The organism is Ulvibacter sp. 2305UL32-6 (assembly GCF_058148545.1).
In genome coordinates this window covers 576,033-1,037,405 of the sequence record NZ_JBYVKA010000001.1, presented here as the reverse complement: position 1 = coordinate 1,037,405, position 461,373 = coordinate 576,033, and the positions used below count along the sequence as shown (strand labels likewise).

The following is a 461,373-nucleotide window of genomic DNA, read 5'->3' as shown; positions in this document are numbered from 1 at the left end:
TTATACGAAGCGGCAACAGTACATCGCAGTTCACATAACCCTAATCAAGTACAAGTTTCAACACTGCTTTCTATTAAAACAGGGGGTTGTCCGGAAGATTGCGGTTATTGTCCGCAAGCAGCGCGCTATCATACCGACATAGAGGGAAACGATCTAATGACTGTTTCGCATGTAAAAGCACAGGCTTTACGTGCTAAAGCTTCGGGAAGTTCACGCGTGTGTATGGGAGCTGCTTGGCGAAATGTTAAGGATGGCCAAGAATTTGACCAAGTATTGGAGATGGTTCGGACTATCAATAAATTAGATATGGAGGTTTGTTGTACCCTCGGAATGATCACTGAAAATCAGGCGCAACGCCTTGCTGAGGCTGGATTGTACGCTTATAATCATAACTTAGATACTTCCGAAGACTACTATAAAGATGTTATCTCAACAAGAGCGTACCAAGATAGATTAGATACCATTGGGAATGTGCGCAAAACCAACGTGACTGTATGTAGCGGCGGTATCATTGGGATGGGAGAAGCCTTAGAAGATCGCGCTGGAATGTTAGTTGCCTTGGCGAGTTTGAGTCCGCAGCCAGAATCCGTTCCAATCAACGCATTAGTTGCTGTAGAAGGAACGCCTATGGAAGATATTGAGCCCATCTCTATTTGGGATATGATCAGAATGGTTGCTACTACACGTATTGTTATGCCAAACACCCAAGTTCGTCTTTCCGCAGGGAGAACAGAGATGAGTCGCGAAGGACAAGCAATGTGCTTTTTTGCTGGAGCGAATTCGATTTTTGCGGGAGATAAATTACTTACAACGCCCAATCCAGATGTCAATGAAGATATGAAAATGTTTGAGTTGCTGGGATTAGAACCTATGAAGCCGTTCGTTAAAAAAGCCCAGCCAGAAACGGTTGAGGCGGCGCATTCAAAGCATCAGCCCTTGGGGGAGAAACCGAAATGGTCTAGACCAGGTCATTCTATTGAGCGTAATGAAGAAGCTAAAGCAAAGGCCAAGCTTTAGGTTTTAAAATTATATTTTTCCGAAAAGTATAGCATATACACGAAGGTTACGGCTATATTTATTTTTGATTGATGGTAAAGGCGTGTTAATTTGCTGTTAGATTTTTGTTACCTTTCGTATCTTCGTTTACTTCGGAAATAGCTATGCAATTACAAGAAATAGACAGAGTCAAAACCATTAGCAAGGAAGATTTCATTGCTAACTACTTTAAGCCTCAAAAACCTGTGGTTATTGAGCGTTTTATTGAAGATTGGCCTGCCTTTTCTAAATGGAATCTCGACTATATGGCTGAAGTTGCGGGCGATAAAGAAGTTCCGCTTTATGATGATCGCCCTGTCAATCACAACGATGGTTTTAACGAACCTCACGCAAAGATGAAAATGCGGGATTATATTGAGCTTTTAAAACGAGAACCTACAAAGTATCGTATTTTTCTTTGGAATATCCTTAAGGAGGTGCCTCAGCTACAAAAGGATTATCAGTACCCAGATTTTGGTTTAAAGCTTATGAAAGGGCTTCCTATGCTCTTTTTTGGGGGAACTAATTCGCACACGTTCATGCATTACGATATCGATCTGGCAAATATTTTTCACTTCCATTTTCACGGTGAAAAAGAGACCATTCTTTTTGATCAAAAGCAGAATGATTTTCTTTATAAGATACCACATTCATTGATCGTGCGGGAAGATATTGATTTTAAAAATCCGGATTACGAACAATGGCCAGCTTTAAAAAAGGCAAAGGGGTTTCGAGCCAACTTGACCCATGGGAATGTTTTATACATGCCCGAAGGATATTGGCATTATATGCGTTATGCCACACCAGGTTTTTCGATGAGTTTACGTGCGATTGCTAGAAACCCTAAAAATTTAGCAAAAGCTGTTTACAATATTGCGATCATGCGACATTTTGATACGTTGATGCGACGTATTAAAGGACAAAAATGGATCGATTGGAAAAATAAGCAGGCCATCTTACGAACGAATGATAAACTCAGTTAAATAGCGATATCTATGAAAAATCTACTACTTTCTTTTGCATTGTTGACGACTTCTTTATTGTTTTCTCAAGCTTATACCGGCGCCGGGGATATTAAATTTCAGGTGGGCGCGAATATTCAAAGCGGTGGAACAGGCATTGCTAGTTCAGTTGATTTTGGATTGGGTGAAAATATCTCACTGGGCGTTTACAGTTCTTACTTATTAAATGTGCAAGGATCATTAGGTGCGCAGTTTGAAGATCGTTTTGATGTGCAAGGGCGTTTTAATGCTAATATTGGAAATGTGATTACTTCAGATAGAGCTTTAGATGTCTATCCAGGACTACATGTAGGGACGCGTAATTTTGGAGGTCATTTAGGAATTCGGTATTTCTTTTCAAATGGTTTTGGGCTCTATAGCGAATTGCATATCCCTTTTGCTTATTACAAGGATAACCTGAGTTCGGTGGAGGAATTAAATAATCAAGTGACCGTTACAGTAGGTACTTCGTTTAATATCTAGTTAACCTCTCGTACACGTTCATAGACCAAGTGCGATTCCCAACCGCGATACAACAGATAATCGGCTAGTTTTTTTCTTTTTTTCTGAAGATTCTCTTCGGAAGTGAGTTGTTGCAGGCGTTTTTCAACGAGCGCATCAAAGGTTTTATAGTACTCACTTTCTGGAATTTCCTTAAGTGCTAGTTTTACATTGTATGCTGAAATATTACGCATCTTAAGTTCGCGTGTAATACGCGTCTTTCCCCACTTTTTTGTTCTGAATTTTCCACGAGCGAAAGCTTGTGAAAAGCGTGTTTCATTGAGAAAATTATGCTGTAATAGATGATGAATGATCTGCTCTTTGGCTGCGGGGATCATTTGCATTTCGTAGAGTTTTTGCTCTACCTCTTTATGGCAGCGCTCTTGATAGGCGCAATAGCGTTCTAGGCGTTGCCGAGCTTCTTCAACGGTATAGGTTTTTGTTGGTTTCACGAAGGGAAATTACTTCTTTTTTTCTTCTGTTCATTTTTTCTTTAGATGAAAAAACCGACCTATTTTGTAATGATATGGTTCGTTCATTTTCTTTGCTTGTCCAAAGAAAACGAACCAAAAGAAAAGACCCCTTTCCGAGGAATTTTTCAGCAGAGCTGAAAAGCACACTCAAAACTACGCGTCGCTACGCTCCTGAATTCCGTAGCTTTTGAGTGCCTATTCTACGGAAACGGTTCTGGAATCGCCCTCGCATTTGACTTCACATTCCATAGCTTGAAAATGCGTTAAGCACTAAATTCTGTTTGAGCATAGCGAGTTCATTTAATGTAGTGTTGAAAGCGTTATGGAAGAGAAATGCATTAGGGATAGCAGTGGAAATCCTCTTGGTGAAACCAAGAGATTGCAGCGAATAGCCCGCCAGGAGCCTCTTGGAAAGAGGCGAGAGGAATGCCCAAAAAACACACCTTCATATCCCGATGGTCGTGGGAGGCAATAAAAAAACCCTCCAAAGCTTTCGCGAGGGAGGGTTTGAGTTTTAGACTATCTTTTCACCGTTTTTATCGTGAAAATGATATTCTAGATACGTGTAAGCATCTCTTGGTTGAATTTTCACCCATTTTTTGTGCTCCATAAACCATTTGGAACGCACAGATGGAATGCCTTTGGTTAAAAAGGCCGCTATAAAAGGATGCGTATTTAACGTTAACTTTTTATAGTCTTTTTTGAAGAGGCGTTTAACATCTTCATTAATTCGATTCACCACATTAATTGGTGCTTCAATTTCGCCGTCATCTCCTATTTCAGGATTTTCTTCGCGCGTTTTAATATTCATTTCTGGTCGCACCCGTTGTCGTGTAATTTGGATCAATCCAAATTTTGTGGGTGGAAGAATTTTGTGCTTTGCTCTATCATCTGCCATTTCATCGCGCAAATGATTATAGAGTTTCTTGCGGTTTGCAGCAGAGCCCATATCAATGAAATCTACTACAATAATTCCTCCCATGTCTCGTAAACGCAATTGGCGCGCTACTTCTGTAGCTGCAATAATGTTTACTTCGAGCGCGGTATCTTCTTGGTTTTTCGATTTGTTACTACGGTTACCACTGTTGACGTCAATGACGTGCATGGCTTCCGTGTGTTCGATGACCAGATAGGCACCTTTTGCTCCAGAAACGGTTTTCCCGAAGGAAGTTTTTATTTGTCTTTCGATCCCAAATTTTTCAAAGATGGGAACTTTAGAGTCATAAAGCTTTACGATATTGTCTTGATTTGGTGCTATTTCCTGCACGTAATCTTTAATTTGCAAGTATAGGGTTTCGTCGTCTATATAAATATTCGTAAAAGAATCATTGAAGATATCACGAATAATAGAGGCTCCCCTATTTAACTCACTCAACACCTTTGAAGGGTGGTGTGCTCCCTGTAGCTTTTTACACATCGCTGTCCAGCGATCAACGAGATTTTGTAAATCTCTATCCAGTTCTGCTACTTTTTTGCCCTCTGCTACGGTGCGTATAATAACACCAAAACCTTTTGGTCGTATGCTTGTAATCAAGCGTTTGAGCCTTTCCTTTTCTTCTTTCGATTCAATTTTTTGTGAAATTGAAATTCGATCTGAAAATGGAACCAATACAATATAACGTCCTGCTACAGATAGCTCTGAACTTATACGGGGTCCTTTAGTGGAAATGGGTTCTTTAACAATTTGTACCAGAGTTGACTGATTTGATTTGAGGGCATCGTTAATACCTCCATTCTTATCAATCTCTTTTTCAAATGGGAAATCTTTTAAAGAGTAATCTTTAAGCTTACCTGTGCTTACACGTTTTACGAATTTCAAGAGGGAAAGAACTTTAGGACCTAAATCGTGATAGTGCAAAAATGCATCTTTCTCGTAACCAACATTTACAAATGCGGCATTTAGACCCGGAACGGTCTTTCGGATCTTAGCGATATAAATATCACCTACCGAAAACTTGTTCCCTTCTTCCTCCTTATGTAATTCTAATAGTCTTCCATCTTTTAAAAGGGCAAAATCAACTTCTTGTGAACTGGATCTTATAAATAATTCGTAGCTCACTTGGCATTAATTTTAGTCCCGACGATATTATCGGGATGGATTAAACAATAAATTATCACAGGTTTTTAACCCGTCGAAACTATAAGGCTTTCGCAGAATAGTTTCATTTTCAAAGAACGATTTGTTAGTATCGGTTCACCAATTGATGAACCGAATTGTCTTAAACAAAAAAAGTAGTGAAATCACTACTTCTTTTTGTGGCGATTAGCGCGTCTTCTTTTTTTACGCTTATGCGTCGCTACCTTATGTCTTTTTCTTTTTTTACCACTTGGCATATTTAGAGTGTTTTAAAGCGTCCCGCCCGAAGACGGGACAGATTATTATTTAACTTCTACATTCGTTTTCACGCCTTCAACAAAAATCTTTGCAGGCTTAAATGCTGGAATATTATGTGCAGGGATTTTAATAGTTGTGTTTTTGGAAATATTTCTTCCTGTCTTTTCTGCTCTCGTCTTGATAATAAAGCTACCAAAACCTCTTAGGTATACATTATCACCACTCTCAAGAGACGTCTTTACTTCTTCCATAAAGGTCTCAACAGTAGCTTGTACATCACCTTTTTCCATTCCTAATTTTTCTGAGATCTTCGCTACGATATCTGCTTTCGTCATGTTTTTTTGTTTAAAATATTTATAATAAGTATTGGGTTTGTTTTTCAAGACGGCAAATATAACGATTATTTAATCAAATACTCAAACGGTAATCTATTAAAATATAAATAGATAACTATTATTTTTGCCAAATGCTCAACACCTCTACTTTTTTTGCTAAAAAACTCATAACGTGGTACTTAGACAATAAACGTGATATGCCATGGCGGGAAACAACCAACCCATATTACATTTGGTTGAGCGAAGTGATCTTACAACAAACCCGTGTAGCTCAAGGATTACCATATTATTTAAGCTTTATAAGGGCATATCCCACCATTCATGATCTAGCAAAAGCTTCTGAGGATGATGTACTAAAACGATGGCAAGGCTTAGGTTATTATTCGCGAGCGAGAAATTTACATGCCTCGGCAAAATATGTGTCGGGCGAACTCAATGGCGTCTTTCCAACAACATATAAAGATCTATTGGCTCTTAAAGGAGTGGGTGATTATACGGCCAGTGCTATCGCCTCTATATGTTATAATGAACCAACAGCTGTGGTGGATGGAAATGTATATCGTGTTTTGGCACGTGTATTTCAAATTGACACACCTATAAATAGTACTGCAGGGGCTAAGGAGTTTAAAAAATTGGCGCAAGAGCTTATCGATACCTCGCAAGCTGGCACATTCAATCAAGCGGTCATGGAATTTGGCGCTCGCCACTGTACACCGCAAAATCCGGATTGTGAGAACTGTGTGCTCAATACGCATTGCATGGCCTATAAAAACAAGACGGTGGCGCAATTGCCTGTAAAGATAAAAGCTGCCAAAGTGAAATCGCGTTACTTTAATTATATGGTGCTAGTTTCAGAAGACAATAAAACCTTGCTTAATCAGCGAATGGGCAAGGGGATATGGCAAAAGTTATTTGAATTTCCGTTGATCGAAACAACTTCGGAAGTAAATCTTGAAGAGTTGCAGCAAATAGAGGCATTTCAGAAATTTAGTGAGAATCACCCTATTGAATCAATCAGTATGTATAATGAGAATCTAATTGTTCATAAACTTTCGCATCAACATTTGACTACCCGTTTTTGGATCTGTTCTCTTTCCGAAGCATTTCCAAAGGGAATCCCAATAAAAGAGGTGCAAGAGTATGCAGTTCCGGTGTTAATAGCCGATTTTGTCTCAGAATTTTTTTAATGCATTTTTTTGTGTTGGAGTAAGCTAATTTTAAGAAACACATTAATGTAGGAGAGGTTTCAAAAATCAAAAAATTAAGTATATTTAGTTTGCAAAGGTTACCTTTGTAAATTACTAGTTATGAAACTAAACATATGAGTGGAACATTAAATAAAGTGATGCTAATTGGGCATACGGGAGACGAAGTGAAAATGCACTATTTTGAAGGTGGCGGAGCTATTGGTCGATTTCCATTGGCTACCAACGAAACCTATACAAACCGAACCACGGGTGAGAAGGTTTCGAATACCGAATGGCATAATATTGTTGTTCGGAATAAGGGTGCTGAAATTTGTGAAAAGTATCTAAAAAAAGGAGATAAAGTATATATTGAAGGGCGTTTAAAGACGAGAAAGTGGCAAGATGACCAAGGAAATGATCGCTATAGCACTGAAATTCAATGTACAGACTTTACATTTCTGTCGCCTAAAGCGGAAAGCGGAATGCAGCAAGCAGGAAGTACAAACGCTCCTTCTAGTCAAGCAACTCAACAAAATGTTCAGAGTTCGCAGTCATCGCAGTCTGTGGCCCCTGAAGAAGATGATCTACCATTTTAATTTTAACCTGCCAGTTTTTGATTGGCGAATTTAACTACCTTGGACATAGAGCCTCCTAGTTTATTATTAATCTCACTTTTATCGTATACCAACGTTGCGAGCGTGGTGATTTTGCTCGTACTTTTGGGTTGTTCTGCATTAATTAGTGGCGCCGAAGTTGCTTTTTTCTCTTTGTCTTCAACCGATCTTGAGGAGGGAGGGGATAAACGTTCAAAAAAAATGGAGGTTGTGGGCAAGCTGCTTTCAAAGCCCAAAAAATTGCTTGCTACGATATTGGTTGCAAACAACACGATCAATATTGCCATCGTACTTCTCTTTGAGAATTTGAGCTCTATTTGGTTTGAAGGATGGAATTATTCTTTCGATGCCTATTTCTTTGAAATTAATGCTGTATTTCTTGTAAAGATTGGTGTTGTAACCTTTCTGATTTTGTTATTCGGAGAGATTCTTCCGAAGATATACGCCAGCCGAAACAAAGTGTTATTCGCTTCGTTTATGGCATATCCGCTAAATGTACTTGATACACTTCTTACACCTATTAGTATGCCTATGCGTGCTGCAACGATTGCCATTCATAACAAATTCGGAAATCAGAAATCGAATATTACCGTCGACCAACTTTCACAAGCTCTTGAACTTACCGATGAGCGCGATACAACTCAGGAAGAACAAAAGATCTTACAAGGTATTGTGACCTTCGGAAATACAGATACCAAGCAGGTTATGAAGAACCGGATGGATATTTTTGCGCTTAATGAAGAAGCCTCTTTTAAGGAGATCATGCCCGAAATTATTGTACGCGGATATTCCAGAATTCCGGTATATAAAGACAACATTGATACGATCACGGGAGTCTTATATGTTAAAGATCTAATGCCCCACATTGATCGTAAGACCTTAGATTGGCAAAATTTAAAGCGTGACGCTTATTTCGTTCCTGAGAATAAAAAACTAGACGATCTGTTAAATGAATTTAAGCAGATGAAGATGCACCTGGCTATTGTGGTTGATGAATATGGCGGTACAAGCGGTCTTATTTCTTTGGAAGATATCATTGAAGAGATTGTTGGTGATATTAGCGATGAATTTGATGATGATGATCTGATCTTCTCCAAATTAGATGACAATACCTTTATTTTTGAAGGAAAAACACCTTTAAAAGATTTTTATAAAGCAATTAAGTGGCAAGAAACCGAACTTTTTGACGACGCGAAAGGTGAAGCCGAAACAGTTGCGGGATTTTTGCTGGAAATTTCTAAAGGCTTTCCAAAGCTCAATGAAGTAATAATTTTTGACAGATTTACGTTTACCATTGAAGCGTTTGACAACAAGCGCATCAAACAGATCAAAGTTCAAATAAGTCCGTTATAATATGCGTTTTATTGCTGCCATTCTTTTTATTGTTTTTTTTGCTTCTTGTGAAGATGAAGTAACCGTGAAGCCAGAGGCGAAACTGCGTTTAGAGTATCCTAAAGCTTCCTATTCACTTGCAAAAACAGCGGCTCCCTATACCTTTGAGAAAAACACTGCCGCCACCTTAATAGCAAAGCGAAATTACGGTATGAATATTCATTATCCGAATTTGAATGCTACGGTTTATCTAACATATCAACCTGTTCGTAATCAGAATTTGGATTCGTTATTATATGATGCGCAGAAGTTGACCTATGATCATAATACGCATGCCGACGCCATACCAAGTCAGGTATTTGTAAATCCCGAACACAACAGTTATGGGATGTTTTATGAGATCAACGGAAATGCCGCTACACAGGCGCAGTTCTATGTGACCGATAGTCTCGATCATTTTTTGTTGGGCTCACTTTATTTTAACATCAAACCAAATTTTGATTCCTTATATCCCGCTGTGATCTATTTGCGTGAAGATATGCGTCATATTATGGAAACACTCACTTGGACGCCGGTTGAGCATTAGGTTTTCTTCGGAAATTTTAACAAGCGTGTTTTTTTAAGTAAAATGAGCTGCTTGCCAGCCGATTTTTGTTTTGTCTCTTTCCGAAGTATTTTTCAGTATTCAAGACAATTTACTGTTCCCCACACCCAACACTCAACACTGTATTTCCAACATTTTACATCGTTACTTTTCAATTTAAAGCCTCATCTTTGCAGCGCATGAAAATGGATCAAAAAAAGTGGATGTATTTGGCGGTTCTCTCAGTTGTTTGGGGAAGTTCCTTTATACTTATTAAAAAAGCACTCATTGGTCTAACTCCACTGCAATTGGGTGCTCTTCGAACACTTTTTGCAGCTACTTTTCTTTTGCTTATTGGTTTTCGTTCTTTAAAGAAGATCAAGAAAAACGAATGGAAATGGATTGCCATTTCTGCCTTTATGGGCACATTTATTCCGGCTTTCCTTTTTGCTTTCGCAGAAACAGAGATCGACAGTGCTATTGCGAGTATATTAAATTCGACTACCCCAATTATGACGCTTGTCTTAGGCGCTTCCATTTTTGCTATAGGTTTTTCGCGCAATCAATTGGTAGGTGTGATCGTGGGATTGATAGGAAGTTTTTTGCTTATTTGGAGTGGTGCAGAGGTCAACCCCAATCAGAATTATTGGTATAGTGCTTTGGTTTTAGCGGCTTCCGTTTGCTATGCGATCAATGTAAATATCATCAAAAGATACCTTCAGGAAATACCGGCAATGGCTATTGCTGTGGGGAATTTTATCGTTTTAGTAATTCCAGCGTTTATCGTCTTGTTGTTTTCTGGGTTTTTTGAAAAAGAAGTGATCACTTCCGAAGCAACACATAAGGCTTTAGGTTATTTGCTTATTCTTGCCGTGGTTGGCACGGGTGTGGCCAAGGTTTTATTCAATAAGCTGGTGCAAATTAGCACCCCTGTATTTGCTTCGTCAGTTACCTATACTATTCCCATTGTAGCCTTGCTTTGGGGGCTTTTAGACGACGAGAAATTTTCTGCAATGCAGTTGGGAGCGACCTCTGTTATTTTAGCGGGTGTTCTTTTAGCGAATAGAAAATAAAAGGGGAGACGTTTTTTGTGCTGAAAGTGCTGTAAAATAGTGCTTAAAGACTTTGCAGATTCACTTATTAAAATTATATTTGCACCCCTCTTACGCGAAAGATCTTCGTGTAGGTAGCCGAAAGCTGCAAAAACAGAGAGGAAATTATAAATTAATTTAATTAAACGTTACGCTATGTACGCAATTGTAGAGATAGCAGGGCAGCAACTAAAAGTTGCGAAAGATCAAAGGGTCTTTGTTAACCGTTTAGCTACTGAAGAAGGAAAAAAAGTCGAGTTTGACAATGTCCTTTTGATTGGTGACGGTGACAATGTTACCATTGGCGCCCCGGCTATAAACGGCGCTCTTATTGGAGCAAAAGTCGTTAGACACCTTAAAGGTGACAAAGTTATTGTTTTCAAAAAGAAAAGAAGAAAAGGCTACCGTGTGAAAAACGGTCACAGACAAGCACTTTCTGAAATCGTAATTGAAAGCATTGTTGCTTCAGGAGCTAAAAAGGCAAAAGCCGAAAAAGCTGCTCCAAAGGCAGAAGCTAAAAAAGCTGAACCTAAAGCAGAAGTAAAGAAAGAAGCGCCTAAAAAGGAAACAGCAAAAGCTGCTCCAGCAAAGAAAGCCGCTCCTAAGAAAACTGCTAAGGCAGACGATCTTAAAAAAGTTGAAGGTATCGGTCCTAAAATTGCTGAAACTTTAGCGGAAGCAGGAATTGATACATTTGCTAAATTAGCAAAGACAGATGCTGCTAAGATCGCTGATATCATCGCAGATGTTCGTGGAAACCACGTAACAGACACATGGCCAGCACAAGCTCAATTGGCTGCCGATGGTAAGTGGGATGAGCTTAAAAAATGGCAAGACGAATTAGACGGTGGGAAAGCGTAATTGCTCATCACTCAAGTTTAACTTATATCCTGTTGCATAACGGGAACTTAAAACCGAAACAAAATGGCTCACAAAAAAGGAGTTGGTAGTTCTAAAAACGGTAGAGAATCCGAATCGAAACGCTTAGGTGTAAAGATCTTTGGAGGACAAGCTGCTATTGCTGGAAATATCATTGTAAGACAACGTGGTAATACACATCACCCAGGTGAGAATGTATATGGTGGAAAAGACCATACTTTACACGCTCGTGTAGACGGTGTTGTAAAGTTTACTAAAAAGAAAGATAACAAATCGTATGTAAGCATCGTGCCTTCGGCTGAAGCTTAATCGAGATTTTCTTTTAAACGATTAAAAACCCCAATCAGAATTTCTGGTTGGGGTTTTTGTGTTTAGACTATTTTACCTTTTTAAACCAGATATGTCTTGCCAATAGGATACTAATAATGGTTAGTATGATAAAAAGCAACACATGTCCCAATAAAGCACCTTGACCAAAATCACTTAAATTAGTGACTTTAAACCCAACAAGCTTTACCAAAAAGTAAATAGACCTGCATAGGAGCAATAAACATATAAAAAAGGCTATTCGCTTTAACATGCTTAATATTTAACGATAGTAGTGGTAGGGCTGTAAATACCAAAAGTAATAGCATTAACAAGACCATTTACAAAAGAGTGCTTAGTTGTTACAGTGTAGTCTTTTGCCCCATTTGCCATAGTTTCAGGCTGAGAAACACCTACTGGTGCCAATCCGTAAATTACGTAGTGATTCCATTTTGTAACTTCATTGTTTCCTTGCGCACCATTACCCACAACATGAGTCTGTACATAACAAGAAGATAAAAGAAGTGACAACGCACCAAATAGAAAGATAGTTTTGATTTTTTTCATTATTTAAAATTTTATGTTTAAAACCCAAAACTAACTTAAATGTATTGATTCCCCAATGAATTTTTGAGCGAAATCCTCAAAAATTAGCTAACGGATTTATACTAAAAGGAATACAATTATTAAGTAAAAGTTGTAACTTCATATGTATAATCTAAAACCTATTATTATGAGAAAAATTATTATTTGCGGTGCCTTGGCATCTTCCGTTTTATTTTCAAGCTGTTTAGGATCTTTTAGTGCTTTCAATGGGTTGAAAGACTGGAATATGGACCTTACAGATAGTAAATTTGTCAATAATCTTGCCTTTTGGGGATTAAACATTATTCCTGTGTATGGTCTCTTTTTTATGGGTGATGTAATTGTATTTAATGTAATTGAATTTTGGAGCGGGAGCAATCCTATTGCGATGACCGATGGCGAAATGGAAACCCAGATTGTTGAGCACAATGGGACCAATCTCGAAATGAAAGCTTCAAAAAATCGCTTTGAGATCAAAATTCTTGATGGAGAGCGAATGGGAGAACGTATCGATCTAGTGTACAAGCCTTCAGAAAAATCATGGAATGCTGTAAAACAGAACGGCGAATTGATCAAATTATCTTCTATTGAAGAAGGACTTATCGTGTATCACTTGCCAGATGGTAAAGACATAAAGTTAGATCCAAATACAACAAGAGAAGACGGACTGGCTTTTATTAACAGTGAAATTTATTGCTACCAGGCAGGGATGTCGCAGGTAGGGATGTAAACGTCTAAAACTATGCAAACAAAGGCTCCTTTTAGTAAAAAGGGAGCCTTTACTATTTAATTGAGCTTTAAACTATTGAGAGAATACGGGTTTGTCGAATTCTTTAAGCGAAATTGGATTTGGCTGTAATGTCCATTGCTTATTTTCGGGATAATGCGTCTTTATAAAATCGGTCGGACTGGTGTGATACCAAAATAGATTAGGACGAGCATTGCGACTATGACTTTTAGCCCATGTGATATCCAGGAGTTTCCACTGACCATTAATTTTTACTGAATTCCAAGTGTGATTTACTTTATTTGTAGCTCTAGCTTGTCCATTATACAACTTAGTATATCCATGAACTACTTCTGCTTTGATTCCAACTTCCGAACACAAATCGCGAAATAACATGGCGTATCCTCCACAAAGGGCCTTTTTTCGCTTAAGCGCAGTTTGAACCACATTCGCTTCGGAAGTGTAAATCTCTTTTTGTAACGTTTTGCTCGTGTGCAAGGTATGGTCGTACGCGATATTGGCAGCGATCCAGTTAAATATAGCCTTGCTTTTTGCCTCTTCGGAAAGTTGACCGCCAGTAATACTTCGCGCTAGACGGTTAAGATCAATTTTATGCTCTGCTCTCATAGGTGTTGACGTGCTGCGTTTACCATGATCACGGTTAATAACATCGCCTATTTGCGCATTTCCGAAGGTGGGAACTACTATTAATGCCAAGAAAACTATCTGTTTAACGAACATAAAAATTCAACTTTCTTAGTAGAGAACGTTGAAAAGTATTTCCTTCGTATATAACTGGATGTTTCAAATAGCCATTAGGATTACACCTCGTGGTTAAGTGCCATGCTAAAACCTGAGTGTGCAGTAACAAGGGAGATAGGTATGGTTTTTGAGACACAACTAAAAAACCAAATTATGAAATACCTAGCCATTGTTATTTTATTGAGTCTTAGTTTTTCGTGTATCCCGCTTAAGATCGCTCCCAATATGGAGCATGGTGAGGTGGTGAAAGCGAAGCGATTTGTCAAAGAGTTGCCCAACCAATACGCTTATGTTTTTGATGACCCAAAAGACGCAAACGAATTTTATAATTATATCAATGCCAAATACCAAATCACCTATGAAGACGGAAATGTACCTGTTATAATCAATGAAAGAAAGGCGTATTTGACTTTTTATGAAGTGAATAAAGAAACGCAAACAGTTAATTTGATTCCTATTCTGGTAAATTCTTCTTTGGAAGAAAAAGGCTATAATCCTATTTTAAAAGATGCTGAAGAAACACGCTTTGGAAAATGGTATATCGCGCTTACCGTTACTGATGAAGCTTACAAAGATTGTTTAAATCCGAAGTATGATAATTACGAAGGAGTAGGTCAATTTGTTGCCGCATTACGACAAGAATACTTAACTACAACCGATTATATTGAGGTGTATCTCCGAGCAAAATGAACACGCCCTAGCTCGCAATAGTGATTGCAGTGGCAGCTTGTGCCGAGGCTGGCATCGAGGCACAACTATAGCGGAAAGCACGGCAATTGCCTTAATAAACAAACATAAAGGGCATTAAAATAAAAACCCCCACATTTGCTGTGAGGGTTTTTTAGGTAACTTATTAGACGTTTTGGGTCTAGTATCTGTAATATTCTGGTTTAAACGGGCCTTGAACATCAACACCAATGTAAGATGCTTGATCTTCACGAAGTTCGGTTAATTCTACACCGATCTTTTCTAAGTGTAATTTGGCTACTTTTTCGTCTAGATGCTTCGGAAGCATATATACTTTATTTTCGTAAGCTTGTCCGTTTTTCCATAACTCGATCTGCGCAAGGGTTTGGTTCGTAAATGAATTACTCATCACAAAACTTGGATGTCCCGTAGCGCAACCTAAATTTACTAACCTTCCTTCGGCTAGTAAAATGATGTCTTTTCCGTTGAGATCATATAGATCTACTTGTGGCTTGATCTCGTCTTTAGTAGCATTGGCATTTAACCAAGCTACGTCGATTTCGTTATCAAAGTGACCAATATTACATACAATGGTCTTGTCTTTCATCGCTTGGAAATGTTCAGGACGTACAATATCTTTATTTCCAGTGGTTGTGATTACAATATCAGCATTACCAATAACGGTCTCAAGTTTCTTCACTTCAAAGCCGTCCATAGCAGCTTGTAAAGCACAAATAGGATCGATCTCGGTTACTGTAATAATAGATCCCGCGCCTTTAAATGAGGCTGCTGTTCCTTTTCCTACGTCACCATAGCCACAAACCACAACACGTTTTCCGGCTAGCATTACATCTGTTGCACGACGAATTGCATCAACGGCACTTTCACGACACCCGTATTTGTTATCGAATTTAGATTTGGTAACGCTATCGTTAATATTGATCGCTGGCATAGGAAGTGTTCCGTTCTTTACACGTTCGTATAAACGGTGCACTCCTGTAGTAGTTTCTTCTGAAAGCCCCTTAATTCCTGCAGCTAATTCTGGATATTTGTCTAAAACCATGTTGGTAAGGTCACCACCATCGTCAAGAATCATATTCAATGGTTTTCTTTCCTCACCAAAGAACAATGTTTGCTCGATACACCAATCAAATTGTTCTTCGGTCATACCCTTCCAGGCATAAACAGCGGTACCTGCAGCAGCAATAGCTGCAGCTGCTTGATCTTGTGTTGAAAAGATATTACATGAACTCCATGTAACTTCTGCTCCTAAGGCTTGAAGCGTTTCAATGAGAACGGCCGTCTGAATGGTCATGTGAAGACATCCAGCGATACGAGCACCCTTTAGAGGTTGTTCGTTTTTGTATTCTTCACGTAATGACATCAGCCCTGGCATTTCTGCTTCAGCAAGTTTTATTTCCTTTCTTCCCCAATCGGCAAGCGTAATATCTTTTACTTTGTTAGCTGTGTAAGGTATTGTTTTCGTAGACATAGTATTTTTCTTTTTATTCCCTCGGAAACAGGAAACTCTTTTAATTATAAGTAATTTGTAATCGTTGTAAACCAAAAAATTCAGCAGAATACGTACTTTTACCGTGCTAATTTTTCGCTAGCAAAAATACGGAATATCGTTTAAAAATCATGCCTCTTTACAAAACTATAACAGTTACCCCAACCACTAAAGTCCTGATTTGGAAGATTTCGGAAGACTTTAAAACCTTGGCGACACCCATAAAATTGACGGAAAATTGTCAGATACGAGTTGATGGGATGAAAAGTGATCTACACCAGCGTGGATTTATGAGCGTACGTCATTTACTTGCTATAGAAGGCTATACCGATCATGATCTATTTTATGATGACAACGGGAAACCACATTTACGTGACGGGCGAAAAATTTCTATAACGCATTCATTTATATTCTCGGCGATAATTATAAGTGATACCGAAGTAGGAATTGATATCGAAAAGCAACGCTCCAAGATCTTAAAGATCGCGCATAAATTTACACCTATAGAAGAGTATAGAACGCTCGCTAATGAAGATGCGGTTATGAGAAAATTAACCATGGTCTGGGGAGCAAAAGAGTCGCTCTATAAAAGTTTTGCAACTCCCGGCACAAGTTTTTTACAACATATTTATGTAGACGATTTCAATTTGGACGATCTTAAAACGACTTCGGAAGTGAGTTATGAAGGGAAAACTGAAGAATACCGCGTTTGGTTTTTAGAATTTGAAGGGTTTACCTGCGCCTATGCACTACTTTCAGAAGGAAACCAGATATGAGTGAAACACTATATCAAAACATATTGAACGATCGGTTACAAGGTAAAAAAGCACTTGCCGTTTTAGTAGATCCCGAAAAGTTTATTGTAGAACAAGTAAGTGAGTTTCTTCAAAAACTTCCAACGGAAACAACTCATTTTTTTGTAGGCGGCAGTACAGTACTCGAAGGGCAGACGGAAAGAGTGGTAAAGGCATTAAAGCGAAGCACCTCGCTCCCCGTTATCTTATTTCCTGGAAGTTACGAGCAAATTACAGAGGCGGCCGATGGTATTTTATTTTTATCATTGCTCTCTGGAAGAAACCCCGATTATTTAATCGGTCAGCAAGTAAAGGCTGTTCCGTTTTTAAAAGATAGTTCCTTGGAAATTATTCCAACGGCTTATGTATTGATAGATGGAGGACAAGACTCTGCAGTGGCGAGAGTGAGTAAAACAAGTCCGATCCAACAAACTCAAGTTGAAACTATTCTAAACACGGCGCTTGCCGGTCAGTATATGGGCGCCAAAATGATCTACCTTGAAGCGGGAAGTGGCGCGAAGACGCCTGTTGCTGACAAAATTATTTCAGAAGTAAAAAAGGCAATAAAAATACCGCTTCTTGTTGGAGGAGGAATTAGAACTGAAGAACAAAGGCTGCAAGCCTATGATGCTGGCGCCGATTTGGTTGTAATGGGCACCGTATTTGAAGAAAAAAAAAGAATTAAAAATCTCTCGCAACAAGGTTTGTTGTGACTTAATTTATAGCTGATTATGAATATTTCGGTAGAACTTACTCTTACTCCCTTACAAGACGATTTTGAACCTGCAATTATTGCATTTATTAAAAGTTTACGAAAGAGCGGATTAACAGTTTTAGAAAATCCCTTAAGCACACAGATCTATGGCGAATATGATGCTGTAATGCAAGTGCTTAATAAAGAAATGAAAGTAGCCTTAGAAGCAGTAGACCGCGGATTGTTGTATATTAAAATTGTAAAATCGGATCGCAGCGACTATGAACCCCATTTTTGATTTTTTCCTCGAACCCTATTACGATAGGCCCGCTCATCTTATCATTTTGGAAGCAATTGCTTTTTTCTTCGGAATTGCAAGTGTAGTATATGCCAAAAACAGAAATGTCTTGGTTTACCCCACCGGCTTAGTAGCGACCGTTATCACGGTCTACTTGTTTTTACAAGATGAATTGATGGGAGATATGATGATGAATTTTTATTATTCTATTATGAGCCTGTATGGTTGGTGGAATTGGTCACGGAAAAAGGAAGGTGTGCCCGTAGTGCCTATATCTCGAACCACCAAAAAAGAAAAAGTTATTGGTTTTCTGCTTTTTATAATTACCATGATAGTAACTTATGCTGTTTACAGAGCTTACGGAACGGTAATTGAGCCTTCTAATTATATCGATATATTTACTTCGGGGGTGTTCTTTACTGCTATGTGGTATATGGCAAACAAGAAAATTGAAAATTGGACCCTTTGGATCTTTGCCGATATTATTACAGTTCCACTTTACGCATCACGAGGGTGGGGAATGTTTTCTTTACAATATTTAATTTTTACAATTTTAGCAATTCAGGCTTATTTAGCATGGAAAAAGACCTTGAACAAATCTCCTCAAACTGCATAAAGATCGTTTTATTCGGACCAGAATCTACGGGTAAGACTACTTTGGCTAAACAACTCGCGAATCATTACAATACGCAGTATGTTCCCGAGTTTATGAGAGAATACCTACAAAATAAATGGGATGATCATAAAGAAATTTGTAAAAAAGAAGATTTATTACCCATTGCTGTAGGGCAAATGAAAGCCGAAAATGAGGTCGCTGTAGTAGCTAATAAATTACTCTTTTTAGACACTAATTTAAGAGAGTTAAAAGTCTATGCTTCATATTATTACAACGGTTTTTGTCCGCCAGAAATTATAACGGCTTTGACTAAGAACACCTATCATTTTTATCTACTAACCTATATAGATACTCCTTGGGAAGCTGATGATTTAAGAGATAGACCCTATGATAGGTCGGCACTATTTCGTAAGTTTGAGTTCGAATTGCTAAAGAATAACATTCCCTACCAAGTTTTAAAAGGCGACCAAAAGACGCGATTGCACGACGCAATTTGCGCGATAGATCGCGAATTTGGAATACAATAATGTTAACAGAAAAAGACCTTATTCAAATCAAAGATCACGGAGTATCAGTGGATCAAGCTGTGTCGCAATTAGAAATGTTTATGCGAGGCATCCCATGTACTCAAGTGGTAACAGCAGCATCTATAGGCAACGGAATTGAAGTGATCAGCCAAGAGAATCAAGAGGCTCTCACTGCTATTTACGACGCTAGAAAAGAACCTTTAGATATTGTTAAGTTTGTGCCAGCATCTGGTGCAGCAACCCGAATGTTTAAATTTCTGCACAATTTTCTTGAGTTTTATGATCCAGAAAAGCAAAAATTTACAGATTTTCTAAAGCAAGGTAATCATCAAGAAGTGGCTCGTTTTTTCGAATCTTTTAAAGAATTTGCCTTTATAAGTAAACTTCGCAAAAAAATTCGCAAGAAGTATCCAAATTATAAGCAATGCAACAAGGGGCAACGCTATATGATCTGTGTAAAATCTATGTTGGATAAAGACGGACTCAACTTTGGAAATCTCCCCAAAGGACTCATTCCATTTCATAAATACACCAAATACGCAGTAACTGCTTTTGAAGAGCAATTGTATGAAGCTGCATTTTACGCGGTAGCAAAGGAAGATGTTTATTTGCATTTTACATTTTCAGAAAAACATGTAGACCTTTTTAAGTCGGAATTTGAACGCGTTAAAAATCGGGTGTCAAAGAAAACGAAAAAGAACTTTCATATTTCATACTCTTTTCAGAAAAAGGAAACAGATACAATTGCCGTTACACCAACCAATCAACCTTTTCGAGACGAAAATGGAAATATAATATTTCGCCCTTCTGGGCATGGAGCGCTGATAGAAAATTTAAATGAAGTAGATGCTGATGTCATTTTTATTAAGAACATCGATAATGTAGTTTCCGAAAATTACGTCGAAGAGATAGCGCATTATAAAAAAGTACTCGCGGGCAAATTACTTTGGCTCCAAGGTAAAATGTTCGGGTATTTGGAAGCCTTAGAAAAGGGTGATGTATCTTTAGAAGTTCGCAAAGAGATTACTTCGTTTATTTGGAATCAACTACATTTAAAGGGAATCCCTGAAGGAATAGCTGAACTGACTTATATTTTAAACAGACCGCTTCGTGTTTGTGGAGTTGTGAAGAATACAGGTGCACCGGGCGGCGGACCATTTTGGGTGGTGAATGAAACGGGCCTAAATTCCTTGCAAATTGTTGAAACAGCTCAAATTGATATGACCAATCCGCATCAGAAGGCGATCGTACAAGAAGCTACACATTTTAATCCTGTTGATCTGGTATGTGGCGTTAGAGATTATAAAGGAAACAAATTTGATCTTACTAAGTTTGTAGATCCAAATAGTGGGTTTATCTCAAATAAATCTCAAAATGGTAAAGACCTTAAGGCATTAGAGCTTCCAGGACTCTGGAATGGTGCTATGGCTAAATGGAATACAGCTTTTGTTGAGGTTCCGTTAATTACGTTTAATCCAGTTAAAACGGTCAATGATCTACTTCAAAAAGAGCACCGACCCCTTATGCGATGAATGCAGATATTATAATTAAAGAACTTTCCTTTAAGGCAATTCGCAGCAGTGGTCCTGGCGGTCAACATGTAAACAAAACGGCTTCTAAGGTTGAGATTACTTTCTCCTTGCATGCTTCGGAAGGGCTCACGGAAACAGAAAAGCAACGGCTTCAGTCAAAATTAGTAAAACAACTTTCTTCGGAAGGACAACTTATTATTCAATGCAGTGAAACACGTAGTCAGCACAGGAACAAGGCCATCGGAATATCTAGACTTCTTAGTATTCTTACGGAAAATTTAAAGGTAGCCAAGCCTCGCAAAAAAACAAGACCTTCTCAAGGTGCTATTGAAAAGCGTATCCGCTCGAAAAAGAATAATGCTTTAAAAAAAGCAAACCGAAAACCTCCCCAACACGACTAAAAAGTGACAATAACTGTGTAAAATTTACACAACTGTATCCATAATTTCACACTTTTCTTCTTCTTTTGTTAGAAAACGATTTGTTTAAAATGTTGTTTTATAGGTATTTAAACTGATTCGTCGAGTTTTATTTATCATGGCATAACTTTTTCAATGGGTATTGTGCTATGAATAATAAAAAACAACATACAATGAAAAAGTTAATTTTTGCCGCAATTTTAGGAATGGGATTCTTAACCACAACAGTAGCTCAAACCGAAGTTTCTAAAGAAGAGTTAGTGGCTCAAACCACATTAAGTACTCAAGATTTTATTGAAGTCAATGTATCTGATCTTCCCCAACCTGTTAGCGATGCCGTTGCAAAAGATTTTGAAGATGCCACCATCTTAAAAGCCTGGAAAAACGAAAAAGGTGAGTTTAAACTCGCTGTTAAAACTGCAGACAAACAGAACCTAACACTCCACTCGAGTGCCAAAGGAGAGTGGCTAACAAAGCAGTAAGCTGCAGGTATTTTTTAGATTCAATACTTCGCATGGGGCGTCCTTCGGGACGCCCTTTTTTGTGATAATTTTAATTTATTTTCTTCCTTTAGTGAGTAAATTAGCGATTCTCACATAACTATGGCTGTAAAAACACTCCTTGTTGAAGATGATATTGCTTTCGGAAAAATGATCAGCACATTTTTAACCCGAAACGATCACGTGGTGCATCATGTTACAACCCTCGACGAGGCCAAAGATCTACTTTCGAAAGAGACTTTTAATATTTGCATTACCGATCTACAGCTGCCCGATGGCTCTGGGTTAGATCTTTTAGCTTTTGCCAAGCAAAAATACGCTCAATTGCCTGTAGTAATGATGACAGGTTATGGAGATGTGAGTACAGCAGTGTCGGCCATTAAAAAAGGTGCATTCGATTATATTTCGAAACCCTTTAGGCCAGAAGAATTGCTAATGACCGTGCAAGAGGCTTTAAAAGCACTTCCGAAGCAAAAAGAAAATCATATTAAAACACCACCCGAGCTTGTTTCCTCGCCACCAAATGCGTTTGTCACTGGTATTGACAAACGCTCAAAACAATTAAATGAACATATTGCTCTGGTAGGTCCTACGCAAATGAGTGTGCTTATTCAAGGAGAAAATGGTACTGGAAAAGAGGTGGCGGCAAAGGCCATTCATAACGCGAGTACACGAGCCCAAGACGCCTTTATTGCGGTTGATTGTGGAGCTATTCCGAAGGAGATCGCTACCAGTGAATTTTTTGGACATGTAAAGGGCAGTTTTACCGGTGCTATAGAGGATAAAAAAGGTTATTTTCAAGCAGCACATGGAGGAACCTTGTTTTTAGATGAGGTGGGAAATCTTTCGTATGAGAATCAAATTCAATTGTTACGAGCACTACAAGAACGACAGGTAAAACCTGTTGGAAGTAATGTTGCGGTTGCAGTAGATATTCGGGTGATTTCTGCAACAAATGAAGCCTTGAGAGAAGCGGTGGCCGACGGAACATTTCGAGAAGATCTGTATCACAGGCTAAATGAGTTTTCTGTGGAAATTCCGCCCTTACGCGAGCGCAAGGAAGATTTGTTATTTTTTATCGATGCCTTTTTGAGGGAGGCAAACGAGCTGTTAAACAAAAATGTTGTAGGAGTGAGTAAAGAAGTAATGATCGCTTTTAGGGCGTATCATTGGCCTGGAAATTTACGAGAATTAAAGAATGTGATCAAACGAGCTGTTCTTTTAACCGAAGGCACTCTTATTCTACTCGATGTCATCCCAAGGGAGGTTCTTCAGGTTAAAGACAAGGAATCAAAACTCGTAGATTTTTCAAAAACAGCTAACGAAAAACAGCTAATTCTAAATGCGTTGGCAGAGGCCGGTCAAAACAAATCTAAAGCCGCAATTCTATTAGAAATGTCGCGTAAGACCTTATATAATAAAATGGAACAATACGGGATCGATCGCTAGATTGCTTTTAACTGGGTTGTGATCTTTAAGATCTCTCTCTGAAGTATTTCTTCCTTTTTCGCCAAATTAGTTCGATCTAAATCGGCTGCTACGGGTTGTTCAAAAGGCTCCAATAAAGAAACAATAGTATTTGCTTCCAACTGACGCCACATGGTTAGCATTTTATGAGCAATGTTTTGTATTGCCTTATAGTCTTCATTTTCAATAGATCTATGCAATTCCTGTTGGTCTTTTTCAGACTGCACAAAAAATGTTTGTAGCATATCGCGTACGGCGTGATCACTGCCCATAAACGAACGAAGCAAGCTTAGATCATAATCGGTTTTAGATATATTGCTGTTTTCTTCGGAAGCTGGTAAAGTGGCTTCCGAAGAAAACAAACTCACTAACGTTTTGTAAAGTGTGTTAGGCGTAAATGGTTTTTGAAGCATTGCAGCAAACCCTTTATCAATATAAAAACGTTCTGCTTTCGATCTGTCGCCCGTCATAAGAATCACCGGAATAGCAGCGTGGTTTGAAAAAACACCTGTTTTAATTGCATAAAGCACATCAAACCCAGAGTGCATAGGCATTTGCATGTCGGTCAAGATAAAATCGGCATTAGCTACGACCTTTTCGTTTAGATCGCTGAATTGTGAAAATAATATAGGTCTTAGTCCGAACTGCTCAAAAACCTCTTTCAGCATTTGAAGGATAGAAAGATCATCGTCAATGATCACTGCGCTGAGACCCTTTAACGGTTTTATTTCCGAAGAAACTGATATAACTTTAGCGTCTGTTCTTTCTAGTGGAATTGTACATATAAAGGTGCTCCCTTCGCCAGGCCTGCTTGTCACATCTAAAGTTCCTCCTAAAAGTAGTGTGAGTTTTTTAGAAATGGTAAGGCCTAGACCGCTCCCACCGTAGCGCTGTGTTGTGTCGTCATCTGCTTGGGTAAACTCGTGAAATATGCGAGCCTGTTTCTCTCTTTCAATACCAATACCTGTGTCTTTAACTGCGAGTGAAATGATGTCGTGATCTTTAACTATAGGTTGATGAGGTATATCTTCGGAAATAGGCGTTGCGCTAATATTTATTTCACCTTCCGACGTAAATTTAAAAGCATTCGAGACCAGATTGGTAATGATCTGCCGGATACGCAGTGCGTCTCCCAAATAGGTTGCGGTGGAAAGATTTTTATCGATAGAAACGGTTAATTTGACAGACTTTTCTTTATGAAGGGCTCGCTGATCTTCAGCGATTTGCTCTATGATCGCTTTTAGTTTAAAGGGTGTTTTATCTAAACGCAACTTTCCGGCTTCCAGTTTCGATAGATCCAACAGATCATCTGCCAGTTTTGCTATATACGCAGCGTTATCTCCAATATTTGCGTTGTAATACGTCTGTTTCTCGGAGAGTGAGGTGTTTTTAAAAAGCTCGGTATACCCCATGATGGTGCTTAATGGTGTTTTGAGGTCATGACTTACAGTAGCAATAAGTTGCTCTCGGCTTTTTAGGAGTGCTTCGGTTGTTTGTTTTTCCTTTTGAAGTTTATCTTTAAGCTTTTCAGCTTTAAAGAAATCGGTAATAAGCCAATATGAAAAAAGGAGTATAACGATTGCTCCTAAAACCGCAGAGGTTTTAAGGACCTTTGACGAACGGGTAACAGTGGCTACTTTTTGCTGTTTGTCTTGAGATTGTTTCCGCGTGATTTCGCTGTCAAAAGCATACATCATTTGTTGGATCTTTTCTGAAATTATGAGATCATTGGTAATGAGTTCACTTTCCTTTTCAACAAGGGAGGCTTTAAGCTGACGGTTGTTGCGTTTGGCGCCCAACACTATATATCGGGTAACGCCAAGAATTGAATCAATCACAGCAGCAGGCACATTTATGCTGTCACGCTGCCTATTACGATTCATATAATCTACATAACGTTGTACCTGTTGGAGTTCTTTTTTAGAAAGTTTTTCAGGGTTTGCAACAAAATTTTCTATAGTAAGTTTGCCAATATTGTCCTCAAGGCTTTTAAATTCTTTCAGAATTGCATCTAAGGAGGTGTCATTGGAGTTTTCAATTTTTAAGGATCGCAGTTCCGCAATATTATCTTCTTTATCGCGCAACAGGATTTTAATGCTATCGAGTTGTTGCTTTTGAATTTCTTCGGAAGTCAACTTTTTGATATATTCTATAGTTCCAAACAGCGAATCATTTTTGTCTAAATAATTGTTGAAGTCGGTTTCGTCAAGGGTGAGCAATGCGATTTTTGAAAAGCGATCTGTTTCGTAAAGTGAGATGAGGAGGGAGCCTGTTTCAATATATCGTTTCTCGGCGGCCGTTTCTGTTGTTGTATTAAACTCATCCTTTAGTTCATTGTACAAAAAGATACTTACAAACACAGCTAAGGCAACAAGCACCAAATAACTGAGAATAATTTTAAGCGTAAATCGTTGCCTGCCAAGGTTCATACCTCAAAAGTAGCCACAAATTGTAGAAGAGGGTATTAAGGTTTTGATAAAAAAATGCAAATGCAAACAACTCTTTGTATATCTTTGCGGAACATCTCAAAGGGGTGCTTAAGAAATTAGGCTGAGATTATACCCATGGAACCTGAGCAGGTAATGCTGCTAAGGAATATTACTGTCGCATCGAGCGCAGTCGAGATGTGAGTCGAGTTTTTCTCATAAGATCTCGACTGCGCTCGACCAGACAACATCATTTTTATAAATTTAGAATAATGCCCCTTTTATTCGTAACAAAACTGTTTACGAATGAAACGTACTGCTATTTTTGCCATTTTAACTGCAAGCTTTTTTCAACTAGCTGCCCAAACACAAGTACAAGATTCTACCAAGGTAGAAAACCTAGAAGAAGTACTTATCAAGAGTGTTCGCGTTGATGCAGATTCACCTATTACACATTCCAATCTCACTGCCGAAGAGCTCGAGTCACGAAATTTGGGCCAAGACATTCCGTATATGCTTAATTATTTGCCCTCTGTGGTCACAACTAGTGATGCTGGAGCAGGCGTGGGGTATACGTATTTGCGCGTTCGTGGAAGTGACGGTTCGCGAATCAACGTAACGCTTAATGGAATTCCTTTTAATGATGCCGAAAGTCAGGGAACCTTTTTTGTGAATCTACCCGATTTTACGTCTTCCGTGGAAAGTTTGCAACTCCAACGAGGTGTGGGTACGTCAACCAATGGAAGCGGTGCTTTTGGAGCTAGTCTGAATATTTTAACCGATGCTATTTCAGAAGAGGCCTATGGTGAGATCGCTAATAGTTTTGGCTCCTATAATACTAGAAAACACAATGTAAAATTTAGTACCGGTTTACTTGATGACAAGATCGAAATTGCGGGAAGATTATCAACAATTCAAAGTGATGGGTATATTGACCGAGCTTCGAGTGATCTGAAATCCTATTTTTTACAAGGGAGCTATGTTACAGATAATACTTTGATCAAGGCGATTACCTTTGGCGGTCGCGAGGAAACTTACCAAGCGTACTATGGAATTGATGCTGCAACTCTGGAGAGCGACCGAACCTTTAACACCGTAGGCCAACAATTTGATGCCGATGGTAATTTTCAGGGGTATTACGATAATGAAGTTGATAACTATGCGCAAGATCACTATCAGCTGCTATGGAATCAGCGTTTTAATGGTGCATGGACGACCAATGTTTCGTTGAATTATACCTTCGGAAGAGGCTACTTTGAACAGTATGTAGACGACTATTATTACAGCAATGTGCTTTTTAGCGGTGCATCATCATTCGATTTTATAGGTGCAGAACCTGTTGAAGTTAATGGTGAAACTATTACATCAACTGATTATATCCGAAAAAGATGGCTCGATAACGATTTTTATGCTGTTAATGCCAATGCAACTTATAAAGAAGATGCTTTGGAAATTACGGGAGGTGCATTTTACAGTTTGTATGACGGTGATCATTTTGGTGAGATCTTATGGTCTGAATTCCCTACAGGATATGATTATAGAGGTCGATACTATCAAGGAAATGGCACAAAAAAAGAATTTACTATTTTTTCGAAAGCAACCTACCGTATTAACGATCAATGGAGCGTGTTTGCCGATCTGCAAGGAAGATTTTTAAATCATACGATCTCAGGGATCACTTCAGATCGTGTTCCATTGGAAGTTGATATTAATTACGATTTTTTTAATCCCAAAGCTGGTGCTTCCTTTCAGTTAAACCAGGGAAATCAGTTTTATTTTTCCTACGGAAGAGCGAATCGCGAACCTAGAAGAAGTGATTTTGAGCAAGACTTATTTACGGCTGAAATATTAGACGATTTCGAATTAGGCTGGCGTTATGCTTCAGAAAAAGTAAAAATAAATACCAATCTTTTTTATATGGATTATAAAGATCAGTTGGTGTTGACAGGTGCTATTGATGATGTGGGTGCTCCCATTAGAGCAACCAGTGGAAAAAGTTATCGTTTGGGTGTTGAAATTGATGCTATGTGGGCAGTTTCAGAAAAACTACAGATCATGCCAAATATCGCTTTAAGCACAAATAAAAATGTTGATTTTATTTTTTCAAGAGATGGAGAGCTAGTCAATTTAGGCAACACCAATATTTCGTATTCGCCTGCTGTTGTAGCGGGTAATATAATACAATATCAACCGGTTGAGGACCTCAATCTCGGTTTTCTTTCAAAATTTGTAGGAGAGCAATTTATGGGGAATATTGACAGTGAGTTTTCTAAGTTAGAGAGTTATTTTATCAATGATCTCAATATAACGTATCGTTGGAAGAAAGTGCCGTTTGCAAAAGAGATTTTGTTTTCCGGTCTGGTAAACAACTTGTTTAGCGTAGAATATGTTTCGAATGGATATTTCTTTACCTACGATGATGATTTTAGCGAACCTGGAACCATCACGACGGTAGAAGGGGCAGGCTTTTACCCACAGGCAACCACCAACTTCCTACTAGGGGCAACCATTCTTTTCTAGTTGGTGATCCTAATTTGATCTCCAGTTCGAGTCACTCGATATGCTTGCATAGGATACAGATTATTGTCTGTAGTATGCTGTCCATCGGTGATAAAATATTCATTCGTGTCTGAACCACACGGACAGGTGGCAATGGGTGCGGCAACGGTCATACGCGAACAATCATTGGGCGGATGATTGGGGTCGCTAAGCTCAAGGGCAGTGTATAGATCGTTATTGACATTATACACTACAATACCGCGAATTCCTTCGCTGCTTAGGATGACACTATTGCCTGGAAATTTTAGCGGATCGTATTGTGGCAGATTTAAATTGAGTGAGATATTGACAATTGGATCGGTAAGATTTGGATTGTCATTTCGCAGATCATCATCCTTTCCACATGAATAGAGCAAACCAACAATTAGTATACTGAAAAAGAGGGGCTTCATAGTTGTTTTATTACTTTGTCAAAAATACAATAAATAGATGGTTATTTATTTTTTTAGTATCTTTGAGATACAAAATCCTATCTTCCATAGGGTTTTTTGGTTCCCGCGCTGGCGGGAATCTTGGTATATAGTGTTTTCGTTTTTTGACGGAAACAGAACATTAAGATTATAGATATACAACGATGAAGTTATGAGTAAAGTATCTTATTATACAACTGAAGGTTTAAAAAAACTAAGGGACGAACTCAATCAATTAAAAGATGTAGAACGTCCAAAAGCGTCGCAGGCAATTGCCGAAGCGCGTGATAAAGGAGATTTGAGTGAAAATGCCGAGTATGATGCTGCCAAAGAGGCACAAGGAATGCTTGAAATGCGAATTTCCAAATTAGAAGAAGTGTATGCTAATGCACGTGTTATAGATGAGTCTCAATTAGACACATCCAAAGTTTTAATCCATTCTACTGTAAAGATCAAGAATGAGAATAACGGTATGGAAGTGAATTATAAATTGGTCGCGCAGAGTGAGGCTGATCTTAAAACAGGAAAAATTTCTGTCGATTCTCCTATCGGAAAAGGACTATTAGGAAAAGAAGTTGGGGATGTTGCCGAAATACAAGTGCCTAATGGAACACTAAAGTTTAAGATTATTGAAATATCAAGAGATTAATGGCGTCAATTTTTACTAAGATCATTGCTGGTGAGATTCCTTGTTACAAAGTAGCAGAGGATGACCACTTTATTGCGTTCTTAGATATTAATCCAAATGCCAAAGGTCATACCTTATGTGTTCCGAAGAAAGAAGTAGATAAACTTTTTGATTTGGATGAAGACACATATGCAAAGCTTATGATGTTCTCTAGAAAAGTGGCCATTGCCTTAGAAAAGGTAGTGCCATGCAAGCGTGTAGGAGTTGCTGTTGTAGGTTTGGAAGTGCCCCATGTGCACGTACATCTCATTCCGTTAAACAGTATGAAAGAAATGACCTTTTCTCACAAGGTTAAAATGAATTCTGAAGAGTTTTCGGCACTTGCCGAAGCAATTCAGAACGAATTAGCGTAATACGAAATAGTAGATTAAACCACCCACAATAATTGCATCAAGTAATATAAAGCCATAAAGTAGCGGTTTTAATTTAAGGGGTAATCGCTTTTCTTCTGCTATTTTCTTGTTGTATTTGTATACACGTTCAATATCGTCGGTCCAACTTACTGGATAGATCTGATTATTACAGGTATGACAATAGAGAAGTTCAGTCACTTTAGGATCTGGTTTTTTCATAAAAACACTCTCGACCATTTTTTGCGAAAAAGTAAACTCTAAGCCATCATTTCCGTAGCATTCCGGGCAGTTGTTAGTAGCTCTCGCGTTGTGCAAGACATGTGTAGTTGTCCCCATAATGTAGTGTTAGTTCGCTATTTTTAAGGCAATTTCCATAGTGGTTCCTTTGCCTAACGTACTTTTAGAAACGCGAATTTTTCCATTATGGTATTCGGTAATGATACGTTTTGCTAACGATAGACCTAGCCCCCAACCTCTTTTTTTGGAAGTAAACCCAGGAGTAAAAACTCGTTTAAAGTTCTTTTTTGAAATTCCCTTGCCTGTATCGGAGATGCTTATTAGCGCATTTTTATTATTCTGCTCAATAGCAATGGTAATATCGCCCTTACCTTTCATAGCATCAATACCATTCTTCACTAAATTTTCAATGGTCCAACTAAAGAGCTGTGGATTTAATTGAACATAGATAGGTTCATCTGGCGTAATTAGATTAAAATTGATCAGTTTTGAGGTTCTACTTTTTAGATATTCGTAAGAGTCTCTGGTCTCTGCAACAATATCGGCTTTCTTAAGGCTAGGAATAGAACCTACTTTAGAAAAACGCTCAGTAATGGTCTCTAAACGATCAATATCTTTTTCTATTTCTTTTATGTATTCGGGGTTTACATTTTCAGTCTTTAAGATTTCTGCCCAACCAACCAAGGAAGACAAAGGAGTTCCTATTTGATGTGCTGTTTCTTTTGCCATTCCCGCCCAAAGCTTATTCTGTTCAGACGATTTTGCGGTCTTATTAAAAAAGTAAATGGCAGCAATAAACAAAAACAGAAGGAGTATTAGAAATGCTGGGTAATACTTAATTTTATTAATTATGGGGGAGTTTCCGAAGTATATCGTAGTTAGTAACTCATCCTTGTATTTAACCTCAATAGGCTTGTATTCCGAAATATATTGAGTGATGAGACGCTGTCGCTTTTTCGCTTCTTTGGTCACATCAAAACCATTGATATTCTTAGAATCATAAATATCTTCTTTATGACTGTACAATATCATGGGAGTTGTAGTATTGCTTTGTAAAATTTGAAGTGCAGTAACGCTAATTTCGGCATCTGGATCGTCATTTTGAACTTCAGCCTGTGCCGCCGCCCAGATCTGCATTTTTGTTCGTTCATTGTCTTTTAGCCTATTAAAAAACGAAAACGTATTCCATAGGATCAAACTAATGATAAGGAGTGAAAAACTGATAAAAAGCCAGCGGGTTAGCGATGTATTATTCTGCATAGAAAAACAATTTTTAAGTTTTAACCGAAGATAAATCGGTTAAAAATCAAAGTCGATAAATATAAAGTAATTATGTTGATATTATTGTGTTCTCATATTTTTGGAAGCCCTATAGATTAAATACATTTGCATTTCATGATCACGATAACACCTCAAGAGATTCCTACGGGAAAATTACACGGATACCTGCTTGGGTCGGTATCGCCTCGTCCTATTTGCTTCGCAAGTACTGTGGACAAAGAGGGGAACGTAAATCTTTCTCCCTATAGTTTTTTCAATGTTTTTAGTGCCAAGCCACCTATTTTAATTTTTTCACCTGCGCGTCGCGTGCGAGATAACACCACAAAGCATACTTTAGAGAATGTTTTAGAAACTAAAGAGGTAGTTATCAACATTGTGAACTATGCCATGGTGCAACAAATGTCATTATCTTCTACGGAATATGCCAAAGGAGTCAATGAGTTTGTAAAGGCAGGTTTTACTGAAATACCTTCTGAAATCGTTGCCCCACCACGTGTGGCCGAGGCGCCAGTTCAGCTAGAATGTAAGGTAAAAGAAGTGATCGCTTTGGGTACTGAAGGAGGTGCAGGGAACTTGGTGATCTGTGAAGTTGTCAAATTACACATTGACGAATCAATTTTAGATGAAGCTGGAGTTATTGATCCTTTAAAAATTGATACCGTGTCTAGAATGGGCGGTAATTGGTATAGCCGTGCTAAAGACGGTTTGTTTGAAGTGCCAAAGCCATTACTTACCTTAGGGATAGGTGTTGACTCGCTACCTTTAGAAGTGCAAAATAGTACGGTGCTAACGGGGAATGATCTCGGACTTTTAGGAAATGTAGAGCAACTTCCTTCCGAAGAATTTATACAAAATTTTATTTTAAATGCTTCGGAAACAATTCAATATGCCGTTACAACGGGAGAAATAGAAGACAGGCATTTGGCCGCTAAAGGACTTATTTCAGAAGGAAAAATAATGGAAGCACTCAGCTTATTGCTGGCAAAATAATAGTAAATAGTTAGAATTTTAAATTACGCAAAATGGAAATTACAGGAAAGATTAAAATGATCGAAGAAACGAAGACCTACGGAAACAATGGCTTCAGAAAACGCGAAGTTGTTGTTACTACCGAAGAACAATACCCACAACACATATTAGTAGAATTTGTTCAGGATAAAACAGATCTATTAAATAACTATAAAGTTGGTCAAAATGTAAAAATAAGCATCAATTTGCGCGGTCGCGAATGGGTGAATCCACAAGGAGAAACAAAATATTTTAACAGCATTACTGGCTGGAGAATTGAAAATGCAGAGCAAGCCGTATCTCAAGACATGCCTCCAATGCCACCGGCAGATACCTTTGAGCCTGTAAACGATCTAAACGAAGACGATCACGACGATCTTCCTTTTTAGGAAAAGTCGATTGGTCATACTAGAGCCCTGAATTGAACGCTAATTATTTTTGGCTCACAATTCAGGGTTTTTTATTAAAATACCCACGTATTACTTAGTTAGATGGTTTTGTTAGATGACTCATGCTGGTTTCCAGATCCTTCCCAAGCAGATGAAGATGGGCTGCTGGCTGTAGGAGGTGACCTCAGTCCCGAACGTGTATTGTTGGGATATCATTCTGGTATTTTTCCGTGGTATGAAAGCGATCAGCCCATTTTATGGTGGAGCCCAGACCCGCGAATGGTACTATTTCCGAAGGAATTAAAAGTATCCAAAAGCCTTAAGAAAACGATAAGGTCATCACAATTTCACGTAACCTTCAATAAAAATTTTTCTGAAGTGATTAGGCAATGTGCCAACATCGGTAGAGAGGGGCAAGATGGTACCTGGATCACCAATGAGATGATCACGACCTATGAGATACTACATAAACAAGGGCATGCATGTTCAGTTGAGGTTTGGGAAGACGATGAGTTGGTAGGAGGATTGTACGGTATCGATTTGCCTGTTCAAAAAGTATTTTGTGGTGAAAGTATGTTTAGCAAGGTTTCAAACGCTTCTAAAGTTGGTTTCTATCATTGGGTGCAGCAACTGGTTCGCTTAGATTATAAATTGATCGATTGTCAGATGTACACCGCACATTTAGAGCGACTCGGTGCTGTAGAAATAGCGCGAAAAGAATTTTTACGCTATCTAAAGCGTTAAGTAGACAAAGATGTTCTATAGAAAAGAACAAAAAGTGTATCTTAGAAGCCATAAAAAAACTCACCATGAAACGTTTTTATCGCAATTTCTTTCTTCTTTTAATACTTGCTCTCTACACTCCAATTGTATTTTCTCAGCAAAGTGAGTCGCTTCCAAAAGGTTTAACGGAAGCCGAAAAAGAACTTCTCCCTAACTATCAGTTTACTAGTTCACGTATCACTCCGCCACCAACCGGGCCTGTGCGTACCATGGCCGAATGGGAAGAGGTTGAATATCTAGTGCTTACATGGGATCCAGGTTTTCCTGGTATTCTGCGCCAGATCGTAGCAGCAGCTGTTGAGGAGTGTAAGGTGATCATTACAACTCAAAATGCAACTTCAGTTAGTAATTATTTGACCGCAAATGGAATCGATGTAACCAATGTAAGTTTTTTGGATGAAAATTGGGACAGTATCTGGATTCGGGATTACGGCGGAAACACAATTTATACAGACGATGTTGGCGAACGCGGATTGGTAGATTGGATCTATAATAGACCCCGACCTAATGATGATGTGATGCCGCCATTTCATGCGAGTCTTGTTGGAATGCCAAGCTATACTACAAACACTGGAAACATGGATCTAGTGAACACAGGGGGGAATTTTATGAGCGATGGTTTAGGAAATGCATTTGCTTCGGAATTGATCCTTAATGAAAACGAAGCGGGTAACCCTTATGGCGTTTCAGCGAAAACAGAAGCACAGATCGATCAGATCATGAATGAGTATATGGGAATTGATCGCTACATAAAAATGACACCCTTACCTTACGATGTGATTAATCATATCGACATGCATTTAAAGTTACTCGATGAAGAAACTTTATTAGTTAGCAAGTATCCTGACGGTGTGGCCGATGGCCCACAAATTGAAGCAAATATTGATTATGTCCTCAATAATTTTATGTCTCCCTTCGGAACACCATATAAGGTAAAATGGATCGACGCACCACCAAGTACGGGCGGGAATTACCCGGATAATGGCGGTTACTATCGAAATTTCACCAATTCAGTTTTTATAAATAAAACTATTTTATTGCCAATATACCGTCCTGAAGTAGATGGGCCCGCACTTGCGCAATGGCAAGAGATGATGCCCGGTTATAATATTGTGGGTATCGACGTGGACAATCCAGGGGAGAATCTTATTTCGGCAGTTGGAGCCATTCACTGTATAACACATACCATTGGCGTTGCAGATCCGCTTTGGATTGTTCACCAACCTGTGCCAACAGCAGATGCAAATACTACAGTGCCTATCGATGCCATGATCAAACACATTTCAGGAATTAGCGAAGCAAAAGTTTTTTGGAGAATTGAAGGAACTACAGATTTTTCTGAAACTGCCATGACTTTTGTAAGTGATGATACTTGGACAGCAGATCTTGAATTTCCAGCAAACCCAGAGAATGTTGAATATTATATCTGGGCGGAAGCCAATTCTGGGAAATCATTAACCAGACCTATTGTTGCACCAGAAGGATATTGGACCATTGACACTGAAATCTTAGGCACTACGCATAATGCACTAGAAACTAATTTGGTGACTGTATTCCCTAATCCTACAAGTAAAAATGTATTTGCTCGTATGAGCACTGAAGGAAATGTAAAGGTTAGTGTATTCAATATGTTAGGACAACAATTGTATAATATGACCGTTGAGAATACAGACCAAATCATTGAAATCCCCCTTCAGGATGATTGGAATGGTATTTTATTCATTACCTTTTCAGGAGAATTTGGCGAAATAACCAAAAAACTGATTAAAAATTAACAAACAAACCTAAACGCTTAGATCTTAGGAAACCCCGAATTGTAGACCATATTTGCAATTTATAAAGGAAAATTCTTACAGTAAACACACTTAATAAGCGATATATTTGCTTAATTTGTAGGAATTTACCATCTTTATGCCCTATTATTTAAGCCCCTAATTATGAAAATACGCACACTCCTCACAGTGCTAGTATGTTTATGCTGCACATCGATCGCTTTTTCACAGACCCAGAAAAAGACTACTAAGAAAATTGACGTCAATGTAGATGTTGATGTAACCGCTGTCTACGAACAAGTAGTTAAAGAAGGTTACGGTACTGCTCTGATCTATAAAGATCTCGCAAACGCACACTATTTTAAGAGCAACTACTCAGCCGCTAAAAAGTGGTTCGAGATGCTGTTTGAAATGGAAAGACCAACAGATGCAACCTTAAAGTACCGCTATAAGCAGACCCTAAAGGCTTTGCGAGTTTACAATAAAGAGAATCGATATCTATCTTATTCAGGAGGAGCAAACTAATACTTCTCAAATCTCATTATAGCGAAAACAATCGACGAGATGGTCATTAACCATTCCCGTTGCCTGCATATGGGCGTAAATGACCGTTGTGCCCACAAATTTAAATCCGCGGTTTTTAAGATCTTTACTCAATGTATCACTCAACGCTGTATTCGCTGGTACGTTTTCTTTTGTGCGTAAGGCATTCTTGATGGGCTCATGATTTACGAAGCCCCAAATGTACTTGCTGAAACTTCCAAACTCCTTTTGAATTTCCATAAACGCTCGAGCATTGGTGATCGTTGCGCGAATTTTTAATTTGTTACGAATGATCCCAGCATCTTGTAATAACGAATCAATTTTTTCCTGGTCATAATTCGCTATTTTCTTGTAGTCGAAAGAATCAAATGCTTTTCTGAAATTTTCCCGCTTCCGAAGCACCGTGATCCAACTTAAACCTGCCTGAAAAGTTTCTAAGATCAAAAACTCAAATAGAGCTGCGTCATCCTTGACGGGAACGCCCCATTCGGTATCGTGATAAGCAATATACAAGGGGTCGTCTCCACACCACCAACAACGTTGTTTTTTCATAACTTTGTTTTAAAATTAAAGATAGTAAGTTTCCATACTGTTTTTCGTCATATATGTTATGAAAATAAAAGATACGCTTCCAAAATTAGATCGCATAACACTAATTTTAGATTCTTTGGCTCACGCCATTAGTTATGATGCTTATAGAAAGTTAGTTTCAGATCACGTTGCAAAGGGAACAAGTACCGGTCCTGTTCAAACACCAGCCTTATCACAATATACCTTATTGAATGATTCTCGAATGAGACGCCTTGATAAAACAACTCTTATTCCTGAGTATATTTTAGACGCATTTAAAAATTTTAAAGGAGATCAAACCTGGCTTGTCATTAGTGAAAGTTGGTGTGGTGATGCTGCACAATCGTTGCCTATGATGAATAAATTGGCTGAAATAGCAGCGTCTATCAACCTCAAAATTGTACTTCGTGATGAACATCCAGCTTTAATGAGTCAATTTTTAACAAATGGAACCATGGGTATTCCTAAATTGATCGTTTTTGATAATCAAACACAGGAAATTATTGGCGATTGGGGTCCTAGACCTTCTACAGCGACTCAAATGGTAATCGATTACAAGCAAAAACATGGTATGCTAACGCCCGAATTCAAACATGAACTGCAAGTCTGGTATAATAAGGATAAGGGTAAAAATATCGCAGAAGACCTTTATAAATTGATCTTTTAAATTCCTTGTCCGGGAAAATTATAAGTGATGGTTCCTAATTGCTCCTTTTTTCCAGCCTTCGTCGAAAACCGAGCAGTGCGAGCATATTCAAGCGCGCTATCTACAAGACAACCATTACTCGTGGTCGAAGCGCTTTTGTTATAATTGGTTTTTGTTACACGGCCCAAAGCATCAACTTCAATGGTAATAACAACTTTTCCGCCGCTAGAACAGGTATACACAGGGTTGGGAAGATCCATCGCTTTACGGTCCACTAAATTATATTGAACGGTTGTACGCCGGTTAGCACTATTGGTCGCCAGCGTTTTGGCAGAAGTCACTTTCTGTTTTGTGACTTTTTTTTCTTCGGAAACTTTCTTGACCTCAACTTTTTTTACCGAATTTCCTAGACCGTTATCAACCGACTCGGTTTTGGTAACGTCCGACAAGTCTTCGGAAGACTCCATAGCTTCGTTTCGTTCACTCTCCAATTCACGGATAAACTTTTCGGCTTCATTATACGCGCGATTTGTTTCTATTGCGACCTTTTCGGTTTTGTTGGTGGCCAGATCCTCTAGCCGTTCGGGAATGATCTCAATATATTCAACAGCGTCACTTTCGTCTTCAGGAGTGGCATCCGACTTTAATTTAATTCCAAAGAGAATTGTGAACAGGATCCCAAAAAGTAGGGAAGTGATCAAGAAAGCGCGATATGAATAATTAAAATTCATGGGGAAATAAAACAGATTCTATGCAAACCTCGCGAAAAATAGGTAAAATTTCGGTTATTTAAGAATCTTTTATGCTTGAAAAGCTTTTATATAATCGTCTAAGCTTATGGCATCTTCCACCGAAAAGGAACCAATTTTAGTGCGGCGTAATGCTGAAAGATGAGCTCCGTTGTTAAGTGCTTTACCAAAATCATGCGCCAAGGATCTAATGTAAGTTCCTTTACTACAGGCAACGCGAAAGCTAACATCAGGCATATCAATATTGGTGATTTCAAAAGCTGAAATATGAACTTCGCGCTTTGGGATGTCTACCGTTTCGCCTGCTCGGGCGAATTCATAGAGTCGTTTTCCCTCCTTTTTTAATGCCGAAAATATTGGTGGTTGCTGTTGGATATCTCCAATAAACTGGTGAGTTGCGGCATAAATCATTTCCGAAGAAATTCCTTCTGTAGGAAATTGAACATCGATCTCCGTTTCTAAATCGTAACTAGGCGTGGTAGCTCCCAAAGTAATAACACCCGTATATTCTTTGTGCTGTGCTTGATAGGTTTCTATCTGCTTGGTAAATTTCCCGGTGCAGAGAATTAGGAGCCCAGAAGCCAACGGATCTAACGTACCCGCATGGCCTACTTTGAGTTTTTTTAAACCAAATTCTTTTCTGATCAGCCAACGAATTTTGTTCACCACCTGAAAAGACGTCCAATTTAATGGCTTATCAATTAAAAGTACTTGTCCGTTTTGATAATCTTCTACAGTCTTCATGACATATAGAAACTTACAGAAATGGCAATAATACCTACAATTAAACAGTAGAGGGCGAAATAGGAGAGCTTACTTTTTCGTACCAGTGAGATCATCCATGTGCACGCAATAAGGCCACAAATAAAGGCGGCGATAAATCCTAAACCGAGTGTTGTAAAATTGGCAGTTTCCGAAGAAAGGTCGCCGCTAAAGATATCTTTGGCTATCTTTCCGAAGATCAATGGCACCACCATCAAAAAAGAAAAACGAGCTGCTTTGCTCTTGTCGTTTCCTAATAATACAGAAGTAGAAATAGTCGCTCCACTGCGAGAAATACCCGGAAGCATTGCAATTGCTTGTGAAACACCAATGATAAAAGCATGGGTAAAAGAAACTTTTTTACCGGTGTCTTCAGCTCGATCTGCAAGCCAAAGTAATAAAGCTGTAATAATAAGCATGGCGCCAACAAAGGCGATATTTCCGCCAAAAAAGGCTTCGAGTTCTTCCTCAAATAATAATCCAACGATCACTGCCGGAAGCATCGATATAATGATCTTAACAATAAACTGTGTTTCCTCGTTCCACTGAAATTTAAACAGTTGGGTAATAATATCAACAATATCTTTTCGGAATACCACAATGGTACTCAAAGCAGTAGCAAAGTGTAGCACCACAGTAAATAACAAGCCTTCTTCAGGTACCGAAGTATCTCCTAAAATAGCTTTTCCCAGTTCTAAATGTCCGCTAGACGAAACGGGTAGAAATTCTGTAAAACCCTGGACGATGCCAAGAATAATGGCTTCCCATGCATCCATAGATTAGTCTTTCTTGTGCGGATTCAACAAAATGGCGTAAACCTCAATGCCAAAACCAATAAGAATTAAAGCAGGCGCTAAACGAATCCGTCTCCAGCTGTAGATCTCTGGATTAAATACATTAGGGTCGTCGCTTCCTCCGCCCATCATAAGCATAAAACCAATAAGGATAAAGGCAACACCAATAAGCATAAAGGTGTAGTTTTTACGTTCGAAGATAAATTCAATTTTATACTGCTTTTCTTCTTTTCTCTTTTGTTCTCCCATGATTCTTGTATTGGTTGTTCTTCGGAAAAAGAACGTGATAAACGTTTAATAATTGCTATCTATTTTATTTTTAAGCCCTTTCAAGGACGTACAAGTTAAATGTTTAATTTAAAATCTTAATAATAAAGCTCATCCGTTCGCAAGTTCAAGAAACGTTGCGTCGCAAAAAATGTGCTGATCCAAGTGATAAATAACCCCATTAAAAATATAAATAAAAACAGTGCTCCCAATAATAATTGATCATCCAGTAATTGCAATTCGGGGAAAGTCTTGTTTAAATAGTAAAGCACTAAACCCATACCAATCATCGCTAAAATGGCTCCGATCATGCCTAAACGCACACTTTTCCAAATAAATGGACGCCTAATAAAGCGTTTTGTAGCACCCACCATTTGCATGGTTTTGATGGTAAATCGTTTTGCGTATACTGAAAGTCGTATCGAGCTGTTGATCAATAAAACGGCTATAAACGTGAACAACCCACTAATGATCAATACCCAAAGGCTGATCTTTTTTACGTTGTCGTTAAGCAGTGCGATCAAAGGTTTGTCGTAGATCACCTCATCCACAAAATCTTTGGTCATAAGCTCAGTTGTGATCTCTTCCAATTTTTCGGGAGAGACATAATCGGCCAACATATAAACATCAATACTATTCTGCAGTGGGTTCTCACCCAAAAACTCCATAAAATTCTCGCCGATCACAGCCGAATGTTCTTCCGCCGCTTGTTCTTTGGAAATAAATTTAGCAGATTTGGTGTATTCTGCCAAAGCAAGACTTTGTTCAAGTTGGGTTATTTCTACTTCTTTAGCGCTGTCTTTTAAATAAACCGTAAGTGCGATCTTTTCCTTAAAATGATCTGCAACTTTCTTGGTGTTGAGCACTAGAAGTCCTAATAAGCCCAATAAAAACAAGACCAACGAAATACTGATCACTACCGAAAAGTAGGATGATATAAGTCTTCGTTTCTGATATTTCTCAAAAGAGGTGGCCATAGGCGCTTATTTGCGTTGTTTTTTAACGTAACAAAAATACAAGGAATTTTAATGCTACCCCAAAACAACGTTTAAAGTTTCTAAATTGTTATAAAGCGTGTACTTTTGGGTACGATCTCTAAATCGTTCTATGCGAACCGACCTACAAATATCTCGCCCCGGACTCTGGTTTCCGACCATTTGGATCTATCTGGTGCCTTTTAGTCTCAATCTCGAATTCTGGAGATCACCTTTGTTCTGGATCGGTTTTATTTTTGTGACCTTCCCACTAAATTATCTCGTTTATGGTCTAAACGACTACAATGACATGAGTGCCGATGCTATCAATAAGCGGAAAGGAAACTTTCTTTTTGGAGCGCAGGCGTCTAAAGGACAGTTGCGATCAGTACCCAAAAAGATTGCTTTGGTGCTTCTTCCGTTTGTTGTTTATTTTACGTTCGTCGCAGGATGGAAAATGTTACTGCTCCTTGTTTTTATGATCGGGATCAACATTGTATACAATTTTAGACCTTTCAGAATAAAAGAAAGACCTCCTTTTGAAATTTTTATACAAGTAGGCTATGTCTTTACCGCTGTCTTTAGTGTGATGCTAAATGACCTTCAGATGCTACCATGGCAAACATTGGTATATCTTAGCTTATTTGCGTTTCAAGCACATATCGCTGGCGAGATCATGGATATAGAGCCCGATCTAATTGCAAAAAAGCGAACCACTGCAACGCTCATTGGCAGGCGAAATACAAAGTTTCTAATGTTAGCATTATTGATAACCGAAGTCTTTATTTTAAGCTATTGGTTTCAGGATTATGTGCTGGCAGGCTTTTTAGCCGTATTCTCTGCTTGGTTAGTGCTCGATGTGTTCGTGCTATTTAAATCGAAACCCTACACGGTTCCGCAAATGAAGCTGTTTGGTCTGGCAATGAATATTTCTGCATTGCTATCTATGCTTTGGGTGTTATATTCAGGGAAACTCCTTCACCCAACTTTTTAAGGGATAAACGCCCGCCTTCCGTCAAGAAATCTTAAATTTGCAGCTTTATAAAACGCAGCGATGAGCAAATATCATTTCAACGAAATTGAAGCCAAATGGCAACAATATTGGGAGAAAAACCAAACCTTTCAGGCAGAAAATAACAGTGATAAACCCAAATACTATGTACTCGACATGTTTCCTTATCCTTCGGGAGCTGGGTTGCACGTAGGGCACCCGTTGGGCTATATCGCCAGTGATATTTATACACGCTATAAACGTCACCAAGGCTTTAATGTCTTGCATCCGCAGGGCTATGATTCATTTGGCTTGCCAGCCGAACAGTACGCCATACAAACCGGTCAGCATCCTGCACAAACCACCAAAGTGAATATTGAAGGTGGTGTTGACAAACAAGGCAATGAAATTGCGGGCTATAGAAAACAACTTGATAAAATTGGCTTTTCGTTTGATTGGAGTCGGGAAGTGCGCACCTCAGATCCTAACTATTACAAATGGACACAATGGATCTTTATTCAGCTTTTTGAAAGTTGGTACGATAAATCGGCAGATAAGGCCCGACCTATTTCTGAATTGATCTCGATCTTTTCTGAAAAAGGAAATGCGACTGTTGATGCTGCTTGCGATGATGATGTTTTGATTTTTTCTTCGGAAGACTGGAAGCACTATTCCGAAGCACAACAACAAAAAATACTTTTAAAATACCGACTTACCTACCTCGCCGAAACCGAAGTAAACTGGTGCCCAGAACTTAAGACCGTTTTGGCAAACGACGAGATCGTTGGAGGTGTGAGCGAACGTGGCGGACATCCAGTAATTCGCAAGAAAATGACCCAATGGAGCATGCGAATCACTGCCTATGCGCAACGCTTGCTTGACGGTTTAGATACAATCGATTGGCCGCAACCTTTAAAAGATTCGCAAACCAATTGGATCGGACGATCAAAAGGAGCCTTGGTCACTTTTGATGTAGCAAATGAAGATCATAAAATTCCTGTGTTTACAACGCGCCCCGATACTATTTTTGGTGTAAGCTTTATGGTTTTAGCGCCAGAGCACGAGCTGGTTTCTATGATTACTTCGGAAGCACAACAACAAGAAGTAACAACCTATGTGGAAGCCACAGCAAAGCGCAGCGAACGCGAACGTATGGCCGACGTAAAAACTATTAGCGGCGCTTTTACGGGAGCCTACGCGGTGCATCCGCTTACGGGAAAGAATATCCCTATTTGGATTGGAGATTATGTGTTGGCTGGCTACGGAACAGGCGCTGTAATGAGCGTTCCATGTGGTGATCAGCGTGATTACGATTTTGCCAAGCACTTCGGAATTGAGATCCCAAATATTTTTGAAGGAGTTGATATTTCAGAAGAAGCCTATTCCGATAAGGATAATACCATCATCGCGAATAGCGATTTTCTAAATGGGTTATCATATTCCGAAGCAACTCAAAAGGCTATCGAAGCCTTGGAAAAGAAAAATGCGGGAGAAGGCAAGATCAATTACAGATTACGAGATGCGGTCTTTTCAAGACAGCGTTATTGGGGAGAACCATTTCCAGTATATTATAAAGACGGCTTGCCACAGATGATCGCCTTAGAACATTTGCCACTTACTTTACCCGAAGTAGCACAATATTTACCCACCGAAGATGGTGAGCCACCTTTGGGACGCGCCACTGTTTGGGCTTGGGATACTGTTACTAATAAAGTTGTAGCCAACGATAAAATTAATAATAAAACAACCTTCCCGTTAGAGCTAAACACCATGCCCGGTTGGGCAGGAAGTAGCTGTTATATGTTCCGCTATATGGATCCGCATAACGAGAATGCGTTGGCTTCAAAAGAAGCAATGGACTATTGGAAGAATGTCGATCTTTATGTAGGTGGAAGCGAACATGCTACGGGACATTTGCTTTACAGCCGTTTTTGGGTAAAGTTTTTATACGATTTAAATGTGTTGCCTGTTGAGGAACCGTTTAAAAAGTTGATCAACCAAGGAATGATCTTGGGGGAAAGTGCTTTTGTGCATCGCGTGGCGGGAGAGAATAAATTTGTTTCTGCAGGGAAATCTAAGGACTACGAAATTCAAAAAGTACATGCAGACGTGTCTTTGGTTAATTTATCGAATGAATTAGACATAGAAGCATTTAAGAACTGGCGCGAAGAATTTAAAGAGGCCAAATTTATTACTGAAGATGACGGCACGTTTAAGGTTTCCCGCGAAGTCGAAAAGATGTCTAAGTCGAAGTACAATGTCGTCAACCCAGACGACATTTGCGAGCAATACGGCGCCGATACGCTCAGAATGTACGAGATGTTTCTAGGTCCGTTAGAGCAAGCCAAACCGTGGAGTACCTCCGGATTGAGTGGTGTTCATTCTTTTCTGAAAAAACTATGGCGTTTGTATCATTCGGGTGCTGAGGAAACCTTTACTATTTCCGAAGAAAAACCAACGAAAGAAAGTTTAAAGATCTTGCATAAAACGATCAAAAAAGTGGCCGATGATATTGAGAATTTCAGTTTTAATACTTCAGTTTCTACCTTTATGATCGCTGTGAATGAATTAACTGCACAGAAGTGCAATTCGAGAGAGATCTTGGAGGCGATGGCTGTGTTAATTTCGCCTTATGCTCCGCATATCGCGGAAGAGTTATGGAGCAAAATGGGTCATGAGCAGAGTATTGCAACGGCTCCGTTTCCACAATTTGATGCATCTCATTTGGTTGAAAGTAGCAAAGAGTATCCAATTTCGTTTAACGGAAAAATGCGTTTTATGCTCGAATTACCACTCGATATGAGCAAAGAAGATATGGAAGCTGCCGTAATGGCGCATGAAAAAACAATCTATTATTTAGAAGGGCGAACACCTAAGAAGGTTATCATTGTTCCCGGAAAGATCGTAAATATTGTAGGCTAAGCAGCCTTTGTTGTATTCACTTTTTCGAAGCGATAAAAATTTGCACGCTTTTTGCTATCTTTAAGAAAAGGAATTAAACATTTAAAAAAACACCTGCTTGACAGGGAAAGATTATGATAGGATATTATATAATGGCTGGAGCCATATTTTTAGTGAGCTGGCTTGTTAGCAACACACTAAAACGAAAATTTAAGGAGTATTCAAAGGTGCATTTACGCAACGGAATGAGCGGAAAAGAGATCGCAGAAAAGATGCTTGCTGATAATGGAATTACCGATGTTCAGGTGATCTCAACACCTGGAATGTTGACTGATCATTACAATCCGGCAAATAAAACAGTAAATTTAAGTGAAGGAGTTTATCAACAACGAAATGCAGCAGCAGCAGCTGTTGCGGCGCATGAATGTGGTCACGCAGTACAGCACGCTACAGCGTATAGCTGGTTAAAAATGCGATCGGCTATTGTGCCTGCGGTAGGCATTTCTAGTAAGTTGTCTAATTTTGTGATCATGGCAGGTTTGATGCTGTCATTCGCAGGAATGGCCTTAGGAAATTGGGTTTTCTTAATAGGAATTGGGCTTTTTGCAATGACTACTGTTTTTGCATTTATCACCTTGCCTGTAGAATTTGACGCTAGTAAACGTGCCTTGGTATGGTTAGAGCAAAAGAATATGGTAACTCAAGAGGAACACGCGGGAGCGAAAGATGCTCTAAAATGGGCCGCTCGTACCTATGTTGTATCTGCTTTAGGTTCATTAGCAACCTTGATGTATTTTATTACGATGTTTTTAGGAAGACGATAACCTAAATATTAAATAAAAAAAAATGCTTCCAATTATGGAAGCATTTTTTTTGTTGAAAATTTAATTAACCAACCACATTTGCTGGATTATATCCCAAATAAGGGACTTTAGTTTCTTTAAAAATGATGCCTAGTTCTTCTAATTCTTTTAAGATAGGCTCATAGACTTCCTTCGCGATAGGTAATTGTACGCCTGGTGTAGTGATCTCTTCGTTTAGGATTTTTAAAGCAGCTATAGCTACTGGTAAGCCTACGGTTTTTGCCATTGCAGTATAGGTTTGGTCATCACCCATAGCAACCATATGGCTGTCGATCTGATGCTTTTTGCCATCTAACTCGTATCCAAATTTATGGTACATCACGATCATGTCTTTGTCGTCTGCTGCTAACGTCCATTTGTCCATTAAGATCTTCTGAAGTGCTTGTGCAGGTGTTGCTTCTTTTATACCAATAACCTTTTTATCGTTAAAAATATCTAGCTCCAGCAATTTTTCCCACATAACATCATCTTGATCAATTTTTAAGTTATGTCGTAGTTTAAGCTCTACCGAATCGGTTGGAGAATACGGTAAAAATGAATTTACAAATTCACGATACGTAAGCGTTTCAGAATCTGGAATATAATAGGTGTCATCGGTCATACCGAGTTGTACAAACATATTCCAAGCTTTGCTAAATCCAACACGTCTTATGGTTCCGCGATAGAGCGTTAAGATATTTTCTAAACCGTAAACCGATTGATATTTAAGTGAGTTACGATTTGCGTAGACCTCAAATTTTCCGTAGCCAGCCACGTCGATAAATTCGGTACGTCTAAAAAGGCGGTGATACGGGATATATTTATATTTTCCTTCCTGAATAAATTCGGCAGCGCCTCCCTGACCTGCGAGCACAACATTTCTAGGGTTCCATGTAAATTTATAGTTCCATAGGTTATTGTCACTTTCGGGAGCTATGAGTCCGCCGGTAAACGATTCAAACAAGAGCATTTTACCGCCATTGTCACGTACCCGATCGATGATCTGCATAGCACTCATATGATCGATACCTGGGTCGAGACCAATTTCGTTCATAAAAACTAATCCTTTTGCTTTTGCTCTAGAATTAAGGAGCTGCATTTGATCGCTAATATAGGAAGCGGTCACCATGTGTTTTCCAAACTCAATACAGTCATGAGCTACTTCAATATGATAACGCGCTGGCAGCATAGAAATAACTAGATCGGCTCTTTCAACAGCTTCTTTTCGCTGAGGTTCGTTAAAAACATCGAGTAAGATACCACGCGCGTTGGGATGATCTGCCGTAAATTTTTGCGCGTGCTCTATATTGAGATCACCAATGGTAATAAAAAGTTCTTCGGCTTCCGACTTGTCTAATAAATATTTAATTAAACTCGTAGCAGAACGACCTGCTCCAATGATTAAAATGTTTCTCATGCAACTGTTTTTTGATACCTTTGTTTGGGTTCTTTTTCAGTCGACCAAAGTACTAATTGTAACACGAATTATGGAGAAATTTGATAAAAAAATAGTGATCATCGCCTCAGTTTTAGCAGCATTAACAATTGCTCTTGGCGCCTTTGGAGCTCATGGTTTAAAAGAATTGATCAGTGCAGAAGCGCTAAATACATTTGAAACGGGGGTTCGATATCAAATGTACCATGTGATCGCGCTATTAGTTATTGGATTTGCAACAACTATTCCGCAGAAAACTAAACGCTGGGTGGTTCGTTTCTTTTGCTTCGGAATCGTCTTTTTTTCGGGGTCTATTTATTTTCTTGCCTTAAAAAGTATCTTGCCTTTTGAGGTCTCTTTTCTTGGTCCAATCACACCTATTGGAGGATTATTATTTATTTTAGGTTGGGGTAAATTGGCCTATGGTTTATTAACAATGAAGTAGGGATAATTATGTTTTTTTAACGATTAATTGTGTCTCAGATTTCTTATTTTTGTACCCACAACAATTAAAACAAGTTATGGTTGACAAACACCAAACTACGAAAACGATTTCATTAGAAAAGTATGGAATCAAAAATGCCAAAGTAAACTACCAACTTTCTTCCGAAGAATTACATGACATCACTCTGCAAAAAGGGCAGGGTAAAGAAGCCAGCAGCGGAGCCTTAGCTGTAAATACCGGAGAGTTTACGGGTCGATCCCCAAAAGATAGATTTATTGTAGAAGATGATGTAACTCGCGACAAAGTGTGGTGGGGAAACATCAATATTCCTTTTTCGACAGAGAAGTTTGATGCACTTTATAATAAGGTGACCCAGTATCTTTCTGAAAAAGAAATATATGTTCGCGACAGTTATGCTTGTGCAGATGATGCATACCGACTTAACATTCGCGTTATAACCGAATATCCATGGTCAAACATGTTTGCTTATAATATGTTTTTACGACCAACGGAAGAGGAGCTTATAAGTTTTGATCCGGAGTGGCTTATTGTTAATGCCCCAGGGTTTATGGCCGATCCCGAAATTGACGGTACGCGTCAGCATAATTTTGCAATTTTAGACTTTACTAAAAAGATTGCGCTTATTGGAGGAACTGGTTATACCGGTGAGATCAAAAAAGGAATTTTCTCTGCTCTTAATTTTATTTTACCTGTATATAAGAATACGATGCCTATGCACTGTTCTGCCAATGTAGGTGAAGATGGTGAAACGGCGATTTTCTTCGGACTTTCGGGTACTGGGAAAACGACTCTTTCGGCAGATCCTGATCGTAAATTGATTGGTGATGATGAACATGGCTGGACAGCTGAAAACACTGTGTTTAATTTTGAAGGTGGTTGTTACGCTAAGGTGATCAACCTTTCCGAAGAAAACGAACCAGATATTTATAAGGCGATCAAACCAGGTGCTATTTTAGAAAACGTGGTGATGAATGACAAAGGAGAAGTTGATTTTTCTGACATTTCCATTACACAAAACACACGGGTTAGTTATCCTATTTATCATATCGATAATATTCAAGAGCCTTCTATAGGTAAGAACCCGAAGAATATATTTTTCTTAACAGCAGACGCCTTTGGTGTGTTGCCTCCCATTTCTAAATTAACTCCAGGGCAGGCCGCGTACCATTTTATTAGTGGATATACGGCGAAAGTTGCTGGTACTGAAGCTGGTATTGACGAACCATTACCGAGCTTTTCAGCTTGTTTTGGAGCGCCTTTTATGCCTTTGCATCCTACGAAATACGCTGAAATGCTCAGTGCTAAAATGAAGGAAACTGGCGTAAATGTTTGGTTGGTGAACACGGGTTGGACTGGTGGTCCCTACGGAATTGGATCACGTATGAAACTAAAATATACGCGTGCTATGATCACAGCAGCGATGAATGGGTCGTTGGAGGCTGCCAATACCGGTAATTACCATATACACTCGGTATTTGGTCTACAGCAACCTAGAACGTGTCCTAATGTGCCTACAGCAGTTTTGAGTCCGAGATCTACATGGAACAACGACGAAGGATATTATAAAACAGCAAATAAGTTAGCTTCAAGTTTTAAAGAGAACTTTAAGAAGTTTGAAGAGTTTGCAAACGATGAGATCATGAATGGAGCTCCATTAATGGGCTAACAGAAATGATACAAACTAAAAAAGGCTTCACAAATGTGAAGCCTTTTTTAGTTTAAAGATAGCAGTAATTATTTCTTGTTTACTTCTTTAATATATTTTTCGAGAGCCATTGTCATCGATGGAGTTTCAGGTGTTGGTGCCTGAATATCTACACGTAGACCATTTTCAGCAGCGGCTTTGACCGTTGTATTTCCGAAGACAGCAATACGCGTATCATTTTGTTTAAAGTCTGGAAAGTTCTCTAGCAAGGAAATGATTCCACTTGGGCTAAAGAAAACTAAAATATCATAATAAACATTGCGAAGATCAGATAGATCACTTACCACTGTTTTATAAAAAGTGGCCTGCTTCCAGTCTACTTTTAATTCATTTAATACATTGGGAACTTCAGGCTTCAATTTGTCTGAAGAAGGCATTAAAAACTTCTCGTTTTTATACTTTTTGATAAGAGGAGAAAGTTCAGTAAAGGTACGCTTACCAACATAAATTTTACGTTTGCGGTACACTACATATTTCTGAAGATAATAGGCAACGGCCTCACTTTGGCAGAAATATTTCATAGTGTCCGGCACCTTAAAACGAAGCTCTTCAGCAATTCTAAAAAAGTGATCCACAGAATTGCGACTATTTAAAATGATAGCCGTGTATTGAGCAAGGTCTACTTTTTGAGAACGCACGTCTTTTCCAGATACCCCTTCTACGTGAATAAATGGAATGAAATCTATTTTGACTTTTTGTCTTTCAATTAAATCGAAATAGGGGGAGTTCTCAACCGTTGGTTCTGGTTGCGAAACTAAAATAGTTTTCACTTTCATAAGCTTGCGATATTAATTTTACCCTTAGGTTATCACTACTTTATAGAGGATAATGTAAGGTGAAATTTCAAGTGCGCAAAGATACAAAATAAAATAAAAGAAATGCTTTAAAATAACATTTCCGTGAGTTTTATAGCTGTAAAACAAGGCAATACCATTTCCGGTTAAAACAATCAAACTAATGATCAAGAGTAGCGTAGGTGTAGGCTTGACAATATAGAATAGTAGAATATTTGCTGTAAAAAGTAAAATTCCTAAAAGATTTCTATAGGTGAGTTTTTCGTATAGATAGCTATTAATTAACTTATCCATAGAGAAAATGGCACCTATAATTTTTTCAATACAGAATTTAATAAAGACGAAAACGCTATATCCTGTGCAAATCTGAATAAAAAGCCACTTATTCGAAGCTCCTACTTCAGGCTTTAACACCGATAGGATCTCGTAAATAAATAATGAAACAAGAATCACCTGAGTGACAAACAATAAAACATTAAAGGGGTGTTGAATCTCATCATTCCGCCCCTGAACCAAAAAATATTTATTGGTAATGGGTAGTTGCACAAATTCCTGAAAACGCCTAGGGTAAAAATATTTTGCTACGGTGAATAATACAACACAGCTAACCAAGCAAAGCGTGATCCAGTCTAAAGATTCTAGATTTCGAAGCGTGTATTGCACCGTTCTTTTTTTGGCAAAGGTAAACGAAAATTGTCTGTATAGAAACTTCCTGTGACCGCATTAACTTATCGGTTATTACAACAAAAAGAGGTACATTTGCCCTAAAAATAGGTGTATGACTAATGCCCTTGTGGTTATACCTACATATAATGAAAGCGAAAATATAGAACGATTGCTGCGCAATATTTTTGCATTGCAGCGCAATTTTCACGTTTTAGTAGTCGATGATAATTCGCCCGACGGAACAGCAAAGCTTGTAGATGCCATGCTGCCAGAGTTTTCAGATCGGTTATTTATGCTTAACCGAAAGGGTAAAATGGGGTTAGGTACAGCGTATATTGCTGGATTTAAGTGGGCCTTGGAGCGAGAATATGAATATGTGTTTGAAATGGATGCCGATTTTTCTCATAATCCAAATGATTTGATCCGATTGTATAACGCTTGTAGTAAAGGCGGATATGATGTTGCTATTGGCTCGCGTTATGTAAAAGGTGTAAATGTGGTTAATTGGCCCATGAGTAGAGTTTTGCTCTCGTGGTTAGCTTCGAAATATGTGCGCTTTATTACCGGAATGGATATTTATGATACCACAGCGGGTTTTATGTGTTATCGCAGAACGGTCTTAGAGAAGATCAATCTTAATAAAATAAAATTTGTGGGGTATGCCTTTCAGATAGAAATGAAGTTTAAGGCGTATCTGGCAGAATTTAGAATTACCGAAGTGCCCGTAGTATTTACAGATCGTACTAGAGGCGAATCTAAAATGAGTAGCGGAATTATTTCCGAAGCTATTTTTGGCGTCATAAAAATGAAATTTAAAAGCCTATTTGGCAAAAAAGACTTTAACGAAATCTAATGCAGGACATTATATTTAAAAACGCGCAGATTGTTAACGAAGGACAGATCACGCAAGGAGATGTACTTGTGCAAGGCGATCGCATTGCAGAAGTTGGTGGTAGTATCAGTGTAAAATCGGCTGACACTGTGGTGATCGATGCTGATGGTCAGTTTTTGGTGCCAGGAATGATCGATGATCAGGTTCATTTTCGTGAACCAGGGCTTACACATAAAGCAACTATAGAAACAGAATCACGTGCAGCAGTAGCTGGTGGAATAACATCTTTTATTGAGATGCCCAATACCTCGCCACAAGCAACGACAATTCCATTATTGGAAGCTAAATTTGACATTGCTGCAAAAACTTCCTGGGCGAATTATTCGTTTATGTTTGGAGGAACGAACGATAATTTGGAGGAAATTTTAAAGGTTGATCCTAAAAAGGTTGCCGGACTCAAACTATTTTTAGGTTCTTCTACTGGAAATATGCTAGTGGATGATCCAAATACATTGGAAAATATCTTCAGTAAGACCAATTTACTCATTTCTGCGCACTGTGAAGATGAGGCTACAATTAGAGAGAATATGGTCAAAGCGCAGGATCAATTTGGAGATGATATTCCTATGGATATGCATCCAAAGATCCGAAGTGAAGAAGCCTGCTATATTTCTTCTTCAAAAGCTATTGAACTCGCTAAGAAAACGGGCGCTCGTTTGCATGTTTTTCATCTTTCTACGGAAAAAGAAACACATTTGTTCTCAAACAAAAAGCCACTTTCAGAAAAGAAGATCACAGCAGAAGTCTGTATTCATCACTTGTGGTTTACAGATGAAGACTATGCAAAAAAAGGTTCGAAGATCAAATGGAACCCTGCTGTAAAAACAGCTAAAGATAGAGACGGATTATGGAAAGCACTTAATGACGATCGTATCGATGTTATTGCAACAGACCATGCACCGCATACTTCAGAAGAAAAAAACAATATCTATACTAAGGCCCCTTCGGGAGGTCCCTTAGTGCAACACGCTATGGTTGCCTTGATGGAAATGTATCACAAAGGGCGCATTTCAGTTGAAAAGATCGTTCAGAAAACGGCACATAACCCCGCGATCTTGTTTCAAATAGCGGAACGTGGATTTATTAAAAAGGGATATAAAGCAGATCTTGTACTTATTAATCCGCAAGCTCCCTGGACGGTCACTAAAGACAATATCGCTTATAAGTGTGGTTGGTCTCCTTTTGAAGGAACGACCTTTCGCTCTCGAATAAGCTATACCCTTGTCAATGGTGTTATCGTGTATGAAAATGGGAAATATTTGAGTAGCGGAAATGGAGAACGCCTTACATTTAATCGTCCGTGAAGTACTTTTTGATACTCATATCGATTGTGTTACTGTCTTCGTGTGAAGATATAAAAAAACCTGAAAAGCCTGAAAACCTGATCAGTAAACAAACGATGATCCAAGTGCTAACAGATGCTTATTTGAGTAATGCTGCGCGAAGCTTAAATAGTAGAGAAATTAGAGATAATGCACTCCAACTAGATTCTATAATTTATAAAAAATACGGAATAGATAGTTTGCAATTCGTTAAAAGCAATGCCTTTTATATTTCAGATATGACCGTTTATACCGAATTATTTGAGGGAGTAGAAAAGTCGCTTGACGCTCATAAAAAGTTGGCCGATAGTCTTGCAAGAGAGAACAAAAAAGTGAAACCAGGGCAGACAGAAAAAGATTCTTTGGAGCGCAGAACGTTGCTCTCTAATCCATTGATTCAAGCCTCTGGCCTAGATTCACTAGACGAGTAAGTATTGGCTATTCGGGCTAATGTCTTATCGAGATCAATAAAATTGTAATCGATCGCTGTTTTTATCTTTGTTGTGTTATAAGAACTCTCGGTGAACAAAGATCTTACCGTGCTATTAAAAAGTATTCTTCTGCTTCCAAAAAGTTTAGAAGACAACCAATTGAGACGCGCAAGGAAAGACAAAACCCCTTTTGAAATAGGTTTCGGTGGTTTTCTTTGGAAGTGTTTTGCAAGTGTGTTTTGCAGTGATTTGTATGATGCGTTTGCTCCTACTAGCACATATTGCTCATTGTGAATGGTCGTATTCATAAGTGCTATCATTGCTTTAACCACATCGATAACATCTACAAAACCACTACTTCCTGATGTATAGAATGACTTTTTAGTGGCGGCTCTTTTAATAATAACACCACTACCAGAATTCCAAAAACCTTCTCCTAATATTATACCCGGATTAACGATGATCACGTTTAACCCCTCTTGTGTCCCGCGCCAAACCTCCATTTCAGCACCGAATTTGGTAATGCTATAGACGTTATTATTTGCTTCCGGATCCCAATGGGTCTCCTCAGAAATACTCGAATTATCTAGTGTTTTTCCTAAAGTTGCAATAGAACTTACATGACATAATTTTTCCACATTATTGGCCAAAGAGAGGTTTACAACATTTGCTGTGCCCTCAATATTGATCTTTTTAAGCTTATAGTAATTCTTCGGATCAAAACTGATATAGGCAGCGGCGTGATACACCTGTGTGATTCCCAGAAAGGCATCTGCAAGAGATGTGATCTCAGTAATATCGGCAACAATCCAATCTATAGACTTAAAAAGGGTTTCGGGCTCGTCTGAATAATAAGAAAAAACAGTTTTTACAGCATTGAGATCGCTAGATTTTCTATGAATTGCTCGAACCTTTTTGTTTTCCTTCAGAAGAAAATACAACAAATGCGAACCTACCAAACCTGTACCGCCAGTGACTAAAATCATACGCCAAAAGTACTCTTTTTTAGAATACTCTTTTATGTTAAGTAGCATCGCTTTATCTTTACCGAAACTTAAAACAATGAGCTTGAAAAATTTCGTAGAAGAACTGAAATGGAGAGGAATGGTGCATGATGTAATGCCCGACACCGAAAAACACCTGATGGAAGAAATGCGCTCGGCCTATGTGGGGTTTGATCCTACGGCAGATTCGTTACATATTGGTAATCTGGTTCCAATTATGTTGTTGAGCTTTTATCAGCGTTGTGGGCATAAACCTTACGCTCTTGTTGGTGGTGCAACAGGAATGATCGGTGACCCTTCTGGAAAATCGAGTGAACGAAATCTGTTAGACGAAGCAACCCTAAACCACAATCAAGAATGTGTTCGTAATCAGCTATCTCAATTTTTAGACTTTAGTTCTGGGAAAGCCAATGAGGCGGTCATGGTGAACAACTATGATTGGATGAAGAAGTTTTCGTTTTTAGACTTTATAAGAGATGTAGGCAAGCATATAACCGTTAATTATATGATGGCTAAAGATTCGGTAAAGAACCGAATTGCAGGCGAAGACACTGAAGGTATGTCGTTTACCGAATTTACTTACCAATTGGTACAGGGTTACGACTTTCTTCACCTTTTTCAAAATTACGATTGCACCCTGCAAATGGGTGGAAGTGACCAATGGGGAAATATCACAACAGGTACCGAGATGATTCGTCGTATAGGTGGCGGAAAGGGATATGCTCTTACCTGCCCACTCATTACCAAAAGTGATGGAAGTAAATTTGGAAAAAGTGAAGGTGGTAATGTTTGGCTGGATGCCAAGCGAACTTCTCCCTACAAATTCTATCAATATTGGTTAAATACTAGTGATGAAGATGCCGAAAAGTATATAAAGATCTTTACTTTTTTAGATCAGAATACGATCAAAGCATTGGTTGCTGAGCATCAAGAAGCACCGCATGCACGCGCGTTACAAAAACGACTTGCTCAAGAAGTGACAACTACAGTGCATAGTGAAGAAGCCTATGAAAAAGCAGTAAAAGCTTCAGAGATTCTCTTCGGAAGATCGACTTCGGAAGATCTTAAGGCGTTAGATTCTGAAACATTTTTAGATGTATTTGAAGGGGTGACCCAAGCTGAAATTGCTTCGGAAAAGATCGAAAACGGACTTGATATTATTGCTGCTTTAGCCGAAGATACTGGCTTTTTGAAATCAAATGGCGAAGCACGTCGTGCGTTAAAAGAAAACTCAATATCTGTTAATAAAGAGAAAGTTTCCGAAGGATATAGTATTTCTCAAAGTGATCTAATCAATGGTCAATTTGTACTATTGCAGCGAGGAAAGAAGAACTACTTTATCATCAAAGTGGTATAAAAAATGTTGCGCGACCCAACGGGTCGCGCAACATTAACTAACCAACCAAACATGAAACGGAACTATTGTTCCGCTACAATAATTTTCCAGTTCGCATCTGCTTTTTTCTGCAATTCTGCTGAACCTTCTTCATTCCATTTTTCTAAGGTGTCTCCACCAAGACCGTCATAGAATAAGTATAATTTGTTATCAATAATCTGAAAAGATTTCGGATTAACACTTACTTTTTTTCCTTTTACACCGATCGCATAAGCGCAGTATCCGCCATATTGAGGGATATATCGCTCTGGATCTTTTTGAAATTTTAAACGGTTTTCTTCCGAAGTAAAAAGATACTTCACGTCCTTATGTGAAGCTTCAATTTTTTTGTCTCCTTTAACCGCCTCGTTACTAAAATAAGCGACCACATCATAGCCTTCAGCGGCAAATCCTTTTTTCAGATTTACATGGTTCTGTCCGAAGAGCGTCACCGTAAAAAGCAATACGATACTAGCGATTATATATTTCATTTTATAATTTATAGCGTTGTAGTCGGAGGAGCATTAAAAACCTTACAACTTATTTACATAAAATTAGTTACTTCAGGATACGGGATCAAGGAGCCAATTAAAAGTGCAATGCTGTCCTTCACAATAAGCGTGATACTTACTAAAATTACTACCACTAAGATCGCCACCGAAAGATTATTTTTTTGAATTTCCTTAAATTCATTTGTTCCTTTGGTTAACACCGAAAAGAGTAAGAAAACGGCTGCATTTATAAGAACGGCCATCACAAAACCAATAAAGAGGTACAGCCCAGAATATTGTGCAATGCTTGCCATATCAATGCTGTCTCCTTGGCGCATGGAAAGACGGATCATATTTGTTATTGAAGGAACAATTTCACTTAAAATAAGACCAATTGACAAAACGATCCCTGAGGTAAATACCGTAAAAGCCATATTGTTACCTGCAACATCAAATGATTTGAAGAAAAGCTGTTTTAAAATTTTATAGGATATAAAAATGATCACGACAGCGATGATGAGAGCTAGAATAATTTCTACTAGGGCGAGGGTGAATAGTTGTGAGTTCATAAGTGTTATTTACTGGTTAATACCACATTCCAATGGTTTAGGTCGGTCATGGCATAGGGAAGTTTGCCAAAGGGGTGTCCTAAGGCGGTGGTTTCCCAAACCACATATTTTTTACCGTTATATAATTTGTACGAACCTGTTCCGGGAATGTTCAGGCCAATAATAGAATGGAGATATTCATTGCTGTTTAATATGGCTACATCATAGCCAAAATAGTTTAAAATACTGTAGATTAACACTGTTCGTGTATCGCAATCACCTTTTAAGTTTTGTAAAAATGAAACTTGATTTTGCACTCCATACGTAATACCGCCTATACAGCAATCAGGACATTTTTCAAGGACGCGTCTTATAGAAAGTTCATAATTTTCTGGTGACAGACAAGCTGCTTCAAAAACAAAAGAATACGGTATATCTTGAATACAACTCACCACCATATCTGCGAATTCCATCTCATTGAGTTGTTTTTCGCGATTAATTTGCTCAAAAGTTTCCATCACCAGATCAAGACTCGGAGCATTTGTCTTGTCCATCTCAAGATATAATTGTCCCCAATAACTCAATTCTCGTTTGGGAGCAAATTTGTTTTGTAGGCCTTTGAGTCGCTGATAATCACGATCGCGAACCACAAGATCACCTGTGTATGTTTTTCCGAAGTTATCACGCCAGATGCGATGGCTTTTATATACTACTAATGTGTCATTCTGTTCAATTCGGCTATCAATAACTACACCTTCTTCAGCCGTTGGAAGCGCGATATCACCATCAGCATAAAACAGGGAGTTTAAAAAAGAAAGTCCTAGAACGACGATAAAAAAGAAAACGGCGAGTGATGCTAACGTTTTAAAAATCGCGTTGGTTGCTGGCTTTCCTAAAATCTTAAAACTTAAAAGTAGTGAGAAAACGATTGCAACTCCAAGTGTTAACCACGATGAAAGCGCGAAAACAAATTTAAAAAAACCAAAACTGAATAATGTAAGAAGCACAGGAAGCACAATCCATAAGCATCCATTATTTTGTTTTTTTGGCACGTTCACTAGTCAACCATTAAATTACATCCACGAATATCGCTGGTGTCAAATCTACCTAAAATTTCAAAACTACCATTAGGATGTACTTTCCCAAGGTCTTGCGTAGCTATAAATGAGCAGGAGTTTAAATTTGCCAGATCAATCACGTTAATACCGCCGGTTTTGCCTTGAACCAAGGTAAGCGCATCTTCGGGATCACGGGTTAGAATTTTGAGCCACGACGGACAAGTAAACAAGCCATTACCTGTAGAATAGGCCTGTGAAAGCATTTCGGTCATTCCGTATTCACTGTGTATTGTAGATACTCCAAACCCTCTTTTTAATACGGCGTGAAGTTCTTCTTTGATCATTTCTTTACGCTTTCCTTTCATGCCACCAGTCTCCATCACTATCGTATGTTTTAATTGAAAGTTATGTGTTTCGATCAGGTCTAACAATGCATATGAAACACCAATAAGCAATACTTTTTTGTTTTGTTGATCTAACGCCTGAAGCTTTTTTGCCAAGGTGCCTAATTGATCAAGATAGAAGCCGCTATTGAGGTTTTCGGAGGCGCCAATAAGGTCGTCAACCATATAAACGAGTGAAGATCCTGTACGTTCCAGATACGACGGTAAGAGCGCCAAAATGGTTAGGTCTTTTGGATCTCCATAGTATTGTTTAAAAGTGCTTCGGAAACTTTCTCGGTATAAAGATTCGTCGGTGATATAATGTTTGCTCATGGTACTTCCGGTAGTGCCGCTACTTGTAAAGATGGTCGTTGCTGTTTGTCCTTCTGGGATCACCGAATACGTTTTAAAAAAAGTAATTGGCAAAAACGGAATGTCTTCTAATTTGTCTACAACTTTCGGGTTTACGCCCAAAAGATCACAGTATTTTCGGTAGGGAACAGTATGTGTATATTGAAACCGAAACGTAGCAAGTGCGGCGGCCAAAAAGTCTTCCGAAGAGGAAATAGAAAAGATCTGTTCTTTGAGCATAGCTGAGTTCCGAAGTATTGCGTCAAAAATAGGTAATAAAAAAAGCCTCTTCAAAAAAAGAGGCTTTAAAAGTTGTATTGTTAAAAGCTTATTTGATGATCAACTTTTTTGTTGTAGTTGCACCAGCCTGCGTGATCTTTACGATGTACAGTCCGCTGTTAAGCTCAGAAATTTGAAGTCTGTCACCAGCGATCGTTGTGTTGATCACTTGCTTTCCAAGAACGTCATAGATCGCGATGTTCTTATCACCAGCAAGTTTTGAAGTGATGTTTACAAAACCTTGTGTAGCAGGGTTTGGATAGAGAGTGAAAGCACTATCATTTACATCATTTACACCTAAGCTTCCAGAAAATTCGATGTTGTCGAAGTAAAATACTTCTCCACCAGCGTTCATTCTAGATTCGATCACTAATTGTACAGTAGCGTCAGTAGGAAGTGCAGCAGTAACTGTTTGCCACTCTAATTGATATTCCATAGTACCAGCATCAAACGGAACTAGATCGTCAAGATCCATTCCTGTAGAGTTAAAAAGATCGATCTCGGTAGCGTTTGTAATGTCCTTTACATAAATACGTAATCTGTCTGATCCAGATTCATTTAATGTACCGTCACCTTCATAATTTCCGTTGGTTGGAGTATCATTGATAGACAATAAAAAGTCTAAAGAAATACTAGCAGTACCAACGCCAGTTAAGTCTACCTGGTCAAATTCCATGATAAAATTTCCATCGGCATCACTTACTTGATATCCTTGAACACCATCTGTAAAACCAAGTTCTGATGATGGTTGAAAAGTTGTTACACCTACAAAGTCACCATCAGTAAGACCAACATCAGGAGTGTCATATGGCTCGTAACGTGCGTTTACACCTAGTTCAATAGCACCATTTTGGTCAACTGGTGTTTGCATTGGGTTATTTACTAGATCATGAGCAACACTAGCATCACCAGTGTCAAAATATTTGTCACTATTTGTACCCATTACAATCGGTTCTTCTTCAAAACTCGTGTAAGCAACCTGGGCAAAAGAGGCAGCACCTACAAAAAGAGCTGCTAAAAAAGTAATTTTTTTCATTACAAAATTGTTTATTAAATTAGGGTGCAAAGGTAGATAAAAATGAAGTATTTGTGACGTTTAAACTTTGGTTTTTTTGAAGCATAACGTAAGCTTAACGGTGGTTGCCGCCTTAAGGTTAGGGAAAGAGAACTAGAATGTTACCCTATCGTTAACAATTCAAACTTCAAGCTTGTGTGCATTCAAAATTAAGTATATTTATGCCGTTAAAAGATTCGACTTGATGAAGAAAAAAGACACAAAAATATTGTTGGTTGATGATGAGCCGGATATTTTAGAGATTGTAGGATATAACCTTTCTTCGGAAGGATACCAGGTGATCACGGCCGAAAATGGAGCCATGGCGGTTACCAAGGCCAAAAAACATAAACCTCACCTTATTATTTTAGATGTGATGATGCCTGAAATGGATGGGATCGAGGCCTGTGAAAAAATACGTGCCATTCCTGAACTTTCCGAAACCGTTATTACTTTTTTAACAGCCAGAGGTGAAGATTACTCGCAGGTTGCCGGTTTTGATGCAGGTGCCGATGACTATATCACGAAACCAATAAAACCAAAACTACTTATTAGTAAAGTAAAAGCGTTATTGAGACGTTTTAAAGAAGGTGACGAAAGTTCATTAAACATGGAACTGGGTAATCTTGTTATTAATCGTGAAGAATATAAGATCATCTTGGCGAATAAAGAGATCATTTTACCACGTAAGGAGTTTGAATTACTAGCGCTTTTAGCTTCTAAACCAGGAAAAGTATTTAAGCGAGAAGATATTCTAGATCGAGTTTGGGGAAATGAAGTGGTTGTTGGTGGTAGAACCATAGATGTGCATATTAGAAAACTTCGGGAAAAAATTGGAGACAAAAAGTTTAAAACGGTGAAGGGTGTAGGTTATAAATTTGTAATTTAGTGCTTTCAGATAGCACTGTAATGCCAGAAAATTTTCGAAAAACATATAAGTTTGCGACCTATACTACATCGTATATTACCTTGTTTCTAACACTCCTTATGGGAGTTTTTTTTTACGTTCAGCAAAATATTAACTATTGGTTTTTAGCTGCCTTTGCAATTATTTGCTTTGTCTTTTCCTTTATTATAATTCAACGTAGAGTAGAGAGACTGATCTACAATCGCATTCAAAAGATATACGATGACGTTACCATACTCGACGCCAAATCTTTAAGTAGAAAACAAATTACTACAGATATGGCAACGCTTACCAAGCAGGTAGAGCGTTTTGCCCAAGATAAGAAGCTGGAAATTGAAACTCTAAAAATTCGAGAAAACTATCGAAAGGAATTTATTGGGAATGTATCTCATGAACTTAAAACCCCTCTTTTTACAGTACAAGGCTATATTTTAACACTACTAGATGGTGCCATGAAAGATAAAGCTGTGCGTAAAAATTATCTAAAACGTGCAAATAAAGGCGTTGAGCGGCTCATCTTTATTGTAAAGGATCTAGATATGATCACGAAGCTAGAAGCGGGTGGTCTTCAACTTAAAAAGGAACGCTTTAACATTATCAAATTAGTTCGAAGTGTATTTGATCTCCTCGAGATGAAGGCTGCTAAGAAAAATATCACGCTTACTTTCGATAGGGATTACGACACGCCTATTCATGTGGTAGCCGACCGCGATCGTATACAGCAGGTTCTTACAAACCTCTTAGTAAATTCGATCAAATACGGAAAAAAAGACGGAACTACAGAGGTGAGTGTTGAACATCTTATTCAAAACAAAGTTATTGTGCGGGTCACCGATAACGGTGAAGGAATTGATAAAATTCATCTTCATCGAATTTTTGAACGTTTTTACCGAGTCGATAAAAGTGGCTCGCGTAAAGAGGGAGGTAGTGGCTTAGGACTTGCTATTGTCAAGCATATTATCGATGCGCATACCGAAAAGATCTATGTTGAAAGTCAGTTAGGTATTGGTTCAGAATTTTCATTCACCATGGAAAAGGCTGAATAATTTTTTGAAATCGGGTTTCGTCTCAAATTTTGGCAATCCGGAATACATAGGAACTTTTCTCAATTTTTCCTTAGTAAATTTACTTTGCTTGCAAGAAGGAACCATGCCAAGATCCTTTAACCGCTTTGCGAGATATTTTTGCTCATACTGCCCTGGAGTAGGTATAAAAAAAGCCTTTTTGTTTAGAGAAGCCAAATCCATGATCGTGGTATACCCAGAACGTGATACAACCAGATCACTAGAGAGAATTGCTTCTTTTAAAGCAGCCGATTGCAGAAAATTTACGCAAATGATCCCATTGATGACCTCATAGGTTTGTCGCTCTTCAACCACTCCGCGCACCAAAAGAATGTCTCTGTCATCATCTTTAAAGGCTTCCATCATTTGAAGCTCTAATATGCTGCGTTGTGGTTCAGGACCTGATAGTAAGATCAAGAGATCATACTTCTTTTCCGAGATCTCTTTTTTTACTTCGGAAGTAAAACGACTCAAAGGCCCTAAATAATTTACCTCAAATGGCAATTGCGCCGGATGACCCAATTCGCCACTCAAATTTATATTTCCAGCTACATCAGGAACCCAACAAGCATCAAACTTTTTAATGATTCTTTGATGTAATTTTGTGCTGATCTTCGATGTTTTGCCGCTAAATACCTGCAATTGATGTGTGATATATACCGAAGGCACACGCGTACTGTAAACTCCGAGTCGGTTGTCGCTTATAATTCCATCAATTCTTCCCTGAGAAACTAGTTTAGCAATTTGGTTTTCTTCGGAAATCATCGCTTTTTTAATGTGCGGAAACTGGGTAAGCAGTTTCATTGCAAACCAATTTCCTTTTTCAGGATAGGTGATGTTGTAAGAGGGTAGTTCAATATATTCGAGTTGCGGAAATTCCTTCCGAAGCAAGCTTAAGGCAGCCCCGTCGCTACCAATCAAGACGTCAAAGTCTTGCGTCAAAAGCGCTTCAATAATTGGAATACACCGAGTTGCATGGCCTAGCCCCCAATGGAGTGGGGCAACCAAGATGGTTTTACGCTTCAACATAAAACAAAGGTAACAATAATTGCTGCCGTCCCATATTTCCGTAATTTTACCAAATAATTAAATGCAAGCTGCAGTGGGAAGTAAAAATAAATTAAAGCGCTTTAAAGAAAACGAAACTTTTGTCAATGTAATTCAACCAACTCGCGAAGAGGCAGTGAATAATACGCTTGACTTAAAAGGAAACTGGCAAAGCCATTTTTTTAAAAATACCAATCCAATTGTCCTTGAATTAGGCTGCGGGAAGGGAGAATATGCAGTTAATCTCGCAAAAGCATATCCCGAAAAGAATTTTTTAGGAGTTGATATAAAGGGAGCTAGATTTTGGCGAGGTGCCAAAACAGCCTTAGAAGAAGACCTTAACAATGTGGGGTTTCTTCGAACTCAAATTGAGTTGATCGATCACTTTTTTGAGCCTAATGAGGTAGATGAGATCTGGATCACTTTTCCAGACCCACAGATAAAATATAAGCGTACTAAACATAGATTAACGAATACAGCGTTTTTAGCTAAATACAAGCAGATCTTAAAACCAACAGGGATAGTTCATTTAAAAACCGACAGTGAATTTATGCACGGATATACCTTAGGGTTGTTACACGGACTTGGGGAAACCATTGAATATGCGCATCACGACGTTTACGGAAGTGAAGGAGCACCTCCAGAGGTTACAGGTATTCAAACTTTTTATGAACAACAGTATTTGGCCCAAAATAAGAAGATCACCTATATACAGTTTCGTTTCCGTTAGGGATAAAATACGTATCTTCACATAGCAACCGCTATTTATGTCTTTGATCCTCAACTTTATTATTGGTTTTATAGCCGCATTTGTAGGTGTTATTCCTCCTGGTTTACTCAATATGTCGGCTGCTAAAATTAGCATGAGCAGTGGGCGCAAGCAAGCCACATTATTCTCTTTAGGGGTCTGTGCAACGGTTATGTTGCAAACCTATGCGGCACTAATAGCGGCACGTTATCTCGATAAAAACCCCGATATCATTGATGTACTTCAAAAAGTTGCATTAGGTATTTTTATCTGCCTTACCGTTTATTTTCTGTTTATCGCAAAAGACACTCGGAGAGAATTACCCAAAAAAAATATGAATCGCTCTAAAAAGAGTCGGTTTTTTTCTGGAATGTTTGTCGCAGCACTCAATCTCCTACCTTTACCTTATTGGGTTTATATAAGTGTTACTTTTTCAGTTTTTGGTTGGTTTTCGTTTGGTCAAACAGATCTTTTAATGGCAGTAATTGCTTCCGGACTGGGAACATTTGTTATGCTTGTGTTATATATTCAATTTTTTAAGCGCAAGGATAATAAACCAGTTTTTAAGATCAATATGAATTATATTATTGGCCTTATTACAGCTGTGATCGCCATTATCACCTTAATGAAAATTTTAAATAATTTATAATGGCTGCTGAAGGTTTTTTTGACAAGGTATATGATGTCGCCAAATTGATTCCCTACGGTCGCGTCACTAGCTATGGAGCTATTGCAAAGTATCTTGGGGCGGCCCAAAGCGCTCGTATGGTAGGCTGGGCTATGAATGCCAGCAGCAGACAAGAGGACGTTCCGGCGCATCGCGTAGTAAACAGAAAAGGTTTGCTAACTGGGAAACATCATTTTGATGGCACCAATCTTATGCAGCAGTTATTAGAATCGGAAGGTGTTGAGGTTGTTGAAAATCAAATACAACAGTTTGAAACGCTCTTTTGGGATCCGATGAAGGAGTTATAGTGTTCATTAAAAAGTCATTACTTAAAAAAGAAACCACTCCTCTTCAAATATGGTTCTTCGATCTTCAGCCTTCTAACTCGCAAATTCGCTAAGACGTAAAATTAGTTTATTTCAAATGCGTAGTTTTTTAAACACGCAACACCCAACATTTAGCTTATTCAGCCATCAATCATTTCAATGCATCTCCTTTCCGTTTCCGAAGTTTTCAAAGTATATTTGCACCTTAGAATGAATCTATATTAGGCGTACCGTTATATGAAATTAAACAAACAGGATATCCTCAAAGCTTTAGAACAGATCACCGTTGCGGGTGAAGGTAAAAACATGGTTGAAAGTGGTGCCGTTACTAATGTAATGACTTTCGCTGATGAAGTGGTGATCGACCTAAAATTAAGTACTCCAGCGTTACATATTAAGAAACGCGCCGAAGCCGATATAATCAAGACTATAAAAGAACAGGTCTATGCCGATGCGAAAGTACAGGTAAATATTAAAGTTGAAGCCCCGGCCAAACCCGAAAACCCGAATATGATCAAAGGAAAAGCTATTCCAGGGATTAAAAATATCGTTGCGGTAGCTTCGGGAAAAGGCGGTGTAGGTAAATCAACTGTCACGGCAAATCTGGCAGTGACCTTAGCCAAAATGGGCTTTAAAGTTGGGATCTTAGATGCCGATATTTATGGACCCTCTATTCCTATCATGTTCGATGTGGCTATGGAAAAACCATTATCTGTTACCGTTGACGGAAAAAGCAAAATGAAACCTGTCGAAAATTACGGCGTAAAGATTTTGTCTATAGGTTTCTTTACTAAACCAGATCAAGCGGTAATTTGGCGCGGTCCCATGGCAGCAAAAGCATTGAACCAATTGATCTTTGATGCCGCTTGGGGTGAATTGGATTTTATGTTATTAGATCTCCCTCCGGGTACGGGTGATATTCACCTAAGTATTATGCAATCATTGCCCATTACAGGTGCAGTAGTGGTAAGTACACCACAAACGGTAGCTCTGGCTGATGCCCGTAAAGGTGTGGCCATGTTTCAACAAGAAAACATTGATGTTCCTGTTTTAGGAATTATAGAAAATATGGCATATTTCACGCCAGCTGAACTTCCCGACAATAAATACTATATCTTCGGAAAAGAAGGAGCAAAAAATCTCGCTGAGGATCTACAAGTCCGATTTTTAGGTGATATTCCTTTAGTGCAAAGTATCCGTGAAGCCGGAGATGCAGGTCACCCGGCGGCCTTGCAAACTGCAACAGCCATAGAAAAAGCATTTGAAACGATCACCAAGAACGTAGTAGAAGAAACGGTAAGGCGTAACGAAAACTTGCCCCCTACGGAGGCCATTAAAATTACGACCATGGCTGGTTGCAGTGCCGTAAAAAAATAATATGACAGCAGAAGAGTTAAAAGCAAAAGTAGAGATAGCACTTGATGAGATTCGTCCGTTTTTACAAAGCGATGGCGGTGACATTTCCTTGTTATCCATTGAAGATGGTACGATCGTGCGGGTGCAATTGCAAGGTGCATGTGTAGGCTGTTCGGTGAATCAAATGACACTAAAGAGCGGTGTTGAAATGACCATCAAAAAGTATGCGCCTCAAATAGAACGAGTGATCAATGTAGAAGGTTGATTTTTTGGGCGTGCCCACGTCTACGACGTGGTCGGGTCTTCGGCAGTCGCTCTCTTCGAGGAGCTTCAACAGTGCCTCAACCCCTGCCCGAAAATAGCGTTCGGTACAGATGGACCTCACGCAGCGCTGGCTTTACATATGACGTTTGTCATAAAATGACCCAGCGAGAATACCGAACTTTGTAGTGCTCGTTCTTGAGTGTTAATAGAATACAAACCATAAAATAGTACCCGTATCATAGGGAAATATATATGATAAAGACAGATATTCTTATAATTGGTGCCGGTCCTACGGGCCTTTTTACCGTTTTTGAAGCCGGATTACTAAAACTTAAATGTCATCTTATTGATGCCTTGCCACAATCTGGCGGACAATGCAGTGAGATCTATCCCAAAAAACCTATTTACGATATCCCAGCCTTTCCCGAAATTCTAGCGGGTGATCTTGTTAACAACCTAATGAAACAGATCGAACCGTTTCAACCAGGTTTTACTCTGGGCGAACGCGCACAGACCATTGAAAAACTGGAAGATGGGAGCTTTGTTGTCACTACAAACAAAGGAACGCAACACCAGGCGCCTATTGTTGCTATTGCTGGCGGACTAGGGAGTTTTGAACCTAGAAAACCACCTATTGTAGATATAGCCAAATTTGAAGATAAGGGCGTAGAATATATGATACGTGAACCTGAATTGTATCGGAACAAAAGTGTTGTTATTGCCGGAGGTGGAGATTCTGCCTTAGATTGGAGTATTTTTTTGGCAGATGTAGCTAGCAGTGTTACCCTTGTGCATCGCAGAAATGAATTTAGAGGGGCTTTAGACAGCGTAGAAAAGGTTCAGGAACTAAAGAATTCTGGGAAGATCAAGTTGATCACACCTGCTGAAGTTGTTGGCTTGATAGGGGAAACAAAAATTGAAGGTGTAAGTATTAAGCGAGATGCCAAGGTATTTAATGAACCCTGTGATCACTTTATACCTTTATTTGGCTTATCTCCAAAATTAGGACCTATTGCAGATTGGGGATTGGAGATCGAAAAGAATGCTATTAAGGTTGATAATACCTTAGATTATCAAACCAATATTCCTGGGATTTATGCAATTGGCGATGTAAATACATATCCAGGGAAATTGAAATTGATCTTATGTGGTTTTCATGAAGCTACTTTGATGTGTCAAAGTGCGTATCAGCGAATCTTTCCTGATAAACGCTACGTAATGAAATACACTACTGTAGGTGGTGTTGAAGGCTTTGATGGAACCAAAAAGGAAGCGCCAAAGGCGGTAGTAAAATCTATTGATTAACTAGCGAGTATGACGAGTCTCGCGTGAAGGATTGAGGCGGCATCCCCCGCCAAAGGAACGACGGGCGGGGATACAGCCGAAAGCCTGGTGCCGAAAGGTACACGCCCAAAATAAAAATATGGAACAGGATATAAACATAACCATTATTGATCGCGAAGGAGCCATCCATGAGGTGATTGCTCCAACAGATATGAATATGAATTTGATGGAGGTGATCCGTTCGTATGAACTCGCTCCGGAAGGAACAATTGGTATTTGCGGTGGGATGGCAATGTGCGCTTCCTGTCAATGTTATGTGTTAAGCGACACAGAACTTCCAGAAATGGGTTATGACGAAGATGCTATGCTTGCGGAAGCGTTTAATGTTAAAGAAAATAGCAGATTGGGATGTCAGATTCATATTCATCCTGAGCTCGACGGACTCAAAGTTGAGATCGCCCCCGAAGTGTAATTAGTAGTTTTGTTATGTTTTATAAGAGCTTAAAGGTTGCGGACCTTCAAGCAGTACGCGTATTACTTTAAGCGTGCCGTCTTCAGTGGTGGATATTTGCCATTTGATCAAAGAAATAGCTCCATTTTCAATTTCTAGTCCGGTAATGCTTCTTGGATGCACGCAGCTTCCATCGTTAAAATAGGCGATATCTCCAGGCTCCGGAAAACGCGGTCTGTGCGTATGCCCAGTGATGGTGAAAATATTGTTATTGTCGGTGATCCACTTTTTTGTACGCCGCTCTACTTTGATCAATTCGTGAAAATTCTTGGCCGGACTTGTAGGGTCGCTAATACCAACCACTTGAAGTTGCCGCCACAGCGCTCTTACCATAAAACGGTTAAATTTCCATCCGCGGTAATTCATCCAATCGGCTTGATGTCCATGCATCATAAAAATCTCTTGTTCTGTTGTCTCGTGTTTTAGAATAAGACCTTCTGAAAATTTTATATTTGGAAATAGGGGTGTTGGTTCACCATTAACTTTGTTGAAATACGAAAATAAATGTTTTTCTACGTAGCGTTCATTGCGGTAGACCATATCGTGGTTGCCGAGTAGGCGATATAATCTTCCTTCATTAAAAAAAAGCTGCATAAGATCAAACACATTTTTATGTGCCTCTAAAATGGACTTAAACTCTCGGTTTTCCCAAAGTTCGTCGCCATCGCCCAATTCGCAATACGTGAATTTTTCTTGATAATAATGCTTTAGTGCGTGAAAATAGATGTTTCTATTGTTGGCAAATTCGTCGGCAAAACTATTGTCACCTCGATGGCAATCGCTAAAGATCACAAATTTTGAATCATCATTAAAGGAGATCCGTCGGGCCTTTTGGTAGGCTCTTGATATTCGGGATGATGAAGACATGAGTTTTCTTTTTTTAAAGATACAATTTGCTGTGCGTTCAACACAAATGGAAACAAAAAAACCTCTAATGAGAATTAGAGGTTTTAGATAATTTAACTACTGTCTACTTAAAAGCGTTTAAGCCTGTAATATCCAGTCCGGTGATTAATAAGTGTATGTCGTGAGTACCTTCATAGGTGATCACACTTTCTAGGTTCATTGAGTGTCGCATGATGCTATATTCACCTGTGATTCCCATTCCCCCTAACATCTGACGCGCTTCTCGTGCGATGTTGATAGCCATGTCAACGTTGTTTCTTTTAGCCATCGAGATCTGTGCACTTGTTGCTTTTTCTTCATTACGCAGCACACCAAGACGCCAAGTTAATAGTTGTGCTTTGGTGATTTCTGTGATCATTTCGGCTAATTTTTTTTGCTGAAGCTGAAACTGACCAATGGGCTTACCAAACTGAATACGCTCTTTAGAATAACGAAGGGCAGTATCGTAGCAATCCATTGCGGCGCCAATTGCACCCCAGGCAATTCCGAAGCGTGCCGAGTCTAGACACCCTAATGGTGCTCCTAAGCCCGATTTGTTCGGGAGTAAGTTTTCTTTAGGAACTTTTACATTATCAAAGATAAGTTCTCCTGTAGAAGAAGCGCGAAGTGACCACTTATTGTGAGTTTCGGGAGTGCTAAAGCCTTCCATCCCTCTTTCAACTAACAGTCCGTGAATACGTCCAGTTTCATCTTTTGCCCAAACAACAGCTACCTGACAAAAAGGAGCATTTGAGATCCACATTTTGGCTCCGTTCAATAGGTAATGATCGCCCATATCTTTGAAGTTGGTGGTCATTCCTCCAGGATTACTTCCGTGATCCGGTTCTGTAAGTCCGAAAGATCCCATCCATTCGCCACTGGCCAATTTTGGAAGGAATTTTTGTCGTTGTGCTTCATTTCCGTATTTCCAGATAGGATACATTACTAAAGAAGACTGTACGGATGCAGTACTTCGCACACCGCTATCTCCTCGTTCAATTTCCTGCATGATAAGACCATATGAGATCTGATCAAGCCCAGCACCACCATATTCTTCAGGAATATAAGGGCCGAAAGCACCAATTTCTGCAAGACCGCCAATAATTTGTTTAGGAAATTCTGCACGTTGCGCGTAGTCTTCAATAATAGGAGAGACATCACGCTTCACCCATTCACGAGCTGCATCACGCACTAATTTGTGTTCTTCGGAAAGTAAATCGTCGAGATTGTAATAATCGGGAGCTTCAAAAAGATCTGGTTTCATAAGGATTTTAAGATAAAATATGAGCTATTAAGCGCTATTTAATACGGGTAGCAAAAATAACTTTTACTACCCATATGTGAATAATTTTTAGGTATTAATTCGCAATTAATTTATAAGATCTGGCAGCGCCATTTATGGTTACATCCATAAAATAGAGTCCGCTAGAAATTTCTGAAAGTTCAATTTCTGAAGTCAGACTACCAATATTTTTAGTGAGTACTGCTTTCCCTAGGGTGTCGTAAATTGTAATGGTGTCAATGGGAACAGAGGCTTGCAAGAAAATGCTTCCTTGTGTTGGATTTGGATAGAATTGGAACGTTTCAAAGTTTGATTCTTCTATACCCAATTCGGTTCGCTTTGTTACTGGGCCAACCCAATTGCTATTAAAATCGGCGTCACAAACAGATCGAACATAAAAGCTGTAAAAGCTATTATCTGTAAGATTGTCTATGGTTTCTTGGGTGTCAAATACGGGAATAATGGTCTCATCACCTGTGTTTGAAGTTCTACCATACATAACTTCCCATTGTGAAGCAGAACCATTTTCCTGCCATTCAAAATCAACCGAATTATAGGTCTCTCCACTTGCTACAAGATCTGTTGGATCTATACAAATTGATTGATAGCTGTTTCTATTTTGAAGATACATAGACACGGGAATATAACCTTCGCCATTAACGAAAACTGCATCTGGAACGTCTAGTTTAATTTGATGTTGTCCAGCAGTCAATGTCCCCAAATAGATTTCCCGGTTTGGAATTACGTCGCCAGGACACCAGTTATTAAAGTCAAGCCAAGCTCTTGTTGTTCTTGGTGTTGGAGAATAGATACCATTCCCTTGAGTGTTGAATTGTCTGTACGGTTCGCATGATTTTCCACCGGGGATATACTCAAGAATAAGGTCATTATCTAAATATAAAAAGTGGTCTCGACGCTCATATTCCTCACCGCCAGCATTGGCTCCGTGATTTGAAGTAATTAAATATAAGGTAACATCTTCTACCGTTTGATTCAGTGTAAAATCGATGATCTTGGTCGTTTCTCCAGGAACATCGGTTGCGTTGTAGTTATTCAGGTTTTCATCACAGGCAAGCGACATTAAAAAGTTTGGATTTGGATATGTTTGATTAACGTCTACGATCGAATTAAAAACAACGGTACCGTAGAATGTATCAATTCTTCCTGCACATCCAGCAACTTGCTGTTGCGCGGCATACGGCACTCCAAAAACGTCTAATTCAACCCAAATATCAAAATTAGCTCGCAATGCTGTGTCACTAAAGATTTCGGCAGCATTATCTATATTAAAAGAAAAAGGCACCTCGGTTGGCGAATTATTTTTATTCATAAATGGCGTGATAAAACGACCTAATTCAACCCGCTCTACTGCATTGGAATCATAGGTGGTTTGACCAGCCGGCACAAAGGCTAAATACACGCGAGCAATACGGTCGTAATTATCGCAAGCAGCTTTCAGTGTAACATCCATGGTAAGTTTATTGCCAATTGAATTTAATTGTGCTTCCGTAAGCTGAATTGCGTACCGTGAATTGCTATGTCGTAATACTTCCGCAGGAATAGGCTCATATAGATCACCTGCCGGAACAAGCGGCGCGTAGCCATCATAGAAGAGGATGTTGTCAAATACGGTAAGTGAAGAAGTTTGAGCAGTAACATTGACTGCAAAAAGCATTGTTATCACTATAAATAATAGGGATTGAGGTAGTTGTTTTATCATGTCTTGAGAATTTGCCTAAAGATAAGAATTGTGATAGAGTTATTAGGTTATCCGTACCTTTTTAACAGCTATTATCCAAGATTTTTGTCTAAATAGAAGGGGCTAACAATATTTTTATATTCGTTGGTGTATTGATGACGAGCTGTCTCAATAATGAGTGTTTCCATGGTCGGACGAACACGTTTCCTCGAAAAAGCTAGTAGACTTCGTTTTACTTCGGAAGAGGAAGAGCCTTGCACATGGCAGATTCGGTTGGGATACAAGTTATTTTCTGCAGCCAATTTGATAAAATTTTCTTCTTCTTTCTTCGGAAGAATAAGTGCAAAAACACCTGTCTGGCTAAGTAAATGAGCAACACAAACGATTAAATGTTGAAATGGAAGTGCTTCTGTAAAGCGCGCGAGATCGCGTGCGTCATTTTCGGTTTTGTAATCTTCAGAATAGAAGGGCGGATTGCTAATAATAAGATCATAGGTTTCATCTATTTCCGAAGCGTATTCTTGAATAGAGGCGTGATAACAAAACAGGCGGTCAGCCCAAGGGGATTCTTCAAAATTGGAGGTGCACTGTTCGTAAGCTTCATCGTCAATTTCAACAGCGTCAATAGTTTGAGCATTACTTCGTTGCGCAAGTTGTAAAGCGATCAGGCCAGTTCCAGCGCCAATATCAAGAATGGTTTGGGGCTTGTTTTCCAAAGAGATCCAAGCACCTAAAAGCACACCATCTGTTCCAATTTTCATGGCGCATCGGTCCTGAGCGATGGTAAATTCCTTAAAATGAAAGGGCTTAGACATTAGAGGTAGAGTTCGATCAATCCTTCAGGAACGTCGAGAGTGAGTTCTTTCTTTTCTCTGTTTACTTCCTTGATAAAGGAGTCATTTATTGGAATCAAGATCTCAGTGCCATCACGATCAACAATAAAAAGATGTTGTGCTGTGTTATCGTTAACACCAGTGACAAATCCAACAGCCCCAAACGAGAGGTCTGTTACTTTAAAGCCTGTAATTTCGTGATAATAAAATTTATTACCCGTTAATTTTGGGAGTCTATCAAGGGGTAAAAAAAGCTCTTTTCCTATAAGTGCTATTGCGTCCGCTTCATTGCGTACGTCTTCAAATTGAACTCTGAGTAATGAAGATTTGTGTAAGGAGGAGTGTTCAATAAAAAATGGAATCAAATTCTTGTGTAATTCCACAAGAACTGATTCCATCTCTAAAAATTGATCGGGCTCGTCTGTATCGAGTTTGATAAGTAGCTCGCCCTTAAAACTGTACTTTTTTACGATTTTGCCAACGAAGAAACAGTCCTTCTTTTGCATCGTACAACAGTTTATTCGTCTTCTTTTGGAGCTTCTGCTGGTGCAGCAGGAGCTTCTTCCGCAGCTTGTTCAACAGCAGCAACTTCTTCCGAAGCGTCTACGTTTTCAGCTGTTTCAGGAGTCTCTTCGCTTTCAGCAACTACTTCTTCTGCTGGAGCTTCCGCTTCAGTATTAGCAGCAGCACGCGCCTCATTTACCAGTTTTTCAGCAGCTAAGGCTTCAGCTTTCGCTTTTCCTTTAGCATCTGCCAATTTACCTTTTTTAGAATCAACAGACTGTGCTTTCTCTTCTAACCAGGCATTGAATTTTTCTTCAGCTTGTTCTTCGGTTAAAGCACCCTTGCGAACTCCACCAGCTAAATGATTTTTCATCATAACACCTTTATAAGAAAGGATAGCTCGTGCCGTATCTGTAGGCTGCGCTCCGTTTTGAAGCCATTGTACCGCACCATCAACATTGATCTCAATATGTGCAGGGTTAACATTTGGATTATAAACACCTAATTTGTCTAAGTATTTACCATCTCTTTTTGCGCGGGAATCTGCCGCTACGATCCAGTAAAAAGGCTTTCCTTTTTTACCGTGTCTTTGTAATCTAATTTTTACAGGCATAGAATTAATTTTTGGAGTACACGACTCCGGTTATAATTTTTTATAAGTCTGCAAAGATACTATTTATTTCTATTGAAATTCAATACATTAAACTTTTTGTTATATTTGTCCGTAATCATGTAAACCCAAATCAATCATGAAGAAGTATTTATTTGTAATAATCGCAGCGCTAGCCCTCACTAGTTGTGAAGACATTCAAGACAATAACCCTGGATTGCAGGGGCAACTCAACCAAACTTTTTTTAGAGCGAACGATGCGCGAGCAACGGCCAATGATAATGGTAGCTACGTTATTCAAGGCTATACGCAAGACGAAACTCTTACGCTTCGTATTTCGAGCCCTACAAGCGGCATCTACGAATTAGGTGGAGACTCAAAGAATTTTGCATCTTATGAAGATGGCTTCGGTAACATTCGTGTGACAAGCCCTGATGGTGATGGCGAAATAGAAGTGACTCGATGGGATACTTCAGATAAAACCTTAAGTGGATTGTTTCGTTTTACAACATATACAGGGAATGATACCTTAGTGGTACATTCGGGAGTTTTTAATGGTGTCTCTTATGCCGCTGGGCTCAATGAGCCTGCAGATCCTATAGATACTACAGATGATAATGCAGGAACTTTTGTTGCTTCTGTTGACGGAATGTCTTTTAATCCTATTGCAGTAACGGCTGTAGAAGTTGAAGAGAGTATTATTTTAACGGGTGAATCGGCCACTAGTGTTATTACACTTGAGCTGCCGGTTAACGCACAAATTGGTAGCTATGCTTTGCCAAGAAACAGATTTAACGCTACCATCACCGATATCAATGGTACAGAAGAAGTTGAAACTGGAAATATAATTGTTATTGGAAATGATCCCATTACCAGAAAAATTAAAGGAACCTTTTCTTTCGAAACAGAAAATCACTCTGTTACTATCGGGCAGTTTAATGTGAGATACGAGTAGTATTTTCCCAACATATTTTTTAACCCAAGTCTAACGTTAAAGGTTGCTAAAACCCGTTAAGCTTGGGTTAATTTTTTGGCTAAAGCCACTTTTTTCGGTATATTAGGCTATATCGGATAAAGAAAAGGCAAAGCTTCTTGTCTGATGGTTAAAATTTGCTTTGCTACATTTAAACAGAAAAGAAGATGAAGTATACAGAGAAAATGTCGAACAAATTAAACGAACTACTTACCAAAAATTATGATGCCGAAAAGGGTTATAAGAAAGCTGCAGAAATTGTAGACAATGTAAAGTTAAAGCAGTTTTTCGAGAATGAAGCGCAAAAACGATATGATTTCGGACATGAATTAAAATCAGAGATCAGAAATTACGGCGAAACCCCAGATAAGGGAACAAGTTTTACAGGAGATGCACATCGCGCTTGGATGGATATTAAAACCACATTCACTTCAAATGATGAAGAAGCCATTTTAGCGGAAGTAATTAAAGGTGAAAAGGCTGCCGTAGATGAATACACAGATATTATTCATGATACCACGCTACCACCAACAACGAAGAGCATCCTGTCCTCGCATGTGACAAATATTAAAACTGCTTTGCAGAGTGCGCAGAACTTTGAAGTGGTAATGTCATAAATATCACATTCCTATATAGAAGAATTAGACCGTTTGACGACGGTCTTTTTTTATGGATCAATGTGAACAACTTGGCATAACTTTAGCTGGTTTAAAAAGGTGATTTTGCTATTTTTACTTCCTTGTCATCAATGAAAGTTGAAGGCGTAAGGGAATAACACACAATGAAATGATATTGAGTTGTTTAGTTGGTGTTTTTTAAAAGTATTCTAAACAACTCGATCAAGCAACATAGCACATGTATTTAATTTTTGACACCGAAACCACCGGGTTGCCCCGTAATTGGAATGCTCCACTGACCGATAGTGATAATTGGCCACGCTGTATTCAGATCGCTTGGCAATTACATGATGCGATGGGGAATGCGATCGAGCATCAAGATTACTTGGTAAAGCCCGAAGGTTTTAATATTCCTTTTGACGCTGAAAAGATCCACGGAATTTCTACAGAATTGGCGGAGGCTGAAGGAATCACGCTACAAGAAGTGCTTGTTAAATTTTCCGAAGCACTTAAAAAAACAAAATTTTTAGTTGGGCAAAATGTTGGCTTCGACCTCAATATCATGGGTGCTGAATATCTACGAATGGGTCTTGAAAATCCGTTGCCAGATTTTCCCGTACTCGATACATGTACCGAAACCACCGCGCAACTTTGTCAGATTCTAGGAGGCCGTGGCGGCAAATTTAAACTGCCAACACTTACTGAACTACATCAATTTTTATTTGATGTTCCCTTCGGAGAAGCGCACAACGCAACAGCCGATGTGGAAGCAACAACCCGTTGTTTTCTTGAATTAATTCGACGCAGATTATTTACTTCGGAAGAGCTTGATGTACAGCCTGACTATTTCGATCGTTTTTCAGAAGAAAATCCGAAGACCATTGAGCTCATCGGACTTAAACATATTAACCTAAAGCAAGCTTCCGAAGCAATTAAGGAAGCGCTTCAGGCCGAATTGGAGCCTCAAGAGATCTCTTCCGCAGAGATCAAAGAAAATATTGAGACCCTGCAAGAGATTGCTTTTGCGCATTTACACAACCATTCGCAGTTTTCCATTTTACAGTCAACGATCAGCACGCAAGATCTGGTAAATGCAGCTGTTGCAAATAAGATGCCCGCAGTTGCCCTAACTGATAGTGGGAACATGATGGGCGCCTTTCACTTTACAAGGGCAGTTAATGCACATAATAGTGCCATGCAGGCTGCATATGAAAAGGAACTTGCCGAATACGAAACTTTTGATGATACCGCAACCGATTTTGAAGGAGTAGTTCCTGAAGAGCCGAAAAAACCTACGTTTTTAAAAGGAATTGTTGGGTGTGAATTCTTTGTTTGTGAAGACCACGCCAACAAATCACATAAAGACAACGGTTATCAAATTGTATTGTTGGCCAAAAATAAAAACGGATATCACAATCTAGCCAAAATGGCTTCTCTCGCCTATACGAACGGGTTTTATTATGTGCCACGTATTGATAGGGAGATAATAAAGAAGTATAAAGAAGATATCATCGTCCTTTCGGGAAGTCTCTATGGGGAAGTCTCCAGTAAGATTCTCAATATTGGTGAAAAACAGGCAGAAGAGGCCTTACTTTGGTGGAAATCTGAATTTGGCTCCGATTTCTATTTGGAGATCATGCGTCATCAGCAAGAAGATGAAGATCGTGTAAATCCTGTGTTAATTGATTTTTCAAGGAAACACGATGTAAAGTTAGTAGCGTGTAATAATACCTACTACGTAGACAAAGAAAATGCAAATGCGCACGATATTTTGTTGTGTGTAAAGGATGGCGAAAAGCAGGCAACGCCTATTGGTCGAGGTCGCGGATATCGTTACGGATTGCCAAATCAGGAGTATTATTTTAAGAGTCAGGAAGCGATGAAAGCGCTTTTTAAAGACTTGCCTGAGGCAATTGCCAATATTGCGGAAGTAGTTGAAAAGATAGAATCATACTCCTTGGCGCGTGATGTTTTGCTTCCGAAATTTGATATTCCTGAGGAATTTAAAGTTGCCGAAGATCAAGCAGACGGCGGAAAGCGGGGAGAGAATAAATTTTTACGCCACCTAACTTATGAAGGTGCGAAGAAGCGCTATGGAGAATTAACCTTAGCCATTACCGAACGGCTCGATTTTGAGTTGGATGTAATTGAAAAAACAGGTTATCCGGGATACTTTTTGATCACCGAAGATTTTATTCGAGAAGCGCGAAACATGGATGTTTCGGTAGGCCCAGGAAGGGGTTCCGCTGCAGGTTCGGTGGTTGCGTATTGCCTTTGGATCACCAATATTGACCCCATTAAGTACGATCTGCTTTTTGAGCGTTTCTTGAATCCAGATCGTGTGAGCATGCCCGATATTGATATTGATTTTGATGATGAAGGTCGGAGTCGCGTCATGGATTATGTAATTAAGAAATACGGAAGTAATCAGGTTGCGCAGATCATCACCTACGGAACCATGGCCGCCAAGTCGTCCATTCGTGATACTGCAAGGGTATTGGATCTTCCGTTGAATGACGCCGATAGAATTGCGAAGTTGATCCCGAACATGACCAAACTGAACAAGATCTTTGGTTTGACCGATCAAGAATTGCGCAGAAAATTTAGAAGTGACGAATTGCCTAAAGTTACTGAATTGCTGAACCTTTCTAAAGGAAGTGATTTAGAAGCAGAGACCATTAATCAGGCGAAAATATTGGAAGGTTCGGTGCGAAACACAGGGATTCATGCCTGTGGTGTTATTATTACACCGAGTGATATCACCGATTTCGTTCCTGTGGCCACAGCTAAGGATAGTGATCTGTATGTGACACAGTTTGACAACTCGGTTGTTGAAAGTGCAGGATTGTTGAAAATGGACTTTTTAGGTCTAAAAACACTGACCCTTATTAAGGATACGGTCAAATTGGTGAAGCATAAGCACAATGTAGATCTGGATCCAGATAATTTTCCGCTCGATGATGAAAAAACCTATGAACTCTTCCAGCGTGGTGAAACGGTAGGGATCTTTCAGTATGAATCTGCAGGAATGCAGAAGTATATGAAAGAATTGAAACCGACGGTTTTTGCCGATCTAATTGCAATGAACGCTTTGTACAGACCGGGTCCGTTGGAATATATTCCGAGTTTTATCCGTAGAAAAAACGGCGAGGAAGAGATTGATTATGACCTTCCAGCGATGGAAGAATATTTAAAAGAAACCTACGGAATTACCGTGTATCAGGAGCAAGTGATGCTGTTGTCACAGAAGTTGGCAGATTTTAGTAAAGGTGAAGCCGATGTACTTCGGAAGGCGATGGGGAAAAAGCAAAAAGCTGTCCTCGATAAGATGAAGCCGCAGTTTATTGAACAAGCGGCTGCCAAGGGTCATGATCCCGAAAAGCTCGAAAAGATCTGGAAAGACTGGGAAGCCTTTGCGAGTTACGCGTTTAACAAGTCGCATTCGACCTGCTACGCCTGGATCGCATATCAGACAGCTTATTTAAAAGCACATTATCCTGCCGAATATATGGCGGCGGTATTGAGTAATAATATGAGTGATATTAAGCAGGTTACCTTTTTTATGGATGAATGTAAGCGCATGGGACTGGAAGTTTTAGGTCCCGATGTAAATGAATCTTTCTATAAATTTACCGTAAATGATCGGGGTGCGGTTCGCTTCGGAATGGGTGCCATTAAAGGTGTTGGTGGAAATGCGGTGGCGACCATTGTAGAAAACAGAAAGGACGGAAAATACAAATCGATCTTTGATCTTTCTAAGCGTATTGATCTGCGTGCTGCGAATAAGAAAGCCTTTGAAAATCTTGCCTTGGCGGGAGGATTTGATAGTTTCGACACCCACAGAGCACAGTATTTGCACGATGAAGGCGATGGTGTGGTGTTTTTGGAAAAAGTATTGAAGTACGCCAATAAGTATCAAGAAACCCAGAATAGCAGTCAGGTGAGTTTATTTGGCGATGCAAGTGAAGTCCAAATTCCGGAACCAGAGGTGCCACCTTGTGAAGAGTGGGGAACCATGAAAAAGTTAAAGCAGGAGAAAGATGTTGTGGGGGTTTATATTTCGGGGCATCCGTTAGATGATTTTGCAACCGAAATGAAAACTTTTTGCACGTGTCAGGTAACCGACTTCAATGATCTAGAGCGCTTTGTAAATAAAGAGATGGTCTTTGGTGGCATTGTAGGTGATGTACAGCATCGCGAGTCGAAAGCTGGAAAAGGCTGGGCAATTTTCTCGGTGGAAGACTACCAGGACAGTTTTGAGTTTAAAATTTTTGGCGAAGAGTATTTAAAGTGGCGTCATTTCTTGGTGCCTAATAGCTTTATTTATGCGCGTGTATTTGTAAAAGAAGGTTGGACCAATAGAGATACAGGGAAAAAGGGCGATCCACGGATACAATATAATAGTATGCAGTTATTGCATGACGTTATGGAAAATCAGGCGAAAAAGTTAACGCTTCAAATGCCTTTAGATGAGGTCTTGGAAGAGCGTATTGATTTTCTAAAAGAGCTGTTTAGAACACATGCGGGCGATAAACAATTACACTTTACGATCTACCAACCGAAAGAAAAAGTAAAACTAAGTATGCCAAGCCGCAGCCAGAAAGTAAATATTTCGAAAGAGTTATTACAGGAATTGGATAGAGAACAAGTGGGTTGGAGGTTGAATTAGAAATTATTATATCTTTGATGAATGACAGAACAGGAGCTTATCTTACTAATTGTAGAATATTTTGAAAAAAACATTATCAATAATCACAAAAAGAAGGTTTTAAAGGAGCATTCTAAACTAAAAAGTTATAAGATAAATCCAATACTCGTAAAGTATTTATCAAAAGTTCTAGAGGATGACTTTACTCCATTGGGAATTGCAAAAGCTTTGTATTTTCCTAGAGTTCTGGGAACATCAATTAATACTTCTTTTGGAACCAGAATTCAAAAAATGCTTGTAGATCTAAATTTAGCACAAGGCTCTTTAATTCCAGAAATGGACATAGAGTTTATTGATAAGATTGAGAATAGAAAAAAATGGTGTCAATTAAAGTCTGGCCCAAATACTATCAACAAAGGCGATGTTGGTCCGCTCTTAAGAAAATTTTCTAAAGTAGCCAATTTAGCTCGAACTAATTCAATTGATTTAAATAACTCGGATCTTATGTTGGGTGTGCTATATGGTGATGAGGGTCAGCTAAGTCTGCATTACAGAGAAATAGATAAAACACACCCAGTAATTATTGGTAGAGAATTTTGGCATAGGCTAACAGGTTTCCCAAATTTCTATAATAGATTGGTTTCTAGTTTAGATACTATGATTCTAAATATTGATACAGAAGAATTTTTTATTCGTGGTTATAAAAAATTAGCCATAGAAATTGAAGCATCCGATTTGTTTGATTTTTCATAGAATTGGTTTAAAAAGCTTACTATCGAATACCCTATCTCTTCTCCTAAGTTGCAAGGCACAGCATTGCCAATTTGTTTGTATTGTTGAGATACAGATCCACTAAACTTCCAATTATCTGGAAAAGTTTGAATTCTAGCATACTCTCTAATAGTAAATGGACGAGTTTCATCTGGGTGACATCTTTCCGTTTGTTTTTGCGCTGGGCTACAGGTTAGGGTTAAACTTGGCTCATCCCACCCTATTCTTCTTGCCATTCCTGTTTTACCTCCTCCTAAATAAAAACTTTTACCCATATATTCCTTTTGAATATCGATGGGTAGGTCTCTCCAATAACCCTTAGGTGGAACCAAATCTAATACTTCTTTTTTATGTTCTGGATAACTAGACCCAGGTGATTTGGGGACATTAGTATCATACAAGTCGCCTTTTTTTAAAGCATCTTTAAGATTGTAAATTTTATAATGGGGCTTTGGGTACTCATATTTTAGTTCAATATCTTTTCTTATTCCTACTAAGATAAGTCGTTCTCTTTTTTGAGGAACCCTAAAGTGAATAGCTTTAAGTACTTTTGTCGGGACTACATTATAGCCAATCTCATCTAAAATAGAAATCATTCCTTCTAAGGTCTTGCCTCCCTCATGAGATAATAAGCCTCTCACATTTTCCCCAACGCAAATAGGTGGTCTTACTTCGTTTACTACACGGGCAAATTCGTAGAAAAGTGTTCCGCGAGCGTCTTCTAATCCTAGTTTCTTGCCAGCATAGCTAAACGCTTGACAGGGAAACCCTCCAGTGACAATATCAACCCTGTCTTTATACTTTTCAAATGACAATGATTTAATATCACCTTCTAGTACATTCCAATCGGGTCTGTTTTCTCTTAAAGTTTGGCAAGCCCACTTGTCAATCTCATTTAAGGCAATACATTTAATTCCTGCTTTTTCAAGACCTATTGCTAAGCCGCCTGCACCAGCGAATAATTCAAGAACTTTATATTCTTTTAGTGGTTTGACGAAATTATCTACAGGTTCAATTGTATTATTTGAAAAAAGACTCAGAAGGTTTTCTACTTGTTCTTTTTTATAAACACGGTAATTACTCATTGGTTCTCTAACGGCGCAAAATTTTCCGTCTCGATCCCATCTTCTAAGTGTTTCTTTACTTTTCCCAAGTATTTCAGATGTCTCCGAAAGCGAATAATAATCTTTTATAACCATATTATATAACCTTACACATTGGTTACAAAATTAATTCAAAAATTAGATTGTGCAAAGTTAAAAGTGATTTTTTTCAAGAAATTATTATTGTAAGAAGTGGCTGTCAAAGTTTTTTATTGTGACTAAGAATGACTACTTCAAAAAAAAGTATAGAAGAAAACGCAGACCAAATGAAAGTCATAGCCGAATTTGTCTGTATTCTATCTTAAAGCTCCTTCCTCTTTTTTTGAATCCGATTAGTGATCGATTCCAAAAGGAATGCATATGGTATCTTGTTTTATCTAAAAAGAGACAGAAAGGATGTTGATAGAGCACGTGTGACTGACAAAACTCTGGCAATCCCACATAGAAAAAATCAATTTGACTATTTGTCATTTGAATATAGGCGCTATACCGAATGGAATAATTTTTGACTACTTTTGTGTAACAAAGTATTAATAAGATTTCCGTAGTCGCGGAAACGTAAATAAATTTTTATGGCTTTAGAAATAACAGACGCAACATTCGAAGAAACAGTATTAAAAAGTGATAAACCAGTAATGGTTGATTTTTGGGCAGCATGGTGCGGACCTTGCCGTATGGTAGGACCTATCATTGATCAGATCAGCGAAGAATATGACGGAAAAGCCGTTGTAGGAAAAGTTGATGTGGATGCAAACCAAGAATTTGCAGCAAAATACGGTGTGCGTAACATCCCTACAGTATTGATCTTTAACAACGGAGAACTCGTTGGACGTCAAGTAGGTGTTGCTCCTAAGAATGTATATGCTGAAGCGATCGACGGACTCCTATAGTCTTTCGTTTTCTTCGGAAATAAATTAAAAGTGGAAAGGCTTGGCTGTTTGTCAGGCCTTTTTTTTGCTTCATAAAATTACAAAGTAATGAGAGAAGCAACATTGATCAATTTAAGTATCTTTGAAATATAACTACGAAGTTTCAACAAAACAATATGAGTTCAGATAAAAAACTAAAAATTCAAGATTTAATCGCGCAGCAACAAATTGACGACCGTACCATTTACTTGTGGGGACAGGTTGATGATCATTCGGCGCGCCACGTCGTTGACAGATTGATGTACCTAGATTCAATCAACAACGAAGAGATCAAATTATACATTAACAGCCCAGGTGGATACGTAACCTCGGGATTTTCAATGTACGATACCATCAAGGCTATTAAAAGTCCGGTGTCTACTATTTGTACCGGTTTGGCTGCGAGTATGGGAAGTATTTTGCTTTCGGCAGGTGAAAAAGGAAGACGTTTTATTCAGCCACATGCACGTGTGATGATTCATCAGCCTAGTGGTGGTGCACGCGGACAAGCAAGTGATATAGAAATTACGGCTCAGGAAATTCTAAAAACTAAAGAATTAAGCGCTAAGATTTTGGCCGATAATTGTGGTCAGAAATTCGAAAAGGTGATGAAAGATTTTAATCGTGATCATTGGATGGGTGCTGAAGAAAGTGTGAAGTACGGGATTGTTGATGGTGTTATATAGTTCTTATCTTTTTTGCTCATCCAAAAAAGAAACAAAAAAAGAGGCCTTTTCCTAGGAATTTTTCAGCGTTGCTGAAAACCGAATATCAAAACAAGGCGTTGCTCTTTGTGCAACTGAATTTCCTTGTTTTGTCTTTCTATTCTTAATGAAAAGGAGAAAAAAATATGAGAACTACTACTTTTTCGTTTTTATACATTTTACTTACCAAGCAAAAAATGATAGATTGCGATCTAGAGTAAGAACTAAGGATCAATGAATATAGAAAAAGAAATAAACGAAATTATTGGGTTTAAGAACCTAGAATTACTCGCATCCCAAGTGGTGGAGGGGTTTATTTCGGGGCTGCATAAGAGTCCGTTTCATGGTTTTTCTGCGGAATTTGCCGAACATAAGATCTACAATAACGGCGAAAGCACCAAGCATATCGACTGGAAGCTTTACGCTAAAACCGATAAGCTTTATACAAAGCGTTACGAAGAAGAGACCAATTTACGGTGTCATCTTATTGTGGATAATAGTAGTTCGATGCACTATCCGAAATTGAAGCATTTAGACATCAATTCATTGAATAAGATCGGTTTTTCAGTGTTAGGGAGCGCTGCGATCATGAACTTGCTAAAGCGTCAGCGTGATGCTGTTGGAATGAGTATCTATAGTACTGAGTATGAATTTTATACTTCGGAAAAAGGTAGTGAACGCCACCATCAAATGATGCTCAATCAGCTGAATACCGCTATCAGTAAACCGAGAGCACAGGTTCAGACAAAAACATATACGCACTTACATTTGATTGCTGAAAAGCTCAAAAGACGTTCGCTGGTCTTTCTGTTTACCGATATGTTTCAAAGTGATACGGAAGAAGAGAAGCTGTTTGAGGCGCTTCAACATCTGAAATACAACAAACACGAAGTTGTCTTGTTTCATACCTACGATAAGTCAACCGAATTGAAATTCGATTTCAATAATAGACCAAAGCGTTTTGTGGATGTTGAGACGGGTGAACATGTGAACCTATACGCCGATAATATTAAGGAATCTTATGAAGAGGCGGTACAGCAATTTTTCACCAATCTACAATTAAAGTGTGCTCAATACCGTATTAAATATGTGCCGGCAGACATAAATGAATCTTTTAATAAGATCTTGACCACCTTTTTGGTAGAGCGTCAAAAGTTCGGGTGATCAACTAAATGCGTGTTATAGTTCGTAAATGGTGTAGAATGTTGCTTATATCGCGTTAAATAATCGTTTTAGTAAGCTAATCTAGAGCACGAGTCTTAACAACCAAGTAGGTGGTATTTACTGTATTACCTATGTATCTTAACTACGGAATTATCACTTGTGTGTTTTTCTTTAAAGTTTTTAAAATTTTTGTTTGTGAAATTGAATAAGCGGTGTATATTTGCCCTCGCTAATAGTTAATATTAGTAGACAAGCTTTTAAAGTCTTTAAAATAGTAGCACGGTCTGGTAGTTCAGTTGGTTAGAATACCTGCCTGTCACGCAGGGGGTCGCGAGTTCGAGTCTCGTCCAGACCGCAATTAAAATGTTGTGTTGAGTCACTTAAATGTGGCTTGTGGTTTAGAAATAGACCGATGAGAAGCTTATCCAAATGGATGGGCTTTTTTTGTTTCTACTTAATTCACTTTCTAAAAGTCAATTTTGACAAGTTTTTTACACCAAAAAAGGTGTGCAATTAGGTGTGCATCTTTTCTTCAAGGTGTACATTGTTGTGAATAGAATTAATGCTTAATTAGTATAAATTCTTTCACAATTGTGTGTTTAGAATTAAAATTATTTATCCCTGCTGAGAACATCTACCGTATTTTCAATAATTTTATTTTTTGCCTTTTTAATTTGTTCAAGAATTTGTGCGTTACAACTGAAAGTAGCGATACAGCTAAGGAGAAGAACTTTAAAAATTATTTTCATGGATGGTTCGTTTAATACGATAATGAAAGTAAAAAAAAGATTGCATAAAAGAACAAACAAAGTATTTAGTTTTCAACACCTTAAAGGTGTGTTGTCTTATTTGATTATTACAGGGAAATACAAACTAATTTTACTTTTAAGATGCTTTAGCGATTCCATTTTGAGCGAATAGATGCTCAATCAAATTTTAATAGTACGCTATAAAGTATTTCAGGTTGGGTGCTTTAATTTTTCTTTCCGAAGAAAATATCACTAGCAAAATTATTATTACACAGCGTATACTAAGAATGGCTCTATGGGGTTTTTTCCAATGAAACTAATTTTAATACTAAAATATTTGTCATTTAGTCCAGATAATCAATGGATTATCGAAAACTAATAGTTTTAAAAACCAAAATGCTCTTTTTTAATCGTTGAATGGTATTGTTTCAAAGGTAAAACGTTAACTTGCGTCCCTAACTAGCTCCCCTTTAGACTGTTTTCGAATGGTCAACTATTTGGTTTTTGTTCAAGGTGGATCCACATTTATGATGGGTAGACTTTGTAACTATTACATTTATCAGAGAAATGAAAATGAAGCAAGGAAAGTTGAGAAATGAATTTATTACCGACGATGGGAATAAGTCCTATCATGATTTATTCAAGTTTCTAAAAAAAGATATTGGTTTTGAGTTGGTTTTTCATAAAAGCACCATTCCAAAGGCACTTTCAGATGTAAAGACAGAAAAATTTATTGCTGTCAATGCTGCCTGGGAGGCTTATACTGGTTACAGTCGTAATGAGATAATTGGTTTTAGGGTAGGCGATCTTGGTTTAACTGAGCAAGAACAAGGCAATGAGATAAGAAGAAAAATTGAACAGAGTATTGCTGTAAAATCTTACGAAACAGAAATTATTACAAAGGGTGGTTATAGAAAAGAAGTATTAATATCATTAGACACAATAATTTTTGAGGAGGACATCTTCGTTTTAAGTGAAATTCTCGACCGAAGTGAGCTTAAAGCCTCCAAAGAACTATTAAAAATAGAAAAGGAATTTTCGCAAAAGGTTTTGTCTTCATTACGCGAGGGCTTAGCAATTTTTGATGTGGGCGGAACCATTATTGAAGTCAATCCTGCACTTTGTGAAATGACTGGTTTTACAAAAGAAGAATTATTAGTTTCCAAAATGCCGTGGAAACTTTGGCCTCAAGAAGAATATGATGTCATAGGAGAAGCCTTTCATAATAGCCTAAATGGAGCAACTGGAAATATAGAGTTGATCTTTATGCGGAAAAATGGCGAGCGATTTCCAGTTTCGTTGGCAATATCACCACTAAAGGACTACAGCGGAAATACTACCGCCTATTTCTCTACAGTAAATGATATTTCTCTACGCGTGCAAGCTGCTGAAGAATTACGCCTTGCAAAAGAGTTTTCCGAAGAACTCATTGCATCCTTACGCCAGGGTCTTGTTGTGATGAATATTGAGGGTAATATTATTGATGTAAATTCGTCATTCTGCGCAATTACTAAATTTAAAAAGGAAGATCTCTTAGGAATTTCGGCGCCTTTTCCTTTTTTACCGCCTGAATCTCAAGAATTAATTCAGTCTTGTTTAAAAGGTGCATTGAGTGGTAAAGAAGGCAACTCTGAGTTCCTTTTTATTCGTCAAGACGGAGAACGTTTTCCAGCAACACTTGCAACTTCTTTTATTAAGGATAAAGAGGGTAATGTTTTGGCGTATTTCTTGACTATTGAAGATATTACCGATCGAATAAAGGCTGAGGAAGAGATAAGAGCTGCAAAAGATTTTTCAGAAAACTTGCTGTCGTCAATGAATGAAGGTCTTGTTGTGGCAACCATTGAAAATACGATCAAAAGTGTAAACCCTGCATTTTGTGAAATGACAGGTTTTTCGGAAGAAGAGTTAAAAGCAGCAGGACTTCCATTCCCCTTTTGGTCACCAGAATGTTACGATTCCTGTACAGCATACTTCGGAAAGCTATTGAGCGATGGATCAAGAGGATCGTATGAGACCGTTTATATGCGGAAAAACGGGGAGCGTTTTCCCGTACAAATCATGGCCTCTCAAGTAAAAGATAAATCTGGGAACGTAAGTGGAATAATTGCAACCATTCAGGACATAAGTGAGCGAGAACAGGCTCAAAATGAGATTCGTTTGGCAAAGGAATTTGCAGAGCAGTTGGTTCTATCTTTACAGGAAGGACTGTCTGTGATGAGTTTAGATAAAATCCAAATAGACGTAAACCCCGCATTATTAAAGATGACCGGTTTTACAAGAGAAGAATTAATAGGGAAGAAAGCTCCGTTCGCTTATTGGCCTAAAGAAACTTATCAGGATGTCAAAGATGCTTTCTTAGAAGTGCAAAAAGGGGAAAGAAATAATTTTAAGCTCATGTTGATGCGCAAAAACGGGGAGCGCTTTCCAGTTTCAGTATCTACAGCAAATATTAAAAATGCCGAAGGAAAAATACTTGCCCATTTTGCGACGATCAAAGATATTTCGGAACAGGTAAAAGTAGAAACCTTATTAAAAGAAACAGCAGAGAAATCTAATCTCCGAAAGAAAGCAATATTGAAATTGGCAAGTCTCGTTGGATCAGACTTTGAAGAATCGATTCGTAAAATCACATCATTGGCGGCAGAAGTTATGGATGTTGAACGGGTTAGCGTTTGGGAATTTAATAAAAGTACTGCTCAAATTGACTGTAAAAATTTATTTATACGTACCGGTAATTCGTTTAATAAAGGTAGTTGCTTGATAAAAAAGAATAACCCTGCCTATTTCAAAGCGTTAGAGACAAATCCAACCTTAAATGTACCCGACGCACTGTTAGATGATCGCACCAAGGGTTTCTCAAAGGATTACTTGATACCTAATAATATATCATCTATGTTAGATGTGTGTATCAATGGGTCTCATGGTCATTACGGTCTTATTTGTTTTGAACAAGTTGACTCCATTAGAAAATGGACAGCCGAGGAAGAAGAATTTGCCATTTCAATTGCCAGTTTGGTATCACTTATGGTACAAGGGTCGGAACGAGTTTTAGCAGAACAGCAGTTAAAATTAATGAACAAGAATCTCTCTAGCGCCGTTACAGAATTAAACGAATTAAAAGATCAACTGCAAAATGAGAACGTATATCTTCGGAATGAAATTGATATGGTTTTCAATTTTGAGGAAATGGTTTATGGCAGTGCAGTATTTAGTGAAATATTGAGTGATGTTGAAAAAGTAGCACCAACCAGAGCAACGGTTCTTTTAATGGGAGAAACTGGAACTGGAAAGGAATTACTGGCAAGGGCTGTTCATAACTTAAGTGATCGAAAAGATAATCCTTTGATTAAGGTAAATTGTGGTGCAATACCTAGTGAGCTAATTGAAAGCGAGCTATTTGGTCATAAAAAAGGGTCTTTTACCGGAGCGATCTCTGACAAAATAGGAAAGGTGGAATTAGCCCACGGAGGGACACTTTTTCTCGATGAAATAGGAGAGTTACCACTATTGATGCAACCAAAACTCCTTCGTTTTCTTCAAGAGGGCGAAATCGAAAAAATTGGAGATACCGAAGTTAGAAAATTAGATGTGCGCGTTATTGCAGCAACCAACAAAAACTTGGTCGAGGAAATTTCATTAAAACAATTCAGACAAGATCTGTACTTTAGACTAAATGTATTTCCAATTATAGTACCTGCTCTTAGGGATAGAAAGGAAGATATTCCAATTCTAATTGAGCACTTTGTAGATAAATTCAGCAAGATCTATAGAAAGGATATTAAGTACATTTCAGACAACTCTATGCGACAAATGCAGCAATACGAGTGGCCTGGAAACATTCGAGAGCTCGAGAACCTTATTGAACGCGCTATTATTTTATGTAGCTCTGAAACACTACACGTATTTGAATTTGAAGACGTAAATCCCTTAAGTGCGAGACTTATTACAAACACAAATTTATCATTGGATGAAGCACAACGACTTCACATCATTAAGGTATTAGATACTTGCCAATGGAAGATTGATGGTGATGAAGGTGCTGCCTTTCAGCTAAAAGTAAAGCCGAGTACACTTCGTGATCGCATGAAAAAATTAGACATTAAAAGGCCTAAATAACCCACGGTATTCCGTGGAAGCAAAGGAATAGCAAATTCTACCAACGCTATTCCGTGGGCAATTCAAATTGCCACTTTTTACATACTAGTTTATAACAAATAGCTAATCAGCGCTTTAAATATTTATTTATAGGGCTTTCTATTTTTTGGCACGAGAGTGGCATACTCTATTTAAACCGATATAGATTATGCAAGAGATAATAGTTTTTGAGAGGGCTAAGTTTTGGTATGAAGATGGGATCTTATTTTGTAAGCTCTTCAACAAGGATATAAATCATAATTTATCTGAAAAGTCTGCCCAAAATTATATTAATGCTATGAGCAAACTATGTCAAGGAAGGATGTCACCTTTTGTAATCGATGTAAGAGAAGCTAAAGGAACCTATACGAGTGAAGCAGCCAAGCTTATATCAAATAGTGCTAAACTTCTCAAAGTACGTTTGGCCGAAGCATACGTTCTAAATTCGATGGGGTCTAAATTAACGGTAGTGTCGTATAAGAGAATTTTTAATCCGAATACAGATTATGACATATTCAAGTCAATGAAGGATGCCATTGCATATTGCAATTCTAAAAAAGAAGAATTTTTAAGTACGAAAATACAGTAAGGAGATTTTGAGTAAAACAGGAAAACACTCTAAGAACCTATAGGTACAGAAAACAAGTTAGGTGAATCTTTGAGAAAGCCAATTTTTACACATGTTATATGAAAAAAGAGTTAAAAGAACTAAAGTCTAAATATCGAACCATTTTTGAATTGGGAAATTCGGCGAGTATTGCTGTGATTAATGAAGACGGAAATATTACCGACTGGAATTCATGTGCAGAATCTACTTTCGGCTATGATAAATCGGAAGTTATCGGTTTTCCCATGATTGGACTTTTTGCTTTGTCACAAAAAGAAATGTCGATAGAGAGTTTATTTAAAACCGTAAATAAAGCTAGTAATTCTGATTCACGAGAAGCACTCGAATTATACGGATTGAAAAAATGTGGAGAGCAATTTCCGATTGAACTTGAAATTAAAAAAGGGGAGATCACATCCAGTGTTTTTTATATAGCCATCATGGTTGATACTTCAATTCGGAAATCGTTAGAATCTGAACTGGATAAGAAATCGAAAGAGCTTGAACTATTGCTTTATAGATCGGCACATGATCTAAAGGCGCCGTTTTGTTCCGCAGAAGGACTTATAAATATTCTTAAAGAGGAAGAGATAAACCCTACTGTACGCGGTATACTTTCCATGCTTGAAAGCACTTTAGATAAAGGCAAACAACTCCTTGATGATCTGGCGCTGGTTTCTATCATTTCAAAAAAAAACAGATCTGTTGAGGCAATCAATTTTGAAGAAATTACCATAGACGCACTTGCCGCGTTGCAAGGCCTTGATGATTTTGATTCTATTGCTTTCGATCTTGATGTTAAATTGAACACACAGTTCTATAGTAACCAAGAATTGCTTAGTTCACTGTTGAAAAATTTAATGCGCTACGCCGTTAATTTCACACATTTTAAATGTCAAGATGAAATTCCAGATATCCGCCTTATAGTTAAAGAATATCTCGGCGGAGTGAAGATAGCAATTGCTTTTAATGCTTTGGAAAACAATAACGAATCAAAAAAAGGAATTTTCGATTTAAATCGGTTTACATCCGACTATAGTTTGTCTTATGGCGGACTAGGAGAGTATGTTATAAAAAACATTGTAGAAATTCTTGAAGGAAAAATTAGAGTAAAAACGCTAAATGAACTGGGTACATGTATTGAAATAATTATTCCTAATAGCAATAAGAATTAGTACAGAGGTGAAAAAAATTAATAACATAATGCTGATTGATGATAACAAAATAGACCTTTTTGTCAATCAACGTATGCTCCAAAATTTTGATGATAATATCACGGTAAGCATGTTTTCAAGCCCTAGCTTATCGATCAACTTTTTTGAAAATATAGAGGCAGCCAATATGACGGACCCTTCTATGATTCCTGACATTATTTTAATGGATATAAACATGCCCGAATTAAACGGCTTTCAATTAATAGAAAAGTTTGAAACAATGGGAATTTTGAGTCGATACAATATCGATGTCATAATGCTTTCCTCGTCCCAATATGAAAACGATCTTGAAAGAAGCCGGGATATCATTTTTTGTAAGCAGTATGTAACAAAACCATTAACAGTAGAAAAAATAAATATAGCATTCAATTCCCCCGAAAATAATAATCTAACTATTCTAAATTTTACAAAATGAAAAAACTGAACTTAACCACTTTTGCATTAATTATGTCTATTTTTTTATTAGGCAAGACCAACATATTCGCTCAAGTAGGAATTGGTACTACAAGCCCAAACGTTTCTTCAATTCTCGACATATCGTCGGCAGATAAAGGCTTTCTTATGCCAAGAATGACGACGCTTCAACGTTTAGCGATAAGCTCACCAGCCAATAGTTTGCTGGTATACGATACCGACTTAAAAAGGTTTTATTCTTATGATCTCGCCACAACTTCATGGGATCAACTTAGTGTCGAAAGCAGTAAACGAGATAATTATAAGATCATTAAATCTGAAGCTGATCTGGCCGATGAACGTATAGCAGGAGGCGGCTCTAAATTCATGCTTTCTTCCAATACCTTATATGAAATTAATGGTACGGTAGCCGTATCATATCCAATTGAATTAAACGGTGCCTATATTATTGGAAATGATACAAACGAAGATATTTTATCGCGATCAGCAGGTGTATTATTTACAGGAACTACCGGTGGAAGTATCAAAGGACTTACCTTATCAGCACCCGGAGGAACTATTTTTTCAATAACTGCGCCTGTATCAGAGAGCCTAATTTTTCGTGATTCGGTCGTTAAAGATTCTAATTCGGTAGGTACTTTAAGTGGTTTCGGAATAATATTTAGTAGTGTAGTACAGTATGCTTCGAATATCACAGGAATTACATATAACAGTGTTAATACATTATTGCTTACTGATCAAGGTTGGTTGAGCAGTAACGGAGGTACCTATGAAACATTCACAGGTACGTTCTCAATAGTTCAGAAGGTAAGCGGCTTTAGTAGTGCTGATGGCACTGTTGTCGCCATTGATGTAAGTAGTAATCCTACCGTGGGAAGCGGAGTTCTTGAAGGGACTGCTTTTTCAGGAACTAGTACAGAGTATGTAAAAAGATATGGATCAGGATCGTATTCGGGATATAATTTTACAAACTCATGGACAGTAGATTGCCCTGGGATTCCAAGAGAATCTGACGACACGGCTTCTGGAAATATATATTATAACGGAGATATTACAACTGGATTTGTACATACTGTTGCCGATGGTAATGAATTCAACTTGTCTGGGAATACATCAACAGCAGTAAATCTATTTAGAACATCATCGCCAGAAAATAATCGAATTACCTATATGGGTACAAAGAAAAGAACGTTTCAAATAAATGCGGCATTATCCATTCGTGGAAATAGCGGAGTAGGAGATTATTTTGCGTTTTTTATTAAAAAGAACGGAACAACTACCTTAGTTGAAACGAATACTTTGATGCGGGTGAATTCTACTTCTAATATTTCAAGTAATGCTATTTCAGGAACCGTTGAATTGGAGCCAAATGACTATGTTGAAATTTGGGGGCAGAGATTAGTTGGAAATTCCGCTCTTTCAATTACCGTGTTTTCGCTAAACCTAAGTATTAAATAATTCAAAAATTTAGTATTGTTATTGATGTTATTAGACCTTCTGGCCTTTTGGCCGAAGGTTTAGTAACTCATTAAAAGAGCTGCTACGTTCTTACTTATTGAATTTAAAAAAGGCGAGCTGCTTTGTTTTTAGATTTTTATCTATTAGACCAGGAAAGAATTATTGCAATCAGTGAGGCTCATCTGCTTTACTAAACGTAATATTCTAGTGAACTGAGCCCGTGCAATATTCTAGGCCGTTGCCTTTTGGTGGTAAGCTAAAGGATGCTTATAAATTAAGTGTACGTGCTTTCTTAGTAAAAGCCCAGCACTGTTTTAGTCGCTTAAGTGTATTAACCTATTCTTATACGGAACCTATAATTCTCAAGATTGAAATTTATTGCTCGTACCATCGACATATACTTCTATTTTTTATTCCCCATTAAACCTTAAATTTAATGCAAGAAACAAATATCATACCCATACATAAAACTAGGAGTCTAACAACTTTTGATATATACGATAAATTATTAGAAACCTTAAAATCTGGTGTGTGGAGGTTTAACTTCCAAACACAGGAAGTGCTTTTAGAACCCTCTTTTCTGAATATTATTGGATATAGAGCTGAAGATTTCCCAACACTAAAAATTAGCGATGTCATTCACCTTGTACACCCTAGAGAAAAAGCATTTTTTGATTTTTTAACTCCGCCCTTCCATAGAAATTTAATAACAAAATGTTCTTTTGAATTTAGAATGCTTCACCGCAATGGAAACTGGATCTGGGTAGAAAACCATTGCGAAAACATTAGCTACACTACTGAAAATGAACCGGAATGTTTAGTCGGATTTGTTCAAGATATTTCAGAAAAGAAAAACAAAGAACTACTCGCTTTAAAGTATAAGGACCTACTTAAAAAGACCAATGAAGCCGCTTCCATAGGTACATGGGAAGTGGATCTTGTAAATAATAAGATCGACTGGAGCGAGGTTACCAAAAAAATTCATGAGGTTGCAGATGATTATAATCCTACTCTGGAAACAGGCATTAATTTTTACAAAGAAGGAAAACATCGAACTCAAATAACAAAAATGTTTGAGAAATGCGTGGCCAAAGGCATCGGATTTGACGATGAATTCATTATTGTGACTCAAAACAGAAAAGAAAAATGGGTTCGTTCTATAGGTGTTGCTGTTATGGAAAAAGGGATCTGCACAAAGGTGTATGGTGTTTTTCATGATATTGACGCAAGAATAAGAACCATTCAAGATCTGGCCATTACAGAAGAAAAATTTCGAAAAACCTTCGATTTTGCGGGTATCGGAATGGCAATGGTAAATATGAATAGCGAATGGCTGCGGGTAAACCAAAGCCTATGCGATATGTTAGGATACTCCATGGATGAATTTTTAAGCCTGTCTTATCAAGATTTTACACATCCAGATGACTTGGAACAGGATAAAATTTTACTTACGGAAGCCCTTACAGGAAAGTTAGACGATTATGAGATCGAAAAGCGCTATATCCATAAAAATGGTACGATCGTATGGAGTATTCTAACGGTTTCTGTGGTTCGTGATGATACTGGAACCCCACTTCACTTGTTGTCTCAGCTAAATGATATTACAGATAGAAAATATGCTGAAAACAAAGTGAAGGAAGTACTTGCTGTGGCAAAAGAACAAAATAATCGCCTCCTTAACTTTGCTCATATCGTTTCACATAACCTCAGATCACATTCGGGTAACTTAGAAATGCTATTAGATTTAATGGTAACAGATAATCCTGAAATTGTAAAGGAAGAATTATTTCCGCTGCTCAAAGAAGCCGTAGGTCAATTGGAAGAAACCGTGCAGAATTTAAATGAAGTTGCTGTTCTAAACACAAAAACCGAATTGAACCTCCTGGGCCTCAATCTCGCAGAATATGTAAACAATGCCATTGCAAACATTAATTCATTTATTTTGGATGAATCTGTGCAACTAGAAAATAAGGTAGACCCTGCTTTAAAGGTTTTGGCAATTCCTGCGTATATGGATAGCATTCTTCTTAACTTTTTTACCAATGCCATAAAATATCAATCATTAGAACGGGCTCCCAAAATTGAAGTGACCGCTTTTGAAAAGAACAAACACATCGTCTTGAGTATAAAAGATAATGGATTGGGAATCGATCTCGCAGCTCACGGATCAAAACTCTTCGGATTGTATAAAACATTTCATAAACATCAGGATGCGAGAGGGCTAGGTCTGTTTATAACCAGAAATCAAATTGAAGCCATGGGAGGAAGAGTAGAAGTGAAGAGCGAAGTGAACGTAGGGACAACATTTTTTATATATTTACGTAATGAAAGTACTTGATCTTACCTGTATCGTTGATGATGATCCAATTTTTGTATATGGTGCAAAAAGAATGATGGAGTTAGCCAACTTCTCAAATGCCTTTTTGATATTTAACAATGGACATGACGCACTAGCCAAATTAAAATCGTTGATCGAATCAGGAGAAAACCTCCCCGATTTAATACTCTTGGATCTAAACATGCCTATCATGGATGGATGGCAATTCCTCGATAGTTTTTCAGAATTTAAAATAGATAAAGAAATAATCATCTATATTTTAAGCTCCTCTGTTGACCCTGTTGACCATGAAAGATCAAAACATTATTCAATTGTAAATAATTTTGTGGTCAAACCTATTTCCGTAGATAAAGTCACGGAAATCATGGACGAGATCATCAGTAATAGAGCATAACAAGCCCTCACACTAATTCTACTATTAATTATTGAGAAGCTTATCCAAACGGATAGGCTTCTTTTTAATTTATACAGTGCTTCGAATTCACAAAACAGCAGTATCTTTTTTCTTGGTATTTCTTTACCTTAGCTAATCTGTTCAATATAAAGGATATGCAAACAACCGATACGGTACTTATCAAAATGGGGCAATATGTTGAAAAATGGAAGACATGCAACGATTCTCGGCACGTATTCTTGAGTTGCTACCATATGATGAGCTCAAATATGAGTTCCGCCTTGCAGAATAACGAATTTCACGATACCGTATGGGTCAATGAACTTTTAAATCGGTTTGCCGACTATTATTTTGAAAGTTTACTGTGTTATGATTGTGGTGAAAAAACACCTGAAGTATGGCTCAATGCACATCGTGCCTGCCAAGATAATAGGGTGAGTAAACTTCAATTGTTGGTGCTAGGTGTAAATGCCCATATAAATTACGATCTCGTCCTTGCCTTGTACGATATGCTAGCACCCGAATGGAACAATTTATCTGATGCTAAAAGACAAGAACGCTATGAAGATCACAATCATGTCAATCAGGTGATCGCTGGCACCATCGATCGCGTTCAAGATGAAATTTTAGAACCGCTAAGTCCATCACTCGAATGGATCGATACGCTCTTTGGACGTATGGATGAATTCCTGATCTCAAGACTTATTGCTTCCTGGCGAGAAGATGTTTGGGAAAACACACAAGTTTTATTACAATTAGAACTCCCAGAAGAACGAGAAAAATTTCGTCAGAAAATAGAAAGAGAAGTCTTAAATATTAGCGATACCATAACCCTATTTTGATACGTTTCTCTTGAAATAAGATGTTTTTAAGGGTCGTTTCTATACATTTTTGGTCTAAAGAGTCTCGCAAAAAGATCTGCAAATTTTGAAGATATTATCTCAAAAAATTTACTGTACATTGCATCTATAAAATTGATTCATTGGCAACAACCCATACGCAAGGCTTCTTTAATAAAACGCTGAATACACTTCAGAAGATGTTCCGTTATGTAAAAAAGAAACCCTTTAGATCGCTTGGCTATTTGATGCTTTCGGGTGTTGTATTTGTAGGTCTGCTCTTTCTTTGTACGTATTTTGGGGTCTTCGGACATGTACCGACAAAAAAAGAATTAGCGAGTCTTAAAAACCCTGTGACTTCTACTATCTACGGAAGTGACAAAAAACCGATCACTTATTTCTATATGCAAAACCGAAGCAATATAGATTCTACTCAGCTTAATCCGTTTTTAAAAAAGGCTCTCGTCGCTACCGAAGACGCTCGTTTTTACGAACATTCAGGGATCGATTATAAAAGCTATGCACGGGTTTTGGTCAAGTCGGTTTTGCTGCAGCAAGGAAAAGGTGGTGGAAGTACCATCACGCAGCAGATCGCTAAAAATATCTTCGGAAGAAAAGATCTTTGGCTCCTAAGCACACCCATTAGTAAAATGCGGGAACTAATTATCGCGAGCCGCCTCGAAAGTATGTATTGCAAAGATGAATTGTTGTTGCTGTATTTCAATACCGTTTCCTTTGGTGAAAATCTCTACGGAATTGAAAAGGCTGCCCAACGGTTTTTCAGTAAAAAACCAGAACAACTTTCCTTAACCGAATGCGCCACCTTGGTGGGTGTGCTAAAAGCGCCTAGCTATTACAATCCACGCCGAAATCCCGAAAATGCAACCCGCCGTCGTAATACCGTACTCGATCAAATGGTCAAATACAACGCGATCACCGAAGCAGAAGCTTCCGAAGCAAAAACGCCTCTAGTCTTAAAATACAGTCCAGCAGAAAAGAATTCGTCTCTTTCGGGCTACTACAAAGAATTTGTAAAGGAAGAATTTGAAGCATGGGCAAAAGCGAATCCAAATGCCGAAGGCGCGATCTACGATCTCGAAAAAGACGGCTTACATATTTACACCACCTTGCAGCCAAATATTCAGAAATACGCTGAAAATGCCATGGTTCGAAACCTAGAGCGCTTACAAAAATCGATGGCGCAACATTGGGAAAGTAGCACTACCGAAGGCGGAAAGGAAGCGTTTATTCAGAAATTAATGGCGCAGCAACCCAAAGTAAAACAGCTGGTCGAACAAGGGAAATCTCCCGAAGAAATTGAAACCTTTCTCCAAAAAACTACCGCCAGAAAATATTGGGAGATCAACAAGGGCTTTGAGCCACGTCAACAGAGTTATCAAGACAGCGTGATCAGCGCGATCGTACGTTTGCATACAGGAATCTTGGCAATAAACAGCCGAAGTGGTGCTATTTTGGGCTATTTAGGCGGCATTGACTACGGTTTTTCGCAAATAGACAACATTCAATCGCCCAAGCAGGTAGGCTCCACTTTTAAGCCCATTACCTACCTCACAGCCTTGCAACAAGGTGTTGATGCATGCGATTTTTACGATAATACCTTACGAACCTATTCTAAATATGAAAATTGGCAACCTCGCAATGCCAACAATAATTACGGCGGAAGCTATAGTGTACACGGTGCCTTGGCGAATTCGGTCAATACCGTTTCGGTTGCGTTACAAATGCAGGTGGGCGTTCCGAAGACAATTAAGCAAGCAGAAAAAATGGGCATTACCGCAAGTATCCCTGAGGTGCCTTCCATCGTATTGGGGACGGCCGATATTAATCTACTCGAAATGGTTACCGCCTATGCGAGTATTTCGAACGGCGGCCATCTAGTGAAGCCCTATATGATTCAGAAGATAACCGATGAAGAAGGAAAAGTATTGTTTGAGGCAAAGCCGAAATATCTCGGGCGCGTGGCTTCCGAAGCATCCATCAAAAAGTTGCAACAAATGATGGGTGAAGTCATTACCGAAGGTTCTGGCGCTTCCTTTCAAGCGTATGAAATTCCGTTTAATATCATTGGGAAGACAGGAACCACGCAAAACAACGGCGACGGATGGTTTATTGGTGCTTCCCCCGAAGTGGTGATCGGTTCGTGGGTAGGAACACAAGACAAACGAGTGCATTTTAAAAACACGAGCTTAGGAAGCGGTGCAAGAACCGCAATGCCTATGGTGGCTTCGGTGTTTAAAGGTTTAAGCAGCTGGACCCGACCTATGCTAACCAATTTCGAATATGAAAGTCCGTATTTTGAATGTCCAACCTTTAGCGAACTACCAGCCAAAGACGCCGTAAATTTCTTTAAAACAGATTCAACCTACATCAATGAATTGCGACGGAAACAACTGGGAATCCCTTTAGATTCTGTGGTAACCGTGGTTCAAGATTCACTGCAACTACAGTAATTTTTTTAAAAGAGTCACACTTCATTTTTTAACGAAGCTTTGTAAACGGAGAGTAGGATAAATTCCGACCTTTAGCCTGAAAAACAGTTCGGATGAATATAGCAATTATTGGTTTTGGTCCGCGTGGCTTGGCGTGTCTTGAGAATTTGGTGTTGGAACTTGCTTCAGCCAATATTGTAAAACCGCATCTTTTTATTTTTGAACCTTCCGCTAATTTGGGAACGGGTAAAGCCTGGGAGGTTGATCAACCCGAAACCAATTATATTAATATTTCAGACCATGCACTGCAAAATTTAAAAGGCCGGGAAAAACTGGTTTGGGGAACGATGACTATTCCGTCCTTTTCTTCGTATACACAATGGTGCCTCAATAATAACAAGGAAGAAAATATTGTGGGCGACAAAGATGTCTATCCGTCGCGTTCCCAAATGGGGAACTATTTACACCAACGCGCAACGAGTATTTGTAGCATTTTATCAAAGAATAAAGCCTTAACCATCATAAATGAAAAGGTAGTTTCGGTTGCGTATGATGATGACATTGTAAAGATCAAAACCTCCAATGATGTTTTTAATGCTTCGGAATGCCTGATAACCATTGGTCATACGCCCACAAAAGACAGCGAAGAAACGGTCAATTTTAAAGCGCACGGTAAAAAGGAGGGCGTGACCTATATTCACGATCCGTATGAGGCGAAAATTGCGCGCAAGGGCATGACTAACACCAAGGTGGTGATCAAAGGTTTCGGACTCTCAATGCTCGATATTGCGCGGCAGCTCACTAATTATAAATTTGGGACTTTTGAAGAAAAGTCGGATGCTGGTTATTTGCAATTTCTTCCGAATAAAGACTGTGTACAGGAGATCATTCCGTATAGTAATGACGGATTGCCCTGTGTTCCCAAGCCCTTCGGAAGAAAAGTGGATGCTACTTTTGAGCCAACATTGGTTCAGAAGAACACTTTTGAACTAGCACTTCGGAATCACTTAGCGACACCAGAAGCTCTTCAGGAAATCGATTTTGTCCTCGATGCTTTTTCTGAAGTAGCTGCGGCTATTTACATACAAAATTCCGAAGAACAGCATTCCGAAGCAGCAATTAAAACGCTTACGGTGGCTTGGTTAAAAGACCCAAGTACGGCACACCAACTCATTCTCGATACCGAATTGCCAACTATAGATTATATGCGGCATACGGTGGAAATGGCGTGGGGGAACGAGTCGGCTTCATTAGATTTTACTATCGGACAAGTTTGGCGGCATTTGCAACCCAGTATGTATCGATTATTCGCTTTTAGTGGGATTTCGGGCGAACTTATCAAACAACTAATTGAAATAGATCAAGACACCAAGCGGTATTCGTATGGGCCGCCTGTGGAGAGCATACTCCAGCTCATTGCACTGCATGAAGCAGAAATTTTAAATCTAGACTATGTAAATGATCCGACCATTGAGCTAGTCGCTAAAGGCTGGAAATTATCGAAAAACGAAAGCAGTGTTGTTGCTCCCGAATTGATAAACTCGGTTATGGATGCGCCTGTGTTGGAAAAAATGGAGAGCCCCATCTTTAAAGAATTACGTGAGAAAGAGTTCATTCAACCCGTTCACGAAGATTTAGGCATACTGACCCATCCCGATGGGACTGTGGTACACCCTAAAGATGCGTCTAAGAAAATTCCTATTTCCGTAGTGGGAAGAAATGCCAAGGGCAGTGTTTTGGGTACTGATGCGATCTTAGAATGCTTTAGCCCCGAAACCCACGATTGGGCAAAAGGAGTGGTGAGCCGAGTGGGTAACGTATAAGGAATATGGACCGCTTCGCTCTTAGAATATGGAATATAGATTATTGAGACTTATTATTTTCCATACTCCATACTCCATACTCCCCTTTAGCGTTCGTTTAACATTTGGTGTTAATCTATATTAATGTTCTTTATTTCAGCTTGTTTGAATGGTATATTTAGGATATCATTTAAAACGACAGCTATGAATACAGACAAAAAAATACCTGGACAAGAGGAGTCAACTTCAAAAAAGGATAGTGCGATCAACAAGAAGGCAAATGAAGCTGACGGGCGTGAGATCAACCATCAAGTAGAGCAACGTCGCGAGCAGCACCAACCAAGAGATAACGCTTAAAATTATAGATCATGGACGATAAGAAAAAGAAAGACATAGACGCTTCAGAAGAACTCGATAGCCTAAATCCGGAAACGATCAAGGGTCCGCAGAAAGACAAGCACCAAAATCAGTATGGTGATCAAGACGAGGCTAGTAGGGTACAATAATTAAAAATCAACGCGATGAGCAAAGATAAGAGAGCGCCTTTATTAAAAAAGGACTTAGAAAACGAGCAAAATATCACGAATCAGGATTATCAAGGTGAACCAAACTCGAAGCCAAAAACGGCAGACACACCGAGTAATAATGACGCCAAAGATGTGCCTGAATCGAATGATCCTGCGGGTTACGACAATAATGGAAACACCAAAGAAACACCTTCGGGGCAACGAAAGAACGATTAATTATATCGATCTATTTATGTATCAAACCTGCGCAACTGCGTGGGTTTTTTTGTGGCTGTTGAAGAGTAAAGACTGGGAATATGGATTGCTTCGCTCCTAGAATATGGAATATGGATTATTGGGAATTGTTATTTTCCATGCTCCATACTCCATACTTCCAACTTGCCCGTCCGTTGCAATAGTGAAGGCGTGGCACCCAGACATCAATCTTTTTTACATATCTCTTTAGAGCCTGCTACTCCTCTAAAAATCATGTATCTTTAAATTTCAGTTTTATTCAAAAAATCACTAAAATCTATGAAGTTATTTCCGCTTGTTTCTTGTCTTTGTATGTTGCTATTATTTGGCTGCAATGAGCTCGATCCGAAAGGCGAAAAGGAGGTGCGTACTTTTATTCTGCAGTGGAACCAAAACCATACACAGCTCAAATCGGCTTACCTGCAGCCTTCGTATATGGATGTGGTAGAATACTACGGAAAAGAGCGCACCAAGACACAGGTGCAACAAGACAAAAACTTGCTGTTTGAGCAATTTCCAGATTATACGCAGCAAATCCTAAATGATCAGCTTACAATTTCAAAGGAGGGAGGAACATATTTGGTGACTTTTACCAAACACGTAAAGTATGACGGAATAGAAGCCGATTACACTTCTTACCTTTCGGTGATCTATAAAAATGGGGATTTTAAAATACTTCGGGAAGGCGTTGCTGAAGATTCTGACGATCTGGACGCGCCTATTTTCCCAAAATATCGTGAAAACCATCAGCTAATTACTAAAAACAGACGTCTGTATGGCGATTTTAACGGCGATGCACTTTCAGATTATGCCTATGTGCTCTCCCCCGAAGTTATCGCTACTAATAGCACCGCGACACTAGTAGACGCTGAGGTTATTTGTAAAGGAGCTTGTAATAGTGTGATCACCTTTAGCAATCCTGATCTAAAGTCCATTGTGGTTGAAGGCGCTTACAAATCGCAATTAGAAAACCTAAAAGACCTTAACGGTGATGGGGCAGATGAACTTGGTTTTTGGGATATCAAGGCCACCACCAAAACCTTATCTGTTTATAACGCAACTACGGCTACGCTACTTACGGCGCCCATTTTGATCAATACCAACGTGCATAGAAATTTAAGCCTGATCGATGTTTTTAAAAAGACAGGCCCTAATAAGATCACCGTGACCCATAGTGCCCAGGAAAATGGCAAATGGGTCTTAAAAAGTGAGGTGATCGTGTTGGAATAACTTCTATTTAGGCAGCAAGATATTGCTTACAAGCCTCGATACAATTGCGACAAGCCTTTGCACAATCCTGACAGTGTTGGTGTTCGTGTTTTTCGCAAATGCTGGCACAGTCTTCACAAACGCTAATACAATATTGAATAAGACCTGCTACATTCTCATACGAAGTATGAAGCACTTGTGAAAGGCTGCTACATACTTCGGCGCAGACACGGTCAGTACGAATACAATCGACCATCATTTTTACATTTTCTTCATCCAGGCAGGCATCGGCACAATGGTTACACGCATTGATACAGGATCCCAGCGTACTTATTAATTGCTCTTTCTTTTTCATGATATGCTGTTTTAAGGGTTAGTAGCTACCTAAAACTATCTAAAATCAAGCGTTTTGTAAAGACTACTAACAGTTTTTAACAGACAGCTGTTAAATGAATCTGAAAAGCACTAGGCTTTGTTAAAACAGGCTTGTGCCTACTATCCTCCCAAAATAGCAACAAGACCTCTTTTTTGGTTTTCACTGTGACTAAAAAAGGTATATTTGGGTTCTCCCCACGTTCTCTATGTTTTTCTGAGAACTTTTTTATTACAAACACTATGGATTTCCGTAAGGAGGTTTGTGGGGTTCTTTTATATTTACTAAAAACCAATTTTTCTATTTTATGGCAAAGGCAGATATCGATTTTGAAAAGGAACTATGGGACGCAGCCAACGAACTAAGAGGTGCTGTATCAGAGAATAACTATAAAAATTATATCTTACCGCTAGTGTTCCTAAAACACCTTAGCGAGCGTTATGATATTGTACATGACGAGCTTAGGCAACAACTGCACGATCCTAAATCAGATTATTACACTACCGATCAGGACGAAATAAATTATGTGTTAGAAGATCAAGATGAGTACCGCTCTCGGAATACTTTTAAAATACCAAAAACAGCTTCTTGGCAATACCTAAAAGATAATGCCGAACAGGACGATATCAAAGTAAAGGTTGATGATGCTTTCGATGTGATTCAGGATTTGCTTACGCAATACAATACACAATTAAATAACCTCCTTCCAAGAATCTTTGTGCGATCTGAGTTATCTCCTAAACAAACAGGAGGAATTATCAACTTACTTTCTCATCCTAAATTTTCTGAAAAAGACAATCCTGAAACCGATATCCTTGGCCGTATTTACGAATACTATATTGGGCGTTTTGCGATGGCAGAAGGTTCTGGTGCCGGGCAATTCTTTACGCCTGGCAGTATAGTACGCTTGTTGGTCGAGCTTCTTGAACCCTATAAAGGAAGAATCTTCGATCCTGCCTGTGGAAGCGGTGGAATGTTTGTACAGAGTTTAAAATTTATTAAGGAACACGATGGTGATAAAAGTGATATTTCTATCTACGGACAAGAAATGACGGCGCAAACCCTGCGTCTGTGTTTAATGAACTTGATGTTACGCGACTTGTCTTTTGACATAAAACTAGGAAACTCCTTACTGGACGATAAATTTCCCGACTTAAAAGCAGATTATATTATTGCCAACCCTCCCTTTAATGTGAGCAATTGGCACCCCGAAGATTTACCCGATGGCGATCCACGTTTGTTTGGCCCTAAAGAAGAATTCACTACCGATGGTTCTGCCAACTATATGTGGATGCAAACCTTTTGGAGCCATCTAAGCGACACAGGAACGGCGGGCATTGTCATGGCAAACGGAGCGATGACCTCCAACACCAAAGGAGAGAAAAATGTACGCCAGCATATGGTAGATAATAGCATGATAGATTGTATTGTGCGCCTACCAGATAAACTCTTTCTTACCACAGGGATTCCTGCTTGCTTATTTATTCTAAGCAAAAACCGAGATGGTAACGATGGAGTACATAGACAACGCAACAATGAAATCTTGTTTTTGGACGCCTCCAAAATGGGGACTATGGCAAGCCGTAAACTACGTGTGTTTGCAGATGAAGATATTGACAAAATAGCGGGAACGTATCATACTTGGCGAACTACCAAAAAGGATTATGAAGATGTAGACGGTTTTTGTAAAGCGGCAATGCTAGAAGAGGTACAAAAACAAGATTACAAACTTACCCCAGGTATTTATGTGGGTACAGAAGCGGAAGAAGATGACGGCATCCCCTTTGAAGAAAAAATGGAAACTTTAAAAGCTCAATTATTGGGGCAGTTTGAAAAGGGAGAACAACTGAAAAAGCAGATATTAGAGAATTTTGATAAACTATAAATGATGAATCATTACGAGAATAGCAATATTGACTATAAAAGTTTGAAAAAAGTTGTAGGCCCAAAAGCCGATCTCAAAAGTTTAGCAGAAACTTGCGTTTGTTTCGCGAATGCTCAAGGAGGAGAAATTGTTGTGGGTATTGAAGATGGTGAATCAGAACCACCAAATAAACAAAAAATTGAGCAGGATTTAGTTAACAAGACTATTTCAAGATTAAGAGATTTGACTGATGCTGTTGGCATTATGAATCCTGAAATATTAGGTCATACTAATGGTGGGGAGTATTTCAAATTTAGAATTTATCCTACAACAAGAACGATAGCAACAACATCATCAGGTAAAGTTTTTATTAGAGTTACTGACAATTGCATTCCTGTTTCGGGTGAAGAATTAACAAATCTAGCAGCAGAAAAAAATGCTTTTCAATGGGAATTAATTTCTGTAGGGAAAATAAAGCTTGAAAATGCAGATATAACCCAAGTGGTATATTTCGTTGAGCAAATTCAACAATCAAAATTTGTTTCAGATTTTATTAAAGAAAAAACTAACGAAGAAATTCTTGAACATTACCAGTTAATTAATCAAGATGGATATTTAACTAATTTAGGAGTAGTTTGGCTAGGCAAATCAAGTCAAAGAGCTCGATTAAGCTATCCTATTACAGTTCAATATATAGTTTATAATGAATTGGAAGAAAAGATTAGAAAAAAGGATTGGCATTTCCATATACATAATCTCAAAGAGTTGCTTTTGGATATTGAAAAAGAGGCTATTGAATTGAATTATTCTTCAGAAATTTCAAGTGGTTTTTTCAGAAAACAATTACGTAATTATCCGAAAGAGGTGATAAGAGAGTTGCTTATTAACGCCATTGCTCACAAACGATACACCATTTCTGGAGATATTTTTATTGAAGTTTATCCAAATAGAATGGTAATTACTAATCCAGGTGGTTTACCTCTTGGAATTACTGCAGAGAATATTTTGCATGAAAGACATAGACGCAACCCACATCTAATTCAAACATTACATGATTTAGGACTTATGGAAGGGGAAGGTTCAGGTTATGATTTAATATATGAGAAATTAGTACGAGAAATAAAACCATTACCTCTTATAGAAAGTTCTATTAATAAAACTTCAGTAACTGTTTTTTCAGGTGTTGTTGATAAAGAAGCACTTGAAATTTTAGAATATGTTTCCCAACATTTTCAACTATCTCAAAAAGAATATATTGTTCTAGGTTTGGTTGCTTCAGAAAAAAAGATATTATCAACACAACTGTCACAGCAACTGCAGTTGACTTCGGAAGATCGATTAAGAAGTTGGTTAGGAAGTCTTTTAGAAAAATCTATTCTGACCACAAGAGGAATTAAAAAAGGAACAGAATATTTACTCAACCCCGCATTATTTTCTCAATCTAAATTAAATATTGCACCCACTTTAAAAACCATCGATAAAGCACAATTAAAGCACTTGATCTTGGAGTATTTGAAATACAATGGTGAAAAGTCCAAACAAGAAATTAATGAACAAATTCAGGATGTTGAACTTAAAGATATACAAAAATGTATCTATGCTCTCGTCAAAGAAGGCTCTTTAGTGCCTTTAGGTGCTCTCAAAAATAGAACTTATGAAGTGGCAAAAAATAAATAAATAAAAAACAAAATTAAAAACAAAAAGAACAAATCCCTTTATTTATAGGGGCTTCGGTTTTTTTTTAAAATAAAATGAATAATGCATTTTTATAATAATAATGTCCTGCATTAAAAAAGAAAACAGAAAATAAATCTAAAAACAAAATATAGAAAATCTATAGGTTCACTTATTTAAGTTTAAAAAAGAACGATAATAAATATTTCGAAAATATAATAACATGGCAAATTATAATTGTGAACAATGTAAATATTACGATAAGTTGAATGGCTATTTCTGTAGAATTTGTGGACACAGTATCCAATTCGATGATAAATCTAGACAAAAAATACATATGGCTTATACGACAGATGAAGAATATTGTGATTGTTGCGGCAAACAAAGACATAATGGATCTTGTAATCCTAATCTAGATAGACGATTTTAATATGCCCCAAAACTGGAAAACATATAAACTATCTGAAGTTTTCGATATAATTGGAGGAGGTACTCCTAAGACTAAAAAACCAGAATACTGGAATGGAAATATTCCATGGCTTTCAGTTATTGATTTCAATAATGACCAAAGAACAGTAAATAAAACGGAGAAGTCTATTACTCAACTTGGACTTAAAGAAAGCAGTACAAAGTTGCTTGAAAAAGGTCAAATTATAATTTCTGCCAGAGGAACTGTAGGTCAATTGGCTCAATTAGGAAAAGACATGGCATTCAACCAATCTTGTTACGGTCTAACAGGCAAACTTGATATTTTGAATAATGACTATGGATACTACCTTCTTAAACATTCAGTTTCTAATATTCAATCGAATGCTCATGGATCAGTATTCGACACGATTACGAGAAATACTTTTGAAAACATCGAAGTCCAAATTCCAAACATCAAAGACCAAAAAGCCATCGCCTCCATCCTCTCTGCCCTAGACGACAAAATAGAGCTCAATCTCCAACAAAACAAAACCCTTGAAGAAATGGCTATGGCATTGTACAAACATTGGTTTGTAGATTTCGGTCCGTTTCAAGATGGGAAGTTTGTGGAGTCTGAGTTGGGGATGATTCCCGAAGGTTGGGAGGTGAAGAGTGTATATTCAATTGCCAACTTTATTAATGGTTCATCGTTTAAAAAGAATGATTTTGTTGATGATAAAGCTGACGGGCTGCCAGTAATTAAAATTGCAGAAGTAAAACAAGGTATTACATCTCAAACAATGTATTCCAATAAAAAATTAGATGGAAAATATATAATTGATAACGGCGATATTTTATTTCCATGGTCAGGGAATCCCCATACTTCGATTGGTATTCACCTATGGGATAAAGGTAAGGCGCTTTTAAATCAACATCTTTTTGTTGTAAGAATTGATGGCCAAGAAAATAGATGTTTTGTGTTTAATACACTTAAGAATCTTTTGTCAACTTTTATAAATTTGGCTACACATAAACAAACGACAGGCCTAGGTCATATTACAGTAACTAATTTGAAAGAATTGATGATCCCAATTCCAAATAAATTAAATTTATTGAAATATGTTGAACAAGCTAAACCTTTAATGGATTCTATCTATTCTAAACAAATTGAAAACCAAACCCTCACCCAACTCCGAGACACTCTCCTACCCAAACTTATTAGCGGTGAAGTACGGATAAAAGATGTGGAGAAAACACTTTCAGAAATTATATGAGTTCCTTTATAGAACATACCGTTCAAAAAGCTGCCATCACCTGGTTGCAACAATTAGGGTATACCTATAAAGAAGGGAATTCGCTACAACGCGATCTTAAAAAAGTAGTGCTGGAAGAAGACTTGCGTACTTTTTTACAAACCACCTACCCAAAGGTTCCAGCCACAGCCATCAACGAAGCTATGGCAGCTTTTACCCAACACGAAGGGATGGATACAGACCATCGCAACCGGGATTTTCATCGTAAAATGACCCAAGGCCATACGGTAAGCTGGAAAGATGCCAAAGGCAACGAACAAGCCAGACACCTCTACCCAATCAATTACCACGAGCCACAAAAAAACAGTTTTGTTTGTACAGATGAGGTGACCATTATTGGCAAAAACACGCGTAGAACAGATTTACTTATTTTTATAAACGGGCTACCTGTTATCGTATTTGAGTTTAAAAATATGTTCGATAAAGAGGTGGACATTGACAATGCACATGGCCAAATTGGGCATTACCTCTTAGACATCCCGCAGTTGTTCGATTACAATGCCATTACGGTAGTTTCAGATGGAATGCAAGCATTACACGGGATGTACAATTCGGCACTCGAATGGTTTGCCCCCTGGAAAAGTCTGCACGGCGATGATATAGAACAGGCTCAGGAACTTCAACTGGAAACCCTCTTACACGGCTTGTTTCCGAAGGAAATACTAGTAGATTATTTACAAAATTTTATCTTTCACGAAGACCACAACGGGAAGATTATTAAAAAAGGTGCAAAATACCATCAGTTTTGGGGTATCAAGAAAGCGGTAGAAAGTGCCGTTGCTAATATAAAACCGAAAGGTGATGGACGTTTGGGTGTGATCTGGCATACACAGGGATCTGGCAAGAGTATTTCTATGGCAATCCTTACGGGTATCCTACGGCAGTTACCCGAAATGAAAAACCCCACGATTGTAATTCAGGTAGATCGGTCGGACCTAGACCAGCAATTGTATGAAAACTTCGTCCTCTGTAAAGATTTGGTGGGCGATGTGCAGCACGCCACCACTACCAACGAGCTTCGGGATTTGTTACGAGCCGAAGGTGGCGGTGTTATTTTTACCACCATCGAGAAGTTTCGGTTAAAAGATATTTCCGAAGAACATGAAGCAGCAAAAAGATTAGAAAAAGAGCATCCGGTACTTTCAGAGCGTTTCAATTTAATTGTCATGGCCGATGAAGCTCACAGAACCCAATATGGTTTTAAAGATGGTGGCTTTGCACAAAACATTCGTCGTGCCCTACCTAACGCATCGTTTATTGGTTTTACAGGAACCCCAGTAGATGGAAAAGATGCCGATACGGAAATGGTCTTTGGGAAAACTATTCATTCCTACGATATAAAACAAGCTGTAGAAGATGGTGCTACGGTACCTATCTACTACGAACCTAAAATGGTGCCGTTAAACATTAAAGGAAAGTATGCTGCAAAATTAGAAGCGGTAGATGAGGAAGAAGAAGATACTGTCCATACCGTTTGGGCTGCGATTGAAGATGCAGCTGGGGCAAAAGATCGTGTTAAACGTGTTGCAAAGGACATTTTAAAGCATTTTAATGCCAGAGTGGAAGCTTTGGATGGCAAGGCGATGATTGTTTGTATGAGTCGTAAAAACTGTGTAAAAATGTACGATGCCATTACTGCCTTGGACGGTTGCCCAGAAGTAGCGGTAATTATGACGAGTAATATTGGTAAAGACCCCAAAGCATGGAATCCCCATGTACGTACCAAAGATGCTATGGAAGCCATTAAAAAGCGCTTTCGCACGCCTGAAGATCCTTTAAAAATAGTCATTGTACGAGATATGTGGCTTACAGGTTTCGATGCCCCGTGCGCCCATACTATGTATGTAGATAAGATTATGAAAGGTCATAACCTGATGCAAGCCATTGCGCGCGTCAATCGGGTTTTTGAAGATAAGCCCAATGGATTGGTAGTCGATTTTATAGGTATTTCAGGCTTTCTGGCCGCAGCGACCAAAAAATACACACGTGGCGGCGGAAAAGGCAAACCAACTTTAGACTTGAACGCTGCTGTGATTCTTTGTTTAGACCAGTATGTAAACGTCATTGAATTAACGGGTACTATTGACATAGAAGCCATAAATGCAATGACCGAAATTGAAAAAATGAAATGGTCTACTAGTTTGGTAAACGATTTATTGCAAACAGATAAAATAACCGATGATTTTCTGCACGAAGAACGGAAGCTAACCGAGTTGGTTGCTATGACCAGTTCGGACAAGCGTATTTGGGAGATTCAGGAACAGGTTGGAGTGATTCAAAAAATCAGGGAAGTCATTCGGAAGATTAAGAATCCGCCCGGACCGCAGCGTAAAAAGAATGACCGCATTAAAGATTTAATTAGTAGGTCTATCGAATCTAATGAGATTGTAGATTTGGCTGCCATGTACAATCTGGATAAAATAGACATCTCTATTATAGATGATCGTTTTCAGGCAATCGTTAAAGAAAAAGGAGGTGAGAATATCAAAATTGAGCTCCTAAGAAGAATTATTAATGACGAATTAAAAGTGAGAATGCCTAAAAACATCAGGCGCATGACCACCTTAAAAGAAGAGCTAGAAAAAGTACTGGGCAACTACCATAAAAACAGTTTAGACTCCATTGCCGCAATTAAGCACTTATTAGATATTGCCAATGAGTTTAAAAATGATGACAAGCGAACCAAAGAACTAGGTTTAACCGAAGATGAACTGGCCTTCTACGACTTACTGGCCGCCAATGAAAAACTGCTCAATGAGAAAGGTCCGATGCAGGATTTAGTGCATAAGGTCGTGGCTTCGGTAAAGAAAAACCTGCAACTTGACTGGACAAAGAAAGAAAATGCACGCGCCGCAATACGGTTAGCCGTAAAGAAAGAATTAAAAGGTAAAGTACCTTTCTCTGCGCTAGACCAATTATTAAAAGAAGTGATAGAACAAGCTGAAGGGCAGTATGGAGATTGGCCTTTGGTGGGGTGAATTAGTAATAAAATGAAATTTTATAGTATCTATGAACAAAGACAACCACATTTTTGCGATCGAGGGTGAGTGGGAAGATAAACTAGATAACAATCTCACAATTAAGTCAGTGCTTTCGTTATTACAAGAAGTGTCGGGTGTTGACCATGTTTTTAGAAAAGTAAATACAGTTGACAGCCTTTTAAAATATTTAGAGTCATCTACTGCGGCTCGCTACAAAAAATATGGTGTTATATTATTGGCCGCCCATGGTTCCCGCCATGAAATAGAGTTATCTAAAGATGAAACCATAAGTATTGAAGAATTGGGTGATATATGCCGAGGATGGTTCGATGATAAAGTGATTCACTTTAGTTCTTGCGCCGTTGCAAGAGATTCTCACAGATTAGAAGATTTTAAGTCCATAACAAAGGCTAAAGCAGTATCAAGTTATACAAAGGGCGTCGATTTTTTAGAGAGTTCTTTGCTAGATATCGCTTTGTTGAATCGAATATTTATTAGCAATAGTGCAAAAACAGCCAGCAATCACATAAACAGGTACTACCCCGATTTAGTGGAAAAATTGGGTTTTAAAATAATTACGTAATCTTCTATGGAATTTGATAAAGTACAAAGAAAACACATACTTCAAGGAATTAAGGATTTTGAAGAAAAGGGAATCCCTGCCGGGTTTAAAAACTCAACTACCTACAATTTAGTTTATAATGGAAAATTGTATCCTCCTAAAGTTATTATGGTGTATGCAAATTATCATGCATCGGGAAGGAAGTTAGAACGCTATTTTAAAGGGGGAATCGATACTGATTGTTTTAAAAAATATGAAGAACTCGGGTTTACAGTAGAAAAGAAAGCATTGAATAATGATGTTTTTCAAAACCTTTTAATCAAATACAGTTCTATTATAGATAAAGAGGGTTTTCATAAGGAATTATACAAATGGGAATTACTTAAAAAATATCAGGGGAGACCCAATCCGAGCGTTGAGAATTTTGCGGATGAATTACAAGCTATTGATTTCTCAAATCTTTTGTATCACAATGCAAGAGCAGTAGCGCATCATATCGTAAACGAGAAAGAAGAAGGATATAGAGAACAATATAAGTTGCTTTTTGATAAGTCAATTCCACTACAAGAGAGAATTGATCGGTTTGGAGCCGGTATAGAAACTTTGTACCGTGATCTTGACGGGGCAAAGAACTTATCCCATCATCATGATGAGCGAACTATTGCAACATTATTGACTTATCACAATCCAGAAAAATATACATTTTACAAAAGTTCTTTTTATAAAAAATTATGTGAACAATTAAAGATTAAGCCTAAAAAAGCAGGTAAAAAATACGTGCATTATTTATCACTAGTAGATGAGTTAATCAATGGATATATTCAAAAAGATGATAATCTGTTGAAAATGGTTTCCGAAGCAAAATCTGAAAATTCATACGAAGATCCAAATCATTTACTATTGGCTCAGGACATTCTTTTTCGAACACTTGATACTGATAATTTCGAGAAATCGTCGATTCCCAACAAAAATTACAAAGAACAATTTATTACATGGTTAAATACAAATATAAAATCAGATTCTGGGACTAAAACATCTTACATACGAGCTATAGAGTTGCTAGAAAAACCTCTGGGATACAACGTATTCACAGTAGACGATTTAACAGACTTAAATAGTCTATACCAAAGATTAATAAGTGAACAACGAAATAAAGATGGAATCTTCTACAATTCAGGTGTGCCTTCCTATGGGGATAAAGGGTTTTATTCGGCTTCGTTAGGAAAATATATTCAGTTCATTAAAGAAACTAAGAAAATGGATCTACAAAAAAAATATTGGCTCATAGCGCCAGGCAGAAATGCTCATAAATGGAATGAGTTTTATGAAGAAGGCGTAATTGCGTTAGGATGGGATGAAATTGGAGATGTATCTCAATACAAAAACCAAGAACAAGTACGAAATGCACTTAGAAATGCCTATGGTGGTGATGGAAATAAAATGAACGATACTGCAGCGAATTGGGAGTTTGCAAATAATATGAATATAGGCGATGTTGTTATCGTAAAAAAAGGGAGGAGCAAGTTGTTGGGTTATGGAATTATTGCATCAGAATATTTTTGGGATAATTCCAAGGACGAATATAAACATAGAAGAAAAGTTAATTGGCAAAGAAAAGGAAATTGGGATCTTGAACATAGTTTAGTACTTAAAACGTTAACTGATATTACTCCATACGATACTATAGAAAATGGTTTTGATTATTATTATGAGTGGTTGTTAAGCATTATGGATAGTAATAATAGGCATCAGGGTATTGGCAACAAAAAACATGTTGTAATCAACCAAATCCTTTACGGGCCTCCTGGAACAGGAAAAACATTTTATTTAAAAGATCAATTATTTGAAAAATATACATCAAAGGAGACCTCGATTAGTTTAGAACAACATTTTGAAACCATTGTAAGTGGTTGCTCTTGGTGGCAGGTTATTGCTATTGCTTTACTGGATATTGGGAGTTCTAAAGTGTCAGATATTTTTGAGCATGAATGGGTACAGAAAAAAGCAAGCCTATCGAACTCTAAAACGGTACGACCAACGATTTGGGGGCAATTACAAAGTCATACAATTGACGAGTGTGAATTTGTAAATGTATCTAACAGACAACAACCTCTAATATTTAATAAAACAGAAGATTCCTTTTGGGATATTTTAAAGGATCAAGTTGAGGAGTTAGTGCCGGAATTATATGAAATTAAAGACTCAGTAGACAATTATAATCCAGATCCAGATAAAATTATTAAACATTACGATTTTGTCACCTTTCACCAATCCTTTGCTTATGAAGATTTTATAGAGGGAATCAAACCAATTCTTCCAGATAATGGAGAAGAAGCAATAAATTTGGGCTATACCATTGAAGATGGTGTTTTTAAAAGTTTATGTACCAGAGCCAAAAATGACTCTGATAATAGATATGCTATTTTTATAGACGAAATAAATAGAGGAAATGTGTCTGCTATTTTTGGAGAATTGATCACGTTAATTGAAATAGACAAGCGAAAAGGGGCTAAAAATGAAATGAGTATAAAGCTTCCCTACTCTAAAAAAGATTTCAGCGTACCTTCAAATCTGGATATTTATGGAACTATGAATACAGCCGACAGAAGTGTTGAGGCATTAGACACAGCCTTACGAAGACGTTTTTCATTTAAAGAGATAATGCCAGACCCTAGTTTGCTAAGTGATAAGCAATTTGATGGTTTTACACTTGAAGAAGTATTACGAACAATCAATAACCGTATCGAAGTTTTAGTTGATAGAGATCATACCATCGGACATTCCTATTTCCTTTCGGTAGAAGCTGGTGATACGGAAGCACTAATTTTAGTGTTTCAGAATAAAATAATTCCATTATTGCAAGAATACTTCTATCACGATTATGAAAAAATAGCTTTGATTCTAGGTTCAGGTTTCGTTGAAGAAAATGGCAACAACGAAACTAAGTTTGCAAATTTCAAAAATATTGAAGTGCCTTCACTTGATACGCAATATATTCTTAAAGCAGCAATAGAGGATATAGAAGAGGCCATCCTTTTATTGCTTAATAAGCCTCTAGAAAATGTTATTTAATAATCAACACCTTTGAAGACAACCAAACGCATACAGGTCTTTGAGCACCATAAACTCTTTTATGGGCGTGAATATGATGGCGTAAAGTTTCAGAAAAAACACTTCGAGGCATTAGCAAAATTAAACAGTCTGCACGACAATAAATACTTTACACTCGTGCATAAGGGTGTAAAGTTTAGTCAATACGTTGGGGTAATTAGAGTAGATGATTTGAATATCGAAGTGTTGCCTAAAATTGATTCCATTTCTACCGAGGATGAAGGAATTTGGCAGGGTGTATTAATCGAAATGCTTAAACAAACCAAGCGTTTGAAAGTACAAAAAGTTGGACATGCCCAAGTAAATAAACAAAATATACATTTGCTAGATATTTACTTTGATTGGTTTTTAAGGGAAGTTGAAGATCTATGTAGAAAAGGACTGATTAAAACTTATTATAAGGAATCTAAAAATGTAAAAGCTTTAAAGGGTAAATTAGAGTTTGCCCAACATTTGAATAAAAATTTAATTCACAAAGAGCGTTTTTATACATCTCATCAAATTTATAATAAGGATCATACATTACATCAAATTATAAATCAGTCGTTATCAGTAATCGAGTTGGTCTCTAAAGGCACTTATTTATACGCTAGATGTAAAGAGGTACAGTTAAATTTTCCAGAAGTTTCTAATATTAAATGTAGCGAGACCACCTTTTCAAATTTAACTTTTAATAGGAAAAATAAACCCTATGAAACAGCAATTGAAATTGCTAGATTGATCATCTTAAATTTTGCTCCCAACGTTTCAACAGGTTCCGAAAATATGTTAGCCTTATTATTTGATATGAACATACTCTGGGAAGAATATGTACTCTTAAAGCTAAAGGAAGCAACAAAAGATTTAGATATTGAAGTTTATGGACAAAATCAAAAAACATTCTGGAATGGTACCACCATACGACCAGATATTGTAATTAAACAAAATGAAACCACTTGTATAATAGATACAAAATGGAAAAACAATAAGGATAGTAAGCCTAATACCAATGATTTGCGACAGATGTTTGTTTATAACGAATATTGGAAAGGAGAAAATGCGTTATTGCTATATCCTTCCGCAACCTCTGACAATTTATTGACTGCTTTTTTTGATGATCCCGCAAAACATAGTTGCGGCGTTTGTAAAATGAGTGTCTTTAATAATGATAACTCGTTAGATTTAAAAATTGGAGATCGAATTTTAAATGAGCTTTACAAAGAAGATTTTCTTGTTGAACCAGAGAACAAAATAATTTAGTAGAAATAGTTTAATCATATTTTAACAAATGCCCAAAAATAAATCCTGGTTTACCGCCATTCGCGAGATCATCGAAGTGCTTTTAAAAAGTATGAATAAGCGACCGCGTACCTGGCATATGCATGTGGTGCCGTATGAAGATGATTGGGCGGTTAAGCGAGAAGGGAATAAACGCATTACCTCCAAGCATAGAAAACAATCCACGGCCATTACGAAGGCTAAGACCTTAGCTAGAAAATATAAGTCTGATGTTATCATTCATCGCGCTGATGGGACGATACGGGATCGTATTAATTATGATTAAATTTTAAGTTCGTGTTCTTTTCCCATTGCCGCAAAAGAACCAAAAGGTCTAGCGCTGAAGAAAAACCTCCTAAATACTACGTCACTGCACTATACTCACCGAACTCACTTCGCCTTTGGCGACGTTCAAACAGCGTTTCGTGCTATACGTTCCTTTCCTTGCATTTTACGTAGTTTTTTCTAAGGCTCGGTTTTGCTAGTACAAATATCTTACGCAGTGCGCAGTATTGAAAATCGGTTCACCTATTCTGGCATAAAAGGGTTCGGAATAATTGCATGCCAAAACTTCAGAACACCAATTTTTTATTGTCGATCAAATAGAAGTCCTACGATTCGACTTCGGGACCCATAGGCTGAACGATCGTTAAAAACTAAACACTGTTTGAGTTCGTCTTTGACGAATGAGTTGTGTGTGTTTAGATTGGAAGCCGTAATGGGTGAAGAAGAATCGTGAGACTAGACTTTTTTGTTTCTTTTTTGGGCAATGCAAAAAAGAATAAAGCGTAATAAGCTTTCTTCGTTATATTTCATGCAGATTTTTCTAAGGCTCGATTGGCTAATACAAAAAACTGTTGAATCGCAGCGTAGAAAATGTAGGGCGTGAAAATTCCTGAATCCCTGTAGGGAATTTAGCCCTGAATTTTTGGTTTTACGAAGTAAAAACGCCTCGATGAAACTTGATTTTTTTGGTTCGTTTTTTTATCTAAGAAAAAAATGAACATGAAAGAAGTTAAAGCATGCAAAATAGAAATGATAAAAAAATAAATTTTTATTTTGTTCTTTTCCCATTGCTAGAAAACACAAGGCAGATGTTATTATTCATCGCGCCGATGGGACGATTCGGGATCGGATAAATTATGATTAGTGGTGAATGGTGATCGGTGAACAGTGATCGGTGGATTTTAAAGCTAAGCTAGGTTAATTTTGTAGTTTACTTTCCAACACCCAACTTACCCGTCCGTAGCGTTAGCGAAGGCGATTACTCATATTTAAATTATCGATCACGCTACAACTACAAATGCCGTAAGCTGCTATGGGAGATCTCCCGAAACGTAGAAACCACCACATCGGCATTAGAGTAATCTTGATCGGTGGAATGTTTGCTATCATAACCCACCACAAAAATACCGGCATCGTTGGCGGCTTTTATACCATTGCTGGAATCTTCGATCACCATACAGTGTTCGCGCGCGTGCTGAGCAGCTTCCGCAGCTTTAATAAAGATCTCGGGATGTGGCTTGCTCTGTTTTAGGTCGGCACCACTAAGTTTGGCCACAAAATACTGGTTGAGGTCAAAACGATCAAAAATACGATCAATATTAGGCATGGAGGCGGATGAAGCGAGCACCAGTGTGAGTCCGTTACTGTGATAATCTTTGATAAGATCCAACACACCGTCTAGCAATTGCAAAGAGGTGTCGTTTTCAAAAAGATTTTTAAAGTGCTGTCGTTTGCAAGCTACAAGCGATTTTGGGGTGTCTTGAAGTTCAAAATGCGTCACCAATTGCTTACAGATATTTAAGGTAGATTGCCCAGTAAAACGCGTGTACATTGCTTCGGAAACCGCAATATTTACATCGTTAAACATACTAAAATAGGCTTTTCGGTGTAGCGGTTCGGTATCTACGATCACCCCATCCATATCAAAAAGTACTGCCTTAAAACGCATCGCTTAGTTTTATACATTAGTAAGTGTCAAAGATATTTGTTTTTTTGTTTTCGACGAAGCATCAGCCACGTGAAAAGGAGATGTAAAGAGATAAAAGGAAAATAGGAACAGTTTGTCTTTTTTTGGCCGAAGTCATCTTAAAATTTTCCTTCCGAAGCAATCAAAAAAGGTGATTTTCTTAAATGCAACATCCATAGTTTCGTATCTTTATTCAACAAAAAAAAATGAGCATGATCACAGAAATTATTCAAAACCGAAGATCGGTTTTCCCAGCACAATACAACAACGAAACCATATCAAAGGAAGAGATACAAACTGTCCTCGCCGCTGCCAATTGGGCACCTTCCCATAAAAAGACAGAACCTTGGCGTTTTAAGGTGTTGCAAGGGGATTCGCAAGCGGCTTTGGGTCGGTTTTTAGCCGATACATTTAAAGCAATAGCGCCTAAGTTTTCAGAATTTAAATATCAAAAGTTACTAGAAAACCCTAAAAAGGCAGGTTGTATCATTGCTATTTGTATGCAACGCGATCCTGCCGAAAGCGTCCCAGAATGGGAAGAGATCGCCGCAACGGCCATGGCAGTGCAAAATATGTGGCTTACGGCACACGACTTAAATATTGGAGCTTATTGGAGCTCTCCCGGACTTATCTCCCACATGGGGCAATTTTTTGAGCTAGCCGAAGGCGAGCGGTGTTTGGGCTTTTTCTATATGGGGAAATACGATGGCGACCTTCCCGATGGGGCTCGGAATTCAAGTATTGAAGAAAAAACACAATGGCTATAAAATAGCATATTTAAGAGTTTGGTAACCTAGAGGTAACAACCAAGTGTATCGACAATAGTACGTTTGGCTATCACTAAATTGATAGCTTTGAAAACCACTGTTTCTCTTATTTTTGTTGCGCTAGGTCTTTTTGTATTCCTATTACAAGGTTGTGGGCCAAATATTCAATACAATGCGAACCCAGAAAGATTTAACTATTATTTAAATGATGCCGCTAGGGCCTTGCAAAAATTGGACGAAGCAGCTACTAAATTTCAACATGGGCAGATTCATGAGGATTCGTTACGTGCCATACTAACACAAGCGCGATTAAAGTATAAATCTGTCGAATTTTATTTTGCCTATAGCAGTCCAGAATTTACTAGTAAGTATTTAAACGGCGCTCCCTTGCTTAAGATCAATAAATCGGGGAATCAACCTACTGTAGTTCCGCCAGAAGGTTTACAAATGTTGGATGAGTTGATCTATTCTGAAAATCCTTCCGAAGAAAAAGTAATAATAGCCGCACTTTCAAAAAAAGTAAATACGCAATACAATCTTTTAGCAAATGCTCTTAAAGTGTCGAAGCCAAATATTGAAGACCTTATCCTAGCGTCACGATTGCAACTCGTACGAATTTTTACATTAGGTTTAACAGGTTTTGATACTCCAGGTTCCGTAAATGGACTGCAGGAGGCAGGAGCCTCCTTACAATCTATGCAAGAACTTATTGAACTTGAGCCTCTCGTGCAACAGTATAAACAAAGAAATGTGATCGCATCCTTGTTTGAAGGCGCTATAGAACAATTGCAAGACGATACCACCTTTGAATCTTTCGATAGACTTGCTTTTTTAAGAAATTATATTGACCCTTTATATAGGGAGCTAGGTGCATTGCCCATCTCGATTAATTCTAAAAATTTAAAGAATTATACGGCATGGAACCCAAATAGTACTAGCATTTTTGCTGCCAATTTTCTTGACCCATATTTCTACACGCAGTTAAAAGAAAGCGAAGATTCTCAGCTTATCAATACATTGGGAGCCGACCTATTTTATGACCCGTTGATTAGTGGAGATGCGAAGATGAGTTGTGCAAGCTGTCACAATCCAGATATAGCATTTACTGATGGGAAAGCAAAATCATTGAGCAATATAGAAGGGATTACAGTACTTCGCAATTCACCCACCTTGCTAAATGCGGTATATGCTAAACGGTTTTTCTATGATGCCCGTGCATTCACCTTAGAGCAACAATTAGAACATGTAATCTTTGATCCGAAAGAATTTAATACGGCATACGCCGAAATTTTACAAAAATTGAACAATAGCAAAGAATATAAAGACAGATTTGATGCTATCTTCGGAAAGGACGCTGTAACTCGAGAAAACTTGGTAAAAGCATTAGCCTCATACGTACTCTCGCTGCAGTCTTTCAATAGTTCATTTGATCAATATGCTCGGCGTGAAACCGAAGTAATTCCGACTAAAGTTAGTGAAGGGTTTAATATTTTTATGGGAAAAGGCGCTTGTGCCACCTGCCACTTTGCACCAACTTTTTCAGGATTGGTACCTCCTTTGTTTAATGAAACGGAAACAGAAATTTTAGGTGTCTTAAAAAGCCCTATTTCCGAAGAAAAAGAAGTTGATCTGGATGAAGGTAGATGGAAGAACAATATCGCGGGGGAATTTGCTTGGATCTATGAAAAATCTTTTAAAACCCCTACCGTTCGTAACATTGAAAAAACAGCACCTTATTTTCATAATGGAGCTTATGAAAGTTTAGAACAAGTAATAGATTTTTATAACCAAGGTGGTGGTTCTGGTTTGGGGCTAGATGTAACCAATCAAACACTGCCTGATGCTCCTCTTGATTTGTTGGAAGCCGAAATAGATGCTCTTATTGCTTTTATGAATGCATTGACAGATACTTCTGCTGCAGAAAGGTAGGAAAGCTATTCTACTAAGAAAAGAAACCTCCTTTGACTAACATTCTCTTAAAGTTCTCTTCATACTTGGGCTAAGACTGTATTGCCTGCTTAATATTCAGTTAAAAATAGCACCAGCATACTAACGGTTCTATGATGTAAGCATAAAGCTTAGTTGGTGAAATTGGAAAGGTGTATCAGTAATTTTGGGTGACGATTAAAACCATTCATAAATCAACTAAAAAATTATTGACATGAAAAGAAATTTACCTCTTATGGTAGCCTTTATGTTCCTTAGCTTTGTTGCAACTGCAACTTCTGAAATTACTCGTGTGATGGAAACTGTCGCACCTGGAGATTTTCCATTTGACTCAGGAAGCATCTGGAGCTATAACGACACTGGAACTGATCTAGGTGTAGCTTGGAAAGAAATTGGCTACGATGATAGTGCTTGGCCAACAGGAGCCACCCAAATGGGGTACGGAGATGGCGACGAATCTACTACATTAGATTTTGGACCAAATTCTTCAATGAAATATCCTACCTACTACTTTAGGTATGAGTTTAATATTGTAGATGCATCTATTTATAGCAACCTCATTATAAACTTATTAAGAGATGATGGCGCAATAGTGTATTTAAACGGTACCGAAGTGGTGCGTGATAACATGCCAGCAGGAACTGTAGATTACAACACTCAGGCATCTAGTGCTATTGGAGGCTCAGAAGAAAGCACTTTCTTTCCTTTCAGTGTTACAAATTTGCTACAGAATGGCCCAAATGTGATCGCTGTAGAAGTTCATCAGGGATCCAATTCCAGCTCAGATTTGAGTTTTGACATGTCTACCGATTTTATTCCAGCGCCACAGCCGGCAGATTATCCCTTTGTAGCAAATTCTGTATGGTCTTATTTAGATACTGGGGTGAGCTTAGATGCTGAGCCTTGGACAGAAGCTGCCTACGATATCACCTCTTGGTCTGCAGGATTTGCACCATTAGGATATGGAGATCCTGTATCGACACAAATTTCTTTTGGTCCAGATGCCGGAAACAAATTTATCACGACCTACTTCACGAGAGAAGTAAATATCTCTTTGGCAGCACTGACTGATGAGGTGGTATTCGGACTTAATCGTGATGACGGTGCTGTTGTTTATATAAATGGTGTAGAGGTGTTTAGAGACAATATGCCTGCTGGGCCTATTGATTTCCTAACAAATTCTGAAACAACAGTAAGTGGTTCAGACGAAAATGCATTCTTTATCCATGAAGTTGCAAAAACATTTTTTGTAGAAGGTGTGAACAAAATTGCTGTAGAGATACACAACCGTGATGGTCAAAGTTCTGATCTTAAATTTGATATGTTTATCAAAAATCAATCGCAAAATGCAGATTGCGTACCGGGAGATATTGGTTGTTTTACTTCAATAACTCCAACAGGGCAGACATCAAACATGATCATACCTGGTGAGCATCGCTTTCAATTGATCTTTAAACAAGGTGATACTTATACCGTAGGTGGAGGTACCGTGCCTGGTAACAATGATTTTACAGGATATGTACCTATTGAAGGTTCCAGTACCTTAGGATATGTTTCAGTGAATCACGAAACAACACCTGGAGGCGTATCTATTGTAGATGTGCATTTTGATGAAAATGCATTACTTTGGGTAGTTGATGAATCTGAACCAGTAGATTTATACAATAGCGAGTTGGTAACAACTACACGTAACTGTTCTGGAGGAGTAACTCCTTGGGGAACTATTATTACTGCTGAAGAATCTACAAACAGTGGAGATAATAACGCAGATGGATATGAAGATGTAGGTTGGCTAGTTGAAATCGATCCTGGCACGGCGTCTGTTGTAGATTATGGCAACGGCCAAGAAAAGCTTTGGGCTATGGGACGTATGAATCATGAAAACGTAGTGGTTTCTAATGATATGAGAACCGCCTATTATGGAGAAGATGGAGGAACAGATTGTGTATACAAGTTTGTTGCAGATACGGCAGGTGATCTTTCCCAAGGCTTTTTATATGTGCTGAAATTGGATGCTCCATTGATCGATAATGATCCATCATCACCAACTGCAACTTGGGTACAAGTGCCAAATAGCACGCAGGCTGAGCGTAACAATGTGAGAACAGCAGCCTCTGCTTTGGGTGGAACCGATTTTAACGGAGTTGAAGATTGTGAAATTAATCCAATAACAGGTGAGATCTATTTTACTTCAAAAGGAAAAAGCCGCGTGTATAGTTTTACAGATAACGGTTCAACAATTTCAAATTTCAAAACATTTGTAGGCGGAAAATCATATGATATCACTACCGATAGTGCTGTTTTTCCTGAAGCATGGGGTGGTGGAAATGACAACCTTACTTTTGATGACAAAGGAAATCTTTGGGTATTGCAAGATGGAGGTAACAATTATATTTGGGTAGTACGTCCAGATCATACGCAAGAAATACCAAATGTTGATTTGTTCGCGTCTATGCCCAATGGTTCTGAGCCAACTGGTCTAACTTTTACTCCAGACTTTAAATATGGTTTCTTTTCGGTGCAACATCCTAGTGGTTCTAATACATCCCAACAAGACGCTACATTTATGGATGTGACTTTAGATGCTTCCGCAACGGTTGTATTTGCTTTAAACGAAAACTTAGGAGCACAGATTCCAGTTGCTGAATTTGAAGCTTCGGAAGTAGTTGTTGAACCAGGAACGGCAATAACATTTACAGACCTAAGTGAGAACAACCCAACGTCTTGGTCATGGACTTTTGAAGGAGGAATTCCAGCGTCCTCTTCAGATCAATCTCCAGTGGTGGCCTATCTTGATGAAGGTGAATTCAACGTAACACTTACAGTAGAAAATGCCGCAGGAATTAGTGCAGGAATGACAAAGGAAGATTACATCTTAGTACAAGAAGTGCTTAGTGTAGATGAGGTTCTCCAAAATAGTATATCTGTGTATCCTAATCCAACAAACGGTATTGTAAATGTTGAGGTTGCAGACCAAGAAGGTGCCATCACCGTTGAAGTGTTCAATATGTTAGGACAGACGGTTTTGACTACGACAGACGTTATAATTACAGGAGGAAAGAGATCAATAGTGTTAGATCTTGCGCCATATGTTGACGCAAATCAGATGTTAGTGATTAAAGTTACCGTAGGACAAAACTCGGGTAGCTACAAAATTGTAAAGAAAAATTAATTTTTAATACATAGAAAATTAGACTAGTGCGATGTTTGTCGCACTAGTCTTTTATATTTTATAATCTAAAAACGTGTTATGATAAACCATAAAATTTGGATATTCACTGTTTTCTTCGGAATAGGGTTTTATAATACAATTTCACAAAATGCCAATCCGTTGAAAGAACAGATGTTCTACAATGTTGAAAAGGCGTTATCTGAGTACAAGAACGCAACTCAATTAAACTTGCGTGATCAGGAATTATTTTACTTGCCAAATAATATTCAGCAGCTTAAAAAGTTGGTTTTCCTCAATGCCATGCGAAATCATCTTGAAAGATGGGATACAAAGGTGTTTGAACTTCAAAACCTCGAAGTATTAAACTTAAAAGCTAATAATTTAGGGGTGATTCCTCCCGACATCAAGCGGTTAAAGCGTTTAATAAAACTAGATATAGCCGACAATAATATATCTAAAATTTCTGAAAAAATAGGTGTATTAAAGAGACTTAGATATCTCTACATTTCTGGAAATAGTTTGGTTTTTTTACCTATAAGTATAGGTAATTGTGAGCAGTTGGAAGTTTTGCAGCTTGATAATAACCAACTAAGCTATTTGCCAAGTACAATGGCTAACTTAAATGCCTTGAGAGTTCTGAATATTGGTTATAACCAATTTTATGAACTAGATACTCAATGGAATGGTTTAAAAGATTTACAAGAGTTGAATTTGGAGCATAATTACTTAAGAACTCTCCCTGTTAATATTGGAAGACTAAAAAACTTGAAGACCCTTATTTTAAATAATAATGATCTTCAAGAAGTGCCAGCGAGTCTTTCTACCTTAGAAAATCTTGAATTGGCCATTTTATCCAACAATAATTTAAAAATGTTACCACAAGATATTTCGGGCTTGAAAAATTTAAAAACCCTTATTCTTACACATAATAACTTCAATGAGAAAGAACAAGATCGTATAAAGAAAGCGCTACCCGGATGTGTAGTTTATTTTTAATGGGTAATCCTGAAACTAGGAAACAATGCTTTCAATAGCCGTTTGGCTGTTTATGTAATGTCAAGATAACTAGCTAGCCCATGAGCACATCCCAATGAATAATTACGTGGTAAATAAACAAACCGAGATAAATACAAGTCGCAAAGAACTTGATAAAGGTTGAGGTTAAAAAGCCAATAAAAGAACCGAAGGCAGCTTTTAATGCGAGTTTGCTTTCGGTTTTATTAACGACCAGTTCGCCAATTAGGGCGCCCACAAACGGACCGATCAAAATACCTAGCGGAATAGGAGCGAAGATCCCCACAAACAAACCAATGATGGCGCCCCAGGCACCCGCTTTACTACCACCAAATTTCTTGGTTCCAATGGCGGGAATAATGTAGTCTAAGATATAAATGGCGATCGCCACAACGCCTGTAATACTAATAAAGACCCAATCAAATTCGAGCGAAGGCGCAAGAAATAGAATAATAAGTCCGAGCCACGAGATGGGCGTCCCAGGAATTACGGGTAAAACACTGCCGGCAATACCAACAAGCATTAGAAAGAATCCGAGAATCACTAAAAATATATCCATAGTTGCTTGGTTAGACGCACATTCTTAACCGACGTTACAAATTTTATAACTAAAAAGTTAGTTTAAACTAAATATTTAGTTATATTTGATCTTAGAAAGGAGTTGAAACCTTTTAAGATCATCATCAGTTAGTTTTAAATCACAGTAAAAGATACCCGTATCTACGGGAGTTACCTATGAAACAATTAACAAAAGCCGAAGAAGATATCATGCAGGTGCTCTGGACCCTTGGCGAGGGCAATGTGGCAGCCATTATTGATGAGCTTCCCGAACCAAAACCCGCATACAACACCGTTTCTACCATCGTTCGTATTCTGGAGAGTAAAGACTTTGTAGATTACCGCAAGGAAGGACGGGGTCATATCTACTTTCCGAAGGTAAAAAAAGAAGCCTATAGCAATCAGTCGTTACATAAGTTAGTCGACGGCTATTTTCAGGGTTCTTTTAAAAGCATGGTCTCTTTCTTTATGAAGAAAAACGATATCAACATGACCGAAATGGAAGCCATTTTGGAGGAGATCAACAAAGAAGACAAAAAATGATACATTATATCATCCAAATTGTTGTTTTTCAGCTGCTATTTTTAGCGGTTTACGATCTTTTTCTGAAGAAAGAAACCTTTTTTCAGTACAACCGACTTTACTTAATTGCAACGCCGATTGTAAGTTTAATTCTCCCTTGGCTTCGTATTGAAGCGGTAGAGCGAATCATTCCTTCGGGATATACCGTGCAACTTCCGGAAGTATTGATCGGTGGGTTTTCAGAAACGACCCTCATTCAATTGAACCCGGTCACAGTGACGGGAACGGCGCAAAATGTTTGGACCTTGTTTGAGTGGATCCAAAATATTTGGCTTGCCGGAGCAATTTTAGCCACGGCTTGGCTATTGGTAAAGCTCTTCCGCATTGCAAAATTAAAGCGACAAGGAACAACGCAAAAATGGAACGGAATGAAATTGGTGATTCTTCCTAAAACCGATACCGCCTTTTCCTTTTTCAATACTATTTTTCTAGGTGAAGATCTTTCCGAAGCACAAAAAGAAAGTATTTTATTGCACGAACAAACCCATATTAAACAACGCCATACAGCCGATCTGCTTATTTTTGAACTGCAACGGATCCTCTTTTGGTTTAATCCGTTGGTATATATTTTTCAGAATCGCATCATAACGCTTCAAGAGTATATCGCCGATGCACAAGCGAGCAGTAAAAGCACAAAAAAAGCCTACTACCAATCATTGCTTTCACAAGTTTTTCAAACGGAAGCTATTTCATTTATAAATCCATTTTTTAATCAATCATTAATCCGCTTGAATGTTTTCGGACTGAAGTTTTCCTTCGGAAAGGGCGACGGACAAGTAAAAAAACGAATCGTTATGCTACAAAAATCAAAATCCAAGAACCCTTTATTACTGAAGTATTTACTCCTCATCCCGATGATCTGCGGAATGTTATTGTACACAGCTTGCACCAACGAAGCTGGCACAAAAGCAGAAGAGAGTGAGAGTACAGACTATGTCGCTGGAAGCGAAGACAGTGAGATCATTCAACGTGTTAACGACCTGCTAGAGGCGGTTGCGAAAAAAGGAAATATTTCTAAAGAAGAAGAAGATGCCTTAAAGCAATTACACGTTTTAACCTCTCCCGAAGGCGTGAATAGTTCGTCGTTTGACGATGTGAAAGATCAAGTGACCATTCCGTTTGGTGCCATACAACAAGTACCGGTTTATCCAGGATGTGAAGGCGATAAGGAAGCGCTAAAAAGCTGTTTTTCTCAAAAAATAGCTGCCTTTGTAGGTGCTGAATTTAATACAAAAATAGCACCCGAGAGTGTTTCGGGAAGACAGCGTATTTCGACGCAATTTAAAATAGATCGCCAAGGAAATGTAGTAGATATCAAGGCAAAAGCCGAGTTTCCTGCTTTTGAAGCAGAAGCAATTCGTGTGTTGAAAAAGTTACCACAAATGACGCCTGGTATGAACGACGGTAAAAAAGTAAGTGTGATGTATTCACTGCCGATCATGTTTGAAATAAAATAGTCAATCTAGTTTCGGTTTTTTATACAGAGAAAGCTAGCTGCGATAGATGATTCTATTTTAGCTAGCTTTTTTATGTTTATTCATGGCTATTTCAGAAAGAATTCTTGCTAGGTATGTACGATGTTCGCGTAAATTTGTACTTTTCACGAACTATTTTTTCCTGAAAATGAAACAACTACTCTTTGTTGGTATCTTCTTGTTGGCAACTTCTTGCCAGTTCTTTGATACGGAAAAAATTACTTCCGAAGCATTCTACGAACAAGAAATGAAAACGATCGATTGGAAATGCGTTGATCAATATCCAGCGTTTCCGAACTGTGAGAACGAAACTGAAAAAGCGGTGCAAAAAACTTGCTTTACACAAGCGCTTTCTGAACATATCTATGGTACGATCGCTGAGAAGGAATTAAAGACCGCAATACAGCTTCGGGATACAATTATTATGAATTTTTCTGTAGAAAAGAATGCAACACTCAAAGTAACACACATTGCCATAGACAGTACGCTGCAGCAGTCTTTTCCGCTCTTAGAAGACTGGTTGATGAAAAGTGTTGAAGAGATCCATTTAATTGCACCAGCCTACAAGCGTGGCGTTCCTGTGCAGACTCGATTTACCTTACCGATTGTGGTTCAAACGGGCAACTAAAGCGCGAATTTATAACCTAAAGTCAGATTGACTGGAAATTCATCGCCTTGTTCTAGACCAATGGCAACAATGTCGTTATAAGCAAGCGTGAGATATCCGTTTCCTAAGGCAATATCTGCTCCAAGGCCAAAGCTTCCGGGTGTTCTAAAATCACCTCCAGAAACACTTTTAGTCACCTCGTTGTCATTTTCGTCTAGAACAACAATATCGCGGCTTACATTTATATACGATGCACCTTTGGCAGTGACAAAGACATCAAATTTGGGCTGCATCACAAACTTAAAACGATAGTTTAACGATAGTTCCGAAGAAGAAAATTCGTAATCACTACTGCTCAAAAGCTGGGTAAATTGAAACAAAATAGCGTGGCGCTTTAATTTTACATTGTCGATGATCTCAAAATCGATCCCAAATGCTGGTAGAAAAGAATTGTCTGGATTTACAAAGTAAGCGTTGTTGCTAATTCCCGCAAAACCACCTAAACGCAATGCTAAATCGATATTTTCGGTTTCAGTCGTATAATTTGGATCTACCTTTTCATTATAGGCATTCACAAACTTTTTAAGACCCGGGCGTGTGAATTTCACCTTGCTTACGTCAATATTTATATCACCTCGTTCTAAAATTAAAGTATCTATATATTCTTCTTGATAATTGCCATCAACGCGCGTATTTTTTAACTCAGTAAGCTTTTCATCTTTCTTTATAAAATAGCGATATTCTCCATTAACGGTCGTCCATAAAAGAGTAAGCGGACCATTAACTTCTGTTTGTAAAGTATACTGCTTACCGTCAACAGTGTATTGTTGTTGTGCGAATATTGCGGTCGTAGCAAGTAGGGAAGCTAAGACCAAAAAGGTTTGTAGGCGTTTCATAAGGGCTTGATTTAAAGCTTAAAGATAAAAATTTTATCGGTTTAATGGTGATGCATCCTGCCTTTCCATTGATAGGTTGTAAATAAACTTCGGAAAACCACAATTGTTGTTATGATGGCATAGGCAATAAAACTTCTGAAAAAATAAAGGAGGTTTATTTTTCTTCGGAAGAAGCCTGCGCTTTGCCCAATGATCAAACTATCGATAAACATTTTGAAAATGACAATGCCTATCATCCAAAAAAATGTGGTTCTCCCGAAGCACAATGCCAACGGAAAAAGCAGCACATACAAATTCATAGCAAAAACGAGCACCCCTAAAATTTTATTCAACCACGATCGCTGTTTTGAAGTTTTAGAAGCCCAACGGACCCGTTGTGAAATAACGCTTTTCCACGAAATTTCCGTTTTGGTTGTTACAATAGCGTCATTCGATTTGAGGTATTTTATCTGCTTCGGAAATGTACGCACCATTTTTTCAAGCAGAAAAATATCATCTCCGCTAGCAATATGTTGGTTGCCACCAAACCCGCCCACTTGGTGAAATGCTTCTTTTTTGTAAGCTATATTCGCGCCATTACAGAGCAAGGGGTGATCAAGCGCAAAACTTACTGCCGTGATGCCTTGTAAGCTCCAATTATCGAACGTTTGGTATTGATGAATAAAACCGTCACACGGTATATAATCAACGGGAGCGGCTACAAATAGCGCGTCTGTTTTTTGAATAAAAGCATCATAGGTTTGTAGCCAAAGTGGGTTTATAACACAATCGGCGTCTGTGGTGATGATCCAATCATGCGTTGCTATGGCTATTGCCGTGTTGATAGCATCTTTTTTAGGCGAAGCCGTTTTACGAATGTTTTTTATACAGCGAATGTTTAGATCTTGAGCCGAATTGGCCATCCATTGGGCAATAATTTCTTCGGAAGTATCTGTAGAATCATCATCAATGAGTATGATCTCAAAAAGCTCTTTGGGATACTGAAGAGCGCTCAAACTATTCAGAAGTCCCGGAAGGTTTTCTGCTTCGTTTCTAAACGGAATCACGACCGAAAATCGCGTTAGCGGTATTTGTTTTTTAGAAACAAATCTCGAGCGCGTTACATTTCCGAAGAAAAACAACAGCATGATCACACCATAGAACGCAGGAATAATAAGGAACCAAATCATGCTATTTTTGGCTTAAAAGTGAGCACATAAAAACTCCCCCAGATGGCTGGGATCACAAAATTAAGTAACCACATGGCTAAAACGGTGCAGAGTACGGGCAGTTCAGGAATACCAGCCAAACTGAAGAGCCAAACGGCAACGCCCCCGCGCACCACCACATCTAAAATAAAAAGTGTGGGAATGATGGAAACGAGCAAATACATGGCAAAAATGATTGGCAAGAGGATCCAAATGGATTCATTGACGCCAAAAAAGCGGAGCAGCGCATAAAAAAGGAGGCTAAAAAGCGTGTAGCGAATGAGGCTATAAGTAGCTATTTTTAGTTTTATTTGCGCTGAAAGTTGCTTGAGATAGAGCCAAACTTTGGCGATAGTAAAACCTTTTACCAACAGCTCACGCTCTTTAAATAGGTAGGCTAAAAAGGCAAAAAGAAGTACTATGATAAAGAGTAACGCAAGATTAAAAAGCGATATCGAAATATCAAAATACGCATGCACGAATGCTAGTCCGATGACCCCAAAAATAACCGTTACGCACATTTGCATTCCGTTGCTAAAAAAGTTGAGTAATAAGATCTGTTTTCGTTTTGAAGGCTCGTAATACATGGCTTTCGCGCCGTAATCACCAATGCGGTTGGGTGTAATTAGCGAAACAGTTAAAGCCGATAAACTTTGTTTTGTGGCGGTCCAAAAGGGTATTTTTTCTACCGCTGAGACTACAGTTTTCCACTTTAATATTTCAAAAAACCAATTTGATATGGTGAGAAATACAAAGAGAAGAAGATACGCTGTGGTTTGGGTATTTCTCTTTAAACTGGTGGTGAATTGCTCGATAGTTTGTGCGTTGGTGTCTTGTAATTTTACGTAGATATAGCCAAAGGTTGCAGCGAGTATCAAAACTTTTAGGGCAACGAGTAGATATTGTTTAGCTTTGTGGGATAGGGTGACCATCAAAAACGAAGTTACTTAATTTAAGTCGTATATGCCTTCAGAAAAAATCATTTTAGGAATTGATCCAGGAACCACCATTATGGGTTTTGGGCTAATAAAAGTGGTGGGTAAAAAGATGGAGTTTTTGCAATTAAATGAGTTGCAACTTTCAAAATACGACGATCATTATGTGCGCCTAAAGTATATTTTTGCACGAACTATTGAGCTTATTGAGACGTTTCATCCCGATGAGATCGCGATTGAAGCGCCGTTCTTCGGAAAGAACGTACAGTCGATGCTTAAACTGGGTCGTGCCCAAGGCGTAGCTATGGCGGCCGGACTTTCACGCGATATTCCTATCACCGAATATTCACCCAAAAAGATCAAAATGGCCATTACCGGGAACGGAAACGCGAGCAAAGAACAGGTGGCGAAAATGCTGCAAAGTACCTTGGGCTTAAAGGAACTTCCTAAGAATTTGGATAGTACCGACGGACTCGCAGCGGCGGTGTGTCATTTTTATAATTCCGGAAAAATTGAAGGAGGTAAAAGTTATTCGGGCTGGTCGGCTTTTGTAAAACAGAACGAGAAAAGGGTGAAGAAATAAGTTGTGATTAGTGAACAGTAAACGGCTGTAGCAAGAATTTTATATTTTCATTAAATCATTAAATCATTAATTAGTGTCAGGTATCTACATCCACATCCCTTTTTGCAAGCAGGCCTGTCATTATTGTGACTTTCATTTTTCGACATCTCTCAAGAAAAAAGATGTGCTTATTGCTGCTATTTGCACCGAATTAGAACTTCGGAAGGGAGAATTGAAAGGAGAAGTAGAAACTATTTATTTTGGTGGCGGAACACCGTCTTTATTGACTTCCGAAGAAATTGCGATGCTTATTGAAGCGGTTTATCAAAATTTTAAAGTTTCCGAAGCCTCAGAAATTACCTTGGAGGCAAATCCAGATGACCTAACCGAAGCCACCATCAAATCACTTGCTAATTCACAGATCAACCGATTGTCTATTGGCGTACAATCTTTTTTTGAAGAAGATCTCAAACTTATGAATCGCGCGCATAATGCGACCGAAGCGGAGACAAGTATCAAGTTTGCACAACAGTATTTCGACAACATAAGTATCGATCTTATTTACGGGATTCCGGGAATGAACAATACGCGCTGGCTTGCCAATATTGAAAAAGCATTGTCGTTTAAGGTTCCGCATCTTTCCTGTTATGCGCTTACTGTGGAACCTAAGACGGCCTTAAAAAGTTTTATTGAAAAAGGACTTATCGCTCCTGTAAACGATGAGCAAGCCCAAGAACATCATACATTGTTGGTTGAAGCGTTAGAAACGGCGGGCTATGAGAATTATGAGTTTTCCAATTTTAGCAAACCAGCATTTCATTCGCGAAATAACACAGCCTATTGGCATGGAAAGCCTTATTTGGGCGTAGGGCCGTCGGCACATAGCTTTGACGGTGATACTCGAAGTTGGAATGTAGCAAACAACACAAAATATATAAAGGAAATAGCACTACAGCAATTGCCTTTGGAGCGGGAAACACTTTCAGAAAGAGATAAATATAACGAATATGTCATGACGCGATTGCGCGTTGCGGCCGGGATCTCATTAGACGAAGTTGAAAGTAAGTTTGGGGAGAATTATGTAAACTATTTACAAACTCAGGCAGCACAATTTTTAAAATTAGGATTGCTCGAGCTTGATTCAAAACAGCTAAAGGTCACCAAAAAAGGAAAGTTTTTAAGCGATGGTATTGCCAGCGATCTTTTTAAATTAACGGACTAAGGGCCTTTAAAGCATGCCATAGTAGCAGATTATTGTATATTGTTCTTATTAAAATTTATATGCGAGCAACCATTCACATCCACGATATAGCGTATCAAATAGATCTTCAGCACCCTTTGGATATTTCAATCCCATTACGCGCTACGGCAGAGAATCCGGAGGCTTGGTATTTGGAAAAGCCCGTGATCAAACCTGTTGAATTAGACGGTTGGATTGCCAAGGTTTCTGAAGGCGCTTCGGTGAATTTTAATAACATCGCTTTTAATCCGCATGCCCACGGAACTCATACCGAATGTGTTGGACATATTTCGGAAGAATTTCACTCGATAAATGACGCGCTAACAACTTTTTTCTTTACTGCGGAAGTGATTTCGGTAACTCCCGAAATGAAGGGAGAAGACCGCATTATTTCCGAAGCAGAAATAAAGAAATTATTAGCGGGTAAAACGCCTGAAGCAGTCGTGATTAGAACACTGCCCAACACATCCGAAAAGAAATCGAAGCATTATTCGCATACCAACTGGCCATACGTAGCGGAAGCAGCGGCACGCTATTTGCACGATCTAGGAGTAAAGCATTTGCTGATCGATCTGCCTTCGGTAGATAGAGAAAAAGACGATGGTAAGTTGTTGGCCCATAAAGCATTTTGGAACTACCCGAATGCTACGAGATATGATGCGACCATCACCGAATTTATTTTTGTATCGAATGATATTGCCGATGGTTCATACCTTTTAAATTTACAGATCGCGCCGTTTCATAACGATGCAACGCCTAGTAAACCTGTACTTTATAAGTTAATGCAATGAAAGGAATTATTAAATTAGAAGAGCTGGCTCAATTTATGGGAGCCATCGTGTTATTTGCACAATTAGATTATGCTTGGTGGTGGTTTCCATTGCTTTTGTTGACGCCAGACATCGGGATGATCGGTTATTTGATCAATACAAAGGCAGGAGCATGGACCTACAATATATTTCATCATAAAGGCATTGCAATAGTGTGTATGTTGTTGGGCTATTTTATGTTGGGAGAACCGTGGTTGTTAATAGGAATAATCCTTTATGCACATTCGGCGATGGATAGGATATTTGGCTACGGCTTAAAATATACAGACAGTTTTAAAAATACCCATTTGGGTACAATAGGAAAAGAATAAAATGGAGTTACTTTTTATAGGGCTTGCGGCTGGTGCGATCATTGCGTATTTTTTATTTGCGCGCTTTTCGTCTACGCGGAAAAAGAGCAAAACGGCCACCCAGTCGGTTATTTTGATGGAAAAGATCCGGAGCGTCTGTAAACTAATTACGGTGGAAGGAGATTTCTCTGAAATTTATCACTACGAAAATGTCAAAGACAAATGGCTTAATTTGATCATTGGGAAGAAAAAGGCGCTCGTATTGATCGAAGCCAAGGCCCATGTTGGTTTTGACCTTTCGAAGATCAAGATGGACGCCAACAACAAAACGAAAACAATTACGCTGCATGATTTTCCGCAGCCGCAGTTGATGACGGTGGAAACCGATTTTAAGTACTACGACAAAAAAGAAGGCTGGCTCAATCCGTTTACCGCTTCAGATCTTACGGAGATCAATGCCGAAGCCAAACAGCACATCATCGATAAGGTACCCGGAAGTGGCGTGATGGAAGAAGCCACAAAGCAAGCGTTAGAGTCTATTCAGTTGATGGAAAAGTTAGTTGAAACCATCAATTGGAAGCTGGATTATTCGGCGTTAACGCTCGATACACCTCAAATCAAACAAATTCTCTCTAAAAATGAAGTTGCTTAGCACAATTTTTATTCTTGTCTGTTTGACATTTCATATTGGCTTCGCACAGGATTATGAACGTGTTGATGCCACCATTCAACTCTACCCAAATACGGTACAAACTCCTGAAGAACTCAGTAAGTTTATTACACGCGATTTTACTTCGGAAGAGGAGAAAGTACGCGCCATTTATAGCTGGATGATTCACAACATTGCGTATTATCCCGAGGCGTATAAAATGTTTAACTACAACTTTAAAGACTATCGCGAGCGCAATCAGAAAGAAGAAAAGACCCGAAATAGGATCATTTCCTTTACGCTGCAAGAAGGATTAGCCGTTTGTGAAGGCTATGCCATGACATTTGAACGGCTTTTAGAATTGCAAGGAATTTCAAATTATGTGGTTCGCGGAGATACCAAGACCCATTTTAAGGATATTGGAAGAGCTTTTGATACCAATCATATGTGGAATGTTGCAGTGATCGATGCGCAACCCTATCTTTTTGATCTCACTTGGGGAGCAGGGCGATTTAATGGGAAATTCATCAAAGAGCCTTCGTATTTTTATTACAAGACCAATCCAGAATTATTCTTTAAAACACACTATCCCGAAATGTTGGAAGACGCCTTTGTTTCCGAAATTATTAGCAGAGAAGATTTCGCACAGCGTCCTATTTTGATAAAAAAGGAGTTGCGCTATTCGGAGTTGGAAACACCAAAAAACGGACACCTCTCTTCGGAAGCTTATTTTGGCGAGATCCCTTTTAAGATTGTTACGCAGGCTCCTAAAAAGATCTCGTATTCCTTCGGAAAAGAGCATAAAACCATCCCTTTTTCCGAAGAAAACAACGCGATCGTTTTTGCTATACCAATTGAATTGGGTGCCGAACACCTTCTTATTTTCTTCGATGATCAACCAGCCTTAGGCTATAAAATGGACTGATATGAATTTTGAAGAGGTGCGTGGTTATTGTATCAATAAAAAAGGCGTTAGTGAGTCGTTTCCCTTTGATGAAAGTACATTAGTTTTCAAAGTCATGGGAAAAATGTTTGCTCTGTGTGGCCTTGATCGAGTGCCTGCGGAAGTAAATCTAAAGTGTGACCCTGAAAGAGCTATAGCACTTCGTGAAGAATATGATGGCAGCATTCGTGGGGCTTATCATATGAGCAAAATACACTGGAATAGTGTTGAAATTGACGGAAATGTACCGCCCAAATTGGTCATAGCATTGATCGATCACTCGTATGATCTAGTGGTTTCAAAACTTACCCGAAAACTTAAAGATGAGCTTGAGCAGCTCTAGGAAATAGATTTTCGAAATTCAGATGGCGTACAACCCTTTTCTTTTTTAAACCTTCGGTTAAAATTAGAAAGGTTTTGAAATCCGTTTGTTTCAGCGATATCTGTTATGGATGATTCGGGAAAGTCAATCAATGCCTTTGAAGCAGCTTCAATTCGTAATTCATTTAAAAACTGACCGTATGTTTTCCGCGTATGTTTTTTAAAATATTTACAAAATGCGTTGGGTGTCATTGTGGCTTCCATCGCAATTCGTTGCAGACTGATGGCTTCCTTAAAATGTTGTAATGTATACGCAAATACCGCATTTAAGCGCTTTCCTTCCACTTCATTAAACTTTTTTTCAGAAATATAAGACGACAAGCGTTCGTAGCGAGCACTATTGAGTGTTTTTAGTAATTGCATAAAATAGAGGAAACGATCTATTTTTTGAGTTTTTTCAACGGCAAGAAATAACGACCTGACCTTGTCTGATGATTTTGTAATACGGAAACCGTGTGTTGCTTTTTTAAAGAAGGACTGCAATGATCGCAGTTCTTCAGTCGCAAAAAAATGTGTTCCAAAGCTATCCTTCGTAAAAAATACGGTGAGCATATGTGAATCCTGATCTTTTTGGGGATCACTTTTAAATACATGCGGGATATTTCCACCGAGTATAATGACGTCATTTGTGCTGTAGTGATTTACTGTGTCTCCCACAAGTAACGAGCCTTCCCCTTGGCGTATCCAACTAAGCTGAATTTCCTCGTGTTGATGTAGCGTATCGTAAAACGAAGCTTGTTTGTCTTCTTGAACAATGAGCGCGTCCTTTTTTGGCTTCGGAATAGTGAACGGTAAAACTTTCATAAGTGTTCAAATAATATTCTAAATTATGCATAATATTTTGTTTAAGGATAATATTGTATTGGTATTGGATAAATTGTGATTGAAGTTATAGTCAAATTGACCCTATTTTTGATAAACTAAAAATTGAAATCATGAAGTTTGAATGGAAAGGCGTCATGCCAGCAGTTACAACCAAATTTACAAATGAGGACGAATTAGATCTTTCGTTATTTGAGCATAATATCCAGGCGCAACTAGACGCCGGCGTTCATGGGGTTGTTCTTGGAGGAACTCTAGGTGAAGCAAGTACTTTAGCCGATGAAGAAAAAAGAATACTGACCAAAACAACTGTTCAAAAGGTTGCGGGCAAAGTACCTGTACTTATTAATATTGCGGAACAAACTACAAAAGGAGCAGTTTCGGCAGCGCAAAAAGCTGAGGAAGATGGAGCTTCTGGTTTGATGATGCTTCCACCCATGCGTTATAAGGCAGGTGATCGTGAAACGGTTGAATATTTTAAGGCTGTTGCAAGCAGCTCGTCGTTACCGATCATGGTATATAACAATCCTGTTGATTACAAGATCGAAGTCACTTTGCCGATGTTTGAAGAATTGCTGAAATGTGACACCATTGAGGCGGTAAAAGAATCAACCCGAGATATTTCAAACGTAACACGTATTAAAAATGCTTTTGGCAACCGACTCAAGATCATGACCGGCGTTGATACTCTAGCGCTAGAAAGTTTGTTGATGGGCGCCGACGGCTGGATCGCCGGTTTGGTTTGTGCCTTTCCTGCCGAAACAGTGGCAATTTATGAATTACAAAAAGCTGGTCGTATACAAGAAGCAATCGATATTTATCGCTGGTTTTTACCTTTGTTAGAGTTAGATATTAACCCGAAATTGGTCCAAAATATTAAATTGGCAGAGGTAGCCACCGGTTTGGGCTCTGAAACGGTAAGAGCGCCGCGATTACCTTTGTATGGTGATGAACGGAAACATGTGCTCGCGGTGATTGAACGCGGTTTGAAAAATAGACCGTCGTTACCCGACTATAAAAATTTAAATAATTAAGATGATCACAGGGAAAAATAGAATTGGTTTTGAGCAGTCTGCTGAAGGAACAACCACCTTTAAAACGTTTAATCCGCAAGAAAATAAAGAAAATGAGACGGAGATCTTCGAAGCGACATCTTCGGAAGTGGAACGTGCTTGTAAGCTTGCTTCGGAAGCATTTAAGGTCTATCGAAATACACCAGGCGTAAAGCGCGCGGCCTTTCTCAACGCTATTTCCGAAGAACTTTTGGCGCAAGGCGATACACTTTTGGACGTTTATATGATGGAAAGTGGCTTACCACGCGGCCGCGCGGAAGGCGAACGCGGACGAATGATCGGGCAATTAAAATCTTTTGCAGATCTTGTTGAAAAAGATGATTGGCGTGAACCTTCAAAACAGAGCGCAGATCAGGCAACGCGTAAAATGTTGATCCCAATAGGTCCGATAGCCGTATTTGGTGCAAGTAATTTTCCGTTTGCGTTTTCAACCGCGGGTGGCGATACTGCAAGTGCTTTAGCCGCGGGAAATCCTGTTGTTGCAAAGGGTCATCCCATGCATGCGCAAACAGCCGAATTGGTTTCCGAAGCCATTCTGAATGCAGCACATAGAACAGGAATGCCCGAGGGTGTCTTTTCAAATTTAAATAGCAATGGCAATGAAGTGGGTAGTTTACTCGTTCAAAATAAATACATCAAGGCCGTTGGGTTTACAGGAAGTTTAAAAGGTGGCCGCGCCCTATATGATCTTGCCGCAAAGCGCGAGGAACCTATTCCAGTTTTTGCTGAAATGGGAAGTATCAATCCTGTGATCATTACTCAAAAGGCCCTCGAAACCCGAAGCGCTGAAATTGCGAATATGTATGCCGATTCTATCGTGATGGGAGCGGGTCAGTTTTGTACGAATCCAGGTCTAATTTTAGTAGTTAAAAGTCCCGAAGCTTCTGAATTTATGGAAAGCTTAGCCAATAAACTGGCAAAAAAACCAAGCTTTTGTATGTTACATCCCAATATTGAGGCAGGATTTTCTAGAAATAAAGAAGAAATACGCTCTCAAACGAGCGTGGTGGTGGTTGATGAAGCTGCTTCTCCAGAACGGCCAAATTATGCCCAAGCTGCGTTGGTTTCGGTAAAAGGAGCTGTCTTTTTAGAAAACACCAAATTACATCAAGAGGTCTTCGGACCATTTTCAATGGTCGTGACTTGTAACGACAAAGCAGAACTTGTTCAAATTATCGAGCAACTGGAAGGGCAATTAACAGGAACCATCATGGCTGAGAAGTCGGATTATGCGAAGCTAACAGAAGTATTTCAAGCTTTGCAAGATCGGGTGGGACGTGTAGTTTTTAATGGCGTTCCAACAGGTGTTGAGGTTTGTGAGGCGATGACTCATGGCGGACCGTATCCGGCTTCCACAGATAGTCGATTTACAGCGGTAGGTTTAGGGGCGATTCGTCGCTGGGTGAGGCCGTTTACTTTTCAGAATGTTCCCAATGCGTTATTACCAGAAATATTAAAATAAGATGTCAAAATCTGTGTACCATTGTGTCGATGCACATACCTGCGGAAATCCCGTGAGAGTAGTTACGAGTGGTCGTCCGCCTCTCAAAGGGGCTTCGATGAGCGAAAAACGACAACATTTTCTTAAAGAATACGACTGGATCCGTAAAGGTTTAATGTTTGAGCCTCGGGGTCACGACATGATGAGCGGAAGTTTCTTTTTTGAGCCTCAATTTCCTGAGAATGACTTCGGAATTTTATTTATTGAAACGTCGGGTTGTCTTCCTATGTGTGGCCACGGAACCATAGGCGCAATAACAATTGCTATTGAAGAAGAACTAATTAAACCAAAAATTCCGGGAAGGGTTCGAATGGAAACGCCTGCAGGATTGGTTGAAATTGAATACCAACAAACCAACAAAAAAGTTGATTGGGTTAAACTGACCAATGTTGCTTCCTATTTGGCAGCTGAAGACCTAACGATTGATTGTCCCGAATTGGGTACGCTGCATTTTGATGTTGCCTATGGAGGCAATTTTTACGCGATCATTGATCCACAAGATAATTTTAGCGGTGTACAGGATTTTTCAGCGGGGAAATTGATTCAATATTCGCAGGTGATACGTGAGCGAATCAACGAAAAGTATCCCAATTATTTTATTCACCCTGAAAACGACACCATTCGTGATGTGAGTCATATTCAATGGACAGGTATTTGCATTAGCAAGGATTCGCATGGAAGGAATGCAGTGTTTTACGGTGATAAAGCCATTGATCGATCGCCTTGTGGAACGGGAACGTCCGCACGATTGGCACAATTATTTGCAAAAGGACAATTGACAATGGGTGAACAATTTATTCATGAAAGCTATATTGGATCTACTTTTATTGGTAAGGTGGAAGCTGAGACGATCATTGAAGGCAAGAAAGCGATTATTCCTAGTATCAAAGGTTGGGCTAAAATTTATGGTCATAATACGATCACCATCGATCCCGAAGATGATCCGTATGCTTTGGGATTTCAGGTGATATAGTTATAGAGTGATTTAATGAGAGAATGATTTAATGATTAATAGTAATGTTGTAAATTCATAAAGTGTTTTACTCCTCATAACAGTAAATTGACACAAATGAACAAAGCTATTTTTGAAAATAATGTCTAAAGCTCGAAAAAATGCATCCAGTATATATTAAATCATTCTCTCATTAATTTAGTTTTCAATTAATTAAATGAAACATTGTATTGTTATCGGAGGAGGCGTTATTGGGCTGTGTTCGGCCTACTATTTGGTTAAAGCGGGTCATACTGTGACGGTGGTTGATCAATCTAATATGGACCATGGCGCATCTTATGTCAATGCTGGCTATCTCACGCCAAGTCATTTTATTCCGCTTGCGGCGCCAGGCGTTGTAAAGCAAGGTCTCAAGTGGATGTTCAATGCATCGAGTCCGCTTTACGTTAAGCCTCGTCTCAATAGATCTTTTCTGCAATGGGCTTGGGCTTTTAATAGATCGTGTTCTCAAGAAAATGTCGATCGATCGATAAAGGTCATCAAAGACATTAATTTGCTGAGTGCCGAGTTGTTTTCAGATATTCGGAAGTCTGAAAATTTTGGTTTTCAGTTAGAAAATAAAGGACTTCTTATGCTTTGCCAAACAGAACGCATGCTGGAAGAAGAATTACACGTGGCAGAACTTGCGCAAAGAGAAGGGCTAACTGTAAAGGAATTGTCTTTGGAAGCACTTAAAGTCATGGAACCCAACGTAAACATGAATGTAAAAGGCGCTTTGCATTACGAATGTGATTGGCATACAACCCCAAGCGAGTTTATGAACGAAATGACTTCCTGGCTCATCACCAATGGTGTCACTTTTTATAAAAATGAAACGGTTCTGGATATTCAAGTTTCCGAAGGTAACATCACAGAAATTCATACCGATAAGCAGTCGTTAAAGGCAGACGAGTTTGTCTTGGCTGCCGGTTCTTGGAGTCAGTTGCTTAGCAAGAAACTAGGGATTCGTATTCCGTTAGAAGCTGGAAAAGGCTATCGAATTAATACCATTCAAAATACGGGAATCAGCATGCCAGCAATTCTTGCTGAAGCCAATGTTGCCGTGACGCCTATGAACGGTTTTACACGTTTTGCTGGTACGATGGAAATTGCTGGAATCAATCACAATATCAATCCAGTTCGCGTAGCTGCTATCGCTAATGCGGCGCATAAATTTTATCCAGATCTCACGATTTCCGAAGAAGAAAAACAAAAAGCGGCATGTGGTTTACGACCCGTGTCACCAGACGGTAAGCCCTACATTGGAAAATCGAGTAAATGTTCTAATTTGACCATTGCAACGGGTCACGCCATGATGGGATGGAGTATGGCACCAGCTACGGGCTTGTTGGTTTCTGAATTAATTTCTGAAAAGAAAACGTCTTTAGATCTGATACCGTTCTCTCCAGACCGTACATTTTAGCAGCTCATATCAGCTACAATTTTCCAGACGCCATTGATCTTTTTAAAGATGATTATAAAAACGCCTTCGGCATCTCCCACGGACCGTTTGAGGAAGTACTGGCCCATCACCCAATAGGAGCCATCGTCTATTTTAGAGATGTCGTTGATGGTAAAATTAAGCGTACCCGAATGTTCCTTAGAAGGATAACCTTTTTTGTAATTATCTAGTGTTTGCTGCCAACCCTTTGTGAGTCCACTACGTCCATAAAATTTAAGCGAATCGCTCTTCCAATACCCTTGCATAAATCCTTCAAGGTCATTTTGAGACCAAGCGATCTCCTGCGTTTTCATTACGGCGAGAATAGCTTCTTTGTCTTGGCTTTCGGTGGTTTGAGCTTTACAGCTTAGTAAAGCGAAAGCGAAGCATACGAAAAGTAAGTTTTTCATAATTTAATTCGTTGGTTTAGTAATGCGACATATAGTCTTCGTTAAAGACAGATTTCAGTCTAAAGATAAGCTCTTTTGCGTGATCTCGATTAAAAACCATGGGCGGTTTTATCTTGATAACGTTATAGTCGGGGCCATCAGTACTGATCAAGATCCCGAGACGCTTCATACTATTGGCGAGATATGCAGCATGATCTGGTAAGGGTTTTTTGTGAGAATCAACTAATTCAAAACCGAGGAAGAGTCCGTCGCCACGCACATCACCAATGATAGGAAATTCCTTTTGCAATGCTTGTAGTTCATTTTTTAGGAATGAACCTGTTTTTAAGGCGTTCTGCTGCAGGTTTTCTTCCTCAATGACCTCTAACACGGTTCGGCCAATAGCGCAGGAAACTGGGTTTCCGCCAAAGGTATTAAAGAATTCCATGCCCGTGTTGAAAGCGTTTGCCACGGCTTCGGTGCAAACCACCAACGCCAAAGGATGACCATTACCAGCAGGTTTGCCAAGGGTCACAATATCTGGAATCACATTGTATTGCTCAAAGGCCCAAAAAGTGCTTCCCATACGCCCAAAACCCGTTTGTACTTCGTCGGCAATACAAATACCACCAGCGTCGCGAACGTATTGATACACTTCTTTAAAATAATTTTTTGGAGGCTGTATTTGTCCGCCGCAACTGATCAAAGATTCTCCAATGAAGCCTGCAATGCCGCGTCCTTTCTTTTGAAGGTTTTCAATATGTATTTGTGCGTGCGCTGCATACTTACCGCCACAATCTTCACCTTGATATTTTCCGCGGAAGGGATCTGGAAGTGGTAAAATATGGGTTGTTTCGGGTTGGCCAGATCCGCCCTTAGCCGCAAATTTGTACGAACTCACGTCCATCACGGCATTGGTATTTCCGTGGTAGCCCACCTCAATCGCCAACATATCTTTTTGCCCCGTAGCTGCTTTCGCCATGCGAAGTGCCAATTCATTTGCCTCACTGCCTGAGTTTACGATATGCACTACCGAAAGCTCTTTGGGAAACTTCTTTAAAAGCGCTGTTGTATAGTTTACAAGCTCTTCGTGCAGATAGCGGGTGTTGGTATTCAGCAGTGACATCTGTTTTTGACCAGCGGCAACCACCTTGGGATGCTGATGTCCCACATGATTTACATTATTGGCAGTGTCGAGGTATTTTCTTCCGAAGGTATCGATCAAATAGGGTCCGTCGCCTCTTACAATGTGCAACGGCTCGTCATAAGAAAGACTTAATCCTTTTCCGAGGTGTTCTCTACGGAAGTCGATAATCGTTTCATTAGAGAGGTTGTATTGAGTATTTAAATGATCGTTTTTAAAGAGCAGGTTGGGATTCGGACAAATACTTTTCCAAACATTTACTTGATCAAAATAGGTCACGCCCGGAAAGTCCAGTTTATAATCAAGCATCGATAGCATCACCTGAAAATGTAGGTGTGGCGACCAAATTCCGTTCTCTTCAGGGGTGCCCAGATAGCCAATACAATCTCCTTTTTTTAGGGTATCGCCAACGTTCCATTGCTTTGCGCTTGCTTCAGAAAGATGACCGTGTAAGGTAAAAAAGGTTATATCTTCTTCGCAATGTTTTAAAATGATGAGTCCGCCGTATTCTTTGTAGCCCGCATCATTAGTAGCTGTAAAAACTTCCGCGTCAAAAAGCGCGTGTACAGGAGTTGCTGCGGGAAGCCAGAAATCTATTCCCAAGTGGATCGTTCGGCTTTCAGGACCACTATTACCCTCTTTGTCATAAGCATTGGAAGTATAAAGTGGTCTTGGCTCACAATATCCACCTGCGATGAGCTTTTTGGGATGTTCCTTTTGAAGTTGATTGATCCTGTATTCAAAAAGTGAAAGATCATTGAATTCGTGCCTGCTGCCCATCCAGGTGCTAGACACTTTAAGATCTAATAGGTGAATGTCTTCTTTTTCCTCGGAAGGAAACAAGTCGGTTAAACGAAAAGTGTGCTGTACCGCCCAATTATGAAATTTTTCTTCGGAAGGGTGAGCGGTGTAGTTGCAACTTTGCCGAAACGAATAATAGGCAAATACAGCATTTACATTGTGCCATTTTTTAAGGACTTCCCATGCTGGCTTTTCACTAATGAAGTGATAATCGTTGGAAGGATCTTCTTTTTTCCGAAGCGCTGCTTTAGTAACGGTCGTTACCAAACGCATACCTACCAGCGTATATAGACATTCGAGTTCTTTTTCTGAAAGCGGATATGAAGTATTATAACCGCGCACCACATCAAGAGCCGCGGCGAGTGGATCAGGCATTTCCATGATGGCGTAAGCAACAAGAATCGCCAAGTCGTTGATGGTTTGGGTATATACGGCATCACCAAAGTCGATAAAACCATTTATCGTTGGTTTTTTAAGATCTTCGGAAACGAGAATGTTATAGTCGTTTAGGTCGTTATGAACAATACTTTTTGGCAGCGAGTCATAAACTAACTTCATCGCAGCAAATTGTTGTTGAAAATAGGCAACATAGGTTTTTTTATCGGCAGAGAAGAGATGGAGGTGATCAAGAGTCCAAGCGGAATTAGCCAAGTTCCAATCGAATATGCGATGTGCATCGTGGTGGTTAAAAGAGCGGAGCGCTTGTGTAAGTTGACCAGCTTTTAGTCCGAGATCATAGCGTAAAGTCGCTGTTTTTGGGTTGATTGTGGCCCATAAACGGCCGGGAACCCATGAAAGCAGTTTTGCGGTTCTGTGAATCTCTCCAGAAGAGAATTTGATTTCAGTAGTTTGGGTCTTACTGGAGAGAACTTTCGGGAGCAGAAAAGCGAGCTTTTGTGTTTCGAGATAATTAAGAATCGCGGTTTGAAAAGATGAGTCACTATTTTTTTCGGCGGAAGAAAATTTCAGAAGAAAATGATCGCCATCTGCTGTTGTTAGCTTAAAATTTTCGTCAATATCTCCGGGTAGTTTTAGAGCTTCCGAAGTAATTCCGAAGAAATCATGCGCAACAGTTTGTGCAATCTGAATTGTGACTTGAGCCATAGCAAGGAATGTTTGGCTAACGAAATTAGGAAAAAGATTGATAGAAGATTTAGAGAGATCACATTTTAATTCTAAAAACATAACCACTTAAAGATCAGGTTATCCGAAACAGTTAGTTTGTGAAAAAATGTGATTTCTCGCAGCGTTTAAAATGACAGGGATTTACAAAACCGACTTCTGCTTTTTGTAAAAGGCATCGGCTTGCAATTGCATCAGTTCGCGTGCTTTTTTACGTTTGTAATCGTATAATTCTTGCTCTTCGGCAATATCAGCATAAACACGATTATTGACATCACGATCTGTGTTCATTAAAATGTCGCGTTGCATTTTTTGTTGGTTCACCCAAGAATTTACAGCACCTTCCTGCTCGGCTAGTTTTAAGTCGTATGCTCCTTTTGGAGACAATAATTTAGCAATGATGGGTGAGGTTTCAATGGCGAGAAATAGTAAAAAGATAAAGAAGGAAGGAAGCCACGGAAGTTGATCCAAGGCATTTACCCGAGCCATAAGCCCGTCAAACCCATCGATAATAGGCTGTGTTTCTATAACTTTAGCTTCATATTCTGCTGCCAGCGTTTCTATTTGCGCTTCGGTAGCTGCTATTTTGTTATTGTTGGTCGTGCGTAGGGTTTGAAGTGCGGCGAGTTCGGCATCATGTTTTTCGCGCTTCTCTTTATATACGGGTCCTTTTCCTAGTTTTTCGGTACCTGATGTTCCTTCTGCTTCAGCTATATAGGTATTGTAGAGTTCATTGACGGAAGCCTCTTTAGTAGTCACTTCTTCTTTGAGTGTTTCAATTTCCGAAGTAAGCGCTTCCATTGCTGGCGTGTATTGTAGTGCTAGTTGGTCCTTATTCTCTAAGGTCATGTCGTTCTTCTCTTGTAGTAAAACCTGACTGATCTCCTTTTCAAAGATCTTAAGTTCGAGTGGTTTTGAAATAACGATGGCAATAATAATTGCGAGCAGTAAACGCGGCGATGCTTGAAGAAATTCATCAAAGAAATTGTCGCGTTTTTTGATGGTAGAAACGATAAATCGGTCTAGATTGAAGATAAGTAGGCCCCAAACAATTCCGAAGAAAATAGCGGCAAATAGATTATCAAATACGGTATTTAATGCAAAGGCAGCTGCGATGGTTGCCATGACCGCTGTAAAAAAAACGGTGGCTCCAATACCAGCATATTTAGTATTTTCTCCGGCTGAACATTCTTCTAGAATATCGGTATCGGCTCCTGAACAGAATATAAAAAAGCGTTGTAACATAGCTTGATGAATTGATTGATGAAATTATAGAACGCTGATGCTGTACACTTTGTTGTTTTAGGCATTTGATAATTATTTTACTTTTTATCGATAAAATCGACTTTTTGTCGTATATTTACACCTTGGATTTCCCCATCCAATGCTGCGTTTAGATATAAAATTCCATTAAAACGCTAGCAATTAAGTATTTAGCAGTTATAATTTAGTAAACCCCACAATTATGAAACCTCACAAGTTCTTCCCTTTAGCTATGCTATTGTTTTTTTCTATTATTACCAATGCTCAAGTTGGTATAGGAACCATTGACCCAGATCCTTCTGCTGTGCTCGACATTACGTCTACCACCCAAGGAATGTTAACCCCACGAATGACAACGGCTCAGCGCGTTGCTATTACTACAACGGTCACATCTGAAGGCCTTTTAGTATTTGATACCGATGAAGATGTTTTTTACTATTTTGATGGTAGCGCTTGGGAGCGTCTAGAAGGTGCCGAAAAACGGAACAACTATAAATTGGTAAAAGATATTACAGATCTTTCAGATGAACTTATTACAGGAGGTGGGTTAGAATATATCTTGGACGAAAATTATATGTATGAAATTAACGGAACTATTGTGGTTGATCATCCTATAGATTTAAATGGAGCTTATATAAGGGGTCATGATACAGGAGAAGACATTCTTTTTAATGACTCAGGAGGAGCTTTGTTTACAGGGGATAAAGGAGGACGTATTAAAGATTTGTTGATTCTTGGTAATGACTTGCCAGTATTTAATATCATTGGGAGCACTGGAGATGAAAATCTTATTGTCTATAGTGTAGTAATGGTTGGAGCTTCTTCGGTAGGTACTTTAAGTACTTTAAATACCGTGTATTTTGAAGTATTTCAAGCGGTATCTACAGATGACGGTTTAGATGTTACAACCGTAAAAAACTTTTATATAGACAAAATATTTTGGACAGATGCTTGTGAGGGTACTTTTTTAAAGCTTTCAGGTACATTTAATAACTTACAATTGGCCAATGGAAGAGTTGTGACCGACGTTGGTGAAACAGGTATTGATGTTAGTGCAAATCCAACAATTACTATTGCTGCTTCAATAGCACAGGTTAGTTTCACAGGTGATGGAACGCGAGTTAACGGATATTCACCAAGTCCATATCCAGGATATTTTTTTGCGAACAACTGGGACGTAGACTCCCCAGGGCTTCTTCTGGAAACCGATAATGCAGCTATTGGAGACATTAATTTAGACACAGCGATTGGTTCTGGTTATGAAACAGATTTTGCTACTATAGGATCTGGAGTAAAAACAAAATTAGAAGGTACTTCTACGTCCGATTATTTATTTAGATTTAGCGCTCCTGTAGATAATCGAATAGTATATGAGGGTATAAAAACAAGAAGCTTTCAAATTGCGGGTAGTATCTCTTTTCAAGGAGATAATAATAACTCGATCTATATATTTTATATAGCAAAAAATGGAGTCGTGCTTGAGAATTCTAAAGTGTACCGTGAAATTGGAGGGAATAACGATGTTGGTGCGGCTGCAATTGTAGCTTCTGTGGAAATGGCTCAAGGAGACTATGTAGAAGTCTGGGCAGAAAAATATAATGGAGCGGGTAGCTTACTTGTTGTTTCATTAAACCTCATTGCTCAATAGATTTAGATAGCATTTTTACTGCTATACTAAAAAAAAGCCTCCATCTTGGAGGCTTTTTTATACAAAAACGTTACTCGATCAACAACCGTATTCGCCAAGTATTACGGATGGAACATCATGTGGTGTATCTATTTTTTTAATTCGTACCGATGGCTGCGATTTTAAGTACTCGATAGCCTTTTCTTCGGAAATTATTTCTCCTTCTAAAAACACTTTAGCACCACGGTCGATCATAAATTTGAGCATGTCCAAGGGTTTAGAAAGATCGTTTGAAGGCCCTTCAAATGGCACATCGACCACCGTAAGTGTCAATCCTTCAAATGTGTCTACCGTTATAGGTGCCGTTGAAATTTTAACCAATGGTCTTTTAGTATTCACCCGTGCTGTTTGAATATTTAGGGTTTCATTATTCTTGATTATAGCTATCGCCTTATCTGAAGATATTTTCTCTCCTTCGTAATAAAAGGTCGCATTTTTCTTTGCCATACGCACGATATGATCTAACGGACTTTCAGGTGCTGGTGGTGGCGGTGGAATATTACCAGCAGTATCATGAACTCCCTTGATAACATTAGGTGCATCTGGTGTATTTGGTGGTGGCGGTGGTGGGGGAATGTTGCTGTTCTGATCATTTACCCCTTTAATTACTTTTGGTGCATCTGGTGTATTTGGTGGTGGCGGTGGTGGTGGAATGTTGCCGTTGTGATCATTTACCCCTTTAATTATTTTTGGTGCCATTGGAGGAATTGGTACATCAGGAAAAGGTTCAGCATCTTTTCGTTGTGCCGGAGACATCATATCGTAGAGATATTTAAGACGCTCTATGTCTTTTTTATACACAACCATGTCATTCTTGTCCATTTCGTTGTACTTTTTTGCCAAGGCATTATATTCAGCGAGTTGTTTTGGTGTTATTTTAACGTCCGCGTCTGTTGGTTGAAGTGGATTAATAACAAGATCTAAACCATCATTCGCCTTTGCATAGTGTGATTTTTTAAAAGCTGTGTTCACTTTTTCCACAAATATTTTAGAGCTACTAGCGATTAGTATAGAAGGTTTCGCATTGGTATAATCGGTTTCTTCCCAATCTTTCGTAAGCGCATCAAGATCATCAGAAAGCGTTTCCAAAGATGAAGACTTCCCGTTTAGCATGATCTCATTGGTGGTGATCATGAGTACAAAAGCCTTGGTGTTGTTTCGGGCTGCTCCACTTAGATATTCTTCGGTATAGTTGGCCTTTTTCTTCGGAACACATTCAGGAAACGGCTCTGCTAATTCCTTTTGTTCAATAGACATGGCGCGATAGATAGTTTCTAATTTTGAAAGCTCCGTAAGTGGCATCGTACGATCTGTAGGGTTTTCTTCAAAATAGGTGTTCCAATAGGTTGCCATCTTGTTGTAGGCGGTTATTTGCTCAGGAGAGGCGTGGTTACTTTGTACTTCTTGTACTTCAGAAGCGGAGTCTTTTTTAATGGTTGTAATAGTTTCCGAAGTGCTAAAACTTACCAAAACGATCGCTACAACGGGTAAAAGCAATGCGCTTTTGATCCAAATGGATTTTTTTGATGTTTGATTTTTCATAACTGTAAAACGTTTTTTGACTTGCCCGAATGGCTTTTTTGAAAATAATTCGTTCAGGCGGGTCGATGAATAATTAATTGCGTTTGCCAAAATAGGCGAGGAAGCATTTGATGAGAATGCTAGTAAAATGTTTTGGTAATGACTTGGTGGAACCCCGTGTTTTAAAACGGCTTTGTCTGCTAGGAATTCGTGGTTTAGTTTGATACTGTGCTTGATAAAATACAATAGTGGGTTAAACCAAAAAATGATTTGTAAAAATTCAATCAATACTATATCAATACTATGTTTTTGCTTAGCGTGTGCTCTTTCGTGAATGAGTACTTCGGAAGGAATTTGGGCATCTTTATATGCTTTTTCATTTAAAAAGATATATGAGAAAAAAGTATGCGGCGTCACAGGCGAATTTAGCAATACATGTAAAAATCCTTGATCTTTATAAATTGGATTGGTGCGTACTTGCTGAAGAAGCTTAAATAGATTTCGGAAAAACCGGAAGCCAAAAATAATCACACCAATGGCGTAAATACTCCATAAGGCAATGCTTACATAATTGATGGTAGGCGACGCCCCAGCATAGCTAATTTCCGAAGTTACTTCCGAAGAAATCATCGAAACTGTTTGTAAAGGAGCTATAACTTCTACATAATTCGTGAAGGTTATGAGTGGAATACAAAATGCCGCTAATAAGCTGCTAAGAAGATAAAAACGTTTAAAAACATGTATGCTCTCACCTTCCAAAAAGGCTTTGTAGAAAATATAAAATATTGCAAGACAGGCGGCCGATTTTAAAATATAGAGCTCCATAACTACTTATTTTTTATTTGTTGATCAATAAGACCACGCAATTCTTCTAGTTCTGTTTTGGTAAGATCAGTTTCTTGAGTAAAGAAGGAAGCAAATTGCGACGGACTATCATTAAAAAAGTTTTTTATGAGTCCGTTGAAATGTTTAGAAAAATAATCACTTTTTTTCACTAGCGGAAAATACTCCCGCGACCGACCAAGTTGTTTATAATCTATAAATTTTTTGTCCTGCATTCGTTTTAACAGTGTTGCAATCGTTGTAGATGCGGGTTTAGGATCATCATAGGCATCTATAAGATCTTTCATAAAGGCACGTTTCTGTTTCCATAGGATCTGCATGAGGTGTTCTTCGGAATTGGATAAAGGGGTCATAGATTGAATTTTGCTCTACAAATGTAGAATAAAATTTTAATTCTACAAACATAGAACTAACTTTTTTGAGAAATTCTTCCGAAGATTGGGTTATATTTGCCCAAAATAGTAACCATGAGTGTTGAAAGAGAAGTAAAAAAACGTGCAAATGATGTTTGCGAATTTTGCGGAAATGTTGAACATACCTCGGTTTATGAGGTTCCAAATACGCCTTCACGGATCGAAGGAGCTGATACAGCAGTTTTGGCTTGTAAAACGTGCATTGAGGGATTCGATGCTGAAGAACGCGATCAAAACCATTGGCGTTGTTTAAACGACAGCATGTGGAATGAGGCTGCGCCAGTTCAGGTAATGTCTTGGCGTATGTTACATCGGTTAAAATCGTATGGCTGGTCGCAAGACTTGTTGGATATGATGTATATGGACGAGCAACAACTGGAATGGGCAGCAGCTGCAGGGGATGCAGAAGACACTTCAAATGCTTTAGTACACCGTGACGCAAACGGGGTTATTCTTGAGGCAGGTGACAATGTGGTGCTTATTAAAGACCTAAAAGTTAAGGGGAGTAGTATGATCGCAAAGCAAGGTACGGCAGTGCGACGTATTTCGTTGGATCATGAAAATGAAACTTATATTGAAGGAAAGGTCGACGGACAACAGATCGTGATCATCACTGAATATGTGAAAAAGATCTAATTCTTGGGTTTATTTAAAGTCAAGTTTTTCTGAAAAGCATTGCCATCGGGGCGTCTTTTCTGAATGGATCTAGCAAAAGTTCAATTTTTGACTCTATGAGTCCGAAATCATGATACTCATTCGCTTTTTTTAACCAATAAAAAACCTTATCGGCCTCTTTCTGATTACCATTTAGGTGATATATCATAGCTTTTGAATGAGGCAAAAAACCTTCAATAAGTTCTTTTTCGGTATAACAAGTGCTGCATCATATCGACCTTGCATTTGTAAAAGTATAGCTAATAAAAAATAGGAGCATTCTTGATTTGGATCTAAGTCCAAAGACTCTCTAATAAGGGTTTCTGCTTTTTTGTATTGTTTATTATAATAGTACGCATTGGCTAAACCGTGATAGTTATTTTGGTTAACGGGGTCTAATAAAATTCCTTTTTTCCGAAGCGAAACCGATTCTGAAACCTGACTTGTTCTTTTGATCCCATTGGGAGTTAGTTCATAGATCCAAGCGATAAGAATACAGATGGGAAAACCAGCGAGTAATAGAAAAAACACTCCTTTTGTGACCCAAATAGGCGCTTCAAGAATATCACCCAGCAGCGAAACGATCCTAATTATTAACCATGACACAACCACATAGGAAATGGAAGCCTTCACGACATTACGTCTTTTCAGCTCATTCCCGAAACTATCTTTTTGTTTTATGGCTGTTGTACTTGATTGTTAGTTAGTACATAAAGATAGCTAAATTATTGAATGTGAACTTGAATTAAATTAGTAATACACTAAAGGAGGATCATGAATTCATCTCTGTAAAATAATGGTAAAACTGCGGAATAGTCTCAATACCTTTTAGATAATTCCACACACCAAAATGTTCGTTTGGCGAGTGAATAGCGTCACTATCTAAGCCGAAGCCCATCAATACGGTTTTGCTTTTTAGTTCTTTTTCAAATAACGCCACAATAGGAATACTTCCTCCGCTGCGTTGTGGGATTGGTGTTTTTCCGAAGGTCTTTTCATAGGCTTTTTCGGCTGCGCGATATGCTACACTATCAATTGGTGTCACGTATGCTTGTCCGCCGTGATGTGGTTTTACTTTAACCGTCACGCCTTTAGGAGCAATGCTTTCAAAGTGTTTTTTAAAAAGTTCTGTAATGACTTTCCAGTCTTGGTCTGGTACCAAACGCATACTGATCTTTGCAAATGCTTTGCTGGCGATCACTGTTTTGGCGCCTTCACCTGTATAACCACCCCAGATACCATTAACGTCTAACGTAGGGCGTATTGAATTGCGTTCGTTCGTTGTATAGCCTTTTTCACCATACACGTCTTCAATAGCCAGTGCTTTGCAATAATTTTCTTTACTGAAAGGTGCTTCGGCCATTTTTGCGCGTTCTTCGGAAGTTAATTCGATCACATCATCATAAAAACCAGGAATAGTAATATGATTATTTTCATCGTGTAAGGAAGCGATCATTTTTGTAAGAATGTTGATCGGATTGGCTACGGCACCACCGTACAAGCCACTGTGTAAATCGCGATTTGGACCTGTAACTTCAACTTCTACATAACTCAAACCACGAAGACCTGTAGTGATAGAAGGCACGTCGTTGGCGATCATTCCGGTATCACTAATAAGAATAACGTCGTTAGCAAGTTTGTCTTGATTGCGTTCAACAAACCAGCCAAGGCTTTCGCTTCCTACTTCTTCCTCGCCTTCGATCATAAATTTTACATTACACGGAAGCTGCCCCGTTTCGGTCATATACTCCATCGCCTTAACGTGCATATACATTTGCCCTTTATCGTCGCAACTCCCACGAGCAAAAATGGCACCCTCTGGATGAAGTTCGGTTTTTTTGATGATTGGCTCGAATGGCGGACTGTCCCAAAGGTCGATAGGATCAGGTGGTTGTACGTCATAATGACCATAAACGAGTACAGTTGGCAGGTTTTTATCGATTATTTTTTCTCCGTAAACAATAGGATATCCGGGAGTTTCACAGATCTCAACATGATCACAACCTGCTTTTTCTAAGCTGGTTTTTATAACATCAGCGGTGCGGATCACGTCATTTTTATACGCCGAATCTGCCGAAATACTTGGTATTTTAAGGAGTTCGACAAGTTCTTTTAGAAATCTGTCTTTGTTTTCTTGAATATAAGATGTAGCGCTTTTCATTTCTTTCTGCCCGAGAAGTCGGGTAACTATTATATTTTCCGAGAATACGGGAATCTCTTTTTTAAGGATTAAACTTCCGATTTCAGCTAAGGTACAAAAAGAGTGATTTTTAGAAGAAAGAATATATAGAAATTAAAATATCTTGTTTATATTTGCCGTCCCTTTGCAGGGCACTGGAAAATCACGCGGATGTGGTGGAACTGGTAGACATGCTAGACTTAGGATTAAACCTAATGCAAAGTGTTAAAATATTGAAAAAGCGGGCGTGGTGGAATTGGTAGACACGCCAGACTTAGGATTTAACCTAATTATTAGTGTTAAAAATATTGAAATGCGGGTGTGGTGGAATTGGTAGACACGTCAGACTTAGGATCTGATGCCGCGAGGTGTGGGAGTTCGAGTCTCCCCACCCGTACAAAAAGCTGAAGAATTTTCTTCGGCTTTTTTCATTTAAAAATCTCTCTTAAAATTTCTTGGGTACAACATAGGTACAACATTTTAGTATTTTTAAGATAACATTTGTCTTGATATCAAATGATTCTACTTGACTTTAATCTCTATGAATTTACAGTTAGAATAATAAATTTTGGTAAATCACAACCTTACTTCTTCGTAAGGAGAGTTTATTATCATACAATATAACCGCAAGATAAACTCGTAAAATACTTCCATCAAAAGACTACGGCATAAAGCCATCGCTCTTTCCCTTGCTTATTTATTCCGTTTCCTTTTGAGCTAAGATTTTATCTTCCGTTTGGGTTCTGCTTAAATATTGTTTAATCTAAAATTTAAGTATTATGACAACAAAAGCAAGTAGTACCAGAAAAGGTGGAAAAACAAATTCCACAGTTAAGAAAGAAGTCAAAAAGAAATTGACTAACAAGACAATTGGACTGGAAGTTTTAAATCTCAGTATTGAGAAGATAACTCCAGATGCCATGCAACCGAGAAAATCTTTTAACGAGGAGTCTCTAAAGCTGCTATCTCAAAGCATTGAAGAACACGGTGTACTTCAACCCATAACAGTTCGAAAATCTGAAAATGATTATATAATCGTAATGGGGGAACGTCGTTATCGTGCCAGTAAATTGGCAGGTAAGAAAACCATACCGTGTATTGTTAGGAAATATGAGAACAACGATGTTCTAGAAATTCAAATCATCGAAAACCTTCAAAGACAGGATGTAGAACCTACTGAGGAAGCAGATGCAATTGCGTTTTTGAGTGAAAAATATGCACCATCAGAAATCGCTAAGCGTTTAGGGAGAACAGACAATTTTATAAGGCAACGTTTAAAATTGGCATGTTTGATTGAAGGCTTTAAGCACTTTGTTAGGAATGGAGAAATGACCATTTCATTAAGTGTAGCTGTTGCTTTATTTGAGCCTGAAGAACAACAAATGATGTTAGAAACAATGGGTGAAGATTTCAACGCCCATCAAATTAATAGGATGATTAAAGACCAAACGTTTAATTTAGAAAATGCACCATTTGATGTAGCCGACAAAAAACTGGTTGCCAAAGCAGGTGCTTGTAACGTGTGTCCATTCAATGCGGCAAATCAAGGTAATCTGTTTGGCGATGGTAAAATGGTCTGTACAAAGTCAGCTTGTTATGAAACTAAGAAAAACAAGTCATTCTTGAACCTAATTGAAAAATCCAAGAAAGAAGCAATTTTTCTGATTCCTGAAATTAGAAAGTATTGGGTAGATGAAGAACACAATCAGTTAGTGATTTCACAATTGGAGAAGAACGGTTTAGAGGTCTACCTTCTGGACGATGTTGAAATAATTGAAGAGCCAATTAAGCCTACTATGGAAGTAATCAAAGAAGAATATCAACATTACGATTACACAGAGGATGAGTTGAAAGAAGAATTCGAGGAAGCTACAAATACTTATTCTGAAGAATTGACAGCATACAATTCAGCCGAAGAAAACGGATTCGTAAAGGGTATCATATTCCATCCAGAATCGTACTTACAAAAAGAAGTATTTGTGAAGATTAAAGAAGCATCCGATAATAATTCTCAAGTGCATTCCGTACCATTGACCAATAGAAAAATGGCAGATTGTTTACCAGATGAACAAATCGAGAAAATCAAGGAACGTGAAATTCGTAAAAAGCAAATCGAAAACAACAGACAGTTTGAAGAAGTTGTGCAGATGATTCGAGAAACGAAATATATCGATACCAAAAAGACGCTTTCAGTAGATGAAATGGTAGCGTTCTCATTATCGCTATATGAAAATAGCGTGGATTATATGAATCAGCAAAAATACTTTTCAGGATTGTTGGGCGATACTTCAAAAATGACCCGAATTGAGATTGTAGAGAATTTTAAAAAGAAATTCAAAAAGGAAATCTTCCATAAATTGATACGATTTATCCTTACCGAACGAGTGCATTTTGGAGAAAGCAATCACGTAAATAATCTAACGAACATTTCATTTTACAATGCAATGCAAGGTTATTATAAAACCAAAATTGCAAAGATTGAAGAAGAATATGGGGAAAAGAAAAACAAGCGTGAAGAGCGTTTGAAAGAGCGAATAGAAAGTCTTGAAAAGCAAATTCAGGATTTGAACGATTAGCTTTTGTTGTTGGAAGGAAGGGTCAGCATTCGTGCTGGCTCTTCTTTTTTTTAGATAATCTTTTCAATTGAAAAAGGTTATAAAACGGGAAAATAATCAATCAATATAGCTGCAAAGTTAAACTCGTAAAATACACCCATCAAAAGACTACGGCATAAAGCCATCGCACCATCCAACGCTTATTTATTCCGTTTCCTTTTGAGCTGAGATTTTAGCTTCCGTTTGGGTACTGCTCAAATATTGTTTAACTAAAAAATTTAGCATTATGAAACAAGTATCTGAAAATCCCAACATTTCATTGCAAGAAGCAGAAGAACATTATCGGTTAAGTAGTGAAAACTACGCTATTGAAGGTGGCGAGGGCCATTTAGCTTACTACAGAGACAAGCATCCGATGAACTATCAAACATTATTAAACCATTATTCAAACTAAAATCTCACATTATGGAAAATTTTAATTTAATACAACTAGATTTTGGGTTCGAATGTGAACCTATACCAACACATAAGAAAACATCAAAGTCGAATAAAAAACGTAGTACTGATTTCGTTTTCAATTTCATGGATTGTCTTACAAGTCCCATCATTGTTTTTAAATCTGCTTGGCAAGATACCATACCAAAAGACCTACTTAAAAATATAACATTATCACGACTGTTATGTTCAATGCAGCAAGAAGAAATGGCATCGCTTACAGAAACTTTAGCATATATGATGCCTAGAACTTATGAAGCACCAATGCCAATCGAATGGGTAAATATTTATACCTGGTTAGGGCTTCAATATGCAACTCAATTCAGAAAAAAGGAACAATTGAAAGCTATGACTGAAATTGCATCAACCGAACTTTCGGAATATGAAATGAGGCTTTTGAATAATTTGAGAAGATGGATTTATGATAAAAGAAGAAAAGCTTTAAAAGATAAATTGAAAAGTGCTGAAAAATCAGAGAAAAAGACACTACCTGAAAATCAGAAAGTGCTTTTTAAAGAGTGAGTTAGCTACTCGCAAAAGTAATACTAGCTTTCATTGAATACAAGTTTATAAGCCATTCAGCACATTCCTCTACATTTCGCGAAAAGCTACATTCCGAGCAAAGAGCTTTACTAAATCAGTCTTGGACATCACACCCAGTTTTAGCTTTCCATTCTGCTAACTTTTTCTGTTGTGCTGGAGAGGTGAACTTATCCTGAGCAAAGTCTAAGGACTACATTACAGTGCTAAAATTGTGAATGAAGTCCGATAAAAAATCGGAAAGTCAAAGCCTCGATTTTCTTAACAGAATTATCGGCAAATCCTTCTTGAGTCTTTCCTCGATAATTCTTAAAAATCAAAACTTTGCCTCATACATTTTAAGGGGTTTATAATAGATAAAGCCTTTATTGTTTTTCGGGGCAGCGAAAAACAGGCATGGCATAAACACTTCTAGTTTAAACACATCTATTACACTCGCTTAACTTTCTGTACGCTCCTTCCATAAATGCGTTTAAAAGAATTGCTAATCCCATTATGAAACTTATCAAGACTATACAAGTTTTATAAAAAAATAAGGTTTCTACTTCCTTGAAAATCTAAAGATTTTACTACGTCGCAAACACTCCTGATTTGTGTTCTAAAAGTCTTGACAAAACCCACTTTATCCATTGTGCCCTGCACGAAAGAAATCAAACAAACACCCCTTAAAATTTAATTCAGTTTAAACTTAAAAAGGGAAATATTAATCTTTAAATCTATAGTTATGAGTACAATTAAAAATCATGTACAGTTAATCGGAAACGTTGGACAAGAACCAACCATTACAAACCTTGAAAGCGGTAAAAAAGTAGCCCGCTTGTCATTGGCAACTAATGAAAACTACAAAAATGGCAAAGGTGAAAAACAAACGGATACCAATTGGCATACGGTTGTAGCCTGGGGCAAGACTGCGGACATTATCGAAAAATTTGTAAGCAAGGGCAAAGAAATTGGAATTGTAGGCAAGTTAAAAACGAGAACCTACATTACGGACGATGGCAATCAACGCTATGTGACCGAAGTGGTCGCAAATGAAATCCTATTGTTAAACGGAAAATCCGATAAGTAAATCAAAAAATAAAGAGGGCATTAACTGTGGAAAGTGCTGCCCTCTTTTCATTATCAATCTTAATCAGAAAAACAATGAAAGACAAAGTTAACGAAATACAGATAAGTTACAAAGAGAAGGTGAGCACACTAAAATCACCCAAAATCAATTCTTCACTGGATACTGCTGAACTACTCTTTGAACATTGGAATAAAAACACCATAGGATTGCAAGAATCTTTTAAGGTATTATTATTGAACAACAGCAATAAAGTAAAAGGCATTTACGAATTGTCAACTGGCGGAATTACAGGGACATTGGTCGATTTACGCATACTGTTTGCGGTCATTTTAAAATCTTTAAGTGTTGGGATAATTATTTCGCACAATCACCCCTCAAATAAACTAAAACCAAGTGAAGCGGATAAAAGGCTAACGGAAAAAATCAAAAAAGCAGCCCAGTTTTTTGACATCATGGTTTTGGACCATTTGATTATAACACCCGATGGGAGCTATTACAGTTTCGCAGATAACGGAGATTTATAATTTTAAGCACACAAATCATGGTCTATTTAAATTATAACAATCTCGACGACGAAACCCAACAACATTTGTTATTGGTATCTAAAGAAGATATAGAAAATAAATTTGGGGAGAACCTTAAAGCCTATGCCAAGGAACATTATTTGGATTATGATGCTCTATTGGAAGAAGAAGCGACACGAAATTTATATAACTATCAATATGTGTTTAATATTTAATCTCACATACAATAATCATAAAGACCTTTGATTTTCAAGGGTCTTTTAATTTGTATCATATTGAATAATTAAACTCCGAACATTTTAAAATTTGACGCTCCAAATTTCAATTTCCCCAAAAATCATATTTTTTAATATCGAATCGTATCATTTGATGCCGAATTACGTTTTTATTTTATCCGTAAAAACAATACATTTATAAGGCTGGAATACAGCATATTTAAGTACGGTTAAACACTTTTGATTTGACTTTCCTTTTGACCGTACATATCAAATAACAGTTTAAACGGAATGTAAATTCCGTAAAAAAGCAACTGACTTTTTAGTCAGGTTGTTCGAAAATTTTGTCATGCTAAAGCATGACGAAATCGAAGAGCAAGAGGGTAACGGGCTCACGCCCCGTTACGTATCTATTTTGCTCTGTAAAGCCCCTGTTTATAAGAGATTCGGGTTTTTACAAAAAAAGAGAAAGAATGGAAATTGGGTCAAATACCTCTAAACCCCTTATAAACACTTAAAAAAATTGACCCAATTGGGTATTAGACAAACAAAAAAATGGATAACTTTTATACCATACGGTTCAAACGAAAGACCGCCAAACGGTTTAAGAGCTTTTCGAAAAAAGTAAGTAAAAGTTATTCTAGGACTTTGGATATGGTCATGGACTTTTTTGAGTGGCATGGCTTTATACCCTCCGAGCGGTATGGAAAGAGCCTGGTACAGGAAGTCCTAAAAAACCGCAAACGCACTGAGGCGACCATAGCCATCATCAAGGACATAGAAAAGAACCAGACCAAACCTACCAATGCCATGTTGTTGTCCTTATTCGAACAGCAGGAGGAAGACGAGGACGAAATGGAAGAATGGATTGAGCATTTTAAGAGTCAAAGCTCGGTGGATGGACTAGAACAGGAGCATATCGAGGTTACAGTACCCAAAATCCGTTATGAAAGGTTAGAGGACAAAATGGACTCTTTAAAAAAGGATTTTAACTATGTGCTGGACAAGGTCAAGATTGTAAAGAGAAGTTTCGGGAAGAAACATTTACGGTTGGAACTTACTGAAGGAGAGATCGAAAGACTCAAAAGAACAGTAAAAAATATATAAACCATGTACATCGCTATTACAGCACAATATCGGGGAGGCAGTTTTAAGGGAAGTGTTCGAGGTTTTGCCAATTATCTTGAAAAAGAGAATGAAGGCAAGACGCCAGAACAGCAAGAACATTTCTTTAACCAATATGAGGATACAATAGCTATTGAACAGGTGATACAAGAAATTGACGGGAACACAGCTAAATTGGAAAAAAACGCCCCAAAATTTTATTCTATGGTGGTTAGCCCCACTCAACGAGAATTAAAGCATATCGGCAACGATTCTGAAAAATTGCGGGAATACACTCGTGAAATTATGAAAGATTATGCCGAATCGTTCAACAGGGAACCAAAAAAGACTGTTAATGATATAAAATACTATGCCAAGATTGAACATGAGCGCTTTTATAAGGAAACAGATAAAAAGATACAGGAGAACCAACCATATGCCAATAAGATACTGGAACTTAAAAAAGAGATACGGCAGATAGAACAAGGCGAAGCCAAAGGAAATATCGACAAGTTGAAGTTGAGGATTGCCAAACTGGAAAAAGAAGCCCCACACCAACAGAACGGCAAGCGCATAGTAAACGGGATGAAAAAAGAAGGGTACCAGACCCATATCCATATCATTGCCAGCAGAAGGGACATGAGCAACTCCTATAGCCTGTCCCCTGGTTCAAAATACAGGGCATCAGAAACGGAACTTAACGGAAAGGATGTAAAACGAGGATTTGATAGGGACAAGTTCTTTAAAGCAGCCGAAAAGACCTTTGACAGGACATTTTACTACAATAGAAACTTTGTAGAAAGCTATCAGGGCAAGAATCTATTTATAAAAGACCTCAAGAAGTTTTTTGCTATCATGGCAGGATTACCCACCACAGAAAGGCAAGTGGCCTTCCAACTGTTGCACAAATCAGGCATACATATTCCCAACATCCCTACAAACAAGGTTCAACTAGCATTCAAGGCATTGATGAAACTGAAAAGAGGCATTGAAAAGGGTATTGATTCAGGTTCTGTTGGAATATAAATTTTACAAGGTTATCTACAAATGGCGACTTATTATCCGATAAATACAGAGTTACATCAACCACTTTATAATTTATTACGACAGAATTACCATTTCAAGCTTTGGGAAATTGATAGAATCTTTAACCCTCGAAAACGTAAAGGCCAAGTGTCTTTCTTCATATCAAAAAATATTGTCTTCTTTTTAGGAAAAATTCCTGATAACTAATTTCATTGGCTCAATAATAGCGTTGTTTTCCGTAGGTTTTTTATGGACTACCTTGTTTAAAAAATGTATCGCCTTTTCTGCAATATTGGTCAAAGAATACGCTACAGTAGATATGTGAGGTACAGTGTATTCTCCAGGTAATTCTTTCCTAAAGCTCACAATAACAGGCTTTTTAGTATTGGCAGTATGGGTCTGTAAAAAAATATCTAATTGACAGGCCATAAAATAGTCTGTACAAATAAAACCATCAAAAGAAGCCTTTCCCAACATTTGAGCGAAAGCTGTTTCCGTACCTTTTTCATCTATAGTAACAGCTACTATTTCATGATAGACATCAGAGTTTGCAAAAAAGGCTTCAAAACCGGATTGGATACTTGAATTTATATAAGGATGGGTCTCAGTAGTTACCAAAGCAATATTTTTAAGGTTTTGAAATTGCAAATGTTTGGCAGCTATCTGGGCACCATTATAAAAATCTGTTGTAATGGTAGTGGTAGTTGAGCTAACTTCGACATCCATATGATTGATAACCACAAATGAAATACTTTCTCTTTTGCAGTAAGCACCAATGTTTTTTATATAGTTGGTACGAGTCAACAAACTGATTATCGATACGGTTCTGACATCTGTTACGGCGTCAAAAAAAGCATCAAGACTTTTGTTGGTGGTGAGCAGTTGTATAGCACACTGGATGTCTTGTTGAATAAGGTATTCCTGAACAAGTGCAATAAACCTATAGTCACACTTGTCGGTATATCTATCCACCAAAAAGAATACGTTTCTTTTTTGTTTCTTGATATAATCGGGCAAATCGGAAAAATATCCCATTGTTCTGGCTGCATTCCATACCTTTTCTTTCGTTTTCTTACTTATGTTGGCATGGTCGTTCAACGCCCTGGATACGGTAGATGCCGAAATACCTATGGATTTGGCTATGGCATCAACGGTTACATTTTGTTTTTTTTTCAATATATATCAAGTTATGAATTGTATTGGCGACAAGGTACAATTTTACCTAAATATTCTTTATATGAATGATATAAATCTATCTATAGGACAACATTTATTCTATTTACCTTTAATTTGCTGATGAAGTTAACGCCAGTATCAACCATGCGGCATGGGGCATCCACTGTTCTGCCCAACGCCAGTTTTGAGCTGGGTCAACATCATAGGGCGTGGGCATATAGGCAATATCGTTTTCATTTTCAAATCCTGCTGTAATGCCGTTGGCAACACCTCCCTTAAAATTAAAATGGGTGTCTTCTGCAAAATAATCGGGATTGTTATGTCCCAATCCGTCAACCATACAGATATCATAAGGATTCAGACCAAAAATCCAGTTCAAATGGTTGCTTGTAAACTCCCGTGCCTGTTGCTTTTGTTTTTGATTTAAGTAAGGGTGTATTAGATGAAAAGCCGCTACATAAGAAGCCAAACGGGCGTCTTCACCTTGCCACCAATAACCAGTTTCGTTTTGGTGCGGAATAAAAAAAGCTGAACGCTTTTGGTTTTCGTTCGTAGCCTTTACATATTGTCTCGGGTAGCCAAAAGGGTTGTTAACTTCATGGGTAATTTGGACTTCAAAATCAAAAGATTGTCGAATGGCATTGATGGCTTTGTCTTTAAGGGTTTTGTCGGTTTCTATTTCCAGAAATTTATAAAGGGCTATTAACGGTAGCCCAGCCTCAACGGCATGGAAATAAGGGCGTTTACCCCCATCATCGGCTCGCCACCAACCGGAAAAGTTTTCATCACTGCTTATTCTTTCGGTAAGTTGTATCATTCGCTGTCTGGTATCCTCCAAATAGCTGGGTTGTTTTGTTGCCGAATACAATTCTGTTGTTGCAATCAATGCACAATAGTCGTCAATAATGTTTTCTTTACCGTTATCTATATAGGCTTGATTGTATTTTAACAAATGTTTGTATGCTTTTTCGGCAGCTTTCAGGCTCGTTTTGCCCTTGACTTCAGTATTCATTGTAGAAAATCTGGCGAGTGCCGCTATGGCCATACCAGCGCCTTCCCTAAATCCGGCTTTATATTCATCGGTTCTAATGCCATCTTGGGTTTTATAGGCACATATTTCTCTTTTTTCGGGATCGCCGGACCAATTATCGAATATGGTGAGGTAAAAATAGCCTTCTTCATCCTGCATTCGCAATAAAAAATCGATGCCATAGGAAATTTCACCCAACATTCTATCGCCCAGTGCTTTGTCTGCATTGCTTTTTTGTTGGTAATGGGCGAGAGATTCCATCAAATTCCATATAAAAATGGGTGTTTGCTGCGGGGGCATATAGTTTGAGTAGCACAGGTGGCTTAAGTACTTTGACACGTCTCCAGAGGCATCATACCATCCGCCGTGCACATCAACCGTATCTTTTCTCTTACCGAAAAAGGTCATCTTTCGGTCTTTGTCTTCATATTTTTTAGCAGGGTGTTGCGATTCGTAACCTTCTATCAGCAATTCCAACGCCTTGTCTGCGAGTGTTTTGTCATCAATAGTAAACGTTCTGCTCGTTATGTCTTTGCCGTTAAGGTTGGCAACAATACGATATGTGCCATTGGTAGTAAGGTCGCTAAAATAACCTGCGTAGGCTTTTCCGGTATGCCATTGGTCTATCTGTCCGCCTTCAGAAAACGAGCCATTATAGACCATTTCGTCGTTGCTATCCATAACTTTAAAATTTTTTGGAACATGGTTAGATTGGGTTTGTAAAACCACCTTCTTCACAGCATTGTTGTGGTAACCAGTATGGTTAATCAATAGTGTAGTATTGGTTTGGGATTCGGGTTTTTGGCAACTCATAACTGTTGTGAGGATGAGTGCTATCATAAAAACAATTTGTTTGTTCATTTTATAGGTGTTTTATTAGTATTTATCAAAGGTTCTGTTTGTGCATCGTAAAACAATGCTGCTGCACCCAATACGGCAATATCGGGCGTTTTGGATGCCTTTATTTTGAAAGTGGGCAATACGTGCTCATAAATGTGTGTTTTGATCACTTTTCGCATTTCTTTCTCAAAAAAAGGAAATGCTTTTGAAATGGTACCGCCAATGACCACGATTTCGGGGTCGGCAATCAGCAGTATTGCTTTGATGAGGTTTCCCAAATCCTGTCCGTAGTATTCAAAAATGGCCAATGCTATTTTATCTTTTTGTTTGGCTCTTTTGTAGAGGGTATTAAAATCCAAGTTATACTTTATCTTAAAGTAGGATGTGCTGCAATAGTATTCAAAGTTGCGTTCTTTGTAAGGTAGGTATCCTATTTCGCCGGCACCACAGTTGGTACCCGAATACAAATGGTTTTTAAAGATAATACCTGCCCCAACACCTGAGCCCAATATCAGTCCCACAATGTTTTCATATTTTTTTGCTACACCAAAATATTTTTCGCCCACGGCAAAACAGTTGGCATCGTTATTTACATAGACCTTGACTTGAAACTTTGTTTCCAGGATATCTTTAATGCGCACCTCTTTCCACGAGGGTATTTTTTGCACATCATATACAATACCTCTATTGATATCTACCAAACTGGGTACGCCTATGCCGATACCCTTAATACTGTTGTCGAACACTTCTTCAATAGCCGTTATAGTCTCAGCAACTACTTCCTCTTCGGTCAATCGCGTATTGATTCTTTTTTTTACCTCTTTTTCAATACGACCATTGACTACCTTTCCGGCAATGAGCGTAGTACCTTCCAAAAACACACCTACTACTGATTTTTCTTTTCTATTGCCGTTATCTGTTTTTTTTACTTTCATTGTATTAACTATTTGGTATTCACGGTTTCTAATATAATGATTCTTATTCCAGTGTTTGGCATTTGTTATAAATAAGATTTAATAAAGAATATCCCGCAAAATTATCCTGTGCAAGTTGCCATATCATGATTCCTGATGCATTTTCGTCATAAACCAATTGTACCTTTTGTTCCATCATGGCCGATCCGTTCCACCAAACTTGGTTTACATTATCCATAGTAGCGACCTCTACGCCGTAGGTATTTAATATGTCGCTATAGGAAATTTGGCTTCCCGGATTTGTAGTATGGTCAAAATCTACTCCGTAAAATGGAACACCAACTACTATCTTTTCATCAGGAATGTTGTAGTTGGATTCAAAATATTCCAACGCTGTTTCTGCAAAGTTGTAACTTGAGTGTTGGCCTGGGCTGTTAGGTGCCCAAGCACCGGTTTCGTCATATGCCATGGCGTTGATGAAATCAAAGTTTTGCATGGCCTGATTAGAGATGTTTCGTATGCCAACCCCATAATGGTTTGGAGGTAGAGCGGCACTTAAGCCTTTATCATTAGCTGATAGCACTGGTTTTAATTCCGTTATAAAATGGTTGTATTGGTTGTTGGTATTAACAATGTCGTCATGTTCCAAATCAACGTCAACACCTTGCAACTGATAGGTTTCTAAAAAATCCATAATACCTTCTATCAAGCCGGCTCTGTTGTTTTCGTTGTCTAATAGTGGCCCCCAATAGTTTTGTCCTGCACCAGCACCTCCCAAGGACATCCATATTTCTATATCCGGATTTTCGATTCCGATTATGTCAATCAGGTTTTCAAGTTGGCTATTCGATACATTTTCGGAAAATTTCAATGCACCGTTTCCGGTGGCGGAAGTAGGATTCACGAATGCCAAGTTCACGTGGGTCAATTTGGTGAAATCTATCTGATTGATAACGGTGCTGTTGTTCACTTCCCACCAAGGGAAATAGCCAATAATTTTTTTGCTGATTGGTTTAGGGGTGATTTTGCCGTTATCTTTGGAAGGGTTGCAGGCCATAAGCACAATCAAAAAAAGACAACTGGAGAGTATATGTTTTTTCGTTCTAAAATACATTCAGTTTGTTGTTGTTAATGGTTATTAGTTTTTCAAAAGCCAATGCCGCCGTACCGAGGATAAAAATATCTGGATTGTCGGAATAGGCAATGTTCAGGTTTTGGAGTACTTTTTTATAGGTAAAATCGGCTATGGTTTTTTGGAAAGCCTTGTTAAAATATATATGCGATTGTGCCACAGAGCCCCCAATAACTATTTTTTCGGGACATACGGTATGTAAAACCATGGTAACGGTGTTGCCCAAATGCAGACCAAATTCATTAAAAAGTTCTAACGCTTGGGCATCGCCGTTTTTAGCTTTTTCCATGGCTTCTTCACCCGTAGTGCCGTTGTTGAGGAAAAACTTGCCGCTGCAATAATCTTCAACAATGCCATCTTTATAGGGCATCATACCAAACTCGCCAGCACCGCAATAAGAACCACTAACCAATTTGCCCTCGTTAATAATGCCTGCGCCCAATCCGGTACCTAAACAAATCCCTACCATATTTTCAGCACTATTCCCGAAATAGTATTCTCCCAATGCAAAACAGTTGGCATCATTTTCCAACAGAATTGGAACCTTGAATTCTTGGTTCAATAATTTGCTTAGTTTTACCTCTTCACAGTCGGGAATATTCTGTATTTCGTATATCACACCATTTTCTTTGTCCAAGATACTTGGAACGCCAATACAGATAGCATCTATATAAGCTTCTTTTTTTAATTGGTTTATGATATCGATTATTGAATCGATCAACTCTTTTTCTTTTTTGAGTTCTTTGGGCAGTTTTTTGAACACTCTTCTGGACACTTTCCCGTCCTTGACAAACCCTGCGTTTATTTTTGTTCCTCCTAAATCAATACAAATAAGGTTCAATCTTTTTAACTGTAACAATGACATGTTTATTTATTTAGTTTTATAGTTTTATTTTTTATGATTGGTTTTGCCCAAAAACTAACACTTAGAATATAGGCTAATACAATAAATACAGTAGCCATACCAAATCGTAAAGAAGTGTAATCGCTCACAAAGCCTACCAGCAATTGTACTACTGCACCTCCCATAATGCCAGTCATTAATATTCCGGTAAAAGCACCATGGTTTTTACTGATGGAATTCAATGCTAATGAAATGATGATTGGATACATGACCGAAAGGAAAAACCCACAAACCTGAAAGGCATATAAAGCAGTTTTAGGATGTGTGGTGAACAAGGCAACGCCAAACAGCAAAATAGAAAAACCTGTAAACACCCTCAATACAATTTTGCTATCAAAAAATTTCAACAGGATTAAGCCTACAATGCCTCCAATGGTCATCAATCCCCAAAAATTGCCCACAGCAACGGCTCCAGTAGTTTCGTAGTCAAAACCGTGGTACTCGTTCAAAAATTTACTCATCCAATAAGAAATGCCTTGTTCGGTGCCCACATAGGCAAAAATGCCGAAAAAATAAAGGAGTGCCAGTTTGTTCTTGAACAGTTCGATATAGCTGTGTTTAGCCCCGGCTTTTTCATCGTCGGACAACTGTACTTTTGGAAAACGCATCAGAAATATTAGAAGGAGCATTAAAAGACTGATAGCTGCAAACAGCCAATAAACTGATACCCACGACAGGTCTTTCGAGGTAATATGTGACAAGGTATTAATTAGCCAATTGGAACTGTTTCTGGTACCCATATTGGTTACCAACCAAGAATATACCAACGGGGCCGCAAATGATGCCAAACCAAAGACCAATTGCCCCAATACAGAGGTAAAGGCATAGTTTTCTTCACCGCCCGTAGTACGCAGTAGCGGATTGATAACTACCTGTAGTACAGCCATTCCCGTACCTATGGCAAATAAGGCCATAAGAAATACTGGGAAACTGGGATATCGGGCAAACATGGCAGAAGCCAAAAAGGCGATCAAAAATGCACCCATCATCAGTTTTTTTTCGCCATACCGCTCTACCAAAAAACCAGCAGGAATAGACATAATACCATAGGCAATAAAAAAAGAAAAAGGCAAAAAAGCTGACATTTTATTGTTTAGACCAAAACTGTCGGTAACACTGGGGTTTAATGCACTTAAAATATTGGTCAAAAAAGATATGACAAAGAAAGTTACCAGTATTAATACTAAAATTTTATTGTTTCTCATGGTGCGATTGTGGTTTTTGAGTTCATTAGATTGTTTTTATTAACAATACAAATATATTAATTTTTATTATTAGTGCAATAAATTGCATAAATAATAAATTTTATTTATTTGATAAACAGTAATTTATATTTTAAAATTAAATTTTTTATTTAGTATTAAAAATATTTATTGCATTAATTTGTTTTTTGTTGTTATTTTTGTAATTTTGGATGCAATTATCTTTACTTAAAACAATTCAAAATGAAAAAAAACAATACGATTTTGCTTGTTCTTCTTGGTATATGCTGTACGGGCATTATGTTTGCGCAACAATCCGTGACCGGGGTTGTGACATTTCTTGATAACAATCAACCAGCACCTGGTGTTTCTGTGTATATTAAAGGGAGTGCAAAGGGGACGGTGTCTGATTTTGATGGTGCTTATGCCATTGAAGCACAGGCCGACGATGTTCTGGTCTTTTCCTATGTTGGTTATAAGACCCAGGAAATAAAAATCGGAAACCAATCAATCATCAATGTTGCTCTAAATCCTGATGTGGAAGCATTGGGCGAAGTAGTTGTAACGGCATTGGGTATCAAAAGGGAAAAGAAGGCTCTTGGGTATTCGGTTACCGAAGTTAAATCGGAAGACCTCTCGAAAAACGGCGAAATAAATCCTATCGCTAGTCTTTCAGGTAAAGTGGCAGGTGTCAATATCTCGCAGACTACTGCTGGACCTTCTGGTTCCAAGCGTATCGTGATACGTGGTATCAGTTCAATAGAAGGAAATAACCAACCGTTATATGTGGTAGATGGTGTGCCTATTGATAACTCGACGCAAGGTCAGGCCACAGAGTTTGGTGGGTTTGATTTGGGAGATGGAAGTTCAGATATCAACCCCGAGGACATAGAGTCAATATCCATACTCAAAGGGGCTTCAGCTTCCGCACTTTACGGAGCCAGAGCCTTAAATGGGGTAGTTCTGATTACTACAAAATCGGGAAAAAAAGGAAAGAAAAGCTTAACGGTTGATGTGAATTCATCTATAACTGTGGATAGGGTTTTGACGAAGCTCGATGAATACCAAACCATTTATGGTCAGGGCAATAACGGTATATTACCAAGGGAGGGTCAACCAGCCAATAGTATCACTTCTGCTTGGGGGCCGAGAATGACCGATGTGTCCCGTAGCATTTTACAACAAGATGGTGTGGAGCATCCGTATCAACTGGTTAATAACAATATTCAAGATTTTTTTAATATTGGTACCACGTACACTAACAGTATCTCAGTCAGTTCAGGTTACGAGAGTGGTAGTACAAGATTTTCCTATGCTAATGTAACCAATGATGATATCATCCCTAAAAGTGGTTTAGAAAAAAACACATTCACCTTACGGTCAAAGAACGATTTAAACGATTTTATTGCACTTGATGCCAAGGCTACTTATATTACTGAAAATGTCAATAACCGTCCGGCATTGACAGATGATGTTAATAACATAGGTAATGGATTGGTTGGGATAGTTCCAAATTTTAACCAACAATGGTTGCAGACTTATAAAGATGAAAATGGTAATTATATAGATTACACAGGAAATATTTTCAGGGCAAACCCTTATTGGACAATAAACGAAACGTTTAATAAAAGTAAAAAGAACCGGTTTTTAGGATTTGCAAATCTGAACATAGGTCTGAGTGAATCTCTTAATTTAAGACTGAAAACAGGTATAGACAGGTATGATTTTAATTTTGTTAATTTTTACAATCAAAACACGCCTACAGCACAAGGAGGATTGTTCTTTGATATCAATTCAGTGGTACAAGAAATTAATTATGAAGCCTTGTTAACGTACAACAAAAAAATAAATGAAAACATAAACGTAACCGTTAGTGCAGGAGGGAATATCCAGAAAAGCGAATCGAAACTGACCAGAACTTTGGGTACGGAGATTATTGAGACGAGTATAGCCAGTGTTAATAATTTTAGTAACTTGAGCGTAACGCCAGATGGTACTAAAAAGGAAATACAAAGTATATTCGGGTTTGCACAGTTAAGCTATAAGAACTTTGCCTTTTTAGATGTTACGGCTCGTAACGACTGGTCCTCTACATTACCATTGCAAAACAATTCCTTTTTTTACCCTTCTATCTCTGGTAGTTTTGTTTTCTCTGATGCATTCGATATTAAAAATGATATTCTTACTTACGGAAAAATAAGGGCTTCATGGGCACAGGTTGGTGGAGATACAGATCCATACAGATTATCCTTAACCTACAGACTAACAGGTTTACCTTTTAACGGTAATCCTCAAGGTGAAATACTTGAAAATACCATACCTAATGCCAACCTTAAACCACAAACAACCACTTCTTATGAATTTGGTACAGACCTAAGATTTTTCAAAAACAGGTTGGGGCTGGATTTTACTTATTATAATCAAACAACCGACAATCAAATTTTAAGGGTTGAAGTTCCTCCTGCTTCGGGTTACGAAAGTGCCTTATTGAATTCAGGAGCATTAAAGAACAGCGGTATTGAGCTACAATTAACAGCAACACCAATAGATACTGATTTTAAGTGGGACATTACCTTGAATTATGGAAAAATATGGAACGAAGTAGAAAGCCTGCACGATGATGTAGATGCCTTTACCATTGCCAATGCAAGATGGTCCGGTGTTACCATTGTTGCTTTTGAAGGTGAAGAATTTGGTAAAATTGTTGGTCGTGGTTATAAACGCGATCCCAATGGTAATATAGTACACGACGCCGATACAGGACTTCCATTGGCAACAGACAGCCCTGTAACTTTAGGAAGCATTCTACCTGATTGGACTGGAGGGCTTATCAACACATTCAGTTATAAAAACTTTACACTAAAAGCATCGTTGGATGTAAAAATTGGTGGAGATATTTACTCCATAACCAATAGAGGTATGTACATTGGTGGTACGCATAGTGCTACTTTGCAAGGGAGAGATGCTTTTAACGACTGGGCAGCAAGAAACGAACAAGCACGCCTTGACTTTATAGCTGGTGGAGGCAACCCTGCAGATTATGTACCGCTGACTTTGGACGGCGGGTTTGTAGGTAAAGGTGTAAAATTAGTTGGACAGGATGGTGATGGTAATGATATTTACGAAGAAAATGATGTTGTTGTTAATCCACAGCGATATTGGAGCGAAGCGGCCAACTCAATACCCGAGACCAATGTGTACGATGCAAGTTATGTTAAACTTAGGGATTTGTCCATAGGGTATTCGCTTCCTAAGAAATATCTGGAAAGAACACCTGTTCAGGATATCACATTTTCATTGATTGGACGTAACCTTTTTACACTCTACAAGAATGTACCCAACATCGATCCTGAATCCACATATAACAACGGTAATGGGCAAGGGTTGGAATATGGGTCTTTACCAAGTCGTCGCCATTATGGGCTTAATTTAAGTCTGAAATTTTAGAATGAATAGATGGTTATTATTAACAGGAAAAAATAAACACATGAAAACAATAAACCAATATTTAGTTATAATCTCCTCTATAGTACTTATGATGTTTGTATCATGTACCGAAGATTTTGAGGACATCAACACCAATCCCAATGCCTTTAATTATATAGACCCTGGCAGCCAGATAACAAAAATACAGTTAGATATAGCAGGAAACAGGGAAGAAGTATGGCGGTACGATTTAGGTATTTGTAGCCCTATGGTACAGTATCTTGGAGGCTCTTGGTGGACACAACACGGTGGACAATACCGTATTGTAGAACGCAACCATTGGTACACCCTTTGGGAAGAATCTTATAAAAGAGATGTCAAAAATGTAATAGACCTTATAAATAGGACTCAAGGCAATCCTGAGTTTAACAATTCAAATGCTGTAGCAAGAATACTAAAAGTGTATATTTTTTCCAGATTGACCGATTTGTATGGAGACGTTCCTTATTCTGAAGCAGGAAAAGGTTTTACAGACCAGATTTTGCAACCTAAATATGATAAACAAGAAGATATTTACACCGATTTCTTTAAGGAGTTAGACGAAGCTGTAAGTGCTTTGGACAGCTCTCTGGACGCCATCAACGGTGATGTAATGTTTAATGGCAATGTTGAAAAATGGAAGAAATTTGGCAATTCGCTAAGAATGAGACTTGGTTTCAGATTGGTAAAAGTCGACCCTTCCGAAGCGGAAAATCAGGTTAATGCAGCAATAAACGCTGAAGGAGGTGTTATGCAAAGCAATAACGATGCATGTATGGTTAAATACAATGCATTTAGTTTTACCGATGGGGAAAACAGGGGTAACGGTCTGTCCCAAGTTTTTCATGCTTCCGAAAATTCAGAAGGGTATAGATTGACCAACACTCTTGTTGATTTTATGAAAGATACACAAGATCCAAGGTTGCCAATTTATGGGGGCACCTATCTGGGCGTAAATGGCGGTGAGTACGGTCAAGATATTACAGAGTATTTGCAATTGGGCATTACTTACGGCGCCATGTGGTGGAATCAATGGGCAGATTATGGTGATTTGGTAGATGACCAAGGCAACTATATTGTGTACGTACCACATATCTCTAAATATATGCAACCCAGTAAATATGTAGCGGCATTAGATGCTCCGTTTTTTCATTTTACTTATGCCGAAGTGGAATTCCTATTGGCAGAAGCCGCCATTCGAGGTTGGGGAGCTTCAGATGCCGAAAGCCATTACAAGAACGGAATCAAAGCATCAATGGAACTCGCAGCACAATATCCGGGCGCTCCGGTAATAGCACAAGCTGCAATAGATGATTTTATAGTAGCAAACCCATTGCCTGCTACATCACCTGACAATATGAAGGTTATTCACGAACAAATGTGGGTCAATTTCTTTATGAACGGTGTTGAGGCTTATGCTGATTTCAGACGGTCAGGATATCCGGAACTGATTCCTTTTACCTCGGTAGAATGGTACAGTAGCGGTACCGGTGGCATTATACCACGCAGGTTCTTTTATCCAGAATTTGAAGCTGTGAACAACCCGGTCAATTATCAGGAAGCCATAGATCGAATGGGAGGCACCGATGATTGGCTAACACCCGTTTGGTGGGATAAACAAGAATAACTTTGTTTTCATACTTGCACAGGCAGGAAGTATTAAAAACTCCTGCCTGTGTTTTTTAAAAATGATGATAAACACACACAAAAAAAATATTTTTTATAGAATGCTATGGGTAATAACCTTGTTTTTTACCCTTTCTTCTTGTCAAAAAGATACCCCCGATTTATTTTTTGTAAATGTAACTGTTAAAACCTCTGTAAAATTTCCTTTTAGTGCTATTCTGAAATGGGATGCTTCCAACCTTGAAAGCCCCATACATATAGAAGTCTTTGACCAAACCACTACACAAGTAGTATGGACAAACCGCCATGTTAATATAGCAGAAGTAAAAGGAAAGGTGCTGGTAACAGGTTTAAAGCATTCCCACCCGTATCAATACATCATCACCCAGAACGAAAACCTTCTCGATCAGGGAAATTTCATGCTGCCAGAACCACCAGAATGGATAGACAACTTATCTTCTTTTGAGATATCGGGTGAAATGAATTTACAAGGAAAAAACCTTTTGTTCAACAAAATGAGCATGCCCTCGGGCATTTTTGTGGTTGATGAAAACGGTAAAACCGTATGGGCAAGAACCTCTATCAATTTTGTGAAGATGGTAAAGCTCACCAACAGAAATACCATACTTACTTTAGAAGATAATACCGGTAACCAACAAGGCAGTGGCAACCTAATTTTGGAAACCACTTTTGAAGGAGACACACTTACCCATTTGGAATATGGTAAAGGGGATTTTAATAAAATTGCCCATCATGATGTCGAGTTGCTCAATAATGGCAATTTTGCTTTTATTACCGATGTGCCACAGAACAACAGCAGGGTAACAGACGGCATTTCTGTACTCAACCCAAATGGTAACAACATTTGGAACTGGCAGGTGGAATCAAATGTTTTTGGTGCTGATATGTCCCAGCCCTGGGGTAATTCTCTTACCTTGGATAAATCTGATAGTAATTATATAGTAAGTTTTAGAAACCTAAATCAAATATGGAAAGTCGATAGTTCTTCGGGTAATGTAATTTGGAAACTCGGACAACAAGGTACCATCCCCTTATCGGGAGACGAGGCCTTTCTGTTGCAACATCACGCACAAATGATTGATGAAAACAAACTCTTGTTGTTTGACAATGGCAGCATGGATGAACGACCATATAGCAGGGTTCTTGTTTATACACTCAATACCCAAAGTGATGAAGCAAGCCTAACAACCAATATCACACTTCCTGATGAGTTGTTCTCGGCCTTTATGGGTGGTGTGCAACCGCTACCTGACGGTTATTTGGTAACCAGTTCAATGCAAGGAAAAATGGTAAAGCTCAACCACCAAGGAGAAGTACAGAGTATTTTGAGCTTTGGCGACCGGATTTTTAGGGTAAGTGTAATTGATACTCTCTTTTAAATGGACACGCATTTAAAAATAACAACTACTGATGCCAATAAAGACAATCTATATCATCAATCTTATGGAATCTAAAACACACACAACAATACTGCTGAAAACACTGTTTTCATTCATTCTAATGGTAAGTTCCCTACAGGTTTTTACCCAACAGAATATTTATATTAATCAGATTGGTTATCTCACTAATGCACCAAAACACTTCTATACCGATTTTGAGGTAGATAGCTTTTCGGTTGGCTCTAGTTTAATTCAGCTATTATTCGTATATTTAAGATATGGACTTACAAGAAATAAAGAACAGTCTGTCCCTTCTTTCAGAAGCAGATAGATTAGAATTACAGAAGGAACTAGACTTATTATCAGGTTCAAATCCAGTCTCGCCAAAAAGCCAAGAATCAAGACGTAATATATTGGACAACAAACTTGGACGTTGTCCGCATTGTTCACACTCAAAGTATGTTAAATTTGGCATTGACAAAGGTTCGCAACGTTACAAGTGCAAATCCTGTAAACGCAGTTTTACAGAGTATACGGGAACTTGGATGGCAGGACTGCAACGTAAAGATAAGATTGATGCTTATCTAGTATTGATGCTAGAAGAAAAAAGCCTGGACAAGATAAAAGAAGCGCTATCAATCAATAAAAAGACAGCTTTTGATTGGCGCCATAAGATATTGTCATCGTTGTCGGAAAACGATAAAGATGACTTTACTGGAATAACAGAGAGTGATGAGACGTTTTTCCTGAATTCTGAAAAAGGAAGAGCCGTATCCCATCGGGAACCTAGAAAACGTGGTGGCTCATCAAAAAGCAGTGGCATTAGTAATGACCAAGTTGCAGTGATAGCAACACAAGATAGAAAATCAGGTTTAGATCTTACTGTAGCTACAATGGGCAGAATAAAGAAAATCGATATAGAAAAGGCGATAGGAAATCAAATAAGCCCAGACCAAACCATTCTGTGTAGTGATGCTCATGTAAGCTACAAAGGTTTTGCAATAGATAATAAAATTGAGCACCATGCGCTAAAAGCAGTTATTAGACAACGTGTAAAAAACAAAATATATCATATTCAGCATGTCAACTCAACTCATAATAGACTTAAGAAATGGATTGGCAATACATTTTGGGGTGTATCAACAAAGTATTTGCAACAGTATTTAAACTGGTATCGAATTAAAGAGAAAATTAAATACAGAAATGATAAGCTAAATGTATTTGTAAATAAAGTAGCCGAAGATATTACTGCGTATCGGAAATATCAAAATATTGGATTGAGGTATCAAAAACTAATTTCAACGCAGTATTAAACTAGAGCCTACAATTATTCATCCACAGGCATCCCCTAAGGATTGCCCTAACAGGCAAAACTTTTATTAAAAATGTGCTGTCTAAAAAAGAAAAAAGAGTGGTCTTAAAACGGGTCTTTATCCCAATCGCTAAAAATTGGGTGTTCTGACATTCGGTGTTTGTCTTGTCGTAAAGGTGGTAAGATTTCTATGCTTTCTTCATCTTCATAATTAATCAGGTAAGATGTATTAAAACTCTGTTTTTGCCAAAATGCAGAACTGGCACGGAACGGTAAATTAAAAAATTGCTTACAATACCAAGTAAATATTTGTGGGTCGTCATAACCAGTTTTAAATGGAAATTCTTGTTCGTGAAATTTAAGCGTTGGACAAAGCGAACGGGCTTTAACGAGCAAAGCAAATAATTCTTCTGAAAATGCGCTTTTATCGGCAACATCTATCAAACCAAGATAAGTATAATAAGCTACGTGTAATCTATGCAGTTGCTTAGGGTCAATCTTGAAAACTTTCAATTCTGCTTCGCTTGTGTAAAACTGGCTTGTATCTTGATTGAGATACGAATGATTTTTGATAACGGGATTAGGATATTCAATCGCCCATTGTTCTACCATATCAGCAAGCAATGAACGTAACTGCATTTGTTTATCTTTTTCCATACACAAATTTTTATCAAACGAAAAAGTTTAGTATTCCATACCCAAGTCTTTATTTTCGTCTAAATCATTTTCTTGTTCTATTTGTTCAAATTCTTCTCTTATTCTATCCTTCTCATATTGCAGTTCGCCGCCCTCAAAACCCATTCGGTAATCTTCGGGCAAATTCTCTGCACTTAAAACTGTCTCTTTCATTTCAGGGGTATGCCTACTAATTTCATAGCCATGATTAAAGCCCTTTAAAAAATCTGCGGATGGTTCAATTGTTTCTTCCATTTTAAAACGTGTCTTTTGCGTGTTTCTCTAAATATTCATTGATACTTTCTGTATCATATAAAATGATTTTTTTTCTTGGTTGGCTAAAGCGTATATCCCCGTTATTTCTCAATTTGGAAATGGTTGTTTTAGATGTTACTCGAAGTAAACGCATGGCTTCTTGTTCAGATACCCATTTATCTTGTTTTTCGTTACTTTCAATTCCTTTCATGCGCTTAACAACCTTATCTACAAGGTCATAAAAGGCTTTGGTTTCTAAACATATTACTTCCATATGGCTAATCTATGAATTTAGTACTGCATCGAGGGCATCATCTGCATCTTTATGGATGAAGTTAGCCTGATAATTAATTGTCGTTTTTAAATGGCTATGGCGATATAATTTTTGAAGCATTATTGGCGATATTGAATCCCCTGCTACGTTTCCAAAAGAATACCTTGCTATGTGATTTGATAGGTTCTTATCAATCTCACAAATGGCTGCAATTCGATTTAAATGCTTATATAAGTAGTGTAGATGTATTTCTAGTGTAGATGTATTTCGTTTCACTACATTTCGACCAAGTTAAGTATTTACTCGTTTCTGCATAATTATATTTCAATAAATCATACATAGGAATGCTTAAAACAATCGATTTGAACAATTGTGAGGGTCGATATTAAAACTAATTTTATGTAAAAAAGTATGATGGTATTACCCTACTTTTTATAATGATGCACCTCTGAATTATCATAAAATGCTAGGTGTCCATTTTCAAATAAAAATGGATAACCAATAGTTGCCTTCTCAGAAATATAACTATATATCATATCAAATTTATTATCATAAATACCGATGAATCTCTTGTTTTTTATAATCAATTCTCCATCACTCTCGAAAACTCTTAAGTCTTTTTCTTTTGTTTTTCCAAAATTCAATAATTCAATATGTTTTCTTTTTGTTAAATCCTTATCATATACATCCATATAATAATGGTCTTTTTCTTTCTTTTTCGAAGTTTTGTATATAACAACTATTTGTTCAAAAACACTAATAAGCTCAATTGTAGACCCTTTGCTGAATGGGTCTTCAGACAACATTTTTTCTGATTTTTTTTCATTATCTAAATTATATGTAATTAAATAATCCTGTTTTTTAGGCTGTTTCTTTTTACTTGCCTTATTTTTAATTGTTCTAATATTATAACGGTAATCTCTTCCTAAATCGTTAAGTGATTCTTCAAATTTATATTGAGACCCTTCCCATATTTCTTTTTTTAATAGTATTCCATTGATATCAAAATGAAATACATCATGTATTTTTCTTCCGTCAGAATTGTCAAAAATGATAATATTATTTTGTGTTTTTAAATTATGAAAATATTTTATATCAGGTAATCTACCATCTATTGGGAATCGCTTTATCCATTGTTTTTTACCGCTATGAGAGATTTTTAATAAGAAAAACTCATGCTTTTGAAACCATTCAATGTTAGGTGCCTTCATTTTAGAGACACTAACTCCGTTTGTTTTAACAGATAGATCGTAATCATATTTTCCTTCATACTTCCCTATGATTCCTACTAAAATTTGTCCGTCATCAACTTTCATACTAGTTGTTAAATAAGCATTTCGATTAGCTTCTTTTATTTCAATTTTATCTAGACTTTTTCCCGAATAATCTGAAACATTAATAATTAGACTACTAAACACATCACTAACTCCTGATTTATTAGTTATTTTATGATATTCACGTTTAGAGTTTACAATAACTTTGTCAAAAAAAGTTGTGCCTAGATAATGCCCCTTTGTATTTAAGATATTTGAAGGTTCACCTTCTTTAATAATATTTATTGAGCGTTCTTGCCCTATAATATTAGCGTCATCTTTGTAAACTACATACGGTAAGTTGCCATCACTATTTAGTCCCATATAAATCAAATAATTAACCTTAATAGGGCTATGTAATTGTTCATATGAACTTTCTTGTTGACAGTATAGATTTTTTGAAAAAATCAATAAAACTAATAAACTTACATTTAACGTTTTCATCACCTAAAATAATTTGATTATTAAGACTATTATTAAAATTTACAAAGAAAAACAAAGTGTTTTTATAAGAGCAATACAAAGATAAGTATTATTTCTATATCGATATAGCTTGAAACAGTTTCCTTCATGTGCTTAACGATCTTATCCATAAGGTCATAAAAAGCTTTGGTTTCTAAACATATTACTTCCATATGGCTAATCTATGAATTTAGTACTGCATCGAGGGCATCATCTGCATCTTTATGGATGAAGTTAGCCTGATAATTAATTGTCGTTTTTAAATCACTATGGCGATATAACTTTTGAAGCATTTGAATTGGTATCTTGTCACCTGAAATATTGCCAAAAGTGTGTCGGGCTATATGCATGCTAATTTTTTTATTGATTTTTAGCTTATCCGCAACCCTTTGAAGCTTTCTGTTCACATTCCTTGTAACGGATTGTGTTCTTGATAAAAGAACTCTTTTATCATTTAAGTTAATAGCTCCTAAATCTGGAAAAACTAGATTGTTTTTGTTGGACTCTTGTCGTGTGTCCTGCGTTACTTGGGGATACAAGATATGATTAAGTTCATGGTCATTGGCATTAGGTTGGACTGCATAAGTTCGGTAAACCTGTTGTAAGACACTGTTTTTGGGAACTCTCTTTTCATATGTTGCCTGACATAATAAATATAGAAGTGCTTAAAGGTCCTGAAATTGCTTAGATGGAACAATACCGTAATGGTAATCACTTCACTTTTGGACATCGTTGGCTGACGCTTTGGGACATTGCCAAGTAGCGCTTTATCGACAATTTGGTCATATTCTTTGCAAAATTCGTCGATAACACAAAATAAATCCGTAATTTTAGAATAACAATACATAGATAGATTTTTAGATTAATAAATTGAAATTCAGTACTTTAATTTACTAAAAATCTATCTTTTTTCTTAATAAAATCTATCAAAATATTAATCGAACTCAGGTTATAAAGATACATTTATTTATTGTCCTACAGACTGTTGGTTATAAATAATAATTCCTTATATAAAAGAAAACGCTTAATGAAAACATTACTCATAGAAGATAAGGCATACATTAGAAAAGGGTTACGTAATCTATTACAATTAATAGATACAGAAATTGCAATAATTGGAGAATGTGAGTCGGTAAAAGAAGCTGTTGTTGTAGCAAATGCGTGTAAGCCAGAATTAATTTTTTTAGACATCAATCTTACGGATGGTACAGGTTTTGATTTTTTAGAACAGACAGATAATTTAAACTACAAGGTGATTTTTATTACGGCGTATGAAGAACATGCTTTGCGTGCTTTAAAAATTGGCGCTGTAGATTATTTGTTAAAACCTGTAGATATAGAAGAACTAGAAATAGCATTACAGAAAGTTTCTAACTTGCCTATAAAAGAACAAAAGCAACAAATAAAAACAACAAAAGATGCTTGGAACAATGAAGATTCTAAACTCATATTGTCGCTTCATGATAGTTTTCAGGTTATAGACTTAAACGAATTATTGTTTTGTGAATCAGACAAAGGTTATACTACTTTTTATTGTAGTAATAATAAAAAACACATGGTTTCAAAAACCTTAAAAGAGTTTGAAAAACGCCTCTCTAAAGCTAATTTTACACGCCCACATCAATCGTTTATGGTTAACTTAAAATTTATAGATAAGTATGATAAGTCCGGTGTTATTTATTTAAAAGATGGTAGAAAAATACCAGTTTCTTCTAGAAAAAAAGAACAGTTTTTGGCCACATTTTTAAATTGGAATAATAACTAATTTTTCTTCTTTTACGGATATCTTTTCAAGTATCACGCTTATTTATTCTATAGCTTCTAAAATAGATTCGCTATTTCCTAAACTATTTTGGCTATGTACTTTTAATAGTGTAAAACAAAAATACACTAAAAATGAGAGTACTAAAACTTATGGTAATTGTAGCTGTAATAGCAACATTAAGTGCTTGCGGAAAGTCTACCAATGAACAATCTCACGATAAAGTAGGATTTACATCCATAGAAAAAGAACTTAAAAATAAGTTTGGTGATAATGCGTACTACACTGATTTAACCATTACCTATAATAAATCTATAGGCAATATTATTGGAGCGACAGTTACAGAAGCTCCAGAATCTTTAAAAATGGGGCAATGGAATTTAATCCAAGATAACTGGAAACAAAACTCAGACATCTCTCTAGAAGTTCCACAAGGTAGTAAAGCAGCCGATTTTATGTTTCAATTAGATGATAAAATCAACCTAACCAAATTAGGTGAATTGGTTGAAATTTCCAGTAAACAATTAAAAGACGAAAAGAGTATTGTAAGTCCAGCATTGAATATGGCATATATAAAATTTCCAAAAAACGGAGCTATTTCTAAAACGGAATATGTTGTAATGTTAGAACCAGAAAACGGCGGTACTACATTCACTTTTCGATATAGCCTAAATGGTGATTTTATTGAAATGGATTATTAAAAAAAAATATTACACACTTTAATCTTTAAACAAATTAAACATGAAAAAAACAATCAAATTTACCAAAACCCTACTCCTTACATTATTAATTATAACCTATAGCTGTAGTAAGGATGATGACCCTGTAAATGTTATAAATCTTCAAGATTTAGAGGTAGCTATAAATGAAAACCCAACTAACGGTGATGTTGTAGGTACTGTAGAGACTACCCAAACAGTAGGAGGGGCAACCTTAACATTCAGCATCACATCGCAAACACCAACAGGAGCTTTAAATATTGATGCTAGCACAGGAGAACTAACCGTTGCCGATGCTACCTTGTTTGATTTTGAAACAAACCCTACAATTACAGCAACCGTTTCAGTTGATGAAGCACAGAATACAGCTTCTGTAACAATTACAGTTAATAATATTAATGAGTTAAACTCACAAGATTTTATAGCTACTATTGACGAAAATCCAACAAATGGAGATACTATTGGAACAGTACAAGCAGCTGGTGATGGAACGTTAAGTTATAGCATTTCTTCTCAAACACCTACTGGAGCATTAAGCATAGATGCCAGTACTGGAGAATTGAGTGTTGCTGATGCTAGTTTGTTTGATTTTGAAACGAACCCAACTATTACAGCTATAATTTCTGTGGATAATTCAGGAAATCTACAAACAATTACAGCCACTGTTAATTTAAACAATGTAAACGAATTAAGTATTCAAGATTTTACAGCTACTATTGATGAAAACCCTGCAAGTGGTGATGCTATCGGAGCGGTACAAGCTTCTGGAGACGGAACATTAAGCTATAGCGTTTCATCTCAAACACCAACTGGAGCATTAAATATAGATACCAGTACGGGAGAATTATCGGTTAATGACCCCAATGTGTTCGATTTTGAGACCAATCCCGTAATTACCGCGACTATTTTGGTTGATAATAATGGGAATACAGCCACAGCTATAGCAACAATAAATCTTAATGATGTAGATGAAATAGTGGTTCAAAATGCAAATTTTGATATTGATGAAAATCCATCAAATGGTGACGTTGTTGGAACACTACAAGCCACAAGTAGTGGGACGTTGACCTACAGCATTACCTTTCAAAATCCTGCTGGTGCTTTTAATATTGACCAAAATACTGGAGAACTCACTGTTGCCGATGCCAGTTTGTTCGATTTTGAAACCAACCCCAATATGCTTGCGACTATTTCAGTAGACAATGGTACCTATTCGGTATCTGCAAATGCCTTTGTTGCACTTAACGATTTAGCTGAACAAGCTTCAATTGGAGATGTTAGAGATGGTGGAATTGTATTTTGGGTAGATCCTACAGACAACACGCATGGTTTAGTATTTGCATATAATAACCAATTAGATAATTTACAGTGGGGTTGTTCTGGCACTACAACAGGAGCAAATGGTACAGCTATCGGAACTGGAACAACAAACACCACAACAATAATATCTGCTGGATGCGGAACAGGAGGAGCTGCAGAAGCAGTTTCTAATTTAAATATAAATGGCTTTGATGATTGGTTTTTACCTAGTGTAGATGAAATGAATCAAATATCTATGAATTGGTCTACTATTTGGCCTGTAATGCAAGCAAATGGGGGGAGTGCAATTATTAGTTCAAACTGGACTTCCACTGAAGATAATAATAACAATGCTTTTGTGGCTTATTTAGGTTCTGGGTCTGGAAGTCTTCCTAAAACTTTAACTCGTTCAGCAGTACCTGTTAGAGCTTTTTAAAATAAATAAAACTAAAACATAAAAGCCTTCATTTGCTATTGATAGTAAATGAAGGTTTAAATTAATTCAATTAATAACCATAGTCATGGAAAATATAATAGAAATTAAAAACGAGTATAATTCATTAGATACATTACATAATTTTTTAAAAAAAGCTTCTTCTTTTAAATGTACTAAAGAATATGATAAGTGGGAAGTTAGAACAGATGCTAACGGACAAATGGCTCAATGTCTTGTACTTAAAAAAAGTGGCATGCATGCTGTAAAACTATATTTTAAAGAGGACAATACTTTAAAAATAAATCACATCATTCCTAGTTCACTTATGAATGCGTATTTTGGTCAAAGTCAAGAAAAAAGACAGAGTATTATTCAGGTATTAACCGAAAAAATAAAAGAAAAAGTGCTAGCACCAGCTCAAAAAAGGCATTTCAGGAGTTGATAGAAGTAGTAAATAAAGCAGCGGTATAATTTAAAAGGTTTTGTAAGAGAAGTATTTTGAAATCCAGTAGCTGTATAAAAAACAATGAAAAAATTAATCTACATAACTGTCTTTTTACTAGTATGTATTGCTTGTAATTCAAACACAAAGAAAAACTCTAATAGTAAAGTATTTGTAGTTGATTCTGTAAACATAGCCAAGAATGAAAATAGTATCTCAAAAGTAGATAATGAGCAGTTAACTACGTTAGCTGTTATAGACTCTGTGAGCCTCAAAGAAATAAAACGGTATGTAGATGAAGAGTTACCAAGCATTTTCGATTATTACCAGCATGAAAAAATAGATGAAGTAGAAATATGGTCAGAAAAACTATTTGGTAGATGTTGTACCGAAGCAGATTTAGAGTATTCAGAGCTTTTATTTTTTAGTATTACTGCCAATAACAAGAATCAAAAATATCCGTTTGAAAATTTATCCGACAAAACTTATAGTACAGCCTTTGTATTTGAAGAAAATGAAAACATAGAAATTTCAATAGCACTAAATCGTAATGATAAATGGCATAAATCTCAAACCTATTTGTTAGTAGATGATGTTTTAAAACCGAATGACACCCTGTTAAATCCTTTTAGGTTAAGTCTGGTTAATGGTTATGTGAAATCAGAAAAAACGTTTAAAGAAAATGGAAGAGTAAAAGAATTAAAAGTTTTTTTAAACAATACTCTTAAAGGAACTATAAGGCTACTAGATACACCTTTGGTACAAGAATTTAAGCTGAATTTTGTATTCACAAAAAATGATGTGGTTAAACTAGTACCTATAAACTACTACAAAGGAACTAAATACAGCGACATATGCATTTCTGAAATACAAAGTAGTCTATCTCAAATTATACATCCAAGTATTAATAAAAAATATAAAGTAAGAGAACTATGGCAGATTGGAAATGAGTTGAAAAAAAAGAAAGAATAACAGACATCTAAAAGACAAGACGAAAAATAGGATGAAGCTGTTATCTTGTTCAGTAATAAACAAAATCACTTGGTTTTACCTACAGTATTGACATACGTAGGTTTTAATCTTCAAAATAAAGAAGGTAACAATTCTTATGCAATTTCGCACAGATTAGTAGTATTGAATATAAGTAAGATAGATATTTTAGAGCGTAAAACTCAATTCTTGACGAAGCCAATAGAGACAAAATATGTGTAAAACAAAATTAAAACAACCTTAAATTATGATGAATTTTTTCACCCAATATCCCCTTGTAAAATGGATACTAATAATAGCAGGAATTTTATACTTTTTAGACAAATATGGTATATTTAGTCCTATAGATAATCTTATCAACCGTGTGGGTAAGTACAAATTTAAAATGTCCAGCCACTTAAACAATCCTAAACTAAAACAGTTGATAGATTATTTTAACAAGAAACAATTTAGCAATGTAGCCCAAACCTTAAAAAGTATGAATGCGAGTTATCGTGCTTTTGCCTTTAAAAGTTTAGGACAATATGGCGAAATAGTTGTAAGTGACGAATGGCTAAAAAAAGAACCTACCAACGATTTACCTAAAATAATCAAAGCGTATCAGCTTATTCATAATGCTTGGGAAATTAGAGGAAGAGATACTATAGATACAGTTTCAAACCAAAATAAAATGGGTTTTGAAAAGCATTTAAAAAAAGCAGAGACTTTATTATTAGAGGTCGATAAGTCAACTTTTTTTGATTCCAATGGTGTCGCATCCTTATTAAAAATATACAAGACAACTAATATGAATAGGGAATATGTTCATAAATTATTTAACGATACCGTTAAAAAATATCCAAACGATGCCGAACTTCATTTTAATTATTTTTCATTTATATCTCCAAAATGGGGCGGCTCAGAAGATGAGTTAAACGTTTATTTAAGCAAATTAGATACACAATCACCTTTTATTCAAGACTTAATATTAGCACAATATTATTTTGATTTAGAATATATGTACGATTATAAAGACGATGATAAAAAAATACAACAGTTTATTGAAACCGTAAAAAACAATATTTATAATGTCGATGAGTTGTACCAATACGAATTGTATTTGTTAGTTTATTGGCTTTCTACCAATTTAGGTTTAAAGGCACTAGAAAAACATTTTAAAAAGATATTAGAGCCGTATTGGGAAGATTAAATTTTGTAATTCTTATGCCATTTAAATAATGAAAAAATTAAAAATAATTTTCGTCTATAGTCTATGGGTAGTTGCATCGCTTCTGCTCGGTATTGGTTATATGCGAATTGTTTTAGGGACCAATGAAACGTCAACCGAAGGCTTGTGGTATTTACTCCATATTTTTTATGACTTTGGTTTGTTTTATACAGGTTTAGCAGTAGGAAGTATTGTAGCCTTGTTATTTATTCTTTTAGATGTATTCTACTTGAAAAAGAAGCTAAAAAAGAATAAACAGGCTACGATTACTCGGTTTCTATTTCTTGTTTTCATTACCATGTTTGTAGGACTCGCACATTATATATTAGAAAAAGTTATTGATGTTATCTAGACTTTATATAGCGTATACTAAAAACACTAAAAAATGTATTATGAGATTTACTCTTTTAATTTTTACCCTATTAATTATCTCCTGTTCTACTAAAGAGAAAAAGGAGAAAATTAATGAACGACCTAAAGTAGTATTTGAAAAAATAATGTCGAAAAAGGAAAAAGAAATTAATACACAATTAACTTTTGAAGAAACCCAAGATTCTCTTAGAAAACAACTTCTAAAATTAAAACCGAATAAAAATCTAAAGTCTAATAGTGTTTTACAAGAATTATATATTAGAGGACTTGTAAATCAAATAGACGACAAGATTAAGTTCAAACTTCCTTTTAATCTTCACGGAATTGATTGTGGAGCACCAGACTGTTATTCAACCGATATAAGCTTTGAGATTACAGCTAAATATCCACTTGAATTCCCGAAAAAAATCCATTTTAAACTATTGGAACATGGATGTGGAATTGCAAATGAAGTTTCGAAGAATGGAATATTTGAACTTGTTGAGCAATCCCCTAAATATGTCAATTACTATTCAAAAAAACAAAAAAGTAACTTGGTTATTCTTGGTGAAAAAAGAAAACTCTATTATTTTCCAGAGACTAAACCAAATTCAATAAAAGTAGATTTAATCAATAATATATTTAATGAATATAATGAAGAAGATGAAAATGCAATCGATCTTTATCAATCAACAATAATGATTACCAATGAATATGAGAATTTCATCGAAAATAAATAAAACACTTTTCTTATGCATCTTATTTGCATGTAATCTTGTAAATGCCCAAGACTGTAAATACTTGAAAATAAATAAAGAATTTGAAAAAGGAGCGATTGTTTATTCATTTGGCGATAATGTAAGGCTTAGAGCAAAACCATCTTCAACATCCAAAATAGTTATCCAATTAAAAATAGGAACTATTCTAGAAATTATAGAAAAAAGTGATGTAGTAACCACTTATAAAGGCATTGCTAGTTCTTGGTATAAGGTAAAACATCAAAACCAAATAGGTTATGTTTTGGGTGGATTAATTTCTCAAATAAAAGCTACAAAAAATGGGCTTAATTGTTTTATAGGTTTCGAAAAAATTAACGATACATTACATGTTGTAACAAGAGTACTGTCTGATACCATCGGAAGCTATGCTGAAAATAAATCGATCTTTTTAGGAGATAACAATGGGTTTTGTTTAAAGGTTTTTAACAATAAAGGGCTACAAGGAATTAGTCATATACTTTTCATCAATTATATTCCAGAATCTTGTGGTGCAAATGCTGGAGGGTATTACCTTTTCTTTGATTCCAAAGAATTACATAAAGTTATTGAGGTGTTTTCAAGTAATGATATTGGTTTATGGGAAAAAGAACAGCTATATTTTCCAACCGACTCTTTAGGTGTTAAGGACAAAATCATTTATATAAATGAAGAAGGCGAATATTCAGATAACGAAAATAAAGATGATGGACTCAACTGGGAAAAATCATCAAAAATGAAACTACAATTAAAATGGATTGATAACAAATTAGAACCAAACCCTAAAAAGGTTACACTTGATAAGAATAAATAACAGCAAACAAATGGAAATACTAACAATCATTATTTTATGTATACTCATAGGAACAGGCTTGTTCCTACTTTTTAAAATTCTAAAACGGAAATTTTATAAAAAAGAGGGTATTGCTGTGACGCTTTTTTTACTGATAGGCATTATAGCGAGTATAACAATTTACCAGCAGTTCTTTTTAAAAATGGAGTTTGTGCAATCCAATGTATATCCAGATTTATACCTAATAAAAAACCTAGATAAAGACAAAAGTACTATACATAAAGCTATTAAAGAAAAAGTGGTGCAAGAAACAAAAAACGTATCAAAAGAAACAAAGCTGCGTTTTTACGAATACAGCAAAGGCGATTGGGGAGAAAACGGTACTGCTTATTTTTTAGAACACGAAGAAAGAGCTGATGGTATGACCGCTGAACTTTTAGAATATTATCCAGAATACTTACTAGCAAAATTCAGTTTTCAGCCTTGTAAAGAAGATAGTACTCGTTATTTCGGGAAACTAGATTATTATAATAAAACAAACCGAATTAAAACTGATACGTTATTAAATTTCTGTAAAAAATGAAGAACCTATATCTAATAATCATTCTAACATTCATTTCTTGTGGGCAAAACCCTAAAGAAAAGGTAGCACCTATAGTTAAGACACAAAACGCGGTTGAAAAATCCATTGATTCATCAAAAACAACATCTAAAATAGAATCAAAAGAAAAAATAGAACCTGTATCTCAAGAAGAAATTCTTATTGATGCTGTAATAAAACAACTTGGATTAGATACTTCAAAAATCAACACCGATTTATTAGTTACTAAAATAATACCTAATAGCCCTCAAGAAACGATTGTGGTAATTCCTGAAATTTCTGGAGAATACGACGAACATCACTTCGAACTCAACAGCCATATTCTAATCGTAAATAATGAAACTCAAAAAATAACCCACAAATACTTTGAAAGTGCTAAAACAAATGGTTGGGTATCTGATGCAGTACAATTACGAGAAATAACCATAGACACTGCTCCGTATATCCTTGCCAAAGATATTAGAGCCTTTGGTATTCGGGTGCATTTTGTAGGAATGTCTCATGCCAACCCACATGAGAATGAAACTATATCCTTATTTATAAAATCTGACGATACCTTAAAAAAAGTAGTGCATAATTACGATGTTATAGATAACGGAGGCGAATGGGACACCGATTGTGCCGGTGAATTTACAGATGTTAACAATACACTCATCATGTCTAAAGAAAAGACTAATGATTTTTTTGATATTAAAGTAAAAAGTAAGATTACTGAAAGTAAAGCTTACTTAGATGAAAATGGCGAGTGCGATTCCAAAGATAAGATAACTACTGAAGGAAAGCTTTTAAAATTTAATGGTGAAATGTATGAAGAGAATAGTCAGTATTCAATTAAAATTAATGAGATTAATCCTGAACAATTTCATACGATAAAAAAAGAAAAAGCATCTGTACAGAAAAAAAAGGCAAAAATTACAGACTTTAATAAAGCTATAAAAACATTAAAAGGAGTCGTTGAATTTGATACACAAGAAGAAGGATATTTATTGATTAAAAAAATAAAATTTAAGAATGGTAATATCAAAACAAATCAAGAAGGGATGCTTTCCGACTATTCCTTTGCAGCTTATTTTCCCGAAGATGATATTCTTTTATGCACAGGCGGACACGAAAGTGATGCAAGTTTTAACTTAAAAAACGGAAAAGAAACCGAAGAAACGGGTAACCCTGAACAAATGAATACTTCGCCAAAACAGGAGCTTAGGTTGAATGGTTATTTTGGAGGTCAAGAATGTTATTCCTACTTTATTCAAAGAAAAACAAACAATGGTTATGAAAAAATAATCCAACTAGATGAAGTCTTTGATGAACTAACAAGTGTTTGGCTGTGTACAATTGGAGAAGCATTTTGGATAAACGAAAAAACACTTTATTTAGAAGAAATTAATTTGGGTGAAAAAAGCACATTTTTTAAAATCGAAATTAATTACAATGACCTATAATAAAAAGCTAAAAAATGACTGAACACGAATACTTAGATTTAAAATTAGGGAGTATTGAACAATACTCAATGGTTGTAAAAAAGAAAGACTTACCTAAATGCAAAAAAACAGGTTGGTTAGAATATACAGAAATAGGTCTGCCTGATGGTGACGAAAAAGCCTCTATGTTATATGGAGAAATAAAAGAAGACGAACAGTTAATTTTTAATAAACCAACATTATTTAATCTAGTAAATACAAAAAGTATCATAGGTTTAGAAATTATAGATTTCAGCACGCATTTAGGTACCTACGGAATGGGCGGACCAGGTTTCTTTGGGTTATTACTTAGCAACAATGAATATTTAACTTATGCGGTGTGGAACGCAGGAGATTATGTACTTATTAACGACAGAGTTGTAGAATGTAAGCCCGAGTTGTATGTTAAAACAACACCGTGGGTTTCAAATTATGGGGATGAAAAAACTTGGAATCACTTAACGAAATATATTACTGGTGCAAGAATTACGAATTACACAATTCTAGCAGATTCCTGTGAAATAGAAGCAGATAAAAAGGGCGAGAAAATCATTATTTTGTTCGTTAAAAATAATAGTAAACTTCCGAGAAAAGTAGGGAGAAAAAGAAATGCGTATAAAAAAGGAACTATCAAAGAGTATATGCTATTGCAGCATAAAAATGGAAGACTAATAGTTTAATAAAATATAAAAGAAAATTGTATTATTGTATTTATGTTTAATCTTATAAAAATATATTAGTAAAATTTAACCGTAATAGATGTATCAATAACCGTAATAGATGTATCAATATAGGAAGCTATATATCATTCTCGTAATAACGAATATTGATTGTTTAGCTACGAATATAGGTTTAGTATAGGATGATAAAAAAAATGTAATTAACTTTATACTATTAAATGTAAAGTTTTTTTTATTAGGTGGATATATATAACAAAAGTTTACATATAAGGAAGTTGGCAACAAGCTGAAAAAACACAACAAATGAATAAGTTCTATTTCACAATTTTAATAGTCTTTACCTTATCAAGAATGGTCGGACAAAATACTGACCCACTTTATTTATGGCACGATTACATTTTTGATGATTTATATATTGTTAATACTATGGAAATTCACTCTGACTCAACTTATACAAGTAAAGATTGGGCTTTTGAGGATAAAAAAGAATGGAAATCCTATAAACGTATAAAACCTAATGTTAAAAATGGCCGAATCAAGAAGAAAGGAAAGTATTTTATCCTGACTGAATATAAAAACGGAAAAGAAGTTACTTTAAAAAGTAGAATAAAACTCAATAAACGTATGTTGATTTTTTATTACCCCAATGCAAATGGTAAATTAGAAGCTCAAGGGAAGTACAAAAGAGTCAATTAGGTTTAGAAAGCCAGTTGTCAACAATGTATAACTGCAATTACGGCGGATTCGACTACGTCCGAATCCACTCGGAATTTCTAACGTCAGTGCTTAACCGAAAATATTCGCTAATTTACCCGTAACTGACGGTTATACGAGATCGTTAGCATTAATTAAAATATTTACATGAAGAAATCAATCAAACTAACTTTTTTGTCGATTATTTTTAATTTAATTGTTGCTAGCATAATTATAATTTGGACTTTTGGTTTTAAGGATTTAATTGACATAATTACTAGTATTCCGTTGAATTTGTTTGTTGGCATATTTGGGCTGTTTATTGGAGGTTATTACATCTCTATTTGAATGGAAAACCTAATAAAGAATAGAAAATGGAATTCAATTTTGACTGGAATAATTGGACTGATTTTGATTTTGCTAATTGGAGTTTTAGTTGGTTCTTCTGTTGGTTTTATCGAAGAGGGAATTCAGGACTTTGAGAAAGAAAATGAAATTAAAAATGCCTTGTTTGATTATTATGTAAAACCCTTATTCTGGATTTTCCTATTTGGTATAATTCCAACTGTAATTGTTGGAGGGGTTTTAGGATATGGAATTAAAAAAAACGCGCTACAACAACGGTTCCTATAATTCATTGTTGCATTTGAACAAAAAAAAATAAAACATAAATTTAGGCTGATTTCATAAGCGGAAAAGTTTTCGGCATTTTTCACAACTAAATCATAGCCAAAACCGTTGGTAGTTATTAAAAATTAGTACCCAATAAAAAATAAATGAGCTATACTAAATTAAATAAAGAAATTGAAAAATATTACAAGTCAAATAATAGGCCTTTTAGATATAATGCCTTAGAGACAAGTAAAGAAGAGCAAGAAAAGAGATTAATAGAGTATAACAAAGCTCGTGATATTATTGTTGAGAAATGGAAAGATGAAGGAAAAATAAAAGAATTAATTTCTTGTGCTCACGGAGGTTGGTTTTCATATGAAGAATTCACAAAACCATTGGCTGAATACTTTATACAAATGAATGATTTATCCAGTCTGAAATTTTTATCTGAAAAAGAAATACGATTTAAAATAGAGGATACTTTAAAATGTTTTAAAAATGTAAAAGAAGATTATCCAGATACAACCATCGAGGAAATGATTTCATATGATTTAAAAGAATACAAGAAAACAAAATCATATCATCCTATTGGAGAATTATCTAATTGGAGAGCAAAATCATTATTATTATTAAGCCGTTATATTGGATTTCTAAAGCTCACTAATGATTACGAATATATCAAAACGATTGAAGGCTTAATTAAAAAGACAGAGATGCTGACTATTAAGAAATCGGATTTAAAACATATAAAACACAAATTAAAATAACTACTGCCAACACGATGTGTAAAACTAAGCTAATAAGTGCTAAATCGAGAGGTTTGCGTTTATTTTTAAAGACCACCAAATAGAATATTAGGCGATAGCGAAATGGTTCTTTTTTGGTTTTTAAAGACGAATAAACTAAAAAAGCAAACGTATATAAATTGGTACACTACGGATATTGGTTTACTATAGGGTGATAAAAAGATTCTACTTAAATTTATTATATAAACATAATGTTGTGTTATCCCCTTTTATTAGGTGGATATATATAACAAAAGTTTACATATAAGGAAGTTGTACAGCATTAGAAAAATGACAGACATTGAAGATAAATATCAGAAATTTTTAAATTTGGGTTTTCCCGATATAACTGGAGAACAATTTTTTGAATTGACTTCACTTGACTCATTTAGTGCTGGAATTATTGATACATACATAACTCGTAAAGGAAAACTTTCAAAACTTGACTTTGAATTACTTGTCAAACTTAATCTTGAATTGAAATCTGCTATAAAAGAATTAAACGGAGTTGAATTGACTTATTTTTCTTTTTTGTCGGATTTGGTAAATAAAGTTCATTCTGAAATAAAAAAACAGCAAACAAACTAAAGAATTGAAATACTATAACCTACATATTGATTTTTCCCCAAGTAAGAAAACTTACAAAGAAATAACCACTATTCTTGGAAAATCTCCTACAATATCTAAAGCAAAGAATTTAAATGAAACAGAAGAACCCTCTGATTGGTGGCTACAATTTGAAGAGGATGAAGAGAATGATAATTATGGTGATTTTATAAACACTTTTATGGATTTACTTGAACCAAAACTAAACGATTTGAAAAAGATTGGAGTGAAAAAAGAAGATATTTTAATTTGGTTAGTTTATGAATATAAACATCAATGTGCGTTAGGATTTAGTTCAAAAGAGTTAAAACGGTTAGGGGAAAATGGAATTGCATTTAATATTGACTGCCACAATATGGAGAAATAAAACGCTGTACAACACGGTATAAAAATAATAAGGGTCAAGTACCAAACCCAAAGTTGGTGCATATTAATAAAGTCCGCCAAATTTACAATTTGACGGTTAAAAGAAAAATAACGGTAAAATTGTAAATTTGGCTAAGTGCTAAACTGAAAAGTAAATGCTTTTTAATCCCTTACTATTCTTATACAAACCGTAATAATTATGAAAAAAAATATCACATTAATCATATTCGTTCTTTTAACACAAAATTTTTTTGCACAAATTCAAGATTGCTCTGAGTGCAGTACCAAGGTTTATTCTAATATTGATGTTAAAGGATTGACCTTATTAGAACTAAAAATACTAAGGAACGAAATATTTGCAAGGCATCAATATGTTTTTGAAAACGGTAGACTGACTAAATATTTCTTTGATAAGTATAATTGGTATAAACCCGATGTTGATACTAATAGACATATTCAGCTTAACCAAAACGAAAAACAGAATATAGCTTTATTTTTGAGGCACGAAAAGCAGAAAGAAGCACTTAGAAAAACGATTGTCGAACAATTAATAGACTTAAAAGAATCATTAAACACACCAACTGATATTACCAAAATAAATAACATTCTTAAACCTTTAAATATTCAAAGTTCAGAGTATAGAGAGACCATTATAAAGGAATTAAAGACAATCTTAAACAAATTAGATTTGAACAACATACATTGGTACAATGAAAAAGGACTCTACAAGGTAACAACGGATGATGGTTTTTTTGTAAATATAACTTCAATTTCCATAATAAGGGATACAATAATTCTTAAGCATAATGACTCTACGAATTCTGAATTATTTGATGATGAAACTGTATTTAGCTTTGGTAGTGACTATGAATCTGAAAATGAATATGCCACCTGGTATAACTTCGTAATTGAAAATGGTAAATTAAAACTGATTAAGCAACAATCCGCAGGATAAAAACTATTGCTAACACGATGTGTAAAACATAGCTAATAAACATTAAATCTAAAGGTTTGTGCTTTTATAAATGAAGATAAAACAAAATATAAAAATTCGACTCTGTGTTAATTTGAAAAGTTAGCGTCTTTTTACACGCTACGTTTCATACACAAGACCATGGTAATAATTATGAAAAAAAATAGTCTATTGTTATTAATAATCATATTATTTGCAACTAAAACTTATAGCCAAGAAACATATATAGTAACTGCTAAAAATGGTTTAAATATCAGAAAACAATCAAGTTTAAAATCTGAAACCCTTGGAAAATTTTTATTTAATACTAAATTAAAAACCATTAAATCTAACCAGAAAAAAGAAATAATTTTTGACAATAAAATCCCTATTGAAGATGAGTGGATTAAAATTAATTTATCGCAATTTGATGCTATTAGATCAAATATTGTTTATGGATATATTTTCAGCGTTTTTTTAAAATTGCAAAAGCCTTATATTTCGATTGGTTATATAGAAAATTATGATGATTTACCAAAATTAGAGTTCGATGAGATAACTAAAAAAAAAATTTGATAAAGCAAACCCCATTTTGCCAAAGGTATTACCTGAAGTAGAAAAAAGACGATTTACATTTTACTATTAAAACAAAAAATGAAAGTTTCTCCTTTAAAAACTACAAAGATTATAAAGGTAATCGAGGTTGGAGTGGTAGTGAGTATGTAGGTTATTATTCTGATTTAGATTTCTATGTAGTAAGAAATAATTATACATCTGAGAATTTAGGTTTCGGAAAACTTATTTTAATTGATAGCATAACAGATAATATATTTGAAATAGTCTCAATTGGAGATGCACCTGTAGAAAAGCCAATTCCTTCACTTAAAAACGACTACTTAATATATTATTACAATCATGTTTATGAACAAAAAGAATGCTTTATTGGTCTTATTAAAGTAAATGAACAAGAAAGAAAAAATCCCAAAATGTATTTAACCGAATATAAGAGTTTTGACTCAAAAGAATGGGCTATTGAAGAAATAAGATGGAGTAATAGTTATACTTGTGTTATAAAAGGATATGAAGAAGTATATGAAAATAAAAAATGGATTAAAAAATTTAAATATTATAAAACAAAAATTGAGTAACTATTGCTAACTTAAACAATATGTAGTAAAAAGGGTATTTGATAGTTTACGAAAGTAGAGTGCTATATACTAGTAACGCCAAATAGAATATTACGCGATAGCGAAATGTTTTTTTTGGGGTTTTTAAAGACGAATAAACTAAAAAAGCAAACGTATATAAATTGGTACACTACGGATATTAGTTTGCTATAGGGTGATAAAAAGATTCTACTTAAATTTATTATATAAACATAATGTTGTGTTATCCCCTTTTATTAGGTGGATATATATAACAAAAGTTTACATATAAGGAAGTTGTAAACAATTAAGAAAATGAATGGATAAAAACAAATGTCGGATTGCTGATGCAATGAACACTTACAACATAGCATTGAGAATTATTAAATCTAAAGGATTCAAAATATTCTTATACCCTGATTCTAGAGATGAATATATGGGTGATTTTTGGGCAATTAAAGATAGTCGGCAATTTATTGGAGCTGATCCATTACGTTTACTCGGTATTATATCAATATGGGAAAATACTGGTGATGATTGGCAAAATAGTAGCTTTCCTGAAGAAGATTTATATGATGAAATTTTATCACGAGCATTACCCGACAATATCGAAGACTTTAAAAAATTAACACAAAAGGAGTTTGATAATTTAACCTCTGATTATAGAATATTTTTTGAAACTGTCTTAGATAAATCATTTTCAGAGAATCCTTCAAGACAAGAAATGTTCGATTTAATTGACTCATTATATAATGAATAACTGTTTACAACACGGTGTATAAAACATAGCTAATAACTGCTAAATCGAAAGGTTTGTGTATTTATGAAGTCCGCCAAATTTTTAATTTGGCTTTTTAAAAGAGAAAAAATTAAAAACAAAATATAAAAATTCGGCTCTGTGTTAATCCGAAAAGTTAGTGTCTTTTTAAACGCTACGTTTCATACACAAACCGTTAGCATTCAGTTAAAAAAACAGATATTATGGAATACTTTTGTGTCTATTGTCAAAAAAAAAATGACAAACAAGACAGTATATGTTCAGAATGTAAGAATAGACTCATCAAATATGGTGGTTTAGAAACTTGTGACATTGAAGCTTTTCATAAAAATGGTACTGAAGGACTATATTATCATTTATGCAAAATAGATGAATATTTTCAATCTGAAATTTGTTTAGACTACTCTTCTCCAAAAATGACAGAAAAGGAATTATTATTTCATAGGAGACGCATTAAATGTCTGAATAAGTGCATAAATCAAATCGACCCGTCAACTTATTCTTTAAAAACAAAAGACGAAATACTCTCTTACCAAGAAATAGTTAACAAATTTTGGAACAAGCAAATTTCTGAAAAGCAACGTGATAAATTTATAGAGGAATTTAGAGCTGATAAACTATACATCAGTTCTGACTTTAACGAAATTCAAACTTTACTTTTAAATATAATGTCAGAAAAAGAAAGTCTTGATTGGTCTTGGTGGCAATATATGGAGATACACTTTATGGATTTATATAAATTTATGAATAATGAGAATATTTTAAAAATTATAAGGGAAGATTTTGTGGGAGAAATTAGGTATCCAATTGAAATAAAAAAACCGAAATGCTAACAATGTATAAAATAATAGCGGTTTAATTGCTTGAACAAAAATGAAAAAAACAATCGTAATCTTCCTACCAATTATTACAATTGTTATCTGCGGGTGGCTTATTAGAAATCGATTGAATTTACTTGATATTCCGTCTAATAAAAATGATACATACGCTTCATTTGAAAAGCAAAAAATAAATAATAGAACAGACATTAATGAATGTGAAAAAGATATATTAAAAAATGCAATTGATTTTGAAAGAAAAAAAAAGAGGCAGATATCCGTTATTTCTTATCAAACTCAAATTACAGCATTTATAATTATTCTAATTCAAATAGTTCTATTGATTACCATACTAATGATTTCTAAAAAAGTCAAGGACAAAATCAATCCTGAATGATATTCAGAAAATAATGATGAAAAGACTAGTTGAAAATAAAAGTAAAAGAAAAACCTTTTTTTTTAAATAGCACATAAGAAAAAAAAGAAGTGAAAACACTATAAATACAGTAGGTAACAAGGTATAAAAACATAAAGCGTTTGTGCTAAACGTAAAGTTGATGCATATTTAAAAAGTCTGCCAAATAGAATATTACGCGATAGCGAAATGTTTTTTTTGGGGTTTTTAAAGACGAATAAACTAAAAAAGCAAGCGCATATAAATTGATACACTACGGATATTAGTTTGCTATAGGGTGATAAAAAGATTCTACTTAAATTTATTATATAAACATAATGTTATGTTATCCCCTTTTATTAGGTGGATATATGTAACAAAAGTTTACATATAAGGAAGTTACCATTCATTGCGGAACAAACTCGCTCTCAAGTCGAAAAAATATGGTTTGAATATTGTAAAGCAAATTGACTACTAAATTGTGATTAAAAATGATAAAGAAAGAATTAGAATATAACTTTCACGATTCAATAGTTGTAAGCTGTGAACAAGAAAAAGAGAATCGATTTGTGCTTACCCTTTATCTCTATGAAATATATTATCCATTAAAAGAGTCAGTAAAAATTACTTTTTCAGGAGTATTCAATTATGAAAAGGTATCCGATTTTTTTAAGGAATTACAATCCGATTTTTTTGAGGAAAACTGGAATGGAAATAGAATAAACTCTTTAAGATATGATTCAAAAAAAGTATCGAAAGATTTAAATTTATATCTTTTTATAGATGTTGACGGATTTCAACCTATAAGAATTCATTGTAAGAAAATAAGAATTGAAAAATAAAATAATTAGGAGTAAAATAATATCAGACTTTTTAGCTTTTAATGGGATGGGAATAAAAAATAGTAAAAAAATGTAAATTGAATATAGTCAAGGGTTGAAAATCAAAAATTAAAAATTAAAATTAGTGAATAATGACAAACTGAAAAACAACGAAATGGCAACAAAGACGTGTATAATTCATTGCTGGTTATAGCCTACTTACGAAAGTCCTCGCGGACTTTCTATCTGTGATTTATTTGCTAACTTTAGTGCTTAAACAACGCAACGAAATCATACACAAACACGTTACCTACAATTACTAAAAACTAAACAAATGAAAGTATACGTTTTTTTATTTATAATTTTCATTCTAACTGGGTGTAGCACTTCTAAATGGCATACCTTTCAAGCTAATAATACACGAACAGGTTTTGTAGATAGCCCCGAAATTAGAAACCCTGAAATTAAATGGAAAACTTATATAGGAATTCAAGGTTACTTAAATAATAGTGTTATTAATGGAAGTGAAGTTTTTGTTGGAAGTTCAGGTAACAAACACAATAGTTCTGATAGTTTAGATGGTATATACAGTATTAGCACAGCAACAGGAAAAATAAACTGGCACTATAAAACTTTAAAGGATGCTTGTGGTGTTGCTTTTTCAAAAAATAAAATTTATGCCACAAGTGATGATGGTTTTTTGAGGTGTTTAAATGCTAAGAACGGAAAAGAACTATGGAGTATTAAAAGAGAATATGAACTCTATTCACAACCATTAATAATAGACAACTCAGTGATCGTAGGTGATTCAAACGGTTTCATTTTAATAATAGATAAGCATTCTGGTAAAATAATGAAGGAAAGTAAAGTTGCCGATTCAAATATTAGAGGAGGATTGTCTTCAGATAAAGAATACATCTATGCTACTTTTGAAGAGGGAGTGATTGCTTGTTTAGACAAAAAAGGCAATGTTACTTGGAAAGTACAAGGAGAGTTTGAAGCTCAATACGGAAAAGACTTTCATAGTATCTATGCTGCGCCAACAATTTCTGGTGACAAATTAATTGTTCCTTTTATTCGATCAACATACTATAACACACCAGCTATATATGCCTATAATAAAACTAATGGTAAATTAATATGGAAAGCAACTAATAATGGCGGAGATAATAATGGAAATATTAGAAGTTCTGTAGCAGTAATAAATGACTTTATTTATTATGGAGAACCATATTCCAAAGAGCTTTGCGAGTTAAGCTTAAAAGATGGGGAAACAAATAATAGATATGAAATGGGAGAGTTTACATTTCCTCACTGGTCATCTCCTGTTATTGCAAAGAACATGTTATATTTGGGTCGATTTGATGGTAGTTTTAATGCGTTCGATATAAAAAGTAAGAAACTTATTTGGCAACTATTTCTTGGAGATCATAAAAACACCAACAAACCAAAAAACAGACAAGTAACTGCTTGGGAATCTGATAATGGCAGTATCTACTCTACACCTAGTATTGATGAAAATGGTATAATATATATTGGTAGTGGAGAAGGTTGGTTATATGCCATTAATAACAAAAAACTGTAGGTAACACGGTATAAAAAACATAGGGCAGATTAGGCTTGCCAAAAGGTCTGTGTTTATTTACAAAGTCGCCAAATATAAAATTAGGCATTTTTCAACAAAAAAGATAAAAGCAAAATATTATATTTGGCTTAGTATCAAACTGAAACGTATCGCTTATCAACCGCCCTACGTTTCATACACAAGACCGTTATGTATTATTTGAGAACACATATGAAAATATTTTTAACAATTTTTATAATTATTTATTCTATTAATATTTATTCACAAGAGTATTATTATATCAATGCAGTAAATGGATTAAATGTTCGCTCAAATAACAAATTAGATTCGAAGAAAATTGCTAAAATACCTTTTGGTGTTATGATTGAAAAAATATCTGACACTAATAAAGAATTAAGTGTAAATGATAATGGAATAATTATTAAAGGAAAATGGGTAAAAATCAAATATAATAACTATTTCTTTTTAGTGTCAGAAGAAACAGAACAATTTGAAAGAGAAGGTTATGTTTTTGATGGATATTTAAAGAAATTAAAAATTGATAATCTCATTAGTTCTTCAAGAATTGATAATCTCCAATATAAAAAACTACTTAAAACAGCTTCAAAAGATATATATCATCCTAAAAAAATAGGAAATTTAGATTCTATCAAAACAATTCTAAAAAATCGTGTTATATGGGGCGAAGATGATAAAGAATATGAAAGAGACGATTTTATTAAAAGTATTATAACAGAAAAAGGACAGAAACTTAGATTGAATGATAAAAGTAATGATTATGGATTTGCTAAAGGTTGGTCTGGGTATTATCCAGAATATGACATTTTAGTTCTTGAAGGAGGGCATTCTAGTGATATGTGTTTTTCTATTAAAACAGGAGAAACTGATTTGACTATTGGAAATCCTGAATATATGATTACTTCCCCAAAAGGAACTTATCGTTTAAATGGTTCTTTTGGAGGTCAAGAATGCATTTCTTATTTTTTTCAAAAAAAAGAAGGTGGAAAATTTATATATTTAACAGAATTTGGTTGGGATTATGATATTTGTACATTTAAAGAATTCTATTGGATTAACGAGACTAAATTTATCTATAAAACATTAAATTATAGAACAGATTCTATAAATGGAACAGAAGAATATTTTAAAGGAGAAATAAAAAACAATACATAACACCGTATCCTATTGCTAGTTCTAGCCTATTTACGAAAGTCCTCGCGGATTTTCTATTCAGTTTTTATTTGCTAAATTTAGTGCTTAAACCACGCAACAAACCATATACAACAAAGTTGTAATGCATTAAAATGAACGAAACCATAATAAAAAGTCTCCTAGAAGAAAAATGGAATATAGATTTAAACGATTATTGGATTCCATTATCGTCAAAGTCATATCCCGAAATGGAAGTATGTCATTTTCATTTAAATGATTTTATTGAAAATGTCGGAATTTACAATTTAGAAAAAATTGGCACAGATATATCTAGTGGAAAAATTATAAAATTCACCGAATTTGCATCAAATGAAATTTCTAAAAATTTAGACATAAACATTCGGGCAGGTGAAGATAACTATTATACTAATGAAAATGCTGATTGGGTAATCTACATTACTCACGAACAGACTATAACTTTGGGAGGGAATAAATTAATTGAAAAAGTGAAGCAACATTGGGCTGATTGGTCCAGTTATGTTAACCTTTTTGGGAAATAAAAACGCATTACAGCAAGGTGTATAATGCATAGCTAATAAGTGCTTAACCGAAAGGTTCGTGTATATTTATGAAGTCCGCCAAATTTTTAATTTGGCTTTTAAAAAGAGAAAAATTAAAAAAAAATATAAAAATTCGGCTCTGTGTTTATCCGTAATATAATTAGAACAGCAGATAAGGATGGATAAACTACATATAACATTAGTAACTGTTAACAGGGATAAGTATAAAGACAAGGATTGGATAAAAACACTTGCTGGAAAATTATTGATGGTATTAGAAATGTTTTTTCAAGTTAAATTTTTAGGAGACTAATGGAGTTAGAATATAAAAAGTACATCTACTTTAAAGAATGGTTTTATATAAAAGACTTCTTTATAGAATGTTCGCAACGTTTTTTTAATAATGTTAACGCTATTCCTAATAAAATAAAACCGCTAACAGAAAACTATTCCAAACAACTTTGGACTGAATACATTTCTGAAAAACACAGGCATTTAATGTTGGTAAAATCTGATGATGATTGGAATAACAAATTTTGGGCTGAAATATATAATGAATACGAAGTGTATGAATATGAATGAAAAAAAGGGTAACAACAAGCAAACATCTAAAGATTTAATTACGCATTATTTTAATAATGAAGCAGACCACATCCCTTTATTGATTGCGTTTCTAAAAAAAGGAAAAGCTTCAACAGAAAAACTGTTATACAGTAATCTCTTTAACTTTAAAGTAGATTTTGATAAAAACGAAATAACTATTGAAGATGAATGTAGGCTTTTTTCGGCTTCAAATCCAACAAGTACTCAAAAAATCACCATAGATAAATTACTTTCTCTATGTAACAAGCGATTAAACAAAAAGTAAAGTTATATGGAAAAATTATATTCAGAATTAAAAGGTAAATTTAGAAAAACATCAATTAATCTGCTAGACTCCAATATAATTAAAATGAGCATGTCTACTAAAAGTAGTTGATTGAACAAAGCTTGAATTTAGCAGACTACTTTTCTAAACTTGCAGATTACTTTTTATTGTTAATTTACATTCTTCTAGATTTGATGAAATATAAATAATACAGTGAAAAGAAAACTCATACACTTACTCAATATATGCTATTGGGTTACTTATACTTTTGTGATCCTCATTATACTTTTGGCAAGCGGAATTAGTGAAAAAACTTCGGTTTCATTTAATATAATCCGCTTTATAACAATAGCAATCATTGTTATTCCATCTATAATTTCATTTTACAGTTCCTATTATTTTTTATTCCCTAAGTATATAAAAACTAGAAGTATTGCTGTTTTACTCTTTCACATAATAGTGATAAGTATATCCAGTTCTATTATTGGTTTATTTATAACAAGTGTGCTACTTGGAGATCAATTCACTTTTCAAAAAGATATTAGTTTATTTACAGGAAAATTTATACTTACATTACTTATTTCATTATTAAATATTGGTTCAGGTTTTATCATAAAGGGTTTTATTAGTTGGTACAGTGATTTGAAAATAAAAGAAGAATTACAACAGAAAGCACATCTAATGGAACTATCTTTAATTGAATCTAAGCTAGATCCACATTTCCTTTTTAACACCATAAATAATATTGATGTACTTGTGCTAAGAGATTCAAAAAAAGCTTCAGATTATTTAAATAAGTTGTCAAGTATTTTAAGATTTATTCTTTACGAATCTAAAGGAAGAAAAATAAAACTTTCAGAAGAAATAGACTATATTCTAAAATATCTTGAGTTACAAAAAATACGAACTTCCAATCAAAATTTTGTTACGGTTGATATTATTGGAGAAGAACATAACAACTCACTTATTTATCCTATGACCTTCATTCCATTTATAGAAAATGCTTTTAAACATAGTACAAATAAAAAAATAGAAAACGCCATTAAGATAATCATCTTAATTACTAAAAATCAAATAGATTTTAAATGCAGCAATAAATTCAGGCTTTTATCTAAGCCCCAAAAAGCAGGTATAGGTAATGAATTAATTATAAAAAGGTTACAATTACTTTATCCAAATCGTCATACGTTGAAAACCTCTAAAAATAATGACATGTATACCGTTAATCTAAAAATTGAACTATGAAAACAAAATGTATCATTATTGAAGATGAACCATTAGCATTAGAGGGTATTAAAAATTATGTTGAAAAACTAAATAGCTTGCAGTTAGAAAAAACTTTTGACAATGCCATTGATGCTATTGAGTACCTAAATTCAAATACTATTGAATTAATTTTTCTTGATATTGAAATGGATGAACTTTCAGGTATTGATTTACTAGAAAACATAACCTATTCTGGGCAAATAATAATAACAACAGCTTATGATTCTTATGCCTTAAAAGGCTATGAATTAAGTGTAACAGACTACTTACTAAAGCCATATTCTTTTGAGCGATTTATAAAGGCTGTAGATAAAGTTATTAAGAACAACACCATATCGAAAAATACAAATTTCATTTTTGTAAAAACTGAAAACAGATTAGAGAAAATAGACCTTGATACTATTCTTTTTATAGAAGGAATGAGAGATTACAGGAAAATTCACTGCATTGAAAAAAGAATTATGACTCTAGAAAGTTTTTATGAATTAGAAAAACGAATACCCTCAAATAAAGTATGTAGAATACATAAATCTTATATGGTTTCTATATCTAAAATTGAAACCATAGAACGCAATAGAATAAAAATAAAGGAAACTATTATTCCTATTTCTAAAACCTACCAAAAAAGTTTTTTTAAATTAATAAATAACTCAAATGTATAGTATAGAAACTAGAAATATAAGACACTGTTTCAGTAAAAACGACCCTACGCTGAATAATATAAACTTGAAAGTACCACAAGGAAGTATTTTTGGGTTTTTAGGCAAAAACGGAGCGGGTAAAACAACTACATTAAAACTAATTCTAGGGCTTTTAAAAAAACAGCAAGGAGAAATTTTACTTTTCAATAAAGAAATAAAATCAGATAGAATTGAAATACTAAAGAGCGTAGGTTCTTTAATAGAATCACCTTCTTTCTACGGTCATTTAAGTGCTGTCGAGAATTTATCCATTCTTCAAAAAATATATCAATGCCCTAAAGAAAGAATACAAGAAGTACTTACTCTAGTCAGTTTAGCTGATTCTGGACGAAAAAAAGTAAGTAAGTTTTCTTTAGGAATGAAACAAAGACTAAGCATAGCAATTGCTTTACTACATCGACCTGAATTATTAATATTAGATGAACCAACTAATGGTTTAGACCCAAAAGGAATTATTGAAATCAGAGAGCTTCTACTAAAAATAAATTCAGAATACGGTACTACTATTGTTATTTCTAGTCATTTACTATCAGAAATTGAAAAACTTGTAACTCATACTGCCATTATTAACAATGGAGAATTATTATTTCAAGGAAAAATGGAAGAATTAAAAGCCAAAGCAGTTTCATCAATTAGTATAGAAACCGATAATCAGAATCTAGCAACTGAAATAATTAATAAACATCGAGTAAATAATAAATTAGAAGGCAACATACATACAATAACAAATTATTCAAAAGAGACAATTCCCAATATCATTAAAGATTTAGTTTCTAATAAGGTGTCTATCTATAAAGTAAATGAAAACAGAATGAATTTGGAATCAATTTTTATTAACCTAACAAAAAATAAGTTATGACTTTCGTAAACAGTTTACATTGCGAATTATTGAAAATAAAAGGAAGCGCACTACTCTGGGTTAGTATTTTTGGAAGTATGGTTCTTGCAATGGTTTTTACACTACGGTTTATATACCTTGGACACTATATAGATTTATGGACAGAAAGTAATTCTTGGGAAAGACTATATTTACAAAATTCAAGACCATTTGCAGGCTTTTTACTTCCTATTGGAGTTATTCTAATTTGTAGTTTAATTACCCAAATAGAATATAAAAACAACAACTGGAAACAATTGCATACAACACCTCAAAAATACGTTACCATCTTTCTAGCAAAGTTTACTACGCTTTTAATAGTAACATTCATTGTTTTTTTCTTTTTTAATTTGGGAGTTTTGATAAATGGTATTGCACCAAATCTAATTATCAACGGTTCACTACCAAGAGACACAATTCCGTTTCAATTTGCCATTGAACAAACAATTAAATCTTTTATTTCCATACTACCAATAATTGGACTGCAATATTTATTGAGTTTACAATACAAGAATTTTATAGTAGCTATAGGTGTTGGACTAGTTTTATATGTGGGAACGATGCCTATGTCGAGAGTTGATTTTAGTTTTTTAAGCCCTTACAGTTATGCGCTACATTATTTTGATCAAAAATTTAATGACTATCATTATTCTAGAGCAATAATTTACTTTGCTTTATTATTTATAGCTAGCTTCACTCTATATATAAAAAAGAAAGAAAAAGGATAGCTAGCTACTACATCAACGCATAAAATTGATTGTTTAGTTTTTGCCAACTTATGAAAATCCGAAAGGATTTTCTAGGGATAAAAAAAGCATTATTTTTTAGCAAGACAATAGCCAAAGTCGATATAAAAACATGAAATCGTATTGCCAGAATTCTAAAAAAATCAGTATTAGTATCTAAAGATGATTTTTAACCTGCGAATATAGTGTACACAGTACCTAATATGGGTTAAGACATTACGAAAATAAAATACTTGTTTTATTAGGAAGTTAACATCTGTACTTTAGACAGGAACTTTAATTCAAAATTGTAGCCAATTACCGAAAAATGAATAAACCTTTAATTGAAATTTGGGACTCTGTTGGATTAGGAATAATAATTGAACTTCCTACTGGAATAATGATTTCAAATCAGACTGGAGGAACTGCTTGTTTGCACCCAAAAACTGAGGGAATATTTTTGCCATTATCAAATGACTATTCTGAAGATAATTTGGAATTTATAAGTCCCGAAATAGAGTTAACGAATTACTTTATTGGTTCGAAATACAATGGCAATGGAGCAATAAATGGAATTGACAATGAAGATGTTGGTAAAATAAAATCGATTTTATCTAAATATGGATTGGATGGGTTAATAGAAATTGATTTAAGTAGGTTGTCTGAATCTCACGAGGCTTGGATTAGAATAAAAATAAACAAGTCTCAAAAAAATGATTTAATAAAAGGGTTTAATCAATACCCCTTAAATGGAATATTGACTTGGTCAAATAGTGATTAAAACTAGCTACAACACGATGCTATCTACAATTTTAAATAAAGATCTCGATAATTTAAAGAATAATTAAGGAAATATTTTAATTGGGTATCATAATACATTAAACAATATAATGACATTTTAACTGATGGTGAAAAGCAAATGACTAATAAAAACATCAAAATATTTTATCAATAAAAGTTAACTTGAAAAACAGTAGTAATCATATAGCAAATCAACTAATTCAAGATTTAGAGGCTTTGGAAGTAGAAGTCAAAGATGTTTTGGTTCGAGCGGAAAAGGGTATCGAATTATCAAAGAGAGCTCTTAAACAGGTTCGAAATTTAGTTGTTAAAAATGGATTTGAAAATAATCAAGATGAAATCAATTTTTTTAAATATATAAAACCAAGAGTGTATAGTAAACTCAAATACTATGTTATTTTATTTAGTGTTGAAAGTAAACGACCAAGAGGAAGTGCTAAATCTCAAATTAAATATTTTAACAATGAGATAAATAAATTACAAATCTATTTCAATGATAATTTAGACTTTTACCATTATTATCGAAGTGGAGCAACTACTTTTGATAAATACTATTTTTTAAGAGGTAAAGCAAATATTAGGTTATTGCCAAATACTTTTCATTTCTTTACTGATGAGCAATTTTTCACAAGTCATGATTGTATGGTCTCGGCGATATTAGCATACGATATGCTTATTGTCTATTTAAAAAAAGAAATAGATAAGTTAGAAAACAATGGTAGCTATTTGACGTTACAACAATTACAAAAGCAATCTAAAATTACTTGGACGAGTAAGAAAATAAACTTAATAGAATTAATATATGCACTTCATAGTACAGATGTAATTAATAACGGAACAGTAGATATAAAAGATATTGCAAGGGTAGTAGAGCGTATTTTTAAGATTGATTTAGGAGATTATTATAGAGCCTTTTTGGAAATAAGAATGCGTAAAAAAGGACGAACAAAATTTCTCGATTCACTAAAAGAAAAATTAGAAAAACGAATGGATGAAATAGATGATTAAAAACACCCAAGTTACTCAACTTGGGTGTTTTTGTGTAAAGAAGTGTTTCTAATTTTTATTGGTTCATTTTGATGATGAGCCAATGAGACTGTTAAATTAAACTGATGTAATGTAGTTCATTTTTAATGAGTTACAAATAACACCCAAGATGCTAAATCTTGTGAAGAAACCCCATTAAATCATTCCAACTTTGTAGAACGAAAGTCAAATCATGGCAAAGTCATCATTAAAAAGTTTAACCTTGGTGACTTTGCTTTTTAAATCGTTTACAAATGAGCGCAACAATTATTACTACGGAAGATCTCCACGAGTTTAAATTAGAATTACTCGACGACATCAAACAATTATTAAACACACAATCTGGACAAATAACCAAAAAATGGTTAAAATCCCCTGAAGTACGAGACTTACTCGGAATTTCCCCAGGAACATTACAAAATTTGAGAATTAATGGCACACTACCTTATACAAAGGTTGGTGGTGTGTTGTATTATGATTATCAAGAAATAATGCAAGTATTAGAAAAGAATAGAGTTGATAATAAATTCTAATCTGTTTTGGAAGACATTAACTACATCAAGCATCTTAATGCTGTATTTGTACATATATCCAAAGATTCTCGATTAAATCCAACCCATATAAGCCTGTACTTTGCTTTGTTCTACTTGTGGAATACCAACTTTTTTAGAGATGAATTCTTCATCAATAGAGATGATGTGATGAAGCTCTCTAAAATTGGTTCAAGAACCACCTACCATCGTTGTATAAAAGAGTTAAATCATTGGAGTTATTTCAAATACTTGCCCTCACACAACTCATTTCACGGAAGCAAAATTAGGATGTTCAATTTTTGTACTAGTGGTGGACAAGCAATGGACTCTAACCAGACCAAAAATTGTACTAGCGATGGACAAGCACTAGTATCTATAAACAAACATATACAAACAGTAACAAACCAAAAAAACAATAACAAACCGCAAAATTTTAATAATTCAAAGACTAATAATTCTAAAAGCCAGAACAAACAACAAGCGGTTGACCAATATCGGGACAACCTAAAGACAACTACAGATAAGGATTACAACGAACCTTTATGAATAATCCAACACCACATATCGTCACAGAAGAAAATGTTCAATACAAATTGGGTGAATTGAAAGGAAATCATATTCTCTACGATTTTGAAAAGATTCTGGTGTATCTGGACGCCAAAGGAAAATTGTTATTTGGGAGGAAGTTTAAAATCTACAAAGAAGACCGCGATATACTCTACAAACTTTGCAATTACCAAATTAGAGATTGGCAAGCTTGTAAGAAATTGAACATCGATATCAATAAGGGTATTTTATTGTCTGGTCCTGTAGGTTGTGGTAAAACGTCTTTAATGAAATTGATTCGACATATTACACCACATTATCAAACCTATGAAATGATACCAACTCGTAATGTAACATTTGCTTTTAATCATATTGGTTACAAAATCATTGAGCAATATGGGGATAATAGATTTTATTGCTTTGATGATTTAGGTATCGAACCAACAGGACGTTATTTTGGTAAAGACTGTAACGTAATGGGAGAAGTCATACTCTCTCGCCATGAACTATTTTTAAAATACAAATTTAAAACGCATTGCACCACAAACCTAAATGCTGAAGAAATTGAAGAACGTTATGGAAATCGTGTACGTTCTCGGATGCGAGAATTGTTTAATTTGATTGGGTTTGATAAGGGGAGTAAGGATAAGAGATTATAAACTTACAAGTGAGGTATTTAATTACGGAAATCCGTAAGAAATTATGTTAAAATTTTAATATATTTATAGTCGATAAAGCCAGACATAGATTTTTATAAAGCTAATGGATATTCATTGGCTTTTCTATTTTAAAAATAACATCGATATATGTGGAATGATAACGAAACCAATTCCGATTTTATAGATTATCAGCATCTAGTAAATGCTGTTACAAGCATTGTGAATAATCCACGATTGTTACCTTGCAGTATAGGGGTTTTTGGTGATTGGGGGAGCGGAAAATCTAGTCTTATGAAAATGGTTGAAGAAACTTACTCAGAAGAGAAAGATGTCTTAATCATTAATTTTAATGGATGGTTGTTTGAAGGTTATGAAGATACCAAAACAGTCCTAATGGGAAGAATTGTTAATGAAATTATCAAAGAAAGAAAGCCACAGGACAAAGCATTAAAAATAGCTGCCAGACTACTCAAAAAAATTGATTTACTGAAAATAGGTCAATCAGCTGTAAAACATGGAGCAGGATTTATGTTAATGGGGCCTGCAGGGCTTGCATTAACTACTACTACAGATGTTTTAGGTAAACTGTCCAATGCAAATTATGAAGATTATATAAAAAAACAAAATGAGAGTACAGACCCAGATGAGATTCTAAAAAATGATATTCAAGAATTTCATTTAGCTTTTGAGGAATTAATTAAAGAAACTAGTATTGAAAAAATAATAGTATTCATAGATGATTTGGATAGGTGTTCACACGATACAGTCATAGGGACTCTTGAGGCAATAAAATTATTTTTGTTTGCAAAAAAGACAGCCTTTATAATTGGAGCAGATGAAAGGCTTATTAAACATGCTGTCAGAAGAAGATTTCCTGAAATCCCTGGAGATAATACGGAAGTAGGACGTGATTACCTTGAAAAACTTATACAATATCCAATACGAATACCGCCACTTAGTGATTTAGAATTAACAACATATGTTAATTTATTATTCACTAATCTATATGCTGATGTGGGGGAATTTGAGCATATAAGAATCGGCGTTTTAGAAGAAAAAAATAAAGACCAATTTGGATTTACATTTAGACTCGAAAATGCTAGTGATTTTATTAATGATGTAAGTGATGATTTAAAAGAAGCTCTACTTCTTTCTGCTCAATTGGTCTCTGTTTTAGCGGTAGGCCTAAATGGTAACCCGAGGCAAACTAAGAGGTTCTTAAATACACTTTTGCTAAGACATCAAATGGCAAAATCAAAAGGAGAGAACCTTGACAAGCGTATATTGGCAAAACTAATGTTGTTAGAATACTTCAAATCAGAAACTTTTAAAAGTTTTTACCAGCAACAAGCCAAAAATCAAGGTATAATTCTCGAATTAAAATTGATGGAAGAAGCTGTGCTTAAAGATGATGATGAGAAATATGAAGAATTATCTGTTGAATATCAAAGTTATTTACAAGATTCTTGGATTAGAAAATGGTTATCATCAGAACCTTATTTGTCAGATGTAAACTTACAATCCTATTTTTATTATTCAAGAGATAAATTATCTGTATCGGGAACGAATATTCAAAGAATGAGTTCCCAAGCTCAAGATTTGTATATTAAAATTCTTAATGATTCTGAAACGATAAGAAGCTTAGCTTTAAAGGAATCAAGTTCTCTTAGCGATGGGGATTCTTCGGCTATATTTGAATCACTTGCAGATAAGATGAAAAATGAAGGTGAACAGTCAGGAGAATCACCGACTATAAAACGTTTAATAGACTTTTGTAGTGCTAGAAAAGAACTCATTTCACAATTATTAAGTTTAATAGACAAATTACCCCATCAAGTTTTGTCACTGAGTATTACTACTTGGTTACAAGAAATATCGGAAGGAACTTCTCATCAACCAACGGTAATTAAAATGATACAAAATTGGAGTCTAAGTTCAACTAATAAACGTTTAGCAGGAATTGCTAAGCGTAAATTAAAAAATATAGAATAGATTATGGGAACTTCTGCATCAGGTACAGGACCAAAGGGAAAAACACCATTATTACCTAGTTGGGCAAACAGTCCGGATAGTTCTCCTGAAACAGGACAAGATGAAAATGGAGAAGAGCTTGAGAATTCTCCAAGTTCAACACCAGATTCTAAATCTGATATGGTTCCTGAACAAAAATTAACAGGAACTAAAAGTATTCTTACAAGAATCTCAAATGGAGGTCGTGGTTCTAGTTTTAAAACTTTTGCAAAATCATATATAAAATCATCTGGAGGGAGTAAAGCAGTTACTAGGGCTTCAATAGCAGGAATTAATGTAGGTAAAAGCTATATTGGGTTTTTGTCAGATGTTTCCAGAGAAGGGTTTAATGAAACTTTAAATAAATATGACCTCTCAGATTGTGTGGGTAAATCTAGTGAGGAGGTTATGGCAAAAATTGCTGATAGAATAGCTCCTACTGGAAGTACTAACGATGAAGCTATAGCTCGGGCTGCCATGATGATTGCATTTGATAAGCTCTACGAAAAAGTTCTAGACAGTGGAAAAGATATGGAATCACTTGATAATCTCGATTCTGAAACATTATCAGATACAGTAATTGAGTTTGTCAGTGCCTATATTTTTAAAAAATGGGTATATGAAGCTGGAATTGCTCTCGAACGAAACGATTTATCAGAAATTGAGGCAATAAAATTAGAAAATGAAATGAGGTTTTTCATAAGGGATGAAGTAAAAAGTGGATTCAAAAAAACTGATATTTCAAAAATAGATTTAGCTCAAGGTAAAGGACGTGAATTAGTTAATGACATATTTGAACTTGCATATTCAACACTAGAGAAATGAGAATTTGGAACATAATTATAAGAAACAACGAGAAAGATACTTTTGATAAGAAAGTTTCTAGTTCGGAAGAAAAATATATCTTAAACACGGTTCAACTACCAGATATGCCCTCTGCGTTTGGAACAAACGTTTTTAAAGAATTTAAATCATCTAAAATAGAACCTAGAGATACTGCTGAAGACCTACTCCACCTATCCCTTGGTATTTATACAACTGACCAAGTTGTGTCAAGAAAAATATATGGTTTTCAAGAATGGAGTCGTCACTTTAGATTGTACATGCCTGTTTCCTCTCTTGAAAAATGGGAAAATACAAAAGAAGATTTAGAAAAATTACTCTCATTCCTAAGTGGTGATAAATGGGAAATTTTTTTCAGACAAAAAGTAATAATAGAAGGGAAACAAGCTAAACTTATAAATGACGACAATCCTGAAAAAATAGAGAAAGTAGCTTTGTTTTCGGGAGGAATGGATTCTTTTATAGGGGCTCTTGATTTATTAGAAGGTAATAATAAGGTTTCTTTTGTTAGTCACTATAAGAGAGGTGCTGATAAAAGTGCCCAAACTAAATTATATGAGAATTTGAGAAAGAAATATGGAGATGATTCTTTTACAAATTATCAGTTTTATGTGCAGCCTAACCAGCAACATAAAAACGCTACAAAAGAGGAAACTTCGAGAGCAAGGTCATTCTTATTTTTATGTCTAGGTTTAGTTATAGCTAATACTTTAGATGAAAATATAGAATTTATAGTCCCTGAAAATGGTTTGATTTCCTTAAACGTTCCTTTGACAGGAACTAGGCTAAGTAGTCATAGTACTAGAACTACTCATCCTTTTTATTTATCTACTTTTAAAAAAGTAGTTTTAGAGTTAGGAATAAATAATAAAATTCTTAATCCGTATCAATGGAAGACAAAAGGGGAAATGATGGTGGAGTGTGATAATCAAAGGCTTCTTAAAACCTTAAATTCAGAAACTCTTTCCTGTTCTCATTCAGAGAATAGTAGATACTCAGGAATGAGACCAGGTATTCAATGTGGATATTGTGTACCATGTATTATAAGGCAAGCTGCTGAGAAAAAAAGTAATATAACTGGAACTGAATATGTGCATAACATAACTCAAAGTACTCCGTCACAGAAATTAGTCTCAGGAAGTGATATTAGGGCGTTCAAACTTTCCCTTAAACGATTAGAATCAAAATCAACAAGAAATATAATGTTTGATATTCTTAGTTCAGGACCTATACCATTTGAAAATAAAAATGAGCTTGATGAGTATATAAATGTTTATAAACGTGGTATGAAAGAAGTAAAAGAATTTTTAGAATGAAATATCACGATACACATTTTCATTTAGACTTGATGCCTAATCCTGTTGAGGTTGTAAAGCAAATAGAAAAATCCGAAGTATATACAATTGCTGTAACAAATAGTCCTGAAGTTTTTTTTCATACTGAAAACATAACAAAGGGCACTAAGTACATAAGACCAGCTCTTGGCTTACACCCTGAATTGGTTGGACAAAGGTTTAAAGAAATTAAAAAATTTATTGAGTTAATTGAAAAAACAAAATATATTGGAGAAATAGGACTAGATAATTTTAATAAGTCTCCTTCAGATTATAAAAAACAAAAAGAAGTCTTTGAAAAAATAGTTGCTACTTGCTCAGATTATCGAGACAAGGTATTAACAATTCATAGCAGAAGAGCAGAAAATGAATTACTCGATATCTTAGGTGATGATTTCCCAGGAAAGGTAATTTTACATTGGTATTCAGGCTCTATTAAAAATCTTGAAAGAGCAATTTCAAGAGGATATTATATTTCAGTAAATTATCAAATGACCAAATCTAAAAATGGTCAAAAAATCATTAATTGTATTCCTAATCATCAAATTTTGTTAGAATCAGATGGTCCATTTATATCCAAAGAAACTAAAAAGTTCACACCTTTAATGGTAAATTTAATATTGGATAATCTATGTGTCTTAAAGAAATGTAATAATAATGGTGAGCTAAAGAGTATAGTTCTACAAAATTTTTATGATTTAGTAAGAAGTTAAAATAGAAGATCTATAATGACAACATTCAAATTAACTGATACGATTATAGGAGTAATTATACATAATGGCAAAAAGATTCAAATTGCATTGAACTCTGACTATCCTAAAATTTATGGGTATAAAACCAACCCTAGTAGTCAAATTTTTGAAATAGATTTTGCCAAGTATAGAGATGAATTAAAAATTTATTTGATTAAGGTTTACGGAAGCAAAGAGAATGAAGGATTGGGAACAAAAGCACTAACTTATTTTGAAGAATGGGCACTTAAAAATGGGTTTAAAAGAATAATTGGCGAATTGGTGGATGGTAAAGATTCTTCAAGTCCAGTTAAATTAAAGCACTTTTATTTAAAGAATCACTATAATGTTGAAGACACTGGTAATGATTATATCTACGCTAAAATCTCCAAGTCTTTAATTTAAGTAATTCTCTAGCTATTTTAGCAATGATTTTCACAACTTCAACAAACAATTCCTTCATGATTCCAGTTTTAAATAATTAATAACTCCAAGCAATACAGCCAATGCCATACCCCTAATATTTTTAGTTTTTAGAAAATAACCCGCTTCATCTATATGTGTTATAAACCCTAATTCTAAAAGTAGAGCTGGACGAAATATAGTTTCTCGTAACACTTGAAAATTAGCAAACTTCACACCTCGTTTTTTAAAACCTAATTTTTGAGTACTTTCATTTAAAATTGATAATCCTAATTCAATGGAAGGCTTGGTATTTGAGTTATCGCTATTATGTACATAAACTTCCATTCCTTTAGAGGTATTTGGAGAAGCATTACAATGCAACGACACAAATACATCAGCATTTAAAACTTTAGTTAATCGACTTCTATGTGATAAAGGAATTAAGGTGTCTGAATATCGAGTTAAATAGACATCTAGTTTATCATCAAAAATTAGCTTATTCAGCTTAATAATTTCTTTGGCAACATTCAAAACCACTTCTTTTTCTTGGATATGATTTATACCAATTGCACCAGTATCATTTCCACCATGTCCAACATCAATTGCAAATTCCGGGGAAAGTATACCACTGATTCCGGTATAAATTGAGCCACCCAATCCGGGTCAAAGTGAACCAGTTATTCCGGACTAAATTGAGCCACTAAAAAGAGTCGATTCTATTTGTAGGTCATAAAATGTTTTATTTGATAAAAACATAATGGCAAACAAACAAATAGAGATGCGTAAAGTAAAGAAGATTTTTAAGTTTTATACCCAAGGAATCAGCAAGCGAAAGATAAGCTCACAAACGGGTATTTCTCGCAATACTGTTAGTAAATACATTGATTTTTTTCAGCGATACAAATTAACAGGATACGAAGTGTCTTCAATGACTATAGAGGAATTAACCACCCTATTTAGATCAGAAGAAAGACCTAAGACCACCCGTTTAAGTATTTTAGAACAGTACTTTCCTTATTTTGACAAAGAACTTAAACGTACAGGAGTTACTCGTTATCTACTGTGGGAAGAATATATATCCAAGCATCCAGATGGATTTGGTAGGTCTCAATTTTTCTATTGGTATAGTCAATGGAGAAAGGAAGTTTCACCAGTAATGCATTTTGAACACAAAGCAGGTGATAAATTATTTATAGACTTCACAGGAAAGAAATTAACCATCGTAGATGAGCATACAGGGGAAATACAAGAATTAGAGATTTTTGTATGTGTTTTAGGCAGTAGTCAATATACCTATGTAGAAGCTTGTTCGAGTCAAAAGAAAGCAGATTTTATTCGCTGTATCGAAAATGCTTTATGGTATTATGGAGGCGTTCCTAAAGCTTTGGTTGTAGATAATTTAAAAGCAGCTGTCACTAAAAGCAGTCGTTATGAACCCAAAGTAAATGAAACTTTTGCTGACTTTGCAGAATATTATGGTACTACAGTATTACCTACCAGAGCTTACAAACCAAGAGATAAAGCCATTGTAGAAAATGCAGTACGTATTATTTATACTCGAGTTTTTGCACCGCTAAGAAATCAAACCTTCCATGATGTTGTTAGTATTAATAAAGCGATACTGGAACAGTTAGAACAGCATAATGATATGTCTTTTAGGGGAAGAAGTTATTCTAGAACTTCCTTATTTAAAGAAGTTGAAAGCCAGACACTAGATCCTTTACCATCAAAAAAGTATGAACTCAAAGATTATGCAAATGGTACCGTTCATAAGAATAGTCATATTTATTTAAGTAAAGACAAACATTATTACAGTGCTCCTTATCAGTATATAGGAAAAAAGGTTCGCATCGTTTTTTCAAACAGTGTAGTTGAAATTTACTATAGACAAGAACGTATTGCTATACATACCAGAATTAAAAGTAAGTATCAGTATAGCACTATAGATCAGCACATCCCTTCTTTTCATCGTTTTGTTAGCGAATGGAGTCCAGAGAAGTTTATCAACTGGGCAGGATATATCGGTGAAGAATGTAAATACTTTATTACTAAGATTTTAGATAAAAAACAACACCCAGAACAATCCTATAAATCTTGTTTAGGCATTTTACACCTAGCAAAGAAAGTAGGTAACACACGATTAAATAATGCCCGTAAAAGAGCCTTGAGTTATCAGGCATATAACTACAAAATCATTGAACGTATTTTAGAAAAAGGCTGGGATGCTATTGAGGAACCCACCGAAGAAGCTACAGAAGTACCTTATCATAAAAACATCAGAGGAAGAAATTATTACAAGTAAATAACACTAAAACTAATTACATATGAATACACAAACATTAGAACAAATGAAACAATTAAGATTCCATGGAATGCACAGAGCATTTAATGAAACCTTACAAGCAAACAGTATCCAGTATACAAATGATGAGCATATTGCTTATTTATTACAGTCTGAATGGGATGACAGGGTCAACAGAAAAATAGAACGTCTTACCAAGGCTGCTAAATTTAGATACAGGGCTATTTTTGAAGAGATTGATTACCATCAGCATCGAAATATTGATAAAAATCAAATACATCGTTTTGCCAGTGGTGAGTTTATTAAAAATAACGAAAGCATTTTAATCACTGGAAGTACTGGTGTTGGTAAAAGTTTTATTGCCTCTGCAATAGGACACCAAGCCTGTTCTCTAGGATATAAAGTGATGTATTTTAATACTCATAAATTATTTACCAAGTTAAAAACATCTAAAGCTGATGGTACTTATACAAAGGAAATCAATAAAATAGAAAAACAAGATTTATTAATACTTGATGACTTTGGATTAAGAGCCCTTGATAGCACTAATAGACACATATTTATGGAAATTATAGAAGATAGACACGGAAAGAAAGCAACTATTATTGCTTCTCAATTACCTACTGAAGCTTGGCATCAAATCATTGGAGAACAAACCATTGCAGATGCTATTTTAGATAGAATTGTACACTCGGCATATAGAATTAACTTAAAAGGTGAATCTATGAGAAAAAAATTAAGAAAAAAACACTAATTTTAACATACAAATTGAATCGATTTTAACACTTGATTTACTCTGCTCAATTTCATCCGGAATGAGTGGCTCTGTTTAATCGGACTTTCCAATCAATTACAATTACTTTTTTCTGACCAAAAACAAAACACATTTTCAGCATCAAAATCGTAAAACAGACGTTTTTGAGCTTCGCGTACTTCAAAAGTTTTAGACTTATCAACATAGCACTTTCCATTTTTAATACGATTTAATGTCAATTCACATCAATTAAATACAATACGATTTATAATTTATTTTATTCACAAATTACTGATTATCACTATTTTGAATAACAATATAAAGTTTTTTTCGAATATCAAAATCAAGTAAATTTTAAACCTATTCCGATATGAAAAAATCACTCTCTTTAACCACTTTATTGCTACTTATTTCAAATGCCTTATTTGCACAAATTGGAGGTATTGAAGATTCCGTTAATGATGTTTCCGATACCATTCGAGCCATTTTCCCCATCATATTAGGTGTCATCTTTTTAATAGGTTTTCTATTTAATGCCGGACATTTCTTTGGAGAAAACGCTGATTTAAAAAAGGGAATTACTCGTGTATTAGTATTTGTTCTCATTGCTGGAGCAGTAGTAGGCATCTTTACTTACCTAATCGGAATCGTAGTTTAGTATGAAACGATTCGAAGTCTATAAAAATATACGAAAGCGTGCAGTGATAATGGGCTTACCCATTTCACTGTTCGCTCTTATGATGACAGCCGTAATTGGCTCATTATTGTTCATCATTTTCTCATTCAGTTTTACAATTATCATTTCGATTTTTGTGTTTAATGCGGCACTCTATGTTGGCTTGACACATATTACCAAAAATCCAGCGCTCTTGCAGTTTCAAAAAGTATTTCCACAAACCATCAGCAATAAAAAACACAGTCGTTTACATTATGAACAAGATTAATCTATCTGCATACCATCCTATTTTAAGCATTGAAGAACACATCGTGTTTGCCAATAATGGCAATGTAGTATTGTGTTATAAAGGTGATTTGCCTGAAATATATTCTTTGTCTGAATCGGATTTTGAAGATATTCACGGTTCGTGGTTTCAAGCATTTAAATCCTTGCCGACAAGTACGGTTATTCATAAGCAAGATATTTACAAAAAGGCGTCATTCGACGCAAAAGGTATTAAAAATGAAACCTTCTTGGAAAAGGCTACTTGCAACTATTTTAAAGGAAGAAACTATCTAAAACATAGTTGCTATTTGTTTTTTATTCTACCATTTAACAAAGCCTTGAATGCTTCAAAATTCACGAACCCTTTCAGAAAAGTAGAGAAAGGGATTCATAAGAAAATGGACCACAATGTTCAGGAATTTATCACTTCGGTAAACGATGCTATTTCATTTATTAATAACAGCCGAAAAGTAAGGTTTACACCACTCAAAGAGAATCAAATACTAAATGTATGCAATGCATACTTCAACGGATTTAATGAGGGCTTTGATACCGATATTCAGTTAAAGAAAACGAATATTGAAATTGGCGAAAATCATTTTGATGTATTGGCGGTTAATAGTGAACTCTGTTTTGGGGATGTTGTGCAGAGCAGTAAAACCAATGATAAATTCACGTCGGATGATTTTGTATTTCATCAAGGATTTATAGATGGATTAGGATTGAATCTCAATGAAAATCATATCATCAATCAAATCATTTATTTAGATGACAAGCACAAATGGCGAAAACTACTCGACAAGAAAATAGAAGAACTTAATAAGAGTTCCAATTTTGGTACGCAGAATAAAGTCATCTTAAAGAAGATTGAAGACATCGTTGCTAAAATTAACGAAGACGATTCTGCACGAATAATTCGAGGACATCTCAATGTAGTTTTCTGGTCTAAAGAGGAAGCAGAATTAAGCAACATTGCTTCCAAAATAAAAACAGAATTTAAAGAACTCGATATTGTTCCATATTACCCAAAAGGAGAAGAACGGAAAAACTATTTTTTAAATTCTTATTGCTGCTTTGCTTCCAATTTTTCTAACGAAGATTTGTATGTGACGGATTTAAAACACGCCTTGTGTTTATATATCAATAACAGTAATTACAAATCCGATGAAGTTGGTATTATCTTTAACGATAGACAGCATAATATTCCAGTTTTAAAAGATGTTTGGGATGAACAAAAGAAACGCATTAAAGCACGAAATTTTGCCATTTTTGCACCAACTGGCGAAGGAAAATCGTTTTTAGCAAATAATATACTTCGCCAGTATTTTGAGAGTAATGTCCGTCTGGTGATTATAGATTTAGGTGGTTCATATTCCAAGTTTGCAAAGCTCTATCCGGACGATCATATTATTCTACGTTATGAGCAAGGAAAAAATTTAGGCATCAATCCGTTTTATATTTCTTCTATAGAAGATTTAACACCTGAACGGTTAGAAGATTTAGGAGTTTTTTTATTGGAGTTATTAGCCTCAGGAAAAGAAGCGACCAAAGCCGAAGAAGTGGCTATTAAAAAGGTGCTTCGCTACTACTACAATTCCATTGAAGACAATCATTCATTAGCATCACTGTATCAATTTGTAGATGATAAAAAGGATACGCTTATCCAGGAATTGAAAATTCAGGAAGACTATTTCAGCATCTATAACTTTTTACACATCCTTTCGGAATATGTAGATGACGGTTTGTACAGTTTCTTATTCAACGTAAGTGAAGACCAAACCTATAAGATTGAAGACAAACGAATGATTGTTTTTGAACTTGATGAAGTCAAGGACAACAAGGAAATTTTATCGGTAATGTTGAAGTTGATTAAATCAGCTATTCAACGTACCATTTGGCGTAATCGTTCAGAACGAGGGATTATCCTTTTTGATGAGTTTGCCAAACAATTGAAGTTCGATAATGTGCTTGAAAGTGTAGAATTCTACTATCAAGCCATCCGAAAACAAAATGGTGCTATTGGAATCATTCTGCAATCCATAAATCAGTTGCCTAATAACTCTACATCAGCAAGTATTTTGGAAAATACACAAGTGGTGTATAGCCTTCGGAATGAAAAAGGCTATGCAGAATTACAGAAACGCTTGAACCTTTCCAGCCACGACTTAAACCAATTGAAATCCATCAGAAACAATTTAACTGGTAACAGAAAATACACCGAAATGTTTATCAAAATAGGCAAGGAAAGTAACATCTTTCGATTAGAAGTTCCTAAAGAAGTGTATGCAGCATACCTCACAGATGGAAAAGAAAGTGAGCAAATTATGCAACTATATAATGAACACAAGTCGATGGAAAAAACCATCAACATATTTACTAATTCTTAAAATCAAATTATTATGAAAAAAACCATTTTTACAGTAGTGCTTATCACAATGATAAGCTTCAAAGGAACAGCCCAAGGGATGCCTGTGTATGACAACACAAATTTTATCTCATTTGTAAAATCATTGCTAGAGTCTGGAAAACAAACTGCCAATTTGATGAAGACCGTAAAGTTCTTAAAAAAACAAAAAGAGAATATCGACAAGGTCAATAGCGTAATTAAACAATTAAAAGCAGTTAGGGAACTGGCAAAAAACAATGAACGCTTGTACAATGTGGTGCAAGACGATTTACGTGAGATTTTGAACTCGCCTTATATAAAGCCCAACGAAGTGACCCGTATTTCTGATTCTTTCGATGCAATTATACAGAACTCAATGGATGGACTGGAGTATATAGATAAGATACTCTCCAGTGATAATATGAAAATGACTGATGCCGAACGTGCCGAAGTTCTAAAAGCAAAGGAGTTGGAATCCAAGGAAATGGTTGCTGAAATTGAGGCAAAGACAAGACGTTATCGAGAGATTATTGCTTTTAGAGAAATGCAGCATAAAATCAACAATAGAGAAACCAATTACTAATGAGTGGTATTTTTTTAGGCATAGGGTTAGAATATATTGATGCTGTTTTTACCACCATCAAAAACAGTGATTTTTCGCAGTACACCATTACTGGAATGAAAACACTTGCCATATTATTTTTCCTAATTAACATCCTAAAAAAATACAATGAAGGTGTAGCTAATAATGAGGGTTATACCTGGGGATTAACACCTTCGGAATTGGCGAAAAACTTTGCAGTCATTATATTAGTTATTTTCTCTACACAGGTATTGGGTGTCTTTGATACCATTTTGGTTGCTATTGAATCTCAATACCGAGACACGGCTCCAGCACTCCTTCCGTTACAAATGCAAGATATTGATTTGGAACAGGATGTGGGTGCTTTGGAAGCCGCCAAAAAAGCATTGGCAATGCTCTATGAAGCTTTGGTAACACCTTTGTATGGCTTAAAGGTTTTGTCTTTTATCATGGCAATGTTTCTGTGGTTATTAGACTTGTTTATCTATCCTTTATTTCTTGCGGAACGTTTCTTTTTATTAGGAATTATGCAAGCTTTTTTTCCTTTGGTAATAAGTTTGGCAGTGTTTGAGAAGTTCAGAACCTTGGCGTACAATTTCTTTAAACTCTACGCAGGTGTGTATATGTTAGTACCTGCTTTTTTCCTAGTGAATGTATTTGTGAATAATCTCTATACCGAAATCAACACCAATTTCTGGGAGGACTTATTTGGTACTGATTGGGGAAGCAACTTTTTTGCGCCTTTGTTACAATTCGGTTCTATTGGTTTTATTGTCTTACTCAAATTCAAACTCTATCGTCGTGCTACTTCTTTTGTCTTTAAGCTATTTGCTGCCTAAGGCAGATTTAATTAAAAAATAATGAAAACACCTTATAAAAATATTTACAACATATTGAAGCTAAATCGCTTCATTGTTTTAGCAGTCGTTATTGGAGCTGTATTGACGTGCATTGTTTCGGTAGTTCTGGTTGTAAAACTTCATAAAGAAACTGTTAATAATGCTTTTGTGGTCAATACAGATGGCAGTGTTATTCCTTTGAAATTAGTGTCGCAACAAGAAAATTTAGGCGTAGAAGCATTGGCGCATTTAGAGTTGTTTCACACCTATTTCTATCACATTGATGCAAGTAATTATGAAAAGCATTTAGAGAAAGCTCTTTGGCTTGGTAATAGTTCTGTAGATGCTTTATACAGACAGAAAAAAGCAGATGGTGTCTATAATCGTTTGCTTCAATATTCTTTGGTGCAACGTGTGTTAAGTATCGATTCTAAAATTGATATTTCACAAGTGCCATATAAGTTTGAAACGAAAACCATTTTTGAAATCAATCGTGGTTCTATAGTTGATACTTATGAATTGACAACAACAGGTAATTTGATTCATGTTGATAGAAACTTTCCGAAGAATACTCACGGATTATTAATTACCAACTTTTTTGAAAACACACTTAAAAAAATCGATTATGAAAATTGAAAAAAATAAACTTGTAGTTGCTGCAATCGTCATATGTGTGATACTTTTTATTGTGTCATACGCTGTAAGTATAATGAGTAGTGATGATGAAGCGACGATTGAAAACAATCAAATTCCTGTGCCTGAATTAGAAGACAGCCAAAAGGAATACGGTTCTAAATTAGAAGCATTAGATGATTTAAAAGAAGTCAGACAAACTAATGCCCCTAGTATTTATGATGAACGTTTATTGGACTCAACAGGAGTTTATGACCCTAACTTATTGGATAAGCGGAAAATGCAAATGGTAGATAGTATCTACCAACAAGGACAAATTCGTTATTCTGAAAGGACGTATGAAAATATAAATCCTAGATACAACCCTCCTAAACCATCTATAAAAGCAGTAAAAGATACAATTGATAATACTGAAGAAAAGGAAATGAATATTGCTGCCAAAGAACGTGCCTTAGAGCATCAGCTTTTTTTTGCTTCGCATCCAGTAGAAAATGATAATCTAAATGCTCAAAATACCGATGCAATTATCTATGTGAGAGTAGACGGTACGCAAACGGTAAAGACAAATTATCGTTTGCAAATGCGGTTAGAAAAAGATGCTTTAATTAATGATGCGCTCGTTCCTAAAAACACGTCTATTTATGGATTTGTAAGCTTTAAGTCTAATAGAACCATCATAAAAATTGAAAACGTTAACCATAAATCTGTTAAACTAAAAGCTTTTGACCTACAAGATGGCAGTGAAGGTGTTTATGTTGAAAATAGCTTTAGAGCTGAAGCAAGACAAGAAGTTGTAGGCGACCTTGTTGATGACATCAATATCACAGGAGTACCACAAGTAAGTGGCATTAGAAAAATATTTCAGCGAAATCATAAAAATGTAAAAGTTACAATTGCCGATAATTACAAACTCATCTTAAAATCTTCAAAACCAACATTGGTACAAAAATTTGGAAAGCCTATAAAGGGCATTTAATTAAACTCACTCTTATGAAAGCCCATAATGGGTACTTATTTAAAGCTAATTATTATGAAAAAATATATAATCATCGTCGCATTTATTTGCTCAAGCTCATTATTTGCACAACAAAAATTAGATACTATTTATGCTAACGATAAAAAAAATGTTGCCTTGTTTTTTCCGGATCCAATTCGCCAAGGAATTACTGGAGCTTCTCATTTTGTATTCACTTATAATCGAGAAAAAGAGCAGTACTTTGGCTTGCTTCAAGCACAACCAGGAGTGGAAAGCAATTTGTTGACTGTTACCAATAATGGGCAGGTGTATTCATATATTTTAAAATATTCCAATAAACTACCAAGGTTGAATTATTTTATTCCAAAAAATGAAAGCATCGGTAATGAAATTCCTAAAAAGACTATACAGAAACCAGTAATTAAAACGGTTAATGAATATAAAAGACGAATCACATACTTTCAAAAGTTCAGTGAATATTTATTGAATTCTAAATCTGAGCGTATTGCTACAAAACGTGAAAAAGGAATAAAATTACGTTTGCAAAAGATGGTGTATAATACTTCAGAAGTGTATCTTGTTATTGAGGTTCAAAACACATCAGGAATCGATTTTGAAGTTGATTATTTGAACATTTATAGAACCAATGGAAACAAAAAACGAAAAGCTTCTTATCAAAGATTACAACAAAAAGTAATCTACAAGTATAAAATGCCATCGATGGTTAAGGATGAACAATCTCAACGATTTGTATATGTACTACCTAAATTTGTATTGGGAAACAATGAGAAGATGGAAATAGAATTGCAGGAGTTGAAAGGGAGTAGAGGCGTTTATTTACTTAAAACAATTAACTAACTTTTCTTATAACATTGTCTAAAGCTTCATCAGCCTCTTTATAGATAAAATTAGCTTGATAATTTATAGTTGTTTTTAAATCACTATGTCTATATAACTTCTGCAACATTAAAGGATGAATAGCATCTCCAGCAATATTGCCGAAGCTGTGTCTAGCTATGTGCATGGTAAGTTTTTTATCAATATTTGCTTTTTCAGCGATAGACTTTAAATAGTAATTGAATTTTTTGTTAGCAGTTTTAATTTTTCTGTAAACGTCTTTTGAGTCTTTCTGGTTGGCTTTCTTTAATTCTGGAAAGATAAAATCACCATTGTTCCTTTTCTCATTTTCGTAGAATTTCAATATTTCTCTAATTTTTTCTGGAATTTTTAGTGATAATAATTTTGAGTTTTTACCCATTCTGTATTTGAGCCTATTATCTTTTATATCACTCCATTTAGTTCTAAGTACATCGGAAACCCTAACACCAGCAAAGTTGAAACTATAAAGCCAAACATTTCTTGAATGGGTTTCTCCAGGAGATAAATTGGTCAAGGATTCGATTCGAAGAATCTCTTCAGCAGTTAAACCAATTTTTTCTGTTTCTGGAAATTTGATTTTTATTCCATCGCCACCAAAAGGATAGAGCTTCTTTTTTACAATTCTAGCTTTGATAGCTCTATTGTATAATAATCTAATTAAAACAAACACATTCATAATGGAAGTTTCACAAAGATTATGTTCTTTAATCAAATAGACTTTTAGTTTTTTCAAAAAACGTTCATCAATTTCCTTAAAAGTTAATTGTTTTGATTTATTAAACTTGAGAATGTAACCTACATAAGCCTTATCTGTAGACAACCTGCCATGTTTATTAGACACTTCCAATTCATCAAGGTGTTCTTGGGCAAGTTGAAAAAAACTTAGCTTTTTTGATGGTTTATAGATTTCCTTTTTAATAAAAAATGCTGTCGTGTCTTTGTCTTTAGTTTGTAAAGAAATTAAGCCTTTACTAGCTTCTTTAACTTTAGCAGAAATAAGCTCGTTTAGCTTCTTTGAGTTTGGATGCGATTCCATTACAAGTTTATTAGTTTCGTCCCAATGTTCTATGTCTATGTACTGTCCAATGTGTCGATAAGTAGAGCAGCGATCTTTGGTAATTCTAATTGCAAGAGGGTATAGCCCTTTTTTATTGGGCTTTTTTCGTAATGTTATTTGTGCGCTTGCTGCCATTGTCCTGTTTACGAAAGTCAAACTAGGTACAACATTCTGCGAAGAATCTGTTGTAAAGGTACAAAAAACCTAGAATTTTTGGGTACAACATAGGTACAACATTTATTGATTTTATATGATTTTAAATGGTTTCAAAGCAAATCAATAAAAATGTAACTAATTAAAAATCAAGACATTTAACTTTCTTTGGGCAAATATACGCTAGACTTAGGATCTGGTGCCGCGAGGTGTGGGAGTTCGAGTCTCCCCGCCCGCACTTTTTCAACTGCTAAATTGCAGTCATAAAACCTCTCAGAAATGAGAGGTTTTTTTGTTTGGGTACAACATAGGTACAACATTTCTACTTTTTTCAAGACGAATGATAGATTGTTGTCATATGCTCTCATTTGAAATCAAACTCTATTTCTTCCATTAGGGATTAATAAATTTTGCATTTTCTCAACCTTAGTTCTTCGGTTGAGAGTTTTTTATCATACAATATACCCGCAAGATAAACTCGTAAAATACTTCCATCAAAAGACTACGGCATAAAACCAACGCTTCTTCCACTACTCATTTATTCCGTTTCCTTTTGAGCCAAGATTTTATCTTCCGTTTGGTTTCTGCTCAAATATTGTTTAATCAAAAATTTGAGTATTATGACAACAAAAGCGAGTACCACAAAGAAGCGCAGTAGAGCAAAAGCAACTGCCAAGAAAGAAGTAAACGGAAAGAAATCATCCGTACTTCAAATTCAGAATTTACCGTTGGGTAAAATCAAGACTGACCCAGAACAACCAAGAAAAACCTTTAACGAGGATTTATTACAGCAACTTTCTGAGAGTATCGAAAATCACGGTGTATTGCAGCCAATCACAGTAAGGCAATTAAATGGCCATTACATCATCGTGATGGGCGAACGCCGATATCGTGCAAGCAAGCTAGCAGGAAAAAAGACCATACCCTGTATTGTGAGGACTTATGAGAACCACAATGTGCTTGAAGTTCAAATCATTGAGAACCTACAGCGACAGGATGTCGAACCTACCGAAGAAGCTGAGGCAATAGCTTATCTAAGTGAGAAATACGCACCTGCTGAAATTGCGAAGCGATTGGGCAGAACCGACAACTTTGTAAGGCAACGTTTAAAATTGGCAGTTTTGATTGAAGGTTTTAAACACTTTGTTCGTAATGGCGAGATGACCATTTCGTTGGGTGTGGGTGTCGCACTTTTTGAACCAGAGGAACAGCAGATGATGTTGGAAACGATGGGCGAAGATTTCAATGCGCATCAAATAAACAGGATGATTAAAGACCAGACCTACGACTTAGAAAAGGCATCTTTCGATATAACTGACAAGAAGTTAGTACCAAAAACAGGCTCTTGTGTAGAATGTCCGTTAAATGCGGCCAATCAAGTAAATCTATTTGGCGAAGGAAAAATGGTTTGTACGAAAGCAGCTTGCTTCGAAACTAAGAAAAGTAAGTCGTTCTTTAACCTGATTGAGAAATCCATAAAAGAAAATATCCTACTGATTCCAGAAATACGAGAGTACTGGGCAGATGAAGATAACAATCAGCTGGTTATTTCACAGTTGGAAAAAAGTGGCTTGAAGGTCTATCTGTTGGACGATGTTGAAATTATCGAAAATCCGATTAAGCCAACAATCGAAGTCATCAAAAAAGAGTACCAACATTACGATTATTCTGAAGACGATTTGAAAGCTGAGCTTAAGGAAGCAATTCAGAACTACGAAGAAGAATTGAAAAATTACAATTCAGCAGCGGACAATGGATTTGTGAACGGTATTGTGTTCCATCCCGAGACCTACCAAAACAAAGTAGTGTTTATCAAGGTCGTTGAGAATTCAAAAGATGCAGCAACTGAATATTCAGCGCCATTGGCCAACAGAAAAATGGCTGATTGTACACCTGAAGAACAAATCGTGAAAATCAACGAAAGGGAAATCCGTAAGAAGCAAATAGAGAACAACAAGCAGTTTGAAGAAGTGGTTCAAATGATTCGTGAGACCAAATACATCAATACGAAGAAGATACTTTCTACAGACGAAATGGTGGCATTCTCGATATCGCTCTTTGAAAATAATGTGGACTATATGAGCCAGCAAAAGTATTTTTCAAAGTTCTTAGGTGACACGTCCAAAATAACCAAAGTTGAAATGGTCGAGAATTTCAAGAAGAAATTCAAAAAGGAAATCTTTCACAAGTTGATACGCTATATGCTTACAAAGCAAGTGCATTTTGGCGAAAGCAATCACGTGAATAACCTAACGAACATTTCATTCTACAATGCGATGCAGGGATATTACAAATCCAAGATTGCCGGCATTGAGAAGGAATATGTTGAAAAACGAGACAAGCGTGAGGCACGTTTGAAAGAGCGCATCACAGTTCTTGAAAAGAAAATTCAGGAACTGAACGATTAGCTTTTGTTGTTTGAAGAAGGGTCGGCATTCGTGCTGGCCCTTCTTCTTTTTTTATGATAGTGCCTAAAAAATGAATTTACAAACAATGGGTTATCAATCAATAGTTAGCGCAAAGGTAAACTCGTAAAATACACCCATCAAAAGACTACGGCATAAAGCCATTGCTGCATCGTCACTTATTTATTCCGTTTCCTTTTGAGCTGAGATTTTAGCTTCCGTTTGGGTGTTGCTCAAATATTGTTTAACTAAAATTTCAAGATTATGAAACAGGTATCTAAAGCATCAAAGATTTCATTAAAAGATGCTGAACAACATTATCAATCGAGTAAAGAAAATTACACGATTGAAAGTGCAGAAAGCCACTTGGCTTATTACAGAGAAAAGCATCCAATTTATTATGCAATGCTATTACGAAATGTTTAACCTAAAATTCAAAAGCTATGTATTTACAAAATTTGCAACAGGATGAGATTTTCGTTCCATCAGAAATGAAATCCTTAAAAAGTCTGACACAGATGGAATCCCGAAGAGGGCTTGAAAATGCTATCATCTCAAATGGTAAAATCGTCAATGTGGTCTCGAACAGCTACGGACACATTCCGAATCAACTGTTCTTCAAGAAAGCTGAAGAAATGCTTACCGATGCCCAGTTGAACTTTCATAAACGCACCATCAATAAAAACGATAGGTCATTTATTACCGATTTTATTTTCGACGATAAAAGCCAGTTTACAGTAAAGAACGATAAGGACTTGATTCTACCAATGCTTCGGTTCAAGAACTCGTATGACGGTAGCGAAAAGACCTCTGGCCATTTTGGATTTTATAGAAAAGTATGTTCTAATGGTTTACACGTTTCCCAAGCTGAAATTGAGTTTTCCATCAAGCATAGTAAGAACAACACGCACCTCATAATGCCGAGATTGAACAATCTGTTCGATAAATTTCTAGATAATGAATTCTATACAATTACCAAGAAATTTGACAGGATGAAGGAATTTAAAATCATCGATACAAAAGAGTTTGTAAAAGCCGTTCTCGATAAGACAAAGCTATTCAGATACGAGTGTAGCGATAAAAACAGCGACCCCTCAAAAAAGTCTCGTGAAGTCATCGAGATATTGAATTATGAAGCTTTGCTACTCAATGAAGAACCAAATTTATGGTTAGGTTACAATGCTTTCAATGCAATTTTGCACAACACATTGAAGAAAAGCTTTGGTCAACAAGAACGGTTGGATAAAAAGCTATTTGATGAAGTATATGAAATGGCTTAGAGCTTATAAGGGTTTATCCAGTACCTTAAACCTGGATTTTTTGACCTCAAATGTGAGAAAAGACTAATGTATTCAATGATATCTGTTTTTCCTACTGCGATAACGCTCATCCCTTATTTCGGCAAAATATCCTGACAATTTATAGGATTTTGCGTGTTGTGTTTGCTTTACAAAGGATAGTTTCGGGTTGAGCGTGAATGGTGTTTTATGATGCTGAACAGTTATAGATTCGGTTTCATCGTCGTTTACCACTGGCTCAAATTGTTTTAATTATAACTTTTTTTGATTTTGATACTTTTTCGACTTTTCGAGTATTTTTTCAAATTGAAAGTCAGTTACACTGGCAGTACTATAAAGAGCTTTGTTTGCGTAAAGACAAGTTAAACTATTAAAAAACGCAACATCAGTCTCATTTATTTGAATCTTACTAAACTGTTTTCTATTACCCACCTTGTATACTTTAGGGTCGTACATTACTAAAATTAAATCTGGTGCCAAGGGATAAAATATTTGTAGCCCTTTACTGGCCATACCGCAATGTCCATATGGGAAATTGCGTGATTCTAAAAATTGATTGTATTTTGAAACTGGATTATCGCTTGTAATCAATTCCTTGGAAGTGTTATTAATAAGAAGCTTAATTTGCATATCCATCATCATTGGAAGGCTATTAAGTAATATGTCCAGTGTTTTTTCGATGGCGTCGTCATATGCAAAAAAATGAGTGTCAAAATCGAAATCTTTGAACTTAGGTTCAAATTTCATTGCAGCCTTCATAGATTTATCTACCATATCATTGAACTCATCAGCATTTGCCCTTGTACGATATGCTTGTAAAAGGATAAATAACCATATCCAATAATATTCATCGGACTTATTTTTAGGTAAAATTTTTGTCTTGATTACCTCTTTCAGAATAACAGAAGTAGTGTCTTCAATATTTCCAAACCATTCTTCTCTTTCTAAGTCTTTACCATAAAAGTAATCCTCTTGCGCTTGACTCTTTAAATCTGCATTTTGAATTATCTTGTAAGAACCTTTTAAGCATACTTTTATTCTTTTTTGGCTGTTATCAGTACTGAAAAATTTCAAATAAAATTTGGGAACATAATGTTGTCTCTTTTTTTCTGGCATAAACTAGTTAGTGAATCAACAATTTAGTAATCTTCTTAAATTATTTCAAATATTTGCCACTTTAATTATATAGTGGTAATAATTAGAATTCAAATATTTACCACTTTTTTGTATATTTGGTAAAGTTTTGAAACCACGATTATGCCAAAAGTTATAGAAAACAGGCTTATAGAAGCATTTAAAGGACGTAGTTCGTTTGATAGAGACGAGCTATTTCAGTTCTATTCAGACTATGAACCAGACTTGAAGGAAAGCACCTTTAGTTGGCGAATATATGACCTGAAGAAAAAGGACATTATTAAAACTATTGGACGTGGACTTTATGTGATTTCATATAAACCAAAATACAAGCCCAACCTAACCGAAAGCATTCTCAAAATAATCAGAAAAACAAATGATAGATATGAGGATATCACATACTGTGTCTGGGAAAACCAATGGCTCAATGAATTTACACAGCACCAAACATCCAATCAAATGATTATTGTGGAAGTGGAAAAGGAATTTACAGAATCACTTTATTATTATCTCAATGATGCTTTGCGTATGGATTTTTTTCTGAATCCAGATGAAAAGGAAATTGAGTTTTATATTTCTGAAAGTACAGTTCCGGTAGTCATAAAACGTCTTGTTACAAGAGCACCAATAAGTAAACTGAGAGACAAAAAAAACACAGTTCCTGTTGCCACACTTGAAAAGATAATGGTAGACTTGTTTGCAGATGAAAACCTATATCATTTTTACCAAGGTTCTGAACTTATCAATATCTATGAAAATATTCTAGAACGATACAGCATCAATTTTACAAAGCTCTTCAGTTATGCAAAAAGGCGGAAAAAAGAGCAAGAAATAAAACAATTTATGAATAACCATATACCAAATACCTTAGAAGAAATCATCAATGATTGAAAAAGCAAGTTTTACAAAAGAGTGGTTGGATGCATTTCGAGCGACAAAAGAACATAAAAGTATTAACGTAACCATTTTAGAAAAAATGGTTCACGCACTTTCCTTGTTAGAACATCTAAAGTTAGCAGGACTCGATTTTGTTTTTAAAGGTGGAACATCGCTCGTGCTCTTACTAAAAGAAGGTAATCGATTTTCTATAGATATTGATATTATTTCGAGCGTAGAGCGTGAACCTTTAGAAGCGATTCTTGATGACGTTGTTGCCAATTCACATTTTAAAAGCCACAACTTAAATGAGCGTCGTAGTTATAAAAAAGGCATTCCAAAAGCACATTACACTTTTGAATTTGATTCGGTTTATAACCCGAACGTTCCTGGAACGATTCTGCTAGATATTCTTTTTGATAGCCCGCACTATCCAGAGCTTATAGAGTCCGCAGTTGATATTTCTTGGATATCGGTTGCAGAGCCTATAACATCAATTACCACACCTTCAATAAATGCCATCTGTGGCGACAAGCTTACCGCATTTGCACCAGATACAGTGGGTATTCCATATTACAAAGGCGACGGGTTGTTTACAATGGAAATTTGTAAGCAATTATTCGATTTAGGGAAATTATTTGAGAAAATTACAGACATAGCTATAGTTAAGAAGAGTTTTTCCGCTTTCGCGAAAGCGGAACTATCCTATCGAAGCTCTAACGAAGATTTCAACAAAAGAAAATTAACTGAAGCAGACGTGTTATGGGATAGCATAAACACCTGTGCAATCATCGCCCGAAGGGAACGAAACCCAACTGTCGAAGCAAAAAAGAAGTTTGCCGATTTAAATTTGGGTATTCGCAGTTTTGGCAGTGCATTTTTAATGACCGGACATTTTAGAATAGAAGAAGCACTTGCCGCTTCGGCCAGAGTAGCCTATTTGAATGCTATATTGTTACAAGATGAGATTTCAGAAATCGAATATTATGAAGGACAAAACATAAGCGAGCTTACCATTGAAAAGGCCGATTGGGCGTTCTTGAATAAATTGAAACGACAGCCAGATAAATCTATATTTTATTATTGGTATAAGGCTGTGGAACTATTGTAAATTAACGTGAATGGAATTTAAATATATCATAGAAATTTGTGTCGCAATTGATATCGCAATCTTGGGTATTGCCTATCCGATAATCGTGGATAAAATATCCAATATAGGTAATAAGTTTTCATCAAACTATCTAGCCAATGCTTTCGAAAATGAATTTCCGCAGACAAAACTCTTTGGAATATTTCCAGGAAGGTCAAGAAGAATAACAGTATTTGAATGGGTTTTGTTTTTTACAATAGGCTCATTTATATTCTTAATACTAAACATTGAACCTCTTTTTTGGAAGGATAGCTGGATGATGCAAAACTCAGCAAAACTTCTAACGCTATTTTTGACAGTTTTACTGGTGGTCATTTTTATTATTTGGCTAGATAAGGTTTCACTTTATAATGGCAAATCTACACGTTTGCTTACTTATATTATTTCCGAATACCGAAAACTAAAAGAAGACCAAGATGATAAATTCTATTTCAAGATTATTAACGAGTTGGCAATATTCGCAATTAGAACGCAGGATAAAGGATTGGAAGAAACATTGGTTGCTTTCTACACTGAAGAGTTTAATAATTATCGTGCTAACTTCATAAGACCAAGAGAAGAAGAAAAACCTGATGGATTTGAAAATTTTAAGGTTGAGTTTAATCACGAATTCCACTATGGTATCAGGGAAATAATCAGAGAAGTAGCTAAAGGTAGAAATGAAGACTTACAAAGTCTTGAATATTTTGTTGTAAGTGGCGTCTGGTTGATGGGACAAGGCATCTTTGAAACACCAATTTCAAATGAAACCTATAAAGAACTTTGGAGGAATGTTGTACTCATATCAAACAACGCCAAATTTGTAGGTAATTATTGGGGTACGGCACATCAATATTATAGTTTCGGCTTGCAGAAGGTCTATGGCACAAATTATATCTTTGAAACTCGCCAATACGAAAATCAGTCATTAATTGATAAAAGAGATAATGAAAGAAAACGTTTTTTTGAGTTTCACTTGGCATTAGGTGGCTTATTAATATATCAAAAAAACTATGAAGCCATAAAAACCCTGTTTACATACACACAGCATCAGCCACCAAAATATGTTCTGCTGCCTAACAATATGACAGAGATTTTTACTTGGTTCAGTAGTTTTAAAGACGAATTTGGCAGAGGATATTACCCTATCGATTTATCATATCCTTTCCCAGGATTGGATAATTTAGGGAACAGAAGGCGTGTGACTTTTTACATCTGCCAATATTTAGTGTTGCTTTTTCTACGGCAATTTAAATTGCCTGAACATAATACCTATGATAATTTCACAGGTCAACCTACTTTGCCTCAAACCGAAGTGTTAGAGTTATTACGTTGGCAAGAATCCATCCATTATTTCAGATTCTGTTTGAAAAAGGTGTTGAAAGATAAAAATCTCTTAAAGACAATATGATATGAAAAAGAAAGAGATAAAAAAGCTAAAAGTGAAGACATCAAAATTTATTGATGTTCTCGAAACATCTATTGAAGAAGCTATTGAAGCTGCAAGATTGAATGCAGATATAGATTATGATAAAGAGTGGGGTTTTCTTATAAATTCTAAAGATGCTATCGTTAAAGCGCTTGAGAAATTTAATAGCATCCAGAATGCTGCAGAGAGTTTTAACGGAGAACCTACTATTTCCTTCGGTGTAAATGGTACTATGAATTTGTTTCAAAAATCTGCATTTACAACTGGAGACATTCCTCATCTCAATGCAGACACGATATTGTCCCAACAGATAGTGTATCAGAACATTAATTATTACATCCCTAATGCGTTTTTATCGGCTAGAAAAAAGCGGTATCTTCTTCGTAAAGAAGACTTGGTAAAAGGTATTGAAAAATTAGGTTTTGATGCTGATAGAGATGTTATGGTAGCAATGAATCTAAATATCTACGGGATAGATGATTTTAATAAAATTGAGGATAATATTATTAGGATTCCATCTACAGGGCTCAAAAATGTACTATTCATTTTACCAAAAACTGATTTGCCTATCCTTAAACATAAAGAACTAGAGATTACTGAACAAAAAGAATATCAGCTGGGTATATTAGATGACAATAGAAAAATCTATGGCTCTTTAATAGATTTAACACAGGATAGCAATTCGAGACATAGAGAAAAATGGAAAAATTCAAATATCGATTTTGCTACAGATTTAAAGGTGCAACTTATCATAGCCTTTATTACGGAAGTTGTTTGGAAAACTAATGCTAATGTTGTTCAAATTAATGTTGAAACGTCATTAAAGGAACAGGGAATCGTAAACGAACTGTCTGATATAGAAAAACTAGTGCCAAAGAAGGAATCTAATGATTAAATTCAGAAACCCATATCACATAGAACCACCAGGTGTTTCAAGACAAATACTATCGCACCCAGTAAACGAGAATGAAGCGATTGAACTAGCAATATTTCAAGAACATCGTTATGCTTTTTTCTATTGGAATAAATGGGTGCGTAAAAATGAAGATGCTAATCCACCTTGTTTAGTTTCATTAGATTGGCACCAAGATTTGTGCTATCCGTGTGAGACGGAAAAGGAATGGCTTGACGATTTAGATTTAACAAGCGATGGAGATGTTTCCGTATTTTCTTGGGCAAAATTAGCAGGTAATAACGATGGCCACATTTTGTGCGCTGCTTATTTAAATTTAATTGGGGATATTTATGTGCATTGTAGACAGGAAATGGGTCGTGATACGTGGGAAGATGAAGAGCTATTAGATAAATACGGAAACAAGCATACAATCAAAAAATTTAAAACATATGAAGATATGCAACAAGCCTTGTTGACATCTTCTGAAACATCTGTCTTCTTTGATATTGATTTGGATTTCTTCTCGATAAAAAATGGTTTAAGTGATGGGTCTTTTAACTTTACTTATTTAAAAGAAGAGCAAATACGCAGTATGTTAAAGAAAGATATCCCATTAATCAATTGGGTTTTTGAACGTATTAAAGGTTTTACCATTGCAACAGAACCCGAACATTGCGGTGGGCTTTTAAAAAGTAATAAGTTTCTCAATCTTATAAGTGACATCTATTTCAAACCTGAATTATTTGCACCTAAGTGTAACTGGAAATGGAAGCCTGAATATGAATAACAACTTTCAATACAGACTATCTAAAAATCAAAAGGAAGAAATAGCTCAAAACCTTATTGAAATCTTGCAAAATGACGCAGATATAGCTAACGAAACCAGAACATTTGTTTCTAATTGGATTCTTACTGGACCCAAAGAAAAAAGAAAAGCTTTCTATGATGTGTGGGATATTGTTTTAAAGAACCACTTGCCAACTACTAGGCCTATTTTATTCAGGTCGTGTGGTAGAGTTTGCAAAAAAAATAAAATATTAAGTTTTACAGGTCGATTCGAATGTGTAAAAAGATTTAGTCAAGATAAGGGTGTATTGATAATATGCGATACAGAACAAAGTCTCAAATTTGAAGACGAATTTTACAAGCCTGGAAACTATTTACATACATTTTATCCGCTTGTTAATGTTTTAAAAAAAGCAAAAAATTCTGGTGGCTCGGGATTTTCTGAAAGAATCCTGAACGATTATATAGGAGAAGACGAGTACATAATGAGGTATGACTCAGAAAATATGAATAGTCTAAGGTTTATTTAAGAGGCTTTCAATTTATTTTTTTAATACTTGAACTAATTAATACTTTAAAATTAAGTCAGTTACGCATTTAAAATGAATCCGAATAAGATTAAAAACATAATTAAGCACTATAAAAAATGGAAACAAGAACATCCTGATACTTGGATTGAACATTGCAAAAATCAAGAAAACTTAGAGGATGCGATGGTCTATGCCGCGTTAGCAGAAAATCATTTAGGTAAAAGGAACAATCATCAAAAAAGACGAAAAAAAATTAATCTTGAAAAGTTTGCAGCTAATTTGGTTGATAAAAAAACCGAAATTCAGAAAGCAAAATCCTTTGGCGGACTATTGACCATTGTTGAAAATTGCAAAATTAAAGGAATTGGCCCACTTGCTTGTTATGATACAGCCCAGAGAATAGGTGCAAAAATCAGACTTTTTCCTGAGCATATCTATTTACACGCTGGGACAAAAACTGGAGCGGAAAAATTATTATGTAAACGATTAAATGTAAAATTTATTCATAAAACTGATTTACCAAATCCATTTCATAATGAAAATTTAACTAACGCAGAAATCGAAGATATACTTTGCATCTATAAAGATAGGTTTTAGAAGTTCGAGCCTTAGCTAATTGAACTCATTTTTAATAACCACTCAGCACATTCCCCTACATTGTACGCTTACCTGCCGAAAAAGGCAGGCAATCACTTCATTTCGAGAATAGAGCTTCACTACAAATATCTTGGACACAATCCCCAATTTCAGCTTTCCATTGCGTTAACCCTTCCCGCTATGCTGGAAAGGAACACTTCATGCCTTTGCTAAAATTGTGAGTCAAGTCCGCTTTTAATCGGAAAGACATCACTTCGGTTTTCTTAACAAGATTTTCGGCGCGGTCTTCTTGAGCCCTCACTCGAAAATCCTTAAAAACCAAACCGCTGTCTTACACATTTTAAGGGGTTTATAATGGATAAAGCCTCTGTTGTTTTTCGGGTCGTCGAAAAACAGGCAGTGCATAACCAATTCTACATTAAACCCAGCCACTCATTTCGCTTAACTGTCGGTACGCTCAAATCGTAGCCGGCTTTAAAAGAATTGCTAATCCCCTTATGGAACTTGTCAAGACTGTACAAAGTTTTAGTGAAAAATAAGGTTTCTACTTCCTTGAAAATTCAAGGATTTTACTACGTCGCAAACACACCTGATTTATTCCCTAAAAGTCTTGACAAAACCCACTCTATCCATTGTGCGGTGCACGAAAGAAAAGAACAAACACCCCTTAAAATTTAATCTGAATTGAAAAGGGAAATATTAATCAAGCCTGTAAAGGGCATTTAAAACCATTTTATTATGAGTACTATTAAAAATCACGTACAGTTAATTGGAAACGTTGGTCAAGAGCCAACCATTACGAACCTTGAAAGCGGTAAGAAAGTAGCCCGCTTTTCACTCGCTACAAACGAGTACTACAAAGACAGCAAAGGCGAAAAGCAAACTGACACCAACTGGCATACCGTAGTGGCTTGGGGCAAGACCGCTGAAATCGTTGAGAAATACGTCGAAAAAGGCAAAGAAGTAGGAATTACGGGAAAACTAAAGACCCGAACCTACACCACTGACGACGGAAACCAACGCTATGTTACCGAAGTGGTAGCCGATGAAATCCTGTTACTTGGAAGCAAAAATGACAAGTAGGATTTAAAATTAAAGAGGGCGTTCCTCTCGAAAGTAGCGCCCTCTTTTACATTATCCATTAATTAAAATTAAGATAACAATGAAATCGAAGATTCACGATTTCCATAAAAATTATAAGCGATGAGTAAAGCACAAGTTAACGAAATAAAGATTAGCTACAAAGGGGGTTTAAAATCATCTATGTGGAAAAAAATAAGCAATTCAAAAGATGCGGCTGAACTGCTTTTTGAAGATTGGGATAAAGATACAATTGGTCTTCAAGAAACTTTTAAGGTTGTTTTGTTGAACAACAGTAACAAGGTAAAAGGGGTGTATCAACTTTCACAAGGTGGGATTACTAGTACATTAATTGACCTGCGTATATTATTTGCGGTTATTCTCAAATCTCTATCTGTAGCCATAATTTTAACACACAATCACCCAAGTGGAAAATTACAACCAAGCGATGAGGATAAGAAACTTACAAACAAGATTAAAAAGGCATCACAGTTATTTGATATTACAATTCTTGACCACTTAATATTCGCGCCTGATGGGGATTATTATAGTTTTTCTGATAATGGACTTTTGTAAAATTTAAAACTATGGTATATCTCAATTTTACAGATTTGAGCGAGGATGCTCAAAACCGACTTTTGGAAACTTCCAAGGAAGATGTGAAACGAAAATTTGGGGATAGCATTCGCAAATACGTAACAGAAAAGTATGGCTGTTTTGAAACGATGATTGAAGAAGAAGCACTTCGGAATTTATATTCCTATACCTACGTTTTCAATATATAGTTTTCAGCAAAAATGAAGCAAGCACCTCTAAAATTTCAAAGGTGTTTTTGTATTCAATTAATTCTATATCAAGAAAAATCACTATCTTTATTTCGCTGAAATTCAGCATTCAAATTAAAGTAAGGTTATCCACTTTTCGACTTTCGCCGATACCCTTACACATCGAATAAATAACATATCGGAAAATCATTTTCCCTGAAAATGGCAATCGGCTTTTTAGCCCGGATTGTATGGATTTTTGTCACGCTTGCGCGTGACGAAAAGGAATAGCAAGAGGGTAACACGCTGCGCGATGTTACAGATACCTTTTCGTTTTTAAATAGCTGATTATCAGCAATTTAAAATATTTTAAATTCTTGACAATCAAATATTTGCGACAAACGGACTGTAAGCGCCCATTTTTAGGGAAGATTTTGCGACAAATCGGCGAAATATGGACTCATTTATCGGAATTAGATTTAAGAAAGCAACTGCCAAACGTTTTCAGGAATTTTCACGTACACACTTCAAATCACACACTGAGGCAATGGCCACGATGCTCGATTTTTTCTTCTATAATGAAATTTCGCCAAAGGAAAAATTAGGTCCAACTGGACGAACTATTGAAGCCAAATTACTCAAAAGAATCAATGCGGTCATTGCTATAATGCGGGACGTAGAAAAGACCCAAACCAAACCTACCGTCGCTATGATTCAATCTCTTTTTGAAATTGAAGAGCCAACCAAAAAACCTTTGATAGTGGAAAAGAAATATGCCGAAGAAAAGAAGGAAGTACGCTTTCGTGAAAAGCGGAATCTAAAAAACTAACTCTAATTTTTTGAGCTATGTATATCACCATCACACCTCAAAAATTAGAAACAAATTACTCACAGAGTTCGGCGGATTTTGTAGGGTATTTAGAGAAAGAAAATCAAGGTTTGGAACAACAGGATATGGAACATTTTTTTAATCAATATGGCGATGAGATTTCGGCGGAAGAAGTGGTCAGGGAAATTGATGGAAACACGGCAAAACTGAAAAAGAAAGAACCGAAATTTTATTCGATTACCGTTAGTCCTTCAAAATATGAATTGAGAAAATTGCAGAACAGTAGCCAAGATTTAAAACGATACACCAGAGAGCTGATGAAAGATTATGTGGCATCCTTCAATCGGGAAATTAACGGACGACCTATTACGGTTGAGGATATAAAATACTTTGCCAAGATTGAACACCAACGCACCTTTAAAGGAACAGATTTTCAGATTAAAGAAAACCAACCGTATGCAACAAGAATACTTCAGCTCAAAACCGAAATCCGAGATATTCAAGTAGGACGAGCTGAGGGGAATATTAAAAAGATGAAAAAGGAAATTGCTAAACTCGAAAAACAAGCACCGCACCAACAAAACGGAAAACGGATAGTCCAGGGAATGCCCAAAGCGGGAAACCAAAGCCATATACATATCATCGTAAGTAGGAAAGACGCATCTAATACGTTCAGTCTTTCCCCAGGAAGTAAACACAAAGCTTCAGAAGTTGAAATGCACGGTAAGACTGTAAAACGAGGTTTTGACCGTGATACATTTTTTGCGAAAGCGGAACAGACCTTTGACAAAACATTTGGTTACAAGCGAAATTATGCCGAGACCTATAAAGCCAAAAAGACATTTGTTAAAAATCCGAACCTGTATTTTTCTGCTTTGATGAAACTGCCTGCCAATGAAAAAGCATTGGCGTTCAAAATCATAAATAAATCGGGATTACCAATTGTGCCGAGTATTCCTGTCAGTCAGGCACAAATTGCACTTCGAGTGTTTAAGCGATTGAAACGTGGTGCAGAAGTGGCTATAAAATCGAGTTCCATAGGAATTTAACGTGTATGCAGATAGACAATTTCATAACGATACTTTCAATTATTGGCTTGGTCAGTATCGTTTTCTATGTGGTTTTTCGGGTAAGTCGATATGCCTTTATTATCAATTTACTAGGGCTTAGTGCAATGGTGGTTTATTTAACCGATGAAAATAGATTGATTCTAATTGCTCTCTATTTGGTTTGTCCTCTCATATTAATTAACATAGGACTGTATGTTTTTCTACATAAAACTGAAAACGCACAAAATGTAGATAGCAAATACCAAGTCAATTTTGCGACCACCAAAGGAAGTTTCAGATTGGACAATATCAAACGTGGTGCATCCATTATTGGTTCTGCTGGAAGTGGCAAGACCGAAAGCATTGTGTACGGATTTTTGAAACACTTCCAGAAGGAAGGTTTTTGCGGAATTATACACGATTACAAAGACTTTGAACTGACCGAAATGGCGTACGCGCTTTTCAAGCACGGTAACATCCCATTTAAGGTCATTTCCTTCGATAAAATCATTCATAGGGTAAATCCTATCGCACCTCGCTATTTAGAGAACGAGGAAAGTGTAAATGAGGTGTCACGCGTATTAATCGAAAACCTTTTGGAGCAAAGAGAAAGCGGCACGACCGGTACAACGAAATTCTTCAATGATGCTGCGGAAGGATTGATAGGTGGATTGATTTGGAAACTGAAAACTGACTACCCTAAATACTGTACACTTCCTCATTTGATAGCGATTTATCAGATACTCGATACCGATAGTCTAATTCAATTTTTGGAAACCAATACCACATCGCGGGCAATGGCAGATGCTTTTATAAGCGGTAAGGATTCCGAAAGGCAGACCGCAGGTGTAAAAAGCACTTTAGCCAATGCGTTAAAGCGAATAAGCACACAACGAATTTTTATGGCATTGTCCGCAGATGAAGTGCCACTCAATATAAATAGCGAAGAAAATCCAGCAGTAATTTCGATAGTAAACAATCCGAAATTTGAGACCTCTTACTCGCCTGTAATCGCTACTCTTATTCACACGATTACCAAGCAAATAAGTGTGCGAAATTCAAAACCTTCATTTTTATTGATAGAAGAAGCGCCAACCATCAGATTGTTGAATATGCACCGTATTCCGGCAACGCTTCGAAGCTACGATATAGCAACTATTTATGTGATGCAAGATAAAATACAGAACGATATGATGTATGGCGATAAGGCGAGTAAAGCAATATTAAGCAATCTGTCATATCAGTTTTTCGGCAAAGTAAATGACCCAGATACCGCCAAATATTACGAACGCTTTTTTGAAATCATTAAGAACCCAACAAAGAGTATAAGTCGAGGACATAATCTGGATTTTGATACACGCATTACCACTGGCGAAAAGGAAATCCCAAAAATTCGGGCTGATGTATTTTTTAGGTTAAAACAGGGCGAGTTCATAACCTATGCCGATGGGAATGATAAGAAAGTACAGTTTAAATTATCAAAAATCAATAGACAGTTTCCATTTGGAATCAAAAACTATTCAAACACTGATTTGGAAGCTAATTTTGAGCGGATTTACAAAGAAGTGCGATCGATATTCAAGTAAACTCAAGGTGGTCAAATAGGTTGTCTAATCGAAAAATAGGCTATTCTGCAATTCAAAAATATCTTTCAAAAACTTTAGGAATGTTAAAACCATTTAGTATATAAATAGTACAACGATTATTGGTAAATCAATCTTTAAACTAAGTGGCAAACAAAAATTGTTACAAAGGGTCTTTTTAAAAAGGCGACTTATCCTTTGACCCTCTCGCATCTGCCAGCCACTTTCCATCCTGCTTAACCAATTTAAATACACCAGGCGTTTTATCGTAAGCTGTGGTATATTTTACCCAAGCCACGTCGCCCATAATCGTATCCTGCAAAACAGTAAAGTTTGAATTATCCTTTACCGTCGCATTAAACATATTTATAGTATTCATATAGTTAGAATATGCCTGCGGTGTCGAGTTGGCTTTTAAAGTTTCTTCATCCTTTTCATAAAAGCTTTCAATAACAATCTGGGCAGTTGCACTTGGCCCCGAAAGTTTAGTTGTGGAATCAGTACACGAAAGGAACAGTACTATGAGCGAGAAAACAATAATTTTTTTCATAACAGTATTAATTTGGGTTATTAACATATCTATGCGATAGTTTCATTTCAATATTTCGTTCGCCATCCTTTTCATTCAATTCTAAAATTGCCCTACGGTCATTGGATAATGAAAATTTGGGCAATACATAAACAAATCTTGTCATCTTACCCTCTGCAATTTTGGAAGGAAGACGGTGTCTGTAAATAGGTTCTTGATACAAACGCTGTAAAGATTTCTTTTTTCCTTTCTGTCGTGTTTCAATCGAAAGGTTCAAGAAATTCAAATCGTAATCCAAGGTGGAATTATTCTCAATCTGGATAACGAAATACAGTTCTTCTTTATCAAAAACTATATTCTCAACACTTAAAACAATGCCTTCATTTCGCTTTTTGATTCGGCCAATACGCTGTTTTCTATTGAGAAGATACGAGCAGAATTTTTGGTAATGATAAGTTCTGTTGTCTATTCGATCTTCAGAGGATTTAGCAAGAATTGAATCGATTACAATCGGCTTTTCATTCCCGATACTATTTGATGCTGGAATGAAATAATTGAGCTTAGAAAGCTGTTTTTTATACCTTACAATATACGAAAAAATTGAGCCATTTCGGTTGACTACCAGCAAATTACTTTCCTTTCCTGGCTTAGCTTGTAACAGGCCGAAATACTGTTCTTTCTCACGATTGTAGGTAAAGACAAAATTGTCTGAACCGGTTATGCCTTGCCGAATAGGTTCTGGAAAGAATAGCGCAACATTCTTGGTGTCGTTTGCATAAATGGTGTCGAGTATGTGCGTCGTTTGTTCGTTCGCTGTAGCCTGTGCCGAGCATAGTCGAGGTGCGAAAGCGAAAATAAAGAGCACTATGAATATATGATTATATCGTCTCATAGCTTTGGTTTTAAAATGAGTTTGTAATTGTTCAGTACGGTAACTTTTACCCTTCGGTTAGAACGCCTGAATACTTGTGTAAGTCCGCCAACTTGTGGCACACTCGGAATGTTAATATCACCAATAACATCATCAAGCACTTCTCTTGTAGCTTCTTCTCTAAAGTTGTTCTCAACATAGATGCCCTCGCTACCGTCTTGCAAATCGAAAGCTTTAAGTTTAGTGGGATGGTGCTTTATGTTCTCAATCTCAATTAAAGCACGATTGGGCTGAAAACTGATAAACCCAAAAATCGGTGTGTTCTTTGGCATCAGTTTGCCATTTATGGTAGCAGCTTTGGTAAGGCGCATACGCAATCGGGTATTTGCCTGAACAATTTGATCGCCATCGACGACCACGTAAACGGTTTCATCTGTATTACCAAGGATTGAAACTTCATTGGGTTTGGGCGCAGCGGCGAAGAATAGTTGATGTTCCAAGCCCAGTTCCTTAGCTTCAATTTTTTGAGCTTTTTTAACTTCAGCTGAATCAACTTTCGGTGTAATTTTTTGGGCTATGCGCTTTTGTCCCAAATTTTGATACCGTTTTTCGGAATACTTAATCTTGCCAGCATCGTAAATGCTATCCACAATGCGTTCTTTTTCACGTTCCGGTAAATCTGGGTCGTAAAAGCCCAGGGAATCAATCAGCTTTTCATCATAGATGCTGGGTGCATTGGTTTCACGCACTTCTTTGAGGTCGTTAATCGCATCCAGCTTGGACTCGTATTCCTTTTGGTTTTCTTCCAAATCAGGAATTAAGGTCTGTTGTAGGCTTTCGTTCTCGCTGTCATCATCGCCCATTACCATAACGGAATAGGAAATGAGGAATATGAAAATCACGGCCAATACCGCTGCAAATACTATTTTGTTTTTCTCAACTTTCATCGTTTAATTTTTTAAGGGTGTTCTCGAAGTAATTTGTAATCAAAAGTCCGTGCGGATTGTTGGGAAAGTTTCGATCCACCATAATTAGGTTTCCGGTGGAAACCAATTCATAGGTGTCGATAATAGAGCCTCTATTAATTTCAAAAATGGTCGTGGTACTGAAACGGTACGTGCCATTGCTTTCTGAAATTTTTGAATCGATACTCAATACCTTCTGCACCAATGAATACTGCAATAAGCGGTTATATACACCATCCGCTTTTTTCTGACGGTACAGATTGTCCACAGAACTATTGCCCAACCAAAGCGCTTTTTCCAAGTTCCGTTCATAATTACTGGCATCAATGTTATAGAAGTAGTTGTGGAACAGCTCTAAATGTGCCAGAGCTTCAACCCTAAAATTCTCTTTTTGGGTAACGAGCTTCAGTGGAATTATACTTCCATCGGTATTGATGGCAAATGCACTATTGAGCGCCTTTTGATGCGTGTTGAATACCATCCAAATTGAAAAGGTGCTGGATAGCAATGCACAGACAATAACCGACAAAACGATAAACCGATTTAGCTTTAGGACGTTATAAATATTCTTATATGGTGTTTTCATTTTAAAAGGTATTAGTTGGTAAATAATCTGAGCGTAAAGGATGTGGCACGTTTGTACAATTTGAATTTTAGGAAGACGATAAAGCCAACAGAGCCCAATTGAACAACAGGTGCAAAAAAGCCTTGGCCTGTGTCGGTTCCGAAAAGGTTGACCCAGAAATTGGTATTGATTTCCGTGTAAATGGCATTGATAAATACATTTACCAAGAAGAACGCTGGCACGAGCATATAAACAGCAGCGTACAACTTAAAGAAAGTATAGGCGAGAGAACGAAACTTTTCAAAAACCGCAAGGCTAATGACCAAAGGGAAGAATGCCTGCATTATTCCCAAGAGGAAAAAACGCTCTGCCAAGAATAGCGGATAGATGAACAAATCCAATATCCAGAGGATGGTACTTAGAATGAAAGCCAATATTTTGAAACCGTATAATGGTGTTACCAATGCCTCATACAAAAGCGTCATTGCCGAACTTGCGGCATCAAATAGGCTTACATCTTCCTCTAATGGAATATCCTGCATTTGCAATGGAAGTAACGCAGGTGCCGTGCCCCTATATTGTCCCTCGATGGCTACCAATATCCCATCAAAGAATCCTAACACCTGCGTTGAAAATATAACCAGTAGGACAATAGCAAAATTCTTGGCCAGTTCGCCTGGACTCAATCCCCAAGTGTAACCGTCCTTGTCTGCAATACCTTCATTGTATTTTTTAAGAATGTTGACCAAAAAGAACAGGACGGCAAGTGTTTTCATTCCGGCAATGCTGTATTGCGAAAAGTCGCTGGCCTGTATCGTTTGGAAAACCGTATCGATGTATTCCAACCCTATCCCTAAAATGATGGTCGTAGTCATTTTTAATATTCTGTTTCTCGGTTATTGACTTTATCCTGCATTTTTCTGAAAGAAATAATATCACGGTAGCGTTTTGTCTTTGTAGTGATGTTGGCAACCATTTGTTTGGATTCCAGTTCTTTTGCTTTCAGTATTTCGGCACGTTCGGCGTCGCTCATTTTTAGATAATCGCTGGACAGGACTTCGTCAATAAAATCAACCGTGTCTAATGAATTTTGTACAATAGTTTCAAATGAGGCCACAACTCTGTTAATTTCCTCGGGTTTGATGTAAGGCGAATTCAGAATATCCTGCAAATCATTTTGCATTATATTGATAAGGCGCTGGTTGTTCTGTGCGATTTCTTCGACCGCTCTAAGTTGTTGGACAACGCTCGATACCTTCTCAATAGCTTCTTTGGCATCCTTCAGGAATTTGACGGATTTAATCATTTCTGCCGTCTGCTTACCTGATTCCAAAAGTTGCTTTACCAAACTGATAAAGTTGGTGTTGTCATAAACCGGCATTCCCTGGGCAGAAGCATCTTTCGGCATTAAAAGGGCAACCGTTAAGATTAGCCCGATTAACATTGTTTTAATTTTTGTCTTCATAATATTATGTTTTAGATGTGAATTGAATTATTGCTTTTTCCATATCGTGATGCTCGTTGTAGAGTTTCATTATTTCCTCATTTTCTTTACCGTCGGTCAAGTAGGCGGCATACACTTCCTTTGGTACTTCGAGACGGAAAATATTGCTTTCTCTACCAATTTTGATAAACATTTCAGTGTACTTCCGTGGTCCGGAAAGGTTGTTCTTGATGGATTTAAGTTGGTTCAAGTCGTGGCTTGAAAGGTTGAGCCTTTTAACCAGTTCGTCATAGCCTTTTTCATTGTTCAAGCTGTAGATGACCTGTGTGTTTTCGAGTATACTTGCGGAAGTCGAATTGTTCGGCAGCTGATTGATGGACTGAAGAATAATCCCAATTGCACCGTTCTGTTTTCGGATGGCTTGATAATAAAATTCCACACTTTCCAGTACGTTATCGAACTTCAATTGCTTGGCGAACTCATCGAAAAGAATAATGCCTTTTTCTGCTCTGTTTTTCCAAATCGTTCTTTGGATAGCGGACTTAATCAGCTTCAACATTACCGACAGGATTTCTTTATTGTCCTTTACTTCATCCAGTTCAAAAACAATCAATCGTTTGTCCTCAATTTTATAGGTTTGGTCTTCGCTAACTTCGAACAGAAAACTATATAGACCATCGCCGACATATTCGGACATTACGTGTAAGAAGCTCGTAACATTAAAATAGTCGGGATGGATTTTAAGGGTGCTCAGAAGCTCTTTCCGATTCCTTTCTATAAAGCTGTAAAAACCATCTAAAGAGTGGTTTTCTGAAATGCTATCGTAGTAGTGGCGCAATATCTTTTTGACCGAAACCGATTGTGCTTTTGTCACTTTTAAATCTGAAGCGAACAGTTCAAAAAGAAACACAGATAAGTCTTCCAAACGTTCAGGTGTAAGGTCATTGACATCGCTGATGTAAAAAGGATTGATGCCCAGGTTCTTTCCACTTTCGTAGCGCAGCACCGTGTATTTTTCTGGGTAGAGTTTGGCAAACTTGGTGTAGGATCCGCCCAAGTCGATGATGACCAATCGAATGCCACTTTCAAAATATTGGCGCAGAATGTTATTTGCCAAAAAGGATTTGCCTTCACCAGTAGGTGCAAAGATGGCAAAGTTCCGTGCCTTGATGCGCTTCTTACGCTCGTCCCAGACATCCTTTAAAACAGGAATATTATGTTCTCTATCATTAAATATGATTCCGGTAGCATCGGACTTATAATTGGTATTGTTAATGAACAGGCACAGGGCGTGCTTCAAATCGGTAACGTATAAATCATTATTCGAGAAATTAGAAGAAAAACAGCAGTAACTATTCAGGATATAATTCTTTCGTTCTTCCCCTCGTGGATAGTATGGGATGATATCCAGTTCTTTAAATTCGGTCTTGATTTTAGAGGTTATCTTATCGAGCTCTTTGGCATCTTTGGACCAATACACGATATTCAAATGACCACGAATTATACGTGCATTATCATCTGCATTGATTTGGTCAAGAATATGCTGAATCTTACCAAGTACAACTTTGTTCTGCGACCCGAAGTTGGAACTTTTGTTAAGTTCCTCAATTTTCTTATCCAGAAGCTTGCGCCACTTTTGTTTGTCGTCGAGATAGAGAATCTGATTGACAATATGATTTTCGTTAAGCGTAAGCCCTAAGCCATCAATAAACCCTTGATGAAACACAAAATCGTCAGAAGTGAATTTCTCATTGGTTTTGCTACTCTGCACACTTTCGCCAAAGCACAGTTCGCTATTAATGGCTAGGGCATCAAAATGGTTTTCGCCAATATTGACGCTTTTTTTATCTAAAATGATGTCGGTATCAAAGCCTTCGTTGAAACCATTGAAATAGCCATTCGTGAGTTGCTGAATCTCTTTCGCTCTAAGCGAAATAAATTCCATCTTTCGGCTATTGTTGATGAAGGAAATGGAATCGCTTACCGAGTTGACAAAACTCTTAACGTTGTCATCTAGTTCTTGCAAAATTCCCTTAGAAACCTTCCGGAACGGATTGATATATTTTGAATTATTAAGTGCTTTATTCTTGGTCAGAATAAAGAACAGATAGCATTTATGCTCTATGTGTCCGCGACCTTTAAAATACTCGTGGGTTACTTTTTCCAGAAAGGTTGTATTTGGAAGTTGTTCCGAAGAATAGGATTTCTTCAAATAGATATCCTGTTTATGAACCACGGTCCCAACAGGCAGAGATTTCAAAGCCTGAAACCAGGCGCCGTGCATATCCTCAAAATCCTTTTCGGATAAAGAATAGATTTCTGGTAGGTTACCTTCATAGCACAAAACCACATTGCCATTATTGGCAAAGACGATATTGTCCTGAATATCTGAAATGGGTTGATATGCTGCAAGGTTAATCTTGTTCATAGTTGAAACGTGAATTTCTTTTGTTGCTTATTATTTTTGGGAATGCGTTAGCTGTTTGAAATAGCTGAGGGTTATGGGTTATTCTCGTCAATACCAAATAGAGCCCAGCATTAAAAACCAGTACACCTATTATTATCCCGAAGCTGAAAGAGAAAATGATGATTAATAACGATGCAAGAATGGAAACCATCATTAAGGCAAACAGGGAAATGGGCAAGCCAAAAATGACTGCCCGTTTCCTGATGTTTTTATAGACCTCGAATCGCTTCATTTATACTACAATTCCTATGAGGTATGTGAAGATGCCGACTACCGCACCGGCAATCAACACAAACACGAGAACTCGGGTAATCCCTTTTTTAAGGTCAGCATTTTCACCAAAGAAATGTCCCGCATTAAATAGGAAGCCAACAAGAAAGATGACACCTAGTAAAATGGGAAATATGGCTCTGATGGTATCGCCAACATCATTAACGGAATCTTCAATGCCACCAATTTGAGCAAATAACGAAGTGGATAAGAGCGAGAGAAAGGATGCTAAATAGTGATATTTTTTCATAACGTAACAGTTTAAATTTTTGTATTGTTTTCGTTATGGGAAATTTACATATATTTGAACATAAATAACTGTAAATCAAATAATTGTGAACAAAATATTATTTGATGTCGTTTGGATTCTGTTGCTATTATTTGGCATCAAATGCTATGGAATTTTAAAGGGAAGTTGTTGATAACCTGAAAAATGAAAATGAAAAAAGTGCTCAAAAACGTCAGTTTTGTGATTTTACTATTGAAAATGTGCATCATTTTAGGACAAGAATCGGGTACCCAAAAAAGAATAATAATTGATGTTGGACACGGTGGAAATGATTCTGGTGCAATTGGGGTGAATTGCATCCAAGAAAAGGATGTTGTAATGAATACCGCTTTGGAAATTTTGAGGCTAAATGAAGAATCTGAGAAGCCTTTGGATATTTATTTGACAAGGTATACTGACACGCTCATTTCTTTATCGGATAGGACTAAGCTGGCCAAAGCCTTAAAAGCCGATTTATTTGTGTCCTTGCATTGCAATCATTCGGATAATCCAGATGCAAGAGGGATTGAAGTTTATGTTTCAAAAAAGCAATCAGCAAATTCTAGAGCATCTATTTGGTTTGCTTTTCAGTTACAAGCTGCCCTTAACTTAGAGCTAGATTTTGAAAGTCGAGGTGTGAAGTTTGCGAATTTTCAGGTTCTAAGAGAAACGGTTGATTATTGTACTTCCGTGCTTTTGGAATTGGGATTTTTGAGTAATAAGGATGAAGCTGCTTATTATAAAAAGCCTAAATCAACCGAAGCTCTGGCTTTAATTATATTGGAAAGTTTAACTAAAAAATGAAGAAATTATGAGGGAATTAGGCATTGAGATAATCAAAATAGTTAGAGCTATTATTTTGGAACTATATAAATCATTTTTTAGAAGAGGAAAACTGTAATACATCAGAAATCATTTTCTGTAAATTAAAGGATTCTTCTTCAATCCATTCTTCTTTGTCAATAAGTGATTTTATAAGCTCAATTTCTTTTCTGGAAAAACTTTGCAATTTCAATCCTGAAAGTAATTTCGTCAAATCCCAATGACTGTAATGATAGTCAATATAAGTGCTAATTCTTTTATGCGGTTCATTTGGGTACAATAAATGAATATCCTTGTTTCGTTCTTTCAACTTAGTTTTTACTCTTAAATAAATTTGTAAGCCTGCTAAATCCCAATCACAGGAATAGTAGATTGGTTTTGAAAGGTCATTTTCGTCTATATCGTCAATTATTGAGATATTATTACCGCCAACATACCACATTTTAGTCTGGGTTTCCTTAGCAATCCAAGGTTGTTTTAAGAAGGATTTGTTCTCGCACATAACTACCAGCTTTGGGTTTTGATTGTCGATAACCAATCGCCATTGATTTTCTTTTGTATCTAATGGAAACCGTTCAATATCTAATATTTTAAAAACAGCTTGTCTAACACTTGTTTTATTTTTAAGATACTTCGAGGTGTCAAAAAACTCATTTGAAAAGTCCTCAATATTGGTTGGGTTGTTTTTTAATTCAGACTTATTTTCAGCAATGAGCATTAATGTTGTAACGTCCTCAATGGTAAAAACTTTGTTTGCAGTCGGTTTTATATTGTTCTCAATAAGAAATTTTTTTGCTTCTTCAAAGACCTTTTTAAAGTCCTTTTCATAAAATTCATTAAACCTATCTGTAGTAATTATTACTTTGTTGTTGTCTGGTTTAAGGTCTAGAACACCGTCTTCGTGTATGAGATAGTGTATGTAAGGATGTCCTTGAATGAGTGCTCGGGATTTCCTATGGCGATATAAATCATCAAGTGCTTTTAGTTCTTTCCAAGTGACATTCTTATTCATTATCTAATTGAGATTTTATGTATTGGTCAATGTCTTGTGTTACTTCATCAGAGAATATACCAAGAGGTGGAACGAAGCTTTCTGCATTAGCTAAATTATTTTCATTTAAAATGTATATGTATTGACCATTTTCGGTTATTTCACCAGCAGTTTCAATTGCCATTGTAATTATTTGATAGTCTTGTTTTTTTGCCAGTTCGTGTAGCATATTATAGTTACTGCCTAAACCTTCCGCTTCATCAATGGGCATAATTTTTAAGCCAGTATTATCCTTTTCTTCAATAAGCGATAATCTTGCCAAACAAAGAAGTGCATTTGCAGCATAGGTCTGTCCGTTACTGCCTGAATTGACTTCTTCGTTTTCTAATTTAAGTTCAAAAACCAAGTCGAAATACGATTTTGGGTTCATTAAATCTGAAGGTTCAACTTTAGTGCTACCACCTAATTTCTGAAAAGCCATTATCATCATCTTATTAATGTCAATTTCTTCGCGAAGGTCACTAAATAAACCAGTATAACTAATTTGGTTGTTTAACTGTTTTCTAAATGTAGTAAGCCATTTTTCAGGATAATGAATCGATTTTTTAAATGTCAACGATGCCTTGTTGCCACCAGTTATACCTGCGTTACCTTTTTTTAGATACTTATCTATATCATTTATTTTGGTAAGATATCCTGAATAGACCTTATAGACTTCATTAAATATGCTACCTAAAATCTCTACCTTTCTGGAGCCAATTTCTTTAATATCCTGAGTAAGTTTGTTTAACCTTTCTACGATGTCATTTTTTATTAAATCTTCGTCAACTTTTGTAGATGGAAATACTGTTGGTAATAAATGGTGTGCCAATTGTCCAATAGATGCCGTCTCGTCATAGGGTAAGTCTTTTGTTATTAATTTTAAATACTCGATATATGCCTGTTGAGACTGATTCGCTTTATGCTGAAAAGAATTGATTCCACCATCATCTGGATTATTTGTTTCTTCTGTATTATCGTCAAATTCAATCGTCGATTTAAAGAGTTGCTCGTTTAGATTTGTAGCTTCTTGTATTTGCTCTCTTGCTAGTTCTAATTGTTTATCATACTGCTGAATATTCTGGTTAAGGTCTTTTATGGTGTTTGCAGTCTCGTACTTTAAATCAGAAAGTTTTTGTTGATTGATAATGGAATTTTTATTTGTCTCAATAAATGAATCTCTATCGAAGTCGGTCTCATTTAAAACGATATTCCGTTGTTCTAGATGATTTTCCTCGATGGTAATCCTATCTTTTATATTTTTAATGTCGAGAGTATCAACATTTTCGAAATATGTAGTTTGAAGCTTTTCAATTGTTTGGTTGTAACCTGTTAGCAAAGTTTTTCGACTTGTAAATTCTTGATATGACTTTTGTAATGAACTATATTTTTTATTTATTTCGGTTTTTGCATCAAATGACTCTAGATGAAGATTAAATGTCTCAATAGTCATATCTTTTAAACTATCATCTATTTTAAATTCAAGAAGCTTATCTTGGTTTTTATAAAGATTTATGCGTGTTTCTATATTGCCGAATTCGAATAATGTGTTTTTAAGAAATTCTATATTTTGTTTTTCTGTTTTAAGTTCGGCTAACTTCTTATCAACGCCTTCTTTAAGTTTAGAAATAGATGCGACGATATCATTTGGATTTTTTACATTTAAAATTTGATGGTCAGAAAAGGTTATAAATTCGTAAACACCATCAAGATTTAACCAGAACCCTTTCTCACTTTCTTCTTTAATGTTTGCATCTAATTGCTCAAAAAGATATTCAGGAAAAGGCACATATCTGTTGGTGTTTTCTTCTGAAGGTTTAATTCTACCATATTTTTGGAAATAGATTAAAGTACTTTCAGATATGGGCGATAATGGAAACTCTAAATTTTCAAGTGCCCAGTTTACCAATGATTCAGGATTGTTCAGGTCTGAAAATTTTGATAAGGATTCCAGTCCGGCTATTTCCTTTTCTAATTCCTTCATTTTTTCAGAGAAAGCTTCTTTTTCCTTTTTAAAATCTTTTAGCCATCCAGATGTTTCAAAAGCGTTTTGAATATTATTTTCTTGTAAATATTTGATGAACTTTAGAAGAGCTAATTTATCATCATTGGTAGTGTGTTGGGTTGTAAACCAAGTCTTTACTTTTTCAATGTCATTATCGTGTGAGGCCATCCACTTTTCCACGATATCCACTTGTCTCTGTCTTTGACCGATTTCAAAAAACTGCTTTTCTACATTATTTTCAGAGCTATTGGCCTTAGAAAGCTTAGAAACTTTCTTTTTGAGGTCTAAGAGTTCTTTAATGTCATTTAACTGCAATTTTAAAATCTCAATTTCTACAAATCGCAGTTCATTATTTTTAAGATTTAATTTTTCTTCAGATTTACCTTTTTCTTCAAGGGTTTTCTTTTTAAAACTATTCCAGTAACTGAATTTTTTAATTAAGTATTCTGTATATATCGATTTATAATCTTTCTGTTTTTTTAAAGCAGTTTTAATTATGTCTTGTTTTTCATTAATTAGTTCTATTTCTTGGGTATATCTTATATGCTCGTGAAAATCGTTACTGATATTGTTGACTTCCTCGTTGTACTTTTCGATAATGGTATTTTGTTCATCATCGCCAAATAAGAATTTTTTTAAATTTTCGGATTCAGTTTTAAAGCCTTTTCCTCTTGCGAAAGACCTCAGGATATTTGCGTATGTTTTTAGAGTTTCGCTCTTTGTTAAATTCAAAGAAAGAATTTTATTGTCGTATAGAATTTGGTGGTAATCTCTTCTTCTGAAGGTCATCATTCTTACAAAGTCAATCCTGTCACACAGATTTTTTAGTATATCTACCTTGTTATCCAAAATCAAGTCTTCGTGCAGAACGGGTTTGGTCAATAAGGTAAGATTATCCCAATCGTAACCATTTTGAATGATAAACATTTCGGCAGCATTGCTTGTTCCCTCAATGTAAACACCAATTACTAAATACTTCTTGGGACTAACTTCAATGTTGAGAAAAATATATCCTCTACTAGCGGTTTTTCCTGTAGAAGAAATAAGCATACCCTTAACGTCTCTATCCTTGTTCCCGTCAGTTGCAGATACAAATTCACTGGAACCAATAAGAATTAGTTGAATCATATCTGCAATCATACTTTTACCACTGCCACTTTCGCCACTAAAGTCGGTACGATAGGGGTGGAAGACATAATCTGCATTAAAATGCTGTTTTATACCAATTGTCGATAAACTGTAAATTCTTGGGTAATTGTTACTCTGCATCTTTGACTTCCTTTATTAAATCGTCTATAGTTTCAATTTGGGGTTGATAGTTGATGCGCAAGCGCTCAAATGATGGCATTATTTTAAACTTGTCTTTTTCATCATTACTTTCCCACATTAACCACCCTAGGTCAGCGAATTTCTCAAATGATTTGTTTACAACATACTCAAATCTTTCGTCGCCCAAATCCGTACTTTTATCAGAGGAATTATCATTTATTAATTTTCTCAAAGCGTTTTTCTGTTCTTCATATTCTTCGTGTAAAAGTGTTATGAAACTTGAAATACTTTCGAGTTCAATGTTCCCGTCCAATTTATACATTTTTAGAAAGAGCATTCCTATAATAATATATTCGCTTCTTAAATAATCTCTGTTGTCAGAAGGTACGTTGCCTTTACCATCTTCGTTAAAATTTAGATAATAATAATTATTGAAATCTGACCCTTCTTTTACAAGGTTTAAATTGTAAAAATCTTTATAAAATTTCTTAAGTGAGTCATAGTTGTCTGAATCATTTAAAAAGCGGTAGAGATTTACATTTGAAGGATATTCTCTTTGGATATGAACACCATTCCTAAGTGTGTAATCAAGCTTTGCAAAAACGCTCTTTGCCTTATTATGGGCTAAAAAATCATATGTTATTGTACTGTTTGTAATGTCATTTGCCATATTGATATACTAGTTTTTGATATTGCTCGTGTCCGTTCTTTATTAATTTTAATCTCATATTTAATTTTGCCCATTTTGTTTTTTCTAATTAGGTTATGAGCTGTCTTCACTGCAATTTTTAGTTGGTCTTCTTTTAATATTTCAAAGAAAAAAGGCGTAAAATCTACAGAATTCTTTAGTTCCAATTCTTCCAGTATAAGATTAGTCCAATGCTGAATTCTCTCTTTATCTTGTTTCCATTTAAGCGTTTTTTGTAGCAGTTGGGTTCTTTTAAAAGTATCTACTTTTCTCTTGGTTACTTCGACAGGCAACTTGGGACTAATTTCTCTAATGGGAATGATTTCAAATCGAGGATTATGGTTCGGTGATTTTATCGCTAAGCCAGATAGATTATTAGGAAGTTGAATTTTCTTAGAGCTTCCATCCTTAACGACTTTTGAACTCTTCAGTAAATAATCAATAAACTTGTTTGTTTTTCTATCAAAGTTCTTTTTGTTGAAGTCATAAATGAACTCTCTAATTCTTGGCTTTATTTTTTCTATTCTCTTACTTATCTGTTCTAACTGACTTCGGGAATTATCGTGAAAAAGTTGAACTTTCTGAATATCTGAAACATAGTCTTGTCCTTTATTGTCTTCAAGTAAACTCAGTAAAAGATCATCGATATCGTAAGAGATTTGGAAAGCATTTCTCAGCTCTAAGGCTTGGTCTTTTATTACCTCTAGACGTATTTCGATACCCTTAAGAATTTCTAGAATCCCTTGGTCTTCAGATTTGATCCCTGTTTTAAAATCAATAACAGACTCATTAACCTGTTGATCTAAAATTTCTATTTGTGAAGTAAGAGCTGGAAGTCTTAACTCGAAATGATCTTCCATCCATTCGTTAAAATCTCTGTTCTGATCAATATTTTCGGATAAACTTTTGTGAAGCTCTGCAAAAAACCTTTTAATTTTTGCCGGATCATATTTTTCGATAAGCCGTTTTTCAATATTCTGACATAACTCTAATCCATATTTTTTAAACTGATATGTTTTTCTAGAATCGTTCCGCCATAAAAAAGACTCTTGAAATCGCAGTATGATTGTATTGTTTCTGTTGTATTCGGTTCTAGAACTCTCGTTACCCTGATCTTTAAAAACTTTTGTAATGGTTGCTATAATATTCCCTTCGGTAAAATGATTGTCTTTATATTTTGCATAGAGAGACAGAAGAATTAATCCATCGTTTTTCTCTGGGATTAATTTGTCATACTGGTCTTTTGCTTCTCTGTAGAGGTTAAAACTGTCCAAAATAAATTAAAAATTATATTTTTTCTTTCTTTTGTCAAAGGCTTCGGGACCACCTTCTAAAACATCACAAATATGTTCTTGTACGCCTCTTTTGTATAGCACTTCAGTGATTTCATTGTCTTCTGCTTTTGTATATTCAATAGAACCAGAAATATACTCAAATGGATGTGTTCTATTTTTAGTGCCTTCACCATCTTGATTGGCTACTATAATTAGTTCTGCATCCGCACCTAAAACTAGATTTGGATTATGTGTTACTATTATTATTTGCCTAGTTTTCTTTCGCTTACGTAAAAATTTCACCACCTGATTATAGATAGAGCGGTTATCTAAATCATCTTCTGGTTGGTCGATGAGGATAGGGCATTGACTGTCATCTAAATCAATTAATAAGCGTAATAGAACAAACGATTTTTTGCCTGGTGACATATCAGAAATATCGTCATCTTGAAACGTTACCTTATAATCGTGCATAAACCAATTGGTAAATAAGGAAGTTATAGCTTCCTTATTTGTGAGCCCTTTTCTTTTTGGGATTTCATTTTTTATGATTTTCCAAGCCTCTGCTTTTAAAAACGTCTTGTGTTCTTCCAGACTGGCAAAATCATATTGAGTTAGATAGTCGTAATCTCTACTAGCTGTCGCACGACCATCAAAACTTTTTTGAACATAGGATTCTTGAAAATTGTCTTTTTTAAATTTGGTTAGGATATCAAACGATAGGTCATCGTCAAAATCAGATAAATCAACGCTATCCTTTGCTTCAAGATAAAGTGAGTAATACTCTGAATTGTAATCAGCGAGAAGCTGAATGTTTTTCTCAATAAGTTTATAGGAATTGGTCATTTCTTTTTGGTATTCAGCAATTTGCAAAAGAATTTTTTCCTCTTTGCCTAGGTCTTTCATTAATTCGTTAAGTACATTCTGGTCTTTTAGAGCTTCTTTCATATCCTTTATGGAAGCTTCGAGTACTTCAATTTCTTTGGTCAATGTAAGGATTTGGGCTTCTTGTCCTGTAATTCTTTTATCTACTTCTGTACCCCAGTCCGTTTTATAAATGGTGGTTTTTGTAGTTGACAAAGTCTCTATATCTTTTTTTAGCGCAGGATTAATGATATTCTCTGTGAGATTTTCATTGATCTGAATACTGATGTCTTTCAATGATTTTAACTTGAGGATATCCTTATTAAGGATATCAATAGCAGCACTTTTTTCTTTTATCTGAGCATTGGTCTGATTAAACGCATCAAGCTCTTCTTTGCTAATTTTGGACTTTTCCTGAAGTCCTTTAATTTCTTCATTCAGCTTGTCAATCTGTTTTTTGATGCCACTTTCGTCACCTAACTCTTTTTTTAGTCGATTCTTTTCGATGTTAATCCCGATGTTTTCAAAGAGGTTTTTTATCGCTGTATCTACTTTGTTTGCGATTTCCTTTTTTTTGTCATTTAACGAATCATACCAAGCTTTAAATTCTTCCTTTTGCAGCAAGACATCTTGTATTATTTCGTCTATATCACCAGTGTCCTCACCATCGTCAACGACTCTGTTTAAATAGGATTGTGGTATGTAGATAATCTTCTTTGCAGGATTTTTTTCAGCACCAAGATTAGAGGTTTGCCCATCTTTCCAGATAACCTCAAAACTACTAACAGGTCTTTTATCAACTATATTAGCGGATGAATTACGTTTGTTATATTCAGCAATATCAGCAGTTTTAGCCGTGCTTTTTAGTAATATGGATTTACCAGTAGATTTCCCGCCAATGATGGCAGTCATGTTTTCATTACACTCAATAGGTGCAGTTGTGAAGGCGGGGTCAATAAACCGTACTTTATCTATAACCTCGTAGACCTTTTTCTCATCAGGCTTACGGTCTGTTATACTAACGCGTTCTTCAGGTTCATAGATGATTTGTTTTAAACCTTCAAAAGTCGGATCAGCTTTAATCCAGCAAAGTCTTGGCAGATTCTTGGTAAAAAGCTCATCAAATGAATGCGAATCACTTCCCCATATACAGGGTTTTAAGGATTTGAATTCGTCAATATATTCTTGTGGGCTCTCATTAAATTTTCCTAATGCCCATTTCCTAGTATTGGGATTTGAAGCAAATAAACAGTCAGATTTCTGAATCAGAATTTTACGTGTTAAATGCCCTTGGTTGTTCCATTCAACATCACTTAAATCCTCATCAGATGGTGTGGCAACTAGATATTTGCCTTTAAACAATGATGGTTGATCTGATAATAATTTCGAGATTTCATCATCAGATACGACAGCATTCATCATACCTGTATAGAGGTGACTTGGATGTTGTCTAAAATGAACGTGCTCATTTTGAAGCCTTTCCCCTAAAGAGGTAAGGTTACTTTTAGTTAAAGCTCTTCGTTCTGCTGCTTGTTGAGGGGTGCCTTCGACGATGATTTTTAGTTGTTGCAAAAAATTTTCTTCAATGTCTGCAATAGGAACTTCATCTGAAAATATTACGTGATAGTTTACTCGATTATCCTGAACCAGTTTGTCCAACCTAAATTCAATGTTAGGTAATATTAAAATTTGATGTATCCTTTCGATTTGGTCATTGTTAAATTCTAGCTCTTTAAGTTTTGTATCATTATTAAGATATTCATTTTTAAGCTTCTTGTACCCTTCTATAGTAAAATAGTCTGTTATGCCTATAGCAGCAATATTGTGAGTTAGAGCTTTGGTAAAGAGTTGCTTCACGTACTCATCCCAATCAGTACCAAAACCATTATTAAGCGCAGATTCCGGTGTGTGTACGTGCAAATCCCATTTGCGCCATTCAGAACCTTTTGGATAGTTTTTATTCATAAGTATAATAGTTTTTACTAATAATCAATTTTAAGAAACAAAAAAGCCAATGAATTTTCACTGGCTTTATAAAAAAATCTATATGTGGCCTTATTGCCTATAAATATATTAAAATTTTAACATAATTTCTTACGGATTTCCGCAAATAACTACTTGAATTATAAGATTATATTCTCTTGTCCTTACATCCCTTATCAAAAGCAATCAAATTAAAAAGTTCTCGCATTCGGCTACGAACTCGATTGCCATAGCGTTCTTCTAATTCTTCAGCATTGAGATTGGTAGTGGCGTGGGTTTTAATTTTGCGTTTAGTGTCAAGGTAGAGTTCATATCGTGATAAGAGCACTTCGCCCATCACGTTTAAGTCCTTGCCATAAAACCTGCCAGACGGTTCTACACCCAAGTCATCAAAACAATACAATTTGGTATTGCCATATTCTTCAACTGTTTTAAAGCCAAGGTGGTTAAAACCAAAAGTTACATTCCGGCAGGGAATCATTTCGTAAGGACGTTGCATCGGAACTATGTGGCGTAGTAATTTCATAAGGCTAGTTTTGCCACATCCAACAGGTCCAGAAAGTAAAACACCTTTGTCAATATCTATTTCATATTTCTCACAGTTTTCCTTGTCTCTTATGAAGTATGAACAAAGTTTTAGTAAAATATCCCTATCCTCATCATAAATCCTAAATTTTTTACCGAACAATAGTTTGCCTTTGGCATTCAGGTAAATCAGAATTTTTGGAAAGTCGTAGAGAACACTTTTTCCATCAAACTTTCCCAGCGAATATTCCACGGCACCTTCGATAATTTTAGAGGGGTTGTCCATAGTCTTTGTTTTTAGTGGTTCGCAAGTTGTCCTTGATTTGGGATGCTTGTTTTTTGTTTGGTTTGTTTTCTTCTTCAAAAAGCTCGGTTCTATCCATCCAGTTCGTGGCCAATGAGCGCCAATCCCGTATAGGTTTTCCGTCGCTTGTTTTCCATTCTCGGTCTGCATAGTGCTCGTAGAATTTTGTTCCTTCATCAGCAGCAAATCCATTTTCTTCAAAAAATAAAATACAGGCCTGCCTGCCCTTTGGCTGTTTTATATGGTTTTCTTGTTTGATATTGTTTGTATTAGATACCAATGCTTGTCCACCTATGGGACGGTGTTGGTACACAGCCTGTCCGTTATCGGGATGGTGGTGTCCATCAAGCGGTACACCTCTGGGATAGTACTGTTCTGCAAGCTGTTCTAATATGGGGTTGTACTGTCCCGTAGCTGGTTCGTCACTTGTCCTAATAATGGCCATCTTAATTTTGCTTCCTTTGTATGGATTGTTGGAAGGAAAGTAGGATAGGTACTGCCAAGCATCCAAATCTACAATACACCTATGGTACGTTGATTTTGAGCCTATCTTGGCACAGCGCATTAAATCTCTGCGGTTTACATAGAATTCTTTCATAAACCGAGAGCTGTTCCATTCCTGGAACAGAGCCATATACAAACTGATATGGGTAGGATTTAGGCGGTCATCAAAATAGAACTTTTCAAAAGCCGCGTTAAGTAGCTTTATATAGTTCATCAGTTAAGAATTTAATCTGTGCTGGACACGGTTAGCGTCCATCACTTTTTGGATTTCCTCTGTATCGTAATAAATAATGCCACCTACTTTAGTGTAGGGCAAGGTGCCATTGATACGAAGATTTTGAAGTGTGCCAGGACTCACTTGAAGTAAATCCATAACCTCTGAAGATTTGAGGTATTTTTTAAGCTTTCCTTTTGACTGATTGGTAAGTAATTTTTTAATGTCATCGAGTAGTTCCATTTTAAAATCTCGAAGGTCGTCTGTGGTAATAATACTTGTCGGCATAATAGAACGGTTTTAAAGAAAAGGGCTATCAAGGTTTTTAAATTTTTAATTGATAGCCCCTAGCTTGATTTGACTTTCGTTCTACAAATTTGAATAGATTTATTGGATTTTATTCCCCGGTACGACCGTACTACGGTCAAAATTTAACATCTTAAAATTTGGCGTAGTTTGCCTGATTTTGATGTGTTTAAGTATGCTTTAGAAAAGCACAAAGAGCAAAATTTAATAAAAAATTGAATTACCATAGGTCAACCGTGGTACGGTCTTTTTTTAACAGAATGCAGAAAGGATTGCGACAGTCCGAAAATTGCGACTATTCCTCGCTTTTATCCATTTCTATAAGTAGTGATGTAGCAAGTTGATCGAGAAAAAGGGTTCTACTATTCTTCCTGTTTTTGATATCCTGATAGGTTTTATAGATATCCTTTGGTTCAATATTGAATAGTTGTTCCAACTTCTTTGAGACTTTCATAATGCCTTGATTATTTTGTTTTCCCAATCCTTTTGAACACAATGCATAGAGTAATTCTACATAATCCGTGTTAGAAAATGGCCAATCGATTTTTTCTATTGGTTTGATGTCATTATATTTTCCATTCAATCCTTTTCGAATATTATGCTTCTTTTCATCTAAATAAAAAACTAACAGATCAAAAGCTCTGTATTTGCCGAGTAACATATCCCTTGGTGTGCAAAATTCAGGGTCTTGGAAGTAGAATTTGGATGTTGTGATATGAAAAGTTTCCAGATAATCGCGTGTATAATATTCCTTGTCGAAATGAGTAGCACCAGAATCTACATAACGACCAAAATCGATGTTGTATAGGAAAAAGCGATTTAGTTTGTTGATTTTCTTTTTAATGAATTTTAACTGGCAATCTTTATTTCCTTTAGGAAATTGAACTTCAAACGAGTGGATTTCTGAAAAGTAGATAAGTTTTGTTAGAGGCACTTGTTTAGTTTCCTTAAAGAACTGAATTTCTTCTTTAATGGTTTTAAAATCTTTAGATAGGATTTCTTTTTTATAGGTGCTTAATAATTTTCGACAAGCTTTTATTGAACGCCAAGCACATTCTAAAATATTACCATTTTGAGTTTTTATTTCATCCAGGTCCTTTAATAGCTTTTTTGATAGTATTTGAGAGTTCATAGGTAGGCAATTTTTTTTCTGAAACCATAGGTATGGGATTTTGTTGATAAGGTTAAATTATATTATTGTCCTGCAAAATTTATATAATGAATGCCTAAAACCATAATATTTGTGGCTTATTTGTTGATTTTATGGAACTTTGAGTAAGTTAGTTTTAAGTAGTAATTATACAAGGAAAACTAGCCGTATTTACTTGCGGAAAGCACCGTATTTTTATACGGGAATATTGTGAGATACTAAAAACACTATGCCTTGGGTATTAGAAAAAGTCTATCTTTTTCTCTTGCGGAATCGTTTTAAGAATTCACGTCTATTTTTTACCCCAGTTTTCTTGAATATATTAGAGGCGTGTTTAGATACCGTACTTTCGGCAATGAATAAATCTTTGGCAATATTTCTATAACTCAAATCACTTAAAATCGAAAGTGCTATTTCAATTTCCCGTCTGGTCAAATCCTCATATATAATCCTGCGCTCAATGGATTCATCTTTCTGTTTTTCCTTTAGAGCAAAAACTTCATACATTCTATTATTGTTCTCTATGAAGTATAAATATCTATCTGCTTCGATTGCAGTAATGGCATAAAAAGCAATGTTCATAACTGTGAATGTTATCCATTGATAGTCGCCAATTACAGTGCAAATTGGTAATAGTACGATGCTAGTTACACTTATTATAGAAAGCTTATTTCGTCTTAAAATAAATGAATTAGGATTGTTTGGGTTTGATATTCTTCTGTAGAAAATAATTAAGAAAATCAAAGCGGCAATTGATATAGGTATTGTAAATAATAATCTAGCCGATTTAAGGGAATTAGTTAGAAAATATGGAATCAAAAAAAGCACGACAAAGCTAACGCTTGCAAGTATAGTAAGATTTCTGATTGAAGAATTGAACTTTAGAACAACTATATCGTATTCTTTATATAAATAATAAACAATGTAAACGCATAAGGCAATTGCAATACCATAGGTGATGATATACTGGGCGATTAATGATCCTGGAAAGTTGTCAATTGGTAAAAAGCCACCTGTGAAATTATAGGCTATGAACAAAATTCCAAGATAGAGAAACCGTCTTAAACTACTTCGTGTTTTCTTTCTCGAAAAGTAAAGGGTAAGTAATACAATGAACGTATCTATTAATAAATAGAAGAAGGTTGTCCAATGTATTGAAGTGCCAAACATACTCTGTCATTATGTGAGTTTTTCAAAGCGATTTTCTTCGGTATTTTTTCTAACGTTATTCCAGTCAAATATTTCATCGTTCATAGCGATATAAACACCAGGCTTAAGACTATCAAATTTATTAATTGCGAAGCCAAGGTTATATGAAGCATCTGTATTTGGCTCAGTGCCTAGTATAAATGCACCAGTGAGAATGATTGTTTTGTCTAATCCTAATCGTCCGAGGTATTGTGCTGTATCTATCATTGTAATTGTACCGTGGGTAATAAGCACCTTATCCCATATGTTGTTTTTTATTTTGACAGCTAATAGCTTTCTGTCTTCATTAGTAACAAAACGACTGTCCTTATCTAAGACTTTTTCAACTGTATACGGCACAGTAATTTCTAATTGAGATAAAAAAGTTTCAATGGATACACCTCTTTGGGAATTTTTCTTATTTACATCATTGTATTCTAATCCTTCTATGGTTCCGCCAGTACTAAATATTTGAATCATAATTTTTTATTTTTCAAAATTTTGATGCTTTATCATTATACAAATGTGGACATTTTTAAACTTATTTTTGGAATTTGACTTATGTTATGAGTGCATATTTCTGAAATGTTAACCGATTTTAATTTATATAGAAATAAATGATAACACACAAACAGGAATAAAATAGTATCAGTGCATTTTTAAGTTAACCACTTACTTAATTGAAAGAGTAGTTTTAGAATAATTATCGGTAATTATGCCTCTATTTCGATTTATGCCTCAATTTGGAATAAAACCAGGCTCCAAACAACAGCGTAAGATATAATATTATGATAATGAGCATTTCATCCCATTTTTGCGAAAACTCTTAGTATAAAATCAAAATACCACCCAAGCTCAAACCAATTATAGATAGTATCGTTATTACAGAAGATGAATTGGCTGTTATTCTAATTCATGTAAGAATAAGCTGCCAATGCCGCAATAGCACCACCAATAATGATCGCCACAGGCGTGAGATTACCAATCATTGAAACAGAAATACCTAAAATAGTAAAAATACCGCCACCTACCATTCCTCCTAACGCAATGGCTATTAATTCTGGTAGTCCTGATGATTTATTCCGTTTTCTATGCGAAGTCATATTTTAATTAATTCAAAAGCATAAATCTAAATTTTTAACAAAAACGAAACAATTGATTTATTGTTTTTCTATGAAAAATGAAAGATAACTTGTAATAAAAGTTCATAATTCTGAAATCTGAACTTTTCATCACTTCAATATTTCGTCGAAAATGCAAACATTTTTGAACTTTGCTATGTATTAATGTTAAAAAGTAAACAAAATGAAAACAACAATGATTACACTTTTAATGGTTGGAGTGATAACGCAATCATTTACTCAAGAAGTAATTTTCAAGGCGAAAGTCATTAAAGAAGAAGTGCCAACGGTAATAATTGATGAAGTTGTGGAAGATTTTCCAGACTATGAACTCGATGAATTTTATGCCATTCCAATAAATTTTATTGAAGAAGATATAATTATTGAAACGGACAAATTGGGGACTGGAGATTTTAGCAGCTATGAGATTAAATTAAAAAATGGCAATGATGAATTAAGAGCTTTCTACGATAAGGACGGGAATTTGATTTATTCGATGGAAAAAGGGGTAAATGTTCCACTACCAGCTGAAGTTAGAAACAAAATTGCAAAAGAATATCCAGGATGGGTTATTACAAAAGATGTTTACAAAATGAAGCATAAGGCTGGAAAAGAAGAAAACATCAGATACAAGCTATACCTAAAGAAAAATAGAAATAAAATTAAAGTTTACACCAACGAAAACGGAGAAATCTTATAAGTCTATTAAACAATAACTAAAAACAATTTAGAAATGAAAAATCAATTAAAATTTGCGGTATTAAGTTTAGTTTTAATATCCATTGTCTCTTGTAAAAAGGAGGTTAAAAATGAAGATGCCATTGTCGAGGAAGTTACTGAAATCGGGCTTCCAAATGAATCTGATATTTATTTTGATGAAACAATTACATCACTTGAGAGTAATGATCACGCCAAAGCTGCCTCGCAACTTAATAAAGGAATCGAAGCGTTAAAAACTGAAGGCAAAGAGTTAACAGGAAAAGCTAAAGAAAGTTTAGATAAGTCAATTAGTCAACTAAAAGCCATTCAAAAAGGATTAAAATCTAATCAAAAAATTAATATTAATAGTCTTCAAGAAGCAATGGCAAATGCTGAATTAGCAATAGGTCACGATTATTTAATCTCCGATGATATATACTTTTTGACAGAGCCAGAGAAAGTAAACGACCATATTTCGCAAAAAGAATTTAGAAAAAACCTAAAGGTTCTTGAAAGTACTTTAAAAAACGAAGATGGCAACAAATCCTTAGATAAAGATGGTTCAGGGCAAAAACTGTATGATGAAGGAAAGGCTCTGGAAAAAGAATTAGATAAACTTATGGATAAAATGAAAGACCATAATAAAAGAGCTAATGAGCATATTAAGACACATCATCCTGAGCACCACTACCCAACGTATCAGCCTTACTATTAGTAATTAAAAAAACAAATTTATGTTAAACGCATTTAATGAGCGGGAACAGTTGGAAAGACTTCACGATCGTCACAAAAGATTTTCGCTAGATGTTTATGATCATCATACAAATAGCAATAAAAAGAAGCTTGAAGAGTCAAAGAAGAATCTAAAAGAGACTGAAGAAGAACTTCAAAAATTGAAAGAAAAGCTACATCCCTAATTTTATTGCCTAAAGCCGTAGTAACAGTGGAATGATAAATCCTCTTATATATATTACTCACTTCTACGGCTTTTTGACATTATAAAACACACAAATATGTTATTTAATATTAAAAAATGGTCAAAAAATAAGATAGCTTGGTTTTATGCTACTAGGGTATCTCTAGGAATTATAATTTTTTCTGCAATATTACATTTGCTAAAGATTTATGAAAGTCCAGCTTTTCGAATGGTTTTTGTATTGATGTTGCTCATAGGCTTTTCGGTAATGATCTGGAATTACACCAAATATCATAGAAATACTACTTTTATAGAAGGGTTTTTGCTTTGTGCCCGAATGGGTGTGCGACTTATAATAATTCTAGTTCCTATTATTTTGATATATCTTTTTTTCAATCCTCAGGAAGTTTCAATTATTCAAGCCAAAGAAACTTTTGGAAGCTCAGATACTGTCATTGAGATGGCATTTTTTACCACTATAGAATTAGTAGCTGGGACAGTTGTAGCTGGAATATGTGCTTCATTCTTAACAGGTTTGAGAAAAAATACTTAATTTATTTTTTGAATTAAAAATCAGACATTATTATATTATGCTACACTAAAAAATAATCAAAAAGGATGAAAAAAAAATTAGGACAATTTCCAGCCACAGCAATTTGCGGAAATGACATTAGTTCATCCTGTCTCTATGTTTCAGCACTTGCAATTGCTTATGCTGGGCAATATGCTTGGGTTTCATTATTAATTGTTGCTGCAGTTCTGTTTTTATTTAGGAAGATTTATGGCGAAGTTGTTGGAGCAATGCCACTTAATGGAGGAGCATATAATGCGCTACTAAACACTACAAGTAAATCCACAGCATCATTAGCAGCCACTTTAACCCTATTGTCTTATATGGCAACGGCTGTAATTTCTGCAAGTGAAGGAATGCATTATGTGCATAATTTGTACGAAGCTTGGCCAATTACCATCGCAACTATTTCTCTGTTAGCAATTTTTATGATACTCACAATTATTGGTATTGGGGAATCGTCATTGGTAGCTACGGTGATTTTTGTGTTTCATATGGTCTCGCTTATCGCTTTGAGCGCATTTTGTGGGCACTATATTTATACAAATGGTTGGGAAGTCTTGACAGAAAATTTTAATAGGCCAATAGAAGGAGGTCTTACAATGGCACTTTTCTTCGGCTTTTGTGCAGCAATGCTTGGTATAAGTGGCTTTGAAAGCTCTGCTAATTTTGTAGAAGAACAGAAAAAGGGGGTGTTTAAAAAAACACTTCGAAATATGTGGATAGTGGTAAGTGTTTTTAATCCGCTTATGGCTTTTCTAGCATTGGCGCTCATACCCATTCCCGCAGTTGAAGGTCATAAAGAAACCTTACTATCCTATATGGGGGAGTTGTCAGGTGGAGGATGGTTATCTACGTTAATTTCTATTGATGCAGCTTTGGTGTTAAGTGGAGCTGTATTAACTTCTTTTGTTGGTGTCACTGGGCTTGTAGAGCGAATGACGTTGGATAGGATTTTACCTCAATATTTATTGAAGAAAAACAAAAGAGGTAGCTCATACAGAATAGCCATTGTCTTTTTCTTGTTGTGTGTTTCTATATTATTAATAACCAAAGGGGAATTAGGAGCTTTGGCTGGTGTGTACACCATTGCTTTTCTTTCTGTAATGACCTTATTTGGATTAGGAAATTTTCTGCTGAAAGTACGTCGTAAACATTTGCCACGTCCCGAAAAATCATCTTGGGTTGGATTATTTATTGCTGTTGGAGCTGTCATTGCTGCCTTAATTGGCAACGTTATAATGAATCCAGATTATTTAGGTGTCTTTTTAGAATATCTAATTCCTACGCTGCTCATCGTTGTTTTTATGCTGAATAGAACTGTGATTTTAAAGTTTGTATTGCGAGCAATTAAGTATGGTTTTAGTCCAGTGGAACGGTTTGTACAACGTTCTAATCATAAAATTATGGCAACCATAGATGACATCAACTCTCAAGAATTTGTATTTTTTACGCACGAGGATGATGTTGCAACTCTCAATAAAGTGATGCTATACATCACCAAAAACGAACATACCAAAAAATTGAAGGTAGTTACTGTTTTAAAAGACAATGAGCAGCCGCCAAAGCGTTTAGAAAGCGACTTGGAAGTATTGGATAGAGAGTATCCAAAAATCGATATTGAATACATAAAGATACAAGGTAAATTTGGACCAAAAATTATTCAAAAGCTATCCAAAGATTGGGATATCCCGGTAAACTTTATGTTCATAGGTTCTCCAGATGATGAGTTTCCATATGAGGTTTCAGAGTTAGGTGGAGTGCGATTAATTATATAATTTTTTTAAGCATGGAATATTTTAAAACTAGAATTCCAAATGAGTATCTGGAGTATTTACGATGGTCGTCTCTATGAGAAGATTAGTTCTTTTCAGACTTGTAATCACGATCGATTAGTACATAAAATAAACGAAAAACGTGAACTTCAATTTCGAAAAAGAGAAGTCATTTTTGTAGAAGGCAGGACACTTAATGGTCTTTACTGTGTCAAAGAAGGTGTTTTAAAACTATCCAAACTTAATGCTAATGGTAGAATCCAGATAGTTAAGCTAGCAGCCTCGGGCGATATAGTTGGTCTTGAATCTTTACTCTTCAGAAAACCATCATATTTTTCTGCCACCGCCATTAACAAAGTTAAAATCTCTTTTATACCATCTAGTGAAATTAGATGTTTAATCGAGAGAGACCCTGATTTTTCTTTTGATATATTGAAACATACCATCCAAGATTTGTTCGATTCGGATAATGCTTTGTTAAATTTAATGTCAAAATCTGTAAAACAAAGAGTTGCTCTTGTACTCTTGAATTTAAACAATAACTTCATTAAGAATGATAATGAGCATACAGGTTTATACCTTTCTCGTGAGGAATTGGCAAACCTTACAGGAACGAGTACCGAAACGCTAATTAGAATGATTTCAGATTTCAAAAGAAAAGGTCTAATTCGTTGTCAAGGAAAAAAAATTGAAATCCTTCAGCATGTAGAATTAATGAAGATAGTTAATTGCTTTTAAAATTTTAGCTCGTTTAAAAATGTCTAAGATATAGAAGGGTTTAAATAGGTGTTGAGTATGTAAAACAAAATGGCTTATTTGGTTTCAAACTAGTCTGAAAACCATTGTAATCCTGGGGCGTGCTTATCAATTTCATGTTCATAAGCTCAACAGGTGATGAGTTTCCGTATGAGGTTTCAGAGTTATGTTAAATATGATCATTATTTAATTCTTACGAAGCCTTTAGCAAAAAATAATCACCCTTATTTTTAAATTCTTTAATGGTTGTTCGCCATACTTTTTTAAAGGATGTAATAAACGACTCACAGATTCCAATTGATTTAAGATATAAATTGAATTTAAATGCACTAAAATTTACAGTATATTCGATAAAAGAAACAAAATAACAGTAATATTAAAAACTATGAATCTATCAAGCGATGCCTATAAAAGAAAGCTTACATTGTTAATTAGTGCTATTGTTATTATCACTTTTATATCGTGCAAGGAGGCTGCAAAAGAAAAAGATGTAACTCATTCTGCACAAGAATCGAAGCATTATTCGAAGGATGAATTAATAGGTGCTTGGTTACGTGACCAAGATGGTGAAAAAGATGTTTTAGAACTGCGAGCAGACGGTACATTTGCTTTGGCCGGAAATCCGTATTGGGCTGGCCGTCACTGGAAATTTAAAAACGACTCTTTGCATTTAGAGTTAGTGAGATTAACTGGAACAGGAGATGATTTTAGCTTTGTGAGTTATGGAGTTGTACCTAGTAAAGACAGGAAGGTAGTTAACCTACGGACAAATTCAGAAAAAAATATGGCTAACAATGATAGCCCGTTTGTAAAGTTATCTTCTAATTACCCAACAAGCAACTGGATTGGAAGATGGAACGGAGTGGAAGGAACAATGTTGGAGATTTTACCGCACGGAGATTTCTATGATGTTATTATTTATGGGCTTGATGATGTTACCCAAGTAATGAGCGAAAAAATAACAGATAAACCAGAAATTGTTTTTGTTACAAAAGATATGAAAAAACATACTATTATAAAAGGTAATGGTATTGATACAGGTATGAAATGGCTTGCAGATAAAACAGATTGCTTAATTATTACTTCAATGAAAACAGGGTTTTGTAAATAGTGTACTATAAATGGAACTTAACTATGGTGCAATATCTTTAATTCAAAACGGAAAAATATGGATAAAAAAGGTTTGGATTCCAATACGCAATTAATCCTATCACGTTTAATGACAATGATTTTGGTACGAAATAATGTTAAATAAAGTTAAGAATTTACTGCGTCCAGATTAAAATAAAATTCTACACGAACAATTGAAAAAGAAAAAAAGCGAAAGCGGAATTACAATCTTGTAGTTCCGCTTTTTTATGTTCAGTATGCTGAAATCTGTACTTTATATAAGTCGTTTCATTAGTAATCCATTTTAGTCTTTACGAAATTTGTTATGACAAAATGAAACGGACAAATGGTAAGTTACTATCTGTTTGGTATTTATTTTGTTATAAATAGAAATATAAAAAGTTTAATTTAAAATTGATAAAAATGAAAAAGTTAATCACACTTTCATTGGTAGCAATTTTGGCTACTAGTTGCAGTGCACAAGAGAAAAAAGAGAAAGAAATAAAACAAAACAAATCAACTTCAAAAATTGAAAAGCCCAAAGGTAATTGGACGGTAAACAAAGAAGTTGATGAAAATGGTAATCTTATACGATATGATTCCATTTATTCTTGGTCATCTGCAGATAATGCAAAAGAAGTTAACCCACAACAAGTAGATAGCATTATGCAATCCTTTCAATCAAAATTTAGTCAACATTTTTCGAGTTCGATGGGAAATGATTTTCCAAAGTTTTTTAAAAAAGACTCATTATTTATGGAAGAGTTTTTCAGCGATGGTTTCTTCGGAAACGACTTCGGAAACGGAATGCCAGATATAAATGCTATTCGTGAAAAAATGCAAGCAATGCAACAACAATTTATGCGAGGGCAACAACGAGCAATTATTCCTGCAATACCAAATGATGGCACAGAAAAGAAAAATAATTAACAACAAACATCTACCAATGTTGGTAGATGTTTTGCTTAAACTGGAAAAATGAAAAAGCAATTTATAACACTATGTCTAGCACTTATAAGCGTCGCTAGTTCATTAGCACAACAATCCTTTCAAGTAATAGAAGAACCGCTTCCATATAATCACTTTGCCAATAGTTTTACTACAAATATTATTGGTTTAAATGAAGGATTTGTATTGTACCATTGGGAAAAATTTATTGAAAATCACGGCGGAAAAACCTATGTTACTTTTGTTGAAAAAGGTAATTATGAAATGCACTCAAAAGACGTAAAATTTCCATTACTTAACAATGAAGAAGTTGATATTTACACCAGAGTAACACCTAATAGAACTTTGTCTGGAGTGCTATTAACAATTTGGATTAAGACAACTGAGGGTACATATTTTTCATCAAAGTCTCATCCTAATCAAGCAAAAAAAATAAAAGATTGGCTGTTAAAATTTAATCGAAACCTTGAAGAACTCAATGAGAAAATAATTCATAATTAAATTTTATCTTTAAAAAATATAGACTTAAGTATTGAAGATAGCGTAAAAAAGAATATCCAAACCTCTATTAAAGCACTAAAATAACAAAATTTACTACAAATTAATTAATGGAATATATAGATTATTATAAAGTATTAGGTGTTCCGAAAGACGCTACTGAAAAAGACATAAAAAAAGCCTATCGCAAATTAGCGCGCAAATATCACCCAGATGTAAACTCTAACAACAAAGAAGCCGAGAAAAAATTTAAAGAGATAAATGAGGCAAATGAGGTATTGAGTAATCCCGAAAATCGTAAAAAGTACGACCAGTATGGTGAAAACTGGAAGCACGCTGAAGAATTTGAAAAAGCAAAACAGCAGCAACGACAACAACATCATTACAGCGGACAACAGTATCAAGGTGGTAGTTTTACACAAGAAGATTTTGAAGGTGGCGATTTTTCGGATTTCTTTAGCTCAATGTTTGGCGGTGCTGGTCGAGGTCAACAATCGCAACAAGTTAAATTTAGAGGACAGGATTTTAACGCCGAATTGCATCTCGACTTAAAAGATGTTTATGAAAGCAATAAACGAACACTTACCGTAAACGGAAAAAACATTCGCATCACGATACCTGCAGGTGTAGAGAATGGACAAACCATTAAAATTAAAGGTCACGGTAGTGCTGGTGCAAATGGTGGTCCTAAAGGCGATTTATATATCAAGTTTGTAGTAAAAAACACCACTGCATTTAAACGTGACAAAGCCAATCTTTATAAAAATGAGACCGTAGATTTATACACTGCCATTTTAGGTGGCGAAATTACCGTAGATACTTTTAACGGTAAAGTAAAGCTGAAAGTAAAACCAGAAACTCAAAATGGTACTAAAGTGAAACTAAAAGGAAAAGGCTTCCCGGTTTATAAGAAAAATGGTCAGTTCGGAGATTTATATGTAACATATTCTGTTGATATGCCAAAGAATCTTTCTGAGGAAGAAAAAGAATTGTTTAAAAAATTAGCAGCATTAAAAAAATAACCGATGAGCACAAAAAAACTAATATCAATAAAAGAGTTCTGTGCCAGTCATAACATAGAACAAGGGTATATTATTTCACTAGAAGAGTTTGGTTTTATTACCATTGAAAAACATGAATTTATAACAGATGAAACACTACCTAAGGTTGAAAAAATACTTCGATTTCACCGAGAAATGAATATTAATTTCGAAGGTATTGATGTCATTCTAAATTTATTGGAACGCGTAGAGGAAATGTCTTCAGAAATGAATCAACTTAGAAATAGGTTGGGATTATATGAGGAAAATTAAGAGTGTTAATCTCAAAAACTCCATTTCATCCGTAAAAATGCCAAACGGGTTTTGCTTCCATATGAATCACCGTTATTGATATAGAAAAATTGACCAATAACATCCACATCCAAATTTTGACTGAGATTATAGGACAGTGTTGGGTTAAGGAACAAAGGTTGTCCAGATACCGGCGAATAAATAACGTTTAAACTTCCCGTAAACAAAGGAGTAAACGGATGCGATACACCTATGGCGGTTGCCCATTGATAGGGATATAAGTTTCTGGCTTCCAGTTGAAAACTAAACAAGCTGGCGTTGTTGTTATCCGTTGCATTGTATAAAGTATTAACATTTAAGTAGGTGCCATTTTTAAAACCGTAGTCGAACCCTAAAGTTCCCGAAAAGGTGTTTTCTCTATCATCATTTGTAGCGTTGAAATAACTCATTTCCCCTTTAAACCCTATATTTTTAATCGCTCCTGCCCATCCTATACCAATGATAGCATCCTGATTTGCATAGCTTGCCAGAAACTGAAAATCATAGTTCCATTTATTGATTTTATACAACAAACCTGCGGCAAAATCATCCGAGTTGTCAAAAGCTTTTATGGCAAACTCAAAACCACCGGAATAACCAATATATTTTTTGATGCGCAAAGCATCCACACCAGGACGCTCTTCATAATCAAAATCAAGAAATGAAAAGGCGTTAAAAATATCGTGTGGATTCCAGATTGTGTTAATGCCCCAATTAATACGCTGCCTGCCTAATGAAACTTCCCAATCATTTTTAGTGTATGTAACATATAAGCGGTCAAAGACACTGTATAACACGGTTTGATTTCCTGTATTGATGATGTCGAGGTTTACGAAGTCGTTGCTTGCTTCTTTCAGTTGTTGCTTGAAATTGGGTGCGAATATGCTATTATGAAATTCCCCAAAGAAAAACCGCGTGCGCAATTCCGCTTTTACTGTAAATTCTGCCGAAGGAAACCATTTAAAATTGAGACGGTTGTGTAGAAAAATATCAGTTAGTAAGGTATCCTTTTGCGAAAGCGGGCTCTCAAAGGAAATTAAACCTTGCATTGATTTTTGATAGCCTGAAAGTTCCCAGTTTTTAGGTACTTTTTCTTGCCCGAAAATCACATTCGAGACAAGAATCATAAGGCACATACTATAAAACTTATTGAACTTCATCCTTAATTATTTTGCCATCTTCTAGGGTAATAACACGAACAGCTCTATCAATAACGCGTTGGTCGTGAGTGGCAAATACAAAGGTAGTGCCTTCCTCTTCATTGAGTTGTTTCATGACATCCAATAACTCGGTTGTAGCTACAGAATCTAGGTTTGCTGTAGGTTCATCTGCAAGTACAAATTCAGGTTTAGACGCTAACGCTCTTGCTACTGCCACACGTTGTTGTTGCCCACCAGACATTTCTGCTGGAAACTTATCCATTTCATCTCCAATACCAATTTTATCCAATAACTCTTTAATTCGCGTTTGGCGTTCTTCTTTGCTTTTATGTTGCAAAAGCATAATAAACTCGGCATTTTCTGTAGCGGTAAGTACAGGAATAAGGTTGTATGCCTGAAACACAAACCCGATGTTTTCTTTCCTGAACTGTATCATTTTTTTATCAGATAATTCGGTAATCGTTGTGCCATCTATAATAACTTTACCAGACGTAGGCTTATCCAAACCACCAATGACATTTAATAACGTGGTTTTGCCACATCCTGATGCACCAATAATGGCGGTAAACTCTCCCTTTTTAATTTTTAAATCGACACCACGCAAGGCGTAAACTGGTACTTTGTCTTGGTTATATGTTCTTGTAATTTCTTTGGTTTCTATAATAGACATAACTATTGTTTTATTTTTTTCTAATGGCTTCTAAAGGTTGTAAGCGTACTGCTTTAATGGCAGGGTAAATGGCTGACACCATAGCGGTAAGAAAGACCGCTAGGGTTAATTGTAAAATCACGTTAAATTCAAGTTGTGGATATATTACCGTATCCAGCCCAAATTGTTCAGCTCCTTTTGAGAAGCTCGCCAAGTCTATTCCTTTCGTTTTTGACCAGCTCACTGTAATCCATCCTAATAGCATTCCAATTGGGGCTCCAATAACACTCAAAAATAACGTCTCCAATACAATCATCCAGAATATCTTAACTCTAGCCATTCCAATAGCCATTAGCATTCCCAATTCGTGAGTACGCTCTAAAATGGCCATCAACATCGTATTGACAATTCCAAACACCAAAGCCAGCATAAAAATGAAAAGCATAATAATGGACACCACGTAAATTTGCGATTCAAAGAGTTTGACATCTGGTGCTATTTCGGTATAATTCTGAACCAAACTATCAGGAAATTTTGCGCTTAACTCCTTTTGCACCTTTGGAATTTCCTTTTTATTATTGAGAAGTATCGAAATTTCGTGCACAGCATTGGCATTTCCCATATAGGCATTTAACTCACTACGCTTAACATACACATTGGTTTCATCGTACGGTTTATTACTTGTTTTAAAAATGCCCTTAATTCTAAAGGAACCCGTAACCACATCGCCATTTAAATCTTGAAAATAAAGCACAATTTTTTTTCGAAGTTTTACCTTTAGCTTTTTAGCGAGTTCTTGACTGATTAAGATTTCGTGTTTTCTTTCTTCGGAAAAGTAACTTCCTTCAACAATTTTTTCATTAATAGGACTAATAGTAAGTTCCATTTCAGGATTTATTCCTTTTATGGTTACACCTCTCGTGGCACGACTAGAACGTATCATTCCGTTAGCAAGCGTATGTTGGGCACTTGCTTTTACATCGGATAGCGCTATTACTTGATTTAAAATTTCAGGTTGTAATAGATATTTCACATCCTTATCATCCACAAATTTTGGGTGATGTATTTGAAGGTGTGACGTTTGAAAACGAACCGCATTATTAATATAGCCATCGGACATAGACCGAACAAATGCCATCATATAAATAAACGCCCAAACTCCAGCGATGACCGAGCCGATAACGATAAGCGAGCGAGAACGGGCACGCCAAATATTTTTCCACGCTATTTTAGGAATCATTTGCAATCATTTTTAGTTTCTCATTGCCTCAACAGGCTTTAGTTTAAAGAGGGTTAATAATGGATAGATACTTATTAAAATCGTAATGATAAATATGACCAAACTTTGATTGATAAAAATATCTGATGACACCGAAAACCCGAACACAGGATCCACTCCAAATTTTTCAAAAGCGGAAGCAGCGTCTTTGGCTATATGTTCCATATTTACAGGATGATTGTGGAAATAGAAAGAAAGTGGTAGGACTGCAGCAATACCAATGACAATACCAAACACCGACTGTATGAATATTTCGATACAAACAGTAAGGAATAACTTCCAGCGTTGCATTCCTATGGATAATAGTACGCCAAATTCGTAGCTACGCTTTTTAGTCATCATTAGTATGGTGCCAAAGAGGGTAAAACCAATTAAACAATACAAAACCAAGATGATAAGGTAGGCACCCATTTCGTCAAGGCGTCTTGCTTGTAATAAATCGGGCATTAACTCTTTATAATCCAAGACTTCATACGTTTCTGCAGGTATTTTGGAAATGATTTGACGCTTTGTTTTGGCTACGATACGTTCTGCTGGAAGCTGTAAAGCCAAAGAAGTCAAACGGTTAGGTGCACCTAAAAACTCTTGCGCTACAGGTAAAGACAAAAACACCAAGCTTTTATTGAGGTCGGGCAAGGGGAATTTTACGATGCCGTGAATTTGATATTTTCCTGCTGCGTTTACGCCGTGATATCCTTGCGATATGAGTACGAGTGTATCGCCAACCGTTAGCCTCAATTTTTCTGAAAGCCCTTCGGCAATAAGAATACCATTGTCGTTTGGTTTTAGATATTCGCCAGAAATGACCTTGTTGGATAATTTGGTAAGAAGTGCTTCTTTTTCAGGATGTATTCCTAAAGTTAAAACACCGCTGGTAGTATTATCTGTTGAGGCAAGCGCAAAAGATTCCAATCGAGGCACTACACTTTTAACTTCAGAAATCGTCTTTAACTCGTTTTCGAGCGCTCCATTCATTTCAAAAGATTGGTCGATGGTTTGGTCATCCCAATAGCCTTTTTTATGCACCTGAAGATAGCCATAGTACATATTTACAGAACTATCAACTACATTGTCCCAAGCACCTTTTTGAAATGACCGTAAAAAACATGCCAAAAAGACCGCAAACGCAACTGCAATAATCGTCAACAAACTTTGTCTTTTGTTGCGCCATATATTTCTAAATGCTAGTTTAAAGAGCATAGTAAATGATTATTTTATTCGTTTCATATTCTGTATTGAAAAGAAGCCGTCTTTAATAGGTTCGTCAAATTTTAATGATAGATATTCCATTCGCGTTAGGTGTCCTTCTTCTTCGGCAGGAACAATTTCCAGTACGCTCGGTAATAATCTACCGTCCAACATTTTTATATTTTTACCCCACATTGTATTAATGAGATAGTTGTCTTCATCATAGTATTCGGCTTTCATAAGAATAAAATCCTTTTGGTCTATCCAGAGATTTATTTTCCCCCAAACCACTGCGGCATTTTCCTTGGGTGTGAGTTCCAGCTTCCAGCATTTTCTTTGGTCGAGTGTTTCTTCAGCTATAATTTTATGGGTATAATCTTCTACAATTGATGATTCCTTGGCAAGGTCGTCGTTGGTGAAATCAGAACCCATCCAGCTTTGTGACATCATAGATGGTGGCATTTTAATGGTTCGGTCTATTTTAGGTTGCCAGTTCCACATTTCCTTGTCCCGTTTTAAAAAGGCTGTACCTTTATCACGAGCAGGACCCGTTATTAAAATAAGTGTGTTTTTCGTCCCTTTAGACCACATTTTGAGCTGCATATCACGCTGCCAATCGGGACGAATAATAGTCATTTTAAGTTCGCCTTGACTATAATCACCTTGACGTTTATCTTCGGCTTTCTTTACAATTTGTTCTGCCGTAAGGTCTTGCGAATAACCATAGGTTACTGCACCTAAAAAAAGGGCTATATATATTATTTGTTTCATCTGTTGTTTATTTAATTCATCTTAAAAGCAATATCTTTTCTTTAGTTTTTATGGTTGTTAATTTAATAAAAGAGTGTCACAATATCAAACAGTTAGGGGATTGTATGCTATTGAGTAGCTTCTTGTTTTCTAGAATAAAATCACGTAGTTCTTCTAGTTCTTGTGTACTTGCATCGGTTTTTTGAGACCGTTCTTGTTGCACTTTTTTTGCTGAAATTTCCAGTGATTGTAATAAAGCCAATTGATTTTTTATCAAATGGTCATAAAAATTGCGGTAGCCTTCTCTAATTTTATATTGAATATCAGACGCGCTATTGGCAGCATTGGAAAGGATTAGGGATGCTATGGATTTTACAAGCTGTTTTCTTTGGGCTTCTAATCGCCATTTTTTAAAAATCCTTTTATTCCAATGATGACTATTTTGGGTATCGGAAGGATGTTGAGCAACCTTTCTGAAATAAAAGCTAGAATAGGTATTTAAATCAAATTCATCGACCCAATGGCTTACTTTTATGTCTTCACTCAATACAGAACCACTCATTAATTTTTGAAGAAATTGTCCCGATTGGTCGAGGTCTTCTTCGATTTGTTTTTTAAAATGAGTGACAATTTGCTGTTCAACTTCCTCTTTTTTTTGCTGAAATGCAACCAAAATTTTTGTTCCTACGTTGCTTAAAACAAGGTCATATCCCTTGTTGTCTATTTGTTTTAGGGTCGCTGTTTTTTCATTTTCTAAAGGCGAAACATACTTTGAAACCAATTCTTTTCTGAATGTTTCAAATAGTGTATGCGTTTGTTGTTGTAAATTTTTAATGCGTCCTTCCAATTGAAAAAAATAGTCTTCCCTTTTTTCTTTCAAAATAAGACTGTGTTTACTCATCGTAGCAATAGCGGTGTCTAACTCTTCCAAGGGAAGTTGTAGGCTCTTTTCTTTTGTTGCGAGTAACATATTGGTTTTGTGTAGTAAACTCTTTATACGAATGCCAAAAGTATGTACCAAAATTTTTGACTTGTCTTTGGTCATTACGTCTATTATTTGTTGGCGTAGGGTATCGATATTTTTAAGGTGTTCTTCGAGCGTAGATACAGGCAAAAATGTTCGTTCTTGTTGTCCAAAACGTTCGTTCAATATTCCCGTATTGTGAGTAATGAGCTGTTCTTGTTGGGTTGGTGAAAGCAGGTCGCTTTTATTCAAAATAAACGATAATGCAGGTGTTTGTGGCTGTATTTTTTCAATAAATACTAAATCCTCTTGAGAAATAGGAAGTTCTGCGCCTAGAACATAGAGTGCCATATCAATCTGTGGAACGAATGAAAATGCCTCTTCGGTATTATGAAGATGTCCAGAGCCAATACCTGGTGTATCTACGATGGTCATCCCTTTGAGCCAATCTATAGGTAACCCTATATCTAAATATTTTACCTCTTTTATGTTTTTGGGGTTTTCGGCTTCAGAAACATATTGGGATATTTCAGAAATTAAACAGACCTCTTGCGTACCATTGTTAAAATATACCGTGGCTTGTTTCTTTTCTTTGTAAGATATAAGCGTAACAATAGCAGTTACTGGAACAATGCCTGTGGGAACAATGTTTTTCTCTAATAAGGCATTGATAAGTGAAGATTTACCACGCTTAAAAGAACCCAAAATAGCGATGCAAAAGTGGTTGGTAGCTAGCTTTTTGTAAAGTTCATCTAAAGATTCGGTAAGCAACGGATTGTCCAAATAGTCAATACTCTTTGATAGTTGGTTCAAAACCGAAGTAACCGTTATTTCTGAAGTAGCTTTCATTGCTAGTTGAGATTGTTATTAAGATAGCAACCTAATGCAACAGTAGGGTACAGTGCTTCATACGACTGAAATTTGTCGCCCACTTTTTTATAAATCATTTCTCGGTTTAGGTCTTCTAAAGCAGTGCAACCAGCACCCGCTAACAATTCCAGAAAGTTATCGATAGTGAGGCGTTGATAATTCCTAACCCGTTTCCATTTTTCTGAAACTACTAATCCGCGCATCAATTTTGGGTTGTTGGTAGCTACGCCAGTAGGGCATTCGTTAGTATCGCATCGCAAGGCTTGAATACACCCTAAAGCGAGCATCATACCACGTGCCGAACTACACACATCTGCACCTATACACAATGCCTTGAAAATATCGAATGCTGTAAAGATTTTAGTTGCAGTAAATACTTTGATATCCTTTTTCAAGTCAAAACCATTCAAGATATCGGTGACAAAGAGCAAGGCTCTTTCCCAGGGCATTCCTACATAATTAGAAAAGTCAATAGGCGCGGCTCCTGTACCACCTTCGGAACCATCGACCACGATAAAATCTGGTTTAATTCCAGTTTCCACCATTTTTTCACAGATGTCGATAAACTCACTTTTATCTCCAATGCATAGCTTAAACCCAATGGGTTTTCCGTTAGAGAGTTCTCGCATTTGTTGCACAAAGCGTAACAAGCCTTCGGCATCGTTAAAGGTGTTGTGTCCTGGTGGCGACAATACATCGGTATGTGGTTCGACACCTCTTATCTTGGCTATTTCTTCATTGTTTTTTGAAGCCGGCAATACACCACCGTGTCCTGGTTTGGCTCCTTGAGAAATTTTTATTTCTATCATTTTTACTTCTGGATAGGCAGCTTTCTTTTTAAACTCTTCTGGCGAAAAATGTCCGTCCTTGGTTCGGCATCCAAAATATCCAGTGCCTACTTCGTAGACCAAATCGCCACCTTGCCTGTGATGTTCTGATATACCGCCTTCTCCTGTATCGTGAAAGAATCCACCAGCTTGAGCACCCTTGTTAAGCGCCAAAATGGCATTTTTACTCAATGCGCCATAACTCATTGCCGATATGTTGAACAAACTTGTCGAGTAGGGTTGTGTACAATCTGGACCACCAACGGTTACTCTAGGTGCTTCTTCTAGTTGCTTTGTAGGATAGATGCTATGCTGCATCCATTTAGAATTGGGGTCTTCCACGTTCAGTTGGGTTCCAAAGGGATGGGTTTCACTTTCTCCTTTAGCACGCTCATAGATATACTTTCTGTGATTACGATCTATGGGTTTTCCATCAGTATCAGATTCGATAAAATACTGATGAATTTCCGGACCAATCATTTGTAGTAGGTAGCGCATATGCCCCAGAACTGGGAAATTCCTTAAAATTGCAAGTCTTTTTTGAGTGATATCGAAAATGCCCAAGGCAATAAACAAAACCCCTAAAACGGAAAAGCCATATATAGGCCATATCACAATACACGTAATAATAATGATGATGCCTAAGGCAATGAACGTAAATCTTATAGCTTCTTTCATTTTTTTTCTTTTTTTATACAGATGGAATTCACATTAGTTCATTTTAAAAACAATATCCTCTACTGCGTAATTTACATCTATCAAGGTGTGATTGATGTCTTTTAGTTGAAATAGAATTTCTTTGTGCTCAAATATTTTTCGTTGTTCAGACTCTTGAAAAAGAGTGTTTAATAGTTGTGCATACCTTTCAGAAAATGTATTGCTTTTATGAATCAGTTGATCTGTATTTGAATGCACTTCCAAATATTCTTTGTTTGTTAATAATGAAATCCCATTGCTTACTAAATTCATTTCGACTTTTAATAAATCGAGCAATAGCAAGTATTCTTTTAGATTAAAGATGTTATACACGTTCATTTCAGTAATTAAATGTTTTACTTTTAAAGCGGTTCTGTTTAATTGAAAATAAACTCTACTTATCGCCTCTTTATCTACTGGCGTGATAAACGTTTTATTTAAGTCGAGTAATGCTTGTTTTCGATTTGTTTCTGCTTTCGCGAAAGCGTTCTCAATCTCATTGGGGAATTCTTTCAAATCATTCTGATAGAAATCACATACGGTATTTACTAATCCTTTTGTGAGTTCAACTTGCGATTGCATTTTTCCGAAGAAATCAATCTGTTCTGGAAGGATATATTTTTTAAATAAATTCATAATTCTTTTAATTAAATAGACTGAATAGATAACAAATTCCGTAACCTAAACCAATGCAAGTTGGGATATTGAGAAGCCATCCTGTAAATATATTTTTTGTGACGTTCCATCGTACGTGTTTTGGTCGTTCTCCAGCGCCAACACCCATTAAAGTCGTAGTTACCACTTGCGTGGTAGAAGTGGGTGCACCAATTAAAGAAGACCCAAAAATGATGAGTGAAGCGCCTAATTGGTCGGCAATAGAATGTACTAACTTCACTTTATAAATTCCAAAGCCTACTGTTTTTATAATACTCCAACCGCCAAACATTGTCCCAACGGTTATCGCTGAAGCACAGATTAGAATGACCCAAGTGGGTACGCTAAATTCGGTATGGGTTCCACTAGCGACCAATAACATTGCTATAACGCCCATTCCTTTTTGGGCATCGTTAGTACCGTGACTAAATGCTAGTAGCGATACTGATGCATATTGACTGTATTTTAATAGCGGTTTTGATTGTATGGTCAGTCTAGAAAAGAGTTTCAATAAAATTTTAATGATGAAGAATCCGATAATGAAACCTGCTAATGGTGAAATTACTATTCCTGCTAAAATCTTCATAAAACCAACAAGTTCTCCTTGGAAAAGTTCGGTAATTCCCCAATGAATATTTTGGCTACTTAAGGCAAATAATCCTGCCCCAACTAATCCACTAGTGAGTGAATTTGAAGAAGATGTTGGTAATCCTAATTTCCAAGTAAGAATGTTATAGGCAATGGCTGCAACAATGGCAGAAAGTGCCACACTTTGTGCTACAAACGCATCAGCTTTAGAAATATCCACAAACTCGCCAATGGTATTGGCTACAGCAACGCCACCCACAAAAGGCCCAATAAATGTAAATACAGTTACAATTAGAATAGCAATACCTGGTGACATCGCTCGTGAAGCAATAGCGGTAGCTACCATATCTGCTGCATCGTGAAAGCCATTGGTGAAATCGTAAATAAGTACGAGTATGATTCCTATTATTAAGAGCATTATTGTTTTTGGTTAGTGATACATCATCAGCATTCCTTTACTGTGTTTTTTACCTACAAAATAATAAATGAATGCGATAGGAATAAAAATAAAGTTCATAATCGAATTAAAGTTCAGCTCAAATGGATTTTTATGTAATTGCAATGCTTCCGTAGGACTTTCAGGAATCCATCCTAAAAAATCAAAAGAATAATCCAAAAATAGAGCAGTGGCTATAATGCCAACAAATAAGAAAAGGAAAATGAAAAGCATTGGTTTCCAACCGTAATATTTTCGATAGACTTGTAGCATTGGCAACGTGATTAAATCTGAAAGTACAAATGCAATAACACCTCCAAACGAGATACCACCAAACCATAGTACAGCAGCGAGAACAATATTTCCCACTGAACAAACAAAGCTTAATACCGCGATGAGTGCTCCAATTACTGCATTCCAAAGTAAAATGGCAAATTCAGGATAGGCAGCATTGTCTTTTAGAAATAAAGATTCCCAGAATTCTTTAGGTACTAATACCATTAAGAAAGCAGAAATAAGTACCCCAATAAAAATGTCTTTACCCACCATATTTACATCCATAACAAAATGCGTACTGGCTGTTATGAGCTTGTCTTTAAAGTTTTGTTTTTTATGCATCATTGAATGCTCCATTTCACTGTGTTCCATTTTACTATGATCCATCTTGCTGTGATTCATTTTTGAATGGTCCATCTTACTATGATCCATTTGCATTGTGCGTGCATTAATTTCGGAAGCTTTAATGTGTTCTTGGGCTTGTTTTATAATTTTCTTCGGAAAGAATTTTGCAATTAAAATGGCAGTAAAAGCAATAAAGAACAGACCACCTATTAACTCGCCCATAAAAAAAGCCCACCCTAATAAACTTAGAATGATAATAAAAATCTCAAATACGAGATTAGTGCTTGAAATTAAAAAGGCAATGGAATTGGGTAAGCTTGCGCCTTTGGTCATTAAAGTGCGCGACATACTAGCTGCGGCATAAGAACAAGATGAAGAAATGGCTCCAAAAAAAGTAGATATGCTTAATGATTTTACTGATGTTTTACCAATAGAGTTACTTATCGTTTCTGTAGGCACAAAAGCACGAATGATAGACGACAAAATAAAACCTAGTGCGAGTCCCCAAAAAATCTCCCAAACCATTCCGAAGAAAGCTAAAAATAAATCTGTAATCGTTTCCATAATCACTTTTTTCTTACTTTATATATTTTTGATGGAAAGGTATTTTGACTGATTTCAACTTCATTATCAATAACAAAACCAGCGTTTGTAAGCGTGTTACTTATTGTTACAGGTCTACAACCCGTTAAAAGCCCAGGAACGTATTTGGCAATTAAAGCCCAAAACTTATGCATTGTTTTAGTGCCGTGAGAAAAAGTAGTAATTACGGCAATTCCGTGAGGTTTTAGTATGCGATAAAATTCTGAAACAATGGTATCAAAAGTTTCTTCTGGCATTAAATCGATCATATAATTATTAATCAATAAATCATACGTTTCATCTGTAATGTTGAGATTTAAAACGTCACCTTCTATAAGGGTGTAATTAGTTGAATCTAAATTTTTTAGACGTTTTTTTGCTTTTGCTAGCATTGCTGGGGACAAGTCTATGCCCAGATTATCTCCATTTGGGTTTTGTTTCACAATATCACAAAATACAGTTCCTGTTCCGCAAGCAATTTCAATAATGGATTGTTGATCTTTTATCTCGGCAAGTGAAAGCGCTTTTTTTATGGCTTTCGATTCTGTAAATGCACCCCAAGCATCGTAAAACCAAACTACATTTTTGTAGCTGTTTTTTGTTTTTTTGGTATTTAATATTCTTTTTAATGTTTTCACTTTATAAAGTTACTTTAATTGTTGATAGAATATTTCGTAGACGTTTGGGATAAAGTTCAGATTTCAGAATTATGAACATACTTCAGGCAATGAGGCTATGAAACTTGCTATTGTTTTTTTGTAATTTGTATTATGCTTTTATATGTCATTTTTGGGCTTTTTATTCTCTTGATTATTTTTTCTATTTATCAAATTAATAGAAGAAGAAGGGTGAAAACATTTCCGTTACACTGGCATCCATTACTTATAAAATATGTTCGTTTTTATAGAGAATTGTCTAATGAGAAGCAGCTGCAATTCCAGAAAAGAATGGTGCAATTTTTAAGCGAAGTCTATATAGACGGCGTTGAACTTGAGATACGAGATTTGGATAAGATTTTAATAGCCGCAAGTGCTGTTATTCCAGTTTTTGGTTTTAAAGAATGGCATTACACTAATTTAAGTGGAATCTTATTATATCCAGATCATTTCAATAAGGAACTAGAATTTAAAAAAGGGGCAACATCAAGAAATATAGCAGGTCTAGTAGGTACGGGACGCTTTGAAAAACAAATGATTTTATCGCAGAAAGCGCTTTGTCAAGGTTTTCAAAATGCAACCGATAAAAACAATACTGCCATTCACGAATTTGTTCATTTATTAGACAAAGGGGATGGTGTTACAGACGGTTTCCCGGAAGAAATATTACAACATCAATATACTGTTCCTTGGTTGAAATTGGTGCACAAGGAAATGGAAGCGATTAATAATAATCATTCGGATATAAGAGGTTATGGCGGTACAAGTGAAGCGGAATTTTTTGCTGTAGCTTCAGAGTATTTTTTTGAGCGCCCAGATTTGTTAGAGAGAAAGCATCCCGAACTTTATAAAATGTTATCTGAATGTTTCCATCAAGGTAAAAACATTAAAAGGAAAACGATATGAAAATTAAAATCTTTATGCTCTTACTTTTAAGTTTTTGTTTCTGCCATTCGCAAGAAGCTCAATATGAAATAGCACATAAAAGCAAGAAGCTTGGCACTTTGAAGGTAGCACAAACTCAAAATGATGATGAAACCATAATACACATTAGCAGTTTTGTCCGTGTTAAGCTCATCCTTCATATTGACTTAAAATATAACTTAACTAGTATCTATAAAAAAGGCGAGTTAACTTCTAGCGAGGTAAAAACATATGTCAACAATAAATTACATTCGTCTATGGTTATTAAAAAAGAAGAAAATGGTTACCATATTACGGAAAATGGAAAGATTTCTACTTATAATGAAGCAATAAGTTACAGTGGTGCAATGCTCTATTTTTATGAGCCTAAGGATATTTCTAAGATGTTCTCAGAGATTGACGGTTATGAAACTACTGTTAAAAAAGAAAGTGAACATACCTATCAAATAATACATCCAGGCAAAGCGAGTGGTAACGAATTTATTTATGAAGAAGGTATCTTAAAAGAGACTATTATTCATCATCCGTTGTTAAGTTTTAGTATTACAAAGATGTAGTTAGTGTTCATATTTCAGAATTATGTACGTTTCATTGATTAGTAAATTTATAGTTGTGTAATTACTTCTTAAATTTGATTAAAAGTTAAACAATCTTAAAAACATATAAAATGAGTTTACTAACAGAAAATGTAATCCCTAGTGATCACGGTAGAATTTTTGGCACCAATGCTACATCAGACAAGCAAATGAATAAAATAAAAGAAGCTATTGAGAAAGTTGATGGTGTAAAAGATGTTGTTCCTATTCAAGAAGTTTTTCCAAAGGAATTTATTGTCCATACTTCTAAATTAGTATCTGTTGCCGATATTGAGGATGCAGTTAAACATATAGGTTTACATTGCATACCCAAAGGTTTTTTTCCAACTTTGGAAAAATGAGTGTTATCACAAACCCAGTAAAATCTATAAAAAATATTACTGGGTTTTTAAATTAACTACATCGTTTCTGTTAAAAACCGTAAAAATTCAGTTTTTAATTCTGCAAATATTTTACGCTGGGTTTCAATTTCGTCCCTAAACTCTTTATGGTCTTTAAAATGAACGTGGTCTATAGCTACTGGATGTTCTTTAGCAAAAGCAGAAAGCCCATCTTCGTGAACATTGATTTTATGTTGTAATGTATCTACGACCTCGTTATGACGCAAAAAGTTATTTTGAAAGTGTTCTACTTGAACCATCACTTCTTTTTTGGTCCATCGCAAAGCCACTTCTTCCAATCGATTTTGAAATATTTTTAGCTCGTCTTTTTGAAACGATAGTTCACTTTTCCAAGCTGTATGCTCAAAGTGTAGGTCTGAAATGTAAATTTTATTTTTCATTATTTAATAGATGTTATTGTTGTTTTCTTCTTTGTTCTTTAAGATGATTACCATCAATATGATAAGTAATACATTGGTTATTATGCCTCCATAGGCACTCACACTATGGTTTAGAAAGACTAATTCGTAAATGTTTAGCGCGAGCAAAACAACAGCCACAAGAATTACGATATAAACAAATTTCTTTTGAAACATAATATGATGTTTTTATTATTCTTTAAGCCATTCCCAGGCGCTATCTAATTCATCAATATCAAAATAATGCTCTTTCCAAGGTGTGAACAAATTATCTATTTTAGTTCCAAGATTATATACCGACTTATTTGAGATTACAGCAATTTTATTAATGTCTTTTCTATCATCAATTAGTAGTTTTAGGCTCTCTAAACACGCTTTAAAGGTTATGGATTCTAGTTGTGTAAATAAGATTAAAATATTGATGTGATTATGGTTGGTCTTTACTGAATTAATCAAACCCTCCAGCATAACTATATCGTCTTTTTGAATGACACGGTTAGTAAACTCTACCGCTATAATATTTCCGTGTTCAATTATTGCTTTCATATTATTTGATTATTAGGATTGGACATTTATCGTTTTTAGAGATTACTCTTTCTGTAGTACTTCCTAATAAAGCTTCAAATTTACTGTGCCTTGTTGTTCCCATTATTACAAAATCAACATCATTTTTGTTGATGTAATCCAAAATATAATGACTTGGCCAACTGTTAGACTCTTCGATTAGAACAGGCGTGATGTTGCTGGTTTCTGTTTGGTGCTTTTCTATAAAAGTATTAAATGCTTCTTGTACTGTTTCTTTGGCATCTCTATGCATTTGTGCTTCTGTACGTAATACATTGTAGTAAGGAATGTCTGGTATGTCATAAGCGTGCAAGCAGGTGATAAAGACTACTTCAGACGACTGTTCTTGTATTGCGATAGCATTTGCTAATAGTTTCCCAGAATGTTCAGAAAGATCTACAGGAACGAGAATATTGGTAAACGTTTTTGCAGAATGTTCTGGAACTACCATTACATTACAGTCAGTTTTTCTAATAATATTTTTAGCTATTTTACTAGAGGATTTATCTTTTTTACCTAAAGCAACAAAGTTTGGTTTTTCCTTCTTTATAAGGTTTTTAAATTCTTGAATTACACGACCAGAAATGACTTCAGCTTCAAGGTGATTAACATTTTTGTAGGTATCCAATAATGGTTCTATCTCTTCTTCTTTAATCACTTTTGTCATATTATCAAAAGCATCATTATAAGAGGAATAATAATTATCTGTATCGTATAATTTTTGAACTACGTGCAAGTGTGTGATTTTTTCTACGGATATTTTACCTGCAAAAAAATCTAGGTATGATGCCAGTTTTTGATCCTTTTCGGTTCCTGTTGCTCCAGCAACAATGTTGAGTTTTAAATACATAGTTTTGAAGTTTTTTTAGTTAATTATTTTTTCTGGTACTATTAAGAGTGGTATTGTTAAATGATGTATTAAACGATTCTCTGTATGATGACCAAAGAGATTTTCTAAAAAACCGTGTGTGTGATGACCAATTATTAATAGGCTGGGTTTCCAAAGTGAAATGATGTTCTCAATTTCTGTTTCTGGTTTGCCAATCGGATCGAATTCTTCGAGCTCAACCTCTGGATGGATAATATTTATTTCGTCCATTAAAACATCGTGTCTTTGTTGTAGTTGCTTTTCGACCACATTTGGTAAGACTCCTGCTTCAATGTTTCCAATGCTGTAATTTGTAACATAGACAACGCCCACTTGAGCTTTTATCATTTTTGCGAGTTCAATACCATAATTTGCCGCGTGCATAGCCGAAGTGCTATCGTCTATTGCAATCAAGATTTTTTCAATCATAATTTATATAGTTTGATATTTCTAATAAGTTTCCATCCGGATCATAAAAATATACAGATTTAATAGTGCCTTGTGCACCTGTACGCTCTACCACATCTGAGATAACAATAATGTTTTTTGAAATTAGTTCTTGCCGTACCTTTTCAACTGCAGTATTCGTGATTAGACATAAATCTGCACTTCCAGGATGAGGATTTCGTGCTTTTGGCTCAATTGTGCTACCTAATTGATGAAGATTTATTTTGTAAGATCCAAAATGCAAAGCCTTTCTATTATCTCCAAAAGTAACAACCTCCATTCCTAAATTTTCATTGTAAAACTTACAAGCTCTTCGTACCGAAGCCACTGTGAGCACTAAATGATCTATATGTTCTACCTTAAACATAATTTTCAATTTACTGGAATCACTAAAAATGGGATTTTAATATGTAGTCCAATGACCTTAATATTTTGTTTAAATAACAAACGTTCTAAAAAAGAATGCTTTCTTCGTGTCATTGCTAATAACTCAATATGGTTATCATTAATGTAGTGTGCAATAGCATCTGGAACATTTTCGTCTGGTACTTCTTTGAAATCGTGTTTTATGCTTCGAAAATATTCGTTGATGGCATCTCGGTTTTCACGTTGTACTTTAGATAATTCGATTTCATTTGAAATATGAAGTGTATGAACCGTAGCTTCATTTAGAGCTGCCAGCTCGATAATGGATTGCACGTCTTCTTTTGTATATGCGTGCTTATAATCACTTGGAAACAATACATTGTCTATGTATTTGAAATGGAAATTTTCAGGTATTGCTAAAACTGGACACGTTGCTTTACGCATTACATATAAGGTATTGCTACCAAATAAAACTTCTTTAGCGCCTGTAGCACCTTGTGTGCCCATAATTACTAAATCAATGTTTCGTTCTTCAATTTGCGTATTGATTTCATCTGTTAGAATGTTATAGGCAGAAATGGTATCAAACTCGTGCTTGTCGTTTGGGTAGTCTTCAATAATACGCTCTAACAAACTGCGCAAATTGCCTTGAGAGTCTTGATATACCAAATCGGTCTCGCTCTTTAATGATTCTACACCTATTAAGCCAGCACCAGTGTTAAAATCATACGCATAAGCTGTTGGTGTATAAGTATGCAAGAAGTGAAACGTACACTTTTCCTGTTCGAAAAGATGCATGGCATATTTTATTGCATTGTATGCATTTTCTGAAAAGTCTGTGGGTATAAGAATATTTTTCATTAGTACTTATTTGTTTTATTTATTGAAAATTCGATTAAATGCTATTGATAATACTATGTAGCCTAATCCCATAAAGATGAGAAGGCCACCAAATAAATCTGAAAGTATAACTCCTGTAATAAATGGATGTAATAGAATTAGCCATCCAAAAATGAAGATGACATTTCCAAATAAAAATTGTGGCCAAGACTTTTTAAAATTACGAGTAGTTGCTATGGCAGATTCTAATAATCCACTCATAATAGCCCAAAACCCTATAATAATTGGTAGTATATTTAATGATATCTCTGGGTGTATTAGTAATACTAAACCAAAAACAACATCCATCAACCCATTAAGTACAATCCAGCTCTTTCGGTTATTTCCTTTTTTTATTCTAAAACCAGTAATCAATAAGTAACTACCTCTTACTGCTAATGCTGCACCAAAGTATAAGGTTAAGACAGTTATTGTCTCTACCGGTTTTACAATGGCTAGAATGCCTAAAACAGCAAGAATAATACCTTTTGCGATAGCTAGTATGGAATGTGTATTAGATTTCATTTTTAGGGTGATTATTTGGTACTTAAAAATGAAGAATACATCCAAACCAATTTTTCTTGTTCCCTAATATTATCACTCATCATAGCATTAGTGCCTTCATCTTCGATTTCAGAAGAAAGCGACAGAATATGACGTTGTTTGGTAAGTAGCACTTTAAAAGCTTCCAGAATTTGAGCAACTGAGTTATAAGGATCAGTTACCTCATTAGTTTCTTTAATAGAGGCTTTATTTAAATATGTTGAATATTTGTGATTTGGTGTATGACCTAATGTCAAAACCCGTTCTGCTACATCATCAATTTTAACAAAAAGGTTGTTATATAATTCTTCAAATTTTATATGTAATTCAAAAAACTTGTCTCCTTTAATGTTCCAATGATAGCCACGCACATTTTGATAAAAGGTAGAGTAATTGGCTAACAAATCATTCAGTAGTATTGCTAACTCATTCGTTTTGTCTTAATCAAGACCTATACTGTTTAAATTTTTCATCTTTATAGTTATTAATTATCTAATTTTAAATGTGATAACAGGTGTATTTGCGTGATTAACAATATCCTCGCTCACACTATGGTTTATAAAGTGCGCTAATCCTCTTCGGCCGTGTGTGGGCACACCAATTAAATCCGCATTTACTTTTTTGCTAAAATTTAAGATGCCTTGTTCAACACTAATGTCATCATATACATTAGTTGTGAGGTTATTGAATTCTAACGAAGATGCACCAATAAATGTTTGCATCTTATCATCTATTTGTTTCGTCGTTAAAAAATCCCTACCAGGGGTGTTTATATAAACCACGTGTAATTTTGCATTGAAATTAGTAGCCAAATTATAAGCGTCTACTAATGACTCAACATTTTCAGTATCCAAATTGCTTGCAAAAACAAAATCATTAACCGCAAAATCACTACTACCTTCCTTAATAACTAGTACTGGAATGTCAGAAGTGCGAACTACTTTCTCTGTATGGGAACCTACAAAGGCTTCTTTAAAACTAGAACTACCGTGTGAACCCATAACAATTAAATCTGCATCGTGCTTGTGTGCAGAATCTATAATGCCTTTAAAATTTAAGTGATTTTGGATGGCCTCTTCATAATCAATTCCATCTAAAATGCCTAACTCTTTAGTTTCCTCAAATCGTTTATGGGCTAATTTCATATAAAATATAGCCTCTGGAATATCGTTTTGATGGGTGTTATGTGTTGGGTGAACGTCATTTGAAGGTTGAAGCGCTGGCATAATATGTTCAGGGATTTCTAACATATGCAACATCACTAACTTTGCATTGTTGTTTTTTGCTAATTGAGCAGCAACTTGTAAAGCGTGATTTGCTGTTTCAGAAAAATCTGTGGGAACTAAAATCGTTTTCATTTCTTTTAAGTTTAATATATTGTTAATGCTTTGTTTTTTAAAGAAAAAGCCCTCCATATATGAATACTCTATTCAGAGTAGCTATCAATCAATTTTACATCAAGAGGGCTTTTCAACCAACCAATCAATCATGAAAAACAATACTTATATTTGTTTTACTCTACAAATTTCAGAAAGAATTATGGAGAGACCAATATTTTGTGCCTTGTAGAAGTTCACTATTCAGAAATGTGAACTAAGTATGTAGAAAATGAATTATGAATTTTTATATCTAGCAGGAGTGGTACCTACATTTTTTTTGAAAGCAGAGTAGAAAGAAGTTTTAGAATGAAACCCTACTTCAAAACCAATACCTTCAACTGATAGGTTTTGAGTACTGTCACTTTTAAGTAGGTTTTTAGCTTTTTCAATTCTGTAAGAATTTATGAAATTATTGAAATTAACATTTAGTTTCGAATTTAAAGAATGAGAAATTCTTTTAGGATGAATATTGACAGCTTCTGCAACATCAATTATGGTGAGCTTATCATTAATGTAGCATTGAGAACTTAACATATATTCGGTAACAGTTTCAAGAATTTCACTCACCTCTTCAGCTGTTAACGAGTTATTAGTTGAATTGGAAGTTATGTTAAGTTGTTCTTTGGGAGTATTTTTATAGGGAATATGTACCTCTTCTTCATTTAAAGGCGGTGAGGCCCAAATAAGAGCAATGACATTCTGTTGAGCGATACCTTTGAAAGAAACCCAATAAATTAAAATCACATTTATTATAGATACAAAGACATATAAGGCCAAATTATCGATAAAATGACTTGTTAATAATAAAAGATGGAAAATGATGCTAACATAAATAAACCATCTTGACCATTCCAGCGTTTTACGATTTGTTGAACTATACTGCTCTGCCACTTCTTTAGCGTGTGAACGAATCCATTTCAAAATTAGAAAGCAAATGTACAATGTGTAAAATTGTCCTATGATAAAATAAATAGTAGCAAAAGATGAGTCCTTCAACTGAAGCTTAGTAGTCACGGGCAAAAAGAAAACTATAAAAGCTGCGAAAACTTCTATTAACCCAGGAATAAGTGTCCAATAACTACTTTTTTCGTTCTTTAAAATTGATATTTTTTGAATATAAATCATTAGTGTCCGACTAAAATACGGTTTTACTAAAAATAGTCTGCCAAACGTAGTAAATGTGGTATGTTTTTTAGATTTCCCAATAGCAAGGGGTCTGCCTTAGAATAGGGCCAGCTGTCTATCCGGTGGTTTTGTTGTGAGGTTCTCCCACTTTTGGTCGGGATTCTCGAGGAATTTGGACAGGTCGATATAGGTCATCAGGTGAAAGCGGACTATTGACACCATATTCGAGTAGGCCCATCTACGCTTGGTTCTCCTTTGTACGACAAGCATCAATAGTTGGATGATGAGCCCGCACCATATCTGTATCTCAATGGCATTTTGGTTGTCCCCGAGGAAGTATTTGAGCGGGAAGTTCTGCTTGAGCCTTTTGAACATTGTCTCTATCTGCCATCGGTGTTTGTAAATAGCAGCTATTTTATCAGGTTCCAGATCAAAGTGGTTGGTAATGAACCCGTACACTTTTTCTTTTTCACCATCCCAGTATGCGATGCGTCTCAGTTCAATGGTCTTGTCTTTTTTATGAACATTGATGCGTTCATCTTTCAGCACGGCATCACTTGTGGTATCGGACAGGTCGGACTCCTCTACGCTTTTATAAACGGCATTGTCCTTTTGTCTGGTTACAAAATAGATGTCGTCTTCGGTCCATTGCAGGTATTGCAGGTAGTCGTTATATGCCTTGTCAAAGACCACGAAAGAACCTTTCTCCAGGTTCAGGTCTTTTAAAAAGGTATGGTCATGGGTAGCGGCACTACTAAAACGGACAAGGCATGGCACATCCTCTAAAGCATTTATCATGGTGTGCATTTTTATACCCCCTTTCTTTTTTCCGTTAATGGGATTACGTCCCGCACCTTTCAATATGCCGCTAAAAAGGCTAATGGTGGTCGAATCCACGATCTTTAAGTGCTTTACCGGCAACGACACCGGATTGCTGTCCGATAAAAACGAACTATAGACATTGAACAAGCCATAATAGATACCGGCAAAGACCTCACTGTTACGATTCTTATTGGCATCGGACAAGGTGCTCCGTCTTGGAAAGTGTTTTAGGTTCAAATGCCCTATTCTGCCCTCACAGGCAAGCAGTACCGTGGACAGTTCCCGTAAAGAGCTTACTCCGCTTAAGGTGGCGTAGAGCATTGTTACTAAATGGTCATAGGTCTTAAAACGTTTATAATACCTATCACTACTATGTTGCTTAACTGTCCGGGTAATAATATCGGGAGAAAGTAACTTTAAGAGTTGTTTGATAATAGGCTGTCCGCTAAAATGTGTACTTTTATTCATATCTCGATTGTGTGGTAACATCAAGGTATAAAACAAGCGGGAAATCCAACAAGGGAAATCCCGCTTTTAATATTTTAATCGGACACTACTGAATATAAATATAGAAAAGTGGATATGCTAAAAAATGAAAGTTAACGGGGAACAGTTCCCATTTTGGGGATTGTCTTAGAACGCTTAAATCTTCTAAAATATTTGGAATAGGCTCTAATGCAAAAAGCAAGATAAATAATCCTAAAAAAAGTGTGGGCTTATTGCTTTTGGAATGCAAGAGAATAAGCATTAAGCCAAATAACAATCCTTGGATAACCCCTAATGTATCTATTAAGCTTACAAAATTATATGTAAATTCCATTTTTTAGTTAGTACTCAGTTTTTAGGTTTAGTGCTTCCAAAGATAATTTTATCGAATTAGAGTACAAAAAATATTGTTAAATTCTACGCTAATTCCTGTTGTCTAGGGTGAATTGATTTGCATATATAAAATAAATTAATATTCCCCTTTAAATACAGCTTCCAAAATAGGGCCTTTCGGCGTTCTAAAGAAAATGCGCCTTTCATCTAGTTCTGGTAAATCCATTAACGAATAAGGAATATCCAAGCTTTCCAATTTCTTCTTGAATTTTGCATAACCCTCCAATTTAATACCAACGTGGTCGATGGCTTCAGCAGCAAAATCTTGACTTATTCCTCTGCTACCAATTAGATGCACCAAAGGAGCATCATTATGATATAGCCAATGACCAGGTATTCTCTGAATAGCTTTAGGCCGTGGTTTTTCTTCTAAATCAAATACCTTTAAAAAAAAATCTTTTGTTTCCTTTAAGTTTGTTGTTCTTATGGTAACGTGGTCTAATTTCATTTCTGTTTTATTTTAAGTGTGAACGCAGAAACCAAGCTATTTTCTCGTGTTCTTCTAAGAGTCCTGTAATAAAATCGCTGGTTCCTAAATCTTTATACTTGTCTGCAAAGGGATTTATGTTTTCTCTTAGTTTCATTGCAATTGTTTCGTGGTCTTGCAACAACTCTTTTATATATCCCTTTGCGCTATTATCGTTTTGTTCTCGCTCAGTTAAATGGGTTAAAGACAAGAATTCCTTCAAAGTTGCTGGTGCATAATGACCCAATGAACGAATTCGCTCTGCTACATTGTCTATAATTTCATCTAACTGTTCGTACTGTGACTCGAACAGCTTGTGCTTGTCATAAAAATCAGCTCCTTCCACATTCCAATGGGCGTTTCTGGTTTTTGTATATAAAATGTACTCGTCTGCTAAAAGTTTAGCCAATTCGTTCGCCACCGCTTGACGGTTTTCTTCTGATATTCCAATATTAGTTTTCATTTTGTGTTATTTTAATTATTAATCAATCCAAATGGATTTTGTATTTACAAATTCTCTGATTCCATAGCCAGAAAGCTCTCTTCCGTAACCACTATTTTTAATTCCGCCAAAGGGTAATCTTGGGTCTGAAACCACTAGTTTGTTTACAAAACTGCTACCTGCTTCTAATTGCAGTGCCACTTTTTCGCCACGTTCTTTGTTCCCAGTAATTACTCCAGAGCCTAATCCAAATTGCGAATTATTGGCTAGTTCAATCGCTTCCACTTCATCTTTTGCTCTAATTACGGATGCCACTGGTCCAAAAAGTTCGTTGTCGAACGCTTCCATACCAGGTTGTAAATCCGCTAGTATGGTCGCTGGATAATATGCACCTTCTCCTTCAGGAACGTTTCCGCCTAAAACCAATCTACCTCCTTGTGAAATGGTCTTGTTAACCTGTTCGTGGATTTCATCCCTTAAATCCACTCGCGCCATTGGTCCGTAATAGGTGGATTCATCAGTTGGGTCACCCATTTTGGCTGCTTCCATTTTTTTGGTATAGAGTTTTAAAAACTGGTCATAAATAGCATCGAGTACCACAAAGCGTTTTGCGGCGACACAGGTCTGGCCATTATTTTGTAGTCTTCCGAACGTTGCCAAATCGGTGGCTTGCTCCAAGTCCGCATCATCAAGAATAACGTAGGCATCACTACCACCGAGCTCCAATACCGTCTTTTTTAAATTTTGACCTGCAATGGAAGCTACCGAACGCCCTGCCGGGTCGCTACCTGTTAAGGTTACGGCTACGATATTCTTATCTTCGATGATATCTTTTACATTCCGAGCACTGATATTCAAATTGGTAAAAGCACCTTCTGGGAATCCTGCTTCTCTAAAGGCTTCTTCCAAGGCGAATGCACTTCCCTGGACGTTGGATGCGTGTTTTAATACTCCCGTATTACCAGCCATTAGAGCAGGTGCTGCAAAACGAATCACCTGATAGAACGGAAAATTCCAAGGCATTACCGCTAGGATTACACCAATTGGCATAAACGTTACATAGCTTTTTGTGGCTTCTGTTTTTACGCTTTCATTACCCAAAAGTGTATGGATGTTATCAGCATAATAGTTGATAATCAAAATACACTTATCCATTTCTTTTCTTGCCTGCGTAATGGTCTTGCCCATTTCTTGTGTGGCCAATTGTGCATAGCTTTCTTTGTTCTTTTCAAAGACTTTCGCCAATTTTCGCATATACGTTGCACGTTCGTCATAGCTGAGTTTTTTCCAAGAATCGTAGGCCTTTTTGGATTGCGCTACTTTCTCTTTTGCTTCTATAACATCAATGCGTTGATATTCCGCTACTTTTTTTCCAGTTGCCGGATTTATTATCGTTGTACTTGCCATAATTTCTATTTTTTTAGGTTTTTGGAATATTCCTTGATTAGAACATTCAGAATTTCGTGATTTAATGAGTAATCGACCGCTAGGTCTATGACTTGAACTCCCTTTGAGTTCAATACTTTTTGTAAGGTGTTTTTAAAGCCTTCAACGGAATCGGGTCTGTAACCTTTAGCCCCAAAGCTTTCGGCATATTTCACAAAATCGGGATTCCCATAATCGAGTCCATATTTTGGAAATCCTTCACCTTCTTGTTTCCATTGTATCATTCCATAGGCATTATCATTTAATATGATGACTACTAAATCCAATCCAAGACGAACCGCTGTTTCTAGTTCTTGCGAGTTCATCATAAACCCACCATCACCATTTACCGAAATTACTTTTCTATCGGGATATAATTCTTTTGCCATCATCGCAGATGGTAAGCCTGCGCCCATTGTTGCTAATGCGTTGTCTAATATTACACTGTTTTGTAAATAAGCTGGGTAATTTCGCGCAAACCAAATTTTATAAACACCATTGTCTAAGGTTACAATGCCATCATCTGGTAATACATCCCGAGTAATTTTTACCATACGTTGTGGTAAAATAGGGAAGCGGTCGTCTTTTTCGTATTTCGTCAAATGACTCGTTACATTTTCTTTTACACTTAAAAAGAAATCGGTATTCCATTTGTTTACATTTGGTTTTAACTGTTTTGTCAATTGTAAAACACTATCAGCAATATCACCGATGACATTTAATTGTGGAAAGTAAACTTCATCTATTTCCGCAGGGAAAAAGTTTAGATGTATCACTTTTCGTTTGTCATCTGGATGCATAAAGAATGGTGGTTTTTCAATGGTATCGTGTCCCACATTGATAATTAAATCTGAATGGCTGATTGCCTCGTGAAGAAAATCATAATCAGATAAGGCGGCAGTTCCTAAATATAATGGGTGGTGCTCGTCTATTATTCCCTTACCCATTTGCGTGTTGAAAAATGGAATTCCAATGGAATCCACAAATTTTGTCAATGCGATACTTGCACGTTTTCTATTTGCTCCAGCACCTATTAATATTAGTGGGTTTTTAGCAGTTTCAATCATTTTGACTGCTTCCGAAATCGTTTCGTCACTTGCGTGTGGAATTCTATAATCAACCACATCAAACAATTGCGGATTATTGACTTCTTCTCTTGCGATATCCTCCGGAAGTTCAATATGAACTGCACCTGGCCTTTCTTCTTTAGCTAAACGAAAGGATTCTCTAACGATGGATGGAATATGTGAGCCGTGAGTAATCTGTTTTGCAGATTTTGTTAATGGTTGCATCATTTCGACCACATCTATAATTTGGAATTTTCCTTGCTTGCTCGTTTTTATGGGTTTCTGTCCAGTTATTAGTATCAATGGCATTGCACCTAATTGTGCGTATGCTGCTGGTGTTACTAAATTTGTTGCCCCAGGTCCTAAAGTTGCTAGACAAACTCCTGGTTTTCCTGTAAGTCTACCATAGGTGGCAGCCATAAAACCAGCTCCTTGCTCGTGACGTGTCAATACCAATTTGATTTTGTCGGATTTACGTAACGATTCTAAAAAATCAAGATTCTCTTCTCCAGGAAGACCGAAAATGTATTCAACGCCTTCGTTTTCCAATGCTTTTATAAATAGGTCTGATGCTTTCATTGCTTTCTTATTTTAAAAATTCTACCGTTGTATAAATTAACATTGTATCACCTCTATTTTCAAGGTTATGAATGAAGAAGTTGTCTTTGTTTAAATCTCCGAAATATTTGGTGTCACCTATTTCATATTCCGTATCTACTATAGAGCCATCATTATAGTAGGAACGTGATTTACCCGTACTCATCGCTGTCCAGAAATAACGATTGGCGTGTTTGTGAAATGGTAGACTTTGCCCTGCTGGTAAATGAATACTCCAGACTCTGAATTCATCATTTTCAAAAACTATTTTTTCGCCAACTTGGGTATTGTTTTTTGAAGCTTCTAATGCTTCTTTTAATTCTGGTGTCCATAGACTCCAATCGTTCGGTTTACTTATTATTTGCTTTTTCATTTTTAAAAGTTTTTATGTTGTTGTGTGTTATCTAATATGATATCTAGTGCCTTAGTCGAGATAGTTACTTCCCAAAGTACATATACCAATGACACCAATAATGATAAAATGCTTATTGTAAAGAAAAGTTTCCCTGTGAGTTGATTTTCAAAAAACAAGGCAAACAATGAACCTGTGCATAAAATGAAACTAATCACACCAAATACCTGCATTCTTTTGATGAGCTTAATGCGCTTTCTTAAAATTGGTATTTGAGAATCTACTATCACTTTTTCACAATTTTTCTTATTATCATTTAATTCTCTAATGAATCTGGCCACCGCCGTAAAACGATTGGTATAAGCCAATAGTAACAGACTTATTGAACCGAATAGTATAGCTGGTGTACTAACATCCATCATCATTAAAATTTTATTAAACTATCTACTGATAAATTACCTGAGCCTAAAATCATAACCACGAATGCAACGCCAATCATCAATAAATTAAATTGCATTCCTTCTCCTTCCATTGTATTGTGCCAATTCAAAAAATACCCATAATGACGATGTACTTGAGCAATAGCACCTATCATTAAAATGATAATTCCAAAAGCCATAAACCGTGAAGCGAAACCTACTATCAATCCAATAGCACCAAAGAATTCAAAGAAAATGATGAGGAACGCGATGATGCTAGGGTAGCCCATACCTTCGGTAAACCGGTTCATTGTTCCTGTAAAGCCTTCGCCACCGTACCAACCGAACATTTTTTGCATTCCGTGTGGCAGCATAATTAGGCCTACTGTTAATCTGGCTACTGTTGCTGCCCAACTGCTTGATGTACTGAATATTTGATTTAAAATTTCCATCTTATTTTTCCTTAACTGTTTCACTCTCTAAAAATGGGTAATCTGTATATCCACGTGCATCACCACCACCAAAGAGTGTGTGGTTGTCACTTATTCCATTAAGAGGGGCACCGAGTTCCAATCTCTTTGGATAGTCTGGATTGGTTAAAAAGTTTCTACCAAACCCTATTAAATCTACTAGATTGTCATTTAATAATTGCTCGCCTTCCTCTGGTGTTTTGTTGCCAGTAGCAATAATTGTATTGCTGAATGTTTTGCGCAATTCCATTCTGAAATCAGCTGGAATCTGTGGGGAATCGTCCCAGTCTGCTTCTGATAGGTGTAGATAAGTAATTCCGAGTTTGTCCAGTTCCTTAGCCGCTATCATTATGGTGTCCAAAATCTCTGGGTCGTCCATATCTTTGAACTTGATGAATGGTGCAATTCTAATCCCTGTGCGGTCTGCACCAATTTCATCTGCAACAGCTTTGGTAACTTCCAATAAAAAACGTGTTCGGTTTTCTTTACTGCCACCATATTTATCGGTTCTAACATTAGAGTTACTTCGTAAGAACTCATCGATTAAATAACCGTTGCCACCGTGAATCTCTACACCATCAAATCCAGCTTCAATAGCATTTTTTGCACCTTGTCTAAATTCTTCAATAGCTTGGTCAATGTCTTCTTGTGTCATAGCTCTTGGCTCGTCAACTGGAACAAAAGTGGCATCGCCATTGGGTGCACCATCGAAAATATAAACACTAGTGTCTTTTGCGATTTTAGCCGATGGAGCAATAGGTTGCATTCCATTTACCTTGGCACTACCAACTCTTCCCACGTGCCATAGTTGTAAAAAGATTTTACTTCCTTTTTTATGCACTTCGTTTGTGGTTAATTTCCAACCTTCAATCTGCTCTTTGGTAAAAATCCCTGGTGTTCTTGCATAGCCCATACCTTGTTTGGATACTTGTGTGGCTTCGGTTATAATGATACCTGCGGAAGTTCGTTGTCCGTAGTACTTTGCCATTAAAGCATTTGGCACTTCACCATTTTCATCAGCTCTGGAACGTGTCATCGGTGCCATCAAGAATCTATTTTTTAATTCGATGCCGTTCATAGTATATGCGGTATTTAATTTTGGATATTTCATTGTTTTGATTTTTAGGTTATTACTTCTTTTTAATACTACAAAGTTAAGGCAGTATACGACTCAATTTTTGGTATAAATACATCTTATATTGGTAGTTATATATTGTAAAAAAAGGTAGCATCAAATTGTTGATACTACCTTAAGTAATTGGGGATATTGATTCTTTCGATTGAATACGAATTAAAACTTAATTACTGTCTTTCCTATAGCTCTACCCGTTTCTTGAAGTGCGTGCGCTTTTTTGAAATTCTCAACGGAAAAACCATTGAATGTGGTGGTCAATGTAGATTGAATAGTACCATCATCCAGTAAGTCTGCCAGGGTATTGAATATTTGGTGCTGCTCAATCATATCATCGGTAGTAAACATTGAGCGTGTGAACATTAATTCCCAATGAAAACTGACGCTTTTACTTTTAAGCTGTCTTAGGTTTACGGGTTTGACCGGGTCACTTATAGAACCAATACGTCCTTGAGGTTTTATTAATTCGACAAAGGCATCCCAATAGAGATTTACATCCACAAAATCTAGGATGAAATCGACTTCTTTAAATCCTGCCTTGTGCACTTCATTGACCAAATCATAATGATTCACTACATAATCCGCACCCATTTTTTTGCTCCATTCAATCGTCTCTGGTCGGGAAGCCGATGCAATAACGGTCAGTCCTGCTACTTTTTTCGCCAATTGTATAGCTATGGAACCAACACCACCTGCACCGCCAATAATTAAAATGCTTTTACCTTTATCCTTTTCAGAAGAAATACGTATTCTATCAAAAAGTAGTTCCCAAGCGGTTAAGGATGTTAGTGGCATTGCAGCGGCTTCCGCGATGGATATTTTTTTCGGGGCGTGACCCGCGATGCGCTCATCAATCAATTGATATTCGGCATTTGTTCCTGGTTTTGTGATATCTCCAGCATAGAAAACAGTGTCCCCAACTTTAAACAGTTCTGTTTTGTCACCAACTGCTTCAACAATACCTACGGCATCCCAACCAATTATCTTTGGCGTGTCAAGAACTTTCCCCTTTGCACTATTCTCCCTTATCTTGTAATCAACGGGATTTATGGAAACCGCCTCTATTTTTACCAAAAGGTCTCGTCCTTTAGGCGTTGGGGTCGGGGTTTCAAATTCGATAAAACTTTCTTTGTGTGAAATGGGGTGTGATGTTTTAAATCCTATTGCTTTCATTTTTTCATTGTTTTGTCCGCTTTCGCGAAAGCGAGATTCGTATTATTTTTTAAAATATTTCTGAATTGTCCAATGGTCGTATTCACTCTGACTGATGAGTATTCCAAAGATTAGCGCGTAAATCATTTGCATTCCTGCCCATTCCCATTGCTCGGTCATACAAGAACCGAACAGTAGGATGATGATTAACAGTGCTCCTGCGATAGAAGTTTTATAGGTATATAAACCTATAATAAGCAACAGGCCTATTCCAAATTCTACAAATGGAAGTACTGTTGCCCATCCACTCACTAATGCTGTTGGAAATGGAGTGTCTTTAAAGAATTCCACCATCCAATCTCTGAATCCATTAATTTTAGGAAATCGAACTAATCCGTGTGCCAGTAAGTTTACGCCCATTGTAATTCGTAAGAGTGTAAATGCTGTTTGTTGTGGTGTTGCTTTCATAATTAATTACTTATTATATTGAAGTTCTGAATTATCTCTAGGTGTGTTTGGGTCGTTCTTTACCAATTTTGCAATTTCATCCTTTCTCATAAATACTACGCCTTTGTGTTTTTTGGCGTACTTGATAAATTCATCAACTACGTGAACAATTGAGGGAGCTCCACCGATTCTATCGTGAAGACTTACCGACATCATTCTACGCTTGTTTGCACCTTCAGCGTACAATTGGTCGAATTCTGCTTTTAGTTGAGCCAAGAATTGGTCGGGAGACCAGTTTCTGCCCTCAATATTGGCGATGTCATTATTACGAAGTGTATATGGTACTACCACAAAATCTTTTCCACGAACCGAGGTTATAAAGGGTTCGTCGTGGCTCAAATCATCAATATGATATAGGAAATCTAAATCTTGAAGCACTTTCAAGGTGTTTGGACTTCTGCGTAACCAATTAGCGTTATATCCTCTACCTCGTTGTCCAGTTATTGCTTCTACGGTATCGATTCCTTTTTTAATGAATTCAAGTTCTTCCTCGTAACTCATTTTCCATTGGTCGTCCCAAGCGATACCGTGTGCAGCAATTTCGTGACCTCCATCTGCAATTGCTCTTGCTACTTCTGGATATTTTATAGCGGCTTCACCTACCACGTGAGAGGTAACGTGGATATCATGTTTTTTCCAAAGGTCAAGCATTCTATACACACCCTCTTTTCCGCCATATCTAAACCAACTTTCCGCTGGTAAATCGGGATTTCCCTTTGGTAAAGGGTTCCCAGAGAAAGGGCTTTCGGCACCTTCGGGCTGACCGCCAGTTTCAAATTGCATTGAAAAAGAAATAACTAATTGCGCGCCATTGGGCCAATGTGATTTTGTTGCTGTTTCAGTTTTCATCTTGTTTGTGTTTACTACCGTTGGTGATTTTGAGTTCTGTCCAGATACACTTAGTGTTATAAGCAGAACTAGAATTTTTATTGTTTTTATAAGTTTCATTTTATTTGAATTTTGATTATCAATTATTTATAGTACAAAGTTATTTCGGATTCCTTCGTTACTTTGGTAATAATTCATCTTATATTTGTACTTATATGCTATAGTTGATTATGAGCAAACGTTTCTTTAGTGCATCATCCTTTAATGTCTTTGAACTGGACTTGGAGTCTTGGAATTACCCAAAACACAGGCACAACTTTTTTGAACTGATTTTTATAAAATCTGGAAAAGGTATCCATAAATTGAACGAAAGCAGCTTTGAATATAATGAGGGAGATGTATTCCTATTAACACCCAATGATGAGCACGAATTTGTTGTGGCCAATCGTACAGTTTTTGGTTATCTAAAGTTTACGGAACAGTTGTTTTTTGAAAAGACAGAACTCGTATCTGACCTTAAATGGAGAAAGAAGATTGAGGCAATTATATTACACGCCAATAGCTTACCGGGTTCTATATTAAAAAATGAGCAGGACAGAGAAAGTGTATTTCAGTTGTTCCAACTTCTAAAAAATGAGTTTAAAGCCCCATCCACTTATAGTCGTTCTATTTTATTAGAGTTGTTTGGGGCATTATTAATGATTATTTCCAGAAATATTACAGGTAACAATCTTATTGTTTCCTTCACTGAAAAGGATAAGGTAAATGCGATATTGACCTATGTAAGACAGAATGTTGTGGATAATGAAAAAATTAAAATTTCTACTATTGCAGATGAATTTAATATGTCACCCAATTATGTGAGTGTTTTTATCAAAAAACACGCAGGAATATCCATTCAGAACTATGTGATGCAGACCAAAATGAAAATGGCAGAACGATTACTGAAACAAACAAGTTTGAATTTTTCTGAAATAGCAATGAAAATGGGATTTACTGATTCTAGTCATTTTACCAAAGCTTTTAAAAAAAATATGGGTATGACACCAAAGGCTTTTAGAATGAAAATTCTCAAAAATTGATAACACTATCCAAAGCATCATCTGCCGCCTTATGAATAAAGTTTGCTTGATAATTTAGAGTAGTCTTCAAGTCACTATGGCGATATAGTTTCTGAAGCATTAGTGGATGTATAGAATCACCAGCTATATTACCAAAAGAATGACGAGCAATGTGCATTGTTACTTTTTTATTGATGCCCACTTTTTTTGTAAGGCTTTTTAAATGTTTATTGAACTTACTAGTGGCAACCTTTATTTTATTATAAACATCCTTTGGATTGTTTAGGTCTGCTTTTTTCATTTCAGGAAAAACAAAATCGTCATCACTATTCTTGTACTTTTTATACTTTTTTAGAATTGTCAATGCCTTTAAAGGAATTTTAAGCGAAACGATTTTACCATTCTTACCCATTCTATAGTGTAATCTGTCGTCATAAATCATAGACCAACGTGTGAATAGAACATCTGAAACGCGCATCCCAGCAAAATAGAAACTATACAACCATACATTTAGTGCGTGCCTCTCTACTTCACTTAGGTTTTGGATTTTCTCGTAAATCGTAATTTCCTTTTTATTGAGTCCCACCTTGATAGTTTCAGGAAATTTAATTTTAAAACCTCCTTTGCCAAAAGGATATAAGTCTTTACTCACAACTTTGTCTGCGATAGCCCTATTAAAAATTAGTCGAATCAATACCATTACATTCAACGCGGACGTTTCGGTAAGACTTCGATTGCCCATAAGATAGGTTTTGAACTTTTTGAGAAAGCGCAAGTTAATTTCCTGAAAGTGCAATTCTTTTGACTTATAGAAATCACAGATATAAGTTGAAAGGGCAGAATCAGTAGTAAAACGATTCATTTTTTTATCTGCTTCAAGACCGTCTAAATGTTCTTTTATATAGTCAAAAAAAGTTAAGCTAGAAATTGGCTTGTAAATGTTATATTTAATTTGTGTGGCAGAAACATCATTGTTTTCACTTTGCAGATTCATCAACCCTTTGTCAACTTCCGAAAGTTTTGAAGATAAAAGATTGTTGAGACTCTTGGCATTGAGATGTGTTTTTTTGACACGAAGGTTTTTATCATCCCAATCCTCTAAATCGATGAAATGACCAATATGTTTATAGGTAGAACGACGGTTTTTTGTAATTCTAATAGCTAAGGGAAATAGACCTTTAGAATTTGGTTTTTTACGGAGAACGATTTTAGCACTTGCTGACATAATTGACCTGTTTTGAGTACGAAAGTCAAATCAGGTACAACATAGGTACAACATCACAATTTTTGTTTCGAATGCTGTGTTACTGGCTCAATAAAGATACAAATTTATTGAGCTTTTTGGGTACAACATAGGTACAACATAGGTACAACAAATGTTGAATTCAACTGATATTAATTGACTTTAAATAAAATGACCAAAACCATAAATCATTGAATATGAGTTTATTTATGTTTCGTTGGTGCAATATATGCAAGACTTAGGATCTAGTGCCGCAAGGCGTGCAGGTTCGATTCCTGTCATCCGCACAAAGCCTCTCAGAAATGGGAGGCTTTTTTATGCGCCTAATTGAACAGCCTGTTGCATCGCCATATAGCGTCGTTTCCACTCCGCCCGATCTTTAATATTAAGTCCGTCGTCAATATGTACCGGGTCTTTTGTATTAAAATTGCCTCCCCATCGAAGATCTGGATCATCAATGATAGATTTTAAAAACTGTTTAACCGGTGCATCTACATTAGGGTATCGACGCAATATGGTTGAATTTGCAAATTGATTATTCCCGTATGATATATTCATATCGATCCCGTGGCCCGCGAGATGATTCGAAAATGTGGCAGGGGGCACTATTGCACCATTTACATTTGTAGTAGTACGAAAGGAGCTTGTTATATAAATATAGACTTGAGCTTGCTCGGCGTAGTCGTTGATTCGTTTTAAAGAAGGAACAAATTTTACATCTGCACGACATGGTTTTCCAATAAAGCGAGAACCTTCATAAATGGTCAGTGGAGATGCATTACTGGGAAGATTTTGTTCTGCAAGGTCAGTCCAACGTTTACCGTAAAAGCTATTTATATCTTTCATCATGACATCAATCAGAGGGCGTCTTAAGCGATCCCCATCAGATTCTATGCCGTTGTCTTTTGCGTACTTAATGACAGCATTTCTTGTGCTCTTTCCGAAGATACCATCGGCCCCATAACGGGCGTATTGAAGTTCTCTGCCATAGCCTAAGGTATTCAGTAATACTTGAATTGCTGTAATACTAATAGCTGTTCCTTTAGAAATATATTTTCGCGTTCTTAGATCGGAGTTGTGAATAGACCATAATAAATACATTTGCGGAAGAAAATCATGACGTTGTAGGATGATTTTGGCAAGTGCATTTGAAACAGATTCCCCATTGCTATTAAAGTTGTTTCTGCTGGCGAAAGTAGCAACGGCTTTTACTGTTGCAGGGCCATAATCTCCGTCTGCCTGGTAATTGTCCCATTTTAATTCGTTTCTAAAACCGAGCTCAAAAAGAACCTTTTGTAAATCTGTGATGACTGCTTTTTTATGAGATCCTTTAAATAAGGATTGGCTAATATCGCCATTTGCAATTGCCTCTGTTAAAAGTGTTGAACATTCCATAGTTTGATTTTAAATACGTACGATTTGCAACACCTAAGATAAGTTCCTGTTTATTAGATCGCTAAGGTCAATGCCTGAAATTCATGGGGATTAACCCTATTTTGAATGTTTTTCTGGAAGTAGGATCAAAACAGGTAATGTTACTTTTAAAATCGTACTTTTTAGTTTTGCGAACAAGTCACAATTTTGTAGTTTTGCCAAGAACGCACTAGCGCGTTATTTATAAAAAATTGACTTATGGGATTAGGTGCTCTTGCAGTTGGAACTGCTGTTTTATGTTTAGTAATTGGTCTTTTTATTGAGTTAAAAGAGCGCATGTAGTAAGCAATTACTAGCCTTTCTTTCCAAATTAAAAGCTTAAGGGTCGGCTCTGTCGATCAAGTTTTCTATTTCTTCTTTTTCTTCTCCATCGAGTTTAGGTGTTGTTGTGGATGGCGCTTTTTTTTTAAGGTGAATTTCGTAGTACATGCCAAAATGATCACTTCCGAAGTGCTCAGTACGCTCCATTACTTTCACGAACAGATCTTTGGTGTGAAATAAATGATCTAACGGAAATCGCATAAACCAATAATCTGCATGATAAGTTGAAAAATAACCCCGTCCAATACGTGGGTCTATCATGGCTGTCATTTTTTTAAACAATCGAGTGGTACGGCTCCAAACAACATCATTCATATCACCACAAACCACGACGGGCTTGTCTAGCTCACGAATATGTTTCCCTGTAAGCATGAGTTCGGCATCGCGTTGTTTTGATGTTTCATTTTCAGTGGGGCTAGGTGGTGCAGGATGTAGGCACGTAAAACATACGTCCTGATCTCCTATTTTGTAGTCAAAAAAGATGGAGGGAACATCTTCTTCTATTTGAAATTGGACTTTAATATTTTCGGGTTTTTGTTTGGCGTACAAATGCATTCCGTAGAAATTTTCCAACGGAATTTGTACGGTATGCGGGTGACTTTCTTCTAGCGATTTCAGCGCATCCTCCCATGCTTTATTAGATTCCATGATCAATACCAGATCTGGATCGTGATGTTCTACGATCTTCAGAAATGTATCGTATTTCGTATTTGTTTGAAGTACGTTTGCCGCCAAAATGGAGATCTTACCAGCGCTTGGAAAATCTGGTTTTTTACGAGGATACAGCGAGCTGTACTTAAATACCTTGATGATTTCATAGCCTGTACTCAAAAATAAGGCTGTTAGAACAACGATATGAAATAAACCAAACCCATTGCGAAATACAAGGAGTAAGACGATACAAATTAACTGAATAACAATGGATTGAAGCCGTACAAAATCGGGCGTTCGAAAGAACCAATGCGGATTCCGAGTCGCGGGTAGGAAAGGAGAAATAATAAATATGATACTAATAATATAGATCGCCAGCATGTCCTAAAATTACATTATTTAAACTAAATATTGGCCTTACCTTTTTAATTTAAGATATGTACTTTTGCAAAGGTTAAAAACAATTATCATGAAAAATTTTACTTCCTTTTTATTCTGTCTATTTTTAGGGTATTCTACTATTATAGCGCAAACATACACTACTCCAAATACGGGAGTTGATTGGACCCTAGCAGATATTGCGAATGCAAGTCCGTCTACAATTTCGATAAACGGTAGTGAATATACGCTTCAGGAAAATTTGGTTATTTCGGCAAATGACAAACTGAGAATAGATACTGACGCCACCGTACTTTTTGAAGATTCTATTTTACTTACGGTTTTTGGTGATTTTGATGTTTCCGCAGATCAAACCATGTTTTTGGCCGCAGACATCAATTTGCCTTACGAAGGCTTTAGATTTGAAGAATTTTCTACCATAAATATACAAAATGCAACCATCAAGAATGGGGGTGGGTTACGCGTGCTAACGGAAGACTTTACCCTTAATAATTCTATAATTACTGAAAACTTAGATGGTGGAATCAATACGGGTGCTGTTATTTCTCTTTCAAGAGGGACACCGCAAATAACCAATAATGAAATAACATTTAACGAGTTACCTGCAATAAGTTCTGCAGCAAATTCAGAGGTTTCTGCCACCATATCTGGAAATTATATTGAAGGGAATAATACGCTAAATGCCAACAGACCTCAAATTAATTTGGGAACGACCAGCGCTACCGAAGATCTTCAAATTATAGACAATGTAATTATTGGTGATCCTTTAAATACAGAAGCAGGTGGTATTGCCGTTGCCAATCTTGTGGGCGGAACCATTAGAGCTATTATTTCAGGTAATGAAATTAGAGATAATAGATATGGTATTGCTATTCTTGGCGGGAATGCGACGGTTGAAATTTCTAATAATGTTATAGAAGACAATAATATTCAAGGCAACCCTAATCTTGGTGGAAGCGGTATTAATGTAAACTCAACTAGCAATGATGTAGAAATTAATGCTTTCTTAAATGAAATAAGAAGAAACCTGTGGGGTATCACGCTGCAGGGAGAATCGTCTATAAATTTAGGGGATGATATAAACAATATCGGTGGAAATATATTTTCTGAAAATGGAAATAATGGAGAGGTTTATGCGCTCTACAACAACACACCAAATACAATTTCTGCCTTACGAAATTGCTGGGTTGAAGGTGTAGACAATACCTTGGCAATTGCAGAGAGCGTTATTTTTCATCAAGTGGATAATGCGTCTTTAGGCGAAGTTCTTTTCGATCCTGTGAGTTGTGATGTTTTGGATGTTGCTGAAAACAAATTGGAAACCTTTACTTTTTATCCTAATCCAACGACAAATACACTACAATTTGCTGCCGATTTTGGGATCGAAACAATTGACATTTTTACTACAAATGGGGTTTCCGTTTTTAGTCAAACTATCGCAAAAGGCCAAAACGAAGTAAGTTTTAATATTTCGTCGGGCATGTATTTTATTTTGTTTAGCGCAGATGTTAATCAAGTGGTTCGCAAATTAATCGTAGATTGATTTCTTACTAAATTTATCTATTGAAAAACACCTACGACATTTTAATATTGGGAGGCGGCGCAGCTGGGTTCTTTTCGGCTATTAATATTGCTGAACTCATCCCACAGCAGAAAATAGCTATTTTGGAGCGTGGCAAAGAAGTACTTACCAAAGTTAAAGTTTCTGGCGGTGGAAGATGTAATGTTACCCATGCCGAATTCATTCCGAAGCAACTTACACAAAACTACCCTCGTGGTAAAAAAGAACTACTAGGTCCGTTTCATTCTTTTATGACGGGTGATACTATCGCTTGGTTTGAAAAAAGAGGGATTGCCTTAAAAATTGAAGAAGACGGCCGTATGTTTCCTATTTCAGATAGCTCTCAAACGATCATTGATTGTTTTACTTCGGAAGCAAATCGCCTAGGTGTTACAGTTTTAAAGGGGCATTCCGTAAAGGATATTTACAAAGAAGATGATCAATGGATTCTAAGTACGGCAACCGAAATTTTTTCAGCAAAAACCCTCGTAATGGCCACGGGTAGCAACCCAAAGATCTGGAACCTTTTGTCAAATTTGGGACATGAAATTATTCCGCCGGTTCCTTCGCTTTTTACCTTTAATATTGACGATAGTAGAATTGCAGATCTCCCAGGCATAGCAACTAATGCCATGGTTGAGGTACTTGATAAAAATGGTAAATCATTGTTGTCAAGTGAGGGTCCGTTGCTTATCACCCATTGGGGAATGAGCGGCCCCGCCATCTTAAAATTGTCTGCTTGGGGGGCGCGTATCTTAGAGCCTACACAATATCATTTTGAAATAGTAGTAAATTGGTTGCTAGATGTTTCCGAAGAAGAAACGCTAGAAGCACTTATAGATCTTAAGGATATTAATCCGAAGCAAACACTGATGAAATACGCTCAGTTCGACCTTCCGAAGCGCTTATGGCAAAACTTACTTATAGCTTCAGGGATTGCTGCGGAAGATATTTGGGCTGAAATTTCAAAAAAGAAGCTTCAAAATATCGCCAATGCGCTAACAAGATCTCGCTTTCAGGTTACAGGGAAAAGCACATTTAAAGAAGAATTTGTGACGGCTGGCGGGGTAGATCTTAAGGAAGTGAACTTTAAGACCTTTGAAAGTAAGCTGCACAAGGATCTTTATTTTGCGGGTGAGATTCTCAATATTGATGCCATTACTGGTGGATTTAACTTCCAGAATGCTTGGACCAGTGGTTATATGGTGGCGCAAGCTATTTCCCATAAAGCGTTATAAAATATTGATATCATGAATAACTACATTGTTTTACTTCGAGGAATTAATGTGGGCGGACATAAAAAGTTCTCAAAGGCTGAACAGTTGCAAATGATATCCGACTTAGGCTTTCAAAATACACAGGTTTATATCCATACAGGAAACTGGATCTTTAGTGCTTCGGAAAGGGTGAGTGAAATAAAGACTACAATAGAGAAAGCAATTTTGGCTAAGTTTGGCTGGGAAGTTCCGGTGCTGGTTTTAAAGGCTTCGGAAGTGGAACAAATTTTTAATGCTTGTCCGTTTTCCGAAGAAATTAAAGAACAAAGCTATTTTACTTTGCTCCAGTCGGTTCCGACGAGCGATTCTTTGGAAGACTTAAATGCATTGGAGTATAAAGATGAGGCTTTTCACGTAACTCCGAGATGTATCTATATTTTTTATAAGAAAGGGGCAGGGGTGGCAAAGTTCACCAATACTGTGATCGAGCGAAAACTAAAAGTTTCGGCCACCTCCCGAAATTTCCGGACGATGGCGAAACTTATCAACTTGGCTAGTTCTTGATTAATTGAATTGTTTTTTGCTGATTTTCTTCTGAAGTAAGCGTGACAAAATACATCCCTTCTGCAAGGTCATTAAGCGTAATTCGGTCTAGTGATCTTTTTTGAGATGATAGCTCAAAAACGGTTCTTCCCATTATATCTCGAAGCGCAACTTTTGAAATTAATTGGTCACTTTTAATAGAAAAAGCATCCCTTGCTGGATTCGGATAAATAAAGGTATTTGTAAGATCGTTTTCTTCAACAGCTAAAACACCAACATAGTATGTATGGTTTACCGTTTCACCGAGGTAGGTTGCCTGCCAAGTCCATGCACCCTCCATATCTGCAGGAAAACTCCAAATCCAGTGAGACAAGAGAAGATTATCGGTTAAATTGAAATCCCAATCAAATTGTACGGTCCCGTCAGGACGAATGGTTTTTAAATTTAGTTGTGTTCCGGCACGTTGGTCTTTTAAATAAATTCCGTAGAAAATAGTATCAATAAGATCAAATTCATTGCTTTCATTAGTGATCTCTGAATTGGGGCAAGTTTCAAAATCTGGAAAATCGGTTTGTGTTGTAACAGCGTTTATTGCAGGTTCCCAATAGGGTTTTTGATCTATCCACCAAGTTTCGTTGTTTAGTGTGTTACAAGCTCCTATGCTTGGATCGATAAGAGCTCCAGTGCTGTCATATACTTCAAAATGTAAGTGCGGTACCGTCGAGCTTCCTGAGCTACCAATGACGCCTAAAAATTCGCCTGCTGTAACGCTGTCACCAATGTTTTTTGAAGTGAGTTCGCCATCTTTCATATGCAAATACCAGGTTTGACTGCCATCATCATGTTGTACGGCAACAAAGTTGGGCGTGTCGTTGTTAAAGCTGCAATTTCGGTCAAAGGAACCGTCATTTTTATTAATGATCTGTCCGTCGGCGGCCGCAACATTTATCGCTTGATTTCGATCCATCTGTTTCCACCAAAATGGCCAAGAAATAATATCGAAGCCTTTGTGGTTGTAGCCATTAGCTGTATCATATGTTCTTGTTCCGCAATCATAATCTGACACTTGATTTGGAAATGCGGTATTGTGATCTACATAATTTGCTAATGAATATGTTATGTTGTAGTTGTAACCAGGCGCTTGTGCTACGGGCCAGATAAAGAGTGGGTGACTACCCGCCTCATTGGGTTCTTGGTAGATTCCTTGGGCTCGTAATTGTGTAATATTGGCTTGATTTTCGGCAATAATCGCGTTTCGTTGCGTGTTTGTAAGACAGGGTTCCGTGTTTCTTGGTATAACAACTTCGCCTCCGTGTACTTGCGAGGGTGGGTTTTGTGAGAAGACGGTTGTTACGACTAGAAGTAGAATAGACTGTATTACTATCGTAATTTTTGTTTTCATGAGATTATGTATTTGGTTATTTAAATAAGGTTATAGGAAAAAATAGCCTACGGAAAGTTGAATCACGCCATTTTTGAATTCTTGAGTACTATTTTCAAAATCACTGGCATTTGCCAATCCTAAATTATATCTGGCGGCAAAATTGAGTCCGCTGGGCATTTTATATCCGAGTCCGATGTTGAGTCCAAAATCCAACGATTTAATATCGTCTTTTACATCTTGTTTTTCAGAAGCTTTTGTATTACTACGTTCACCAGATGTATTGGGGTTTAGGTCGTCGTCTTCAGTCTCGTACTTAAAGTTAGCTGAAAGTAAAAAACCTACATAAGGACCCGCTTCAATGCTTATTTCCTCTGTCACGTAGTATTTTGCCATAATTGGGACATTAACGTAATTTAAAGACAGTGCATCACTGTCAAACTTTGCTCCCTGACTTGAAAATAAGAGCTCGGGTTGTACAGAAAGTTTGTCGGTTAGAGGTACTTCTACCATTCCACCCAAATGAAAGGAGGACCGCCCTTTGGCATCTTCCAGATCGCCGTTGAGAGAGGCAAAGTTAAGACCTGCTTTGGCGCCCAACTGAAATTCGCTTTCTTGTGCATAGGTTTGAAACAAGAGGGTAGCGGCAATAATGCTCAGTAGTAATTTTTGCATAATGGTTAGTTTTAATCATTGGTTAGTTCTGAATCATTTTAATGTTTCTGAAATTCCTTCGGAGGCATGAAGGATCATGAGAAAATTTTTACATTTCCTGCGAGTTCGCGATCCATATTTTGCTCGATTTTAATTATTTCCGAAGAAAAAGAGACAATAAATAAGATGTAATCATTTTATTATTTAACTCAAAACTATTGGAATGTAGGGGTGTGGGCGTTCCATAAATTGCGAAACGCATAATTTGGCACTAATTTTTGATGGATATTGGGAAAGATGTTTGTGACGCCTATGCGTTCGCGAGTTATATTATACTTAAGAATTCGAAAGTCATTGGCAACCCTCAATTGTCGTCACAAAATATCGAGTGCCATTGAGTAGTGTATGTTGTTCGCTATTTACTTTTAGAACATACCGAATTGTCTTTTGATTATTAAACACAAGCTCTAAAACTGTTTGAGCCCCATCTGCATAAATACGATAAGCTCCGCGATTGTTTTCATTCTCATTGGCATAGCCAAAACCACCACTTCCATCAAAACTTGCGTGCGAATTTGAATAATAAGAAAACTGGCCATTGGAACAAAGATTAATTTTAATAACATCTGAAATTCCACTGTACCCACCGCTATAATCTGTACTGGTATTGGTGTACATAAATTTGAGTTGTGTACCAACAATTCTATTTTTCCAAAAATCAGTTTCGTCTGGTATTTCAGGTGTAAAGAATTTGATAGTGGTTGCAAGCCTTTTAGCTTCGGAAATGTGAAGTTCCGTAAATTTGGACGTTTCGGTAAGGATCAAAGTGGTCATACCATTTCCATGGCCGTCAATGATGGCAATCGCAAAAGCTTTTACTGCGGTACCTTGATAAATTCCTTCATAATTTTGTTCGACTTGTTTTTCGGAGATTACTGATGCTTCGGAAGTAGGCTGTAAATAGGAACCTTCTTCCACAATTGCCTCCATTGCTAAATCCCTTAGTTGTTGTGCGTTTTCCGAAGTATTTCTCGATAGAATTATAGCACCAGGAATTGATTGATGTCCTAAATATATATATGCGCCATCTTGCCTGCCAGTCCAATTTTGGGGTATTGTAAAACGAATTCCAATTTCTGGGAGCGAAACTACTTGGGGGGCTGTGTGGGAATACATAACTAGCTGATTTACAAATAACAGCAATAAAGATACGTATTTCCTTCTTGTTTTCTAATTAGGATTTTTAACGCTTCAATTTCTCGCTCTCAGTGTACGCTGTTCTCTTGCTGTTTCTACATTCCTTTGACCAGCGGAACCACAAATTCGGTAAATTGAAGTCTGTTTTAATCCGTATTAAGTACGGTATAGTTTTTTAAATGCCGAAGGCGTCATGCCCGTAAATTTTTTGAACGCACTATTAAACGTAGTTTTCGAGTTAAAACCTGCTTCCAAACCTATGGCGAGAAGCGTATAGTTTGAAAATTCGTGTTCGAGGAGATACTTTTTCGCTTCATTTACCCGAAGAAGGTTTATATAATCTGAAAAGGTTGTTTTTAGTTCAGCGTTGATGATTCGGGATAAATGACTTTTACTTAAATCGAGATCTGTTGCCAAGGTTTCTAAGGTGGTTGAAGGGTCTAAGAATTTCTTTTCGTCGATAAGGATCTTTTCTAAGGCAACAATATGCTTACTTTTTGTTGCTTCGGAAATGGAATAGGGTCGGTTTGCAAAATCAAACTGCCTAATTTTTTTACGCTCCTCCTGAATACCAATTTTTCGTGTACCCACATAACCCATGACATAAATACAAATAGAAATACCGATCAATAATAAATACGCTGGATATTCTTGTATAATAGCTGCTTGAAGAGTAGCATAAAACCATAATAGGATAAAAATAAAAAGTATGACAAACAATGCTTTTAACCATAAAAGCTTCGTTTTTACGATAATACGGTCGTGTTTTTCTGGCGTATTTTGGTAGGTGTCAATAGCGCGCCAAAGCAATACCAAAACAAAGATTGTTAGAAAAATGCTAAGAAAATCTCCGTAGGCATCTATAAAATCAACAATAGCATACATGAATTTATTAAATGGATGCTGCGATTCCCAGAGAAGATATCCAAGTTTAAACAGTAAAGTGATAGGGATCATTAAAATAAATGGTAAATACAATAGTTTTTCGATCCTTGTGTTTTTTCGATCTGGATATAAAAAGGTCATGACAAAAAAGTACATCAGTGCAGCTTCGGCAAATGAGTAAGGCAGATACCAGAAATAATATTCATGGTTTGTAAACAAATCAATTTCCCAAAGTAATTCTTGAAGGTTTGATAAGGTAATACAAAGAATTAGCAGGCCAAGATAAATAGAGGCACGAGTCTTGTGTTTTGAAAGCAACAAAATAAAAAGGCTCAAGAAAAACCCTTGAACGATTCCGGTGATGACGAGACTGCTATAAAAATTAATTTCCAAGAAATAGATTATTTCGTTTTAAAGATAGAAAATAATCTACTGTTCTTTTAAATAGCAAGTTTTTCTATCGGTTTCGATTTTACCTATCTTTATTGCCACAATTTTCACTGATGAAGGAACAAGAATTTATCCCACAATCTTATCCGTTTACACCCAAAGATGGAAGGGTTTCTAGCAAATCACCAAGCAATATTGCCCTAGTAAAGTATTGGGGAAAACACGGGGAGCAATTTCCTGAAAATACATCAATAAGCTTTACACTTCAAAATTGTCATACCACTACCACCTTGCATTTTGAGGAAAAGGAAGGAGATACATTTCAGTTTGAGGTATATTTAGATAAGCAGCGCGAGCTTGGATTTGAACCTAAGATCACTACGTTTTTTGAACGAATTGAAGCCTATGTGCCCTTTCTTCGGAAATATCAGTTTAAAATTGAGACGGTGAATAGCTTTCCACATAGTAGTGGTATAGCCTCTTCGGCAAGCGGAATGAGTGCGCTAGCGGTTTGTTTGGTTTTGCTCGAAAGACAGTTAAACGGAAATCAGCCCAATACGTTGCACGAAGCCTTAACGCCTTCCGAAGTAAAAAAAGCTTCTTTTTTAGCTCGCTTGGGCTCGGGGAGTGCCGCGCGAAGTATTGAAGGTCCGTTGGTTGTTTGGGGGAAACATCCTAAGATCGCTGATAGTAGCGATCGCTTCGGAATAAAATATCCCAATAGTGTACATGCCAATTTTGATAATTACAGAGATACCATTTTGTTGGTTGATAAGGGCGAAAAGCAGGTGAGTAGTACGGTTGGGCACAATTTAATGCATGGGCATCCGTATGCGAAACAACGTTTTGCTGAGGCGAACAAAAATATTGAGCGCTTGATGGGTATTTTTGAATCGGGTGACATTTCTGAATTCATCAAATTGGTTGAAAGTGAAGCCTTGCAATTGCATGCGATGATGATGAGTTCGATGCCGTATTTTATTTTAATGAAACCCAATACGCTTGAGATCATTAACAAAATCTGGAATTTCCGCAGAAATACTAATATACCAGTCTGTTTTACACTTGATGCTGGTGCCAATGTTCATGTACTTTATCCAGATAGCGTACAAGAAGAAGTTTCAGCCTTTATTGAAACCGAATTAGCTCCTTTTTGTAAAAACGGCGAATTTATTCACGATGAAGTGGGACTGGGCGTGATCATCGAGTAGTTATTTTAATAATAGCTTGGTCGTTGCAAGGACATTGTTACCTTCGGTTAGTTGCGCAAAATAGAGTCCGCTAGCAAGTTCTTTCCGTTCAAAAAAGTTGTTTTTTTCTGAAACACGCTCTATTTTTCTCACTTGTTGCCCCAAGTAATTGTAAATTTCAATGGTCGCGTTGGGATGCTCATTTCCGAAGAGATCACCAAAAACAAAATGGGCGGTCGACTCAATTGGATTGGGCTGTGCGAAAAATGTTTGAGCAGTTGCCGATAGATCATCCACGCCTAAAATTTCAACCATACGAAGCGTCACATTATTGGTATTGCAGAAAACGGCAAAATTATAGGTGTTGCTATTAAAAGTCCCCGAAAGAAAAACAGGGAGGTCGCAATTTTGTATTTCATTAGCGGTTATGATAGTGTATTCATCGCCAATCTCTGGAGCGTAATTCAGATTGATCTCAATAGTTCCTTCGATATCTGGAAAGCCTACAACACGCAATACGTCATATGCCCCAGTATCTGGTCCGTTGATGTCAAGTTCAATGGTGGCTTCAGGATTTAAGCTAAAATTGTTGGCCATAATAATGGTGCCTGGCACGTTAATATCGCCAGGATAAATAATACCTAAATTGTTAAAAGGTCCTGTGATGTCATAATCGCCATATCCTTTCAAAATACCGTTAACGGAATTGTTTAGGCTGGCCATGGGTGAAATAAAAAGAAAGCTTTCTCCCAAATCCATGTCTATTACGCCGTTGTTGTTCATTTCAACTATCATATAAGAAAAGCTTGAATCAACTCCGTCAAACGACTTCTTTACCAACCCTTCGTTATTGAAAACGGGTTCTCCGTCATCCTGCACTAATCCTGCTCTTCCAATGATTTCAAAGCTTGCATTTTCTGCATTGTTTATAGTTGGACTGCTATTTAGTCTCCAAAAACCGCTATTTTCAATGATTATTTTGTTGTTATTATTAACCGTAGAACCTAGCAATGTCTTACTCATGATTCCGGTAATGTAAATTGTTCCGTCATTTTCAATAGTGGCAGCTCCAGAAAGAGTACCTGAAAGTATAGTAAAACGGGAGAGCAACGAGATGTTTAGGGCGGTTTGAATATTTATATTGTCATCAACAATTAATTCGGCTGAGCCTTCTAATTCAATTGTATTGGCGTTGGCGGAAGCATTTGTGACTTCAACAACAAATCCGTCAGGTATAAATACGTCACTAGCAATGTCGGGAACCGTTCCAGCGTCCCAATTAGCCGAAATAAACCAATTGGTATCACCGCCGTTGCCTGTCCATGTATGTGTTTGCGCTACTAAAAGAGGTATGATAGCGATGATTAAAAGTGCCGAAAGCGTGATTTTTAGTTTCATTTCAAAACGTTTTGTTTTATAAGGTACTTAAAATCTGTGATTTATATATATTAATGTGCTAATTATTCGCTAAAAACGGCACATAATTAAGTCTTTCCCAGTATCTTTGTGTTAATTATTCCTTTTACGGCTAATTTTTGTACTTTTAACTGTACTATTTCAACCCTATGCGCGGACCCCTTTTCTACTCAAAAATATTACTCTTTGGAGAATATGGCATTATCAAAGACTCAAAAGGTCTCTCTATTCCTTATAATTTTTATAAAGGTGCATTAAAAATCGATAGGCATCACACTGTCGCAACGCACAAGTCGAACGACAGTTTAAAACGTTTTGCTGTATACTTAAAAGAATTGCAGGAAGGTAATCCCGACCTTGTGTCTTTTGATCTAGAAAGTCTACAGGCTGATGTTGATGATGGACTGTATTTTGACTCAAGCATACCTCAAGGTTACGGTGTAGGGAGTAGCGGTGCATTGGTTGCCGCGATTTATGATAAATATGCACACAACAAGATCACGGTTTTAGAGAATTTAACTCGGGAGAAATTATTAGAGTTAAAAAAGATTTTTTCTGAAATGGAATCTTTTTTCCACGGAAAGAGCTCCGGCCTAGACCCATTAAATAGTTATTTGAGTTTGCCCATTTTGATCAATTCACATGACAATATTGAGCCAGCGGGAATTCCGTCACAAACTGAAAGTGGACGTGGCGCCGTATTTTTATTAGATAGTGGTATCATTGGCGAAACTGCTCCGATGGTTCAGATCTTTATGGAAAATATGAAGCAAGAAGGTTTCCGAAATATGCTTAAAACCCAGTTTGTAAAACATACAGACGATTGTGTTCACGATTTCCTTAAAGGAGATGTTAAGTCGCTCTTCGGAAATGTAAAGCAACTTTCTAAAGTTGTTTTAGATAATTTCAAACCAATGATTCCTAAGCAATTTCAAACCTTATGGAAAAATGGAATTGAAACAAATGCCTATTATTTAAAGCTTTGTGGATCTGGCGGTGGTGGTTATATGCTTGGTTTTACTGAGGATATTGAAAAAGCGCGAAAAGCTTTAAAAGGGCATAACCTAGAGGTGGTTTACAGCTTTTAGACTTTCTTTATTATATTTTGAATCATGTTAAGCCGAAAACAAAAACATGTATTGCTCAAGTTTTTCAGCTTGTTTTCTATCGTACGAGGCTATAACATTTTAGTTATCGCTCTTGCGCAGTATCTAACTTCTATTTATATTTTAGCACCGCATTTACCTCTTCGGAAAGTGCTATTCGACCTTAATTTATTGATGCTAGTTTTAGCATCAGCTTCTGCTATCGCAGGAGGTTATATCATCAATAGCTTTTACGACAGTGAAAAGGACCTTATTAATCGTCCGAATAAAACATTCTTAGACAAATTAGTAAGTCAGCAAACCAAGTTATCTGGCTATTTTGTACTCAATTTCTTGTCGGTTTTCTTTGCCAGTTATGTTTCCTTTAGAGCGGTTCTGTTTTTTTCGATCTATATCTTTTTGATATGGCTTTACTCGCACAAGCTTAAAAAATACCCTTTCATTGGTAATATTGTCGCCGCCATTCTTGCTGTAATTCCGTTTTTCGCTGTTTTTATCTATTACGGAAACTTTGATCTTGTGATCTTTGTACATGCTACCTTTTTGTTTTTGATCATCTCGATGCGTGAACTCACTAAAGATTTGGAGAATATTAAAGGTGATCTTGCCCAGAACTATCGTACGATCCCTGTGGTGTACGGCGAGAAAGTTTCAAAGCGAATGCTTTTAATACTTAGTATGTTGACATTAGTACCTATTGTGCTATTACTAACAAAGTTTGATGTAGGGCACATGAATCTTTTTTTCTACGGAAGTATTTTCGCCCTTATTGTTTTCGATATCTTACTTTTTAATGCGGGAAGAAGACTTCATTATATCATACTTCACAATATCTTAAAATTGATAATCGTAGTGGGCGTTTTCAGTATTGTGCTGCTCGATATCGATCTTGTTCTCAATAGGATTTTTTAAGAATTTTTTCTGAAAGAGAACAGACCAATTTTTTGGTATCTTTAGTTCTATGAAAACAGAAAGTACATTGCAAGTAGCTTTGGCCCAAATTTCACCAGTTTGGCTTGATAAAACGGCGACCCTTGAAAAAATCATAACTCAAATAAATGAAGCTGCGAAAAAAGGAAGCCAGCTTATTGTATTTGGAGAAGGACTGCTTCCGGGTTACCCATTTTGGTTGGCTTTAACCGATGGTGCCTCGTGGAATATAACCGTAAATAAAGAATTACACGCGCATTATGTTCGAAATTCAGTTTGTATCGAAAAAGGGGATTTGGATGAGATTTGTGCGCTGGCAAAGAATCACAATATAGCAGTTTACCTCGGAATTATTGAACGTCCGTTAGACCGTGGCGGACATAGTATTTACGCATCTCTGGTCTATATCGATCAGCAAGGAATCATACAGTCGGTTCACCGAAAATTACAGCCCACTTACGACGAACGACTCACTTGGGCGCCGGGAGATGGCAATGGTTTAAGAACTCATACTTTAGAAGATTTTACGGTTGGCGGACTCAATTGCTGGGAAAACTGGATGCCGCTGCCAAGAGCTGCGCTCTACGCGCAGGGTGAAAACCTGCACGTGGCCGTATGGCCAGGCAGCGACCACAATACTAAAGACATCACACGTTTTATAGCCAGAGAATCACGAAGCTATGTGATCTCGGTTTCGGCATTAATGCGTGTAGAAGATTTTCCGCAGAATACACCGCACTTAGAAAAAATATTTGAAAAAGCACCCAAAGTGCTTGCCAATGGAGGAAGTTGCATTGCAGGTCCAGACGGTGAATGGGTGGTAAAACCCGTATTGAATAAAGAAGGAAACATCTATCAGACCTTAGATTTTAATCGTGTATTGGAAGAACGACAAAATTTTGACCCTGTTGGACACTACTCGCGGCCTGATGTAACCCAGCTGACCGTCAACAGAGAACGACAAACCACTGTGCTTTTTAAGGATGTGTAATTAATTTCTTCCGAAGTAAGATTGTACTGTGGTAACCACAAAGGCTTTAACTATCTTTGCAGTAATTTAATTTAAAAGAAACCCGCCACTGCGGGCAGCATGATGAGCAGACAAGGAAATAACGATAAGGGCAAAACTTCAGGAAGAGGATCTAACAATACCAAAGGAAAGAGTAGTGCTCGCGGTAACGCGCCCCTAAAGCGTGAAAATCAAGGAAAAGTCTCAGGAAGAGGCGGTGCACCTGTTGCCAAAAAAGCAACAAGTTCAAAAACGAAACAAGAAGGAATTCGGCTTAATAAATATATTTCTAATAGTGGTATTTGCTCCCGTCGTGAAGCAGATACTTATATCGCTACTGGTTTGGTAACTGTAAACGGAAAAGTGATCAATGAAATGGGTCACCGCGTAAAACTTGAAGACGATGTGCGTTTCGACGGACGAAGAATCAATCCAGAACCTATGGCGTATGTTCTGTTGAACAAGCCAAAGGGTTTTGCTACTACAACGAGTGAAAGCAAAGGACAAACAGTAATGGACCTTGTTGCTAATGCCACTTCAGCACGTATTACACCAATTGGTCGTTTAGGTAGAAATGCAACCGGTTTACTATTTTTTACAAATGACGATAAGTTAAAAGAAAAATTAAGCAAAAAAGGAATGGAGCGCTTGTTCCATGTGGAGCTCGATAAAAATTTAAAGGCAGCCGATCTTCAGAAAATTTCAGAAGGAATCGTTATTGCTGGCAAAAAAGTGCAGATCGAAGAAATAAAGTATGTCGCTGATGCACCTAAAAATGAAGTTGGTCTGCGTATCAAGCATATGGGAAATAGTGTGATTCGTGATATCTTTCAGGAATTAGGCTATGATGTGGTACGTATTGACTGCGTAACTATTGCACACCTTACTAAAAAAGACCTGCCACGCGGTCGATGGAAAATCTTAACCAAAGAAGAACTTGAGCTTTTCTCAATGTTGTAGAAACATTCCATTATTTTAAACATAAGTATGAGTTCTCCGCGATCCTTTTATACCGCTCAAAAAGCATCTTTTGAAGGCCAATTGGCGAGTATTAAAAAGATGTTGGTTCAATCAAGCATCATTCGATTGCTGGTATTCTGCGTGATGATCTTAGTTATTTATTTCTTTTATGAGAATGCGAAACTATGGGTTCCTATGTTGGCGGGCTGTATTATTTTATTCTTTTATTTGATCCATAGACACGCCAATCTTTCTGAAGAACGCGATAAGATTCTAGCGCTTGTTGCTATAAATCAGACCGAACTCGACGTACTCGATGGAGATATTTCGGGCTTGGCATCAGGGAAAGAGTTTAAACAAGGAGATCATCATTATAGTTACGATCTTGATCTTTTTGAAGATGGATCCTTTTTTCAATATGTGAATAGAACCGTTTTGCCCTCAGGGAAACAAGCACTCGCTACTTCATTAGCATCTAATGAGACACATACCATTGAGGCAAAGCAGCGAGCCGTTCAAGAATTGGCAGCCATGCCAGTTTGGCGACAAGATTTTGCTGCTACGGGTAGTTTGGTAAACGTTGAGGTTAGCTCCAATCATATTCTCAATTGGCTTCAAAATCACAAATCATTTGTGCCGAAGACAATGCGCTACATCCCACAGCTGTTCTTAGGTGTTTCATTGCTCATTTTTGTACTGAACTATCTAAGTCTAGCACCCTTGTCGGTTACAGTAATCTGGTTGTTTGTGGGGATTTCTATAACGGGAGTCTATTTAAAAAGCATAAACCAGTTATACCTGCATTCGAACAAAGCAAAAGACACTTTTAAACAGTATTATCAGCTTTTAGAACGTATTGAAAAAACCGACTTTTCTTCGGAAATATTACAAAACCAACAAAGTAAAATAAATACAGAAACCAAGAAGGCCTCACAGATCTTTAAGGATTTTTCAAAATTACTGGATGCGTTTGATCAACGGAATAATATGATGATTGGTGTCTTTGCCAATGGATATGCGCTTCGGGATCTTCAGCTTTGCTATCGTATTGAGCAATGGATGGCAACCTATGCAGACCAAGTTGAAAAGTGGTTTGAGGTCATTGCATTTTTCGATGCGCAAAATTCATTCGCCAATTATACCTTTAATCATCCAGAATTTGTCTTTCCGAAGCTATCTACCAATACTGAAGTGATTCGAGCCAAAGCACTTGGCCATCCTGTACTTGACAAAGAAAAGCGCATTGATAACGATTTTACCATCGAGCAAGGCCAGTTTTTTATCATTACTGGAGCCAATATGGCTGGAAAAAGTACCTTTTTAAGAACAGTTTCCTTAGCTATCGTAATGGCAAATGTAGGGCTGCCTGTTTGTGCTAAAAGCTTTGATTATACGCCTAAAAAATTGATCACCAGTATGCGAACTAGTGACTCGCTTACCAATGATGAGTCTTATTTCTTTTCAGAATTAAAACGATTAAAAATGATCGTAGACGCCTTAAATTCTGAAGAAGATCAAACAGGTTATTTTATCATTTTAGATGAAATTTTAAAAGGAACCAATAGCGAAGACAAAGCCAAAGGTTCCAAGAAATTTATTGAAAAACTTGTAGCTTCTAATGCCATGGGGATCATTGCAACGCACGATTTAAGTCTTTGTGAAGTTGCAACCGAATTACCACAGGTAAAAAACTACTATTTTGATGCTGAAATTAGCAACGATCTGCTACATTTTGACTACCTTTTAAAGGTTGGAGTGTGTCAAAACATGAATGCATCTTTCCTTTTGAACAAAATGGGTATCGTATAAGCCCTTTAAAATCAGTATTTTTAGTTTTTTTATTGCTTGTTTTAGCTTAATTAAAAAATTAACTTAATTTAATTTGCAATTCATTTTTTTTTCATTCTTTTGCCATGTGTTTAGCTGAACAAATTGAACAAAGTTTCTGTGTTCGGGTTTTTGAAGATTAGGAAGTCATATTCAAAAACATCCCGCAAGGCGGGAAGCCGAAATTTAAAGCTAGCTTCCGCTTTACTTATTCAAGACTGCCTTTTTCCCTCGCAGCGCTCGGCCTATTGGCTGGATCCAATTCGTATCTAAAAATACGCGTTCATTACCTATCTTTACCTATACTCTAGGGCATACCCTTATTATTTTTACTTTTAAAACCTTATAATGAATACTAAATATATTGATCTCATCAATCAAACCTATGATTTTCCACAAGAAGAGTTTACTCTTGACGGAAATACGTTAGAATTTCACGGAGTCTCTTTAATGGACCTTGTTGCCGAATATGGCGCACCCTTAAAGTTTACCTATTTGCCTAAGATTTCAGAAAATATTCTACGTGCCAAAACATGGTTTGCCAATGCTATTGAAAAACACAATTACCAAGGAACATACAATTATTGCTATTGTACCAAAAGTTCACATTTTAAACATGTCTTGCATGAGGCATTAAAGAATGATATTCATATTGAAACTTCTTCGGCCTTTGATATTAATATTGTGGAAAACCTAAAGAAGGAAGGGAAAATTAATGACGATAGCTACGTGATCTGCAATGGTTTTAAACGTGAACAATATATCGATAACATCGCGCGACTAATCAACAACGGACATAAAAACTGTATCCCGATCATTGATAACTACGAAGAATTGGGCTTGCTTTCGGAAGAGATCAACGGAAAATTCAAAGTGGGAATTCGAATTGCTTCGGAAGAGGAGCCAAAATTTGAATTCTATACTTCGCGTTTAGGTATTGGTTATAAAAACATTGTGCCTTTCTACGAAAAACAGATCAAGGCCAATGAGCAAGTTGAACTTAAAATGCTTCATTTCTTTATCAATACAGGAATACGTGATACAGCGTACTACTGGAACGAATTGGTGAAATGTCTTAACGTATATACCAAACTAAAACAGATCTGTCCAACGTTAGATAGTTTGAATATTGGCGGCGGATTTCCTATTAAAAATTCGTTGGCATTCGACTATGACTATGATTATATGGTTGATGAAATCGTTAATCAGATCAATATTACCTGTGAAGATGCCGGCGTAGCAGTACCAAATATATTTACTGAATTTGGAAGCTTTACCGTTGGAGAAAGCGGAGGTGCTATATATGAAGTGCTATATCAAAAACAACAAAATGATCGGGAAAAATGGAATATGATCAATTCATCTTTTATTACTACTTTACCTGATACTTGGGCGATCAATAAGCGCTTTATTATGCTTGCAATTAACCGTTGGAATGAAGAATATGAACGTATTTTATTGGGCGGACTAACTTGTGATAGCGATGACTATTACAACAGCGAGCAGCATATGAACGCAATTTATCTTCCGAAGTACAAAAAAGAAAAACCGCTCTATATTGGCTTTTTTAATACGGGAGCCTATCAAGAGTCTATTGGTGGATTTGGCGGATTACAACACTGCCTCATTCCATCACCAAAACATATTTTAATTAACAAAGATGCTGATGGCAACATCACAAAACAACTTTTTTCAGAACAACAAACAAGCAAACAATTGCTAAATATTTTAGGTTATGAACACTAAAACGTATGCAGGTATCCCGCAACAATACGCGGCCCTGGAAACTTCAAAAATTGTATTGATCCCTGTGCCTTATGACGGTACAAGTACTTGGCAAAAAGGAGCCGACAAAGGTCCTGATGCTTTTTTAAATGCTTCGGAAAACATGGAGCTATACGATATTGAAACTGAGACCGAGGTATACAAACAAGGGATCTATCTAGCAGACGCTATTAAAGAAGATAGTTCACCTGAAGCGGTAGTAGCTTTGGTGCATAAAAAAACAAAAGAATATATTCTTCGGAATAAATTTGTGACTGTTTTTGGCGGTGAGCACAGTATCTCTATTGGAACCATTCGTGCATTTAATGAATGTTTTGACAACCTCACCGTACTTCATATTGATGCGCATGCTGATCTTCGTAAAGAATACGAAGGTTCTTCGTGTAACCACGCTTGTGCCGTTTATGAAGCGAGTCAGACCACCAATTTAGTTCAAGTGGGTATTCGCAGTATGGACGTCGCTGAAACCACCGTGCTTGACCCTGAAAAAACATGGTTTGCACATGATATGGCGAATGATGAATACTGGATGGACAATGTGATTGAAGCTTTAGGTGAAAATGTGTTTATTACCTTCGATCTAGACGCTTTAGATCCGTCTATTATGCCAGGAACGGGAACCCCAGAGCCAGGTGGTTTGTTTTGGTACGAAACTCTTGAATTTTTAAAGCAGGTTTTTGCTGAAAAGAACGTGGTTGGTTTTGACATCGTAGAACTTTGTCCGAATGAGATCAATAAGCAGTCAGATTTTCTCGCTGCCAAACTTTACTATAAAATGCTGAGCTATAAATTTTCGGGAGAAGCCCAAAATGAAGAATTTGAAAGTAATTTTTTAGAAGAGAATAAAAGCAATTCAAAATTTAACACCGAGGAAGATGAGTACTAAAGGAGCGATTTCAGAATTTATTCAGAAATACTATTTGCACTTTAATGCAGCGGCTTTAGTCGATGCAGCAAAAGGATACGAAGACCAATTGAACAAAGGTTCAAAAATGCTTGTATCGCTAGCAGGTGCTATGAGTACTGCGGAAATAGGAAAGATCTTTGCTGAAATGATCCGTCAAGATAAAGTACAGATCGTTTCATGTACTGGTGCGAACTTGGAAGAAGACATCATGAATTTGGTAGCGCATAGTCACTACAAACGTGTGCCTAATTACCGCGATCTAACACCGCAAGACGAGTGGGATTTACTTGAGAAAGGACTAAACCGTGTGACTGATACCTGTATTCCTGAAGAAGAAGCTTTCCGAAGAATACAAGAACATATTGTAAAGATCTGGAAAGATGCCGAAGCCAAGGGCGAACGTTACTTGCCACATGAATATATGTACAAGCTCTTATTGAGTGGCGTTTTGGAGCAATATTACGAGATCGATATCAAGAATTCTTGGATGTATGCTGCCGCCGAAAAAAACCTGCCAATCATCTGTCCGGGCTGGGAAGACAGCACTATGGGTAATATTTTTGCCAGCTATGTTTTAAAAGGAGAGTTAAAAGCTTCGACCATGAAAAGTGGTATTGAATATATGACCTTCCTTGCCGATTGGTATACAGCTAATTCAGAAAACGGTATAGGTTTCTTCCAAATTGGCGGAGGAATCGCTGGAGATTTCCCGATCTGTGTAGTTCCTATGTTATACCAAGATATGGAGCGCACCGATACACCGTTTTGGAGTTATTTCTGCCAGATCAGTGATTCAACAACTAGTTACGGGAGTTACTCAGGAGCCGTTCCTAATGAAAAGATCACTTGGGGGAAACTAGATATCAACACCCCTAAGTTTATCATTGAAAGCGATGCGACCATTGTGGCGCCTCTAATATTCGCCTACTTGTTAGGCATGTAACATGCAAGAAAAAGAAATAGAAAATATTGAGCTTTCATACCTCACTATTCAAGATTATCAGGAGCTTAAAGAAGCAACTCAAGAATCTTATAGTGGTTTTGAGCATTCATATTGGCCTAAAACAGCCATTCAAAGACTGATCGATATTTTTCCGGAAGGACAAATTTTGATTAAAATTGATGGTGAAATTGCAGGTTGTGCTTTATCGATCGTTGTTGATTATAATCAGTTTGACGATAATCATACCTATGCCGATATCATTACCAAAAGCACGTTTAAAAATCACAAGATGGACGGTGATGTGCTCTATGGAATTGAAGTGTTCATCAAGCCAAACTTTAGAGGCTTACGCTTAGGAAGACGTTTATATGATTACCGTAAAGAACTATGTGAAAACCTAAATCTCAAAAGCATTGTTTTTGGCGGTAGAATGCCTAATTATCATAAACATAAAGACCTCTATACACCTAAGGAATACATCAACGCTGTAAAGAGAAAAGAAATTAGTGACCCGGTTCTTAACTTTCAGATCTCAAACGATTTTCACCCAGTTCGCGTGATCAAAGGCTACCTTGAAGGAGATAGAGATTCGGGAGAATTTGCAGTTTTGATGGAGTGGGATAATATTTATTATACCAAACCTAATAAGTCGCCGTCTTCAGTAAAAACCATTGTACGACTTGGTTTGATCCAGTGGCAAATGCGACCGTATGCCGATCTTGAAGAGTTAATGCAGCAGGTTGAATATTTTATTGATACCGTTTCGGGTTATCGTTGCGATTTTGCCGTGTTTCCAGAGTTTTTTAATGCGCCACTCATGGCGGCATACAATCACTTAAAAGAATCTGATGCTATTCGTGAACTTGCCAAATACACCGAAGAGATCAAGAAGCGTCTTTCAGCATTTTCTATTTCGTACAACATCAATATTATTTCTGGAAGTATGCCCGAACTGGTTGGCGATACTCTGTACAACGTAGGTTATTTATGCCGTAGAGACGGAAGTGTGGAGCGTTATGAAAAGATCCATGTGACGCCAGACGAAGCAAAAGTATGGGGAATGCAGCGTGGAAGTGAATTAAAGACCTTTGAAACTGATTGTGGTAGAATTGGGATCCTTATCTGTTATGATTCCGAATTTCCTGAATTATCTCGTTTGTTGTCTGATGAAGGTATGGACATCTTATTTGTACCTTTTTTAACCGATACCCAAAATGGGTATTCGAGAGTTCGACTGTGCGCACAGGCACGTGCCGTTGAAAACGAATGCTATGTAGCAATCGCCGGAAGTGTGGGCAACCTGCCAAATGTTGAAAATATGGACATTCAATATGCACAATCGGCTGTATTTACGCCTTGCGACTTCGCTTTTCCTAGCAATGGGATCAAAGCCGAAGCAACCACCAACACCGAAATGATCTTAGTAGCCGATGTCGATATTAGTCTGTTGCGCGAGTTACATTCCTTTGGTGCCGTAAAAAATCTAAAAGACCGCCGAAAAGATGTCTATGATGTCATTCGCGTAAAACCCTCTAAATAGTTTAAAATTGTCATGAATACAGTTATGAAAAGAGTTATTGTAGACTACAAAAAACTCACCCAAGAAATTTTGGACCTACTGGTTGAAAAGTATCCAGATGGATATAAAACAAAAGATATTGTCGTTTTTAGAAATGCACAAAACGATATAATTGAAGCCGTTGAAGTACGAACAGAAGACACCGTTTATTTGGTAAAAGTGAGTCAGCGATTGCTAGACACGATTGAAGATTATGATGCCGATGAGGATTTTGATGATGATTCTGACGATGAAATGCAAGAAGAGCCTTCAGAAGAAGTAGATTTCGATTAAAACAATTATTATTTGGCCATCCAGACCTTGCGCATGCAAGTGTCTGGGCGGTCTTTCCGCGCTACATGGTAGCTTGCTGCAAATGCGCAGCATTCACGACCACTTATTTTTCAATTATTAAGGCAGGAGTAATCCCTCTTGCGAGGCTTGGGCTAATTTATGGCGTTTTCGCAATTCCCAGAGAGTAAAGCAAATGACAACGGTATATTCTAAAGCAACGAGCCACAGATTTTCTTCAAACCCGCTTGCACCATAAGCCGAATAGCTTAGCATTGCTGCCAAACTCCAAACTATTGGGAACTTGTAGTTCGTAAAAACTGCGAGTAAAAGCGGTGTTGCTATATACCAAGGATGTACCGTAGTTGATAATAGGAAGTATACAGAAACACAAAACAGCATAGCAGTGATTAATTGTATGGTGCTTTGGTTTTTCCGAAAGAAGCTCATCCCCAAAATAAATAGAACCACAACAATAGGTAAGATCTTGCCAACGGTTTCTATAATATTCCAGCCAACGGTTTGAAAACCGATCCATCGAATGATATAATACACGCTGGCGTTAAATTCGAAGTTTTGGAACCAAAGACTGATGGTAGCTGCAAAATTCGAAACAAATTCCGAAGAAAGAAAAGGTGCAAAAGTGAGTAGCACCGTACCGATCACAACCAAATAAAACTTAATGGATGAAGTCAAGTTAAGCGCTCGCCAGAATGAAATTTTGTTTGCGGTGGCAGTTGGAACCTCCTTTTTAAAGAACCATTTAAATAATAACGGCAATAGTAACAAGGGTAATAATTTTACCGAGATCGATATTCCGAAGAGTACAGCCGCCCAAAACCATTTTCCTTGGGTAAGCAGATAAAGAGACCAAACTAAAAAGAAAAGCATCACGCCTTCAAAATGTAAGTTTCCGGTGAGCTCGATGATGACAAAGGGACTCAGGAAATACCAAAATATATTGTTTGCGGGTAGTTTCATTTTTGCTAACAATTTTCTTCCGAAGTAGAGAATTCCAATATCTGCAGCGATCAAGATCGATTTTAAAACCATTACAGACCCTAAAATGGAATGTTTGGCAAATAGTGCGGCAATAGCAAAACAAAGCTGATTGATAGGCGGATAATTGCTGAAGTGGCTTCCGTTGAGTGCGCCCATACCTTCGTACAATTCTCTGGCTTGGGGAACCACTTCATTTCCGGCGTTCAGGTAGGCTTCGGGAGTGATCAAATACGGATTAATACCTTGTATGAGTAATCTTCCGTCCCAAAGAAAGCGGTAAAAATCTTGAGATAAATTGGGGATTGCGGGAAAGAAAAGCAACCGAAATAGGATTCCAGCAATTATAAGAAGCCAAAGGTTGATGCTGTCAAACTTAATGAGCACGTACGCGAAAGAGAATAGCGCAGTCACGAGTCCAAAGAGTCTAGGAAAATCGGTTCTATCAAGTTGATAGGCGAACGTCCAATAAAAAATAAGACTTACCACAACCATTAACAAGGGTATGCGATATGACTTATTTAAGTATGCGATCATTACATTAGTCTTGCCATTCGGCTATAAAAAGATTGGTGTCTCTTCCGCCACCGTTATGTCGGTTTGAAGAGAAAGCCAAATACTTGCCATCATTAGAAAATACTGGAAAAGCATCGAAGGTTTCTCCATGTGTCACACGCTCCAGGTTCTTTCCGTCCAGGTCGATCAAATATAGATTAAAAGGGAAGCCGCGTTCGGCTTCAAAATTACTGCTAAATAATACTTTTTTTCCGTCGGGTGTGAAAAACGGACTCCAATTCGCGTTTCCTAAATTGGTTAACTGACGTAATTCACTTCCGTCGGCATTGCAGATATAAAGTTCCATTTCGGTAGGTTCAACCAAGCCATCCGCTAAGAGATCTTTGTATTTTTTAATGGCTTCAGGTGTTTTTGGTCGTGAAGAACGGAAGATCAATTTGGTTCCATCCGGAGAGAAAAAAGCACCGCCATCGTAACCCAATTCGTCTGTAATTTGTTTAACATCACTTCCATCTAAATTCATGGTGTATAATTCAAGATCACCACTACGCATGGAGGTAAATACAATTTTATCGCCTTTTGGTGAAACTGTGGCTTCGGCATCATAACCCGGTTCTGTGGTGAGTTGGGCAGTGATATTTCCTTCTAAGTCTGAAACAAAAATATCAAAGCTGTCATAAACGGGCCAAACATAGTTGCCATTTTTCCGAAGCGGCACTTCAGGGCAATTTTCATCAACCAGATGGGTTGATCCATAAACATAATGTTTGTTATCTGGTAAAAAATAGGCACAGGTTGTTCTTCCTTTTCCAGTACTGATCATAGGAGGTTTCGTGTCCTTAAATGTTTCCGAAGCATTCATCAAGAACATCTGGTCACATTCCATGCCCCACGCTTTATTGTTTGATTGAAAAACAAGCTGCTTATCGTCAAAACTCCAATAGGCTTCAGCATTGTCGCCCCCAAAGGTTACTTGTCTGATTGACTTAAAATGTCTTTCCTCAGGATAGATTAGAGAATCGGTTTGAGTCTTATTTGTTTCAGTCTCGATCTGCTCATTTGTTTCTGACGATTCGTTAACTATTTTGTTTTCAGATTGATTTTTACAGGAAAGGAAGGCGAAAACCACAAAAAGCGACAGTAAAATTCTCATAATTACATTAATTTTGCACAAAAATAATGATATGCGATCAATTGCAATAGTATTTCTAGTGTTGTTTGTAATTTCTTGTAAGAAGGAAGTGCAAAAAACGGTAACAATGAAGGAGGATGTTAGCATTTTAGCTGATGATGTTTTTAATGGAAGACAAACCGGTACGCCCGGGGAATTGGCTGCAGCAGCTTATATTGAAAACCGATTTAAGCAAATTGGATTATCACCTAAAGGAGTTTCTGGAAACTATACACAAACCTTTAGTTTTAAGCAGTCAACCAATCCGCATGAGAAGGCGGAATACATGCAAACCCCAACAGATAGTACGCTTACTGGAACAAATGTAATTGGTTATATTGATAATGGAGCACCAACAACGGTTATTATTGGCGCACATTATGATCACTTAGGAATGGGTGGTGAAGGATCTTTGTATCGTGAAGGAGCTGCTATTCATAATGGAGCCGACGATAATGCGAGTGGCGTTGCTATTTTATTAAAATTGGCACAAGAACTCGTATCGCAAAAGCAAGCGAGTAATTATTTATTTATTGCTTTTTCTGGAGAAGAAGTTGGTTTGTTGGGATCGAACTATTTTGTCAAGAACCCTACCATCGATCTAAATACTGTAAGTTATATGATCAATATGGATATGGTGGGTCGTTTAAATGATGAAAAAGCCCTTGCCGTTCATGGCGTAGGAACCTCGCCAATATTTAAACAAACCTTATTTGCAAATAATGAAGGACTGAGTATTGTAGAGTATGACAGTGGCATTGGACCAAGTGATCATACATCGTTTTATTTGATGGATATTCCTGTATTGCATTTTTTTACGGGGCAGCATGAAGATTATCACAAACCTGGTGATGATGCCGAAAAGCTTAATTATGAGGGTATGGAAGAAGTTTCAGCATATATTTCACGTATCATCAGTGATTTACAAGACAACGGAAAGCTTACCTTCAGAAAAACAAAGAATGAAAGCGAAGAAGTACCTCGTTTTAAAGTAGGCTTGGGTGTTGTACCCGATTATCTTTTTAACGGAAAAGGAATGCGTATTGATGGTGTGAGCGAAGATAAACCCGCGCAAAAAGCCGGCTTACAAAAGGGCGATATTGTTGTAAAATTAGGGGATGCTGAAACACATGATATGATGAGCTATATGCGTGCGTTGGCTACCTATGAAGAAGGACAAAGCACCGTTGTTACTATTGAGCGAGATGGTGTGTTACAGGAAGTTACGGTTACTTTTTAATTAGAAATTTCGGGCATATGAAAAGCCCATAAAAATATGAAGTACCACGGTACGCGTAGCGGGTGTTTCGTAGGTATATCCAACTTTAAAGTCGTTTTTCCCTCTTCGGTGATAAATATCAAACCCGAATTGGAAAAGTTTATCCTTCGGCTGAATCGTGTATGGAGAGTTATCGCCCACAAGATTTCCTTCGAGTAGCGCATTGTGCCCCACAAAACTATGACTCACATGGAGTCCGAAGAAGAGTTCATTCTTTAAAGCTCCCATTTGGTTATAGGCACTACTATTGATAAGTGCATTTCTTCTTCCGAAGAAAAATTGTGCCTGTTGCTTTAAAAAAATATCCTTGGTGCCCAAGGCAATTTCCGGGCTGTAAGAGATATGAACGCTAAACGGATTAGGTAGAAGTTGCCATTCTTTCACATACTTGGTAAATAAATTAACGTGAAAACTATTTTCGATCTGCCCGATCCAGGCTACCGTTCTGCCAATGCCACCTGAGCTGTGAAATAAATTCTGAAAACCTTCAGCGCCAGAAGACTTTCCTGAGACACCCATAAGCAAGGTGAGATTGATCAAATTGTTTTTCCCGATTACCGTATAGCCGCTTGAGATTCCTAAGAAACCTGCATACGGACGGTCAAGTAGGGCAATGTCTTGTGCTTCGCGATCTGTAGGTGTATAAAATACATGCTGAAGTTCAATACTGGTTTGTATGGTGCAATCTTCGCATGCGGGATTGACCTTTTGTCTGCGGTATCCTATAAAACTTCCTGTGGTATAATAACGATCTGTAAACAGTAAAAAATCATTGTCATGGCGAAATTCCAATCGGTTTTTGATAAAAGGATTGCTTTCACTAGAAACATCGGTTGTTTGACTAAAAGTTTCAGAAGTGAAAAAACTAATAAAAAGGCAAAGTAGAAGTAACCTCACAAAGCTTGGGGTTTTATGATTCGTACGGGATGCGAATATTTTATAATAGGTTTATATCTGTTATATTATCTGTATTAAACGCGAGAGGTAAGGCTTTTAAAAAAGACAAAGCCAAAACCAATAAAGAGCATTAAATGAAAAGGGAACAGACCAAAATCTCCACCTTGATCGCCTACAACAAATGCGCTGTACATGCCGAAACCAAAGTATAGCATTAGAATGCCTTCAAAAATAACGTTGGTCGAAATGTTCTTTTTTAGATATTTATTGCCTTTCCAGTTTTCTTTTAGGGTGCCAATATTGAACTTTGGCGTTCTAATAAAATCACTCTTTTTACCAAAATGACCTTCTAAGACTGCAATAGAATTATGTAACGAAAAGCCCATGGCAATCGAGAAAAAGGTAAAAAACATTCCTGTGTACTTTAAAAAACTTTTAAAGCCGCCGCCGTACATATTTTTATAGGTAAACCAATAACATACAAAGAAAATAATCGTACTCACCACAAAGAAACTCATAATAAGGAAGTATATCTTGAGGTGCTCGTATTCATTCTTGATATAGAGCATCGGAATACTCAAAATAGCGACAATAAGAATGTTTAAAAACATGGTGCTATTAAGTAAGTGAAGTGTTCCGTGCACTTTCGTCTTAAGCGGAATATCTTTGTTTTTCCACATGCGACCTAACATTTTTTTGAAGTTCTCTGCACCGCCTTTATTCCATCTAAACTGTTGTGAGCGGGCTGCACTGATGACTACGGGGAGTTCGGCTGGTGTTTCTACTTCTTCCAAATACTTAAATTTCCAGTTTTTTAACTGGGCGCGATAACTAAGGTCAAGATCTTCGGTAAGGGTGTCTCCTTCCCAATTTCCGGCATCAAGAATACATTCTCGTCTCCAGATTCCTGCAGTTCCATTAAAATTAATAAAGTGTCCGCGGCTGTTTCTTCCAACCTGCTCCAAAGTAAAATGCGCATCTAATGCAAAGGCTTGTACACGAGTAAGAATAGAATAGTCGCGATTTAAATGCCCCCAGCGGGTTTGTACCACGCCAATTTCTTCGTCTTTAAAATATGGAATGGTGTTTTTTAGCCAATTTTTCTTCGGAAGGAAATCAGCATCAAAGATCGCGATAAATTCACCTTTTGCTGTGTTGAGTCCTTCCTTCAAGGCTCCTGCCTTAAACCCTTTTCGGTCCTTTCGGGTTACATGCTGAATATTGAGCCCTGTTTTCCGAAGTAATTCGATATGCTTTTTGGTCATTTCAAAAGACTCATCCGTTGAATCGTCTAAGACTTGAATGTCGAGTTTATCTTTTGGATAATCCATTTTTGCGATGTTGGTAAGCAAACGCTCCATCACATATAATTCATTATAAACAGGAAGTTGTATTGTCACTAAAGGCACCTCTTCCTCCTTAGAAAGGTCAAACTTTTCGCAATTTTTGTTTGATTTTTTACGCGCACTCAAGTAGTTAAAGAGCAGGTTAAGTTGTGCCAACGCATACAAGAAGATCAGTATGAGCGCCACAGAATAAATGACCATGATGATGGTTTCAAGTATCATTTTTTAAATGTGTATTTAAAAATCCACGCTAGGATTTTAACGCCTGCAAATATAGCACCTTTTACCGTACCTGAAACTTTTGAAACCCCTATTCTGTTTCGATATTGTACAGGTATTTCAACGTATGTATATTTCTTTTTTAAGGCTTTTAATTGCATTTCTACGGTCCATCCGTAGGTTTTGTCTTCCATGGCTAAAGCTAGAAGTTTATCATATTTAATTGCGCGAAAGGGTCCGAGATCTGTAAATCGCGATCCGTAAAACAAACGCATCAAACTGGTTGCTAGTGCATTGCCAAAGATTTGTGGAAAGGTCATAGAGCCTGTTTCCCGTAGTTCTTTAACCCGAGCACCAATTACAAAATCGATGTTCTGTTCAATTATTGGAGCAACGATCTTGCTTAACTCTTGGGGATAATCACTATAATCGCCATCTAAAAAAACGATGATCTCTGGTTTTGCCGAGAGGTTTGCTATGTATTCCATACCTTTTAAACACGCATAACCATAGCCTTTATTGCTTTCTAAGAGTACGGTTGCTCCTGCATTTTTAGCTACGGTAGCTGTTTCGTCTGTAGATTGGTTATTGACCACGATGATCTCATCGACCATTTGTGGAATATCACCAATGACTTTTGCAATGGAACCTGCTTCATTGTAAGCGGGGATAATAACTTTTATGGAAGGATTCATTAAAAGGAAATAGTAGGATTATCGCGCTTAAACGCCCAAATTGAATTCCAAGAACCAACACGTATGTTGTTCTCATATTTTTCTGCTCGTGTCAGTTTCTTTTTTTTGTAACGCAAAGCGTAACCGTTTTTCTTATTATTCTGATACTGAAATTTGCTTATTTCATGGTTTGCAATATCGTAAAAAATCCACCAATCATTAGCCTGATCAACGTGGTAATGCCCTTCCTTCTCAATTTTTCCTTCTTCTGAAAAGAAATACCAATAGCCTTCTTTTTTATTTTTTCTGAAATGTCCTTTTGAAGAGACTTGTCCGTTGTGATAATAAAACGTCCAATAGCCTGTTTTTATGGTGCCTATAGACCAACCTTCGGCAATGATCTTTCCGTTATGATCATATTGCTTGGTGTAACTTTTTTTGTTCACCGCCGAAACACATCCGAAGAAAAAGAGTCCGAAGCAAAATAGCAAAATGAGCTTTTTAAATGTCATGGGTATTTAGACGCGGGTATATGGCTTAACTAACAAACTTCGTATTTGTTCTTTAGGTTCAATACTTTCCTCTCTTTATCATCGGTTTACTTTTTATTGACCAAGCTCATAAGATCCACATCGTTTCCGAGTAAAATTTCGTTGCCATTGATTCGGCCATCCATGCTATCGTTCTCGAGTTTTAATACACCTCTCGGACAAACAGCCGAGCAAACACCACAGCCCACACAGCTAGAGCGCACGATATTTTCTCCTTTTTGGGCATAGGCGCGAACATCAATACCCATTTCACAGTATGTAGAACAGTTTCCGCACGAAATACACTGTCCGCCGTTGGTTGTAATTCTAAATTTTGAAAAAAGGCGTTGTTGCATTCCTAGAATTGCTGCCATTGGGCATCCCATACGACACCAAACACGGTTACCAAAAATGGGGTAGAAGCCCGTTCCGATAACTCCCGAGAATATAGAACCAATTAAAAAGCCATAGAATGAACGAAGTTTACCAGCTTCAAATAGAAATAAGGTAGTTTCTGAAGTATAATGGATCGCAATTAAACTAAGCACGATCACTAAATAGCCAATCGCGCCATAGCGCGCATCTTTTGCTAATTCCTGTCGTTTAAAGATCCAAATAACGGCAAATAATACGCCTAAAAAGACAGCCACGCCAATTAAAAATACATCCTTAGTGAGCCAATATTTATTAGGATCGTAGCCTAAATAAGTTGAGATCACTGCTGTGGTCATCACTACAGAGAAAACCAAAACCGAGTGAATTACCCAGCGTTCTACTTTCCAAGCAGACATGCTCTTGTCACTTAAATGTCTAAATGAATCTCCGGCTGTTTCTGCAAGACCGCCACAACCACAAACCCAAGAACAATACCAGCGTTTCCCGTATTTATACGTCAGAATTGGAGATACAACAAAAATAGATAGGACTCCAAATAATAGAAATGCGAGTCCGATGGTCCCAGCATTAATAAATTCATCAACACGCCATTGATCAAAAGCGTAGTAATTAAGGGGCCACATGTTTTTAAGATCGTTGTATGGCAATGAAAAGTCATCGGTGTTGAGACGCGCCATGATCTCAGGAATCATAAAAGCAAAGGCTGTTTGAAAGAACATGACGCTTACGGTGCGCAATTGCTCATAACGGTTGTGTTTATATTTCCGAATGAATTTATATCCAAAGGCGAGAATAGCCACTGTGTACAGTGTTCCATACACAAACCATTGGCTGGCTTGTTTCCCGTTGAGTAGTTCGCTTAATGGGTCAAATAATGCTACAATGCCAGTATTTGCTGCGCCATCTACACCGAGGCCTAGAAGTTCAGCAAAAAAGTAAAGCACAATATAAAATCCAGTAAGGGCAATTCCGGCGATCCATGCGAGATATCCGCGACTGGAAATAGATTTAAACCAAACGCCATCATTTTTTATTCCTTCCATCTTATGCGCGTAGGCACCTTTTGTAAAAAGTACTACGCCGGCAAGGATAGATACCAAAGAAATGGTAAGCCATAAGCCTTTGTTAGGAAAATTGATATTAAAACCAGCAAGTACAATGATAAATAAGCCAGCCACGCCCAATATGGTACCTAGCTTTTGAAGTGTGTTGATCGATTTAGGTGGTTGTCCTGTTAGAGACATATCACGTTGTATAGTACTCATAGCTTAGTGGTTGTTGTAGGCGGTTAAAATTTCTTTTTCGTAGCGGCTATAAAATTCAGGATCAAAATTGGCTTGTTTTAAGTTTTGCATGACGTGGTCTACGCTCCTATTTTCGCTTAACCAGCGATCAAAAACTTCATGTCGCATTCGAATTCCGAAGGTATTCAGGCCTAGAAATTCCTTTGTTTCTTTATGATAGGCTACTGTGATACATTTAGTATCATCGTTGTGTTTCCAATGGAAATGTAGCTCCTCGTCCTTTTTGTTTCGCTCACTAAATACCCATCCATAAGTTTGATATTCAATGTCTAAAAATTTGGCGCTGTTAAACCAATGCCCAGGTTTGTATTCTGTTGGGTTTCCGCAGATCGTCTGCGCAACAGTTTCGCCCATCATTCTACCTGTGTACCAAACGGCCTCAATAGGGCGACGGTTGCCAATAGCCTCATGCTGCTCGGCGCAATCGCCTATGGCATAGACATCTTTTATGTTTGTTTCGAGCATTCGGTTTACCTTAACCCCACGACCTAATTCAATGGTGGTTTCTTTTAAGAAGGAAATGTTGGGAGAGACGCCTGCTGTTAATCCAACAACATCACAGGCAAGTTCTTCACCTGTTTCTTCAATGATCACTGCTTTGGCTCTCCCGTTTTCGTCGGAAATGATCTCCCTTAAGTTAGTGCTCAATCGAAGGTCGATATGATGGTTTTTAATATGCCGATTTAGCATTTCGCTCTCACCTTTCGGAAGTATACCATTCCAAAAACTATCCTCTCTAACCAGAAAGGTAACTGGAATATCGCGGGTTCGTAACATTTCCGCTAATTCAATGCCAATAAGTCCGCCGCCAACGATCACCGCACGTTTACAAATATTTTTATTAGGTGCGTTGTCTTCTAATTTTTGCAGATCCTGAAATGAATACAAACCTTGCACACCTTTTAAGTCTTGTCCGGGCCAACCAAATTTATTCGGTTTAGATCCGGTTGCGATGATTAATTTGTCGTATGTGAATCGATCGCCATCTTCACAAACAACTTCTTTGGTGTCGGTCGAGACTTGGTTAACATATCCTTTTTTAAGATCGATGCGATTCTTTTTCCAAAAGCTATCTTCGTAGGGTTTTGTATGTTCAAATTTCATGTGTCCCATATAGACATACATCAGGGCGGTTCTTGAAAAGAAGTGGTCTGTTTCCGAAGAAATGATCGTTATTTTATGATTGGAAAGTTTTCTGATATGACGAGCAGCTGTTACACCAGCAATGCCATTTCCAATTATTACAATATGCTCCATAGATTTCAGTTGGTTGCTCTTCTGTCGTTTATCAAGTTACTAACATTACACCGATAACAGGTTATTTTGCAAATGAATATTCATACGATTCATTTTGAATGTTTTTTTTAGCTGAACTGTAAGCTATTGGAATAACCTCTGACTTACTATCTATAAAATCTTTTATTATGAAGAAGTTCATTTTATTATTTACGAGTCTTTTTGTTTTGGGTGTTTCGGAATTATCAGCGCAACAAAACACTCTTTTTTTTGATGAGGCCGATGCGGTTTTTTCCAACTTTGTAATTGACGGAAGTGTTGATTATAAGGCGTTACAGAGCAATCCTGGGCAGCTTGAGAAAGCTCTTGCAGTGGCTAAAGATGTTCGGGTTTCTTCGAATGATAAAAACACCTATAAGGCATTCTGGATCAACGCTTATAATTTGGCGGTATTGAAAGGTGTCATTGATAATTACCCTTTAAAATCTCCTTTAGATAAAGCTGGATTTTTTGATAAGATTACCTATGATCTCGGTGGAAAGTCGATAACTTTGAATGATATTGAAAATAAGATGCTACGGGCTAAATTTAATGATGCTCGGGTGCATTTTATTCTGGTTTGTGGGGCAAAGGGTTGTCCGCCGCTACTGTCTAAATCCTATTTGCCTTCCAACGTAGAAAAGTTACTAGAACAACAAACAATAAAGGCGCTTAATAATAGTTCTTTTATTAAGGTTTCTGAAGGAAAAGTAGCTTTTTCAGAAATATTCAAATGGTATAAAGAGGATTTTGTAAAAGAGGGACAGACAGAAATTGATTTTCTCAATAAATACCGAAAAGAAAAAGTTCCTGCCAACGCGAAAGTAACTTACTACAGTTATGACTGGCGCGTTAATTCACAGTAAATACAATTTAAAGTCTTCCCGCTTGTCGACGCACTCCCCGAGGTTCGGCAAGCAGCGGAAGCACGAATGCAACTACCTATTTTCTGATTAAATATGTAAGTCTTGTGTTCTTCTGAAAAAAAGATGCTTATGAAAATTTCGACCAAATTCATACTTACATGTGTATTGTGCCTTGTTATTACAAGCGTCATGGCTCAGGATGAAAACAGTGCCTTGAGTAATGTACAAACGTTTACTCCTTCTAAATTATTAAAGCAAGGTCAGTGGGATATTAAGTTTTTCAATAGTATTTATACGCAGACGGAGGTCACTGACGGAAACACTACATCGGTTACGATTCCACGACAAACATTTTTTACCAATACTACGGAAGTTTACACAGGGATCAGCAACGCCTCTCGCGTGAATGTAGGGCTGATCGTTCAAGTTCGTTCTAACACCTACGGTGGTGCGAATGCGTTGGAGGTGCTTTCCTTCAAAAACAACACAACAGATGCACGGAGTGGTTTAACAACCCTTGCGCCATCAGTCCGAATTCAACCATTTGAAAACATTGGAAACTTTTCACTTACGAGTTCGTTGTTTTTACCGCTGTTTGACGATGTGCCAAACGCACCTTATTTGGATAAACGGAGCCTAACGTGGGAAACAAAATTCTTTTACGATAAAACCTTTGGCGGAGGTAACTGGCAGATTTTTACGGAAGCCGATCTAGCATTCAACTTTGGGGAAACCCGGCAAGATGCCGACCCTTCTTCTGAAAACATCGGTGAGCGTTTCGCTAATAATAGCTTATTCTTACCTGTAAGCGCATTTTTGAGTTACTTTCCTTCTTCAAGATCGACACTTTTTGTAAATACCCAGCAGGCTTTTTTGATAGGATATGACAATCCCGATAGTGGGGACAACAATTTTTCTCAGAATGCTACTTCGCTTGGGTTTGGAGGTAAATACCAACTGACTCAGGTTTTAAATGTGGAAGCTTCTTTTGGGAAGATCGTAAGAGGAGCTAATTTTCAAGGTTTGGGTCAAACCTTTAGTGTAGGATTACGCGCCCTGTTTTGAGTCAATATAATTCGTATTTTACAGTCTAATTACAGTATATGACAAGAATTTTAGGAATCATCATAATAACGCTCATAAGCGGAATTTCAGGATGCTCGCAGGTCGCTTCCCCCGAGGAGCCTTTAAAAATTAATGCCGTAAGCTTTGTGGCTTCTAAAAATGTTGCCACCAAAGCACATGTTGATCCTGTTATTGCTTTGGACGCTAATTATGTGGCCATCATGCCTTTTGGCTTTATTCGCGACCTTGAGACGCCTACGATAATGCATAATAGCGACCGACAATGGTTTGGGGAGAGAAAAGCAGGAGCTAAGCAGTACATCGAAATGCTACATCAACAGGGAATTTCAGTGATGCTTAAGCCGCAAATATGGATTCACCGTGGGGAATTTACGGGGCATCTTACCATGAAAACTGAGCAAGATTGGAACGTTCTTGAAGCGAGTTATCGAGAATTTATACTTACGTATGTTGCACTTGCTTCGGAATTACAAGTTGCAGCATTTTGTATTGGGACAGAATTAGAACAATTTATTATTCAGAGACCCCTCTTTTGGAAGAATCTTATTGCTGAAATCAAGAAACAATATTCAGGAAAATTGACCTATGCAGCCAATTGGGATGAGTACAAACGCGTTCCTTTTTGGAATGAGTTAGATTATATTGGAGTCGATGCATATTTTCCAGTTTCCGAAGCAAAAACACCTACCGTGGAAGAGGCTCGGGTGGGTTGGCAACCATGGAAAGCAGAATTAGCGATGGTTTCCGAAGCACACAAAAAGCCAATTTTATTTACAGAATATGGTTACCGAAGTGTTGATTATGCTGGGAAGGAACCTTGGAAAAGTGATCGGAGTATGACAGGAGTTAATATGGAAGCTCAAAAGAATCTTACGCAAGCGCTGTATGAAGAATTATATGGTGAAAGCTGGTTTAAAGGTGGTTTTGTATGGAAATGGTTTATGGAGCACCATGAAGTGGGAGGTCATGAAAATACACAATTTACACCTCAGAACAAGCCTGTTGAAACACTCATTCAGCAGCAATTTAAAGCTCATAAATGAAAATAATAGCGGCTTGTTTTTTATTCTTTACCTGTGGAACGGTCGTTGCTCAAGAAATTTCCGAAGTTTTTATTGAGAAAAATAAAAAGACAAAAACGGCATTTATTAAAAAAATCTCCAAGGTTCGGGAAGGTCAGCTGCTAGACTCGCTACGCTTACAGAACGATATTGCTCGATTAAAACGACTTCCGGCAATTGCGCATGCGTACTACGAGGTCATTAAAAATCCTGATGGAAGTGTAAATGTGGTTTACGGCGTAGATGAAAACTTTACTATTATTCCTTCCGCGAATGTTTATACGACCAATAATGATGAATTTGCCTATAAATTGGGCTTGTATGAATTCAACGGATTAGGGCAAAATATCATCGTTGGGGGGTATTTTCAGCGTGATATTTATAATAGTGCGGGTGTAAATTTTAGAGCACCTTATCTTTTTAGTAGTCAAATGGGTCTTGCTGTCAATTATCAAAATTTAACCACACAAGAACCAGTTTTTTTAGAAACGGGTGAGGCTCAGTATAAATATAACAACACCTCGTATGAGGTTTTAGGACTGTATGAGTTTACCCTCAATCATAAAGTGGCTTTGGGTGGGAGTTACTTTACAGAGATGTATAATTACAAGTCGGGAGCAACAAATCCTGATGTCCCACAAACTCTAGAAGTTGATAAGCTCTTATATAAGTTGCTTTACGAATACAATACGGTAGATACTTTTTATCAATATATCGAGGGTTTTAAGAGCTTGTTTAACTTTCAATACGTTCAAAGTAGTGATGCCACTTTGCCCGATTTCCTTATTGGTTATAATGATTTTATCTATTACAAACGTGTAGGAGCGAAGGGGAATTGGGCGAGCCGATTGCGCTTGGGTGTTGCTACGAATAATAAAACACCTTTTGCACCCTTTGCGGTTGATAATAACTTGAACATTCGCGGCGTTGGAAATACCATCGATAGAGGAACGGCTGCCATTGTTTTAAATACGGAATATCGATACACGCTTTTTGAAAAAAACTGGTTCGTATTGCAGGGGAATGCTTTTGTAGACGGCGGATCGTGGCGAAATCCAGGCGGAGATTTTGGTGATTTCGGCGATGAGCAAAATCTCCGCATTTATCCAGGAATGGGCGTCCGTTTTATCCATAAACGTATTTTTAATACAGTATTTCGTATTGATTATGGCTACGGAATAACCAACAATTCAACCCGTGGTCTTGTCTTTGGTATCGGACAGTATTTTTAAGCGTTTCGCTGCTCGGCCATCTCTTGCTGATATTCTTTAGAAAGTGATTTTTTTTGTGCTTCTGAAAATTCTTTCCCTGCCATTTGAAAGAAGGAATGCTCTTCGTCTTCCAAGTGATGCTCAACCTTCTCAGCAAGTTGTTTAGCATAGGTCAACCAAGCCGAAGTGTCCATCTCTGCTTCATCTACTTTCTCTATTAGCTCGTCTATTTCGTGATGCTCGGCAATACCGTGGCGGGCATGTTCAACCATCATATCACTGCTAATAAGCGGTTTGTAGAAGTGACGTTCTTCTGCTGTTTCGTGCATTTGTAGCTCAGCTTTTAATGCTTTCCAAAGTTGTTTTCTTTCGGTTGTTTTACCCTCAGTTTTGAGAATTCTTTTACACAGATCACGCTGAATGTCATGATCGGCACGGATGGCTTCAAATATATTTTTCATAATATTTTTGTTTTATGTGAAGTTACAAATCATGAAAATAGATTTCTGTTTACAAAATCTTAAATTTTTAAACCTCTCTAAAGATAGTAGAGCTACCACTTAAAGATCAAATTATACTTATTTCTGAATATGCTTTTTGTAATAGGTGTACAGATCATCTGCAGATGCCCCAAAGAATTTCTTGATATAAATGGTAAAAAAGTGATATTGTAGCTTCCAAACACCGTGATGTTTATAGCGTCTTGCTGAAGAATAGAGCCAGTGCTGTATTACTACAAATTGTTTACGCGAGTAGAGTTCACTAATTAGAATATTGTCCTCATAAATAGTATAAGTTTCATCATACCCGCCAATTTCATTAAAGAGATCTTTAATGATAAACTGACTTTGATCGCCTCCGCGACAGGCACGCCAGTTAAACTTTGTAAGCCAACCTGCAAGGCGTAGCCACCAATGGATGCTTTTGAATTTCATTCGGAAACAACCCGCAAGATTATCTTTTTGTACTTCGGAAATGATAAGGGAATCGAAATCTTTCGGGGGATATGAATCTGCATGCAGAAAATAGAGGATATCACCTTTCGCCTGTTTTGCGCCTAAATTCATTTGTTTCGCTCGTCCTCTTTCCGAAGAAAAAAGTTGTACCGATACTGTTGCATTTTCAGCAAAATTGGTAGTTAACTGGCATGTAGTATCTGTGCTTCCACCGTCAACAACAATTATTTCTGAAATATGTTGGGTACGGCTATTTTCAACAAGATGCTGTAACAGCTTTGTTATATTTTCAGATTCATTTAGAACAGGAATGATAATACTTAGCATAGTGAATGATCAGAAAGATCAAATTCTTGATCGCAAAAGCGTTTTATTGTTCGTTTAAATTCCAGTTGTATTCTTTATACACTAGGGGTGCGAGAGGCTCAATTTTTTTATTACTATACTGATTGATGTAGGCAATCACATTTTGCTCACCATCCACAATAAAATCTTTTTGATACCAATCAAAAATGGAGGAAAGCTTCGGTTCGTTACTATTAATATCATTCTTATCGCCGTTGATAAATTGAGTTGTGACGCTTTCTAGTTGTTCGTTGATTTTAGACGCCGTAAAGGCTTCGTTTAGTAATTTCGGGCAAGAGATTGACGCGCAATTAATAGCGAAATGAATACGGGGTTCGTTCATTTTCCGAAGAATACCATTTTCAATACCACCTAAAGAAAGTTCGCGACCACCAACGTTTACTATCCCCTTGGTCCATGCGCCTTTGATGTCTTTAATACTCTTAACTGGGTAATTATCTACAATTAGTTTTACCGTATGCGCATTGTATAAATTGATGTAAAAAGGCAGTAATTCCTGCACACTCCAGTCGGTTGTTGGATTCATTGCAGCCAATTGTTCTAAATAGGTGTTGAGCGCTGCTTCATCTTTTTTAAAGCCCGTATAATCTACCATGCCATCTTTATCAACATATTGTTTAAGTAATTTATCCCACGCGCTATGGTCTACATTTACTGCAGAATTTGTTGTCATAGAAGTTAGTTCACCTTTTACTTCTTTGGTGGGTTGTCCTTGGCTGGAAATTCCTGCAGCCGATAAAAGGTTACAACTTTGCGTTAAAAATAGTAGACTAATGATGCAAATAAACTGAGCGAAGTATTTCATTTTTGAGGTCTTTGTTATAGTATGTACGCAGTTTAATCCTTTTTAGTTTTTAAAGGATACATTTCTTGCGCTAAGAAGTTTTTCGGAAAGGTTTCGTCACCGTCAAATCCAAGTTCGATATCCCTACCGTCGTACGGAACATGGTCTGTTTTAAAAAGATAATCCCAGATACTTAAAGTAATACCGTAATTAACACCGTATTTGGTGTGTTTTGGTAAGACTTTAGCATGGTGCCAGATGTGCATTTTTGGATTATTGAATACATATTTTAAAACCCCGTAATCCCAACCCAAGTTTGCATGGTTGAGGTGACCTACAGTTAGTGCAAAGAAGTGAACAATAGCAACGTGCTGCGCATCAAAACCGCCAATAATTGCTATAGGAATATACAAGAGTGATTTATAAAGGATGGGTTCCATCCAATGATATCGAAGGTGCGCAGCGAAGCCCATTTCTTTTACAGAGTGATGTACTTTGTGAAAATTCCACAGAAAAGGGGTTCGGTGCAATAATCGGTGGGTGTTCCATTGTACAAAGTCACTCACAATAAAAAAGATAAATAGACCTGCCCATAAGGGAAGTGCATCTACATCAAAAAGTTGAAAGTTGTCAATACTCAATCCAAAAAGCCCAAGAATATCATCAAAAACAAGCGCAGCCGAGTTTGATAAGGCAATTAATACGATCAAATTCAGAAGAAAAAAATTAAAGAACATATAAAAAGTGTCCAGCCAAAAATCTTTGCGAAACACTTTTTGGTTTTTCCGCCAAGGAAAAAGCAATTCGAGTATCCAAACAAGGAGTGAAACTGCTATAAGTCCGTAGAAATAATTTCCCCAATGAAAGGAAGTGATTTCAGAAATTAAATAATTCCAGTATCCTGTATAAGATTCGCCAAATATGTCTAGATATTTCTTCATGGTTTTTAGCTACAGCTCTTTTTGTTGTACCCTATGGTTAATACGGTTGTTCATCATCCTTCCGCAGTAGTAACTACGGCTCTGGAGCCTGTAGGTGCTCAATTATAATTGTTTAATTAGTTCCGTAAAAAGTGTTATCATATTCGGTTCTGCTTTTTCTGCATGTGCAATAATATCTCCAATATCGACTGGATGCAGGTTTTTTGGATCACATTCGTCTGTTAATACAGAAACAGCTGCAACGGGTAAATTCAAGTGATTTGCAACAATAACTTCAGGTACGGTACTCATACCTACAGCATCGGCTCCGATAATCTTTAGATAGCGATACTCAGCGCGAGTTTCCAATTGCGGGCCAACAACACTAGCATATACACCTTTGTGCAAATTGATCTTTTTGTCTTTTGCAATCGCTTCAATTTTGGCGTTCATATCGCGATCATACGGCGCGCTCATATCTACAAAACGTTCACCTAGTTTTTCGACACCCTTAAAGGCCAAAGGAGAACCTCCTTGTAAATTGATATGATCATCAATAAGCATGATCTCTCCTTTTTTAAAGTTGAGATTGATCGCTCCCGAAGCATTACTCACGAGTAATTTTGTAATACCTAAGGCCTTCATTACGCGCACGGGAAAGGTGACATCTTTAAATGTATAGCCTTCATAAAAATGAAATCGGCCTAACATAAGGATGACCTTTTTACCCGCCAAAGTCCCGTAAATGAGTTTTCCTTTATGGAATTCAACCGTGGCCGTGGGGAAATTGGGAATATGATTATAGCTCATTTCAGCTTCTATAGCAACTTTGTCAATGATCTGTCCGAGACCTGTTCCTAAGATGATACCAATTTCGGGTTTGTCGAAACCTCGTTGTTTTAAAAATTCAGCGGATTCTTGTATATATTTTTTCATACGATTGGTTAATTCGGATAATTATTTAGGTTCGAATGTATTGAAAAAGGGCTGAAAAGCATCAATATCCTTGATATCTTCGTAATAATCTACATCATTCTTTTCAGCTAAGATACCTACGCGCTTCGATTTGAGATCATTGAGAGTTGCTTCCAAAACAGAGTCGGCACCCCAAAGTTTGTTGACAAATAGCGATGGAAGGGTTTCTTTCATGCCAAGTAAATAATAGCCACCATCTTCTGCTGGACCAATTACGTAATCGTTTTGTTCTAGCGTGACGAAGGCATTTTCAAGTTCTAATTGAGATAGATCATACATATCACTTCCAATGATAATAAGTCGTTCATAACCCATCTCAAATAGTTCTGTAAACGCATTTTGCATTCGGCTACCCAGATCTTCACCAAATTGTGACTTTTTCCGGTAGATCGTTTCATCCCAAAGGTCATTTTCGCGGACTTGTTCAGAATAGAAAACATACTTGTCTGCCGTTAATCCTTTGGTAATAGCGACGGTATGATTGAGCAAAAATTTATAAATTTCTAATGCACATTCATTACCAACAGTCGCAGCCAGACGTGTTTTACACTTGCCTAACTCAGGGTTACGGGTAAAAATGATCAGCGCATTTTTTGATGTTGGAAAATAAAACACCTCTTTTGTGCTTTCTTTTCCATCTGTATTTTTTAAGCCTAGTATGGCCATAATATATGCGAAATTACTATTGTTAATTTATTGGTAGACCTTAATTCCTTTGGTTAACCATTTGCTCCATGCTATGGAAAATGTGTGAATACTGTCTGTTTCCTTTGCTTCTGAATTTAACACAGGATAGCTTTTGTTTTTCCATTCAAAAATACCTCCGTAAAGGTTTTTAACATTCGAGTAGCCTGCTTTTTGAAGTTTTTCACCTATTTCTTCGGAACGAATTCCTAAGGAACAATACACTATAATAGGTGCATTTTTATCTGTTATTTCTGCTGAAATGGCTTCCGAAGAAAATGTGTTAAAACCAACAAATTTTGCTCCACCAATATGACTTACCTCAAACTCTTCCATCTCTCTGCTGTCTATGATGGTCACGTCTTGGTTGGTTTGTAACATCCGAAGCTCTTCTACCGAAATATAAGAAACCGAACGCGTGTTGTACAGTTCGAGAAGTTCGTTTAAGGTCTTTTGAGCAAAGCTTTTAAAAGAACAAAGTAGTAGAAAAAAAATAAATAGCTTCTTCATTTTATTTGAAAGGTAAATTTACAAACTTAAAGTTGGATGTCAAGCCCTTGTAAGCCACTTTCCGTGGGAGGCAGAATTTCAGTATTATCCCAGATCCCAGTCACCAATGTGCGGGCGTATTCCTGCGGAACAGGAACGTCACGCATCAACCTACTTGCTAAGGTATGATTATATGACATGTTGTGATGCTTATACGCTAACCTCCCCGTAGCATCGTCCAGAATAGCATACCAAACCAATGGGTTCCCATCATTCGCGGGCATTCCTATAACCCCTGGATTGAGCCATAAGTTGTTGTCTTGCTCATGATAAAACGGCAAACCGCAATGTCCTGCAATGATCACCTCACTTTGAGTCGCTTGTATACTATTTTCCTTACGTTCCCATGGAGTCGATTTAAAGATAAATTCTGAAATATTTTCGTAAGAACCATGAACTATCGTAACGGTCTTGTTGGCATAGTTAAACCGAATATGATCGGGCAGACCCGAAACAAAATCGATCGAATCTTTAGATAATTGTTGCTGTGCAAATGGGTACCAGAGTTGAGAAAATGAATCACAACGCGAACCCGCTTTAAAATCGCACCCACAGTCTTCGGCACCATCGCGAAGTTGCACTTCCACATTGCCTAAAATACTTTGCGCACCCCATAATTTAAAGAGTTGAACTGTTTCCTCCGGTTGCGCGCAATAGCCAACAATGTCACCAGTACAAATACAGTTCTCTGGCGGAATATGTAGGCTTTCGGCAATGCGTTTTAGTTCTTCCAAGGCTTGCAAATTGCTATAGATACCTCCAAAAAGAAGTACTGGGCCTTTTACAGTGCCAAGATTTATTATTTTTTTATCCATGATGGAATTAAATATAAAAGAATACATGATAAAATACCCCAAACATTGACCCATAGCAGATCGGCGTATTTGCCTTCTGTAAAAATGAGTTCCTTAGGGAACACGTTGAATACAAGTAAAAAACCAAATATAATGCCACAGATGACGCTTAAGTGGAAGCTTATTTTAGGTGCTTTTACTTTCCAGAAAACAAAGACGGGTGTAAGACCGATCACCATTGTACCAGATATGGTTGTTGCTGAAAGTATTTCGGCGTCTAAAAATACGGGAATGGTTCCTAAAATAGCGATAGCTACCATAGAAGCCCTCCCGAAACTAATTCTATTCCCAAAATTGAGATCTACAGCAAGCATTTTAGAAAAAGATGAAAAAGTAGAATCTAAGGTTGAGGCCGCAGACGTGATCATGATAAAATTAATAATAAGCAAAACAACAACTCCAAAAGCTTTCCCTACTTCAACTGCGGCTTGTCCTTGCATACCTTTACTTTGTGCATACACGCCAATAATACTGAATAGAACAATGCACAAACCGCCAATAAGACTGGCCCAAAGAAAACTTCTTCGCGTGACTTTTGGACTGCTTAAGAAGGCTCTGTCAGTTAAAACCGGATCGTGAAACGGATAACTAAATGACTGGATGATCGCTGCGAAGAAAAGATTGAGACCCAGCTCAAAACTCCATGTTCCAGAACTAATAACATCGCCAGCAGTAAATCCTTCCGAAGAAAAAATAACCCCTAAAATAACAATCAATAAAACCGAAAAAAGTGCCATTTGGATGACATCTGTAAAGATAGAACTGCTCAATCCACCTTTGATGGCATACGCCAAAGTAAGTAGGGTAAACACTAATATAGCCCAATAATAAGGCGCGCTGCCAGAATCTCCAAAATAGGTTCCAATCACCATAGTATTACTCCAAACTTCGTTGAATAAACGGATGGAGATCAAGACAGAAAATAGTGCCATGGCTCCTTTTCCGAAGCGAGTAGTAAGAAAGTCGTGAATACTTTTAAAGCCTCCTGTAACCCGAATTTGATAAAGTAAAACCCCAGCCACAGCAAACGACAGGTAGTATCCGGCATAGGCAACTCCGCCAACTATACCATAATCCATTCCTAAATTTGCCGCGTTGGTAATGCTTTTGGCAAAGATCCATGAAATGATCAAGCTCCCAGTAAGCCAAAGTCCGCTAGGTGGTTTCTTTAAGTGCGTTGCCTTAAAGAACTGATTCTTGGTTTTTGCCCATGGCGAGAGCAGAAAGAGTAATAAACTCGATCCTATGATCAATCCCCATTGCCAAATTTCTGTTGTCAAATTTTATGTTTTAATTTATTATTCATCCCACCAAACAGGTGCATTGATGCTGTTTCCATTGGTTGCAGCGGCTGCCTGTTGGTAGTTTTCTGCATTTAAGGCTTCTTCTTCGGCTGGATACGGCATACGCACAGGGATGAGGCCATCGTTAAGACTCGCAGCCACGGGTTTAAATGCGGGAAAGCCGGTGCGGCGCCATTCAATCCAACCCTCGTAACCGTTAATGAGGTTTGCGATCCATTTTTGGGTAATAATTTGTTCTAACCGACTCGTTTCTGGAGCGTCATAAGCTGCAGGGCCGGTAAGGTATTCTGAAGGTAATTCGGTTTGCCAATACGCAAATGCTAATGCTACACCAGTTTCATATAAACTTTGAGCATCTGCAGATATGAGTCCGCGTTCGGCGGCTTCAGCCAAGTTGAAATAGGTTTCCCAAGCGGTCATAAAATTTGCATCCAGGGTGGAGGTATCTTCTCTAAAGGCAGTACCCGACAAGGAGTAATCGGCTAGTTCTATTGACGTTTGTGAGGCATCAATACCGTTTATGAGACCGTTGTACTCTTCGGAAGTAGCGTTTTCAAAAGGCCGAAAAAACTGCCCGATTCGCGTATCGTTCTTGGCGATCAGAATTTCCTCCATCGTTTCAGAAAGCACAAAATTGTTGAAGTCGCCTATGCGCAATTGCGCTAAGCGAAAGCTATTAGGATCAGTATTGGTGAAGTTAAACACTGCGTTCGCACTATTCTCAGAAATATAATTGCCTTCGGAAAAAAGTGTTTGTAGTTCTTCGGAAACATCTATTTTATTTGAAATGCGCAATAAGCTTTTTATTTTTAGGCTATTTGCAAAGGTGATCCAAGCGTCTAGATTTCCACCGAAGAGAATATCACCTTCTAATGCGATCACGTCGTCATAGGCTTCAATAGCTGCTATGCCTGCGTCTAAACTTTCCAAAATTCCACCGGGACCTGTATAAATTGCCTCTTGAGAATCATAGGCGGGTGTGACATTTCCGTTAATTCCATCAAATGCTTCGCTGTAAGGCACATCGCCAAAAAGATCGGTTAGACCTGCAGCCATATAGGCTTTTAATATGAGAGCGGGTCCTTCGTAAACCGCAAAGGTTTCCACGGCTTTTGATTGTGTTAGTATGATCTCATTGTCACGTAGATTGGTATAAAAAATTGGCCACGGATTTCCACCTAGTTGCGGTGATTTTAACGCATGCCGATCAAAAAGATTAAAATCTAAGGCAGTCCGGTGTTGTGAAAGAAGATCGCCCGCGACAAAACCTTCATAACTCATTTGCTCTCCAAAGTCATAGATCACCTGTCTTAAAAGAAGACTAGGTTGCACTGCATTTGGAGCATTTGGATTTGTGTTTATTTCTTCGAAATCTTTGGTACAGCTAGTTGTCATTAAAAGGCAAAGCAAGCTACATATAGATAGAATGTTTTTCATCGTTTCTTTCAATTAAAAATTAAATCCGGCTTTAAGCCCAAAACTTCTACTTGTTGCATAGCTCATGTCTTCAACGCCACTCACAAAGCCGTTTCCTTGAACGGCTAACTGTTCTGGATCGAAATGTGGATTCTCGGTAATAGCAAATAAATTTCTTCCAATCAGGCTAAACGTGACTTCACCGCCTTCCTGGAGTCCAAGGAATCCGTTTGCCACATCAAAGGTATAACCAATTGAAAACTGCCTTAGTTTTAAATAGGAAGCATCGTAGACATTGTTTTCTTCATGATTGCGGTCGTAGTACTGTCGGTAATAGCTTTCTGCGGAAATAGGAGTGGTATTTGGGATGTAATTAGGGTTTTCATCGGTGCCAACATTAACCACGCCGTCTGCAATGATTCCCTCCTCAGGCCTGTTCATTGTTTCAGCTAGCTGTCCGCCAACATTTCCTAGTGCACTTGTGCGAGAAACCAACTCACCACCTTGGCGCCAATCGAATAGAAAGCTCATATTCCACTTTTTAAATTGAAATTGATTGTTCCATCCTAACATAAAATCTGGATTATAATTCCCTAGTTTCTGAAGCTCGTTATCTGCAATATAGTTTCCGTTAGCATCTAAAACAAAATCGCCGTTTTCATTTTTTAAATAGCCGGTTCCGTAGAAATCACCCACTTTACCACCTTCTTCTACTTGAAACCAAACTGTTTGATTTGCGCTATCGTAAATGCGGCTATAGGCCAAGGTAAGACGACCATCGGTTTGTGGTAGATCTTCAACAATTGCTTTATTTTTACTGAAGTTAAAGGTTGAGGTCCATTGAATTTTTTTATTTTTTATAGGCGTAATTTCGGTAATAAATTCAATTCCTTGGCTCCTTACTTTTCCGCCGTTAACCACCTGTTGTGCATATCCAGAAGAGATGGGAATAGGTAGTGAAATGATCTGATCTTTTGTCAAGGCATTGTAATAGGTGAAATCAATATTGAAACGATCATTCATGAATCGCAGGTCAAATCCCACTTCATAGTTGGTTACACGTTCTGGCTTTAAATTAGCATTGGGGATCACGTTTTGATTGCTAAAAGTAGGTTGCCCTAAATAGGGTGTTTGTGAGATAAAAGCCCCTGAAGTTTGATACGGATTGGTGTCATTTCCAACTTCGGCAATACTCGCACGAATCTTTGCAAAGGAAATTATTTCAGGTAGCTGCGTTACTTTTGATAGAATAAAGCTTGTTGAGATCGAAGGATAGAAGAATGAAACATTATCTACTGCGAAGGGAGTTGCTAAAGCACTTGACCAATCATTTCTTCCCGTAATATCGACGTATAAAAAATCTTTATAACCGAGTTTTGCAATGCCATAAAGCGAATTAATTCGTTTTTGCGAGTCAAATTGGAAAGCCTCAATGGGCGAGGCAGCATTGTTTAAATTATAGATACCTGGTTGTGCTAAATTTACGGTTTGCGACTGACTTGTTGCTGCGGTTTGATCCAGGCGATTTCCACCTGCGGAAATGTCAAAATTGAAGTTTCCGAAGTCTTTTGTGTAATTAAAGAGGAAGTCGGTATTGACTTCTCGGAACAAGACGTCATGTTCTGCATAACCACCATTTTTAAACCGGTTGCTGCTAAAAGCTCTTCGGAACTGTCTCTTTTCCGAAGAATAATCCATTCCAGTCCGCAAGGAAGCGCTAAATTCGGGTGTAAAGTTATGCTTGATTTGAACATTTCCGAAGACACGATCACGTCCAAAACTGTTTCGGTTTTCAAGCAAAATAAAATACGGATTGTCAAAAAAGGTATAGTTGAACGAGTATTGCTGTACATCTTTAAGACCAGGCTGCCAGTAGTTTTTTAAGCTATTGATGTTTAAAGAACGCGGGCCCCAAGCAACAAGCGAATAATTTGCATTTTCGCTTCCGTAACCATTGGAAGGGCGGTTATCACTTGCCGAATGCATATAACTGATCGAGCTGCTGATCTTCGTTTTTTCGGAAGGTTCAAAATTGAGTTTGGTCGCTACCGTTTGCCGATCGAGATTGACACCGGGAATGATAGATTCACTTCGCAGGTCGGTAAATGAAAGTCTGTAATCACCCAAGCCAAAACCATTAGCAACTGAGATATTGTTAATGGTTGTCACACCCGTTTTATAAAAATTCTTCAAATTATCGGGATGCGAAACAAAAGGTGTCGCCTCAATTGGGAGTCCGTCGTAAAGCGCGGTATCACCACCACGAATGATTGTTCCGTCGGGAAGTGTTACGGGACTGTCAAACTGTTGAATAAGCAGACCTTGGTCTAATGCAGGTCCCCAGGAATAAGTGATATTGTCGTTGGTTCCGGCGCCTAAACCGTCAACATATTGAAACTCGCCCGAGTTTCCTTGTCCGAATTTATTTTGAAATTCTGGTAGTTTGAATGCGCGATCGATAAAAATGGAGGTGTTGATGCTAATTCCCATGCCTTTTGAGCGTTTTCCGTCTTTGGTTTCGATCACAATCACGCCGTTGGAAGCACGTGTTCCGTAGAGCGCTGCTGCCGAAGGGCCTTTTAAAACCGTAACCGATTTGATATCGTCTGGGTTGACATCCATAGCGCCATTTCCGAAGTCAATTTCTTGAAATCCGGCAGCGGCTTCGTTGGTAAAGTTGAAAACGGTTTGGTTGTTTATTGGAACGCCGTCTACAACAAATAACGGATTGTTATTGGAGAAGGAGGCTTCACCGCGAATGGTGATCTTTGATGAAGAACCAACGCCTGTGGCACCTTGCGAAATAGTTACACCCGCTAATTTTCCGGCGAGATTATCGAGAAAGTTGACTGCTTTTACTTCGGAAACCGTTTCTGCATCTAAGGTTTGCACGGTATAGCCCAATTCCTTTTCATCTCGTTTGATACCCAGAGCGGTCACAACGATCTCGTCGAGGCCTTCAGAAGATGCTTGAAGCACTATATTTAACGTAGCTTGATTAGTAACCACCACGTCTTGAGTAACAAAGCCTAGCGATGATATGCGTAAAACAGTATTAGGTGGTGGCGCGATCATACTGAATTCACCATCAATATTGGTTGTAGTTCCTTGATTAGTACTCAGGATATAGATATTGGTAAAGGGAATAGGTTGGTTGTCTACCGCACTAGTAACAATACCCGAAAGTGTATTTTGCGAAAAGCTGTATGCTGAAACTAATAGCAAAACAGCCATATATAGGTGTTTCATAAAGTTTTGTGTTGTCTGTTAAAACCTATCGAATAAGCACAAGGGTGCGTCTAAAAACGCAGTTGTACTTTACAAATAGAAAAGAGAGTGCCAGAATTAAAAAGTATGGCTATAGCAGACAGGGAGAGCCTTTATTAAAATAAGTATCCTTTAAGAAAGAAGTAAAAAAGGGGGTGTTTTTGGCAATACGAATGCTGCTTGCTTTGACACTGTGGTAATATAGGGTGATGATTATGTTTGAAAGTCTTCGGAAGCCATCTATCAATTTTTTAAAATCTCTAAACTGATCAATATCGTGTAGTTTTTCTAAAAGGATTACTTCGATTTTTTCTTCTGAAAGTAATTTCGAAAGACATGTAGTAACCTGTGATGTTTGCCACGGAAGTTTTAAAAATTGGGCAGGATTAAACTGCGAGCGATGCAAGCCTAAAAGATAGAATCCGCCATCATGAGAAGGCCCAATTACAAAGGGGTGCTCTTTTAATTGCTGGGCGGTTTGCTTTAAATGTGTTGAGGTAAGATGCGGGGTGTCATTCCCAATAGTGATCACATTCTCAAATCCCTGATCGTATACCTGTTGGATTGCATTAATAAAGCGTTCGCCAAATGTATTTCCTACTTGTTGTTTTTCTGAAATATGAAAGTAAGGGATCTTACTATTTTTAACTGCTTTTAAAGTTTGTTTGTTTAGGGTCTCAAATAGCGAAACGGCGCTCTTGAAAGACTTTGTGGTTCCTTCTTGTTGCGCTGATTGTGCAAAAACGAGTATAGCAGTTTTTTGGGCTGTCATTTTATTTAATGAGTCACTACTCCTTGGCAACTTGATCCTGCTCCAGCGGTGCAGCCATAGCAATGTTGGGAGATAAGAATATCTCTATCATTAAGCAGGTCTTCATTGTAATCTTTAATATGTTTTACCGGACTTGCAACTTTAAGGTTAAGCATTTGGTTAAAATCACAATCGTATAACCAACCATCCCAACTAATAGAAATAGTATTGGTGCACATTACATTATCAACGGCTGCAGGATTGTAAGCTTCAACCAATGAATACATGTAATCTTCATAGTTCTCGGAAGCGATGAGGTAGTCCAGAAAACGAGCGATCGGTAAATTGGTAATAGCAAAAAGATTATGGAATTGAATTCCGAAATCTTCCATCAGTGCTTTTTTAAAATCTTTTTCCATACTAACTTGGTCGCCGGGTAAAAAGGCTCCACTTGGATTATATACTAGATCGAGGCGCAAACTGCTATCGGGCATGCCATAGCCTACTGCATTGAGTTCCTGAAGAGCTTTGATCGACATGTCAAAAACGCCCTCACCGCGTTGTTTGTCGGTTTTGCCGCGTGTCCAGTGCGGCATAGAGCTTACAACGTGAACATTGTGTTTTTTAAAGAAATCTGGGAGGTCGTAATATTTTTTGTTTGCGCGTAGTATGGTTAAGTTACTTCGTACAATAAAATCTTTGATTCCGGCTTTGCTTGCTTCCTCTACGAATCTCCGGAAGTTGGGATTCATTTCTGGAGCCCCTCCAGTAAGGTCAAGCGTATGTGCTCCAGTGTTCTTGATCACTGCAAGGCATTGTTCCATAGTTTCCCAGGTCATGATCTCTTTCCGGTCTGGGCCAGCATCTACGTGGCAGTGTTCACAAACTTGATTACACATATAGCCCACATTGATCTGCAGGATCTCTAATTTTTTTGGTCGAAGTGGAAACTGGTTGGTTTCTTTTATTTTTTTTGCGAATGTTGGAAGCTCGCCGCTTTTAAAAATACCGTTTGAAAGAATTTCTAATTGCCTGTTGGCGTTTGCCAATTCGTCTTCGCGTTTATGTAGTGATTGTGTTTTAAGTTTTCCCATATTTATTGCCCGCATAGGCGGGTAACTCTTTTCATGATCCGCGTAAGCGGATATCTCTTAATTCATATTTTACAAATGCGGTACTATTTTATCGCTTTCTTCTCGCTCCACTCGCTGGAAGCGAGGCGTGAGGGATTGAGGCGGCATCCTTTTGCTTTATAGCAAAAGATATAGCTGAAAGCCCGACCCTTGTGGTCACGCCCACAAATACTATCCGTCTAATTTATTTACCTTATTCATCATCATTACGCCATGTACAAGGGTAGCACCACTTTTTATGGCAGCGCCTACGTGAACGGCTTCCATCATTTCTTCTTTGGTGACACCGCGTTGCAAAGAATCTTTGGTATAGGCATCAATACAATAGGGACATTGTTCGGTATGCGCAACGGCTAAGGCAATAAGGGACTTTTCTCTTGCTGTTAGGGCTCCTTCTTCAAAGACTTTCCCGTAATAGTCGAAAAATTTGGTTCCTAATTCTTCGCTCCACTCGGTGATATTGCCAAATTTTCGAAGGTCTTTGGGGTCGTAATACATAGTTTTTGTCTCTAATTTTATATACGCAAAAAAGGCGCATACGGTTTTGAAAAAGGTAAAGATAGCGAAGTAGTCTAATTTTGCATTATTTCCTTACGAAGTTTTAGACGAGCCGTTGCTTTTGAAATAACACAAAGCGGTTTTTATTTTTTTCTGTATGGTACGAAGGAGTTATAAAAGAAGCTGATGTTGGGTGATGCAGAAAATGCGCCAAGAGGTGATGGTAGTACAATCGTCTGTGTTGAAGTAATCTGGGGTCTAATTCTTTTAAATAAAGAAAAAAGGTAGCTTAATCGAAACTATATGTAAGTCCGGTTGAAAAATCATATTGCGAAGTTGGAATGCCTAAGGCGGGTACGGCATCATATACAAAGGTATAGGAAGTGTTTAACGCAAAGTTTTTAAAGAGGCCAACAACAAGAGACGATTGGCTTGATACTCTATAATCACTAAACTGTGACAGTAAAGGTTGATAATAGGTTGTACTTACAATACTTATGTTTTCGGTGGGGTAGAGGCTAAATGACAAGTAGGTACTTCCGCGGAAATCATCTTGAATAGGGGTAAAACCGTCGGATGTCTTTTCATGTTCATACATAATAAGTGTGCCGAGATAAAATTTATAGTTTTCAGACTTACTTAATTTAAATCGAGGACCGGTTCCTAGCAAACCACGAAAATCGATCAAATTGACCTTATTGTATTGAGCCTGTGCAAATACTTCCCAAGCAATAGGTGATGATAGACGATAATTATACCGAAGATGTTGAATTCCGCTATTTTCGAGTTTGGCGTTTTCAACTTTTTGAAAGTCAATATCGTTTTTAAACAGAACGAGATGTTTGTTCATTTTGTACTGTATATGAATTTTACTAGAGATGGTAATAAAGTCGTTTACGTTTCTTTTTAGTGCAAAATTTAGGCTTGCTGCACCTGAAAATCCGGAGGTATCGGTTACTTTTCTAAGGGATTCGGCGTTAAGGATTTGTGAATTTGCATAAAAGCATGTAAAAAATAGGAATAGAAAAGCGGTAGTTCTCATAAAATATAGCTTGGTTAGCGCTCCAAAATTACATTTTGTTGCGATATAAATCAATTTTTGAAATAATTAAAGTTAAATACGTTAAATTTTACTAAAAATGGTATATTAATTCCTGAACATTTTTACCTTTATCGGCGAATTTAAAATTGGTAAGGAACCATGGATATTATAAACGAAGCGCTTGATTTTGAACAGCAAAAAACAAGTTTTAAAACAACAAGTGAGCGGATTATCGCATCACGAAAGGCTAAAGAGTTGATCTTGAGTCTAAACGAGCTGTATAAAGAAAATAAGGATAGTTCTATTATGGATCTGATGAAGCGTCTTACGCTTATTAAGAAAAAAATAGAAAAACGGCTTAAAGGAAGACAAGCTGCTTAAATATAGAACCCGAAACAATTGTTTCGGGTTTTTTTATACTTAATTTAAAGAATTGAAAATAATTATATGAAAAAGAATATCTTAAAGTGGAGTATGCTCATATGCCTTTTTGTGGCACTTGTGAGCTGTGGAAATGATGACAATGATGCCAATGATGATAGCGGACTTGGTAATTCGTTTTTTACAGCGGAGATTGAAGGGGTCAATTATGATGCAGGGCTGATTGTAGCTCAGATGACCTCTGAGAAGCGTTATATAGCGATAACAACTTCGGAAACTGTTGGTGGGGGTAATGCACTTTCAGTAAGTATTGGGTCACTAGCGAATTCGGCTGCGCCCTTGGCCGTTGGAACTTACAATACAGAAGACGAAAATAATACGGCGATCATTTTCCTAGAAAATGGTACAACAAGCTATCAGACTTTTGATATTGATGCTACAGGTACAGTGACCATCACGGATTTAGATGAAGAAAATAAGACGATCTCGGGAAATTTTCAAGGAACCCTAACTAACTTTGGAAATAATGAAACTGTTACGGTTACTAATGGCGTTTTTCAGAATATAGAATACACAGAGAATTAATTGTTCCTTTATTTCCGCAAGTGAGATTGTAAAACCACAATACGCTATGGAAACGGTTGCGGATAGACAAATTTAAGGAGCTCGCCACTCCAGGATTCATACTGCTGGCGCAGTCTGTTCCTTTGGTCCCTCACTTAAAAATACATTATCACACTGTCTATGGAAGCGGTTGCGGGTATACTAATTTAAGGAGCTCGGCACTTCCAGGATTCATACTGCTTGCGCAGTCTGTTCCTTTGGTCCCTCACTTAAAAATACATTATAACACTGTCTATGGAAGCGGTTACGGATCGACAAATTTAAGGAGCTCGCCACTCCAGGATTCATACTGCTTGCGCAGTCTGTTCCTTTAGTCCCTCACCTGAAAATACATTATTACACTGTCTATGGAAGCGGATGCGGGTATACTAATTTAAGGAGCTCGGCACTTCCAGGATTCATACTGCTTGCGCAGTCTGTTCCTTTGGTCCCTCACTTAAAAATACATTATAACACTGTCTATGGAAGCGGTTACGGATCGACAAATTTAAGGAGCTCGCCACTCCAGGATTCATACTGCTTGCGCAGTCTGTTCCTTTAGTCCCTCACCTGAAAATACAAAACACACAGTCTTCGACTGTTGTTTTTTTATTTCCACCTCTTTAAGAAAGTAAACTTTCTACAGATGCTTCAATAAAAAAACCCACTCATTATGAGTGGGTTTTGTGAGTTAAGTGGTACCTCCAGGAATCGAACCAGGGACACATGGATTTTCAGTCCATTGCTCTACCAACTGAGCTAAGGTACCGGTAATGGAGCGCAAATATAAAGCTATTTTCATTGCTGCAAAACATTCTTTGAAAAAAAATTCAATTTCCTCTTTTCTTCAATTTAATACCCATTTAACAAGTCACTTGAAATGAAGTTGTATTTTTATCGTCTTTAAGCACAGATGAATCTAATAGTTGACGTTGGAAATACCTTTATCAAGCTTGCTGTTTTTAACAGTAATGAATTGATCTACAAAGACTCGTTTAAAAGGCATTTGCTTTTAGAACGAATAAGCGAATTGAATAATACATTGCCAAATATATCGCATTGTATTATATCAGCAGTAGGAAGAACTACCGAGACACAGCTAGAATTTCTTCAGAAAAAATATAAGGTCATCTCTCTTACACATGATACTAAGGTCCCGTTTTTAAATGAATACGCAACTCCAGAGACACTGGGTGTAGATCGTATTGCATTAGTAAGCGCGGCTGCAGTAGATTATCCTGAGAGAGATGTGCTTGTAATAGATGCAGGAAGTTGTATAACGTATGATTTTCTTTCGGCAGAAAACACATACTCTGGTGGAGCTATTTCTCCTGGTTTGGAGATGCGCTACAAGGCGGTTCATCATTTTACAGATAAATTGCCACTTCTAAAGCCTCAAAAAAGTGTTTCCTTAGTGGGTGATTCAACCTTAAATGCAATTCATTCTGGAGTTTTTAATGGGATGGTATACGAATTAGACGGCTTTATCAGTTCGTATAAGGAGAAATATCCCGATTTAACAGTTATTTTAACAGGTGGGGATGCTCATTTGTTGCGAGTAAGCTTAAAAAATGACATCTTTGCGAACTCAAATTTTTTATTGGAAGGCTTACATTACATTTTAGAACTTAACAAAGATTAATGTTGAAACAGATTATAGTAGTTTTTTTCTTGCTTATTACTGGTGTTGTTGTGTCCCAAGAGGGTACCACATCTCCGTACTCATATTACGGAATTGGTACAATTAAATTTAAAGGAACAGCAGAAAACAGGTCCATGGGCGGAATCTCAATCCTTTCCGATAGTATTCACTTAAATTTATCAAACCCAGCAGGTGTTGCTGATCTTCGTTTGATCAATTATACAATTGGAGCTAGCCATAAGCGTACGTCTTTTGAGACGGAATCTCAACAAGCAAGTGCTTCGGCAACCTCGGTAGACTATTTAGCTATTGGTGTCCCTATGGGGAAATTTGGCGCCTCTTTTGGATTGATTCCAACGACTTCGGTAGGGTATCAAATTGAAAGTAGTTCAGACGATGTCGTTACAAGATATAGTGGATCGGGAGGGTTAAATAAGGTGTTTTTTAACTTAGGTTATAAAATTACAGATGCCTTTAATGTTGGGGTTGATGTAAATTATAACTTCGGAAATATTGAAAACACGACATATTCTCAGCGTATTGGGTCTCTTTTAGGTGCTCAAGAGTTTTTGCGTAGCGAATTATCTGGGTTTAGTTTTAATTTTGGAGCAACCTATAAAAGGATGGTAACAGACGATTTACAATTGGCGTCGGCGTTCACTTACGTTCCTGAAACCGATTTTAAATCTGTTAATCAAAAGGAAGTAGCAACCGTACTGTCAATTCCAACAGGTGGCGTTCGTCCTATTGATCTGCGCTCTGTAGATGTAGCAGATACCGAATTTACTTTTCCTTCCAAGGTTACTTTAGGTTTGGGAATTGGAAAACCAAAGAATTGGTTTGTAGGAGCTGAATATGCTAGTTTAAAAACCAGCAACTTGAATGATCAAACCAATACGGCCGAACAGTTTAGTTACGAAGATGCATCTTCATTTAAATTAGGAGGCTTTTTTATTCCCGATTATAATTCTGTTGGAAACTTCTGGAACCGAGTTGTTTACCGTGGAGGTATACGCTATGAAGAGACGGGGATCGTTCTTAACGGAGAACAAATTAATGAGTTTGGCATATCTTTTGGAGTAGGACTACCAGTAGGAAGGTTATTCTCAAATGCAAACTTAGGTTTCGAGCTTGGGCGTAGAGGAACAAAAGATTTCGGTCTGGTTCAAGAAAATTTCTTCAACACTTTTTTAAGTCTGTCGTTAAATGACAAGTGGTTTGAAAAAAGGTATTACGATTAATTAAGAATTATATTAAAACTATCAACATGAAAACGAAAGCAATTTTATTAGCAGCAGCCCTTATGCTAACCTTGGGGAATAAAATTTCGGCGCAGGCTGCAGATGATTGTGTGGTTACACTTTCTTTATTTGTGGAGCCAGCAAAAGCAAAAAATTATGAGGCAGCGCTTCCACATTACGAAAAAGTAGTGAACGAGTGCCCTACATACAGCCTAGCAACTTACCAGTACGGTGAGAAAATGTTCAAATATTTTATTGAAGAAAAAGGAGATAATTCTAAGGTAGAAGCATATGTAAAGAATTTTGAGATGCGTCTTAAGCATTATCCTACAAAAACGGAGGCTGGAGATGTTATGTCAAAAATTGCTCAGTTGAAGTATGATAATAATTTGGGTACAAAAAAGGAACAATTTGATGCTTTCGATAAAGCCTTTAAAAAGGATAGAGAAAATTTTACTAGTCCAAAAAGTATATATACCTATTTCTCTTTAGCAGTTGATCTGTACGAAGCTAATGAAATGGATATTCAAAGTGTATTCGACTTATTCGACGTTATTACAGAAAAGATCGAACAAGAAGAAAACAATCTTGCAAAGCGATTGACAAAATTGATCGACAAGCAAGAAGAGGGAACAAAGTTGACAAGTAAGGAAGAAAAGATCATGAACGCTTCAGAAAAAAACCTAAAGGCTTACGGGCAGGTTAAAGGAAGTGTAAATGGAAAGCTTGGTATTCTTGCTGATTGTCCAAACCTTATTCCATTATTTGAAAAAGATTTTGAGCAAAAGAAAAATGATGTGAACTGGTTGCGTAGTGCGGCAGGTCGTTTAAATGCGAAAGATTGTGAGACACCGTTGTTCTTTAAATTGGTTCAACAATTACACACATTAGAACCTTCAGCGAAATCTGCATATTATTTAGGTAGATTGGCCGATAAGGCTGGTAAGAGTGGAGAAGCACTTAACTATTACAACCAAGCTGCTGAGCTAGAAACGAATCCGAGTTCAAAAGCAGATATCTATTATCGCATAGCTGAAAATGCTAGAGATAAAGGAAGTTTTGGTCAGGCAAGAACATACTACAATAAAGCGATTGATCAAAAGCCATCTTATGGTAGAGCTTATTTAAAAATCGCTAATATGTATGCTTCAAGTGCAAATAACTGTGGAAGTACGCCTTTTGAAAAAAGAGCTATGTACTGGAAAGCCGCTGAAATGGCTGATAAAGCTGCGCGAGTTGATGCTTCAATTGCTGGAAATGCAAGATCGACAGCTAGTGCTTACAGAGATAGAGCGCCGAGCAAATCAGATATCTTTAGTAATGGTATGGCAGGAAAGACCGTATCGTTTAACTGCTGGGTTGGTGGAAGCGTACGTGTTCCGAATCTATAAGAATGAAAACACATAAATATATGTTTAAAGGCGTGATGGCACTATTTGTTGCCGTCACGCTTTTTGCTTGTGAAGGAAATTATAATAATATTCAGCAGCTCCAACTTGCAGATAATTCTCCGGTTGCGGAAGGCAAGAATATCAATCTAAAATATACAGATTCAGGAAAAGTGGTGACAAATCTACTTGCACCAAAACTATTGGATTATTCAAATTTCGAATTTGCTTATCAAGAATTTCCTGAGGGTGTAGAAGTGCGCTTTTGGGATGAAGATGGCAAACGGAGTACGGTTACTTCAAACTATGCCGTCATGTATAAAAATTCCAATTTGGTAGATTTACGAGATGAAGTAGTTTTAATTACGTCTGATAGCTTAATTTTGGAGGCAGAACAGATGTATTGGGATCAGGAGCATAAGTGGGTCTTTACCGATCGTCCGTATAAGATGAAACTAAAGGACGGATCTTATAATAATGGAGCTCGTTTTGATAGTAATGAAGAATTTACTAACTTCTTGTCACGTAAAAATGACGGCGTTCAGTTAGTTGATAATAAAAAAACCGAAGATAATGAGTAGTAAAATTTACCAGCTTTTTGAATATTTCTATTTAGTAATGGCGGCATTTTCGGCTTATTTGGTTTATGAGAATTGGACTGATAATCGAAATCGTGCTTATCTATTTCTATTTTTTATGGTTGTTGCAGTTTTTATGTTCTTCTTTAAGCGTAATTTTAGAAGAAAATTTGAAGCACATCAAAAAGATCAGAATCGCAAGTAATTTTTGGAGTTGCTAAGAGCAATGCCTTTTATTTGCACACAAAAAGACTTTTCAATTGACGTATAGTTTTTAACACTTAGTACCAAATTCGTAAATCAACCCTTGGACGCTAGCATCATTATTATCATTTTAAGTTTGATCTTTTCAGCCTTTTTTTCAGGTATGGAGATCGCCTATGTTTCTTCCAATAAGATTCACATTGAGATTGAAAAGAAACAAAACAACTTTTTAGCAACCATTTTACAGCGAATTACCAAAAGACCTTCCAAATTTATAGCGACCATGCTCGTGGGTAATAATATTGCCTTAGTGATCTATGGTTTTTATATGGGAGACCTCTTAATGGATTATATCCCTATAGAAGGTTTTACGGGCTTATTTGTACAAACGGTTATTTCTACCTTAGTTATTTTGTTGACTGCCGAATTTCTTCCGAAGGTATTCTTTCAGATATATGCGAACTATCTCGTTAAGATATTCGCTATTCCAGCCTATTTCTTTTACTTGTTGTTTACCTTTATTTCTGAATTTATTATCTGGATCTCAGATCTCGTTCTTAAGATTTTCTTTAAAACTGAAGGTGATATTGTTCAGTTGAGTTTTACTAAAGTAGAGTTGGGAAATTACATAAGTGAACAAATGGAAACAGTTGAGATGGAAGATCATCTGGACTCCGAAATTCAGATATTTCAAAACGCTCTTGATTTTTCCGAAGTAAAGTCACGCGAGGTAATGATTCCACGAACTGAGGTGGTCGCAGTTGACATCACCACCACGCCCAAAGAGTTAAGTAAGCTTTTTACCGATACAGGTCTGTCTAAAATTTTAGTGTATAAAGAAAATATCGACGATATTCTTGGATATGTTCATTCTTTTGAACTGTTTAAAAAACCTGATATTCTCAAAAAAGTCCTTATGCCTGTGGTTTTTGTACCAGAAACCATGCTGGCTAAAGATGTGTTAAATATATTGAGTAAAAAACGCAAGAGCATCGCTGTAGTTATTGATGAATATGGAGGTACTTCTGGAATCATGACCGTTGAAGATATTATTGAAGAGCTTTTTGGTGAAATAGAAGACGAACACGATAGTGTTGAGCTTATTGAAGAAGTATTGGGTGATGATCACTATTTATTTTCAGCACGACATGAGGTTGATTACCTAAATGAAATGTTTAAGCTTAACTTACCAGAAAGCGAAAACTATGAAACCTTAGGAGGAATGATCGTGCATTTTATGGAGGGTATCCCCGAACAAGGTCAGAAGGTCACCATTGAAGACTATGTGTTTGATATCGTTGAAGTTTCAAGTACAAAAATTGAACTTATCGAAATTCAAAATGTTCAAAAAGACTGATTCCTATTCTATATTCTTGTAAGGTCGCTAAATCTTTGTAGCGCCGCCTTTTATCTTCTTTTTTTTATTCTTACAATTTTATAAATAAACGTTTTTATAAATGCAGGGAAAATGGTATTTTCGCCCACTATTAAATCATGACCTAAGATGGCAATATTAAACAGTATACGTAAAAGAGGAGTTTTCCTTATCATTATTATCGCTTTAGCGCTTTTCGCTTTTGTGTTAGATGGTGTAATAAACAGTAAAACGGGAGGCTCTGTTAAAGGACAGGAAACTGCCGCTACCGTTAATGGTGTGGATATTCCACGTGCTGAATTTATGCAGCAGGTTGAAAATATGCAACGTAATCTTGGAGGCAACGGTTCGTCTACACAGGCAATGAACCTTGTTTGGGATAACGAATTGCGTCGCGTTCTTTTTGAAGAACAATTTGAAAAGCTAGGCTTAACTGCCGAAAGTGCTCAAGTAAAAGAAGCATTACGTCTTAATTTATCGAGTAATCCACAATTTACGGATGAAACAGGTGCTTTTTCAGAGGCCAGACTTCAGGAATATATCGCAACGGTAAAGTCTTCTCCTAATCAAGAGGCTTACAACCAATGGTTGGCTTTTGAAAAATCGACTACACAGCAGATCATGCAAGACATGTATCTGAATATGGTAAAAGGTGCAATGAAGGCTACTGTAGCCGACGGGGAGCAGCAGTACCGTTATGAAAATGATAAGATCAACATCGAGTATGTTCAAATTCCTTACGCGAGTATATCAGACGAAGAGATCGCGGTTAGTGATTCTGAGATCGCAGCATACGTAAAAGCTCATCCGAGTCAGTATGAGGTAGATCCTCAAGTTGATATTCAATATACTTTCGTTTCTGAAGTTCCATCGGCAAGTGATGAGGAAGCAGCTCGAACAAATCTGTTAGCACTTCTTGATGATCGTGTAGAAGAGAATAAAGTAACTAATACCATGGATACTATCTATGGTTTCAGAAATGCAAAAGATTACGCTGGTTATGTTTCAGCTAATTCAGATGATACTTATAACGATGCATGGCTTTATAGAAATTTGATACCAAAAGGGGCAGATACTTTATACAATTTATCAGCAGGTAGTATTTATGGGCCATACAAACTTGAAAATGGTTATAACCTTAGTAAAGTATTAGCGGTACGTCAATTGCCAGATACTGTTACAGCACGTCATATTTTGATCCCAATTGGTTTAAATCCAACAGACAGTATCACCAGAACCGATGCGCAAGCAAAGAAAACAGCTGACAGTCTTGTAACTGTGATCAAAGGAAACCGTTCTAAATTTTCTGATCTAGTAACTCAGTTTTCTTCAGATAAAGGAAGTGTTGAAAAAGGAGGACGTTATGAAAATTTCGCATATAACGCAATGGTAGCACCATTTAGAGATTTTGCTTTTGAAGGTAAAGTTGGCGATGTAGGTGTTGCTAAGACAAATTTTGGTTATCATGTGATCGAAATAGAAAATCAGAAGAATATGCAAAAAGTGATCAAAGTTGCTACGGTTAATAAGGAGATCACTCCTTCCGAAGAAACCTTGAACGAAGTATTCTCAATAGCTTCTAAATTTGAAGTAGAAGCACGCAAAGGTGATTTTGCAGAAGTTGCCAAGGCACAAGGATTAGATGCTAAGCCAGTAAATAAGATAGGCGCAATGGATGAAAATATTCCAGGACTTGGAGCTAATAGAAGTATGGTTTCATGGGCTTTTAAAGAAGACACCAAAGTAGGTGATGTAAAGCGTTTTAGCGTGACCGATGGTTATGCGATTGCACAACTAACCCGTAGAAACAAAAAAGCATTGATGAGTGTTGCTGAAGCATCTGCGACCGTTACACCAATTTTGAGAAAAGAAAAGAAGGCGAAGAAAATTCGTGAGTCAATTAAAGGAACTTCTTTGCAGGAGATCGCTGCTGAACAGAATGTAGAGGTTAAAAATGCAACAGCATTGACAATGGCTTCTCCAACTATTGCTGGTAGCGGAAATGAACCTAAAGTGGTTGGTGCTGCTTTCGGAACCAAAGCTGGTGAGACAACGGGCTTGATCGATGGTCAAACAGGCGTGTTTAAAGTACGTGTGTTAGCTGTTAATAAGGCTCCAGATTTAGATAATTATACATCTTATGCAAATCAGTTAACCACAAAAGATGCGCCAACAGTAAACACAGGTGTTTTTAATGCGCTGAAAAAGGCAGCTGAAATTGAAGATAATAGAGCAGATTTCTACTAGTAGAACCGCTTGATAATACAAAAAAGGCTTCGCAATTGCGAAGCCTTTTTTATTTGATCATATCTGTAAAATCAATAAGCGTCGTATATCCTTTACTTCGGAAGTATTCTTTTTCTTGTTCACCACCAGAAGCAAGTACAAAATCGCCACCCCAAGCTCCTAAACTTTTTATAAGGCCTTTATACGATGGGAAAAGACGTTTTTTTATAGGTTGCAGTTGAATGATCTCAGCAATAAGCTGCTCATGACGTTCCATAATTGCAATAAACATAGGTAGGTCAGTCGCTTCTAGCACCTCTAAGGTGAGTAGAGAGATTTTAGCGATATCTTCTTTTTTTACTTCGGAAGCCGCGCGATACCGCACAATGCCTTCTTTACTATCTTGCTTTTCATTGAGGTGTACAAAAAAAAGCTGATCGGTAAAACTCCAATTAAGTTGAACTGGTGTTATTGTTGGAATGCCATCTTTCTGACTGTATATTATTGGCTGATCATGCTGTGCCGCTGCAATGTCGTATCCACTTCCACCAAAACTAGCATGCAATAATTTAAACGCATCTATTTGGGCCCATTGAGCAATATTGTTGATGAGCGTAGAAGAACTACCCAAACCCCAATTCCTTGGAAAATCAAGTTTTGTTGTAAGTTCCCAACCATGTGATGTATCTAAAAAATGCGGATTGATTTTTTTTGCAGTTTGTAAAATTTCTATAAGTTTTGCAAGTACGTCATTGCCTTCCCCCGATTGCTCTATGGTAAACTGTTCCTGAAACCACTGTTTTTCGTCATGATCAAGGCTTGTCCAATGCAATTCAGAACCTTCCTTTGGCATCACTTCTAAAGATTGGCCAAATTTGGTCGGTATCGCAAGTGCATCTGCACCGTCAAGCACAACATATTCTCCAGTGAGAAGGAGCTTTCCGTTACTGTAAAAATGTTCTTTTTGCACGATGGCGTTCTTTTTAGTGAGTACGGAGGTTATGTATAAACAGATCTACTGCACTATGAGAAACAGGATTGTTTATAAAATGCTGTGTGGCTTTTTCTTTTTCTTCGGAAGTTGCTTCAAACTGATTTAAAATATTCATAAGGTGCATTTTCATATGTCCTTTTTGGATACCCGTGGTTACTAAAGATCGAATAGCTGCAAAATTTTGAGCCAATCCGGCCACCGCAACAATTTCCATCAAATTTTTGGCCGTAGGCCTTTGCAGGATCTCAAGTGCAAGCTTCACCAAGGGATGTAAAGAGGTAAGTCCGCCCACCGTTCCTAAGGCCAAAGGAATATCCATCCAAAAATGAAAAATACCGTCTTCTATGAAAGCCTGTGTTAAGCTTGAATAGTGCCCATCACGAGAGGCAAAAGCATGTACTCCGGCCTCAACAGCTCTAAAATCGTTTCCAGTAGCCAAAATCACCGCATCTACCCCGTTCATGATGCCTTTATTGTGCGTTACCGCTCGACGTCGTTCTACTTTGGCAATATCGACCGCCCGTACAAAATTACGAGCGAACACGTCTCCCTTTATGTCTCCGTGCGTTAAGTTTGATACCGGACAATGTACTTCAGCGCGAACAATGCACTCAGGAACATAATTTGACAGAATACTTAAAACGACTTTTGGGTATGTGTTTTCTTCGGAAAAAGGAGCGTATAAGCTAGCTTCGGCTTCAAAGGTCTTGGCGATGGTCTCTAGGCAGCTATTGATAAAGTTAGCGCCCATGGCGTCTAGTGTTTCAAAGGTGCAATGCAATTGATAGTAGCCTTCTAGTTTTTCGGAAGCGTCTACGAGTTGGATGTCTTTAAGCCCACCACCTCGTTTTTTCATATTCTTCTGAATCTCCTCGATACTTGTAATAAGTTTCGGCTTTACCCCTTTAAAAAAGCTTGTTAGCGATTGTTTCTTTCCGAAGAAATCTAAATGAACCTGACCGTTTTTTTCCGTAGAAAGTACCGTAGCTTTAAATCCACCGCGCGTTAACCAAAATTTAGCTGCATTGCTTGCCGCGGCTACAACAGAGCTTTCTTCGATCACCATAGGAATGGCATACAACTCATCATTGATTAAAAAGTTAGGAGCTATTCCAAAGGGTAAGTAGTAGTTTGTTAACGTATTTTCAATGAAATCGTCGTGGAGTTGCTGAAGTTTGGGGTCGCCATTCCAGTATTTTTTAAGTGTAGCTGCGGCTTCAGGTCTATCGCCTAAATAGGTTTGTACCAGCCATGCTATTTTTTCTTCTTTCGTTATTTTTGAAAATCCTGATACTGGATTTGCCATAATTGCGAAGGTTTTATGAACAAAGATACGGTTATTCATTTATTGGTTACGGCATAAATTTTAAATCGTGTTGACTGTATAATGACAGAGGTAACAATTATTAGTTTTAATGAAAAACCAAGACAATTGGGCGTATTTAACAGAAAATATGCGCGAATTTTCGTTAAATTTTCTTAAACTTGGCATACTAAAATTTAGAAATTTTGAATCAAAAATTCCTCACTAGTATTGCCGTGCTGTTTCTTACAGTTACCGCAACACTAACTGCACAACAAAAAAATATTACCCTCGAAGAGATCTGGGGTGGCGAGTTTAGAACCGAAGGTTTAGATGCCTTACATTCAATGAATAACGGGACGCAATATTCGGTACTAAATTACGATAGGTCGGCAAAGGCTTCTACTGTTGATGTGTACGAGTATAAAACTGGCAATAAAGTGAAGACCTTAGTAAGCACTGATGATCTTGCGGATTTGGAATATATAATTTCGTATGAGTTTAGTAGTGATGAAAGCAAAATGCTATTATCAAAAACCTTGCAGCAGGTATATCGCCGCTCTTCATTAGGTACGTATTATGTATATGACCTAAAAACTAAAAAATTAACCCTTGTTTCCGAAGAAAAAATTCAAGAACCACACTTTACTAAAGATGGCTCTAAAGTGGCATATGGATTTGATAATAATTTATATATCAAAGATCTAACGAACGGAAAGACCACTAAAATCACAACCGACGGAAAAAAGAACAGTATCATTAATGGAATTACCGACTGGGTATATGAAGAGGAGTTTGGCTTTGTACGCGCATTTGATTGGAATAGCGACGGAACTAAATTGGCTTTTATTCGTTTTGATGAAACCGATGTGCCTCGTTTTTCAATGGATATCTACGGAACAGATCTGTACCCACAACAACAAGTGTTTAAATATCCAAAAGCTGGTGATCCCAACGCTAAGGTGTCCCTTCACATGTACGATGTAGCTTCTGGGAAAACATCGAAGATCAATCTAGATAATTACAATAGTTATTATATTCCAAGGATTAAATGGACTGAAGAAGCTGATATTTTGAGTGCTCAATTGACCAACAGACATCAAAATGTGGTGGATTTAGTCTTTGTTAATGCAAAGGATAATAGTACGTCTCTGATCCTTCAGGAAAAGGATGATGCCTATGTTGACATTACAGACAACCTAACTTTCTTAAATGATAATAGTTTTATTTGGACCAGCGAGAAGAGTGGTTGGAACCATATTTATCACTACGATAAGACTGGAAAGCTAAAAAATCAGATCACCAATGGCAATTGGGAAGTGACCAATTATTATGGTTTTGATCAAAAAACGGGTAGAATTTATTATCAAAGTACAGAGAACGGTAGTATTAATCGGGATGTGTATTCAATATTACGCTCTGGAAAGAATAAGGCAAGACTTTCAACAAAAGACGGAACCAACAGCGCATCGTTTAGTGCAGATTTTACCTATTATATTGGCACTTTTCACGACACAAAAACACCGTATCAATTTACCTTGCATAATGCATTAAACGGGAAAGTAATTCGGGAGATTAAAGATAACAACGCCTTAAAGCAGAAATTAAGTAATTATAAAATATCTCCAAAAGAATTTTCTACCATCAATGTAAATGGGGAAGATCTCAATATGTATATGATCAAACCATTAAATTTTGATCCCAATAAAGAATACCCATTGTTTATGTTTCAATATTCTGGACCAGGGTCACAGCAGGTGGCTAATAAATGGGGCGGAGCAAATGACTATTGGCATCAAATGCTTGTACAAGATGGATATATTGTTGCCTGCGTCGATGGACGAGGGACAGGCTTGAAAGGAAGAGATTTTAAAAAAATCACGCAAAAGGAATTAGGAAAGCTAGAGGTTGAAGATCAAATTGCAGCAGCAAAAAAATTAGGCGCACAATCATTTATTGATGAAGATCGGATTGGCATCTGGGGCTGGAGTTATGGTGGCTTTATGTCCTCTAATTGCCTTTTTCAAGGAGCCGACACTTTTTCTATGGCCATTGCAGTTGCTCCAGTAACAAGCTGGCGTTTTTACGACACTATTTATACCGAGCGCTATATGACCACACCACAGGAAAATGCTTCGGGTTATGACGAAAACTCACCGATGTCTCATGTAGATAAATTGGAAGGTGACTTTTTATTGGTACACGGAAGTGCAGATGATAACGTACATGTTCAGAATACAACTCGTATGGTAGAAGCATTGGTGCAAGCAAATAAGCAATTTGATTGGGCTATTTACCCCGACAAAAATCACGGTATCTACGGCGGTAATACAAGACTGCATCTGTATACAAAGATGACTAATTTCATCAAAGAGTCTTTGGGAGAGCCCAAAGAAATGATGATGAACAGCAAGGACTAAACAACTAATTATTAATTAAACTCAACTATATGGAATTTAAATTTGGAGGTTCAGAAACAAATCAAAAGACGGTCCTCGGGCATCCGTCAGGACTATTTGTATTGTTCTTTACCGAAATGTGGGAGCGTTTCTCTTACTACGGAATGCGTGCCTTATTGGTGCTATTCTTAGTCTCTTCAATACTTGATGAAGGATGGGGATGGGAACGCGCTGATGCCTTATTCTTATATGCTTGGTATACAGGTTTAGTGTACATTACTCCAATATTTGGAGGTCTCATTGCCGATAAGATCATGGGATATCGCAAGGCAGTTATCTTAGGAGCCTTGTTAATGACACTAGGGCATGCGTCCATGGCACTAGAGGTTTTTACTGACCCATTTTTCTTTATTGGTTTAGGACTTCTTATCATTGGTAACGGACTGTTTAAACCAAATATTTCTTCAATGGTTGGACAATTATATAAAACACAAGGCAAAGAGAAAGATGCGGGATATACCATTTTCTATATGGGAATCAACGCAGGAGCTTTCTTAGGAATTTTACTTTGTGGTTATATTGGTGAAAAAGTAGGCTGGCATTTTGGGTTTGGTCTAGCAGGGATCTTTATGTTCTTCGGAATGCTCCAATTCTATTTTGCACAAAAAATATTTGGTCGTATCGGTCTTTCTCCTAAAGGAACAGAAGACTTTGATGATGCCGTTGAAGATTCATATGAAGACGCAAAAGAGGCAATTGAAGACACTATTGATGATGCTAAAAAATCTAAGATCACTCGTGATCGATTAATCGTGATTGGGGTACTCGCCTTCTTTACTATTTTCTTTTGGTGGGCCTTTGAACAAGCAGGAGGTTCTATGACCATCTTTGCAAAAGATTATACAGATAGAACGCTAGTGGGAGCGGGAGCTTCTACCTTTAAGATCTTTAATACCTTGCTTACCATTGTCCCAATGATTATAATAACATGGGTTCTAGCGATGCTGTTTAAACAAACTTATGGCAAATATGCGCTCTCTAATATTTTACTCGGAACAAGTTTTGTTATCATTTGGGGTATTGTTATCTGGATGTTACAACGCGAATGGGTTGCAGATTCTGCTGAAGTTCCTGCGAGCTGGTTCGGAATCTTGAACTCTTTCTTTATCATTGCGTTTGCACCGCTCTTCTCAAAATTATGGGAGAGCAAGTTCAATCCAACTGGGCCGGTAAAATTTGCTATCGGACTCATCCTTTTAGGACTCGGATTTGGAATTTTAGCCTTTGGTTCTATGGGGATTCCATTAGGAGCTAAAACGGCTTCAGTAAGTATGATATTCTTAATCTTAGCTTATTTATTCCATACTCTAGGAGAATTATGTGTTTCTCCCGTAGGGCTGTCATATGTAAGTAAATTAGCGCCAATAAAACTCGTTGGATTAATGTTTGGTGTATGGTTCGTTGCAAACTTTATTGCGAACACTGCAGCAGGTATTACAGGTAGTTATATTGATCCTATTGTAGAAGAATACGGGATGACCACTTTCTTTTTAATATTCACACTAATTCCAGTAGGTGCAGGTTTTGTTATGCTAATGCTAAACAAAACATTATTACGCATGATGCACGGGATCAGATAATAATACAATACATAGCTTTAAAAAACGTTCCACTAATAATGGAACGTTTTTTGTTACGTTACCTCTATAAAACAGTACAGAATGAGATTACTTTTATTTTTAGTTGTAGTTGGCTTTTCAAGCGTAGTAAGTGCGCAAAGTATCAACTGGATGACCATGGAAGAAGCTTTGACAGCGCAAGAAAAAGCACCGAAGAAAATTATCTTAGATGCGTATACCACATGGTGCGGTCCCTGCAAAATGCTCGATAAAAATACTTTTTCAAATAAAAATGTTATCAAATATATCAATGATAACTATTATGCTGTAAAATTTAATGCTGAAGGCAATGAAACAGTAGAATATCAAGATTTCACATATACCAACCCTAATTATGTTCCCGGTAGAAAAGGAAGAAACTCACAACACTTATTTGCACATGCTTTAAAGGTTCGTGCCTACCCAAGTTTGGTGTTTTTTGAAGAAGATGGAACTTTAATTCAAGCTGTTGCAGGTTATAAAACACCACAACAATTGGAGATCTTTCTAACCATGATCGCAACAGACGACTATAAAAAATTGACCACAAAAGAATTATGGGAAGACTACCGTGATTCTTTTAAAAATACGTTTTAGAGTAGGTTTTTAGTTAAGTGTTTCGCTATTCTAAGATGAGAGCTCCCTTGGTACCTGTATGGTGAAAAGGGAGCTTTTTTTCTCTACATGTTTTCTCCCACCGCCTTATATAGCTGGTATAATTGCTGCCATCGGCTACGATCAATACAGGCTTTATACTGTCAATAAGACGCTCTAGATGAACTTGAGTGCTATTGGTTAGTAATACGATCATTTCTTTTTTTTCTTCTTCGGAAACTTTAGGGTAAACTCCTATACTGTCTAACACTAAGATTTTGCGTTCATTATAGATAAAGGCTTTCGGAAGGAGTAGTTCTTTATAACGCTGTATTGCCTGCGTGACGCGATAGCCCTTTATAGGGAAGGCATCTTTAAATTCTTTAAGTGAATCAGTTTTTAAAACAATGAGTTGCTTCTGGTGCTTCGCAGCTATCAGGGTCGTTCTACTTTTATGAAAGATCACTAATTCTTCCGAAGTAACAGTCAGTTTATTATAGATCTTTATACTTATTAAAACGCAAAAACTGCACAGGGCTATCATGAGTCGCTTATAACTCCATTGCTTCCATAGACTAATTAGCGTGACTAATAACAAATAGCTTCCGAAGACCACCAAACCCGAAAGCGCAATATCCTTTACAACAAAATAATCTTGCGCCGCCACCCAACCAATGAATTTATTCAAGAAAGCAATAATTGCGTTGTACAATTGAGCTAGTAGATCGGGCAATATATCTAGGGTTGCTAAAAGCACGATCACAATACCGCAGATCAAAATAACAGCCAAAACCGGCATAATGACAAGGTTGGTGATCAAAAATAATCCAGGAAATTGATGAAAGTAATATATGCTTAGCGGAGCAATTCCTAATTGTGCAGCAATAGTTACTGTGGTTATACTCCATAACAAACGCAAAATGCGGTTCTTAGGCTGATAGTAGCTGTAAAGCTTGGGTTGAATCCATATGATAAAGAATACCGCGAGATAGCTTAGCTGAAAACCCACATAAAAGAGCCACAACGGATTTATGATGAGCAGTCCGAAAAATGAAAGGAATAAGGTGTTTATTGTGGAAGTGGTTCGGTTTAATTGTGTTGCCAATATAAACAAGGAAAACATGGTTGCTGCTCTAACCACTGAAGGTGATAGGCCAGCGATAAAGGCAAATCCGAAAAGGAATAATACAATTAAAGCAGCTTTTAACTGTTTGCCAAAGCGCAGGCGATCTAATGGTCTCAGTAAAAACTGTAAAAGCATAAAAACAATACCTACATGCAGTCCGGAGACGGCTAAGATATGAATAGCACCTGCCGCTGCATATTGCGCGCTGAGTTCTTTGCTAATGTCTCGGCGTTGTCCTAGAATAAGCGCTTGAATTATGGCGCGTTCGTTGGTATCAATAGTTGTAGCAGACAATTTTTTAATCGCGTGTTCCCTGATCTTTTCGGCCATGCCTCTGAGGGTTTTCGATCCTGAAGTTTGTTGTAAGATCTTATGGTGATCTATTTGTAATTGTCCGTATACCTGTTGCATTTGCATATAGGTAGCATAGTCAAACTGGTTTGGGTTAAAAGGAGGAGGAATGCTTTTAATTGTGCCAGCAACCAGTAGCCTATTGTCAATGGCAATTGTTTTTAAAAGTGAATCCTTCCGAATTTGTAGAAGCACCTTCCCAGAAGTGCGTATTGTATCAATGATTTCAGTGGTTGCAAGGTATTTGGTATAATAGTTATCGGGTTTTAATACTTCGGTTATTTTAAGTTGTATGAGTTGTACTTTTTCTTCAGAAGTACAATGTATATAGTGTTCCGCTTGAAATTTCGGGAGTCGCATTTCATAATTAGCATACCCCAAAAAGAAGAAAGCAAGGTATGTTACGAGTCCGAAATACGGAGAAGGAAAAATGGTTTTCCGCATTCGTCGCCAAAGGATGAGTAATAGAAGTATGCAACCTAAAAGTATTGGGAGCACAGAATACTTCCGAAGTAAGTCAAAGGAAAATAAAGAAGGTAAAAGATGTGCAGTAACTATTCCGAGAACGAGAAATAGCGAAAATTTTATAAGCGTGTAGTTGATCAATTTCATCCCAAGGTATAGGCGCTGGGCCGTATATGCTCGGGGGAGTCACCTTAAAGATACGTAATTTAGATAATACGACGTACTTCTACGAAAGCAGATTTCCAATAGCGTTCTTCGAGCGAAGAGACAATAACACCACGTGAGGTAGTTGAATGAATAAACTGAATGGCACCACCTCGTGTACTAGTAACGAGACCAACATGATTGATAACACGCCGATTCTTGTTGGTTTGAAAAAAGATAAGATCGCCCTTTTCTATTTTTGAAAGCGATATTTTTTTGCCTCGGGTCGCCATATCTCTTGACACTCTTGGCAGCTGTACGTTTTCTTTGGCAAAAGCTGTATATACTAGCCCTGAGCAATCCATTCCCGACTTTGTAGTTCCTCCAAATTTGTACCGTGTGCCTTCAAAGCTAGCGGCATAATCAACGATATTGTTTAACTTTTTATTAGGCGAACTCGTATTATCACGTATAGTTGTTGCGTGTTTTGAAGATGTTTTGGAAGTCTTTTTTGAACCTCCACAGGAGGCTAGCAATAGCGCAAGGGCGGCGAGCAGGATAATTTTTTTCATAGGGCAATGAAAGGGTTTGTTAAAAATACTATTTTTAAAGGAAACGTGAAATAAAATAATTTATTTAAGATACTTTAGTCAAGAAGATCATTTTCTATTTCGAAACAGCAGCTAAGCCAATGGCTTTTTGTATCAACTGTGCTGTTTTTTTGCTCGCCCCTTTTCCACCTAATTTCTGCTCGAGATCGTAATATTCCAAAAATAATGTAGCGCGTTGATACGGATCTAAGATCTTGTCGAGTTCTTCTTTTAATCGCTTCGGGTTAAAGTCGGTTTGAATCAATTCTGTCACAACCTCCTTATCTAAAATTAAATTAACGAGGGAGATATATTTTAGTTTGATCACACGTTTGGCGATCTCGTAGGAGATGCGATTTCCCTTGTAGCAAACCACCTGAGGGATTTTAAACAAACCAGCTTCTAAAGTAGCTGTTCCGGAAGTAACCAAGGCCGCATGCGACACGCTCAACAGGTCATACGTTTTATTTAACAGCAAATGCACATTCTGTTTCTTAATAAAAGGCGCATAAAATGAAGCTTCTTGGCTTGGAGCACCGGCAATTACAAACTGATAATCTGGATATGCTTCTACTGCCGTAAGCATGATTTCAAGCATTTTTGAAATTTCCTGCTTTCTGCTTCCTGGTAGTAGCGCAATGATAGGTTTTGTATCGAGCTGATTTTCTTTTCTGAAATGTGCTGGATCTACTTGTTTCCTATGAGAAATTGCATCGATAAGGGGGTGACCAACAAAGTGAACGGGATACTGATGTTTCTTTTCGTAAAAATCTTTTTCAAACGGAAGGATAACATACATCTGGTCTACATCTCGTTTAATTTCCTTGATGCGCCCTTCTTTCCAAGCCCATATTTGCGGAGAAATATAATAATGTGTTGCAATTCCTTGCTGCTTTGCCCATTTAGCAATGCGTAAATTGAACCCGGGGTAGTCAATAAAAATAATGACATCGGGGTTAAAAGCCTTAATATCGTTTTTGCAAAAAGTAATGTTCTTTAGAATAGTTCGTAGGTTAAATAGCACTTCCGCAAAACCCATAAAAGCGAGTTCGCGATAATGTTTAACCTCTGTTCCTCCTACAGCGGCCATGAGATCACCACCCCAAAAGCGGAAGGAAGCCCGAGGGTCCTCCTTTTGAAGTGCCTTCATAAGATTTGCGCCGTGCAAATCACCTGAAGCTTCGCCTGCAATAAGGTAATATTTCATAGTTTTCTTATAATCGCTTTTGTTCCTATTTCAGTTAAAAAAATTTCGCTGCAAAGATAGTCAGTGCTGCAAGTAGGGTTGCCATAATGACACCTCGTGCGCGATAGTATCGTTTCTTTTTCAGAAAAATAAAAAAGACGGCTAAGTTTAATATGGCCCCTAAGGCAATGATATTTCCCAGAACATCCTGTTCTTGGGCTATTTCGATGGTTGTTTCAACGGTATATTCTGAAAAAAAATAGATATACAGGTAGCTTCCTGCGAGATTCGCTGCTAACCCTATTAAAAATCCGATACCAATTTGCTTCGCTATTTGTGCTTTCATAGATCCCAGGTGTTTAGGTCGGCTATAGCGTGATGTGCTGTAAGGTCAAATTGCACTGGAACTACAGAGATATATCCATGTGCTAATGCCCATTCGTCTGTATCTTCACCTTTGTCGTTATTGACAAATTTACCTGTAAGCCAATAGTAGTCTCTCCCAAGTGGGTTGGTTCGTTTGTCAAAATTTTCTTCCCAATGTGCATTTGCTTGTCGGCATACTTTAACACCTTTTATTTCCTTTTCAGAAAGCTTCGGAATATTTACATTTAAAACTACACCTTTTGGCAGGCCCTTGGCAAGACAAAGCTCTACAATTTGTTTGATATATTTTTTGGTTGGTTCAAAATCAGCTTCTAGTGAATAATCTAATAAGGAGAACCCAATAGATGGAATGCCCAAGGTACCTGCTTCAACCGCGGCACTCATGGTTCCACTGTAAATAACATTAATAGAAGAATTGCTTCCGTGATTCACTCCACTCACGCAAAGGTCTGGTTTGCGTTTTAATATTTCATTGACTGCTAATTTAACACAATCAACGGGCGTGCCACTACAACTGTACTCTTGTTGTGGTGCATTTTTATCGATTTTTAATTTATCACAATACAAGGTGTCATTTATTGTAATTGCATGGCCCATGGCGCTTTGCGGCGCATCCGGCGCAACAACACAAACGTCTCCAATGGTATTCATCACCTCAATTAAGGTGCGTATTCCAGGGGCGGTAATTCCATCATCATTAGTGACTAAAATGAGAGGTCTTTTTTTAGACATAGGTACAATAATTTAAAAAGCTAAAATACGTTATATAATCCTGAATTGTCAATTCTCTATTTATAGAAAACTGTTTAACAAAAAATTAGTAACGATATATGCTATTGGCACGGTTTTTTATATAATTTTAGAGACTTATATAAATTGAAGACCCTTATGCGCATTATAAAAAAGAATTTTAAAGTTTTATTCTTGGCGGTATTTGTAGCTGCTTCTTCTTGCAGTTTTACAACCAAAGAGTTTAACGACCCAGATAAAGATAAACTTCTAATAGATTTGATAACCTATGTCCTGCAACGTGGTCATTATGACCCAGCAGATATGGATGATACATTCTCTGAGAGTGTTTATACAGATTTTATTGATGCTATGGACCCTATTAAGCGTTACTTTTTAGCTTCAGATCTAGAAGAATTTGACGACTATAAATTATTGATCGACGATCAAATTAAGGACAAAGACCTTACCTTTTTTAATGTGGTTTACGATCGATTTATGTTACGTCAGAAGGAGGCGAAAGAGATCTACAAAAAAGCTTTAGAGAAGCCGTTTGATTATAATGCCGATGAGAGTATTAGTGTAGATTACGACAATAAACCATATGCTACTACAGAGGCTGAATTGTTGGAGCGTTGGAGACAGCAGCTCAAATTTTCAACAATATCTTCTTATTACGACCTAATTGAAGAAAAGAAAACTTCAGAAAAAGCAGCTGCCGAAGCGGCGGTAAAAGGAGAAGAATATGAAATGCCAGAAAACGCGCTGTTAAATCCTTCGGAAATGGAAGAGAAGTCGAGAACCCAAACTTTGACATCTCTCAATGAATATTTTGAGTTTACCGAAGATCTTGAACGGAAGGACTATTTTGCTGTTTTTCTAACTACCATTGTAGAAGAATTTGATCCACATACCAACTATTTCGCACCACCAGATCGCGATCGTTTCGATCAACGTATGAGTGGTAAACTAGAAGGAATTGGTGCGCGACTTCAAAAGAAAAATGATTATATCAATATCGTTGAGGTCATTAGTGGAGGTCCCGCATGGCGTGGTGAGCATGTACATGTTGGCGATGCTATCTTAAAGGTGCGTCAGGCAGATGAAAAGGAAGCCGTAAGTATTGTTGGGATGCGTATCGATGATGCTGTAAAGCTCATTAAAGGCCCCAAAGGAACAAAAGTTGTTCTTACAATTAAACGTGTAGATGGTACAATTGAAGACGAAACGATCACTCGTGATGTGGTTGAGCTAGAAGAAACTTACGCCAAAAGTGCTTTGGTGGAAAAGGAGAGTAAAAAATTCGGACTAATAGCCTTGCCTCAGTTCTATTTTGATATGAATGATTACGGAGAGCGCAATGCTGCAAGTGACGTTAAAAAAGAAATTATTCGCCTTAAGGAAGAAGGTATGGAAGGTTTGATCTTAGATCTTCGCGATAATGGAGGTGGCTCATTAAAAACGGCTGTTGATATTGGAGGTTTATTTATTAAGGAAGGTCCAATGGTTCAGGTAGCATCAGGAGGATCTGTAAAAGAAGTACTTCGCGATGATAATGATGAGATCATTTGGGACGGACCTCTTGTGATCCTTGTCAACGGACTATCTGCATCGGCTTCAGAAATTTTGGCGGCTGCTATGCAGGATTATAAGCGAGCGATCATAATTGGTAGTAAGCAAACGTATGGAAAGGGTACAGTTCAAAATTTGGTCGATTTAAACACATGGTTGCGAAGTAGCGACATGGGTGATATGGGAGCACTTAAGTTAACTACACAGAAATTTTATCGTGTTAACGGAGGATCTACTCAGCTTGAAGGTGTAAAAAGTGACGTAGAGATGCCAGACCGCTATGCTTATATTGAAGTGGGTGAGCGCGACTATGACAATCCGTTGCCTTATGACAAGATCAGTCCGGCAGATTATAAGGTTTGGGATGGGTATATTGATTTTGAAGAAACTATTAATAAGAGCAAGGCTCGTATGGCACAGAGTGAGCAGTTAAAGTTAATTGAGGAGAATGCTCGTTGGATCAAAGAACGTCGTGATGAATTAGACGTGACGCTTAATTTTGAGGCTTATACAGCTGAAATTGAGAAGAGAAAGGCTGAGACCAAAAAGTTTGATGCGATCAATGAATATGACAATAAACTAAGTTACCGCTCATTATCTAATGAAGTGGCCTTGATGAAACAAGACACTACTTTGCGCGAAAAAAGAAAGCGCTGGCACAAAAATCTCGCTGGAGATATTTATGTAGAGGAAGCAGTTCACGTGTTGGAAGATTTAAAACTCAATAATATCAAAGCAGGAAAAGTCGCAAATATTAAGAATTAGGTTACTTTTACGATGTGAAAAAGGCAACATCATTAACTAAAATTGCGCTCCAAAAGTTTAAAAAGAACTTTTGGGGCGTTTTTAGTTTTAGCTTTTTAGTGATATGTATTCTTATCGCTATTTTTGCCTATGCTATTGCACCAGATAATTCGCAAAATGCTAATCAGATGCATTTGTCTGTACATTCTAAAGCACCTGGATTTTCTGTAGACATGCTTACAATTCCACAGCAAGTAGAATCTCAAAACGGATTTTCTATTTTTTTCTTCGGAAGCAAGAATGCATCCACAGAAATACCAATTTCTGCTTATAAGATTACCAATGAAGGGATTGAGATTACTGAATATACAGGTGATACTACAGAAGGACTTCAAAAAGATTACGGGATCGATCTATTTCCGAAGGCGACGATTTCCAAAGATATTCCGAAGCACTATATAAAGAAAAAAGAATTTTTATTGGGAACCGATAAATATGGCAGGGATCTATTGAGTAGAATGCTAATTGGAATTAGAATTTCGTTGGCCATTGGTTTTGTTGCTGTTTTTATATCGTTAATTATTGGTGTCACCATGGGTGCCATTGCTGGTTATTTTGGCGGCAAAGTTGATGCAGTGATCATGTGGATAATCAATGTAACCTGGTCTATACCAACACTTTTATTGGTAATAGCGATAACATTAGCCTTGGGGAAAGGATTTTGGCAAGTATTTATAGCTGTAGGCCTAACCATGTGGGTGGAAGTGGCTCGAGTTGTTCGCGGACAGGTTATGGGCGTAAAGCAGATGCAATATGTTACAGCGGCGCGCGCCTTAGGTTTTCAACATTTTAGAATAATAACAAAACACATACTACCCAATGCAATGGCTCCAGTCATAATTATAAGCGCAGCAAATTTTGCAGGCGCTATTTTAATTGAAAGCGGATTGAGTTTTTTGGGAATTGGAGCGCAACCTCCTATGCCTAGTTGGGGCGGGATCATTAAAGATCATTATGCCTATATTATTCTTGGAAAGCCTTACTTGGCGATCATTCCTGGGTTAGCCATTATGAGCTTAGTAACTGCATTTATGCTTATGGGAAATGCATTGCGAGATGCCTTAGATGTGCGGAATTAAAAAAACCGCCTAGGATGATCTAAACGGTTTTAACCAGGGTTCTGTGTTATCTAAGATAATTAGTTCATAGTCAAAAAGTCTTCAAAATCAATCATGTTATACTGCATATAGGCACAATCAAAGTTAGTACCTGAGTAATCCTTTACAGGACGAAGTGATATAATGATGTCTATTGCTGAATTTTGAACATAGGTATAATTTGTAGTCACGGCGTACGAAAGAACAATTGCATCACTATCGTCATCAGCAAATGGATTTTCAACCCATAGGATACCAGCATTATCCATTGCGGTTGTCAAAGGGTGCCCCGTAGAGGAGGTATTATAGCTTGTCGCATTTGTCAACCCTTTTGGTAAAAATAGTTCGATGCAGTTATCATTAATTAAAGACTCCAATAATTGATCTTTAAAATCTTCGCCAGAAATTCCTGTAATATGATCTGGTGGAGGTGGAGGAGGAGGAGGTGTCCCTATCTGATGGTCTGGATCTGGATTGTTTATATCGATATAATCGATTAGAGCAGTTTTAAAATCACTAATAAAGCTTCGATCCCCATTAGGGCCTAAAAGATCTTCAATTGGGATGGTGTTAGTGTAAGAGAGTGCATTACGCAACTTATTTCTGTTAATTGTGTCGTGATGTACTAAATCGGCAATGACAAAAGCGGCCCACTGCATTTCATTTTCAAGTACTTCCGTTTGATAGTCTGAGGAAGCCTTTGTAAGGTCTATAGTATGATTTTCATGCAACTCAAGATTATTGCTTTCAGGCTGGCATGAAAACAACAAGAGTGTAGCGAAGGCAATTAGGAGAAATTTAGGTTTCATAAGGAGATGTTTTATAGATTAATAGTAAGGAGAATTAATGAAACTCATATACGTGTGTGTATATACGTATTACTTTTTTTCATAAGCGCCCACAAATGTTTCATATTCGTTATTACCCAAAAATTCTTTTTAAGGTGTAGTCTTTTCTTCTACTTGAAACCGGGATCTTAAAATCGAGATTAACAATGAGCACACCATTTTTATTATACTTGAGCACATGTTTTTTATTGACAATATAAGATTGATGACATCGAATAAATATATCTTCAGAGAGAATATCCTCCACTTTTTTGATCGATTTTGAAACAACAATTTTCTCCAATTGCTGTGTGTAGAAGGTCGTATAATTCCCATCAGAACGGCAATAGATGATATCATTTTCATAGACCGCATACACCGTATCTGCTGTCTTAAGAATGATCCTTTTATCTTTGGCACCACTAAAAAATTCACTTGACACTTCAATAAGCCGTTCTAATTGATGCTCTGTATCATCGTGTTCAAGGGCTTTAAAAACAGCATCTTTAAATTCGTCGTCGTCTATAGGTTTTAAGATATAATCGAGGGCACCCACGCGAATTGCCTTAATAGCGTGATTGTCAAATCCTGTAATAAAAATAAGATCGAATTTCTTGAATTTACTTCTTTTAAGAATATCGAAACCTGTACCATCTCCCAAATGAACATCCATAAAAACCAAGTCGGGCTTGTGTTCCTCTAAAGCAATAACAGCAGCCTCCACACTTCCGGCTTCACTTAGGATAGTTATTTTGGACTTAAAATAGGTTTCTACTTTAGCTCGTATATCTGCTCTAATGTGAGCTTCGTCGTCTATGATGATTGCATTAATCATTTTCGGTGGTTTTAGATGGAATTAAAAAGGAGATGATCACACCATGGTTAGAGGTATTCTGTTCTGCCTTATTAATGATTTGGATTTTTGATTTGGTTGCTTTCTCTAAATAATTTGCTATTAAAGCAATGGAGGCAGATTGTTTTTCATGAGGATTCGTTGCGTTTAATCCTCTTCCATTATCTTCAATAATGCATTGGATAAAACTTTTTGCTTTGGTTAAAGTTATCGTAATTTTTCCGGGATACGAAATTCCAGCGAAGCCATGTTGAATGCTGTTTTCTACAAAAGGTTGAATAAGCATGGGCGGGATAAAAATAAAATCCTCTTCCTCAATGTCTTTCAGTAAAATCTCATAAGAAAAGGTGTCTGGAAATCGCAAGAGCTGTAGGTCAATATATTTTTTAAGAGATTCTAACTCTTTATCTAAAAGCACGTAATTCTTCATCGAATTCTCTAAAATGAGCCTTAGAAGGCGGGAGAATTTTAAAAGGTATTTGGTTGCACCTTCTTGATCACTTTTTATTTTACTCTGAATTGCAGCGAGAGTGTTAAAGGTAAAATGAGGGTTCATTTGAGATCGCAAAAGGCGCTGTTGCATTTGTAAGTTTTGTTTTTGAAAGTTTAACCTACGTTTTCTATAGATAAAGTAACCGATAGTAATAAGCAATACAAAAATGGAAACCAACAAAATTAAACGAGTTTGCAATTTTAGGTTTTTTAATTCTGAAGCCTGCTTTTGAGCTGTAAGTAATCGTTCATTTCGATTTGAGTTTTTAAGAGCTACTAATTCGTTTTCAAATTTAACCGTGTATTGATCCATTTGATTTTTATGAATACTGTCAACAAGTTCTGTAAGGGTCGAAATAGGGGTCTTTTGAGCATAGGCCAGCTGTAGCTCATATTGCAAGATGGATTTTTGTAGTCGTGTATCAATATTGTTTAAGCCGATCGCTTTAACTGAATCCAAATAGGCTCGAGTTTCGTTGTATTCGCCTAATTTTAGGCATACTTCAGCTAAGTTTGCATATTCTGTGGCAAAGTAACTATTAACAAGCGGGCTTTTTGAATCTTCTCTTATAATTTGAAGTACCTTTTGATAATACTTTTTACTTAAGGTGAAATTCTCAATTTTAAATAAATAAACTCCATAGTCACTGTAGATCTGTCGTTTGTAGTTATTACTAAGACTTTTTTCTGAAGCGAGCAAAGTGTCCAAAATAGCAAATGCTCCATCTTTATCATTAAGGTGATGAAATTTTAAGCGTTCTTGAAAGATCAATGCTTGAATCAATCGGGTTGAATCTTGGGCTTTTATAAGATTATCTACATTTAATTTATTGTTTTCTAATGCTTTTTGGTAATCGGGGATATCTAAATATGTGCTTTCTCTAAAGAAATAAACCCAAGCCAAACGATCGAAATCATTAGGTTGAACTAACGATTCCAACTGATCTGCTGTGGCCAAACAATCGCCATACCTTTCGTTTACTAAATAAGCAAAATGAGTTTGATAGAAATAATTCATCTGCCTATAGTTCCAAATGCTGTCTTTTACATAGTCTGTAGCCCTCTGAAACGCTATAGCGGCTTGATCTGAATTTCCTTTCTTTTGAAAATACAGGCCGAGAAGATAATGATTTTCGGCGCGGAGCGAATCTGAAATTTCTGTATTCTCCGCTAAGAGACGTTCCGCTTGCTGCAGAAGAATTGGGATAGAATCTATATCTACCACCTTGGTTTTTGCCTGAAAATTAATGATCTCTTGCCTAGTTTTGGGAAGATCAGGTCTTTCGCTGCAACTCAGTGAAACAAGAATTATTAGGAAAATGGGAATGAGTTTCGGCATATGTCAAACTTATAAAAATTTGAAATAGCATGACGTGCTGCCGATAAGATTTCACTATTTTTATCCTTTGTTTCTCTTCGGAATAAAATAAATGGAACTGCCTACATGAATCGAAAATATCTATATCCTGTACTTACTGTTATTATTGTTGTCGCATTATATTTTGCTGAAAAATATATTGACAGAGAACAAGAAGATTACCCAAATACGGCCAATGTTAGTTCGGTATTTAATGGAACTGAATTTGATGATAGTTATCTTCCGAGTTCAACAACGGGTGAAATTGTAAAGCATCGTTTTTTTACACTTTCTTATTCCGAAGCACATGAACAAGCTGAATGGGTTGCATATGAATTAAGTAAAAATCAACTTTCAAAGATAGACCGAGAACGCCCGTATTTTGTTGAAGATCGCAGTGTGAAAACCAAGTCGGCCGATTGGCGCAATTATAAAAACTCTGGCTATGACAGAGGACATTTGTGTCCGGCGGGCGATCGAAGATTCTCAGAAGAAGCTTATCATGAGACTTTTTTGACAAGTAATATTAGTCCGCAAAACCATGATTTCAACGCAGGTGTTTGGAATCGGTTGGAACAAAAGGTGCGTTATTGGGCTGAAGCGTATGATGGAGTTTATGTAATTACTGGAAGTGTGTTAAAAGGAGGATTAAAGACTATTGGCGATGAACAGGTGTCGGTACCCGAACACTTTTATAAGGTGATCATTGATAAAAGCAACGGAGAATACCGAGGGATCGCTTTCTTAATACCGAATGAACCTACGAACAAATCTTTTTTCGATTTTGTGGTGACGATCGACACAGTAGAACGAAAATCAGGGATTGACTTTTTTAGTAATTTATCTGAAGCTGATGAGGTCAAACTCGAATCGGGCATTGATTTGAAGACGTGGTATAAAAAATAACACGTTTTTAGGTATGTGTGATTACCTTCCGAAGTAGAGTAAAATAACATCCTCGCCACCCCTTCTGTGGGGATTTCAGTTAGGTGTAGTAGTAATTGGTATTAGGCTGTTGCAACAATACAAAGCGTTGCTTTATTTACGGCTTCGTCCATATTTTTTGTGTTGAAAAATGTACAAAAAATAGTGTACTCGCCACCCCTTCTGTGGGGATTTCAATTAGGTATAGTAGTAATTGGTTTTAGGTTGTTGCAACAATATAAAGCGTTACTTTATTTACGGCTGCGTCCATATTTTTTGTGTTCAAAAATGTACAAAAAATAGTGTCCTCGCCACCCCTTCTGTGGGGATTTCAATTAGGTGTAGTAGTAATTGGTTTTAGGTTGTTGAAACAATACAAAGCGTTTCTTTATTTACGGCTTCGTCCACATTTTTTGTGTTCAAAAATGTACAAAAAATAGTGTCCTCGCCGCCCCTTCTGTGGGGATTTCAATTAGGTATAAGAGTAATTGGTTTTAGGTTGTTGAAACAATATAAAGCATTTCTTTATTTATGGCTTCGTCCATATTTTTTGTGTTCAAAAATGTACAAAAAATAGTGTACTCGCCACCCCTTCTGTGGGGATTTCGGTTAGGTATAATAGTAATTAGTATTAGGCTGTTGCAACAATATAAAGCGTTACTTTATTTACGGCTTCGTCCACATTTTTTGTGTTCAAAAATGTACAAAAAATAGTGTCCTCGCCACCCCTTCTGTGGGGATTTCAGTTAGGTATAATAGTAATTAGTATTAGGCTGTTGCAACAATATAAAGCGTTGCTTTATTTACGGCTTCGTCCATATTTTTTGTGTTCAAAAATGTACAAAAAATAGTGTCCTCGCCACCCCTTCTGTGGGGATTTCAGTTAGGTATAATAGTAATTAGAACCGTCTAGTCGTATAAATATAAAGAGTAAAATAGTAAATCCCCACAGGCCTGAACCTCCGTAACTAAAGAAGGGAAGAGGGATACCCACTGTAGGAAATAGTCCTGTTACCATCCCAACATTTACAAAAAAGTGAAAGAATAAAATGGCCGCAACACTATAGCCATAAACACGCGCAAATTGCGATTTCTGCCTTTCAGCTAAAAATAAGATGCGAACTATCAACGCAATAAAAAGCGTGATCACAAGCATACTACCAAGAAAACCCCATTCTTCACCCACCGTGCTAAATATATAGTCTGTATGTTGTTCCGGCACAAAGTCACCTTTGGTTTGCGTGCCTTGAGTCCATCCTTTTCCTGTCCATCCGCCGCTTCCAATTGCGATCTCACTTTGGTTGGTATTATACCCAATTCCTTTTGCATCAACTTCTTTCCCCAAAACTATGTTGAATCTATCGCGATGGCGCTGTTCAAAGACATTATTGAAAATATAGCTTACGGAAAGTGCAAAGCCAATACAAGAAGCGGCAATGATCAAATATCTTGGAATGTTTGGTCGTTTTTTTCGGTTATATAGAAAAATAATAAGCGCTACTGCGAGAATGGCAGGTATCATCCAAGTGACTCCAAGTGCCAATGTTCCAATAAAAAGACCAGTTGCCATAAATCCTAACACGAGAAAAATAGAATGAAGTCCTTCGCGATACATAGGGAATACAAATGCGGCGTAGATCAAGGCGCTACCGGGATCTGGTTGAGGCACAATTATTATAGCTGGAACAGCAATGATTAAAAATGCCTTGAATTGATCCATAAAATCACTCATATTGGTTTGTATATCGCTCACATATTTGGCCAAGGCTAAAGCCGTTGCCGCCTTTGCAAACTCACTGGGCTGTATGCTAAAGGCTCCAAACCCATACCAAGAGGTTGCTCCGTTTACATTTTTTCCGAAGATAAAAAGCCCAATTAAAGAAAGCAGGCAAGCGATATAAATGATACTGGCAAAACGTTCGTAAAATTTTGAATCAATTGCCAGAACAAAAACAATAAGGACTAAACTTAGAATAATAAAGAGAAGTTGTCTTCCGTAGATCTGACTGAAATCAAAAATACCAGATGCAGAATCACTTAGGGAAGCTGAGTAAATATTCATCCAGCCTATTCCAACCAGGGCCATAAAAATAAGGATGGTGATCCAGTCGAACTTAACAATACTTTTTGCACTGCTCATTATTGATTGATTCTAAAGGGTTCGCCACTTTGTGGCTTTGCGTATTCTGCTTCCAAGCTTCCTTCTAGCACATAACGTTCTAGATCGGTACGTGTAATTTCACCTTTTAGGTGTTTTTCTATCATCAAACTTGCAATTCGTCCAGCCCATCGTCCTCCCCAATAGCCATTTTCAACAAAAACAGCAATGGCTATTTTAGGGTTATCTTTGGGTGCAAATGCTACAAAAACCGAATGATCGGTAAGCTGCGTTCGTACCCCATCTATTTTAGTATAATTTTCGGCAGTTCCTGTTTTTCCGCAGATCTCGATACCAGGCACTTGTAAATGGGCCGCAGTACCTTTATTGTATACGTCAAACATTCCTTCAACTACAGGCTCAAAGTATTTTTTATCTATCGTGGTTAAGTTTTTCTCTCTATATAGTTGCGGAATGGTATCGATTCCCTTGATTTTCTTGATAATATGAGGTCTATACCAATAGCCTCTATTGGCGATGGCCGCAGTAAAATTGGCCATTTGCATGGGCGTCAAGCTAACCTCTCCCTGACCAATGGCATTTGAAATGGTTGCAGTCGCATACCACTTGTACTTTGGATATTTGTAATAGCGATTATAAAACTCAGAATTAGGAATCAAGCCTTTACGTCCGCTGGGAAGGTCATAGCCCAAATATTGTCCGAGTCCAAAACTACTTAAATGTTGTTTCCAGCTATCTATTCCCTCCTGAGGCGTATCAAATTTTTCAATAGTTCTTCGATAGACCGTACAAAAATAGGCGTTGCATGAATTGGCAATTCCGCTAGTCATGGATAAAGGTGTACTGTGATGGTGACAACCAAGTTTAACGCCTCTCCCGTATACATAACCACCGTGACAATAAATCTTTTCTTCGGTGTCAATGACACCTTCTTGTAAACCAATAAGCGCTGTAAGCGTCTTAAAAGGGGAGCCTGGCGGATATTCTCCAGATAAGCCACGGTCAAATAATGGTTTGGAGATAGAATCGTAATGAAGCTTCGAAAAATTCTTCGATCGTTCACGCCCCACCAATAAACTAGGATCGTAATAAGGTGCAGTTACTAGGGCTAAAATTTCACCTGTAGCTGGCTCGATCGCAACAATTCCACCGCGTTTATTTACAAAAAGTTCTTCGCCATATTGTTGTAAGGCTGCATCAATGGTTAACGTAATGTCTTTTCCGCGTTCAGGAAGGGTGTCAAAAATTCCTTCTTTATAAGCTCCAATATCTCTGTTAAACCGATCTTTTTGAACATATTTAACTCCTTTAACACCTCTCAATATCTTTTCATACTGAGCTTCAACACCTTGCATGCCAATAATCTCTCCCTGTTGATAGTCTGGGTTGTTGTTAATAATATAATCGTTTACTTCACGAATATACCCTAACACATTGGCTGAATGATCGACTTGATAATCACGTAAGGATCTTTTCTGAATATAGAATCCTTGGTACTTATACATTTGCTCTGAGAGGTAGGCGTATTCTTCTTTTGTTAGCTGCGGAATGACTACCGAAGGTAAACGCGGTGAATAAACACGGGCCTTTTTTAAAGTTGTTTTAAAATCCTCTTTATCTATTTTAAGCAACTCACAGAAGCGAAGCGTATCTAAATCTTTGACCTCCCGTGGAATGACCATCACGTCATATGATGGTTGATTTGAAACGAGTAGGTTTCCATTTCTGTCAAAAATATAGCCACGCTGCGGATAATCATATATCACTTTTACCGCATTATTTTCAGAAAGTTGCTGAAATGAGGTGTCATAGATTTGCAAATAGAAGAGTCTGCCGGCAAACACAAGTCCGGTAGAAAGTACAATAGCAAGCAGTAATAGTTTCCTCATAGGATTTCCGAGCTTTTTCGGAATTAATAATAGATTAAAATTTGGTTATTTCTTTCGGCTAAAAAGCACAAGAACACAGATTAGTAATAAAATACTGAATATACTTGAAAATAACGTCGATTTCAGGATAAGAAGTATGTGAGAAATGCTAAAAATTTCCAAAGAAAATAATACCAAATGATGCAGTAGAACCATGACGGTAATATAGAGCACGCGCTGGTTAATGGGTACGTTGCTAATACGTGTGGTGTTGTATTCGTAGCTTATTCCGAAGGAAAACTTAAGAACAAGAGGTCGTATATATGCAATAAATACAGATGCCGCTGCATGAATCCCACCTGAGTCATTAAAAATATCAACCGACAGGCCAAGTAAAAAGCTTAGCAGGATCAGTAATGTTTTGTTTCCGGTAAGTGGAAAGAGCAAAATAAAGAGGATATACAAATACGGGTTGATATACCCTAAAAAATTGATATGGTCAAGCAATACCACTTGTAATAAAACAAGCAATACAAAACGGGTGCTATTGACTAAAACTTCACTGTTCTGCATTATTATCTGGATTTTCCAGTTGCTTTATTTCCATTGCTTCACGATTTTCAATGGCATAAACATTACTTAAATTGGTCATGTCATTAAATAAAAGAACGTCTAATTGGTAATAGTCGTCGGCATCATTTAAACGATACTCTTTGATAGTTCCAATGAGCATATCTCGCGGAAAGATGGTCGATTTCCCGTCTGTTACGATCGTATCACCCACCAAAATAGGAGCGAGTCTTGGGACATCTGTCAATTGAACGATATTCGGATTTTCTCCATCCCAAACTAAAAACCCAGCGTGATTTGACTTTTTTAATTTTGCACTTACTTGACTGTTTGTATTTAGGATAGAGCGAACTGTCGCGTAGTTTTTTGAAGTATTACTGATCACGCCAACAATACCTTTTGTAGTGATAACGCCCATTTCTTTTTCAATGCTGTCGTTAGATCCTTTGTTTAGTGTAAGCTGGTTTCTTGTTTTTGAATAACTATTGTTGATCACTTTCGCGCTGATATACTGAAATTTTTCTGAAGGAAACACGGTGTCCAATCTTGGGTCTGATAAGCGTTTATAGCTTTCTAGCGTTTTCCGAAGTCGAATGTTTTCATCAACCAATTTTTGATTCTCTGTTTCTAATCCGAAGTAAGCTGTAATTGAACTCTTAACAGAGTATATTCCACCGCTAAGAAAGTTGGCTGAACTTGCAAAGGCACTGTTATGGAAAGAATGTGTTCTAATGGTAAGCACTACCGAAAGAAAAAAAAGCACAGCAAATAGCAGGAAGTTTTTATTCCGTATAAAAAAATAGATGATCTGCTGCACGCGACTGAATTTATATTTGGGTCAAAAAAATGCAACGGTTTACAACCTCGTTGCCCGGTTATTTGATCAACACGCTTTTATATTTGGCTAAATTTTTTAAGCAAATTCCAGTACCTCTTACTACCGCACGTAAAGGGTCTTCGGCAATATAAACAGGAAGGTCTGTTTTTTGAGAAAGACGCTTGTCTAAACCGCGCAGCATAGAACCACCACCGGCCAAATAGATTCCTGTATTATAAATATCGGCAGCTAATTCTGGAGGTGTTTGTGAAAGTGTTTCCATTACGGCATCTTCAATACGTAAGATCGATTTGTCTAATGCTTTGGCAATTTCACGATAGGATGTTTGAACTTGTTTAGGCTTTCCAGTTAAAAGATCACGGCCTTGTACCGCCATTTCATCGGGTGGCAGTTCGAGATCTTCGGTTGCTGCACCAATTTGAATTTTTATCTTTTCAGCAGTTCGCTCACCTACATATAAATTGTGTTGGGTACGCATATAATAAATGATGTCGTTTGTAAAGACATCTCCTGCAATCTTAACCGATTTGTCACAAACAATTCCGCCAAGTGCTATTACAGCAATTTCGGTTGTTCCACCTCCAATATCAACCACCATGTTTCCTTTTGGTTGCATGATGTCAACCCCAATACCGATCGCTGCAGCCATTGGTTCATGAATTAGATATACTTCTTTTCCATTTACACGTTCAGCACTTTCTTTTACCGCACGCATTTCCACTTCTGTGATACCGCTAGGAATACAAATAACCATACGTAACGATGGTGTGATCCATTTTTTCTTTAGCGCTGGAATATCTTTGATGAACATATTGATCATCTTTTCACTTGCGTCAAAATCGGCAATTACTCCGTCTTTTAAGGGACGAATTGTTTTAATGTTTTCGTGGGTTTTTCCTTGCATCATTGCAGCTTCACGACCAACAGCAATAATTTTACCTGTGGTACGGTCACGTGCAACAATAGAAGGGGCGTCAACAACTACTTTATCATTGTGAATGATCAAAGTGTTTGCCGTCCCTAAATCGATCGCTATTTCTTCGGTTAGGAAGTCAAAAAATCCCATAAGCTATATTTGGCGGTTTATTGTTAAACATACTGAGTTTGAGCTCCTCACAAATGTACTATTTTTTAGTGTTTAAAATGACGCGTCCCGGTAAATACCATGGCCATGTCATGGTCATTACAATAAGAGACACTCAATTCGTCTTTTATCGAACCTCCTGGCTGGATCACAGCGGTTATACCTGCGTGATCGGCAATTTCTACACAATCAGGGAACGGGAAGAAGGCGTCGCTTGCCATCACAGCACCGCTGAGGTCAAACTTAAAATTCTTGGCCTTGTCGATAGCTTGGTTTAAGGCATCCACTCGCGATGTCTGGCCAGTTCCGCTTGCGCATAATTGTTTTCCTTTTGCAAGGACAATGGTATTCGATTTGGTATGCTTGCATATTTTTGATGCAAACATTAAATCTTCTAACTCGCTTGCCGTTGGTTTATTGTTCGTAGCATGGCTTAAATCTGAAATCGTATCGGTTTTTGCATCTTTGTCTTGAACCAGAGCTCCATTTAAACAGGTTCGTACCGTTGTAGTTGGAAGTGCCGCTTCTTTCTGAATCAATAAAATACGATTTTTCTTTCCTTTTAAGATTTCTACGGCTTCGGAAGAAAAAGAGGGTGCAATTACTACTTCGCAGAATAATTTGTGGATCTCTTCGGAAGTTGCTGCGTCAATTTCAGTATTGCAAATTAAAATACCACCAAAAGCCGAAACAGGATCCCCAGCTAGTGCGGCATTGTAGGCTTCCAGAACAGTTGCGCGTTGCGCTATTCCGCAAGCGTTGTTGTGTTTTAATATAGCGAAGGTTGGTGCTTCACCTTTAAATTCGCTCATTAGGTTGACAGCGGCATCAACATCTAATAAATTGTTATAACTGAGTTCTTTTCCGTGGAGCTTATCAAACATCGCATCAAAATCTCCGAAGAAAAATCCGCGTTGATGCGGATTCTCGCCATAGCGCAATACCTTGCCATTGGTTTCGCTAATTTTTAGTGCGGGAATGCTGTGATCTGCATTAAAGTAATTAAAGATCGCTGTGTCGTAATTTGAAGATACATTGAAGGCTTTGGCAGCAAATTTTTTGCGATTGGCTAGAGAAATACGGCCTTCATCTTCAGAAAGATCGGCTAAGAATTCATCGTAATCTTCCATGGAAGAAACACAAACCGTGTCTTTAAAGTTTTTCGCGGCAGCGCGAATTAGTGAAATTCCACCTATATCTATTTTTTCAATGATGTCTTCTTCCGAAGCACCCGACGCAACTGTTTTTTCAAAAGGATATAAATCAACGATCACCACATCGAGTTGTGGAATGTTGAATTTTGCCATTTGCCTTACATCTTCCTCGTTATCTTGACGGTTTAAGATGCCTCCAAATACTTTTGGGTGTAACGTTTTTACTCGTCCACCAAGAATAGAAGGGTAATCGGTCACATCCTCTACTGGAATGACTTTAATGCCAAGATCATTGATAAATTTTTGTGTTCCTCCCGTAGAATAGATAGTTACTCCAAGGGCATCTAATTTTTTTACGATAGGTTCAAGACCATCTTTGTGAAATACCGAAATTAATGCAGAAGTAACCTTTTTTGTGTCGCTCATGTTGGTTTGCTGAAAATGAATTATTCGTGAAAGTTGCAAAAATACATAAATACCAAAGAATTTTGTAACAATATGGGGCAGAAAGCGTCATACTTTTTATAATTTTATCAAGGAAGTTATAATTGTTAAAAGCGCTTAAGAAATAGGTCTTACGCAATTCTATCAAATACCACTAATCAGCATATGCTCATCTACCTTCGTGTTTTAAAAGAGAGTTTTATTTTTGCCGTCAATGCGCTAAAAAATAACAAATTACGTACTTTTTTGTCGTTAGTTGGTGTGACCATTGGTATCTTTTCTATCATCGCTGTGCTCGCGGCAGTTGATTCGTTAAAGCGCGAAATTGAAGGAAGTATAAGCGGTTTGGACAATAGTACGATTGTTATCATGCGTTTTCCATTTACAAATACCGATATACCCCGTTGGAAATGGCAGCAGTTTCCCGATGTTTCCTATGGCGAGTACGAACATCTAAAACGTAGTCTACCCAATGTTGAGACATCTGCTTTTGCACTAAACGTCCCTAAAGACAACATAAAATATGAAGAGAACAGTGTAAATAATGTTGATATAGCGTCGGTAACGTATGAGTATTACGATATTGAAGCATTAAAGCTACAAGAGGGGCGATTTTTTAACGAGGCCGAATCGAATAGTGGTACGGCTGTTATTGTATTGGGCGACGAGATCGCAAAAGCGCTCTTTGGATCTGCGGAAGCGGCCATTGGAAAAAAAGCTCGGCTCTACGGACGAAAGTTTGTAGTTATTGGTGTTTTAGAAAAAGAAGGACAAGGCTTGTTTGGAGGATCTAAAGATACTGTCGTTTTAATGCCAGTTAATATGACGCGTAAAATATTTGGAGACAATAATAAAGCGTTGTTTCCACAAATTATAATCAAACCGGAAAAGGGCGCCGACAATGCCGAGTTAATTGCAAACATAACTCAGAAATTACGTTTGTTTCGCGGTTTAAAGACTGATCAAACAGACACTTTTTTTGTAAATCAGATGCAAGGGGTAACCGATATTATTGATAGTATCACGGGAACCATGAATATCATAGGATTGCTTATTAGTGGCTTTTCTTTATTGGTAGGTGGTTTTGGAATTGCTAATATTATGTTTGTTAGCGTAAAAGAGCGTACAAATTTAATCGGAATTCAGAAATCTCTGGGAGCTAAAAACCGATTTATTTTACTTCAGTTTTTATTTGAAGCCGTTATTTTGGCAGTCCTAGGAGGGCTTATTGGTTTATTGCTTGTTTTTGTGGTTTCGATAATTGCTTCTGGTTTTATGGAAGATTTTGAATTCATCTTGTCTCCGTTCAATATGTTTTTAGGAACTGCGATCTCGGCGGTCATTGGACTCATATCCGGGATTCTACCCGCAATTACCGCGTCAAAATTAGATCCTGTTGAAGCGATCAGGACCGGAATGTAATGTCCTGCCGAGCAGAATAACTCCAAAAAAATGCAAAATCACATAATGCTCACAGTGCCCCCTTTATCAAGAAGGGTTTGTGAAGAGCTTTATAATGATCTATTCTATTATTTGGAATTTGATTCTTAAAGAATCTCTGAAACCTTTTCACAAACATATTCCAAGAATCGTTCATCTTCGGGAGAGAATGGATCGGCCATATGCGAATCAATGTCAATTTGCCCAATATTCTTGCCATCTTTAAATATAGGCACAACAATTTCAGCTTTTACGTACATGCTACAGGCAATATAGTTGTTTTGGGCTGCCACATCCGGAACCACAAAATTTTGGTTCGATTCGGCTACTTGTCCGCAAATCCCCTTTCCAAAGGGGATCTCAATATGATCTGTAGGTTCCCCGGCAAATGCTTTTAGATGCAGTGTTCTTTTTTCGTGATTCGCAAAATAAAAGCCTACCCAATCGTAATATCCAATAGATGTTTCCAACAATTCACAGACCTCGGTCATGCGCTGTTCTGACGATTCTTGGTCGTTAGCTAAGATTGTGTTTACTTTATGTTTGAGTGCATCAAATGGCATAGTAGAGAAAGTTTGGGTAAATGTATTTTAAAACCGTTTGATTTACCAAGAACAAATGCTGTATTTTTGTTAAAACTGAATTTTCTTCTGAAAACACTTCTTACAAAATATAGATCGGTTATACGTTTTGTACTTCTCTTTTTGGGAAGCTATTTTGTGCTTACTATGTTGTATAGTTTCTATCTGAACTTTTCACGAGGAGGTCAATATTTTCCAGATTTTGTCACCGAGTTAGTAGCTACACAATGTAACGAAGTGATCAATAGTTTTACCGATGCCCGTATCATGCCTCATGAAACAGAACCGAGCATGAAATTATATGTAAAGGGACAATTTGTAGCACGAATCATTGAAGGTTGCAACTCCATAAGCCTGATCATTTTATTCGTTTCGTTTATTGTGGCCTTCGCCCAAAAACTATCTAAGACCCTACTATTTGTCTTTGTGGGTTCGGTCCTTATTTATACAGTCAATATTGCCCGAATTGTCTTTTTAGCATGGGCGTTGTACACTTTTCCAGAATACCAACACCTACTACATGGCGTTGTTTTTCCAGGATTAATTTACGGAATGATCTTTTTGTTATGGATGCTTTGGGTGCGAATGCTAAATCAAACAAAGCCAGTTTCACATGTCTAAAGGGATCCAAATAACAGCTTTGATCTTGCTTTCTGCCGCATTGGTTGGGATACGAATGTTTGCCGATATCCTGTTTTATGATCCGTTGATCCTATTTTTTAAAACCTCACATACAGTCGAGCCTCTTCCTGCATTTGAAATGGGCAAATTATTGCTGAACACCATACTTCGTTATGGGCTAAATATGTTTCTTTCATTAGGGATTTTATGGTTCGCTTTTAAAAATGGTGAGGTGTTAAAGATCGCTATACTTATTTATGCAGTGATCTTTATCGTTCTGCTAGGTAGTTTTTATTATCTGTTGAATGCTTCGGAAGCAGGCCAATATCTTGCCTTGTTTTATGTGCGCCGGTTCTTGATTCAGCCCTTACTATTATTGCTCCTACTGCCAGCTTTTTATTTTCAGAAAGTGAACTCTAAAAAGTAAGCTTGCAAAAGACGAAAATTTGGTATCTTTGTATTTTATAAAACCCCTTGAAATGAAATCACTACATTTTCTTCTCCTGCTAGCTATTACTGTTGTTCTCTTTGCTTGTAAAAGCGATAAAAAAGAACAAACTCCCGAAGTTATTTCTGTAGAAACAGCACCTAAGCAATCTACTTATGAATCGGAAAAAGGTGATGCCGAATTTAAAGATGAAAAGCTAGCGGCTGTATATGCCAACTATATTGAAGTAAAAACAGCTTTAGTGAATACTAATGGTAAGGCTGCTGCTGATGCGGCTTCAGGCCTTATGACTGCGTTTGCGAATATTGGTGTGGAGGAAAATGTACTAGCCGCAGCCCAAGCAATTAATGATACAGACGATACGGAAGTCCAACGAAAAGCCTTTGTAACGGTAACGGAAGGTGTTGAGTTATTACTTGAAGATGCGCTTGCTGAGGGTACTATCTACAAACAATATTGCCCAATGGCGTTTAATAATACGGGTGCCTATTGGTTGAGTAATAGTAAAGATATTATGAATCCATATTTTGGTGATAAGATGCTAAAATGTGGTCGTGTGGCCTCTGAGATAAAATAGTTTAACACTATTTTGATTCGGTAACCCATGATTTATCCTAATTTTGCTTTAATGAAACAGTACATTTCTATACTTTTATCCACTTTGTTGTTGCTTAGTAGCAGCGGTATCGCGTATGCAAAGCATTACTGTGGTGAGTTTGAAATGCTTTCTCAGATAACCTTAGGCGAAGAAAATCTTTCGTGTGGAATGGTTATGGAGGAAACCTCTTGTGATGATGAACAAACTGAAGAGCATAGTTGCTGCGACAATGAATATACGCAGGTTACTACCGACAACCATTTTGCTAAAGCCTCTTTTGACATACAATTTGACCAAAACTTTGTTGCTGCGTTCGTAGCGACCTTTGTTTTAAATATTCCAATCGCGGATACGATAACGAAAGATTTGTATTCCGTCTACGATCCACCACCTATTATAAGGGACATTCCTGTTCTTTATGAGACTTTCCTTATTTGATTTTAACCTTGCCCCGATTTTTATTGGGACTCTCTTATTTGATAGCATGTCAAGTATTTAAGGTATAACAAAATCAAATTTAATGACACATACATATTCAATTACCGGAATGACCTGTAACGGCTGTAAGGCTTCCGTAGAAAAATATTTAGGTAAAATAGAAGGCGTTTCAAATGTCTCTGTGGCACTCGATCAAGGAGAAGCAACAGTCACCATGAACCATCATATTGCCACCGAAACCCTAAAAAAGGCCCTGCCTGAAAAGTATTCCCTTTCAGAAAAAAAGCAAACAAATATTTTCGCTTCTGCGGAAATGGAACCTGAAAAAAGTAAACTCCAGCAGTTAAAACCGCTTTTCCTGATCCTGGGGTACATTGCTGCCGCTGCGATACTGCTGCATTATAAATCATGGAATACTACCGAAGCAATGCTCGATTTTATGGGCTTGTTCTTTATTGTTTTTAGCTTTTTTAAACTACTTGATCTAAAAGGTTTTTCAGGTAGTTTTCAAATGTATGATCCGCTGGCTAAAGCGGTACCTGTTTATAGTTGGATCTACTCCTTTCTTGAAGTTGCTTTGGGGTTAATGTTGCTCATGCGCTTTGAAGTAGCCGGGGCATTATTGATAACGATCCTCATTTTAGGAATCACAACAATTGGTGTAAGTAAAGTGCTGCTCAGCAAGCAAAAAATTCAGTGCGCCTGCTTAGGAACAGCCTTAAAACTACCAATGACACAAGCCACATTTATTGAAAATAGCTTGATGATCGTCATGGCTATTATAATGCTTTTTAAAATATATAGCGCATGAGGTTGATTCTATGTATATTTTTAGCTATTCCCTGCCTTCTAATAGCGCAGGAAGAAATTTCAGGAACCATATTGGAAGGAAATGATTCAGGAAAAGAAATTGGGTTATTTGGTGCAAATGTATATTGGCTAAACACCTCCATAGGTGCGGTTACCGATGATACAGGGTATTTTAGTCTGCCTTACGATCCTGCTTATAAAAAAATGGTCATTAGTTATGTTGGATTTACAAATGACACCCTTACCATTACAAAACCACGGGTTATTAAACACACTTTGAGGCCGAAAGGCGATCTCGATGAGGTGTTGATATCTACTAGAAAGAAAGCGTCATCCCGATCATATCTACATTCACAGAATGTGATCAATGTGAGTAGCGATGAATTGTTAAAAGCGGCCTGTTGTAACCTTGCCGAAAGCTTTGAGACCAATCCATCGATTGATGTGAATTTTCCAGATGCGATTACGGGTACACGGCAGATAAAAATGCTCGGACTCAAGAGTCCGAATATTTTGATCACCACTGAAAATATTCCTTCAGTTCGCGGTGCTGCTCAGGCGCAAGGGTTGAGTTTTATACCAGGGACCTGGGTGGAGAGTATTCAAATTACGAAAGGAGCAGGAAGCGTGTCAAATGGTTTTGAAAGTATAGCGGGCCAAATTAATGCCGAGCTTCAAAAACCCTCGGCAGACGATAAGCTTTTTGTAAATGCCTACGCAGCTATTGATGGGCGCTATGAATTAAATACGCATCTCAATACCAAAGTTAGTAATCGGTGGCATACAGGTTTGTATTTACACGGAAATACACGTACGCTTAAATCAGACAATAATGACGATGGTTTTTTAGATCTGCCCTTAGCAAAACAGATCAATGTGATGAATCGTTGGCAATACACAGATACAGAGAATGGCTTTGTAAGTTTTATTAATCTTCGGTTTATGACCGATGAAAAGCAAACAGGACAGCTAGATTTTGATCCAGATAGGGATAAATTGACCACAAATTTTTGGGGTAGCGAGATCAATACTACTCGTTATGATTTTTCCGCAAAGCTGGGTTGGGTAAATCCAGAAATTCCCTACCAAAGTATTGGTGTGCAAACTGCTTTTAGTAATCATGAACAAGAGTCGTATTTTGGACTAAAGGTCTACAATATTAACCATCAGAGTTTCTACGGAAATGCGATTTATAATACGATTATTAGCGATTCACGCCACAAAGTTAAGATAGGTCTAAGTACTACTTATGATCGCTATGAAGAATTGGTGCTCAACACAGAATTTAACCGCACTGAAAATTCGGTTGGAGGATTTTTTGAATATACCTATGATAATTTAGGTGATTTAAATCTAACTGCGGGAATTAGAGCAGATAATCATAATTTATTTGGCTTTTTTGTCACGCCTCGCTTGCATGTACGATATACACCTTGGGAACAAGGCGTTTTTCGCTTTTCGGTGGGTAGTGGACGTAGAAGTGCAAACATTTTTATTGAGAATCAACAACTATTTTCTAGCAACCGCATTATCAAAATTCTTGATGGAGGAGGAGATATTTATGGATTGGATCCAGAAAAAGCATGGAATTATGGAGTTTCTTATTTACAAGGATTTAATCTCTTTGGAAGAAAGGCAGACGTGACATTAGACTTCTACCGAACTGAGTTTGAAAATCAAGTCATTGTAGATTGGGGTAACTCGCGGGATGTTTTGTTTTATAACTTGAACGGCGAAAGTTTCGCCAACAGTTTTCAAGTAGAAGCAAGTATGGAATTATTTGATCGCACCGATATAAGACTCGCGTACAAATATTTTGATGTGCAGGCCACTTTTAACGGAGGTGCTGAAGATCGTGGAACCATTGAAAAAGCGCTAGTGCCCAAAAACAGGCTCTTTGCCAATATCGGTTGGGAGTCGAAACTCAATGAAAAAGGCGGGCATTGGAAAGTTGATGCAACCTATAATTGGTTAGATTCACAACGTTACCCGTTTACAGATAGAAGTCCGGAGGAGTTTCAATTACCAGAAAGAACACCTACTGTGGGGACCTTAAATTTTCAAGTGACCAAAGTATTTTCACCTCGTTTTGAATTATATTTGGGAGGAGAGAATGTGACCAATGTACAACAAGAGAAACCCATATTGAGTGCAGACGATCCGTTTGGCTTCAATTTTGATAGTACCTTTGTCTACGGACCCATTTTTGGAAGTAGTTATTATACCGGATTAAGATATAAATTACAGTAAATACATTTATTATGAAACAATTAGTTATGATCACCCTAGCGCTATTTCTTGGAACAGGATTATTTGCGCAAAACAAAAACGAAAAGGCTACCATTGAAGTTGATGGCGTATGTATGATGTGCAAGGAGCGTATTGAAAAGGCCTCCGTAAGAACCACAGGCGTTAAATCTGCTGTTTGGAATGTAAAAACACATGAGCTAAGTCTTATTTATGATGCACGTAAAACCGATCTAAAAACGATTCAGGAAAGTGTAGCTGCTGTTGGACATGATACGCAAGAAATAGTTGCTTCAGACGAGGCGTACGAGAGTGTTCACCCATGTTGTAAGTATCGGGATGAAGACGTCAAAGACGATCATAAGAATGAAAATTAATTAGTCTCATTTTAGTTAAATTTTAGCTAATGAAAGTATCACGGATTTACTTCTGTTGTACATTTATATCGTTATTAAATTTAACTACTATGGCAACAAAGTCAAACAGTAAACCTCAAGCAAAACAAGCTCCTAAACAGGCTCCTGCTAAGAAGGCAACTCCGACTGCTTCTAAGAAGAAGTAATTGGAATGACGATCTGTGAAGCACAGATCCTTTCAAAATTAAACTAAAAAGAACCATCTCCTTGTGAGGTGGTTTTTGTATTTTTAGGGTATGTTATTAAAACCGAAAATTTTACTATATATACTAACTGTAGCGGTGGTGATCGCGGCCATTGTTTGGGAATATTATATGCAAGAGTGGATGTCGTATCAACCCGATGGAGGAGCCGAAGTGATGCGAGTAGATCTATTTGTGATCTGGCCTGTTGTATTGACCCTGGTTAGTGTTTCGTTGTTTAAAATATTTAGTAAAAAAGACGAATAATGCGTTAGGGATTGAGGCAAGGTACCTTGTACCGCTGAAAGCCCGACACAGAGCGAGCCTTGGCGAGCATCTGGGTAACGCCCAAAAAAGAGGTAGCAAGCGTACAGACTGCCAATTTCTCTATTTCTATTTGACGATTTAATTTTATAAAAATAAAAAACCCCTGTCGCTAAACAGAGGTTTTTGTAATAAGAGATTACACTCTACAATTATCTGTGGCGATTCGCCATTACATCATTCCTGGCATACCACCGCCCATTGGAGGCATTGATGGCGTGTCTTCTTTGATGTCGACCAATGCACACTCGGTAGTAAGAATCATTCCTGCAACAGAAGCTGCGTTCTCTAAAGCAATACGTGTTACTTTTTTAGGATCAATAATCCCTGCTTTTAGCATATCAACATATTGCTCGCTTTTAGCATCATAACCGAAGTTTTTTGAGCCTTCCATTACTTTACTTACTACAACACTACCTTCGCCACCTGCATTTTCAACGATAGTTCGTAAGGGAGCTTCAATAGCTCTTGCAACGATCTGAATTCCTGTAGATTCGTCTAAGGTTTCTGTTGTAAGCTTCGCTAATACACTTTTAGCACGAACCAAAGCAACGCCACCACCAGCAACGATACCTTCTTCAACAGCCGCCCGGGTTGCGTGTAATGCATCATCAACACGATCTTTCTTTTCTTTCATTTCTACTTCGGAAGCAGCACCTACATAAAGTACGGCTACACCGCCAGCTAATTTCGCTAAGCGTTCTTGAAGTTTCTCTCTGTCATAATCGCTTGTTGTAGATTCGATCTGTGATTTGATCTGACCAATACGTGCTTTGATGTTTTTCTTATCTCCAGCGCCATTTACAATAGTTGTATTGTCTTTATCGATGGTAACATTTTCAGCAGAACCTAACATTTCTAAGGTTGCATTCTCAAGCGTAAAACCAAGTTCTTCGCTTATTACCGTACCACCCGTTAAGACTGCAATATCTTCAAGCATTGCTTTTCTACGGTCACCAAAACCAGGTGCTTTTACAGCAGCGATCTTTAATGATCCACGTAGTTTGTTTACAACTAGAGTTGCCAACGCTTCACCATCTACATCTTCGGCGATGATCAAAAGCGATTTTCCTTGCTGTGCAACCGGCTCTAATACGGGTAAAAGATCTTTCATTGAAGAGATCTTTTTGTCGTAGAGAAGGATCATTGGATTTTCAAGTTCGGTCTGCATTTTTTCGCTATCTGTTACGAAATACGGAGAAAGATATCCGCGGTCAAACTGCATTCCTTCTACAACGTCTACATAAGTTTCAGTTCCTTTGGCTTCTTCAACGGTGATAACACCTTCCTTACCAACTTTTCCGAAAGCCTTTGCTATTAGATCACCAATCACTTCGTCATTATTTGCTGAAATCGAAGCAATTTGTTTGATCATTTCGCTGGAGTTACCCACTTTGGTAGCTTGCTTTTCAAGATTTTTAACGATTGCATCAACAGCTTTGTCGATACCGCGTTTTAAATCCATTGGATTTGCACCAGCGGCAACGTTACGCAAACCTTCTTTTACAATTGCTTGCGCTAGTACGGTAGCTGTTGTTGTACCATCACCTGCAAGGTCATTGGTTTTTGAAGCTACTTCCTTTACCATTTGAGCACCCATGTTTTCTAATGGGTCTTCGAGTTCAATTTCTTTTGCTACGGTAACACCATCTTTAGTCACTTGTGGTGCACCGAAAGATTTACTAATAATTACGTTACGTCCCTTAGGACCTAATGTTACTTTTACTGCATTTGCTAATGCGTCTACACCGCGTTTGATCGCGTCACGTGCTTCTACATCAAATTTTATATCTTTTGCCATAATTTTTTGCTTATGCAAAAAGCTGTAAGCAATATGCTTTATGCTTTATGCGGATTATTTTAATTTTTGTTTTAAGGAATAAGTCTTTTGTTTGATCAGGTTGACCAGTGTATTTAATGTTTCAAAAGAATTATCATCTATATAATTTAAATCGCGAGAAAGAATAAGTAGATATTCTGTCTCATTGGCGGAGCCCAAAGCTATCGTTAAAAACCTACTAAATTCGGAGTCGCTATCTCTACCACAGCCTTCGCTAATATTGGTGGGGATAGAAACTGATGCGCGTCTTAGTTGTGAGACAATTCCATAAATTTCGGAATTTGGGAATGAATTAGAAATTTTATAAATATCTAGTGTAAGTTGGTGACTTAGTTTCCAAATATCATATTTTCTAAAATCTCTCATATTGGCATATAGCTTAGTGCCTATAGCTTAAAGCGCGATCAAATGATCGCTAGAATATCATCCTCGCGCATGATGAGGTAATCGTTGCCATCAAGCTTAAGTTCGCTACCTGAATATTTTCCGTAGAGCACTACATCACCAACTTTAACGGTCATGTCGTGATCTTTTTTTCCTTTTCCTACGGCAACTACCTTGCCTTGCTGTGGTTTTTCTTTAGCAGCGTCGGGGATAAAAAGACCAGAAGCTGTTTTTGTTTCTGCAGCTTGTGGCTCCACAACAACGCGGTCTGAAAGCGGTTGAATTTTTAATGCCATTATAAATTTCAATTTATAATTCCCTCAGAGGAGGGAATCTTGTTAAACTTAATTGTTAATTTGTCTAATGCTTACTAGGCAGAAAGTATGCCAATAGCGTTCTTACTGACATCTTAAAACAAAAAATGCCAGCTTGTCAGAAGCTGGCATTTTAAATATATTATAAAGTAGGTTTAATTTTCAACGTCACCTTCTTCGTTGCCCGTTGGCGTAGTAATTTCTTCTGTAGTTGTTGGCAGCGTTTCTGTACTAGGAAGTACATTTTCAACTGCGTTTTCATCTAATACTTTAGATTCGTTTATTGAGCCACTTCCCATTAGAGGAATATTTGATAATAAGATCAAAACTAAAAGAAGTGTTGCTAAAGTCCATGTACTTTTATCTAGGAAATCGGTCGTTTTCTGAACACCGCCCAATTGCTGTGTTCCACCACCACCAAAAGAAGAAGATAATCCGCCACCTTTTGGGTTTTGTACCATGATTACTACGACCAATAAAAAGGCCACGAAAATGATTAAAACGATAAATATTGTAAACGTGCTCATTACTCTGCTTGTATTAATTTTTTGATTGCCCGAATTCGGTCTGCAAAGAAACCACTTTTTTCGGGATTTTTCAAAATTAAAATTTTATATGCCTGAATGGCCTTTGTATAGTTTTTTTGCTGCACATATACCGTTGCTAGAGTTTCGGTCATTAGGGTGTCTGAGCCTTGGGTATAGGGAGCTGCTAAATTTTCTTGAGGTGCTCTTTGGTCCTTCGGAAGTACCTTGGGACGGTCTTGAATAAACTTTTCAATAAGAGCAAATTTACGGTCCCTTTCTTCTTGTGAACTGTCTTGCGTCTCTTTTTCTTCCTGATCGGCAGACATGTCTTCCGAAATAGCTTCGGAAGAAGCAGCGATCTCTTCTCGTTTAATAGGCTTAGCTTGTGTCAATTTGAGCCATTCACTAAAGGAGTGTGTGTCTTTTTGTGTAAACGGAATGGGTTTGTCAACAGCCAATGTTTCTTCTGGTGTCTTTTCAGAAGTAGCTTCCCAAATGGCCGCATTAATTTCTTCGGAAGAACGTTTTTCGTGAGTTGCGGCATTTTCAAGAATTTCTTCAACCGATTCGAGTTTACGTTCAAATAGCTTCGGATTTAAAATGGCTTCAGCTTTTTTAAGCTCGGCTTTTAACTGTCTGTCTATTTCGAGGCTGACTTCTTCAGAAACATCTTCAGAAACAACCTCAAGAGCTATTGTTGCAGCATCATGCTGCTTAATAAGTTGTGAAATTTCATTCTGTACAAAACGTTCCGAAGTAATATATTCAAATAAAATATCGCGATCGGTTGTATATGCCGCTGTCACCTTCAGGGCGTCATTGTATAAATAGCTATCTCTGTTGTGAAGGGCCTTTAACGCCAAGGCGCGCGCACTTTGAAAATACGGATATTTATTAACCACAGCTTTTAGATCTGATAGATCTGTGTCATTAATATTTTGTGGATTCGCTAAAAGCGATGTAAATTTCTCTGTATTCAAAATTACCAGTTGGCGAGTGATTTATTAAAGATGTCTTGTGTGATCCGCTCAAAAATTTCATCAACCGCATCGTCTAGTTGAGTCCCTGTTAGTTGTGATGTTCCTGGGAAATCTTTGTAAAAAGAGAACGGTTGTTCAAAGTCTTTGTCGGGATTCTTTGTATTGTAAAAACGCACTTTAACCGAAATAGTGAGTCGGTTTTGAGCGGCTGTGTTGCTTGCAGTTGCGGTAATTGGCGCCGTATAATATTCTGTGATCTCACCTTCATAGACCAGATCACCGTTGCTATTTACAAGATCTAAATTGGTTTGATTCAACAAAAGATCTTGTAATTCTTGTGTTAGTTGCCGTGAAATGCCAGGTTCAACAATAGGCGCATTATTCTGAAATAGGCTAACCTGAAAGGTTTTGGTCGTTGAATAATCAATATCGGCTCCTGTAAAGGAGTATACGCCACAACTTTGAAGCGTAGCCATAAAAATAAGGATAAGGAAATGTTTAAAAAATCTCATACGACTTGCCTTAGAGAGGGCCAAATTACAAATTATATTGTTTAATCTTTCGGTAGAGGGTTCTTTCTGAGATCCCTAATTCATCTGCGGCATCCTTGCGTTTACCGTGATATTTCTCGAGTGATTTTTTAATTAGCTCAAGCTCTTTTTCTTGCAGCGATAAGTTTTCTTCCTCTTCAATTTCTTCAGCAAAATCATAATTGCTTTGTTTGGCTTCGGAAGGTGTGTCATGTACTTGAAGTAATTCTACTTCACTTGTTGGTAGATTCTCGTCTTCTTCCACGATCGCGGCTAACTCGGCTTCATGGTCGGTTTTACGGGAATTAATTTTATTGATGAGTGTCGAATTTTCTTCACGAACCTTATTGGCGTTACCATTGTTCATAAGTTCCATGGTCAATTTTTTTAAGTCGTTGACATCACGTTGCATATCAAAGAGCACTTTGTAAAGGATCTCTCTTTCTGTACTGAAATCGCCTTCTTGTTTCTTTTGTCCTACTAAAGCAGGTAGGTTGCTCCCCATATTTGGCAAATAATGCTTAAGTGTCGCGTAGCTAATGTTGCGTTCTGTTTCAAGCACTGAGATTTGTTCAGCTACGTTGCGCAATTGTCTAATGTTTCCGCTCCAGCGATATTGCAAAAGTAGGCTCACCGCATCGTCATCGAGGCGAACAGTAGGCATTTTGTACTTCTGAGCAAAGTCGGCTGCAAACTTTCGGAACAACAAATGAATGTCTTCACTACGTTCACGAAGTGGTGGAAGATTGATGTCAACCGTACTTAGGCGATAATATAGGTCTTCTCTGAATTTACCTTTTTCAATGGCTTCAACCATTTTTACATTGGTTGCAGCTACGATGCGTACATCGGTTTTTTGAATTTTGGAAGAGCCCACTTTCATGAATTCGCCATTTTCCAAGACGCGAAGCAGTCTTACTTGAGTGGGAAGAGGCAATTCACCCACTTCATCCAAAAAGATGGTTCCCCCATCGGCTACTTCAAAATAACCGCTTCTGGTGGCTGTTGCGCCTGTAAAAGAGCCTTTTTCGTGACCAAAGAGTTCACTGTCTATGGTGCCTTCAGGGATGGCACCACAGTTTACTGCAATATATTTCCCGTGTTTGCGGTGTGATAATGCGTGAATGATCTTCGGAATGCTTTCTTTTCCTACACCACTTTCTCCAGTAACGAGTACTGAAATATCTGTGGGTGCCACTTGAATTGCTTTTTCTACTGCACGATTCAGTTTGGGGTCGTTTCCAATAATTCCAAATCGCTGTTTTGTTGCTTGTACACTTTCCATAAATAGCTCCTGCCAAGCAGAAATCTTAGTTTTTAGTAATATTCGTAGGTTAATTTAAGCGTGAAATCACCATTTACAATTTCTCCGCTAATTGGATAGCCGAGGTCGTTATATTGGTATGTTATGATGTCATCAACACTTGAACCTTCATATGAAGTAAAGTTATTTTTAGAATAAAAGTAATTTAGATTGGGGTGAAATTTATTCAAGCCAACTTGGCCAATAGAAATGAGCTGTTCGTAACTATTATTCAATACGGGATATAATGGGTTTATTTTGTCATCGTACCTATAAATGGTTTCTCCGATATTTGAATTAATTGTTCTTTGTAGTTTAATCAAATTTCCATTTTCATAGAAATAATCATTTCTGATAAAACCAATTAGATCAGCAGGTATAATATCTTCTTGAACTAGAAGGTTATCGGGGCCAAATTTATAGGTATATTTTTGCTCGATAGATGTATTTACATAAAAAACTGCTTGGATGCTATCTTGATAATGGGTTAAATGATAGGTATATTCTTCTTGATCATTCTCGTCATATCGAATCATTTCTATGAGTTCGTTTGATGTGTTGTATTCAGTTTCTATATGGGTAAACATATCAGTTTGATCAGCTATAACATATAGCCAATCGTTGCTTAAGAACAGCCCTTGATCGTTGTACGAAATATCTTGGATAAATTTACCAGGTTCAGATTCACGAGAATTATGTATTTGGCTAATCTTAGCATCTTCGTCAAAAAAGAATGTAGTGTGCTCAGGAAAACCATTTCCAGGCCCATAATTTGACAAAGTAAAACTTTTGATCTTCAACTCGGCAATTTGTTCTTCTTGCTGCGTGCCGTTATCATCATTTGAACAACTTGCCAAAAAACTGAAAGCGAATAGGAGTAAAATAGCTTTTTTCATAATGGTTAATTTTAGTAAGATTAAGATACTAATTTTTTTACAATTAATGATCTTTCGAGCGTCCTATTGCTTCGCCAATCAAAGTTGCACTTGTACAGCTGTGTATTTTTACATTGACAAAATCGCCTGGTTTATAGTGTTCCTTCGGAAATACGACCACAATACTTTGCTCGTTCCTTCCGCTCCATTGACTTTCATCTTTTTTAGAGGTCTTTTCAATAAGCACTTCGGTCGTTTTTCCAATAAACTCATTGGTTCTAAAAGCGCTATGTGCTCTTTGAGCATCCACTATTTCTGTGAGTCTACGTTTTTTAGTTGCTTCTGGAATATCGTCTTCAAATTTGCGGGCAGCCATCGTTCCTGGACGTTCAGAGTATTTGTACATATAGCCAAACACAAATTTTACAGCTTCCATGAGCTTTAGTGTATCTTGATGATCTTCTTCGGTTTCACTTGGGAATCCTACAATGATGTCCTGTGAGATACTGCAACCCGGAAGGATCTCCCACATACGCTTTACTAGTGCGAGATATTCGGCAGCCGTATGTTGGCGGTTCATTTCCTTTAACATGCGGTCACTTCCACTTTGAAATGGTAAGTGAACGTGGTTACAAATATTGGTGTACTTCGCCATGATATGAAATACATCTTCGGTCATATCCTGCGGATTTGAAGTTGAAAACCGAATCCGCATTTTTGGCTGTGCTTCTGCAACCATACTAAGAAGTTGCGCGAAATTAGTTGCCGTGGCTCGTTCCATTTCCGAAGCATTCTTAAAATCTTTTTTGAGTCCGCCGCCATACCATAAATAACTATCTACATTTTGGCCCAACAAAGTGATCTCTTTATATCCTTTTGAAGCAAGATCTTGTATTTCCTGAAGGATACTTTGTGGATCCCTACTGCGTTCGCGACCTCTGGTAAAGGGTACCACGCAAAAGGTGCACATATTGTCGCAGCCACGTGTAATACTCACTAAAGCATTGATACCGTTAGTATCTAGACGCACAGGAGAAATATCACCATAGGTTTCTTCCTTAGAAAGGATCACATTAACTGCATCACGACCCGATTTAACTTCCTGCAATAAATTTGGAAGGTCTTTATAAGCATCTGGGCCTACCACCATATCGACGATCTTCTCTTCGTCTAGAAATTTTTCTTTAAGACGCTCGGCCATGCAGCCCAAGACGCCCACTTTCATTTTAGGGTTAATGCGTTTTACCGCATTGTATTTTTCGAGTCTTTTTCGAACCGTTTGTTCGGCTTTGTCGCGAATAGAGCAGGTGTTGACCAAAACCAGATCGGCATCTTCTAAGTTCGGCGTAGTATCATATCCTTCATTTGCCAGAATAGAGGCAACAATTTCGCTGTCGCTAAAATTCATTGCACAACCGTAGCTCTCAATATAGAGCTTACGTGTGTTGCCAACTTTTGAAGTGAGTTCAAGAGCTTCTCCTTGTTTGCTTTCGTCAATGATCTTTTCCATAGGAAGGTCTAAAAATAGAAGGTTTTGCTAGGTTCAATAATAAAGCCAGCGAATAATTCTGGGGTGTAAAGGTACAAATTTGTTTACATTTATGACAAAGTGGCAGATTTCTTTTTCTTACCTTCGTTTCGCTAATTTATAAAGTGTTTATTATGGAGCATCCCATTTTTCAGAAAATAGAAAGATCAAAAAAAGTAGATTTTGGAGATGTTCTTACGCGATGTGTTGAATTGTACAAAAAAGTTTGGCAACAGGGCGCGGCACATGTGCTTATCACGGCGATCGCTGCAATACCCTTGATAGGATTGATCTATGGGCCATTTATTTACTACACCTTTCAGCAGGAGAAAGCGCGTAATGCCTATTATATGAGTGATTATTCTGCAGAATACGTTAGCGGAGCTCCATCAATTCTTAGCATTGTAATATTGGCTGTGTTCATTATGATAGCCGCGTTTCTATTACAGGTGGTTTCGGCTGGTGTTTCTGCACATTTTTATAAGGTATGTCGTGCGATGGATCTGGAGACTGGGGAGGACACCAAAGATTATTTTGAGTTTTTTAGAGGAAAGCAATTGAAACGATTACTTTTATTGGGATTGGTATCCTCGGGGATAGCATTTTTGGCACTTTTACTCTGTTATTTGCCTATTTTTTATGCGTTAGTTCCTTTACAATTAATGGTTCCCATCTTTGCTTTTAATAAAGATATGACGGTTTCTGAAATAGTAAAGGCAGCTTTTAAACTGGGAAATAAACACTGGATCTATGTTTTTGGATTTTATATAATAGCTTCCAACGTAGCGCAATTAGGAGTTATTTTATGCTTTGTAGGGGTCATTTTTACGGCCTGTATTGTTTACCTTCCTGTATACTATTTTTATAAAAGTACAATTGGTTTTGAGGGTATTTCAGAAAATAATAATGAAGCACAAGCACTGTCACAGTAGGCTATCTTTGGTGTTAAGGGAACCCTAATTTACAAGTCATAAAGTGGTTTATAAAAAAAATCACATACTTTTGTACCCCAAACAAAAAGAATATGGCGAAGAATTTAGTGATAGTGGAGTCCCCTGCGAAAGCAAAAACCATCGAAAAGTTTTTAGGAAAAGATTTTAAGGTGGCTTCGAGCTTTGGACACATTGCCGATCTGCCCTCCAAGGAATTGGGAGTAGATGTGGAAGGTGACTTTACACCTAAATATATAATCTCAAGTGATAAAAAGAGTCTGGTCGCAGATCTAAAGAGACAAGCGAAAAAAGCCGAGATGGTTTGGTTAGCAAGTGATGAGGATCGAGAGGGAGAGGCCATTGCATGGCATTTAGCTGAAACTTTAGACCTAAAAGATCAAAATACCAAGCGTATTGTCTTTCACGAGATTACCAAGAGTGCCATCCTTAAGGCCATTGAAAACCCAAGAAAAATTGATTATAATTTAGTTAATGCGCAACAAGCGCGTCGTATTTTAGATCGTTTGGTGGGTTATGAGCTTTCTCCGGTATTGTGGCGAAAGGTTAAAGGGGGCTTAAGTGCCGGTCGTGTACAATCGGTTGCGGTTCGACTAATTGTGGAGCGCGAACGTGAGATCGAAGCGTTTACAGCTGTAGCTTCATATCGTGTAGATGCCGAGTTTACTACGGCAGAAGGAAATACATTTAAAGCAAAACTTCCGAAGAACTTTGAAACCGAAAAGCAAGCACGCGCTTTTCTTCAGAAAAACATAGGAGCTACTTATACGATCTCAGATCTTACAAAGAAACCAGCGAAAAAATCACCCGCAGCACCATTTACTACTTCTACGCTTCAGCAAGAAGCATCTCGAAAATTATATTTTTCGGTAGGAAAAACCATGACCATCGCACAACGTTTGTATGAGGCAGGTTTGATTACCTATATGAGAACCGATAGTGTGAACTTGTCGAATGACGCAAAGGCCGCTGCGAAAAAAGAAATTGAAAAAAGTTACGGAAAAGAATACAGTAAGACACGTGATTATAAAGGCAAATCGAAAGGTGCTCAAGAAGCTCACGAAGCCATTCGTCCAACCGAAATGTCGAGACATGCAATTACGGGCGACAGTGATCAGGCACGATTGTATGATCTAATCTGGAAACGTACTCTAGCTTCCCAAATGAGTGATGCTCAGTTGGAACGAACAAATGTAAAAATTGGAATTACTGCTTCGGAAACGGTGAAGGAACAGTTTACTGCTAACGGTGAAATGATCAAGTTTGACGGATTCTTAAAAGTCTATCTTGAAGGAACCGATTTCGAAGAAGAGGAACAAGAAGGGATGTTGCCTAAATTAACCGAAGGTGACAATTTAGGAACAAATTATATTACAGCTACAGAGCGATTTACCCGCCCGCCATACCGTTTTACAGAAGCCTCTTTAGTAAAACAATTGGAAGAATTGGGTATTGGTAGACCATCTACTTATGCGCCTACTATTTCGACTATAATCAATAGAAATTATGTGGAAAAAGGTACCGTTGAAGGTGCCGAGCGAAGTTATCTACAACTCACTTTAGAGTCTAGTTCGGTGGCCGATAAAACGTTAACCGAGACGGTGGGAAGTGATAAAGGAAAATTGGTGCCAACCGATATTGGGATGATCGTAAATGATTTTCTTGTGGAGCACTTTGGGACAATTCTCGACTATCATTTTACTGCCAAGGTGGAAGAAGATTTTGATGAGATCGCCGAAGGTCGAGAAGACTGGAAGAAGATGTTAAAAGATTTCTACGGAAAATTTCATCCTAGAGTTGAAGATGTGCAAGAGAATGCAGAACGTGAAAGTGGCGAACGAATTTTAGGAGAAGATCCGGAGACCGGACGCACAGTGCTAGTCCGTTTGGGTAAATTTGGTCCCATGGCGCAAATTGGTGCTCCAGACGATGAAGAAAAGAAATTTGCCAGCCTGCGCCCAGATCAGCAATTACACTTAGTGACCTTTGAAGAGGTTATGGATTTATTTAAACTTCCGAAGACATTAGGAATTTATGAAGGGGAAGAAGTTGATGTCAACAACGGACGATTTGGTCCTTATGTTCGCTTCGGAAAAACATTTGTTTCGCTTCCAAAAGGTATGGATCCACTGGAAGTAGATATGGCTTTTGCCAAAGAATTGATCGAAGAGAAGAAAAAGGCCGATGCGCCTATTTATATGTATGAAGACCTACCAGTTCAAAAAGGAACGGGTCGGTTTGGTCCTTTTATTAAATGGAACAATATGTTCATCAATGTGAACAAGAAATATGATTTTGACGATTTATCGGAAGCTGATATTATTGAGTTGATAGAAACAAAGAAGCAAAAAGAGATCGATAAGTTAATTCACAACTGGGAAGATGCTGGTATTCGTTTGGAGAAGGCACGTTGGGGACGTTTTAATCTAATAAAAGGAAAAACCAAGATCGAGTTACCAAAGACTACGGAAGCGGTTAAGATGACCTTAGAAGAGGCCGAGGCTATATTTGAAAAGAAAAAGCCTAAGAAAAAACCGGCAAAGAAAAAAGTTGCCAAAAAGAAGCCTGCAGCTAAAAAGTAATTATTTTTGGGTAAGGTAGGGTCAAATCATTTAATCATTTGTTCATTCAATCATCATTCATTAATTCCTCATGATAGAATTTCTTTCCCCGGTATCGAAACAACTTGTTGCTCACCGCGAAATCTTACCAGCGGGTGTTCTTGGAAAGCAGATCGAGCTGCATAGGGAACAGGGCGACTTACCTAATTTAAAAGAGGTAAAGTTTGCTATTGTTGGGGTGAAAGAGAACAGAAACGATGTAAACTACATAGGAAGCGATATAAACTTTGATGCAATCAGAAAAGCATTTTATGCTTTGTATCCTGGAAATTGGAAGCATGAAATAGTTGATTTGGGCGATATAGAAAAGGGGGCTACGGTTGATGATTCGTATTTTGCTTTAAAGACTGTATGTTCAGCATTGCTGAAGAAAAATATTATTCCGTTAATTTTAGGAGGTTGTCAGGATCTGGTCTTTGCTCAGTATCGAGGTTATGATCAGCTCAGTAAAATGCTGAATATGGTCAATGTAGACACCAATTTTGACATAGGCGACGCAGAGCGGGCGGTTAACAACAAGTCTTATGTAGGTAAAATGATTGTTGACAAACCCTATAACTTATTCAATTATAGCACCCTCGGCTATCAGTCCTATTTTAATCCGCCAGGAGAAATTTCCCTAATGGAAAAGTTGTTCTTTGATGCTTTTCGATTGGGTGAGGTTACCGCAGATGTGACTGTTGTAGAGCCCATTATGCGAGATGCAGATATTGTAACCATGGATGTTACGGCAATAAAAAGTTCAGAATTAAGTTATAGGAACAGTGCGAGTCCCAACGGATTTGATGGAAGAGAAATATGTGCTATTTCAAGATATGCGGGTATAAGTAATAAAGTAAGCTCTTTCGGAATCTATGAATTGAAAAATTATGACGAGGCTGCAAGTGCGGCTATGTTAATTGCTCAGGTGCTTTGGTATTTTGTAGAAGGTGTTAATTTTCGGGTGGAAGATGATGATTTTAAGAACGAAAAAGACTATACCACCTACAAAGTCCCAGTTGATGATACAATATTAGTATTTAAGAAGAGCAATAAGACGGGGCGATGGTGGATAGAATTACCATTTATTTCAAATGTTAATAATAAATTAAAAAGTAGAACGTTATTACCTTGCACTTATGGCGAATATTTGGGTGCAACAAATCAGGAAATTCCTGAAAGGTGGCTTAAAGCCCGCCGAAAGAATGAAGTATAACCGAACAAACTAAGATTAACGAGCGTTCAAGGTTTTTAAAAAATTTGTTGTTTTTTTAATAATTTATAGATAGGTTTACGCCCTTGAATCTCGAAAATTTAACCTAAAGACCTATGAAGAAGTTTATTGCATTAGCTGCAGTCGTTGCCTTTATGTACAGTTGTAACTCTGGAGACAGAGGAGAATTAGTAGGGGCAAAAGGCAAAAAGTGGTATCCCGAAAAACCTTACGGAATGACTCTAATCCCAGGTGGATCCTTCATCATGGGTAAATCTGACGATGATTTTGTTGCGGTAAATGATGCCCCAACAAAGACTGTTACTGTTCGTTCATTTTATATGGATGAAACTGAAATTACGAATGCCGAATACCGTCAATTTGTTGAATGGGTACGTGATTCAACAGTTCGTCTTCGCCTAGCGATTCTTGCTGATGAGGTAGGATCTACTCCAGGAGAAGGTGAAGGTAGTATAGGAGATTATGCTTTTGTTGATCAAGAGAATGAAGAAATGACTCCTTACGACCAATACATGTATGATAATTATTACGGTATGGGTGAAGATTTCTACGCGGGTAGAAAGATCAATCACGATGTTGACCTAATTTGGGATACGGCAGAGTATCCTGATGAATATTATTCAGAAGTAATGGATAGTATGTACATTCCTGCTGAGGAAGCATACAATGGTCAGCGTACTATTGATGTTGACAAATTGAAATTCCAGTATACATACATGGACATTCAAGCTGCGGCAAGAGATAAATCAAAAAACAGAAAAGATTTTATTAAAAAAGAAGAGGTTAAGATCTATCCGGATACTACGGTATGGATTAGAGACTTCAATTATTCTTACAACGAGCCGATGCACAATGATTATTTCTGGCATGAGGCTTATGGAGACTATCCTGTTGTAGGTGTTACTTGGAAACAGGCAAAGGCATTTTGTGCTTGGAGAACTTTATACAAGAACTCTTATCAGAAATCTAGAAAACGTCAGCATGTAAATTCTTTCCGTCTTCCTGGAGAAGCAGAGTGGGAATACGCTGCTCGTGGTGGCTTAGAATCTGCAACCTTCCCTTGGGGTGGTCCATATGCTAAAAATGACCGAGGTTGTTTTATGGCAAACTTTAAACCGCTTCGTGGTGACTATGCAGCAGATCAAGCACTCTACACTGTAGAGGCAGATGCTTATGAACCAAACGACTTTAACTTGTATAATATGGCAGGTAATGTTGCCGAATGGGTAGCTTCATCTTATGATGCTGCGGCTTATGAGTATACTTCAACTATGAATCCGAATGTAAATGACGATACCAATATGCGTAAAGTTGTTCGAGGTGGATCGTGGAAAGATGTTGCATATTTCCTACAAGTAAGTACACGTGATTACGAGTATGCAGATTCTGCACGTAGTTATATTGGTTTCCGTACTGTTCAGGATTATATGGGAACTGATGTAGTTCTGAATGAAAAATTCGGAGATGCACGCTAATCGCTACTCCTTTTAAAAAAAAAACTAAACTAAAAACTTAATCTTAACTTAACTAAACTATTTATTATTATGGCACAGTCAAAATCATCCAAAAAACTGTTTAATATGGCCTATGGGCTTGGAGCATCTATTGTAATCTTAGGTGCATTGTTTAAAATTCTTCACTGGGAGTTAGGCCCGCTTAATGGTGGTATTCTTCTTGCTGTTGGTTTGATTACTGAAGCGATCATTTTTGCTATTTCGGCATTTGAGCCAGTAGATGATGATTTAGATTGGTCTCTAGTGTATCCAGAACTTGCTGGTGGTGCAGGTAGCTCAAAGAAGGCGATGAAAGAGCCAGAAGATGCTAAAGGAATTTTATCTAAGAAGTTAGATGAGATGTTAAAAGATGCAAGAATCGATTCAGAATTAATGACTAGCTTAAGCGATAGTATTCGCTCGTTTGAAGGAGCTGCAAAAGGTATGGCCCCAACAGCCGATGCAATGAATTCAACTAAGAAATACAGCGAAGAAATGGCATTAGCCGCTGCACAAATGGAATCATTAAATAGCTTATATAAAGTACAGGTTGAGTCTACAAGCCGTCAAACGGAAGTAAATGAGCGTGTTGCTGAAAATGCTGAACAACTAAAAGCACAAATGGAGCACCTTGCTACAAACCTTTCTTCATTGAACGGTGTTTATGGAGGTATGCTTTCTGCAATGACAACAAGAAACTAGGAATTGTTTTTCACCCTATTTATTAATTACTAAAATAAAATAAAATGGCAGGAGGACAATCCCCTAGACAAAAGATGATTAACCTGATGTATCTGGTTTTCATCGCAATGTTAGCATTAAACATGTCGAAAGAAGTATTATCTGCTTTCGGACTGTTAGATAAAAAGATCTCAGAAGCGAATACAGCAACTTCAGAACGTAACGATGCCTTTATGGCAAACTTAGCTGAAAAAGCAACTGACGCTCCTGAACAATACGCAGCTGTAAAAGAAAATGCAGACAAAGTATCTCAGATCTCTGCAGATCTTGACGCGTATATTCAATCATTAAAATCGGCTGCAATAGAGCCTCTTGAAGATCCTTCAGATTACGAAGTGATGGACAAGCCAGATCACTTCAATAATTTGTTTTTTACTGGTGAAAATTATAAGCCAGAAGGACAAGAGTTTATTGATAAAATGAACGAATACAGAACTAAAATGATGGCTGTGCTGCCAGATAGTACATTTCCAAATGTACAAAAAGCGATCAATCAGAATTTTTCTACTGCGGAAGTAAAAGATCGTGACGGAAAGAATCGTGCTTGGTTAAATTATAACTACGAAGGATTTCCTTTAATTGCGTCATTGACCAAATTAACACAAATTCAAGCCGATATTAAAACGACTAAAAGTGAAGTGTTACAAAAAATGTTAGCCGGACAACAAGCTTCTGCTTTATCGTTGAGTAACTACAACACTTTTATGGATGTTCCTAAATCAGCTTTTTATCCTGGAGAGACTTTTAATGGAGCTATCTTATTAGGTAGAACCGATGCGAGTACTGTGCCACAAAGAGAAGATCTTAAATTGGATGGAAAAAAACTTGAAAGAGGTAAAGACTACGATATTCAAGGAGGTAGAGTTGTTCTTAAAGTAGGTGCTGGAAGTCCTGGTGACCATAAGATAGAGGGATTCCTTTACTATGGTGAAGGTGGAAAAGAAATTGAAGTTCCAGTAAATACTGGTTTTGCTACAATTTCGAAGCCTAACGCTGCGGTGATCGCTGCAGACAAGATGAACGTTGTTTATCGTGGGGTAGTTAACCCAATGACGGTTTCTATTCCTGGAATTCCTGATAGTAAAGTATCTGCATCTGGTGCTGGTCTTAGTAAAGTATCTGGAAGTAAATATAATATGAGTCCGGGTGCTGGTAGAACAGTAACTATTACTGCAAGTGGTACATTGCCAGATGGTCAGCGAGTAAGTAGCTCTAACGAATTTAGAATTAAAGACATTCCTGCACCAACTGGAACCATCCGTGGAGAAGCTGGTATGGTGAAAATGAATCGTAACGGATTAGAAATATCTACCGTTGGATCTATGTTGGAAGATTTCGATTTTGAGTTAAACTTACAAGTTACTGGCTTTAGCTTTAAAGTATCTGGTCAACCTACCGTTCGTGTGAATGGAAATAAATTAGATGGTTCTGCGAAAAGTGCCTTACGTAGAGCAAAACGTGGTGAAACAGTTCAAATCTTTGATATTATTACAAAGATCGGTGGAAGCCCAATTAAGTTAAAAAGAACTGCACCAGTGGTTATTGAATTAACGAACTAGAATTAAAACCTACTATATGAATTTGAAGAATGTTGTTTTATGTGTCTTTGGTCTATTAATAGGCTTTGCTAGTGCGAATGCACAAGTGAATCTACTAAACGCCAAAACACCAGAAGATATAGGCAAAAAGACCGCTGATCAGATTGCCTATGATAATGATGAGCCGTTACCTTACGGTTATGTTGACAAACGTGATGTGCTTTGGTCTAAGACAACTTGGGAAATCATCGATCTTGATGAACGTGTGAACTTCCCGTTGTATTACCCAATTGATACAAACAACATTGGTTCAGACAGACGTTCATTGTACGATGTGCTTGTTCGTGGTATCAAACAAGGAAAAATTGAACATGTTTATGCAGATTCATATTTTACCGAAAAGCGTACTCTTGGAGATATTGATGCTTCTTTAGTATATCGTGATACAACAGATCTTGGTATTGAGCAATTCAACGCAGAAGGCTATGTAGACGCCGAATATATTCGTGAGTTTACGCTGGATGCTGGAGATATTGAAGAATGGAGAATTCGTGGATATTGGTACCTAGACAAACGTCAAGGTGAGCTTAAATATCGTCTATTAGGTATTTGTCCAGTAGCTGGTGAAGCGCGTTCTAAAGCCTTTGAAGATGATGGGATGAATTCAAAAGTTGAACTGTTCTGGATATGGTTTCCAAGTGCACGAGGGATCTTGCATGAAAGTAAAGCCTTTAACCGCAAGAATACGTCACAACCTATTTCCTATGATCACTTATTAAATTCGCGTCGTTTTCACGCCGTAGTTTATAAAGAAGACAATGTTCAAGGTGACCGTTCAGTGAATGAATATATCAATGACAATGCGTTAATGCAATTGTTAGAGTCTGATCGAATTCAAGAACAAATTCGAAATATAGAAATGGATCTTTGGAACTACTAGTTTTTAAGATTTTATAAATACAAAACCCTCTTTGGTGAAAACCTTAGAGGGTTTTTTACTTTAAATATAAGTAGTTATAATTTTTTGATTCATTATTTGTCCATAATCCATAATCCCATCACCCATCTCCCATCTCGTTTTTCCACGCTAAAATCTCTTATAGAACATCTATCTTTACAGTATGAAAGAAGTAGATTACATCATTGTTGGTTTGGGAATTGCCGGTCTTAGTTTTGCCGAGCAGTTGAGCGCGCATAACAAAAGTTTTATCGTGATTGACAAGGGCATAAATGGGTCTACAACCGTTTCTGGAGGAGTTTTTAATCCTACAGTTTTAAAACGTTTTACAGCCGCTTGGAACGCAAATACCTTTATCGAAGATGCTTTACCTTTCTATCGAGAACTTTCCGTAAAACTGCAAGTCTCTATTGTAGAAACACTGCCTGTATATCGCATACTAAAAAGTATTGAGGAGCAAAACAATTGGATGCTCGCTAGTGCAAATGAAAGTGTAGGATCTTTTCTTTCTTCGGAAATTTTAAATAACCAAAATACTTCGATCATTGCACCCTTTGGCTTGGGTAGCGTGGTTCGTGCAGGCCGTATTGATCCGTCGCTCGTATTAAAAGCTTATAGTATTCACTTAGACAAACAAGGCAAATTACGTTCCGAAAGCTTTCAATACGATATGCTAACCCGTATTAACGGAAGAATCTGCTACAAAGATCTTTCGGCGAGGCAAATTGTTTTTGCTGAAGGCGCAGCCGCGATACATAACCCAGCCTTTCCGAAGAAATTCTTAGTAGGAAACAAAGGAGAATACATCATTATTAAAGCTACAGAGCTTAAATGTACTGCAATTTTAAAAGGACCTATGATGGTGATTCCTTTGGGTAACGACCTGTATAAAGTGGGTGCTACGTACAGCCGGGATGATTATACGCATCACACTACCGACATAGCATGTGAAGAAATTGCAACAAAACTCAAAAAGATGATCTCGTGTGATTTCGAAATTATAAATCAGGTTGCAGGTGTTAGACCTACAGTTAAAGATAGGCGTCCGTTATTAGGAGCCTTACCCGATCAAACTAATGCATACTACTTTAATGGATTGGGAACGCGCGGTATACTTATGGCGCCTTCCTTATCGGCTACGCTTTATGAGCATATAGAAAAAGGTACGCCACTTCCGGAAGAGGTAAATATTCAGCGATTTTTATAAAATTTACACCTTCGACTTGTCGAAAGATAAAAAGAAATTGATCCAAATATTTCTGGAGAGTCGTAAAATGATAGGAAGTAAAGCGATCAAAGTTATAATAATTATGACCATTGAAATTCCTATTCCTAGCCCAAAACCCCAATGAGACAATACAAAAGCGATCCCGGCAAAAATAATCCCTACCGGATAACTAACATACATAGCGCCGTAAAAAAAAGAAGGTTCGATCTTAAATTTTTGACCACAATGAGGGCAGCGCTCGTGCATTTCTAGGGTAGTGGATAATTTATAAGGATTCTTATTTTTGTACATACTACTGCTTTGGCATACGGGACAGGTGCTAGTGAAGATACTATATAGTTTGGAGCCTTTCATTTGCTGTACGTTTGATTTTTTTTGCACCACAAAATTAAGCATCTTTGCAAACCTTCGGGCTTTTTGATCATATTATTTACTTATACTCGCATGTTAAACATTCACAATCTATCAGTTTCCTTTCAAGGGGAATATTTATTTGAAAAGATCACCTTTCAACTTGGCGCGGGAACGCGCGTAGGATTGGTTGGCAAAAATGGTGCTGGTAAGTCAACTTTACTCAAAATTATCTCTGGCGAACAAGAGTATGATGAAGGACAAATTGCAACAGATAAAGAAACTTCAATTGGGTTCTTAAAACAGGATATCGACTTTGTAAAAGGGCGTACCGTGTTAGAGGAATCATACCAAGCCTTTGTTGAGATCAAAAAACTTGAAGCACGCCTTGAGGAAATCAATACGCAATTAGCCGAGCGTACCGACTATGAAAGTCAGAGTTTTGAGGATCTTATGATCGAACTCAACGAAGTTCAACATCAGTACGAAATTCACGGTGGCTACAACTACCAAGGAGAAACGGAACGGATCTTACTCGGATTAGGTTTTGTACGCGAAGATTTTGAAAAAGCAACTGATACTTTTTCGGGAGGTTGGCGTATGCGAATTGAACTGGCAAAACTCTTATTGCAGAACAATGATATTTTACTGCTTGATGAGCCAACAAACCACTTAGATATTGAGTCTATTATGTGGCTTGAAGAATTCTTGAAATCGTATCCCGGTGCGGTAGTAGTTGTGTCTCACGATAAAATGTTCTTAGATAATGTGACCAACCGTACCATTGAGATTTCCCTTGGAAAAATTTACGATTACAATAAACCGTATTCACAATATTTAATACAGCGTGCCGAATTACGCGAACAACAGCTCGCTTCTCAGAAGAATCAACAAAAGCAGATCGAGCAAACGGAAAAACTGATTGAGAAATTTCGTGCGAAAGCAAGTAAAGCTACCATGGCGCAATCACTTATTAAAAAGTTAGATAAGATTGATCGTATTGAGGTAGATGAAGATGATAACAGTGTTATGACTTTGCGCTTTTCAACCTCTCTAACTCCAGGAAAAGTCGTTATTGAAGCTGAGGCTGTATCTAAAAATTACGGTGAAAAGAGAGTACTTAAAAATGTTGATCTTTTGGTTGAAAGGGACAGCAAAATTGCTTTTGTAGGCCAAAATGGTCAAGGGAAATCAACCTTAGCAAAAATCATTGTTAATGAATTGGATCACGATGGGTCACTCAAACTGGGTCACAATGTTCAGATCGGTTACTTTGCTCAAAATCAGGCCGATTATCTCGATGGAACCAAAACGGTTGAAGAGACCATGATCGATGCCGCCGATGAAAAAACAAGGCCTCGTGTTCGAGATATTTTAGGATCGTTTTTATTTCGTGGGGAGGAAGTAGATAAATATGTGAGAGTTCTTTCGGGAGGTGAACGAAACCGTTTGGCATTGGCGAAATTATTGTTACAGCCTTTCAATGTTTTGGTGATGGATGAACCTACCAATCACTTGGATATTAAATCTAAAAATGTTTTAAAAGAATCCCTCAAAAATTTTCAGGGGACACTATTACTTGTTTCTCACGATCGTGATTTCTTGCAAGGTCTTACCAATAAGGTTTACGAATTTAAAGATCGTAAGATCAAGGAATATTTGGGTGATATCGATTATTTCTTAGAGCAACGAAACCTTCAAAATCTACGAGAGGCAGAAAAACGAACGGTTGTGGCTTCCGAAGAAAAAAAATCGGAACAAGGTGGAAAACAGAGCTACGAAGATCAAAAAAAGCTAAAGTCACTTCAGAATAAATTAAGCAAAACAGAAGCTGAGATCAATAAATTAGAACGTGAGATCAAAGCTGTTGACGTTGAATTGGCTATTAATTATGCCGAAACCATTGCAAAGCCAGACTTTTTTGATCGATATCAAGCTAAAAAAGATAAGTTGTCGAAACTTATGGAGGCATGGGAAAAAGTAACATTAGATCTGGAGGCTTACAATTCGTAAGGCGTTAATTAAGATATTTTTAACGTATAGCGTTGGCGATGCGTAGTATTTTTGACGTCTAACCTTCAAAACACTGCGTGTGCGAAATACTTTACTAACCATTCTAGGAATACTTTTTATTGTAGGTGCCTATTTCTTGGGAGATTACATAGTCGAAAATAACACCAAACCAAAGCCTGTCTTTGAAAAGGTTATCAAGACAGTCTTTGTAGAGGAGGCTAAAAATGGGACTGTTCCAGTACTACTACCAGCAAATGGAACGCTGGAAGCTAAAAACAAGTTGGAACTCTACTCTGAAGTGCAAGGGGTATTTCAATATAGTTCACAAACTTTTAAAGCTGGCCAGCCTTATAGTAAAGGTCAAACCTTACTCCGAATCGAAGCCGCCGAATTCTACGCCTCAGTGCAGGCATCCAAAAGTGAGTTTATCAATTTGATAACCTCCTTAATGCCCGATCTGCGCTTAGATTATCCAGAAGCTTTTCCTACCTGGTCTGCTTACTTACAGTCTATTGATGTAAACAAAAGTTTGCCAGCATTACCAGAGGTTTCTTCAGAAAGTGTCAATTATTTTATTACAGGTCGGGGTGTTCAAAGTTCATACTACAATATAAAAAACCTTGAGCAGCGACTAGGTAAATATTCCATACGAGCTCCTTTCAATGGTATTCTTACAGAAGCATTGGTTACACAAGGGACTTTGGTGCGCTCTGGACAAAAATTAGGAGAGTTTATTGATACTTCTGTGTTTGAGGTAGAATTAGCTATTGCCAAAGGATTTAGCGATCTCCTAAAAATTGGAGAAGCTGTTTCACTTACCGCACCTACAGCCGATACTACTTACACTGGAATAGTAAGTAGGGTGAATGGTCGTATTGACCCAGCAACGCAAACTATCAAAGTATTTGTTGAAGTAAAAGGTGAAAATTTAAAAGAAGGCATGTATTTGGAAGCCATATTAGAGGCGAAAAAACAAGAAAATGCTATTCAAATATCCAGGAAACTCATGGTTGATGAGGACCAGATTTATGTAGTTAGAGATAGCGTTTTAGATCTACTCAAGGTAAAACCTATTTATTTCGCACCTGATAGTGTGATTATTCAGGGCGTGCCAGACGGGACTAAATTATTGGCAATGCCAGTTCCTGGTGCCTACGCGGGTATGATGGTAAAGATCAATCAAGACCAAAGCCTTAGTAACGATACCTCAACCAGTCAACAATAGTATGAAAAAAATAATAAGCTATTTTATTAAGTACGAAGTTGCAGGGAATGTGCTCATTTTTGCATTTATTATCTTCGGAATTATTGGAATGCTTCAACTCAAATCCTCTTTTTTCCCTTTACAGGAGTCGGAGACCATTAGCATTAGCATGAGTTATCCAGGTGCTGCGCCTGAAGAGATAGAAGAAGGTGTTGTACTTAAAATTGAAGATAATTTAAAAGGGCTTATAGGTGTAGATAGAGTTACGTCAACTTCCAGAGAGAACGGCGGGAGTATCATCGTTGAGATCGAAAGCGGGGAGGATATTAACGATATGTTGGCGGAAGTAAAGAACGCGGTAGATCGAGTTCCTAATTTTCCCACAGGAATGGAACCTCTTGTAGTTGCCAAACAAGAACGAATACGGCAAACCATAGATTTTGCAATTAGTGGAGATCAGATTGAATTAAGTTCTCTAAAACAAATAGGGAGGCAGGTTGAAAATGACCTTCGTGCTATGGACGGAATTTCTCAGATCTCTATCTCAGGCTATCCAGAGGAGGAAATAGAAATTGCGGTTCGGGAAAATGACCTTTTAGCTTATAATCTTAGTTTTACGGAAGTGTCACAAGCCGTGTCACAGTCTAACATTCTTACTACAGGAGGAAATATTAAGACCAATGCAGAAGATTATCTGATTCGTGCCAATAACCGAAGTTATTACGGAAATGAGCTCAATAATTTAGTGGTTCGCGCCAATGAGAATGGAACAGTAGTTCGTTTGCAAGATGTAGCAACAGTTACAGACCGTTTTTCTGAAACACCAAATGCTTCTTATTTCAATGGAAACGTTGCAGTTAATGTTGAAATTACAAACACTAATAGCGAAGATCTGATCTCTACGGCAGATCAAGTTAATGCGTATATCGATGCATTCAATCAGAAGTACACAGGAGTACAGATTGATGTGGTAAGTGATTCTTCGGTTCGTTTGAACGAAAGAACAAAACTATTAGTAGAAAATGGCGCTGTCGGAATAATTTTGGTACTGATATTCCTTTCGATCTTTTTAAATACGCGCTTAGCGTTTTGGGTGGCTTTTGGATTGCCAATTTCCTTTTTAGGGATGTTCATCTTTGCGGCGCAATTTGATGTTACCATCAATGTGTTATCGCTCTTCGGAATGATCATTGTTATCGGGATCTTGGTTGACGACGGAATTGTTATTTCGGAAAATATCTATCAACATTACGAGCGCGGGAAAACGCCTATTCGTGCAGCGATTGACGGAACTATGGAAGTGCTTCCGCCTATTATTTCTGCGATTATCACTACTGTTCTTGCTTTTTCAACCTTTCTATTTCTCGACGGGCGTATTGGTGATTTCTTTAGTGAGGTTTCCGTGATCGTGATTTTAACACTTACAGTTTCTCTTGTTGAGGCTCTCATCATATTACCCGCGCATATTGCGCATTCTAAAGCATTAGTACGAGAGACGGAAGCGGAAAAAAAGAAGAAAACAGGAATTGCAAAGCTCTTTTTAAAGCTTCGAGCGATCAATGCTTATGGCGACCGATTTATGCGCTATTTAAGAGATACTATCTATAGTCCAGTACTTCGTTTTGCCTTAAACCAGCGTTTTCTCACTTTATGTATTCTTATAGGATTGATGATCATAACTGTGGGGTCTTTTAGAGGTGGAGTGATACGTGGTGCCTTTTTTCCAAATATCGCGAGTGATCGTGTTAGTATTGACCTTTTGATGCCTGAGGGAACCAACCCTAAGATTACCGATTCGATCATATCACTTGTTGAAGCTGCGGCATGGAGGGTAAACGAAGATTTTACAGCAAGACAGAGTGGAAATAAACAGGTAGTCGAAAATATTATCAAGCGCGTAGGTCCAGGAAATAACAAGGCATCGATCAATGTAAATTTACTGCCAGGCGAAGAACGTGATTTTTCATCTCCTGATATTACCAATGCTATACGGGCGGAAGTGGGTCAGGTTTATGGTGTAGAGCGCCTCACTTTTGGCTCTGGAGGAAATTTTGGCGGGAGTCCGGTTTCTGTCTCATTGTTGGGAAACAACACAAGAGAATTGAAACAAGCCAAAGAGGAATTAAAGAGTATACTCGAAAATAATGTGTTGTTGGCAGATGTTTCCGATACGGATCCTGAGGGGATCAAAGAAATTAATATCACTTTAAATGACAATGCGTACGCGTTGGGATTGAATCTTCAGGAAGTAATGAGGCAGGTGCGTGCCGGATTTTTTGGATTGCAGGCGCAGCGTTTCCAGCGTGGACAGGATGAAATAAGAGTTTGGGTCCGGTATAATCGCGAGAACCGAGAGTCAATCAATGATCTTGATGATATGCGTATTATTACAGCTGCTGGTTTACGTGTTCCTTTTTCAGAAATTGCCACCTATACCATAAAACGGGGTGACGAGAGTATTAGTCATTTAAACGGACAGCGGGAAATTCAGGTAAATGCAGATCTTAAGGACCCAAAAGGGAGTCCGACGGAGATCTTGGAAGACATACAGACCAATGTAATGCCTGAAATTTTAAGTAAATATCCAACAGTTTCGGTTTCTTATGAAGGACAAAATAGAGAAGCAGGTAAGTTAACGCGTTCTGCTAAAACAGCCGTTCCTATTGTGCTTCTATTGATCTATATAGTGATCGCTTTTACCTTCCGAAGTTACAGTCAGCCACTTTTATTAATGCTTTTAATACCGTTTAGTTTTATTGCGGTAGCATGGGGGCACTGGATTCATGATTTTCCTATCAATATATTATCGGCTCTTGGTATAATCGCCTTAATAGGTATTATGGTAAATGATGGGCTCGTACTTATTGGGAAGTTTAATAGCTATTTAAAAGAGGGAATGAAGTTTGACGAGGCCCTGTATGAGGCGGGTAGATCTCGATTTAGAGCGATTTTTCTAACCTCTCTTACAACCATTGCTGGGATAGCGCCTTTATTATTGGAGAAAAGTAGACAGGCGCAATTCTTAAAACCAATGGCAATTTCTATAGCCTACGGAATAGGAATTGCAACGGTACTAACACTTATCTTTTTACCAGTACTATTAGCAATGACAAATAGTTTCAAGACAGGCGGTTTATGGTTGTTTACGGGACGAAAAATAAGCAAGGAAGAGGTAGAACGAGCTATTAAAGAACAACACGAAGCTGATGACCACAATAGCGAGTATGAAGATGAATATAATAGTGACAATGCAGATTATAAGAAGGCGAGAGAAGTGGCAACAGATTATCCAGAACAAACAGAAAGTTACAAGTAAGATGAGAATAATTGTATTGTGTGTGTTGTTTTTGAGTTGCTTCGGAAATGTTTCGAGCCAAGAGGTCAAGCTGCTTACCAAAGGGGAAGCGGTTTCTGAGACTTTGGAACAAAACTTCGGAATTGTGATCGCAAAGAATAACGTAGCGATCTCTGAAAACAACGCGGGAATCTTGAATTCAGGGTATTTGCCTTCACTTACAGGAAACGCTGGAGCCAACTATAATGTAGAGAACCAAGATGTGACTTTTCAAGACGGTCGTACTACTACAGTTGATGGTGCAGAAACTACACGTTATAATGCCTCTCTGAATTTAAATTATACCTTATTTGATGGCTTAGGGCGTTGGTACGACTATAAAAGCCTGAAAGAAGCGTATAATCTGAGTCAGTTGCAGGCGCGAGAAACCATAGAAACTACGTTGCTTCAATTGTTTACGGTGTATTTTGAAGTTGCGCGATTAACGGAGAATGTACATGTTTTGGAAGGAACCTTTCAGAATACAAAGAAGCGACTAACACGTGCCGAATATGCATTTGATTATGGGCAAGTGAACAAATTGGATGTTTTAAATGCCGAAGTAGACATTGTGACCGATAGTATTAATTTGATGAATGCCCGACAAGATCTTCGAAATGCAAAACGCGACTTAAATGTGGTTACTAATGCGGAAGATTTGGAACGTGATTTTAAAGTTGATACCGTTATTCAGTTCTCGAACCGATTGCAATTGGAAACTTTTTTACAAGAAGCAGATACCAACAACGTTCGCTTATTGCAAGCCAATGCGAGCAAAACCATAAGTGAGTACAACTATAAAGCAAGTAAGTCTGTGTACCTTCCTAGTGTAGGTCTAACGGGGTCTTACGGATGGAATGAGGGCAATTTTCCATCTACAAGTTTTGCTAGTAGTAACACCACTGTTGGGCTTTCGGCAGGGCTCAATCTAACATGGAATCTCTTTGATGGTGGTAGTGGCATTACTGGGGTTAAGAATGCAAGAATTCAAGTTGAAAATGATCAAATTTTCAAGTCGCAGCTCATTTCCGAAGTAAAACGTGATATTGCAAATGCTGAAGGAAATTACAAAAATCGCTTAGCTATATTTAGACTACAAGAACAGAATGTGATCACAGCACTTAATAATTTTGACCGAAGTAATGAGCGGTACAAATTAGGGCAGATTAGTTCGGTTGAATTGAGACAAGCGCAACTCAACCTGCTCCACGCTCAAACCAATAAAAATTTAGCCAAATATCAGGCGAAGTTGGCCGAATTAGAGCTTTTACAGCTTACTGGACAACTTCTGAATACCGAGTGGTAATGGAAGAACATTTTTTTCAATGTCCGTATTGTTGGGAAGAGATTTCAATGTTACTCGATGTTTCTGTTTCTTTTCAGAAATATATAGAAGACTGTGAAGTTTGTTGCAATCCCATAGAAGTGTCTGTAGGTTATGAAGATGGTCAGCTTGCTACGTTTGTTGTGGATAGTATAGAACAATAAGGTTTTCAGCTAAATCCTTATTCCATTAGATTTGCTATCTTTATAGGAACTAACCACAGCAAGCATGTTATCAGATTTTAGTTTATCGGACAATACCGTCGGATTCTTAATAGAAGGAACTTTCGACAAAGAAATGGCGTCAAAGCTCATTTCAAATATTGAGGCTAAATTGGATTTCTATGATACCATCAATCTCTACTTGGAAGACGTTAATATTGAAGATTTTTCTATATCAGCTGTTTTGGAAGAAATGCTTTTTAAGGTAAACCATTCAGACCGATTTAATAAGATCGCTTTAGTAACCGACAGAAAATGGTTTAAAGCATGCGCTGCGATTACGAAGATGTTCATGAGTAGCCAAACTCGTACATACTCTCCAGAGGATCGTGTGGATGCAATTACATGGGTTTCTAGTCCGGATTAACGTGCTTTTCCGTCACCTACCAATGTAGCGAGCAGACCTTTTTGTAAGTTTAGCCACAGGTAATTAAAGAAAGATTTTGACCTATCAGGCGTAACTGTTCCACTCCCTTCTCTAAATGTTTTTTCTTTATCGTCACTATTTTTAGAAATAAAGATATTCGCTATGGCCGAAAAAAGCTTGTTTTTTTTATTCCCTCGCTTGTTTAAAATATTTACTTTAAAGTCTTCATACTGCATACGCATAGTCACGTGCGAGGTACTAGACGACCCATCAATAGTAGCGTAGGTCTTTTCGGTAATACCAGTCAACCGAATGTTTAAATTTGGTTCCGTAAAGCTATTTAATCGAGGGGCTTCTAGCTTTCCCAGATCCATTTTAAATAAGAATTGATCATTTATATTCTGAATATCAAAAGACCAATCAACTATGAGCGGTGCCACATCCATAAAATTTGCATTTAGCATGATACGCGTGGCATTCTTATTTTCAGTACGATTGTTTAGATCTGAAATGGTGGCGTTTAAGGATGCAAAAGTTATGGTTCCTGGAGGTTCGTCAGCTTTTACCTTTTCTCGATAAGTGAGTGAGCCGTTTAGTAATTTAACCGAATCGATGGCTAATTTAAATGGGAGTTCCCTAAGAGCGGCGCTATAGAGTTTTTTAATACTGTTGTCATCGGCAATTAGTTTGTTTCTGTAGATCACAGCCTGGGGCGAGTAAAGTGTTATTTGTTTTGCTGTTGTGAACAAGGTTTGCTGCTCAAATCCGAAATCAAACTTATCTAAGGTTAGTTTTTGAAGATTCAAATTAAAATGATCCCGTTCTTTTTTAAGCATTTTATCATAGGTAGCGATATCATATTTTGTTGAAAACTCAATGTCTTCTATTGACACTTTTTTATCTTTTATGTTGAAGGATCCCGTGCGAAGGTTTTCATAGTCATTGGCTTTAACAAAGATCGAATCTCCTGATGCTTCAAAATTGCTGTATTTAAAAGGAATTTTTTTAAGGATTGATTGCGCCGTGATTTCAATATCATCTATTTCTATGGTTGTGTTTTGAGCCATTAGAGACACCGTTTCTTTATCATCATCGTAAATGTGAAGAGATGTATGGTCAATACTCAATTCGTCAATGATAATGGGTTTGTAAATTTTAATGGATGCTTTATTGAGTGTATCCTTAACTTTTGAAAAGCGATTCTTAAAATAGGTGATTGTCGGATTTTGGAGTTTGATATCTTCGAGATGAATTTCATCTTTAAAAAGATAATCGAAATAGCTAACATCTTCGATAATCAATTGTTCAACTGCTACAAACGTATGTATTTTGCTATCATTTTGATTTTTGATCTCTATGGCAGCATCTTTGATCGTTATTGTACCTTCAAAGATGTTAATGTCCAGAGATTGATAGGATTGTGTGATATGACTTGGCAGACGTGAATCTATAAAATTCTTTACTTTATTCTGAATAGTGAGATTAATATAAATGGTAGCCCCCATGAATAGAAGAGACATGATCAAGCCAATATAAATTACCCATTTGATTGTTTTCAACATAAAATAAAAGTAATAAAGAAATTCTTTTTTGAATTGTTTTATTACTTTTCATTTTAGCTCATATCGGTCTATTTAATTTTTGTAAATCTTAGTTGTTAGAATAAAAATCCTTTGTATATTTGCAATCCAATATTTCTGTCGGCATTATGAACCGAAAGTTTAAAGCTAAGTGAAGTTTGGATTTATATCGCGGGATAGAGCAGTAGGTAGCTCGTCGGGCTCATAACCCGAAGGTCACTGGTTCGAGTCCAGTTCCCGCTACTAGTAAAGACAAGGCTTCTGAGAAATCAGGAGCCTTTCTTGTTTCTTCAGGTACAACATAGGTACAACATATTAGAGTTTTCCTTTTCCAAGTACAAATTATTACTATTTGCTTTTAAAAGCGGTCAAATACTATTATTTAAGCGTTGCTTCCCTAGATTTTCTAGCTCAAACCACAGGAAATCAGTTTGTTTAAAGTGGAACGCATCAAATTAAATAATTGTTAAACTCAATAAAAACTGTTAAAATTTTGTAATTTTGTATTAATGAAAAAGTTTTTTCATAAAATAGTATCAATTTCAATGGCATTTGTAGTTTTATTCTCTACGATGTCATTTACTATAGATATGCATTATTGTGGAGACAATATGGTGGATTACTCTTTCTTTCATAACGTAGAAACTTGTGGAATGGAAAAAGAACAGTTAGCTTCTAATTGTGAAAACCCAACACTTTCGAAAAAGTCTTGTTGTTCAGACGAACAATTAATTATACAAGGACAGGACGATTTAAAAGATAATTTTAGCACGCTTACATTCGAGAAACAGGTTTTTGTTGCATCCTTTATATATTCTTATATCAACCTTTTTGAAGGAACAGCATCTAAAGAAGTTCCTTTTGTAGATTACCCACCGCCCTTTGTCAAACGGGATGTGCAAGTCTTGCACCAGACATTTTTAATTTGATTTATTAGACAGTATTAAATGCGCCCAGCGATAATTATCGTTTTGGGCTCAACTTGTTGTATTTGTTTTTCTGTATTCCAGAATACCAAATCTTTCATAACTGTTTAATTATCAAATTATATGCTTAATAAAGCTATCAAATTCCTTATCGAGAATAAACTCGTTGCCGTTTTAATGCTCATTCTGTTTGTAGGTTGGGGTATTGTAAATGCACCCTTCAATTGGGAAACTGGTTTTCTACCTTCTAATCCTGTAGCTGTAGATGCCATTCCGGATATTGGTGAGAATCAACAAATTGTGTTTACAAAATGGCAAGGTCGTTCACCACAAGATATAGAAGACCAAATTACCTATCCTTTAACTACTTCATTGCTTGGTATTCCAGGAGTAAAAACAATTCGTAGTTCTTCTATGTTTGGATTTTCCAGTATCTATATCATTTTTGAAGAAGATATTGAGTTTTACTGGTCACGTAGTAGGATTTTAGAGAAGTTAAATTCACTACCAGCCAATTTACTTCCAGAAGAGACAAATCCGTCTTTGGGGCCTGATGCCACGGGTTTGGGTCAAATATATTGGTACACTTTAGAAGGTCGTGATGAAAACGGTAATGTAACTGGTGGTTGGGATTTACAGGAACTACGTAGTATTCAAGATTACTATGTTAAGTATGCACTTTCTGGTGCAAGTGGTGTTTCAGAAGTTGCTTCTATAGGTGGTTATGTTCAGGAATATCAAGTAGACGTAAATCCTGAAAAAATGCGCCAATACAACATTGGTCTTAATCAAATTGTAAAAGCGGTAAAAGAAAGTAATCAAGATATAGGCGCACAGACATTAGAAATTAATCAAGCTGAATATCTGGTTCGTGGTTTAGGCTATGTGAAGTCTATTGAAGATATAGAAAATGCGGTTGTTTCTTCTGAAAATTTCACAGCATTACACATTAAAGATGTAGCCAATGTAACACTTGGACCGGCAACAAGACGTGGTATTTTAGACAAAGAAGGAGCAGAAGTCGTAGGTGGCGTAGTCGTGGCTCGATATGGTGCAAATCCTATGGAAGTCATCACTAATGTAAAAGAAAAAATTGAAGAACTCAAAGGCGGTTTACCTTCAAAAGTACTTGCAGATGGTCGTACATCTCAACTTACCGTAGTTCCGTTTTATGACCGTACAGAGCTTATAGAGGAAACATTAGAAACACTCAACGAGGCATTAACTCTAGAGATTTTAATTACCATTCTGGTCATCATCATAATGGTCTTCAATTTAAGAGCTTCTATACTCATTTCAGGACTATTACCCGTAGCTGTGCTAATGGTTTTCATTACAATGAAACTCTTCGATGTAGATGCAAATATCGTTGCGCTTTCAGGTATCGCTATCGCTATTGGTACAATGGTCGATGTTGGTGTCATACTAGCCGAAAATATGATACGGCATATGGATGACAAAAAATTGCGTCTTAATGAAAATGGCATAGCATACACAACAAATGAAATTATTTATAATGCTACTGCCGAAGTTTCAGGAGCAATCTTAACAGCTGTACTTACTACTATTATAAGTTTTGTCCCAGTGTTCACGATGATAGGTGCTGAAGGAAAACTATTCCGTCCACTGGCCTTTACAAAAACAATGGCACTATCGGCATCTTTAGTAATTGCGTTATTCATAATACCACCATTAGCAGCGTACTTATTTAAGAAAAAGAACATCAAAAACTCGTTCAATTATGTATTGAACTGTTCTCTTATTGTGGCAGGTGTCATAGCAATCTTTTACGGGTACTGGTTAGGATTGATTTTAATAGCCTTTGGTATTACGGCAATACTGACTTTAAGAAATACGATTTCGCAAAAGCGTGCAAATCTTATAAATATCATAATAGCATCAGTCGCTATTGTGATTCTGCTAGCAACATATTGGCGACCACTAGGCTTTGATAGAAGCATCATTCTTAATCTAATATTTGTGTCTATTATATGCTTTGGGGTTTTAGGAATATTCTCTGTTTTAAGAAAGTATTATAGTCAGATTTTAAAATGGGCTTTAGCAAATAAATTGCTATTTCTTATGATTCCTGCAACTGTCCTTATTTCTGGGGTTTGGATTATGAATAATACAGGAAAAGAATTTATGCCATCACTTAATGAAGGTTCGTTCCTTTTAATGCCTACCTCATTACCACATGCCGGCGTAGAAGAAAACAAAAGGGTATTGCAACAACTGGATATGGCAGTTGCTACTATTCCCGAAATTGAAACTGTAGTAGGTAAATCTGGTAGAACAGAATCTGCGCTTGACCCTGCACCACTTTCAATGTATGAGAATATGATTCAGTATAAATCTGAATATATGCACAATGCAAAAGGTAAAAAGCAACGCTATAAAGTAAATGAAGATGGACTTTTCATTACTAAAGGCGGTAACCTTGTTATCAACCCTAATACGGATATCGATAGTGAAAATACGTCCTATGACACGTCAAAATTAAGAGACCCCTTTGCTATTAGTTCTAACGATTTGATTGAAGATAATGATGGCGAATATTACAGAAACTGGCGACCAAAAATTGAAAGTCCAGATGACATTTGGAACGAAATTGTGAAGGTTACTAAGTTGCCAGGAGTGACTTCTGCGCCAAAATTACAACCCATTGAAACCAGACTCGTGATGTTACAAACGGGAATGCGAGCACCTATGGGAATAAAAGTAAAAGGTCAAGATTTAGCGCAAATAGAAGCGTTTGGTTTGCAGCTTGAAACTATACTAAAACAAGCCGAAGGTGTAAAAGAACAAGCGGTTTTTGCAGACCGTATTGTGGGAAAACCGTATTTATTAATCGATATTAAACGTGAGCAGTTAGTACGCTATGGAATATCGATTATGGATGTTCAGCAAATATTACAAGTTGCGGTTGGTGGAATGCCACTTACCCAAACGGTGGAAGGTCGTGAACGCTATGGTATTCGTGTGCGCTACCCAAGAGAATTACGTGGTAACGAAGATGACCTTAAAAAGATTTATGTTCCAGTAGAAAAAGGCAGTCCTGTTCCATTAGACGAGTTAGTTGATATTCGTTACGAGCAAGGTCCGCAAGTCATTAAAAGTGAAGATACATTTTTGATTGGCTATGTACTATTTGATAAGCTCGATGGTTTCGCGGAAGTAGATGTGGTAGAAAATGCACAGGCTTTATTTAAACAAAAAATAGAAGCTGGCGAATTAACTGTTCCTAAAGGAATTAGTTATCAATTTACGGGAACATACGAAAATCAATTGCGAGCAGAAAAAACACTTTCAGTTGTTGTTCCATTGGCACTCGTAATCATCTTCTTGATTTTGTACTTCCAGTTTAAATCTGTCTCTACTTCACTAATGGTATTTACAGGAATCACAGTCGCTTTTGCGGGTGGTTTCATTATGATTTGGCTGTATGGCCAAGATTGGTTCTTCAACTTTAGTTTTTTTGGAGAGAATATGCGAGACCTATTCAATATGAAAACTATCAATTTGAGTGTGGCAGTTTGGGTTGGTTTCATCGCACTATTTGGTATTGCTACCGATGATGGTGTGGTAATGGCAACCTATCTCACGCAAACTTTTGACCGTGACAAACCTACAGATAGAAAAAGTATTAGAGATTCCGCATTAGAAGCTGCTGGAAAAAGAATACGTCCTTGTTTAATGACAACAGTAACCACAATTCTCGCCTTACTTCCTGTATTGACATCCACAGGAAAAGGAAGTGATATTATGATACCAATGGCTATACCAATTTTTGGAGGAATGGTGATTGACATTACATCCTATTTTATTGTACCAGTATTGTACAGTTGGAGAGAAGAAATCAAATTAAAAAGAGCAAGCAAATGAAAAATATAAAAATTATCATCTGTGTTTTGTTTGTTTCAGCTTTCGCGAAAGCGCAACAATTACAATCCTATATTCAGGAAGCCGAAAGTAATAGTCCAGAGATTCAAGCGTATAATCTTCGTCATAATATCGCCGAAGAAAAAGTAAACGAAGCCAACTGGATTCCGAATACTGAATTCAGCGCGGGTTATTTTGTGAGTACGCCTGAAACGAGAACGGGAGCACAACGCGCGCGGTTTTCGGCAAGACAAATGTTGCCTTGGTTTGGTACAATTACGGCTAGAGAAAATTATGCTAGCTCAATGGCAGATGCAGAATATGTAGAAATCGTTATTGCAAAACGTAAACTAGCACTTTCTGTTTCTCAATCGTATTACATACTGTATGATATTACCTCAAAACAAAAAGTGCTTGACGAGAATATTCAATTATTAAAAACCTATAAAAAACTGGCACTTACTTCTGTAGAAGCTGGAAAAGCATCTGCAGTAGATGTGTTGCGATTACAGATTAGACAAAATGAATTACAACAGCAAAAAGAAATACTGACCGAAGCCTATTTAGGAGAGCAGACCACTTTTAATAAATTACTTAATCGAGATAAAGCTACCATAGTAACTGTAATTGAAGAGCTTTTGTTGCCTAGTGAAGATATCGTTTATGCAGAGAATACTTTAACACTAAATCCAGAGTTGCTTAAATATGATAAACTCTATGAATCGATAGCACAATCAGAATTATTGAATAAAGCAGAACGTAATCCTATGATTGGTTTTGGACTGGATTATGTGCCAGTTTCTGAGCGTCCTGATTTGAATTTTAGTGACAATGGAAAAGATATTTTTATGCCGATGGTTTCCCTTTCTATTCCAATTTTTAATAAAAAGTATGATTCAAAAAGTAAGCAAAACGAGTTGAAGCAATTAGAAATAACAGCTCAAAAAGACACTCGTTTGAATGTTTTAGAGTCCGCTTTCGCAAAAGCGATATCACAACGCAATCAGGCTCGAATTAAATACAACACACAAGAGAAGAACTTAAAACAGGCAAATGATGCGGAAGAAATCCTTATCAAGAATTACGAAACGGGAACTATCGATTTCAATGATGTGCTTGATATACAAGAACTACAATTAAAGTTTCAAATCAATCAAATAAGTGCCATAACAACATACTATATGCAAAGTGCGGTAGTCAATTATTTAATAACTCAATAAACTCAAAACAATGAAATCAACGATTCACGAATACCAAAACAAATTTTATACAATGAGTAAATATTTCAAATCAACTTTTGTAGTAATGATACTCATTGCATCAGTAACAATGGTTTCTTGTAAAGACAATAAAACTGAAACAAAAGCTGAAACGACTACTGAAAAACAAGGAAAGGAATATACCTCTGCTTATGTATGCCCAATGCACTGTAAAGATAGTGGTAGTGATAAAGAAGGTAAATGTAATATGTGTGGAATGACGCTCGTAAAGAATGAAGACCATAAAGCAAATGGTCATAAACACGAATAAATAATTTTAAAAGAATAGAAAATGAAACATACCTTTCACATACACGGAATGACCTGCAACGGTTGTCGTAGTCACGTAGAACAAGCACTTTCTAAAGTGGAAGGTGTGACGAGTGCTTCCGTAAATTTAGAGAAAGCCGAAGCAACTATTGAAATGGAACCTCATATTCCGCTAGAAACCTTTCAAGAAGCCTTAAAGAATGATGGTGGTAGCTATAGCATTCATAATCAAGATGAACATCATCATCCCAAAGTAGAAAAAGAAAAGCAACCCAAAGGAAAAGGCATAGGTACATTTTATTGTCCTATGCATTGCGAAGGCGATAAAACGTATGACAAAGCTGGCGATTGTCCTGTTTGTGGAATGGATTTGGTCGAGGAACAAAACCTATCTGCAACGACTTCATTACAATGGACGTGCCCAATGCATCCAGAGATTATAAAAGACGAAGCAGGTTCTTGTCCTATTTGCGGAATGGATTTAGTGCCACTGCAACCAGACCTTTCTGCAGAAGAGAAGACCTATAAAAAGTTACTAAAGAAATTTTGGATAGCCGTAGCTTTTACATTGCCTATTTTCTTAATTGCAATGAGTGAAATGGTTCCTAACAATCCTTTATATGACGTGATGGAACAAAAATGGTGGAATTGGGTTCAGTTTATATTGTCCATTCCTGTTGTATTCTATGCAACGTGGATGTTCTTTGAACGTGCTTACCGAAGCATCAAAACGTGGAAACTCAATATGTTCACACTCATTGGCATTGGTGCTGGTGTCTCTTGGCTATTTAGTGTGTTTGGAATGTTATTTCCAGATTTTTTTCCGGCACAATTCAAAACAGAATCTGGTGCTGTTCACGTTTATTTTGAAGCTGCAAGCGTCATACTCACATTGGTATTAATGGGTCAGGTTTTAGAAGCCAGAGCGCATAGTAAGACAAATTCCGCAGTAAAAGAACTGCTGAAACTTGCACCTAATAAAGCTGTGCGCGTGGTTGATGGAAATGATGAAGAAGTTGCTATTGACCAAATTAAAGTGGGAGATATACTTCGTGTAAAACCTGGTGATAAAATTCCTGTTGATGGCATCATCACAGAAGGAAACACTACGGTAAACGAATCTATGATTTCGGGAGAACCTATTCCAGTAAATAAGGCGGAAGATGATAAAGTAAGTAGCGGTGCCATCAATGGTAATCAATCTTTCTTAATGAAAGCCGAAAAAGTAGGTAGCGACACGCTGCTTTCTCAAATCATACATATGGTAAACGATGCGAGTCGTAGTCGTGCACCTATTCAGAAACTAGCAGATACAGTTTCAGGATATTTTGTACCTGTAGTTGTAATTATAGCTTTGATAACATTCGCTGTTTGGGCAATTTGGGGTCCAGAACCTGCTTATGTATATGCGCTTGTAAATGCTATTGCTGTATTGATTATTGCTTGTCCTTGTGCTTTAGGGTTAGCGACACCAATGTCTGTAATGGTAGGTGTTGGCAAAGGTGCTCAGAATGGTGTATTAATTAAAAATGCCGAAGCCTTAGAGAAAATGGACAAGGTAGATACCTTAATCGTTGATAAAACAGGAACGATTACCGAAGGAAAACCAACGGTAGAAAAGATGGGTTCATTTGTAGACTGCTTTCGCGAAATCGAAATAACGCAACTTATAGCTTCTTTGAATAGTTCTAGTGAACATCCACTTGCGGAAGCCACTATAAATTATGCGAAAGAACTAAAAACAGAAATTTTAAAAATTGAAGATTTTAGTGCTGTAACGGGAAAAGGAGTTAAAGGAAAAGTAGCTGGTAAAAAGTTAGACTTAGGAAATGCTAGAATGATGGAATATGCAAATGCATTGATTTCATCAAAAATGGAAAAAGAAGCACAATCCTTTCAGAAACAAGGAAAAACGGTTTCCTATTTAGCGGTAAATGGCGAAGTTGCTGGTTATGTAGTTATCCGTGATAAAATCAAGACTACAAGTGCTAAAGCCATCAAAGAACTTCAAGACAAAGGTATTGCAGTAATAATGCTTACTGGTGATAATCACGATACTGCACAAGCGGTAGCGAGCGAGCTCAACCTAACCGATTTTAAAGCAGGAATGTTGCCTGAAAACAAATTAGAAGAAGTCAAAAAATTACAAGAACAAGGTCACGTAGTAGCAATGGCAGGCGATGGTATTAACGATGCACCTGCCTTGGCAAAAAGTGATGTAGGTATCGCAATGGGAACAGGAACAGATGTTGCCATTGAGAGTGCAATGATTACGCTGGTAAAAGGAGATTTACACGGTATTGTAAAAGCAAGAAATTTAAGTGATAAAGTAATGCGAAATATAAAGCAAAATTTATTTTTTGCTTTGGTGTACAACACACTTGGTGTACCTATTGCGGCAGGTGTTTTATTTCCTTTTTTCGGAATTCTTTTATCGCCTATGATTGCAGCCTTAGCAATGAGTTTTAGCTCTGTTTCGGTAATCGTAAATGCACTTAGACTTAGAACTAAATCAATTAACTAATTATGAAAAAGAACATCTTATTTCTCGGTATTGCAGTAATCATAGGATTACTTGGTGGTTATTTGTTATTCGGAAATAGCTCGGATAGCGCTAATCAAATGGTAGATGCCCACGACCATTCACAAGCATCTGCTGCTCAAATGTGGACGTGCTCGATGCATCCACAGATTATGAAATCTGAACCTGGTGATTGCCCTATTTGCGGAATGGAATTAATTCCTGCGGAAACTGGAGCGGAAGGTCTGTCTACCAATGAAATTAAAATGACCGAAAACGCAATGGCTTTGGCTAATATTCAGACCAGTGTTGTGGGTAGCGTAGCGGCTTCCGATGAAGATGGAATGATTTCACTCTCGGGAAAGATTGCTGAAAACGAAGAAAACAATGCTGTTCAAGCAAGTTATTTTGAGGGTCGCTTGGAGCGATTGAACGTAAACTATCAAGGTCAAAAAGTAAATAAAGGACAATTATTAGCCACTATTTATGCGCCCAATCTAGTAGCTGCACAACAAGAGCTAATTACAGCAGCGTCGTTAAAAGAATCGCAACCAGCTTTATATAAAGCAGTTCGCAATAAGCTAAAACTATGGAAGCTTTCAGAAAAACAAATCAGTAGTATTGAAACTTCAGGAAAAGTACGTGAGAACTTTCCAATATACGTAACCGTTTCAGGAACGGTTGCTATGGTAATGGCAACAGAAGGTGACTATTTAAAACAAGGACAGCCTATTCTAAAAGTGAGTAACCTTAATTCGGTTTGGGCAGAATTTGATGCTTATGAAAATCAAATTTCCCAATTTAAAAAAGGGCAAAAAATCAAAGTGACCACAAAAGCATACCCCAATAAGGGATTTGATGCTGTCATTTCATTTATAGACCCTGTTCTTAACAATAGCACTAGAACTGTAACTGTTAGAACTACTCTTAAGAATAAAGAAAACTTATTCAAGCCAGGGATGTTTGTCACAGGAAAAATAAAGGGTGAAACAGCTATTATGGAAGAATCATTAAGTATTCCTGCCAGTGCTGTTTTGTGGACAGGAGAACGCTCTTTGGTATATATAAAAACAAATCCAAACGAGGCTATTTTTGAAATGCGAGAGGTTACTATTGGTTCGCGCAATGGAGACAATTACACCATTGTTTCAGGTTTGCAAAATGGAGATGAAATAGTCACTAATGGCACTTTTACTGTAGATGCAGCTGCGCAGTTGCAAGGCAAAAAATCTATGATGAATAAATCTGGCGGACGTACAACAACAGGACACGAAGGACATTTAGGTATGCAAGAAACTTCTACTGAAAGCAAACCTAATTCAGTTTCAATGATGGAAATGAAATTACCCCAAGCGTTTCAATCAGGATTTCAATCAGCTCTTCAACCATATCTTAAAATGAAAGATGCCTTTGTATCAAGTGATGCGAGTCAAGTTTCAGCTTTTGCTAAAACTACTGCAGATAAGCTAAAAGGCATTGGAGTAAGTGATTTAGGTAAAATGGAAACCTCTCATTTTTCAAAAAGTATCGAAATGTTAGATGCAATTTCTACTAATCCAGATTTAGAAAAACAAAGAGCATATTTGGTAGTTTTAAATGAAAATATGGTAGCTCTTGCGATGAATATACAATCGCTTACAGAAACACTATATGTTCAAAAGTGTCCTATGGCCAACAGTAATAAAGGAGCTATTTGGTTAAGTACAGAAAAGGAAATTAAAAACCCTTATTACGGAGATGCGATGATGACTTGTGGGAGTGTGATTGATACGATTCAGTAGACCATAAGTCAATGGTTTGAAGATATTTTGAATTTCATTATTTTATATACATCACTCTTCTATTTTGATGGTGAAATTCATATTCGGCTCGTATATTTCGATAAGTTTTTATTGTAAATTTCCTGCTTGGAAAATAATTTTTGTCAAACTACAACCCTACTTCTTCGTTAAGAGGGTTTATTATCATACAATATAACCGCAATTTAAACCCGTAAAATACTTCCATCAAAAGACTACGGCATAAAGCCATTGCTCTTTCCCTTGCTTATTTATTCCGTTTCCTTTTGAGCTAAGATTTTATCTTCCGTTTGGTTCTTGCTCAAATATTGTTTAATCTAAAATTTAAGTATTATGACAACAAAAGCAAGTACTACGAGTAGAAACGGTAAAGCAAGAACAGCCGTTAAAAAGGAAGTCAAAGAAAGGTTGACTCAAAAAGCAATTGGACTTCAAATTCAAAATCTGAGCATTGATAAGGTTATTCCAGACCCAATGCAACCAAGAAAGACATTTAATGAAGTGTTACTAAAGCAGCTTTCCGATAGTATTAAAAAGTACGGTGTACTTCAACCTATTACTGTACGTAAATCTGGGAAACAGTATATCATCGTAATGGGAGAGCGAAGGTTTCGCGCTAGTAAATTGGCAAATAAGAAAACGATACCCTGTATGGTGAGAACGTATAAGAACAATGATGTTCTAGAAGTTCAACTCATCGAAAATTTACAAAGACAGGATGTTGAACCTACCGAAGAGGCAGAAGCAATTGCCTTTTTGAATGAAAAATATGTACCATCTGAAATAGCAAAACGATTAGGACGAAGTGATAATTATATTAGACAGCGTTTAAAATTAGCTGGATTGATAGACGGTTTCAAGCATTATGTGCGTAATGGCGAAATGACCATTTCATTGGGTGTTGGTGTTGCACTTTTCGAGCCAGAAGAACAACAAATGATATTGGAAACGATGGGCGAAGATTTTAGTGCCCATCAAATAAATAGAATGATTAAAGACCAGACTTTTGACTTAGAGAAAGCGCCTTTTGATGTTGAAGATTCAACATTAGTTATAAAAGCTGGGGCGTGTAATGTATGTCCATTCAATGCGGCGAATCAAGGCAATTTGTTTGGGGATGGAAAGATGGTTTGTACAAAATCAGCTTGTTACGAATCCAAGAAAAACAAATTGTTTATGAATTTGATTGAGGAATCGAAAAAGCAGAATATGCTATTGATTCCTGAAATACGAAAGTATTGGGTAGAAGACGAAGGTAATCAGCTAGTGATTTCGCAATTGGAGAAGAACGGTTTAAAAGTATATCTTTTGGATGATGTAGAACTTATAAAAAAACCAATTGAACCTACTTTAGAAGTAATCAAGGAAGAATATCGTAATTATGACTATACCGAAGATGAATTAAAGGAAGAGCTGGACGAAGCCATCGAGACCTATAAAGAAGAATTTGAGAAGTATGACTCAGCTGAAGAAAATGGATTCGTAAAGGGTATCGTATTGCATCCAGAATCTTACTTGCACAAAGAAGTATTTGTAAAGATTAATGAGGAATCGGACAATGTTTCGGAAGTACGTTCTGTGCCGTTGGCCGATAGAAAAATGGCCGATTGTTTGCCTGATGAACAAATCGAGAAAATCAATGAACGTGAAATTCGCAAAAAGCAGATTGAGAATAACAAGCAATTTGAAGAAGTTGTTCAAATGATTCGAGAAACGAAATATATTGAGACCAAGAAAACACTTTCGGTAGATGAAATGGTGGCATTCTCATTATCACTATATGAAAATAATGTAGACTATATGAGCCGACAAAATTACTTTTCAGGATTGTTAGGCGATACTTCCAAAATGACCCGAATTGAAATCGTTGAGAATTTTAAGAAGAAATTCAAAAAGGAAATCTTTTATAAGCTGATACGATTTATACTCACAAAACAAGTACATTTTGGAGAACAAAATCACACAAATAATTTAGTAAACATATCATTTTATACAGCAATGCAAGGCTATTATAAAAGCAAAATTACCAGCATTGAATCTGAATATGCAGAGAAAAGGGATAAGCGTGAAAAACGCTTAAAGGAGCGTATTGCAAGTCTTGAAAAAGAGGTGGAAGCATTGAGCGCTTAGCTTTTGTTGTGAAAGGGGGAGTCAACATCGTGTTGGCTTCCCTTTTTTTATTCAAACTACTTTTTAAGAAAAGTTGATGCTATTAATAAGGAGAGGATTCAATCAATATTAGTACAAAGTTAAACTCGTAAAATACACCCATCAAAAGACTACGGCATAAAGCCCTCGCTTCTTCCTTCGCTTATTTATTCCGTTTCCTTTTGAGCTGAGATTTTAGCTTCCATTTGGGTATTGCTCAAATATTGTTTAATCACAAAAATCTATCATTATGAAAAAAGTATCAACAAAACCCGAGGTTTCATTCCAAGAAGCAGATGAGCATTATAAATCAAGCAGAGAAAATTACACCATTGAAAGTGGAGAGAGTCATTTGGCTTACTATAGAGAAAAACACCCACAGTACTACTATTTACTCTTACGAATTGTTTAATCTAAATTAAAAAGATAGTTATAGCAAACCACGCAGTACATTTCCCTACATTTCGCAGAAAGCTACATTTCGGGAAAAGAGTTTCACTACATAAGTCTTGGGCACAATCCCCAATTTTAGCTTCCCATTCCGTTACCCCTTCCCGATGCTCTGGGAAGGAACACTACATTACCGAGTCAAAAATGTGAATTAATTCTATTTCACTCTAACAAAGTAGATTTGAAGTTTAATGATATTTGCTATTATTGTTTGGAATTACAGGGATAACATTATATTTATTGAATATATAACGAGTTGTAAGTAATATGAGAAAACCTATGATAGACAAGAAGTACATTTTTACTATTGCAATCTTTATGATAATCTTAAGTTGTAAAGACAAAACAAACGAAGTTAAATCTGATATAATTCAATTTGAGATTTCTGACTATAATTTGCTGTTTACTAAAGTAGAGATTAATGAAAAAGAATACACAGCTTTGATTGACTTTGGAGATTTTGCGGATTTTCAACTTTCTACAAAACTTATCGCTGAATTAAAACTAAAAACAGAAAAGTCGAACATAGTTATGTCTGATATTAATGGAAATCAATATGCTTTGGAAAAAGGAACAATTGAAGAATTAAAAGTGGATGGCAAAACCGAAAAGAATGTTACTTTCTTTTCTGCAAATAATGAAATTGATGCTGTTAGTAAAGAAGTAGGCACAGATTTTCAAGTAGTTGTTGGTTTTGGTTATTTTAAATCAAAAGACTTCAAATTAAATTTTGTTGAAAACAATATCGAGTTTTTAAAACCTAAAAATAATGAAACAGATTTTATTATTTCTATAAGTAATGATTATGGTTATCTAATTGGTAACTTTAAATCAAGCAAAAATGACAGTATAAATCTTTTATTTGATACAGGAACACCTATTTCAAAAATTGACCTTAACACCTTTCCTTTGGATTTAAAAGATTCAACCGTAGATTTTCAAAATACAGAATTTCCAAGTAAAAATTTAGATGTTAAATCTTCAAACCAAGTAATCACTTTAAATATGGAAAATAATGATGTTTCTGAATTAGAACCATTAGGTGTAATTGGAATATATGGAGTTAATGACATGATTGGAAAAGTATTTACTTATAGTGCTTTAGAAAAGACAATGCGAATAAAATAGATGGCAAAACGTATATATAACCTTTGTAAGTAATATGAGAAAAACAGTAATTTCATTAATTATCATAATCCTACTCTTTGGATTGACTTCTGTTTACTCACAATCAGGAAATATAGACTGTCCAAGTTTATCTGAATTAAAACCTTTAACTGTAAAAGAAAAGGATGATTTAATGAAAGAAATTTCTAAAATAATAAATACAGAAAATGATGAAAATGGTGTAATCAACACAATATATTGCCCGCCAAAAGCGTTATATTTTAAAGACAATTGTACCTTTCCGAACAAATATCGCGATATAAATTTTTGGTTAGGCGTGCTATTTGTTGACCCAAATAGTGTTCTGATTTTAGAAGCTAACACAGACAAAAAAAGTTATAAACTAAATCCGAATCAACATATTGAGCGTGCTAAAACAGTAAAAGACATTTTTATTTATTTTGGGATTCCTGATGAACGTATTAATATAGTAGATTTTAAAGATGAAAGACCAATAGCAAGCAACAAAACTGAAAAAGGAAGAAGTCTAAATCGAAATGTCGGAATGAATATTAAGCGATAAAAACTAACTACAAAAAAATGAATTCAAAACTTAAAATAACACTTTTGATTATTACTTGTTTTACGTTAATGGGTTGTCCTGCTGCTCATTTTTACGATTATGATTATAACGGAAATTCTATAAAAGAAAAATATGGATTTTCTCGAATTGAATTTAATAAAAATACAGATATTAAAATTAAATGTGGATTTTATGTATCAGCAGTAGATAACGTAAAAGGACTTTCCGCTTTTATTCAATTTGACAAAAAACTGAACGATATAAACAAATCTGACATTTCTGTTAGTTCTTCAACCTATGGAGTTTTAGCATATGAAAATGAATTAACAAAACCTTTAGCTTCTGACTTTGATTCTGATTTTACATTCAAAATCCCAATTGATTCAGGAAGTGAACGAAAAATACTCAAAAAGATTGAAAACGATACGATTACGATAAAAATAAACGACGAAAAAGTATTCGAATTTATTAAAACCGAATAAAAAATGATTAAAACAATAATCGTATATCTTGTGTTTACAGCTATTTCATTAGCTCAATCAAATGACCTTTTTGTAACAGAATTTTTACTTGAAAAAGAACTGAATTCAGAAAACGTATTAGCTAATTACAATCAACATAATTTTTCTGATGTCTGGACTTTAACAGAAAATAATTCTGTTTTAGGAATTATTGGAAAAGAACATCAAAGAATTCAAATCAAACTAATTTCAATCAAAAAGAATCCAAAAAACGACAATGAATATTCGGTGTATGGAAAGTCCTGTGTTAATGGGATAATTTGTGATTTTAATGGAAATATAACTTTAACTGAAATAAGAGAACTTAATGAATTACATTTTGGAGTTGATGATGAATATGTTGGTAAAGGAATTAAATCTCAAGGTATCTTAATCGCAGATTATGAATTTAAAGAAAATAAAGGACAGAAACATAGTGGTATTTTTAAAGGAAAACTCTATTCAAAATGGTATTTGAATTCAAAAAATCAAATTGAATACGATAATATAGAATTAAATTCAGATAGATATTCAAACAATGCCTTTGTCGGAATATGGAAAAGCCACGCTACTGGAAAAGAAAAAATTTGTAATTGGGCAGATTATAGAGTACCAAATGCTAATCATGATTTTGATATTGGAGCTGGTGAATTTTCACCAAATAAAAAGTATTATGACAACGGCTGGTTAGAATACAATTCAACAAAAATTAATGATGAATGGTGGAATTAAATACGGTTAGATTTAACGCTATAAATACTACTTACAACACCGTGTCCTATGAAAAGCACTAGCCCAGTTCTTCAAAGTTACTATTTATTATTTTAATTATCTCATATTGATGATTTTGGGGTGTTGAATTGTTGATAATTCCGATAGGATTATCAATACTTCAATACCTTATATAACTTGCTCCGCATCCTATTTGTGTTCAACCCCTCATTTGGTCGTCACCAGCATCTGTATGATTATAAGCTATAATAAACCTAGTCACTTGCTATAAAAGTGTGATACTAAATCTTTAGTTCACCCGCGGTGTTTTGTGATATAGGCTTTTAATACGTCTCTTGTGAGCTTCGTTATGGTTTATTTTATTATTCTACAACACCAATGGTGTAAGGTGTCTCTGTTTTTATTACTGCTAAGGTTCTGCTAAGTAGTTTTCTTGCTACTTTAACAATTATACTCTTGACATTCTTCCCATGATGCTTACGGTAATAAGCCTGCATGACAGGGTCTGTGCGTATGGCTTGCCATGAGGCTTCTATAAAATAGGAACGTATCAAGCGGTGTGCTCTTGGAGTTATTCCCATAGTCTTACTATTAGCTCCACTCTGATAAACTCCTGGTGCCAACCCTACATAGCCTGATAAATGTTTTAAGTTATTAAACCGTCGCAAATCTCCCAATTCACTTAATATCCCACAGGCCACTATACCGCCTATTCCTGGGATACTCCGAAGTAAATAATAATCCTTCTTAAAATGCTTTCGACAATAAGCTCTTAACTCATTACTTACCAATCGTAAATCTGAATCTACAAATCGAAAATAACGCATCCGACTCTCTAAGCTTGACTTGGCTATAAGATACTGGAACTCCATAGCGTCTAACCAATTACGGAAATTATGACTCCAATGGTCATTATCATACTGCTCTGGTATCTTGATACCGAAATACAACAATTGCATCTTGATATAGCTCTTAATACGCCTAAAGTCCTTAACCAAATCATTTCGCCTTCTAAACAAACTACGTAAGGCTTCTCGATGCGTGTCGGGAACATGGATACTGGTTAATCGATCATCTTTTAACTCTCTACTTATCAACTGTGCATCAATACGGTCTGTCTTGGTGTAACGTTCCTTGCCTCTGCGATGAATATCCGCTGGATTTACAACTAATGACCACCACCCGTAACTCTCGAAACTGCGATGGGCATAATAACCGCAACAACCTGCTTCATAAGCTACACTGACTTCATGATTTCTAAAATGTTTATCTACATATACCTTTAATTGCTCTGGCTCAGGTGCCATACTAAAAGACTTGCCTGAAAACAAGTCTGTAGAACAATGAACTTTCCAACTTCGCTTGTGTATGTCAATCCCTATATATAACTTTGGTAAGGCAGTAATTTGAGCTTCCATATCTTAATCGTTTTTATTTACTTTAAAGATACTCGACTTACTGCTTTTTCATCGATGCTATAATTCATTGCTAGTACCTGCCTATTTACGAAAATCCTCGCGGATTTTCTATTCGGTTTGTATTTGCTAAATTAGTTACTGAAACACGCAACGAAATCATACACAAACACGTTACCCACAATTTAATAAAAATGAAGTACATACAATTAACTTTAGTATTTTCTATTCTATTTTTAGGATGTGACTCATCAAAAAATAGTACTCAGAACACGCCAAAATTAAATTACGACATTGAATTTATCGACTATTTATTTAAAGATTATGATGGGAATAGACCAAGTGCAAGTGTCATTGTAATTAAAGACAATCAAATTGATTTTACAAAAAGTTATGGTTATGCGAATTTAGAAAAAAACGAACTTGCAACACCTAAAACAAACTATCGAATTGCTTCTGTTACCAAACAGTTTACTGCAATGGCTATAATGATTTTAGTAAACCAAGACAAACTATCATACGAAACAAATCTTACAGAAATATTTCCCAAATTCCCTAAATACGGAAAAGACATTACTATAAGACAACTCTTAACACATCGTTCAGGTTTAGTAAAATACAATCGTTTTATTGAGAAAGACCAAACAGAACAAATGTTGGATAAAGACGTTTTAAATGGACTTTTAAAAACTGACAGCACCTATTTTCGCCCTAATACAAAATATGCTTACAGTAATACCGGTTATGCAGTATTAGCACAAGTAATTGAAAAAAGAACAGGAATGTCATTTGCAGATTTTATGGAAAAGGAAATATTCCTTCCTTTAGGAATGACTAATTCTACTATTCTTGAAAAAAACAAAGAAATCAAAAATAGAGCCTACGGTTACATTGTAAAGGACACTTCAATTTCTGCTAAAGACCAAAGTTTAACAAGTGCAATTCAAGGAGATGGAGGTGTTTATGCTTCTGTTTCAGATTATTACAAATGGGACAAGGCATTGTATTCAGATAAAATGATACCACTAACTAAATTAGATGATGCGTTTTATAATTACAATGAAAAAGGAAAATCTACTGAAGATGGTTATGGATATGGTTGGATTGTCAATTATTTCAATGGAATAAAAATATTACAACACGGAGGTTCTTCTACAGGGTTTGGTAGTCACGTAATAAGAATACCAAGTGAAAATATTTCTGTTGCAATTTTTACCAACAGAAATAAAAGAGGTCAAGAATTGCCCAATAGAGCAAAAGCTTTAATAAGTCATTTCACAAACGGAAAATTTCAAATGCCTTTTGAGATAGTTTTAGAAAAAGAAATTGACTTTAATGGAATAGATAACGGAATAGATTTATATAACCAAATTAAAAGAGACACCGTAAACTATTCTGTGACTAAAGGTGCTCTTTTTAATTTTGGAATAAGTTATATTAATGCTGACAAAAACAATGATGCTTTAAAACTATTTTCGGCTTTAGAAAGTGATTATCCAGACTATTTTGGTGGATATTATGGAAGTGCGGTAATTTACCAGCAAGAAAAAAATATTAAAAAGGCAATTGAATATTACAAGAAAACAATAATAAACAGTACCGAAAAAGAAAAATGGGCATCAGACCATTCGCAGAAAATGATTGATGAACTTTCGGAATAAAAGCTGCAAAAAATGCAATTAATTTATACAACAAAATAAGATTACATTTATCTTTAGATTATAAAACACCAAATATGGTATACAAATTATCAGCTTAAAATCAATTATTAACCTGTAGCCATATTTCAGGACTAGACAATTAGAATATGACATCCTTATCGAAAGTGAATTTTGTTTATAAAAATGTCATAGATAAAAGATTTAATATTATTCTAAAAATGCAAAAGAAAATTTTACTCATAAATAATGAGACTCATTTTATTGATGATTTGATAACTACTTTGAGTCAACATAAAATAAAAATAATTGATTTCCAGATGGTCCAACCCGCAGACGTTGAGGGATTTGATTGTGTTATTTTGTCGGGTGGTGGCACTAAGGGTGAGGTATTGGATAGCAAGCGATTGTACAAAAATGAAATCAAAATAGTCCGTGAATCAAGGTTACCTATTTTTGGTATTTGTGAAGGGTTCCAAGTCATTGGGGCAGCGTATAATTCTGATTTCCAAATCTTACAATTTTACAGACAAGGGGTTAATAATGTCCGGATATTAGTTGATGACCCTATTTTTCGGGGTTTAAAAAAGTTAGAACTACGTGTGTTTGAATATCATCATATAGCAATTGAACATCTTAGTGATGAGTTAATTTCACTAGCTGTTTCGGAGGATGGAATTGAAGTGATGAGACATAGAAATAAATTGATTTATGGTTCTCAGTTTCACCCTGAAGAACTGCAAGATGGAAATAATGGACATACAATATTAAAAAATTTTCTTTCAATGGTTTGAATAATTTATTTTGAATTCACGAAAATAAAGAGCAGTTTCCGTACATAATAAACATATACATTCTACTTGGTATAGTGGCATTTTTACATTCAAAGAAGAGTAAAACTAACGCCCAACAAAGACGTGTATAGTTCATTGCGTCTGATTTTCCTTTCGGAAAATCCTTGCTGCTGAACAATGGATTCTTCCTATTTTGCTATCTTAGTCTCAACGCAATGTAACCATACGCAAATACGCTAATCCTATTCGCCTCTTAGTGAAATGATTATGCTTTAGAGTCTAATAAGCCCATTTCCCTAAATTTCGCGAAAAGCTACATTTCGGGAAAAGAGCTTCACTACACAAGTCTTGGACACAATCCCCAATTTTAGCTTTCCATTCCGTTAACCCTTTCCGCTTTACTGGAAAGAAACACTTCATTCCTTAGCCGAAATTGTGAATTAAGTCCGCTTTTCATCGGAAAGCCATCACTTCGGTTTTCTTAACAGAATTTTCGGTGCGGTCTTCTAGAGACCTTACTGGAAAATGCCTAAAAACCGAACCGCTGTCTTGCAGTTTTTAAGGGGTTTATAATGGATAAAGCCTTTGTCGTTTTTCGGTACAGCGAAAAACTGGCAGGACATAACCAATTCTAATTTAACCACAGCTGCTTATTTCGCTTAACTATCGGTACGCTCAAACGCAGCTGCGTTTAAAAGAATTGCTAATGCCCTTATGGAACTTGTCAAGACTATACGAGTTTTAGTGAAAAATAAGGTTTCTACTTCCTTGAAAATCCAAGGATTTTACTACGTCGCAAACACACCTGATTTTACCTTAAAAGTCTTGACAAAACCCACTCTATCCATTGTGCGATGCACGAAAGAAAAGAACAAACACCCCTTAAAATTTAATCTGTTTTAAATCAATAGGGGAAATATAAATCACTTAAATATTTTATTATGAGTACTATTAAAAATCACGTACAGTTAATTGGAAACGTTGGACAAGAACCAACCATTACGAACCTTGAAAGCGGGAAGAAAGTTGCCCGTTTTTCATTAGCCACAAATGAGTATTATAAAGACAGCAAAGGCGAAAAGCAAACAGACACGAATTGGCATACAATTGTAGCCTGGGGCAAGACCGCTGAAATCGTTGAGAAATTTGTTGAAAAAGGCAAAGAAGTAGGAATCACGGGAAAGCTAAAGACCCGAACCTATACCACGGACGACGGAAACCAACGCTATGTTACCGAAGTGGTAGCCGATGAAATCCTTTTACTTGGAAGTAAGGGCGATAAGTAAATCTAAATTAAAAGAGGGCGTTCCTCTCGAAAGTTGCGCCCTCTTTTTCATCATTCACACTGTAAATATATGAACAATGAAAGCACAAGTTAATGAAATAAAAATTAGTTATAAAGGGGAATTGAAATCCTCAATGTGGCATAAAATAGGAAATTCGCAAGATGCAGCAGAATTGCTTTTTGAGGATTGGGATAAAGATACGATTGGTATTCAAGAAACTTTTAAAGTAGTCTTGCTAAATAACAGCAATAAAGTAAAAGGTGTATATCAACTTTCGCAGGGTGGAATTACTGGAACATTGATAGACCTACGAATATTGTTTGCAGTTATTTTAAAATCCTTATCGGTAGCCGTCATTTTAGTACACAATCATCCAAGTGGAAAATTGCAACCTAGTGATGCGGATAAAAGGTTAACGAACAAGATTAAAAAAGCATCTCAGCTTTTTGATATCACCATTCTTGACCATTTGATATTTGCACCCGATGGCGATTACTATAGTTTTTCTGATAATGGAATCTTGTAAAACAAATAGCTATGGTATATCTCAATTTTACAGACTTGAGTGAAGAGACTCAAAACCGATTATTGGAAAATTCCAAAGAAGATGTGAAACGAAAATTTGGCGATAGTATTCGCAAATACGTAAATAAAAATCATACCTGTTTTGAAACGATGATTGAAGCAGAAGCGATGCGAAATTTGTATTCGTACACCTATGTTTTCAATCCTTGAAATTTGAAAAGCTAATTGATACACCTCTATATTTTTAGAGGTGTTTTTGTATTCAATCAATTTCAAGTCAATAAAAAACCGTATCTTTATTTCGCTGAAATTCAGCACACAAATTAAAGTAAGGTTATCCACTTTTTGACTTTCGCCGATACCCTTACACATCGAAAATAACATATCGGAAAATCATTTTCCTTGAAAATGGCAATCGGCTTTTTAGCTGGATTGTATGGATTTTTGTCACGCTTACGCGTGACGAAAAGGAATAGCAAGAGGGTAACACGCTGCGCGATGTTTCTGATTCCTTTTCGTTTTCAAATAGCTGATTACCAACAATTTGAATATATTTTAATTTCCTGACAATCAACGATTTGCGACAAACGGGCTGGAAACGCCCATTTTTAGGGACGATTTTGCGACAAATCGGCGAAATATGGACTCATTTACTGGCATTAGATTTAAAAAGGAAACAGCAAAACGTTTCCAAACATTCTCACGCACTTACTTCAAATCACACACAGAGGCAATGTCCACGATGCTCGATTTTTTCTTCTACAATGAAATTTCGCCAAAGGAAAAATTAGGACCAACGGGACGCACCATTGAAGCTAAATTACTCAAAAGAATCAATGCGGTTATTGCTATAATGAGGGATGTGGAGAAGACACAGACCAAACCTACGGTGGCGATGATTCAATCTCTTTTTCAAACTGAAGAGCCAACTAAAAAACCGCTAATCGTAGAAAAGAAATATGCTGAAGAAAAGAAAGAAGTACGCTTTCGCGAAAAGCAAAAACCAAGTAATCAACTATAAATTTTTGAGCTATGTATATTACAATAACAGCCCAAAAATTGGGAAATAATTATTCACAAAGTTCAGCAGATTTTGTGGGCTATTTAGAGAAAGAAAATGAAGGTTTAGAACAACGGGATATAGAACACTTTTTTAATCAATATGGCGATGAAATTTCCGCTGAAGAAGTGGTCAAAGAAATTGATGGAAACACGGCAAAATTAAAAAAGAAAGAACCCAAATTTTATTCGATTACGGTCAGTCCTTCAAAATATGAATTACGCAAACTTCAGAACAATAGCCAAGATTTAAAAACCTACACTCGTGAGCTGATGAAGGATTATGCTGCGAGCTTCAATCGGGAAATTAATGGACGACCAATTACAGTTAACGATATAAAATACTACGCCAAAATTGAACACCAACGAACCTTTAAGGGTACAGATAAACAGATAAAAGAAAACCAACCTTTTGCCACAAAAATACTTCAGCTCAAAACGGATATCCGAAATATTCAGGAAGGACGAGCTGAAGGGAATATTAAAAGGATGAAAAAGGAAATTGCCAAACTAGAACGCCAAGCACCACATCAAAAAAACGGAAAAAGGATAGTCCAAGGAATGGCAAAAGATGGCAACCAAAGTCACATTCATATTATCGTAAGCAGAAAGGATGCTTCAAATTCTGTAAGTCTTTCCCCAGGAAGTAAACACAAAGCTTCGGAAGTTGAAATGCACGGCAAGAATGTAAAACGAGGTTTTGACCGTGATAAATTCTTTGAAAAAGCGGAAAAAACTTTTGACAGCACTTTTGACTATAAACGTAATTATGCCGAAACCTATAAGGGTCGAAAAGAATTTGTAAAAAATCCCAAGCTCTACTTTGCTGCTTTGATGAAATTACCTGCTAACGAAAAGGCATTGGCTTTT

447 protein-coding genes, 4 tRNA genes and 2 pseudogenes (2 of these 453 running past the window's edge) are annotated in these 461,373 nt (G+C 36.8%); 274 read left to right on the top strand and 179 right to left on the bottom strand.

Annotation, left to right across the window (positions count from 1 at the left end):
• The 3 genes from bioB to ACY2RU_RS05010 form a co-directional block, all read left to right on the top strand.
• Positions 1 to 1,017: the 3' portion of a biotin synthase BioB gene (gene bioB / locus ACY2RU_RS05020; RefSeq protein WP_490137309.1), read on the top strand. Its footprint begins 69 nt before the window's first position; the window shows 1,017 of its 1,086 coding nt (coding positions 70-1,086); its start codon lies off the left edge, out of view; it ends in the stop codon at positions 1,015 to 1,017.
• Positions 1,018 to 1,160: 143 nt separating this feature from the next.
• Positions 1,161 to 2,018, top strand: coding sequence for a cupin-like domain-containing protein (locus tag ACY2RU_RS05015; RefSeq protein WP_490137308.1), 858 nt, complete (start codon positions 1,161 to 1,163; stop codon positions 2,016 to 2,018).
• Between the two features lie 12 nt (positions 2,019 to 2,030).
• Positions 2,031 to 2,519, top strand: a complete 489-nt coding sequence (locus ACY2RU_RS05010) for a DUF6646 family protein (protein WP_490137307.1) — start codon at positions 2,031 to 2,033, stop codon at positions 2,517 to 2,519.
• Here ACY2RU_RS05010 and ACY2RU_RS05005 read toward each other — a convergent pair.
• From ACY2RU_RS05005 to ACY2RU_RS04995, 3 genes are all read right to left on the bottom strand, one after another.
• Positions 2,516 to 2,989: a regulatory protein RecX gene (locus ACY2RU_RS05005; RefSeq protein WP_490137306.1), complete on the bottom strand. Its 474-nt coding sequence runs from the start codon at positions 2,987 to 2,989 to the stop codon at positions 2,516 to 2,518. The two genes, ACY2RU_RS05010 and ACY2RU_RS05005, sit on opposite strands and share 4 nt — an antisense overlap.
• Before the next feature lie 535 nt (positions 2,990 to 3,524).
• The gene (locus tag ACY2RU_RS05000) at positions 3,525 to 5,069 is read right to left on the bottom strand and encodes an Rne/Rng family ribonuclease (RefSeq protein WP_490137305.1); all 1,545 of its coding nucleotides are present in this window, start codon (positions 5,067 to 5,069) and stop codon (positions 3,525 to 3,527) included.
• Positions 5,070 to 5,389: 320 nt separating this feature from the next.
• On the bottom strand, positions 5,390 to 5,728 hold the full coding sequence (locus tag ACY2RU_RS04995) for an HU family DNA-binding protein (protein WP_490137304.1): 339 nt from the start codon (positions 5,726 to 5,728) through the stop codon (positions 5,390 to 5,392).
• Positions 5,729 to 5,811: 83 nt separating this feature from the next.
• Here ACY2RU_RS04995 and mutY point away from each other — a divergent pair, with 83 nt between their 5' ends.
• The 7 genes from mutY (at position 5,812) to rpmA (ending at position 11,675) form a co-directional block, all read left to right on the top strand.
• Positions 5,812 to 6,867, top strand: a complete 1,056-nt coding sequence (gene mutY / locus ACY2RU_RS04990) for an A/G-specific adenine glycosylase (RefSeq protein WP_490137303.1) — start codon at positions 5,812 to 5,814, stop codon at positions 6,865 to 6,867.
• A 134-nt stretch (positions 6,868 to 7,001) separates the two neighbouring features.
• The gene (locus ACY2RU_RS04985; RefSeq protein WP_490137302.1) at positions 7,002 to 7,463 is read left to right on the top strand and encodes a single-stranded DNA-binding protein; all 462 of its coding nucleotides are present in this window, start codon (positions 7,002 to 7,004) and stop codon (positions 7,461 to 7,463) included.
• A gap of 39 nt (positions 7,464 to 7,502) precedes the next feature.
• Entirely contained in the window at positions 7,503 to 8,834 is a 1,332-nt protein-coding gene (gene gldE / locus ACY2RU_RS04980; RefSeq protein WP_490137301.1) for a gliding motility-associated protein GldE, read from the top strand.
• 1 nt (position 8,835) lies between these two features.
• Positions 8,836 to 9,399 (top strand): gliding motility lipoprotein GldD, encoded by a 564-nt coding sequence (gene gldD / locus ACY2RU_RS04975; protein ID WP_490137300.1) that lies wholly within the window; start codon positions 8,836 to 8,838, stop codon positions 9,397 to 9,399.
• 203 nt (positions 9,400 to 9,602) lie between these two features.
• Positions 9,603 to 10,469 (top strand): DMT family transporter, encoded by an 867-nt coding sequence (locus ACY2RU_RS04970; protein WP_490137299.1) that lies wholly within the window; start codon positions 9,603 to 9,605, stop codon positions 10,467 to 10,469.
• Between the two features lie 174 nt (positions 10,470 to 10,643).
• Positions 10,644 to 11,348 (top strand): 50S ribosomal protein L21, encoded by a 705-nt coding sequence (rplU, locus tag ACY2RU_RS04965; protein WP_490137298.1) that lies wholly within the window; start codon positions 10,644 to 10,646, stop codon positions 11,346 to 11,348.
• Between the two features lie 63 nt (positions 11,349 to 11,411).
• On the top strand, positions 11,412 to 11,675 hold the full coding sequence (gene rpmA, locus ACY2RU_RS04960; RefSeq protein WP_371455674.1) for a 50S ribosomal protein L27: 264 nt from the start codon (positions 11,412 to 11,414) through the stop codon (positions 11,673 to 11,675).
• 273 nt (positions 11,676 to 11,948) lie between these two features.
• Here rpmA and ACY2RU_RS04955 read toward each other — a convergent pair whose 3' ends face one another.
• The gene (locus ACY2RU_RS04955; RefSeq protein ID WP_490137297.1) at positions 11,949 to 12,239 is read right to left on the bottom strand and encodes a Bor family protein; all 291 of its coding nucleotides are present in this window, start codon (positions 12,237 to 12,239) and stop codon (positions 11,949 to 11,951) included.
• A gap of 166 nt (positions 12,240 to 12,405) precedes the next feature.
• Here ACY2RU_RS04955 and ACY2RU_RS04950 point away from each other — a divergent pair, with 166 nt between their 5' ends.
• Entirely contained in the window at positions 12,406 to 12,987 is a 582-nt protein-coding gene (locus ACY2RU_RS04950) for a DUF3332 domain-containing protein (protein ID WP_490137296.1), read from the top strand.
• Positions 12,988 to 13,059: 72 nt separating this feature from the next.
• Here ACY2RU_RS04950 and ACY2RU_RS04945 read toward each other — a convergent pair whose 3' ends face one another.
• Complete coding sequence (locus ACY2RU_RS04945; protein WP_490137295.1) at positions 13,060 to 13,701, bottom strand: transglutaminase domain-containing protein; 642 nt, start codon at positions 13,699 to 13,701, stop codon at positions 13,060 to 13,062.
• Between the two features lie 198 nt (positions 13,702 to 13,899).
• Between ACY2RU_RS04945 and ACY2RU_RS04940 the strand changes: the two genes are divergently transcribed.
• A complete protein-coding gene (locus tag ACY2RU_RS04940) occupies positions 13,900 to 14,436 on the top strand; it encodes a hypothetical protein (protein WP_490137294.1) in 537 nt (178 codons plus the stop codon).
• A gap of 178 nt (positions 14,437 to 14,614) precedes the next feature.
• Here ACY2RU_RS04940 and ahcY read toward each other — a convergent pair whose 3' ends face one another.
• Positions 14,615 to 15,925, bottom strand: a complete 1,311-nt coding sequence (gene ahcY, locus ACY2RU_RS04935) for an adenosylhomocysteinase (RefSeq protein ID WP_490137293.1) — start codon at positions 15,923 to 15,925, stop codon at positions 14,615 to 14,617.
• A gap of 149 nt (positions 15,926 to 16,074) precedes the next feature.
• On the opposite strand from ahcY, the gene ACY2RU_RS04930 reads away from it, so the two are divergent.
• The 9 genes from ACY2RU_RS04930 to ACY2RU_RS04890 all read left to right on the top strand — a co-directional run bounded on the left by ACY2RU_RS04930 (position 16,075) and on the right by ACY2RU_RS04890 (position 22,772).
• Positions 16,075 to 16,719, top strand: a complete 645-nt coding sequence (locus ACY2RU_RS04930) for a 4'-phosphopantetheinyl transferase superfamily protein (protein ID WP_490137292.1) — start codon at positions 16,075 to 16,077, stop codon at positions 16,717 to 16,719.
• Positions 16,716 to 17,450: a phosphoglycerol geranylgeranyltransferase gene (locus tag ACY2RU_RS04925; protein WP_490137291.1), complete on the top strand. Its 735-nt coding sequence runs from the start codon at positions 16,716 to 16,718 to the stop codon at positions 17,448 to 17,450. Before ACY2RU_RS04930 ends, ACY2RU_RS04925 begins: the two co-directional genes overlap by 4 nt.
• 18 nt (positions 17,451 to 17,468) lie before the next feature.
• The gene (locus ACY2RU_RS04920) at positions 17,469 to 17,729 is read left to right on the top strand and encodes a thiamine-binding protein (protein ID WP_490137290.1); all 261 of its coding nucleotides are present in this window, start codon (positions 17,469 to 17,471) and stop codon (positions 17,727 to 17,729) included.
• Entirely contained in the window at positions 17,713 to 18,345 is a 633-nt protein-coding gene (pnuC, locus tag ACY2RU_RS04915; RefSeq protein ID WP_490137289.1) for a nicotinamide riboside transporter PnuC, read from the top strand. The genes ACY2RU_RS04920 and pnuC overlap by 17 nt, the downstream gene beginning before the upstream one ends.
• Positions 18,306 to 18,872 (top strand): AAA family ATPase, encoded by a 567-nt coding sequence (locus ACY2RU_RS04910; protein WP_490137288.1) that lies wholly within the window; start codon positions 18,306 to 18,308, stop codon positions 18,870 to 18,872. Before pnuC ends, ACY2RU_RS04910 begins: the two co-directional genes overlap by 40 nt.
• Positions 18,872 to 20,404 carry a DUF4301 family protein gene (locus ACY2RU_RS04905; protein WP_490137287.1) on the top strand — a complete coding sequence of 511 codons (1,533 nt, stop codon included), beginning with the start codon at positions 18,872 to 18,874 and terminating at the stop codon, positions 20,402 to 20,404. The genes ACY2RU_RS04910 and ACY2RU_RS04905 overlap by 1 nt, the downstream gene beginning before the upstream one ends.
• Positions 20,401 to 20,805: an alternative ribosome rescue aminoacyl-tRNA hydrolase ArfB gene (gene arfB / locus ACY2RU_RS04900; protein WP_490137286.1), complete on the top strand. Its 405-nt coding sequence runs from the start codon at positions 20,401 to 20,403 to the stop codon at positions 20,803 to 20,805. Before ACY2RU_RS04905 ends, arfB begins: the two co-directional genes overlap by 4 nt.
• 191 nt (positions 20,806 to 20,996) lie before the next feature.
• A complete protein-coding gene (locus tag ACY2RU_RS04895) occupies positions 20,997 to 21,305 on the top strand; it encodes a hypothetical protein (RefSeq protein WP_490137285.1) in 309 nt (102 codons plus the stop codon).
• A 120-nt stretch (positions 21,306 to 21,425) separates the two neighbouring features.
• The gene (locus ACY2RU_RS04890) at positions 21,426 to 22,772 is read left to right on the top strand and encodes a sigma-54-dependent transcriptional regulator (protein ID WP_490137284.1); all 1,347 of its coding nucleotides are present in this window, start codon (positions 21,426 to 21,428) and stop codon (positions 22,770 to 22,772) included.
• Here the strand turns inward: ACY2RU_RS04890 and ACY2RU_RS04885 are convergent.
• The gene (locus tag ACY2RU_RS04885) at positions 22,769 to 25,219 is read right to left on the bottom strand and encodes an ATP-binding protein (protein ID WP_490137283.1); all 2,451 of its coding nucleotides are present in this window, start codon (positions 25,217 to 25,219) and stop codon (positions 22,769 to 22,771) included. The two genes, ACY2RU_RS04890 and ACY2RU_RS04885, sit on opposite strands and share 4 nt — an antisense overlap.
• 303 nt (positions 25,220 to 25,522) lie before the next feature.
• On the opposite strand from ACY2RU_RS04885, the gene ACY2RU_RS04880 reads away from it, so the two are divergent.
• Positions 25,523 to 27,736, top strand: a complete 2,214-nt coding sequence (locus ACY2RU_RS04880) for a TonB-dependent receptor (protein ID WP_490137282.1) — start codon at positions 25,523 to 25,525, stop codon at positions 27,734 to 27,736.
• On the opposite strand, the gene ACY2RU_RS04875 is transcribed toward ACY2RU_RS04880, so the two are convergent.
• A complete protein-coding gene (locus ACY2RU_RS04875) occupies positions 27,733 to 28,167 on the bottom strand; it encodes a hypothetical protein (RefSeq protein WP_490137281.1) in 435 nt (144 codons plus the stop codon). The two genes, ACY2RU_RS04880 and ACY2RU_RS04875, sit on opposite strands and share 4 nt — an antisense overlap.
• A gap of 190 nt (positions 28,168 to 28,357) precedes the next feature.
• Here ACY2RU_RS04875 and greA point away from each other — a divergent pair, with 190 nt between their 5' ends.
• Positions 28,358 to 28,834, top strand: a complete 477-nt coding sequence (gene greA, locus ACY2RU_RS04870; protein ID WP_490137280.1) for a transcription elongation factor GreA — start codon at positions 28,358 to 28,360, stop codon at positions 28,832 to 28,834.
• Positions 28,834 to 29,226: an HIT family protein gene (locus ACY2RU_RS04865; protein ID WP_490137279.1), complete on the top strand. Its 393-nt coding sequence runs from the start codon at positions 28,834 to 28,836 to the stop codon at positions 29,224 to 29,226. The genes greA and ACY2RU_RS04865 overlap by 1 nt, the downstream gene beginning before the upstream one ends.
• On the opposite strand, the gene ACY2RU_RS04860 is transcribed toward ACY2RU_RS04865, so the two are convergent.
• Together ACY2RU_RS04860 and ACY2RU_RS04855 are read right to left on the bottom strand one after the other, a co-directional pair.
• Positions 29,218 to 29,562 carry a hypothetical protein gene (locus ACY2RU_RS04860; RefSeq protein ID WP_490137278.1) on the bottom strand — a complete coding sequence of 115 codons (345 nt, stop codon included), beginning with the start codon at positions 29,560 to 29,562 and terminating at the stop codon, positions 29,218 to 29,220. The two genes, ACY2RU_RS04865 and ACY2RU_RS04860, sit on opposite strands and share 9 nt — an antisense overlap.
• Before the next feature lie 9 nt (positions 29,563 to 29,571).
• On the bottom strand, positions 29,572 to 30,723 hold the full coding sequence (locus tag ACY2RU_RS04855; protein ID WP_490137277.1) for a sensor histidine kinase: 1,152 nt from the start codon (positions 30,721 to 30,723) through the stop codon (positions 29,572 to 29,574).
• Positions 30,724 to 30,858: 135 nt separating this feature from the next.
• Here ACY2RU_RS04855 and ACY2RU_RS04850 point away from each other — a divergent pair, with 135 nt between their 5' ends.
• The 5 genes from ACY2RU_RS04850 (at position 30,859) to ACY2RU_RS04830 (ending at position 35,221) form a co-directional block, all read left to right on the top strand.
• Positions 30,859 to 31,734: a flavin reductase family protein gene (locus tag ACY2RU_RS04850; protein WP_490137276.1), complete on the top strand. Its 876-nt coding sequence runs from the start codon at positions 30,859 to 30,861 to the stop codon at positions 31,732 to 31,734.
• Positions 31,735 to 31,766: 32 nt separating this feature from the next.
• On the top strand, positions 31,767 to 32,141 hold the full coding sequence (locus ACY2RU_RS04845) for a DUF3127 domain-containing protein (protein ID WP_490137275.1): 375 nt from the start codon (positions 31,767 to 31,769) through the stop codon (positions 32,139 to 32,141).
• A gap of 102 nt (positions 32,142 to 32,243) precedes the next feature.
• Positions 32,244 to 32,885, top strand: a complete 642-nt coding sequence (aat, locus tag ACY2RU_RS04840) for a leucyl/phenylalanyl-tRNA--protein transferase (RefSeq protein ID WP_490137274.1) — start codon at positions 32,244 to 32,246, stop codon at positions 32,883 to 32,885.
• A gap of 65 nt (positions 32,886 to 32,950) precedes the next feature.
• Positions 32,951 to 34,699, top strand: coding sequence for an agmatine deiminase family protein (locus ACY2RU_RS04835; RefSeq protein ID WP_490137273.1), 1,749 nt, complete (start codon positions 32,951 to 32,953; stop codon positions 34,697 to 34,699).
• A gap of 162 nt (positions 34,700 to 34,861) precedes the next feature.
• Positions 34,862 to 35,221 carry a hypothetical protein gene (locus tag ACY2RU_RS04830; RefSeq protein WP_490137272.1) on the top strand — a complete coding sequence of 120 codons (360 nt, stop codon included), beginning with the start codon at positions 34,862 to 34,864 and terminating at the stop codon, positions 35,219 to 35,221.
• Positions 35,222 to 35,227: 6 nt separating this feature from the next.
• Here ACY2RU_RS04830 and ACY2RU_RS04825 read toward each other — a convergent pair whose 3' ends face one another.
• Positions 35,228 to 35,791 (bottom strand): DNA-3-methyladenine glycosylase I, encoded by a 564-nt coding sequence (locus ACY2RU_RS04825; protein ID WP_490137271.1) that lies wholly within the window; start codon positions 35,789 to 35,791, stop codon positions 35,228 to 35,230.
• Positions 35,792 to 35,849: 58 nt separating this feature from the next.
• Here ACY2RU_RS04825 and ACY2RU_RS04820 point away from each other — a divergent pair, with 58 nt between their 5' ends.
• Positions 35,850 to 36,476, top strand: a complete 627-nt coding sequence (locus ACY2RU_RS04820; RefSeq protein ID WP_490137270.1) for a thioredoxin family protein — start codon at positions 35,850 to 35,852, stop codon at positions 36,474 to 36,476.
• On the opposite strand, the gene ACY2RU_RS04815 is transcribed toward ACY2RU_RS04820, so the two are convergent.
• The 5 genes from ACY2RU_RS04815 to ACY2RU_RS04795 form a co-directional block, all read right to left on the bottom strand.
• Positions 36,473 to 37,186, bottom strand: a complete 714-nt coding sequence (locus ACY2RU_RS04815; protein ID WP_490137269.1) for a hypothetical protein — start codon at positions 37,184 to 37,186, stop codon at positions 36,473 to 36,475. The genes ACY2RU_RS04820 and ACY2RU_RS04815 overlap by 4 nt on opposite strands.
• Before the next feature lie 69 nt (positions 37,187 to 37,255).
• Positions 37,256 to 37,948, bottom strand: a complete 693-nt coding sequence (gene truB, locus ACY2RU_RS04810; RefSeq protein WP_490137268.1) for a tRNA pseudouridine(55) synthase TruB — start codon at positions 37,946 to 37,948, stop codon at positions 37,256 to 37,258.
• The gene (locus ACY2RU_RS04805) at positions 37,945 to 38,742 is read right to left on the bottom strand and encodes an undecaprenyl-diphosphate phosphatase (protein ID WP_490137267.1); all 798 of its coding nucleotides are present in this window, start codon (positions 38,740 to 38,742) and stop codon (positions 37,945 to 37,947) included. The genes truB and ACY2RU_RS04805 overlap by 4 nt, the downstream gene beginning before the upstream one ends.
• A 3-nt stretch (positions 38,743 to 38,745) precedes the next feature.
• The gene (locus tag ACY2RU_RS04800; protein WP_490137266.1) at positions 38,746 to 39,009 is read right to left on the bottom strand and encodes a DUF3098 domain-containing protein; all 264 of its coding nucleotides are present in this window, start codon (positions 39,007 to 39,009) and stop codon (positions 38,746 to 38,748) included.
• 116 nt (positions 39,010 to 39,125) lie between these two features.
• On the bottom strand, positions 39,126 to 40,004 hold the full coding sequence (locus ACY2RU_RS04795) for a cell division protein FtsX (RefSeq protein WP_490137265.1): 879 nt from the start codon (positions 40,002 to 40,004) through the stop codon (positions 39,126 to 39,128).
• Positions 40,005 to 40,134: 130 nt separating this feature from the next.
• On the opposite strand from ACY2RU_RS04795, the gene ACY2RU_RS04790 reads away from it, so the two are divergent.
• The 3 genes from ACY2RU_RS04790 to ACY2RU_RS04780 all read left to right on the top strand — a co-directional run bounded on the left by ACY2RU_RS04790 (position 40,135) and on the right by ACY2RU_RS04780 (position 44,717).
• Complete coding sequence (locus ACY2RU_RS04790) at positions 40,135 to 40,995, top strand: UbiA family prenyltransferase (RefSeq protein ID WP_490137264.1); 861 nt, start codon at positions 40,135 to 40,137, stop codon at positions 40,993 to 40,995.
• 60 nt (positions 40,996 to 41,055) lie between these two features.
• Entirely contained in the window at positions 41,056 to 43,914 is a 2,859-nt protein-coding gene (gene leuS / locus ACY2RU_RS04785; protein WP_490137263.1) for a leucine--tRNA ligase, read from the top strand.
• A gap of 113 nt (positions 43,915 to 44,027) precedes the next feature.
• Positions 44,028 to 44,717: a zinc metallopeptidase gene (locus ACY2RU_RS04780; protein ID WP_490137262.1), complete on the top strand. Its 690-nt coding sequence runs from the start codon at positions 44,028 to 44,030 to the stop codon at positions 44,715 to 44,717.
• A gap of 64 nt (positions 44,718 to 44,781) precedes the next feature.
• On the opposite strand, the gene ACY2RU_RS04775 is transcribed toward ACY2RU_RS04780, so the two are convergent.
• Positions 44,782 to 46,152, bottom strand: a complete 1,371-nt coding sequence (locus tag ACY2RU_RS04775) for a saccharopine dehydrogenase family protein (protein ID WP_490137261.1) — start codon at positions 46,150 to 46,152, stop codon at positions 44,782 to 44,784.
• Between ACY2RU_RS04775 and ACY2RU_RS04770 the strand changes: the two genes are divergently transcribed.
• Together ACY2RU_RS04770 and pckA are read left to right on the top strand one after the other, a co-directional pair.
• Positions 46,151 to 46,615 (top strand): DUF423 domain-containing protein, encoded by a 465-nt coding sequence (locus tag ACY2RU_RS04770; protein WP_490137260.1) that lies wholly within the window; start codon positions 46,151 to 46,153, stop codon positions 46,613 to 46,615. The genes ACY2RU_RS04775 and ACY2RU_RS04770 overlap by 2 nt on opposite strands.
• A gap of 76 nt (positions 46,616 to 46,691) precedes the next feature.
• Positions 46,692 to 48,302 carry a phosphoenolpyruvate carboxykinase (ATP) gene (gene pckA, locus ACY2RU_RS04765; protein WP_490137259.1) on the top strand — a complete coding sequence of 537 codons (1,611 nt, stop codon included), beginning with the start codon at positions 46,692 to 46,694 and terminating at the stop codon, positions 48,300 to 48,302.
• Positions 48,303 to 48,370: 68 nt separating this feature from the next.
• Here the strand turns inward: pckA and ACY2RU_RS04760 are convergent, their stop codons facing one another.
• Positions 48,371 to 49,117 (bottom strand): uroporphyrinogen-III synthase, encoded by a 747-nt coding sequence (locus ACY2RU_RS04760; RefSeq protein WP_490137258.1) that lies wholly within the window; start codon positions 49,115 to 49,117, stop codon positions 48,371 to 48,373.
• A 24-nt stretch (positions 49,118 to 49,141) separates the two neighbouring features.
• Entirely contained in the window at positions 49,142 to 49,798 is a 657-nt protein-coding gene (locus tag ACY2RU_RS04755; protein WP_490137257.1) for a DUF4271 domain-containing protein, read from the bottom strand.
• 115 nt (positions 49,799 to 49,913) lie between these two features.
• Here ACY2RU_RS04755 and ACY2RU_RS04750 point away from each other — a divergent pair, with 115 nt between their 5' ends.
• The 3 genes from ACY2RU_RS04750 to ACY2RU_RS04740 are packed head-to-tail and all read left to right on the top strand — an operon-like array spanning position 49,914 to position 52,446.
• Positions 49,914 to 50,654 (top strand): polyprenol monophosphomannose synthase, encoded by a 741-nt coding sequence (locus ACY2RU_RS04750; RefSeq protein ID WP_490137256.1) that lies wholly within the window; start codon positions 49,914 to 49,916, stop codon positions 50,652 to 50,654.
• Positions 50,654 to 51,997 carry a dihydroorotase gene (locus ACY2RU_RS04745; RefSeq protein WP_490137255.1) on the top strand — a complete coding sequence of 448 codons (1,344 nt, stop codon included), beginning with the start codon at positions 50,654 to 50,656 and terminating at the stop codon, positions 51,995 to 51,997. The genes ACY2RU_RS04750 and ACY2RU_RS04745 overlap by 1 nt, the downstream gene beginning before the upstream one ends.
• Positions 51,994 to 52,446 carry a DUF4296 domain-containing protein gene (locus ACY2RU_RS04740; protein ID WP_490137254.1) on the top strand — a complete coding sequence of 151 codons (453 nt, stop codon included), beginning with the start codon at positions 51,994 to 51,996 and terminating at the stop codon, positions 52,444 to 52,446. Before ACY2RU_RS04745 ends, ACY2RU_RS04740 begins: the two co-directional genes overlap by 4 nt.
• On the opposite strand, the gene ACY2RU_RS04735 is transcribed toward ACY2RU_RS04740, so the two are convergent.
• Positions 52,413 to 53,480: an NAD-dependent epimerase/dehydratase family protein gene (locus ACY2RU_RS04735; protein ID WP_490137253.1), complete on the bottom strand. Its 1,068-nt coding sequence runs from the start codon at positions 53,478 to 53,480 to the stop codon at positions 52,413 to 52,415. The two genes, ACY2RU_RS04740 and ACY2RU_RS04735, sit on opposite strands and share 34 nt — an antisense overlap.
• A 28-nt stretch (positions 53,481 to 53,508) precedes the next feature.
• Between ACY2RU_RS04735 and tyrS the strand changes: the two genes are divergently transcribed.
• Positions 53,509 to 54,807 carry a tyrosine--tRNA ligase gene (gene tyrS, locus ACY2RU_RS04730; protein ID WP_490137252.1) on the top strand — a complete coding sequence of 433 codons (1,299 nt, stop codon included), beginning with the start codon at positions 53,509 to 53,511 and terminating at the stop codon, positions 54,805 to 54,807.
• A 62-nt stretch (positions 54,808 to 54,869) separates the two neighbouring features.
• On the opposite strand, the gene ACY2RU_RS04725 is transcribed toward tyrS, so the two are convergent.
• From ACY2RU_RS04725 to ACY2RU_RS04705, 5 genes are all read right to left on the bottom strand, one after another.
• Complete coding sequence (locus ACY2RU_RS04725) at positions 54,870 to 55,316, bottom strand: YHS domain-containing (seleno)protein (RefSeq protein WP_490137251.1); 447 nt, start codon at positions 55,314 to 55,316, stop codon at positions 54,870 to 54,872.
• 53 nt (positions 55,317 to 55,369) lie between these two features.
• Positions 55,370 to 55,885 carry a DUF350 domain-containing protein gene (locus ACY2RU_RS04720; RefSeq protein WP_490137250.1) on the bottom strand — a complete coding sequence of 172 codons (516 nt, stop codon included), beginning with the start codon at positions 55,883 to 55,885 and terminating at the stop codon, positions 55,370 to 55,372.
• Positions 55,886 to 55,890: 5 nt separating this feature from the next.
• Entirely contained in the window at positions 55,891 to 56,916 is a 1,026-nt protein-coding gene (locus ACY2RU_RS04715) for a hypothetical protein (RefSeq protein ID WP_490137249.1), read from the bottom strand.
• Positions 56,917 to 56,921: 5 nt separating this feature from the next.
• Positions 56,922 to 57,896, bottom strand: a complete 975-nt coding sequence (locus ACY2RU_RS04710) for a LuxE/PaaK family acyltransferase (RefSeq protein WP_490137474.1) — start codon at positions 57,894 to 57,896, stop codon at positions 56,922 to 56,924.
• Between the two features lie 88 nt (positions 57,897 to 57,984).
• On the bottom strand, positions 57,985 to 58,971 hold the full coding sequence (locus ACY2RU_RS04705; RefSeq protein WP_490137248.1) for a T9SS type A sorting domain-containing protein: 987 nt from the start codon (positions 58,969 to 58,971) through the stop codon (positions 57,985 to 57,987).
• A gap of 223 nt (positions 58,972 to 59,194) precedes the next feature.
• Here ACY2RU_RS04705 and ACY2RU_RS04700 point away from each other — a divergent pair, with 223 nt between their 5' ends.
• A complete protein-coding gene (locus tag ACY2RU_RS04700) occupies positions 59,195 to 59,878 on the top strand; it encodes a response regulator transcription factor (protein WP_490137247.1) in 684 nt (227 codons plus the stop codon).
• Between the two features lie 20 nt (positions 59,879 to 59,898).
• Positions 59,899 to 60,942 (top strand): sensor histidine kinase, encoded by a 1,044-nt coding sequence (locus tag ACY2RU_RS04695; protein WP_490137246.1) that lies wholly within the window; start codon positions 59,899 to 59,901, stop codon positions 60,940 to 60,942.
• Here ACY2RU_RS04695 and ACY2RU_RS04690 read toward each other — a convergent pair.
• Positions 60,916 to 61,989: a glycosyltransferase gene (locus tag ACY2RU_RS04690; RefSeq protein ID WP_490137245.1), complete on the bottom strand. Its 1,074-nt coding sequence runs from the start codon at positions 61,987 to 61,989 to the stop codon at positions 60,916 to 60,918. The two genes, ACY2RU_RS04695 and ACY2RU_RS04690, sit on opposite strands and share 27 nt — an antisense overlap.
• 73 nt (positions 61,990 to 62,062) lie before the next feature.
• Between ACY2RU_RS04690 and trmB the strand changes: the two genes are divergently transcribed.
• The 7 genes from trmB to ACY2RU_RS04655 all read left to right on the top strand — a co-directional run bounded on the left by trmB (position 62,063) and on the right by ACY2RU_RS04655 (position 67,124).
• Positions 62,063 to 62,737, top strand: coding sequence for a tRNA (guanosine(46)-N7)-methyltransferase TrmB (gene trmB, locus ACY2RU_RS04685; RefSeq protein ID WP_490137473.1), 675 nt, complete (start codon positions 62,063 to 62,065; stop codon positions 62,735 to 62,737).
• A 37-nt stretch (positions 62,738 to 62,774) separates the two neighbouring features.
• Entirely contained in the window at positions 62,775 to 63,404 is a 630-nt protein-coding gene (locus tag ACY2RU_RS04680) for a lysine transporter LysE (protein ID WP_490137244.1), read from the top strand.
• Positions 63,404 to 63,730 (top strand): MGMT family protein, encoded by a 327-nt coding sequence (locus tag ACY2RU_RS04675; protein ID WP_490137243.1) that lies wholly within the window; start codon positions 63,404 to 63,406, stop codon positions 63,728 to 63,730. The genes ACY2RU_RS04680 and ACY2RU_RS04675 overlap by 1 nt, the downstream gene beginning before the upstream one ends.
• Before the next feature lie 255 nt (positions 63,731 to 63,985).
• Positions 63,986 to 65,125, top strand: a complete 1,140-nt coding sequence (locus ACY2RU_RS04670; RefSeq protein WP_490137242.1) for an Mrp/NBP35 family ATP-binding protein — start codon at positions 63,986 to 63,988, stop codon at positions 65,123 to 65,125.
• Position 65,126: 1 nt separating this feature from the next.
• Positions 65,127 to 65,369 carry a NifU family protein gene (locus ACY2RU_RS04665; RefSeq protein ID WP_490137241.1) on the top strand — a complete coding sequence of 81 codons (243 nt, stop codon included), beginning with the start codon at positions 65,127 to 65,129 and terminating at the stop codon, positions 65,367 to 65,369.
• Positions 65,370 to 65,620: 251 nt separating this feature from the next.
• Positions 65,621 to 66,673, top strand: a complete 1,053-nt coding sequence (locus tag ACY2RU_RS04660; protein WP_490137240.1) for an NAD(P)/FAD-dependent oxidoreductase — start codon at positions 65,621 to 65,623, stop codon at positions 66,671 to 66,673.
• Between the two features lie 118 nt (positions 66,674 to 66,791).
• Positions 66,792 to 67,124, top strand: a complete 333-nt coding sequence (locus ACY2RU_RS04655; protein WP_490137239.1) for a 2Fe-2S iron-sulfur cluster-binding family protein — start codon at positions 66,792 to 66,794, stop codon at positions 67,122 to 67,124.
• Between the two features lie 12 nt (positions 67,125 to 67,136).
• On the opposite strand, the gene ACY2RU_RS04650 is transcribed toward ACY2RU_RS04655, so the two are convergent.
• From ACY2RU_RS04650 to ACY2RU_RS04625, 6 genes are all read right to left on the bottom strand, one after another.
• Complete coding sequence (locus tag ACY2RU_RS04650) at positions 67,137 to 68,030, bottom strand: metallophosphoesterase (RefSeq protein WP_490137238.1); 894 nt, start codon at positions 68,028 to 68,030, stop codon at positions 67,137 to 67,139.
• A 103-nt stretch (positions 68,031 to 68,133) separates the two neighbouring features.
• A complete protein-coding gene (locus ACY2RU_RS04645; RefSeq protein ID WP_490137237.1) occupies positions 68,134 to 69,312 on the bottom strand; it encodes an acyl-CoA dehydrogenase family protein in 1,179 nt (392 codons plus the stop codon).
• A 94-nt stretch (positions 69,313 to 69,406) separates the two neighbouring features.
• Positions 69,407 to 71,050: a peptide-N-glycosidase F-related protein gene (locus ACY2RU_RS04640; protein ID WP_490137236.1), complete on the bottom strand. Its 1,644-nt coding sequence runs from the start codon at positions 71,048 to 71,050 to the stop codon at positions 69,407 to 69,409.
• A gap of 71 nt (positions 71,051 to 71,121) precedes the next feature.
• Entirely contained in the window at positions 71,122 to 71,844 is a 723-nt protein-coding gene (locus tag ACY2RU_RS04635) for a tRNA1(Val) (adenine(37)-N6)-methyltransferase (RefSeq protein WP_490137235.1), read from the bottom strand.
• The gene (rimM, locus tag ACY2RU_RS04630) at positions 71,844 to 72,368 is read right to left on the bottom strand and encodes a ribosome maturation factor RimM (protein ID WP_490137234.1); all 525 of its coding nucleotides are present in this window, start codon (positions 72,366 to 72,368) and stop codon (positions 71,844 to 71,846) included. Before rimM ends, ACY2RU_RS04635 begins: the two co-directional genes overlap by 1 nt.
• 11 nt (positions 72,369 to 72,379) lie before the next feature.
• A complete protein-coding gene (locus ACY2RU_RS04625; protein ID WP_490137233.1) occupies positions 72,380 to 72,979 on the bottom strand; it encodes a 30S ribosomal protein S16 in 600 nt (199 codons plus the stop codon).
• 136 nt (positions 72,980 to 73,115) lie between these two features.
• Here ACY2RU_RS04625 and ACY2RU_RS04620 point away from each other — a divergent pair, with 136 nt between their 5' ends.
• The 4 genes from ACY2RU_RS04620 to ACY2RU_RS04605 all read left to right on the top strand — a co-directional run bounded on the left by ACY2RU_RS04620 (position 73,116) and on the right by ACY2RU_RS04605 (position 79,967).
• Positions 73,116 to 73,931, top strand: coding sequence for a DUF6252 domain-containing protein (locus ACY2RU_RS04620; RefSeq protein ID WP_490137232.1), 816 nt, complete (start codon positions 73,116 to 73,118; stop codon positions 73,929 to 73,931).
• Between the two features lie 185 nt (positions 73,932 to 74,116).
• Positions 74,117 to 74,566: a ferritin-like domain-containing protein gene (locus ACY2RU_RS04615; protein ID WP_490137231.1), complete on the top strand. Its 450-nt coding sequence runs from the start codon at positions 74,117 to 74,119 to the stop codon at positions 74,564 to 74,566.
• 238 nt (positions 74,567 to 74,804) lie between these two features.
• A complete protein-coding gene (gene dnaE / locus ACY2RU_RS04610) occupies positions 74,805 to 79,235 on the top strand; it encodes a DNA polymerase III subunit alpha (RefSeq protein WP_490137230.1) in 4,431 nt (1,476 codons plus the stop codon).
• 21 nt (positions 79,236 to 79,256) lie between these two features.
• On the top strand, positions 79,257 to 79,967 hold the full coding sequence (locus ACY2RU_RS04605; RefSeq protein WP_490137229.1) for a PmeII family type II restriction endonuclease: 711 nt from the start codon (positions 79,257 to 79,259) through the stop codon (positions 79,965 to 79,967).
• On the opposite strand, the gene dcm is transcribed toward ACY2RU_RS04605, so the two are convergent.
• The gene (dcm, locus tag ACY2RU_RS04600) at positions 79,913 to 81,184 is read right to left on the bottom strand and encodes a DNA (cytosine-5-)-methyltransferase (RefSeq protein ID WP_490137228.1); all 1,272 of its coding nucleotides are present in this window, start codon (positions 81,182 to 81,184) and stop codon (positions 79,913 to 79,915) included. The genes ACY2RU_RS04605 and dcm overlap by 55 nt on opposite strands.
• A 476-nt stretch (positions 81,185 to 81,660) precedes the next feature.
• Between dcm and trxA the strand changes: the two genes are divergently transcribed.
• From trxA to ACY2RU_RS04510, 18 genes are all read left to right on the top strand, one after another.
• Positions 81,661 to 81,978 (top strand): thioredoxin, encoded by a 318-nt coding sequence (trxA, locus tag ACY2RU_RS04595; RefSeq protein WP_490137227.1) that lies wholly within the window; start codon positions 81,661 to 81,663, stop codon positions 81,976 to 81,978.
• 155 nt (positions 81,979 to 82,133) lie between these two features.
• Positions 82,134 to 82,682, top strand: coding sequence for a ClpP family protease (locus ACY2RU_RS04590; RefSeq protein WP_490137226.1), 549 nt, complete (start codon positions 82,134 to 82,136; stop codon positions 82,680 to 82,682).
• 252 nt (positions 82,683 to 82,934) lie between these two features.
• Positions 82,935 to 83,864: a DUF58 domain-containing protein gene (locus ACY2RU_RS04585; protein ID WP_490137225.1), complete on the top strand. Its 930-nt coding sequence runs from the start codon at positions 82,935 to 82,937 to the stop codon at positions 83,862 to 83,864.
• 281 nt (positions 83,865 to 84,145) lie between these two features.
• Positions 84,146 to 84,219: transfer RNA gene (locus tag ACY2RU_RS04580), tRNA-Asp, on the top strand.
• A gap of 967 nt (positions 84,220 to 85,186) precedes the next feature.
• Positions 85,187 to 88,732 (top strand): PAS domain S-box protein, encoded by a 3,546-nt coding sequence (locus tag ACY2RU_RS04575; protein WP_490137224.1) that lies wholly within the window; start codon positions 85,187 to 85,189, stop codon positions 88,730 to 88,732.
• A gap of 187 nt (positions 88,733 to 88,919) precedes the next feature.
• Positions 88,920 to 89,339 carry a DUF7793 family protein gene (locus ACY2RU_RS04570; protein WP_490137223.1) on the top strand — a complete coding sequence of 140 codons (420 nt, stop codon included), beginning with the start codon at positions 88,920 to 88,922 and terminating at the stop codon, positions 89,337 to 89,339.
• Positions 89,340 to 89,437: 98 nt separating this feature from the next.
• Positions 89,438 to 90,532, top strand: a complete 1,095-nt coding sequence (locus ACY2RU_RS04565) for a PAS domain-containing sensor histidine kinase (protein WP_490137222.1) — start codon at positions 89,438 to 89,440, stop codon at positions 90,530 to 90,532.
• A 7-nt stretch (positions 90,533 to 90,539) separates the two neighbouring features.
• Positions 90,540 to 90,986 carry a response regulator gene (locus tag ACY2RU_RS04560; protein WP_490137221.1) on the top strand — a complete coding sequence of 149 codons (447 nt, stop codon included), beginning with the start codon at positions 90,540 to 90,542 and terminating at the stop codon, positions 90,984 to 90,986.
• Complete coding sequence (locus tag ACY2RU_RS04555) at positions 90,983 to 92,443, top strand: phage tail-like protein (protein WP_490137220.1); 1,461 nt, start codon at positions 90,983 to 90,985, stop codon at positions 92,441 to 92,443. The genes ACY2RU_RS04560 and ACY2RU_RS04555 overlap by 4 nt, the downstream gene beginning before the upstream one ends.
• A gap of 436 nt (positions 92,444 to 92,879) precedes the next feature.
• Positions 92,880 to 94,781, top strand: a complete 1,902-nt coding sequence (locus ACY2RU_RS04550) for a PAS domain-containing sensor histidine kinase (RefSeq protein ID WP_490137219.1) — start codon at positions 92,880 to 92,882, stop codon at positions 94,779 to 94,781.
• Positions 94,768 to 95,175, top strand: a complete 408-nt coding sequence (locus tag ACY2RU_RS04545) for a response regulator (RefSeq protein ID WP_490137218.1) — start codon at positions 94,768 to 94,770, stop codon at positions 95,173 to 95,175. Before ACY2RU_RS04550 ends, ACY2RU_RS04545 begins: the two co-directional genes overlap by 14 nt.
• A gap of 155 nt (positions 95,176 to 95,330) precedes the next feature.
• Positions 95,331 to 96,017 (top strand): DUF5995 family protein, encoded by a 687-nt coding sequence (locus ACY2RU_RS04540; protein WP_490137217.1) that lies wholly within the window; start codon positions 95,331 to 95,333, stop codon positions 96,015 to 96,017.
• 140 nt (positions 96,018 to 96,157) lie between these two features.
• Entirely contained in the window at positions 96,158 to 98,485 is a 2,328-nt protein-coding gene (locus tag ACY2RU_RS04535; protein ID WP_490137216.1) for a transglycosylase domain-containing protein, read from the top strand.
• Positions 98,486 to 98,577: 92 nt separating this feature from the next.
• Positions 98,578 to 100,287, top strand: coding sequence for an FAD/NAD(P)-binding protein (locus ACY2RU_RS04530; protein WP_490137215.1), 1,710 nt, complete (start codon positions 98,578 to 98,580; stop codon positions 100,285 to 100,287).
• A 183-nt stretch (positions 100,288 to 100,470) separates the two neighbouring features.
• Positions 100,471 to 100,623 (top strand): hypothetical protein, encoded by a 153-nt coding sequence (locus ACY2RU_RS04525; protein WP_490137214.1) that lies wholly within the window; start codon positions 100,471 to 100,473, stop codon positions 100,621 to 100,623.
• Between the two features lie 11 nt (positions 100,624 to 100,634).
• Entirely contained in the window at positions 100,635 to 100,772 is a 138-nt protein-coding gene (locus ACY2RU_RS04520) for a hypothetical protein (protein WP_490137213.1), read from the top strand.
• Positions 100,773 to 100,787: 15 nt separating this feature from the next.
• Complete coding sequence (locus ACY2RU_RS04515) at positions 100,788 to 101,009, top strand: hypothetical protein (protein ID WP_490137212.1); 222 nt, start codon at positions 100,788 to 100,790, stop codon at positions 101,007 to 101,009.
• 297 nt (positions 101,010 to 101,306) lie between these two features.
• A complete protein-coding gene (locus tag ACY2RU_RS04510; RefSeq protein WP_490137211.1) occupies positions 101,307 to 102,257 on the top strand; it encodes a hypothetical protein in 951 nt (316 codons plus the stop codon).
• 7 nt (positions 102,258 to 102,264) lie between these two features.
• Here ACY2RU_RS04510 and ACY2RU_RS04505 read toward each other — a convergent pair whose 3' ends face one another.
• Positions 102,265 to 102,591 (bottom strand): four-helix bundle copper-binding protein, encoded by a 327-nt coding sequence (locus ACY2RU_RS04505; RefSeq protein WP_490137210.1) that lies wholly within the window; start codon positions 102,589 to 102,591, stop codon positions 102,265 to 102,267.
• A 325-nt stretch (positions 102,592 to 102,916) separates the two neighbouring features.
• On the opposite strand from ACY2RU_RS04505, the gene ACY2RU_RS04500 reads away from it, so the two are divergent.
• From ACY2RU_RS04500 to ACY2RU_RS04460, 9 genes are all read left to right on the top strand, one after another.
• Positions 102,917 to 104,494: a type I restriction-modification system subunit M gene (locus ACY2RU_RS04500; RefSeq protein ID WP_490137209.1), complete on the top strand. Its 1,578-nt coding sequence runs from the start codon at positions 102,917 to 102,919 to the stop codon at positions 104,492 to 104,494.
• A complete protein-coding gene (locus ACY2RU_RS04495) occupies positions 104,495 to 106,150 on the top strand; it encodes an ATP-binding protein (RefSeq protein ID WP_490137208.1) in 1,656 nt (551 codons plus the stop codon).
• Positions 106,151 to 106,578: 428 nt separating this feature from the next.
• Positions 106,579 to 107,829, top strand: coding sequence for a restriction endonuclease subunit S (locus ACY2RU_RS04490; protein WP_490137207.1), 1,251 nt, complete (start codon positions 106,579 to 106,581; stop codon positions 107,827 to 107,829).
• Positions 107,826 to 110,846: a type I restriction endonuclease subunit R gene (locus ACY2RU_RS04485; RefSeq protein WP_490137206.1), complete on the top strand. Its 3,021-nt coding sequence runs from the start codon at positions 107,826 to 107,828 to the stop codon at positions 110,844 to 110,846. The genes ACY2RU_RS04490 and ACY2RU_RS04485 overlap by 4 nt, the downstream gene beginning before the upstream one ends.
• Before the next feature lie 31 nt (positions 110,847 to 110,877).
• On the top strand, positions 110,878 to 111,432 hold the full coding sequence (locus ACY2RU_RS04480; RefSeq protein ID WP_490137205.1) for a DUF6642 family protein: 555 nt from the start codon (positions 110,878 to 110,880) through the stop codon (positions 111,430 to 111,432).
• Between the two features lie 6 nt (positions 111,433 to 111,438).
• Positions 111,439 to 114,483 carry an AAA family ATPase gene (locus ACY2RU_RS04475; RefSeq protein ID WP_490137204.1) on the top strand — a complete coding sequence of 1,015 codons (3,045 nt, stop codon included), beginning with the start codon at positions 111,439 to 111,441 and terminating at the stop codon, positions 114,481 to 114,483.
• Positions 114,484 to 114,495: 12 nt separating this feature from the next.
• Positions 114,496 to 115,761 (top strand): McrC family protein, encoded by a 1,266-nt coding sequence (locus ACY2RU_RS04470; protein ID WP_490137203.1) that lies wholly within the window; start codon positions 114,496 to 114,498, stop codon positions 115,759 to 115,761.
• Between the two features lie 91 nt (positions 115,762 to 115,852).
• Entirely contained in the window at positions 115,853 to 116,065 is a 213-nt protein-coding gene (locus tag ACY2RU_RS04465) for a DUF2188 domain-containing protein (RefSeq protein WP_490137202.1), read from the top strand.
• 786 nt (positions 116,066 to 116,851) lie between these two features.
• The gene (locus tag ACY2RU_RS04460) at positions 116,852 to 116,929 is read left to right on the top strand and encodes a DUF2188 domain-containing protein (protein ID WP_490137472.1); all 78 of its coding nucleotides are present in this window, start codon (positions 116,852 to 116,854) and stop codon (positions 116,927 to 116,929) included.
• 147 nt (positions 116,930 to 117,076) lie between these two features.
• Here ACY2RU_RS04460 and ACY2RU_RS04455 read toward each other — a convergent pair whose 3' ends face one another.
• Positions 117,077 to 117,733 (bottom strand): HAD family hydrolase, encoded by a 657-nt coding sequence (locus ACY2RU_RS04455; RefSeq protein ID WP_490137201.1) that lies wholly within the window; start codon positions 117,731 to 117,733, stop codon positions 117,077 to 117,079.
• 230 nt (positions 117,734 to 117,963) lie between these two features.
• On the opposite strand from ACY2RU_RS04455, the gene ACY2RU_RS04450 reads away from it, so the two are divergent.
• From ACY2RU_RS04450 to ACY2RU_RS04435, 4 genes are all read left to right on the top strand, one after another.
• Positions 117,964 to 118,518 carry a nitroreductase family protein gene (locus ACY2RU_RS04450; RefSeq protein ID WP_490137200.1) on the top strand — a complete coding sequence of 185 codons (555 nt, stop codon included), beginning with the start codon at positions 117,964 to 117,966 and terminating at the stop codon, positions 118,516 to 118,518.
• Between the two features lie 87 nt (positions 118,519 to 118,605).
• Positions 118,606 to 120,447, top strand: a complete 1,842-nt coding sequence (locus tag ACY2RU_RS04445) for a cytochrome-c peroxidase (protein WP_490137199.1) — start codon at positions 118,606 to 118,608, stop codon at positions 120,445 to 120,447.
• Positions 120,448 to 120,679: 232 nt separating this feature from the next.
• Entirely contained in the window at positions 120,680 to 123,637 is a 2,958-nt protein-coding gene (locus tag ACY2RU_RS04440; protein ID WP_490137198.1) for an alkaline phosphatase PhoX, read from the top strand.
• Positions 123,638 to 123,796: 159 nt separating this feature from the next.
• A complete protein-coding gene (locus tag ACY2RU_RS04435; RefSeq protein WP_490137197.1) occupies positions 123,797 to 124,633 on the top strand; it encodes a leucine-rich repeat domain-containing protein in 837 nt (278 codons plus the stop codon).
• A 73-nt stretch (positions 124,634 to 124,706) separates the two neighbouring features.
• Here ACY2RU_RS04435 and ACY2RU_RS04430 read toward each other — a convergent pair whose 3' ends face one another.
• Positions 124,707 to 125,210 (bottom strand): DUF456 domain-containing protein, encoded by a 504-nt coding sequence (locus ACY2RU_RS04430; protein ID WP_490137196.1) that lies wholly within the window; start codon positions 125,208 to 125,210, stop codon positions 124,707 to 124,709.
• A 176-nt stretch (positions 125,211 to 125,386) separates the two neighbouring features.
• On the opposite strand from ACY2RU_RS04430, the gene ACY2RU_RS04425 reads away from it, so the two are divergent.
• The 3 genes from ACY2RU_RS04425 (at position 125,387) to ACY2RU_RS04415 (ending at position 127,894) form a co-directional block, all read left to right on the top strand.
• Positions 125,387 to 125,752: a BlaI/MecI/CopY family transcriptional regulator gene (locus tag ACY2RU_RS04425; protein WP_490137195.1), complete on the top strand. Its 366-nt coding sequence runs from the start codon at positions 125,387 to 125,389 to the stop codon at positions 125,750 to 125,752.
• Positions 125,749 to 127,248 (top strand): M56 family metallopeptidase, encoded by a 1,500-nt coding sequence (locus ACY2RU_RS04420; RefSeq protein WP_490137194.1) that lies wholly within the window; start codon positions 125,749 to 125,751, stop codon positions 127,246 to 127,248. Before ACY2RU_RS04425 ends, ACY2RU_RS04420 begins: the two co-directional genes overlap by 4 nt.
• Before the next feature lie 166 nt (positions 127,249 to 127,414).
• Complete coding sequence (locus tag ACY2RU_RS04415; RefSeq protein WP_490137193.1) at positions 127,415 to 127,894, top strand: hypothetical protein; 480 nt, start codon at positions 127,415 to 127,417, stop codon at positions 127,892 to 127,894.
• Here the strand turns inward: ACY2RU_RS04415 and ACY2RU_RS04410 are convergent.
• The 3 genes from ACY2RU_RS04410 to ACY2RU_RS04400 are packed head-to-tail and all read right to left on the bottom strand — an operon-like array spanning position 127,891 to position 130,888.
• Complete coding sequence (locus ACY2RU_RS04410) at positions 127,891 to 128,769, bottom strand: hypothetical protein (protein WP_490137192.1); 879 nt, start codon at positions 128,767 to 128,769, stop codon at positions 127,891 to 127,893. The genes ACY2RU_RS04415 and ACY2RU_RS04410 overlap by 4 nt on opposite strands.
• Positions 128,770 to 128,810: 41 nt before the next feature.
• Positions 128,811 to 129,938: a glycosyltransferase family 2 protein gene (locus ACY2RU_RS04405; protein WP_490137191.1), complete on the bottom strand. Its 1,128-nt coding sequence runs from the start codon at positions 129,936 to 129,938 to the stop codon at positions 128,811 to 128,813.
• Positions 129,935 to 130,888, bottom strand: coding sequence for a lysylphosphatidylglycerol synthase domain-containing protein (locus tag ACY2RU_RS04400; RefSeq protein ID WP_490137190.1), 954 nt, complete (start codon positions 130,886 to 130,888; stop codon positions 129,935 to 129,937). Before ACY2RU_RS04400 ends, ACY2RU_RS04405 begins: the two co-directional genes overlap by 4 nt.
• Before the next feature lie 31 nt (positions 130,889 to 130,919).
• On the opposite strand from ACY2RU_RS04400, the gene ruvC reads away from it, so the two are divergent.
• The 7 genes from ruvC (at position 130,920) to ACY2RU_RS04365 (ending at position 135,748) form a co-directional block, all read left to right on the top strand.
• Positions 130,920 to 131,474: a crossover junction endodeoxyribonuclease RuvC gene (ruvC, locus tag ACY2RU_RS04395; protein WP_490137189.1), complete on the top strand. Its 555-nt coding sequence runs from the start codon at positions 130,920 to 130,922 to the stop codon at positions 131,472 to 131,474.
• 73 nt (positions 131,475 to 131,547) lie between these two features.
• Positions 131,548 to 132,675 (top strand): radical SAM family heme chaperone HemW, encoded by a 1,128-nt coding sequence (gene hemW, locus ACY2RU_RS04390; protein WP_490137188.1) that lies wholly within the window; start codon positions 131,548 to 131,550, stop codon positions 132,673 to 132,675.
• Between the two features lie 59 nt (positions 132,676 to 132,734).
• Positions 132,735 to 133,484, top strand: coding sequence for a cyclase family protein (locus ACY2RU_RS04385; RefSeq protein WP_490137187.1), 750 nt, complete (start codon positions 132,735 to 132,737; stop codon positions 133,482 to 133,484).
• Complete coding sequence (locus ACY2RU_RS04380) at positions 133,481 to 133,834, top strand: DUF4260 domain-containing protein (RefSeq protein ID WP_490137186.1); 354 nt, start codon at positions 133,481 to 133,483, stop codon at positions 133,832 to 133,834. The genes ACY2RU_RS04385 and ACY2RU_RS04380 overlap by 4 nt, the downstream gene beginning before the upstream one ends.
• Position 133,835: 1 nt before the next feature.
• Positions 133,836 to 134,465 carry a DUF4230 domain-containing protein gene (locus ACY2RU_RS04375; protein WP_490137185.1) on the top strand — a complete coding sequence of 210 codons (630 nt, stop codon included), beginning with the start codon at positions 133,836 to 133,838 and terminating at the stop codon, positions 134,463 to 134,465.
• Positions 134,452 to 135,387, top strand: a complete 936-nt coding sequence (locus tag ACY2RU_RS04370; RefSeq protein WP_490137184.1) for a transglutaminase domain-containing protein — start codon at positions 134,452 to 134,454, stop codon at positions 135,385 to 135,387. Before ACY2RU_RS04375 ends, ACY2RU_RS04370 begins: the two co-directional genes overlap by 14 nt.
• A gap of 1 nt (position 135,388) precedes the next feature.
• Positions 135,389 to 135,748 (top strand): MmcQ/YjbR family DNA-binding protein, encoded by a 360-nt coding sequence (locus ACY2RU_RS04365; protein WP_490137183.1) that lies wholly within the window; start codon positions 135,389 to 135,391, stop codon positions 135,746 to 135,748.
• Here ACY2RU_RS04365 and ACY2RU_RS04360 read toward each other — a convergent pair.
• Positions 135,745 to 136,590, bottom strand: a complete 846-nt coding sequence (locus tag ACY2RU_RS04360) for an AraC family transcriptional regulator (RefSeq protein WP_490137182.1) — start codon at positions 136,588 to 136,590, stop codon at positions 135,745 to 135,747. The genes ACY2RU_RS04365 and ACY2RU_RS04360 overlap by 4 nt on opposite strands.
• A 131-nt stretch (positions 136,591 to 136,721) precedes the next feature.
• Between ACY2RU_RS04360 and ACY2RU_RS04355 the strand changes: the two genes are divergently transcribed.
• The 4 genes from ACY2RU_RS04355 (at position 136,722) to ACY2RU_RS04340 (ending at position 141,596) form a co-directional block, all read left to right on the top strand.
• Positions 136,722 to 137,642, top strand: coding sequence for a dihydrodipicolinate synthase family protein (locus ACY2RU_RS04355; RefSeq protein ID WP_490137181.1), 921 nt, complete (start codon positions 136,722 to 136,724; stop codon positions 137,640 to 137,642).
• 1 nt (position 137,643) lies between these two features.
• Positions 137,644 to 139,143, top strand: a complete 1,500-nt coding sequence (locus ACY2RU_RS04350) for an aldehyde dehydrogenase (NADP(+)) (RefSeq protein ID WP_490137180.1) — start codon at positions 137,644 to 137,646, stop codon at positions 139,141 to 139,143.
• 1 nt (position 139,144) lies between these two features.
• Positions 139,145 to 140,155, top strand: coding sequence for a 4-hydroxyproline epimerase (locus tag ACY2RU_RS04345; protein ID WP_490137179.1), 1,011 nt, complete (start codon positions 139,145 to 139,147; stop codon positions 140,153 to 140,155).
• Between the two features lie 196 nt (positions 140,156 to 140,351).
• Complete coding sequence (locus tag ACY2RU_RS04340) at positions 140,352 to 141,596, top strand: NAD(P)/FAD-dependent oxidoreductase (protein ID WP_490137178.1); 1,245 nt, start codon at positions 140,352 to 140,354, stop codon at positions 141,594 to 141,596.
• Here ACY2RU_RS04340 and ACY2RU_RS04335 read toward each other — a convergent pair.
• From ACY2RU_RS04335 to ACY2RU_RS04325, 3 genes are all read right to left on the bottom strand, one after another.
• Entirely contained in the window at positions 141,593 to 142,024 is a 432-nt protein-coding gene (locus tag ACY2RU_RS04335) for a YybH family protein (protein WP_490137177.1), read from the bottom strand. The two genes, ACY2RU_RS04340 and ACY2RU_RS04335, sit on opposite strands and share 4 nt — an antisense overlap.
• A gap of 16 nt (positions 142,025 to 142,040) precedes the next feature.
• Complete coding sequence (locus ACY2RU_RS04330) at positions 142,041 to 145,052, bottom strand: aminotransferase class III-fold pyridoxal phosphate-dependent enzyme (protein WP_490137176.1); 3,012 nt, start codon at positions 145,050 to 145,052, stop codon at positions 142,041 to 142,043.
• A 162-nt stretch (positions 145,053 to 145,214) separates the two neighbouring features.
• Complete coding sequence (locus ACY2RU_RS04325; protein WP_490137175.1) at positions 145,215 to 146,315, bottom strand: DUF4407 domain-containing protein; 1,101 nt, start codon at positions 146,313 to 146,315, stop codon at positions 145,215 to 145,217.
• 220 nt (positions 146,316 to 146,535) lie between these two features.
• On the opposite strand from ACY2RU_RS04325, the gene ACY2RU_RS04320 reads away from it, so the two are divergent.
• Complete coding sequence (locus ACY2RU_RS04320; protein ID WP_490137174.1) at positions 146,536 to 147,981, top strand: phage tail-like protein; 1,446 nt, start codon at positions 146,536 to 146,538, stop codon at positions 147,979 to 147,981.
• Between the two features lie 78 nt (positions 147,982 to 148,059).
• Here the strand turns inward: ACY2RU_RS04320 and ACY2RU_RS04315 are convergent, their stop codons facing one another.
• Positions 148,060 to 150,366 carry a M56 family metallopeptidase gene (locus ACY2RU_RS04315; protein ID WP_490137173.1) on the bottom strand — a complete coding sequence of 769 codons (2,307 nt, stop codon included), beginning with the start codon at positions 150,364 to 150,366 and terminating at the stop codon, positions 148,060 to 148,062.
• A gap of 2 nt (positions 150,367 to 150,368) precedes the next feature.
• Complete coding sequence (locus ACY2RU_RS04310) at positions 150,369 to 150,737, bottom strand: BlaI/MecI/CopY family transcriptional regulator (RefSeq protein ID WP_490137172.1); 369 nt, start codon at positions 150,735 to 150,737, stop codon at positions 150,369 to 150,371.
• Positions 150,738 to 150,851: 114 nt separating this feature from the next.
• On the opposite strand from ACY2RU_RS04310, the gene ACY2RU_RS04305 reads away from it, so the two are divergent.
• Positions 150,852 to 151,433 carry a PhnA domain-containing protein gene (locus ACY2RU_RS04305; RefSeq protein WP_490137171.1) on the top strand — a complete coding sequence of 194 codons (582 nt, stop codon included), beginning with the start codon at positions 150,852 to 150,854 and terminating at the stop codon, positions 151,431 to 151,433.
• A 19-nt stretch (positions 151,434 to 151,452) separates the two neighbouring features.
• On the opposite strand, the gene ACY2RU_RS04300 is transcribed toward ACY2RU_RS04305, so the two are convergent.
• From ACY2RU_RS04300 to ACY2RU_RS04290, 3 genes are all read right to left on the bottom strand, one after another.
• Positions 151,453 to 151,620 carry a hypothetical protein gene (locus ACY2RU_RS04300; protein WP_490137170.1) on the bottom strand — a complete coding sequence of 56 codons (168 nt, stop codon included), beginning with the start codon at positions 151,618 to 151,620 and terminating at the stop codon, positions 151,453 to 151,455.
• Positions 151,617 to 152,084, bottom strand: coding sequence for a tetratricopeptide repeat protein (locus ACY2RU_RS04295; RefSeq protein WP_490137169.1), 468 nt, complete (start codon positions 152,082 to 152,084; stop codon positions 151,617 to 151,619). The genes ACY2RU_RS04300 and ACY2RU_RS04295 overlap by 4 nt, the downstream gene beginning before the upstream one ends.
• 139 nt (positions 152,085 to 152,223) lie before the next feature.
• On the bottom strand, positions 152,224 to 153,612 hold the full coding sequence (locus ACY2RU_RS04290) for a dipeptidase (RefSeq protein ID WP_490137168.1): 1,389 nt from the start codon (positions 153,610 to 153,612) through the stop codon (positions 152,224 to 152,226).
• Positions 153,613 to 153,945: 333 nt separating this feature from the next.
• On the opposite strand from ACY2RU_RS04290, the gene ACY2RU_RS04285 reads away from it, so the two are divergent.
• The 9 genes from ACY2RU_RS04285 to mobB (ACY2RU_RS04245) all read left to right on the top strand — a co-directional run bounded on the left by ACY2RU_RS04285 (position 153,946) and on the right by mobB (ACY2RU_RS04245) (position 161,158).
• Positions 153,946 to 154,027: transfer RNA gene (locus ACY2RU_RS04285), tRNA-Leu, on the top strand.
• A 382-nt stretch (positions 154,028 to 154,409) separates the two neighbouring features.
• On the top strand, positions 154,410 to 156,206 hold the full coding sequence (locus ACY2RU_RS04280) for a ParB/RepB/Spo0J family partition protein (protein WP_490137167.1): 1,797 nt from the start codon (positions 154,410 to 154,412) through the stop codon (positions 156,204 to 156,206).
• Positions 156,207 to 156,471: 265 nt separating this feature from the next.
• On the top strand, positions 156,472 to 156,639 hold the full coding sequence (locus tag ACY2RU_RS04275) for a hypothetical protein (RefSeq protein ID WP_490137166.1): 168 nt from the start codon (positions 156,472 to 156,474) through the stop codon (positions 156,637 to 156,639).
• An 11-nt stretch (positions 156,640 to 156,650) separates the two neighbouring features.
• Positions 156,651 to 157,202, top strand: coding sequence for a hypothetical protein (locus ACY2RU_RS04270; protein WP_490137165.1), 552 nt, complete (start codon positions 156,651 to 156,653; stop codon positions 157,200 to 157,202).
• Positions 157,203 to 157,944: 742 nt separating this feature from the next.
• Complete coding sequence (locus tag ACY2RU_RS04265) at positions 157,945 to 158,289, top strand: single-stranded DNA-binding protein (protein ID WP_490137164.1); 345 nt, start codon at positions 157,945 to 157,947, stop codon at positions 158,287 to 158,289.
• 74 nt (positions 158,290 to 158,363) lie between these two features.
• On the top strand, positions 158,364 to 158,813 hold the full coding sequence (locus tag ACY2RU_RS04260; RefSeq protein ID WP_490137163.1) for a JAB domain-containing protein: 450 nt from the start codon (positions 158,364 to 158,366) through the stop codon (positions 158,811 to 158,813).
• 17 nt (positions 158,814 to 158,830) lie between these two features.
• On the top strand, positions 158,831 to 159,028 hold the full coding sequence (locus ACY2RU_RS04255; protein ID WP_490137162.1) for a hypothetical protein: 198 nt from the start codon (positions 158,831 to 158,833) through the stop codon (positions 159,026 to 159,028).
• Between the two features lie 555 nt (positions 159,029 to 159,583).
• Positions 159,584 to 160,135, top strand: coding sequence for a BfmA/BtgA family mobilization protein (locus tag ACY2RU_RS04250; protein WP_490137161.1), 552 nt, complete (start codon positions 159,584 to 159,586; stop codon positions 160,133 to 160,135).
• A gap of 3 nt (positions 160,136 to 160,138) precedes the next feature.
• Positions 160,139 to 161,158: a MobB family relaxase gene (mobB, locus tag ACY2RU_RS04245; RefSeq protein WP_490137160.1), complete on the top strand. Its 1,020-nt coding sequence runs from the start codon at positions 160,139 to 160,141 to the stop codon at positions 161,156 to 161,158.
• 183 nt (positions 161,159 to 161,341) lie between these two features.
• On the opposite strand, the gene ACY2RU_RS04240 is transcribed toward mobB (ACY2RU_RS04245), so the two are convergent.
• The 6 genes from ACY2RU_RS04240 to ACY2RU_RS04215 all read right to left on the bottom strand — a co-directional run bounded on the left by ACY2RU_RS04240 (position 161,342) and on the right by ACY2RU_RS04215 (position 168,359).
• Positions 161,342 to 162,334, bottom strand: a complete 993-nt coding sequence (locus ACY2RU_RS04240) for a LacI family DNA-binding transcriptional regulator (protein WP_490137159.1) — start codon at positions 162,332 to 162,334, stop codon at positions 161,342 to 161,344.
• Between the two features lie 109 nt (positions 162,335 to 162,443).
• Positions 162,444 to 164,225, bottom strand: coding sequence for a glycoside hydrolase family 9 protein (locus ACY2RU_RS04235; RefSeq protein WP_490137158.1), 1,782 nt, complete (start codon positions 164,223 to 164,225; stop codon positions 162,444 to 162,446).
• Entirely contained in the window at positions 164,222 to 165,139 is a 918-nt protein-coding gene (locus tag ACY2RU_RS04230; protein ID WP_490137157.1) for an ROK family protein, read from the bottom strand. The genes ACY2RU_RS04235 and ACY2RU_RS04230 overlap by 4 nt, the downstream gene beginning before the upstream one ends.
• Positions 165,140 to 165,182: 43 nt before the next feature.
• Complete coding sequence (locus ACY2RU_RS04225) at positions 165,183 to 166,175, bottom strand: glycosyl hydrolase family 18 protein (RefSeq protein WP_490137471.1); 993 nt, start codon at positions 166,173 to 166,175, stop codon at positions 165,183 to 165,185.
• Positions 166,176 to 166,221: 46 nt separating this feature from the next.
• Positions 166,222 to 167,115 carry an ROK family protein gene (locus ACY2RU_RS04220; RefSeq protein ID WP_490137156.1) on the bottom strand — a complete coding sequence of 298 codons (894 nt, stop codon included), beginning with the start codon at positions 167,113 to 167,115 and terminating at the stop codon, positions 166,222 to 166,224.
• Positions 167,116 to 167,117: 2 nt separating this feature from the next.
• Complete coding sequence (locus ACY2RU_RS04215; protein WP_490137155.1) at positions 167,118 to 168,359, bottom strand: MFS transporter; 1,242 nt, start codon at positions 168,357 to 168,359, stop codon at positions 167,118 to 167,120.
• A 240-nt stretch (positions 168,360 to 168,599) separates the two neighbouring features.
• Here ACY2RU_RS04215 and ACY2RU_RS04210 point away from each other — a divergent pair, with 240 nt between their 5' ends.
• The 4 genes from ACY2RU_RS04210 (at position 168,600) to ACY2RU_RS04195 (ending at position 176,160) form a co-directional block, all read left to right on the top strand.
• Positions 168,600 to 171,803 (top strand): SusC/RagA family TonB-linked outer membrane protein, encoded by a 3,204-nt coding sequence (locus ACY2RU_RS04210; protein WP_490137154.1) that lies wholly within the window; start codon positions 168,600 to 168,602, stop codon positions 171,801 to 171,803.
• 40 nt (positions 171,804 to 171,843) lie between these two features.
• Entirely contained in the window at positions 171,844 to 173,448 is a 1,605-nt protein-coding gene (locus tag ACY2RU_RS04205) for a SusD/RagB family nutrient-binding outer membrane lipoprotein (protein ID WP_490137153.1), read from the top strand.
• A gap of 100 nt (positions 173,449 to 173,548) precedes the next feature.
• Positions 173,549 to 174,847: an aryl-sulfate sulfotransferase gene (locus ACY2RU_RS04200; protein ID WP_490137152.1), complete on the top strand. Its 1,299-nt coding sequence runs from the start codon at positions 173,549 to 173,551 to the stop codon at positions 174,845 to 174,847.
• Positions 174,848 to 175,125: 278 nt separating this feature from the next.
• Positions 175,126 to 176,160 carry an IS1595 family transposase gene (locus ACY2RU_RS04195; RefSeq protein ID WP_490137151.1) on the top strand — a complete coding sequence of 345 codons (1,035 nt, stop codon included), beginning with the start codon at positions 175,126 to 175,128 and terminating at the stop codon, positions 176,158 to 176,160.
• Positions 176,161 to 176,264: 104 nt separating this feature from the next.
• Here the strand turns inward: ACY2RU_RS04195 and ACY2RU_RS04190 are convergent, their stop codons facing one another.
• The 7 genes and pseudogenes from ACY2RU_RS04190 to ACY2RU_RS04160 form a co-directional block, all read right to left on the bottom strand.
• Positions 176,265 to 176,816 carry a hypothetical protein gene (locus ACY2RU_RS04190; RefSeq protein ID WP_490137150.1) on the bottom strand — a complete coding sequence of 184 codons (552 nt, stop codon included), beginning with the start codon at positions 176,814 to 176,816 and terminating at the stop codon, positions 176,265 to 176,267.
• A gap of 27 nt (positions 176,817 to 176,843) precedes the next feature.
• A complete protein-coding gene (locus ACY2RU_RS04185; RefSeq protein WP_490137149.1) occupies positions 176,844 to 177,089 on the bottom strand; it encodes a hypothetical protein in 246 nt (81 codons plus the stop codon).
• 1 nt (position 177,090) lies between these two features.
• The gene (locus ACY2RU_RS04180) at positions 177,091 to 177,363 is read right to left on the bottom strand and encodes a helix-turn-helix domain-containing protein (RefSeq protein WP_133688052.1); all 273 of its coding nucleotides are present in this window, start codon (positions 177,361 to 177,363) and stop codon (positions 177,091 to 177,093) included.
• 425 nt (positions 177,364 to 177,788) lie between these two features.
• Positions 177,789 to 179,120: a hypothetical protein gene (locus ACY2RU_RS04175; RefSeq protein WP_490137148.1), complete on the bottom strand. Its 1,332-nt coding sequence runs from the start codon at positions 179,118 to 179,120 to the stop codon at positions 177,789 to 177,791.
• A gap of 62 nt (positions 179,121 to 179,182) precedes the next feature.
• Entirely contained in the window at positions 179,183 to 179,311 is a 129-nt protein-coding gene (locus ACY2RU_RS04170; RefSeq protein ID WP_490137147.1) for a hypothetical protein, read from the bottom strand.
• A 9-nt stretch (positions 179,312 to 179,320) separates the two neighbouring features.
• Positions 179,321 to 179,650 (bottom strand): annotated as a pseudogene (locus tag ACY2RU_RS04165) (tyrosine-type recombinase/integrase); the annotation flags it as partial.
• A 20-nt stretch (positions 179,651 to 179,670) separates the two neighbouring features.
• Positions 179,671 to 179,985: pseudogene (locus tag ACY2RU_RS04160) on the bottom strand (IS982 family transposase); the annotation flags it as partial.
• 180 nt (positions 179,986 to 180,165) lie between these two features.
• Between ACY2RU_RS04160 and ACY2RU_RS04155 the strand changes: the two are divergent.
• The 43 genes from ACY2RU_RS04155 to ACY2RU_RS03945 all read left to right on the top strand — a co-directional run bounded on the left by ACY2RU_RS04155 (position 180,166) and on the right by ACY2RU_RS03945 (position 215,225).
• A complete protein-coding gene (locus ACY2RU_RS04155) occupies positions 180,166 to 180,903 on the top strand; it encodes a LytR/AlgR family response regulator transcription factor (RefSeq protein WP_490137146.1) in 738 nt (245 codons plus the stop codon).
• Positions 180,904 to 181,034: 131 nt separating this feature from the next.
• A complete protein-coding gene (locus ACY2RU_RS04150; RefSeq protein WP_490137145.1) occupies positions 181,035 to 181,601 on the top strand; it encodes a hypothetical protein in 567 nt (188 codons plus the stop codon).
• Positions 181,602 to 181,641: 40 nt separating this feature from the next.
• A complete protein-coding gene (locus tag ACY2RU_RS04145) occupies positions 181,642 to 183,354 on the top strand; it encodes a hypothetical protein (protein WP_490137144.1) in 1,713 nt (570 codons plus the stop codon).
• An 85-nt stretch (positions 183,355 to 183,439) separates the two neighbouring features.
• Positions 183,440 to 183,796, top strand: coding sequence for a hypothetical protein (locus ACY2RU_RS04140; protein ID WP_490137143.1), 357 nt, complete (start codon positions 183,440 to 183,442; stop codon positions 183,794 to 183,796).
• A gap of 84 nt (positions 183,797 to 183,880) precedes the next feature.
• The gene (locus tag ACY2RU_RS04135; RefSeq protein ID WP_490137142.1) at positions 183,881 to 184,768 is read left to right on the top strand and encodes an NADase-type glycan-binding domain-containing protein; all 888 of its coding nucleotides are present in this window, start codon (positions 183,881 to 183,883) and stop codon (positions 184,766 to 184,768) included.
• Positions 184,769 to 185,033: 265 nt separating this feature from the next.
• Positions 185,034 to 185,975: a hypothetical protein gene (locus ACY2RU_RS04130; protein ID WP_490137141.1), complete on the top strand. Its 942-nt coding sequence runs from the start codon at positions 185,034 to 185,036 to the stop codon at positions 185,973 to 185,975.
• Between the two features lie 28 nt (positions 185,976 to 186,003).
• On the top strand, positions 186,004 to 186,345 hold the full coding sequence (locus ACY2RU_RS04125) for a hypothetical protein (RefSeq protein ID WP_490137140.1): 342 nt from the start codon (positions 186,004 to 186,006) through the stop codon (positions 186,343 to 186,345).
• 40 nt (positions 186,346 to 186,385) lie between these two features.
• Positions 186,386 to 187,084 carry a hypothetical protein gene (locus tag ACY2RU_RS04120; protein ID WP_490137139.1) on the top strand — a complete coding sequence of 233 codons (699 nt, stop codon included), beginning with the start codon at positions 186,386 to 186,388 and terminating at the stop codon, positions 187,082 to 187,084.
• A 61-nt stretch (positions 187,085 to 187,145) separates the two neighbouring features.
• Entirely contained in the window at positions 187,146 to 187,913 is a 768-nt protein-coding gene (locus ACY2RU_RS04115; protein ID WP_490137138.1) for an SH3 domain-containing protein, read from the top strand.
• A 10-nt stretch (positions 187,914 to 187,923) separates the two neighbouring features.
• On the top strand, positions 187,924 to 188,475 hold the full coding sequence (locus ACY2RU_RS04110; RefSeq protein WP_490137137.1) for a hypothetical protein: 552 nt from the start codon (positions 187,924 to 187,926) through the stop codon (positions 188,473 to 188,475).
• Positions 188,472 to 189,935 carry a PA3715 family protein gene (locus tag ACY2RU_RS04105; protein WP_490137136.1) on the top strand — a complete coding sequence of 488 codons (1,464 nt, stop codon included), beginning with the start codon at positions 188,472 to 188,474 and terminating at the stop codon, positions 189,933 to 189,935. The genes ACY2RU_RS04110 and ACY2RU_RS04105 overlap by 4 nt, the downstream gene beginning before the upstream one ends.
• A gap of 14 nt (positions 189,936 to 189,949) precedes the next feature.
• The gene (locus tag ACY2RU_RS04100) at positions 189,950 to 190,633 is read left to right on the top strand and encodes a hypothetical protein (protein WP_490137135.1); all 684 of its coding nucleotides are present in this window, start codon (positions 189,950 to 189,952) and stop codon (positions 190,631 to 190,633) included.
• A 303-nt stretch (positions 190,634 to 190,936) separates the two neighbouring features.
• Positions 190,937 to 191,329, top strand: coding sequence for a hypothetical protein (locus ACY2RU_RS04095; RefSeq protein WP_490137134.1), 393 nt, complete (start codon positions 190,937 to 190,939; stop codon positions 191,327 to 191,329).
• A gap of 345 nt (positions 191,330 to 191,674) precedes the next feature.
• On the top strand, positions 191,675 to 191,959 hold the full coding sequence (locus tag ACY2RU_RS04090; RefSeq protein WP_490137133.1) for a hypothetical protein: 285 nt from the start codon (positions 191,675 to 191,677) through the stop codon (positions 191,957 to 191,959).
• Between the two features lie 143 nt (positions 191,960 to 192,102).
• Positions 192,103 to 192,705, top strand: coding sequence for a hypothetical protein (locus tag ACY2RU_RS04085; protein ID WP_490137132.1), 603 nt, complete (start codon positions 192,103 to 192,105; stop codon positions 192,703 to 192,705).
• Positions 192,706 to 193,014: 309 nt separating this feature from the next.
• Positions 193,015 to 193,311 (top strand): hypothetical protein, encoded by a 297-nt coding sequence (locus tag ACY2RU_RS04080; protein ID WP_490137131.1) that lies wholly within the window; start codon positions 193,015 to 193,017, stop codon positions 193,309 to 193,311.
• Positions 193,312 to 193,315: 4 nt separating this feature from the next.
• A complete protein-coding gene (locus ACY2RU_RS04075) occupies positions 193,316 to 193,696 on the top strand; it encodes a DUF4279 domain-containing protein (RefSeq protein WP_490137130.1) in 381 nt (126 codons plus the stop codon).
• Positions 193,697 to 193,894: 198 nt separating this feature from the next.
• On the top strand, positions 193,895 to 194,650 hold the full coding sequence (locus ACY2RU_RS04070; protein WP_490137129.1) for a YARHG domain-containing protein: 756 nt from the start codon (positions 193,895 to 193,897) through the stop codon (positions 194,648 to 194,650).
• Between the two features lie 171 nt (positions 194,651 to 194,821).
• Complete coding sequence (locus ACY2RU_RS04065; RefSeq protein ID WP_490137128.1) at positions 194,822 to 195,223, top strand: SH3 domain-containing protein; 402 nt, start codon at positions 194,822 to 194,824, stop codon at positions 195,221 to 195,223.
• Positions 195,224 to 195,633: 410 nt separating this feature from the next.
• Positions 195,634 to 195,795 carry a hypothetical protein gene (locus tag ACY2RU_RS04060; protein WP_490137127.1) on the top strand — a complete coding sequence of 54 codons (162 nt, stop codon included), beginning with the start codon at positions 195,634 to 195,636 and terminating at the stop codon, positions 195,793 to 195,795.
• A 316-nt stretch (positions 195,796 to 196,111) separates the two neighbouring features.
• Entirely contained in the window at positions 196,112 to 196,552 is a 441-nt protein-coding gene (locus ACY2RU_RS04055; protein ID WP_490137126.1) for a hypothetical protein, read from the top strand.
• A 221-nt stretch (positions 196,553 to 196,773) separates the two neighbouring features.
• Positions 196,774 to 197,403 carry a hypothetical protein gene (locus tag ACY2RU_RS04050; protein WP_490137125.1) on the top strand — a complete coding sequence of 210 codons (630 nt, stop codon included), beginning with the start codon at positions 196,774 to 196,776 and terminating at the stop codon, positions 197,401 to 197,403.
• Positions 197,404 to 197,443: 40 nt separating this feature from the next.
• Positions 197,444 to 197,785, top strand: coding sequence for a hypothetical protein (locus ACY2RU_RS04045; protein WP_490137124.1), 342 nt, complete (start codon positions 197,444 to 197,446; stop codon positions 197,783 to 197,785).
• Between the two features lie 488 nt (positions 197,786 to 198,273).
• Positions 198,274 to 198,624 carry a hypothetical protein gene (locus ACY2RU_RS04040; RefSeq protein WP_490137123.1) on the top strand — a complete coding sequence of 117 codons (351 nt, stop codon included), beginning with the start codon at positions 198,274 to 198,276 and terminating at the stop codon, positions 198,622 to 198,624.
• Positions 198,625 to 198,937: 313 nt separating this feature from the next.
• Positions 198,938 to 200,188: an outer membrane protein assembly factor BamB family protein gene (locus ACY2RU_RS04035; protein ID WP_490137122.1), complete on the top strand. Its 1,251-nt coding sequence runs from the start codon at positions 198,938 to 198,940 to the stop codon at positions 200,186 to 200,188.
• Between the two features lie 210 nt (positions 200,189 to 200,398).
• The gene (locus ACY2RU_RS04030) at positions 200,399 to 201,361 is read left to right on the top strand and encodes an SH3 domain-containing protein (protein ID WP_490137121.1); all 963 of its coding nucleotides are present in this window, start codon (positions 200,399 to 200,401) and stop codon (positions 201,359 to 201,361) included.
• 131 nt (positions 201,362 to 201,492) lie between these two features.
• Complete coding sequence (locus ACY2RU_RS04025) at positions 201,493 to 201,900, top strand: hypothetical protein (RefSeq protein WP_490137120.1); 408 nt, start codon at positions 201,493 to 201,495, stop codon at positions 201,898 to 201,900.
• A gap of 312 nt (positions 201,901 to 202,212) precedes the next feature.
• Positions 202,213 to 202,482: a hypothetical protein gene (locus tag ACY2RU_RS04020; protein ID WP_490137119.1), complete on the top strand. Its 270-nt coding sequence runs from the start codon at positions 202,213 to 202,215 to the stop codon at positions 202,480 to 202,482.
• The gene (locus ACY2RU_RS04015; RefSeq protein ID WP_490137118.1) at positions 202,475 to 202,768 is read left to right on the top strand and encodes a hypothetical protein; all 294 of its coding nucleotides are present in this window, start codon (positions 202,475 to 202,477) and stop codon (positions 202,766 to 202,768) included. The genes ACY2RU_RS04020 and ACY2RU_RS04015 overlap by 8 nt, the downstream gene beginning before the upstream one ends.
• Before the next feature lie 288 nt (positions 202,769 to 203,056).
• Positions 203,057 to 204,013 carry a sensor histidine kinase gene (locus ACY2RU_RS04010; protein WP_490137117.1) on the top strand — a complete coding sequence of 319 codons (957 nt, stop codon included), beginning with the start codon at positions 203,057 to 203,059 and terminating at the stop codon, positions 204,011 to 204,013.
• Positions 204,010 to 204,696, top strand: coding sequence for a LytR/AlgR family response regulator transcription factor (locus tag ACY2RU_RS04005; protein ID WP_490137116.1), 687 nt, complete (start codon positions 204,010 to 204,012; stop codon positions 204,694 to 204,696). Before ACY2RU_RS04010 ends, ACY2RU_RS04005 begins: the two co-directional genes overlap by 4 nt.
• Entirely contained in the window at positions 204,689 to 205,594 is a 906-nt protein-coding gene (locus ACY2RU_RS04000; protein ID WP_490137115.1) for an ABC transporter ATP-binding protein, read from the top strand. The genes ACY2RU_RS04005 and ACY2RU_RS04000 overlap by 8 nt, the downstream gene beginning before the upstream one ends.
• Complete coding sequence (locus tag ACY2RU_RS03995; RefSeq protein ID WP_490137114.1) at positions 205,591 to 206,340, top strand: ABC transporter permease; 750 nt, start codon at positions 205,591 to 205,593, stop codon at positions 206,338 to 206,340. Before ACY2RU_RS04000 ends, ACY2RU_RS03995 begins: the two co-directional genes overlap by 4 nt.
• Positions 206,341 to 206,665: 325 nt before the next feature.
• Positions 206,666 to 207,118: a DUF6210 family protein gene (locus tag ACY2RU_RS03990; protein WP_490137113.1), complete on the top strand. Its 453-nt coding sequence runs from the start codon at positions 206,666 to 206,668 to the stop codon at positions 207,116 to 207,118.
• Positions 207,119 to 207,300: 182 nt separating this feature from the next.
• Complete coding sequence (locus ACY2RU_RS03985; protein ID WP_490137112.1) at positions 207,301 to 208,146, top strand: RteC domain-containing protein; 846 nt, start codon at positions 207,301 to 207,303, stop codon at positions 208,144 to 208,146.
• A 272-nt stretch (positions 208,147 to 208,418) separates the two neighbouring features.
• Complete coding sequence (locus tag ACY2RU_RS03980; RefSeq protein ID WP_490137111.1) at positions 208,419 to 208,697, top strand: helix-turn-helix domain-containing protein; 279 nt, start codon at positions 208,419 to 208,421, stop codon at positions 208,695 to 208,697.
• 6 nt (positions 208,698 to 208,703) lie between these two features.
• Positions 208,704 to 209,243: a hypothetical protein gene (locus ACY2RU_RS03975; protein ID WP_490137110.1), complete on the top strand. Its 540-nt coding sequence runs from the start codon at positions 208,704 to 208,706 to the stop codon at positions 209,241 to 209,243.
• Positions 209,240 to 209,902, top strand: coding sequence for a P-loop NTPase family protein (locus ACY2RU_RS03970; RefSeq protein WP_490137109.1), 663 nt, complete (start codon positions 209,240 to 209,242; stop codon positions 209,900 to 209,902). Before ACY2RU_RS03975 ends, ACY2RU_RS03970 begins: the two co-directional genes overlap by 4 nt.
• Positions 209,903 to 210,049: 147 nt before the next feature.
• On the top strand, positions 210,050 to 211,894 hold the full coding sequence (locus tag ACY2RU_RS03965; protein ID WP_490137108.1) for a KAP family P-loop NTPase fold protein: 1,845 nt from the start codon (positions 210,050 to 210,052) through the stop codon (positions 211,892 to 211,894).
• Between the two features lie 3 nt (positions 211,895 to 211,897).
• Positions 211,898 to 212,737 (top strand): Qat anti-phage system associated protein QatB, encoded by an 840-nt coding sequence (qatB, locus tag ACY2RU_RS03960; protein ID WP_490137107.1) that lies wholly within the window; start codon positions 211,898 to 211,900, stop codon positions 212,735 to 212,737.
• Positions 212,734 to 214,071, top strand: a complete 1,338-nt coding sequence (gene qatC / locus ACY2RU_RS03955) for a Qat anti-phage system QueC-like protein QatC (protein WP_490137106.1) — start codon at positions 212,734 to 212,736, stop codon at positions 214,069 to 214,071. The genes qatB and qatC overlap by 4 nt, the downstream gene beginning before the upstream one ends.
• Positions 214,068 to 214,802, top strand: coding sequence for a Qat anti-phage system TatD family nuclease QatD (gene qatD / locus ACY2RU_RS03950; RefSeq protein ID WP_490137105.1), 735 nt, complete (start codon positions 214,068 to 214,070; stop codon positions 214,800 to 214,802). Before qatC ends, qatD begins: the two co-directional genes overlap by 4 nt.
• 15 nt (positions 214,803 to 214,817) lie before the next feature.
• Positions 214,818 to 215,225, top strand: a complete 408-nt coding sequence (locus ACY2RU_RS03945; RefSeq protein WP_490137104.1) for a hypothetical protein — start codon at positions 214,818 to 214,820, stop codon at positions 215,223 to 215,225.
• 54 nt (positions 215,226 to 215,279) lie between these two features.
• Here the strand turns inward: ACY2RU_RS03945 and ACY2RU_RS03940 are convergent, their stop codons facing one another.
• Entirely contained in the window at positions 215,280 to 215,882 is a 603-nt protein-coding gene (locus tag ACY2RU_RS03940) for an N-acetylmuramoyl-L-alanine amidase family protein (RefSeq protein ID WP_490137103.1), read from the bottom strand.
• A gap of 100 nt (positions 215,883 to 215,982) precedes the next feature.
• On the opposite strand from ACY2RU_RS03940, the gene istA reads away from it, so the two are divergent.
• The 10 genes from istA (at position 215,983) to ACY2RU_RS03890 (ending at position 225,499) form a co-directional block, all read left to right on the top strand.
• The gene (gene istA / locus ACY2RU_RS03935; RefSeq protein ID WP_490137102.1) at positions 215,983 to 217,527 is read left to right on the top strand and encodes an IS21 family transposase; all 1,545 of its coding nucleotides are present in this window, start codon (positions 215,983 to 215,985) and stop codon (positions 217,525 to 217,527) included.
• Between the two features lie 22 nt (positions 217,528 to 217,549).
• Positions 217,550 to 218,281, top strand: coding sequence for an IS21-like element helper ATPase IstB (istB, locus tag ACY2RU_RS03930; protein ID WP_490137101.1), 732 nt, complete (start codon positions 217,550 to 217,552; stop codon positions 218,279 to 218,281).
• A gap of 370 nt (positions 218,282 to 218,651) precedes the next feature.
• The gene (locus tag ACY2RU_RS03925; protein ID WP_490137100.1) at positions 218,652 to 218,939 is read left to right on the top strand and encodes a hypothetical protein; all 288 of its coding nucleotides are present in this window, start codon (positions 218,652 to 218,654) and stop codon (positions 218,937 to 218,939) included.
• A gap of 1 nt (position 218,940) precedes the next feature.
• Entirely contained in the window at positions 218,941 to 219,225 is a 285-nt protein-coding gene (locus ACY2RU_RS03920) for a hypothetical protein (RefSeq protein ID WP_490137099.1), read from the top strand.
• Positions 219,212 to 221,611, top strand: a complete 2,400-nt coding sequence (locus ACY2RU_RS03915; protein WP_490137098.1) for a TraG family conjugative transposon ATPase — start codon at positions 219,212 to 219,214, stop codon at positions 221,609 to 221,611. The genes ACY2RU_RS03920 and ACY2RU_RS03915 overlap by 14 nt, the downstream gene beginning before the upstream one ends.
• Positions 221,612 to 221,623: 12 nt before the next feature.
• Positions 221,624 to 222,193 (top strand): coiled-coil domain-containing protein, encoded by a 570-nt coding sequence (locus ACY2RU_RS03910; protein ID WP_490137097.1) that lies wholly within the window; start codon positions 221,624 to 221,626, stop codon positions 222,191 to 222,193.
• A complete protein-coding gene (locus ACY2RU_RS03905) occupies positions 222,193 to 223,032 on the top strand; it encodes a hypothetical protein (RefSeq protein ID WP_490137096.1) in 840 nt (279 codons plus the stop codon). The genes ACY2RU_RS03910 and ACY2RU_RS03905 overlap by 1 nt, the downstream gene beginning before the upstream one ends.
• A 21-nt stretch (positions 223,033 to 223,053) precedes the next feature.
• Positions 223,054 to 223,668 (top strand): conjugal transfer protein TraK, encoded by a 615-nt coding sequence (locus ACY2RU_RS03900; protein ID WP_490137095.1) that lies wholly within the window; start codon positions 223,054 to 223,056, stop codon positions 223,666 to 223,668.
• Positions 223,658 to 224,641: a conjugative transposon protein TraM gene (gene traM / locus ACY2RU_RS03895; protein ID WP_490137094.1), complete on the top strand. Its 984-nt coding sequence runs from the start codon at positions 223,658 to 223,660 to the stop codon at positions 224,639 to 224,641. Before ACY2RU_RS03900 ends, traM (ACY2RU_RS03895) begins: the two co-directional genes overlap by 11 nt.
• A 54-nt stretch (positions 224,642 to 224,695) precedes the next feature.
• Positions 224,696 to 225,499 (top strand): DUF4138 domain-containing protein, encoded by an 804-nt coding sequence (locus tag ACY2RU_RS03890; RefSeq protein ID WP_490137093.1) that lies wholly within the window; start codon positions 224,696 to 224,698, stop codon positions 225,497 to 225,499.
• On the opposite strand, the gene ACY2RU_RS03885 is transcribed toward ACY2RU_RS03890, so the two are convergent.
• Positions 225,492 to 226,712, bottom strand: coding sequence for a phage integrase SAM-like domain-containing protein (locus ACY2RU_RS03885; protein WP_490137092.1), 1,221 nt, complete (start codon positions 226,710 to 226,712; stop codon positions 225,492 to 225,494). The two genes, ACY2RU_RS03890 and ACY2RU_RS03885, sit on opposite strands and share 8 nt — an antisense overlap.
• A gap of 638 nt (positions 226,713 to 227,350) precedes the next feature.
• Between ACY2RU_RS03885 and ACY2RU_RS03880 the strand changes: the two genes are divergently transcribed.
• From ACY2RU_RS03880 to ACY2RU_RS03870, 3 genes are all read left to right on the top strand, one after another.
• Complete coding sequence (locus tag ACY2RU_RS03880; RefSeq protein WP_490137091.1) at positions 227,351 to 229,138, top strand: ParB/RepB/Spo0J family partition protein; 1,788 nt, start codon at positions 227,351 to 227,353, stop codon at positions 229,136 to 229,138.
• A gap of 261 nt (positions 229,139 to 229,399) precedes the next feature.
• Positions 229,400 to 229,561 carry a hypothetical protein gene (locus ACY2RU_RS03875; protein ID WP_490137090.1) on the top strand — a complete coding sequence of 54 codons (162 nt, stop codon included), beginning with the start codon at positions 229,400 to 229,402 and terminating at the stop codon, positions 229,559 to 229,561.
• 17 nt (positions 229,562 to 229,578) lie between these two features.
• Positions 229,579 to 230,415 (top strand): DUF932 domain-containing protein, encoded by an 837-nt coding sequence (locus ACY2RU_RS03870; RefSeq protein ID WP_490137089.1) that lies wholly within the window; start codon positions 229,579 to 229,581, stop codon positions 230,413 to 230,415.
• A gap of 270 nt (positions 230,416 to 230,685) precedes the next feature.
• Here ACY2RU_RS03870 and ACY2RU_RS03865 read toward each other — a convergent pair whose 3' ends face one another.
• Positions 230,686 to 231,549, bottom strand: coding sequence for a DUF4238 domain-containing protein (locus tag ACY2RU_RS03865; protein ID WP_490137088.1), 864 nt, complete (start codon positions 231,547 to 231,549; stop codon positions 230,686 to 230,688).
• A 141-nt stretch (positions 231,550 to 231,690) separates the two neighbouring features.
• Here ACY2RU_RS03865 and ACY2RU_RS03860 point away from each other — a divergent pair, with 141 nt between their 5' ends.
• The 13 genes from ACY2RU_RS03860 (at position 231,691) to ACY2RU_RS03800 (ending at position 243,117) form a co-directional block, all read left to right on the top strand.
• Complete coding sequence (locus ACY2RU_RS03860) at positions 231,691 to 232,458, top strand: DUF6577 family protein (RefSeq protein ID WP_490137087.1); 768 nt, start codon at positions 231,691 to 231,693, stop codon at positions 232,456 to 232,458.
• Positions 232,451 to 233,554, top strand: coding sequence for a nucleotidyl transferase AbiEii/AbiGii toxin family protein (locus ACY2RU_RS03855; RefSeq protein ID WP_490137086.1), 1,104 nt, complete (start codon positions 232,451 to 232,453; stop codon positions 233,552 to 233,554). The genes ACY2RU_RS03860 and ACY2RU_RS03855 overlap by 8 nt, the downstream gene beginning before the upstream one ends.
• A gap of 10 nt (positions 233,555 to 233,564) precedes the next feature.
• Positions 233,565 to 234,983 (top strand): hypothetical protein, encoded by a 1,419-nt coding sequence (locus tag ACY2RU_RS03850; protein ID WP_490137085.1) that lies wholly within the window; start codon positions 233,565 to 233,567, stop codon positions 234,981 to 234,983.
• Position 234,984: 1 nt separating this feature from the next.
• The gene (locus ACY2RU_RS03845) at positions 234,985 to 235,896 is read left to right on the top strand and encodes a hypothetical protein (RefSeq protein WP_490137084.1); all 912 of its coding nucleotides are present in this window, start codon (positions 234,985 to 234,987) and stop codon (positions 235,894 to 235,896) included.
• Positions 235,889 to 236,683: a hypothetical protein gene (locus ACY2RU_RS03840; RefSeq protein ID WP_490137083.1), complete on the top strand. Its 795-nt coding sequence runs from the start codon at positions 235,889 to 235,891 to the stop codon at positions 236,681 to 236,683. Before ACY2RU_RS03845 ends, ACY2RU_RS03840 begins: the two co-directional genes overlap by 8 nt.
• Positions 236,676 to 237,212 (top strand): hypothetical protein, encoded by a 537-nt coding sequence (locus tag ACY2RU_RS03835; protein WP_490137082.1) that lies wholly within the window; start codon positions 236,676 to 236,678, stop codon positions 237,210 to 237,212. Before ACY2RU_RS03840 ends, ACY2RU_RS03835 begins: the two co-directional genes overlap by 8 nt.
• Positions 237,213 to 237,284: 72 nt before the next feature.
• Positions 237,285 to 237,809 (top strand): hypothetical protein, encoded by a 525-nt coding sequence (locus ACY2RU_RS03830; protein WP_490137081.1) that lies wholly within the window; start codon positions 237,285 to 237,287, stop codon positions 237,807 to 237,809.
• A gap of 738 nt (positions 237,810 to 238,547) precedes the next feature.
• Complete coding sequence (locus ACY2RU_RS03825) at positions 238,548 to 238,892, top strand: single-stranded DNA-binding protein (protein WP_490137080.1); 345 nt, start codon at positions 238,548 to 238,550, stop codon at positions 238,890 to 238,892.
• A 120-nt stretch (positions 238,893 to 239,012) separates the two neighbouring features.
• Positions 239,013 to 239,465 (top strand): JAB domain-containing protein, encoded by a 453-nt coding sequence (locus ACY2RU_RS03820; protein WP_490137079.1) that lies wholly within the window; start codon positions 239,013 to 239,015, stop codon positions 239,463 to 239,465.
• 11 nt (positions 239,466 to 239,476) lie between these two features.
• A complete protein-coding gene (locus ACY2RU_RS03815) occupies positions 239,477 to 239,674 on the top strand; it encodes a hypothetical protein (protein WP_490137078.1) in 198 nt (65 codons plus the stop codon).
• A gap of 433 nt (positions 239,675 to 240,107) precedes the next feature.
• Positions 240,108 to 240,482: a BfmA/BtgA family mobilization protein gene (locus tag ACY2RU_RS03810; RefSeq protein WP_490137077.1), complete on the top strand. Its 375-nt coding sequence runs from the start codon at positions 240,108 to 240,110 to the stop codon at positions 240,480 to 240,482.
• Positions 240,483 to 240,499: 17 nt separating this feature from the next.
• Positions 240,500 to 241,531 carry a MobB family relaxase gene (mobB, locus tag ACY2RU_RS03805; RefSeq protein ID WP_490137076.1) on the top strand — a complete coding sequence of 344 codons (1,032 nt, stop codon included), beginning with the start codon at positions 240,500 to 240,502 and terminating at the stop codon, positions 241,529 to 241,531.
• A 5-nt stretch (positions 241,532 to 241,536) separates the two neighbouring features.
• Positions 241,537 to 243,117, top strand: coding sequence for a type IV secretory system conjugative DNA transfer family protein (locus ACY2RU_RS03800; RefSeq protein WP_490137075.1), 1,581 nt, complete (start codon positions 241,537 to 241,539; stop codon positions 243,115 to 243,117).
• A 175-nt stretch (positions 243,118 to 243,292) separates the two neighbouring features.
• Here ACY2RU_RS03800 and ACY2RU_RS03795 read toward each other — a convergent pair whose 3' ends face one another.
• The 8 genes from ACY2RU_RS03795 to ACY2RU_RS03760 form a co-directional block, all read right to left on the bottom strand.
• A complete protein-coding gene (locus ACY2RU_RS03795; RefSeq protein ID WP_490137074.1) occupies positions 243,293 to 243,664 on the bottom strand; it encodes a hypothetical protein in 372 nt (123 codons plus the stop codon).
• Between the two features lie 7 nt (positions 243,665 to 243,671).
• Complete coding sequence (locus tag ACY2RU_RS03790; RefSeq protein ID WP_490137073.1) at positions 243,672 to 244,535, bottom strand: DUF4138 domain-containing protein; 864 nt, start codon at positions 244,533 to 244,535, stop codon at positions 243,672 to 243,674.
• Complete coding sequence (gene traM, locus ACY2RU_RS03785; protein ID WP_490137072.1) at positions 244,532 to 245,461, bottom strand: conjugative transposon protein TraM; 930 nt, start codon at positions 245,459 to 245,461, stop codon at positions 244,532 to 244,534. Before traM (ACY2RU_RS03785) ends, ACY2RU_RS03790 begins: the two co-directional genes overlap by 4 nt.
• Positions 245,451 to 246,065: a conjugal transfer protein TraK gene (locus ACY2RU_RS03780; RefSeq protein ID WP_490137071.1), complete on the bottom strand. Its 615-nt coding sequence runs from the start codon at positions 246,063 to 246,065 to the stop codon at positions 245,451 to 245,453. The genes traM (ACY2RU_RS03785) and ACY2RU_RS03780 overlap by 11 nt, the downstream gene beginning before the upstream one ends.
• Positions 246,066 to 246,076: 11 nt before the next feature.
• Positions 246,077 to 246,919, bottom strand: a complete 843-nt coding sequence (locus ACY2RU_RS03775; protein ID WP_490137070.1) for a hypothetical protein — start codon at positions 246,917 to 246,919, stop codon at positions 246,077 to 246,079.
• Positions 246,920 to 246,921: 2 nt separating this feature from the next.
• Positions 246,922 to 247,509 carry a conjugal transfer protein gene (locus ACY2RU_RS03770; RefSeq protein WP_490137069.1) on the bottom strand — a complete coding sequence of 196 codons (588 nt, stop codon included), beginning with the start codon at positions 247,507 to 247,509 and terminating at the stop codon, positions 246,922 to 246,924.
• Between the two features lie 4 nt (positions 247,510 to 247,513).
• The gene (locus tag ACY2RU_RS03765) at positions 247,514 to 249,916 is read right to left on the bottom strand and encodes a TraG family conjugative transposon ATPase (protein WP_490137068.1); all 2,403 of its coding nucleotides are present in this window, start codon (positions 249,914 to 249,916) and stop codon (positions 247,514 to 247,516) included.
• 271 nt (positions 249,917 to 250,187) lie between these two features.
• Entirely contained in the window at positions 250,188 to 250,475 is a 288-nt protein-coding gene (locus ACY2RU_RS03760) for a hypothetical protein (RefSeq protein WP_490137067.1), read from the bottom strand.
• Positions 250,476 to 250,664: 189 nt separating this feature from the next.
• Between ACY2RU_RS03760 and ACY2RU_RS03755 the strand changes: the two genes are divergently transcribed.
• Positions 250,665 to 251,297, top strand: coding sequence for an N-acetylmuramoyl-L-alanine amidase family protein (locus ACY2RU_RS03755; RefSeq protein ID WP_490137066.1), 633 nt, complete (start codon positions 250,665 to 250,667; stop codon positions 251,295 to 251,297).
• A gap of 70 nt (positions 251,298 to 251,367) precedes the next feature.
• On the opposite strand, the gene ACY2RU_RS03750 is transcribed toward ACY2RU_RS03755, so the two are convergent.
• From ACY2RU_RS03750 to ACY2RU_RS03695, 12 genes are all read right to left on the bottom strand, one after another.
• Positions 251,368 to 252,327, bottom strand: coding sequence for a hypothetical protein (locus tag ACY2RU_RS03750; RefSeq protein ID WP_490137065.1), 960 nt, complete (start codon positions 252,325 to 252,327; stop codon positions 251,368 to 251,370).
• Positions 252,320 to 255,619, bottom strand: a complete 3,300-nt coding sequence (locus ACY2RU_RS03745; protein ID WP_490137064.1) for a hypothetical protein — start codon at positions 255,617 to 255,619, stop codon at positions 252,320 to 252,322. The genes ACY2RU_RS03750 and ACY2RU_RS03745 overlap by 8 nt, the downstream gene beginning before the upstream one ends.
• Positions 255,609 to 256,289: a chromosome partition protein MukE gene (locus ACY2RU_RS03740; RefSeq protein WP_490137063.1), complete on the bottom strand. Its 681-nt coding sequence runs from the start codon at positions 256,287 to 256,289 to the stop codon at positions 255,609 to 255,611. Before ACY2RU_RS03740 ends, ACY2RU_RS03745 begins: the two co-directional genes overlap by 11 nt.
• On the bottom strand, positions 256,259 to 257,581 hold the full coding sequence (locus ACY2RU_RS03735; RefSeq protein ID WP_490137062.1) for a hypothetical protein: 1,323 nt from the start codon (positions 257,579 to 257,581) through the stop codon (positions 256,259 to 256,261). Before ACY2RU_RS03735 ends, ACY2RU_RS03740 begins: the two co-directional genes overlap by 31 nt.
• 6 nt (positions 257,582 to 257,587) lie before the next feature.
• The gene (locus ACY2RU_RS03730) at positions 257,588 to 260,410 is read right to left on the bottom strand and encodes a TrlF family AAA-like ATPase (RefSeq protein WP_490137061.1); all 2,823 of its coding nucleotides are present in this window, start codon (positions 260,408 to 260,410) and stop codon (positions 257,588 to 257,590) included.
• Between the two features lie 166 nt (positions 260,411 to 260,576).
• Positions 260,577 to 261,239, bottom strand: coding sequence for an ATPase (locus tag ACY2RU_RS03725; protein ID WP_490137060.1), 663 nt, complete (start codon positions 261,237 to 261,239; stop codon positions 260,577 to 260,579).
• Positions 261,223 to 261,975: a hypothetical protein gene (locus ACY2RU_RS03720; protein ID WP_490137059.1), complete on the bottom strand. Its 753-nt coding sequence runs from the start codon at positions 261,973 to 261,975 to the stop codon at positions 261,223 to 261,225. The genes ACY2RU_RS03725 and ACY2RU_RS03720 overlap by 17 nt, the downstream gene beginning before the upstream one ends.
• Positions 261,976 to 261,978: 3 nt before the next feature.
• Positions 261,979 to 262,263 (bottom strand): helix-turn-helix domain-containing protein, encoded by a 285-nt coding sequence (locus ACY2RU_RS03715; RefSeq protein ID WP_490137058.1) that lies wholly within the window; start codon positions 262,261 to 262,263, stop codon positions 261,979 to 261,981.
• Between the two features lie 313 nt (positions 262,264 to 262,576).
• Complete coding sequence (locus ACY2RU_RS03710; protein WP_490137057.1) at positions 262,577 to 263,413, bottom strand: RteC domain-containing protein; 837 nt, start codon at positions 263,411 to 263,413, stop codon at positions 262,577 to 262,579.
• A gap of 270 nt (positions 263,414 to 263,683) precedes the next feature.
• Positions 263,684 to 264,469, bottom strand: coding sequence for a LuxR C-terminal-related transcriptional regulator (locus ACY2RU_RS03705; RefSeq protein ID WP_490137056.1), 786 nt, complete (start codon positions 264,467 to 264,469; stop codon positions 263,684 to 263,686).
• Between the two features lie 141 nt (positions 264,470 to 264,610).
• A complete protein-coding gene (locus ACY2RU_RS03700) occupies positions 264,611 to 265,099 on the bottom strand; it encodes an asparaginase domain-containing protein (protein ID WP_490137055.1) in 489 nt (162 codons plus the stop codon).
• Positions 265,100 to 265,527: 428 nt separating this feature from the next.
• The gene (locus ACY2RU_RS03695; RefSeq protein ID WP_490137054.1) at positions 265,528 to 265,722 is read right to left on the bottom strand and encodes a hypothetical protein; all 195 of its coding nucleotides are present in this window, start codon (positions 265,720 to 265,722) and stop codon (positions 265,528 to 265,530) included.
• Between the two features lie 202 nt (positions 265,723 to 265,924).
• On the opposite strand from ACY2RU_RS03695, the gene ACY2RU_RS03690 reads away from it, so the two are divergent.
• The 11 genes from ACY2RU_RS03690 (at position 265,925) to ACY2RU_RS03640 (ending at position 274,326) form a co-directional block, all read left to right on the top strand.
• Positions 265,925 to 266,440 carry a hypothetical protein gene (locus tag ACY2RU_RS03690; RefSeq protein WP_490137053.1) on the top strand — a complete coding sequence of 172 codons (516 nt, stop codon included), beginning with the start codon at positions 265,925 to 265,927 and terminating at the stop codon, positions 266,438 to 266,440.
• A 33-nt stretch (positions 266,441 to 266,473) separates the two neighbouring features.
• Positions 266,474 to 267,154, top strand: a complete 681-nt coding sequence (locus ACY2RU_RS03685) for a hypothetical protein (RefSeq protein ID WP_490137052.1) — start codon at positions 266,474 to 266,476, stop codon at positions 267,152 to 267,154.
• A 19-nt stretch (positions 267,155 to 267,173) separates the two neighbouring features.
• A complete protein-coding gene (locus ACY2RU_RS03680; protein WP_490137051.1) occupies positions 267,174 to 267,356 on the top strand; it encodes a hypothetical protein in 183 nt (60 codons plus the stop codon).
• Positions 267,357 to 267,452: 96 nt separating this feature from the next.
• On the top strand, positions 267,453 to 267,908 hold the full coding sequence (locus tag ACY2RU_RS03675; RefSeq protein WP_490137050.1) for a hypothetical protein: 456 nt from the start codon (positions 267,453 to 267,455) through the stop codon (positions 267,906 to 267,908).
• A 65-nt stretch (positions 267,909 to 267,973) separates the two neighbouring features.
• The gene (locus ACY2RU_RS03670) at positions 267,974 to 269,704 is read left to right on the top strand and encodes an APC family permease (protein ID WP_490137049.1); all 1,731 of its coding nucleotides are present in this window, start codon (positions 267,974 to 267,976) and stop codon (positions 269,702 to 269,704) included.
• A gap of 39 nt (positions 269,705 to 269,743) precedes the next feature.
• Positions 269,744 to 270,439, top strand: coding sequence for a Crp/Fnr family transcriptional regulator (locus tag ACY2RU_RS03665; RefSeq protein WP_490137048.1), 696 nt, complete (start codon positions 269,744 to 269,746; stop codon positions 270,437 to 270,439).
• Between the two features lie 403 nt (positions 270,440 to 270,842).
• Complete coding sequence (locus ACY2RU_RS03660) at positions 270,843 to 271,568, top strand: hypothetical protein (protein ID WP_490137047.1); 726 nt, start codon at positions 270,843 to 270,845, stop codon at positions 271,566 to 271,568.
• 422 nt (positions 271,569 to 271,990) lie between these two features.
• On the top strand, positions 271,991 to 272,497 hold the full coding sequence (locus tag ACY2RU_RS03655; RefSeq protein ID WP_490137046.1) for a hypothetical protein: 507 nt from the start codon (positions 271,991 to 271,993) through the stop codon (positions 272,495 to 272,497).
• A 48-nt stretch (positions 272,498 to 272,545) separates the two neighbouring features.
• Positions 272,546 to 273,016 carry a hypothetical protein gene (locus ACY2RU_RS03650; RefSeq protein WP_490137045.1) on the top strand — a complete coding sequence of 157 codons (471 nt, stop codon included), beginning with the start codon at positions 272,546 to 272,548 and terminating at the stop codon, positions 273,014 to 273,016.
• A gap of 107 nt (positions 273,017 to 273,123) precedes the next feature.
• A complete protein-coding gene (locus tag ACY2RU_RS03645) occupies positions 273,124 to 274,035 on the top strand; it encodes a DnaJ C-terminal domain-containing protein (RefSeq protein ID WP_490137044.1) in 912 nt (303 codons plus the stop codon).
• Between the two features lie 3 nt (positions 274,036 to 274,038).
• Positions 274,039 to 274,326, top strand: a complete 288-nt coding sequence (locus tag ACY2RU_RS03640; RefSeq protein ID WP_490137043.1) for a chaperone modulator CbpM — start codon at positions 274,039 to 274,041, stop codon at positions 274,324 to 274,326.
• Positions 274,327 to 274,337: 11 nt separating this feature from the next.
• Here the strand turns inward: ACY2RU_RS03640 and ACY2RU_RS03635 are convergent, their stop codons facing one another.
• The 11 genes from ACY2RU_RS03635 to ACY2RU_RS03585 form a co-directional block, all read right to left on the bottom strand.
• Positions 274,338 to 275,504, bottom strand: a complete 1,167-nt coding sequence (locus tag ACY2RU_RS03635; protein WP_490137042.1) for a hypothetical protein — start codon at positions 275,502 to 275,504, stop codon at positions 274,338 to 274,340.
• Positions 275,491 to 276,174, bottom strand: coding sequence for an ABC transporter ATP-binding protein (locus ACY2RU_RS03630; RefSeq protein WP_490137041.1), 684 nt, complete (start codon positions 276,172 to 276,174; stop codon positions 275,491 to 275,493). The genes ACY2RU_RS03635 and ACY2RU_RS03630 overlap by 14 nt, the downstream gene beginning before the upstream one ends.
• A 10-nt stretch (positions 276,175 to 276,184) precedes the next feature.
• A complete protein-coding gene (locus tag ACY2RU_RS03625) occupies positions 276,185 to 277,393 on the bottom strand; it encodes an ABC transporter permease (protein ID WP_490137040.1) in 1,209 nt (402 codons plus the stop codon).
• 12 nt (positions 277,394 to 277,405) lie between these two features.
• On the bottom strand, positions 277,406 to 278,632 hold the full coding sequence (locus ACY2RU_RS03620; protein ID WP_490137039.1) for an ABC transporter permease: 1,227 nt from the start codon (positions 278,630 to 278,632) through the stop codon (positions 277,406 to 277,408).
• A 9-nt stretch (positions 278,633 to 278,641) separates the two neighbouring features.
• Complete coding sequence (locus ACY2RU_RS03615; RefSeq protein WP_490137038.1) at positions 278,642 to 279,391, bottom strand: outer membrane lipoprotein-sorting protein; 750 nt, start codon at positions 279,389 to 279,391, stop codon at positions 278,642 to 278,644.
• Positions 279,392 to 279,467: 76 nt separating this feature from the next.
• Positions 279,468 to 281,183, bottom strand: coding sequence for a dynamin family protein (locus tag ACY2RU_RS03610; RefSeq protein WP_490137037.1), 1,716 nt, complete (start codon positions 281,181 to 281,183; stop codon positions 279,468 to 279,470).
• A 2-nt stretch (positions 281,184 to 281,185) separates the two neighbouring features.
• Complete coding sequence (locus ACY2RU_RS03605; protein ID WP_490137036.1) at positions 281,186 to 282,709, bottom strand: FMN-binding glutamate synthase family protein; 1,524 nt, start codon at positions 282,707 to 282,709, stop codon at positions 281,186 to 281,188.
• Between the two features lie 33 nt (positions 282,710 to 282,742).
• Complete coding sequence (locus tag ACY2RU_RS03600; protein WP_490137035.1) at positions 282,743 to 283,363, bottom strand: hypothetical protein; 621 nt, start codon at positions 283,361 to 283,363, stop codon at positions 282,743 to 282,745.
• Positions 283,364 to 283,370: 7 nt separating this feature from the next.
• The gene (locus ACY2RU_RS03595; RefSeq protein ID WP_490137034.1) at positions 283,371 to 284,387 is read right to left on the bottom strand and encodes an inorganic phosphate transporter; all 1,017 of its coding nucleotides are present in this window, start codon (positions 284,385 to 284,387) and stop codon (positions 283,371 to 283,373) included.
• A gap of 12 nt (positions 284,388 to 284,399) precedes the next feature.
• A complete protein-coding gene (locus ACY2RU_RS03590; protein WP_490137033.1) occupies positions 284,400 to 285,590 on the bottom strand; it encodes a permease in 1,191 nt (396 codons plus the stop codon).
• Between the two features lie 2 nt (positions 285,591 to 285,592).
• Positions 285,593 to 286,246 carry a class I SAM-dependent methyltransferase gene (locus ACY2RU_RS03585; RefSeq protein WP_490137032.1) on the bottom strand — a complete coding sequence of 218 codons (654 nt, stop codon included), beginning with the start codon at positions 286,244 to 286,246 and terminating at the stop codon, positions 285,593 to 285,595.
• Between the two features lie 132 nt (positions 286,247 to 286,378).
• On the opposite strand from ACY2RU_RS03585, the gene ACY2RU_RS03580 reads away from it, so the two are divergent.
• The 3 genes from ACY2RU_RS03580 (at position 286,379) to ACY2RU_RS03570 (ending at position 288,125) form a co-directional block, all read left to right on the top strand.
• Positions 286,379 to 287,170 carry a M90 family metallopeptidase gene (locus tag ACY2RU_RS03580; protein WP_490137031.1) on the top strand — a complete coding sequence of 264 codons (792 nt, stop codon included), beginning with the start codon at positions 286,379 to 286,381 and terminating at the stop codon, positions 287,168 to 287,170.
• Entirely contained in the window at positions 287,167 to 287,745 is a 579-nt protein-coding gene (locus tag ACY2RU_RS03575) for a DUF6134 family protein (protein WP_490137030.1), read from the top strand. Before ACY2RU_RS03580 ends, ACY2RU_RS03575 begins: the two co-directional genes overlap by 4 nt.
• Positions 287,746 to 287,855: 110 nt before the next feature.
• Positions 287,856 to 288,125: a heavy-metal-associated domain-containing protein gene (locus ACY2RU_RS03570; protein WP_490137029.1), complete on the top strand. Its 270-nt coding sequence runs from the start codon at positions 287,856 to 287,858 to the stop codon at positions 288,123 to 288,125.
• A 56-nt stretch (positions 288,126 to 288,181) separates the two neighbouring features.
• Here the strand turns inward: ACY2RU_RS03570 and ACY2RU_RS03565 are convergent, their stop codons facing one another.
• The 23 genes from ACY2RU_RS03565 to ACY2RU_RS03455 all read right to left on the bottom strand — a co-directional run bounded on the left by ACY2RU_RS03565 (position 288,182) and on the right by ACY2RU_RS03455 (position 305,333).
• Complete coding sequence (locus tag ACY2RU_RS03565; RefSeq protein ID WP_490137028.1) at positions 288,182 to 288,565, bottom strand: hypothetical protein; 384 nt, start codon at positions 288,563 to 288,565, stop codon at positions 288,182 to 288,184.
• A 3-nt stretch (positions 288,566 to 288,568) separates the two neighbouring features.
• On the bottom strand, positions 288,569 to 288,760 hold the full coding sequence (locus ACY2RU_RS03560; protein WP_490137027.1) for a hypothetical protein: 192 nt from the start codon (positions 288,758 to 288,760) through the stop codon (positions 288,569 to 288,571).
• 15 nt (positions 288,761 to 288,775) lie between these two features.
• Positions 288,776 to 289,129: a SpoIIAA family protein gene (locus ACY2RU_RS03555; RefSeq protein ID WP_490137026.1), complete on the bottom strand. Its 354-nt coding sequence runs from the start codon at positions 289,127 to 289,129 to the stop codon at positions 288,776 to 288,778.
• A 1-nt stretch (position 289,130) separates the two neighbouring features.
• Positions 289,131 to 289,997 (bottom strand): universal stress protein, encoded by an 867-nt coding sequence (locus tag ACY2RU_RS03550; RefSeq protein WP_490137025.1) that lies wholly within the window; start codon positions 289,995 to 289,997, stop codon positions 289,131 to 289,133.
• 15 nt (positions 289,998 to 290,012) lie between these two features.
• Complete coding sequence (locus tag ACY2RU_RS03545) at positions 290,013 to 290,444, bottom strand: universal stress protein (RefSeq protein WP_490137024.1); 432 nt, start codon at positions 290,442 to 290,444, stop codon at positions 290,013 to 290,015.
• The gene (locus tag ACY2RU_RS03540; RefSeq protein ID WP_490137023.1) at positions 290,437 to 290,829 is read right to left on the bottom strand and encodes a VOC family protein; all 393 of its coding nucleotides are present in this window, start codon (positions 290,827 to 290,829) and stop codon (positions 290,437 to 290,439) included. Before ACY2RU_RS03540 ends, ACY2RU_RS03545 begins: the two co-directional genes overlap by 8 nt.
• A 5-nt stretch (positions 290,830 to 290,834) precedes the next feature.
• Positions 290,835 to 291,689: a universal stress protein gene (locus ACY2RU_RS03535; protein WP_490137022.1), complete on the bottom strand. Its 855-nt coding sequence runs from the start codon at positions 291,687 to 291,689 to the stop codon at positions 290,835 to 290,837.
• Between the two features lie 15 nt (positions 291,690 to 291,704).
• On the bottom strand, positions 291,705 to 292,232 hold the full coding sequence (locus tag ACY2RU_RS03530) for an HdeD family acid-resistance protein (RefSeq protein ID WP_490137021.1): 528 nt from the start codon (positions 292,230 to 292,232) through the stop codon (positions 291,705 to 291,707).
• 11 nt (positions 292,233 to 292,243) lie between these two features.
• Positions 292,244 to 292,669, bottom strand: a complete 426-nt coding sequence (locus ACY2RU_RS03525; RefSeq protein WP_490137470.1) for a Dps family protein — start codon at positions 292,667 to 292,669, stop codon at positions 292,244 to 292,246.
• A 69-nt stretch (positions 292,670 to 292,738) separates the two neighbouring features.
• Positions 292,739 to 293,608: a universal stress protein gene (locus ACY2RU_RS03520; RefSeq protein WP_490137020.1), complete on the bottom strand. Its 870-nt coding sequence runs from the start codon at positions 293,606 to 293,608 to the stop codon at positions 292,739 to 292,741.
• 255 nt (positions 293,609 to 293,863) lie between these two features.
• The gene (locus ACY2RU_RS03515) at positions 293,864 to 294,754 is read right to left on the bottom strand and encodes a helix-turn-helix domain-containing protein (RefSeq protein ID WP_490137019.1); all 891 of its coding nucleotides are present in this window, start codon (positions 294,752 to 294,754) and stop codon (positions 293,864 to 293,866) included.
• Between the two features lie 96 nt (positions 294,755 to 294,850).
• Positions 294,851 to 296,044, bottom strand: coding sequence for an IS4 family transposase (locus ACY2RU_RS03510; protein WP_490137018.1), 1,194 nt, complete (start codon positions 296,042 to 296,044; stop codon positions 294,851 to 294,853).
• Positions 296,045 to 296,531: 487 nt separating this feature from the next.
• Entirely contained in the window at positions 296,532 to 296,903 is a 372-nt protein-coding gene (locus ACY2RU_RS03505) for a VOC family protein (RefSeq protein ID WP_490137017.1), read from the bottom strand.
• Between the two features lie 7 nt (positions 296,904 to 296,910).
• Positions 296,911 to 297,384 carry a Dps family protein gene (locus tag ACY2RU_RS03500; protein WP_490137016.1) on the bottom strand — a complete coding sequence of 158 codons (474 nt, stop codon included), beginning with the start codon at positions 297,382 to 297,384 and terminating at the stop codon, positions 296,911 to 296,913.
• 18 nt (positions 297,385 to 297,402) lie between these two features.
• The gene (locus ACY2RU_RS03495) at positions 297,403 to 298,770 is read right to left on the bottom strand and encodes an NAD-dependent succinate-semialdehyde dehydrogenase (RefSeq protein ID WP_490137015.1); all 1,368 of its coding nucleotides are present in this window, start codon (positions 298,768 to 298,770) and stop codon (positions 297,403 to 297,405) included.
• A gap of 5 nt (positions 298,771 to 298,775) precedes the next feature.
• Positions 298,776 to 300,434, bottom strand: coding sequence for an acetolactate synthase large subunit (locus tag ACY2RU_RS03490; RefSeq protein WP_490137014.1), 1,659 nt, complete (start codon positions 300,432 to 300,434; stop codon positions 298,776 to 298,778).
• Between the two features lie 7 nt (positions 300,435 to 300,441).
• Complete coding sequence (locus tag ACY2RU_RS03485) at positions 300,442 to 300,825, bottom strand: cupin domain-containing protein (protein ID WP_490137013.1); 384 nt, start codon at positions 300,823 to 300,825, stop codon at positions 300,442 to 300,444.
• 2 nt (positions 300,826 to 300,827) lie between these two features.
• Positions 300,828 to 301,229: a DUF2721 domain-containing protein gene (locus tag ACY2RU_RS03480; RefSeq protein WP_490137012.1), complete on the bottom strand. Its 402-nt coding sequence runs from the start codon at positions 301,227 to 301,229 to the stop codon at positions 300,828 to 300,830.
• Positions 301,229 to 301,675 carry a DoxX family protein gene (locus ACY2RU_RS03475; protein ID WP_490137011.1) on the bottom strand — a complete coding sequence of 149 codons (447 nt, stop codon included), beginning with the start codon at positions 301,673 to 301,675 and terminating at the stop codon, positions 301,229 to 301,231. Before ACY2RU_RS03475 ends, ACY2RU_RS03480 begins: the two co-directional genes overlap by 1 nt.
• 1 nt (position 301,676) lies before the next feature.
• Complete coding sequence (locus ACY2RU_RS03470; RefSeq protein WP_490137010.1) at positions 301,677 to 302,804, bottom strand: alkene reductase; 1,128 nt, start codon at positions 302,802 to 302,804, stop codon at positions 301,677 to 301,679.
• Positions 302,805 to 302,984: 180 nt separating this feature from the next.
• Positions 302,985 to 303,998, bottom strand: a complete 1,014-nt coding sequence (locus tag ACY2RU_RS03465; RefSeq protein ID WP_490137009.1) for a zinc-binding alcohol dehydrogenase family protein — start codon at positions 303,996 to 303,998, stop codon at positions 302,985 to 302,987.
• A 42-nt stretch (positions 303,999 to 304,040) separates the two neighbouring features.
• Positions 304,041 to 304,445 carry a DoxX family membrane protein gene (locus ACY2RU_RS03460; RefSeq protein WP_490137008.1) on the bottom strand — a complete coding sequence of 135 codons (405 nt, stop codon included), beginning with the start codon at positions 304,443 to 304,445 and terminating at the stop codon, positions 304,041 to 304,043.
• Between the two features lie 6 nt (positions 304,446 to 304,451).
• Positions 304,452 to 305,333, bottom strand: a complete 882-nt coding sequence (locus ACY2RU_RS03455) for a polysaccharide deacetylase family protein (RefSeq protein WP_490137007.1) — start codon at positions 305,331 to 305,333, stop codon at positions 304,452 to 304,454.
• 209 nt (positions 305,334 to 305,542) lie between these two features.
• On the opposite strand from ACY2RU_RS03455, the gene ACY2RU_RS03450 reads away from it, so the two are divergent.
• A complete protein-coding gene (locus ACY2RU_RS03450; protein WP_490137006.1) occupies positions 305,543 to 306,394 on the top strand; it encodes an AraC family transcriptional regulator in 852 nt (283 codons plus the stop codon).
• Here ACY2RU_RS03450 and ACY2RU_RS03445 read toward each other — a convergent pair.
• The 3 genes from ACY2RU_RS03445 to ACY2RU_RS03435 all read right to left on the bottom strand — a co-directional run bounded on the left by ACY2RU_RS03445 (position 306,384) and on the right by ACY2RU_RS03435 (position 310,403).
• Positions 306,384 to 307,598, bottom strand: a complete 1,215-nt coding sequence (locus ACY2RU_RS03445; RefSeq protein ID WP_490137005.1) for a phage integrase SAM-like domain-containing protein — start codon at positions 307,596 to 307,598, stop codon at positions 306,384 to 306,386. The two genes, ACY2RU_RS03450 and ACY2RU_RS03445, sit on opposite strands and share 11 nt — an antisense overlap.
• Positions 307,599 to 307,931: 333 nt before the next feature.
• The gene (locus ACY2RU_RS03440) at positions 307,932 to 309,011 is read right to left on the bottom strand and encodes a peptidoglycan-binding domain-containing protein (protein ID WP_490137004.1); all 1,080 of its coding nucleotides are present in this window, start codon (positions 309,009 to 309,011) and stop codon (positions 307,932 to 307,934) included.
• Between the two features lie 357 nt (positions 309,012 to 309,368).
• Positions 309,369 to 310,403, bottom strand: coding sequence for an endonuclease/exonuclease/phosphatase family protein (locus tag ACY2RU_RS03435; RefSeq protein ID WP_490137003.1), 1,035 nt, complete (start codon positions 310,401 to 310,403; stop codon positions 309,369 to 309,371).
• An 88-nt stretch (positions 310,404 to 310,491) separates the two neighbouring features.
• Here ACY2RU_RS03435 and ACY2RU_RS03430 point away from each other — a divergent pair, with 88 nt between their 5' ends.
• Genes ACY2RU_RS03430 through ACY2RU_RS03420 form a run of 3 tightly spaced genes read left to right on the top strand, consistent with a single transcriptional unit; the run spans position 310,492 to position 313,763 of the window.
• Complete coding sequence (locus ACY2RU_RS03430) at positions 310,492 to 311,964, top strand: T9SS type A sorting domain-containing protein (protein ID WP_490137002.1); 1,473 nt, start codon at positions 310,492 to 310,494, stop codon at positions 311,962 to 311,964.
• A 20-nt stretch (positions 311,965 to 311,984) separates the two neighbouring features.
• Complete coding sequence (locus ACY2RU_RS03425) at positions 311,985 to 313,220, top strand: BaiN/RdsA family NAD(P)/FAD-dependent oxidoreductase (RefSeq protein WP_490137001.1); 1,236 nt, start codon at positions 311,985 to 311,987, stop codon at positions 313,218 to 313,220.
• Between the two features lie 12 nt (positions 313,221 to 313,232).
• Positions 313,233 to 313,763: a DUF1697 domain-containing protein gene (locus ACY2RU_RS03420; protein WP_490137000.1), complete on the top strand. Its 531-nt coding sequence runs from the start codon at positions 313,233 to 313,235 to the stop codon at positions 313,761 to 313,763.
• Here the strand turns inward: ACY2RU_RS03420 and ACY2RU_RS03415 are convergent.
• The 4 genes from ACY2RU_RS03415 to ACY2RU_RS03400 all read right to left on the bottom strand — a co-directional run bounded on the left by ACY2RU_RS03415 (position 313,753) and on the right by ACY2RU_RS03400 (position 318,252).
• Positions 313,753 to 315,144, bottom strand: coding sequence for a peptidoglycan DD-metalloendopeptidase family protein (locus tag ACY2RU_RS03415; protein WP_490136999.1), 1,392 nt, complete (start codon positions 315,142 to 315,144; stop codon positions 313,753 to 313,755). The genes ACY2RU_RS03420 and ACY2RU_RS03415 overlap by 11 nt on opposite strands.
• Positions 315,145 to 315,174: 30 nt before the next feature.
• The gene (locus tag ACY2RU_RS03410; RefSeq protein WP_490136998.1) at positions 315,175 to 315,798 is read right to left on the bottom strand and encodes a porin family protein; all 624 of its coding nucleotides are present in this window, start codon (positions 315,796 to 315,798) and stop codon (positions 315,175 to 315,177) included.
• 330 nt (positions 315,799 to 316,128) lie between these two features.
• On the bottom strand, positions 316,129 to 316,953 hold the full coding sequence (locus tag ACY2RU_RS03405) for a hypothetical protein (protein WP_490136997.1): 825 nt from the start codon (positions 316,951 to 316,953) through the stop codon (positions 316,129 to 316,131).
• Positions 316,954 to 317,130: 177 nt separating this feature from the next.
• A complete protein-coding gene (locus ACY2RU_RS03400; RefSeq protein ID WP_490136996.1) occupies positions 317,131 to 318,252 on the bottom strand; it encodes a helix-turn-helix domain-containing protein in 1,122 nt (373 codons plus the stop codon).
• A 110-nt stretch (positions 318,253 to 318,362) separates the two neighbouring features.
• Here ACY2RU_RS03400 and ACY2RU_RS03395 point away from each other — a divergent pair, with 110 nt between their 5' ends.
• Positions 318,363 to 319,460, top strand: coding sequence for a diphosphomevalonate decarboxylase (locus tag ACY2RU_RS03395; protein ID WP_490136995.1), 1,098 nt, complete (start codon positions 318,363 to 318,365; stop codon positions 319,458 to 319,460).
• Here the strand turns inward: ACY2RU_RS03395 and ACY2RU_RS03390 are convergent, their stop codons facing one another.
• The gene (locus tag ACY2RU_RS03390; protein ID WP_490136994.1) at positions 319,461 to 320,837 is read right to left on the bottom strand and encodes a T9SS type A sorting domain-containing protein; all 1,377 of its coding nucleotides are present in this window, start codon (positions 320,835 to 320,837) and stop codon (positions 319,461 to 319,463) included. It abuts the gene before it with no gap.
• Between the two features lie 167 nt (positions 320,838 to 321,004).
• On the opposite strand from ACY2RU_RS03390, the gene ACY2RU_RS03385 reads away from it, so the two are divergent.
• The 10 genes from ACY2RU_RS03385 to ACY2RU_RS03340 all read left to right on the top strand — a co-directional run bounded on the left by ACY2RU_RS03385 (position 321,005) and on the right by ACY2RU_RS03340 (position 332,174).
• Positions 321,005 to 321,943 carry a mevalonate kinase family protein gene (locus tag ACY2RU_RS03385; RefSeq protein ID WP_490136993.1) on the top strand — a complete coding sequence of 313 codons (939 nt, stop codon included), beginning with the start codon at positions 321,005 to 321,007 and terminating at the stop codon, positions 321,941 to 321,943.
• A 24-nt stretch (positions 321,944 to 321,967) separates the two neighbouring features.
• A complete protein-coding gene (locus ACY2RU_RS03380) occupies positions 321,968 to 322,873 on the top strand; it encodes a geranylgeranylglycerol-phosphate geranylgeranyltransferase (RefSeq protein WP_490136992.1) in 906 nt (301 codons plus the stop codon).
• Positions 322,874 to 322,922: 49 nt separating this feature from the next.
• Positions 322,923 to 323,882 carry a carbon-nitrogen hydrolase family protein gene (locus ACY2RU_RS03375; RefSeq protein ID WP_490136991.1) on the top strand — a complete coding sequence of 320 codons (960 nt, stop codon included), beginning with the start codon at positions 322,923 to 322,925 and terminating at the stop codon, positions 323,880 to 323,882.
• Positions 323,883 to 323,981: 99 nt separating this feature from the next.
• Positions 323,982 to 324,860: a pseudouridine synthase gene (locus ACY2RU_RS03370; protein ID WP_490136990.1), complete on the top strand. Its 879-nt coding sequence runs from the start codon at positions 323,982 to 323,984 to the stop codon at positions 324,858 to 324,860.
• 27 nt (positions 324,861 to 324,887) lie between these two features.
• The gene (locus ACY2RU_RS03365) at positions 324,888 to 326,669 is read left to right on the top strand and encodes a MutS-related protein (protein ID WP_490136989.1); all 1,782 of its coding nucleotides are present in this window, start codon (positions 324,888 to 324,890) and stop codon (positions 326,667 to 326,669) included.
• A gap of 366 nt (positions 326,670 to 327,035) precedes the next feature.
• Positions 327,036 to 328,433 carry an arginine decarboxylase gene (locus ACY2RU_RS03360; protein ID WP_490136988.1) on the top strand — a complete coding sequence of 466 codons (1,398 nt, stop codon included), beginning with the start codon at positions 327,036 to 327,038 and terminating at the stop codon, positions 328,431 to 328,433.
• Positions 328,423 to 329,358 (top strand): agmatinase, encoded by a 936-nt coding sequence (gene speB / locus ACY2RU_RS03355; protein ID WP_490136987.1) that lies wholly within the window; start codon positions 328,423 to 328,425, stop codon positions 329,356 to 329,358. The genes ACY2RU_RS03360 and speB overlap by 11 nt, the downstream gene beginning before the upstream one ends.
• Positions 329,348 to 330,322: a deoxyhypusine synthase family protein gene (locus ACY2RU_RS03350; protein WP_490136986.1), complete on the top strand. Its 975-nt coding sequence runs from the start codon at positions 329,348 to 329,350 to the stop codon at positions 330,320 to 330,322. The genes speB and ACY2RU_RS03350 overlap by 11 nt, the downstream gene beginning before the upstream one ends.
• A gap of 1 nt (position 330,323) precedes the next feature.
• On the top strand, positions 330,324 to 331,862 hold the full coding sequence (locus ACY2RU_RS03345; RefSeq protein ID WP_490136985.1) for a bifunctional GNAT family N-acetyltransferase/carbon-nitrogen hydrolase family protein: 1,539 nt from the start codon (positions 330,324 to 330,326) through the stop codon (positions 331,860 to 331,862).
• 24 nt (positions 331,863 to 331,886) lie between these two features.
• Positions 331,887 to 332,174, top strand: a complete 288-nt coding sequence (locus ACY2RU_RS03340; protein WP_490136984.1) for a hypothetical protein — start codon at positions 331,887 to 331,889, stop codon at positions 332,172 to 332,174.
• 117 nt (positions 332,175 to 332,291) lie between these two features.
• Here ACY2RU_RS03340 and ACY2RU_RS03335 read toward each other — a convergent pair whose 3' ends face one another.
• Both ACY2RU_RS03335 and ACY2RU_RS03330 read right to left on the bottom strand, forming a co-directional pair.
• On the bottom strand, positions 332,292 to 333,707 hold the full coding sequence (locus ACY2RU_RS03335; protein WP_490136983.1) for an MptA/MptB family glycosyltransferase: 1,416 nt from the start codon (positions 333,705 to 333,707) through the stop codon (positions 332,292 to 332,294).
• A gap of 4 nt (positions 333,708 to 333,711) precedes the next feature.
• Positions 333,712 to 334,839, bottom strand: a complete 1,128-nt coding sequence (locus ACY2RU_RS03330; protein ID WP_490136982.1) for a TolB family protein — start codon at positions 334,837 to 334,839, stop codon at positions 333,712 to 333,714.
• Positions 334,840 to 334,870: 31 nt separating this feature from the next.
• Here ACY2RU_RS03330 and ACY2RU_RS03325 point away from each other — a divergent pair, with 31 nt between their 5' ends.
• Complete coding sequence (locus ACY2RU_RS03325; RefSeq protein WP_490136981.1) at positions 334,871 to 336,097, top strand: M28 family peptidase; 1,227 nt, start codon at positions 334,871 to 334,873, stop codon at positions 336,095 to 336,097.
• Here the strand turns inward: ACY2RU_RS03325 and ACY2RU_RS03320 are convergent, their stop codons facing one another.
• The 6 genes from ACY2RU_RS03320 to ACY2RU_RS03295 form a co-directional block, all read right to left on the bottom strand.
• On the bottom strand, positions 336,098 to 337,033 hold the full coding sequence (locus ACY2RU_RS03320; RefSeq protein ID WP_490136980.1) for a lipid A-modifier LpxR family protein: 936 nt from the start codon (positions 337,031 to 337,033) through the stop codon (positions 336,098 to 336,100).
• A 74-nt stretch (positions 337,034 to 337,107) separates the two neighbouring features.
• Positions 337,108 to 338,601 (bottom strand): cellulose synthase family protein, encoded by a 1,494-nt coding sequence (locus ACY2RU_RS03315; protein ID WP_490136979.1) that lies wholly within the window; start codon positions 338,599 to 338,601, stop codon positions 337,108 to 337,110.
• On the bottom strand, positions 338,598 to 339,293 hold the full coding sequence (locus ACY2RU_RS03310) for a glycosyltransferase family 2 protein (RefSeq protein ID WP_490136978.1): 696 nt from the start codon (positions 339,291 to 339,293) through the stop codon (positions 338,598 to 338,600). Before ACY2RU_RS03310 ends, ACY2RU_RS03315 begins: the two co-directional genes overlap by 4 nt.
• Positions 339,293 to 339,784, bottom strand: a complete 492-nt coding sequence (locus tag ACY2RU_RS03305) for a toxin-antitoxin system YwqK family antitoxin (RefSeq protein ID WP_490136977.1) — start codon at positions 339,782 to 339,784, stop codon at positions 339,293 to 339,295. The genes ACY2RU_RS03310 and ACY2RU_RS03305 overlap by 1 nt, the downstream gene beginning before the upstream one ends.
• Before the next feature lie 86 nt (positions 339,785 to 339,870).
• On the bottom strand, positions 339,871 to 341,463 hold the full coding sequence (locus ACY2RU_RS03300; protein WP_490136976.1) for a 4Fe-4S binding protein: 1,593 nt from the start codon (positions 341,461 to 341,463) through the stop codon (positions 339,871 to 339,873).
• A gap of 3 nt (positions 341,464 to 341,466) precedes the next feature.
• Positions 341,467 to 342,759 (bottom strand): NAD(P)/FAD-dependent oxidoreductase, encoded by a 1,293-nt coding sequence (locus ACY2RU_RS03295; protein WP_490136975.1) that lies wholly within the window; start codon positions 342,757 to 342,759, stop codon positions 341,467 to 341,469.
• Positions 342,760 to 342,926: 167 nt separating this feature from the next.
• On the opposite strand from ACY2RU_RS03295, the gene ACY2RU_RS03290 reads away from it, so the two are divergent.
• The 4 genes from ACY2RU_RS03290 to ACY2RU_RS03275 all read left to right on the top strand — a co-directional run bounded on the left by ACY2RU_RS03290 (position 342,927) and on the right by ACY2RU_RS03275 (position 347,022).
• Positions 342,927 to 343,643 carry a DUF547 domain-containing protein gene (locus ACY2RU_RS03290; protein WP_490136974.1) on the top strand — a complete coding sequence of 239 codons (717 nt, stop codon included), beginning with the start codon at positions 342,927 to 342,929 and terminating at the stop codon, positions 343,641 to 343,643.
• Positions 343,644 to 343,772: 129 nt separating this feature from the next.
• Positions 343,773 to 344,708, top strand: coding sequence for a hypothetical protein (locus tag ACY2RU_RS03285; protein ID WP_490136973.1), 936 nt, complete (start codon positions 343,773 to 343,775; stop codon positions 344,706 to 344,708).
• A 38-nt stretch (positions 344,709 to 344,746) separates the two neighbouring features.
• Entirely contained in the window at positions 344,747 to 345,772 is a 1,026-nt protein-coding gene (locus tag ACY2RU_RS03280) for a glycoside hydrolase family 113 (protein WP_490136972.1), read from the top strand.
• Positions 345,769 to 347,022: a POTRA domain-containing protein gene (locus tag ACY2RU_RS03275; protein WP_490136971.1), complete on the top strand. Its 1,254-nt coding sequence runs from the start codon at positions 345,769 to 345,771 to the stop codon at positions 347,020 to 347,022. The genes ACY2RU_RS03280 and ACY2RU_RS03275 overlap by 4 nt, the downstream gene beginning before the upstream one ends.
• On the opposite strand, the gene ACY2RU_RS03270 is transcribed toward ACY2RU_RS03275, so the two are convergent.
• The 15 genes from ACY2RU_RS03270 to ACY2RU_RS03200 all read right to left on the bottom strand — a co-directional run bounded on the left by ACY2RU_RS03270 (position 347,019) and on the right by ACY2RU_RS03200 (position 362,500).
• The gene (locus ACY2RU_RS03270) at positions 347,019 to 347,462 is read right to left on the bottom strand and encodes a hemerythrin domain-containing protein (protein ID WP_490136970.1); all 444 of its coding nucleotides are present in this window, start codon (positions 347,460 to 347,462) and stop codon (positions 347,019 to 347,021) included. The genes ACY2RU_RS03275 and ACY2RU_RS03270 overlap by 4 nt on opposite strands.
• Positions 347,463 to 347,579: 117 nt before the next feature.
• Entirely contained in the window at positions 347,580 to 348,284 is a 705-nt protein-coding gene (locus tag ACY2RU_RS03265; RefSeq protein ID WP_490136969.1) for a TIGR04283 family arsenosugar biosynthesis glycosyltransferase, read from the bottom strand.
• Between the two features lie 43 nt (positions 348,285 to 348,327).
• On the bottom strand, positions 348,328 to 349,128 hold the full coding sequence (locus tag ACY2RU_RS03260) for a DUF547 domain-containing protein (protein WP_490136968.1): 801 nt from the start codon (positions 349,126 to 349,128) through the stop codon (positions 348,328 to 348,330).
• A gap of 32 nt (positions 349,129 to 349,160) precedes the next feature.
• Positions 349,161 to 350,048, bottom strand: coding sequence for a sterol desaturase family protein (locus tag ACY2RU_RS03255; RefSeq protein WP_490136967.1), 888 nt, complete (start codon positions 350,046 to 350,048; stop codon positions 349,161 to 349,163).
• Between the two features lie 102 nt (positions 350,049 to 350,150).
• Entirely contained in the window at positions 350,151 to 350,963 is an 813-nt protein-coding gene (locus ACY2RU_RS03250; protein ID WP_490136966.1) for a purine-nucleoside phosphorylase, read from the bottom strand.
• A 21-nt stretch (positions 350,964 to 350,984) separates the two neighbouring features.
• Positions 350,985 to 351,668, bottom strand: a complete 684-nt coding sequence (locus ACY2RU_RS03245; protein WP_490136965.1) for a TIGR04282 family arsenosugar biosynthesis glycosyltransferase — start codon at positions 351,666 to 351,668, stop codon at positions 350,985 to 350,987.
• Positions 351,669 to 351,695: 27 nt separating this feature from the next.
• Positions 351,696 to 352,196 carry a rhodanese-like domain-containing protein gene (locus tag ACY2RU_RS03240; RefSeq protein WP_490136964.1) on the bottom strand — a complete coding sequence of 167 codons (501 nt, stop codon included), beginning with the start codon at positions 352,194 to 352,196 and terminating at the stop codon, positions 351,696 to 351,698.
• 26 nt (positions 352,197 to 352,222) lie between these two features.
• Positions 352,223 to 353,050 (bottom strand): metallophosphoesterase family protein, encoded by an 828-nt coding sequence (locus ACY2RU_RS03235; RefSeq protein ID WP_490136963.1) that lies wholly within the window; start codon positions 353,048 to 353,050, stop codon positions 352,223 to 352,225.
• On the bottom strand, positions 353,035 to 354,369 hold the full coding sequence (locus ACY2RU_RS03230; protein ID WP_490136962.1) for a sodium:solute symporter: 1,335 nt from the start codon (positions 354,367 to 354,369) through the stop codon (positions 353,035 to 353,037). Before ACY2RU_RS03230 ends, ACY2RU_RS03235 begins: the two co-directional genes overlap by 16 nt.
• Positions 354,370 to 354,387: 18 nt before the next feature.
• Entirely contained in the window at positions 354,388 to 355,830 is a 1,443-nt protein-coding gene (locus tag ACY2RU_RS03225; RefSeq protein WP_490136961.1) for a SusD/RagB family nutrient-binding outer membrane lipoprotein, read from the bottom strand.
• Positions 355,831 to 355,842: 12 nt separating this feature from the next.
• On the bottom strand, positions 355,843 to 359,058 hold the full coding sequence (locus ACY2RU_RS03220; RefSeq protein ID WP_490136960.1) for a SusC/RagA family TonB-linked outer membrane protein: 3,216 nt from the start codon (positions 359,056 to 359,058) through the stop codon (positions 355,843 to 355,845).
• A 109-nt stretch (positions 359,059 to 359,167) separates the two neighbouring features.
• Positions 359,168 to 359,848: a TIGR04282 family arsenosugar biosynthesis glycosyltransferase gene (locus ACY2RU_RS03215; protein WP_490136959.1), complete on the bottom strand. Its 681-nt coding sequence runs from the start codon at positions 359,846 to 359,848 to the stop codon at positions 359,168 to 359,170.
• Positions 359,849 to 359,853: 5 nt separating this feature from the next.
• Positions 359,854 to 360,921, bottom strand: a complete 1,068-nt coding sequence (arsS, locus tag ACY2RU_RS03210; protein ID WP_490136958.1) for an arsenosugar biosynthesis radical SAM (seleno)protein ArsS — start codon at positions 360,919 to 360,921, stop codon at positions 359,854 to 359,856.
• A gap of 210 nt (positions 360,922 to 361,131) precedes the next feature.
• A complete protein-coding gene (locus tag ACY2RU_RS03205; RefSeq protein WP_490136957.1) occupies positions 361,132 to 361,458 on the bottom strand; it encodes an arsenosugar biosynthesis-associated peroxidase-like protein in 327 nt (108 codons plus the stop codon).
• A 289-nt stretch (positions 361,459 to 361,747) separates the two neighbouring features.
• Positions 361,748 to 362,500: a DUF481 domain-containing protein gene (locus ACY2RU_RS03200; RefSeq protein WP_490136956.1), complete on the bottom strand. Its 753-nt coding sequence runs from the start codon at positions 362,498 to 362,500 to the stop codon at positions 361,748 to 361,750.
• A 159-nt stretch (positions 362,501 to 362,659) separates the two neighbouring features.
• On the opposite strand from ACY2RU_RS03200, the gene ACY2RU_RS03195 reads away from it, so the two are divergent.
• Both ACY2RU_RS03195 and ACY2RU_RS03190 read left to right on the top strand, forming a co-directional pair.
• On the top strand, positions 362,660 to 362,881 hold the full coding sequence (locus ACY2RU_RS03195; RefSeq protein ID WP_490136955.1) for a hypothetical protein: 222 nt from the start codon (positions 362,660 to 362,662) through the stop codon (positions 362,879 to 362,881).
• A gap of 66 nt (positions 362,882 to 362,947) precedes the next feature.
• Complete coding sequence (locus tag ACY2RU_RS03190) at positions 362,948 to 363,466, top strand: DUF6252 domain-containing protein (protein ID WP_490136954.1); 519 nt, start codon at positions 362,948 to 362,950, stop codon at positions 363,464 to 363,466.
• 714 nt (positions 363,467 to 364,180) lie between these two features.
• On the opposite strand, the gene ACY2RU_RS03185 is transcribed toward ACY2RU_RS03190, so the two are convergent.
• Positions 364,181 to 364,253: transfer RNA gene (locus ACY2RU_RS03185), tRNA-Phe, on the bottom strand.
• A 144-nt stretch (positions 364,254 to 364,397) separates the two neighbouring features.
• Here ACY2RU_RS03185 and ACY2RU_RS03180 point away from each other — a divergent pair.
• From ACY2RU_RS03180 to ACY2RU_RS03150, 7 genes are all read left to right on the top strand, one after another.
• On the top strand, positions 364,398 to 365,126 hold the full coding sequence (locus ACY2RU_RS03180; RefSeq protein ID WP_490136953.1) for a type III pantothenate kinase: 729 nt from the start codon (positions 364,398 to 364,400) through the stop codon (positions 365,124 to 365,126).
• Positions 365,126 to 366,367 (top strand): BamG family beta-barrel-assembly machinery protein, encoded by a 1,242-nt coding sequence (bamG, locus tag ACY2RU_RS03175; protein ID WP_490136952.1) that lies wholly within the window; start codon positions 365,126 to 365,128, stop codon positions 366,365 to 366,367. The genes ACY2RU_RS03180 and bamG overlap by 1 nt, the downstream gene beginning before the upstream one ends.
• 26 nt (positions 366,368 to 366,393) lie before the next feature.
• A complete protein-coding gene (locus ACY2RU_RS03170; RefSeq protein ID WP_490136951.1) occupies positions 366,394 to 367,758 on the top strand; it encodes a tetratricopeptide repeat protein in 1,365 nt (454 codons plus the stop codon).
• 2 nt (positions 367,759 to 367,760) lie between these two features.
• Positions 367,761 to 368,336, top strand: a complete 576-nt coding sequence (gene lptC, locus ACY2RU_RS03165) for an LPS export ABC transporter periplasmic protein LptC (protein WP_490136950.1) — start codon at positions 367,761 to 367,763, stop codon at positions 368,334 to 368,336.
• A complete protein-coding gene (locus ACY2RU_RS03160; RefSeq protein WP_490136949.1) occupies positions 368,329 to 368,538 on the top strand; it encodes a hypothetical protein in 210 nt (69 codons plus the stop codon). The genes lptC and ACY2RU_RS03160 overlap by 8 nt, the downstream gene beginning before the upstream one ends.
• Before the next feature lie 102 nt (positions 368,539 to 368,640).
• Positions 368,641 to 369,894 (top strand): hemolysin family protein, encoded by a 1,254-nt coding sequence (locus tag ACY2RU_RS03155; protein WP_490136948.1) that lies wholly within the window; start codon positions 368,641 to 368,643, stop codon positions 369,892 to 369,894.
• Positions 369,895 to 370,041: 147 nt separating this feature from the next.
• Positions 370,042 to 372,159 carry a peptidylprolyl isomerase gene (locus ACY2RU_RS03150; protein ID WP_490136947.1) on the top strand — a complete coding sequence of 706 codons (2,118 nt, stop codon included), beginning with the start codon at positions 370,042 to 370,044 and terminating at the stop codon, positions 372,157 to 372,159.
• 49 nt (positions 372,160 to 372,208) lie between these two features.
• On the opposite strand, the gene ACY2RU_RS03145 is transcribed toward ACY2RU_RS03150, so the two are convergent.
• Complete coding sequence (locus ACY2RU_RS03145) at positions 372,209 to 373,108, bottom strand: GYDIA family GHMP kinase (RefSeq protein WP_490136946.1); 900 nt, start codon at positions 373,106 to 373,108, stop codon at positions 372,209 to 372,211.
• 13 nt (positions 373,109 to 373,121) lie between these two features.
• Positions 373,122 to 374,438 (bottom strand): hydroxymethylglutaryl-CoA reductase, degradative, encoded by a 1,317-nt coding sequence (locus ACY2RU_RS03140; RefSeq protein ID WP_490136945.1) that lies wholly within the window; start codon positions 374,436 to 374,438, stop codon positions 373,122 to 373,124.
• A 203-nt stretch (positions 374,439 to 374,641) separates the two neighbouring features.
• On the opposite strand from ACY2RU_RS03140, the gene ACY2RU_RS03135 reads away from it, so the two are divergent.
• The 3 genes from ACY2RU_RS03135 to ACY2RU_RS03125 all read left to right on the top strand — a co-directional run bounded on the left by ACY2RU_RS03135 (position 374,642) and on the right by ACY2RU_RS03125 (position 379,089).
• Positions 374,642 to 376,855 (top strand): S9 family peptidase, encoded by a 2,214-nt coding sequence (locus tag ACY2RU_RS03135; RefSeq protein WP_490136944.1) that lies wholly within the window; start codon positions 374,642 to 374,644, stop codon positions 376,853 to 376,855.
• Positions 376,856 to 376,884: 29 nt separating this feature from the next.
• A complete protein-coding gene (locus tag ACY2RU_RS03130) occupies positions 376,885 to 378,474 on the top strand; it encodes a peptide MFS transporter (RefSeq protein ID WP_490136943.1) in 1,590 nt (529 codons plus the stop codon).
• A gap of 81 nt (positions 378,475 to 378,555) precedes the next feature.
• Positions 378,556 to 379,089, top strand: coding sequence for a thioredoxin family protein (locus tag ACY2RU_RS03125; protein ID WP_490136942.1), 534 nt, complete (start codon positions 378,556 to 378,558; stop codon positions 379,087 to 379,089).
• A gap of 25 nt (positions 379,090 to 379,114) precedes the next feature.
• Here the strand turns inward: ACY2RU_RS03125 and ACY2RU_RS03120 are convergent, their stop codons facing one another.
• The 5 genes from ACY2RU_RS03120 to surE all read right to left on the bottom strand — a co-directional run bounded on the left by ACY2RU_RS03120 (position 379,115) and on the right by surE (position 384,067).
• Positions 379,115 to 381,175, bottom strand: a complete 2,061-nt coding sequence (locus ACY2RU_RS03120) for a ComEC/Rec2 family competence protein (protein ID WP_490136941.1) — start codon at positions 381,173 to 381,175, stop codon at positions 379,115 to 379,117.
• A gap of 59 nt (positions 381,176 to 381,234) precedes the next feature.
• A complete protein-coding gene (locus ACY2RU_RS03115) occupies positions 381,235 to 381,744 on the bottom strand; it encodes a C40 family peptidase (RefSeq protein WP_490136940.1) in 510 nt (169 codons plus the stop codon).
• Between the two features lie 94 nt (positions 381,745 to 381,838).
• The gene (gene lpxB / locus ACY2RU_RS03110; RefSeq protein WP_490136939.1) at positions 381,839 to 382,969 is read right to left on the bottom strand and encodes a lipid-A-disaccharide synthase; all 1,131 of its coding nucleotides are present in this window, start codon (positions 382,967 to 382,969) and stop codon (positions 381,839 to 381,841) included.
• A 34-nt stretch (positions 382,970 to 383,003) separates the two neighbouring features.
• On the bottom strand, positions 383,004 to 383,294 hold the full coding sequence (locus tag ACY2RU_RS03105) for a hypothetical protein (RefSeq protein WP_490136938.1): 291 nt from the start codon (positions 383,292 to 383,294) through the stop codon (positions 383,004 to 383,006).
• Positions 383,291 to 384,067, bottom strand: coding sequence for a 5'/3'-nucleotidase SurE (gene surE / locus ACY2RU_RS03100; protein ID WP_490136937.1), 777 nt, complete (start codon positions 384,065 to 384,067; stop codon positions 383,291 to 383,293). The genes ACY2RU_RS03105 and surE overlap by 4 nt, the downstream gene beginning before the upstream one ends.
• A gap of 165 nt (positions 384,068 to 384,232) precedes the next feature.
• On the opposite strand from surE, the gene ACY2RU_RS03095 reads away from it, so the two are divergent.
• Positions 384,233 to 386,401 carry a carboxy terminal-processing peptidase gene (locus tag ACY2RU_RS03095; RefSeq protein ID WP_490137469.1) on the top strand — a complete coding sequence of 723 codons (2,169 nt, stop codon included), beginning with the start codon at positions 384,233 to 384,235 and terminating at the stop codon, positions 386,399 to 386,401.
• A 14-nt stretch (positions 386,402 to 386,415) separates the two neighbouring features.
• Positions 386,416 to 387,519, top strand: coding sequence for an ABC transporter permease (locus tag ACY2RU_RS03090; RefSeq protein ID WP_490136936.1), 1,104 nt, complete (start codon positions 386,416 to 386,418; stop codon positions 387,517 to 387,519).
• Positions 387,520 to 387,578: 59 nt separating this feature from the next.
• Here the strand turns inward: ACY2RU_RS03090 and ACY2RU_RS03085 are convergent, their stop codons facing one another.
• From ACY2RU_RS03085 to ACY2RU_RS03075, 3 genes are all read right to left on the bottom strand, one after another.
• Positions 387,579 to 388,346, bottom strand: coding sequence for a hypothetical protein (locus tag ACY2RU_RS03085; RefSeq protein ID WP_490136935.1), 768 nt, complete (start codon positions 388,344 to 388,346; stop codon positions 387,579 to 387,581).
• A 112-nt stretch (positions 388,347 to 388,458) separates the two neighbouring features.
• Complete coding sequence (locus ACY2RU_RS03080; RefSeq protein WP_490136934.1) at positions 388,459 to 389,199, bottom strand: LytR/AlgR family response regulator transcription factor; 741 nt, start codon at positions 389,197 to 389,199, stop codon at positions 388,459 to 388,461.
• Positions 389,192 to 391,048: a tetratricopeptide repeat-containing sensor histidine kinase gene (locus ACY2RU_RS03075; RefSeq protein ID WP_490136933.1), complete on the bottom strand. Its 1,857-nt coding sequence runs from the start codon at positions 391,046 to 391,048 to the stop codon at positions 389,192 to 389,194. Before ACY2RU_RS03075 ends, ACY2RU_RS03080 begins: the two co-directional genes overlap by 8 nt.
• A 105-nt stretch (positions 391,049 to 391,153) precedes the next feature.
• Here ACY2RU_RS03075 and ACY2RU_RS03070 point away from each other — a divergent pair, with 105 nt between their 5' ends.
• The gene (locus ACY2RU_RS03070) at positions 391,154 to 391,972 is read left to right on the top strand and encodes a DNA/RNA non-specific endonuclease (protein WP_490136932.1); all 819 of its coding nucleotides are present in this window, start codon (positions 391,154 to 391,156) and stop codon (positions 391,970 to 391,972) included.
• A 901-nt stretch (positions 391,973 to 392,873) separates the two neighbouring features.
• Here the strand turns inward: ACY2RU_RS03070 and rodA are convergent.
• The 6 genes from rodA to purH all read right to left on the bottom strand — a co-directional run bounded on the left by rodA (position 392,874) and on the right by purH (position 400,049).
• Positions 392,874 to 394,130: a rod shape-determining protein RodA gene (gene rodA, locus ACY2RU_RS03065; protein ID WP_490136931.1), complete on the bottom strand. Its 1,257-nt coding sequence runs from the start codon at positions 394,128 to 394,130 to the stop codon at positions 392,874 to 392,876.
• The gene (mrdA, locus tag ACY2RU_RS03060) at positions 394,130 to 395,998 is read right to left on the bottom strand and encodes a penicillin-binding protein 2 (RefSeq protein WP_490136930.1); all 1,869 of its coding nucleotides are present in this window, start codon (positions 395,996 to 395,998) and stop codon (positions 394,130 to 394,132) included. The genes rodA and mrdA overlap by 1 nt, the downstream gene beginning before the upstream one ends.
• Positions 395,999 to 396,043: 45 nt before the next feature.
• A complete protein-coding gene (locus ACY2RU_RS03055; protein ID WP_490136929.1) occupies positions 396,044 to 396,550 on the bottom strand; it encodes a rod shape-determining protein MreD in 507 nt (168 codons plus the stop codon).
• Positions 396,537 to 397,310: a rod shape-determining protein MreC gene (gene mreC, locus ACY2RU_RS03050; RefSeq protein WP_490136928.1), complete on the bottom strand. Its 774-nt coding sequence runs from the start codon at positions 397,308 to 397,310 to the stop codon at positions 396,537 to 396,539. The genes ACY2RU_RS03055 and mreC overlap by 14 nt, the downstream gene beginning before the upstream one ends.
• A 112-nt stretch (positions 397,311 to 397,422) precedes the next feature.
• Entirely contained in the window at positions 397,423 to 398,451 is a 1,029-nt protein-coding gene (locus tag ACY2RU_RS03045; protein ID WP_490136927.1) for a rod shape-determining protein, read from the bottom strand.
• Positions 398,452 to 398,516: 65 nt separating this feature from the next.
• Positions 398,517 to 400,049, bottom strand: a complete 1,533-nt coding sequence (gene purH / locus ACY2RU_RS03040) for a bifunctional phosphoribosylaminoimidazolecarboxamide formyltransferase/IMP cyclohydrolase (RefSeq protein WP_490136926.1) — start codon at positions 400,047 to 400,049, stop codon at positions 398,517 to 398,519.
• A 183-nt stretch (positions 400,050 to 400,232) separates the two neighbouring features.
• Here purH and ACY2RU_RS03035 point away from each other — a divergent pair, with 183 nt between their 5' ends.
• On the top strand, positions 400,233 to 401,489 hold the full coding sequence (locus ACY2RU_RS03035) for an ABC transporter permease (RefSeq protein WP_490136925.1): 1,257 nt from the start codon (positions 400,233 to 400,235) through the stop codon (positions 401,487 to 401,489).
• Between the two features lie 125 nt (positions 401,490 to 401,614).
• Here ACY2RU_RS03035 and ACY2RU_RS03030 read toward each other — a convergent pair whose 3' ends face one another.
• On the bottom strand, positions 401,615 to 402,070 hold the full coding sequence (locus ACY2RU_RS03030; protein WP_490136924.1) for a GAF domain-containing protein: 456 nt from the start codon (positions 402,068 to 402,070) through the stop codon (positions 401,615 to 401,617).
• 87 nt (positions 402,071 to 402,157) lie between these two features.
• Between ACY2RU_RS03030 and xrtF the strand changes: the two genes are divergently transcribed.
• The 8 genes from xrtF to ACY2RU_RS02990 all read left to right on the top strand — a co-directional run bounded on the left by xrtF (position 402,158) and on the right by ACY2RU_RS02990 (position 408,115).
• Entirely contained in the window at positions 402,158 to 402,709 is a 552-nt protein-coding gene (gene xrtF / locus ACY2RU_RS03025; RefSeq protein ID WP_490137468.1) for an exosortase family protein XrtF, read from the top strand.
• On the top strand, positions 402,702 to 403,136 hold the full coding sequence (locus tag ACY2RU_RS03020; RefSeq protein ID WP_490136923.1) for an exosortase F system-associated membrane protein: 435 nt from the start codon (positions 402,702 to 402,704) through the stop codon (positions 403,134 to 403,136). The genes xrtF and ACY2RU_RS03020 overlap by 8 nt, the downstream gene beginning before the upstream one ends.
• Before the next feature lie 52 nt (positions 403,137 to 403,188).
• Complete coding sequence (locus ACY2RU_RS03015; RefSeq protein ID WP_490136922.1) at positions 403,189 to 403,734, top strand: DUF3347 domain-containing protein; 546 nt, start codon at positions 403,189 to 403,191, stop codon at positions 403,732 to 403,734.
• 51 nt (positions 403,735 to 403,785) lie between these two features.
• A complete protein-coding gene (locus ACY2RU_RS03010) occupies positions 403,786 to 404,193 on the top strand; it encodes an HYC_CC_PP family protein (RefSeq protein WP_490136921.1) in 408 nt (135 codons plus the stop codon).
• An 82-nt stretch (positions 404,194 to 404,275) separates the two neighbouring features.
• Positions 404,276 to 405,004: a heavy-metal-associated domain-containing protein gene (locus tag ACY2RU_RS03005; RefSeq protein WP_490136920.1), complete on the top strand. Its 729-nt coding sequence runs from the start codon at positions 404,276 to 404,278 to the stop codon at positions 405,002 to 405,004.
• On the top strand, positions 405,001 to 407,253 hold the full coding sequence (locus ACY2RU_RS03000) for a TonB-dependent receptor (protein WP_490136919.1): 2,253 nt from the start codon (positions 405,001 to 405,003) through the stop codon (positions 407,251 to 407,253). Before ACY2RU_RS03005 ends, ACY2RU_RS03000 begins: the two co-directional genes overlap by 4 nt.
• An 11-nt stretch (positions 407,254 to 407,264) precedes the next feature.
• On the top strand, positions 407,265 to 407,627 hold the full coding sequence (locus ACY2RU_RS02995; protein ID WP_490136918.1) for a heavy-metal-associated domain-containing protein: 363 nt from the start codon (positions 407,265 to 407,267) through the stop codon (positions 407,625 to 407,627).
• A 275-nt stretch (positions 407,628 to 407,902) separates the two neighbouring features.
• Positions 407,903 to 408,115, top strand: coding sequence for a hypothetical protein (locus ACY2RU_RS02990; RefSeq protein WP_490136917.1), 213 nt, complete (start codon positions 407,903 to 407,905; stop codon positions 408,113 to 408,115).
• Between the two features lie 229 nt (positions 408,116 to 408,344).
• Here ACY2RU_RS02990 and groL read toward each other — a convergent pair whose 3' ends face one another.
• The 9 genes from groL to miaB all read right to left on the bottom strand — a co-directional run bounded on the left by groL (position 408,345) and on the right by miaB (position 416,435).
• Positions 408,345 to 409,973: a chaperonin GroEL gene (groL, locus tag ACY2RU_RS02985; protein ID WP_490136916.1), complete on the bottom strand. Its 1,629-nt coding sequence runs from the start codon at positions 409,971 to 409,973 to the stop codon at positions 408,345 to 408,347.
• A gap of 54 nt (positions 409,974 to 410,027) precedes the next feature.
• The gene (locus tag ACY2RU_RS02980; protein ID WP_490136915.1) at positions 410,028 to 410,378 is read right to left on the bottom strand and encodes a four helix bundle protein; all 351 of its coding nucleotides are present in this window, start codon (positions 410,376 to 410,378) and stop codon (positions 410,028 to 410,030) included.
• 38 nt (positions 410,379 to 410,416) lie between these two features.
• A complete protein-coding gene (locus tag ACY2RU_RS02975; RefSeq protein WP_490136914.1) occupies positions 410,417 to 410,692 on the bottom strand; it encodes a co-chaperone GroES in 276 nt (91 codons plus the stop codon).
• 173 nt (positions 410,693 to 410,865) lie between these two features.
• The gene (gene secG, locus ACY2RU_RS02970) at positions 410,866 to 411,237 is read right to left on the bottom strand and encodes a preprotein translocase subunit SecG (protein ID WP_490136913.1); all 372 of its coding nucleotides are present in this window, start codon (positions 411,235 to 411,237) and stop codon (positions 410,866 to 410,868) included.
• Positions 411,237 to 412,217: a DUF8458 domain-containing protein gene (locus ACY2RU_RS02965; protein WP_490136912.1), complete on the bottom strand. Its 981-nt coding sequence runs from the start codon at positions 412,215 to 412,217 to the stop codon at positions 411,237 to 411,239. The genes secG and ACY2RU_RS02965 overlap by 1 nt, the downstream gene beginning before the upstream one ends.
• A gap of 2 nt (positions 412,218 to 412,219) precedes the next feature.
• Entirely contained in the window at positions 412,220 to 412,729 is a 510-nt protein-coding gene (locus tag ACY2RU_RS02960; protein ID WP_490136911.1) for an LptE family protein, read from the bottom strand.
• Positions 412,730 to 412,754: 25 nt separating this feature from the next.
• A complete protein-coding gene (locus tag ACY2RU_RS02955; RefSeq protein WP_490136910.1) occupies positions 412,755 to 414,032 on the bottom strand; it encodes a sigma-54 interaction domain-containing protein in 1,278 nt (425 codons plus the stop codon).
• Between the two features lie 32 nt (positions 414,033 to 414,064).
• Entirely contained in the window at positions 414,065 to 414,946 is an 882-nt protein-coding gene (locus tag ACY2RU_RS02950) for a hypothetical protein (RefSeq protein ID WP_490136909.1), read from the bottom strand.
• A gap of 43 nt (positions 414,947 to 414,989) precedes the next feature.
• Positions 414,990 to 416,435 carry a tRNA (N6-isopentenyl adenosine(37)-C2)-methylthiotransferase MiaB gene (gene miaB, locus ACY2RU_RS02945; RefSeq protein WP_490136908.1) on the bottom strand — a complete coding sequence of 482 codons (1,446 nt, stop codon included), beginning with the start codon at positions 416,433 to 416,435 and terminating at the stop codon, positions 414,990 to 414,992.
• A 152-nt stretch (positions 416,436 to 416,587) separates the two neighbouring features.
• Here miaB and ACY2RU_RS02940 point away from each other — a divergent pair, with 152 nt between their 5' ends.
• The 8 genes from ACY2RU_RS02940 to ACY2RU_RS02905 all read left to right on the top strand — a co-directional run bounded on the left by ACY2RU_RS02940 (position 416,588) and on the right by ACY2RU_RS02905 (position 427,174).
• Positions 416,588 to 417,385 carry a hypothetical protein gene (locus tag ACY2RU_RS02940; protein ID WP_490136907.1) on the top strand — a complete coding sequence of 266 codons (798 nt, stop codon included), beginning with the start codon at positions 416,588 to 416,590 and terminating at the stop codon, positions 417,383 to 417,385.
• A gap of 92 nt (positions 417,386 to 417,477) precedes the next feature.
• Positions 417,478 to 419,985 (top strand): type I DNA topoisomerase, encoded by a 2,508-nt coding sequence (gene topA / locus ACY2RU_RS02935; RefSeq protein WP_490136906.1) that lies wholly within the window; start codon positions 417,478 to 417,480, stop codon positions 419,983 to 419,985.
• 70 nt (positions 419,986 to 420,055) lie between these two features.
• Positions 420,056 to 421,219: a formimidoylglutamase gene (locus ACY2RU_RS02930; RefSeq protein ID WP_490136905.1), complete on the top strand. Its 1,164-nt coding sequence runs from the start codon at positions 420,056 to 420,058 to the stop codon at positions 421,217 to 421,219.
• A 113-nt stretch (positions 421,220 to 421,332) separates the two neighbouring features.
• Positions 421,333 to 422,712 carry a T9SS ring complex lipoprotein PorK/GldK gene (gene porK, locus ACY2RU_RS02925; RefSeq protein ID WP_490136904.1) on the top strand — a complete coding sequence of 460 codons (1,380 nt, stop codon included), beginning with the start codon at positions 421,333 to 421,335 and terminating at the stop codon, positions 422,710 to 422,712.
• 69 nt (positions 422,713 to 422,781) lie between these two features.
• Complete coding sequence (gene porL / locus ACY2RU_RS02920) at positions 422,782 to 423,432, top strand: type IX secretion system motor protein PorL/GldL (RefSeq protein WP_490136903.1); 651 nt, start codon at positions 422,782 to 422,784, stop codon at positions 423,430 to 423,432.
• 44 nt (positions 423,433 to 423,476) lie between these two features.
• A complete protein-coding gene (porM, locus tag ACY2RU_RS02915; protein ID WP_490136902.1) occupies positions 423,477 to 425,030 on the top strand; it encodes a type IX secretion system motor protein PorM/GldM in 1,554 nt (517 codons plus the stop codon).
• A gap of 16 nt (positions 425,031 to 425,046) precedes the next feature.
• Complete coding sequence (gene porN / locus ACY2RU_RS02910) at positions 425,047 to 425,949, top strand: type IX secretion system ring subunit PorN/GldN (RefSeq protein ID WP_490136901.1); 903 nt, start codon at positions 425,047 to 425,049, stop codon at positions 425,947 to 425,949.
• Between the two features lie 181 nt (positions 425,950 to 426,130).
• The gene (locus ACY2RU_RS02905; RefSeq protein WP_490136900.1) at positions 426,131 to 427,174 is read left to right on the top strand and encodes an NAD(P)/FAD-dependent oxidoreductase; all 1,044 of its coding nucleotides are present in this window, start codon (positions 426,131 to 426,133) and stop codon (positions 427,172 to 427,174) included.
• 3 nt (positions 427,175 to 427,177) lie between these two features.
• Here ACY2RU_RS02905 and ACY2RU_RS02900 read toward each other — a convergent pair whose 3' ends face one another.
• Entirely contained in the window at positions 427,178 to 427,486 is a 309-nt protein-coding gene (locus tag ACY2RU_RS02900; protein WP_490136899.1) for a DUF983 domain-containing protein, read from the bottom strand.
• 153 nt (positions 427,487 to 427,639) lie between these two features.
• Between ACY2RU_RS02900 and ACY2RU_RS02895 the strand changes: the two genes are divergently transcribed.
• From ACY2RU_RS02895 to ACY2RU_RS02870, 6 genes are all read left to right on the top strand, one after another.
• Positions 427,640 to 429,559, top strand: coding sequence for an ABC-F family ATP-binding cassette domain-containing protein (locus ACY2RU_RS02895; RefSeq protein ID WP_490136898.1), 1,920 nt, complete (start codon positions 427,640 to 427,642; stop codon positions 429,557 to 429,559).
• Between the two features lie 79 nt (positions 429,560 to 429,638).
• Entirely contained in the window at positions 429,639 to 430,784 is a 1,146-nt protein-coding gene (locus ACY2RU_RS02890) for an efflux RND transporter periplasmic adaptor subunit (protein ID WP_490136897.1), read from the top strand.
• Position 430,785: 1 nt separating this feature from the next.
• On the top strand, positions 430,786 to 434,079 hold the full coding sequence (locus ACY2RU_RS02885; protein WP_490136896.1) for an efflux RND transporter permease subunit: 3,294 nt from the start codon (positions 430,786 to 430,788) through the stop codon (positions 434,077 to 434,079).
• 1 nt (position 434,080) lies between these two features.
• A complete protein-coding gene (locus tag ACY2RU_RS02880; RefSeq protein WP_490136895.1) occupies positions 434,081 to 435,403 on the top strand; it encodes a TolC family protein in 1,323 nt (440 codons plus the stop codon).
• Entirely contained in the window at positions 435,403 to 435,585 is a 183-nt protein-coding gene (locus tag ACY2RU_RS02875; protein ID WP_490136894.1) for a CPXCG motif-containing cysteine-rich protein, read from the top strand. Before ACY2RU_RS02880 ends, ACY2RU_RS02875 begins: the two co-directional genes overlap by 1 nt.
• Positions 435,586 to 435,649: 64 nt before the next feature.
• Complete coding sequence (locus ACY2RU_RS02870; protein WP_490136893.1) at positions 435,650 to 436,009, top strand: SpoIIAA family protein; 360 nt, start codon at positions 435,650 to 435,652, stop codon at positions 436,007 to 436,009.
• Here ACY2RU_RS02870 and ACY2RU_RS02865 read toward each other — a convergent pair.
• Entirely contained in the window at positions 436,006 to 437,571 is a 1,566-nt protein-coding gene (locus ACY2RU_RS02865; RefSeq protein ID WP_490136892.1) for an AsmA family protein, read from the bottom strand. The two genes, ACY2RU_RS02870 and ACY2RU_RS02865, sit on opposite strands and share 4 nt — an antisense overlap.
• Positions 437,572 to 437,759: 188 nt before the next feature.
• On the opposite strand from ACY2RU_RS02865, the gene ACY2RU_RS02860 reads away from it, so the two are divergent.
• The 13 genes from ACY2RU_RS02860 (at position 437,760) to ACY2RU_RS02800 (ending at position 453,766) form a co-directional block, all read left to right on the top strand.
• Positions 437,760 to 437,832, top strand: a tRNA-Met gene (locus ACY2RU_RS02860).
• Positions 437,833 to 438,098: 266 nt separating this feature from the next.
• A complete protein-coding gene (locus tag ACY2RU_RS02855) occupies positions 438,099 to 438,518 on the top strand; it encodes an HYC_CC_PP family protein (protein ID WP_490136891.1) in 420 nt (139 codons plus the stop codon).
• A gap of 120 nt (positions 438,519 to 438,638) precedes the next feature.
• Positions 438,639 to 442,400, top strand: a complete 3,762-nt coding sequence (locus ACY2RU_RS02850) for an efflux RND transporter permease subunit (protein ID WP_490136890.1) — start codon at positions 438,639 to 438,641, stop codon at positions 442,398 to 442,400.
• Positions 442,397 to 443,617, top strand: a complete 1,221-nt coding sequence (locus tag ACY2RU_RS02845) for a TolC family protein (RefSeq protein WP_490136889.1) — start codon at positions 442,397 to 442,399, stop codon at positions 443,615 to 443,617. Before ACY2RU_RS02850 ends, ACY2RU_RS02845 begins: the two co-directional genes overlap by 4 nt.
• 52 nt (positions 443,618 to 443,669) lie before the next feature.
• Positions 443,670 to 443,927: a heavy metal-binding domain-containing protein gene (locus ACY2RU_RS02840; protein WP_490136888.1), complete on the top strand. Its 258-nt coding sequence runs from the start codon at positions 443,670 to 443,672 to the stop codon at positions 443,925 to 443,927.
• A 21-nt stretch (positions 443,928 to 443,948) separates the two neighbouring features.
• Positions 443,949 to 446,450: a heavy metal translocating P-type ATPase gene (locus ACY2RU_RS02835; protein ID WP_490136887.1), complete on the top strand. Its 2,502-nt coding sequence runs from the start codon at positions 443,949 to 443,951 to the stop codon at positions 446,448 to 446,450.
• A 2-nt stretch (positions 446,451 to 446,452) separates the two neighbouring features.
• Positions 446,453 to 448,228: an efflux RND transporter periplasmic adaptor subunit gene (locus tag ACY2RU_RS02830; RefSeq protein WP_490136886.1), complete on the top strand. Its 1,776-nt coding sequence runs from the start codon at positions 446,453 to 446,455 to the stop codon at positions 448,226 to 448,228.
• Between the two features lie 351 nt (positions 448,229 to 448,579).
• Positions 448,580 to 450,376 carry a ParB/RepB/Spo0J family partition protein gene (locus ACY2RU_RS02825; protein ID WP_490136885.1) on the top strand — a complete coding sequence of 599 codons (1,797 nt, stop codon included), beginning with the start codon at positions 448,580 to 448,582 and terminating at the stop codon, positions 450,374 to 450,376.
• A gap of 268 nt (positions 450,377 to 450,644) precedes the next feature.
• The gene (locus tag ACY2RU_RS02820; protein WP_490136884.1) at positions 450,645 to 450,806 is read left to right on the top strand and encodes a hypothetical protein; all 162 of its coding nucleotides are present in this window, start codon (positions 450,645 to 450,647) and stop codon (positions 450,804 to 450,806) included.
• A gap of 317 nt (positions 450,807 to 451,123) precedes the next feature.
• Positions 451,124 to 451,972, top strand: coding sequence for a retropepsin-like aspartic protease (locus tag ACY2RU_RS02815; protein WP_490136883.1), 849 nt, complete (start codon positions 451,124 to 451,126; stop codon positions 451,970 to 451,972).
• Between the two features lie 34 nt (positions 451,973 to 452,006).
• Positions 452,007 to 452,534, top strand: a complete 528-nt coding sequence (locus ACY2RU_RS02810; protein WP_490136882.1) for an OmpA family protein — start codon at positions 452,007 to 452,009, stop codon at positions 452,532 to 452,534.
• A 17-nt stretch (positions 452,535 to 452,551) separates the two neighbouring features.
• Positions 452,552 to 453,016 carry a hypothetical protein gene (locus ACY2RU_RS02805; RefSeq protein ID WP_490136881.1) on the top strand — a complete coding sequence of 155 codons (465 nt, stop codon included), beginning with the start codon at positions 452,552 to 452,554 and terminating at the stop codon, positions 453,014 to 453,016.
• A gap of 3 nt (positions 453,017 to 453,019) precedes the next feature.
• A complete protein-coding gene (locus ACY2RU_RS02800) occupies positions 453,020 to 453,766 on the top strand; it encodes a hypothetical protein (RefSeq protein WP_490136880.1) in 747 nt (248 codons plus the stop codon).
• 362 nt (positions 453,767 to 454,128) lie between these two features.
• Here ACY2RU_RS02800 and ACY2RU_RS02795 read toward each other — a convergent pair whose 3' ends face one another.
• Positions 454,129 to 455,184: an IS110 family RNA-guided transposase gene (locus ACY2RU_RS02795; RefSeq protein ID WP_490136879.1), complete on the bottom strand. Its 1,056-nt coding sequence runs from the start codon at positions 455,182 to 455,184 to the stop codon at positions 454,129 to 454,131.
• A 191-nt stretch (positions 455,185 to 455,375) separates the two neighbouring features.
• Between ACY2RU_RS02795 and ACY2RU_RS02790 the strand changes: the two genes are divergently transcribed.
• The 7 genes from ACY2RU_RS02790 to mobB (ACY2RU_RS02760) form a co-directional block, all read left to right on the top strand.
• Complete coding sequence (locus ACY2RU_RS02790; RefSeq protein ID WP_490136878.1) at positions 455,376 to 456,842, top strand: serine hydrolase domain-containing protein; 1,467 nt, start codon at positions 455,376 to 455,378, stop codon at positions 456,840 to 456,842.
• A gap of 146 nt (positions 456,843 to 456,988) precedes the next feature.
• Entirely contained in the window at positions 456,989 to 457,633 is a 645-nt protein-coding gene (locus tag ACY2RU_RS02785) for a glutamine amidotransferase-related protein (RefSeq protein WP_490136877.1), read from the top strand.
• Positions 457,634 to 458,574: 941 nt separating this feature from the next.
• Positions 458,575 to 458,919, top strand: coding sequence for a single-stranded DNA-binding protein (locus ACY2RU_RS02780; RefSeq protein WP_490136876.1), 345 nt, complete (start codon positions 458,575 to 458,577; stop codon positions 458,917 to 458,919).
• Positions 458,920 to 458,995: 76 nt separating this feature from the next.
• Complete coding sequence (locus ACY2RU_RS02775) at positions 458,996 to 459,445, top strand: JAB domain-containing protein (protein ID WP_490136875.1); 450 nt, start codon at positions 458,996 to 458,998, stop codon at positions 459,443 to 459,445.
• Between the two features lie 11 nt (positions 459,446 to 459,456).
• A complete protein-coding gene (locus ACY2RU_RS02770; protein WP_490136874.1) occupies positions 459,457 to 459,654 on the top strand; it encodes a hypothetical protein in 198 nt (65 codons plus the stop codon).
• Between the two features lie 430 nt (positions 459,655 to 460,084).
• Positions 460,085 to 460,465: a BfmA/BtgA family mobilization protein gene (locus ACY2RU_RS02765; RefSeq protein WP_490136873.1), complete on the top strand. Its 381-nt coding sequence runs from the start codon at positions 460,085 to 460,087 to the stop codon at positions 460,463 to 460,465.
• A gap of 11 nt (positions 460,466 to 460,476) precedes the next feature.
• Positions 460,477 to 461,373, top strand: partial view of a MobB family relaxase gene (gene mobB / locus ACY2RU_RS02760; protein ID WP_490136872.1) — the 5' portion only. It continues 135 nt past the right edge of the window; only the first 897 of its 1,032 coding nucleotides appear in the window; the start codon lies at positions 460,477 to 460,479; the stop codon falls past the right edge of the window.

Coding starts and splice junctions, on each gene's coding strand:
- ACY2RU_RS02805 (WP_490136881.1), top strand. CDS start 452,552: ATGAATTCAAAACTTAAAATAACACTTTTGATTATTACTTGTTTTACG.
- ACY2RU_RS03970 (WP_490137109.1), top strand. CDS start 209,240: ATGAATAATCCAACACCACATATCGTCACAGAAGAAAATGTTCAATAC.
- ACY2RU_RS04540 (WP_490137217.1), top strand. CDS start 95,331: ATGCAAACAACCGATACGGTACTTATCAAAATGGGGCAATATGTTGAA.
- ACY2RU_RS03915 (WP_490137098.1), top strand. CDS start 219,212: ATGAACAAGATTAATCTATCTGCATACCATCCTATTTTAAGCATTGAA.
- ACY2RU_RS04770 (WP_490137260.1), top strand. CDS start 46,151: ATGCAACTGTTTTTTGATACCTTTGTTTGGGTTCTTTTTCAGTCGACC.
- ACY2RU_RS03850 (WP_490137085.1), top strand. CDS start 233,565: ATGGAATTTAAATATATCATAGAAATTTGTGTCGCAATTGATATCGCA.
- ACY2RU_RS03670 (WP_490137049.1), top strand. CDS start 267,974: ATGAAAAAAAAATTAGGACAATTTCCAGCCACAGCAATTTGCGGAAAT.
- ACY2RU_RS03410 (WP_490136998.1), bottom strand. CDS start 315,798: ATGCAAAAATTACTACTGAGCATTATTGCCGCTACCCTCTTGTTTCAA.
- ACY2RU_RS03490 (WP_490137014.1), bottom strand. CDS start 300,434: ATGAAAGCATCAGACCTATTTATAAAAGCATTGGAAAACGAAGGCGTT.
- ACY2RU_RS03405 (WP_490136997.1), bottom strand. CDS start 316,953: ATGTATTCCCACACAGCCCCCCAAGTAGTTTCGCTCCCAGAAATTGGA.
- ACY2RU_RS04310 (WP_490137172.1), bottom strand. CDS start 150,737: ATGACCCCTTTATCCAATTCCGAAGAACACCTCATGCAGATCCTATGG.
- ACY2RU_RS04565 (WP_490137222.1), top strand. CDS start 89,438: ATGAAAAAAGAGTTAAAAGAACTAAAGTCTAAATATCGAACCATTTTT.
- ACY2RU_RS03655 (WP_490137046.1), top strand. CDS start 271,991: ATGAAAAAGTTAATCACACTTTCATTGGTAGCAATTTTGGCTACTAGT.
- ACY2RU_RS02900 (WP_490136899.1), bottom strand. CDS start 427,486: ATGTACAAAAATAAGAATCCTTATAAATTATCCACTACCCTAGAAATG.
- rplU (WP_490137298.1), top strand. CDS start 10,644: ATGTACGCAATTGTAGAGATAGCAGGGCAGCAACTAAAAGTTGCGAAA.
- ACY2RU_RS03055 (WP_490136929.1), bottom strand. CDS start 396,550: ATGCAGAACAGTGAAGTTTTAGTCAATAGCACCCGTTTTGTATTGCTT.
- porN (WP_490136901.1), top strand. CDS start 425,047: ATGAATTTGAAGAATGTTGTTTTATGTGTCTTTGGTCTATTAATAGGC.
- ACY2RU_RS04670 (WP_490137242.1), top strand. CDS start 63,986: ATGAAATTAAACAAACAGGATATCCTCAAAGCTTTAGAACAGATCACC.
- speB (WP_490136987.1), top strand. CDS start 328,423: ATGAACACTAAAACGTATGCAGGTATCCCGCAACAATACGCGGCCCTG.
- ACY2RU_RS03910 (WP_490137097.1), top strand. CDS start 221,624: ATGAAAAAAACCATTTTTACAGTAGTGCTTATCACAATGATAAGCTTC.
- ACY2RU_RS04500 (WP_490137209.1), top strand. CDS start 102,917: ATGGCAAAGGCAGATATCGATTTTGAAAAGGAACTATGGGACGCAGCC.
- pckA (WP_490137259.1), top strand. CDS start 46,692: ATGGTTGACAAACACCAAACTACGAAAACGATTTCATTAGAAAAGTAT.
- porM (WP_490136902.1), top strand. CDS start 423,477: ATGGCAGGAGGACAATCCCCTAGACAAAAGATGATTAACCTGATGTAT.
- ACY2RU_RS03570 (WP_490137029.1), top strand. CDS start 287,856: ATGAGTTTACTAACAGAAAATGTAATCCCTAGTGATCACGGTAGAATT.
- ACY2RU_RS04180 (WP_133688052.1), bottom strand. CDS start 177,363: ATGGAAGTAATATGTTTAGAAACCAAAGCCTTTTATGACCTTGTAGAT.
- ACY2RU_RS02940 (WP_490136907.1), top strand. CDS start 416,588: ATGGAGCATCCCATTTTTCAGAAAATAGAAAGATCAAAAAAAGTAGAT.
- ACY2RU_RS03880 (WP_490137091.1), top strand. CDS start 227,351: ATGACAACAAAAGCGAGTACCACAAAGAAGCGCAGTAGAGCAAAAGCA.
- ACY2RU_RS04795 (WP_490137265.1), bottom strand. CDS start 40,004: ATGGCCACCTCTTTTGAGAAATATCAGAAACGAAGACTTATATCATCC.
- ACY2RU_RS04745 (WP_490137255.1), top strand. CDS start 50,654: ATGCAGGACATTATATTTAAAAACGCGCAGATTGTTAACGAAGGACAG.
- surE (WP_490136937.1), bottom strand. CDS start 384,067: ATGTCTAAAAAAAGACCTCTCATTTTAGTCACTAATGATGATGGAATT.
- trxA (WP_490137227.1), top strand. CDS start 81,661: ATGGCTTTAGAAATAACAGACGCAACATTCGAAGAAACAGTATTAAAA.
- ACY2RU_RS04270 (WP_490137165.1), top strand. CDS start 156,651: ATGGAAAATTTTAATTTAATACAACTAGATTTTGGGTTCGAATGTGAA.
- pnuC (WP_490137289.1), top strand. CDS start 17,713: ATGAACCCCATTTTTGATTTTTTCCTCGAACCCTATTACGATAGGCCC.
- mobB (WP_490137160.1), top strand. CDS start 160,139: ATGTACATCGCTATTACAGCACAATATCGGGGAGGCAGTTTTAAGGGA.
- ACY2RU_RS04675 (WP_490137243.1), top strand. CDS start 63,404: ATGGCTGCTGAAGGTTTTTTTGACAAGGTATATGATGTCGCCAAATTG.
- ACY2RU_RS04575 (WP_490137224.1), top strand. CDS start 85,187: ATGAAGCAAGGAAAGTTGAGAAATGAATTTATTACCGACGATGGGAAT.
- ACY2RU_RS04700 (WP_490137247.1), top strand. CDS start 59,195: ATGAAGAAAAAAGACACAAAAATATTGTTGGTTGATGATGAGCCGGAT.
- ACY2RU_RS04635 (WP_490137235.1), bottom strand. CDS start 71,844: ATGTCTAAGCCCTTTCATTTTAAGGAATTTACCATCGCTCAGGACCGA.
- ACY2RU_RS04315 (WP_490137173.1), bottom strand. CDS start 150,366: ATGGAGCTCTATATTTTAAAATCGGCCGCCTGTCTTGCAATATTTTAT.
- ACY2RU_RS03575 (WP_490137030.1), top strand. CDS start 287,167: ATGAAAATTAAAATCTTTATGCTCTTACTTTTAAGTTTTTGTTTCTGC.
- ACY2RU_RS04025 (WP_490137120.1), top strand. CDS start 201,493: ATGAACGAAACCATAATAAAAAGTCTCCTAGAAGAAAAATGGAATATA.
- ACY2RU_RS04365 (WP_490137183.1), top strand. CDS start 135,389: ATGAATTTTGAAGAGGTGCGTGGTTATTGTATCAATAAAAAAGGCGTT.
- qatD (WP_490137105.1), top strand. CDS start 214,068: ATGAAATATCACGATACACATTTTCATTTAGACTTGATGCCTAATCCT.
- ACY2RU_RS04360 (WP_490137182.1), bottom strand. CDS start 136,590: ATGAAAGTTTTACCGTTCACTATTCCGAAGCCAAAAAAGGACGCGCTC.
- ACY2RU_RS03310 (WP_490136978.1), bottom strand. CDS start 339,293: ATGAATCCTTCCATAAAAGTTATTATCCCCGCTTACAATGAAGCAGGT.
- ACY2RU_RS04375 (WP_490137185.1), top strand. CDS start 133,836: ATGGAGTTACTTTTTATAGGGCTTGCGGCTGGTGCGATCATTGCGTAT.
- bamG (WP_490136952.1), top strand. CDS start 365,126: ATGTTGAAACAGATTATAGTAGTTTTTTTCTTGCTTATTACTGGTGTT.
- ACY2RU_RS03365 (WP_490136989.1), top strand. CDS start 324,888: ATGAGTTCTCCGCGATCCTTTTATACCGCTCAAAAAGCATCTTTTGAA.
- mrdA (WP_490136930.1), bottom strand. CDS start 395,998: ATGAGGAAACTATTACTGCTTGCTATTGTACTTTCTACCGGACTTGTG.
- ACY2RU_RS03870 (WP_490137089.1), top strand. CDS start 229,579: ATGTATTTACAAAATTTGCAACAGGATGAGATTTTCGTTCCATCAGAA.
- ACY2RU_RS04370 (WP_490137184.1), top strand. CDS start 134,452: ATGAAGTTGCTTAGCACAATTTTTATTCTTGTCTGTTTGACATTTCAT.
- ACY2RU_RS03600 (WP_490137035.1), bottom strand. CDS start 283,363: ATGAATTTATTTAAAAAATATATCCTTCCAGAACAGATTGATTTCTTC.
- ACY2RU_RS03395 (WP_490136995.1), top strand. CDS start 318,363: ATGAAGGAACAAGAATTTATCCCACAATCTTATCCGTTTACACCCAAA.
- ACY2RU_RS02870 (WP_490136893.1), top strand. CDS start 435,650: ATGTTATCAGATTTTAGTTTATCGGACAATACCGTCGGATTCTTAATA.
- ACY2RU_RS03920 (WP_490137099.1), top strand. CDS start 218,941: ATGAAACGATTCGAAGTCTATAAAAATATACGAAAGCGTGCAGTGATA.
- ACY2RU_RS04335 (WP_490137177.1), bottom strand. CDS start 142,024: ATGAAAAACTTACTTTTCGTATGCTTCGCTTTCGCTTTACTAAGCTGT.
- ACY2RU_RS04695 (WP_490137246.1), top strand. CDS start 59,899: ATGCCAGAAAATTTTCGAAAAACATATAAGTTTGCGACCTATACTACA.
- ACY2RU_RS04835 (WP_490137273.1), top strand. CDS start 32,951: ATGAAACGTTTTTATCGCAATTTCTTTCTTCTTTTAATACTTGCTCTC.
- ACY2RU_RS05010 (WP_490137307.1), top strand. CDS start 2,031: ATGAAAAATCTACTACTTTCTTTTGCATTGTTGACGACTTCTTTATTG.
- ACY2RU_RS04400 (WP_490137190.1), bottom strand. CDS start 130,888: ATGGTCACCCTATCCCACAAAGCTAAACAATATCTACTCGTTGCCCTA.
- ACY2RU_RS04615 (WP_490137231.1), top strand. CDS start 74,117: ATGAAGTATACAGAGAAAATGTCGAACAAATTAAACGAACTACTTACC.
- ACY2RU_RS02795 (WP_490136879.1), bottom strand. CDS start 455,184: ATGGAAGCTCAAATTACTGCCTTACCAAAGTTATATATAGGGATTGAC.
- ACY2RU_RS04110 (WP_490137137.1), top strand. CDS start 187,924: ATGGAAATACTAACAATCATTATTTTATGTATACTCATAGGAACAGGC.
- ACY2RU_RS04985 (WP_490137302.1), top strand. CDS start 7,002: ATGAGTGGAACATTAAATAAAGTGATGCTAATTGGGCATACGGGAGAC.
- ACY2RU_RS04825 (WP_490137271.1), bottom strand. CDS start 35,791: ATGAAAAAACAACGTTGTTGGTGGTGTGGAGACGACCCCTTGTATATT.
- ACY2RU_RS03965 (WP_490137108.1), top strand. CDS start 210,050: ATGTGGAATGATAACGAAACCAATTCCGATTTTATAGATTATCAGCAT.
- ACY2RU_RS03630 (WP_490137041.1), bottom strand. CDS start 276,174: ATGTCTATTATAGAAACCAAAGAAATTACAAGAACATATAACCAAGAC.
- ACY2RU_RS03855 (WP_490137086.1), top strand. CDS start 232,451: ATGATTGAAAAAGCAAGTTTTACAAAAGAGTGGTTGGATGCATTTCGA.
- ACY2RU_RS04040 (WP_490137123.1), top strand. CDS start 198,274: ATGATAAAGAAAGAATTAGAATATAACTTTCACGATTCAATAGTTGTA.
- ACY2RU_RS02975 (WP_490136914.1), bottom strand. CDS start 410,692: ATGGCATTAAAAATTCAACCGCTTTCAGACCGCGTTGTTGTGGAGCCA.
- ACY2RU_RS02780 (WP_490136876.1), top strand. CDS start 458,575: ATGAGTACTATTAAAAATCACGTACAGTTAATTGGAAACGTTGGACAA.
- ACY2RU_RS04035 (WP_490137122.1), top strand. CDS start 198,938: ATGAAAGTATACGTTTTTTTATTTATAATTTTCATTCTAACTGGGTGT.
- ACY2RU_RS03370 (WP_490136990.1), top strand. CDS start 323,982: ATGATGAGCAGACAAGGAAATAACGATAAGGGCAAAACTTCAGGAAGA.
- ACY2RU_RS03500 (WP_490137016.1), bottom strand. CDS start 297,384: ATGAAAACTAATATTGGAATATCAGAAGAAAACCGTCAAGCGGTGGCG.
- ACY2RU_RS04800 (WP_490137266.1), bottom strand. CDS start 39,009: ATGGGAGAACAAAAGAGAAAAGAAGAAAAGCAGTATAAAATTGAATTT.
- ACY2RU_RS03610 (WP_490137037.1), bottom strand. CDS start 281,183: ATGAAAGCTACTTCAGAAATAACGGTTACTTCGGTTTTGAACCAACTA.
- ACY2RU_RS02885 (WP_490136896.1), top strand. CDS start 430,786: ATGAAAAAAATAATAAGCTATTTTATTAAGTACGAAGTTGCAGGGAAT.
- ACY2RU_RS03275 (WP_490136971.1), top strand. CDS start 345,769: ATGAAAATAATAGCGGCTTGTTTTTTATTCTTTACCTGTGGAACGGTC.
- ACY2RU_RS04640 (WP_490137236.1), bottom strand. CDS start 71,050: ATGATAAAACAACTACCTCAATCCCTATTATTTATAGTGATAACAATG.
- ACY2RU_RS03675 (WP_490137050.1), top strand. CDS start 267,453: ATGTTATTTAATATTAAAAAATGGTCAAAAAATAAGATAGCTTGGTTT.
- ACY2RU_RS03750 (WP_490137065.1), bottom strand. CDS start 252,327: ATGAATAAGAATGTCACTTGGAAAGAACTAAAAGCACTTGATGATTTA.
- ACY2RU_RS04170 (WP_490137147.1), bottom strand. CDS start 179,311: ATGGAAGTAATATGTTTAGAAACCAAAGCTTTTTATGACCTTATGGAT.
- ACY2RU_RS04475 (WP_490137204.1), top strand. CDS start 111,439: ATGGAATTTGATAAAGTACAAAGAAAACACATACTTCAAGGAATTAAG.
- ACY2RU_RS03830 (WP_490137081.1), top strand. CDS start 237,285: ATGAATCCGAATAAGATTAAAAACATAATTAAGCACTATAAAAAATGG.
- ACY2RU_RS04490 (WP_490137207.1), top strand. CDS start 106,579: ATGCCCCAAAACTGGAAAACATATAAACTATCTGAAGTTTTCGATATA.
- ACY2RU_RS04145 (WP_490137144.1), top strand. CDS start 181,642: ATGAAAAAAACAATCAAATTTACCAAAACCCTACTCCTTACATTATTA.
- ACY2RU_RS04725 (WP_490137251.1), bottom strand. CDS start 55,316: ATGAAATATATAATCGCTAGTATCGTATTGCTTTTTACGGTGACGCTC.
- ACY2RU_RS04290 (WP_490137168.1), bottom strand. CDS start 153,612: ATGAAAAGCGCTACATCTTATATTCAAGAAAACAAAGACAGATTTCTA.
- ACY2RU_RS03900 (WP_490137095.1), top strand. CDS start 223,054: ATGAAAACACCTTATAAAAATATTTACAACATATTGAAGCTAAATCGC.
- ACY2RU_RS02930 (WP_490136905.1), top strand. CDS start 420,056: ATGATAGAATTTCTTTCCCCGGTATCGAAACAACTTGTTGCTCACCGC.
- ACY2RU_RS03800 (WP_490137075.1), top strand. CDS start 241,537: ATGCAGATAGACAATTTCATAACGATACTTTCAATTATTGGCTTGGTC.
- ACY2RU_RS02815 (WP_490136883.1), top strand. CDS start 451,124: ATGATAGACAAGAAGTACATTTTTACTATTGCAATCTTTATGATAATC.
- ACY2RU_RS04000 (WP_490137115.1), top strand. CDS start 204,689: ATGTATAGTATAGAAACTAGAAATATAAGACACTGTTTCAGTAAAAAC.
- ACY2RU_RS03885 (WP_490137092.1), bottom strand. CDS start 226,712: ATGGCAGCAAGCGCACAAATAACATTACGAAAAAAGCCCAATAAAAAA.
- ACY2RU_RS04020 (WP_490137119.1), top strand. CDS start 202,213: ATGGAGTTAGAATATAAAAAGTACATCTACTTTAAAGAATGGTTTTAT.
- ACY2RU_RS03475 (WP_490137011.1), bottom strand. CDS start 301,675: ATGGAAATTTTAAATCAAATATTCAGTACATCAAGCAGTTGGGCAGCA.
- mobB (WP_490137076.1), top strand. CDS start 240,500: ATGTATATCACCATCACACCTCAAAAATTAGAAACAAATTACTCACAG.
- ACY2RU_RS02785 (WP_490136877.1), top strand. CDS start 456,989: ATGACATCCTTATCGAAAGTGAATTTTGTTTATAAAAATGTCATAGAT.
- ACY2RU_RS03480 (WP_490137012.1), bottom strand. CDS start 301,229: ATGATGATGGATGTTAGTACACCAGCTATACTATTCGGTTCAATAAGT.
- ACY2RU_RS04015 (WP_490137118.1), top strand. CDS start 202,475: ATGAATGAAAAAAAGGGTAACAACAAGCAAACATCTAAAGATTTAATT.
- ACY2RU_RS03215 (WP_490136959.1), bottom strand. CDS start 359,848: ATGACAGCCCAAAAAACTGCTATACTCGTTTTTGCACAATCAGCGCAA.
- ACY2RU_RS04225 (WP_490137471.1), bottom strand. CDS start 166,175: ATGGCCTGCAACCCTTCCAAAGATAACGGCAAAATCACCCCTAAACCA.
- ACY2RU_RS04085 (WP_490137132.1), top strand. CDS start 192,103: ATGAGCTATACTAAATTAAATAAAGAAATTGAAAAATATTACAAGTCA.
- ACY2RU_RS03390 (WP_490136994.1), bottom strand. CDS start 320,837: ATGAAACTAAAAATCACGCTTTCGGCACTTTTAATCATCGCTATCATA.
- ACY2RU_RS03710 (WP_490137057.1), bottom strand. CDS start 263,413: ATGAACTCTCAAATACTATCAAAAAAGCTATTAAAGGACCTGGATGAA.
- ACY2RU_RS03015 (WP_490136922.1), top strand. CDS start 403,189: ATGAAATCACTACATTTTCTTCTCCTGCTAGCTATTACTGTTGTTCTC.
- ACY2RU_RS03080 (WP_490136934.1), bottom strand. CDS start 389,199: ATGATTAATGCAATCATCATAGACGACGAAGCTCACATTAGAGCAGAT.
- ACY2RU_RS04330 (WP_490137176.1), bottom strand. CDS start 145,052: ATGGCTCAAGTCACAATTCAGATTGCACAAACTGTTGCGCATGATTTC.
- porL (WP_490136903.1), top strand. CDS start 422,782: ATGGCACAGTCAAAATCATCCAAAAAACTGTTTAATATGGCCTATGGG.
- ACY2RU_RS02825 (WP_490136885.1), top strand. CDS start 448,580: ATGACAACAAAAGCAAGTACTACGAGTAGAAACGGTAAAGCAAGAACA.
- ACY2RU_RS03605 (WP_490137036.1), bottom strand. CDS start 282,709: ATGAAAGAAGCTATAAGATTTACGTTCATTGCCTTAGGCATCATCATT.
- ACY2RU_RS03180 (WP_490136953.1), top strand. CDS start 364,398: ATGAATCTAATAGTTGACGTTGGAAATACCTTTATCAAGCTTGCTGTT.
- ACY2RU_RS03325 (WP_490136981.1), top strand. CDS start 334,871: ATGCGATCAATTGCAATAGTATTTCTAGTGTTGTTTGTAATTTCTTGT.
- ACY2RU_RS03195 (WP_490136955.1), top strand. CDS start 362,660: ATGGATATTATAAACGAAGCGCTTGATTTTGAACAGCAAAAAACAAGT.
- ACY2RU_RS02990 (WP_490136917.1), top strand. CDS start 407,903: ATGTTATTAAAACCGAAAATTTTACTATATATACTAACTGTAGCGGTG.
- ACY2RU_RS04255 (WP_490137162.1), top strand. CDS start 158,831: ATGGTCTATTTAAATTATAACAATCTCGACGACGAAACCCAACAACAT.
- ACY2RU_RS03535 (WP_490137022.1), bottom strand. CDS start 291,689: ATGAAAAATATTCTTATACCCACAGACTTTTCAGAAAATGCATACAAT.
- ACY2RU_RS03240 (WP_490136964.1), bottom strand. CDS start 352,196: ATGAAGAAGCTATTTATTTTTTTTCTACTACTTTGTTCTTTTAAAAGC.
- ACY2RU_RS03640 (WP_490137043.1), top strand. CDS start 274,039: ATGAGCACAAAAAAACTAATATCAATAAAAGAGTTCTGTGCCAGTCAT.
- ACY2RU_RS05015 (WP_490137308.1), top strand. CDS start 1,161: ATGCAATTACAAGAAATAGACAGAGTCAAAACCATTAGCAAGGAAGAT.
- ACY2RU_RS03225 (WP_490136961.1), bottom strand. CDS start 355,830: ATGAAAAACATTCTATCTATATGTAGCTTGCTTTGCCTTTTAATGACA.
- qatB (WP_490137107.1), top strand. CDS start 211,898: ATGGGAACTTCTGCATCAGGTACAGGACCAAAGGGAAAAACACCATTA.
- ACY2RU_RS03815 (WP_490137078.1), top strand. CDS start 239,477: ATGGTATATCTCAATTTTACAGATTTGAGCGAGGATGCTCAAAACCGA.
- ACY2RU_RS04910 (WP_490137288.1), top strand. CDS start 18,306: ATGGAAAAAGACCTTGAACAAATCTCCTCAAACTGCATAAAGATCGTT.
- traM (WP_490137072.1), bottom strand. CDS start 245,461: ATGAAAGTTGAGAAAAACAAAATAGTATTTGCAGCGGTATTGGCCGTG.
- ACY2RU_RS04060 (WP_490137127.1), top strand. CDS start 195,634: ATGTATTTAACCGAATATAAGAGTTTTGACTCAAAAGAATGGGCTATT.
- greA (WP_490137280.1), top strand. CDS start 28,358: ATGAGTAAAGTATCTTATTATACAACTGAAGGTTTAAAAAAACTAAGG.
- ACY2RU_RS04420 (WP_490137194.1), top strand. CDS start 125,749: ATGATACATTATATCATCCAAATTGTTGTTTTTCAGCTGCTATTTTTA.
- ACY2RU_RS04805 (WP_490137267.1), bottom strand. CDS start 38,742: ATGGATGCATGGGAAGCCATTATTCTTGGCATCGTCCAGGGTTTTACA.
- ACY2RU_RS03560 (WP_490137027.1), bottom strand. CDS start 288,760: ATGTTTCAAAAGAAATTTGTTTATATCGTAATTCTTGTGGCTGTTGTT.
- ACY2RU_RS03790 (WP_490137073.1), bottom strand. CDS start 244,535: ATGAGACGATATAATCATATATTCATAGTGCTCTTTATTTTCGCTTTC.
- ACY2RU_RS03510 (WP_490137018.1), bottom strand. CDS start 296,044: ATGAATAAAAGTACACATTTTAGCGGACAGCCTATTATCAAACAACTC.
- ACY2RU_RS04515 (WP_490137212.1), top strand. CDS start 100,788: ATGAGCAAAGATAAGAGAGCGCCTTTATTAAAAAAGGACTTAGAAAAC.
- ACY2RU_RS04325 (WP_490137175.1), bottom strand. CDS start 146,315: ATGTTACAACGCTTTTTTATATTCTGTTCAGGAGCCGATACCGATATT.
- ACY2RU_RS04235 (WP_490137158.1), bottom strand. CDS start 164,225: ATGAACAAACAAATTGTTTTTATGATAGCACTCATCCTCACAACAGTT.
- ACY2RU_RS03720 (WP_490137059.1), bottom strand. CDS start 261,975: ATGAACTATATAAAGCTACTTAACGCGGCTTTTGAAAAGTTCTATTTT.
- ACY2RU_RS03445 (WP_490137005.1), bottom strand. CDS start 307,598: ATGTCAGCAAGTGCTAAAATCGTTCTCCGTAAAAAACCAAATTCTAAA.
- ACY2RU_RS04520 (WP_490137213.1), top strand. CDS start 100,635: ATGGACGATAAGAAAAAGAAAGACATAGACGCTTCAGAAGAACTCGAT.
- dnaE (WP_490137230.1), top strand. CDS start 74,805: ATGTATTTAATTTTTGACACCGAAACCACCGGGTTGCCCCGTAATTGG.
- lptC (WP_490136950.1), top strand. CDS start 367,761: ATGAAAACACATAAATATATGTTTAAAGGCGTGATGGCACTATTTGTT.
- ACY2RU_RS03695 (WP_490137054.1), bottom strand. CDS start 265,722: ATGACTTCGCATAGAAAACGGAATAAATCATCAGGACTACCAGAATTA.
- ACY2RU_RS03925 (WP_490137100.1), top strand. CDS start 218,652: ATGAAAAAATCACTCTCTTTAACCACTTTATTGCTACTTATTTCAAAT.
- ACY2RU_RS03235 (WP_490136963.1), bottom strand. CDS start 353,050: ATGGATAAAAAAATAATAAATCTTGGCACTGTAAAAGGCCCAGTACTT.
- ACY2RU_RS04350 (WP_490137180.1), top strand. CDS start 137,644: ATGATCACAGGGAAAAATAGAATTGGTTTTGAGCAGTCTGCTGAAGGA.
- ACY2RU_RS02875 (WP_490136894.1), top strand. CDS start 435,403: ATGGAAGAACATTTTTTTCAATGTCCGTATTGTTGGGAAGAGATTTCA.
- ACY2RU_RS04680 (WP_490137244.1), top strand. CDS start 62,775: ATGTCTTTGATCCTCAACTTTATTATTGGTTTTATAGCCGCATTTGTA.
- ACY2RU_RS04150 (WP_490137145.1), top strand. CDS start 181,035: ATGAGAGTACTAAAACTTATGGTAATTGTAGCTGTAATAGCAACATTA.
- leuS (WP_490137263.1), top strand. CDS start 41,056: ATGAGCAAATATCATTTCAACGAAATTGAAGCCAAATGGCAACAATAT.
- ACY2RU_RS04890 (WP_490137284.1), top strand. CDS start 21,426: ATGGCTGTAAAAACACTCCTTGTTGAAGATGATATTGCTTTCGGAAAA.
- ACY2RU_RS03945 (WP_490137104.1), top strand. CDS start 214,818: ATGACAACATTCAAATTAACTGATACGATTATAGGAGTAATTATACAT.
- ACY2RU_RS03220 (WP_490136960.1), bottom strand. CDS start 359,058: ATGAAACACCTATATATGGCTGTTTTGCTATTAGTTTCAGCATACAGC.
- ACY2RU_RS04955 (WP_490137297.1), bottom strand. CDS start 12,239: ATGAAAAAAATCAAAACTATCTTTCTATTTGGTGCGTTGTCACTTCTT.
- ACY2RU_RS03260 (WP_490136968.1), bottom strand. CDS start 349,128: ATGAAATACTTCGCTCAGTTTATTTGCATCATTAGTCTACTATTTTTA.
- ACY2RU_RS03625 (WP_490137040.1), bottom strand. CDS start 277,393: ATGATTCCTAAAATAGCGTGGAAAAATATTTGGCGTGCCCGTTCTCGC.
- arsS (WP_490136958.1), bottom strand. CDS start 360,921: ATGGGAAAACTTAAAACACAATCACTACATAAACGCGAAGACGAATTG.
- ACY2RU_RS03660 (WP_490137047.1), top strand. CDS start 270,843: ATGAATCTATCAAGCGATGCCTATAAAAGAAAGCTTACATTGTTAATT.
- rpmA (WP_371455674.1), top strand. CDS start 11,412: ATGGCTCACAAAAAAGGAGTTGGTAGTTCTAAAAACGGTAGAGAATCC.
- ACY2RU_RS04665 (WP_490137241.1), top strand. CDS start 65,127: ATGACAGCAGAAGAGTTAAAAGCAAAAGTAGAGATAGCACTTGATGAG.
- ACY2RU_RS03315 (WP_490136979.1), bottom strand. CDS start 338,601: ATGATACTTGAAACCATCATCATGGTCATTTATTCTGTGGCGCTCATA.
- ACY2RU_RS04850 (WP_490137276.1), top strand. CDS start 30,859: ATGATCACGATAACACCTCAAGAGATTCCTACGGGAAAATTACACGGA.
- ACY2RU_RS04815 (WP_490137269.1), bottom strand. CDS start 37,186: ATGAATTTTAATTATTCATATCGCGCTTTCTTGATCACTTCCCTACTT.
- ACY2RU_RS03085 (WP_490136935.1), bottom strand. CDS start 388,346: ATGAAACCTAAATTTCTCCTAATTGCCTTCGCTACACTCTTGTTGTTT.
- ACY2RU_RS04480 (WP_490137205.1), top strand. CDS start 110,878: ATGAACAAAGACAACCACATTTTTGCGATCGAGGGTGAGTGGGAAGAT.
- ACY2RU_RS03460 (WP_490137008.1), bottom strand. CDS start 304,445: ATGAAAGCAACACCACAACAAACAGCATTTACACTCTTACGAATTACA.
- ACY2RU_RS03545 (WP_490137024.1), bottom strand. CDS start 290,444: ATGATTGAAAAAATCTTGATTGCAATAGACGATAGCACTTCGGCTATG.
- ACY2RU_RS04220 (WP_490137156.1), bottom strand. CDS start 167,115: ATGTCATTGTTACAGTTAAAAAGATTGAACCTTATTTGTATTGATTTA.
- ACY2RU_RS04415 (WP_490137193.1), top strand. CDS start 127,415: ATGAAACAACTACTCTTTGTTGGTATCTTCTTGTTGGCAACTTCTTGC.
- ACY2RU_RS04790 (WP_490137264.1), top strand. CDS start 40,135: ATGCGAACCGACCTACAAATATCTCGCCCCGGACTCTGGTTTCCGACC.
- mutY (WP_490137303.1), top strand. CDS start 5,812: ATGCTCAACACCTCTACTTTTTTTGCTAAAAAACTCATAACGTGGTAC.
- ACY2RU_RS04130 (WP_490137141.1), top strand. CDS start 185,034: ATGATGAATTTTTTCACCCAATATCCCCTTGTAAAATGGATACTAATA.
- ACY2RU_RS04100 (WP_490137135.1), top strand. CDS start 189,950: ATGACTGAACACGAATACTTAGATTTAAAATTAGGGAGTATTGAACAA.
- ACY2RU_RS02950 (WP_490136909.1), bottom strand. CDS start 414,946: ATGAAAAAAGCTATTTTACTCCTATTCGCTTTCAGTTTTTTGGCAAGT.
- ACY2RU_RS02905 (WP_490136900.1), top strand. CDS start 426,131: ATGAAAGAAGTAGATTACATCATTGTTGGTTTGGGAATTGCCGGTCTT.
- ACY2RU_RS03845 (WP_490137084.1), top strand. CDS start 234,985: ATGAAAAAGAAAGAGATAAAAAAGCTAAAAGTGAAGACATCAAAATTT.
- ACY2RU_RS03385 (WP_490136993.1), top strand. CDS start 321,005: ATGCGCGGACCCCTTTTCTACTCAAAAATATTACTCTTTGGAGAATAT.
- ACY2RU_RS03550 (WP_490137025.1), bottom strand. CDS start 289,997: ATGTATTTAAAACTCAACATTGTTGCTGGAGCAACAGGAACCGAAAAG.
- ACY2RU_RS03875 (WP_490137090.1), top strand. CDS start 229,400: ATGAAACAGGTATCTAAAGCATCAAAGATTTCATTAAAAGATGCTGAA.
- ACY2RU_RS03530 (WP_490137021.1), bottom strand. CDS start 292,232: ATGAAATCTAATACACATTCCATACTAGCTATCGCAAAAGGTATTATT.
- ACY2RU_RS03580 (WP_490137031.1), top strand. CDS start 286,379: ATGCTTTTATATGTCATTTTTGGGCTTTTTATTCTCTTGATTATTTTT.
- ACY2RU_RS03745 (WP_490137064.1), bottom strand. CDS start 255,619: ATGCAGAGTAACAATTACCCAAGAATTTACAGTTTATCGACAATTGGT.
- ACY2RU_RS03345 (WP_490136985.1), top strand. CDS start 330,324: ATGCAAGAAAAAGAAATAGAAAATATTGAGCTTTCATACCTCACTATT.
- ACY2RU_RS03280 (WP_490136972.1), top strand. CDS start 344,747: ATGACAAGAATTTTAGGAATCATCATAATAACGCTCATAAGCGGAATT.
- ACY2RU_RS03860 (WP_490137087.1), top strand. CDS start 231,691: ATGCCAAAAGTTATAGAAAACAGGCTTATAGAAGCATTTAAAGGACGT.
- lpxB (WP_490136939.1), bottom strand. CDS start 382,969: ATGAAATATTACCTTATTGCAGGCGAAGCTTCAGGTGATTTGCACGGC.
- ACY2RU_RS03555 (WP_490137026.1), bottom strand. CDS start 289,129: ATGAAAGCAATAATTGAACACGGAAATATTATAGCGGTAGAGTTTACT.
- truB (WP_490137268.1), bottom strand. CDS start 37,948: ATGAAGACTGTAGAAGATTATCAAAACGGACAAGTACTTTTAATTGAT.
- istB (WP_490137101.1), top strand. CDS start 217,550: ATGAATACACAAACATTAGAACAAATGAAACAATTAAGATTCCATGGA.
- ACY2RU_RS03270 (WP_490136970.1), bottom strand. CDS start 347,462: ATGAAAAATATATTTGAAGCCATCCGTGCCGATCATGACATTCAGCGT.
- ACY2RU_RS03150 (WP_490136947.1), top strand. CDS start 370,042: ATGGCAATATTAAACAGTATACGTAAAAGAGGAGTTTTCCTTATCATT.
- ACY2RU_RS04450 (WP_490137200.1), top strand. CDS start 117,964: ATGATCACAGAAATTATTCAAAACCGAAGATCGGTTTTCCCAGCACAA.
- ACY2RU_RS03755 (WP_490137066.1), top strand. CDS start 250,665: ATGAAAAAAGTGCTCAAAAACGTCAGTTTTGTGATTTTACTATTGAAA.
- ACY2RU_RS03995 (WP_490137114.1), top strand. CDS start 205,591: ATGACTTTCGTAAACAGTTTACATTGCGAATTATTGAAAATAAAAGGA.
- ACY2RU_RS04250 (WP_490137161.1), top strand. CDS start 159,584: ATGGATAACTTTTATACCATACGGTTCAAACGAAAGACCGCCAAACGG.
- ACY2RU_RS04300 (WP_490137170.1), bottom strand. CDS start 151,620: ATGATATATCACCTAAATGGTAATCAGAAAGAGGCCGATAAGGTTTTT.
- ACY2RU_RS04820 (WP_490137270.1), top strand. CDS start 35,850: ATGAAAATAAAAGATACGCTTCCAAAATTAGATCGCATAACACTAATT.
- ruvC (WP_490137189.1), top strand. CDS start 130,920: ATGCCTTCAGAAAAAATCATTTTAGGAATTGATCCAGGAACCACCATT.
- ACY2RU_RS02835 (WP_490136887.1), top strand. CDS start 443,949: ATGAAACATACCTTTCACATACACGGAATGACCTGCAACGGTTGTCGT.
- ACY2RU_RS04555 (WP_490137220.1), top strand. CDS start 90,983: ATGAAAAAACTGAACTTAACCACTTTTGCATTAATTATGTCTATTTTT.
- ACY2RU_RS04340 (WP_490137178.1), top strand. CDS start 140,352: ATGAAACATTGTATTGTTATCGGAGGAGGCGTTATTGGGCTGTGTTCG.
- ACY2RU_RS03730 (WP_490137061.1), bottom strand. CDS start 260,410: ATGAATAAAAACTATCCAAAAGGTTCTGAATGGCGCAAATGGGATTTG.
- ACY2RU_RS03515 (WP_490137019.1), bottom strand. CDS start 294,754: ATGATTTATATTCAAAAAATATCAATTTTAAAGAACGAAAAAAGTAGT.
- ACY2RU_RS04185 (WP_490137149.1), bottom strand. CDS start 177,089: ATGGAAGAAACAATTGAACCATCCGCAGATTTTTTAAAGGGCTTTAAT.
- istA (WP_490137102.1), top strand. CDS start 215,983: ATGGCAAACAAACAAATAGAGATGCGTAAAGTAAAGAAGATTTTTAAG.
- ACY2RU_RS04465 (WP_490137202.1), top strand. CDS start 115,853: ATGAATAAGCGACCGCGTACCTGGCATATGCATGTGGTGCCGTATGAA.
- ACY2RU_RS02800 (WP_490136880.1), top strand. CDS start 453,020: ATGATTAAAACAATAATCGTATATCTTGTGTTTACAGCTATTTCATTA.
- ACY2RU_RS04045 (WP_490137124.1), top strand. CDS start 197,444: ATGAAAAAAACAATCGTAATCTTCCTACCAATTATTACAATTGTTATC.
- ACY2RU_RS04140 (WP_490137143.1), top strand. CDS start 183,440: ATGGAAAATATAATAGAAATTAAAAACGAGTATAATTCATTAGATACA.
- ACY2RU_RS04135 (WP_490137142.1), top strand. CDS start 183,881: ATGAAAAAATTAATCTACATAACTGTCTTTTTACTAGTATGTATTGCT.
- ACY2RU_RS04780 (WP_490137262.1), top strand. CDS start 44,028: ATGATAGGATATTATATAATGGCTGGAGCCATATTTTTAGTGAGCTGG.
- ACY2RU_RS03120 (WP_490136941.1), bottom strand. CDS start 381,175: ATGAAATTGATCAACTACACGCTTATAAAATTTTCGCTATTTCTCGTT.
- ACY2RU_RS04050 (WP_490137125.1), top strand. CDS start 196,774: ATGGAATACTTTTGTGTCTATTGTCAAAAAAAAAATGACAAACAAGAC.
- ACY2RU_RS03285 (WP_490136973.1), top strand. CDS start 343,773: ATGAAAATTTCGACCAAATTCATACTTACATGTGTATTGTGCCTTGTT.
- ACY2RU_RS03010 (WP_490136921.1), top strand. CDS start 403,786: ATGAAACAGTACATTTCTATACTTTTATCCACTTTGTTGTTGCTTAGT.
- purH (WP_490136926.1), bottom strand. CDS start 400,049: ATGAGCGACACAAAAAAGGTTACTTCTGCATTAATTTCGGTATTTCAC.
- ACY2RU_RS03000 (WP_490136919.1), top strand. CDS start 405,001: ATGAGGTTGATTCTATGTATATTTTTAGCTATTCCCTGCCTTCTAATA.
- ACY2RU_RS04855 (WP_490137277.1), bottom strand. CDS start 30,723: ATGCAGAATAATACATCGCTAACCCGCTGGCTTTTTATCAGTTTTTCA.
- ACY2RU_RS04690 (WP_490137245.1), bottom strand. CDS start 61,989: ATGTTGAAGCGTAAAACCATCTTGGTTGCCCCACTCCATTGGGGGCTA.
- ACY2RU_RS03990 (WP_490137113.1), top strand. CDS start 206,666: ATGAATAAACCTTTAATTGAAATTTGGGACTCTGTTGGATTAGGAATA.
- ACY2RU_RS04155 (WP_490137146.1), top strand. CDS start 180,166: ATGAAAACATTACTCATAGAAGATAAGGCATACATTAGAAAAGGGTTA.
- secG (WP_490136913.1), bottom strand. CDS start 411,237: ATGAGCACGTTTACAATATTTATCGTTTTAATCATTTTCGTGGCCTTT.
- ACY2RU_RS03825 (WP_490137080.1), top strand. CDS start 238,548: ATGAGTACTATTAAAAATCACGTACAGTTAATTGGAAACGTTGGTCAA.
- ACY2RU_RS04105 (WP_490137136.1), top strand. CDS start 188,472: ATGAAGAACCTATATCTAATAATCATTCTAACATTCATTTCTTGTGGG.
- ACY2RU_RS03485 (WP_490137013.1), bottom strand. CDS start 300,825: ATGAAAAAGCAAATAATAAGTAAACCGAACGATTGGAGTCTATGGACA.
- ACY2RU_RS04260 (WP_490137163.1), top strand. CDS start 158,364: ATGAAAGACAAAGTTAACGAAATACAGATAAGTTACAAAGAGAAGGTG.
- ACY2RU_RS04485 (WP_490137206.1), top strand. CDS start 107,826: ATGAGTTCCTTTATAGAACATACCGTTCAAAAAGCTGCCATCACCTGG.
- ACY2RU_RS03665 (WP_490137048.1), top strand. CDS start 269,744: ATGAGTATCTGGAGTATTTACGATGGTCGTCTCTATGAGAAGATTAGT.
- ACY2RU_RS02790 (WP_490136878.1), top strand. CDS start 455,376: ATGAAGTACATACAATTAACTTTAGTATTTTCTATTCTATTTTTAGGA.
- ACY2RU_RS04055 (WP_490137126.1), top strand. CDS start 196,112: ATGGATAAAAACAAATGTCGGATTGCTGATGCAATGAACACTTACAAC.
- ACY2RU_RS04830 (WP_490137272.1), top strand. CDS start 34,862: ATGAAAATACGCACACTCCTCACAGTGCTAGTATGTTTATGCTGCACA.
- ACY2RU_RS04545 (WP_490137218.1), top strand. CDS start 94,768: ATGAAAGTACTTGATCTTACCTGTATCGTTGATGATGATCCAATTTTT.
- ACY2RU_RS04720 (WP_490137250.1), bottom strand. CDS start 55,885: ATGAACTCACAACTATTCACCCTCGCCCTAGTAGAAATTATTCTAGCT.
- ACY2RU_RS04905 (WP_490137287.1), top strand. CDS start 18,872: ATGTTAACAGAAAAAGACCTTATTCAAATCAAAGATCACGGAGTATCA.
- ACY2RU_RS03190 (WP_490136954.1), top strand. CDS start 362,948: ATGAAAAAGAATATCTTAAAGTGGAGTATGCTCATATGCCTTTTTGTG.
- ACY2RU_RS04860 (WP_490137278.1), bottom strand. CDS start 29,562: ATGGGGACAACTACACATGTCTTGCACAACGCGAGAGCTACTAACAAC.
- ACY2RU_RS02850 (WP_490136890.1), top strand. CDS start 438,639: ATGCTTAATAAAGCTATCAAATTCCTTATCGAGAATAAACTCGTTGCC.
- aat (WP_490137274.1), top strand. CDS start 32,244: ATGGTTTTGTTAGATGACTCATGCTGGTTTCCAGATCCTTCCCAAGCA.
- ACY2RU_RS03435 (WP_490137003.1), bottom strand. CDS start 310,403: ATGCTGGCGATCTATATTATTAGTATCATATTTATTATTTCTCCTTTC.
- ACY2RU_RS04410 (WP_490137192.1), bottom strand. CDS start 128,769: ATGAAACGCCTACAAACCTTTTTGGTCTTAGCTTCCCTACTTGCTACG.
- ACY2RU_RS04095 (WP_490137134.1), top strand. CDS start 190,937: ATGAATAAGTTCTATTTCACAATTTTAATAGTCTTTACCTTATCAAGA.
- ACY2RU_RS03590 (WP_490137033.1), bottom strand. CDS start 285,590: ATGGAAACGATTACAGATTTATTTTTAGCTTTCTTCGGAATGGTTTGG.
- dcm (WP_490137228.1), bottom strand. CDS start 81,184: ATGGTTATAAAAGATTATTATTCGCTTTCGGAGACATCTGAAATACTT.
- ACY2RU_RS03415 (WP_490136999.1), bottom strand. CDS start 315,144: ATGAAAACAAAAATTACGATAGTAATACAGTCTATTCTACTTCTAGTC.
- ACY2RU_RS03685 (WP_490137052.1), top strand. CDS start 266,474: ATGAAAAATCAATTAAAATTTGCGGTATTAAGTTTAGTTTTAATATCC.
- ACY2RU_RS03245 (WP_490136965.1), bottom strand. CDS start 351,668: ATGGCCATACTAGGCTTAAAAAATACAGATGGAAAAGAAAGCACAAAA.
- ACY2RU_RS04405 (WP_490137191.1), bottom strand. CDS start 129,938: ATGATTTGGTTCCTTATTATTCCTGCGTTCTATGGTGTGATCATGCTG.
- ACY2RU_RS02845 (WP_490136889.1), top strand. CDS start 442,397: ATGAAAAATATAAAAATTATCATCTGTGTTTTGTTTGTTTCAGCTTTC.
- ACY2RU_RS03125 (WP_490136942.1), top strand. CDS start 378,556: ATGAGATTACTTTTATTTTTAGTTGTAGTTGGCTTTTCAAGCGTAGTA.
- ACY2RU_RS03205 (WP_490136957.1), bottom strand. CDS start 361,458: ATGTATTACGACCCCAAAGACCTTCGAAAATTTGGCAATATCACCGAG.
- ACY2RU_RS04510 (WP_490137211.1), top strand. CDS start 101,307: ATGAAGTTATTTCCGCTTGTTTCTTGTCTTTGTATGTTGCTATTATTT.
- ACY2RU_RS03780 (WP_490137071.1), bottom strand. CDS start 246,065: ATGAAAACACCATATAAGAATATTTATAACGTCCTAAAGCTAAATCGG.
- ACY2RU_RS03715 (WP_490137058.1), bottom strand. CDS start 262,263: ATGCCGACAAGTATTATTACCACAGACGACCTTCGAGATTTTAAAATG.
- ACY2RU_RS04585 (WP_490137225.1), top strand. CDS start 82,935: ATGAATATAGAAAAAGAAATAAACGAAATTATTGGGTTTAAGAACCTA.
- ACY2RU_RS04205 (WP_490137153.1), top strand. CDS start 171,844: ATGAAAACAATAAACCAATATTTAGTTATAATCTCCTCTATAGTACTT.
- ACY2RU_RS03470 (WP_490137010.1), bottom strand. CDS start 302,804: ATGAAATATCCAAAATTAAATACCGCATATACTATGAACGGCATCGAA.
- ACY2RU_RS03680 (WP_490137051.1), top strand. CDS start 267,174: ATGTTAAACGCATTTAATGAGCGGGAACAGTTGGAAAGACTTCACGAT.
- miaB (WP_490136908.1), bottom strand. CDS start 416,435: ATGGAAAAGATCATTGACGAAAGCAAACAAGGAGAAGCTCTTGAACTC.
- ACY2RU_RS04970 (WP_490137299.1), top strand. CDS start 9,603: ATGGATCAAAAAAAGTGGATGTATTTGGCGGTTCTCTCAGTTGTTTGG.
- ACY2RU_RS04865 (WP_490137279.1), top strand. CDS start 28,834: ATGGCGTCAATTTTTACTAAGATCATTGCTGGTGAGATTCCTTGTTAC.
- ACY2RU_RS03615 (WP_490137038.1), bottom strand. CDS start 279,391: ATGAAACAAATAATATATATAGCCCTTTTTTTAGGTGCAGTAACCTAT.
- ACY2RU_RS04550 (WP_490137219.1), top strand. CDS start 92,880: ATGCAAGAAACAAATATCATACCCATACATAAAACTAGGAGTCTAACA.
- rimM (WP_490137234.1), bottom strand. CDS start 72,368: ATGCAAAAGAAGGACTGTTTCTTCGTTGGCAAAATCGTAAAAAAGTAC.
- ACY2RU_RS04590 (WP_490137226.1), top strand. CDS start 82,134: ATGAGTTCAGATAAAAAACTAAAAATTCAAGATTTAATCGCGCAGCAA.
- ACY2RU_RS04655 (WP_490137239.1), top strand. CDS start 66,792: ATGGAACAGGATATAAACATAACCATTATTGATCGCGAAGGAGCCATC.
- ACY2RU_RS03105 (WP_490136938.1), bottom strand. CDS start 383,294: ATGAAAGCACAAATAGCGAAGCAAATTGGTATCGGATTTTTAATAGGG.
- ACY2RU_RS04280 (WP_490137167.1), top strand. CDS start 154,410: ATGACAACAAAAGCAAGTAGTACCAGAAAAGGTGGAAAAACAAATTCC.
- ACY2RU_RS04620 (WP_490137232.1), top strand. CDS start 73,116: ATGAAGAAGTATTTATTTGTAATAATCGCAGCGCTAGCCCTCACTAGT.
- ACY2RU_RS04880 (WP_490137282.1), top strand. CDS start 25,523: ATGAAACGTACTGCTATTTTTGCCATTTTAACTGCAAGCTTTTTTCAA.
- ACY2RU_RS03565 (WP_490137028.1), bottom strand. CDS start 288,565: ATGAAAAATAAAATTTACATTTCAGACCTACACTTTGAGCATACAGCT.
- ACY2RU_RS02770 (WP_490136874.1), top strand. CDS start 459,457: ATGGTATATCTCAATTTTACAGACTTGAGTGAAGAGACTCAAAACCGA.
- ACY2RU_RS04215 (WP_490137155.1), bottom strand. CDS start 168,359: ATGAGAAACAATAAAATTTTAGTATTAATACTGGTAACTTTCTTTGTC.
- ACY2RU_RS03595 (WP_490137034.1), bottom strand. CDS start 284,387: ATGCTCTTAATAATAGGAATCATACTCGTACTTATTTACGATTTCACC.
- topA (WP_490136906.1), top strand. CDS start 417,478: ATGGCGAAGAATTTAGTGATAGTGGAGTCCCCTGCGAAAGCAAAAACC.
- ACY2RU_RS03810 (WP_490137077.1), top strand. CDS start 240,108: ATGGACTCATTTATCGGAATTAGATTTAAGAAAGCAACTGCCAAACGT.
- ACY2RU_RS04645 (WP_490137237.1), bottom strand. CDS start 69,312: ATGAAACCAGATCTTTTTGAAGCTCCCGATTATTACAATCTCGACGAT.
- ACY2RU_RS02855 (WP_490136891.1), top strand. CDS start 438,099: ATGAAAAAGTTTTTTCATAAAATAGTATCAATTTCAATGGCATTTGTA.
- ACY2RU_RS03160 (WP_490136949.1), top strand. CDS start 368,329: ATGAGTAGTAAAATTTACCAGCTTTTTGAATATTTCTATTTAGTAATG.
- ACY2RU_RS03375 (WP_490136991.1), top strand. CDS start 322,923: ATGAAAACAGAAAGTACATTGCAAGTAGCTTTGGCCCAAATTTCACCA.
- ACY2RU_RS04495 (WP_490137208.1), top strand. CDS start 104,495: ATGATGAATCATTACGAGAATAGCAATATTGACTATAAAAGTTTGAAA.
- ACY2RU_RS04065 (WP_490137128.1), top strand. CDS start 194,822: ATGAAAAAAAATAGTCTATTGTTATTAATAATCATATTATTTGCAACT.
- ACY2RU_RS03450 (WP_490137006.1), top strand. CDS start 305,543: ATGAGCAAACGTTTCTTTAGTGCATCATCCTTTAATGTCTTTGAACTG.
- ACY2RU_RS03635 (WP_490137042.1), bottom strand. CDS start 275,504: ATGAAGTTCAATAAGTTTTATAGTATGTGCCTTATGATTCTTGTCTCG.
- ACY2RU_RS02810 (WP_490136882.1), top strand. CDS start 452,007: ATGAGAAAAACAGTAATTTCATTAATTATCATAATCCTACTCTTTGGA.
- ACY2RU_RS03005 (WP_490136920.1), top strand. CDS start 404,276: ATGACACATACATATTCAATTACCGGAATGACCTGTAACGGCTGTAAG.
- ACY2RU_RS04380 (WP_490137186.1), top strand. CDS start 133,481: ATGAAAGGAATTATTAAATTAGAAGAGCTGGCTCAATTTATGGGAGCC.
- ACY2RU_RS04885 (WP_490137283.1), bottom strand. CDS start 25,219: ATGAACCTTGGCAGGCAACGATTTACGCTTAAAATTATTCTCAGTTAT.
- ACY2RU_RS03495 (WP_490137015.1), bottom strand. CDS start 298,770: ATGGCAAGTACAACGATAATAAATCCGGCAACTGGAAAAAAAGTAGCG.
- ACY2RU_RS04660 (WP_490137240.1), top strand. CDS start 65,621: ATGATAAAGACAGATATTCTTATAATTGGTGCCGGTCCTACGGGCCTT.
- ACY2RU_RS04925 (WP_490137291.1), top strand. CDS start 16,716: ATGAGTGAAACACTATATCAAAACATATTGAACGATCGGTTACAAGGT.
- ACY2RU_RS02840 (WP_490136888.1), top strand. CDS start 443,670: ATGAGTAAATATTTCAAATCAACTTTTGTAGTAATGATACTCATTGCA.
- ACY2RU_RS04030 (WP_490137121.1), top strand. CDS start 200,399: ATGAAAATATTTTTAACAATTTTTATAATTATTTATTCTATTAATATT.
- ACY2RU_RS04355 (WP_490137181.1), top strand. CDS start 136,722: ATGAAGTTTGAATGGAAAGGCGTCATGCCAGCAGTTACAACCAAATTT.
- ACY2RU_RS03420 (WP_490137000.1), top strand. CDS start 313,233: ATGAATAACTACATTGTTTTACTTCGAGGAATTAATGTGGGCGGACAT.
- ACY2RU_RS03700 (WP_490137055.1), bottom strand. CDS start 265,099: ATGATTCAAATATTTAGTACTGGCGGAACCATAGAAGGATTAGAATAC.
- ACY2RU_RS03265 (WP_490136969.1), bottom strand. CDS start 348,284: ATGCTAAGTATTATCATTCCTGTTCTAAATGAATCTGAAAATATAACA.
- ACY2RU_RS03540 (WP_490137023.1), bottom strand. CDS start 290,829: ATGTTTAAGGTAGAACATATAGATCATTTAGTGCTCACAGTGGCTTCG.
- ACY2RU_RS04775 (WP_490137261.1), bottom strand. CDS start 46,152: ATGAGAAACATTTTAATCATTGGAGCAGGTCGTTCTGCTACGAGTTTA.
- ACY2RU_RS03980 (WP_490137111.1), top strand. CDS start 208,419: ATGAGCGCAACAATTATTACTACGGAAGATCTCCACGAGTTTAAATTA.
- ACY2RU_RS03465 (WP_490137009.1), bottom strand. CDS start 303,998: ATGAAAGCAATAGGATTTAAAACATCACACCCCATTTCACACAAAGAA.
- ACY2RU_RS04005 (WP_490137116.1), top strand. CDS start 204,010: ATGAAAACAAAATGTATCATTATTGAAGATGAACCATTAGCATTAGAG.
- ACY2RU_RS04430 (WP_490137196.1), bottom strand. CDS start 125,210: ATGGATATATTTTTAGTGATTCTCGGATTCTTTCTAATGCTTGTTGGT.
- ACY2RU_RS04710 (WP_490137474.1), bottom strand. CDS start 57,896: ATGCTCAAAGAACAGATCTTTTCTATTTCCTCTTCGGAAGACTTTTTG.
- ACY2RU_RS02955 (WP_490136910.1), bottom strand. CDS start 414,032: ATGGAAAGTGTACAAGCAACAAAACAGCGATTTGGAATTATTGGAAAC.
- tyrS (WP_490137252.1), top strand. CDS start 53,509: ATGAGCTTGAAAAATTTCGTAGAAGAACTGAAATGGAGAGGAATGGTG.
- ACY2RU_RS03170 (WP_490136951.1), top strand. CDS start 366,394: ATGAAAACGAAAGCAATTTTATTAGCAGCAGCCCTTATGCTAACCTTG.
- ACY2RU_RS04845 (WP_490137275.1), top strand. CDS start 31,767: ATGGAAATTACAGGAAAGATTAAAATGATCGAAGAAACGAAGACCTAC.
- ACY2RU_RS03890 (WP_490137093.1), top strand. CDS start 224,696: ATGAAAAAATATATAATCATCGTCGCATTTATTTGCTCAAGCTCATTA.
- ACY2RU_RS04210 (WP_490137154.1), top strand. CDS start 168,600: ATGAAAAAAAACAATACGATTTTGCTTGTTCTTCTTGGTATATGCTGT.
- ACY2RU_RS03905 (WP_490137096.1), top strand. CDS start 222,193: ATGAGTGGTATTTTTTTAGGCATAGGGTTAGAATATATTGATGCTGTT.
- ACY2RU_RS03380 (WP_490136992.1), top strand. CDS start 321,968: ATGTTAAGCCGAAAACAAAAACATGTATTGCTCAAGTTTTTCAGCTTG.
- ACY2RU_RS04345 (WP_490137179.1), top strand. CDS start 139,145: ATGTCAAAATCTGTGTACCATTGTGTCGATGCACATACCTGCGGAAAT.
- ACY2RU_RS03340 (WP_490136984.1), top strand. CDS start 331,887: ATGAAAAGAGTTATTGTAGACTACAAAAAACTCACCCAAGAAATTTTG.
- ACY2RU_RS03865 (WP_490137088.1), bottom strand. CDS start 231,549: ATGCCAGAAAAAAAGAGACAACATTATGTTCCCAAATTTTATTTGAAA.
- ACY2RU_RS02865 (WP_490136892.1), bottom strand. CDS start 437,571: ATGTTGAAAACAATCAAATGGGTAATTTATATTGGCTTGATCATGTCT.
- ACY2RU_RS04230 (WP_490137157.1), bottom strand. CDS start 165,139: ATGAAAGTAAAAAAAACAGATAACGGCAATAGAAAAGAAAAATCAGTA.
- ACY2RU_RS04875 (WP_490137281.1), bottom strand. CDS start 28,167: ATGAAGCCCCTCTTTTTCAGTATACTAATTGTTGGTTTGCTCTATTCA.
- ACY2RU_RS02995 (WP_490136918.1), top strand. CDS start 407,265: ATGAAACAATTAGTTATGATCACCCTAGCGCTATTTCTTGGAACAGGA.
- ACY2RU_RS03430 (WP_490137002.1), top strand. CDS start 310,492: ATGAAAAATTTTACTTCCTTTTTATTCTGTCTATTTTTAGGGTATTCT.
- ACY2RU_RS03020 (WP_490136923.1), top strand. CDS start 402,702: ATGTCTAAAGGGATCCAAATAACAGCTTTGATCTTGCTTTCTGCCGCA.
- ACY2RU_RS03440 (WP_490137004.1), bottom strand. CDS start 309,011: ATGGAATGTTCAACACTTTTAACAGAGGCAATTGCAAATGGCGATATT.
- ACY2RU_RS03760 (WP_490137067.1), bottom strand. CDS start 250,475: ATGAAAAAATATCACTATTTAGCATCCTTTCTCTCGCTCTTATCCACT.
- ACY2RU_RS02960 (WP_490136911.1), bottom strand. CDS start 412,729: ATGAGATTTTTTAAACATTTCCTTATCCTTATTTTTATGGCTACGCTT.
- ACY2RU_RS03360 (WP_490136988.1), top strand. CDS start 327,036: ATGAATACTAAATATATTGATCTCATCAATCAAACCTATGATTTTCCA.
- ACY2RU_RS04440 (WP_490137198.1), top strand. CDS start 120,680: ATGAAAAGAAATTTACCTCTTATGGTAGCCTTTATGTTCCTTAGCTTT.
- ACY2RU_RS03255 (WP_490136967.1), bottom strand. CDS start 350,048: ATGAAGAAATATCTAGACATATTTGGCGAATCTTATACAGGATACTGG.
- ACY2RU_RS04705 (WP_490137248.1), bottom strand. CDS start 58,971: ATGAAAAAAATTACTTTTTTAGCAGCTCTTTTTGTAGGTGCTGCCTCT.
- ACY2RU_RS04525 (WP_490137214.1), top strand. CDS start 100,471: ATGAATACAGACAAAAAAATACCTGGACAAGAGGAGTCAACTTCAAAA.
- ACY2RU_RS03455 (WP_490137007.1), bottom strand. CDS start 305,333: ATGAAAACTGAAACAGCAACAAAATCACATTGGCCCAATGGCGCGCAA.
- ACY2RU_RS03820 (WP_490137079.1), top strand. CDS start 239,013: ATGAGTAAAGCACAAGTTAACGAAATAAAGATTAGCTACAAAGGGGGT.
- ACY2RU_RS03770 (WP_490137069.1), bottom strand. CDS start 247,509: ATGAAGACAAAAATTAAAACAATGTTAATCGGGCTAATCTTAACGGTT.
- ACY2RU_RS03505 (WP_490137017.1), bottom strand. CDS start 296,903: ATGAAATTAGACCACGTTACCATAAGAACAACAAACTTAAAGGAAACA.
- ACY2RU_RS03035 (WP_490136925.1), top strand. CDS start 400,233: ATGCTCATCTACCTTCGTGTTTTAAAAGAGAGTTTTATTTTTGCCGTC.
- ACY2RU_RS04750 (WP_490137256.1), top strand. CDS start 49,914: ATGACTAATGCCCTTGTGGTTATACCTACATATAATGAAAGCGAAAAT.
- ACY2RU_RS04425 (WP_490137195.1), top strand. CDS start 125,387: ATGAAACAATTAACAAAAGCCGAAGAAGATATCATGCAGGTGCTCTGG.
- ACY2RU_RS02775 (WP_490136875.1), top strand. CDS start 458,996: ATGAAAGCACAAGTTAATGAAATAAAAATTAGTTATAAAGGGGAATTG.
- ACY2RU_RS04305 (WP_490137171.1), top strand. CDS start 150,852: ATGAGTGTTGAAAGAGAAGTAAAAAAACGTGCAAATGATGTTTGCGAA.
- ACY2RU_RS03740 (WP_490137063.1), bottom strand. CDS start 256,289: ATGGCAAATGACATTACAAACAGTACAATAACATATGATTTTTTAGCC.
- ACY2RU_RS03075 (WP_490136933.1), bottom strand. CDS start 391,048: ATGCCGAAACTCATTCCCATTTTCCTAATAATTCTTGTTTCACTGAGT.
- ACY2RU_RS04920 (WP_490137290.1), top strand. CDS start 17,469: ATGAATATTTCGGTAGAACTTACTCTTACTCCCTTACAAGACGATTTT.
- qatC (WP_490137106.1), top strand. CDS start 212,734: ATGAGAATTTGGAACATAATTATAAGAAACAACGAGAAAGATACTTTT.
- gldD (WP_490137300.1), top strand. CDS start 8,836: ATGCGTTTTATTGCTGCCATTCTTTTTATTGTTTTTTTTGCTTCTTGT.
- porK (WP_490136904.1), top strand. CDS start 421,333: ATGAAGAAGTTTATTGCATTAGCTGCAGTCGTTGCCTTTATGTACAGT.
- ACY2RU_RS04530 (WP_490137215.1), top strand. CDS start 98,578: ATGAATATAGCAATTATTGGTTTTGGTCCGCGTGGCTTGGCGTGTCTT.
- ACY2RU_RS03140 (WP_490136945.1), bottom strand. CDS start 374,438: ATGGCAAATCCAGTATCAGGATTTTCAAAAATAACGAAAGAAGAAAAA.
- ACY2RU_RS04175 (WP_490137148.1), bottom strand. CDS start 179,120: ATGAAAACGTTAAATGTAAGTTTATTAGTTTTATTGATTTTTTCAAAA.
- ACY2RU_RS03835 (WP_490137082.1), top strand. CDS start 236,676: ATGAATAACAACTTTCAATACAGACTATCTAAAAATCAAAAGGAAGAA.
- ACY2RU_RS02880 (WP_490136895.1), top strand. CDS start 434,081: ATGAGAATAATTGTATTGTGTGTGTTGTTTTTGAGTTGCTTCGGAAAT.
- ACY2RU_RS04505 (WP_490137210.1), bottom strand. CDS start 102,591: ATGAAAAAGAAAGAGCAATTAATAAGTACGCTGGGATCCTGTATCAAT.
- ACY2RU_RS03115 (WP_490136940.1), bottom strand. CDS start 381,744: ATGAAAAAAATTATCCTGCTCGCCGCCCTTGCGCTATTGCTAGCCTCC.
- ACY2RU_RS04125 (WP_490137140.1), top strand. CDS start 186,004: ATGAAAAAATTAAAAATAATTTTCGTCTATAGTCTATGGGTAGTTGCA.
- ACY2RU_RS04265 (WP_490137164.1), top strand. CDS start 157,945: ATGAGTACAATTAAAAATCATGTACAGTTAATCGGAAACGTTGGACAA.
- ACY2RU_RS03765 (WP_490137068.1), bottom strand. CDS start 249,916: ATGAACAAGATTAACCTTGCAGCATATCAACCCATTTCAGATATTCAG.
- ACY2RU_RS02830 (WP_490136886.1), top strand. CDS start 446,453: ATGAAAAAGAACATCTTATTTCTCGGTATTGCAGTAATCATAGGATTA.
- arfB (WP_490137286.1), top strand. CDS start 20,401: ATGAATGCAGATATTATAATTAAAGAACTTTCCTTTAAGGCAATTCGC.
- ACY2RU_RS03690 (WP_490137053.1), top strand. CDS start 265,925: ATGAAAACAACAATGATTACACTTTTAATGGTTGGAGTGATAACGCAA.
- ACY2RU_RS04070 (WP_490137129.1), top strand. CDS start 193,895: ATGAAAAAAAATATCACATTAATCATATTCGTTCTTTTAACACAAAAT.
- ACY2RU_RS04760 (WP_490137258.1), bottom strand. CDS start 49,117: ATGAAAGTGAAAACTATTTTAGTTTCGCAACCAGAACCAACGGTTGAG.
- ACY2RU_RS03045 (WP_490136927.1), bottom strand. CDS start 398,451: ATGGGATTTTTTGACTTCCTAACCGAAGAAATAGCGATCGATTTAGGG.
- ACY2RU_RS04605 (WP_490137229.1), top strand. CDS start 79,257: ATGACAGAACAGGAGCTTATCTTACTAATTGTAGAATATTTTGAAAAA.
- ACY2RU_RS04200 (WP_490137152.1), top strand. CDS start 173,549: ATGCTATGGGTAATAACCTTGTTTTTTACCCTTTCTTCTTGTCAAAAA.
- ACY2RU_RS03520 (WP_490137020.1), bottom strand. CDS start 293,608: ATGAAAACGATTTTAGTTCCCACAGATTTTTCTGAAACAGCAAATCAC.
- ACY2RU_RS03795 (WP_490137074.1), bottom strand. CDS start 243,664: ATGAAAAAAATTATTGTTTTCTCGCTCATAGTACTGTTCCTTTCGTGT.
- rodA (WP_490136931.1), bottom strand. CDS start 394,130: ATGAGCAGTGCAAAAAGTATTGTTAAGTTCGACTGGATCACCATCCTT.
- ahcY (WP_490137293.1), bottom strand. CDS start 15,925: ATGTCTACGAAAACAATACCTTACACAGCTAACAAAGTAAAAGATATT.
- ACY2RU_RS03840 (WP_490137083.1), top strand. CDS start 235,889: ATGATTAAATTCAGAAACCCATATCACATAGAACCACCAGGTGTTTCA.
- ACY2RU_RS04385 (WP_490137187.1), top strand. CDS start 132,735: ATGCGAGCAACCATTCACATCCACGATATAGCGTATCAAATAGATCTT.
- ACY2RU_RS02820 (WP_490136884.1), top strand. CDS start 450,645: ATGAAAAAAGTATCAACAAAACCCGAGGTTTCATTCCAAGAAGCAGAT.
- ACY2RU_RS04650 (WP_490137238.1), bottom strand. CDS start 68,030: ATGTCTTCATCATCCCGAATATCAAGAGCCTACCAAAAGGCCCGACGG.
- ACY2RU_RS03295 (WP_490136975.1), bottom strand. CDS start 342,759: ATGGAGCATATTGTAATAATTGGAAATGGCATTGCTGGTGTAACAGCT.
- ACY2RU_RS03200 (WP_490136956.1), bottom strand. CDS start 362,500: ATGAGAACTACCGCTTTTCTATTCCTATTTTTTACATGCTTTTATGCA.
- ACY2RU_RS04735 (WP_490137253.1), bottom strand. CDS start 53,480: ATGCTACTTAACATAAAAGAGTATTCTAAAAAAGAGTACTTTTGGCGT.
- ACY2RU_RS03645 (WP_490137044.1), top strand. CDS start 273,124: ATGGAATATATAGATTATTATAAAGTATTAGGTGTTCCGAAAGACGCT.
- traM (WP_490137094.1), top strand. CDS start 223,658: ATGAAAATTGAAAAAAATAAACTTGTAGTTGCTGCAATCGTCATATGT.
- ACY2RU_RS04930 (WP_490137292.1), top strand. CDS start 16,075: ATGCCTCTTTACAAAACTATAACAGTTACCCCAACCACTAAAGTCCTG.
- ACY2RU_RS04455 (WP_490137201.1), bottom strand. CDS start 117,733: ATGCGTTTTAAGGCAGTACTTTTTGATATGGATGGGGTGATCGTAGAT.
- ACY2RU_RS03300 (WP_490136976.1), bottom strand. CDS start 341,463: ATGAGTACTATACAACGTGATATGTCTCTAACAGGACAACCACCTAAA.
- ACY2RU_RS03070 (WP_490136932.1), top strand. CDS start 391,154: ATGAATCGAAAATATCTATATCCTGTACTTACTGTTATTATTGTTGTC.
- ACY2RU_RS04120 (WP_490137139.1), top strand. CDS start 186,386: ATGAGATTTACTCTTTTAATTTTTACCCTATTAATTATCTCCTGTTCT.
- ACY2RU_RS04570 (WP_490137223.1), top strand. CDS start 88,920: ATGCAAGAGATAATAGTTTTTGAGAGGGCTAAGTTTTGGTATGAAGAT.
- ACY2RU_RS03335 (WP_490136983.1), bottom strand. CDS start 333,707: ATGATCGCATACTTAAATAAGTCATATCGCATACCCTTGTTAATGGTT.
- ACY2RU_RS03650 (WP_490137045.1), top strand. CDS start 272,546: ATGAAAAAGCAATTTATAACACTATGTCTAGCACTTATAAGCGTCGCT.
- ACY2RU_RS04090 (WP_490137133.1), top strand. CDS start 191,675: ATGGAAAACCTAATAAAGAATAGAAAATGGAATTCAATTTTGACTGGA.
- ACY2RU_RS04195 (WP_490137151.1), top strand. CDS start 175,126: ATGGACTTACAAGAAATAAAGAACAGTCTGTCCCTTCTTTCAGAAGCA.
- ACY2RU_RS02765 (WP_490136873.1), top strand. CDS start 460,085: ATGGACTCATTTACTGGCATTAGATTTAAAAAGGAAACAGCAAAACGT.
- ACY2RU_RS03620 (WP_490137039.1), bottom strand. CDS start 278,632: ATGCTCTTTAAACTAGCATTTAGAAATATATGGCGCAACAAAAGACAA.
- ACY2RU_RS04080 (WP_490137131.1), top strand. CDS start 193,015: ATGACAGACATTGAAGATAAATATCAGAAATTTTTAAATTTGGGTTTT.
- ACY2RU_RS03330 (WP_490136982.1), bottom strand. CDS start 334,839: ATGAGAATTTTACTGTCGCTTTTTGTGGTTTTCGCCTTCCTTTCCTGT.
- ACY2RU_RS02895 (WP_490136898.1), top strand. CDS start 427,640: ATGTTAAACATTCACAATCTATCAGTTTCCTTTCAAGGGGAATATTTA.
- ACY2RU_RS03130 (WP_490136943.1), top strand. CDS start 376,885: ATGGAATTTAAATTTGGAGGTTCAGAAACAAATCAAAAGACGGTCCTC.
- ACY2RU_RS04275 (WP_490137166.1), top strand. CDS start 156,472: ATGAAACAAGTATCTGAAAATCCCAACATTTCATTGCAAGAAGCAGAA.
- ACY2RU_RS04625 (WP_490137233.1), bottom strand. CDS start 72,979: ATGCCTGTAAAAATTAGATTACAAAGACACGGTAAAAAAGGAAAGCCT.
- ACY2RU_RS02980 (WP_490136915.1), bottom strand. CDS start 410,378: ATGAGAGATTTTAGAAAATATGATATTTGGAAACTAAGTCACCAACTT.
- ACY2RU_RS03290 (WP_490136974.1), top strand. CDS start 342,927: ATGAAGAAGTTCATTTTATTATTTACGAGTCTTTTTGTTTTGGGTGTT.
- ACY2RU_RS04940 (WP_490137294.1), top strand. CDS start 13,900: ATGAAATACCTAGCCATTGTTATTTTATTGAGTCTTAGTTTTTCGTGT.
- ACY2RU_RS03725 (WP_490137060.1), bottom strand. CDS start 261,239: ATGGACAACCCCTCTAAAATTATCGAAGGTGCCGTGGAATATTCGCTG.
- ACY2RU_RS03305 (WP_490136977.1), bottom strand. CDS start 339,784: ATGACATTTAAAAAGCTCATTTTGCTATTTTGCTTCGGACTCTTTTTC.
- ACY2RU_RS04950 (WP_490137296.1), top strand. CDS start 12,406: ATGAGAAAAATTATTATTTGCGGTGCCTTGGCATCTTCCGTTTTATTT.
- ACY2RU_RS04190 (WP_490137150.1), bottom strand. CDS start 176,816: ATGGAAAAAGATAAACAAATGCAGTTACGTTCATTGCTTGCTGATATG.
- ACY2RU_RS04895 (WP_490137285.1), top strand. CDS start 20,997: ATGAAAAAGTTAATTTTTGCCGCAATTTTAGGAATGGGATTCTTAACC.
- ACY2RU_RS04320 (WP_490137174.1), top strand. CDS start 146,536: ATGAAACCTCACAAGTTCTTCCCTTTAGCTATGCTATTGTTTTTTTCT.
- ACY2RU_RS03030 (WP_490136924.1), bottom strand. CDS start 402,070: ATGCCATTTGATGCACTCAAACATAAAGTAAACACAATCTTAGCTAAC.
- ACY2RU_RS03350 (WP_490136986.1), top strand. CDS start 329,348: ATGAGTACTAAAGGAGCGATTTCAGAATTTATTCAGAAATACTATTTG.
- ACY2RU_RS03250 (WP_490136966.1), bottom strand. CDS start 350,963: ATGAAAAAATATATACAAGAATCCGCTGAATTTTTAAAACAACGAGGT.
- groL (WP_490136916.1), bottom strand. CDS start 409,973: ATGGCAAAAGATATAAAATTTGATGTAGAAGCACGTGACGCGATCAAA.
- ACY2RU_RS03775 (WP_490137070.1), bottom strand. CDS start 246,919: ATGACTACGACCATCATTTTAGGGATAGGGTTGGAATACATCGATACG.